The sequence below is a fragment of the Brevundimonas sp. FV1ye4L genome, assembly GCF_058681255.1.
Map to the genome: position 1 here is coordinate 2695262 of NZ_CM178734.1, position 440813 is coordinate 3136074.

Sequence of the window (440813 nt, forward strand, 5' to 3'; positions counted from 1 at the left end):
GCCAAAAACATGGGCGGCACCGCCGCCCATGCTTCGTTTCCTTGCCAGTTGTCGTTGAGGTCAGCCCATCAACCAGCGCCACACCCTTGTCAGCACGCCGGGCTGTTCGGGCTGCGTCACCTCGGGTTCCGCTGTCAGCGACGCATGGCCCCCTTGGGTCCCGTAGTGACGTTGCTTGGCGAGGTGATCGCGTCGACGCTCGGCGGCGATCTGATCATTCGTCCAAGGCGCCGCCTCGATCACACGGGATCTGTCGATGACGTAATGGGACCGACAGGGCAGCGACCAACTGCCAACCGATGGGCTGAGCGATATGGTCTCCCCATCATAGGTGATCCGCCAGTCGGTCGGGGTAAGAGGCGTAACCACCTCCTCCCCGCACCCACAGCAGCAGCTGTGCCCGACCGTTCCGTACTCCATCGACACATACAGGATGCCCGGCATCAGCTGGTCAGGCAGATGCTGCACGAACCGGGGCTCCAGGCGGTGGTGCCGGATCATGGCAGGTCGCCATTGGTGAGCTGGTTGCCGTCGGTCGTGTAGGTGGAGTGGTGCTCCTCCTCGAGGTCCCGATAGAAACCGCAGATTTTCTTCCACTTCACCACCGCTAGGATCGCGTTCAGGGCGTTCAGATCCGCGACCTGGATGTTCGAGGCGTAGATGTCATTTCCGCCACCGCCCGCGAACGAGATGCGGCCGGCATGCACATGATCACGCTTCTTAGGCGTGCTGGCCGTCACCCGCAGGATGCCGCCGAGCGAACCGTCGTCGAGTTCGAGACCCATGCCGACGTCAACGAATGAGGCGCCGATCGCCTCCAGCTTTTCGACGACCAGCCGTTTCTCTTCCCCCGCATCCATACTCAGGAAAGCGAAGGTGACCCCCCCCAGCAGATGCAGCGTCTCGGCGGTCATCGCGACGGGGTGAGCGACGATCCCACGGTGCATACGTTCGTAGATGGCCTTCAGGTAGTCGACCTTCATCGGCACTTCACGGAGCTGTTCGAGCGTGGGCGCGCCCGGAGCCCTGAAGGCGTTGTGTTGAAGAAACTCATCCGCGTCGAAGATGCGGATTTCCGGCACTGGGGTCTTGGCGACCTGATCCAGGATGTAGGAGCCGGTGCCGCCCAACCCGATGATCGCGACGACCTCGGTCTTGAAGACGCTCGACAGGGCGCCGAGCCCGACCCGGTCAGAGGCGGATTCCACATACAGGAACGGCCCGTCGTCGCCCCCCTCGTCCTCGTCGTCGTCCCGTGCGCGCAGGACCCGCGCAGTCATCTCGGGGTTCAGCACTGCGGCCGGTCCCGAGATGATGCCGGCATAGCTCGTCATCTTCTCGTAGTAGTCGGCATACCCTTGATCGGGTTTGCTGGAGAAGGAGTGCCGCGCCGTCACGCCGTTGCCGAAGTCGAGCTGGATGTCGGTCTGATGCGACAGCCCCGTGATCCGACTGCCGTCGGCGCGACAGGGATAGTCGCCGTCGAAGTGGATCACATGGGTGTCCGGCCGGCGGGTCTGATCTCCAGCCAGCGTAAGGCTGGAGATCAGGGTCCCGAACCGGACCTGCTTATTGGCGTCGACGTAGGGCACGTCCCTCATGATGAGGACGCCGCCCTTGACCTGGACAAAGTAGCCCTCGTCGCGAAGCCGCTTGAGGTCGGCACTACGATTGAACAGTTCGCGTGACATTGAAGACCGTGCCCTTCTGCTTGACGATGACGAAGCCGCCGGCGGCCAGTTCGCCGGCGTGTGGTTTGGAGGCGGCGTGGCGGTAGGTCATCGAGAACTCGACGTTCGGCGCATGCGGACCGGGGAAGGCCAGCTGAACCACCTGCTCGAAGGTCACGCGCTCGTCCGGCACGACCTTGATGCGGGAGTTGACCAGGATCTCGAACGTCGGCTTGGGCTTCGGCGCGGTGATGAAGTGCTCCACGCCGGGTTGGGCCAGATCGATCAGTTCGGCCGGCTCGATGAGGCGGTCCTGGCCACCAGGCACGCGCAGGAAGACGCCGATGCCCTCGGCGGGCTTCGCCAGCCCGTAGAGAACGGCGCCGCTGAGAACGGCCTTGCCCCAGCGGATCTGGTCGCCGTCCAGCGTCAGCTTGAACTCACGGTCGGTGCGCGACGCGATGAACCGCTCGGCGCCCGCGGCGCGCAGGTCGAAGGGTTCGTCGAGACGCACGTCCTCGAAGTCGCCCGACGGCAGGATGCCGGAGAGGCTGTAGTCACCGCGCGGGTCCAGCCCGCCCGCTTCGAGGAGTTGGCGCCCGAGGGGCACCGGGTCGGCCACGTCGGCCGGTTTGAAGTCGAGGCTGTCTTCCGCGATCAGGAAGCGATAGGCCTTGGCGAGGCGGACCGGGCGGGCTTCGCGGATCGCCTCGCCGATGTCCTCGGTTTCGTTGGGGTCGTCATTCATTGTTTGATTTCCTTAGGTTGGTCCGGACGAAAGCCCGGCTCTAAGGAGTCAATCGATGCGACTTGCCCCGACCGGTAAGGTCAGGAGAACTTTTTCTCCATTTCCCCGTCCGGCACCGGGCCACAGATGAAAAAGGCGGGGCAGTTCGGGCAGGTGAACTCCGACCGGTCCATGGGAAAGCGACCCTGTCGAACGCGCTCAAGGAAGCCTTCCAGCTTGGTTTTGCGGTTGGAGACCTCCCTGTCGGTCAGGGGCACCGGCTCCGCGCTGCCGTCGGCCAGGTGCACGAGCTGGACCTGCGCGCCAGGGAACGCTGACCGGGCGGCCAGCAGGAAGGCGGCCGAGCCGACGTCTTTCCCGACCTTGGACCCTCGATGGCCGGTCTTGATGCTGCGAACGATCCTCTGTCCGTCCGGTCCGACCAGCACGTCATCCGGGAGAGCGCAGACTTCGCCCCCCACCACCTGCACACAGATCGGCGTTGCAGGCTCCGGCTCGAACCCCGAGCGGCTGGCTACGAAATAGCCGACCAGTGTCTCGGCAAGTTGGCGGAAGTCGTCGCGATAGCCGTGTTCACCAAGATCATGCTGCGTGATCGCCGCTTCGATCATTGTCACCATCTCGTCCGGCGGCACGGGCTCGGCCGTCGCCGCGAGGCGCTGCACCACGCTGCGCACCGCTTCATGCAGCTGCATGTAGGCTGTCGTCGTCCTGCGTCCGCCCACCTGGAGAATGTGGGTGTACAGGAACCGCCGAGGGCACCGTTCGTATAGCGCGATTTGGGAGCCGCTGAACCTTAGCGCCGTCTCGAACCTGATCATCAGGCTCTCGGTCCCTTCCGCAGGCGGGGTCGGCAGAACAGGCGTGACCTCTTTCGAAATCAGGCCATCGCCCAGCCGGCTCAGGAAAGGAGAGAGGTGGCGAGCGTGGCCATTGGATTTCTGGGTTGGCGCATAAAAGAAGAGGTGATCGCGCGCGCGGGACAGCGCGACGAAGAACAGACACTCCTGCTCATCCGCCTGTCCCCGATGAAACGCGTCCGTGGAGGACCCCGCTACACCCGCAATCATCCCGTCAGGAGCCGGACAGGGCGGGGCCGGCACCTGACGGGGGATTGTATCAGCGTTGATGCCAGGGACATGTACGACGGGAAACTCCAGACCCTTCGCGCCGTGAATGGTCATGAGCCGGACCGCGTCTAGCCCCTGCGCGGCCACCGGCAGTTGGCGGAGGTCGCGATCATCGCCGAGCCGGAGCAGCCTCCGCACGCGATCCAAAAGGCGGGTGATCGGCAGCCCCTTGCCCGCCGGCTGCGCCCTGACAAAGTTCAGGAACTGCCAGATCGCAATCCCTCGTGTGCGATCGATAGGATCGGCTGAGGCGCTAATACGGGCTGCGATGCGTGTCCGGTCCAGCAGCAGCACCGCGAGCACGGTCCACGGGTCCGCACTCTCGGCGAAGCCCTTCAAGGCCGTCGCGAGTGCCCGGATTGAGGCTTGGCCATCCACGGAAAGCCCCGCGATGTGGTCCGTAGCCCCCATCCAGCTTGCAGGCTGAACCTCCGCCACGCGTAGATGGTCGGTCAGGGCAGCGACGTCTGCGAGCGCCATCCGGAAGTCCGGCCAACAGCCGATGCGGTACATGCCCATGGCTCTACGATCCACCAGGATCGACAGCAGCGAGAGCAGATCCTTCACTTCCGGACGCTCGAACAAACTGCCCAGAAACAGCACGGGGATGCCGAGCCTCTCCAGATCGCTGCCGAGGCGAGCCAGTTTCTCGTTCCCGGTGCAGACCACAGCCTGATCCCGATACGTCCACCCGGTCGCCCGCATCTCTTCGATCGTCTCGGCAACCGCCGCCGATTGCTGTTCGGCGCTGAGCACCTTGCGAAGCTCCACCGGCGCGCCGGCGGGACGGTCGGCTTCCAGACCCGCCTCTGCATCACCCGTGGTCATATCGACTGCAAAGGCGGAGAACGCACGGACGATATTGTCAGTTGATCGATAGTTCCGTTTCAGGCGACCGCATTTGCCGCCGGCGAAGTCCTCCTTGCCGAAACGCGCCATGTTGAACGACGACGCGCCTCGGAAACGGTAGATGGACTGCTTGGCGTCGCCCACGGCCCAGAAGTTGATCCCATCGGGTTTGAGCGCCGTCAGCAGTCTGATGCTGCTGCGGTTCACGTCCTGATACTCGTCGACTAGGACATGGTCATACTGGCTCTGGAAATGCTCCCTGATCGCGGGATTGGTTTCCAGGAGCCGGACGGGCAGTGAAATCAGATCGCCGAAATCGATCCGGTCCCGGGCGCGCTTCAACCGTTCATAGGCGGCATAGACGCGTCCGACTTCGACGGCCATGGCACCGGCGTCCCCCTCCATCTTCGCCGCCAGCTCGGCGTATTCGGTCTGGTCAATCACTTCGTCCTTCGCGCGGGAAATCGCGCTCAGCATGTTCGCAATCACCTGCGTCGGATCGAAGATATTTCGATAGTGAAGCAGACCAAGACGCGGGAACTCATTCTCGATCAGCTCCACCGCTTCGGTCCGATCCATCATCCTGGGATCGTTCGGAAGCTCCAGCTCCGCATGGAACCGACGGATCACATCAAGACCGAAAGCGTGGAACGTGCCGATCCACATCGCGGCGGCGTCAGCCTTTCGCTTGACCGCAATCCGATCGGCCATTTCAGCCGCGGCCTTGTTGGAGAACGTCAGCACGAGAATGCGCCGCGGATCGGCACCTTCATCCAACAAGCCTTCCACTCTCGCGACGAGCGTCTGGGTCTTGCCTGTGCCGGGACCCGCCTCCAGCAAATAGGCGCACCCGCGGTGATCTGCGGCCTCGCGCTGAAGGGCGTTGAGGGCCTTGTCGGGTTTGCCCTCGGCTGCCGAGGTGGCAACCGCCGGCAACAGCAAGGCATCCAGAAGCTGCTGCGTGACTACGGCAAAAGGCGCCCCCAACTTCCCGGCTATCTCTGACGCCGTCAGGCCCTCGTCGAGGTGAAGCGCGCGAACGAGGTGGCGCGGCAGAAGGAACTCTCGCGCGAAGAGGTCCATCTGAACCTCCCGTCTCTGTCGCTGGCCGTAATCGACGACCCGATCAAAACCGGTGGGAGAGGGCTCGGCAGATCGGGCTGGGTCCCAGGGCTCGCTGGGCGTTGGCGACTGGGCGCCGTCTGCGAGGTCAAAGCCATCGCCCAGCTCAAGGTGTCCGATCTCATGAGCGACCAGGAAGGCCTTCTCAAAGTCGGTTCGGCCCTGCTCGTGCAGGATCAGCTCCTCCTTAAAGTTGATCTTGGCCTGCCCCCCGTCCAGCATGGCCGGACCGGCGGCTTCGACATCGAAGCCTCTTCGTTTCGCTTCGGCGACAGCGAACTGATACGGACACCAGGGGTCCTTACCCGCGAGCACAGCCTGGGTGTGGAGTTCCGCAGCTCGCTGACGAGCGATTTCGACCGCATCCATGTCAGCGATCGTCGGCTAGCAGGCGCTTTCGCTCAGGCTCTGGCACGGCGGCCTCGATAAGGAGTTGCTCGAAGCTGACCGGATCAGGCGCGGCAGGTTTGACCTTGGACTTGTGTGCCACCACAGCCCCGCTCGAAGGGTCCGGGTTGAGGTAATAGATGCGGAAATCCTGCAGAGTGCCGCCCAACTCGCGAGCCAGCACGTTGAGGAAATGGCCGGGCACGGTCTCCAGTCGAACCCGGCGCTCACGAAACGCGGTGATCACCTGCCTGGGGACGGCCAGATGGGCCGCGATCGCCTTCAGCGTCGCAACTGAAACAGGCGCAAAAAGATCGCGAGCCGTCTGCAGATCGCGGCTCTGCGCGGCGACAGCGGTCTCAATGACCGTGCGCTCTTCAGCCGAGAGCGGTTCGGTCCATTCGACCACCACACGGCTTAGCTCGCGACCAAGGTCGATGAGATCCCCTGCATATTCGGGATAGTCCCTCAAATAGCGCTCAAGGGTCGCCTTGTCGTGGAGCGGCTCCACCGCGAAGGCGAATGTGACGTCTTCGCGCGAAGGTCGCATTTGTCCGCCGGTCATTTGTCCGCTCCGTCGCCCAACACGTCTCGCAGCGTCGCGTAGGCCTTGTCTCTATACGTTCTGACCGTTTTCTCCACCCGTCCAAGCGTATTGGAGATCGTGACCACACCCCGTTCTTTGGAGTCGATCGGGAAGCCCTCGAGCAACATGTAAATGATCCTGCTTTGTTCCTTTGGCAAAGCATCAATCGCTTCGTAAAGCCGAGACCGGTAAACCGTATCATCCAAACGGTCGGGATCCAGCGGATCGAACGATCCCGCCGCGCGCTCGACATCGTGGGGAAGTTCGCCGGTACGACCGTCGAACTCCAGGGTTTCATTGCGGTTTTCGTGACGCCAAGCTCTATCCTGGGCATCCTTCTTCAGATTGGCGAGCGCGCTGTCGAAGCGGATCTCAAAGTAGTCCAACGTCAAAGAGTAGCCGGATCGGTCGGCCGCGATGAGTTCACCCATCCTGCCGAGGATATCGTCCCTGATCGCTTCGTTCTTGAATGACCGGGTGACGCCATCCGAACTATCGGCTTTGGGCAATCGCCGGAGGACCCGTTCCAGGAGCTCGCCGTACAGCGCGTTGAACCACTGTTCCCGGTTATCCCTCCGCGCAGCCCGCAGGAGATAGACCAGACATTCGCTGGGCACGTAACCGGGTGCGTTTCGATCGCGGATCCGAATAAGTTCGAGAATCTTCTCGCGCGGCAGCTCCAGAAGAGCGCCCAGTCGACTCTGTATCAGAACGGGCCGAGCATAGGGTTGCCCGTCCAGGGTCCTCTTACGCAGGGGTTCAATCATGAGCGCTGTCCCGCTGCGGCCCTTTCGGCCGTTCTTGTCGCCTAAACAACGCAGTTATCCCGAGCTTTGCAACAAAACACAACCGGCGATACCAGCTGAGCGTGTGCCATCTTGCCGTCCATACGCCGAGCCGGGTGTCTTATCGGGCGTAGCTCAAAAACTCGCCGTGAGGTGTTCGAGCCTCGGACCAACGATAGGCTCCTTCCGGCCGTTTTCGGCGCTTACAGTGAGGTAGAGACGCTCGTTCGCCCGGGAAATGCCCACGAAGTAGGCCGAGCGCTCTGCCGTAAAGTCGCCCCAAAACGTCTGATCTTCCACACCCAGGATGAAGACGGCTTCTAACTCCAGACCTTTGCTCTTGTGGATAGACATGATGCGAACGCCGCTGTCGCCGGAGAATGCCGAAAGCGCCGTTGGGATGTCGACGCCCCCTTGGAGCAGGTCGCCCACCCTAGTCAGTGTATCGGCTATGAGCTGATCCGAGCGTCCGCTGTGCGCATACTCGGCTGACAGGCTGACAAGGTGAGCCCGTCCGACAGCTTGGATCAGCGAGGCCGTCAAAGCCGCGAGATGATCTGATCTTCCCCCGCAAAAGTGGACGGGGTTAAGCCGCTCTGCGTTCGGCCTCGGCGGGGCTGATATAGCCCAGTGCTGAGTGCAGGCGACGGGGATTGTAGAAGCCCTCGATGTATCCGAACAGGTCTCGCCGCGCCTGGTCGCGGGTGGCGTAGACGCGGTGATGGACGCGCTCGGTTTTGAGGGTGTGGAAGAAGCTTTCCATGGGCGCATTGTCCCAGCAGTCCCCCTTGCGGCTCATGGACGGCGTGATGCCGGATCGAGCAAGCGCGGAGCGATAGGCCTCGGCGGCATATTGGATTCCGCGATCGGAATGGTGGATCAGGCCGGGCGCGGGGCGCTGACGTTCGACGGCCATGTTGAGGGCGTCCAGGGCGATCTCGGTGTGCAGGGTCTGGCGCATGGACCAGCCCACGATCTTGCGGGTGTGCATGTCAAGGATGGCGGCGAGGTAGAGCCAGCCTTCACCCGTTGGGATATAGGTCAGATCGGCGAGCCAGACCTGGTTGGGCGCCGCCGCCTCGAAGTTCCGGGCCAGCCTGTTGGGCGCGATGGGATAGCCGTGGCGGCTGTTCGTCGTCCGGGCGCGACGCGGCAGGGCGGCCAGCCCTCGCAGGCCGGCACGGCGCATCAGCCGCTCCACGCGGGATCGACCAATCCGACGTCCATGCCGACGCAAGGTGGCGTGGATGCGTGGCGAGCCGTAGCAGCCGCTGCTCCGGCATGGATCAGCCGGATGTCCTCGGTCAGCTCGCGATTGGCCACGGACCTCGGGCTCTCGGGGCGACCGCGCCAGGCATAGTAACCGCTGGCCGAAAGCCCCAGGACCGCACACATCACGCGGACCGGCCAAACCTGACGATGCTCATCGACGAACCCGAACTTCATCGGGAGGCCGCTCCGAAGATGAGCGCGGCTTTTTTTAGAATGTCCCGCTCCATCCGAAGCTGACCGTTCTCCCGTCGCAACCGGGCCAACTCCGCCGCCATGTCCGACGGCGACGGGGACGACGCCTGCGTTGTGGGGCGCCGCGACGTCCCCGTCGCCTGCACCCCGAACTGCGTCATCCATCGACGCAGCACCGTCTCGTGGAGACCCAGCTCACGGGCCACCGCCCCGACGCTCAGGCCGCCGTTGGCGACGCGGTCAACCGCCTCGCGCTTGAAAGAATCCGGGAAGTTCCGGCGTTGAACACTCATCAGACACTCCTCTCCAGCTCCGAAAAGCTAGCATGGGTGTCCACCAAAACGAGGGAGGATCAAAAGTGCGGCAGCGCCAGATCCTGCATTGGGCGCAGGGTGGTCGCTGCGCAGGCTGCGGTCAGCGAATGGCTCTAAAGCGCGGCTTGCCTAGAGATCGTCCCGATTACCCGACGTATGATCACATCGTGCAAAAGAGCCGCGGAGGTGGTCATAGCCTGGTCAACGGTTTGCTCAAGCACTTCGCTTGCAACATGCGGCGGGGATCAGATCCGCCAACGGGATGCGACCGCATTTGGCACGCACTGGTGCTGGAGCGAATCTATTCGAGCGCTGCAACAGAGCGCTGGCGGCTGCAAATGCACAAGCCCCAGACGTTCGTGGTCGGATGCCGGGAGGAGGCATGACGGCATACTCTGCGCCTAAGCGGCATTATGGGTAGCGAACATCATCAGTCCTATTCCCGCCAAGTTCCATAGCAGATGAGCGGCCACGCCTGACGCGTACGCTGTTGACCTGCTGTGACCGTTGAGATGGTTGGTCATCATCAGGAAAATGGCCAGAAGGCCCAATGATCGGCCAATGTCAGACAAGCGGGCGCCATGGAAGAAAAAGGCTAATGCAAACACCACGGCGGACAACATGATCAGCGCCAGCGCGCTTGACCGAAAGTAGAATAGAGCAAGACTGAAAGCGAATAGTGCGCCTGTCTCAATCACTGGGGCCAGAAGAAGTGAGCTAATTATAAAACTTAAGTCAACAGGTCGTGCTTGAAGCATGGAGGTCGTTGCTGATATAATCTCGTTCCAGCTTAAACCATGTAGGGCAAACAGGATCATCGGGGCAGCGAGCGCAGTCACCAATGCGAAAAGACCGACGACAAGAGTGTTTCTGGCTAGCAAGGGTGACTCACTAATTGAAATCAAGGAAACGGGCCGGCAGCAAGCTGCCGGCCCCTATCATGTCAGTTTTACTGCCCGGCGCTTTCTTCTCGCTGGACTGGTACCTGAATCTTCGTGCCGTCAGGTGAGCGACGCACTCCATTGCTGTCCGGCGCGCCGAGCTCGCTTGGGTTGCTGACACTTGACCACCAGCCCGAGACCGCATGGACAATACCATCAAAACCGTTCCCGACTATTGTGGCCGGGTTGTCCACCATCGTGCCCACTGCAGAACCATAGTTGCCATCTTGTATGTTCTGCGCCACTTGGTCCGTAGTGCTGCCGCTGCCTGGCGTCATCGGGTTGGTGGTGCCGCCGCCAGTCTGGCCGCCGGTCTTATTGCCTCCTTGTTGACCGCCGGATCCTGATGAGCCAGAGGATTGGCCTCCAAAAACCACTGCGCATTCGTCAAAGCTGAGCGTTCTCATAACCCGTTATCCATGCTAGAGGAAGGCTAACCGCCTTAAGATTGTAAGAAAAACACGCACTGGTGGCTAGCGTCAATCCCGAAATAGGGTCCGGTTGTGGGTAAATCGCGAGCTTGGTTACGAAGCTGCTTACGCGTCAAAGTTTCATTGCAATATTCGTGCTTCCGCTAAGAAACTCCAACCGTTCCGGCAGTCCAAAACGGTTGAAGTGAGAATTCGTGCAAATTCGGGTTGCATTTACATGTCCTATAGCGACTAATTGAGCGGTTGAGATAGGCCGGTTCACAGCTGGTCAGGCTGTGAATTGACCCGTTCAGCGGATTGTTGGCGTCACTGATCGTGTCTTTCGCAGCGGAGCGCGGGCGGTGCATCAAGGGGCGGGCATGAGGCGCGTAATAGTTTTGCAGGCCGAGGCTGCGGAGTGCGGTCTGGCTTGCTTGGCCATGGTGGCTGGCCACCACGGCCGACGAGAGACTCTCTCCGAGCTTCGCCGGCGTTTCCCTATTTCCATGAGCGGAAGCAGCATTAAGTCTCTCATCTCCATGGCCGACAGACTGGGTTTTTCTGCACGCCCGATCCGATGTGAATTGGATGAGCTCGCTCAGCTCGAAACGCCAGCCGTCCTGCACTGGAGCCTGGATCACTTCGTCGTTCTGCGACGAATTGATCGCCACCAAGCGTGGATTGCCGATCCCGCTCGAGGCGAGCGCAAGCTTAAGCTGGAAGAAGTGTCGAAGCATTTCAGTGGTGTCGCGCTGGAACTTACGCTTGCGCCAGATTTTGAGAAGCGCAAGACGCCCGAGAAAGTCCGGCTCGGAGATTTGTGGAGCCGCCTGTCGGGCTTCCGACCGTTCCTGCTTCAATTGTTCATCCTGACGCTGCTGCTGCAGGTAGTCGGCTTGATCTCGCCGATCGCCAGTCAGCTGGTGATCGACGATGTAATCGGCCGCGCCGACCGCGACCTTCTGATTGGCATCGTGGTGGGCTTCGGTACGCTATCGATAGTCCAGACTGCTATCGAGACCCTTCGCGGATTTATCCAGATCCATGCAGGCCAGCGCATGTCGATCCAACTGTCCGGCAATCTTCTCAAACACCTGCTGCGCCTGCCTACCGACTTCTTCGAACGCCGCCATGTCGGTGACGTCCTCTCACGCTTTGGTTCCCTTAGGCCGGCTCAGAGTTTCCTGACGGGCGGGCTTGTCGGCATCATCCTCGATGCAGTCATGGTCATCCCCGTCGGCGTCATAATGGTCATTTATTCGCCGCCACTGGCGGGCCTGGCCGCGGTCAATCTGGTCGTCATTTTCGCCGTCCGTATGGCGGCCTTTCCGGCGATGCGTCGCTTTGCCGACGAGAACCTGAATCTTGCCGCAAAGACCGACTCCATCTTCCTCGAAACCGTCCGCGGGGCGCGGGCGATCAAACTCGCCGGGCGCGAAGCGGAGCGCCACGGCCTTTGGCAGAACGCCGTCGCTGAGCAGCAGAATGCTGCCTATCGTCAAGGCGTCTTCGGCCTGTGGGGGGGGGCAGGTCTTTCCGTCTGGCAAGGGCTATACAGCCTTGTCATGCTCTTTATCGGTGCGCTTCAAGTCCTCGAGGGTAATATGACCCTGGGCATGTATTTCGCCTTTCAGAGCTATGCTGCGCAGTTCTCAGGACGAGTAGGCAGTTTGATTGGAGCCTTCTTCACCTTCCGCATGCTCGGGCTTCATCTTGAACGACTCGCGGACATTGTCCACGCCGACGCCGAACGCGGCCTTGACGGGCCGGCGACTCTTGCTAGGCCGCTTGTCGGTGCTATCAAGGTGAGTGACGTAAGCTTCCGTTATGGCGAACATGATCCTTGGGTCCTGAAAGGTGCCAGTTTTGCGATCAGGCCTGCCGAAGCGGTCGCCATCGTGGGCCCCTCTGGCGGCGGCAAGTCGACGCTACTCAAGCTACTCATCGGGCTCTACCAGCCGACCGAGGGCGATGTCCTCATCGACGAACATCCGATTCGCGCCCTGGGTCTGCGGGCGGTGCGCGACCGTCTCGGCGTCGTCATGCAGGACGACCAGCTCATGTCGGGCACCATCGCCGACAATGTGGTCTTCTTTGACGCTCATATCGACATGGAAAAGGTCGAGCGGGTCTGCCGCTTCGCCCATGTGCATGACGACATCATGCGCACATCGATGGGGTATCACAGCCTGATCGGCGACATGGGTTCTGTGCTGTCTGGCGGGCAGAAACAGCGCCTGTTGCTCGCCCGCGCGCTCTACAAGGACCCGGTGATCCTTTTCATGGACGAGGGAACGGCCAATCTGGATCCTGAGCTCGAACGGCAGGTCATGGCGTCGCTCGCCAAGCTAAATATCACACGGGTTATGGTCGCGCATCGGGAGGCTGCTGTGCGAGGCGCCGACCGCGTACTGCTCGTCGACAAGGGTATCGTCACGGAAGTGACCGGTGCGGCTTTCGCGCCGTTTATTGTCGCGCCTGCCGCAGAGGCAGAAGCATGAGCCTGTTCCGTTGAGCCTGTTCCGTTCGGAAGCCGTCGAAGCAAAGCGGCGTAGGCTTTGGGGGGAGGTGCGTCTGGCCCAGCCCCCGTCATTTGCCGTCTGGACTTTTGTCCTTGCCCTGATTTGCACGGCGATCCTCGCCGCGCTCATATTCGGCCGCTATACACGCAAGGAGACGGTAAATGGTTTCCTGATTCCGGAAGCTGGCATCGTGCAGATGCGCACCCTCCAGTCCGGTAGAATCGCCCGCGTCCTGGTGCGAGACGGCCAGCGTGTCGAGGCCGGCGCACCCCTTGTCGAGTTTGTCTCAGACATCGCAAGTGCGGGCCAAGGGCCGATGCTCGATCAGCAACTCAGCGAAGCCGATCAGCAACAAATCTCGCTGGCGGACCGCAGTGCGGCCATCTCCAGAGGGCTTGCCGACGAACGGGACCGTCTTGCCGCCTTGATCGCAGCCAACTCCAGAACTCGCGCGATCCTCGCCAGCCGGCGCATTGTCCAGGCTGAAGCCTTGGTATTGGCCGAAGCCGATTCAGAGAGGCTTCAGCGCCTTCAGGCGCAGGGCTACGCCACCAATGCCCAGGTCGATGCGCGCCGCCGCACGGTTCTATCCGAACGGACGGCGCTCGCGGACTTGGACGAGCGTCTTTCCCAATCCGACACGACCGCATCCGACCTTCGATCACAGCTCGCAGCCATCCCAGCCCGTCAAGCCGAAGCACTTGCCGCGATCGCCAGCGATCGTTCGACTTTGGTGCAGCGCCGAGCTGAACTTCAGGTGATGCGCGGATATGTTCTGCGCGCGCCCGTGGCTGGCGTGGTTTCGGCGGTCCAAGCGCGTCCCGGCATGGTCCCGGCAACCGATCTAACCCTGATGGCGATCGCTCCCGCAGGATCGGTTCTTGAAGCGCATCTGCTAGTCCCGACCCGCGCCGCCGGGTTTCTGCGGATCGGCCAGGAAGCCAGGCTGCAGGTGGAGGCTTTTCCTTTCCAACGTTTTGGGTTCGTGGAGGGCAAAATCACGGATATCGCAACGACCGTAACACGTCCGGGCGAGGCCGCCTTTCCGGTCGAACATCAGGAGCCGGTTTATGAAATCCGCGTGAGGCTCAACCGGGATTATGTAGACGCCTATGGTGATCGCCGGGCGCTTCAGCCCGGCATGGCCCTTCGGGCCGATCTGCCGATCGATCGTCGACGACTCTGGCAACAACTCTTCGATCCGCTAATCGCAGCGGGCAAGCGGGCGGGCTGACACTCCACGGGCTGGTTGAACCTGTCGTTTGCACGAGCGGCATGGGAGCTCAGCAAATGGGCGAAAAAGGGAATCGCTGCGCCGGGCATCAGTATCACTGATCCCCCAAGCCGCTACCGTGGCGCTCCGCCCGTCACGCAATCCTCCCGTTTGGGGTCACGCGTACACGGTAGGTCGCAATGGGAAGAACGAGCGCAGCTGCCTTCGACGACTGCGCCTCCGATGCTGGCCCAATCGATCGATGCCCCGTTACACCCGCCGAGCAGCTGCGAAAGAGTTATGACCGCCAGGCTAAGCCTGCGGATTCGCGTCGGGTTATGAAGGAAGCTGGGCATCAGTAGAGCGCTTCTGCATCTGTAAGAATATAAGACGCGTCAGCCAATTCGTGGCCCACGCCCTGGTAGGACTGGCCCTTGACCGAATAGCCCAGACCACGGGCGTATGTCACGAAATTGGCAGTCGACTGAACCGGTACGATTTCATCGGCCGTGCCATGCAAGACAATGAAGGCGGGCGCGTTTTTGGACGCTGCTTGGCCGCCGCCGAACCAGGCTTCAAAGCCGCCTTGTGGCGAACCGAACTCGGCCCGGTCAAAGCTCCCTTCATATTGAGCTTGAGAGAGGGACAGATCCAGTACCGCCGATATCAAGAGGACGTGGCCAAACAAATCCGGCCGCGCGAACGCGGCTTTTGCGGCGACGAACCCACCTGCGCTAATCCCGACCAAATCGATACGGGCCTGACCGGCTTCCCTATCCGCCAGATCCTGAGCGACCGCGATCAAGTCGGCCGCGGCGCGCGTCTTATGATCTCCGCGCCCGCCTTCGATCCAGTCCTGCGGACCCGCATCCCCTCTAAGGCGAGGCACTACAAGCCGGTTGCCCTTCGCCACCCAATCCTGTTCGAGACGGCGCGCCAAGTAGCGGGCCGGGGCTAGCCCGTAAGCGCCATAAGGTCGGATCATGATCGGACCGGTCTGCTCGGGCTTGCCGATGACATCATAGGTGACTGGCGTTCCGTCCTGCGAAACTGCCGTATGAGTTTCCACCGCCAGAGTCTCCAGAGCGGCAGGCTGCTCGGGCAGGGGCAGGTCGACCATGCGCAACTGCGATTGACCACAGATACCGATCGCCTCGGCTGCGCCATCTCGCGACGCTGCGATCAGCGCTTTGGCTGATACTCGCCCGCCGATTCCGGTGCGCAGGACTATGACTGCCTGACTGCCCGGCGCGCCTCCGTGAACGGCCAGCGCTGCCGATGATTCCGTCCAGGACTGCAGAGCCGTAATCGGACGAGCCTCGGCATCAACGCCAGGGGCCGGGTGGCAAATCTCCGACAGGTCCAACAATGGAGCGCGTCGGGTCACAGCCAAGAGCGTACCGTCAGCCAAAAGGGCGGCACCCTTGTTGTCTCGCCACAACCGCCCGTCGCTTGCGTTCGTCGCCATAACCGGTGCGTCGCCGCTGCCATGATAGGCCAGTGAAGTTTGGTTCCAACCTGCGCCAGCCTCGGGAATGGCTAAATAGCCCAGCCAGCTTTCCTGCTCGTCGCTCGAAGACGTCGAAAAATATAGCGTGTTGCTCAGAGCAGCGGTGAGTTCGCCCGGAGCCGGCCGCTGTGGTGATCGGGCTTGGTTGTCGATAATCTGCCAATGGGCGATTGGACCGCCAGTCATGAGCAAGACCGGCCGCTCGCCGCCTCTCGACGGTAGAAAGCGCGCAGTGGCGTTGCTGTTCGCCGGGTCGGCCGACCAGATCGGAAGAGGGGGGAGGCGGTCGTCGAGCGCGCCCTTTACCAGGCTAACTACCGCTGCGCCGGTGATCACCGAGCGAAGCACATTTCTGGTGCCTGCGTCGAAATCGAGGACTCTTCCTGGCGCTATTTTACGCCACTCCATTTGGGTCGTGGTGCCAGCGAGGTCGAGTTCAGACCATTCGCTAACCTCGCTCAGACGCCGTTCCAAAAGGCATTTGCTCGGTTGCTCGGTGTCGCAGAGGATTTGGCGCAGTCGCCAGCCGTGAACATAGGAGGGCTCATCCAATGCATAGCGCTGCCTCCAGTCCAACTTATCGATGCCTGCGGCGCTTGCGATCATTGCCAATTCGATGGTCCAGCCATCCCTGACTCTGACGATAGCAGGACCCGTCGCGGAATAGATCGTCGAACGGCCGGCAAGCGTGTTTTCGTCGGGCGCTATCCCGGCCGCCCCACTGGGGGCGGCCGGGACTGTCGCTGCCAAAATAGTGGCGATCAGCCGACCACCTTTGAACGCCTTAAGCAACGCCTCGGAGCTCCTGTGACCCTAGAACGGGATCGTGACCCTTACGCCGGCGCCGGATCCATCATCGGTGACGCCGCCGCCGACAGTCGTGCCGCTCGGCCACTTTATGGTGGGACCTGTAACGGTGATCGGCGGATACAAGCTGCCGGAATCGCCACCGGTTCGGCCGCCGCCGGGACCGGATTCAGGTGCCGACCTGGGGCCGCTGACGGTTGTCGTACCCCATCCGATGGTCGGGTTTCCACCTGTGTTGCCGTTCCCGGACGACCCGCCGCCCGTCGAACCGCTTCCAGACGAACCGCTTCCAGACGAACCGCTTCCAGACGAACCGCCACCGGAGCTGCCGCTCCCGCTGCTTCCGCCGCCGCTGCCTTCGGATCCGCCGACGACAGCGTCAAGCTCAAGCATCGTCAATGCACGCATAATGAACTCCTGAATGGAGAGTGTGAAAAACAGGGGCAGCACTGCACGACCATCTCTGCACAACCTATTATGATCGTCAATATGTCCCTGGATTGTTATTTGTGGTCGTTCGTCTCATCTGCAGGGCATCAAATGTTTAAGGGAGCTGTCAGGTTAACGAGGCCTTGGGTGGCCCCGACAACATTACAATGGCTTAGAAAGGCGCGTTGCCGCTCGCCATCTCTAGGGGACACGCCAGGGACGTTCTGCGACAAGTTTGCCCGCTAGTAGGCGCTGCAAACTTTCCGCGCGGGGAAGCATTCCGACGCAGTCTTCGACACGATGTTCGTTTCGTCGGAGCGGCAGGGGCGGCTCCGGGCGATCAAGCTCGAAGCGATGGAGCGCCACTGCGTGAGCTCTTGGGTCTTATGGAAGCCGGACGCCGCGGCGTGGATTTCCACTGAACATTCAATGACCGATCCGAGACTGAGCCGGTCTTAGGTGGTTTCGGCCCAATTTGAGCAGCTCTTAAGTGGTCGGCTTAAGTGGTCAGACTCCTAAACCCAACGATTGCGGGCTCGGATTGAGCATGTCTTAAGTGGTCCCGATACTCCATATCTTTAGCGACGAGCGTTCGTCGCGCCGGAGGGCGACGACAGGCGCCACGCCTCGCCGTCCTGGCGAACGGCGACGTCGTACAGACCGTGCAGCGCCTTGGCGAAGGCGGCGGTGTCGCCCGTCTCGAACACGCCGTCGATCCGCAGTTGTCCAAGCGCGGCGTCGTCCAGCCGGAGGGGGGCGCGGCTGTACCGGTTCATTTCAGCGACGGCGACCGGCAGAGGGGTTCGGTCGAAACTGACCAGGCCCCTGCGCCAGTCTTGTATCCGTCCGATGCGCGCGCTGGTGATGCTTCCGGGGCGACCGGATGCGGAGACGCGCACCGCCTGACCGGGCGCGAGCCTTACAGCGGCGTTCGCCGGATCGCGCGTCTGGCCGTTCGCCGGGCCCACCGTAACGCCGCCCTCGAGCAGATCGACGTCGGTGAAGGCCGCGTGCCGATAGAGGTTGAACCGGGTGCCCGTGACGCGGATTTGCGCCGCGTGGCTGAAGACGTCGAACGGCGCATGATCAGCCTGTCGCTGCACCGAGAAGAAGGCTTCACCGGCGGCCAGAACGACTTCACGGCGACCGCCGCCGAACCGAACCTCTATGCGGCTGGCGGTGTTGAGCGTGACCTGGGAACCGTCGGGCAGGGCGACGGTGCGACGCTCGCCAACGCCGGTCTCGTGGACGACAGGCTGTGCACGCCACAGGAAGACGCCGCCGAAAGCGACGCCGGCGGCGAGCGTTCCGCCCACCAGCCAGGCGCGGCGGCTCACGGCGGGACGTGTTTTCACCTCGTCCACGGCGAAGTCAGAGGTGTCCAATTGGCCGATCGCATCCCAGACGTCGTCGATCTCCGACGCCGCGCGCGGATCGACGACCTCGCCCCGCTCCTCAGCCAGGCGAGCCGCGACGAAGGCGTCGGCTTCGTCGTCGCGCACCGGGGGGCGCGCCGAGGGGGGCATCGGGGGGCGCAAGGGAATTACTGTTCGAACCATCCACAATCCTTAAGCCTGTGTCGGCAAGTGGCAAGCGCATCGGCCAGCAGACGCTGGGTCGTTCGCAGCGGGATGCGTCTGCGGTCTGAAATCTCCACCAGGGTCAGCCCCTCGATCCGGTGCATCATCAGCACCAGTCGCTGGTCGCGCGGCAGGCCGGCGATGGCGCGGCGCAGCAGGTCGGCGTTTTGCTGCCAGCGCAATTCGTCGAAGGGCGAGGGGGCGTCGTTGGCCAGGTCGTCCGGCACTTCGACGTGGCGATCGCCGCCGCGCCCCATCCGGCGACGACGAAGATCGCGCGCCACGCTGTCGGCGGTCTTGAATACATAGGTGGCGTTGAACTCAGGCGGCGGGACGCCGGAGGCCAACCGTGTCAGACGCAGATAAATGTCCTGAAGCGCGTCCTCGACGTCGGCGGGCGCGAGAAACCGGACCAGATACCGACGCAGCCGTGTGTCGAACCGCTGCAGCAGTTCGGCCATGATCGCCGCAGCCCGGCTCTGGGCATCTGTCGGCTTCTGTGAAGCTGTCATCGATGGTGCGACGCCGTCAAACATCCGAACTCGCTTGAGCCTGTACTTCAAGTGACGCAGCCGCGTCGACAGGCCGCCAAATCAGATGACGTCATGTCATCATTCCATTGCAGCCGGACCTTAGAAACCGCCCAGTCGCGGGGTTAATTCACGGATCGTCCCACATGGGCTGTGACGGTCGTCACCCTTTTCTACGGTTTGTCGGCGGCGTGGCGATGGCGGCTGTCCTGCCGTCGACGGCGCTGGCTGCGGGTCGCGTTCCGGTCTTCGATGTTCCCGCCCAGCCCATGGCCTCGGCCCTGCGGGAGTTGGCCCGTCAGGGACGGGTGCAGATTCTGTTCCCTGCCGACCGGCTGGAGGGACGTCGCAGCCGGGCCGTGATCGGTCGGATCGAGGTGATGCGCGCTTTCGACCTGGCCTTGGCCGACGCGGGTTTCGAAGCGCGACGGGTGGACGCCCGAACCTTCGTCATTGTCGCCCGTCCACGCCATGCCCAGGCGCCGCCCGCCTCCCCGCCGACCGCTGAGCTCGAGCCGATCCAGGTCGTGGCCGGCCGCCTGGACCTTGCCGGGGTTGAACGCCGCCTGGCCAGCGACCTGGAAGGGCCGTCGGCGGTCCGCAGCCTGTCGCGCGAGGACATGGCCCGGGGCTCGGCCCAGAACCTGTCCGAGGCCTTGGGCGACCTTCCAGGCATGACCGTGATCAACACCGGCCGATCCTTTATCGGCGGCATCGACTCGGCGTCGCGCGGCGAAGGTTTGTACGCCGCCTACCGGGGCCTGAACGCTGAATATAATCTCAGCATGATCAACGGCGTATCCGTGGCTCAGGGCCTGCCCTATTCGCGCGGGGTGCAGTTGAACCTGCTTCCGCCCGAGGCCTTTCAGACGGTGGTGGTGCACAAGACCGGCCGAGCTGATCTCGACGGCGACTTCATCGGCGCCGCCCTGGATTTCCAGACGCCTGGTCCGGCGGACCTGTCTCGCTCGCCCTGGACGGCCGTCACCCTGGGCGAACGTGTCGAGACGCGGGCGCGCGCGTACGGCGAATCCGGTCTCGGCGAGGCTATCCGGGTCGAGCACGGGCGTCAGTTCGCCGACGGACGGCTGGGCCTCTATGCGGCGGCGGCCTACGAGGACCGCAGTTTCGTCAACTCGGAGCTGGCGGGGGTGATGGCGGCGCAGAACGACGGAGGCTGGGCCTACAGTCGGTCGAACTCGGCGGCCGGCGGGCCGATCGATGTGTCCCGGCCTCAGGACGACCTGATCCAGACCAGTCTGAACGTCGGAGTCTCAAGCGGCCGCAGCCGACTGCAGAACTACGCCATGGCGCTGGACTGGCGCGCCGCGCCGGGTCTGGACCTGCGTCTGAACGCCACCCATGCTCAGGCGCACACCGAGCAGAATTCGACCTTCAGCCAGGTGGTCAGCGGGCCGCAGTCCTGGAGCGACGACGGATCGGGCGTCTATCGCCTGTCGGTCCAGAATCTGTCGACGCGGGTCTGGTACGAAACCAATCCCGACACCGTCTCCCTGTCCACAGCCAGCCTGACCGCCGAGGCTGTCGAAGGGCGCTGGCGTTTGTCGCCGTATCTGTTCGCCAGTCGCGGCGAGAGCGCCCGGCCCGATCACCTTGAGGCGTCGGCCTGGATCAATCAGAACGACGCCTACAATATCGGCCAGTCGCCCCGCGCCTTCGGCGGTGTGACCGTGACCTATCGCGACGGTCTGCCGGTTCCTCAATGGCCGCAGAGCGTGTTCCAGGATCTGGATCAGGCCGGGTCGACGTTGCTGGCGCGCCGCGCGGGCCAGCGCACGGAACAGTTCAGCCAACAGCTTCGCTATGGCGGCGGCTTCGGCCTGAGCTTCAGGCCCGACAGCGGGGCGTGGCGCAGTTTGCGCTTGGGCGCCAAGCTGACGCGGAGCGATCGGGATCTGACCGACCGAAACTGGACCAATGGGTTTTTCGCCGACCTGTATCAAAGGCCCGGGCTGACCTGGAAGGCGCTGGGAATCGCGCGGGGCGCCTACGCCCAGGTCTTTCCGGGTCTGTACGACTGGTCGATCCCCCGGATCGATCATGACCGGCTGGAAGCGCTGTTTGAGGCCAATCGCACGGACGAGAGTTTCGACACCTGTGGAACCCTGTACGTCGACAATCTGAACTGCAACACCCAGTCGGGGCGCGAGACGGTTCAGGCCGTCTACGCCATGGCGACCCGCGTCGTCGGCGGCTGGGAAACCCAGTTCGGCCTGCGCTACGAGCGGACGCACATCGTCAACCGCTTCTGGGTGATGTCCGAGGAGGAACGGGTCGAGACGCCGGGCGGCTGGGGCGTGAACAGCAGCGCCTATGACGCATTTTTGCCCAGTGTGAACCTGTCCTGGCGGCCGAACGATCGCGGCGTCTGGCGTGCAGCGGTCTGGCGGTCGTACAGCCGGCCGGCCTTCATGCAACTGGGCGGCGGGTCGCGGACGGAGACCCTGGACGGGGTGACCACGGTCACGCGCGGCAATCCCGACCTCAAAAGCGCCAGCGCCTGGAACCTGGATCTGTCGCACCAGAGAGGGCTTCCGGGCGGTGGCGCGTTGAGTCTTTCAGCCTATGCCAAGCGCATCGATCACTATCTTTACGAAAGCGGCGCCGGCCTGGGCGTCGGGGTGGCGCCGCAGGACGGAGACTATCGTATCGTCACGCCGCGAAACGGGGGGCGCGGCGACACGCGTGGCCTGGAGGTGGAATGGTTCCTGCCGTTGGGCGACCCCTTCGGCTTGGGCGGCGAGGCGACCCTGGACGTCAATCTGAGCCGTCAGTGGTCACGAGTGGATCTGGGCCAGGTGCTGGGCCGGTCGCAGCCGATGGTCAATGCGCCGCAATGGCTGGGCAACGCGGAACTGGCCTACTCACAGGGCCGCGCGGCCGTGTTTCTGAGCTTGAACTACACGGACGATTATCTGTCTGCCTACAATGTTCTGGAGGCCGAGGGGGACTGGGACAATCTGTGGGTCCGGTCCGCCGCGCGGCTGGACGCCCGCGCGCGCTGGCGGTTCGACCAGCGCACCCGGTTGGATGTTACTGTGACCAACCTGACCGGCGAATACTCCTACTGGGCTCACGTCGGCCGCGACAGCACCGCCCTTTCGGACGTTGTGGATTCCGGCAGACGCGTGGTCGTCACCCTAAGAAGTGTCTTCTAGAAGCCCGAGGCGCGAAGATTCCGCTCGACGCCGTCGTCACCCTGTTGCTCGAACAGGGCCCTGATCCTGTCCGCGCCGAGGGCTTCCAGCGCCGGATTACGCAGTCGAACCCGGTAGTCTGCGTCGTCTGTCGTCGGATGGCCGAAGCGCGGCGCCAGTCGCGCCATGACGGCGTCGGCGACCTGGACCGAGGTCTCGGCGTGAATCCAGTTGTCGTCCGCAGCGTTGCTGATCAGGCATTCGCGGGTCGCCACGGCGGGCAGGGTCCACTCCGTTCGGGCGATGATGGCTGCGGCTTTCAGCCAGGCCTCGACCTTGCGCCTGTCCTCGCCGACCGGGGCGACATGGGCGCAGGCCTGGGTCAGGATCAGGGCTGGCGGCAGGCCGCGCGCCATGGCCTCGGTCAGCCCCAGCACATGGTGCGCGCCCGCCCCGGCTATGGCCCGTTCCTCCGCAAGACGGCCGTCTGGATAAAACGTCAGGACCAGGGCCTTGGCCCAGTCGTGCCAGAGCACCGCAGCGACAAGGACGTCGCGATCGACCGGAAGTCCGCTTTCGGCCTCGTAGAGAGCGGCCAGGGATAGGGCCAGGCGCAGGTTGAACTGTTCATGGTCGACCAGACCGCCGGGCCAGTCGTGATGCGAGCCGGCATTGCCGCCAGGCGCCGCTTCTAAAGGCTGGAGCGGGGTGGGGCAGGCGGCGGAGCCGGCGACCGGCGGGAATACCGCCGCCCTCTGGTCCTGGATCTCGGCGGCGTCGACCGGGGCGGACATCAGGCCCTGGGCGCGCAGGGCGTCCAGGATCGCCGCCTCATCGGCGGCGGTCAGATTGACCCGGTGACGAACGCAGGGCCGGGATTGCAGCGCCGACAGGGTTTCCGCCCGCAGGCGGGCGTCCGTCAATTCGTTCGCCGCCGTTCGCAACCGGTCCATCGCCGCAGTGGTGCGGGGCGTCTGGGCCAGCGCGTTCCCGGCTCCGATCAGGATGCAAAGACTGGCGGCGGCGAACGAACGGATCATGCAAGGTCTTTGATGAAGGCGGCCCGGCGCGCTGGGGAACGCGCCGGGCCCCCGAGCCGACGTCAGAAGTCGTACTTCAGCGTCAGCAGGGTGGTGCGGCCGGAATTGACCACGTCCGAAAGCGCCAGGCTGTTGCGGCCGACGTGCGCCCAATAGCTGTAGTCCTCGAACAGGTTGGACACCGACAGGTCCAGCATCACCCCGTTGTCGAACGCATAGCCGGCGTGCAGGTCGGTCCGGCGGATCGGCCGGGTCCAGTAGTCCAGGCCGGCGACGCGGTTGTAGGCCGTGACCGTCTCGCCGGAATAGTTCCAGTTCAGGTCGAGCGTCAGGTTGCGCCAGGCGTAGTTCAGCTTGACGTTGGCCAGTTCGTCCGGCGCGTTCTGCATCCGGTGTTTCTCGCCCCCGCCGATGTCCACCTCGGTCCATTGACGGGTGTAGTTGGCCCCGGCGCCGAAGCCCGACAGCCAGCCCGGCAGCATGTCGAAGGCCTGGTACAGCTGGATCTCGATCCCCTTGACGTAGCCGTCGCCGCCGTTGGTCGGCGAGACGATGGTCACGCGATCAAAGATTTCGCCGTTGTAGTCGGTCCCGACGCCGTTCTCGCCGCCGTTCACGGTGGTCGAGCCGTTGTCATACATGTAGTCCGACAACTGCTTGTAGTAGCCGCCGACCATGGCGTAGCCGCCGAAGTCGTTGCTCCACTCGGCGGAGGCGTCGAAGTTCCAGGACTTCAGCGTCTCCAGGTCGGGGTTGCCGCGCGTGACGGTGATGGAGTTGTCGCCCCGTTCGGTCGTCTCCGACCCGCCCAGTTGAACCAGGGCCGGGCGCATATAGGCGCGGGTGATCGAGGCCCGGTACACGGCCTCATCGTTGGGGCGATAGTTGACGAACAGGCTGGGCAGCCACTCGTTGTACTCGGTCGAGTTGGACTCAAACCGCTTCGCCTTGTCGTCGTTGTTCCAGTAGGTGTTCTCGATCTGGGTGTGTTCGTAGCGAAGGCCCGGAATGACCTCGACCGGGCCCAAATCCCACTTGCCGGTCACATAGGCGGCGGCGACATTCTCGTCGCCTTTCAGGGTGTTGCAGTTCAGGTAGCAGAGGTCGGCCGCTGCGGCCTCGGCGTCGAAATACTGGTTGAACAGTTCGACCAGACGGTCGTGGTTCACCTTCGGCGCGCGCAAGTCGTAAAGGCCGGGATAGGCCGAGTCGAAATAGCCCTCGACCAGACCGAGTTCGTCCCAGGTCACGCCCGGACGGCCCAGCAGATTGGCGAAATGATCGTTGGTCCAGTCGTGGCTGCTGACGCGGCGATGGCTCTCGACGTATTTCACCCCCGTCTTGACGTAGGACAGGGCGCCGCCGTCGAAATCGTACTGGGCGTCGAACCGGGCGCCGACCTTCTGCTGGTTCGAGAACTGTTCGGTCCTCTGGCCGGCGCGGCGGGCCAGAAGGGCGCTGCCGGAGTTGTTGATCAGGTCGCGTTGCGCCGGGGTCAGCAGCGGGATCGGATAGCCGTCCTTGTCATAGCCGGCGAACAGGCCGCTGTAGGGCAGCAGCGAGCCGGTGTTGTACTTGTCCGACTGGTTGTTGCGGATCGAGGCCTCGATATGGTCCGGACGATCATTGCCGCCATAGGAGTAGAAGATCGACGGCGACAAGGTCCAGGCGCCATGACGCTTCACGGCCCCGAAGGTCAGGGTGGTCAGGTCCGCATCTTCGGGATTGGTCGTGTACCACATGCGCACCGACGAGTTGGTCAGGTTCAGGTCGTACAGGCCGGTCGCCGCGTTGGAGACGCGGGCGCGGTTCTGGATCAGCTGGTTCAGGGTCGAATTCTGCTGGGTCTCGGCGAAGGCGTAGGAGCCGCGCAGATAGACGTCCAGGCTGTCGTCGGCGCGCCAGTCCAGCGAGAAGTTTCCGCCGAAACGCTCGGTGTATCCGGTAGAGACGCCGAAGTTCAGGCCGGTCAGGGCGAGATTCGCTTCCTGGTCCACGCCGGCCGGGTTCGTGCCTTCACCGGAGTTTGTCGCCGAATGCAGATAAGCCCACCCGCCGTCGTTCTGGGCCGCCATCAGGCCCGCGATCATGGAGTTGGCGAAGTTGCGCTTGTCGTAGAAGGCGCTGACATACAGGCCGAACTGGTCGCCCTGGCCGAAGCGGCGGGCGATCTCGCCGCTGACGCCGCCGCCCAGACCGTCTTCGTCATAATCGCGGGCGCGGCTCTCGACTCGGCCGGAGACCGACAGGGACGCATAGTCGTCGGCCATGCTGAAGGCCGAAGGCGTGACGAAATCAATCGTGCCGCCGATCGCGTCGCCGTCCATATCGGCGGTCGAGTTCTTGTTGACCACGATGGTCTTCAGACCCGACGGCGGCAGCAGCGACAGCTGCACCTGGCGCGAATAGGGCATGCCCTGGGCCGCGTTGACGCCGTTGATCAGGGCCAGGGTGAACTCGGAGTTCATGCCGCGGACGCCGACGAACATGCCTTCGCCGCGCGAGGCGCCGTCGACGCCGCCGAAGAAGGAGTTGCCGGTGTTCTGGACGCTAATTCCCGGCAGCAGGGCCAGGGCCTCGGCGACGTTGTGAACCGCCGTATGTTCCAGATCCTCGGCCGACATGACGCTGACGGCGTTGTCGCTGCGCATCTGGGTGCGCATGGCGTCGTTGCGCGTGCCGACGACGACGATTTCGCCGACCTCGGCGGTTTCGCTCGCGGCGGCTGTCCTGTCCTGAGCGGCGGCCTGCGCCGCTGCGACCATGGAGAATAGCGCCATCGACGACGCGAGAAGTCTTGTTTTGAACGAAAGATTTTTCATCGACCGCAGTCCCTGAACCGGAGCTGAGATATGCCCCCAAGCTCAAGGGACGCGGCCGTCCGTGCAGCCCGCCGAAACTTTATGAATGCTTCACATTACGGGTCGGCGGTGCGGCTATGGAGTTGATGGCGCCGATGTCGCCTCGAGAGTTCCGGTCTCGGACAGGCCTGCCTCGTTTTGCCGTGAAGCATCGGCTTGGACCAGACCTGATCGCTGAAACGACCGACGGCCTGTCGAGATCGCCCCATCGTCGATCGGCCAGAACCGTTGGCGGCTGGTCGTGCCGCGGCCCCGGCAGGATGCGAGGCTGGAACTGCTCGAGATCAACCCTCGAGACAGACGCGACCTCGCACAGGCTCCCGATTACCTCTGGCCGACGTTCGGGAAATCACGGCGCGCATGCCTTCAGCATGCAGGGCGCCTGATGGCGCGATCTTGGTGTTGGGAGTCTCCGCAGGCCCCGTGTCGGCGGTTCGGTCCTCCGGGCCAGTCCAGGACGGAGAGGCGGCTTTCCGCGCCACGGCGTCCCGCAGATTTTGCGTCGCCACAGCCCCCTTGTCAGACTTGCGGCTCTGTTTGCGGCCCTTGATCTCGTCGGCCACCCGCGCGGCGGCTTCGTTCAGCAACGCCTTCTTTTCGCGAGCACCGGTGTCCGGTCCGGAATCGGCCGCCCTGGCTTGGCCTTCAGACTGAGCCGCGCGGGTGCGGGACCGGATCTGACGCTGCGCCCGGTCGCGGCGTGCCCGCAATCGGCCGATCAGGTCGCGCAACTCCGACGCCGATAGCCCGTCCAGGGCCTTGCTCTGCTCGACCATTTCCGCTTCGTCGCGATCCAGCGCGCGGCTGTTGTTCATCTTCGACATGGCGATGTGTCCTTTCGTTATATGAAAGGACAGCGTAGGCGCCCCGCATCCGTTCCGCTTTTGCGACCCTAGGTCACACGACGCCCGTTCAAACCCGCGTCAATCTCAGGTCCTGATAGTCGTATGAGAAGTCGATGTCGGGCGAGACCCCCTTCATCGTCGCCGTGGCGGGCTTCGCGGTCTGGATGTTGAAGGTGACGAAGGCGTCCTCCTCCCGCTTGTCCGGGAACCGGGTGCGGAAGGTCTCGCCGTCATAGGGCTCCAGCCAGCCTTGCAGCGCCGGGGTGTGGGTGAAGCTCAACCACAGGCCGGTCTTGCGATTGCGCCCGCGCCCCTCGGTCTTGGGCGTGATGAGGATGTCGCCGTACCAGGGATCGCGCCAGGTTCCGGCGTAGGCCTCCAGCGGCATGGACGGCGCGGCGCCCGCCGCCTGTTTGGCGTCGATCTCGGTGGCGGCGGCGATGGACTTGGCGTTCCCCTCGGTCTCCAGCCGTTTGGAATCGGCGATCCAGTCCACATCCACCTTGCCCATGCACAGGTCGGCGATGCCCGAGCGTAGCGCCCGCAGCAGGAAGCTCTCCTCCGCGTTGGAGAAGATGCTGAAACCGGTCTTGCGGCCGGGGACCAGCACGGTCGCCGAAATCCCGCCAGGCGAGCCGCCGCCGTGGCTGATCAGCCGTTCGCCGCGATAGTCCTGAACCTGGAATCCCATGGCGTAGGTCGAGGCGATGGCCCGGTTCGGCAGTTCCGCCGTCGGTCCCGGCGAACTGCCGGTGATGATGTTGGGCCGGACCATCTCGCGCGCCGCCGCCTCCGAGAACAGCCGCGTCCCGTCGGGCAGCAGGCCGTCGTTCAGCCGCACGGTCATCCACTTGGCCCAGTCCGCCGGGGTGGTGCAGATCCCGCCCGCCGCCGCCGCCGAATCCCAGTTCCACACCTCGACGATCGAGGCCGCGATCGGCGTCATCGCCCCCTGATAGCGCAGCGGCGGCCCGACCCGGCCGTGGGGCAGGGCGGACTTGGCCGGATCGGCCAGCCGCGCCAGGGGCACGGTCTCGGTCATGCCGACGCGGTCCAGGATGCGCGTCTGGACGAAGTCTTCCCAGGTCTGGCCCGACACGGCCTCGATCACCGCGCCCGCGACCACGAACATCAGGTTGCAATAGTGATAGCGCGCCCGGAACCCGTCCTCGATCGGCACGAAGGCGGCCTGGGCGATCACCTCGGCCCGGGTCCGGTCGCTGTTGGGCCAGAACAGCAGGTCCCCGGCGCCCAGGCCGAACCCGGCCCGGTGGCTCAGGGTGTCGCGCACCGTGATATGGTCGGTGATATAGGGATCGGACAGTCGGAAGTCGGGCAGATAGGTCTTGATGGGGGCGTCCCATTTCACCTTGCCCTCATCGACCAGTATGGCCAGGGCGGCGGCGGTGACGTTCTTGCTATTGGAGGCGATGGCGAACAGGGTGTGTTCGTCGGCCTGAGCGGCCTTGCCCTGGACCTTGACCCCATAGCCGCGCGTCAGCACCGGCTTTCCATCCTTGACCACGGCGATCCCCAGCGCCGGTTGCTCGGGCCAGGCCGCCATGGCCTTTTTGACATAGGCGTCGACGGCCTCGGCCAGGGCGGCGTCGTCATTGGCCGGCTGGGCCCATGCGGGGGCGGACTGGACCGCCAGCGCCGCAGCGCCTCCGGAAGCGAACAGGGCGCGGCGCGACAGGCGGATGGTCATGGAAGCACTCCGACGAAGGACGGCCAAGGCTTAGCCGCCCCGCCCGGCCGAATGCAACGCTCAGTCTGGGCCCAAGCTCGCGATTGGACCCGGCTGCCGACACGGCCTAGACGAGGGGCAGGAGGCGTGGATGGAGTTCCTGACGAGCGGGCCGATAGATCCAGGCGTGATCCTGCCATTCCTGGCCGCGGTCGTTCTGGTCGAGTTTACGCCGGGCCCCAATATGGGCTGGCTGGCGCTGTTGTCGGTATCACAGGGGCGTACGGCCGGTCTTTCAGCGGTGGCGGGAATCACCCTGGGGCTGACGCTGTGGATGCTGGCCGCCGCCTTCGGCCTGACCGAGTTCGTACTGAGATGGCCCGCCCTGTATCAGGCCGTACGCTGGGCCGGGGTCGGGTTTCTGCTCTGGCTCGCCTGGGAGGCCTGGCGAGGCGAGAGCGATCCCGCCAGGCCGACGCAAGAGACGGAAAACCGGCGACGCGCCCTGTTTCTGCGCGGGCTGACGGCCAATTTGCTCAACCCGAAAGCGGCCCTGTTCTACGTCGCCTTCCTGCCGGGCTTCATCCGACCCGATCACGGTCCGGCCCTGCCTCAGGCCTTGACGCTCGGCGGGGTTCATGTGGCGATCAGCGTGGCGGTGCACAGCCTCATCGTCGTCACGGCCGCCCAGGCCGGCCGGTCTGTTTCCCGCTATCAGGGGCCCAGGGTGCGGGCCGTGATGGCGGCCGGCCTGATCCTGATCGCGGCCTGGACGGCCTGGGAGACGCGACTCTAGGCCGGGCCGTCGCAACGGCCCGGCCTTCGTCAGATCTTACAGGCTGCAGACCGCCGTGCGGCCGGCGCGAACCGTGTAGCGGTCGGTGCGCGGGTTATAGGTGCGATAGCGCTGCTGGCAGGCGCGGACGTGAGCGTACCAGTTGGACTGGCGCTTGAAGTGGGCCGGCGGCGCCGGCGGGCGCGACCCCCAGCTCGACGACCACGACCCGTAGGAATCCCGGTGCTGGCCGCCCTGGTCGTTGTTCGAGCGGTTGTCGTTCTGATGCTGCTCCTGGCGGTCCGGCGAGGGGCGGTTCTGGTCCAGGGCGGCGGCCTGGGCCGAGACGGTGCTCAGGGCCATCAGGCCGGCGGCGATTGCGATGATAGACTTGCGCATGGGACAGCGCCTTTCCGTAGGTGAATAGATGTCTGCTAAACGCCTAGTCCCGGCTAATCCGTTGCATTCATTCAAATATTTCGTTTCCGACACCAACCGGACCGGTGTTGGCCGCAATTGACCCCGGTCAAGGCGCGCCCGCCCCCGCTCGGGCTCTTGTGTGGCCGGTTCAACACACCCACTTCTTCCTGCGAACGGACGCGTCGCTTGCTCCAGAGGGCGTGTCGGACCATTTCCGCCTCACGAGGGGACACGACTATGAATCTCGATCTCTATTCCGACCGCGCCAAACAGGCCGTCCAGTCGGCCCAGTCGCTGGCCTTGGCCCGTCGCCATCAGCAGTTCGCCCCCGAACACCTGCTGAAAATCCTGCTGGAAGAACGCGACGGTCTGGCGCGCAATCTGATCACCGCCGCCGGCGGCGACGCCAAACGCGCCGAGGCTGATGTCGAGACCGCGCTGAAGAAGCGCGCCCAGGTCACCGGCGGCTCGGGCCAGCTCTATCTGGACGGCGACACCGCCCGCGTCTTCGCCGCCGCCGAGGAGGCCTCCAAGACCGCCGGCGACGCCTTCGTCACCACCGAACGCCTGCTGGCCGCCCTGGCGCGCGAGGGCGGGGTCGCCGCCGAGGTGCTGAAGGCCTCGGGCGCCAACGCCGAAAAGCTGGACGCCGCCATCGCCGAGGTCCGCAAGGGCAAGACCGCCGACAGCGCCGGCGCCGAAGACGGCTATGACGCCCTGAAACGCTACGCCCGCGACCTGACCCTGGCCGCCCGCGACGGCAAGATCGACCCGGTCATCGGCCGCGACGAAGAGATCCGCCGCACCATCCAGGTCTTGGCTAGGCGCACCAAGAACAACCCCGTCCTGATCGGCGAACCCGGCGTGGGCAAGACCGCCATCGTCGAGGGCCTGGCCCTGCGCATCGTCAACGGCGACGTGCCCGAGAGCCTGCGCGACAAGACTGTCATGGCGCTCGACATGGGCTCCCTGATCGCCGGCGCCAAATACCGCGGCGAGTTCGAGGAGCGGCTGAAGGCCGTCCTGAACGAGGTCTCGGCGGCCGAGGGCGGCATCGTCCTGTTCATCGACGAGATGCACACCCTGGTCGGCGCCGGAAAGGGCGACGGCGCCATGGACGCCTCCAACCTGCTGAAGCCCGCCCTGGCGCGCGGCGAACTCCACTGCGTCGGCGCCACCACGCTCGATGAATACCGCAAACACGTCGAAAAAGACGCAGCCCTGGCCCGCCGCTTCCAGCCGGTCTTCGTCGCCGAACCGACGGTCGAGGACACGGTCTCCATCCTGCGCGGCCTGAAGGAGAAGTACGAGGTCCACCACGGGGTCCGCATCTCGGACAGCGCCATCGTCGCCGCCGCGACCCTGTCGAACCGCTACATCACCGACCGCTTCCTGCCGGACAAGGCCATCGACCTGATCGACGAGGCCGCCAGCCGCGTCCGCATGGCCGTGGATTCCAAGCCCGAGGCCCTGGACGAGATCGACCGCCGCCTGGTCCAGCTGAAGATCGAACGCGAGGCCCTGAAGAAGGAGACCGACCAGGCCTCCCTGCACCGGCTGGAAAAGCTGGAGGACGAGATCGCCGATCTGGAAGGCCAGTCCGACGATCTGACCACCCAGTGGAAGGCCGAAAAGGACAAGGTCGGCCAGGGCGCGCAACTGCGTGAAACCCTGGACCGCCTGCGCCTGGAACTGACCAACGCCCAACGCGCCGGCGACCTCGGTCGCGCGTCCGAAATCGCCTACGGCCAGATCCCCCAGATTGAAAAACAACTGGCCGAGGCCGAGGCCAATGAGACCTCCGGAAAAGGCCCCCTGACCCCCGAGGTCGTCGACGCCGAACAGATCGCCGCCGTCGTCAGCCGCTGGACCGGCGTCCCCGTCGACAAGATGCTGGAGGGCGAGCGCGAAAAACTGCTGAAGATGGAAGAGGCCCTGGGCGGCCGCGTCGTCGGTCAGGACGAGGCCCTGGCCGCCGTCTCCGATGCGGTGCGTCGCGCCCGCGCCGGCCTGAACGACCCGAACCGGCCGCTCGGCAGCTTCCTGTTCCTGGGCCCGACCGGCGTCGGCAAGACCGAACTGACCAAGGCCCTGGCCGAGTTCCTGTTCGACGACGAGGCCGCCATCACCCGGCTCGACATGTCCGAATATATGGAGAAACACAGCGTCTCCCGCCTGATCGGCGCCCCTCCCGGCTATGTCGGCTATGACGATGGCGGCGCCCTGACCGAGGCCGTGCGTCGCCGCCCCTATCAGGTCGTCCTGTTCGACGAGGTCGAAAAGGCCCACCCCGACGTCTTCAACGTCCTGCTGCAGGTGCTGGACGACGGCCGCCTGACTGACGGCCAGGGCCGCACCATCGACTTCCGCAACACCCTGATCATCATGACCTCCAACCTGGGCAGCCAGTATCTGGCCGAACAGGGCGAGGGCGACGATGTGGAAGCCGTCCGCCCCTATGTCATGGACGCCGTCCGCGCCCACTTCCGGCCGGAGTTCCTGAACCGGATCGACGAGATCATCCTGTTCCACCGCCTGGGCCGCGAACAGATGGGCGGCATCGTGCGGATCCAGTTGTCACGGTTCGAAAAACTGCTGGCCGACCGCCGGTTGAACCTGTCGCTCGACGACGCGGCCCTGGCCTGGCTGGCCGACCGCGGCTACGACCCGGCCTATGGCGCGCGGCCGCTGAAGCGGGTGATCCAGAAGGAACTAGTGGACCCGATTGCGCGGAAACTTCTGGCCGGCGAGATCGAGGACGGCGGGGTGATTGCGGTGACGGCCGGCGAGGGCGGGTTGGAGATCGGGAAGGCGCGGGTGCATTGAGCCTCCGTCCCCTCCTTTCGTCATCCTCCGGCAAGCCGCGTCTTCGCGGCGCAGACCGGGGGACCCAGCGGCGCCGTCAGGCGAAATCCATCCGCCGCACGCTGCGGGAACACCTCGTCCGCGACAGGTTCGCGCTCTCGCGCGCCGCTGGGTCCCCCGGTCTCGCTGCGCTCGCCGGAGGATGACGAAAGAGAGCGGGGCGTGGGGATGACGAAAGGCGATGCGTCGTCTAGGTTGTGCAAATGCCGACCCAGCGCACCTTCATCGCCACCTATATCATGGCCAGCGGGCGCAACGGGACGCTCTATGTCGGCATGACGGCGAACCTGGAGGCGCGGGTGTGGAAGCATCGGACCGGCGTCTTCGACGGCTTCGGCAAGGCCTATGGCTGCACCCGGCTGGTCTGGTTCGAACAGCACGTCTGGGTGGTGGAGGCCATTCGCCGCGAGAAACGGCTCAAGAAATGGCTGCGGGACTGGAAGCTGCAGTTGATCGAGGCCGCCAACCCCGATTGGCGCGATCTGGCCGAGGGCTGGTATCCCGTCAATGACCCGAACTGGACGCCGCCCATCGAGGATGAGGGTTTCCCGGGTTCCGTGACGCGACCCGGAGGGTGACGGGCGGGATGCGTCAGGCGTGTCGCTGCGCGCCACGGCCTGCTGCTTCCCCCGCAAGCGGGGGAAGGTCCGCCTCTGCGGTCGAACGCGCACAATTCGAGACGCGAACCTCCGCCTTATCAAGGCCTTGACCCCTCTGAACCGCCTTCTCCTAATCACCCCCGAAAACCGTGCCATCCTGTCGCCCGCGAAGGTTCAGGACCAGGGGGCGGCATGGCGCATGTTCAGACGGAATGCAGATCGGATTTGGCGCTTTGGCGCTTTGTCACCCTGTTTTTACGACAGGCGCACCCGCCATGCAGACCAGATGCGACGCTCCAGCCGCTGTTTTCAGGGCGCCGGTCCGGCCCCCGCCCTCACTCCTGCGGGATCGGGTTGGTCCTCGGGTCCGGGCCGTTGGTGACGACGCGGTCGCGTTCGCCCAGGTCCTTGATCACCTTGACGTCGGCAAAGCCCTGGGCCTCGAACAGGGCCTTGACCTGGGGCCCCTGGTCCCAGCCGATCTCGACGGCGAAGACGCCGCCGGGCTTGAGGATCCGTTTCACCTCGGGCGCCAGGTCGCGATAGGCCTGCAAGCCATCGGGGCCGCCGTCCAGGGCCAGGTGCGGGTCGTGGTCGCGGACCTCGGGGTCCAGGGTCGGGATGTGGTCGGTGGGGATATAGGGGGGGTTGGACACCACCAGATCGAAGCTTGCGTCGCCGAAGCCGGCCGCCCATTCGGTCCTCAGGAAGGCGGCGCGTTCGTTCAGGTCCAGGTTGGCGGCGTTCTCCTTGGCCACGGCCAGGGCCTCGGTCGAGATGTCGGTGCCGACGCCCTGGGCCGCCGGCCGCTCGGCCAGCAGGGCCAGCAGGATGGCGCCCGAGCCTGTGCCCAGGTCGGCGATGCTGAAGGCCTGGGTCTTGGCGAAGGCCAGCAGGGCGATGTCGAGGATGGTCTCGGTGTCGGGGCGGGGGCTGAGGACGTCGGGGGTGACGTTCAGCATGATCTTCCAGAAGCCCTTCTTGCCGACGATCCGCGAGACGGGCTCACGGCGCAGGCGGCGTTCGACCATGGCCTCGTACTCGGCCTGTTGCTCGGGCGTGACGATCCGGTAGGGATCGGTGAGAATGTCCATACGGCTGGCGCCGGCGGCGGCTTCCAGCAGCAGGCGGGCGTCGATGGCCGGGCTGTCGATGCGGCCGCCCTTCAGGCGGGCCTGGGCGGCCTTCCACACGGTCAGCAGGGTCGCGGCGCCGTCGTTCGGCTTGGGGGAGAGAGGCTCGGTGGTCATTTCGGGTGATTGGCCCTTCGCGGCCGGGATTTCAAGCACGGCCGGTTGCGCGCCGGGCGGGAACGTCGCAGCCGCTGCGCCGTTCGCCTGCTGATGTCCAGGTTCAAGTCTTCCACGCCTCCCCCCCGCCGCCCGCTGTGGAAGTTCGTTGCGGCGGTCCTGGGCGGGCTGAGCGCCGGCGCCGGCGCGGCCCATCTGCTCTACACCCAGGGCCACAAGGTCGGGCTGGAGCTGCGGCCCGAACGCCCCGAACCCCTGCCGCCCAAGCCCCCGACGCCGGAGGACTACGAAACGAAGGAGCCGGGTCGCGGCCGCCTCGCCGCCCGGCCGGAACACATCCCGCACAAGGGCTGGACCGACATCCTGTGGCGCACGGGGGGCTCCTACTTCGGCGACCGGGTCGGGTTCGTGGCCGGGGGCGTGACCTTCTTCACCCTGCTGTCCCTGTTCCCGCTGCTGGGGACGTTCGTGACCCTGTACGGCCTGTTCTCGGACCCGGCCGACGCCTGGAGCCGGCTGCAGTTCCTGTACGGCGTCATGCCCAGCAGCATCGCCGCCTTCCTGGGCGGGGAGATGGAGCGGCTGGCCGCGAACTCGAACGGCCAGCTGACCTTCACCCTGATCTGGACCCTGGCCCTGTCGCTGTGGACGGCCAATGGGGCGGTCAAGGTGCTCTTCTACGGGCTGAACATCGCCTATCACGAGGTCGAGCGCCGCAACATCGTCCGCTACAACCTGCTGTGCATGGGCTTCACCGTCGGGGCCATAGCGGCCGTGCTGGTGAGCTCGTTGCTGGTGGTGGGCGTGCCGGTGGTGGTGCGTCTGTTCGGCCTGGAGGAGGAGTGGGGCCTGATGGCCCTGTTCCGTTGGCCCCTGCTGCTGGTCGGCTATGTGACGGCCCTGACCCTGATCTACCGCTTCGGGCCGTGCCGGCAGAAGGCGCGCTGGCGCTGGCTGACCCCGGGGGCCATCTTCGCGGCCGTGGTCAGTCTGACGGTCTCCTTCGTCTTCAGCTGGTACCTGACCAACTTCGTCCGCACCGACTCCTATGGCCCGCTGGCGGCCATGATGGGCTTCCTGCTGTGGACCTGGCTTTCGGTGCAGGTGATCCTGATGGGGGCCGAGCTGAACGCCGAGATCGAGCATCAGACGGCGATAGACACCACCACCGGCAAGTCCCAGCCCATAGGCGAACGGGGCGCCAAGGTCGCCGACAGCATCGGCGCCAAGCGCGGCAACCCCGCCGCTCTGGCCTTCACCCAGCGCCACGCCGAGGCGGTCGCCGACCGGCTGATGCGCCGCCGGAACCGCCGGGAAGGCGAGGCCGTCTCTAGAGAATGAACCGGCTCAGATCCACGTCCTTGGTCAACAGGCTCAGCTTGTCGCGCACCGCCGCCCCGTCGAAGGCCACGGTCTGGCCCGCCAGGTCCGAGGCCTTGAAACTGGTCTCCTCCAGCACCCGCTCCAGCACGGTCTGGAGCCGCCGTGCGCCGATGTTCTCGACGGCCGAGTTGGCCGCCACCGCCGCGTCGGCCAGAGCCTCGACCGCGTCATCGGTAAAGGTCAGGGTCACGTCCTCGGTCGCCAGCAGGGCCTGGTTCTGACGGATCAGATTGGCCTCGGGCTCGGTCAGGATCCGCTTGAAGTCGTCGCGCGTCAGGGCCTTCAGCTCGACCCGGATCGGCAGCCGCCCCTGAAGCTCGGGCAACAGGTCCGACGGCTTGGCGACGTGGAAGGCGCCCGAGGCGATGAACAGGACGTGGTCCGTCTTCACCGGCCCGTATTTGGTCGAGACGGTGGTCCCCTCGATCAGGGGCAGCAGGTCGCGCTGGACCCCCTCGCGGGAGACGTCGGCGCCCGACGCGCCCTGGCGCGCGGCCACCTTGTCGATCTCGTCCAGGAAGACGATGCCCTCGTTCTCGGCCAGGATCAGCGCCTCCTTGGTCAGGCTGTCCTGATCCAGCAGCTTGTCGCCCTCTTCGGCGATCAGGGGGGCGGTGGCGTCGCGGACGGTCAGCTTGACCGTCTTGGTGCGGCCGCCGCCCATCTTGCCCAGCATCTCCGACAGGTTCAGCAGGCCCACGGCCCCGCCGCCGGGGATGTCCAGCCCCTGGATCGGCGAGGCGGTGTCGGCCAGGGCGATCTCGATCTCCTTGTCGTCCAGCTCCCCGGCCCGCAGCTTCTTGCGGAAGCTGTCGCGCGTCGCCGGCCCGGCGCCGGGACCGACCAGGGCGTCCAGGATCCGGTCCTCGGCCGCGCCCTCGGCCCGCGCCCGCACCTCGCCGCGGCGGCGGTCGCGCACCATGACCAGGGCGCTCTCGACCAGGTCGCGCATGATCTGATCGACGTCGCGGCCGACATAGCCGACCTCGGTGAACTTGGTCGCCTCGACCTTTAGGAAGGGCGAACCGGCCAGCCGCGCCAGCCGCCGGGCGATCTCGGTCTTGCCGACGCCGGTGGGGCCGATCATCAGGATATTCTTGGGCGTCACCTCGTCACGCAGATCCTCGGGCACGCGCTTGCGACGCCAGCGGTTGCGCAGGGCCACGGCCACGGCGCGCTTGGCGTCGTCCTGGCCGACGATATAGCGATCCAGTTCGGAGACGATTTCGCGGGGGGAGAGGTCAGTCATGGACTGCAGATAGGGCGCCGAAAGCCCGAGCGGGAGGGGGCGGGGCCGACGGGCCGTTCCAGGGCGAGAATAGACTCAATCCACTGCAAAAAAATGGAGTCTATTTTCGTACAATCTTCGTGGACGGGCGAGGCGTGCCGGCCGAGCGGGTCGGGACGGGATGGGCGAGGGGGTTCAGTTGTCAAAGACCGCGGACATGATGACACGGTTTTGGGGCGTGATAGGTTGAGGGGCGGTTGCGGAGGGCAGGGGGTTGAAAAGGCGGGGGTTTGGTTGCGGAATTGAGATGGGAAGGGGCTGTGATCTCGAGCGTCCGACGCGGAGCTGGGGATTGGCGGCAGCCTAAGGCTCTTCACCAATGTCGCGTATGCGCCAACACCGGAACCTGGGTCCTCGCCGCAGAGCAGACGTTCAGGCCGCCGACGGGCTGTGCAAACAGGCTTCACCTGTGCCACGATCACCTGATGGAGGCGGAGAGTTTGACAGCGGAGAGCCAGCGTCTGGCGATGCTTCAGTCCCTCGGACTCGTCCCAGGCCAACGTGATCCAAGCCTGCAGGTTCTTGCCGCGCTAGCCGCCAACATCTCCGAATCCGTCGTGGGGTTGATAAGCCTCGTCGAACGCTCATGCATCTATGTCGTGGGCGGGGCTGGGTTCGACAGTGATTTCATAGCTCCCGCCGATAGTTTTTGCAGACACGCGGTGTTGAACCCAACAAGCGTGTCGTGGGTGCCCGATGCGTTGGCGGACCCACAGTTTCGCAATAGTCGCTACGTGACGGGGGAGCCCTACATCCGCTTCTACGCTGGGGTTCCGTTGACGGTAAACGGCCAAACCATGGGCACGCTCAGCGTGCTTGATCCCCGACCGAGAACCTATGACCCACGTCTGGTCTCCAGATTGAAACTCCTGGCGGAAGCGTGCGAAGCCGAACTCACCGAACGTCACCGCACCGCAGCGATGCGTCAGGCGTTGGCCGCTTCTGCAGACGCCCTCATTGATTGCGACGTCGCAGGCCGGATTGTGGGTTGGTCGGTGGGCGCAGAACGCCTGTTTGGCTTCCCCGCAGAGGAGGCGCTCGGCGCTAATGTGACGATCATCGTTCCTCCGGAGCAGCAGGAAGCGCATCGGCAGGGAATGCTGCGGTGGCAGGAGAGCGGGGCGGCGCGCTTGGGGCGTCGAATTGAACTGCCGGCAAAGCGGCGAGACGGCTCTGATCTCGACATCGAACTTTGGATGTCTGTGTCCCATGAATCCGGAGGGCCTCGAATACACGCCAACATCAGAGATATCTCCGCTCGCAGGGCGCAGGCCCGGAATATTGAGCGTGCAGAGGCGCGGTCTAGGGAGCTTAAATCTCAGCTCAACCAGGTTTGGCGTTTGAACTCCCTCGGAGAGATGGCTGCGACTCTCTCGCACGAGCTGAACCAGCCGTTAGGGGCCGCCACCACTTACATCCACGCTAGCCAACGTGTCCTTCAGAGAGCCGACCCTATCAGCGCAAGCGCGAGCCAAACCCTCGATCTTGCGAAGGCACAGCTCTTGCGCGCAGGATCGATCATACGCCGCATGCGGGAATTGCTTTCCCATGACAGTCGCGACCTTCAGGTCGAGCGTGTCTCAGAAATGGTGGGCGATCTGAATGGGATCCTCTCCTTAATTCAGAGCGACGCCGGCGTCGCTCTGGAGATCATCATCGATGAGGCCAATGATCACGTCCGCGCTGAACGTATCCAGTTCCAGCAGGCGGTGATCAACTTGGTGCGGAACGCCGCCGAAGCCTTGACTGGACGGTCCGATGGCAAAATCCGGCTGGTGGGGAGAGCGATCTCCGACACGATCTTTGAGCTCAGCGTCACTGACAATGGTCCCGGCGTGGCGCCTGATCAGATCGAGACCATCTTCAGACCGCTCATGACAACGAAGACGTCTGGGATGGGGCTCGGCCTATCCGTTACGCGAACCATTGTCGAACGCCACGGGGGATCTCTTGACGTCACGTGTAGCGACTTAGGTGGAGCGGCGTTCACCTTCTGCTTGTCGCGAGAGTGCGAGGCAGCCGCGTGAGAAGTCATTCCGTTTCGTGATTGGCGATGACGCCGGGATGAGGGAGGCGCTCGTATAGATGTTGCGACTACACGGCGTCCGCAACGACTTCCCTGGCGAGGAGATGTTGGCCTGCGGGGCCCTGGACGCAGGCCCTTCTGATCTCAGAAACCCGTGATTCAAAAGCGCACAGGCGCCGGCCTCGCGGACGCACCCCCTCCGTCACGGCGCTGAAGGAGCGCCGCGCCACCTCCCCCAGAGGTGGGAGGAGACGGGCGGGGGGCCGGGCGTCGCCGGCTGCTGTTGCCGCCTACACCGTCAGCCGCAGGGCCAGGGCGGTCAGGGTGACGGCGAGGACGGGGAGGGTCAGGATCAGGCCGATCTTGATGTAGTAGACCCAGCCGATGCGGACGCCCTTTCGGGCCAGGACGTGCAGCCATAACAGGGTGGCCAGCGAGCCGATGGGGGTCATCTTGGGGCCCAGGTCGCTGCCGATGACATTGGCGTAGATCATGGCCTCGCGCACCGGGCCTGTCGCCGACGAGGCGTCGATGGACAGGGCCGCGATCAGGACCGTGGGCAGGTTGTTGGCGATGGACGACAGGACGGCGGTCAGGAAACCGGTTCCGAAGGTCGCGCCCCAGACTCCGCCTTCAGCAAACCCGTCCATCAGCTGGGCCAGATGGCGCGTCAGGCCGGCGTTCCCCAGTCCATAGACCACCAGATACATGCCCAGCGAGAAGATCACGACCTGCCACGGCGCCTCGCGCAGGACCTTGGTCGTGCTGATCTTCGACCCGCGCCCGGCGACGATCAGCAGCACGACGGCGCCGGCGGCGGCGATGGCGGAGACGGGGACGCCTCGGGGCTCCAGAACGAAGAAGCCGACCAGCAGCAGGGCCAGCACCAGCCAGCCGGCGATGAAGGTCGCGCGGTCCTTGATCGCCGTGTCGGGCGCCGCCAGGCGTTCGACCTCATAGGCTCTGGGGATGTCGCGCCCGAAGACCGCGAACAGGACGACCAGGGTGGCGGCGACGGCGGCCAGGTTGACCGGGACCATGACCGCCGCATAGCGATCAAAACCGATGTCGAAGAAGTCGGCCGAGACGATATTGACCAGGTTGGACACCACCAGCGGCAGGCTGGCCGTGTCGGCGATGAAGCCCGCCGCCATGACGAAGGCCAGGGTCGCCTTTGGGCCGTAGCCGAGCGCCAGCAGCATGGCGATGACGATGGGCGTCAGGATCAGGGCCGCCCCGTCATTGGCGAACAGGGCCGAGACGGCTGCGCCCAGCAGGACCACAAGCACGAACAGCCGCCGTCCATGACCGCCGCCCCAGCGACCGATATGAAGCGCCGCCCATTCAAAGAATCCGGCCTCGTCCAGCAGCAGGCTGATGACGATGATGGCGATGAAGGCCGCCGTCGCATTCCAGACAATGCCCCAGACCAGGGGGATGTCGTTCAGGGCCACCACCCCCAGCAGCAGGGCTGCCGCCGCCCCGCCCAGGGCGCTCCAGCCGATCTGCAATCCCCTGGGCTGCCACAGCACCAGGACGATGGTGACGGCGAAGATCAGAAAGGCGACGATCATGGGGGCGTCCGTGGCGCGGACCGGCGTCCGCCGCGATCCTGTAGCTTGCGCCGGGTTATATTTCCAGTATCTTGGAATAATGGAATCCGAACCCGCCATCCTCGCGCTTGCGGCCCTGGCCCAGTCCACGCGGCTGGACGCCTTTCGGCTGCTGGTTCGGAGCGAGCCGGACGGTCTGGCCGCCGGGGCGGTGGCGGATCGGCTGGCGGTGCCGGCCAATACGATGTCGGCCCATCTGGGCGTGCTGTCGCGGGCGGGGCTGATCCGGTCGCAAAGACACAGCCGGTCGATCGTCTATCGCGCCGACCTGGATCGGCTGCGCGACCTGGTGCTGTTCCTGCTGAAGGACTGTTGCCAGGGCCGCGCTGAACTTTGCCAACCCCTGCTGGCCGAACTGGCCCCCTGCTGCGACTGAGGCCCCCATGGACGTCGTCATCTATCACAATCCCGCCTGCGGGACGTCGCGCAACACCCTGGCCCTGATCCGCCATGTCGGGATCGAGCCCCATGTCGTCGAATACCTGAAGACCCCGCCCAGCCGGGCCCTGGTGGCGCAGATGGTCGAACGGATGGGCGGATCGGTGCGCGACATCCTGCGCGAGAAGGGCACGCCCTATGCCGAGTTGGGTCTGGGCGATCCCGGCCTGTCAGACGACCAGCTGCTGGATGCGATCGAGACCCATCCGATCCTGATGAACCGGCCCATTGTCGTGTCGCCGCGCGGCGTGAAACTGTGCCGGCCGTCCGAGGCGGTGCTGGACCTGCTGCCCGAGGAGGGGCTGAAGCCCTTCGTCAAGGAGGACGGCGAGGTGGTGATCGACGCCGACGGCCGCCGGGTGGCTGTATGAGCCGCCTTCGCCTCCTGCCCGACCCGGACCATCTGCCGGCGCTCGACCCGGCCTATTTTAAAGCCGCGCCGGCGGCGGGGCTGGGGCCGGATGAGCCGGCGCCGCGCGTGCTGCTGTTGTACGGCTCGCTGCGCGAACGGTCGTTCTCGCGGCTGTGCGTGGAGGAGGCGGCGCGGCTGCTGCGGCGGATGGGGTGCGAGACCCGCATCTTCGATCCGTCCGACCTGCCCCTGACCGATCAGGTCGCGGGCGACGACCACCCCGCCGTCCACGAGCTGCGCGAACACGCCATGTGGTCCGAAGCCATGGTCTGGTGCAGCCCGGAACGGCACGGCCAGATCTCGGGATCATGAAGCTGCAGATCGACCACCTGCCGCTGAACATGGGCGGTATGCGCCCGACCCAGGGCCGCACCCTGGCGGTGATGCAGGTGTCGGGCGGCTCGCAGAGCTTCAACGCGGTGAATACCCTGCGTCTGCTCGGTCGGTGGATGCGGATGATCACCATCCCCAACCAGTCCAGCGTCGCCAAAGCCTTCATGGAGTTCGACGACAACGACCGGATGAAGCCGTCGGCCTATTACGACCGTATCGTCGATGTGATGGAGGAGCTGGTGCGGTTCACGATGCTGACCCGCCCGCACGCCGCTCAGTTGGTGGACCGGTATTCCGAACGCAAGGCGGCCGGGATTCCGCTCGATGCCTCGACCGACCTGTCCGCCGTCGCCGCACGCCCCTGACATCCCGCCCAGCAAAAAGGCGTCCCCGGACCGGAGGACGCCTTGATGGGGTCGGCGATGTCGCCTTGGATCAGGCCTTCTTGGCGGCCAGCTTGTCCTGATGGGCCTTCATGCCGATCTCGATCAACTCGGCGGCCTCGCCGGCGTCGCCCCAGCCCTTGACCGTGACCGACTTGCCCTTTTCCAGATCCTTGTAGCGGGTGAAGAAGTGTTCGATCTGCTCGATCAGGATGGCCGGCAGCTGACGATAGCTGGCGATCTCGGTGTAATAGGGGTTCAGCTTGTCGACCGGCACGGCCAGGATCTTCTCGTCGCCGCCGGCCTCGTCCACCATCTTCAGCACGCCGATGGGGCGCGAGCGGATGACGCAGCCCGGCACGACCGGCGTCGGGTTCAGCACGATGACGTCGCAGGGATCGCCGTCATCCGACAGGGTGTGCGGGATGAAGCCGTAGTTGCCGGGATAGTACATGGCGGTGTGCAGGAAGCGGTCGACGAACAGGGCGCCCGAGGCCTTGTCCATCTCATACTTCACCGGCAGGCCCCCTTGGGGGATCTCGATGATGACGTTGATGTCCCAGGGGGCGTTCGGGCCGACCGGAATGGCGTCGAGGTTCATGGCGGGTCTTTTGCTGCGACTGCGAATATTGGGCGATGGGTGATAGGCCGCGCGCGCGGTCGGGGCAAGCACGACGTGAGTCGACGCCCTTGCGCCCCGCCCCGGACTGGGTTCATTTCGCGCCATGACCTGGATTGATTGGGCCGCGCTGGCGCTCTTCTTTATCTGCTGGCTCGGCTATGCGCCGATCCTGAAGATCATTGGCCGCCACGGCGGTTCGCTGAACGCAGACATGGCCCATGTCCGCCGGGTGTGGATGTCGTCGATGACCCACCGGGAAATCCGCCTGGTCGACAGCCAGCTGATGGGCCATTCGATCAACTCGGCCTCCTTCTTCGCCTCGACCAATTTGCTGCTGATCGCGGCGGTGGGGGGGATACTGTTCGGCGGCGAGAGCAAGTTGGAAGGCTTCGCCGCGGTTGGGGCGGACAATGTGCCGATCAAGATCCTGGAGGCCAAGCTGGCCCTGGTGCTGATCTGCCTGGCGCGCGGCTTCCTGGATTTCATATGGGCCCTGCGCCAGATGAACTACACCCTGGCCCTCATTGGCTCGGCCCCCGAACTGCACCACAAGACCGACCGCAAGGCCTTCGGCGAGGCCGCGGCCGAACTGCTGAACCCGGCGCTGAGTTCGTTCAGCCAGGGGGTGCGCGGCTATTATTTCGCCCTGGCGGCGGCCGCCTGGCTGTTCGGGCCGCTGTGGCTGGCCCTGGGCGTGGCCTCGTCCTTCGGCCTGTTGATCTATCGCCAGGAGGCCTCTCCGGCCGCCCGCGCGATCCGCACGGCGCGTCGCCTGTTGGGTGAATGACGGTTATTTTGCGTTTGCGGTAGGGTCGGACGGTCCGCGACGTCGCCAAAGCGGCGAATTGCGGCGGAAGGCGCCGCAATTGCGTAACAACCCGTGACCCCAAAACCGCTGTCGGCGCTTGACCGATTGTGCATCGCAACCTAGATTGACCTTCGACGCCTCCGGGCGTCTTGCCCTTCCTGGGCGTTTCCTCCCTATAGACTTTATATGCCGCGCCTCCGGGCGCGGCTTTTTTTTGACTTGTCGTTGATCAGTCAGCCCAGGCTTCGGCGCACAGGGCGGCGATGACGCGGTTCAGGGCCTTGGCCGTCGCGCCGTGGGCGGCGTTCGGCGTCTGGTTCGCTTCGTTCAGATAGAGGCTGCGGCTCAGTTCGATCTGGATCGCCTCATAGCCGTCCTCCGGACGGCCCCAGACCTGGGTGGACCAGCCGCCGGCATAGGGATGGTTCAGCGCCACCCGCCAGCCCAGTCCCTCGAACAGATCGCGCAGCCGGCGCGTCAGCCGCGTCCGGCACGACGTCCCATGCCGATCGCCCAGCACCACCTCGGCGCCCACCGCCCGCGACGGCATTGAATGCCAGTCGATCAGCACCGCCCGGCCGCAGCGGTCGTGCGTTCGGGCCATCAGCTCCGCGAGGGCGTCATGATAGGGGGTGTGGGCCGTGCGAATCCGCGCCTCGGCCTCCGCCCGCGACAGGCGGCGGTCGTAAAGCGGCAGACCGTCGCCGGTCAGGCGCGGGATCAGGCCATACCCGGCCCGGGTCTTGGCCCCGACCGGTCCCTCGACCTCGTCGATCAGGTCGGGATCCAGTTCTGCGGGGTCGCGGTTCAGATCCAGATAGGCCCGGCCGATCTGCGCCTCGATCAAGGGCGCGCCATTCTGGGGACCGGCCTGGACCAGGGTTCCGACCAGGGCGTCGTCGGCGCTCTTCAGGCTGGATCGGGCCAGGCCGGCGACAGCGCCCATGTCCTCGGGATAGGTCTGGCCCGAGTGGGGGGAGGCGAAGACCAGGGCCGTCTCCGGCGCCCCCTGGGGCGGCAGGCTGATCGCGAAACTGGCCCCGTCCGTACTCATAGGTCCCGCATAGCGCGTTTCGTTGTGGAAGGAAGGCGGTAGAGCCCGGAATTTCATCGCCGGTTTACGCTTGGCGGCCTAGGCTGCGGCCCGGATTAGAACAGGCACTTCTCGAATGGCGCGCATACTTTTGGCCGAAGACGACAGTTCGCTTCGCGGTTTCCTGACCCGGGCGCTGGAGCGGGCGGGGCATCAGGTGATCGACTGCGAGAATGGCGACGACGCCATCGACGCGCTTGAACACGGCCCCTACGATCTGCTGCTCACCGACATCGTCATGCCTGGCGCCGACGGGATCGAGGTGGCCCGGGTCGCCGCCGCCCGTCAGCCGGGCCTGCGCATCATGTTCATCACCGGCTTCGCCGCCGTCGCCCTGACCGCCGCCCAGGCCTCGCCCCAGGCCAAGGTCCTGTCCAAGCCGGTTCACCTGCGCGACCTGGTCAATGAGGTCGAGCGGATGGTCGCCGCCTGACGTGGGGATTAGGCGGCTGAACGGCGGGCTTAACGGCGTTCGGCCAAAAATCGTATTCTCGCCGTGAAATCGGCTTGATGCCGTCCGGGCGTGCCGCTATACGACCGCTCTTCCCGCTCCGGAGTGATTTTTCGGAGCCCTACGGCGGATGCGTAGCTCAGCGGGAGAGCACCTCGTTGACATCGAGGGGGTCACAGGTTCAATCCCTGTCGCGTCCACCATCTCTTCCCAAGACACTCTGCGTTGGACAGATCGCTCTGCGGCGGTCGAAACGCACGTCGGCTACGAGCCCCGGTCCTTGAACGGTTTAGGTCCCGCGCGCGGGTACGGTGGATGTATCGCCCTGTCCGACGCTTGGATGGATCTCGCGTTGGCAAATTCCGACGACAAGGCTAGGATTTCCGCAGATGCCGCTGGGGGTATGCGATGTCGCTGCCGGATATCCTGCTGATCGTCGTGATCGCCCTCGCCGGCATGATGATCTTCGCCTTCATGTCGCTGGCTCTTGCGACCGGCGTCGGCGGCCATCGCTCACGCAGGACGCGACGCGAGAGGTTCAGCGATGGATTGCTGACGACGATCCCCGGCATGCCCTTCATCTTTACGATGGTGGCCGTCTTCGTCAGCGATCTCGACGACCATCCCTATTATCTATTCATCCTGCTGGGATGTGTCGTCTTCGCGCTCTTCGTGCAGTCGTTCCCGCCGATACGACGCGCCAGAGTCCGGGTCAGGGCTGAATACCCTTGGCAGTAGCGACCCCGCATTTCGCAGGCCTAACGATCTGCGACGGCCCGTCTTCCAACTGAATATCGAATATCCCCGTCTGGGCGGGCTGTAATCCGGCCTAGGAGCCCGGCTGCCGCAGGTCATCCATCGGCGGTTTTCGAGAATCTTTCACAAAGGTTCAGAATCTGGTTGCGGGTTAAAAGTCTCCCCCGTATAGGACCGCCTCGCTCGGAAACGGGCCGGCCCTGAGGGCTTCGGAGCTTCGGTTTCGGAGGTTTTGAGGGGAAGAAAGAGTTGAGAAACTTCTTGCTTTCCTGGGTTGGTTTCAATAGGTTCCGCGCTCCAATCGAATCGCCGAACGGTTAAGAGGAAAGCCTCTGCGTTTTCCTCCGGTGGTTTTTTGTGGTTTTGAGGCTTCGGTCTTGGGTCTGCAAAATCTCTGAAAAGAGCGGTTGACACGAGGTTCGCGGTTCTCTAAATCGCCGCCTCCGCCGACGACACGGCGCTAAACAAGTCGGGCCGCTGAGGCGGTTTAGGTCTTTGACATTGTTGATATGGAAAGAGAAACGCAGGCGGCGGTGTTCTAGCGATAGTCCTAGAGGCTATCATACGACACTGACTATCTGCGGTCTTTTTGAAAAGATACCATGCGTCGGTCTTCGGATCGATGACGTGGGAACTCGTCAATAAAATACGTAGAACTAATGCCAAGATCACTTCGGTGGTCTTCAAGCTTAGGTCAGAAGTCAACTCAACCTGAGAGTTTGATCCTGGCTCAGAGCGAACGCTGGCGGCAGGCCTAACACATGCAAGTCGAACGAACTCTTCGGAGTTAGTGGCGGACGGGTGAGTAACACGTGGGAACGTGCCTTTAGGTTCGGAATAACTCAGGGAAACTTGTGCTAATACCGAATGTGCCCTTCGGGGGAAAGATTTATCGCCTTTAGAGCGGCCCGCGTCTGATTAGCTAGTTGGTGAGGTAAAGGCTCACCAAGGCGACGATCAGTAGCTGGTCTGAGAGGATGATCAGCCACATTGGGACTGAGACACGGCCCAAACTCCTACGGGAGGCAGCAGTGGGGAATCTTGCGCAATGGGCGAAAGCCTGACGCAGCCATGCCGCGTGAATGATGAAGGTCTTAGGATTGTAAAATTCTTTCAGTAGGGACGATAATGACGGTACCTACAGAAGAAGCCCCGGCTAACTTCGTGCCAGCAGCCGCGGTAATACGAAGGGGGCTAGCGTTGCTCGGAATTACTGGGCGTAAAGGGAGCGTAGGCGGACATTTAAGTCAGGGGTGAAATCCCGGGGCTCAACCTCGGAATTGCCTTTGATACTGGGTGTCTTGAGTATGAGAGAGGTATGTGGAACTCCGAGTGTAGAGGTGAAATTCGTAGATATTCGGAAGAACACCAGTGGCGAAGGCGACATACTGGCTCATTACTGACGCTGAGGCTCGAAAGCGTGGGGAGCAAACAGGATTAGATACCCTGGTAGTCCACGCCGTAAACGATGATTGCTAGTTGTCGGGATGCATGCATTTCGGTGACGCAGCTAACGCATTAAGCAATCCGCCTGGGGAGTACGGTCGCAAGATTAAAACTCAAAGGAATTGACGGGGGCCCGCACAAGCGGTGGAGCATGTGGTTTAATTCGAAGCAACGCGCAGAACCTTACCACCTTTTGACATGCCTGGACCGCCAGAGAGATCTGGCTTTCCCTTCGGGGACTAGGACACAGGTGCTGCATGGCTGTCGTCAGCTCGTGTCGTGAGATGTTGGGTTAAGTCCCGCAACGAGCGCAACCCTCGCCATTAGTTGCCATCATTTAGTTGGGAACTCTAATGGGACTGCCGGTGCTAAGCCGGAGGAAGGTGGGGATGACGTCAAGTCCTCATGGCCCTTACAGGGTGGGCTACACACGTGCTACAATGGCGACTACAGAGGGTTAATCCTTAAAAGTCGTCTCAGTTCGGATTGTCCTCTGCAACTCGAGGGCATGAAGTTGGAATCGCTAGTAATCGCGGATCAGCATGCCGCGGTGAATACGTTCCCGGGCCTTGTACACACCGCCCGTCACACCATGGGAGTTGGTTCTACCCGAAGGCGCTGCGCTGACCGCAAGGGGGCAGGCGACCACGGTAGGGTCAGCGACTGGGGTGAAGTCGTAACAAGGTAGCCGTAGGGGAACCTGCGGCTGGATCACCTCCTTTCTAAGGATGCTTCTCCAGACCGTCTCTCACGAGGCTGTCTATTGAGGCTCCAATAAACTGCGGGACGCCGCCGTCTCCGTTTCTCTTTCCACTTTCGTCATCGACGCATCGACCATACGGGTTGATGTATTGGTGACGCGATCGCGAGCCTGGGTCTTATAGCCCGGCTGTCGCTGCCATAGGCCCGTAGCTCAGGTGGTTAGAGCGTACGCCTGATAAGCGTAAGGTCGGCAGTTCGAGTCTGCCCGGGCCTACCAGGACTTCTGGTTCGCTGGGGGTTCTCAGCCTCAAGACGGCATCGCCGACAGCTCTCCTGGGCTTCGCACTGTTCCTGATGGAACGGGGCCATAGCTCAGTTGGTAGAGCGCCTGCTTTGCAAGCAGGATGTCGTCGGTTCGACTCCGTCTGGCTCCACCAGGACCTTGTGATCGCATTCGAGTTTGCCGTTGGCCGTAAGGCTGGCGTGCATTGAAATCGTGAAGGAAGAACGTGACCGGCTCCCCTGAGCTTGAAGGTCTTGTTCGAGAAGAAGACATTGTCTGACAAAAATCAGGCTTGGTCCCCCGGCAACTTTCCAGTCGGGCGGAATAAACCAAGCATGAGTTTTGCTGAGAAACGATCAAACGTTGAAGGGCTTCTGACGGATGCCTTGGCGTAGAGAGGCGATGAAGGACGTGGCAAGCTGCGATAAGAACCGGGGAGGCGCTAGCACCCTTTGATCCGGTTATTTCCGAATGGGGAAACCCACCTTTACAGTCTTCCAACTTCGTTCTGACTTCGGTCAGGGCGGCGATTGGCGGATTGTTTAAAGGTATAATGAGCTGAATACATAGGCTTCATTAAGCGAACCCGGGGAACTGAAACATCTCAGTACCCGGAGGAAAGGACATCAACCGAGACTCCCGTAGTAGTGGCGAGCGAACCGGGACCAGGCCAGTGCTCTTGTGAAATAAAGACGAACGATCTGGAAAGGTCGGCCATAGTGGGTGAAAGCCCCGTAGTCATCAAACAGCAAGAGACTCGAGTAGGGCGGGACACGTGAAATCCTGTCTGAACATGGGGGGACCACCCTCCAAGCCTAAGTACTCCTCTACGACCGATAGTGAACAAGTACCGTGAGGGAAAGGTGAAAAGCACCCCGACAAGGGGAGTGAAACAGATCCTGAAATCGGAAGCCTACAAGCAGTCGGAGCCCCCAAGCGGGGTGACGGCGTACCTTTTGTATAATGGGTCAGCGACTTCATGTGTCGAGCAAGCTTAAGCCGTTAGGTGTAGGCGCAGCGAAAGCGAGTCTGAATAGGGCGCTAAGTTCGACGTATGACGACCCGAAACCAGGTGATCTATCCATGAGCAGGTTGAAGGTTGGGTAACACCAACTGGAGGACCGAACCCGTGAATGTTGAAAAATTCTGGGATGACTTGTGGATAGGGGTGAAAGGCCAATCAAACCTGGACATAGCTGGTTCTCCGCGAAATCTATTTAGGTAGAGCGTCCGACGAATTCCTTGGGGGGTAGAGCACTGGATGGTTGCGGGCTGCGCGAGCGGTACCAATACTAACCAAACTCCGAATACCCAAGAGAACTATCGGGCAGACACACGGCGGGTGCTAACGTCCGTCGTGAAAAGGGAAACAACCCTAACCATCATCTAAGGCCCCCAAGTCACGGCTAAGTGGGAAACGATGTGGGATTGCTTTGACAATCAGGAGGTTGGCTTAGAAGCAGCCATCCTTTAAAGAAAGCGTAACAGCTCACTGATCAAGCGATCCTGCGCGGAAAATGTAACGGGGCTCAAGCCGTGCGCCGAAGATATGGGTTTGCAGTTTACTGCAAGCGGTAGCGGAGCGTTCCGTAGGCCGGTGAAGGTCAGGCGTGAGCCTGGCTGGAGGTATCGGAAGTGAGAATGCTGACATGAGTAACGATAAGAGTGTGAGAGACACTCTCGCCGAAAGACCAAGGGTTCCTGCGTAAAGCTAATCTGCGCAGGGTTAGTCGGCCCCTAAGGCGAGGCTGAAAAGCGTAGTCGATGGGAAGCAGGTAAATATTCCTGCACCAGCTGGAAGTGACGGATGGCTTAACTCGTACCCACTTATTGGATTGTGTGTGCGGGGGCGTTGTCCCAGGAAATAACTCCAGCAGAGACCGTACCCGAAACCGACACAGGTGGTCAGGTAGAGCATACCAAGGCGTTTGAGAGAACTATGCTGAAGGAACTCGGCAAATTGCACGCGTAACTTCGGAATAAGCGTGACTCACCCTGGGCAACCAGGACTGAGTGGCACAAGCCAGGGGGTAGCGACTGTTTAGCAAAAACACAGGGCTCTGCGAAGCAGCAATGCGACGTATAGGGTCTGACGCCTGCCCGGTGCCTGAAGGTTAAAGGGAGATGTGAAAGCGTCGAACTGAAGCCCAGGTAAACGGCGGCCGTAACTATAACGGTCCTAAGGTAGCGAAATTCCTTGTCGGGTAAGTTCCGACCTGCACGAATGGCGTAACGACTTCCCCACTGTCTCCAGCATAGGCTCAGTGAAATTGAATTCCCCGTGAAGATGCGGGGTTCCCGCGGTCAGACGGAAAGACCCTATGAACCTTTACTATAGCTTCGCCTTGGCGTTAGCGACCGTATGTGTAGGATAGGTGGGAGACTATGAAACCGGGGCGCCAGCTCTGGTGGAGTCGTCCTTGAAATACCACCCTTACTGTCGTTGACGTCTAACCGAGGGCCGTTATCCGGTCCCGGGACATGGCGTGGTGGGTAGTTTGACTGGGGCGGTCGCCTCCTAAAGTGTAACGGAGGCGCGCGATGGTGAGCTCAGAGCGGTCGGAAATCGCTCGTCGAGTGCAATGGCATAAGCTCGCCTGACTGCGAGACTGACAAGTCGAGCAGAGACGAAAGTCGGCCATAGTGATCCGGTGGTCCCGAGTGGAAGGGCCATCGCTCAACGGATAAAAGGTACTCTAGGGATAACAGGCTGATTTTGCCCAAGAGTCCATATCGACGGCAAAGTTTGGCACCTCGATGTCGGCTCATCACATCCTGGGGCTGGAGCAGGTCCCAAGGGTATGGCTGTTCGCCATTTAAAGTGGTACGTGAGCTGGGTTCAGAACGTCGTGAGACAGTTTGGTCCCTATCTGCCGTGGGTGTTCGAAGCTTGAGAGGATCTGTCCCTAGTACGAGAGGACCGGGATGGACATACCTCTGGTGTACCTGTCATGGCGCCAGCTGTGCAGCAGGGTAGCTAAGTATGGAATAGATAACCGCTGAAAGCATCTAAGCGGGAAACTAACCTCAAAACAAGGCTTCGCTGAGGATCGTGGAAGACTACCACGTTGATAGGCCAGGTGTGGAAGTGGGGCGACCCATGAAGCTTACTGGTACTAATAATCCGATCGGTTTGATCGTTTCTCAGCAAAACTCATTCGATGATTGCTCCTTGACCGAAGCAATCTCAGACAATGTCTTCTCATCATCCGCTGTCCGCCTTGTTGACCTGGTGGCTATGTCGGAGGTTCCCCACCCGATCCCATTCCGAACTCGGTCGTTAAGCCCTCCAGAGCCAATGGTACTTCGTCTCAAGGCGCGGGAGAGTAGGTCGCCGCCGGGTCTACAAGGCGGACAGCCGATGATGAAAAACAAATCACCGCTCTAAGCGGTCTTCTCGAAACGTTCTTCCTCACGAAACTACCGTTTGCCGCGGGATGGAGCAGCCCGGTAGCTCGTCAGGCTCATAACCTGAAGGTCGTAGGTTCAAATCCTACTCCCGCACCCAAACAAATAAGCCGCCAGATCAATGATCCGGCGGCTTTTTGCTGTCTGAGATTGAGCGTGCCCAGCTAGCAGAAAGAACGCAAAGGGCGCAGTCCACATGCCCCCAAGGACGTGAAGGCTGGCGCTCGATCTTGCGCCTCAGCACCTTGTGTTCGATGTTCCAGCGGAACGAACTAAGCTCTCTGCGGGCCTCAAGCCCCCGGTGAACTAGAACGGCGGAGCCGATGTTGGGTTTGGCCCAGACGAACGCTAGAAGCATAGCCGGCGAGGTCTTGAACGGGGTTTCTCAACGCGAGCTGGATCTGCTAGCGCCGGAAAGGCAGCGCACCGGGATGACCGAACGATACGATCGCGCGGCATCGACGTCGCCCGGCGAGTTCAGTCCATGAGTTTCAACTCGCCGCGGCGCAGGGCGACGACGACCGCCTGTGTGCGGTCGGCGACGTCCAGTTTTGAGAAGATGGTCTTTAGGTCCGACTTGACCGTGTCAGTCGAGACCCCGATCAATCTGGCGATTTCCTTGTTGGCCTGACCCCTGGCGACACCGCGCAGAACCTGCTTTTCGCGCTCCGTGAGCGGGTCGATATAGGCGTGCACGGCGATCGCATGCGCGACCTCCGGCGACAGGACCCTTCGTCCGCTGTGCGCGCTTCGGATCGCATCCAGAAGATCTTTGCGGATACAGGTCTTGAGCAGATAGCCATTGGCTCCAGCGGCAAGCGCCGCGCGCGCCTGGGAGTCGCCGGGATAGGTCGTCAGGACGATGATGCAGGTCCTCTTGTCGGACCGGCGGATATGTTTGATCGCCTCCATCCCGTCCATGCCGGGCATCTGCATGTCTATGAGCACGACGTCGGGCCGGAGCTGTTCGACCAACTCGGCGCCGGCGCGACCATCCTCGCCTTCGCCGACGACGCTCATGTCGCTTTCTCGATGTAGAAGGCCGACAATGCCTTCCCGCATCATCGGATGATCGTCGATCACGACGACGCGGATGGGACCCGGTGAATCCTCAGACACGGGCATTCCGCCTTCCCCAACCCCTCAGCTCGCCCTTGATCAAGGACCAGGAGACGCGCTGGCCGGGACCTGTAAGCGATACGCGCGTTCCGTGGGCGCCGCTGGTCAGGCTGATACGTCCTCTAATGCGGCCCGCGCGCTCGCGCATGCCCGGAAGGCCGAAATGGCCTGCGCGCGCTCCGGCGGCGAGGACCGCCGTAGGAACGCCCTGACCGTCGTCGTCGATAATGAGGACCGATCGCCAAACTCCTGTCTCGAACCTCACGGTGACGTGGGAGGCCTGGGCGTGGACGAGCGCATTCGTCAGCGCCTCGCGCGCGACGCCGACGATTTCGTCCGCGATTTCCTGATCAAGACATCCGACGCTGCCGACCAGATCGAGTGTGACCACCACATGGGGATGCTGCTTTTGGCCCTCGGCGACGAGACGACGGAGGCGGTCATCGATGTCTTCGCTCTTTTGCCGCAGGTCCAGAACGCTTTCGCGGGCTTCAGCGAGGACGAGGTCGGCCCGATCGAGCGCCTGGTCCAGGTCGTCACGGCCTTTCGAGCCGCGCGGCAGGTCGTCGGCGATGATCTGGATGCGCAGGATCAAAGCCTGAACGCCTTGCATCAGCGTGTCGTGCAGATCCCTTGCAATACGCTCCCTCTCACGCATCCGTTCATCCAACATCGCCCGGATACGGCCGGACGCGGCGTGAAGCCTTAGCCGGTAAAGGCTCCAGGTCAGCAAGGCCAAGGCCAGGACGGAGAGGGAGACGAACCACCAAGTCTGCCAGAAATAGGGTAGGACCTGGAACGCCAGCACGGCGCCCTGGGGGTTCCATACGCCGTCGTCGTTCGACCCGATGATTTGAAAGCGGTATTTGCCTGGAGGCAGCCGGCCATAAACGGCGAACCGCCTCGAGCCGGCTTCGACCCAATCCTTGTCGACACCTTCCAGCTTGTAGCGATAGGCGACACGCTCGGGCGTCCGCAGACTGCCGGCGACAAAATCGATCTGGATCGGGTTCGCCCCCGGGGGAACGATGAGATCTCCCATGGAAGACAGCTTGATCCCGGCCGCCGTCATGCCGCGGATGGTGATGGGGGGCGCGAGTTGGTTGGATCCAAGGTCGTCGATGGACATGCGCATCAAGCCCCGCCGACCCAACACCCAAAGCCGACCGCCTCGGTCCAGGCTCATCTTCGGTTGGTCACCCCGCGCAGCGACCGAAAAAACCCCGTCCAGGCGATTGAAGAGAAGATGGGGCGCTGGTCGATTCGGTTGGCGAAAGGCGATGGCCAGATCCTGGGCGGTCAGGCGCGCTAATCCGGTGGTGGTAAAAGCCCAGAGGTCCCCGTTTGGCGTCTCGAGCATATCCCTGACGCTTACAAGCCATGGGTGCGCTGCGGCGGTGAGCCGGTCAATTTTCGTCCGTCCAATCCGTGCCAGGCCGGATTGCCCCCCGACGAGAAGGCCGTCGGACGTTGAGATGATCGTCATGACGGGGCCAATGCCCAGCTGCTCGGCGCGCCATTGTCGTCCGTCAGACAGGCTGTAAAGGCCGCCGTCCCAATCGGCCGCATAGGCGCGGCCTGAGCCGTCCAGGTGAACGGCCTTGGCGGGCCGGCCCTGAAGGCGGCCGTTTTTATCAATGAGAACGCCGCGTTCGATGAGGGCGACCGCCCCGCTATGCTGGACGACCCACAGCCGACGGTCTGCGTCCTCGACGCAGCAGCAGAGGTCGGGCGGCGAATCCAGCGGGAGCGTCTCGACCACGCGCCCCGCCTTGAAGCGTTCCAGGAAGCGGTCGTGGATCAGGAGCACCCCGTTTGTAGAGGCGCAGAACCCAGAAGTGGGATCGACATCCCGCCGGACGCGCCGGGGGCCGTCGTTGGGCCCGATGATCCAAAGCGAGCCTTCGTTCAGGACGTAGATCATGCCTGCCTGATCCTGGGCCATGTGGGGATTTTCCGAGAACCGCCCAACGCGCTGCTCTTCGACGACGGGCGTGCGCACGAAGGCGTCCAGGCCGAACTGGGTGCCCACCCAGACCACCCCTTCCCGGTCCACGAAGATTTCCAGGGTGTCGTCGCCGGTCAGAGACTGCTGTTGCGTCATCTGCGTGACCGAGCCGTCGTTGGGATCGAGCTTGAATACGCCGCCTCCATCCAAGGCGCCCCAAAGATCGCCATCCGGACCGAAAGCGATCCGAACGCGCCGGGCTGTCGGCGTCGCATAGGGACGATCCAGCCCCTGTGCAGACGCCGCTAGGTCGGTAGGGAGGCGCCTCACGCCCGCATTATCGCCCAGCCACATCCGACCGTAGGTGTCTTCGGCCAGCCCCGGCCCCCCCTCGACCTTTATAGGAAGAATCTCGAAACGAGCCTCGCCGGGCCGGAGCCGGGCCACGTAATTCATGGCTGCGACCCAGACAACACCGCTGCGGTCGATCCGGATATCAAAGATCCATCCATCCGGTAGACCTGCGGCCTCGCCGTAGATGACCCAGCGACCATTTTTCCAACGGGCAAGACTTTCGTCAGGCCGCGCGCTGACCGCCCAGATCGAACCATCGCGGCCTTCTTCAAGTTCGACGATCTGTCGCTGGGCGTTGGGGAAGCCCTGATCCACCATCACGCCGTCCCGCAGGACGGCCACGCCGGCAGACCCGAAAAAGCCCACCCAGAGATCCCCGGATCGCGTAATCAATGATCGGGTGATGTTGGGTGGGGCCGCACCGTTAGGCATCCGTGCCGGAACGGATTGAAAATTCTCACCGTCGTAAAGGCGCAGGCCTTCGGATGTAACGAGAGACAGAAGGCCGTCTCGTCCCTGGCTTATGTCCAGTATGGCCCCACCAACCTCGACGCCCGTCCAGGCCGTATGGCGATATTGGGTTATGGCGCGCGGCTCGGCCGTCGCCGGGGCGACAAGAAGGGCGGCGGTCAGCAAGAGGGCGATACTCAACTGCCCCAGCAGCCTCAGTTCCCAATGCTTCATGCCCTGATCCACACCTGGCCCAGCGATCGTTGAACCATATGCGCCTGCGCCGTCAAAGTCGTCTTACCCGATCGGGTATCAGCCGACCTGCCTTACGGGGTTGGCTCGCTCTCCGGTCCGACAGAACCTGTGTGCAGATCAACCTCGTGAGGAATGCACGCGATGACGATCAGCGACCACGGCGCCGGATCTTCCCAGGACAGAAGGCTAGAGTCGGCCGCCCTCGGCCGGGTGGGCGCCCTTGCAGCCGTCATCTTCGTCGAGATCGATGAGGCGCTGGACCACAATCCGGTCAAGGCGCGCGAGGGTCTTCGTCGCCTTGATCAGGTGTTGCGGCGTCTGCGGATCTGGCCGCAAGACATGGAGAATTGCGTTTCTCCCAAGGCGTCGACGACGCCCTCCGGCGGCCTGGCTCCCTGGCAGATCCGCCGCGTTGACGCCATGATCAACGAACGGATGGAAGGTCCTCTCTACGTCGAAAGCCTGGCCGCCCAAGTCCGGCTCAGCCAAAGCCATTTCTGCCGCGCCTTCAAGATAAGCACAGGGGAAACACCCCACGCCTATATCATGGGCAAGCGTCTGGATCGCGCCCGCAGCCTGATGCTCGAGAGCGATGAGAGTCTCAGCCAGATCGCCGGCGCCTGCGGTTTGGCCGATCAGGCGCACCTGTCTCGTCTGTTCCGGCGCCGCTTCGGCGTTACACCCTGGAAATGGCGGCGAGCGCGGCGGAATGAGGCCGTCGCGCATATCTCGGTAGCGACTAGAATTGGCGCACTCCGCTAATCAGCGCCGGACGGAGGCCATGATGGGCTCGGGTTGGGCGTCGCAAGATCACACGCCCGTCCAAATTTCCGCCGTCAGAAGCAAGAGCGTCGGTGCACGCCGGCCTAGGGTGTCGACCAAGGACTAGCCTGGAAGGAACCGCCATGGACCGCCAAACTCTCGAAACCCGCCGCTTGGCCCCTCTCGGGACCCCCACTGGCCTGACGCCGGAGGCGACCCAGGACATCAGCGGCGCTTTGAACGCCCTCCTGGCCGACGTCTTCGCCCTGTATCTGAAGACCAAGAATTTCCACTGGCACATGTCCGGTCCGCACTTCCGCGACTACCATCTGATGCTGGACCAGCAGGGGGATCAGATCATCGCCATGACCGATCCGATCGCTGAACGCGTGCGCAAGATCGGTGGGACGACCCTGCGGTCCATTGGTCAGATCGGCGCCCTGCAACGGGTGCTGGACAATGACGCCGACTATGTCAGCCCCGAGGACATGCTGGCGGAGCTGAGGGACGACAACGCCGATCTGGTCCAGCGAATGCGCGCCGCCCACACGGTGTGCGACGACCTGGGCGACCTCGCTGGGGCCAGCCTGCTGGAAAACTGGATCGACGAGACCGAAGGCCGCATCTGGTTCCTGTTCGAGGCCGGACGTCGCGGAAACGCCTGAAGCGTCCGTTTCGTCGCCACCTCGCCGCCTGAGGCGCTGTCAGGACGAGGGCGCGATCAGGTGGCGGACCAGGGGCGGCTGGTCGCCGATGTGGAAACGCTGGATCTGTTCCTGGGTCAGCTGGTCGTTGTGGGTGATGCGTTGGTGCTGTCGCAGATGCTCCAGCCAACTGGGCACGAGGAAGCTCTCCACGACAAGGCCCGGTTCGGCCGCATCCTCGAACAGACGCCAGTTCAGGGCGCCGTCGCGCCGGCGCACGGCGCTAAGCGGCTGGATCGCCTTCACGAACGCGGCGGCCTGGGCCGGATTGATCCGGTATTCGATCAGGATCATCACCGGGCCGCGATCCGGCGCAGGCTCGCTCGCGACGGTCGGCTCGACCCAGTGGCCCGACGGCGTCAGGTCCAGGGCGCCGGTCGCCGGCAGGCGGAAACGCAGGGCGATGCCGGTGGTCAGAAGCAGGGCGATCCCCGCGACGGTCAGGGCCGTGGCGACGTCGGTCCGGCTGGCCAGACCGCCCCAGACCAGGCTTCCCGCGGTCATGGCGCCCTGGAACACCAGCAGATAAACCGACAGGGCGCGCGCCTTGGCCCAGGTCGGCGCCGCCATCTGGGCGGCGACGTTCAGGGAGGACAGCATGGTGATCCAGGCCAGACCGGCCAGGACCATCACACCCCCGGCGACGACCAGGCTCGTCGCATGGGCCAGCGCAAGGGTCGCCCCGGCGAAGACGACCGAGCCGAAGATGGACAGGTTGTTGCCGCTGACGTGTTTGCGCACCCGCGCCAGCACGGTCGCGCCCAGGATCGCTCCCAGGCCCATACAGCCTAGCAAGGCGCCGTATCCCGCCGCATCCAGCCCCAACGTCCGCCGCCCCACCAAGGGCAGGAGGGCCCACAGGGCGCTTGAGAAAAGGAAGAAGGCGACCGAGCGCAGCAGCACCAGTTGCAGGGCCGGCGCATGGCGGGCGTAGCCATAGCCTGTGCGCAGGGCGGCGAAGAAATGTTCGGGCGGCAGTCCGTCCAGCCGGGGCTTGCGCTTCCACGCGATCAGCACCCCCATAACTGCCAGGATGGAGACGGCGTTCAGGGCGTAGACCGCCGCCGATCCCGCGACGGCGACGATCACCCCGCCCAGGGCCGGCCCGATCGCGCGGGCGATATTGACGCCCAGGCTGTTCAGGGCGACGGCGTCGGCCAGGGCCGGCTTCTCGACCAGCTCGGGCACGATTGCCTGAAACGCCGGGGCGCTGAGGGCGGCGCCCAGGCCCATGACGGCGGTCAGGGCCAGCAGCACCAGGGGCGTGGTCAAGCCCAGGTGGGTGACGGCCGCCAGACTGGCCGCGCCGATGAGGATCAGCGTCTGTGACGCGACCAGAAGTTTGCGCCGGTCGACCACATCGGCCAAGGCCCCGCCGGGCAGGGCGAACAGGAACATCGGCAGGGTCGTCGCCGCCTGGACCATGGCCACCCACAGCGGGCTGGGCGACAGGGAGGTCATCAGCCAGGACGAGCCGACGTCGTTCATCCAGGTGCCGATGTTGGAGACGATGGTCGCGATCCACAGGGCGCGGAACAGCGGCGTCGCCAGCGGACCCCGGGTGGGCGTGGCGGATGAGGCCGCGTTCATCCGCGGCGGCGCTCGGCCAGGACGGCGGCCAGAACCAGTCCGCCGATCAGGCCGAGGTTGGCTGTGAAGGCGTTCATGTCGTGGAAGCGCGCCATGGGATCAGACAGGGCCCAGAAGGCGTGGCCGATGAGGTTCGCCAGGGCGGTGAACACACCCAAGGCGCCGGCGCCGAGCCAGGTCCAACGGTTCAGGATTACCGCCAGAGACCCGCCGATCTGCAGCAGGATGACGGCGACCGCGACCGCCGCCGCCGGCTGCAGCCCGAAATGGGCCGACTCGCCGACGGCCGAGGGAAAGTCGAACAGTTTCAGCACGCCGCTGATCCAGAAGGGCGAGGTCAGCAGGATCCGGCCGATCAAGGCGACGCCCGGCGCGTCGAGCAGGTCGGCGATAGGTCGGGGGGAGGTCGCAGCTGTCATGATCACACCGCCCAGCAGGCGCAGCCCAAGGCGCCCCAGAAGGATTTGTGGTCGGCCGCCGGGGCCTGAAGCCGGGCCGTGGCCGCATGGTCATGGCCGTGGACCCCGCAGGCGGTCGAACAGCCGCAGGCGGCCGCGATCTTGGCGAAGAAGCCGGTGCGCTCCTGAGTCTTGGTCGAGTGATAGCCGCCGAAGGCGCGCACCGGCGACCAGTCCGGCGTCGGCGGCGGGATCGGCGGGGCCTCTCGGGCGAACTCACCCGCGCCCCAGACGATCTTTCCGCCCAGCAGGGTCAGGTCGCTTTCGATATGGACGATCTCGTCCTCGGCTACCGAGAAATAGTCGCGGTCCAGCACGACCAGATCCGCCAGTCGGCCGACGGCGATGACGCCCTTCTTGCCCTCTTCGTTGGAGAACCAGGTATTGGCCTCGGTCCATAGACGCAGCGCCGTCTCGCGGTCCTGGCGCTGGGCGGCGGGATACATGCGCAAGCCGCCCAGGCTCTTGCCCGTGACCAGCCAGCTCAGCGAGACCCAGGGGTTATAGGAGGCCACGCGGGTGGCGTCGGTGCCTGCGCCCACAGGCACGCCGGCCGCCAGCATCTTCGAAATCGGCGGGCTGTCGGCCAGGGCCTCGGCGCCATAGCGTTCGGCGAAGTCCTCGGCCTGGTACATCATGCGGTGCTGCACGGCGATGCCGCCGCCCAGGGCCGCGATCCGGTCGATGTTGCGTTCGCTGATCGTCTCGGCGTGGTCGAAGAACCAGTGCAGGCCGTCGAACGGCATGTCGCGGTTCACCTTTTCATAGACGTCCAGCGCCCGGTCGATGGTCTCATTGTAGGTGGCGTGCAGCCGCCAGGGCCAGCGTTGCTCGACCAACTGGCGGATCACCGGCTCCAGGTCGGTCTCCATATTGGGCGGCATGTCCGGGCGCGGCTGGCGGAAGTCCTCGAAGTCGGCGGCGGAATAGACCAGCATCTCGCCGGCGCCGTTGTGGCGGTAATAGTCGTCGCCCTGGCCGGGGCGCACCTGTTTGCCCCAGGTCTTGAAGTCGGCCAGCTCTTCCTTCGGCTTCTGGGTGAACAGGTTGTAAGCCAAACGCACGGTCAACTGGCCGTCTTCGTGCAGCTTCTCGATGATCTCATAGTCGTCGGGATAGTTCTGGAAGCCGCCGCCCGCGTCGATCACGCTGGTCACGCCCAGCCGGTTCAACTCGCGCATGAAGTGGCGGGTGGAGTTGAGCTGGTACTCTTCCGGCAGCTTCGGCCCCTTGGCCAGGGTCGAATACAGGATCATGGCGTTGGGCTGGGCGATCAGCATTCCGGTCGGCTCGCCCGCAGCGTCGCGCTGGATCTCGCCGCCCGGGGGATTGGGCGTGTCCCTGGTGTAACCGACGGCGCGCAGGGCGGCGCGGTTCAGCAGGGCGCGGTCATACAGGTGCAGGATGAAGACCGGCGTCTCGGGCGCGGCGGCGTTGATTTCGTCCAGGGTCGGCAGGCGTTTTTCGGCGAACTGGTATCGGGTGAAGCCGCCGACGACGCGCACCCACTGGGGCGGCGGGGTGTTGGCCGCCTGGGTCTTCAGCATGGCCATGGCGTCCGCCAGGCTGGGCACGCCGTCCCAGCGCAGCTCCATATTGTAGTTCAGCCCGCCCCGGATGACGTGGGTGTGGCTGTCGATCAGGCCGGGCGTCACGCGACGACCGCCCAGGTCGATGATCTTGGTCTGCGGCCCGGCGGTCGGAACGATGTCGCGCGCTGACCCGATGGCCGAGAAGACTCCGTCCGTGACCGCGACAGCGTCGGCGTTGGGATTGGCGCGGTCCAGTGTGGTGAAACGGCCGCCGTGCAGGATCAGGTCGGGAGCTTTGTTCACATCGGGGGTCATGGGGGAAGTCCGTGCGAAGGCGGCGGGGGCCAGTCCGGCCAGGCCGAGGGCGGTGATTGCGGTGCGACGGGTCTGGGTCATCGCGCGGGATCGAGGGGCGGGGCGGGGACGGGCGGCGGCGGGTTCAGTCTGTGCCGCACATACTGCGTCCCCTGTTCACCCAGGAGGATGCCCAGCAGCCCCAGCAGGGCCACATAGGGCGGGGCGGGGGAGCGGACGTTCAGCAGTCCATAGAGGCACCCGACCAGCAGACCCACGGCCAGGGCGACGACGAGGGGCTTCATCGCGCGTCCTGCCTTTGGTCTAGGGAGACGGGATCGCTGGCCGGGAAACTGTCGCTCAGCGCCTCGTCGAGTGCCTCTTCGCGGTCCGGATCGGGCGCCGCCGGGACGTCCGTTTGCTCAATGTCGTTGCGGTCGGTCATGGCGGCGCCCTTCTAGTCAGCGGGTTGGAACGGGGTCAGCCTTCGCGGGCGTGCTCGCCCAGCATGGCGCGGGCGTACTGAAGCCCCACGCCATAGGCGCCGCCGAACTTCACCGCAGCCCCGGTGGTGGCCTCATAGGTCTCGCCCCGCGCCCAGTCGCGTTGCAGCTCCAGCAGATACTGGATCGAGGTCATGGGGCGGGCGCCGGCCTGGATCATCCGCTGGACGGCGCGCTCGTGCGCCTCGGTCGAGACGTCGCCCGAGGCGTCGGTGATGACGAAGACTTCGAAGCCCTGGTCGATGGCCGACAGGACCGGACCGACGATGCAGACCGAGGTCCACAGGCCGGCGATGACGATGCGCGACTTGCCGGCACGGTTGACCGCGTCCGTCACCTGAGAGTCTTCCCAGGCGTTCATCGTGGTGCGGTCATAGACGGGGGCGTCGGGGAAGGCCTCCTTGATCTCGCTGAAGATCGGACCCGAGAAGGTCTTCTCCGCCACGGTGGTCAGTATGGTTGGAACCTTGAAATCGCGCGCCGCCGTCGCGACCAGGGCGGTGTTGGTGCGCAGGGCGCCGATGTCGATCGAGGCGGTGGCGAAGGCCATTTGAGACTGGTGGTCGACCAGGATCAAGGTGTGGTCGGCGGGGGTCAGCAGGCCTTTGCCGGCGGTCGGGGTGGCGGTGACGGTCATTGTGAAATCCTTTGGTTCAGCCGCGCTGCGGCGTTTCGATGAGGAGAGTGTGCCTGCGCGATTGGATGCCTGAAATGGAAACTAACAAAACTCATCGTTTCCTTTTTTTGAGTTCTCAGTCCGAGGCAGTTGATGGCTGGCGGCCAGCCTTTGCCGATTGGTTCGCAACGTCTTGAACGAAGCGCTCAAAAGCGGTCCGCGCGGCGGCGCTCGATCACAGCGGCATGGTCCAAGACCCGCAGCGGTTGGACCGTCAGTTTGTCGGCGTCGATTACGGGCGCGGCCGCACCGCGTGACACCTTGGAACCTGTGCAAATGACGGCATTCGTATCCGACTTCTCCCGGGCGTCTCGTCGCGGCCTTCTGGCCGGCGGTGCGGCGCTCGGGCTGTCCTCCCTCATCCCAACCCTTGCATCGGCGGGCGCGGCCAGCGCCTCGGCCTCCATCACTGGAGATGACACCATGTCTTACGTCACCACCTCGGACGGCGTTCAAATCTATTACAAGGACTGGGGGCCCAAGGACGCCCAGCCGATCGTCTTCCACCACGGCTGGCCGCTAAGCTCGGACGACTGGGACGCCCAGATGATCTACTTCCTGCTGAAGGGATTCCGTGTCGTCGCGCACGATCGTCGCGGCCATGGTCGTTCCAGCCAGGTGTCAGAAGGCCATGACATGGACCACTACGTCGCAGACGTGGCGGCGGTGACGGCTCATCTGAACCTGCGCAATGCCGTCCATATTGGCCACTCGACCGGCGGGGGCGAGGTCGCCCACTATGTGGCTCGTCACGCTGACCGCGTAGCCAAGGCCGTGCTGGTCGCCGCCGTGCCCCCGATCATGTTGAAGACCGCCGCCAACCCTGGCGGCCTGCCCATGGAGGTGTTCGACGGCTTCCGCGCCAATCTCGCGGCCAATCGGGCCGAATTCTATCGCGCCGTCGCGGCCGGGCCCTTCTATGGCTTCAACCGGCCCGGCGTGACCACGCTGGAGGCGGTGGTCGACAACTGGTGGCGTCAGGGCATGATGGGCGGCGCCAAGGCTCACTACGACGGCATCAAGGCTTTCTCGGAAACCGACTTCACCGACGACCTCAAGGCCATCCAGGTTCCGACCCTGGTCATGCACGGCGACGACGACCAGGTCGTCCCCTACGCGGACTCAGGTCCATTGTCGGCCGCCCTGCTGAAGAACGGGACGCTGAAGACCTACGCCGGCTACCCGCACGGCATGCTGACGACCCACGCCGACGTGCTGAACGCCGACCTGCTGGCCTTCATCAAGTCCTGATCCGCCGCCAATGAAAACGCCGCCCCGCAGCAATGCGGGGCGGCGTTCTGCTGTTCGGTTCGGCGTTAGAGGGAAACGTCATCCGTGGTGTGATGTATCTCGCTCTCAAAAATAATAGCCGTCATCCCAAAGACGGCGGCTTTTTTCTCCATGAAATCTGTCATCGCGGTCATATGCCAACGGCGCCCCCACCGTCCGGCGCTCTACTGCTCATTGTGAAGTTCGCATGTCGCGAGGCGGTCGACGCCTTGCCCCCTTGCCCCCTTGCGACCGTTGGGCGAAGTGCGGCTGTTGAATGCAGGAGGCGAGGTCCCGCATTCAACAGCCGGCGGTCTTATCCTTGAATGAACGCCAGCAGGTCGGCGTTGACGACGTCCGGATGGGTGGCGAACAGCCCGTGGGACAGGCCAGGATAGGTCTTCAGGGTTCCGTTCGACAGCAGCTGGATGGCCTGGTGCGCTGACGCGTCGATCGGCACGACCTGATCATCCTCGCCGTGCAGCAGGAGCACCGGCAGGGACACGGCCTTCAGGTCCTCGGTGAAGTCGGTTTCGGAGAAGGCGGTGATGCAGTCGTACTGAGCCTTTGCCCCGCCCGCCATGCCCTGGCGCCACCAGTTGCGGATCAGGCCTTCGCTCACTTCCGCCCCTTCTCGGTTGAAGCCGTAGAAGGGACCTGACGGCACATCGAGGAAGAACTGCGCGCGGTTCTGCTTGAGCGCGTCACGGAACCCGTCGAACACCGCCATCGGCAGGCCGCCGGGATAGGCCGCCGTAGCCAGCATGATCGGCGGCACGGCGCCGATCAGCACGGCCTTGGCGACGCGGCCGGGCCGGCTGCGGGCGACGTAACGGATCACCTCGCCCCCGCCGGTGGAGTGACCGATATGGATGGCGTTCTTCAGGTCGAGCGCCTCGGCCAGTTCCGCGACGTCCGCGGCGTAGGTGTCCATGTCGTTGCCCGTATCGGTCTGGTCCGATCGACCGTGGCCGCGGCGGTCATGGGCGATGACGCGAAATCCCTTGTCCAGGAAGAACAGCATCTGGTTGTCCCAGTCGTCGGCGCTGAGCGGCCAGCCGTGGTGGAAGACGATGGGTTGAGCGTCCTTGGGGCCCCAGTCCTTGTAGAACAGGCGGGTGTCGTCGGAGAGGGTCAGGTAGGTCATGGCTATGTCCTTTGAGAGGGTGGTTTGAAAGCGAAGGTTTCGGTCGGGTTGCAGACGTCAGTTCGGCCGGCCGCCGGCGCTGCGAGCGGCCTGGTCGATCACGTCGGCGACGGCGCCGGGTTGGGAAATCATCGGGACGTGGCTGGCGCGAATCTCGACCTTGACGGCGCCGATCTTCTCGGCCTGCTGACGCAGCATGGCCGGGGCGATGGCGGCGTCCTCGGTGGCGACGATGAACCAGCTCGGGCGCGTCCTCCAGGCGGCCTGGGTGACCGGCGTGGCGAAGGCCGACATGGCGATCGGAACCTGAGAGTCGCGCATGAAGGCGGCGTCCGCGTCGCCGACGTCGGCGGCGAACCCTTCCTGGAAGCGTTCGGCGCTGATGAAGCCGAATCCGTCGGCCTGTTCCTCGATCACGAAGGTCGAGGGGATGCCGAAGCCCTTATACTGGTCCCCGGCCGTCTCGCCGACATCGGCCGTCAGGGCGGAGACATAGACCAGGCCCTTCACCTTTTCGTCGACGCCGGCCTCGGTGATCACCACGCCGCCCCACGAGTGGCCGACAAGGATGGTTCCGCCGTCCTGGCGGGCGAGGGCGCGCCGCGTGGCGGCCACGTCGTCGGCCAGGGAGGTGAGGGGGTTCTGGACGATGGTAACCCGGTAGCCGCGAGCGGTCAGGTCGTCATAGACGGCCCTCCAGCCCGAGCCGTCGGCGAAGGCGCCGTGGACGAGAACGACGTTGCGGACGGTCTGAGCCGCCGGAATCGTCTGGACGGACTGGGCCTGAGCGGCTCCGCCGATGCTGGCGGCGCCGACGGCGGCGAGGAGGATGTTGCGGAACTTGATCATGGTCGTTTCCTTTGGAGCTGGGTTGGGACGGTGGTGGCGGACGTGAGAGTAAAGGCGAACTCGCGATAACATTTATCGCGCTAAAATAAGATGCATGAAGCGCCGGAGTTCTGTCAAGCCAACGTTTATCGCGATATATAACTTTCTGTCGCCTCCCGGTCTGAGGCGGGGCGCCGCATGGCGTCAGCCCTCCGTGAGGGTCGGAATGAACGCCAAGCTGGCCAAGAGCGGCGGCTGGTCCACCACCCCGTCGCAGGACGGCGAGGGCCGCCGCGGATATGCACAGGTAAGGTGGTCGGCATGGTTTGCCTTGGTTCGGGCGGGCGGCTCTGACGTTAGACGTCTCAAGAGGGCCAATTATTCCCGCCGGCTGCACCTTTCGCGCGTCCACTCCGAAGCGCGCCGCATGCAATCCCGCGACCGGCCCACGATGAGACGGGCCAGACGAGGCAGGCCATCGGTCTTGTGAAGAGAATAATTATCGCGATATAACTCTTGTCTTGTGCAGGAGCGAGTAGCCCCGAATGTCCAAATCCAAAGGTCCCGTCCCGATGGACGACCAGCTCTGCTTCACCGTCTATTCGACCGGCATGGCCATCCAGCGGGCGTACAAGCCCCTGTTGGACGACCTGGGCGTCACCTATCCGCAGTATCTCGTGATGAACGTCCTGTGGCGGGAGGACGGCCGGACGGTCGGCGAAATCGCGGACGAATTGGCGCTGGAGCCCAGCACCATGACGCCCTTGTTGAAGCGGCTGGAGGTCGCCGGCCTTGTGCGGCGGGCGCGCAACCCCGCGAATGAGCGGCAGGTGGTGATCACCTTGACCGGCGAGGGCCAAGCCTTGCGCGAACGCGCCGGGTGTCTGGGCGAAGCCCTGCTGGACGCGTCAGGCCAGACCATGCCCGAACTCAGCGACCTCAACGTCCGCCTCAAATCTCTACGTGACGCCGTCTACGAAAGCCTGGCGTCGCGCAAGCCGACGCACGGCTAGGGTCCGAGCCGGAGACGACGATTCCCGGCGGCGGCCCTGGCCTCCGCTCGCGCCCTAGCGTGACTTGCGGTCCAGGGCGTCCATGGCGCGGCGCAGCCGGGTGTCCGTCACTCTCAGCCTGATCTCGTCCGACACCAGGGCCGCGAGATTAGAGAGGATGTTCTTCTGGGTGTCGTCCAGCGTGCGCGGCCGCGTGTCGATCACGCACAGGGATCCGAGGCTGAAGCCGTCCGGATCGACGATCGGACAGCCGGCGTAGAATCGGAAGTTCGGGGTGTCGGCCACGGCGGGATTGTCTGCAAAGCGGGGATCGGCAGACAGATCCTCGAAGATGGTGCAGCGGCCCTGAAGAATGGTGTGATTGCAGAAGGCCCAACTGCGCGGGGTGTCCGCCATGTCCAGGCCCTGGCGTGACTTGAACCACTGGCGGGTCGGGGTCAGCAAGGTGATCAGGGAGATCGGCGTGCCCAGGGTTTGGGCCGCCAGCCAGGTCAGGCGGTCGAAGGCGTCCTCCGGCGGCGTATCGACCAGGCCCGAACGCTCAAGGGCCAACAGACGCTGAGCCTCGTTGTCGGGCAGCGGGAAGAGACCTGGGATAGGCGCCGCGGCGTCGGATGTCGTTCCCAGGACGGCGGCTTCGGCCGCCTCGGCCAGATCGGCGTCGTTGTCGATGAACCGCACCCTGCCTTCGGTCGGCAGCGGGTTGAACACGAACGCTCGGCCCTCAGCGCCCACGACCAGCAGGGCGGTCTGCTGAAGGGCGGCATCGCCGCTGAGCGCGTGCAGCAGGCCCTCTGCCCTGTCGAGGAGGCCAGCGTCGATCACCACTACCGCCGGCGACCGGCCGCCGATGTCCAGCAGGGCGGTGAACGGCTCTGGATAGGCATCGATGAAACAAGACCGAGCGCGTTCAAGCGCGACCCGCAAGGCGGGCAGCCGCTCCGGCGGGGCGATGACGATGACCCGAGCGGAGGCTGGCGTCAGGCCCGCCTCCTGACCTTTGACCAGGGCGACGACGTCGCTGCGATAGACGCGGCGATGGCCGCCGGGGGTCTTCCATGAGGGGATCGAGCCGCCTTCGACCAGCAACTGCGCCGTACGGACCGACACCCCGAGAATCCGCGCGACCTCCGTGGTGGTCACGATCTCCTTTTCTGAGGCGTCCATGGCGATCCTTTGCGGCCGGATCGCCGCTGACGATGTGACAAATGCCCACCGCCGGTCGCCTTGACAAGTTTCAAATCTGATGCATTTGGTAAAAATGCTAAATTTGATACATCATCAATAAGGAGATCAGCATGTCCCCCCGACTACCGAGCGATCAACCCGGCTTCTCGGCCCGTGTGGCCGCGAACCAGGCTGAGCGGCTGGCGCAGCTCGCCAAAACCTATGATTTCATTGTTTGCGGCGCGGGCAGCGCCGGCTCGGTCCTGGCCCGCCGTCTGGCCGAGAATTCCGCCGTTCAGGTCTTGTGGATTGAGGCTGGCGGCAGCGACGACCGTCCGAGCGTGATGGAGCCGGCCGCCTGGCCGACCAATCTCGGTAGCGAGACCGACTGGGGGTTCGTCGCCGAGCCCAATCCCCAGATCAACGGACGTTCCATGCCCATGTCGATGGGCAAGGTGCTGGGCGGAGGCTCCAGCATCAACGTCATGGTCTGGGCGCGCGGCCACCGCAGCGACTGGGATTATTTCGCCCAGGAGGCCGGCGACGACAGCTGGAACTATGAGCACGTCCTGGGGATCTATCGGGAGATCGAGGACTGGCAGGGGGCGCCCGATCCGTTGCGTCGCGGCGTCGGCGGGCCGGTTCATGTGCAGCCCGCTCCCGATCCCGGCCCGGCGGCTCTGGCCATGCTGGACGCGGCGCTTGAAATGGGCATTCCGACCCACCAGAGCCCGAACGGCGCCATGATGGAAGGCCCCGGCGGCGCGGCGATCAGCGATGTTCTGATCCGCGACGGCAAGCGCCACTCCCTCTTCCGAGCCTTCGCCTGGCCATACCTGGACCGGCCCAACCTGACATTGCTGACCCACGCCCAGGTCAATCGGGTGGTCGTCGAGCGGGGGCGCGCGGTAGGCGTCGAAGTGGTTCGGAACGGCGCGGTCGAGCGGTTCGACGCCGCCCATGAGGTGATCCTGTCCCTGGGCGCTATCCAGACGCCGACGGTTCTGATGCGTTCGGGCATCGGTGACGAAGAGGAGCTGAGCGGCGCGGGGGTCCGAGTCCTGCACAAGCTGCCGGGCGTCGGCCGCAATCTGCAGGACCATGTCTCGTTCGGCTGTATCTGGGAATACCGGGAGCCGATCGCGCCGCGCAACAGCGGCAGCGAAGCGACTCTTTACTGGAAGTCCGATCCCGCCCTGGCCGATCCGGACCTGCTGTTCTGTCAGGTTGAGTTTCCGGTCCCCAGCCCCGAAACGGCCGACCGCGGCGTGCCCGAGCACGGCTGGACCATGTTCGCCGGTCTGGCCCACCCCAAGAGCCGGGGCCGCATCCGTCTGCAGAGCGGTGACCTTCTGTCCAAACCGCGCATCGAGCTGAACACCTTCAGCCATCCCGACGACCTGAAGGCCGCAGTCGCCTGCGTCCAGCTCTGCCGCGACCTGGGCAACACCCGCGCCTTCCAGCACCTGGTCACGCGTGAGGCCATGCCTGGCCCGCTGGGCCAGGCCGAGATGGAACGCTATGTGCGTGATGCGGCGGTGACCTACTGGCATCAGACCTGCTCGGCCAAGATGGGCCGGGACGAGATGTCGGTCGTGGATAACCAGCTGCGCGTCTACGGCGTGCAGGGCCTGCGCATCGCCGACGGCTCCATCATGCCCCGGGTGGCGACGGGCAACACCCAGGCCCCTTGCGCGATCATCGGCGAGAAGGCGTCGCGGTTCATCCGCGGAGCGCACGGACTCTAGCCCTCCCTGGGCCGCCGCCGTGGCCGGAACCCACGGCGGCGGCTCGGTTCGTCAGAGCCGGTCGCTCCGTTCCTCAATGCAGATGCGGTCAGACGGTCGGGATCGTCCCGCCGTCGATGACGAACTCCCCGCCGTGGATAGAGGCGGCCCGGTCCGACGCCAGGAAGGCGATCAGATCAGCGACCTCTTCCGGCTGGGCCGGACGGCCGATCGGGATGCCGCCGAGCGCCGCGAGCACGCTCTGGCGCGCGTCCTCAATGGAGCCGCCGGAGCTTGCCGCCAGCCGCTGCATCAGGGCGTCGGAGGCTTCCGTATAGATCCAGCCGGGGGAGACGACGTTTACCCGCACCCCCTTGGGGCCCAGCTCCTTGGACAGGGCCTTGCTGTAGGTGGTCAGGGCGGCCTTGGCGGCGGCGTAGGCGATGGTGGAGTCGTGAAGCGGTAGTGTGGCCTGGATCGAAGAGACGTGGATCACCACGCCTCTCCCCTGAGCGATCATGTCCGGCACGAGCAGGCGGTCCAGCCGCACGGCCGGCAAGAGATTGAGGTCGAGCTCGTTGCGCCAGTGCTCGTCAGTGGCGGCCGCGAAGCCGCCGCCCGGCGTGGAGGAGCCGCCGACCACATGGGCCAGGATGTCCACGCCGCCCAGACGTTCTCGCGCAGCCGACGCCAGGATCTCGGCGCCTTCCGGCGTCGTCAGGTCCGCCTGGACAAACTCGAAACCGTCGATGGCGGCCGGCGCCGTGCGGGCGGCGGTGATCACCCGCGCCCCGCCCGCCAGAAAGCGTTCGACCGTGGCGCGTCCGGCGCCCTTGGTGCCGGCGGTGACGAGAATGCGTTTGCCCGCGAACTCGGCGCGGTCGTTACGCGGGCTCATGCGGTGATCTCCAGGGCCTTGATGGCGTCGTTTTCAAGCGTGAACCGCTTGGTGAAGCGGATCGGGCTGCCCTTGAAGGCGCCATGGGTGAGGCCTTCCACCACGACCTGTTGGTCCTCATGGCGGGCGGCGTCAGGCGTGAAGACGGCCTTGGCGACGACGACGGCGTCCTCGAGCCATCGGCGCAGTTCGGCGTGGCCCTGGTGGCGGCCGCCGTCGTCGTGAACCACTGCGTCGGGGGCGAAGGGGGCCAGCATGGCGTCGACGTCGAGCCGGGCGGCGCCGGCGACATAGTCTGCGATGGGTTTGGGAAGCGGGGGCGTCATGACGATCTCCTCAGCGACGGATTGCGCTGGGGCAGACGTGGAAGTATGCTCCGGAAATGGCAAGAACAGACGAAAAACTCAGTAGCGCACTAAAAAGTAAGCGGGTTGATTACACACCCCAAACCGCCGCCGTGAGCGCGCAGAACGTGATCCGCGTGCTGGAGGGGCGGTGGAAGCTGGTCATTCTGTTTCAGCTGTTTGGAGCCAAGGTCCGCCGATTTTCGGAGCTGGAGCGGGCGATTCCAGGCGTGTCGCAAAAGATGCTGATCCAGCAACTGCGCCAGCTGGAGCGCGACGGCGTGGTCGCGCGCGTGGTCCATCCCGAGGTTCCGCCCCGCGTTGAATACCACCTGACGCAATGGGGCCAGACTCTTTGCCCTGTGCTCGACCAGCTTCTCAGCTGGGCGGAGTCTGCGCCCCAGGACGTGCGCGCGCGACTCATCAACGAGGAAACGTCGGAGCGGGAGCACGCTGACGAGGCCCCGTCCTCACAGTCCGCATCCAGCCCGTTCTGAGCGAAGCCTCAGAGCCGCGATTGTGGCCTCTCACGAACGCCACGACCCTTCAGGCGGTTCGAAGCGAGGATCGTCTAGATGGGGTCAGGAGAAGGCCTGCCGGCGCACGTCCTCGGCGACGGGAAGCAGATCGGTCGAGGCGCGGGGCGCGACGACGCTGAAACCGAGGCCGTTCTTCGACCAGGTCACGCCGTCGAGCATTCCATAGGACCGCTCGGACATGGGGCGGTTCCTGTCGATCTCCATCGGCCGCACCATCACCGTCAGCCGGTCGCCGAACGTCCCATCGTAGACGAATAGGGCGGCCGGACCGTTGGGAGTCGTCACAAGTCGTCCGCCAAGGAAACTATAGCCGGCGCCCTGCAGATCAGGGGCCTGCACCGGCGCATCGAGACGTTCGGACACCCAGCGGGTCAGCGTCGCGCGCTGGTCGGAAGCCAGCTCGACGGGACGAAGCGTGTCGGAGGCGTAGACGGTATAGTTGTCGACGGCCTCACGGCTGAGCGCGTCGATCCCCCGCGCGGGCGGGGCGACCGCCGCCCGTCCAAACCAACCCGACAAGCCGCCGATGCAGAGGATGGCGACGGCCGCCGCGAACCGATGTCTTCCAGCCAGGGCCTTTCGGCGACGTTCGGCGAGGGTTTTCAGACTGAGTTCCGCAGGCAGGGGTTGATCAGCGAAGGGCGCCAGGGCCTCGCGCAAAGCCTCACCCTGTCGGCGGTAAGCCGCGAGTCGGGCCTGTTCTTCAGGGTGGGCGTCCAGATAGCGCCGCACTGCGGCGTGCCGGCCCTCTTCGAGCGCGCCGTCAAGAAACGCATGAAGCTCGTCTTCGCCAATCGGGCGGTCGGCGGTCATTTGACCCTCCTGAGATGCGATTTGACGGGCGCGCCTTCGGCCAGGGCGGCGGCCAGGCGGGCGCGTCCGCGCGAGAGACGCGACATGACCGTGCCGAGCGGTACGCCCAGAACACTGGCGGCTTCAGCATAGGGCAGGGCCTCGACCGTCACCAGCAGGATCACGCTGCGGTATTCATCAGGCAAACTATCCAAGGCGCGCAGAACATCGGCGCGGTCCAGCCCATGCTCCTGCGCCGGCGCCACTGACAGCGATCTTTGATCGACCGTGTCGATCGGCGCCATCACGCCCCGTCGACTCAACTTGCGCCACCGGTTGACCGCCAGATTGTGCAGTATGGCGTAGAGCCAGCTGCGCGTGTCGTTGTCGGCGCGGCGCTGGCCCCAGCGGGTGACGGCACGTTCCAGACAATCCTGAACAAGGTCGTCGGCTTCGGCCGGATCGCGAACCAGGGCGTTGGCGTAACGCCGCAGCCCTGGGATCACCGGCTCGATCAAATGCTCCATGTCCGTCATGCGTGCACCCTAGGGCTCCAGGACTTGGATCTGCACCGGGGCGCCGGGCGAGACCGCCGTGCCGGATGAGATCACCAGGTAGCGGCGGTCCGCGCCCTGTTCGGCGCGCACCTGTTGGCGGATGGGCCCCAGCGCATTCACGATGGCGCCGCCGGCGGGATTGGTCATGAAGGCGGCGATCGGCTCCAGGGGGCCGGAGCCGTCCGGCGACTTCGCCAGGGCCAGGATATGGGGCGCGCGCGGCTTTAGTCCGGACACCGCTCCCTGAATGACCTGAATCAGGCCCTGATCATACAGGCTGATGGTTGTGCCGGCCTCCGTCCCGTCGCTGACGCGCATGCGGATCAGGACCGAACCGCCCTCTGGCCGGGGCTGCAGGTTCTGGTCGCCCGCGCCGGTGGGGACCGCGCCGGGCACATAGACGAGCGCCTGGGGCGCCTGGCCGACGCCCACATTGGTCACGACTGTGTTGGAGGCGGTGTCGATCACCGCCAGTTCACCGGCGTTCTCCAGTCCGACATAAATCCGCGAGCCGTCGGGCGACGCCCAGAGGCCATGGGGCAAGGCGCCGACGGGGATGGTCGCAACGGGGCTGAAGTCGTCGGTGCGGAAGACCTTGACGACGTTCTCCCCGCCCACGGTGACATAGGCGAACTGGCCGCGCTCAGTTTGGGCGAAGTTGACGTGGTTGGTGAGGGGCCCGGTGTCCAGCGTCGTGAGCACATCGAACGGCGCGCGGGCGTTGAAGGCCACCGTCTTGCCGATGTCCTTGAGAGTGAACCAGACTTGCGCCCCGTCCGGCGAGGCGGCGATGTTGGGGCAGAAGGCGCTGGGTTGGGCGACCTCTCCGACGATCTCATGGGTGGCCACGTCCACCACCACGGTCTTGGGATTGAAGGACGAGCAGATGTAGCCGTAGCGACCGTCCGGCGAGAAGATGGTCATGCCTGGCCCGCCCGGCGTCTTGATGCGGCGGATTTCTTCGTAGCTGACCGGGTCGATCACCGAGACATAATCCTCGCCGCGCACCGTCACCCACAACTCCCTGCCGTCAGGCGTGAAGAAGGCCTCGTGCGGAGAACGGCCGATATAGGTGACGTGCTTCACGACATTGGTGGCCGTGTCGATGAAGCTGATCGAGTTGGACCCGATCGAAACCACGGCCAGCGTCCTACCGTCGGGCGAGAAGCCCAGGCCGTGGACAAGCAACTGCCCCCGGTAAAGCGGGCTGAGGTTTGCGGGCGCCGGATCGCCCAGCCTTATCAGGCCCACCAGCCGGTTGGTGGAGGGATCGGTCACCGACACGGTGTTCGAGAACTGCTCTGCGGCATAGATGCGGTCGCGGGCGGAAATCGGACCGATCGGGCTCGTCTGGGCTTGGGCGTTGGCGGCCAAGAGAACGGCTGAAAGACCGGTCGCGAGCAAGGTCTGGCGCTGCATGGGTTCAGCCTCCGTGATGATGGGCGGATGGAACGCCACGCGGGGCAGAGGGCGGGGGATTGGTCGGGGCGGGGTAGGCGGGGGGCAGCGGCTGGTCCACCGCCAGTCGCAGGGCGGCGATTTCCTGCTGCTGCTCGACTATGATCTCCTGGGCGAGCCGCCGAATTTGGTCGTTACGGCTATGACGCAACACCGCCACGGCCATGTCGATACCGCCCTGGTGATGAGGGATCATCATGGCGACGAAGTCGCGATCAATATCGCCGGTTGGGGTGATCTCCATGGCGGCGTGCATATGGGCCATCGCCGCGTCGTTCTCGGCCATGAACTGCTCAGAAGGCGTGCTGGCGGCCAGCGGCGCGGCGAGGCCCAGCACGGCCATGGCGGCGAGGGGCGCCACGGATTTGCGCAAGGAGATGGTCGGCATGGTCGGCCTCGGCTCGGATGGGGTGGTGCTGACATAGACGTCGCCAGAGGACCGATTATTCCCGCCCGCCGAATTTTTTGCGCGCCAGAGAGTCTTACACGCCGATCAGCGCCCTGAAGTTACGCCTCGATCATAATGCGTCGTCGCCCCGGCGGCGTCTTCTCGGAAATACACTTTCTGGAAGACGCCATGTCCACGCCTGAGATCCCTATTTCCAATGTACTTACGCCGCGGGGACGTCGGATCGCTCAGGTTCATGCGCGAGATCCCCGCGCCGAGGGCGTCTTCTGGTATTCCGTCGTGACCACCGGGGTCTACTGTCGGCCCACCTGTCCGTCTCGCAGGGCCAGACCTGAACACATCCGCTTTCACGAGACACTGGCGGACGCGCGCGGCACGGGCTTTCGGCCCTGCCGCCGATGCCGGCCGGAAGAGCCCGCCCTTCACGAATATCATCGCGCCCTGGTCGAGGCGGCCTGCGCTGAGGTCTGCGCCGCAGGCGAGACGCCGAGCCTGAAGGCGCTGGCGGAGGCGGCCGGGATCAGCGCATCCCATTTCCACCGACTCTTCAGACGGGTGACAGGCGTGACCCCGGGTCGCTATTTCGCCGCCGCCCGCAGCACCGCCTCGACTCGGTCGTGGTCGTCGGCGTTCGTCGGCAATGTCGCCGGATATGGCTCGGGGCTCGGTCGTCTCATATAAGGAAGTGGCCGCCGCCTTTCGGCGGCGGCCTGCATCCCGCGTCGCGGACAGGGACGGGTGACACGCGCGGGATGATCGACTCAGGCGACGCGCGCCGTCGTCGAATGGTTCAGAAGCGGTAGCGCGCGCCCGCGCGCACGCCGCCGCCCAACTGATTTTCGCCGAAGCGGCCCTCGCCCTGGACAAAGGCCTGCAGGCCGCCCCCGGTCTCGAACTGGGCCACAAACCGCGTTCGGGCGAAGGTCTTCTGGCCTTCCAGAGCGACGACGTCGGTCTGGCCGCCGCTGACCAGGCGTCCGGTCTGGTCGGTGTCGAGATCCTGAACCGCCTCGACGGCCAGGGAGACGATCACGGCGCGGTCGTCGGCCAGGTCTTTGCGGATAAAGCCTTGGGCGCCCACGCGCGCTGAGAAGCCGCCGCGATCATCGAACACGACCCGCTGTCCAAGAACCTCGAGATCGTCCATGCCGCTTCGCACATAGTCGAGGCCGACGAGGGGTTCGAAACCGCCGCCTTCCAGGGCGATGCGATAGCCGGCCTCGATCTGTCCGCCCCAGCTCGTTCCATCCATATCCGCCTCGAAACCTGCGGCCGGGCTGCGGAGGTTGAGATGGTGGCGATCCGCCTTGATCAGCACGGTGCTGAAGAAGCCCAGTCTACGCCAGGCCGAATAGACGCCGGCGTTGACGGTTTCGATGTCCGCTCTCAGCCCGCTGTCGTCGAATGTCAGCCGGGAATCGACGTAGCCGCCGGTGAGACCGACAACGGCCTGGCCGCCAGCAAAGTCGCGCGCGCCCAGGGAGGCGCCCATCTGACCGCCCGCGGTGGTCTGGTCATAGGCGAGGTCGAAACTCGCCCCGTCGCTTTTCCGATCCAGTCGGCCGCCGTGGATCTGGGCCCAGACGCGGCTGGCGGCGCCGCCGGCGGCGCGCGCCATCGACTGCTCCGCCCCGAAGGCGTCGGCGGAGGCGCGCCAGGCGGTGGCGAGGCCTTCGCCCGCCCGCACGGTCTGGTGGACGGCCAGGCCGGCCGAGGCGTTCAGCAGATAGGCCCGCGCCGCCGAGTCGTAGCTGACGGCGTAGCGGACCAGACCCTGGTCGGGATTGGCGACGTAGAAGGCGTTCGACGCCGAACTGGAGCCGACGGTGACCACGGTCAGAGCCTTGGCCAGAAGGCGCGCATCGCTCGGGGCGATGTTCAGCAGAAGGCCCGTTCGGCCGGAGGCGCCGCCGCCGATGACGAGCCTGTCCGCCGCCGAGGCGCCGATGTCCAGGCCCAGGCGGGCGTCGCCCGAGGCGGCGTAGGAGCCGGAGAGCGAAAAGACGTCGCCGGCCCGTTCGTTTCGAAGATCGACAAGCCCGCCGTCGTTGGCGAACCGTTCCAGGCTGGTGAAGGCCAGGGTCAATGGGGCGGCGCTCTTTGCGAACCGGAGCACGCCCTTGTTGGTGAACATGTCGTCGCCCGCGCCGTAATCGCGTCCCTGGCTGATGACGAGGGTTCCGGTGTTTACCTCCCGGTCGTCGCCTGGGCTGAGGGGCGCGACGTCCCATGACGCCTCGTCTGCCAAGGCTGGGCTCAAGCCGACGAGGCCGGCGCTGGCCAGAACGACGCCTGTTATGGCGAGAAGATGAGCCGAACGGCGGCGGCGCTGTGCGCTGGGGCGAACGGATGATCGAACCGGCATCTATAGTTTCCCCGAGCGCCCTGCCTTGTGCCGAGCGCCGCCGCTGTGCGGCTGTTGGGGAGAAGACGCCGCCCGCCGGCGGAGACCTTACAGCGACCGAAAAATTAGAAGGCGGCCTCAAAGCCGAGCCGCATCGTCAGGGGGCGGAGCGGGACCGCCTGGGGATCGAAGAGCCGGTAGGGCGATCCGATGCCGTAGCGGGTGGCCTGGACATCGAAAGGATTGGAAACCCTCAGGCTGAAGGCCCGCTGGGCCGAGCCGAGACGGGCGGTCAGCTCGGTACGCACATAGCCGCCCTGGGGGACGTCAAGGCCTGGTCCCAGCCCAAGCCGCGACTTGCCGACATAGCGCACGTTGGCGCCGAGCGTCAGGGGTAGGCCGGCCAGACGCAGGTCGTGCTGATCCACGGCCAACTGAGCGCCGATGGGCGCGACGTTCGGGATCGGGGCGCGGCCCACGCCGATGATCGTGGGCCGGTCGATACGCACGAGACTGTCGTTGAGAAACAGTCCGCCAGAGAGTTGCAGCGTGGGCGTCGGCGTCCAGGCGGCGCGCGCCGACACGAACCGGATTCGGCCGTCGCCGATATTGCCGGTCACGAGGTCGCCGCCCTGGGTCGCGACGTCGGCCTGGATGTCTCGCCAGTCCTGCCAGCCGATCGAGACCTGGGCCTGGATGTTCGGTGAGGAGGGCGTCTGGACGCCGGTTTCCCACAGGGTGACATGATCCGAGGCGAAGGTCTCCACGCCTCCATCGCTGTCGCTGACGCCGCCCGGTCGGACCGCCTGATCAAACCGCACAAAGGCCGACCAGCCGAATGGCGTCGTCCAGCGCGCCGAGACCGTCGGGGTCGCCGTCAGGCTGACGCCGTCGTCGCGCGGTGAGGCGGCTTCCACCGCGTTCGGCCCGACGGTATGGATGTCGTAGACGAGGCGAACCGCCGCCAGACGGCCGCCGAACGCAAGCCGCAAGCCGGGGGCGGGGCGAGCCACAGCCTCGCCGAAAACGGCGGCCTCTGCAAAGGTCCGGTCGAGGTCCGAGCCATAGGTCGGGCCCTGCGCCTGGGAGGGTTCAAACCGGCGTCGCTCGGCGCGGGTTTCACCGAGCGCCAGGGCGCCGCCGCCTGTCCAGGACCAGGGCGCCTCGCGGTCGGATTCGACGCGGAACTCGCTGGACAGGGCCCAGATCGATTGGTCGCGGTCCACGAGGGCGGCCACCGCTCCGCCCGGTTCGGTGGCGTCGAACCGTTCCTTGAGGGTCTGCCGCGAGAGACTGGTCGCGGAGGTCAGGCGCATGGCGCCGACGTCGCGGCTCGCTGTCACCCCCGCCAGTGCAAGCGTGCTTCGATAGGGTTCGGCGACCAGACGGTCCCGCGACAATCGCTGGTCCGCCGCCGGTATGGTCTGGGCGTCGTTTGCGACGATGTCCTGTCCGACCGCCGTGAGGTCGAAGGTCCAGCCGTCGCGAACCAGTCGGATTGCGCCGCGGAGACCCAAGGTCTCGACGCTGTCGCCGTCCTCGACGCCTCGCGCCGGATTGTTCAGGAAACCGCCGTCTCGACGACCATAGACGACGAGACGGGCAGCGGCGTCATCGCCCCAGGGTTGGTTGAGGATCGCCGCGGCGTCCGCCCCGTCTGCGCCGCCGGAGGTCGACGACAGACCGACGACGAACCGCGCGCTTGTCTCGGCGAAGGACGGTGAGACGGGTTGCAGACGGACGACGCCGCCGATGGAGCCGGCGCCGAACCGCGCGCCCTGCGGCCCCTCGAACACCTCGACGCCCGAGATGTCGACCAGGGCCAGGTCCGGGTCGGGCGATCCGTAGGTCAGTCTCAGGTCGCCCAGATACTGGCCGATCGTGGACTGAAGCGGTCCGTTGAAGGCGGAATCGGCGAGACCGCGGACGAAGAGCTTGTTGCGGCCCGGACCCTGGCGGGTTGAATCGACGGCGGCGGAAAGGTCGGCGACAGCCTCGCTGGAGGCGACCCCCTCCGCTCTGTCCAGTCCGTCGGGCGCGATGAGGGTTCGTCCGGTGGCTTCGGACAGGCCGCCTCGTCGCACGGAGGCCGTGACGATCACCTCGTCCAGAACGGTCGGGGCGGCCGGGCGCGGCGGCGGAGGCGCAGGGCGGAAAGGGGGAGCCGGCTCGATCCGGTAGACCCCCTGCGCCAGCCGCACGGCGCGGGCCCCGGTCGGTCGCAACAGCCGCTCGAAGGCCTGGTCCACCGTCAGCCGCCCGTTGACGCCGGCCGCCGCCCGGCCGCGAAGCGGGGCCTGAACCACCACATCCATCCCGGCTTGAGCCGCGATCGCCTGTGCGCCCTGGAGCAGGGGGCCGGGGCGGACGTTGAAGTCATGTTGCTGGGCCGGCGCCTGAGCCGAGATATGGGCAAAGACGGCGGCGACAAGGACGGCCGGGGCTGTCACGGAACGGCGCCCGGCTCGATACGCCAACCGGCGCCATTGTTCGTCACACTGGCGTCTAGGCTGAGTTCCAGCCGGCGTCGCACACTCTCCGGCGCCCCTGAAACCGAGAGGCTTCCCGAAATGCGGCTGTCCTCCATTTCCGGGGCGACGCTGACCGGGCGGCCCAGCGCGATCGACAGATCGACCGCGACGACCGCCAGGCGTTCATTGTCATAGACCAGCCGTCCGTCGCGCCAGGCGCCGACCGCCGCGAGATCCAGGCGACGGCGCTCGAAACCTTGGTCTCCGACGATGACGCCGTCGCCGGCGCCTAGAGTTACGGAGCGCCCCCTTTGATCGACCCGCACCACGCCCTCGGACACGGTCACGCGCGCGCCGTCGTGCAGACGGGTGACGTCGAAGACGGTCCCGAGATCCGTGACGGCGACCTCATCGACCTCGACCACGAACGGGCGGCGGTCGTCGTGGGCGACCTCGAACAGGGCGCGGCCTGACTCCAGCTCGGCGTTTCGGGGCGCGCGGCGGTCCAGGCGCAGACGCGTGCCGCCGGCGACATGGATGATCGTGCCGTCCGCCAGTTCCAGAGCCCGCTGTTCGCCGGGCGCGGTCTCGACCACCCAGGGCTGTGGCCGCATCAAACCGTACCAGCCGATCCCGAACAGTGCGGCGACGAGAACAGCGGCCGCCGCCGTGAGCCACATCCGCGAGGTCCGCCGCCGAGCCTCGCGCGCGGGGCGCAGACCTGATCGTCTGGACGGGGCGGCCATGGCGTCGACGAGATCGGCCTCGGTCGTCGCCAGCCGCCAGTAGACGGCCGCATTCAGCGGATCCTGGTCGAGCCACGCCTGCCAGTCGTCCCAGGCGTCAAAAGCGGGATCGTTGACGCGCACCAGCCAGTCCAGGGCGGCGCGTTCGACGGCGTGCGAGGTGTCGGTCATCTGCATATCCCCTGGACGCCGCGGTGTAGGGTTTGCCTCATGCCGGATCTCCCTCAAGGCCGAGGAGCGCGGCGTAGGCGCGTCGCAGGTGCTTCTCGACCGTGCTCAAGCCCATACGCAGGTCCTCGGCGATGCGGCGTTGGGTGTGGCCGTCGATTCGATGACGGCGGAAGATCATGGCGGCGGGGTCGCCCAGGGCTTCAAGCCGAACCTCAACGGCCGCCAGGGTTTCGCGTGCGATCAGGGCGCGTTCGGCCTCGGCGCTGGTCGCGGGGTCGACTGCGCTCCCGGCGTCCCTGATCCATGCGGCCTCGCGGGCGGATGTCCTAAGACGCCCGCGACGGCGGTCCAGAACGCCGGTGTAGACCATGCGAAACAGATAGGCGCGGGGATTGGCGATCGGGCCGCGCGAGCCCTGCACTCGGATCCAGACGTCTTGGAGAACGTCCTCCGCATCGTCCGCCGCGCCCATGGCGCGGGCGCGCCGCTCGAGCTCTGGCCGCAGGGCGTGAAACACCGCCTCTAGACCGGCGGCCTGTGTCGAAGACGGAGGGCTCATCGGCGCCCTATACACCCGCTCGCGACGATCCCGGCAACCGATGAGATCAGTGGTTGCGGCGAAAACGGTCGTCGATGATCGGACGTGCGGCCGTCCCGCTTACTTTCAAATTCAGCAAATTTGTCGCGGGCCGTGCGTCCGCAGCCTAAACGCCGCCTAGTTCTCAAGTCGGATCGTTCGCCGTGCGCACTGCAATCCTGATGCCTTCCGGATGCCGCTTTTCCGCGTCCCAGCCCAACTCCATGGAAACGGTGGTTCGAACCCTGGTTGAGGCTAGCCCCGGCCAGGATATCCGCATCTTTTGCTGCGAAGGCGCCGAAGATCATGGGCTGTCGAATATCGTCGTCCTACCGTCCGAGGGCGCTCGTCGTCGCACGGCATTGATCGAAGGCCTCCGAGCCTATCGACCCGATGTGATCGAACACCACCAGCAGGTCAAACAGGCCGTGTTCGTCTCGTCAATCCTGCCTGAGCCCGCCCATATCCTGTATCGCCACAACGCGTTGAAAACGCCTCGCCATATGCTGGACGACTGGCGGTACAACCGACGCTACGACTGGATGGACGGCTTCGTCTTCGTCAGCGACGCGGAAAAGGACGCCTTTGTCCGCGCCTACCCGCGTCAGGCGGAGCGGGCCTTCTCGGTGCCCAATCCCATCGACGTGGGGCCCTGGCTGGCGCCGCTCGAACGCCGGGAGCCGATCATCGCCTTCGCCGGGCGGGCCATGCCGGAAAAGGGCGTCGCCGCCATCTGCGCCGCCCTTCCTACGGTGCTGGACCGTCATCCGGAGTGGCGCGCCGTTCTGATGCTGAACGACTGGGGCCATCATCACCGCTGGGCGGGTCCGCATGTGGCGCCGCTGACGCGCTTCGGCGAGAGGGTCACAATCCTGCGCTCCGCTCCCATCGGTCAGGTTCAGACGGTCATGAAGTCCGCCGCCATCGCCCTGACGCCCTCGATCTGGGACGAACCCTTCGGCCTCACCGCCGTGGAAGCCCACGCGGCGGGCGCCGCCCTGATCTCATCGGGTCGTGGGGGACTGCGCGAAGCCAGCGGCCCTCATGCCCTCTATTTGCGAGCCGTGGCTCCCGACCTGCTGATTGAGGCGATGGAGCGCCTGATTCTTGATCCGGGCGAGAGGTTCAGGCTCGCGCGCGGCGGACAGCGCTATGTGTCCGAGGTTCACCAGCCGGGGCGCAGAGCGGCTCAACTGCACATGGTCCGCAGAATTGTTCTGGCCGAATGCCAGGCTACCGCCCCCGTCGCACCGCCAAGCCCTCTCCCTGATAGGGCCGAGACGGCTTCTTCTTGTTGAGGCTGAAGCGCTCGCGCTCCAGACTGATGCATAGGCGCCGATAGCCAAAGCGACGGCGCTCTCCGACTAAGCTCCGCAGCCGCCCCTCGGGACGAGCCCGAGGATGACGGCATCAGGAAGTCGGGAGCATGCCCCTACTTCAGCGAACCGCTGTTCAGGTTCAGGTCCCCGGCCTCGATGACCTCCAGGTTCGGGTGTTTGGCGCGCAGGGCGTCGAGGAACAGCGCGCCGTCGCCCACGATCACCAGGCTGGCGCGATTGACCGGCAGGTGTTCGGCGAAAGCGGCCTGGACCTGTTCCGGCGTCACGGCGCGGATGCGGCCGGCGTAGTCGGCCAGATCGCTCATCGGCAGGTCGTAGAGGGCCAGGTTGGCGACCAGGGAGCCCAGGCCGTCGACCGTCTCCAGCGAGCGGCCGAAGCCGCCGATCAGGGTGGCGCGGCGCGGGGCCAGGTCCGCCTGGGTCGGGGTCTCGGCGCCCAGTTTGGCGATCTCGGCCAGGATCAGGTCGGCGACCTCGTCGGCGGTCTCGTTCTTGGTCTGGGTTGAGGCGGTGAAGACCCCGGCGTCGGCGCGGACGCCCAGCGAGGATCCGGCGCCGTAGGACAGGCCGCGCTTGATGCGGATCTCCTGGTTCAGCCGCGACGAGAAGCCGCCGCCCAGCAGGGTGTTGCCCACTGTCAGCGGGAAATAGTCGGCGTCGGTGCGCGACACGCCGCGGATAGCGGCGACGACGGCGGCCTGGCCGGCGCCGGGCTGGTTCACCACGACGATGCGCGGGGCCAAGGCCTGGCCGGCGGGATTGGCGGTGGCCGCGGGGGCGGCGCCGGCCGGACGCCAGTCGCCGAACGCCTGTTGCGCCAGGGCGCGGGCGGCGGCGGGGGTGATGTCGCCCGAGAAGACCAGGGTGGCGTCCGACGGACGGTAGCGGGCGGCGTGGAAGGCCGCGACGTCGGCCGGGGTGATGGCCGGCACCGTCTGCTGTGTCAGCGTCGCGCCATAGGGGGCGTCGCCATAGACGACCCGGCCCACGGTCATGCTGGCGATCGAGCCCGGCTGGCTGAGGGCGACGCGCAGGCCGTCCAGGGCCTGGGCCTGCTGACGCTCAAGCTCCTCGGCGGCGAAGGTCGGGTTCTTCACCAGATCGGCCATCAGGGCGACCGTCGCCGGGAAGGCGTTGGCCGGGGCGTTGGCGTAGACATTGGTGAAGTCCACGCCGGCGCCGGCGCCGATGGAGGCGCCCAGTTGTTCGATCTGGGTGGCGATCTCGGGCGCCGTCCTGGTCTTGGTGCCCTGGGTCAGCAGGGCGGCGGTCATGGACGCGATCCCGGCCTTGCCTGCCGGATCGTCGGCCGAACCGGCGTCGAAGCTAAGGCGGGCCGAGACCAGCGGCACTCCGTCGGTCGGGGCGACCAGGACGCGCAGGCCGTTGTCCAGACGGAAGTCGGCGACGCTGGGCGTAGCGGGGGCCACTTCGGCCGACGGTTGCGGCAGGGGCGTGCGCTCGGCCTCCGGCAGCAGGACGGCGGGGGTTCCGGCCGGCGCCAGGTCGGCGACCTTGACGGGGGCGTCCACGTTCATCTTCTGGACCGAAGGCGGGGTCTGGGCGTCGCTGGCCAGGTAGCGGATCGTCGATTGACGCTGAGGCGTCAGATATTTGCGGGCCACGCGCTGGATGTCGGCGACGGTGACGGCCTGGATCTGGGCGATCTCGCGGTCGGCGGCGGCGGCGTCGCCGGTGTTGATCAGGGCGAAGCCCAGGGCGGTGGCGCGGTCGTCGACCGTCTCGCGGCTGCGCAGGGCGTCGGCGACGATCTCGTTCTTGGCCTCGGTCAGTTCGGCGGCGGTGACGGGGGCGTCGCGCAGCTTGGCGATCTCGGCGTTCAGTGCGGCGATCCCCTCTTCGGCCGTATGACCCTGGGCCATGATGGCCAGGGCGGTCAGATTGCCCGCCTGCTGGGCGAAGTCGGGGCTGGAGCCGATCTGGGCGGCGATCTGCTGATCATAGACCAGCGACCGGTACAGGCGGCTGCTCTCGCCGGTCGACAGTATGCCGTCCAGCACGGTCAGGGCGGCGCGGTCGGCGTCGGCGTATTTGACCGTCGGCCAACCGATCACCACCGCGGGCAGGGGCACGTTCGGCGCGTGATAGGTGGCGTCGCGCGGGCCGGTCGGCTCGGGCTCGACGACATTATTGGCCGGCAGGGGTGTGGTCGGGTTCTTCAGGGGCGTGAAATACTGGTCGATCCAGCGGTCCAGCTGGGCCTGGTCGAAATTGCCCGCCACGATCAGATAGGCGTTGTCGGGCCGGTAGTAGGTGGCGTGGAAACGCAGGACGTCGTCCAGGGACGAGGCCTCAAGCTCCTCGATCGAGCCGATGCCGGCGCGGCGATAGGGGCTCTCCTGATACAGGGTCTCGGGCACGAACAGGCCGAACAGCCGGCCATAGGGATTGGCCAGGATGCGCTGGCGGTATTCTTCCTTCACCACGTCGCGCTCGGCGACGAAGGTCGGCTCGTCGACGACCAGCGACCCCATCCGCTCGGCCTCGGCGAACAGCATCCGCTGCAGGTGGTTGGCGGGCACGGTCTCGAAATAGGCGGTGGTGTCGTCGGCGGTGAAGGCGTTGTTCGACCCGCCCACATCCTCGGTCAGACGGTCGAAGGTCTCGGGCGGCAGGTTCCTGGTCGCCTTGAACATCAGGTGTTCGAACAGGTGGGCGAAGCCGGAACGGCCTGCCGGATCGTCCTTGGACCCGACCTTGTACCAGACCTGGACCGTCACGTTCGAAGTGTCGGCGTCGCGGGCCGTATAGACCTCAAGCCCGTTCGGCAGGACGCGCCGGGCGAAGCCCAGCGGCGGCACGACGACGCCCTGAGGCGCCTGGGCGACGACGGGCGCGGGGGCCAGGGCGGCGAAGGCTGGCGCGGCGACGGCGGGCGCGGCGAGGCCCAGCAGCAGAGCCGAAGCGGCGACGGTGGCGGTCAGGCGGATTTTCATCGGGGGTCTCCAGACCCGGAACGCCGGGGCGGAGGCGAGCGTACCAGCGTCCGCCCGCCGTGCACCTTACAGAGCTGTAATCTTTAGCGCCCGAACACCTCGACGCCGATCTGGCCGTCCGGCGTGAGCCAGGCGCGTTTCATGCCCTGGCTGTTGAAGGGGCTGGCGATGTTTCCGGCGGCGTCCAGGGCGATCATTCCGCCGTCGCCGCCCATCCCACCGATCTCGTCGATCAGGGCCTGGGTGGCGGCGGCCAGGGTCTGGCCCGCCGCGACGCGCCAGGCGACCTGGGCGGCGGCGGCGACGCGGATGAAATATTCGCCCTGGCCGGTGCAGGAGGTGGCGGCGTGGCCGTCGGCCCAGGTTCCGGCGGCGGGGATGGGGGTGTCGCCGACGCGGCCCGGCATCTTGCCGAAGACCCCGGCGGTCGAGGTGGCGGCGGCGAGGCGGCCATGGCTGTCCAGGACGCAGACCCCGACGGTGCCGTGGCTGAGGGTTCCGGGCGGATGATTGTCCTCGCCCTGGCCGGCACCCGTGTACCAGGCGGCCTCGTCGGCGATGGGCTCTAGCCCCTGATCGTGGGCGAACAGGGCGGCGCCCTCGCCCACCAGCATGACGTGGGGGGTTCGGTCCATCACCGCACGGGCGGCGACGACGGGGTTGCGGAAGCCCTGGAGGGCGGCGACGGCGCCGGCCCGGCGGGTGGCGCCGTCCATCAGGCTGGCGTCCAGCTCATAGGCGCCGGCCAGATTGGGCGAGGCGCCCTTGCCGGCGACGTAGAGGCCGGAATCCTCAAGCAGGGTCACCGCCGCCACGGCCACGTCCAGGGCGCTGTCGCCTGCATCCAGCCGGGCCTTCATGGCCTCGACCACCTGGCGCATGTGCACGACCTCGGCGTCATAGTTGCGTTCGCGCCGGGCGCCGGCGCCGCCGTGGAGGATGAGGGCGGTCATGTCGTCTTCCTGAGCCTGTTGTTTCGCCTCTTTCAAACGGGCGTGGCGCTCTTTAGCGTCGTCGAGAAGGCCGCGCCATGTCGGTCGAACACAAACGGGCCTCCAGTCGCGCGAAGCGCGATAGGCCCACAGGAGGAATAATGCGCGCAGTCCTGTCCAAGGCCGCCGGTGGTCCCGAAACTCTCGTGGTTGAGGACGTGCTCGATCCTACGCCCAAGGCGGGCGAGGTGGTGATCGAGGTTAAGGCCGTGGGGATCAACTATCCCGACACCCTGATCATTGAGGACAAATATCAGTTCCGCCCCGAACGGCCCTTCTCGCCCGGTGCGGAAGTCGCCGGGGTGGTCGAGGCTGTGGGCGAGGACGTCAAGGGCGTGCGCAAGGGCGACCGGGTCATCGCCGTGCCCGGCTGGGGCGGACTGGTCGAACGGCTGGCGGTCAAGGCCGAGACGGTCATTCCCATTCCCGAGGCCATGAGCTTCGAGGAGGCGGCGGCCCTGATCATGACCTATGGCACCAGCTATTATGCGCTGAAGGACCGGGCGCAGCTGAAGGCCGGCGAGACGCTTCTGGTGCTGGGCGCCGCCGGGGGCGTGGGCGCCGCCGCCGTCGAACTGGGCAAGGCCATGGGGGCGCGGGTCGTGGCGGCCGCCTCGACCAATGACAAGGTCCAGTTCGCCCTGGACCTGGGGGCCGACAACGGCCTGATCTATCCGACCGGGCCCATGGACAAGGCGGGGCAGAAGGAGCTGTCGGGCGAGTTCAAACTGGCGACGGGGCGGGACGGGGCCGACGTGGTCTATGACGCGGTGGGCGGCGACTATGCCGATCCGGCGCTGAGGGCCATGGACTGGAACGGGCGGTATCTGGTGGTCGGTTTCCCGGCGGGGATTCCGTCCCTGCCGCTGAACCTGACCCTGCTGAAGTCGGTGTCGGTGATCGGGGTCTTCTGGGGCGCGGCCGTGGCGCGAGATCCCAAGGGCCACGCCGCCAACATGGCCGAGCTGATGCAGATGTACGCCGACGGCAAGATCAAGCCGCGCGTGTCGCAGACCTTCTCGCTGGAGAAGGCCGGGGCGGCGATCAAGGCGCTGGGCGATCGTCAGGCCTTGGGCAAGATCGTGGTGACGGTGGGGGACTAGGTTTCCTTCTCCCCTGGCGGGAGAAGGTGGCCCGTAGGGCCGGATGAGGGGTTTGTGCGAGCCGGCAAGGTCTGCGCGACCCCTCGCCCGACCGCGCCAGGACGACGGCTGCGCCGCCGTGCGCGGTCTCCCTCTCCCGCAGGGGGAGAGGGAGGTTTCCTACTTCCCCTTCAGCCGCTGGACCGCGTCCTCGGCCTGGTCGCGGTGGCGGCGCTTGATGTTGGCGCCCAGGGTGGCGATCAGGGCGGCGATGACGGCGGCGTCGTCGGTGTAGCCGATGCCGGCGAACAGGTCGGGGATCGCGTCGATCGGCATGATGAAATAGGCCAGGCCGGCGAAGATCATGCCCTTGGCCGGCAGGGGCGTGGCCGGGTCGCGGGCGGCGTACCAGGCGGCCAGGGCCTGATCCGCGAAGGGGATTCGGGCGGCCGTGCGTTGCAGCTTGGGCCAGAAGCCCTTGGCCACACGCACCTCGTTGACCTTGACCACGGACGGGACCAGGGCCTTGCGTGGGTCCAGGGCGTCGGATGGATCGGCGGGTTTGGCTTTGGCGGTCATGGCCGCTAAATCCTCAAACGAAACTCAGGTTCATTACAACATAGGAACGACCGGGATGAAACTCGACAACAGTATCGCAGCGGTGGTCACGGGCGGGGCGTCCGGCCTGGGCGAAGGCACGGCGCGCGCCATCGCCGCCACCGGGGCCAGGGTCGCCCTGTTCGATCTGAACGAAGAGCGGGGCGAGGAGATCGCCAAGGAAATCGGCGGCGTCTTCTGCAAGGTCGATGTCACCGACGACGCCTCGGTCGCCGCCGCCTTCGAAAAGGCCCGCGCCGCCCACGGCCAGGAACGTCTGACCGTCAATTGCGCCGGCATCGCCACCGGCATGAAGACCGTCTCGCGCAAGAAGGACACCGGCGAGATCAAGGCTCATGACATGGCCCAGTTCGAACGCACGGTGCGGGTCAATCTGTTCGGCACCTTCCGCGTCCTGTCGCAGTCGGCGGCCGGAATGGTGACCCTGGAGCCGATGGCGGACGGCGAGCGCGGCCTGATCGTCAATACGGCGTCGGTGGCGGCCCAGGACGGTCAGATCGGCCAGGCGGCCTATTCGGCGTCCAAGGGCGGGGTCTACGCCATGACCCTGCCGATCGCACGGGACTTGGCGCAGGAAGGGGTGCGCTGCAACACCATTCTGCCCGGTATCATGTGGACGCCGATGATGGCCGGCATGGACCAGAAGATCCAGGACGCCCTGGCCGCCGCCATCCCCTTCCCCAGCCGTCTGGGCACGCCCGCCGACTATGCGTCGCTGGTGCTGGAGCTGGCGCGCAACGTCTATATCAACGGCGAGTGCATCCGGCTGGATGGGGCTATACGCTTGGCGCCGCGCTGAAGCGCGGAAGGGCGCTACGCTCGCGACGCGTTCCCGCCTTCGCGGGAATGACGAAGCTCGCTGCTTGAGCGCGAAGGCGCTCAGGCGGCGAGCGTACAGGCGTTCCGGTAGGGGCAGTTTGCGCATGAATTCGGCTCAAGTAGCGCGAAGCGCGATAGCCGCAAAAAAGAGCTTGCAGGACCGATCAACCCTCCGCTATACGCCCCCTCCTCGACGGGGAGCGCACCTAGCTCCTACGGAGTGCGGGCGTAGCTCAGTGGTAGAGCACAACCTTGCCAAGGTTGGGGTCGAGAGTTCGAATCTCTTCGCCCGCTCCAAGTCGAGACTGACAAAATCAGGGGCCTGTCGTTCTCGGCAGGCCCCGATTTTTTTGCCCTAGATCAGGCCCGCTGCGAGGGTCAGTAGGCCCAGTCCGAGAGACAGGGGCGCGCGAAGAGCCAGCCATCCCTGGGGCGCCAGACCTGCGGCCTTGAGACGGAGATCGACGCTCAGGCTGGCGGCGATGAAGACGCCCAGAATCATAAGGGATGGGCCGGGCCACGTCTGGCCTGTCGCCCAGGGCCAGGCCGTCGCCAGGGCCAGCAGGGACGGAACCACGGCCGCGATCCAGACCCAGCGCGGCGCTCCGCCTTGCGCCGTCGCGGCCAGCCCCCACCAGACCCCGCCCAGGAAGCTGAAGATCAGGGCGGCGTAGGCATAGGCGAGGCTGAGGGCGGCGAACCGGACCTCCGGTCCGCCGAAGATCAGCACCGCGACCGCCGCCGCCTGGGGCAGCAGTCCGGCGAAACCCAGGCCGCGGGCGAGGGGCGGCAGCGCGGGGCGGTCGGTCATTTCGGCTCCATCGGGCATTGATCCGGGCGGCGTCTGATCCGGATTATAGAAATGTCCGTATAGGATTGCGACCGCGCGCCGGCCCGGAGCCCGTCGTCGATGACAGGAGCCGTCCCTTGCCGCCAGCGTCGTCCTCAACCCAAACCAAGACACCGCTGCTCGTCTGGTACGACGGCGGCTGCCCCCTGTGCCGCCGCGAGATTGCGCTGATGCGTCGGCTGGATCGCCGAGGCGCGATCCAGTTCGTCGATGTGGCCTCGGGCGATGACGCGCCCTGTCCCCTGGACCGCGACGCCCTGCTGGCCCGGTTCCACGCCAGCGAGAATGGACGGCTGCTGTCGGGGGGCGCGGCGTTTGCGGCCATGTGGCGGGCCATTCCCCTGCTGCGACCGCTCGGGCTGGCGGCGCGCGCTCCCATGGTGCTGGCGGGGCTGGAAGCCGCCTATCGGGTGTTTCTGAAGGTGCGACCCCGGCTTCAGGCCCTGGCCCGCAAGGCGGGGTGAGCCATGGCCGTGCTGCGGCTGGTGCTGGGCGACCAACTGTCCGACGGCCTGTCGGCGCTGGAGGGGCTTGAGCCCGGGATCGACATGGTCCTGATGGCCGAGGTGCGCGACGAGGCGACCTATGTCCGCCATCACAAGCAGAAGATCGCCCTGACCTTCGCGGCCATGCGCGGCCATGCAGAGCGGCTGGCGGCGCGGGGCGTGCGGGTGCGCTATGTGCGGATCGACGATCCTGAGAACAGCGGGTCGATCACCGGGGAACTGAATCGTGCGCTGGAGGGCGGCGGTTACGACCGGGTGGTGATGACCGAATGCGGCGAGTGGCGGCTGGCCCAGCATCTGGCGGCCTTCGCGGAAGGAGCGAGGCTGCCGGTCGAGATCCGTGAGGACCGCCGCTTCCTCTGTTCGCACGACCGGTTCCGGCGCTGGGCCTCGGGCAAGTCGCAGCTGCGGATGGAGTTCTTCTATCGCGAGATGCGGCGCGAGACGGGCCTGCTGATGGACGGCGCCCAGCCCGAGGGCGGGCGCTGGAACTATGACGCCGAGAACCGCAAGAAACTGCCGCGCGGCCTGACGCCGCCGTCGCGGATGCGCACACCGCCGAACGCGACGACCCGTGCGGCCATGGCGGATGTCGAGCGGCTGTTCGGGGACCATTTCGGGTCGCTGGAGGGGTTCGGCTGGCCGACGACGGCGGCGGAGGCCGAGGCGGTTCTGGCGCATTTCCTGGAGGCGATCCTGCCGTCTTTCGGCGACTGGCAGGACGCCATGGCGGAGGGTCAGCCGTGGATGTGGCACGGGCTGATCTCGACCTCGCTCAATCTGGGCCTGCTCGATCCGCTGGACGTCTGCCGCCGGGCCGAGGCGGTCTATCGCGCCGGGCGGGCGCCGCTGAACGCCGTCGAGGGCTTCATCCGCCAGATCCTGGGCTGGCGGGAGTTCGTGCGCGGGATCTACTGGCTGAAGGCGCCGGAGTATCGGCTCAGGAACTTCCTGGACGCGGACAGGAAACTGCCCTGGTTCTACTGGTCTGGCGAGACGGACATGGCCTGCGTCGCCGATGCGGTGAAGACTACGCGGGACAACGCCTACGCCCACCATATCCAGCGGCTGATGGTGACGGGAAACCTGGCCCTGTTGCTGGGCGTGCATCCCGACGCCGTGGACGACTGGTACATGGCCGTCTACGCCGACGCCTACGAATGGGTGGAGATGCCCAATACGCGTGGCATGGCCCTGTTCGCCGACGGCGGCATCGTGGGGTCCAAACCCTATGCGGCGTCCGGGGCCTATATCGACCGGATGAGCGATTACTGCGGCGGCTGCCGCTATGACGTGAAGAGCAAGAGCGGCGACGCGGCCTGCCCCTTCAACCGGCTGTACTGGGGCTTTCTGGAGCGCAATCGGGGCCGGCTGAGGGAGAATGTGCGGCTGGCCATGCCCTATCGGACCCTGGACGGGTTCGGCGAGGCGAAACGGGTCGCGCTGGCCGCCGAGGCGGAGGCGTGCCGGACCCTGCTGGGGGCGAACCCGATCAAATAGGGGGAACCTCGACGCGGCGGACGGTATTTGCTTGGATGTTCCGTCAACCGCGCCAGAGGCCGCCCATGATCGCCATTCGCCGTCCCGCCGCCATCCTGGCCGCCGCCGTTGCGGCCTCGGCCCTGTCCGCCTGCGCCTATAACGAGGCGCTGGGGCGCAATCAGCTGCTGCTGGTGGACAACGCCGCCCTGTCGCAGCAATCGACCGCCGCCTGGCGCGAGGCCATCGCCAAGCCGGGCGTCCAGACCTCCGGCGCCCAGGTTGATCGGATACGGCGTGTCGGCGGGCGGCTGGTGCAGGCGGCGGGCCTGGGCGGCCGGACCTGGGACTACGCCGTCTTCAGCGAGAAGAGCCCCAACGCCTTCGTCCTCCCGTCCGGCCAGATCGGCGTGACCGACAGCCTGCTGGCCCTGGTCCAGAACGACGACCAGCTGGCCAGCGTCATCGGTCATGAGATCGGCCATGTCGTCGCCAACCACGCCGCCGAGCGCGCCTCGAGCCGGGCGGCCGCCACCATCGGTCTGGGAGCGGCGCAAGGGGCTGCTGGGCGTTATGGCGAGGCGGCCAACGCTTACGGCGGTCTGGCGGCTCAATACCTTATTCTGCTGCCCTATTCGCGGCGGGACGAGCTGGAGGCCGACCGGCTGGGCGTGGACTATATGGCGGCGGCGGGGTTCAGGCCCTCACAAGCCGTCGCCCTGTGGCGGCTGATGGCGGCACAACGTCAGGCCAGTATTCCGCAGTTCGCCTCGACCCACCCGTCGGATGCGACGCGGATCGATCTGCTGCAGCAATATATCGCCAGCAAGGGCTGGAACTGATCAGACCTTGATGTCGAGATAGGTGCCCGGACGCATGATCCGGGGCGTTTCCCCGTCGGTTGCGGGCGGCGGCGCTACGGGGCGCGTCGGGGCGGCGACAGGCGCCTGGGCCTGGATCGGGGTGGTTTGAACCTGGGCGGTCTGGACCTGGTTCAGGGCGGCGCGGAAGAAGGCGGCCTGGGCGTTTCGCGCAGACGGAGCCTCGCCCACGGGCGTGGGCAGGGACTGCGGCAAACCGGGGCGAATCGCGCTCATGCGCAATCGTTAACGCATCCGGAGCGATCAATCGTTAACAAGGCCTCTCGAAAGAGAGTTAACGCGCTTTTTCGTTCGGCAGGGGTCTCGGCGGAGCCTGCATCGAGGCCACAAGACGGTCGATGTCGGCGTCGTTGAGCAGGGGGCCGGACTGTTTGGCGGTGATCCGGCCCATGGCGTCGACGGCGAAGGTCTCGGGCACGCCGGAGATGCCCAGGTCCAGGCCGGCCCGACCCTCGCGGTCCACCAGAACCATGGAATAGGGGTCGCCCAACTCGTCCAGGAAGGCGCGGGTGGCGAACGGCTCGTCCTTGTAGGCCACGCCGACGACGGCGATTCCGCGCGCCTTCAGCGCCAGCAGCTTGGGGTGTTCGATCCGGCAGGGGGCGCACCAGGAGGCGAAGACATTGACCAGCATGGGCCGGCCCACGCCCGCCGTCTTCAGGTCCAGATTGCCCGGACCGGCGGCGTCGCCGGTCAGCATGGGCAGGACGGTCTCCGGGATCGGCTGGCCGACCATGGCGTCGGGCTTGAAGGCGGGATCGCGTTTCAGCGACCAGCCGATGAACAGGGCGGCGAGGGCGCTGAGCACCACCAGGGGCAGGAGGGCCAGCCAGCGGTTCACTTTTGGGGTCCTACCGCGCTTCGCGCTACTTCAGGGCGATTGGAGTCTGCGGCGTCCGATGTGGGGTCCGTCTCCAACCGCGCCAGTTCGCGCTTCCATTTGCGGGAGGCGATGACGGCGCGGGCGACCAAGGCGGCCAGGACCAGGGCGCTGACGCCCCAGGCGGGCCAGACGAAGGCGGCATAGGGGGTCATGTCGAGGTCGAGCATCCTAGGCCTCCAGGGCTTGGCGGGCGCGTAGTGTCAGCACGCGGCGGCGGCGGACCTCGGTGCGGATCGCCGTCAGCCACAGGGCCGCGAACAGAACCCCATAGGCCGCCAACATGGTCAGGAAGGGTGGCAAATAGACCGGGTCCAGGCCTGAGGACCCAGGGGTCAGGAAGCTGGCCGGCTGGTGCAGGGTGTTCCACCAGTCGACCGAGAATTTGACGATGGGCAGGTTGATCAGGCCGACCAGACCCAGGACGGCGGCGGCGCGCGCCCCCTTCTGTTCGTCGTCGATCGAGGCCCGCAGCGCCATATAGCCGAGGTAGAAGAGGAACAGCACCAGGACGCTGGTCAGGCGCGCGTCCCACACCCACCAGGTTCCCCACATGGGCTGGCCCCACAGCGAGCCGGTGAACAGGGCCAGGGCCGTGAATGCGGCGCCGGGCAGGGCGGCGGCGCGGGCGGCGGCGTCGGCCAGGGCGTGGCGGAACACCAGGGCGAAGAAGCTGGAGACCCCCAGGGCCGAATAGGCGCCCAGTCCCCAGACGGCGGCGGGCACATGGACGAACATGATCCGCACCGTGTCGCCCTGCTGATAATCGACGGGAACGGAGAAGCTGAGCCAGATCCCGACCGCCAGCAGCACGGCCGCGACCGCCCAGAGGACGGGGGTCAGAGGGCCGGTGAAGGCCATGAAGCGCTGCGGGTTGGACAGGCCGAACATGGTTTCAGCGATTACGCGGCGTCGGGACGGCGGGCAAGCGGCGGATCGCGGCGGTCATCCCTGGGCGTTCCTGACCGCCGCCGCCCCGGCGAAGGCGGCGATGACGCTGGCGAACAGGACGTAGGCGCACAGGAAGGCCAGGGCCGGCGCGGGCGACTGGCCGGATGCCGCGCGTTCCAGCGCCCCGGCGCCGAAGACCACGGGCGGAATGAACAGGGGCAGGACCACGACGGCGATCAGCAGGCCGCCCCGCTTCGCGCCCAGAGCCAGGGCGGCGCCCAGGGTTCCGGTAAAGGCGAAGCCCGCCCCGCCGATCAGGGCCGAAAGGGCGGTGAGCGGGATCAGGGCCGGCGGCAGGCCTAGGGCCAGGGCCGCGACCGGCGCGGTCAGGGCCAGGGGCAGGCCGACCGCGATCCACTGGGCCAGGGCCTTGATCAGGACGACCGATTCCAGCGGCAGATGGCCGAGCGCCAACAGGTCCAGCGCCCCATCCTCCAGATCCCGCTCGAACAGCCGCTCCAGCGACAGCAGCGAGGCCAGGGCCAGGGCCAGCCAGGCGATCCCGCCCGCCACCGGCGACAGGGTGCGCGGATCGCCGCCCACGGCCAGCGGCAGGACAGCGGTCAGACAGCCGAAGAAGCCGCAGGCCAGCAAGGGCCCGCCCCCGCCGCTCCAGGCCAGGTCCAGCTCCCGCTCCAACAGCACGCGCGTCGCGCCGCGCAGGCCGGGCGGGCGGGGTTCGGCGTCGACAGGACGGCTCACGTCAGGCCTCCCAGGTCCAGGGTGCGGGCCGGGAGGGGCAGGGGGTCGTGGACGGCGGCGAGGATCAGGCCGTCGGCGTCGAGATGGCGGCGCATCTGGTCGGCGAAGACGGCGCGCCAGCGGGCGTCCAGCGGGGCCATCGGCTCGTCCAGCAGCCACAGGGCGCGCGGCGATCCGACCAGCCGGCCCATGGCCAGGCGGCGGCGTTGACCGGCGGACAGGCGGCGGACTTCAAGGTCCAGCAGGGGAGCGAGGCCGAAAGCCTGGACCGCATCGTCCATGCCGCATTGGACATGACCCAGCCAATCGCACTGGAAGCCCAGTTCCTCGCGCGCCGTTCGGCTGGTCTTCAGTCCGTCCTGGTGACCGAGGAAATGGGTTTCGCGGCCGCGCGCCAGCCGTTCATCCAGCGGATTGCCGTCGCCGTCGTGGAAGGCGACCTCGCCGGCGTCGGGGCGTAGCAGGCCGGCGATGGTCCGCAGCAGACTGGTCTTGCCTGCGCCATTGGCGCCCGTCAGCACCACGGCCTCTCCGGCCTTCAGGTTCAGATCGAGGCCCTGGAACAGACGACGTTCGCCGCGGGAGACGGTCAGGTCGGAGATCGTGAGGGTGTGGATCATGACGACCTCCCCCTCCCCTTCATGGGGAGGGACGGCGAGGCGTCAGCCGAGACCGGGTGGGGGCGTGTCCGCCTGCGCGATCCTGACGGCCCCACCCTGATCGCTGCGCGATCGTCCCTCCCCATGAAGGGGAGGGAGAAGAACGCCTTTGTTTTGAGAACCTTTCTCAATGTCCGCGTCGAGGGTGTGGACACATGGACGGTGCGCGATGAGCGGACTATAGGCACGATTGCCGCAGCAGGCTTTCGCCGCGCGCGCAGGGGCCCTGTGAGCCGCTGCGTCTGCCGCGCGAAGGCGCAACCGGATTGTCGGGCGGCGCTGACCAGAGGAAGACTCCATGCCGTCGAACGACAGCTTCAAGACCCGCCAGGACCTTTCCGTCGGGCGTAAGAAATACGCCTATTACAGCCTTCCCGCCGCCGAGGAAGCCGGTCTGACCGGGATTTCCCGCCTGCCGCGCTCGATGAAGGTGCTGCTGGAGAACCTGCTGCGCAACGAGGACGGGGTTTCCGTCACCGAAGCCGACCTGAAGGCGGTCGCCGCCTGGGTCGAGAACAAGGGCTCGGTCGAGCACGAGATCGCCTTCCGCCCGGCCCGCGTCCTGATGCAGGACTTCACCGGGGTTCCCGCCGTGGTCGATCTGGCCGCCATGCGCGACGCCATGAGCGCCCTGGGCGCCGACGCCGCCAAGATCAACCCGCTGGTTCCGGTCGATCTGGTCATCGACCACTCGGTCATGGTCGACCACTTCGGCACGGCCAAGGCCTTCGGCCAGAATGTCGAGCGTGAATATGAGCGCAACATCGAGCGCTACAACTTCCTGCGCTGGGGTTCGTCGGCCTTCAACAACTTCCGCGTCGTGCCCCCCGGCACCGGCATCTGCCACCAGGTGAACCTGGAGAACCTGGCCCAGACCGTCTGGACCCTGGACGAAGGCAAGAAGACCGTCGCCTATCCCGACACCGTCGTCGGCACCGACAGCCACACCACCATGATCAACGGCCTGGCCGTCCTGGGTTGGGGCGTCGGCGGCATCGAGGCCGAGGCGGCCATGCTGGGCCAGCCGATCCCGATGCTGATCCCCGAAGTCATCGGCTTCAAACTGACCGGCGCCATGCCGGAAGGCACGACGGCGACCGACCTGGTGTTGACCGTCACCCAGATGCTGCGCAAGAAGGGCGTGGTCGGCAAGTTCGTCGAATTCTTCGGCGACGCCCTGCCGAACATGACCATCGAGGACCAGGCGACAATCGCCAACATGGCCCCGGAATACGGCGCCACCTGCGGCTTCTTCCCCGTCTCGGCCGCCACCATCGGCTATCTGACCGCCACGGGCCGCGACAAGGCGCGCGTCGCCCTGGTCGAAGCCTATGCCAAGGCCCAAGGCCTGTGGATCGACGAGACCTCGGAAGACCCGGTCTTCACCGACGTGCTGGAACTGGACCTGGCCACCGTCGTGCCGTCGCTGGCCGGTCCGAAGCGTCCGCAGGACCGCGTCGAACTGACCACCGCGGCCCCGGCCTTCGAAACCGCCCTGGTCGATGTCTTCGCCCGTCCGACCGACGCCCCGCGCGCGGCCGTCGAGGGTGAGAAGTTCACCGTCGGCGACGGCGATGTGGTCATCGCCGCCATCACCTCCTGCACCAACACCTCCAACCCGTCGGTGCTGATCGCCGCCGGCCTGGTGGCGCGCAAGGCCAATGCGCTCGGCCTGAAGGCCAAGCCCTGGGTCAAGACCTCGCTGGCCCCCGGTTCGCAGGTCGTCACCGACTATCTGACCGACGCCGGCCTGCAGAAGGACCTGGACGCCCTGGGCTTCAACCTGGTCGGCTACGGCTGCACCACCTGTATCGGCAACTCGGGCCCGCTGGATCCGGCGATCTCGAAGGCGATCAACGACAACGCCCTGGTCGCCACCTCGGTCCTGTCGGGCAACCGCAACTTCGAAGGCCGGGTGAACCCCGACGTCCAGGCCAACTATCTGGCCTCGCCGCCGCTGGTCGTGGCCTACGCCATCGCCGGCTCGATGCGGATCGACATCACCAAGGACGCCATCGGCCAGGACAAGAAGGGCAATGACGTCTTCCTGAAGGACATCTGGCCGACCTCGCAGGAGATCGCCGACATCCAGAAGAAGTCGGTCACCCCGGCCATGTTCGCCAAGCGCTACAAGGACGTGTTCAAGGGCGACAAGCACTGGCAGGCGATCAAGGTCGCAGGCGGTCAGACCTATGAGTGGGACGACGCCTCCACCTATGTCGCCAACCCGCCCTACTTCGAAGGCCTGTCGATGGACCTGACCCCGGTTCAGGACGTGGTCGAGGCGCGCGTCCTGGCCATCTTCGGCGACTCGATCACCACCGACCACATTTCTCCGGCCGGTTCGATCAAGAAGACCTCGCCCGCCGGCGTCTATCTGACCAGCCACGGCGTCGAGGCGGCCGAGTTCAACAGCTACGGCGCCCGCCGCGGCAACCACGAAGTCATGATGCGCGGCACCTTCGCCAATATCCGGATCAAGAACCGGATCACGCCCGAGATCGAGGGCGGCGTGACGAAGCACTTCCCGTCGAACGACACCATGTCGATCTATGACGCTGCCATGCGTTACCAGTCGGAAGGCCGCCCGCTGGTCGTCTTCGCCGGCAAGGAATACGGCACCGGCTCGTCGCGCGACTGGGCGGCCAAGGGCACGCGCCTGCTGGGCGTCCGCGCCGTCATCGCCGAAAGCTTCGAACGCATCCACCGCTCCAACCTGGTCGGCATGGGCGTGGTGCCGCTTCAGTTCAAACAGGACGGCTGGCAGAAGCTGGGCCTGACCGGCGAGGAGATCGTCACCATCCGTGGCCTGTCCGACGCCAATGTCGGCAAGCTGCGTCCGCGTCAGGACCTGTGGGTCGAACTGTTCCGCCCGTCGGACGGCAAGATGGCCCGCTTCCCGGTCCGCTGCCGCATCGATAACCAGACCGAGATGGACTATCTGCTGGCCGGCGGCGTCATGCCCTACGTCCTGCGGAACCTGGCCCGCGGCCCGGAAACCGAGGCGCCGATCGCGGCTGAATAGTCGGCGGTTCGCCGAGATGAAAAGAGGGCCGGCGGAGCGATCCGCCGGCCCTTTTTGTTTGAGCCCAAAAGCGGGACCGCGCCTACAGCGCCGCCGCGTTCAGCAGGGCGACGATCATGGCGTTGGCCGGGGTCGGCACGCCGTGGCGGGCGCCGAGGCGGACGATGACGCCGTTGCGGGCGTCCAGCTCCATGGGGCGGCCGGCGGCGCGGTCGGCGTGGAGCGAGTTGATCCCGTCCGGGGCGGCGGCGCGATAGCCGGCGATCACCTGGTCCGGCAGATCGTCGGCCAGGACGGCGCCTTCCGCCCGGCCCACCGCGACGCATTCGGCGACCAGGGCGCGCATGACGAAGGCGGCGCCCTCGTCATGCGCGATCCCCGAGGGCTTGAGGATCAGGGCGTTGACGGCGCCGGCGCAGTTCAGGGCCAGCTTCTTCCAGGCCTCGAACCGGAAGTCGGGCGTGGTCTCGGCGCGGATCGGCGTATGGGCGAACAGGGCCGCGAAGGCCGCGCCCGCTTCGCTGTCGGGCGTCTTGATCCAGCCGTCGCGTCTCTGAAGGATCCGGCCGGGCGCCCGGCGTTCGGCCGGTATGTCCACCACAGCGGGGACGAGACGGTCGACGGGGACTCGGTCGGCGAACGGGGCCAGGTGTTCGACCCCGTTGCGGAGAATGGCCACCCGCGTTTCAGGGCCGATCAGCCCCTCGAGCCAGGTCAGGGTCGAGGCGGTGTCATAGGTCTTGGTGGTCACGATCACCCAGTCGACGGGTGTCAGATCGTCCGGGCGGGTCGCGATCCTTGGCGTGGCGCCGATCCGCCCGCCGGGGGTGTCGATCTCCAGGTCCGTAAACGGCGTGCGGGCGCAGACCAGGACGTTGACGTCCGCCCGCTGCGCCAGCCAGGCCGCCACCGTGCCGCCGATGGCGCCGGGGCCGATCACGGCGATCTTGAGCTTGGCGTCCGTCATCCTGCGACCCTCAATCCAGCTTCAGCGCTTCCGCCAGCAGTCGCGCCTCCGCCGCGCGGCTGGAGCCGGAGCGCCAGGCGACGACGATTTCGCGGTGGGGCGGGGCGCCGTCGGCCTGGTTTTCGAAGGCGCGGATGACGACCGACGGGGTGTCGGCCAGACCGGCCTGGACCGCCATCTTGGGCAGGAAGGAGACGCCTAGCCCCGAGCCGACCATCTGGATCAGGGTGTGCAGGCTGGTGGCGGCGAAGACGTCGTCGCCGCGCGGGGCCTCGATATCGAGAGCGGCCAGGGCGTGGTCGCGCAGGCAGTGGCCGTCCTCCAGCAGGATCAGATCCTCGGCCCGCAGCGAACCGGGCCGGATTGGGCCGGGCGCGGCCAGGGCGTGGTCGTGGGGGGCGGCGGCCATGATCTCGTCGTCGCCGATGCGGGCGTGTTCGACGCCCGGCGCGTCGTAGGGCAGGGCGATGACGGCGGCGTCGATCTGGCCCGCCTTCAGGGCGGCGATCAGACGGGGCGTCAGATCCTCGCGGATGAACAGTTTCAGGTTCGGATAGGCGATCTTCAGCGACGGCAGTTTGGCGGGCAGCAGGAAGGGGGCCACGGTCGGGATCACGCCCAGGCGGAACCGGCCCGACAGAAGCCGGCCGGCGTTCTTGGCCGCCTCGACCAGATCCTCGGTCCGGGCCAGGACGTCCTCGGCCCGGCGCACGGCCTCCACCCCCACGGCGGTCATGATGACGGCGCCGCGCGCCCGCTCGACCACGGGGGCGCCCAGGATCCGCTCCAGCTCCTGCACCCCGGCGCTGAGGGCGGGCTGGCTGACGTGGGCGGCCTCGGCGGCGCGGGAGAAACTGCCGTGTTCGGCGAGAAGCTTCAGATACTGGAGTTGACGCAGGGTGGGGAGCATGGCGAGCGAATAGGGCAAGCCTATACAAAGATCAAAGATAATCGATTGGTCTTATGAAGCTAGACCGTGCATGAATAGCCACATCGACGAAGGGGCTATCGCCAACACGCCCGCCGCATCGCGCCATCATAGGGAAGACCGCCATGACCACCGAAGCCAAATGCCCGTTCTCAGGCGCGACGACAGAGTCGGTCGCCGGGGGCGGGGTCCAGAACCGCGACTGGTGGCCGGGGCAGCTGCGCACGGACCTGCTGAACCAGCATTCGTCGCGGTCGAACCCGCTGGGCGAGGGGTTCAACTATCGCGAGGCCTTTTCCAAGCTGGACTATGAGGCGCTGAAGAACGACCTGCGCCAGTTGATGACCGACTCGCAGGACTGGTGGCCGGCGGACTTCGGCCATTACGGGCCGCAGTTCATCCGCATGGCCTGGCACAGCGCGGGCACCTATCGGGTCGGCGACGGCCGGGGCGGCGGCGGGCGCGGCCAGCAGCGGTTCGCCCCGCTGAACTCCTGGCCGGACAATGTGAACATCGACAAGTCGCGTCGCCTGCTGTGGCCGATCAAGCAGAAATACGGCCAGGCCATCTCCTGGGCCGACCTGTTCATCCTGACCGGGAACGTGGCGCTGGAGACCATGGGCTTCCGCACCTTCGGCTTCGCCGGGGGGCGCCAAGACACCTGGGAGCCGGATCAAGACGTCTACTGGGGGCGTGAAAACACCTGGCTGGGTGGGGACGAGCGGTACTCGCGCGGTTCGCACGGCGTGGACAAGCCGGCTGACGAGGCCGTTCTGGTCGCAGACGACACCGCCGACGGGGTCGAGCACACCCGCGATCTGGAGAACCCGCTGGCGGCGGTCCAGATGGGCCTGATCTACGTCAACCCGGAAGGGCCGGACGGCAATCCCGATCCGATCGCGGCGGCGCGCGACATCCGCGACACCTTCGCGCGGATGGCGATGAACGACGAGGAGACGGTCGCCCTGATCGCCGGCGGCCACACCTTCGGCAAGACCCACGGCGCCGGCCCGGCCGACCACGTCGGACCCGAGCCCGAGGCTGACGGTCTGGAAGCCCAGGGCCTGGGCTGGGCCTCCAGCTTCGGCAGCGGAAAGGCGGGCGACGCCATCACCAGTGGTCTGGAAGTGACCTGGACCCAGACCCCGGCCCAGTGGAGCAACTTCTTCTTCGAGAACCTGTTCGCCTTCGAATGGGAGCTGGAGAAGTCGCCGGCCGGGGCGCACCAGTGGGTGGCCAAGGACGCGGGCTTGGTTATCCCCGACGCCCATGATCCGACCAAGATGCGTCGGCCGACCATGCTGACCACCGATCTGTCGCTGCGGTTCGACCCGGAATACGAGAAGATCTCGCGTCGCTTCCTGAACAATCCGCAGGCCTTCTCTGAGGCTTTTGCTCGCGCCTGGTTCAAGCTGACCCACCGCGATCTGGGGCCGCGCTCGCGCTATGTGGGCCCGGAAGTCCCCAAGGAGGAACTGGTCTGGCAGGATCCCGTGCCGGCCGTCGATCATCCGCTGATCGACGCGGCCGACGTGGTCGCGCTGAAGGCCCAGGTGCTGGCCACGGGGCTGAGCGTCTCGGAGCTGGTGGGCGTGGCCTGGGCCTCGGCCTCGACCTTCCGGGGCGGGGACAAGCGGGGCGGCGCCAACGGCGCGCGCATTCGCCTGGCGCCGCAGAAGGACTGGGCCGTCAATCAACCCGAGCAGTTGGAGCGGGTGCTGAAGACGCTGGAAGGCGTGCAGTTCGCCTTCAACCAGGCCCAGGTCGGCGGCAAGAAGGTGTCGCTGGCCGACCTGATCGTGCTGGCCGGCGCGGCGGGTGTCGAACAGGCGGCCAAGGCGGCGGGACATGAGGTCGTCGTGCCCTTCACGCCCGGCCGGACGGACGCCAGCCAGGCCCAGACGGACGTTGAGTCCTTCAGCTATCTGGAGCCGGTCGCCGACGGCTTCCGCAACTACCAGAAGGCCCGCTACGCCGTTTCCGCCGAATCCCTGCTGATCGACCAGGCCCAGCGTCTGACCCTGACCGCGCCCGAGATGACGGCGCTGATCGGGGGGCTGCGCGCCATCAACATCAATGTGGGCGGTTCGACCCACGGGGTGCTGACGGATCGGCCGGGCGTTCTGACCAACGACGTCTTCGTCAATCTGCTGGACATGGGCGTGAAATGGTCCGCGTCGTCGCCCGCCAAGGACCTGTTCGACGGGCGCGACCGCAAGACCGGAGAGCTGCGCTGGACCGGCACCCGCGTCGATCTGGTGTTCGGCTCCAACGCCGTGCTGCGCGCCCTGGCTGAGGTCTACGCCGAGGCGGACGGTCAGAAGAAGCTGGTCGACGACTTCGTCGCGGCCTGGGCCCGGGTCATGGAGCTGGACCGGTTCGACCTGCACGGCTGACTGAAGTCGGAGTACAGGCGGCGAGGGGTCGGACGCATGCAGGCGTCCGGCCCTTCGCTGTGTCTGGGATCAGCGCAGCTTGATCTCGAACAGTTGCGGCCAGCGCTTGCCGGTGACGAACAGGCGTTTGCCGGCGGGGTCCCAGGCGATGCCGTTCAGGACGTCGTCCCGGGGGGCCAGGCCGGCGTTCTTGGGAACCAGTGCGGTCAGGTCGATGAAGGCCTTCACCACGCCGGTCTCCGGGTCGATGCGGGCGATGCGGTTGTCCTGCCACAGGTTGGCGAAGACCTCGCCGTCGATCCATTCCAGCTCGTTGATCTGGTCCAGCGGCTTGCCGTCGGCGGTGACGGAGACGCGGCCGGTCTCGGCCAGGGTGTCGGGATCGAGGAAGCGCAACTGGTCGGTGCCGTCGCTCATGATCAGCCGTCGCCCGTCGGTGGTCAGGGCCCAGCCCTCGCCGGGATAGGAGAAGCCGCCCAGCGGCGAGAAGTCGTCGAGCTTCCAGATGAAGCCGATGTGGTTGCGCCAGGTCAGGCTGTAGAGCTTGCCGTCCAGCGTGGTCATGCCCTCGCCGAAATAGACGGTCGGCAGGTCGCGACGGCGCACCACCTCGCCCGTCTCCAGTCGCACCTGGCGAATGGAGGACGGGTATTGGCCCGTGCTCTCGTACAGGGCGCCGTCGTGGAACAATAGGCCCTGGGTGAAGGCCGTCCGGTCGTGCGGATAGGCGCGCACGACCTCGTAGGCCTGGACCGGAACCTCCGCGCGGACCGGAAGGAATCCGCCCGTCGCCAGCAGCAGACCGGCGGCGAGGCCGGTGAGGCGCAACGACAGGCGGGTCATCGGGTCAGGCGCCTTCGGCGGCGGCTTCCGCCTCGGCCTTCTTGGCGCGGGCCTCGGCCTGGTCGGCCTGGGCGCGGGCGGCCGTGGCCTTTTCCTTCTTGGTCGCGGAGCGGCGACCCAGCATGTTCAGGGCCTCGACCCCGGCCGAGAAGGCCATGGCGGCGTAGATATAGCCCTTGGGCACATGATAGCCGAAGCCGTCGGCGATCAGCACCATGCCGATCATAAGCAGGAAGCCCAGCGCCAGCATGACGACGCTGGGGTTTTCGTTGATGAAGTTGGCCAGGGGATCGGCGGCCAGCAGCATGACGGTGACGGCGACCAAGACGGCGACCACCATGATGGGCAGGTGTTCGGTCATGCCGACGGCGGTCAGGATCGAGTCGATCGAGAAGACCAGGTCCAGAAGGATGATCTGGAAGATCGCCGCGCCGGCGTTGGTGATCATCACGTCCTTCTTGTCCATCACGTCATGGGTCGGCGTGGGATCGACGGTGTGGTGGATCTCCTTGGTGGCCTTCCAGACCAGGAACAGGCCGCCCGCGATCAGGATCAGATCCTTCCAGGAGAATTCGTTGCCCGCGACGGTGAAGACCGGCTGAACCAGGCCCACCAGCCAGGCGATGATCGACAGCAGGGCCAGGCGCATGACCAGGGCCAGGCCGATGCCGATGCGCCGGACCTTCTGGCGCTGATGCTCGGGCAGTTTGTTCGACAGGATCGAGATGAAGATCAGGTTGTCGATACCGAGCACGACCTCCATCACGATGAGCGTCACCAGCGCGGCCCAGGCGGCCGGGTCGGAGAGCAGGGGCGTAATGCTGTCGAGCATGAAATGTCCTAGAGGGAAAAGCAGGGGCGGAAAGCGCTAGGGCCGCCGCAGGTTCCGATCAAGCGCATGGGTGCGGCGCAATGGTCGCACCCCTGGCCGCCATTTGGCAATCACCGGCCGTCCAGGGCGATATCGACCACGACAGGGAAGTGGTCCGAGATCACCTGGCCTGCGAAGGAATGGGTCGGCACGCCGTAGCGTTCGACCGACAGGCCGGGGCCGACGAAGACATGGTCTATGGCGACGCCGTCATTGTCCTTGGCGATGTCGAAGGCGTTGTAGGTGCCGGCCGGGCCGAAGACGACGGGGCTGACCGCGCGGGCGTCGCGCAGGCCTGAGGCGAGGATGCGGCGATAGGGGGCGCTGTCGGGGCCGGTGTTGAAATCTCCCATCAGGACCACTGACGCCGTCACGCCGTCGACCGAGGCTGGCGCCATGTCAGCGGCCAGTGCGGCGCATTCTTCGCGGGCGATCACGCCGACATGGTCGAAATGGGCGTTGCGCACGTCCAGCAGGCCGCCGTCGGTCCGATCGCGCAGGACGACGCGGGTGATCGTGCGGGGCAGGGCGGCGTCCCAGCCCTTGGACGGCCGGTCCGGCGTGGTCGAACACCACAGGGTCTGGGTGCTGATCGTCTCGAACCGGTCGCGACGCCAGAACAGGGTCGTCGTCTCGCCTGTCTGGGCGCCGTCGTCTCGACCGACCCCGTAATGGTCATAGGCCGGCGCCTGTTCGGCCAGATAGGCGACCATATGCGGCAAGGCCTCCTGCACCCCGAGAACGTCGGGATCGAAGAAGGCGATCTGGTGCGCCATGTGCGGGCGACGCTGTGTCCAGTTCGGCGTGTCGTCGGGCGCGTCGTAGCGGATGTTGTAGCTCATCAGCCGCACAGGCTGCGCGGCGTCCGAGGCTGTCGGCTGGGCCGCGGAGGCCGGGTTCAGGGCGGCGGAGACGACGGCGACGGCGATCAGCAGGGCGGCAGGCTTCATCTTGGGGCTCGGGATCTCAAGGCTCGGGGCAGCTTGTTAAGGGCGCGATATCCCATGTGGGAATGACCGGTGTGCGACACGCCGCGCGGGCGCTGGTGACGGGGTGCGGCCTTATCGCCCTTCACGCAATGTTGCGAGCAGCAAAACCCCGTGCTATCAGGCGCCCGGCTTGAAGGGGGCGTATTCGCGAATACGGCCTCTATCGTGCTTTCCGTAAGCATTTCAGGCTTTTGACCGTTGCGACCCCGCATTCGGTCGCGACCCTGACACAACGACCTCGGACCCTAATCAGTGGCTGATGATTTCAGAACGACGGAAGTCGGCGATCGCTACGCACAGGCGCTGTTTGATCTGGCGCTGGAAACCGGCCGCCTGGACGCCGTCCGTGCTGATCTGGCGTCGCTGAAGGCCGCGTGGATCGAGAGCGCCGACCTGCGCCGCCTGGCCACCTCGCCGGTCATTTCGGCCGAGGATCAGGGCAAGGGTCTGGTCGCCATCGCCGCCAAGGCCAAGTTCGAACAGACGACCGCCAACTTCCTGGGCCTGCTGGCGCAGAACCATCGCGCCAAGGACCTGCCCGGCGTGATCGCCGGTTTCGAGGCCCGCTACGCCAAACACGCCGGCATCGTCGCCGCCGAGGTCGTCTCGGCCCAGCCGCTGGACGCCAAGCAAGTGGCCGCGATCAAGACCGCGCTGAACGCCAGCCTGGGCAAGGCGCCGGAACTGACCACGCGCGTTGATCCGTCGATCCTGGGCGGCCTGAAGATCAAGGTGGGCTCGAAACTGTTCGACGCCTCGCTGAAGACCAAGCTCGACCAGATGAAGTTCGCCCTCAAGCGGGCCTAAGGCCCGCTCCCGCCACAACGAATGCGCGCCTGATCGGCGCACCCGCAGAAGACTGAAGAACAGAGAGCCCGTCATGGACATCCGCGCCGCTGAAATCTCGGCCATCCTCAAGTCGCAGATCGCCAACTTCGGCGTCGAAGCCGATGTCTCCGACGTCGGCAGCGTGCTGTCGGTCGGCGACGGCATCGCCCGCATCCACGGTCTGGACAATGTCCAGGCCGGCGAAATGGTCGAGTTCACCAAGGCCGGCGTCAAGGGCATGGCCCTGAACCTGGAACGCGACAATGTGGGCGCCGTGATCTTCGGCGCCGACGCCGCCATCGCCGAGGGCGACGACGTGCGCCGCCTGGGCGAGATCGTGGACGTGCCGGTCGGCAAGGGCCTGCTGGGCCGCGTCGTCAACCCGCTGGGCGAGCCGATCGACGGAAAGGGCCCGATCCAGTTCACCGAGCGCCGCCGCGTCGACGTCAAGGCGCCGGGCATTATCCCGCGCAAGTCGGTTCACGAGCCGATGCAGACCGGCCTGAAAGCCATCGACACCCTGATCCCCGTCGGCCGCGGCCAGCGCGAGCTGATCATCGGCGACCGTCAGGTCGGCAAGACCGCCGTCGCCGTCGACACCATCCTGAACCAGAAGAACGTCAACAAGACCGATGACGAGAGCGCCAAGCTCTATTGCATCTACGTCGCCATCGGCCAGAAGCGTTCGACCGTCGCCCAGATCGTCAAGACCCTCGAAGAGTCGGGCGCGCTGGAATACACCATCGTCGTCGCCGCCACGGCTTCGGAACCGGCCCCGCTGCAGTTCCTGGCGCCCTTCGCCGGCACCGCCATGGGCGAGTTCTTCCGCGACAACGGCATGCACGCCCTGATCGTCTATGACGACCTGTCCAAGCAGGCTGTTGCGTATCGCCAGATGTCCCTGCTGCTGCGCCGCCCGCCGGGCCGTGAAGCCTATCCGGGCGACGTCTTCTACCTGCACAGCCGCCTGCTGGAGCGCTCGGCCAAGCTGAACGCGGACTATGGTTCGGGCTCGATGACCGCCCTGCCGATCATCGAAACCCAGGCGAACGACGTCTCGGCCTATATCCCGACCAACGTCATCTCGATCACCGACGGCCAGATCTTCCTGGAATCGGACCTGTTCTATCAGGGCATCCGTCCGGCCGTGAACGTCGGCATCTCGGTGTCGCGCGTCGGCTCGTCGGCCCAGACCAAGGCGATGAAGAAGGTCGCCGGCACCATCAAGGGCGAGCTGGCCCAGTATCGCGAGATGGCCGCCTTCGCCAAGTTCGGCTCGGACCTGGACGCCTCGACCCAGAAGCTTCTGGCCCGCGGCGAACGCCTGACCGAGCTGCTGAAGCAGCCGCAATATTCGCCGCTGGCGATGGAAGAACAGGTCGTCTCGGTCTACGCCGGCACGCGCGGCTATATCGACGGGATCGCCGTGGGCGACGTCGGCCGGTTCGAGAAGGAACTGCTGGCCCGCATCCACGCGAACCACGCCTCGCTGCTGGACGGCATCCGCACCAAGAAGGACCTGACCGCCGACCTCGAGGCCGAGCTGAAGGACATCCTGGCCGCCTTCGTCAAGACCTTCGCCTGAACCCGCCGGTTAGTTAGAGGAAGAGCAAAGCCGGATGGCCAGCCTCAAGGAAATGCGCAATCGGATCGGAAGCGTGAAAGCCACGCAGAAGATCACGAAGGCCATGCAGATGGTCGCCGCGGCCAAGCTGAAACGCGCCCAGGACCAGGCCGAGAGCGCCCGGCCCTATGCGCGCAAGATGGCTTCGGTCATCGCCAATCTGGCCGCCGGCGTCTCGGGCGCCGACGCGCCCAAGCTGCTGGCCGGCACGGGTCAGGACCAGCGTCACCTGATCGTGGTGGCGACGGCGGACAAGGGTCTGGCGGGCGGTTTCTCGACCAACGTCATCCGCGCCGCGCGCGAGCGGATCAACAGCCTGATCGCCAACGGCAAGGACGTGAAGATCATCGCCGTCGGCCGCAAGTCGCGCGATCAGCTGACGCGTCTGTACGGCGTCAAGGTGATCCACACCTTCGAGCTGAGCGCCCAGAAGACCATCGGCCTGCCCCTGGCCCAGCCGGTCGCCGAAATGATCGCTACGGCGTTCGAGAACGGCCAGGCCGATGTGGTCACCCTGTTCTACAGCCAGTTCAAGTCGGTCATCCAGCAGGTGCCGACCGGCAAACAGCTGATCCCGGCCGTGGTCGAAGGCGACGCGGCCCCGATCGACCTGAACGGCGCGGTCTATGACTACGAGCCCTCGGAAGAGGAAATCCTCGAGACCCTGCTGCCCCGCAACCTGACGACCCAGATCCTGGCCGCCCTGTACGAGAACCAGGCCGGCTTCTTCGGGTCGCAGATGGCGGCGATGGACAACGCCACGCGCAACGCCGGCGACCTCATCAACGCCCTGACGCTGCAATACAACCGCAAGCGCCAAGCCCAGATCACCACCGAGCTGATCGAGATCATCGCCGGCGCCGAAGCCCTCTGATCCCGACCGAACAGACATTCCGATACGGACCCCAGCCATGACCGACACCGTCGCCAAGAAACCCGCCGCCCGCAAACCCGCCGTCAAGAAGGCGCCCGCCGCCTCGACCGCGCCGGGCTCCGTCGTCGCCACCGGCAAGATCGCCCAGGTCATCGGCGCCGTCGTGGACGTCGAGTTCACCGGCCATCTGCCGGCGATCCTGAACGCCCTGCACACCCAGAACATCGACCAGAAGACGGGCGAGCCCTTCACCCTGGTTCTGGAAGTCGCCCAGCACCTGGGTGAGAACATGGTCCGCACCATCTCTATGGACACGACCGAAGGCCTGACGCGCGGTCAGCCCGTCACCGACACCGGATCGTCGATCCAGGCGCCGGTCGGGCCCGGCACCCTGGGCCGCATCATGAACGTCGTCGGCCAGCCGATCGACGAGCAGGGCCCGATCAAGACCGCCGAATACCGTCCGATCCACAAGGAGGCGCCCTCGTTCGAGGAGCAGTCCACCTCGTCGGAAATCCTGGTCACGGGCATCAAGGTCATCGACCTGATGTGCCCCTACACCAAGGGCGGCAAGATCGGCCTGTTCGGCGGCGCCGGCGTGGGCAAGACCGTGACCATGCAGGAACTGATCAACAACATCGCCAAGGCGTACGGCGGTTATTCGGTCCTGGCCGGCGTGGGTGAGCGCACCCGCGAAGGCAACGACCTGTATCATGAGATGATCGAGTCGAACGTGAACGTCGATCCGGCCAAGAACGGCGGTTCGACCGAGGGCTCCAAGTGCGCCCTGGTTTACGGTCAGATGAACGAACCCCCCGGCGCCCGCGCCCGCGTCGCCCTGACCGGCCTGTCCATCGCCGAGTACTTCCGCGACGAGGAAGGCAAGGACGTGCTGCTGTTCGTCGATAATATCTTCCGCTTCACCCAGGCCGGTTCCGAAGTGTCGGCTCTGCTGGGCCGCATCCCCTCGGCCGTGGGCTATCAGCCGACGCTGGCGACCGAGATGGGCAACCTGCAGGAGCGGATCACCTCGACCAAGAAGGGCTCGATCACCTCGGTCCAGGCCATTTATGTGCCCGCCGACGACCTGACCGACCCGGCGCCCGCCGCCTCCTTCGCCCACCTGGACGCGACCACGGTTCTGAATCGCGACATCGCCGCCCAGGCCATCTTCCCGGCCGTTGACCCGCTGGACTCCACCTCGCGGATCATGGACCCGCTGGTCATCGGCGAGGAGCACTACAACGTGGCCCGTTCGGTCCAGGAAGTGCTGCAGCAGTACAAGGGCCTGAAGGACATCATCGCCATCCTGGGCATGGACGAGCTGTCGGAAGAGGACAAGCTGGTCGTCTCGCGCGCCCGCAAGATCCAGCGCTTCCTGTCGCAGCCCTTCTTCGTGGCCGAACAGTTCACCAACTCGCCCGGCAAGTTCGTCGAGCTGGCCGACACGATCCGCTCGTTCAAGGGCATCGTCGCCGGTGAATACGACCACCTGCCGGAAGCCGCCTTCTACATGGTCGGGGCGATCGAAGAGGCCGTCGCCAAGGCCGAGAAGATGGCGTCGGAAGCCTGATCATGGCCGGCAAGCTGAACTTCTCCCTCGTCTCGCCGGAACGCGAGGTCTTCTCGGGCCTCGTGGACCAGGTGGACGCGCCGGGCGTCGAGGGCGACTTCGGCGTCCTGCCGGACCACGCCCCCTTCATGACCGCCCTGCGCGAGGGTCTGGTGACCGTCTATGTCGACGGGGCCAAGACCCAGTACGACCTCAAGGGCGGCTTCGCCGACGTCAACGGCGAAGGCCTGACCATCCTGGCCGAACAGGCGACCGAGGTCGTCGCGGCCTGATCCTAGCCGGATCGAAAGATTTGAGGCCCCGTGCTCCGGCGCGGGGCCTTTTTCGTGCGGGCGGGCCCCCTCCGTCTCTCCGCTTCGCTCCGAGCCACCTCCCCCAGAGGGGGAGGAGTGCACACCTAAATCCTCCCCCTCTGGGGGAGGTGTCGCCGCAGGCGACGGAGGGGGTGTGACGGCCCTTCCCCGCAGGTAGGGGGCGGTCTATGAACGCCTCCATGACCGAAGCTCTCGATATCCACGGCGTCTGTGATCCGCGTTTCGCGGCGGTGAAGGACGCCTTCGCCGCCAATTTCACCGAGGCGCCCGAGGGGCTGAACGAGGTGGGGGCGCGGTTCAGCGTGATGATCGAGGGCGCGCCGGTCGTCGACCTGTGGGCCGGGCACGCCGATACCGCGAAGACGGCGCCCTTTACCGAGACGACCCTGACCCCGGTGTTTTCGACCGGCAAGGCCGTGATGGCCCTGCTGATGGCCACTGCCGTCGAGGCGGGCAAGATCGCCTATGATGAGAAGGTCTCCCAGATCTGGCCCGAGTTCGGCCAGGCCGGGAAGGACAAGGTCACCGTCGCCCAGTTGATGAGTCACCAGGCGGGCCTGCCCGGCTTCTCCGAGGCGGTGGATCCGTCGCTGTGGTTCGATCCGGCGGCGGTCAACGCAAGGCTGGCGGCCCAGGCGCCGATGTGGGAGCCGGGGACGGCCTCGGGCTATCACCCCGTCACGGTCGGCTTTATGGCCAACGAGGTTTTCCGTCGCACGACGGGCCGCACCATGGGCCAGGCCCTGCGCGCCGACTTCGCCGATCTGGACCTGTGGATCGGCCTGCCGGAAGCCGAGCATGGGCGAGTGGCCCAGATGCGCAAACCCTCGTCGGCGCCCAGTCTGGGGACGGTGGACCCCATCAAACAGGCGGCCTTCCTGGACCGCGGATCGGCGCCGGGCGGACGCGGCTCGACCGAATGGCGCAAGATGGAGATCCCCTCGGCCAATATGCACGCCACGGCGCCTGGCCTGGCCCGGATGCTGGGCGTCGTGGCCAATGAAGGGATGCTGGACGGACGGCGGGTGCTGTCCAAGGGCGTGCTGCACGACCTGACGCGCGAGCGGATCCACGGGCAGGACAAGGTGCTGCCCTATGTGATCAGCTGGGCCGCGGGGCTGATGCGCAATGACGGGCTGAACGTCTTTGGGCCGGGCGAGGGCTTTGGCCACTATGGCTGGGGCGGGTCGATGGCCATGGCCGATCCGGGACGCCGGCTGTCGGCCGCCTATGTGATGACGCGCCAGTCGTCCTATCTGATCGGCGACCCCCGCCCCCGACGGCTGATGGAGGCGGTGTACGGGGCCCTCTGACGCGAAGACAGTCCAACGACGACGGGGCGGCGAATTGCACTGCACAGGCGAAAACAGTGCAATGTGCAAAAGAGTGCAATTCGGGCCTCCCGTCAGATCGACGACCTCAGGAGCCTAACCCGGTTTCCAGTCCAGGCGAGGTGATCGCGTTTTCGCGAGATCAAGTCGCTGGAAACCAAGGGTGTCTTCGCCGGAATTGCGGGTGCAGACCCCTCCCGGTTTCCTATTGGCCCGGTTCGGTCAGGGCCACGGCGCGTCGTGCGGTGCGCGACCGCGAGGCGGCGCCCAGTGCAAATACGCCGGCCCCCGCCCAGATGAAGACGAACGAGACGATCCGCAACGGCGTCAGGGCCTCGCCCGCCCAGACGCCGCAGGCGAACTGGAGCGTGGGCGCCAGGAACTGGATGAAGCCTATGGTGGACAGGGGCAGGCGCCGCGCCGACCAGGCGAACAGCACCAGGGGAATGACCGTCGCCGGGCCGTTGACCAGGGCCCAGGCCAGGCCGGCGGGGGAGGAAAAGCCGGTCGCCTGGCCGTGGGTCGCCAGCCAGGCCAGGAAGACCGCCCCGATGGGCAGCAGCAACAGACATTCGACGAACAGCCCGGTCTGGGCCGAGGCCGGCACGCGCTTTCGGATCACCGCATAGGCGCAGAAGGTGACGGCCAGGGTCAGGCCGATGATCGGCACATGGCCTAGCGCTATGGTCTGGATGACGACGCCGACGGCGGCCAGGCCGATGGCGACGGCGCTCCAGCGGTCGATCCGTTCACGGAACAACACCGCCCCCGCCGCCATATTCAGCAGCGGATTGATATAATAGCCGAGACTGGCCTCCAGCGTCGCATGGTGGGTGGTGGCGAAGACGTAGAGGCTCCAGTTGGTGGCGATCATCGCCGCCGACAGGGCCAGCCAGGCCAGGGTGCGCGGCGTGGCTAGCACCCGCCGCGCCTCGCCCCACTGGCCCGCCAGCAGCAGGAACAGGCCTGCCACGAACACCGACCAGACGGCCCGGTGGGCCAGGATCTCGGGTGCGCCGAACCCGTGGGCCGCCATGGCCATGAACAGCAGCGGCAGCAGGCCCCACAGGCTGTAGCAGGCGATGGCGGTGGCGACCGCGCGGGGATCGTTGGGGGTGGCGGCGGTCATGGGGTCCTTCATCCCCCGCCGTCATCCTCGGGCTTGACCCGAGGATCGGGCACGGCGGGCGCTGGTGCGTCGCTCGTTCGCACCAGCGGCCGAACATCCGGTCCTCGGGTCAAGCCCGAGGATGACGGGGTGGAGCGTCAGACGGTGATCGAACGATACCCCGACGACGAGGTGATCACACCCGTCTCGTCCAGCAGCTGGGCGATCTGGACGGCGTTCAGGGCGGCGCCCTTGCGCAGGTTGTCGGACACGACCCACAGGTTCAGGCCGTTCTCGACGGTCGGATCCTTGCGGATGCGGCTGACATAGACGCCGTGTTCGCCGGCGGCGTCGACGGGGGTGATATAGCCGTCGTGCTCCTGCTTATCGATGACCAGAACGCCCGGCGCCTCGCGCAGGATGGCGCGGGCCTCGTCCGGGGCGATGGGGCGGTCGAACTCGATGTTCACGGCTTCGGAATGGCCGACGAAGACCGGCACCCGCACGCAGGTGACCGTGACCTTGATGTCGGGGTCCAGCATCTTGTGCGTCTCGTCCGACATCTTCTGCTCCTCGTCGGTCGAGCCGTCCTCAAGGAAGGAACCGATGTAGGGGATGACGTTGAAGGCGATCTGCTTGGGGAACTTCTTCGGACGCGCGTCGCCCAGGCCGTAGATGGCCTTGGTCTGGTTCCACAGCTCGTCCATGCCTTCCTTGCCGGCGCCGGACACCGACTGATAGGTCGAGACCACCACCCGTTTGATCTTGGCCGCGTCGTGCAGGGGCTTCAGCGCCGTGACCAGCTGGATGGTCGAGCAGTTGGGGTTGGCGATGATGTTCTTCTTCTTGGCGTCCTTGACCGCGTCGGGGTTCACCTCGGGCACGATCAGGGGAACGTCGGCGTCCTTGCGGAAGGCCGAGGAGTTGTCGATCACGATGGGGCCGGCCTTGCCGATCTTCTCGGACCAGGCGCGCGAGACCTCGCCGCCGGCTGACATCAGGACCAGGTCGACCTTGGAGAAGTCGAACTGTTCGATGTCCTGGCATTTGATGGTCTTGTCGCCGAACGAGACCTCGACCCCCTTGGACTTGCGCGAGGCGATGGCGTGGATTTCATCGACGGGGAATTCCAGCTCCTCGAGGATGTTCAGCATTTCGCGGCCCACATTGCCCGTGGCCCCGACGATCGCGACGCGATAACCCATGTTTCTTGTCCTTCGGACGCGCTGTCGCCTGGCCTGCGGGCCGAGCGGCTTGAGCGCATTGTAGTGATGGCCCTGCAAATAGGCGTTCGCAGCCGCGAAGCAATCGCTTTTCGGCGACAGGGACTTTAAGCAGGGGCTCATGACCTCCCGCATCCGAAACGCCTACGACATCCGCGTGGAAGAGGGCGTGCTGACGCCCGATCCGGCCCAGGCCTCCGTCATTGTCGCTCTGGAGCGGCTGGAGGTCGATCTGGCCAAACGGGGCCTGTTTGGGCGCGCCCCTGAGGTGAAGGGGATCTATCTGTGGGGACCGCCGGGACGGGGCAAGTCCATGCTGATGGACCTGTTCTATTCGGCCACGCCCGAGCCCCGGAAAACGCGCGCTCATTTCCACGCCTTCATGGCCCGGGTCCACGATCTGGTGAAGCAGTGGCGCGAGGGGGACGCCAGGACGCGCAAGGCCGTGTTCGGGACGCACAAGGGCGACGATCCCATTCCGCCCATCGCCAAGCTGATTGCGTCCGAAGCCCGGCTGCTGTGTTTCGACGAGCTTCAGGTGACGGACATCGCCGACGCCATGATCCTGGGCCGGCTGTTCGAGGCCCTGTTCGAGGACAAGGTGGTGCTGGCCATCACCTCGAACCGGGCGCCCGAGGACCTCTATAAGAACGGCATCAACCGCCAGCTCTTCACCCCCTTCGTCGACATCATCCGCGACCGCTGCGCCGTGGTGCAGACGGCGGGGGCGCGCGACTGGCGGCTGGACCGGCTGAGTTCGGCCGAGGTCTGGCACACGCCGGACGAACGCGCCGGATTCGAGGAGCTCTGGCGCGAGCTGAAGGGGGGCGAGCCGGAAGAACCGGCGCACCTGACCGTCCTCGGCCGCGACGTGGTGATCGAACGCACGGTGGGCTCGATGGCGCGGGCGAGTTTCGCGGACCTGTGCGGCCGGCCGCTGGGGCCGCAGGACTATCTGGCCATCGCCGAACGGTTCCACACCCTGTTCCTGGAGGATGTGCCGATCCTGAGTTCGGCCAACCACCACGAGGCGCGGCGTCTGGTGACCCTGGTGGACGCCCTTTATGAGGCCAAGACCAAGCTGATCGTCCTGGCCGCCGCCCGGCCCGAGGCCCTCTATACCGAAGGGGTGGGGGCGTTCGAGTTCGAACGGACCGTGTCGCGCTTCAACGAGATGCAGAGCAAGGACTGGCTGGCCCACGTGCGGGAGTAGATCCCTCTCCCGCCGGGAGAGGGCTTGAGCGCACGAGAGCGCAGCGATCGGGTTTCGCGCGACCCGAAGGGCGGCGCGAAGCAGCCAAAGGGTGAGGGGCAAGGTGGTGCGCGTTAGCCCACCGCCGGACCCCTCATCCGGCCCTTCGGGCCACCTTCTCCCAACGGGAGAAGGGAAGAAAGAGAGCAAAGAAAAGGGCCTGCGGATTGCTCCGCAGGCCCTTCGTCATTCGATCTGGATGATCGCTTAAGCCAGCGAGGCGTCGATATCCTTGCAAGCCTGCAGCAGGCCCTGGACCGAGGCGACGGACTTTTCGAACATCGCCTTTTCTTCGTCGTTGGTGGTGAACTCGATCACCTTCTCGACGCCGGCGGCGCCGATCAGGGCCGGGACGCCGACATAGAGGTCCGACAGGCCGTATTCGCCCGACAGCCAGACGGCGCAGGGCAGGACGCGCTTCTGGTCCAGCAGATAGGACTTGGCCATCGCAATCGCGCTTTCAGCCGGGGCGTAGAAGGCCGAGCCGGTCTTCAGCAGGGCCACGATCTCGCCGCCGCCCTTGCGGGTGCGGTCGACGATGGCGTCCAGCTCGTCCTGCGACAGGAAGCCGGCCTTGACCGCGTCCGGCAGGGGGAGGCCGCCGACGGTCGAGTGGCGCACCATCGGCACCATATCGTCGCCGTGACCGCCCAGGGTCCAGGCGTGGATGTCCTGAACCGAGACGCCGGTCTTTTCAGCCAGGAAATAGGCGAAACGCGCCGAGTCGAGCACGCCGGCCATGCCGACGACCTTCTCCTTGGGCAGGCCCGAGAACTTCTGCAGCGCCCAAACCATGGCGTCGAGCGGGTTGGTGATGCAGATGACGAAGGCGTTCGGGGCGTGGGCCTTGATGCCCTCGCCGACGGCCTTCATGACCTTCAGGTTGATGCCGATCAGGTCGTCGCGGCTCATGCCCGGCTTGCGCGGCACGCCGGCGGTGACGATGCAGACGTCGGCGCCCGCGATGTCGGCGTAGTCGTTCGCGCCCTTCAGGGCCACGTCCGAGCCGAAGACGGCGGTGGCCTCGGCGATGTCCAGCGCCTTGCCCTGGGGGGTGCCTTCAGCGATGTCGAACAGGATCACGTCGCCCAGCGCTTCGCGCGCGGCCACATGGGCCAGGGTGCCGCCGATCATGCCGGCGCCGATGAGGGCGATCTTCGCGCGAGCCATGGATGTCTCCGTTTATTGCGTGTGCGAAAGGGGATTAATCGTGCGGGCGGTCTAGACCCCTCTCGCGGCTGTCGCAAGAACCTCGCTTTACGGCCTTGGTCGAGGCTGCGAAAGTCAGGCCCAAACCGGAGGATTTCGATGCGCCGTTCCCTTGCTCTCGCCCTGCTGCTGGGCGCCGCCCCCGTCGTCGTCGCCGCCCCCGCCCTGGCCCAAACCCCGCCCGCGACCATCGGCGACCGCTATATTCCCGCCCCCTGGTGGATGCGCGATCCGGTCATCGCTTCGGTCGGCGAAGTGCGGGTCGAACTCCAGGCCAATCGCGCCTTCGTCTCCGCCAGTTTCCAGTCGGTGGACCGCAGCGTCGCCGAGGCCTCGCGCGCCGCCGCCGACCAGGTGCGGGCCCTCAGCCAGGCGCTGTCGGCCTATGGCGCCGACAAGGTTCGGGTCGAGACCAGCGTCACGACGCGGCCTCTGTACGATCAGTACCGCGACGAGAACGGGGTGATGCGCGACAACACCCGCGCCGACCGGGTCGCCCGCTATCAGGCCGACGCCTCTGTCAATGTCACGGTGCGCGACGTGAGCCTGATCGAGCGGGTGTACGCCACCATCGTGGCCTCGCGCCCCACGGCGATCGGCCAAGTGAACTTCAATCTGGAGCCGGAGAACAGCTGGAAGGCCAATCTCCAGGCCGAGGCGATGAAGGACGCGCGTCGTCGGGCCGAGGCGGCGGCGACCAACGCCGGCGCGACCCTGGGCCGGGTGAAGATCATCGATCCGTCGGGCCGGGTCTGCCAGACCGACGTCCTGGCGGGCTGGCCCGCCTACGCCGCCGGAGAGCAGGCGACGACCGTGGAGGATATAGTGGTGACGGGATCGCGGATGCGGGCTGGGGCGAACTTTGCACCGCCTCCGCCGCCCGCACCGGCCGCCGGCGCCGCGCCCAGCGAGGCGCAGATCGAGGCCGCACGGCTGGCGCTTCAGCCGCCGTTGCAGGTCATGACCGACAGCGCCTGCGTCATCTATGGACTGAACTGAGCATGGAGTTTGTCGTCGCGCCCGCCTTCGAGGCGGGCTCCATCGCGGCCGCCGAATGGCCGCTGTGTCATGTGCGGCTTCAGGACGACGCCCGCTTCCCCTGGCTGATCCTGATCCCGCGCGTCGAGGGGGCGGTGGAGCTGGAAGACCTAAGCGTCGAACAGCGGGCCGCGCTGATGGAGGAGACGGTGCGGGCCGGGGCCCTGGTGCGGCGGTTGGGAACGGTCGAAAAGCTGAACGTGGGGGCCATCGGCAATGTGACGGCCCAACTGCACGTCCATGTCGTCGGCCGGCGCCGCGACGACGGCCTGTGGCCCGATCCGGTCTGGGGGCGAGGACCGGCGGTCCCCTATGCGGGGGAGATGCGGGCGCGGCTGTTGGAAGCGATCGGGCGCGGGTAGCCGATCCGACGACCGACGTGGCGTCGCGCCCCATTTGCGTCAGCCGCTGTCGCACCGCATATGAGCCCCATGGAAGACGCGCCGCGCATCGTGCTGGACGAACGCCAGGTGAACCTGATCGCCAAGGCCCTGGCGGAGCCGCGCCGCCGTCAGATTCTCAAGGAGATCGGCGCGGCCAGCGAACCCACGCCCTGCGGCGCGGTCGCCCAACTCGTGGCGGTCAGCGCCCCCACCTTCTCGCACCATATGAAGGAGCTGGAGACCGCCGGCCTGATCCAGATCTGCCGGCAGGGCAAGTTCGCCTTCCTGGTGCTGCAGCGCGACGTCTTGAACGCCTATCTGGCCCAGCTCGCGGAAATCTGAGGCCGGCTTTCAGAAAATCACGCGGCATCGCTCATTGAATCACTTCGATGGTTATCTAAGTATCAAACCGTTCGCCGCTGAAGGCGACCGGAGAGAGATCATGACCAAGCTTTCAGGCAAGACCGCCGTCGTCACCGGCGCATCGAAAGGCATCGGAGCGGCCATCGCTAAAGCCCTGGCCGCCGAGGGCGCCGCAGTGGCCGTCAACTACGCCTCCAGCCGCGAAGGGGCGGACAAGGTCGTGGCCGAGATCACCGCCGCCGGCGGCAAGGCCATCGCCGTTCAGGGTTCGGTGGCCAAGGGCGACGACGTCACGCGGCTGTTTGACGAGACCCATAAGGCGTTCGGCGGGGTGGACATCCTCGTCAACAACGCCGGCGTCTATGCGTTCGCGCCGATTGAGGACGTGACCGAGGCCGAGTACCGACGCCAGTTCGACACCAATGTCCTGGGCTTGCTGCTGGCCACCAGCGAGGCGGCCAAGCGCTTCGGCCCGGACGGCGGCAGCGTGATCAACATCAGCTCGGCCGCCACCACCGTGGATATCCCGACCGCCTCGGTCTACACGGCCACCAAGGCCGCCGTGGATTCGATCACCCGCGTGTTGGCCAAGGAACTCGGCCCGCGCCAGATCCGGGTCAACGCCATCGCGCCCGGCGCCGTTGAGACCGAGGGCACCCACGCCGTCGGCATCATCGGCTCGGATCTGGAGGCCCAGATGGTCGCCCAGACGCCGCTCGGCCGCATGGGGCAGCCGTCTGACATTGCTCCTGTGGCCGTCTTCCTGGCCTCGCCCGAAAGCGCCTGGATCACCGGCGAAATCATCGCAGTGGCCGGCGGCAACCGTTAAATCACGCCGTGGCGAAGGACGCGGCCGGGGTCCGGCCGCGTCCGCATCTCTTAGATAATATCCAGCGGGGTCTCGCGCGTGGGCGGGGGGAAGGCGGCGTCGAGGCGTTCGATGTCCTCGAGGTCGAACTGGATCTCCAGGGCGTCGGCGTTGGCTTCGACGTGTTCGACGGAACTAGCCTTGGGAATGGCGATGACGCCGTCGTGGCGCAGGATGGCGGCGAGCGCCACCTGAGCCGGGTCGGCGCTGTGGCGGTTGGCGATGTCGCGGATCAGGGGCTGTTCCAGCAATTCGCCGCGGCCCAGGGGCGAATAGGCCATCATCGGCATGTCGCGGGCCTGCATCCACGGCAGGAGGTCGAACTCCACCCCGCGCGAGCCCAGATTATAGAGCAGCTGGTTGACGGCGCAGTCCTCGGCTCCCTCGATCTCCATCAGCCGTTCCATGGCGCGCATATCCAGATTGGACACGCCCCAGCGGGCGATCATCCCCTCGTCGACCAATTCCTGGAAGGCGGCGACCGTCTCTTCCAGCGGGACATTGCCTTCCCAGTGCAGCAGATACAGGTCCAGCCGGTCGGTCCCCAGCCGTTCCAGCGACTTCTCGCAGGCCAGCATCATCTTCATTTCCGACGCGTTGTCGGGCCGGACCTTGGAGACCAGAAAGACCTCGTCGCGACGCCCGGCGATGACCTCGCCCACCAGCCGTTCGGAACGGCCGTCGCCGTAGAGCTCGGCCGTGTCGATCAGGGTCAGGCCCAGGTCTATGCCGCGCGCCAGGGCCTGCTGCTCCTCGTCGCGCCAGGCGGGATCGTCGCCCATCTCCCAGGTGCCTTGGCCCAGGGCGGGAACGGTCGTACCGTCTGCAAAGGTGACGAGGCGGGTCATGTCCGTCCTATTCCATTCGCGGCGGAAGAGCCGCCTGCGAGGTTGAGATGCGCACCCGGCTTATCAAGACCGACGGCCTTGTCCAACAGGTGCTGGAGGCGGGGTTCGAAGACCTCAACGCGCCATTGGTCCTGCTGATCCACGGCTTTCCGGAACTGGGGATCAGCTGGCGGGCCCAGGTTGAAGCCCTTTCGGCGGCGGGATATCATGTCGCGGCTCCGGACATGCGTGGATACGGCGGCACGGACAAGCCGAAAGGCGCCGACGCCTATTCGATCCTGCATCTGGTCGGGGACATGGTCGATCTGGTCCGGGCGCTGGGCAAGTCGAGCGCCGTCGTCGTGGGCCACGACTGGGGGGCGCCGGTCGGCTGGCATTGCGCCCTGTTGCGGCCCGATCTGTTCACGGCGGTGGCCGGCCTGTCCGTGCCGTTCCAGCCGCGTCGGCCCCAGGGACCGCCGACGACCGTCATGGCCATCCTGTCCGAGCGGGCCGGTATGGGCGATCTCTATATCAACCGGTTCCAGGCGGCGGACGCCCATCTGGCGCTGGAGGTCGATCCGGCGACGACGCTGAGGAAACTGTTCTGGGCCTATGACGGGGCCACCCCGGCGTCGAAACGGGCCACCGGCTTCATGGCGCCGGGCGTCGGCCTGCTGGACAGTATCGACGACGGCGCCGACCTGCCGCCGTGGATGAGCCCCGCCCATTTCGCGGAATATGTCGAGGTCTTCACGGCCGGCGGGTTCGACGCGCCTTTGAGCTGGTATCGGGCCATCGACCTGAACTGGTCTCTGACGGCCTTCGTCCAGGATCAGCAGATCCTCCAGCCGGCCCTGTTCATCGTCGGTGAGGACGATCCGGTCCGACACTATGCCGGCTCCGCAGAGGCGGGGCTCAAGGACTGGGTTCCGAACCTGACGCGTTCGGTCGTCCTGCCCGGCGCCGGCCACTGGATCCAGCAGGAGCGGGCGGATGAGGTGAATGGGTTGCTGCTGGGGTTTCTTGCGCCCCTCTCCCGTGGGGAGAGGGCTTGAGCGCTCGAGAGCGTTAGCGATCGTCCTTAGCGCGAAAGGGTGAGGGGACGGCTGTGCGAGTTGGCCCACCGGCGAACCCTCATCCGGCCCTTCGGGCCACCTTCTCCCGATGGGAGAAGGAAACCGCTCACGCCGCTTCCGCCGTCTCCATCCGTCCGCGAGCCTCAGCCACGATCTCCAGGCTGCGGATACGGGCGGCGTTGTCGAAGGCCATGCCGGTGATCATCAATTCGTCGACGCCGGTCAGGGCGATGAAGTCCGACAGCTGTTTGCGCACCGTGTCCGGTCCGCCGACGGCGGAATAGAGCAGGCGGCTGCGCGCCCCCTCGATCTGTTGCGGGGTCAGGACAGCGGTGATGTCGTCGACGGGCGGCGGAAGCTTGCCCGGCTTGCCGGTCGAGAGACGGGCGAAACTCTGTTGCATCGAGGTGGACAGGCGCACCCCTTCCGCGTCCGTATCGGCGGCGAAGACGTTGATCGCGGCCATGGCGTAGGGCTGGGCCAGCCGGTCAGACGGGGTGAAGCTGCGGCGATACAGGGCCAGGGCCTCCAGCAGCAGTTCAGGTGCGAAATGGCTGGCGAAGGCGTAGGGCAGGCCCAGCTGGCCGGCCAGCTGGGCGCTGAACAGGCTGGAGCCCAGAAGCCAGATGGGCACGCGCAGGCCAGCGCCTGGGACGGCGCGGACGGGCTGGTTGTCGGCGGCCGGTTCGAACCACTGGATCAGTTCGACTACATCGCGTGGGAACTGATCGGCCCCCTCGAAATAGCGGCGTAGGGCGCGGGCGGTGGCGCCGTCGGTGCCGGGCGCGCGGCCCAGGCCGACGTCGATCCGGCCGGGGAACAGGGTCTCCAGGGTGCCGAACTGTTCGGCGACGACCAGGGGCGCGTGGTTGGGCAGCATGACGCCGCCGGAGCCGACGCGGATCCGCTGGGTGCCCGCCGCCACATGGCCGATGACGATGGCGGTCGCCGCGCTGGCGATGCCGGGCATGTTGTGGTGCTCGGCCAGCCAGAACCGCTGATAGCCCAGGCGATCGGCGGCCTGGGCCAGGGCCAGGGTCTCGTCGAGGGCGCGGCGGGCGTCGCCGCCTTCGACGATGGGGGACAAATCGAGCACTGAGAACGGGATCATGCGTCCTAGATCGGGAGTGATGATGCGGGATCAAGGGGCAGGGAACGGGAACCGCAACCGCGTCGGCGGCTTTCACATCGAGAAGAAAAAGGAGCGCGCGATGATGGACGCCAATTCCCCCGACCCGGCCGACGGCGAGGACGCCCGTGAGGCCGCCGACATGGGTGAGAAGCCGGATTTGGGCCACAGGGCCGACGCCCTGATCGAGGCCTTGGACGGAAGCGATTCGGGATCGGATACGCGGGCGGGCTCGCTACGCGGCGGTTCGGCCAGTGGTTCGGAAGATGATCCGGATTCCGACGCGATCAATGCACAACTGGCCGAGGAGGGGCGGGCGTCCGCCGATCCCGAGTCGCCGTCCGACGTCGGCCCCGACGCGGTCAAGGGGTCTGGGAAGGACTTCGAGACGTCCCGCGCCGATCCTGCAGAGGGCGCACGCGGCGCCGACTGAACGCGACGCCTTGCTGCCGCCGCATCCATGCGCCACGGTGGCGCCTTGACCATGGGTCCAAGGGACGATTCCCCGATGATACGCCGTATGGCGGCCTCGGCCGCCTTAGTTTGCCTTTGCCTTGCGGGTTGCGACGACCGGTCGAACGCCGAACAGACGCCGGATCAGGTCGCCGCCGTCGCACCGGTCGAGGCGCCCGAATCGGTTGCCGCTGCGGCCGAGGCGCCGACGCCGTCTGAACCGGTCGCCCTGATTCCTGCGGCGCCGGGCGCCCCTTCCTATGCGGCCCTCTACCCCGGCGCCGCCCTGGATCAACCCGCGACGACGGCGGACGGTCCGGACGGGCAAGGGGGGCTGGTGACCTTTACGACCGCCGCCTCGCCTGACGAGGTGGTGGGCTTCTATCGGGCGCGCGCCGAAGAGGCGGGCCTGACCTCGGTCATGGGCATGGACCAGGGCGACGCCCGCGCCTATGGCGCCGCCGGCGGCCAGGCGGGGGCGACCAATCTTCACGTGGTGGCCGCGCCAGGTGAAGGGGGCGAAACCTCGGTGCAGCTGAGCTGGAGCGCGGGCCAGTGAAACCGGTCGCCGCCCTGGGCGCGGCGACCTTGATTCTCTCCGTGGCGTCTGCGTGCGCCCCGGCCAATCGCCCTTCTTCTGCTCCGATCTTCATCGCTGTCGACCAAGGTTATCTGACGTCTGACGTGCTGGAAGGTCTGGCCCGGACGGCGCCTCCCGCGCCGGTCGCCGGTTCGGCCCAGGACACAGCCGACCGCGCGGTCTCCGCGCGGTTCGCAGCGCTCGAAGATTCAGACCGCTGGCTGATGGCCACCGCCCATGCCGAACTGCGGCCGCCCCTGGCCCTGCAGCATTTCGACTGCGCTCTCGGCGTGCGGCTGGGATCTGCCGAGACGCCGGTTCTGGATCGGATGGCGGCGCGGGCCTTTCATGACGCCCGGGCGGCGGCGACCCTGGCGAGCGCGCAGGGCCTGCGCGCCCGACCGGTAGCCGAGGATCCCGCCCGCCGCGCCTGCCAGACCCTGACCCCCGAGGCGCGACGCGGTTCGGCCTATCCCTCCATGGGCGCGACTGTGGGAACCGCATATGCCGAGGCCCTGGCCCGCATCGCGCCGGAACGGGCTGAAGCGGTGCGCCGGATCGGCCATGAGATCGGCGTCAGCCGTCTGGTCTGCGCCATGGACTATCCCAGCGACGTTGCGGCGGGCGAGGCCCTTGGGCGGGCGGTGGTCGCCGAGATCGCCGCGACCCCCGCCTTCCAGGCCGAGGTCGCCGCCGCGCGCGCCGAGATCGAGGCCGTGCGGGCGACGGGTCGGACCAACCCCGGCTGTGCGGCGGAACGCGCGGCCCTGGCGATTCCCCTGCCCTGAGATGGCGGCGGCTCTGATCCTGCTGGCCCTGCTTCAGGCCGATGAGCCCGCCGCGCGGCCCTGTACGGCGGAGGAGATCCGTGAACTGACCACGCCGTCAGACCAGGCCTATCGCCTGACCTGCCGCGCGAATCTTGCCGGCGTCGCGGTGCGGCGACGCGTTCTGATCGAGGGCGGCGAAGCCTCGGGCGCCGGGATCGATTGCGGCGGCGGCGTCATCCGGCCGGTGGGCAAGGCGACGACGCGGGCGCCCACAGTGGCGATCTGGTCGCGGCGCGACGGCGAGGGCTGGAGCCGTCCGGTTCAGGTCCATCTGCGACACTGCACCGTCGTCGGCAATGTCCGGATCTGGGGCATGGGGGCGGGCGGATCGATGCGCGATCTTCTGGCCTCGTCGCGCACGCCCGGCCATACCCAGGCGGTCCAGGCGGCGGCGCCGTCGGACGTCGTGCTGGAGCGGGTGCGGTTCGAGGGCGTGGGGACCATACCCCTCTATGTCGGGCCGGGCGTGACGCGCACCACGGTGGTCCGGTCGCGCTTCTCGGGCCGGTCGGAGTCGGTCGCCGTCTATCTGGACGCCGAGAGCGCCGGGGCTGTAATCCAGGACAACGACTTCTCCATCCGCACGGGGCGCGAGCAGATCGCCGTGGACGGATCGGGCGCCAATCGCATCCTCGGCAACCGCTTCGCCCTGGGCGGCCGGGGCGGGGTCTTCCTGTACCGCAACTGCGGCGAGGACGGGGTGATCCGGCACCAGACGCCGTCCTATAATCAGATTACGGACAATGTCTTTGCCGGCGCGAGCTGGCTGCGGCCCCGCACGGTGGTGGTCGGCGCGCGCGAAGGGAACCGGTCCTATTGCGGCGACGACGCCGGCTATCCGTTCGGGTCCAGCGCCGACGACCGCGACGGGGCGATCGGCAACCAGGTCGAACGAAACCGCACCCGGCCCTGACAGCACGCACTTGCGAAACGGCGCAGCCTCGGCCCTATTGGCGAGATGACGCCTCGGGGGATGCATCTAATGCGGCTGGCCTTGTTGTTGACGGCCCTGGCGGCGGCGCTGGGCCTGGCCGCGATTACGACTCAGACGCCCCGGCCCGCGCCGGCGAGCGCCCCTTCTGCGGATTTCTCGGCCGAACGCGCTATGGCGGATGTGCGGGTCATGGCGCGCTCGCCCCGCCCGGTCGGTTCGACCGATCACGCCCTGGTCCAGGCCTATCTGTACGGCCGAATGACGCAGCTGGGCCTGTCGCCGGCGCTTCAGGCCGGCGTCCTCTCGCCCGCAGCGGTGCAGCGGATCGAGGATCGGGGCGAGACGGTCGAGGGCCTGTCGGTGGTCAATCTGGTCGGCGTCCTGCCGGGTCGGAACCCCAGCCTGCCGCTGGTGGTGCTGATGGCCCATTACGACAGCGTGCCGGGTTCGCCGGGCGCGGCCGACGACGCCAGCGGCGTGGCCGCCGTGCTGGAGGCGGTGCGGGCGATCAAGGCGCGCGGGCCGGCCGAGCGGGGCTTGATCATCCTGCTGACCGATGGGGAGGAACTTAATCTGGACGGGGCGCGGGCCTTCTTCAGCGAACATCCGCTGCGTCACCGGGTCGGGGCGGTGGTGAACCTGGAGGCGAGGGGCGGCGGCGGGCGCGCCCTGATGTTCGAAACCGGCCCGGGCAACGCCCAGACCATCGACCTGTACGCCCAGGCGACCCGCCGGGCGCAGGGCGGGCCGTCCAGCAACGCCTTGGCCGTCTTCGTCTATCGGCTGATGCCGAACGGGACCGATTTCACCATCGCCGCCGACCGAGGCCTGGCGGGGGTCAATCTGGCCTTCATCGGCCGCCCGGCCCAGTACCATTCGCCCAGCTCGACCCCGGACGCCTTGGATCAGGGCAGTGTGCAGCATATCGGCGACCAGGCGTTGGAGACCGCCGACGCCCTGTTGCGGGCGCCGGTCCTGCCTCAGGCGACGCGGAACGCCGTCTATGCCGATGTCTTCGGCCTGGGGGTGCTGCGGCACGGACCGGACGCGGGCTGGGGGCTGCTGGGGCTAGGCTTTGTGCTGACCGGCTTCGCGGCCTGGGGCGCGCGCCACGCCACGGGCCTGACCTGGCGCCAGGGGATGAAGGGGTTCACCGGCGGGCTATGGCTGCTGAGTGCGGGCGTCGTGGTGGCTCAGGCCGCGCGAGTCCTAGCCGGGCCGGTCGGCGATCGGATCGACTCGTCAGAGATCTACTACATGATGCTGCGTCGCCTGCCTTGGATGGAGGCGGGGGCGGGCCTTGCCGTGCTGGGGGCGATGCTGGCCTTGATGGCGGGCCGAGCCCTAATCGGACGCCGGTTGCTGGCAGGCGTGACCACGGCGGCGGCCGTGCTGGCCACGGTCATGGGCGGCTTCAACCCTATGGTCCTGGCCGCGGCGGGCATCGCAGCGGCGCTGAGCCTGTGGCCCAACGGCGAGGACGAGACGGTCTGGGGCGGATGGCTGGGCGCAATCGTCCTGGTGCTGATCCTGGGGGTTCTGGTCCAAGCCTTTGCGCCCGAGGCGGCCCTGCTGTTCGTCTGGACCGGGTTGGCGGCCGCCTTTGCGGCCGCCCTGGCGGCGGTCATCGGCGCGCGGCTGGAGCGGTGGGCGGCCCTGGCGCCGGCCGCTGTGGCCACTGTGGTCGTCGGCGGCTGGCTGGCGGGACTGGGCCATTTCGTCTTTCTGGGCCTGGGCATGGACCAGCCGGGCGCGCTGGGCCTGATCGCCTTGCTGATCCTCGTCCTGGCCAGACCCCTGGCCCCGACGAGGCTGGATGCGGCCGGGACGCCGAACCTCGCAGTCCACACCCTCGCGGGTCTGGCGGCGGCTGTGTTGATCCTCGGCTGCGGCCTGTCCATGGCGGCCCGCCACGCCGAGCCGCCGTCAGCGGTCGAGATGACCGCGCCCTGACACGTCAAAATCGGACGTAGGTTTGGATGTTCTCATCTGTTCTCGATGAGAACATCTTGTGAACCAGAACAAACCGTGCACATAGTCGGCCTCACAAAAACGGGGGCGGGTCCATGGCGGGTCTCTCCCAAGCTTCTGACGGGAATCATGGCAAGGGAGACGAAGGCAATGGCACAGGCGGCTTTGAAACTGGTGGGCAAGGAAGACGGCGACAAGCAACGGGCCCTGGAGGCGGCGATCGCTCAGATTGATCGCGCCTTCGGCAAGGGTTCGGTGATGAAACTGGGCAAGGGCGGGGTCGCCGACGTGATCCCTTCGGTGTCCACCGGATCCCTGGGCCTGGATATGGCGCTGGGCATCGGCGGCCTGCCGCGCGGACGGGTGATCGAGGTCTTCGGTCCTGAATCCTCGGGCAAGACGACCCTGGCCCTGCATACGGTGGCCGAGGTTCAGAAGGCGGGCGGCACCGCCGCCTTCGTCGACGCCGAACACGCGCTGGACCCCGGCTATGCCCAAAAGCTGGGCGTGAACCTTGATGATCTGCTGGTGTCCCAGCCGGACACCGGCGAACAGGCCCTCGAGATCGTCGACACCCTGGTGCGCTCCGGCGCCGTGGACATCGTGGTCGTCGACTCCGTCGCCGCCCTTACGCCGCGCGCCGAGATCGAGGGCGAGATGGGCGACAGCCTGCCGGGCCTTCAGGCGCGTCTGATGAGCCAGGCGCTGCGCAAGCTGACCGCCTCCATCTCCAAGTCGAACTGCATCGTCCTGTTCATCAACCAGATCCGTCACAAGATCGGCGTCATGTACGGCTCGCCCGAGACGACGACGGGCGGCAATGCGCTGAAATTCTACGCCTCGGTGCGCCTGGACATCCGCCGCACCGGCGCGATCAAGAACCGCGACGAGGTCGTCGGCAACACCACCCGGGTCAAGGTGGTCAAGAACAAGGTCGCCCCGCCGTTCCGCGAGGTCATCTTCGACATCATGTACGGCGAGGGCATCTCCAAACTGGGCGAGATCATCGACCTGGGCGTCAAGGCCGGGGTGATCGAGAAGTCGGGCAGTTGGTTCAGCTATGATTCGACCCGGATCGGCCAGGGCCGAGAGAATGTGCGCGAGTTCCTGAAACAGAACCCGGACATCGCCGCCTCAATCGAAAAGGCCGTGCGCGCCTCGACCAGCAAGATCGCCGACGAACTGCTGGGTACGCCCGAGCCGGACGAAGGCCAGGATCTCGAAGGCTGACGACCGTCTCGCCTTCCTAGACACTCCGTCGCCCCAAGCGACCCGCCACCGACCCCGCGAGGGGCGGCGGAGCGACCCGTCCGACCTCGTGTCGGGCGGGTCTTTTTTGCTTTCGTCATTCCGGGCGCAGCGCAGCGAAGACCCGGAACCCAGCGGCGCCGAAGGCGAAATCCATCCGCCTCACCCTTGCTGGACACCGAGTCCGCGACAGGTTCGCGCTCTCGCGCGCCGCTGGGTTCCGGGTCTACGGGCCAAGCGGCCCTTCGCCCGGAATGACGAAAGAAGGGTGCGGCCAAACCAAAACGGGCGACCCGAAGGCCGCCCGTTCCGTCGTCTGACGATGTCGTCGCCGATCAGGCGGCGGCCTTCTCCGGGGCGAACTTGCCGTAGAAGGTCTCGTTCTTGGCGGCCATGTCGCGCAGCAGCTGCGGAACCTTGAACCGGTCGCCGTAGGTCGCGGCCAGACGGTCGGCGGTTTCCACGAACTGGGCCAGGCCGATGCCGTCGATCATGCTGATCGGGCCGCCGGTCCAGGGGGCGAAGCCCCAGCCCAGGATGGCGCCCAGGTCGGCCTCGCGCGGGTCGTCGATGACGCCCTCGGCCCAGCAGCGGGCGACCTCGACGGCCTGGCGATACAGCAGGCGCGTCTTCAGCTCGTCGATCTGGGCGAAGGCGGTCGCCTCCTCGGGCTTGTCGATGCCCTTGGTGGTCGGCGCCAGGTCGCTCAGTCCCTTCCAGATGGTCTTGGGCTTCTGGTCATAGTCGTAGAAGCCCTTGCCGTTCTTGCGGCCGAAGCGTCCGTCCTCGACCATCTTGGCGACGATGTCGGCGCCTTCCGACGGGACATATTTGTCGCCCAGGTCCAGCGCCGTCTGTTTGGCGATCTTGTAGGACAGGTCCAGGGCGACGTCGTCGTGCATCTCCAGCGGGCCGCGCGGCATGCCGGTCATCCGCCCGACATTGTCGATCAGGGCCGGGCCGTAACCCTCCTCCAGCATCGCCATGCCTTCCATCAGGAAGGTGGAGAAGCAGCGCGAGGTGTAGAAGCCGCGGCTGTCGTTGACGACGATCGGCGTCTTCTTGATCTTCAGCACATAGTCCAGCGCCTTGGCGATGGCGGCCTGACCCGTCTTCTCGCCCAGGATGATCTCGACCAGCATCATCTTGTCGACGGGCGAGAAGAAGTGGATGCCGATGAAGTCCTCGGGACGGACAGAGGCCTCGGCCAGGCCGGTGATCGGCAGGGTTGAGGTGTTGGAGCCGAACACGGCGCCTTCGACCAGTTGGGCCTCGGCGCGCTTGGTGACGTCGGCCTTGATCTCGCGGCTTTCGAACACGGCCTCGACCACCAGGTCCGAACCCTTGATGTGGTCATAGTCGGTGGTCGCGGTGACCAGGGCCAGGGTGGCGTCATACTTGTCCTGCGTCATCTGACCGCGCGACAGACGCTTTTTCAGCAGTTCCTCGACATGGGCCTTGCCCTTGTCGGCGGCTTCCTGGGTCTGGTCGATCAGCACCGTCTCGATGCCGGCCATGACCTGCACATAGGCGATGCCCGCGCCCATCATGCCGGCGCCGAGGACCGAGACCTTCTTCGGATCGGACTTGGGCACGTCGGCCGGACGCACGGCGCCCTTGTCCAGCTCCTGCTTGGACAGGAACAGGCTGCGGATCATGGCCTGGGCCTGAGGCGTCATCAGGGTCTTGATGAAATAGCGGGTCTCGATCCGCAGAGCCGCGTCCATCGGAAGCTGCGTACCCTCGTAGACGGCCTTCATCAGGTTCACCACGGCCGGATAGTTGCCGTAGGACTGTTTGCGCAACATGGCGTTGCCGACCATGAAGTTCTGGATGCCGGCCGGGTGGTAAGGACCGCCGCCGGGCAGTTTGAACGACTTGTCGTCCCACGGCTGGACGGCCTTGCCGCCGTTCTTGATCCAGGTCTTGGCGGCCTCGACCGACTGGCCCTTTTCAACCACTTCATGGACGATGCCGGCGCCCTTGGCGTCGTTGGGGCGGAAGGACTTGCCCTCGCTCATGGCCATCATGGCGTTCTGCACGCCGACCAGGCGGGTCAGGCGCTGGGTGCCGCCGCCGCCGGGGAAGAGGCCGACCTTGATCTCGGGCAGGCCCAGCTGGATCTTGTTGTCGTTCTCCACCACGCGATAGTGGCAGGCCAGGGTGAACTCCAGCCCGCCGCCCAGGGCCAGGCCGTTGATCGCCGCCGCCACCGGCTTGCCGCAGGTCTCCAGCGCGCGGAAGGCGCCGTTCAGCTTCCAGCCGGCGTCGAACGCCTTTTGCAGGTCGCCGCCGCCCGACAGCACGCCGCCGGCCATGTCGCCCAGGTCCGCGCCGGCGCAGAAGCCCGACGCCTTGCCCGAGGTGATGACCGCGCCCTTGATGGACTCGTCGGTCTTGATCCGTTCGACCAGTTCCGGGATCTCGGCCATGACCGCGCTGGTCAGGGTGTTCATCGAACGGCCGGGGACGTCGAAGGCGATGACGGCGATGCCGTCTGCGTCGATGTCGATCTTGAAGTTTTCCATAGTCATTCGCTCCGGATCAGACGCGTTCGATGACGGTGGCGGTGCCCATGCCGCCGCCGATGCACAGGGTGATCAGGGCGGTCGACTTGTTCGAGCGTTCCAGCTCGTCCAGGGCGATGCCGGTGATCATGGCGCCGGTGGCGCCCAGGGGGTGGCCCATCGAGATGCCGCCGCCGTTCACATTCATCTTGGCGTGGTCGATGTTCAGGGCCTGCATGTAGCGAAGCACGACGGCGGCGAAGGCCTCGTTCAGCTCCCACACGTCGATGTCGTCGGGCGTCATGCCCAGCTTGCCCAGCAGTTTGCGGGTCACATATTCCGGGCCGGTCAGCATGATCGACGGCTCCGAGCCGATCGAGGCGCCGCCCAGGATCTTGGCGCGCGGCTTCAGGCCCAGGGCCTGGCCGGCTTCCAGCGAACCGATCAGCACGCCGGCCGAACCATCGACGATGCCGGACGAATTGCCGGGGGTATGGACGTGGTTGACGCGCTCGACCTCGGGGTAGCGCTGGTTGATCACGCTGTCGAAGGCCATTTCGCCCATCATGGCGAAGGAGGGGTTCAGACCGCCCAGGGTCTGCATGTCCGTGTTCGGACGAATGGTCTCGTCACGGTCCAGAATGGTCAGGCCCAGCTGGTCCTTGACGCCGATCACCGACTTCTTGAACCGGCCCTCGGCCCAGGCCTGTGCGGCGCGCTTGTGGCTTTCGACCGAATAGGCGTCCACGTCGTCGCGGCTGAAGCCGTACTTGGTCGCGATCATGTCCGCGGACACGCCCTGCGGCACGAAATAGGTGGGGAAGGCCGACGACGGATCGGTCGGCCAGGCGCCCATGTCCGAGCCCATGGGCACGCGGCTCATGACCTCGACCCCGCCGCCGACGGCGAAGTCGGCCTCGCCGGACTTCACCTTGGCGGTGGCCATGTTCACGGCTTCCAGGCCCGAGGCGCAGAAGCGGTTGACCTGAACCCCCGCCGTATATTGCGACCAGCCGGCCGAGAGGACCGCCGTGCGGGCGATATCGGCGCCGAGTTCGCCCACGGGGGTGACGCAGCCCAGGATGACGTCGTCGACCTTGGAGGTGTCCAGGTCGTTGCGGTCGCGCAGGGCCTCCAGAACCTGGGTGGCCAGGCTGAGGCCGGTGATCTCGTGCAGCGAGCCGTCCTTCTTGCCCTTGCCGCGCGGGGTGCGAACGGCGTCGTAGATATAGGCGTCAGCCATGGGCGTGTGTCTCCATTTTGATCCCGGCGCTTGAGGTCCGCCGAATGGGCGAACGTCTCGCGACCTTGGGGGAAGGACGGGTCTAAGCTCGGACGTCAAGAACCCTACGTTTACGTCAACGTCAAGTAATAAGCCGCGTGAACGGCTGCGGCCACGAGGCCGCACAAATCCAGATGGTGACCGGTCGGAGGTCGCGCCAGCCATAAAAGCGCGCAAGGCGCCGGCCACGGCCGTTACGGTCGGGCCGGCTCCGGCCGTGTCAGCGCGGCGGAATGCGGGTGGCGCCGCCGGTGATGCGGCAGGCGTATTCGGTCTCGGGCCGGCCGCTTTGCAGACCGGTCGGGGTCAGAATGCCCTGACGCTCGGTGCAGCTCGCTTCAAGCCGCTTGAGGTCTTCCTGATAGGTGTTCGTCTGGCCGGTCGAGGCGCAGGCGGTCATCAGGGGTGCAGTCATCAGGGTGGCGACGAAGAGGGTGCGCATGGTGTCTCCTGTTTTCCGAAACGCCTCGGCGTTCCGGTCCTGCCCCCCGGCGCCGCCAGACTACTGCGCGACCGCCAGCCTGACCAGCTTGCCGTCGGCTTCATCGGTAATGGCCCAGACGGCGCCGTCCGGCCCCACCGCCACGTCGCGAATCCGCTCCCCCAGGTCGGTCAGCAGCCGCTCCTCGCCGACGACGCGGTCGTTTTCGATCACCAGTCGAGCGATGTGTTTCTCTCTCAGGCCGGCGACCAGCAGATCGCCGTCCCAGCCAGGGAACATGGCGCCCTGATAGAAGGTTGCTCCGCCCGGGGCGATCACCGGGTCCCAATAATAGACCGGCTGTTCCGTGCCGGGCGCCTGGGTATTGCCGCCTGTGATCTGACCGCCCGCATATTCGACGCCGTAAGCCGCGTCGGGCCAGCCGTAGTTCAGACCCGGCTTGTCCAGATTGACCTCGTCGCCGCCGCGCGTGCCGTGTTCGATGGTCCAGATCGCGCCCGTGCCGGGCTGGACGGCGATCCCCTGAGCGTTTCGGTGGCCCAGGCTCCAGATCTCGGGCAGGGCGCCGGCGCGGCCGACGAAGGGATTGTCCTGGGGGACCGAGCCGTCGGCGTTGATGCGGATGGTCTTGCCCATGTGCGAGCCCAAGTCCTGGGCCTGGGGCCGCATCGGCCGGTCGGAGCGTTCGCCCAGGGTGATGAACAGCTTGCCGTCCCGCGCGAACGCCAGGGCCGAGCCGAAATGCTTGTCGCCGTCATAGACGGGCAGGGCGCGGAAGATGACCTGGACGTTCTCCACCCGCGCCCCGTCGTCGGACAGGCGGCCCCGCGCGACCGAGGTGGCGTTGCCGCCCTCACGGGGCTCCGAATAGCTCCAGTAGATCAAGCGGTCCTGGGCGAAGCCGGGGCTGACGACGACGTCCAGCAGGCCGCCCTGGCCTCGCGCATCGACGCGGGGCAGGCCCTGGACCGGTTCGCCGATCTGGCCCTGGGCCGTGAGGATGCGCAGTCGGCCGGGCTTCTCCGTCACCAGCCAACGTCCGTCGGGCATCAGCGCCAGTCCCCACGGGAGCGACAGACCCGAGGCGACGACGCTGTGGCTCAGCGCCTGCTCGGTCTTCACGCCTGGAGCGCGGGTCTGGCCGGCGAAGGCGGGCTCTTGATCGGGGTTGTTGGCCGGCCGGGTCTCCAGAGGCGCGCCCGCCTGGCCCTCCGTTTGGCCCGAGGCCGGGGCGCTCTCGCCGCTGGCGCCGCAGGCGGCGGCGAGGACGAGCAGGGAGGTCGAGGCGGCGAGGATGATCAGGCGCATGGGGGTGACTCCGGTCGGGTCTGGACGTTCCGTCTGAACAGAAGCCTCAGGGTTAGCCTTCCCGCGAAACCCTGTCATGCGCCGCATCGCCGCACGATCTGCGTCGAGACGACTTGAACCGCGCGCCCGACGGCGATATAGGCACGCCTCTTTCGCGCTGGCCCCAGGCCTCGCGGACGCCCGGAGACGGGATGCGACTGGGTAGCTCAGATGGTTAGAGCGGTGGATTCATAACCCACAGGTCGGCGGTTCGATCCCGCCTCCAGTCACCACTTCCTTGAAATCATGTCGCTCGCAGCTCGACCGAAGTGAGTGCTGCCCGAGCCTCTTGGTGCGGCTGAGGTTGCTGCGACACATTCTGGATTTGGACGGAGCGAGCGCGGTGATGCTGGTGATCGCCCTGCCGCTCCTGCTCACCGCTGTCGTCTTGGCGGCCAACGGCCGATGATCCTCCAAGCCGGGAAGTATCCGTGTTCGCGCAACCGGCTTGGCCTTACTGCGTTCTGCGGCGGACAACCTCGACCCGGAGAAACCCCATGACCATCCGTACGAAGGCCCTGCTGGCCGCCGCCGCCGTTCTGTCACTGGGCACCGCCGCCTGCACCGAGACCGAGCAGGAAAGCACTGAGGCGCGCGCCGAGGCCGCCGCCGACAGCACCGCGGAGGCTGCGGCCCGAGCGGGGGAGGTCATCGAATCCGGCGCCATGAAGGCCGCTCAGGCTGTCGAAACCGGCGCCGGCAATGTCGCCGACGAGCTGGAGGAAAACCAGGCCGAAGCCGCCGCAGAGGGCAAACCCGGCGCGGTGAACCCGGAGACGGGCCGGCGCGTGCCGGCCGAAAACTGAACCCCCGATCAGGCGGCAGGCGTCGTCCCGGCGGAAGGCGCGCCTTCCGCCAGCAGGGCGTCGATCAAGGCGTGGGCCTCGGGGCTGTTCCAGTCGGCCTCGCCCGAGAAGGTGGCGCGGATCCGGCCTTCGCGATCCAGGAAGATGGTCTGGGGCATCTTGCCCTTGCCCGGAAACTCGAACGGCAGCTGGAACTTGATGTCGCTGTACAGCGGCAGGGGCTCGTGCACGTCGATGAAGCTCTTGGCGTCGGCCAGGGCGTCGGCCGAGGCGTCGACGTTGATCGGCAGGACGATCAGGTCCTCGTTCGCCTGATAGGACCTGGCCAGGGCCGCCAGGGTCGGCATTTCGGTGCGGCACGGAGCGCACCACATGGCCCACAGATTGACCACCACCACCTTGCCCTCGAAGGTCGAGAACCGCACCGCCGTGCCGTTGCGGTCGCGGAACATATATTCGGGCGCGGTCTTCAGCTCGGACGGCGTCTCCAGCGACGCCAGCGACCCGACGGCGAACCGGGCCAGATCGCTTTTCGCAACAGGCGTCGTCTGGGGTTGCGCCTTCTGCCTATGATTGGCGTATAGCGACATCGCCAAGCCGCCGGCGCCGGCAAGCGTGCTGAACAGCACGAGCGCGCCGACGACCGCCCAGATCGCCTTTCTCGAGCCACTCATGACAGACGCCGCCTCCGATACCGCCAAAGCTGATGTTTCTAAGGCCCCGGCAAAGCCCGCAGGTCAAGACATGTGGGGCGGCCGCTTTTCGTCGCGGCCCGCCGAGATCATGCAGGCGATCAACGTCTCCATCGGCGTGGACCAGCGTCTGTGGCGTCAGGATCTGGCCGGATCGCGCGCCCATTGCCGGATGCTGGCCAAGCAGGGCGTGATCCAGGCGGCGGACGCCGAGGCCATTCTGGGCGGGCTGGACGCTATCGAGGCCGAGATCCTCGGCGGGACCTTCCCCTTCCGCGACCAGTTCGAGGACATCCACATGAATGTGGAGGCCCGGCTGTCGGAACTTATCGGCGAGCCCTCGGGCAGGCTGCACACCGCGCGCAGCCGCAACGACCAGGTGGCCGTCGATTTCCGCCTGTGGGTCCGTGACGCCGCCGATCGCACCATCGCCCAGCTGAAGGCCTTGCAGGTCGCCCTGCTGGACCGGGCCGAGCAGCACGCCGCCGACCTGATGCCCGGCTTCACCCATTTGCAGACCGCCCAGCCCGTGACCCTGGGCCACCATCTGATGGCCTATGTCGAGATGTTCGGCCGCGACGCCGGCCGGTTCGCCGACGCCCGTACGCGGATGAATGAAAGCCCGCTTGGCGCCGCCGCCCTGGCTGGTTCGCCCTTCCCGATCGACCGCCATATGACAGCGGCCGAGCTGGGCTTCGACCGGCCGATGGCGAACTCGCTGGACGCCGTATCGGATCGCGACTTCGCCCTGGAAAGCCTGGCCGCCGCCTCGATCACGGCGGGCCACCTGTCGCGCCTGGCCGAAGAGATCGTGGTCTGGATGACGCCGATGTTCGGTTTCGCCAGCCTGCCCGACGACCTGACGACCGGGTCGTCAATCATGCCGCAGAAGCGCAATCCCGACGCGGCCGAACTGGTCCGGGCCAAGACCGGGCGGATCCTGGGCTCGCTGGTCGCCCTGTCGACCGTGATGAAGGGCCTGCCGCTCGCCTATTCCAAGGACATGCAGGAGGACAAACCGCCGGTGTTCGAGGCCTTCGACGCCCTGGACCTGGCCCTGGTCGCCATGACCGCCATGGTCTCGGCCCTGCGTCCGAACACCGAACGGATGGCGGCCGCCGCCGGCGCCGGCTTCTCGACCGCGACCGACTTAGCCGACTGGCTGGTGCGCGAACTGAACCTGCCCTTCCGCAAGGCGCACCACGTAACGGGGGCGGCGGTGAAACAGGCCGAGGCGATGGGCGTGGACCTGTCGCAACTGCCCCTGGAAGAAATGCAGAAACTGGAGCCGGGGATCACGGAAGCGGTTTACAAGGTGCTGACCGCCGAGGCTTCGTGCCAGAGCCGTCAGAGCTATGGCGGCACCGCGCCGGAACAGGTCCGCGCGCGCATCGCCGACTGGAGAGCCCGCCTATGAAGAAGACCCTGATCCTCGCGGGCCTGCTCGCCCTGTCGGCCGCCGGCTGCGGTCGCATGGCCGATCTGGAATCGCCGGTGCGCGAGACCGAGCGGGCCACCCGCAGCAGCCGCGCCCCCGGCTTGCCCGAGCCGGCGACGATCAACCGCCCGTCCAGCAGCGTGCCGATCGACGGCGGTCCCTCCAATCCCATCGGCGCCGGCGCCGCCCAGAACGATCCCCGCTAGGCCGCCTTGCACCATTTCGACCTGAAGGACGGCGCCCTCCATGCCGAGGGCGTGCCGCTGGAAATCATCGCCGACGAGGTGGGGACGCCCGTCTATGTCTATTCCACCGCGACGTTGAAGCGGCACTACGGCCTGCTGCGCGCCGCCGCCGACGCCCATCGTGAAGCCCTGGGCGAGGCCCTGATCGCCTTTGCGGTCAAGGCCAACTCCAACCTGTCGGTGCTGGCGACCCTGGCCAAGCTGGGCTCGGGCGCCGACACCGTGTCGGAGGGCGAGATTCGTCGGGCCCTGGCGGCGGGCATCCCCGCCGACCGGATCATCTTCTCCGGCGTCGGCAAGACCGATGTGGAGATGGTCTTCGCCATCAGCGTGGGCGTGCGCCAGATCAATATCGAATCCGGCGCCGAGCTGGACCGGCTGATCGCGGTCGCGGCCCTGATGCAGGCTTCGCCGGCCGTGGCGGTGCGGGTCAATCCCAATGTGGGCGCCGGCGGTCACGCCAAGATCACCACTGGCGGCAAGGGCGACAAGTTCGGTGTGCCGGTCGAGGAGGCGATGGCCCTCTACGCCCGCGCCTCCGCCTCGCCCCATGTGACGCCTGTGGGCCTGGCCTGCCATATCGGCAGCCAGATCACCGACCTGGCCCCGCTGGAGGCCGCCTTCACGGTGCTGGCCCAGATGACCCGCGACCTGCGGGCCCAGGGCCATGCGGTGACGCGGCTGGACCTGGGCGGCGGCCTGGGCGTGCCCTATTCGGGCGGGGTCGAACCCCCGTCGCCGGCGGATTATGTGGCCATGGCCGCGCGGGTCCTGGCCGGCCTGGACGTCGAAGCCGCCTTCGAGCCCGGCCGTCTGCTGGCCGCCAACGCCGGGGTGCTGCTCAGCCAGGTGATCCAGGTCAACGAACGCTCGGACGGGCGGCGCTTCCTGGTGCTGGACGCGGCGATGAACGACCTGATGCGCCCGGCCCTTTACGACGCCTTCCATGACATCAAGCCGGTCAATCCGCGTCCCGGCGCCGCCCGCGCCCATGATGTGGTCGGCCCGGTCTGCGAGACCGGCGACACCTTCGCCCGCGACCGCGACCTGCCCCCGCTCGAGACCGAGGATCTGGTCGTCTTCACCGGGGCCGGCGCCTATGGGGCGGTGATGTCCAGCGAATACAACAGCCGCCCCCTCGTGCCTGAGGTTCTGGTGGACGGCGACCAATGGGCCGTCATCCGGCCGCGCCCCACCTATGAGGACATGCTGGACCGGGAGCCCTTCGCCGACTGGCTTTAACGCTGAATTGGCCTCGACTGTTATAAAGTAACGAGCTATAGGGCCGCCATGTCGCCCGTCTCCGAACCGTCCGTGCTGCTGTCCCTGCTCGGGGGCGGCTTCGTCGCGGCCTTTCTGCACGCGGCCCTGCCGACCCACTGGCTGCCCTTCACCCTTGTGGGGAGGGCCCAGGGCTGGCGGGCGTCGCGGGTGCTGCTGGCGGTGACTGTGGCGGGCCTGGCCCATATCGCGACGACGGCGGTGGTCGGCGGCCTGATCGTGGCGGCGGGGCTGGCCCTGGACCAATGGATCCAAGGGCTTCTGCCCCACCTGGCGGCTGTCCTGCTGTTCCTGTTCGGCGCCTTCTATCTGGCGCGGGCGACCCTGCTGCGTCCGGTGACGGCCGGCGGGCCGCAAATGGCCGCCGCCGCCCCTGCCGTCTCCAACAAGGCGGCCTTCCTGGGCCTGGTGGCCATGATGGCGGTGTCGCCGGGCGAGGTGCTGTTGCCCATCTATCTGTCCTCGGCCTCGGAAGGCTTCGCCGCCTTGGTCCTGCTGACCCTGGTCTTCGCGGTCGGCACCATCGCCGGCATGGCGGTGTTCACCGCCCTGGCCAGCGCGGGGGCCTCGATCCTGCGGCTGGAGCGCTGGGCGCGATACGAGGGCGCGGTGCTGGGGGCGGCCCTGATCGCCCTGGGTCTGATGGTCGCCCTGCATCAACACTGACGGGGCATTACATGATAACATTCAATGCGTTATCATGTAGCAGCTTGGCCGTTTGCGGAAATGGCGTATAGGCCGACACATGAGCGCCTCGCACGGACACGATCACGCCGATCACGACCATGATCACGACCACGATCATGGTCATGCGCACGGCCATCATCACCATGGCCATGGGCATCACCACGGCCACGGCCACGTTCACGGGCCGGTGGACACCGGCGACTGGCGCTACGCCGTCGGCCTGGTGGTCAATCTGGCCTTCGTCGTCTGCGAGTTCGGCGCCGGACTGATCGCGGATTCCACCGCCCTGATGGCCGACGCAGGGCATAATCTGTCGGATGTGCTTGGCCTGGCCATGGCGGGCGGCGCGGCCTGGCTGGCGCGGCGCGGGGCGCACGGGGCGGCGGGCGGCCGACGTACCTACGGTTTCGGCAAGGCGACGGTTCTGGCGGCCCTGGGCAACGCCCTGCTGCTGATCTTCGCCTGCGGGGCCATCGCCTTCGAGGCCGTGCGCCGCTTCGCCGAACCGGCGCCGGTGGGGTCGGGCGTGATCATGACGGTGGCGGCCATCGGCTTCGTCATCAACCTGGGCACGGCCCTGCTGTTCATGAAGTCCCAGCACGACCTGAACGCCCGCGGCGCCTATCTGCACATGATGGCCGACGCCGGGGTGTCGCTGGGGGTGGTCGCGGCCGGCGGGCTGATCATGCTGACCGGCTGGTCCCTGGTCGATCCGTTGGTCAGCCTGGTCATCGTCGCCGTGATCCTGTGGTCCACCTGGGGCCTGCTGAAGGATTCGGTCAATCTGGCCATGGACGGCGCTCCCGCCGACGTGGACGTGGCCAAGCTGGAAAAGGCGCTGATGGGGCTATCGGGCGTTCGGGCGGTGCACGACCTGCACGTCTGGGGCCTGTCCACCACCGAGACCGCCTTGACGGCCCATCTAGTCCACGACCGCGAGGACGGAGACGCCCTGCTGATGGAGGCCCAGGCGCTGGCGAAACGCCATTCGATCCGCCACACGACGCTTCAGCTCGAAAACGAGGCCCTGCCGGATTGTCCGGGGTGTTGAGTTCCACCCACCCCCACAACCGTCATCCTAGGCCTTGTGCCTAGGATCCATAGACTCAGGACCCGCCGCATAGCGAAGAGCGGCACAGTCTGCGCCTCATAGCCCGACACCGGGAGTATGGATCCTAGGCACAAGGCCTAGGATGACGTGCGGTGGCGGAGCACCGCGTCGGCGCCGTGTCCGTCCCTACGCCCGCGCGAACGCCAGCGGCGCGCCCCAGAACTGCGACACCATTTCCGACTGCGGACCGGCCTGGCCCGTCGTCAGGAAGTCGCGGCGGCCGCTGTCGCCCAGTTCGAACTCGGGGTGCCGCGCGAAATACCGCTCCAGCGCATCAGCTACCGCGGTCGGCTGGTTGATCAGCACCGTCCCCGCCGGCAGGGCCGAGGCGAACAGTTCGGCGATGATCTCGTAATGGGTGCAGCCCAGTATGGCCTTGTCCGGATGGCGGCCGACGCGGCGGCGCAGGGCGTCGACATGGTCGTCCACCACCACCTTCAGCTCCTCGCGCGGGGCGCCCAGTTCGATCAGGCCGGCCAGGCCGGGGCAGGGCTCGGAAAAGACAGCGATGTCCTCGCGCCGCTTGTCGATCTCGATCTCGAACACGCGGCTGATGGCGGTCGCGGCGGTGCAGAAGACGCCGGTGATGTCGATGGCCTCGACCTTCTCGCCCTCTTGGGGCCGCTCCGCCTCGAAGCTCCAGGGCTTGCCTGTGGCGGCCTCGATGGTCGGCACGATGATGCCCAGCACATTGACCGGGCGGCCCAGCCGTTCGCGCAGGCCGGGGATCCAGGTCTGTTGCAGGCGGCGCAGGGCGATGGCGCTGGCGGTGTTGCAGGCCAGTACGACGACCGAGGCGCCGGCGTCGAACAGCCGCTCGCACCCCGCCTTGGTCAGTTCGACGATGTCCTCGCCGCCCCGCCCGCCATAGGGGGCGTGGGCCTGGTCGGCCAGATAGACGAAGTCGCGCTGCGGAAAGCGCCGGGTCAGTTCGCGATGGACGGTCAGGCCGCCCACGCCGGAGTCGAAAACGCCAATAGCCATGACCGCGCTTTAGAACAGTGCGACGATCGATCCAACAAGATTACGGGCCTTTAACGCCCCGCGCAGGTGACGATCCGCCCTGGCGCGCCTAAGTGTAGCCCCGACATGATTTTTCCACGGAGCATTCCATGCACAGACGCCAGCTTCTCATCGCGGGCGGCAGCCTGATGGCCCTCTCGGCCTGCGCCTCGACCGGATCCGGCGCCGCTTCCGTCGCGCCGCCCGCCATGGATCTGGCCGAAGAGGCCCGCATCGCCCGCGCCGTCCTGCCGGCCGCGACGCCCCGGGCCGAACTGCTGCAGCCCTGGACCGGGTCCTATGACGGCCTGCCGCCGTTCGACAAGGTGACCCCGGCCAAGCTGCGCGAGGCCATGCTGGAAGGCATCGAACTGCAACGCGCCGACATCGCCGCCATCGCCAATAATCCTGAAGCCCCCACCTTCGCCAACACCATGGCGGCGCTGGAATTGGCCGGCGAGCCGCTGGACCGGGCGTCCAACCTGTATGGCGTCATGACGTCCAACATCGGCGGCGAGGCCTATGACGCCGTTGATACCGAACTGTCGCCCATCCTGTCGGCGGCCTTCGACGAGATCACCTTCAACGAAAAACTGTTCCAGCGCGTCAAGACCATCGCCGACAACGCCGACGCCATGGGCCTGAGCGCCCAGCAGAAGCGTCTGGCCGAGCGTCGCCGCGACGCCTTCATCCGTTCGGGCGCCAATCTGGACGCGGCCGGCAAGGCCGAGCTGGGCCGGATCAACACCGCCCTGTCCAACGCCTTCACCCGCTTCGGCCAGAAGGTCGTCGCCGACGAGAACGCCTGGACCCTGATCCCGAACGAAGCCGGTCTGGCCGGCCTGCCCGCCTCGAACAAGGCTGCCGCCGCCTCGGCCGCGCGCAGCCGCAATCTGCAGGGCTGGGCCATCCTGAACACCCGTTCGTCGGTCGATCCCTTCCTGACCTTCGCCGACGACCGGGCCCTGCGCGAGCAGGTCTGGAAGAAGTTCGTCAATCGCGGCGACAACGGCGACGCCAACGACACCAATGCGACCATCGCCGAGATCGTGAAGCTGCGTGATCAGCGGGCCAAGCTCTTGGGCTATCGCAACCATGCCGAACTGCGCATGCAGGACACCATGGCCAAGACCCCGGCCAATGCGCAGAACCTGATGGACCGCGTCTGGGCGCCGGCCAAGGCCCGCGTCGCTGAAGAGGTCGCCGACATGAAGGCGATCGCCGGGTTCGATATCGAGCCCTGGGACTATCTGTACTTCGCCGAGAAGGTTCGTAAGGCCAAGTACGACCTGGATCAGAACCAGCTGAAACCCTATTTCGAGCTGAACGCGGTGCGCGCCGGCTCCTTCGCCATGGCTGAGCGTCTGTACGGCTTCAAATTCACTCAACTGCCCAAGGGTTCGGTCCCGACCTTCGAGCCGGACGTCGAGGTCTATGAGCTGCACGACAAGGCCACCGGCAAGCTGATCGGCCTGTATTACACCGACGACTATGCCCGTCCGGGCAAGCGTTCGGGCGCCTGGATGACCACCTATCGGTCCTTCTCGACCCTCGACGGCTCAAAGGTGATCCTGGGCTCGAACAACAACAACTTCACCAAGCCCGAGCCCGGCGAGCCGGTGCTGATCTCGCTGGACGACGCCGAGACCCTGTTCCACGAGTTCGGCCACACCCTGCACTACTTCTCGGCGAACGTGACCTATCCGTCGTTCGGCAATACGCCGCGCGACTTCGTCGAATATCCGTCGCAGGTGCACGAGCACTGGGTGCTGAGCCGGCCCATCCTGGACGGCTATCTGAAACACTATCAGACGGGCGAAGCCATGCCCCAGGCCCTGGTCGACAAGATCCAGGCCTCGTCCACCTTCAACCAGGGCTATGCGACGGTCAGCTATCTGTCGTCCGCCATCGTCGACATGGACCTGCACACGCAAACCACGCCGCCGACCGACATCGACGCCTTCGAGAAGGCCAGCCTGGCGCGCATCGGCATGCCCAGGGAGATCGTGATGCGGCACCGCCTGCCGCAGTTCAATCACCTGTTCACGTCTGACGCCTATTCGGCCGGCTACTACAGCTACCTCTGGTCCGAGACGATGGACGCCGACACCTGGGCCTATTTCGAGGAGTCGGGCGACGTCTTCAATCCGGACATCGCCGGCCGCTTCAAGTCGATCATGCTGGCGCCGGGCAACACCACCGACCGCGCCGAAGCCTACCGCGCCTTCCGCGGTCGCGACCCGGACGTGGCGGCCCTGCTGAAGGTCCGGGGCTTCCCGACGAACTGACGAGATGCTGTCGCCGCCGGATCGCTCCGGCGGCGATCTGCTTCAGACGTCAAAGCTGCGCCTGTTCAGCGTATAGTCAGTACGGCGAGGCGTCGGCAGCTGATCGATCGCCTCCTTGCGAATGGCCGAGCGGCAATTCCGCCGTTGCAGGCCCGCATAGGCCGCGCAAGCGGCGTTCGCCGTACTGGCGATCCGGGCGTCGAGCCGCGCGGTTCCCGCCGGCGTAGTGAGATCGAGATCGCCATAGCGCACCGTGGCGTTCATTGCAGAGGCTGAGCCGGCGGCTAAGAGCACGGCGGCGGTCGAGAGAGCGATGATCCTGAACATTGTCGTTTCCTGTTTCCACCGTCGTTGCGGCAGAGGAACAGTGATCGCCGAATAGATCGAAACGGCGAAGCTTCTTGGGCGGAAACGGGGCCGACTTATAAATCGACGTCATGACATTCCGGTCATGCATGACTTTCGCTCCGTGCCGACGCGGCTTAAGCCGGACTTATATTGATCCTGGGTTCGCCATGCCGGTCGTCGCTTCCTACACTTATTCAAGCGGTCATCGCCTGCGACCGGCTCCTCTCACTGAGGCTGGGCTCAAGCTGAGCAAGGACGAGTTCGTCTGGATTGGTCTGCACGATCCGACCGACGCCGAGTTCGACGTCCTGGTGAAGCGGTTTCATCTCCACCCCCTGGCAGTGGAGGACGCCCTGTCGGCGCACCAGATGCCGAAGGTCGAGGTCTATGGCCACGAACTGTTCGTCGTCGCCCGAACCGCCGAAAAGGTGGACGACCACATCAGCTATGGCGAGACCCACGTCTTCGTCGGAACCGACCATGTCATCACGATCCGCCATGGATCGGAGCGGTCACACACGGCTCTGCGCGCCCAGCTGGAGGCCGCGCCCGAGCAGCTTCAGGCCGGGCCGGATTTCGTCTTGCATGGGGTGCTGGACTTCATCGTCGACGCCTATGCGCCCATCGTCGACGGCGCCGAGGACAGCGTGCTTGAACTGGAGCAGAGGGCTTTGGACGCCTTCCTGTCCCGCGGCGAGATTCGTCGCCTCTTCACCCTGCGCCGTGAACTGCTGAAGTTCAGACGCATCCTGGGTCCGATGGAGGAGGTGGCGGGCAAGCTGCAGTCGCTGGATCTGCCCTGTATCGATCCGAACGTCCGTCCCTATTTTCGCGACATCGGCGACCACGTGCGGCGGGTGAACAGCCGGCTGAACGGGTTGACAGAAATCCTCGCCTCGGTGTTCGAAGTCGCCAATCTGCTGGAGCAGCAGCGTCAGGGCGTCATCACCCGGAAGCTGGCGTCTTGGGCGGCGTTTCTCGCCGTGCCGACGGCCATTGCCGGCATCTACGGGATGAACTTCGAATTCATGCCGGAACTGCACTGGCGTTACGGCTATCCGCTCGTGATGAGCCTGATCGTCGCCGTCTGCGTCGGGCTGTACGTCACTTTCAAGCGCACGAAATGGTTGTAGGCCCGCAGGCCGGCGAAGGGCGCCGCGCCCTCCGCCGGCCTCGGATCAGCTGTTGGCGAACAGGCCGACGACCTGGGCGACCTGACGGGCGTCGCGCGGGGCGCGGGCGTAGTCGATCTGGCGCGAGCGCGGCAGTTGGCGCATGGCTTCAGCGCGAACGGCCGATCGGCAGGCCTGGCTGCGAACGATCCGGCTGCCCGGAACCGTGAAGTTGCGGCACAGGTCGGCGGCGGCCTGGTCGATGCGGCCGTCGAAGGCGGCGGCGCCGGCGGCGGTGGACAGGTCCAGATCGCGGAAGGCGATCGTGGCCTCGTCCTGAGCGAGGGCGGGGGACACGGACAGGACGGCGACGGCGAAGAGAACGGGGGAGAGAACCTTCATCGCTTTGCTCCTAGGAGAAAGATAATCGCCCGAAATGGCGACGAGGGCGCAATACGCGTGTTGTGTAACAGCACGATGAGGGTTCCGGCGCCGATGTGCGACAGCCGGATTAAATCGTCTTAAGGGTAATGGCCGCAATCAGCCGCTGTTGCGCAGCCCCGCGGCCACCCCGTTGATCGCGAGCAGGATTCCCTCGCGCACCCGCGGATCCTCGTCACCCGCCCGTCGCCGACGGATCAGCTCGATCTGCACATGGTTCAACGGCTCGACATAGGGCATCCGCAGTCGGATCAGACGATCCAGCTCCGGCTGGCCGCCCAACAGCTTGTCATGGCCGGTGATGGCCAGGATGGCGTAGTGGGTTCTCTGCCATTCGTCGCGGATCTCGCCATAGATGCGCGCGGCCAGCGCGGCGTCGGTCACCAGGGTGGCGTAGCGCCGGGCGACGGTCATGTCCGACTTGGCCATGACCATTTCCATGTTCTGCACCAGGGTGCGGAAGAAGGGCCAGGCCTCGGCCATGGACTTCAGCCTGGCCATGTCCTGCCCCTCGACCGCCGAGCCGAAGCCGAACCAGCCGGGCAGCATGACCCGGCTCTGGGACCAGCTGAACACCCAGGGAATGGCCCGCAGATCCTCGATCCGGGTCGAGGCGGTCCGCGACGACGGGCGCGAGCCGATCTTCAGGTCTGCGATCTCGGCGATGGGGGTGGCGGCGCGGTAATAGTCGACGAAGCCGTCGGTCTCATAGACCAGCTTGCGATAGGCGGCCATCGACCGGGCCGACAGGTCCGATAGGGTAGCGCCGTGTTCGGCGGTGAAGACCTGGTCCTTGCCCTGGCCCAGCGAGGCCAGAACCGCGCCGCAGGTCAGGGCGTCCAGATTGCGCAGGGCGATCTCGGGCTCGCCGTATTTGTTGGCGATGACCTCGCCCTGTTCGGTGGTGCGGATCCGGCCCTGGACCGTGCCCTCCGGCTGGGCCAGCACCCCGGCGAAAGACGAGCCCCCGCCGCGTCCGACCGTGCCGCCGCGCCCGTGGAACAGCTGCAGCTTCAGACCCGCGGACTGCGTCACCTCGACCAGGGCGCGCGAGGCCTCGTGCAACTCCCAGCCGGACGTCAGATAGGAGCCGTCCTTGTTGGAGTCCGAATAGCCGATCATCACCTCCTGCACGCCGCGCGCCTTGGCCACGGCCAGGGCCGACGGCTCCTTCAGCAGACGCTCCAGCGTGGGCCGCGAGGCGCGCAGATCCTCGATGGTTTCGAACAGGGGGGCGGCCTGGATCGGGCAGGCGGCGGGATCCTCATGACGATAGAGACCGACCTCCTTCAGCAGCAGATAGACTTCCAGCAGGTCCGAGGCCGCGTCGGTCTTGGAGACGATATGGGTGCGGATGGCCTGGGGTCCGAAGGCGGCCAGGGCGGCGGCGGCGGCCTGGAGGATGCCGCGCTCCTTCAGGGTCTCGGCCGCATAGTCGGCATAGGGGCTGAACAGCTGGCGCGGCGAAGCCAGTTCGGCGGCCAGCACCGCCAGCCGGCCTTCCTCGTCCAGACCGGAATAGTCGGCGCAGACCCCGGCCGTCTTCAGCAGGTCGGCGACGACCCGTTCGTGGACGTCGGAATTCTGGCGCAGGTCCAGGGTGGCCATATGGAAGCCGAAGATCTCGACCGCCGTGATCAGGTCGTTCAGCCGGTCGTCGGCGAAGACCCCGCCGTGGTGGTTCACCAGGCTGTCGTGCAGGATCCGCAGGTCGGCCTCGAAAGCGTCCGGGCCGGAATAGGGATCAGCCAAGACGACGGCGCGACGCGGCGGCGGGGTTCCGCCCCGCGCCTCATAGGTGGCGGCCAGACGGGCGTAGACCCCGGTCAGGGCGCGGCGATAGGGCTCGTCGGCGCGCTGGGGCGAGGGGTCGTGGGCGGCGTCGGCCAGGGCCGCCAGCTCTGGCGAGACCTCGGCCAGTTCGGCGGCCAGGCTCAGCTCGGCCCCCAGGGCGTGAACCTCGTCCAGATAATAGCCCAGCACCGCGCGCGACTGGGTGCGGAAGGCGGCGGCCAATACGGTCCCGTCGACGTTCGGATTGCCGTCGCGGTCGCCGCCGACCCAGGTGCCGACCCGCATGAAGGGTTGGAGGTCCGGGGCGTCCAGCAGGCGTCGCCAGGCCGACAGCTGTTTCGGCGCAACCCGCAGGAAGATGCGGTCGAGGAAGGAGACGACCGTGTCGATCTCGTCCTGCACCACGAGCCCCTGGGTGCGGACCAGGCGCGTGGCCCACAGGATGACGATCTGGCGGCGCAGGGGTTCGTTGATCAGGGCCGGCGAACAGGCGTCTCCGGCCTTGTCGCAGGCGTCCAGCATGTCGGAAATGGCGGCGATTCGGTCGATCACGCTCTTGCGTCGGACCTCGGACGGGTGGGCCGTCAGGACCGGCGAGACCAGGGCCTCCTCCAGCAGGGCGCGCACCGCCGCGCCGTCCACATTCTGTTCGGCCAGCCGCTGCAGGGCGCCTTCGGGCGTGTCCGGGCGGGCGCCGGCCTCGGCCTGGCCCTGGGCGCGACGGCGGGTGGCGCGATCCTCGGCGATATTGGCCAGAAGCGAGAACAGGGCGAAACCGTGGGCCAGGCCGGCGGCCTGATCGACCGACATGGTCGTCAACAGCTTCTCCAGACGCTTGGCCGGGTGCGAGGCCGGGTCGCGGTGATAGGCCACCGAGGCCTGACGCACCGCCTCGACGTGGTCGAACAGGGCCTCGCCGCCTTCCTGACGAATGACGTCGCCCAGGATGCCGCCCAGCAGTCGGACTTCTTCACGCAGGGCGTCGTCGGCGGCGGGCGTCATCATCGGCATATCCTAGGCGGGAGCAGGGAGATCGGCATGTGAAGGGGCCGAAACGCCGCCGTCAACGCACGATCCATGACAACGGGCGATAGAAGCGGTTCATGGTGAACGACCGTTAGGCTTTCTTAACCGGCGCGATGCGAGGATGAGGGCGAAGGATTCCGCCCCGTGTCCATGTTCGCCAAACGCCAGTCCGCTCTCGCCGCCGCCGCCGGTTCTCCGCCCGCCGCGCGTGGAAAGCCGAGCCTGAAGCCCGTCCTCGCCGTGCTGAAGAAGCCGCCGGTGATCGCCGGCCTGGCCGGTCTGTTCCTGCTCTCCACCGGCGCCCTGTTCCTGACTGTCCTGGGCGATCCGCATGCGGGCACGCCCTCGGCCCGTATCGCCCTGCACCGCGAGGAGGCGGCGGCGACGCCGACGCCGGCCCCGACCGGGTTCGAGGCCTTTTCCATGGGGGCCATGGGCCTGTATCAGGACCTGACCGGAACCGGCGATCCCTCCGGCGCGGCGGGCGGCGAGGCCGTGATCACCCTGCCGGACGGCGCCACCGTCTCGGGCGGCGCCAGCTATACCGCCCCGGTCCAGCCTGCCTCGCCCCTGCCCAAGGCCCCGATCGCCGGCCTGTCCCAACCTGGCCCCAGCGGCCCCCTGCCGATGATCGCGCCCGACGGCCGCGTCCCGGCCCAGGCCTATGCCCGGCCCTTCCGCTCGAACGGCAAGCCGCGTGTGGCCCTGATCGTCGGCGGTCTGGGTCTGAACGCCGTCACCACCCGCGCCGCCATCGAACGCCTACCGGCCGAGGTGACCCTCAGCTTCGTCCCCTATGCCGACAATCTTCAGTCCTGGATCGACCAGGCTCGCGCCCAGGGCCATGAGGTCATGCTGGAAATGCCGATGGAGCCCAGCGGCTATCCCGATAACGACCCCGGCCCCTACACCCTGCTGGCTAGCGGAACCCCGGACGACGTCCAGGCCAAGATGGACTGGCTGCTGGGCCGCGCTGTCGGCTATTTCGGCGTGACCAACTATCTGGGCGACCGGTTCGCGACCTCGGACACGGGGATGAACGCCTTCCTCTCGACCCTGCGCCAGCGCGGAATCGCCTTCCTCGACGACGGCTCGTTCCAGCGTCGCCCCGGCGCCTGGGCCCGCGCCAGCGCCGACAAGGTCATCGATCAGACCCAGTCCCCCGCCGCCATCATCGCCGCCCTGAACAGTCTGGAAGCCCAGGCCAAGCTGCGCGGCTCAGCCCTGGGGACCGGCTTCTCCTATCCGGTCACGGTCGAGGCCGCCGCCCGCTGGACCGCCGGCTTGGAACAGCGCGGCCTGCAACTGGCGCCGGCCTCCGCCATGACCCTGCGGCCCGGCCGCTAATGACCGACCTCAGTCTGTACCGCCCCAATGTCGGCGTCGTGCTGTTCAACGCCCAGGGCCAGGTCTGGTACGGCCGCCGCCACGCCACGGCCGGCCCGCATAACTGGCAGTTCCCGCAAGGCGGCGTGGACGACGGCGAGGATCTGATGGCCGCCGCCCTGCGCGAACTGCGCGAGGAGACCGGCGTGACCTCGGTCGAATTCCTGGCCCGGACCGACGACTGGATTCTGTACGACTTCCCGCCCGAGGCGATGAACAACGCCAAGGCCTGGCGCGGCTTCGTCGGCCAGCGCCAGCAGTGGTTCGCCTTCCGCTTCACCGGTCAGGACAGCGAGATCGACCTGGCCGCCGACGACGAGATCGAGTTCGACGCCTGGCGCTGGGGTTCTCTGTCCGAGGCCTGCGACCTGATCGTGCCGTTCAAACGCCCGGCCTATGAACAGGTGGTCGCCGCCTTCGCGCATCTGGCGGCATAAAAAAGGGCGGCGCGAACGCCGCCCTTTCCAGTTCCATGGGGCCGATCAGGCCGCTTTGGCCTTGTCCGTCTTGGTCTTGCCTTCGATCAGGGGCTGGGCGCCGCCGATTTCGATGCGGCGGGGCTTCAACGCCTCAGGCAGTTCGCGCTTCAGCGAAATCGACAGCAGGCCGTTGACCAGATTGGCATCGCTCACGACCACATAGTCGGCCAGCTGGAAACGGCGCTCGAAATCGCGCTCGGCCAGGCCGCGGTGCAGATAGGTCTTCTGCGCCTCGGCGTCGTCATTGGCGGTCTTGCGGCCGGTGACGGTCAGCAGGTTTTCCTTCACCTCGATATTCAGCTCGTCGGGAGAGAATCCGGCGACGGCGATCTCGATGCGATAGGCGTTCTCGCCCGTGGTCTCGATGTTGTAGGGCGGATAGCCGCCGTCCTGGCTGGTCCGCGCGGCGGTTTCCAGCAGATTGGCCAGACGGTCGAAACCGACGGCAGAACGGTACAGCGGGGTGAAATCATAGGTACGCATCAGCATCCTCCTGAGGATCAGCAAGGTTGAGCCGCCCGGCGGTTTGCCCGGACGGTAGGAGTTCAGCTCAACGACCCGAAATCGGCGCCGTCGGTCTGGAGAGCCCGGAACCGGCGCTCTCGAGAGATGAAATGGGATGCGCCGAACGGGCGTCAAGGGGGCGGGCGTGCGCGACCAATCCCCGCGTCTCACGATCGTCATTTGCGCCGGCCGCTGCGCCCCGTATTGAAGATCACCCCGGATGAAGGAACACCCCATGCGTCTCGCCGCCCTCGGCCTCGCCGCCCTGCTGTCGACCGTCGCCGCGACGACGGTCTCCGCCCAGTCTCAAACCGCCCCCACTCAGGGCGCCTGGACCCCGCCGCGCTCGGCCCTGTCCAGCGCCATCCCGACCCTCGCCGAGGATGCGGCCCTTCAAGCCGCCGTCGCCGCCGAGACCCGGCCCGCCGCCGACCGCGCCCGCGACGCCGCCCGTCGTCCGTACGAGGCCCTGACCTTCTGGGGCCTGACGCCGGGCATGACGGTGGTCGAGATCGAACCGGGCGGCGCCAGCTGGTGGCGGCATATTCTCGAACCCTATGCGGCGGCGACCGGTGGCCGCTATGTCGGCGTCAACCGTCCGCTGGAGAGCATGGGGGGCGAGCCCGGCTCGGCCGACTTCATCCTGGTGGCCCGCGCCTTCCACAACTGGTCGCGCAGCGGCCGCACCGAACCCTATCTGAAGGCCTTCTACGCCGCCCTTAAGCCCGGCGGGATCCTGGCCGTGGAACAGCACCGCAGCGCCGAGGGTCTGAACGTCGCCGACGTCGCCTCGACCGGCTATGTCCCCGAAAGCTATGTGATCCACGAAGCCCAGGACGCCGGCTTCGTGCTCGAGGCCCGCAGCGAGCTGAACGCCAATCCCAGGGACGACCACGACCACCCGTTCGGCGTCTGGACCCTGCCCCCGGTGCGTCAGTCCCAGGCCCGCGACGGCTCGGGCGCGCTGACCCCGGATCAGCGCGCGACCTTCGACGCCATCGGCGAGAGCGACCGTATGACCCTGCGGTTCCGCAAGCCGGAATAGTCCCTTTTGACCCGCGCGGCGAACGTGGGTAAGCCCGTTCGACCAAGGTTTGCCGGACGCGGGGCCCGGCGTTCCGAGGGGGTGTTTTGATGGCTGAACTTTCTGCGATTTCCAGCGGCCTGTCGCGCCGGTTTCTGCTGTCCGCCGCGGCCGGGCTGGCCCTGACCGGGACGGTAGCCGCCTGCGGACGCGAGAAGGACGCGGCTCCCAAGGCGCCGCCCGCCCCGGCCGGCCCGCCCGAAGGGTCGCTGGAATGGGCGCTCGCCGGCCCCTGGCGCGCCCAGGACCGGCCGCGCGACGCCTTCCGGCATCCGATGGAGACCCTGCGCTTCTTCGGCCTCAAGCCGACGATGACGGTGGTCGAATTCTGGCCCGGCAGCGGCTGGTACACTGAAATCCTGGCCCCCTACCTGGCCGAGGGCAAGGGGACCTATGTCGCCGCCCTCTTCCCCGAAGGCCCGACTGCCGACCCGGCCCAGGCCGCCCTCAACGCCGCCTTCCAGACCCGGTTCAGCGGCGACAGGAAACTGTACGGCGAACCCCAGTTCACCTTCTTCGGCGCCGGCTCCGGCCCCGTGGCGCCGGCGGGCACGGCCGATCTGTGCCTGTTCCTGCGCACCCTGCACGGCTGGATGGCCGCCGGGATTGCGGAAAAGGCCTTCTCCGACGCCTTCGCCGCCCTCAAGCCCGGCGGGGTTCTGGGCATCGAACAGCACCGTCTGGCCCCGGAAGAGGATCAGGATCCCGTGGCCGCCAACGGCTATGTCCAGGAGGCCTTCGTCAAACAACTGGCGGCCGAGGCCGGCTTCGTCTTCGTCGCCGCCTCCGAGATCAACGCCAACGAAAAAGACACCAAGGACCATCCGTTCGGGGTCGACACCCTGCCGCCGATGCGCCTGACCGCCCCCCGGGGCGAACCCGCCGACCCCACGTTCGACCGGTCCAAGTTCGAAGAGATCGGCGAAAGCGACCGTATGACCTTGAAGTTCAGGAAACCCGAGTGAACCGCGCCCAAGCCTTCGCCGCCAATGCGCCCCTGATGGGGGTTCCCGGCGCCTCTTCGCCTCCGGGCGGCAAGGGCGACTGGTATCGCGGCGCCGGCGGCATGCGCCTGCGCGCCGCCCTGTGGACCCCCTCGCATCTGACGGCCGAAACGGCGCGCGGCACCGTGGTGCTCAGCCCCGGCCGCACCGAGCCGATCGAGAAATATTTCGAGGTCATCGGCAATTTCCTCGCGCGCGGCTGGTGCGTCCTGGCCCACGACTGGCGCGGCCAGGGCCTGTCGGCCCGGCTGCTGCCCGACCGGCTCAAGGGCCACGCCCGCGCGGTCGAGGAATTCCTCGACGACTACGGCCGCCTGCTGGACGCCTTTGAAAACCAGTGCCCCAAGCCCTGGATCATGGTCGGCCACTCGATGGGCGCCTGCCTGAACCTGCTGACGCTGGAAGCCGGCGAGACCCGGTTCGCGGGCGCCGTCCTGTCCAGCCCCATGCTGCGGATCAAGACCGGCAAGCGCTCGATGTGGTCGGTCAAGCTGGCGGTGCGCTGGAACATCCGCCACGGCCACGCGGGCGACTATATCCTGGGCGACCCGGACGACCCGTTCGACCACACCTTCGCCGAGGACGCCCTGACCTCGGACGAGACCCGCTACGAGATGTGGCGCCAGCAGTTGTACGCCTGCCCCCACCTGGCCATCGGCGGCCCCACCTACGGCTGGCTGGCCTTCGCCCTCGACGCCGGCGAGCGCGCCCTGAAGCCCAAGGCCCTGAAAACGGTCAAGATCCCGGTCTCGATCGTCCAGGCCGACGCCGACGACGTGGTCTGGAAACAGACCAGCCGCTGGGCCGCCAAACGCCTGGGCCGCGGCCGCTACGTCGAGGTTCCCGGCGCCAAGCACGAAGTCATCATGGAAGCCGACCCCATGCGCGCCGTCTTCCTCGACGAGTTCGACGCCATGGCCGACTACGTCTCCCCGCTGAAGGGCGCGACGGCCGTCGATCCGTCGGCGAGGATCGAGGACGTGACGGAAGCGGCGCCGTCGGTCGCCTAGAGGCTTCTGATACACTGCGACAGGGATCGGGATTTGGCGTCTAGAAGACCCGCGTGAAGCCGACCTCCATGGCTATGCGGCTGTAGTCGTAGATGCCGACCGTTGAGTCGTTCTCTTCGAAGGTCGCTCGAACCACCGGAGCCAGTTTGGCGACAGTCAGTGTTCGGAATGTCACGCCGGCCTTTGCTGTAACCAACCACTCTTCACGGCGCTCGGGAAACAGGAATAAGCGAGCGTCGCCGACCGTGCGCCTAAGGCCGGTCGAGACAAAGACTGTCCCCCAGCGCATGTCCCGCCACCCACCCACTGTGATTCCGCCAGCCCATGTCGCATAGCCTGGATCCTCTGCGGTTTGGCGTGTCGCCGAGGCGTTGAGGGTCAAACCCGAGGCTGAGGTGACGGCGCGCTCATAGGCGACCGAGGCGTCATAGAGCCAGCCGTCCTGAAGCGCGTTCTTATCATATGTGGCGGCGCCGGCGCTGGCCGAGCTCACGATTTGGGACTTTGCGTCAATCATCCGGACCCAGTCCACAGCCACCGTCCGCGTTTGGGCATAGGCTTCGCCGCCGAACCACCGTCGGGTCTCTCCGATGGACGGGCTGAAGCGATCCTTGCGGCCACGCCACTCGATTCCGATCAAGGCGGAGGCCGACACATCATTGAATCGGTCGTCGCCATAAAGGTTGGCCAGCCCGGCCACGCGCGGAAGCAACGACAGACTCGGGCTCAAAGGCAGTTTGGCAAAAGCCTGTCCGGCAGTCTTCACCCCAAGGCCGGACTGGGCCCGTGCATCATCTGACAGGGTGAGTGGGGCGATGATGGTGTCGAGCGTGCGAGCCTGTGTCGCGCGATTGATATTGCTGTCCGGCGCAAGGCTCCATTCGACCGAGCCCCCGAACCTCTGTGGGGACCGCAAGGCGGCGGCGAATTGCTGGACCATCGGCGCCGCGTCTGGCGGGATCCCCGCAGCCTGAGCCTGCCTCAACTCTCTGCGCGCTTCGTTCTCAAGGCCCAGGGCCGCCAGCATCCGCGCCAGTTCAAGCCGCGCGGCAAGGGCGTCCGGCTTTTCATTGAGCAGGGCTCGGAACGCCAAGGCGGCTTCCTCGTAGCGTCCCAGGTCCGCCAGCATCAGCCCCTTACGGTATCGCGCCTCGGCGCGGATGTCGGCGTCGGCGTCCTGAGCAAGGGCGTCATAGGCGGCGACGGCGTCCACCACGGCGCCGGCCTGGCGTCGCGTCTCCGCGAGTTCGAACACCTGAGCGGCTGAAAGCCCTTCGACGACGTCCTGGGCGCGAAGCGGCGTCGCGACCAGCACTGTGCTGATCGCGAAGAGCATGCCTCTGCGCCAGGCGCGTGGAATACGGCGCGGAATCACCGCCGACGTGCGATCGTCGCTCCGCCGATCTGAGTACGCCCTGCCTGAACGCTCTCCGGTACGAAGATATTGAAATCACCGCCGATCTCTTCGCCGGTTGGCCCATAGAAGCGTGTGACGAGTTCTCCGGCCGCTGCGCCCCCCTGAGTTAGGCCGACGGTGGTCGCCGTCGTCGTGCTGCTTAGCCGGCCCGCAAAATCGTACCGTCCGAAGTCGACTGTGCCGCTGCTGCTGCGACCATTCAGCGTCAGATCGCCCGAATAGGTCTGCCCGCTGAAGTCGACGTTGAAAACCGACGTTCCGCGGACATCATACTCCACGCCGCTGGCCGCGTTCGCCCCTGCGCCATAGACGACGCCCTCGTACCGCGCTGTGCCGGTTCGCGTGGTCAACAGACCCACCGGCGTTTCAAGTCCATACACGAAGTGATGGTGCTGGCTGGTGGTCGCTATACCGGAGCGAACTGTGCTGCTCCAACGTCCCAGTGTCGAGTATGTCAGCGCCAGCTGGCTGTTGGTGGAGCCGACCTTGAACAGTTCCAAGCGTACCCCGGTGTCCCCAAAGGCTTTTTCGTAGACGGTAAAATTGGGGTCATCGGAGGCGACAATCGAGTTCACGGTGAAGTCGCCGCCGGCCATGTTGGATATACCGGGACCAAAGGAGAAGTTGCCGCTCGTGCGGTCCTGAAGCTGCCCGATCATGCGGTAGGTCCAGAGTTGGTTCTCTGCGCGACCATCCACCTTATCAAGGAACAAGCCGGTCCCCTGCACATAGAACAATTGCGGCGTCACCATATTGGTCAGGGTCAGGTTGACGGCAGGACCTGTGCCACGCTGTCCGGTGAAGCTGCCCGTGAACGACGCCCCGTCGCTGTTCGTCGCGCTGAAACTGGCGCCGATTTCCTCGGCGCCCGGTCCGTAGAACAGTCCCGATAGAGACCCGGTCAGCTTGGCGTTACGGCTGCCTGCCGTCACATTGCCCGAAAATTTTGGCTCGGTGCTGGACAGAGTGCCGGCGCCGATCAGCTCTATGCCGCCGCCGCTCACGCCAGAGCCCGTTATAAGCCCCGTCTCGGTCAGATAGGTCTGGGTCGAGAAGACGCCCGCCATGAAGTCCACGTCGAAATTGCCGCGGCCCTGAAGAACGCTCGGCTCAAAACCGGGTACGGTCGACATGCCGAAGACGTCGATGGCGAAATTTGCTCGTCCCGCCCGCGGCATGGCGGCGGCTGGCGTGTTGAGGCCATAGACGAAGGTTGCGAACTGATCGTTCTGCCGGTCGCCGACCGTGTTGGAACGTTGCCAGATCCCCATACCCACATATCGATTGCTGGTCTGGCTCGAATACGGCGTCGTCACCAGCGTAAGCCGGTCCTTGCCGGCGGAGCCTTCCTTCTGAAAGCGGGTTTCGCCAGTTGCGGTAGCGGTCACGTCGCCCGGCGCAAAAGTCTGGGTTCGGCCGGCGACTGAGACCGTGTAGCTCTTGGCGGAGGCGTCATATGAGACCGACAGGGTGTCGGCTGCGCCGCTGCTGTTTACCGTGGTGCCCGAGGTCAGATTGAACTCGTTATTGGCTGTTGCGGCCGGTCCGGTGAAGGTCTGATTGACCGTCAAGGCGGCGATGTTGCTGTTTGTGGGGGCAACAGGGGGAGTGACCACTCCTCCGCCGCTGCCGCCGCCTCCGCCGCCACAGGCTGTCAAAGTCGTCGCCGCCAAGGCGATCAACCCGGTTCGAATAAGACGCATACCATCCCCCATACGCTGCCCGGCATGTAGCGGGGGGCGTCTCGCCGGGTCAATCCACAACTGCGGGTAGACGGCAAGTCTCCGTAATGGGCGGGGGCACGCGCCTTCGCCAGATTGGCTTCCGCTGCTACCCCGCCGCCCGCTTCAGCGTCACCAGCGCCTGGTCGATCAGCCGCTCATCCCCGACGGCCAGGATCTGCCCGCTCCCGTCCGGCGCCGCCCCGCGCCAGTTGACCACCCGGCCCCCGGCGGCCTCGATCACCGGAACCAGGGCGGACCAGTCCCAGGACTTCAGGCTGGTCTCGGCGACCAGATCCATCTTGCCCGCCGCCACCATCGCATAGGCGTAGGCGTCGCAGCCCAGGCGGGCCAGGCGGGCGGCGGCGCGGACCTGGGTCCAGGCGCCCAGTTCGGCGCCGTTGAAGATGTTCGGATCGGTGGTCGAGATGACGGCCTCGGTCAGATGCTCGCAGGCCCGCACCGCCAGCGGCGTCTCGGTTTCGCCGCGCAGCAGACGGGCGCCGGACGGGCCGCCCAGGAAGATCTCGTCCAGATAGGGCTGGGCGATCACGCCCACGGTCGGCTTGCCGCCGGTGCGCAGAGCGATCAGGGTGGTCCACAGCGGCAGGCCCGAGATGAAGGCCCGCGTCCCGTCGATGGGATCCAGCACCCAGACGTGCTCGGCGTCCGGCCGGTCCTCGCCGTATTCCTCGCCGATGACGCCGTGGTCGGGATAGCGCGCGGCGATCAGGCGGCGAATGGCCGCTTCGGCCTGTTTGTCGGCCTCGGTCACCGGGTCGAAGCCCGCCGCCCCGCCCTTGTCCTCATGCCCGATGTCCGAGCGGAAGAAGGGCAGGGTGACGCGCGCGGCTTCGTGCGCCAGTTCCACGGCGAAGGATTCGAATTCGGTCATGGGCGCTCTTAGCCCAGATCGCCCCGTTCCGAGAACCCCGCGCCGACGCCCTCGGCCGCGCGTCTTGTCAGGCGACCGCTTCGCTGGACTCGTGCAGCGACTTGGCCAGGTCCAGCAGGCGGCGGCGCGGCCGTTCGCCCAGCTGGTAATAGGCCTGGATCAGATCCAGCGTCTCCTTGCGCGAGAACATCTCGCCCCCGGTCTGGACGGCGTCCTTGCGCTCCAGCGCCTCGGTCACGCCGTCGTAGAAATAGCTGACGGGCGTCTCCAGCGCCTCGGCCAGCTGCCACAGGCGGGCGGCCGAGATGCGGTTGGCGCCGCATTCGTATTTCTGGATCTGCTGGAAGCGGATGCCGACCTGAACGGCCAGCTGCTGCTGGGTCAGGCCCAGCAGGCGGCGGCGGCGACGCAGGCGGCGGCCCAGGTGGAGATCGATGTCGGTGGCCATGGCCCCCTGTTCCTCATCTTGCGACCTGTCCCAACGCGGGACGGCTCGCCTTCCACGCCGCAATCCGCGTGCCGAAGGTCGCGCGGCAGGGGAGTTACGCGGTTCTTCGAACGCCTCGTCAAGTCGGTCGCAACCCAATTCCCCCGGACGCATTAAGTCCGCAGCTTGGCTTCAACGGAAGGAAACTACACCATGGGCATTATCGCCTGGATCATCATCGGTATCGTCGCGGGCTGGCTCGCGGAACAAATCATGGGCCGTAACCACGGCCTGATCACCAATCTGATCGTCGGCGTCATCGGCGCCCTGATCGGCGGTTTCGTCGCCAATGCGCTGGGCTTCGCCTGGGGCGGCTGGATCGGTTCGACCATCGTGGCGACCATCGGCGCCATCATTCTTCTGTTCCTGCTGGGTCTGGTCAAGCGTCGCGCCTGATCGTCCCTCTGGACTGCAACGACGAAAGGGCGGCTCGCAAGAGCCGCCCTTTTTCGTATGGGTGAGGCCGGCGTTCCCAAGTTGGACACGCTCAGATCTTTTGACCATCACTTCAAATCGCGGCGGCGCAAGGCTTTCCGCCCCGTTTCGACCTCTCAGCCCAGCAGGCCTTCCGGCGGGGTTACACTGATCCCAAGAGGCTTTTGGGGGGAGGGAGATCATGCAGCAGGTTTGGCGCTTTGGCGCTTTGTCACCCTGTTTTTACGACACTGTGCAGCCGGACACGAAAAAGGCGGCCGGGACGCATCCCGACCGCCTTGTCTCTATCGATCCGCGGGCGTGGCCCGCCGGTCGTCAGCCCTGGGGCTGGTCGCCGGTGGGCGGGGCCATCGGGTCGCTGCTGCCCGACGGAGAAGCCGGATCGGGGATCGCCGGTTCCGGGGTCGTGGGCGTCGGCAGGGTCGGCGGCGTGGACGGCATGGTTGTGGACGGGTCCATGGTCGACGGCGTCGAGGACGGCGAGGCGGCCGAAGGCTCGGTCATCGGCGCGGGGGCGGCGCCTGGAATGGGAGCGGCGGCGTCGAACTCGGCCTTGGTATAGGCCACGGCGACACTGGCGCCCTCTTGGCGAATGCCGTTCAGCGGCACCGCGCGAAGCTGGCCGTCGGCGCCGCGCACCGTCAGCTCCTGTGCGCCCGAGGCGTTGTTCTGCACGCCTTCCAGCTTGCCCAGTTCGCCGTCAGGGCCTTGAACCGAGGTTCCCGGCGTCAGCGACAGGCTCGGCTGGGCGGCCGGCTCTTGGGTCGCGGGGGTCTGAGGGGCTGCGGTCGCGGCGTCCTGCGCCAGAACAGGCGAGGCGATCATGAAGGCGGCGGCGGCGCTGCCCAGAATAGCGGTCTTGAGGTTCATGGGACTTCACATCCGGTGGCGCGGGCCCGGCGCCCGCATCCCCAAAACTCGCCGTGTTACGGATTGTTTCGTATGCCTCGAAAAGACCTCGGGACTGCCCCGGTTGGCCGATTCCTGGTCTAAGGTGAGGCGTTATGTCGAATCGCCAGGGGGCCGCGTGAACCGCCGCAACGTCTATGTGCCCCGTCTGCTGCGCCGATTGTTGGGGCTGGCCTATGAGCTGACGCCTCAGATCTTCGCCGTCTTCGCCTTCGGCGCCGGGGCCCTGATGCTGATCTCGGCCGTCACGCCCGAGTTCGACGACCGGCTGCGCCAGCTGACCGGCGTGGTGTCCCCGATCCTGATCGACCTGTCGCACTTCGTGGCCAGCATCGCCGGCTTCGTCCTGCTGCTGCTCTCGGCGGGCCTTTGGCGACGCCGGCGCGGCGCCTATTGGGCGGCCCTCGCGGCGCTTGCGGTCGGTGCGGTCTTCTCCCTGCTCAAGGGGCTGGACTGGCAGGAATCGATCGACCTCATCATCGTCGCCGTCCTGCTCGCGCCCTGCCGGACGGCCTTCAATCGTCGCTCCCGCCTCAGCGAGCCCTTGAGGCCAGGCTGGCTGCTGCTGCTGGTGGCCGTGGTCGTCTCCATGCTGTGGCTGGGCTTCTTCGCCTATCGCGACGTCGCCTATTCCGATGAACTGTGGTGGCGGTTCCTGGTGGACCGCCAGGCCTCGGGCTTCCTCCGCGCCGGCCTGGTCCTGTCCCTGCTGACCCTGCTCGTCGCCGGCCGTTCCCTGCTCAGTTCGCCCGGCGCCGACAGCCACGGCCCCGCCTCGGCCGACGAGATCGAACGCGCCCGCATCGCCCTGGAGACGGCCGAGGAGGCGACGCCCGAGGCCTGGCTGGCCATGCTGGGCGACAAGGCCCTGCTGTTCAGCCCTTCGGGCCGCAGCTTTCTGGCCTATCGGGTGCGCGGGCGGCGCTGGATCGCCATGGGCGAGCCGGCGGGCGCGCTGGAGGAACGCCAGGAACTGCTGTGGGCCTTTGCTGAACTGGCCGACAGCTATGGCGGATCGGCCGTCTTCTATTCCGTCGGCGACGATATTCTCAGCGAACTGGCGACCATGGGTCTGGCCATGCGCAAGGTCGGAGAGACGGCCGTGATCCGCACCGAGGCCTTCACCACCGAGGGCAAGGGCAAGCAGAACCTTCGCACCGCCCTGAACCGGGCCGAGCGCGAAGGCGCCCGGTTCGAGGTCCTGCCGCCCGGCGCGGCCAAACCCCTGGAGGCCGAGCTGAAGGCCATCTCCGACGCCTGGCTGGCCATGCACAATGGGGCGGAGAAGGCCTTCTCCCTTGGCCGTTTCGACATCGACTATCTGAACCTTACGCCCCTGGCGGTTATGCGCGAGGGCGATCGGATTGTGGCCTTCGCCAATCTGCTGGTCACCCCCGGCGAGGCGGCGGTGGATCTGATGCGCTATACGCCTGACGCCCCGCATGGGGTGATGGACTATCTGTTCACCCGCTGTGTCCAGTGGGCCAAGGCCGAGGGCGTCGCCGTCTTCGACCTGGGCATGGCCCCCCTGGCCGGGCTCGAGGATCGCCGCGTCGCCCCGGTCTTCGCCCGGGTCGGCGCCCTGGTGTTCGAAGAGGGCGGGGCCCTCTACGGCTTCCAGGGCCTGCGCAGCTACAAGGCCAAATTCTCGCCGGACTGGAAGGCCCGTTTCATCGCCGCCCCCGTCTCCACGCCCCTGCCCCTGGCCCTGCTCGACGTCGCCCTGCTGACCAGCGGCGGATGGCTGGGCATGCTGGGGATCAGAAAGGGATGCTGATGTCGTTCAAACCCCTGTTCTCGCGCGCCTTGGCCCTCGCGCCGGACCGCCTGCACTTCGCCGCCCACAGCCATCACCTGTGGCCCGACGTCAGTTTCGAGGCCCAGCAACAGGCCTGGCTGGACGCCAATCTGCACGCCGACCGCAAATGGGATCTGATCTTCGATCAGGTCATCCCTCGCGCCCAGGCCGAGGTTGCGGCTGAACTGGGCCTGCCCGATCCAAACAGTCTGGTCTTCTCGTCCAACACCCACGACCTGCTGCTGCGGGTGTTTTCGGCCTTCGAGACCCAGCCGGTCCGTATCCTGTCCACCGACGGCGAGTTCCACTCGTTCCGGCGCCAGGCCGAGCGGTGGGAAGAGGCCGGTCAGGCCGTGGTCACCCGCGTGCCTCTGGCGCCGTTCGAGACCTTCGCCGACCGCTTCGTCGCGGCCGCCGCTGCCGGCGGGCACGACTGGATCCTGGTCAGCCAGGTCTTCTTTCGCACCGGCGGCTTGTTTGGCGGAATCGAGGCCCTGGCCGCCCTGGCCCGGCCCGAGGGCCCCTGGGTCCTGGTCGACGGTTATCACGGCTTCATGGCGACCCCGACGGACCTGTCCGCCGTCGCCGACCGGATCTTCTACGTCTCCGGCGGCTACAAATACGCCATGGCCGGGGAGGGAGCCTGTTTCCTCCACGCCCCCGACGGCTTCGCACCCCGGCCCGTAATCACCGGCTGGTTCGCCGAGTTCGGGGATCTGTCCGGTCCGCCGGGCGGGGTTCAGTACCGCTCGGACGGCGGCCGGTTCTGGGGCGCCACCTTCGACAGCTCGGCCCTGTATCGGTTCAATGCCGTGCGCGGGATGCTGACCCAGGCCGGGCTGACCACGGCTGACGTGGCCGATCACAGCCGGGGCCTTGCGATCCAGTTCCAGGACGCTGTTCGCGCCGGTCAGGCGGGCGTGCTCGGCGAGGCGCAGATCCTCAACCCCGTGGTGGGCGACGCCCCCCGCGCCCGATTCCTGGCCCTACGCCATGACAAGGCCCCGACCTGGCGCGCAGCCCTGCTGGCCGAGGGCATAGTCACCGACGTCCGCGACGACGTGATCCGCTTCGGCTTCGGCCTGTATCAGGACGCCGAGGATGTGGAGCGGCTGATCGCCGCCTGCCGGACGCTCGGAACTTAGAAGAAGGTCGTATCGTCCTGCTTCTTGGCCTCGGGCGCAGCGCGTGGGGCCGGCGGGGACGCTGGCGCGGGCGAGCCGTTGGGCGCCGTGTTCGGTGCCTGACCCGCTGCGGGCGGTATGGCCGGCAGGGCCGGATAGGGCAGGGCCGACGGATCCGCCGCCGCCGGGGATCCGTCGCCGGGCGTGGTCTCCGGCACAGGCAGTGCGTCGACCGGCTCGGCCTGGCCCACCCGGTCGGGGGCGTTCAGATCGTCGCGGATAAAGACCCAGGCCCGGCTGTCCGCGCAGCCGCAGGCCTTCAGGAAGCCCTCGCGGTCGCGCCACAGGATCAGGGGATAGGTGATCTGCACGCCCGCATCCTTCAGCAGGGCGCTCAGACGCGTCTCGAACTGGCGACTGGCCTCGACCACGGCGGACCGGGCCAGATTGCCGTCGGCCGCCGGTATGCCCGCCGCCGTCCACGCGCTTGCCGGCGTCGCGGTCCAGCGCTGATACAGCGACCAGTCGCGGGTCAGCCACAGCTCCGCAATCGTGGCCCGTTCGGCGGGCGTGGACTGGGGCAGGCCTTCCCGGTCGGCGCGGGCGAACAGGATGATGCGCGCTTCCACGCCCGCCGCCCGCAGCTTCGCCACCTCCTCGCGCTCATAACGCTGGGCCGAGGCGCTGTCCCGATAGGCGATGATATAGAGGGGCGCGCCCCCGCCGCCGCCAGATACCCAGGAGGCCTCGTCGAGCAGTTGCTGGATCTGGGCCTGGTCGCGGCTGATCGTGACCGGCTGGAACCGTGAATAAAAGTTCCAGTAAGCCCAATAGCCGACCCCGGCCAGGATCAGGCCGATCAGGGCGGCCAGGGCTGACCATATCAGTAGTCGACGCATGGGGAGGCGGGCTCCAGCTTTACCGTTGGCGCTGGTTAACGCATAGCATTGAAAACCGTTGTCCGCCCACTTCTCCGACGGATTATCCGGCGAAATCCTGGGGTGACGTTCGCACGCCACACCCGCGCATCCGCAAGCCTGTCAGGGTTGCCAGCCCGAAATCTGATCGGCATCGCTGTCGCCGGCCAGGGCGCCCCGGGTCTTCTTGACCTCGGCCCAGGCGGCGCGCAGCAGGGCGGCCACGCCCTCGCCGGACACGCCGGACACCAGCATGGGGCGACGACCGGCGACGGCCTCCAACTCGGCCGCCTTCTCCTCGCGTTCCTCGGGCGACAGGGCGTCGATCTTGTTCAGCGCCAGGATCTCGGCCTTGTCGGCCAGGCCTTCGCCATAGGCCTCAAGCTCGCCGCGGATGATCCGATAGGCCTCGGCCACGTTCTCCTGAGTTCCGTCGATCAGGTGGATCAGGCTGGCCGAACGCTCGACATGGCCCAGGAAGCGGGTGCCCAGGCCGGCGCCCTCGCTCGCGCCCTCGATCAGGCCGGGGATGTCGGCGATTACGAACCGTTCGGACGGCGACAGGTCCACCATGCCCAGATTGGGCGCCAGGGTGGTGAAGGGATAGTCGGCGATCTTGGGCTTGGCGGCGCTGGCCGCCGACAGGAAGGTGGACTTGCCCGCGTTCGGCAGACCGGCCAGGCCGATGTCGGCGATCAGTTTCAGCCGCAGCCAGATCCAGCGTTCCTGACCGTCCTGGCCAGGGTTGGCGTAGGTCGGCGCCTGGTTGGTCGGTCCCTTGAAACGGACATTGCCCCAGCCGCCGTTGCCGCCCTTCAGCAGCAGTTCGATCTTGCCCGGCGTGTCCATGTCCAGGAGGACGGTCTCCTTGTCCTCGTCCAGCACCTGGGTGCCGACCGGCACCTTCAGATGCACGTCCTCGCCCTTGCCGCCGTGCATCTGGCGGCCCTGGCCGTGGTGGCCGGTCTGGGCCTTGAAATGCTGCTGATAGCGATAGTCGATCAGGGTGTTTAGCCCATCGACCGCCTCGATCCAGACGTCGCCGCCCTTGCCGCCGTCGCCGCCGTCCGGGCCGCCGTTGGGAATGAATTTCTCGCGTCTAAACGACACGGAGCCCGCGCCGCCGTTGCCGGAGCGGATGTAGATCTTGGCCTGGTCGAGGAACTTCATCGCGGGCTTATGCCAAAAGACAGCGGCGAGGGCGAGGCGTCGTGTAATTCAGAGGTCGTTAAGAGACGCAGCGCAAGGATTCATGCATGAATGTGTCCACATCGACATCAATGACCAGTGTTCTGGCCGAGGGTCGGGCCCAGCGCGAAAAACAGGCGCAGGAGCGCGCCGAGGCCAAGCTGCGCGACGCGCGTTCCGCCGTCGAGACGCTGAAGCAGCGCAACAGCGCCGCCGCCAACGACGCCCAGGAACAGCGCAAGGCAGCTGCCAAGCAGAAAATCGACCAGATCAAGGCCCGCATCCGCATGTTGCAGATGAGCGGTTCGGCCGATCCCAAGCTGCTGGCCCAGTTGGCGAAGGAACTGAAGTCAGCGGTCAAAATGTACGGCGGGTCGGGCGGCGCACCGGCGGAGATAGGCAGGAACGACGGCGGTTCTTCGGCTGCGGCCGCCGATGCGGCGACGCCGCCGTCGGCAGACTCCGGCGTCGGCGCGACCGAGGCCGTGCCGACAGATGCGCCGGTCCCTGCCGAGCCTCCCGCCCCGTCCAACAATGAGGATGGGGCGACGGCGGAGGGCGAGAAAAATCCCGAAACCACGAAGTCTGAAGACAATCCCTATCGTCGCATGGCTGAGGAAGCCCAGGCGCGCGCCGCCGAACAATCACGACGCGGAGCGGTCCAGCAGGAGGATCGCGATTTCCTGTCCGACGTCCGCAACCTGGCGAACCAGATCAAGACCATGGCGAAACGGGCGCAGCACCAGGCCGAGACCGACCCCGCCCTGCGCCAGGACGCCGATCACGCCGCGCAGGCTGCAACCGAGGCCGTGCGGGCGGTCGAGAGCGCCGGCCGCGATCTGGGCGCGGCCGGCGTCTCCCTGACGGTCTAGATCAGCCCTTGGCCCACACGCCGAACGGGTCGCTGAATTCCATGCCCAGGGCCTGGGCCACGGCCGGATAGGTGATTTCGCCCTTCAGCACGTTCAGGCCGCGCGCCAGGTGCGGGTCCTTCTTCAGCGCCTCAAGCCCATGATCCGCCAGGGCCAGGCCGAAGGGCAGGGTGGCGTTGTTCAGGGCTTCGGAACTGGTGCGCGGCGCGGCGCCGGGCATGTTGGCGACGCAATAGTGGACCACGCCGTCGATGACATAGGTCGGGTCCTCGTGGGTTGTCGCGTGCGAGGTCTCGAAACAACCGCCCTGGTCGATGGCGACGTCTATCAGCACCGACCCCGGCTTCATCGTCTTCAGATGTTCGCGCTTGACCAGTTTGGGGGCCGAGGCTCCCGGCACCAGGACGGCGCCGATCACCACATCGGCCTTGACCAGCTCTTCCTCGATCGCGCCGATGGAGGAATAGCGGGTGATGACCCGGCCGCCGGTGATCTCGTCGATATAGGCCATGCGCGGGATCGACCGTTCCAGCACCACCACCTCAGCGCCCAGGCCCATGGCCATCCGCGCCGCGTTCAGGCCGACGACGCCGCCGCCCAGCACCAACACCCGCGCCGGCGCCACGCCCGGCACGCCGCAGAACAGCAGGCCCATGCCGCCGTTGTGCTTCAGCAGGGTCTCTGCGGCCGAGAAGACGGCGATCCGACCCGCGACTTCCGACATGGGCGCAAGCAGCGGCAGGCCGCCGCGCGCATCGGTCACGGTCTCATAGGCCACGGCGGCGCATTTGGACGCCAACAGGCCCTTGGTCTGTTCCGGGTCGGGCGCCAGGTGCAGATAGGTGTAGAGGATCTGGTCCTCGCGCAGCATCTCCCACTCGACCTTCTGCGGCTCCTTGACCTTCACGATCATGTCGTTGTTCGCAAAGATGGTCGCCGCGTCGGCGACCAGGGTCGCGCCCGCCTTCTCATAGTCCGCATCGGTGAAGCCGGCGCCCAGGCCGGCCCCGGTCTGGACCGAGACCTGATGGCCATGGGCCACATATTCACGCACCGCCGTCGGCGTCAGGCCGACACGATGTTCGTTCTTCTTGATTTCACTGGGAACGCCGACGCGCATGGGAACCTCTCCGTGGTGTAGGGGGAGCGTCCGTCTCTGCGGGCGGATCGCCGTCACTCCACATATAGCGCCGAGCGGGTCGCAGAATCCTGTTCATTTCGCGACCTGATCGCCGTACATGCGCAGTCTCTGCGATGGAGTGGCGCAATGAAGACCGTTTCCGCCGTCGAACTGGACGGAACTGACAGGAAGATGCTCCGTCTGCTGCAGCAGGACGGCCGCATGACCAATGCCGATCTGGCGCGTCAGGTGGCCCTGTCCGAAAGCGCCTGCCTGCGTCGACTGCGAGCGCTGGAGGCGGCGGGGGTGGTCGATCACTATGCGGCGGTGATCAGCGAACGGGCCGTGGGCCTGCCGATCAGCGTCTTCGTCACTGTCACCCTGTCGTCCCAGTCCGAGGCGGTTCTGACCGCCTTCGAACAGGCGGTCGCCGCCGCGCCGGAGGTGATGGAATGCTATCTGATGACCGGGGGCGCCGACTATTTGCTGCGGTTGGTGGTGCGCGACGTCGATGATTTGGAACGGGTCCACGCCAAGACCCTGACGCGCCTGCCCGGGGTCCACCGCGTCTCCTCCAGCGTCGCCATGCGCTCGGTGGTCAAGCGCGGGGTCTTGCCGGTCTGACCTAGGGTTCCCAGATCGAACGGCGACGCTTCGTTCGGGGATGACATGGATCGCGACGGTTTCATCTGGTTGGGTTTGGCCCTGGGCCTGGCCATGATCGCTGCGCCGGGCGTCCTGGCGGGCGGAACGCCGCTTCTCCCGCTGTCTCTCATCTGCGTCGGCCTGGCCTGCGCCCTCCAAGCGGGCAGTCGTCGTCTGGTCGAGCGCGCGACCCTTCAGCTGATGTCGCGCGGCGCCCTGCGCACCGCGATCATCGTCCTGGGCGCTGTAATGCTGTTTCAGCTTCTGCCGCTGGAAATGGCGCTCTTCATGGCCGGCGATGTCCTGGCCTATGTCGAGCTCCTCGCGGCCGTCGGCCTGATCGCAGCGAACGCCCGTGTCCGGCTCATTCGCGGGGTGATCGGCGCGAAGGCGGATCAATGGCGCACCGCAGTCCGGCGTCGGATCCGCTCTCGCTCGCCCCGGGCCGCGCGCCCTTCGGCTCGGCGCCGCCCGGCGTCCCCGGATGACGACCCGGCGGCCGGTTGGGCCTTTGCGTGACCCCTACCTCACCGCCAGGGTCACGGTCTTCACGTCCACATACTCATCTATGCCGTGGATCGAGCCTTCGCGGCCGTAGCCGGACTGTTTGACCCCGCCGAACGGGGCGACCGCCGTGGAGATCAGGCCGGTGTTGACCCCGCACATCCCCGCCTCGATCCGGCGGCTGACGCGCATGGCCCGGTCCAGATCGCGGGTGAACAGATACGACGCCAGGCCGTAATCGCTGGCGTTGGCCTTCTCCAGAACCTCGTCCTCGCTGTCGAAGGGGAAGACCGGGATCATAGGGCCGAAGGTCTCTTCCTCGCGGAACAGTTCGTCGTTTCCGCCCAGGGTCACCGTCGGCTGGAAAAAGCGGCCGCCCAGCTCATGACGCGACCCGCCGGTCAGCACCCGGCCCCCGTCGGCCTGCACCGCTGCAACGTGTTTCTCGACCTTGTCGATGGCCTTGTCCTCGATCAGCGGGCCGACCTTGACCCCGTCTTCGAAGGCGTTCCCGACCTTGATCTTCGCCACTTCCGCCGCCAGCTTTTCGGCATAGGCCTCAGACACCGACCGTTCGACATAGACCCGGTTGGGACAGACGCAGGTCTGGCCCGAGTTGCGGAACTTGCCCTTGATGGTTTCGGCCACGGCCAGATCCAGATCGGCGTCAGCGAAGACGATCAACGGGGCGGCGCCGCCCAGCTCCATCGACACCCGTTTCAGGGTCGGGGCGCATTGCTCGGCCAGCTTCCGACCCACGCCTGTCGATCCCGTAAAGGACAGTTTGCGGATCAGGGGGCTTTCCGTCAGCACCTTGCCGATCACCGACGCCTCGCCTGTCACGATTGATAGAGCCCCGACCGGCAGACCCGCCTGGTAGGCCAACTCGGCCAGCGCGATGGCCGTGAACGGAGTCTGGCTGGCCGGCTTGACCACGGCGGTGCAGCCGGCGGCGAAGGCCGGACCCAGCTTCCGCGTCAGCATGGCCGCCGGAAAGTTCCAGGGCGTGATCAGGGCGCACGGCCCGACGGCCTCGCGATAGGTCAGCAGGAGATGGCCCAGCGGGCTGTCCTGGGTCTCGCCGATCAGCCGCTCGGCTTCTCCGGCGAACCATTTGATGAAGCCGTTGGCGTAGACCACTTCGCCCTTGGCCTCCTCGAACGGCTTGCCGTTCTCCAGCGCCATCAGGGCGCCCAGGCCCTCGACATTCTCGTCGATCAGCTCGGCCCATTTGCGCAGAAACGCGGCGCGTTTGTGCGGATCGGTGCGGGACCAGGCGGGAAAGGCGTCGGCTGCGGCCTGTATGGCGCGTCCGGTCTCTGCCGCGCCCAGGTCCGGAACATGGCCGATTATCTCTCCCGTCGCCGGATCGTCCACCGCTATGCCGTCGCCGTCGGCTGGGACAGGCTCTCCGGCGATCAAGGCGTGTTGGCGAAGCAGGGCGAGGCCGGCGTTCCGGGCGGTCTGGTTCACGGAAATCTCCTGATGAGGTCCTGAAACGAAAAAGGCCCCGACGAAGCGGGGCCTTGCAAGTCTCGATCACGCGGCCTTGGCCGCATACGATCAGTTCTTGGCGTCTTGGGCGGCATCCGAAACGGCCGAGCCGGCGGCCTGGGTGTCACGGCCCACGCCTTCGACGGTGTTGCAGGCGGCGGTGGTCAGGGCGGCGGCGGCGGCGGCCAGTACGAAAATCTTGCGCATGAGAAAGCTCCGGTTGAGCCGACATGGGAGTCTGTCGGTCTTGGCCTATCAACGCGACCGCACGGCTCCGGTTCCGTCCGCGCCGCCCGTCTTGTCTGTGGGATCGGTCGGCGACAGGGTCTCGGGCGTGGCGAAGGTCATGCGGGCGATGGTTCCGCCGCTCGGCGCCGCGACGAACTCGGCCTCGCCCCGTAACTGTTTGGCGAAGGCGCCCATCAGGGTTCGTCCCACCCCCGCTTCTGCGCCGTCGGAGGGGCCGGGGCCGTCGTCTTCGACTTCCAGCGTGGAGGTTTCTCCATGAACCCGGAAACGTACGTTCAACGCCCCGCCCCGCCCCGCAAAGGCGTGCTTCTGAGCGTTTGTGACGGCCTCTACTAGCCAAAGCGCAAGGGGCGCTAGTTTGTCGGGATCGACCAACAGAGAGTCCGCCTCCACTGAACTGACTACGACCGGTCCCCGCACGGCCTCGCTGGCCACCAGTTGACCGACGAGTTCGGTCAGGAACTCCCGCGCGTCGGCGTGGCGGATGTCGTCGCTCTGGTAAAGCGTGCGGTAGATCAGGGCCAAGGCCGAGATCCGTTGGCGCGTGTCCCCCAGCGCCGCCTTCGCCGGGGCGTCCGTCAGGGCCCGCTGCTGCATCGACAGCAGGGACGAGATGATCTGGAGATTGTTCTTCACACGGTGATGGATTTCGCGCATCAGCGCGTCCTTCTCCGCGATCGCATCGGTCAGCTCGCGGTCGCGCACGGTGATGGCTTCGGCCATCTCGTCCAGGGTCCGGGCCAGGGTGCGGATTTCAGACGGGGCGTTCATCGCCTGCAACGGCCGCACCGAAAACCGGCCCTTGGCGTAGAGGGCGGCGATCCGCTCCAGATAGTCGAGCCAGCGGATGAAGATCCGTTCGGACAGAAGCATGACCGCTGCAAACGCCGTCAGCCAGGCGCCCAATGGCAGCAGCAGGCTGCCGATCGGATTGAGCCTGGCCCAGGACAGAAGGCCCGGCGCCGGCGCCGACAGCAGCGCATACAGGTCGCCGCCCGCCAAGACGGCGCCTGCGTAGTCGCGATTCTGGCCGCGGCTGTCCTTGGCGGCGAAGACGGCTGAGCCCTCGTCTCGCGCTCGCGCGACCCAGCCCGAAACATCGCCGCCGTCGGCGAATTTGAAGGCGCCGGGATCGCTGGCGACCAACAGACGGCCGGCGCCATCGGTCAGGGCGGCCTCCGAGGCCGAGGGCAGGGCGGGGTCCTTGATGTCGGGCTGAAGCGCAGACAAGGGAATGACGGCCGCCATGGCTCCGTCGAACCGCCCCATGGGCCTTTCCGCTCGAATAGCGATGATCAGGGCGGCGGGGTAGCCGGCGTCGGCTGGCGCGCGGACGACGACCAAATCCTCACCCTGCCTCAGACGTTGAAACCAATAGGCTTGAGTGGCTGGCGCCACTCCGGACCGAAGCCCGTCCGGGCGGCCGGATGCACAGACGGCGTCGCCGGAGGGGCTGAGGCGATAAAGCCCTTCATAGCGATCCAGGCGATCAACCAGAGCCGTCAGCCGGGGGGCGCAGTAGGGCCCTAACGCGTCCGGGCTCAGCGCCCGCAGCAAGACCTGGGCGCTGTCCAATCGCGCCTTGACGTCGCCCGCGCTGCGCTCCGCAGCGAGCTGCAGATCGACCTTTCGGTCCTCGGCCTGGCCGCTGAAGTCTGCCTGGGTCTGAACCAAGATGAGAATGAGGATCGGCAAGAGGGCCAGAGCCATGGCCGAGCCCAGCCGGAAACGAATCCCCTGAAATCGGGCGGCGTTCCACTTCCGCTCGAGCCGCGGCTGGGCGGCTGCCGGATCGGGTCTGGCTTCCTCCGTCACCGAGAGCTCAGGATCGAGCGCCGGCCAGCCTGTCGGCCTCGCCGAGAATGGAGCGCATGGCGTCGCCTGCCGCCTTGCCGTCGCGTCCATAGCCCCCCTTCTCCAGGATGGCTTGCAAGGCGCGGCGCGCCCGGCTGACGCGGCTCTTAACCGTGCCGACGGCGCAGCCGCAGATTTCGGCCGCCTCTTCATAGGCGAAGCCGCCAGCCCCGACGAGAATCAGCGCCTCGCGCTGTTCCTCAGGCAGGGTTTTCAGCGCCTGGCGCAGTTCATCCAAGGCCACGGGCGCCTCGGGGTCGTCGACCGCCACCAGGGTACGCTCCGCTGCCTCTTGGTCCAGCTGCGACTGGCGCCAGGACCGGCGCTTCTCGGAATAGAACTGGTTGCGCAGGATCATGAAGGTCCAGGCCTTCATGTTTGTGCCCATCTGATAGCTGGCGCGCGCGTCCCAGGCCTTCATCATGGCGTCCTGCGCCAGGTCGTCGGCTGCGGTCGGATCGCCAGTCAAAGTGCGGGCAAACGCTCGCAGATGCGGAATCAGCTGGACCAGTTCACGCTTGAAGCCCTCGTCATCCGCCGAAGCAGGCTTAGGCGCGGCGCCCAGACGTGGCGAGCTCATGAGCCACCGCCGGGAGACTTGGCGTCGGCGCGTTTCAGAATTTCAAGAAATTCGTCAGGAACAGGCTCGTTGACGACCTCGTCGAACATGTGGCGAAGCTTGACGCCAATAGCCTGCTGACGAAGGCGAGCTTCTTCGAGCCCCGCCTCCCCCGGCTTATCGGCGCCTTTGCGCCGCGAGGAATCGGAAGAATCAATCATAGACAGAACACCGCCCACCCAACTGCAGTGCAGAAATGCAGGGTCGATAACGTACCGCCACGCAGCGAGTTCCGAGGATTGTGGAATAAATGCTCAAGCTTGGGCGCGGGAGCGGAACCGTGAGCCGATTGGCACGTTTCCAGCATTGTAGCGCTGCGTCCTGTGAGACGATCCAGCGAATTTTGTCGGGGACTGACTATATGAGCCTTCTGGCCAGACTTGCGCCGCATCTGCCTTACGTCCGTCGCTATGCGCGGGCGCTCACCGGCGATCAGGCGACGGGAGACAACTATGTGCGTGTCGCGCTGGAGGCCCTGGCCGCCGGCGAGCAGCAGCTTTCGCCGGAGATGACGCCGCGGGTTGCGCTCTATCACGTCTTCCACGCCATCTGGTCCTCGACCGGGGCCCAGCTTGAGGACGGGATCGGCGCCGAGGGCGGTTCGGACGCCTCCAGCCGTCTGTTGCGCATCGCGCCCCGGTCTCGCCAGGCCTTCCTACTGACCGCGCTTGAGGGCTTCACGCCCTCCGAGGCCGCCCAGATCCTATCCGCCGATGCGCGGGACGTGGAGCGTCTGATCGCCGACGCCCAGTCGGACATCGACGCCGAACTAGCCACCGACGTCCTGGTGATCGAGGACGAGGCCATCATTTCGGCCGACATCCAGAGCCTTGTGAAGGAGCTGGGACACCGCGTCACCGGCGCCGCCACGACCCACGAGGAAGCGATCGAAGCCGTCGCGCGTCACAAGCCCGGCCTGGTCCTGGCCGACATCCAACTGGCCGATGGTTCGTCCGGCATCGACGCCGTCAAGGAAATCCTGAAGAGCATGGATGTGCCGGTGATCTTCATCACCGCCTTCCCGGAGCGCCTGCTGACCGGGGAGCGGCCCGAACCGACCTTCCTGATCACCAAGCCCTTCCAGCCGGAGACGGTGAAGGCGGCGATCAGCCAGGCGCTGTTCTTCCATCCCTCGCGCCAAAAGCAGGCCGCCTAAGGTCCCTTGGGCCGCCATAGGTGACGATGAGCCCCGGTCGCGTCGACCGGGGCTTTTTTCTCGGTTCAGCTGGACGGTTGAGTGGGAGCGTTGACATTAGGCGCCTCGCCCGTGGGGACGGGGCGTGGCTCCCCATTCGGTCCTGTGGGGGCGTCTGCAGCAGGAGGCGTCGCCGCGTCTTCGCTGAAGGCTCGCGCATCCACCGCCTGATCGCCGTCATTGGCGTTGGTTTGCGACAGGCCGCCTTGGCTGAAGAACCAAATCAGGGCCAGCAGCAAGGCTGCAGCGCCCAGCGACGCGATCAGGATTATCAGGATACGCGAGCCGGACCGGCCCTGCCGGGTTGATTGCGCATCGACTCCCTGGCGCGCCACCGCCGCGTCGCCAGGGTTTGCTTGGGGATCTCGTTCTGCCATCTTTGCCTCCCGATTGGTGTTCAGATGGACACAACGCCCCCTCGGTAACGGCGTTCCGACATCGTTGCCGACCGAGGGCTGATCTACGGCGGTTCGCCCGGAACCAAAAAATCCTCTGACCGTGGGGAACCGCTGTTCCTAAGCGCCGTTACGGGTTTGCGGAGGCGGCGACGCCCCCCCGACTTGAGATTGGCGAAAGCCAATCTGTCGCCTCCGCGCCTCATTCTCGATGATGCCACTTCAAGGCGGCCCTCAGGGGTCGCCTTTTTCTTTGCGGCGGGCCTCGACCGTCGCGCGAGACCGGGCCAACATGGTCCTCAAAGAAAACCTGCGGAGGATAGACGATGACCTCGAATGGAAAGACCAATCGCCAATGGGTGCTGCGCCAGCGACCCAAGGGCCTGATCCAGCCGGGCGACCTCGAACTGGTCGAGGGCCCGATCCCCGACATCAAGGAGTCCGAGGTGCTGGTCCGCACCCTCTATCTGTCGCTGGATCCGACCAACCGCACCTGGATGAACGATTCCGAAGGCTATTTGCCGCCGGTCGGCCTGGGCGAGGTGATGCGCGGCCTGACGCTGGGGGTTGTCGAGCACAGCCGCTCGGATCGGTTCAAGGTCGGGGATCTCGTCATGCCGGCCTCGGGCGGCTGGGCCGATTACGCCGTCGTGCCTGAGGGCGGGCTTCGGCCGGTGCACCGTGCGCCCGGCCTGCCGTTGACCGCCAATATGTCGGTGCTGGGCATGACGGGGCTGACCGCCTATTTCGGCGTCACTGACGTGTTGAAGGCCAAGGCGGGCGAGACCTTGGTGATTTCAGCTGCGGCCGGCGCTGTCGGCTCCATCGCCGGCCAGATCGCCAAACAGCGCGGCTGTCGGGTCATCGGCATCGCTGGCGGGCCCGCGAAATGCGCCTGGTTGACCGATGAACTCGGTTTCGACGCCGCCATCGACTACAAGAACGAAGACGTCGGCGAGGCGCTGGACCGCTTGGCGCCGGACGGGATCGACCTGAATTTCGAGAACGTCGGCGGCGACATCATGATCGCCGTGTTCAATCGGCTGAAGGTGCACGGACGGATGGCGGTCTGCGGTCTGGTCTCATCCTACAACGCCACCAAGGCGCCGCCGTCGCCGAATTTCGCCCGGATCATCACCCATCGGCTGAACGTTCAGGGCTTCCTGGTGCTCGACTACGCTCCCCGCGCCCGTGAAATGGTCGCCGAGATGGGACCCTGGCTCGCGGATGGGCGGGTCAAGTGGAAGGTTCACGTCGATGACGGGCTGGAAGGGGCGGTCGACTCGCTGAACCGCTTGTTCACCGGCGATCATGACGGCAAGCTGCTGGTTCGCGTTTCCGAAGAACCCGCCTGAAGGATTGCCATGAGCGACCCCCTGCTCGTCCATTTTGAGGATCTGGAGACAGGGCAGGTGGTGCCGCTGGGCGCCTGCGCCGTCGATGCTGCGGCGCTGGACGTCTTCGTCGAGCGGTTCTCGCCCGGCTGGGACACCGCCTACGGCGCGCCTGACGCCATGGTCTATGTGCTGTGGAGCCGCCTGGCCGCCGAGAAGTCCGGCGGCTGGGCCCAGACGAAGGTCTTGGCCGTGGACGGCCTGCGCTTCATGCGTAATCCGCCTCCGGGCGAGTTGCTGCGCGGCCGTATGACGGTGATGGGCAAGGACCCGGTCGGCGATGAAAAGGGGATCGTGATCGCGTCGCACGACCTGCTGGACGAGGCGGGGCGGCTGGTCTTCTCCTGCCTGACCCGAGCCCTGTTCGCGCGACGCTGAAACGAAAAACGCCCCGCCGGCGGACCGGCGGGGCGCTCGTCCTCGATCTCGAGGTATTAGTTGACCGTGCCCGGCGCCTGGCGAAGGAAGGCCAGGGCGATCAGACGGTCCCAACCCAGCAGCGACACCAGGTGGGCGTAGATCTGGCCCAGGGCGCCGTTGTCGCGCAGCTCGGCCAGCTTCTCGGCCGGCAGGGCCTTCAGCTTGTCTTCCGACACGGCGTAGTATTCGGCCAGCTTCTGCGGCGCGCCCGGCGTGCCGTCCGGGTTGCGCGGCGTGAAGACGGCTTCGCGCACGTCCAGCAGGTCCAACTCCTGGATCAGCTTGACGAAGGCTTCGGTGCGCTGGCGCTCTTGTTCGAAGTTGTTGCAGAACTCCATCGCCATGGTCGTGTAGTCGCTGGCCTGACCATTGACGAACAGCGGGTTCTGGCCGCCTTCGGCGACGATCGGCGAGCCGCGGTCGATGCACAGGATCAGGCGCTGGTTCTGCTTGTCGTCGGCGAAGACGAACGGATAGCGGCGCACATAGGCGGGGATATAGGCGTCGGGGCGGAACTCGCCGTCGGCGGCGACGAACAGGTTCTCGCCCTGGCGCAGGCCCATGACCACGACCGGCTGGCGGTTTTCGCCGGTGAAGATAACCGGATAGGACAGGGCGGCGGCGGCGAACTCGGTCACCGTCAGCGGCACGACATTGGTCTGGGCCACGAAGGCATAGGGCTTGTCGGCCGGGTTGACGCCCAGCCCACCGTGCTGGACCGGATCCAGCGGCTCGGGCTTGGTGTAGAAGAGGACATTGCCTTCGAGCGGCGAGTTGGTCGTGTCGGTCATTTGAAGCCAGGCACTCTGGAATTGATTGAGGCGGGCCTTCTAGCCCAAGCCCGCCTCAGCGGCAAACGGCCTCACGGACGGGGGGATTCCGTGAGGCCGAACCGACAGGGTCAGAAGGCGTAGGTGACGCCGACGCGCAGGTTCCGTCCCGGCAAGGGGGCGATATCTTTCAGGAAGGAGGCGTGCTCGCGCGCCTCTTCGTCGGTCAGATTATGCGCCTCGGCGAAGACGGTGATCTCCTTGTCGGCGAACGGACGCACCGCGCCCCGCAGATTGACCATCGTATAGGCGTCGGTGGGCAGTTCATTGTCGGACAGACGATCCTGCTCGCCGACGTGACGAACCTCTCCGGCCAGGTCCCACATGCGCGATGTCCAGGCCAGGCGGGCGGTTGCGGACCACGGCGGGATGCGCGCGGCCGGCCCCAGGTCGGTGTCCGCCTTGACGTAGTCCGCCGCGCCTTCCAGCGACAGTTTGCGGTCGCCGCTCTGCCACAGGGCGTAGGCGGCCTCGGCCTCGAAGCCCTGGAAGTCGGCGTCGGTCTGGACGAACTGATAGATCGGGAAGAACTCGTCCTCTTCCTCGAAATAGAAGTCGTCGCCCGTCGCGCGTTCGTCGATGAAGCCGTCGTACCAGGACTTGTAGACGTGCAGGTCGCCGGTGAAGCGCCCACGGTCATAGTGGACCGTGCCTTCCAGGGTGGTGACCTTCTCGGTGTCCAGGTTCACGTCGCCGGTCTCATAGGCGGCGGTGGCGATGTGGACGCCGTCGGCGAACAGTTCGACTTCGCTGGGCGCGCGCTCGGTGCGCGACAGGCTCAGGCCCAGGAACAGACCGGCCTGCGGACGCAGGAAGGCGGCCGCGCTGGCCGACCAGTTGTCGAACTCGCGCTCGACCTCGGTCGTCTCGCCCAGAGGCGTGGCGGTCAGGGTGCGGCGGTCATAGCGCAGACCGCCTTCGAAACCGTAGCGGCCCAAATCATAGCGCTGGACGGTGTACAGGCCCTGTTCCTCGATCTTGACGGTCGGGACGAAGGCTTCCTCGCCGATGGCTTCGAAATTACGCTCCAGGGCCTGGACGCCGATGGCGCCGTTCCAGCCGTTCTGCTCGCGCTGGACCAGTTCGCCGCGCGTTTCCCAGCCGTCGGAGTTGAAGACGGTGCCCGGCTCGCCCGGTCCCTCGAATTCGGTGTGAGTGTAGTCGGCGTGGCCGTAGGAGGCGCGGACCTTGGCGAAGGGGCCGCTGTCGAAGCGGTACTCGCCGCGTCCGTCCCAGCGTTCCTGTTCCAGATTGATGAAGACTTCCGGCTCGGCGACCGTGCCGTATTCGCTCTCGGTCGACTTGTAGGACAGGCCGACGAAGCCCTTGTCGGCGATGTACGACCCGCCGACGCCCCAGGCGTTCAGTTCTGACCAGGAGTTGGGCTGCTTGCCGCCGTCGCCGCGCGGCTCGCCGTCGCTGTCGGCCAGCACCTGCGAACGGGCGGGCGAGGGGATGTCGTAGTCGTCGGTCTTTCGGGTCACGCCGCTGACGTTGAAGGCGAAACGGCCGACGCCGACCGTGGCGTGGCCCGAGGCGCCGCGTCCGTCGTCGACGCTGGAATACTGGGTCGAGACCCGGCCTTCGATCCCGCCTTCCGGCAGGGTTTCGGGAATCCGGTCGTCGATGATGTTGACCACGCCGCCGATGGCAGAGCCGCCGTAGATCAGGGTCGCGGGGCCGCGCACGATTTCGATGCGGTGGGCTTCGCCGGGATCGGTGGCGACGGCGTGGTCGGGCGACACCGAACTGGCGTCGATCTGGCCCAGGCCGTTGGTCAGCACCTGAACGCGCGGACCCGACAGGCCCCGGATCACCGGCCGGCTGGCGCCCGGCGCGAAATCGGTCGAGCGAATGCCCGGCATGCCGTTGACAAGATCCCCCAGGGACGTCGCCGGTGCGATGGCCAGCTTCTGTTCGTCCAGCACGTCGGTGGCGATGGTGGTGGCGCGTTGCGTCACACCAAACGGGGTCGCGGTGACGATGATGTCATCGACCGTAGCGGGCTGAGGCTGGGCGGTCTGGGCGAAGGCGGCGCCGCCCAGGGCGCTCCAGGCGACGGCGGACAACAGCAATGGGCGAGTGACGAAGGGACGCATGGACGGCCTACTTTCGGGGAGAGATGATATTCTGTTATGAGATAACATCACGAGGCGTCAAGCCGTGATCTGTTGCGGTGACGCCGGTCAGCGACTAGCTGTGGCTCATGAGTTCCACCTGCGACCATGACCACGACCATTCCGGCTTGCACGGCGCGGCCCTGGCGCTCGCGCTGCAGGGCGCAGAGGCGCGCATGGCCGAGGCGGGCGAGCGGATGACCGCCCCGCGCCGTCGGGTCCTGTCCCTGCTGCTGGAAACCGGCGAGCCGGTGAAGGCCTATGATCTGATCGCCCGGTTCGGCGAAGACGGCCAGGTGGCCAAGCCGCCGACCGTCTACCGTGCCCTGGAGTTTCTCGAACGCCAGGGGATGGCGCACCGGATCGCCTCCATCAGCGCCTATGTCGCCTGTTCGGGCAGCGCCGCGAACGGGTCGGCGCCCCACGCCGCCGCCTTCCTGATCTGTGACTGCTGCGGCGCGACGCGCGAGATCGCCGGCCCGGATCAGGGCGCCATCGACGCCGCCGCCGCCAGCGCAGGCTATGCGATCGCGCGCACCACGATCGAGGCGCACGGCCTGTGCCTGGCCTGCCGCGAGGCGGGCTGATCGTGGACGTCGCCCGGATGTCAGCCCCGCGCCGACTCAGCGTCCCCATTGAAAATCATTGGGGCGGCGGCCTGATGTCGGTGCTGGATTTCGGCGATCCCGAACGGCCGGTCGATCTGATCTTTTCGCACGCGAACGGCTTCAACGCCGCCACCTATCGCACCATGCTGTCGCCCCTGTCCGCCTCACTGCGCATCTGGGCGCCGGATCTTCGCGGCCACGGGGGCTCAAGCCTGCCGATCTTCGCCCGGCCCAAGGCCAGCTGGCTGGATCATCGCGACGACCTCCTGTCCCTGCTGGACGCCCTGGACGGCCCACCGGTCGTCCTCGCCGGCCATTCGATGGGCGGCACGGCCTCGCTGTTGGCGGCGGCGGAACGCCCCGACCGGGTCTCCAGCCTGGTCCTGTTCGATCCGGTGATCTGGAAACGCTCGACCTTCCTGATCTTCAACCTGCCTTTTGCCCATCGCCTGCTGGCGGGCATACCCATAGCCAAGGCCACGCGCCGCCGTCGGGCCCTGTTCGACAGCCGCGAACAGGCCCTGGCCGCCTATCGCGGGCGCGGCGCTTTCAAGGGTTGGCCGGACATGGTCCTGGCCGACTATCTGTCGGAAGGCCTGGTCGAGACGGATGAGGGCTATAGGCTCGCCGCCGACCCCGCCTGGGAGGCCGCCAACTATGCGGCCCAGGCGCACGATCCCTGGCGCGCCCTGCGCCGCTATCCCGGGCCCACGCGAATTCTGAAGGCCGAACGCGGCGCCCTGACCTTCGTCCCCACGTCGCCCCGAGGTTTGGATCATGTGAAGGTCGAGGTCGTGACCGGCGCCGGCCACCTCTTCCCCATGACCCACGCCGACGTCGCCCGCGACGCCCTGTTCGAGGCCGCCGTCTAGATCGGGCGGCTTCCGTTCGCGGGGGAGAAATCGGTATGCGGACCATCGCCCGTCATGATAAGGGCGCCGCTGAGCATAACTCCCCCGAGACGCCCCGCTTGTCCTTCTTTCACGCCGGTCCCGCGCCCAAAGGCGCCGGCCCCCGAACCGGGGGCTTGCGAGACGGTCTGATCCTGACGCCGGGGATGAAGGTCGGCCTGTTCGGCGGCTCCTTCAATCCGGCACACGACGGTCACGCCCATGTGGCCGAGACGGCGATGCGCCGCCTGGGTCTCGACCGGGTCGTCTGGCTGGTCTCGCCGCAAAATCCTTTGAAGGACGCCCGCCATAGCGCCCCATTGTCCGACCGGATGGCCTCGGCGCGGGAACACGCGCACGGCCCGTCGATGATCGTCTCTGACTTCGAGTCCCGTGCGGGGGTCGCCTGGACCGTCGACACCCTGCGCCTGCTGGTGGCCCGGCATCCCGGCGTTCATTTCGTCTGGCTGATGGGGTCGGACAATCTGGCCAGCTTCCACCGCTGGAGAGGCTGGACCGATATCATGCGGCTGATGCCGGTGGCGGTGATCGCTCGGCCGGGCTCGCTGCTGGACAGTCGCACGGCGCCGGCCGCGGCCCGTTTCGCCGGTTTCCGCATTCCCGCCCAGCAGGCGGGCCTGTTGCCGACCCTGGCGGCGCCGGCCTGGACCTATTTGACGGCGCCGCTGAATCCCCTTTCCTCGACGGCGATCCGAACGGCGAAAGGGCGACGCGCGGCCTCGTGATCGGGGCGGCGGTTCACGTTCCGGCCCATTCGTGCTAGAGGACTGCTTTAGTCAACGCTCCTGGAGCCCTCCGCTGACCCCCTCGCCCGCGTATGATACGCAAGACGCCGCCGTTTCGAACACGGCGCACGAGATGGATGCTATCGAACCTCTCCATTCCGAAGACGGATCTGAATCCTCCCTGGCTTTCGGCGATTCCGCCCCGCGCCCGGTCGGCTCCACGCCGCTAGAAGAAGCCCTGCTGAGCCGCCTCGACGAGGACAAGGCCCAGGACATGGTCCTGATCGACCTCAAGGGCAAAAGCGCCATGGCCGACACCATGATCGTTGCTTCAGGCCGTTCGCACCGTCACGTCGGCGCCATCGCCGACCACCTGCTGCGCACCCTGAAGGAACAGGGTCTGGGCAAGGCCAAGGTCGAGGGCCTGCCGCACTGCGACTGGGTCCTGATCGACGCCGGCGACGTGATCGTGCACCTGTTCCGCCCGGAAGTGCGCACCTTCTACAATATCGAGAAGATCTGGGCGGTCGATTCCGCCCACCGCATGGTCCGCGACTAAGACCGTGAAGCTGAGCATCGTCGCCATCGGCCGACCGGGCCGGGGGCCTGAGGCGACGCTCGCCGACGACTACGCCCGGCGCGCCACCCTTGCGGGACGCGCGCTGGGCCTGGGTCCCCTCGAACTGATAGACCTTGAGGCCCGCAAGCCGGGCAAGGCGCCGGAGGCCGAGTTGATCCTCGCCGCCGCCGAAGGCGCGCACCTGATCGCCTGCGACGAGCGCGGCAGGACCTATTCCTCACGCGCCTTCGCCGATCATGTCGCCAAACTGCGCGACCAGGGCGAACGCCGGCTGGTCTTCGCCATCGGCGGAGCCGACGGGCTGGACGAAAGCGTGCGCGCCGCCGCGTCCTCTACCCTGGCCTTCGGTCCCCAGACCTGGCCCCACGCACTGGCTCGCGCCATGTTGGCCGAACAACTGTATCGGGCGGTTACCATCCTGGCCGGATCACCCTATCATCGCGACTGACATGGGTCGCGCCGCCACACTTTCCCTCGCCCTGCTGACGGGTCTCGTCCTCGCCGCCCCCGCCGCAGGTCGGCAGGCGCCCGAGAGCGAACTGGGGCGCATTCAGGCCGAATATCGCGATGAGGCGGTGCGGGCGCGCCGCCTGCGCGCCGACGCCGAGGCGGCCAAGGACGAACTGGCGCAGCTCGAGCGCCGGCTGGCCGCCCTTCGCGCCGACGAACAGACCGACGACCGCCAGATCGAGGATCAGCGCGCCCGCCTTCAGCAGCTCAGCGCGCGTGAGGCCGAACTGGTCACCAACCTGGCCCGTGAACGCGGCGCCCAGGGCCGACTGCTCAGCGCCCTGCAGATGATGAGCCGCCGCCCGCCGCCCCCTCTGCTGGTCCCGGCGGACAAGGCGATCGACACTGTGCGCGCCTCCCTCCTGCTGAAGGCCATGACGCCGGATCTGGAAAAACGCGCGAAAGCCCTGGCCGACCGTCAGGCGGAGATCATGCGCATCCGCCGTCTTGCCGTCCTGTCGTCCGAGCGGCTGCTGACCACCGAAAGCGCCCAGGGCGATCGTCGCGCGGAGATCGAGGGTCTGACCGCGCGCAAGACCGCCCTGACCGCCGTCCTCAACGCCGAGGCCCGCGCCGCCGAGCGGGCCACGCGTGTGCTGGAAAACCGCATCCGCGAGCTGGGGGGCGCCGTGCCCGCCGCCGAGCCGGCCGAGGCCGCCCCCGCGCGCCTTCCCGCCGGCCGCAGCCGTCTCAGTTCGCCGGTCCAGGGCGCGCCCAGCCAGACCTGGGGGCCGGGAACCTCCGGTTGGCGCTGGCGCGCAGACCGAGCGTCCGTGGTCGCGCCCGCCGACGCCAAGGTCGCCTATGCCGGACCTCTGACCGGCTGGGGGCAGGTGGTGATCCTGGACCTGGGTCCCGGTTGGCGGGCGGTGATCGCGGGGCTGGAGAGTGTTGATGTGACGCCGGACGCTCGCGTCGCCGACGGCCAGTCCCTGGGTCGCAGCGGCCCCGACGGCGACGTCTATTTCGAGCTGCGACGCGAGGAACGCCCCATCGACCCCGGTCCCTGGCTGCAATGATCCGCAATAGAGCTTTGCAATCCGCCCTGACGCTGATTTTATCGGCATGACGCCGCGTCGCCACGATTCCGTCGTGTCTGCGGGGCCTTACCTTCCCAACGGGCGCCCTTCATGATCGGCCCGACCGAAAGAGACCGAATGCGTAAACTGCTCCTCGTCGGCTGCGCCGCCCTGGTTCTTGGCGGCTCGGCCGCCGTCGCCACCAGCCAGACGCCTCGCAACGAAACCTTCCGTATGCTGGAGCTGTTCGGCGACGTTGTGGGTATCGTCGAGCAGGCCTATGTGGTGCCGGTCGACAACAAGAAGCTGATCGAGGCCGCCCTGGCCGGCATGATGACGGCGCTCGACCCTCATTCCAACTATCTGGCGCCGTCCAACTATGACGATCTGCGCGAGCGCACCGAGGGCCAGTATTCCGGCGTCGGCCTGACCATCACCTCCGAAGGCGGTATGGTGAAGGTCATCTCGCCGATGGACGAAAGCCCCGCCGCCAAGGCCGGAGTCCAGGCCGGCGACGTCATTTCCTCCATCGAGGGGCAGAACGCGGCGGGCCTGACCGTCACCCAGGTGTCCGAGAAGCTGCGTGGCGCGGCCGGCACCAGCGTTCGCGTCACCTTCCTGCGCGACGGGGAAGAGCCGCGCGAGGTCGTCCTGACCCGCGAGATCATCAAGGTCCAGTCGGTCACCGGCCGGGTCGAGGGCGATTTCGGCTATCTGCGCGTCTCGACCTTCAACGAGAACACCGGCCGCGAACTGACCGAAGCCATCGCCAAGATCAAGGCCGAGAAGCCGGGCGTGAAGGGCTATGTTCTGGACCTGCGCAACAATGGCGGCGGCTTGCTGAACGCCGCCATCGACGTGTCCGACGCCTTCCTGGAGCGCGGCGAGATCGTCAGCCAGCGCGGCCGCAAGCCCGAGCAGATCCAGCGCTATTCCGCCAAGCCCGGCGACCTTACCGGCGGCCTGCCGGTGGTGGTTTTGGTCAACTACGGCTCGGCCTCGGCGTCCGAGATCGTCGCCGGCGCCCTGAAGGACCATGAGCGGGCGACCATCGTCGGCCTGACCAGCTTCGGCAAGGGATCGGTCCAGACGGTCATCCCGCTGCGCCAGGGTCGCGACGGCGCCCTGTCGATCACCACGGCCCGCTACTACACCCCGTCCGGCGCCTCGATCCAGAAGATCGGCATCGAGCCGGACCTGGAAGTCGCCCGCACCGAGGCCGAGGCCCGGATCGTCTCGCGATCCAGCTTCATCTATTCCGAAGCCGCCTACGCCACGGCCCTGGACGCCTCCATCGGCGCCGAACGCAAGGGGCCGCACACCCCCTATGAGGCTCCGGGCAAGGACTTCGACAAGGAGAAGGACTACCAGCTGCAACGCGCCCTGGACGTCCTGCGCGCCGGCGGCGACCTGTCGAAACTGTCCGCCCCGCCTGAAAATATCGTCGTGACCGAGCCGGGCTCGGAACCGAAGAAGGACGACACCCCGGCCGAGACGCCCGAGGAGCCGTAGGGGCCGCGCTCCTTTCTCTTTCGTCATTTCCCGGCAAGCCGCGTCTTGGCGGCGCAGACAGGGGGAGCCAGCGGCGCCGAAGGCGAAATCTCTACGCCGCACGATGCCTGAACACCTCGACCGCGACAGGTTCGCGCTCGCGCGCGCCGCTGGGTCCCCCGGTTCCGCTTCGCGGCCCGGAGGATGACGAAAGAATCAAAGGCGCGTTCGGATTCGACATTCCCCTTGTTTTCCTTCATAAGCCGCCGCTTCCGACGCAAGTGAACCTCGCGTCTCCACCGGGACGACCCCATCTCTGATGGACGAGCCCGGCGAGAACCCTCTGCCGACGTGATCGTCGCCAGAGGCCGTTGTCGTATGGAGCCGCTTCACCCGTCGCCACGAGGTAGTGAATGTTCGAGGCTCTGAACGAGCGGCTGACAGGCGTCTTTGACCGGATCACCGGCCGCGGCGCCCTGTCCGAAAAGGATGTCGCCGAGGCGATGCGCGAAGTGCGCGTGGCCCTGCTCGAGGCCGACGTCGCCCTGCCGGTCGTCAAGGAATTCATCGCCTTCGCCACCGAACGCGCCACCGGTGAAGAGGTCATCCGTTCGGTCAAACCGGCCGACCAGGTGGTCAAGATCGTCTATGACGGCCTGATCGAGATGCTGGGCGGCGAAGAGCCGGTCCCGCTCAACACCAACGCCACTCCGCCGGCCGTGGTGCTGATGGCCGGCCTTCAGGGCTCGGGCAAGACCACGACCTCGGCCAAGCTGGCGCTGCGCCTGACCAAGTTCGATCGCAAGAAGGTCATGATGGCCTCGCTGGACACGCGTCGTCCGGCCGCGATGGAACAGCTGGCCCAATTGGGCAAACAGATCGACGTCGCCGTCCTGCCCATCGTGGCGGGCGAAAGCGCCGTCCAGATCACGCGCCGGGCGCTGCAATCGGCCAAGCTTCAGGGCTTCGACGTCCTGATCCTCGACACCGCCGGCCGCATCACCCTGGACGAAGGGCTGATGAACGAGGTGGCCGAGGTCGCCGAGATCTCCAAGCCCGTCGAGACCCTTCTGGTCGCCGACAGCCTGACCGGTCAGGACGCGGTCCGGACCGCCGCCGCGTTCCACGCCCGCCTGCCGCTGACGGGCCTGGTCCTGACCCGCGCTGACGGCGACGGTCGCGGCGGCGCCATGCTGTCGATGCGGGCGGTCACCGGCCTGCCGATCAAATATCTGGGCGCCGGCGAAAAGGTCGATGCGCTGGACGTGTTCGACGCCCGCCGCGTCGCCGGCCGCATCCTGGGTCAGGGCGATATCGTCGCCCTGGTCGAAAAGGCCAGCCAGGACCTGGACCAGGCCAAGGCCGAGAAGATGGCCCGCAAACTGGCCAAGGGCCAGTTCGACCTGGACGACCTGGCCGGCCAGCTTCAGCAGATGAAGCGGATGGGCGGGCTTCAGGGCATCATGGGCATGTTGCCCGGCGTGGCCAAGATGAAGGGCCAGATGGCCGAGAGCGGCGTCGACGACCGCATGATCCTGCGCCAGGAAGCCATCATCTCCTCGATGACCAAGGCCGAGCGCAAGAAGCCCGACCTGCTGAACGCCAGCCGCAAGAAGCGGATCGCCGCCGGCGCCGGCGTCGATGTGCAGGACGTGAACCGGGTTCTGAAACAGCACCGCCAGATGGCCGACGTGGTCAAACAGATGGCGCGCGGCGGACCCAAGAAGATGCAGCAGATGGCCGCCATGCTGGGCGGTCTCGGCGGCGGGGGCGGCATCCCCGGCATGCCGGGCATGGGCGGCGGCCCTGACCTGAACCGATTGAAGGCCCTGGGCGGCGGCAAGACGCCGGAACCCAGCGCCGACGAACTGAAAGCCATCCAGGACCGCCTTGCGGGCCTGGGTGGCGGACAACTTCCGGGCGGCCTTCCGGGCCTTCCGGGCTTCCCTCCCAAGAAATAACGACTTCCTAGAAAGAGACTGACAATGCTGAAGATTCGTCTGGCCCGCGGCGGCGCCAAGAAGCGCCCCTACTACCACATCGTCATCGCTGACTCGCACTCGCCCCGCGACGGCAAGTTCATCGAGAAGGTCGGCAGCTACAACCCGATGCTGCCCAAGGACGGCGCCCAGCCGCGCGTCGCCCTGAAGGTCGAGCGTATCGCCGAATGGCTCGGCAAGGGCGCCCAGCCGACCGACCGCGTCGCCCGCTTCCTGTCGCAGGACGAGACCCTGGGCCAGAAGGTCAAGTGGACCCAGTCCAACAACCCGAACAAGGGCGCCCCCGGCAAGAAGGCGCAAGAGCGCGCCGCCGAACGCGCCCAGCGCGAAGCCGACCGCCTGGAAGCCGAAGCCGCCGCCAAGGTCGAGGCCGCTGAAGCCGCCGCCCGCGCCAAGGAAGAAGCCGCCGCTGCTGCCGCTGCTCCGGCTGTCGAAGAAGCCCCGGTCGAAGAGGCCCCCGCCGCTGAAGCCGCTGCTGAAGAGGCCCCCGCTGCTGAAGAAGCCGCTGAAGAAAAGACCGAAGCCTAAGGCTTTCGGTCTCGACACGATCAAGGCGGCGTCCTTCGACGCCGCCTTTTTCATGCGCTACTAGACCCTCTCCCGCTTGCGGGAGAGGTGGCCCGGCGGTCGGCGCAGCCGATCCAGGGTCGGAGAGGGAAGTGTCGCGACACTTCCCCCATCGTCAGCCGTCTCGCTGCGCTCGACGAGCTGACACTTCCCCCGCAAGCGGGGGAAGATCTAGGACGACGGACACAGACCATGACCACGGACAGCAGATTGATCCTCGTCGGCCAGATCGGCGGCGGTTTCGGGGTTCGGGGCGAGGTGCGGGTGACCGCCTTCACCGCCGATCCCCTGGCCCTGACCGCCTATGGCCCGCTGCTGCGCGCCGATGGGACCGTGGCCCTGACCCTGACCTCGACGCGGCCCGACAAGAACGGCGTCGTCGGCCGGGCCAAGGAGATTGCGACGAAGGAAGAAGCCGACGCCTTGCGCGGCTTGAAACTTTACGTCCCCCGCGACCGCTTCCCGGATCCGGACGAAGACGAATTCTATCTCGCCGACCTGATCGGGGTCGAGGTCCGCGACACGGCGGGTGGGGTCATGGGCACGGTCAAGTCCGTCCAGAACTTCGGCGCCGACGACATGCTGGAAATCGCCCCCGCAGCTGGTGGCCCCACCTGGTACCTGCCCTTCACTAAGGAGGCGACGCCCGAGCTGCACTTGGCCGACGGCTGGCTGCTGGCCGTACCGCCGACCGAGGTGGGTGAGCGCGAGCCCGACTAGCTGTTGTCCTCGACGTCGGCGTCCGGGCCGTTCTTCTTGATGGAGTCGATGGCGTTCTGGGCCGAGGCCTTGGAACTGTAGCTCTCGGTCGAGAACAGGGTCTCGGAATTGTACTTGAACCGGACCCGGAACTCGCCGGCCTTGTCCTTGTAGATCTCGAACTTGTGCGCCATCGGGCGTCTCCCTTCCTGTGATCGGCCAAGGCCAAGCTTGCGCCCTCTCAAGTCCGGTTCCAGACACAAGCCCGCGACCAAATCGTGCCGACGACAGTTGCGAACGTCACGCGTGGCGCCGACATGATCGTCATCACAAGTCGAGGCTGAACCCATGACAGACCTGTCCGCCTTCCCGATCACCCGGCGCTGGCCGGCGCAGCACCCCGATCGGCTCCAGCTGTATTCCCTGCCGACGCCTAATGGCGTGAAGGTCTCCATCATGCTGGAGGAGATCGGTCTGGCCTATGAGCCTCACCTGATCGACATCACCAAGAACGAGACCTGGGGGCCGGAGTATCTGTCGCTAAATCCCAACGGCAAGATCCCGGCGATCCTGGATCCGAACGGTCCCGGCGGACAGCCGCTTGCCCTGTTCGAATCCGGCGCCATCCTGATCTATCTGGCGGAGAAGACCGGCAAACTGCTCTCGGCCGATCCCGCGACCCGGTACGAGACCATCCAGTGGGTCATGTTCCAGATGGGCGCGATTGGCCCGATGTTCGGCCAGTTGGGCTTCTTCCACAAGTTCGCCGGCAAGGACTACGAGGACAAGCGTCCGCGCGACCGCTATGTCGCCGAAAGCCGCCGTCTGCTGGGCGTGCTGGAAACCCGATTGGAAGGCCGCGATTGGATCATGGGCGACTATTCCATCGCCGATGTCGCTACCTTGGGCTGGGTCCGCAATCTGGTCGGCTTCTACGAGGCGGGCGAGATTGTCGGCTTTGAGGACTTCCCGCGCGTCGCCGCCTGGCTGGACCGCGGCCTGGCCCGTCCGGCTGTGCAGCGCGGCCTGAACATCCCGGCGCGGGATTAGGCTCGGCGGAGGAAGCGGCCCGCACCCAGGGCCGCGAACCCTACGACCAATCCCCAGAAGGCGGATCCCACCCCGAACAGGGCCAGCCCGGAGGCCGTCGCCGCGAAGGTCAGGACGGCGGCCTCGCGTGACGGCGCATCGGCCGTCAGGCTCAGCAAGGCGCCGGTCAGGGGCGCAATCAGGGCCAGACCCGTCACGGCCGCCAGCACGGCCGGGGGCATGGCGATGAACAGGCCCGCCAGCGGCGCGGCGAACAGGGCCACGATGAGATAGAAGCCGCCGTATATCACACCGACGATCCAGCGCTGACCCGGATCCGGATGGGCGTCGGGTCCGGTGCAGATCGCCGCTGTGATGGCGGCCAGATTGACCCCGTGCGCCCCGAACGGCGCGGCGACCAGGCTGGCGATCCCGGTGGACAGGATCAGGCGGTTCGCCGGCGGCGGATAGCCGGCGCCCTGCAGCACCACCAACCCCGGCAGGTTCTGCGCCGCCAAGGTCACCAGGAACAGCGGAAAGCCCAGGCTGATCGCGGCCTTCGCATCGAAGGCGGGAATGACAGGCTCCAGCCGGCCAAACAGGCCGGTGCCGACGGGCAGGGCGAGTTGACCTCGCATCGCCAGCACCGCAAAGGCCGCCGCCAGCACGGCGGGCAGGGCCCAGGTCGGCCAGAGCCGCCGGAAGACCAGAAAGACCGCGATCAGGCACAGGGTCAGCGCCGTCTCGTCCGGCACGACCTTGAACAGCCGCAGGACGAAGGGCAGCAGCACCCCCGCCAGCATGGCCGAGGCTATGGCCGACGGGATCCGCCCCGCCAGCCGACCCAGCGCCGGGATCAGACCGGTCAGGATCATCAGGACGGCGGAAACGACGAAGGCGCCGACCGCCGTCTGCCACGACAGCCCCAGGGCTGATGCGGCCAGCAGGGCTGCGCCCGGCGTGGACCAGGCCAGGACCACGGGAATCTTCAGCCGCCAGCTCAGCAGGGCGCCGGGAATGCCGATGGCCAGGCAAAGCGCCGTGACCATGGAGCCGATCTGGCTCGCGTCTGCGCCCAGGGCCTGTCCCGCCTGCACCACCAGGGCGACCGTGCCGCCGAACCCGATCACTGTGGCGACGGCGGCGGATGAAAAGGCGGAGGCGGGCGGGACGCGCATGGAAAAGGCCGGAGCACTCATGCCCCGGCCTTAAACCGTCGCCGTAAGGGACGAAAGAGCCCGATCAGCCTTCCATGTCGTCCGGCAGGCCCACGGCGTGGAAGCCCGCATCGACGTGGACGACCTCGCCCGTCGTCGAACGCCCCAGGTCCGAGCACAGCCACAGGGCGGCGCCGGCGACGCCCTCCATCGAGGTCTCTTCCTTGATCAGCGAGAACTGGGCGCTCTTGGAGTGCAGGCCGCGCCCGCCCGAGATGCCGGCCAGCGACAGGGTGCGCATGGCGCCGGCCGAGATGGCGTTGACGCGGATGTTCTTGGGCCCCAGGTCGCGCGCGATATAGCGGGTCGCCGCCTCCAGCGCCGCCTTGGCCACGCCCATGGTGTTGTAGTTCGGAATGACCCGCTCCGACCCCAGATAGGTGAGGGTGATCAGGCTGCCGCCGTTCGGCATCAGCTTGGCGGCGCGCTTGGACACGTCCACGAAGCTGAAGGCCGAGATGTTCATGGCCAGAAGGAAGCTGTCGCGCGTGGTGTTGTCGACGAAACTGCCCTTCAGCTCGTCCTTGTTGGCGAAGGCCACCGAGTGAACGACGAAGTCGATCTTGCCAAAGGTCTTTTCCAACTCGGCGAAGGCGGCGTCCATCGAGGCGTCGTCGGTGACGTCGGCCTGGATCAGTAGTTTGGCGCCGACGCTCTCGGCCAGCGGACGCACGCGACGCTCCAGGCTCTCGCCCAGATAGGTGAAGGCCAGTTCCGCGCCCTGGGCCGCCAGCTGGGACGCGATGCCCCAGGCGATGGAGCTGGAATTGGCCACGCCCATGATCAGGCCCTTCTTGCCCTTCATGAGGTCGCCGGTCGGCATGTCCCAGCCTTCGGAAGTGGCCATGGTTCGTCTCCTGATGATTTGCGCGGAGGGTTAGCAGGGGTCGGCGCGATCCGGAACCCCTGCGGCCTTCCCTTGCGTCAGAGCAGGGCCGTCACCGCCGCGCGTGCGGCCTCGCCCAGGTCGGGGCGCTTCAGGGCCAGGGCGACATTGGCTTTCAGCAGGCCGATCTTGTCGCCGCAGTCGTGGGTCACGCCTTCGTATTCGACGGCGGTGAACAACTGGTCGGCCATCAGGCGGGCCATGGCGTCGGTCAGCTGGATCTCGTTGCCGGCGCCGCGTTCCTGGGTCGCCAGCAGGTCGAAGATTTCCGGCTGCAGGATATAGCGGCCCGAGATCGACAGGTTGGACGGCGCCGTGCCCTTGGCCGGCTTTTCGATCATCCCCTTCATGGTGATGCGACGGCCCTCACGGCTGGCCGGATCGACGATGCCGTATTTGTGGGTCTCGCTCTCGGGCACGGCCTCGACGCCGATCAGATTGCCGCCGACCTCGTTATAGGCGTCGATCAGCTGCTTCAGCGCACCAGGTCGACTGTCGACGATGACGTCGGGCAGCAGGACGGCGAAGGGTTCATGACCGATGATGTCGCGGGCGCACCAGACGGCGTGACCCAGACCCTTGGGCGACATCTGGCGAGTGAAGCTCATTTCGCCGGGCGCCGGCAGTTCGGCCCGCAGCTGGTCGAGGATCTCGGTCTTGCCCTTGGCTTCCAGCTGGCTTTCCAGCTCGATCTGGTGATCGAAATAGTCCTCGATCGCGCCTTTGGAGCGGCCGGTGACGAAGACGATATGTTCGATCCCGGCCTCGCGGGCCTCTTCGACGATGTACGACAGGATCGGCCGATCAACGACGTTCAGCAGTTCCTTCGGCGTGGTCTTCGTGCCGGGGAGGACACGGGTTCCGAGACCGGCGACAGGCAGCACGGCCTTGCGCAGACGCGCGGGCTGAGAAGTCATAGGGTTTTCCTGATTGCTATCCCGCCCCCATCATAACCGACGGATCGGCCGTGGAAAGGGGCGGATAGCTTTCAAGGAGAGCGTTGTTACTTGGCGGGCCGTTGCATCGGCGTCATCGCTGAAACGATGGCGCGTTGAGCGACGAGTTGGTCCTCCGGCAGCGGGATCAGACCACGGTCGGCCAGATAGCCGCCCTTGCCGGCCGAGCCCTCGGACAGGAATTCCTGCACAAACTGCTGAAGCCCGGGGATCACGCCAATATGGGCCTTCTTCACATAGATGTAGAGGCTGCGCGACAGCGGGTATTCGCCGCTGGCGATGGTGTCGGCATTGGGCGTGACGCCGTCGATGGTCTCAGGCTTCACCGTGTCCAGATTCTGCTCCAGGAAGGAATAGCCGAACACGCCCAGCGAACCAGGGGTGCGGGTCAGGGTCTGGACGATGGCGTTGTCGTTCTCGCCCGAGTCGATCCAGGCGCCGTCTTCGCGCAGGGTGTGGGCCAGGGCCTCGAACCGGTCTTCATCGGTTTCCGCTACGGCCGCCGCTGCGGGAACCAGCTTGGCGCCGGGCGTCATGCCCAGTTCCAGGAAGGCGTCGCGGGTGCCCGAGGTGGGCGGCGGGCCATAGACCTGGATGCGTTGGTTGGGCAGGCCGGCGTTGACCTGATTCCAGGTGGTGGCCGGGTTGGCGACGAAGGCGCCGTTCGGTCCGGGAACTTCCTTGGCCAGGCCTTCGTAGATGTCGTTCAGTTCGAAGTTGAAGCTGTTGCCGTTGCGCGCCGTGGCGATGACGATGCCGTCGAAACCGATCTTTATCTCGACGATTTCGGTCACGCCGTTCTTGGCGCACATGTCGAACTCAGACGCCTTCATCTGACGCGAGGCGTTGGCGATGTCCGGCGTGGTCGGGCCGACGCCCTGGCAGAAGGCCTGGATGCCGCCGCCGGTGCCCAGGGATTCGACGCGCGGCGCGGTGCCGCCCGAAGTCCGTGAAAAGTTTTCCGCGACACGCGTGGCGAAGGGGAAGACGGTGGACGACCCGGCCGCCCAGATCCCCGAACGGGCCGAGGATCCGCCGCCGGATCCGCCGTCGCCGCAGGCCGCCAGAGCCAGAAGCGCGGCTGCCGCCGTCGTCAGTTTCAGTGTGCGGATCATTCTGCGCTCTCCCTGAGCATCGATTTCACGACGTTTAGACCAGACGATTGTGAAGGTTTTTCCCGCGTCCCGGCAGCGAGACGGGAGGCGAAACCGTTACAGCAGGCGCTTGCGCATGACCTGGGACAGGGTGTCGATCAGGGTCACGGCGACAACGATGACGATGGCGATGGCGGCGACGCGGCTATAGTCGAAGGCCTGGATGCTTTCGAACAGGGTCTGGCCGATGCCGCCCGCGCCGATCAGGCCCAGCACGGTGGCCGCGCGGCTGTTGGATTCGAACCGATACAGGGCGAATGAGGTCCACAACGGGGCCACCTGGGGAAAGACGCCCCAAACGATCTCGTGCAGCTTGCCGGCGCCGGTGGCGCGCACGCCCTCGACCGGTCCCTTGTCGATCGACTCGACGGCTTCCGAGAACAGCTTGGCCAGGACACCGCCCGTGTTCAGCGCCAGGGCGAGCACCCCGGCCAGCGGGCCCAGGCCGACGGCGACGATGAACAGGGTGGCGATGACCAGGTCGGGGATCGACCGCAGCAGGTCCATGAACCGGCGCACGACGAAGACCATCCAGCCTGGCGCGATATTGCGCGACGCCATCAGGCTGAGCGGCAGGGCCAGGAAGACGGCCAGGAAGGTGCCCCACAGGGCGATCTGAACCGTCAGCCACATCTGGCCAGCCAGGCTGGTCGTCGGCTGGGTGAAGATGTGGGTGAAGGAGGTCCAGAAGTCTCCGGGTGGGAAGATGGCCGCCCAGTCAGGACGCAGCAGATCCGCGCCATAGGTCGAGATGTTCGACGAGCCCGAGAACAGCCGGCCGAAATTCTGCATGTCCACCTTGCCGAAGCTGGCGATCAGGATGATCGCCAGACCGCCCCACAGCAGGAGGTCGAACAGGGTCGAGGACAGGGACTTGGTCGGGGCTGAGGGCACGGTTCCCGGGGCGACGCCGCCCCGTGCCGCCATGTCTGCGGTGACGTCGGTCAAGGCTGGACCTCGCGCTTGGCGCGCAGAGCAGCAAGGTCGCGCTCGGCGGCGGCCACGCCGGCCTGGTCGTTCTTGGCCTTGGCCTCGCTCAGCTTCTGGTCAGCGACCATCTCACGGACCGGATCCAGGTAGGAATCGTCGGCGGCGCGGAACATCGAATAGTTCAGTCCGGCCAGCACCTGACGCTGGCGGTCGGCTTCGGGGCCCTGGCCCTGGCCGTAGGTCAGGAAGAAGCTGCGCAGCTTTTCCTTCAGCGCCGGGTCCAGGTCCTCGCGGATGACGATGCCCGATTCCGGGATCGGCGGCGACACCCAGATGTCTTCGATCTGCGACGCCAGTTGCGGGTTCTCGCGGCGCATGAAGACCGTGTTGACCGAGTTGGAGGTGGCCACATCGACCACGCCCGTCGCCACGGCGAAGGCGTTGGCCTGGTGGCTCGCCGAACGCACGGTCTTGAAACACTGGTTCGGCACGATGCCGCGCGGATTGAACAGGAAGGTCAGCGGGGCCAGGGTGCCCGAGGTCGACTGGGCGTCGCCGATGCCGAAGTCATACTGCTTGCCGCAGGCCAGCACCTTGTCCAGCGTGATGCCCGAGCCCTTACGCACGACCAGGGTCGAGGTGTAGCTGTCGCGCCCTTCCGGATCGACGATGCGGGCGATCACTTCGCCCTGGGCGCGGTCGACGGCTTCCAGCGCCGGCTTGGCCGAGAACCAGGCCACCTGGGTCTGGTTGAACCGCATGGCTTCGATCAGGACATTATAGTTGCCCGCGAAGAAGGGCTTCACCGGCACGCCGACGGCCTTGGACATGTCGTCGAGCAGCGGCTGCCACAGCGGTCCGGAAGACGCCTGGCCTTCCGCCGACAGGATCGAGAAGGTCAGCTCCGACGGCATGGCTCCGGCGGCCTGTTTTTCATCGCCGCCGCACGAGGCGACGCCCAGCAGCAGGACCGCGGCGCCGGCGGCTGCGAACAGACGACGGGAAAGGGATGTGCGGGCCATAGGGGTGCGGGACGGGCTCATGCCTTGGTCTCCCAGAACGCGTCCTCGAATTCGGGACCGTAGATATCGATCAGGCGCTGGTGATCCAGGCCCGTGGCGGGACCGTCATAGACGATCTTGCCGCCCTGCAACGCGATGACGCGGTCACAGTAGCGGATGGCGTAGTCGACCTGGTGAAGGGTGACGATCACCCCCATGCCGTCGCGCTTGTTCAGCTCGACCAGCAGTTCCATCACCTTGCGGGCCGAAACCGGGTCCAGCGAGGCGACCGGCTCGTCGGCCAGAATGGCCTTGGCCCCCTGGACAATGGCGCGGGCGATGGCGCCGCGCTGCTGCTGCCCGCCCGAAAGCGTATTGGCGCGTTGGCCGGCGTAGTCGCTGACTCCGACCCGGTGCAGGGCCGCCATGGCGCGGTCCTTGTCGGCTTGGGGCCATAGGCCCAGCAGGCCTTGCCAGGCCGGCAGACGCCCCAGGGCGCCCAGCATGACATTGGCGAACAGGCTCAGGCGGCCGACCAGATTGAACTGCTGGAAGATCATGCCCAGCTTGCCGCGCGCCTTGCGCACGGCGCCGGTGACGCGACCGTCCTTCTGAACCGTCTCGCCGAAGACGCTGATCGTCCCTTGGCCGGGGTCGATGGACTGAAGCCCGGTGATGGAGCGCAGAAGCGTGGACTTGCCGGATCCCGACGGGCCGATCAGGGCGACCATCTCGCCCGAGGCGACGGAAATCGAGACGCCGTCCAGCGCCTTTCTCGATCCGAAGGTCTTCGACACGTCACGCGCCAGGACTAGCCCGGGGGCGACGGCGGCTGCGGATGAACTCATGAACTCGCTGGGAGGCTGTGGCGAACGGGCGCCGCATGACGCGATAGGCGCGTTTGGGCAAGTCTTAATCGCACGTCGGGCGCGACCTCGTCCAGACCCCGCCTTGGCGCGCCTGCCTTCAGCGCGCCAGCGCCGCAGCTTCAAGCCGCCGAACATCGGCGGCGAGCGGCAGGGCCGCGCGAGATCTGTCCAGCGCCTCCTGCGCCAAGCTCGCGACGGGGGACGCTAGAGCCGGAGTCTTCGCCAAGGCGCCGAGCCCCTTCTGTAGTCTTAGGGCGACGACCAGATCACCCGCACCATATCGCGCAATCGGCCCGAACAGGTCTTCCAGCAGATCCTCATGGGTCACTGAGGGCGCGAGCAGGCGATCACAAGGGGAGTCGCGCCCTTCGCGACCGCGATCTTCGGGAGGCTGAACCCAGACGTCCAACAGTCGCACGCCTGTTCCGATCACCTGTATGGCCGTGCCCGGGTCATTGACGCCGGGCGATAGGGCCTTGGCGGCTATTTCGCCAAGGACGATCATTCCGAAACGGGGGTCCTGGTCGAAGGATCGCGCATCCCCCAGGGTGAAGGCCGAACGGAAATCAGCCTGCGCCTCGTCGTCGCAGGCGGGCAGGCTGATGCGCGCCAAGACGCCGCCGCGGCGCACGAAGGCGCCGGGAACCGCCACGATCTCCACCTGGCAGTCTCGAGCCTTGGCCATGGTTTGCAGTCGTGCGGGATCGACGTTCTGGACATAGCCGGTGGTCTTGGCCGTGACATCGGCGCCGGCGTTCAGACGGCCCTCCCGGCCGCCGAAGAAGGGGTCGTCCCGGCGCATCTCCAGCGCCTTCAGCGCGCGCGCTTCGACCAGATTGATCGTATGACCCACCCGCGCCAGGCTGGACAGGCGGTTGATCCAGGCCAGCAGCCGATAGGCCACCATCCCGACCATGGCCAGACTGACCAGGAACAGGATGGCGCGGCCGTTCTGACCATAATAGTGGGCGTTGATCGCCGTCACCGAGACAATGGCGTACAGAAACGCCCCGACAAAGGTGGCTAGCGCCTTCTGGGTCTCCTCGTCGGTCGTGACCAGGGCGGCGACACGCGGACTGGCCGCTGTGGATACTGACGTATAGGCCGTCACCATGGCCCCGACCGAGAAGGTCGCGACCCCCAGCAGGCTGGACGCCAATATGGTCAGTATGGACTCGACCGACTCGCCGCCCAGCCGTTCGGCCATATCGTCGGGAACCCAGGGCACCAGGGCGGCCGCCAGCAACGACGCCGCGACGCCCACGCCTGCATAGGCCGTCGCCTTGACCCACAGTTGGCGCGCCAGCTTGCGCCACAAGAACAACCAGCGATTCATGAAATCCTCCGCCTGGCGCAACGATCCAGAACGGCCGAGGTTGCCCCACGACGGCCCCCAAGGAATTGTGACAGCTATTCTGTCGGCCGCCCCAGGCCCCGCCACGAAAAAACCCCTTTACATGACAGTTCGATGCCCCCATATCGCGCCTTCCGGCGGACCCCGTGGTCTAACCGTTAAGCGCTGCTAACGCCGGTCTGGGTTTCACAATTAGCAGGGGGTTACGTGAATTGCGCACGTATCAGCTTCCCCTGGACCTGGTCCGTGAGCGGTCCCCTGAACGTCCCGTCGCCCTCGTGCGGCCGCGTTCGGTTTCCGTAGCGGCGCGCTGGTTCCAGGATAATCTAAAGGCCGACGTCTTCTATGCGGTGAAGGCGAACCCGTCGTCTTGGGTCGTCGAGACCCTGATCGAGGCCGGTGTTCGCGGCTTCGACGTGGCGTCCATCGCCGAGATCGAGCTCGTTCGCTCGGTCAGCCATGACGTTCGCCTGGCTTTCATGCACCCGGTCAAGAGCCGGTCTGCGATCACCAAGGCCTATTTCGAACACGGCGTTCGCACCTTCTCGCTCGACTGCGTGGATGAGCTGAACAAGATCCTCGACGCCACCGGCGGCGCGGACGACCTGAACCTGATCGTGCGCATGGCCGTCTCGGCCGACGGCGCGGCCTATACGCTTTCGGGCAAGTTCGGCGTCTCGTCGGACCAGGCGCCGGCCCTGCTGATGGAAACGCGCCAGGCGGTCAAGGACGGCCTGATGGGCGTTTCGTTCCACGTCGGCAGCCAGTGCATGCGCCCGACCGCCTACCAGGCCGCCATGGCCCAGGTCGGCCGTTCGATCAGCCGCGCAGGCGTCATCGTGGACATCGTCGATGTCGGCGGCGGCTTCCCCTCGGTCTATCCGGGCATGGTCCCGCCGGACATGAGCGAATACGCCGACGCCATCCATCGCGGCTTCAACGAGATGCCGGTGTCGGAAACGACCGAGCTGTGGTGCGAGCCCGGCCGGGCCCTGGTCGCTGAGTCCTCGTCGATCCTGGCCCGCGTCGATCTGCGCAAGGGCGACGCCCTGTATCTGAACGACGGCTCATACGGCTCGCTGTTCGACGCGACCCATTCTCGCTGGCCCTTCCCGACCAAGCTGGTTCGGGACGGCGAGGCTGCGTCCGAGCTGAAGGCCTTCCAGTTCTACGGACCGACCTGCGATTCCATCGACCACATGCCAGGCCCCTTCTGGCTGCCGGCCGACATCCGCGAAGGCGACTTCATCGAGATCGGCATGCTCGGCGCCTATGGCGTCGCCATGTCGACGGGCTTCAACGGCTATGGCGAACACGACATCGCCGCGGTCGAGGACGCTCCGATGGCCTCGCTCTACGGCCTGGCCCCGCGCTCCATCCCGACCGTGCGCACCACGGCCGAGGAGAACGCCCGCAAGGTCGTGCGCCTGTCACGTCCGAAAGGTAAGGCCGGTCAGCGCAAGTCGCGCCGGAAGTAACTTGATTGCGTCACCCTCGGGCTTGTCCCGAGGGCCCACGGTTCTGCCTCCCCGATTATGGGATTGTGCGACTGACAGGTGGGCCCTCGGGACAAGCCCGAGGGTGACGGTCTATTAGGAACCTCGGTCGCTCCGTCCCGACGTTCCAGAAGGTTATGACGGGCGCTCAAATCAAAAGGGAAACCTCCGAAATGAACGCACCCGTTTCGTCGAACGCCAAGGCCCAGCTGCTGCAAAATGTCGTCGAGCACGTGGACATCACGTCCTTCGACGCCCGCCCGATCATCGACAGCATGCGCAAGATGTCCTTCAGCTCGCGCGACACCGCCCGCGCCGCAGACATCTTCTCCATGGCCATCGAGGACAAGGACTGCTCGCCCTGGCTGATTCTGGCCGGCTCGACCTCGGCCGGCGGCTGCATGCACGTCTACCGCGACATGGTGAAGTTCGGCATGGTTGACGCGGTGGTCGCCACCGGCGCCTCCATCGTCGATATGGATTTCTTCGAGGCCCTGGGCTTCAAACATTACCAGGCCGCCGGCGAGGTGGACGACAACGTCCTGCGCGAAAACTACATCGACCGGATCTACGACACCTATATCGACGAGGAAGAGCTCCAGGCCTGCGACCACACCATCCTGGAGATCGCCAACCGGCTGGAGCCGCGCGGCTATTCCAGCCGCGAGTTCATCTGGGAAATGGGCAAGTGGCTGTCCGAAGGCAACGCCAAGAAGCCCGGCTCGCTGATCCAGACCGCTTATGAAGAGGGTGTGCCGATCTTCTGCCCGGCCTTCGTCGATTCATCGGCCGGCTTCGGTTTGGTCAAGCACCAGAAGGAACGCGCGGCCGCCGGCCAGCCCTATCTGATGCTGGACGCCATCGCCGACTTCCGCGAACTGACCGACATCAAGATCGCCGCCGGCGTCACCGGCCTGTTCATGGTTGGCGGCGGCGTGCCCAAGAACTTCGCCCAGGACACCGTCGTCTGCGCCGAAATCCTGGGCGTCGAGGCCGAGATGCACCGGTATGCGGTTCAGATCACCGTCGCGGACGTCCGCGACGGGGCCTGTTCGTCCTCGACGCTGAAAGAAGCCGCCTCCTGGGGCAAGGTCCAGACCACCCACGAACAGATGGTCTTCGCCGAAGCGACCACCGTCGTGCCCCTGATCGGCTCCGACGCCTATCACCGCGGCGCCTGGAAGGCCCGCGACAAGCGCCGCTGGAACAAGCTGTTCGAAAAGGCCTGAGGCGGACTAACTAACCAACCTCAAGGGCGGCGGCGCGTCCATCAGCGCCGCCAACCCCTCGCGCCAGGTCGGATAGACGGGCCGCCAGCCCAGCTCCGCCTTGGCCAGGGCGTTCGAGACGCGTTTGGAGTCCAGATAGAAGCGCCGCATGGCCTCGCTGACGCTGTCGTCGGTCCAGTCCACCTCGGGCGGGCGGGGCAGGCCCATCCGGTCGGCGGCCCAGGCCGTCACCACATCGGCCGGCGAGGGGGCGTCGTCGGTCAGGTTATAGGCGGCGCCGGGGCGCGGCCGATCCATCGAGGCGAACAGGCCCGAGACTACGTCGTCCAAATGGATGCGGTTGAACACCTGGCCCGGCTTGCGCACCAGTTTCGCCGTCCCGTCCCGCAATCGGTCCACGACGCTTCGACCCGGTCCATAGAATCCGGGCAGGCGGAAGATCTGCACCGTTAGCCCCATCCCCTGCGCCCCGTCCAGCCAGTCGCGCTCGGCCCGCACCCGCCGCGCGCCTTCCAGGCTGGCGGCGTTCAGCGGCCCGTCCTCGAACACCCAGCCCCCGGCCCGGTCGCCATAGACGCTGGTCGATGAGACATAGCCGATCCAGTCGGGCCAGGCCTGGGACGCCACCGGCGCCAGGGCGCGCAGTCCCGGACAGCCGTGAGTGTCGGGCGCCGCCGTCACCAGTACCGCCGTCGCGGCCTCCAGCGCGCTCTTCAGCGATGGCGCATCAGCGGGATCGATCGCCGTGATCCCTTCGGCCGCCAGCGCGCGCCGTCGGTCGGGATCGCGGGATGTGGCCGTCGCCCGGCCGCCGCGCCGGATCGCCTCCAGCGCCGCTGCGCGACCCAGATAGCCGCCGCCGAAGACCAGCAGGGACGGTACAGGGGCGGCGTCGGACATAGATTTACTCAGGCGGTCAGGACTTTGGGCGACGGCGGCGGCGCATATGGCCGCGCTTCATTTTCCAGCGCCTCGGCCCGGCGTTGGTTCCAGGCCGAGACACAGGGCACCCGCGTCAGGTCGGCCCTGTCGGCGTAATGCCGGGCGATCTCCGTCACCTCGTCCATCAGCCCCTGGGCCAGGGTGATGGGCTTCAGCCCCAGGTCGCGGAACTGGTCGTTGGCGACGACCAGGTCGTTCTCGTCGGCCTCCTGGCGTGGATTGGCGACATTGTGGACCACTGCGCCGGTCTTGTCGGCGATCAGGGCGGCCAGGTCGCGGACCCGGCGGCTTTCGGTCATCTGGTTCAGGATCTTGACCCGGTCGCCGCGCTTGGGCGGGTTCTTCAGCGCCAGTTCGACGCAGCGCACCGTGTCCTGAATATGGATGAAGGCCCGCGTCTGGCCCCCCGATCCGTGGACCGTCAACGGATAGCCGACCGCCGCCTGCATCAGGAACCGGTTCAGCACCGTGCCGTAGTCGCCGTCATAGTCGAACCGGTTGATCAGCCGCTCGTCCAGCTTGGTCTCGACCGTCTGCGTCCCCCAGACGATGCCCTGGTGCAGGTCGGTGATCCGCAGACTGTCGTTGCGGGCGTAGAACTGGAACAGCAGGGCGTCCTGCGTCTTGGTCATGTGATAGATGCTGCCCGGGTTAGGCGGGAACAGGATCTCCTGCTCGGCCGGGCCGTTGTCGGTCTGGACCGTGACCTTCAGATAGCCCTCGGGAATGCGCAGCCCCGCCGTGCCGTAGCCATAGACCCCCATGGTGCCCAGGTGAGCCAGATGCACGTCCAGCCCGCTCTCGACGATGGCGGCCAGCAGGTGGTTGGTCGCGTTGATGTTGTTGTCGACCGTGTACAGCTTGTGCCGCGCCGACTTCATCGAATAGGGGGCCGCTCGCTGTTCTGCGAAATGCACCACGCTGTCGGGCGCCAGGTCGCGGATCAGGGCGACCAGCCGGTCAAACTCCTTGCCGACCGTCATGTTGACGAAGCCGATGTCGCGGCCCGAGACGTCTTTCCACGCTTTGATCCGCTCGCCCATGGTGCGGATCGGCGTCAGCGACTGGACCTCCAGCTCGTTGTCGATATTTCGGCGGCTCAGGTTGTCGACGATCGTTACGTCCCAGCCGTTGGCCGAAAGATGCAGGGCGGTCGGCCAACCGCAGAAGCCGTCGCCGCCCAGAACCAGAACCCGCATGAAAAAGCCTCGTCGTCGTCTCAAAGTTCATGCCTAGCCCACGCAAGGGGCTTCGGCAAAGCGGGGCTGTGACCTATGGGTGCGACGCTTTGACGAAAACCCCTTGGAAAGCACCGTCGCACAGGCTAAGTCTCGCTCGTCTCCCACTCAAACGCAGCTTTCCGGGCCTCTATCCGGCTGTTCGCGGCTTGAGCCGACCATGACGGTCGGTCCCGAAAGGACCGGCGCACCATGCGGGCGACAAGGCATTCCGACAGTTCGACAATCGGGGATCGGCCCCGAGCGAAACGGAACCACGAAACGGACGGAACCGGCCGCTGGCCTGGGCTCCATCCCTGCACACGGTAGCGCGAATGAGAGATTTCAAGGGCATGAAGCGTCAGCGCGGACGCAATCGGAACAAGGCGGGCGCCTCAAACGCCAACAGCGCCAATCCGAATCGTTCGTGGGACTCGCAAGGCCCCGAAAACATCAAGGTCCGCGGCAACGCCCAGACCGTGTACGAGCGCTATCAGCAGCTGGCCCGCGACGCGGCGTCCGGCGGCGATCGGGTGCTGGCCGAAAACTATCAGCAGCACGCCGAACACTATTACCGCGTCCTGCGCGCGCTTCAGCCCCAGCGGTCCTTCTCCGACATCGCCGCGCGCGAACAGTCGAACCAGGGCTTCGATATCGACTTCGAAGATGAATCCGGCGCCCAGGCCGCCGCCTTCGTCGCCGCTCAGCAGGCCGCCGACCGTCAGGTCCAGGAAGCCGCCGACCGCGAGCAGGGCCAGAACCGCGAGCGCAACGACCGCGACCAGAACCGTGACCGCGACTTCAATCGCGACCGGGACCGTGATCGGGACCAATCTCAGAACCGTGATCGCGACCGTGACCGTGATCGTGACCAGAACCGCGAGGCCCAGCCGCCGCGCGAACCCCGCGAACCCCGCGAAGACGGCGAGGCCCGCGCCGAGGGCGAAGGCGGCGGTCGTCGCGAGAGCCGTCGCGAACGCTGGGAGCGTCGCCGCGAGGAACGCAACCGCCGCTTCGACAACCAGGAAAACCCGGGTTCGGATGAGGGCGCCGACGTTCAAGCCGAGGCTGCGCCGGCCGCCGAGCCTGCGTTTGAAGCGCCCGTCGAATCGCCGGCGGCAGAGGACCGGCCCGCCCGCCGCTCGCGTCGTCCGGCTGTGGCCGCTGCCGACGATGAGGCTCCGACCGCCCTGCCGGGCTTCCTGACCCGCTCATCCGCCCCCGCTGCTTCGGCGCCTGCCGAGACCGCCGAGGACGCAGAACCCGCGCCCCGCCGCCGCGCGCCGCGTCGCAAGGCCGAGGTCGCCGACAGCGAAGGCTGACCCGCCGCGCCCCCGGCCTCTCATGGCCGGGGGCGCACGAACGGCCTTGACGGCGGCGGTCCATGCGGCGCCTAAAAGGGGCCGCGTCGCCAGGCGCGGCCCTAGACCAGCCTTAAGGGAAGCCTTGATGCGTCAATGCTCACAGTCTCGCTCTTCGGCGTCCGCCAGGCTTCGCGCCATGATCAGACCCGTCGTGTTGACTGCGCTGCTCGCTGCGGCCTGCGCTTCCGCACCGCCGCCACCGCCTCCTCCTCCGCCGGCGCCCAGCGGGGGGACCGGCGCGGTCCTGATGGACTGGCGCGGGATCATCACTCCTGCAGACCGTGATCGCTACCAGCGCCGCGACGCCGCCTGGAGCCTGGCCCTGCAACAGGCCCGCCGCCAACGCGGTTCGGGCGACCTGGACAGTCTCGGCGCCCTGATCGATCCCGGCGCCGGCCGCCCCGACGTCGCCCCGCCCCCCGGCGCCTATCGCTGCCGCACCGTCAAACTGGGCTCTCAGGGCGGCGAAGAAGGTCTCGGCTATGTGGTCTACGGCTGGTTCGCCTGCCGTATCGAACAGACGCCGCGCGGCCTGAAGTTCACCAAACTGACCGGCTCCCAACGCCCCTCGGGCCTGCTCTTCCCCGAAAACGACCGCCACATGCTGCTGCTCGGCTCCATGGCCCTGGCCCAGGAGCCCGCCGCCAACTCCTACGGCCGCAACCCCGACCGCGATCTGGTCGCCGTGCTGGAACGGGTCGGCGACGCCCGCTGGCGCCTGGTCCTCCCCTGGCCCCAGTACGAATCGAACCTGGACCTGATCGAACTGGTCCCGGCGGCGAATTGACGCCGACTTGACCGTGATCAGGGACATCGCCGTCGCCGGCGCCGGCCCTACAGGTCTAGCCGTCGCCTTGATGCTGGCGCGACAGGGGCGCCGGGTCGTAGTTTTCGAGCGGTTCGACGCGGCCCAACCGGTGGGCGCCGGCTTCATGCTTCAGCCGACAGGGCTGGCGGTGCTCGACGCCCTGGGCTTGACGTCTGAAATCCAGAACCTGGGCCAGCCGATTGATCACATCTTTGGCCGTGCGGCGCCCAGCGGACGTGTCGTCCTGGACGTTCGCTATTCCGACCTGAAACGGCCGCGCCAGGCCTTGGGCGTCCATCGCTCCGCCATCTTCCACGTCCTGCATCAGGCCTGTCTTGAGGCGGGCGTTCAGTTCGAGCTTGCGCGCGAGGCGACGACGGCGTCGCAGGGCCGTTTGAGCTTCGCAGATGGAACCACGTCTCCGGCCTTTGATCTGGTGGTCGACGCGACCGGCGCCCGTTCGCCCATCGCGGCAGTCCTGGCCCAATCCCAAGGGTCAGGTCGCCGGGACCTGGCTTACGGCGCCCTTTGGACCACCACGCCCTGGCCCGCCGATCCCCATTTCGACGAGCGAGCCTTGCAACAGGTCTATCGTGGGGCTGCGAAAATGGTCGGCGTCCTGCCGGTCGGCGCCCGCCCAGGCTCGCCCGAACGCCTGGCGACCTTCTTCTGGAGTTTGAGAGTCCAGGACCATGCCGCCTGGGTCCGTCAGGGGCTCGAAGCTTGGAAGGCCGAGGTCCGCTCGCTCTGGCCCGAGACGACCGCGCTGCTCGAGACCATCCGCCATCCCGACGATCTGGTCTTGGCCCGCTACGGCCACCACACCTTGGCGCGGCCCGTCGCGGATCGGTTGGCCGTCGTCGGTGACGCGGCCCATTCAACCAGTCCTCAGCTGGGCCAGGGGGTCAACATGGGGCTGCTGGACGCTCACGCCCTTTGTCGAGCGCTCCAGACCTATGCCGATCTCGACACGGCCCTGTCGGCCTATGCGCAGGAGCGCCGCTGGCATCTTCGCCTCTACCAGGCGCTCAGCCTTGGGTTCACGCCCTTTTACCAGGCCGACGGGCGACTGTTGCCGTGGATTCGCGACCATGTGTTGGGCAAGGCCGCGCGCCTGCCCTTCGCGCCGCGCCTGTTGGCCGCCACGGTCTCGGGCCTGCTGCTGGATCCTCGAAGGCCAGGCTGACGCCTCGCGTTGAACCCTGCGGCGGCTTCGCGTTGCTAACATCCGCTCAAGAACGGTTGGGTCTGCTCAAATATGGGCGGAGCGCTGATGGGCTGTCTTCTATGGTTCGCGCGCCGAGATTCGGGCGGCTCAGGAAACAGGTTCCTCGGCGGACGGGGTGGGGATGGCGGCGGCGGGAATGGCGCTTCGGCCTTCGGAGGTGATGGCGAACTCGCCTCGGGCGCGGATATCGGCCGAGGATGCGCCGATCATCACCTGGATGGCGCCGGCCTGGATGCGCCAGCCGTCGGCGTCCCAGAAGGCGACCTGGGCGGGGGTCAGGGTAAAGCGGACGCGTTTGGCTTCGCCTGGGGCGAAGGCGACCCGGCGGAAGCCGCGCAACTCCTGCACCGGTCGAGAGACGGCGGCGACAGGGTCGCGGACATAGAGCTGGATCACTTCGTCGGCGGCGACGGACGCGGTGTTGCGCACGACGATGCTGACCTCGACCTCGCCGTCGGCGGCGATCTCGCTCTGGCTGAGTTGCAGGTCGCCGTATTCGAAGCGGCCGTAGCTGAGGCCGTGGCCGAAGGCGAACAGGGGCGTGATCGGCTGGTCGCGATATCGGGCGGTGTCGCGCGTCAAATCCTCGGCGGCCGGTCGGCCGGTCGGGAGGTGAGCATAGGTGAGGGGGGCAGCGCCGCTGGCGCGCGGGAAGCTGATGGGCAGGCGACCGCCAGGCGAGATGCGGCCGGTCAGGATGTCGGCGATGGCCGGACCGGATTCGACGCCCAGAAACCAGGTCTCCACGATGGCCGGGGCGCGGCGGGCCAGCTCCGGGACGGCCAGCGGGCGACCGTTCATCAGAAGGACGACGACCGGCTTGCCCGTGTCCAGCACGGCGGCGGCCAGCGTGTTCTGCGCGGCGCTGAGGCCGATGTCGGTATAGCTGCGGGCCTCGCCCGACCGGTCGAAATGCTCGCCGACGACCAGCAGGACCAGGTCCGACGCCTTCGCCGCCTCGACCGCCTCGGCCAGGGCCTGGGCGTCCGAAATCTCATGCACGGCTTGCGCCCCTTCTCCGGCGGCGGTGACGGCGATGGCCTGGGCGGCTTCCGAACGATAGCCCTGGGCGTAGGTGATGGTCGCCTGGGGCAGGGCCTCGCGCAGAGCGGGGATCAGCGGCCGGACATCCTCGACCTTCCCCTGGGCGCGCCAGCTGCCGAGCGAGGAGTTGGCGTCCTCCGCCAGGGCGCCGATCACGGCGATGCGTCGGGCCGAGGCGGCGAGCGGCAGCAGGTCGCCGTCGTTCTTCAGCAGGACGATGGACCGGCGGGCCGCCTCGCGCGCCAGATCGCGATGCGCTGGGGTCAGCATGGCCTCGGCCTCGCGGGCCGGATCCGAACGGCCATAGGGATCGTCGAACAGACCCAGTCTTTCCTTGGCCGTCAGCACCGCCACGACGGCCTGGTCCAGCAGCGGCAGCAGGGTGGGATCAGCCTCGATCGCCCCCTTCAGCTGGGCGGAATACAGGCCCCCCGCCATATCCATGTCGATCCCGCCGCGCAGGGCCAGGGCGCCGGCCTCCTGCGGCGTGCCGGCGACGGCGTGGTTGAGCAGTTCGGGAATGGCGTTCCAGTCGCTGACGATCAGGCCGTCATAGTTCCACTGGTCCCGCAGCAGGCCGCGCACCAGGGCCGGATGGGCCGTCAGCGGCACGCCCGCGATGTCGTTGAAGGCGGTCATCATCGACCCCGCCCCCGCCTTGGCCGAGGCGTAGAAGGGCGGCAGATACACCTCGTGCAGGGTGCGGTCGGAGATGTCGGCGCTGTCGTAATCGCGACCGCCCGCCGCCGCGCCATAGCCGACGAAATGTTTGGCGGTGGCCAGGATCGAGGCGGGGTCGGCCAGGGACGCGCCCTGATAGCCCTGCACCTGGGCCGTCGCCAGGACCGAGCTGAGGTACGGGTCTTCGCCCGCCCCCTCGACCACCCGGCCCCAGCGCGCATCCCGCGCGATGTCCACCATGGGCGAGAAGGTCCAGTTCAGGCCGGCGGCCGTCGCCTCGACCGCCGCCACCTGGGCCGTCTGCTGAACCAGGGCTGGATCCCAGCTCGCCGACAGGGCCAGGGGCACGGGGAACAGAGTCTTGTAGCCGTGGACCACATCCATGCCGAACAGGAGCGGCACGCCCAGTCGCGACTCCTCGACCGCTATGCGTTGCAGTTCACGGATCTGGGCCGCACCGGCGACGTGCAGGAAAGAGCCGATCTCGCCCCGCCGCACCCGTTCCAAGGCCGCCGCGTCCAGCCGCGAGTTCAGGGCGCGCTGGCGCCCGCCGGGCACCTGGTTCAGCTGGCCGATCTTTTCGTCCAGGGTCATGCGGCCCAGCAACTCGCGGACGCGTGGGGATGGGGCGTCGATCATCTGGGCGCCGGCGCCCGTCGAGAGAGACATCCAGACCAGACCGGCGGTCAGGGCGATGCAGAGCCGTTTCAGAACCATGGCGAAATCTCTGATAGCGTTCTCAACAAGTGTCGATTACCCCTAAGCCATGGTTTGATCGTCGCAAAGCCCGCACCGCAAGGCGCCGAGAAAGCGGGAGGCGACGACGGGGGATAGATCGATGACGCAGTCCATTGGCCAATCGACGTTGCGACGGATCACGGCGCGACTGATGCCGCTGTTCTGCCTGATGTACCTGATCGCCTATATCGACCGGCAGAACGTCTCCTACGCCAAGCTCCAGATGGCCGACGCCCTGGGGATGAGCGAGGCGGTCTATGGCCTGGGCGCCGGCCTGTTCTTCATCGGCTATTTTCTGTTCGAGGCGCCGGCCAATCTGGTGCTGGCCAAGGTCGGGGCCCGGGTCTGGTTCACCCGCATCATGGCCACCTGGGGCCTGATCACCGTCGCCCTCGGCTTCACCAATAGTCCTGCGATGTTCTACGTGCTGCGCTTCCTGCTGGGCGCGGCCGAGGCCGGCTTCTTCCCGGGCGTCCTCTATGTGCTGACCCTTTGGTATCCCCAGGCCCACCGCGGGCGGATGATCGGCGCCTTCATGATCGCCAGCGCCGTCGCCAATGCGGTCGGCGCCCTGATCGGCGGCGCTCTGCTGGACATGGATGGGCTGTTGGGCCTGGCGGGCTGGCAATGGGTCTTCATCGCCACCGGGATCCCGGCCGTGCTGCTGGCCCCCTATGTGCTGTGGCGTCTGCCGAATGGTCCGGGGTCGGCGCCCTGGCTGGCGCCCGAGCAGAAGGCCTGGATCGAACGCACGCTTCAGGATGAAGCCGACGCCGCGCCCGATACCGGCCACGCCGCAGCCTGGCGCGCCATAATGGATCGCAGGGTGCTGCTGCTGGCCCTGATGTACGTCGGCTTCCCCCTGGCCGCCTATGGGCTCAGCTACTGGCTGCCGACGGTGGTCAAGGGGTTCGGGGTTTCGAACACCGTCAACGGCATGCTGAACGTCATCCCCTGGATCCTGGTCGGCCTGGCCCTGTGGTGGCTGCCGCGTCACGCCGCCCGCGTGGGCCACAGCGCCTGGCATATCGCCGGGCCCGCCCTGCTGGGGGCCGCCTGTCTGGTGCTCAGCGTCGTGGTTCCGGGGGCTGTGGCCAAGTTCGCCCTGCTGTGCGTCGCCGCCCCCGCCATCTTCGCCGCCCAGCCCGTGTTCTGGAGCCTGCCGCCGACCTTCCTGCGGGGCGCGGGCGCAGCAGCCGGCATCGCCGCGATCAACTCCATCGGCAACCTCGGCGGCTTCGTCGCCCAGACCGTCGTCCCCGCGATCAAACAGGCCACCGGCAGCGACATCCTGCCGATGCTGTTCCCGGCCCTATGCCTGGCGATCGCGGCCGGCATGGTCTTCATCGTCCTGCCGCAGCTGTCGCGAGTTCCCCGCACGTAAGATTCTGAGGTGCGGCCTTTCGTCAGGTCGCTCGCCAGGAACCAAGCGCAGTTCAGAGCTTTCAACCCTGAGCAAAGGTTTGAGGGGCGCGACTGTTGGCGAAGACTCGATCATGAACCCGGCGCCGCCATGGACGCCCTATTGCGGGTCCGCGCCCGAGTTTGGCGAGTGGCGTTGGAACCTGGATCCCATCCTGCTCCTGGTTCTGGCGGGGGCGACAGCCCTGATCGCCTTACGGTTGGACGGACGTCGGCGCCTGTTCGGGCTGGCGGGAATGGCCGTGCTGGCGGTCAGCTTCGTGTCGCCTCTGTGCGCGCTCAGCTCGGCTCTCTTTTCAGCCAGGACCGTACACCACGTGCTGTTGGTGGGTGTGGCCGCGCCGCTGCTGGCCTCGGCCCTGCCTGAACGGCGCCATGGCTCCCTTCTTCTGGCCACGGCGGTTCAGGCTCTGGTCTTCTGGGTCTGGCATGCGCCGGACGCCTATGCCGCCGCCTTGTCAAACGACGTTGTCTACTGGCTCATGCAGATCAGCCTGCTGGTCAGCGCGGTCTGGTTCTGGACGGCTGCGCGGGCGGCGTCGGCCCCCGCAGCGGTCGTCGCCCTGCTGGCCGCCATGCTGGCCATGGGGTTGCTCGGCGCCATCCTGACCTTCGCCGGTCAGGCGGTCTATGCGCCCCACGCCTATACGACCCTGGCCTGGGGGTTCACGCCGCTGGAGGACCAGCAGGCGGCCGGCCTGATCATGTGGGCGCCCGCAGCGGCCCTGTATCTGTTCGCGGCCCTCTGGCGTCTGGGCGCGCTTCTGGGGTCTGACGTCGAGGCCCGGGCGGCGTGATCGAACGGCTATTCACCCAACTGCTGGAATGGGCGGCCGGGCACCACGACCAGGGTCGATACTCGCCCGTTGGCATCCTGTTCCACTGGGTCATGGCGGTGCTGGTGATCTTTCAGCTGGGTTGGGGCTGGTGGATGGGCCGTCAGCCCGTCGGCGGCGCCATGGTCGCGGCCTATGACCTGCATTTCGCGGTCGGAGTCCTGATGCTGATCCTAGTTATGGGGCGGCTGTCATGGCGTCTGCTCGCGCCCGATCTGATCAATGATGCGGACAAGCCGGGATGGGAAAGCATGGCGGCCCATGTCACCCACTATGTCTTCTACACCTGTCTGTTCGGCCTGCCGCTGTCGGGTTGGGCCATGATCTCGGCGACGGATCGGACACGGCAACTGGAGACGCTCGGCTTCATCAAATGGCCGCTTCTGCCGACGCAGGATCTATCGAACAGCCAGCTATGGGCGATCGAGGCCGCCGCGGAGTGGATGCACTGGGGGCTGGTCCTGACCCTGCTGCTGATGATCCCGATTCACGCCGGCGCGGCGCTCAAGCACCATCTGATCGATCGGGACGACGTGTTTCACGCGATGCTGCCGGTCGTGCCGCTGCGTCAACGGAAGCGGACCCGCTGGCAGCGGCGCTGGCGGGCGCTGGAGAAGCGGGTTGCCTCGACAGCCAAAGGGCTATGGCGCGGGCTTCTGGGTCCGAAAGCGATTTGACGGCTGCGGCCATGACCCCGCGCGGGTCATTGCGCCGCTCGCCTGATTTCCAGCGTTCGATCTGCTCCAGCGTATAGGCGAGGGGCTGGCCCGCGATCTGGGGATTGCCGCCCTGTCCCGATCCCTGGCCTTCTGCGCCGTGGCACGAGGCGCAGGCCACGATCCCGCGCGAGGCGTCGCCGTTGAGGTAGATCGCGGGCGCCGGGCTCGCCAACGTCTGTGCCGGCGACGCGGGCATGGCGGCATAGTAGGCTACGACGTCGCGCCGACCCTTTTCGTCCAGGGCCTTGGCGATACGGGTCATGGTGTCGTCGGGGCGAAGGCCCGAGGCGTAGTTCTCCATCTGTTTTTGCAGATGGCCGACGTCCAACCCCGCCAGGCGGGGCGCGGCCACGCCGTCGCCCCCGCCATCCAGGCCGTGACAGGTAAAACAGGCGTTGGCCGCGCCGCCGGCGCCGCCGCTCATGGCGATGATCTCGCCGCTCGCGGTGAAGGCGCGGTCGGTCTCGCCCGGCGTGGAGTCGCAGGCGGTCAGGCAGACCAGAACAAGCAGGGCGGAAACGGATGCGCGCACGCACATCGAACACCCGCTTATGGCGGAGGTTCCGAAGTCCGACTTTGCGAGGCCACGTGTCGCAGGGGGGAACCTTCGCATTCGGCGTGGATTGGTCTGGCGAAGCTTTGGGGAGCGGATGGTTTCTCGGACGACAGCCATAGCGAAGATGAGGGAAAGGGCCTCTGGCCTGCTTGCGGCGGCAGTGTCGGCTCTGGCCCTGAGCGCCTGTGTCGATAAGGCTGATCTGCCTCGGCCGGTGGCTCAGGCGGATGCGTCGGAAGGGCTTGCCGTCATCCGCGAGGTCGGTTGCGCCGCCTGCCATAAAGTTCCCGGCGTCGCCTGGCCTGAGGGCCGGTCGGGCGGGAGTCTCGCCGGCTTTGGCGCCCGGCCCCTGATTGCGGGCAGATTGCCCAATCAGTCCGACGTCCTGATGCAATGGCTGATCGACGCGCCCTCGCTAGACCCCGGAACGGCCATGCCGCCCATGCCCCTGACACGAGACCAAGCCCGCGACGTCGCGGCCTATCTGTATACGCTCGATGAAGACTGAACAGACTCCCGGAACCGCCGGCTGGCCCCCGCCCGTGCTCGATCCCGCCGGGCCCTTCGCGGGGCCTGTCCAGACCGTGGCCTGGGTGCTGTTCATCATGGCGGCGGTGGTCATGGTCGTGGTGCTGGTTGCGCTGGGCGTCGCCCTGTTCGGGCCGCGAAAATGGAAGCGGCGCGTCGGGGGCGAACGTCTGATCTGGATCGCCGGTCTGGCCTTTCCGGTGGTCGTGCTGACGGGTCTGTTGATCTACGGCCTGAGCACGACGGCGCGGGTCGCCGATGCGCCCAAGCCGGGCGAGATGCGGGTGCGGGTCACCGGCGAGATGTGGTGGTGGCGCGTCGCCTATCTGGATGACCAGGGACGCGAGATCCTTCAGGACGCCAACGAGGTTCATATCCCCGCCGGTCGCCCCGTGGTGTTCGAGCTGGAGAGCGCGGACGTGATCCACAGCTTCTGGGTCCCCCGCCTGGGCGGTAAGACCGACATGATTCCCGGACGGCGCAACTTCATGCGGCTTCAGGCCGACACCCCCGGAACCTATGGCGGCCAGTGCGCCGAATATTGCGGCGGACCGCACGCCTTGATGGGTTTGGTGGTCGTGGCCCATGCGCCGGAAAACTATGCGGCCTGGGTGAGCAAACAGGCGCGATCGGCCGCCGCCGTGCCGTCGCCCCAGCGCCCGCTCGCCTTGATCGACCAGGGACGCAATGTCTTCGCCACCTCGGGCTGCACCGCCTGTCATACGATCCGTGGCACGGAAGCGAACGGGTTGGCGGGGCCGGACCTGACCCATGTGGGGTCGCGTCAAACCCTGGGCGCGGGGATATTGCCCAATAATCAAGGCACGATGGCAGGTTGGATTTCCGATAGCCAAGCGCTGAAGCCCGGCAATCGCATGCCGTCCTACCCGGTCCTGACGGGCCAGGATCTGCGCGCCGTATCGGCTTATCTGGAAAGCCTCAAATGAGCGCCGACCCGAGGTTCGACCCCGCAGTCTACGCTCGCTTACCCACCAGCGACGAAAGGCCTGAACACGAGCTGGAGCAGCTCGAACAGGTTTGGTGCGGGCCGCGAAAGCCGTGGGAGTGGATCACGGCGATCAACAACAACTACGTCGGCGTCTATTACGTCGGGGCGGCCATGCTGTTCTTCGTGCTGGCGGGGGTGCTGGCCCTGCTGATGCGGACCCAGCTGGCCCTGCCGATGACGGGCTTCCTGGCGCAGGAGACCTACAACCAGATCTTCACCATGCACGGCACGGTGATGATGTTCCTGTTCGCGGTGCCGGCGGTCGAGGCGCTGGGCGTCCTGTTGTTGCCGCAGATGCTGGGGGCGCGTGACCTGCCGTTTCCGCGGCTCAGCGCCTATGCCTTCTGGGCCTATCTGATCGGGGGGCTGTGCTTCTTCGCCTCGCTGTTCTTCGGGCTGGCCCCGAACGGCGGCTGGTTCATGTATCCGCCTCTGACCTCGACCACCTATTCGCCGGGGATCAACGCCGACTTCTGGCTGCTGGGCATCGGCTTCATCGAGATTTCGGCCATCGCCGGGGCCATCGAGATCATCGTCGGGGTTCTGAAGACCCGGGCGCCGGGCATGACCCTGGACAAGCTGCCGATCTTCGCCTGGGCCATGCTGATCTTCGCCTGCATGATCATCATCGCCTTCCCGTCGATCATCCTGTCGACCCTGCTGCTGGAGTTGGAACGCGCGCTTGGCTGGCCCTTCTTCGATGCGGCCAAGGGCGGCGATCCCATGCTGTGGCAGCACCTGTTCTGGTTCTTCGGCCATCCCGAGGTCTACATCATCTTCCTGCCGGCGGCGGGGGCGATGTCGACCATTATTCCCGCCGTCGCCCAGACGCGGCTTGTGGGCCACCGACTGGTGGTGCTGGCCATGCTGGCGACCGGCTTCATCAGTTTCGGCGTCTGGTCGCACCACATGTTCACAACGGGCATGCCGCAGATCTCGATCAACTATTTCAGCGCGGCCTCAATGGCGGTCAGCGTGCCGGCGGGCGTTCAGGTCTTCGCCTGGATCGCCACCCTGGCGGCGGGCAAGATGCGGTTCAACACCCCCGGTCTGTTCGCGGTCGGGGGGCTGGTCATCTTCGTCATGGGCGGGCTGACAGGCGTCATGGTCGCCATGGTGCCGTTCGACTGGCAGGCCCACGACAGCTATTTCATCGTCGCCCACCTGCATTACGTCCTGATCGGCGGCATGGTCTTCCCCCTGTTCGCCGCCATCTACTACTGGACCCCCATGTCCAGCCGCCGGCCGCTGAGCGAGCGGTGGGGCAAGTGGATCTTCTGGCTGATGTTCATCGGTCACAACGTGACCTTCCTGCCCATGCACCTGACCGGGCTGATGGGCATGCCGCGCCGGGTCTACACCTATCTGCCGGACCGGGGCTGGGAGCTGCCGAACATGATTTCGACGGTCGGCTCCTTCCTGTTCGGATTGGCCGTGCTGCTGTGGGCTGTCGACATGCTTCGCAACTTCCGTCCGTTCGGGAAGAAGGACGCGGGCAATGTCTTCAATGGCCCGGGGTTGGAGTGGCTGCCGTCCGGCCGTTATTCGCTGCGGTCCATTCCTGTGATCAAGAGCCTGTATCCGGTGTGGGATCAGCCCGATCTGGCGCGCGATGTTGAGGCTGGCCGCTATTTCCTGCCGGGGGCGCCGCGCGGCGAACGCGAGACCATCGTCACCAGTCCGATCACTGCAGAGCCCCAGTATCTGCAAACCCTGCCCCGGCCCTCAAGCTGGCACGTATGGGGCGCCGTCTTCACCGCCGGCTTCTTCCTGATCCTGACCATTCAGGCCTATACCGCCTCCGTCATCAGCGGCCTTCTGGCGATCTATTGCATCCTAAAATGGTGCTGGAGACTGGATCGCCCCAGTGGGCCGGCGACGGTGGATGTCGGCGCCGGCGTGCGGTTGCCGACCTATGTCTCCGGCCCCAGCAGTCACGGCTGGTGGGCGATGGTCATCACCCTGATCGTCGGGGGCATGGTCGCGACCATGGCTTGTTTCTCCTACATCTTCCTGTGGAGCCGACGACCCGATCTGTGGCAGTCGCCGCCGGATCTGGGTTCGCTGCCCCTGACGCTGATCCTGCTGGCCGCTGCGGGCGTCGGCGGCTGGGCGGCGCAGGCGTCGCTGAAGCTGGACCGACCACGCAGCGCGGCGATCGCCGCCGTCCTGATGCTGGCTGCAAGTCTGGCGGCGGGCGGCGCCTTTGCGGCCGAGGCCTCCGCCTGGTGGAACTCAGGCCTGGGTCCCGACGCCTCCAGCCAGGGCGCGACCGTCTACGCCCTGCTGGCCTGGCAGGGGCTGTTCGTGGGCATCAGCCTGCTGATGGGACCGTTCGCCCTGCTGCGTTGGCTGTTCGGGCTCGCGTCGCCCCGTCATCCTGCGACGTTTGAGCTGATTGCCCTGTTCCTGGCCTTCACGGCCGCTCAGGGGGCGGCGACGACCCTGTTGGTGCGTCTGTTCCCGGGCGTAGCGACATGAGGTTCTGGGCGCTGGCGACGGGCGGGCTTCTGGTCTGGGCCGCGCATTTTCTCGGCCTGTATCTTCTGGCCAGCGTCGCGGATGTCGCGAGGGATGACGCGGGGGCCTGGCGTGGCGCGGGGCTGGCCTTCAGCCTGGCCTGTCTGGCGGTCGCGGCCGGTCTGGGCCTGAACGCCCTTATCCGGTCGCGCGCACGATCAGACGACGCCACGCAGGGCTTCGGCCTCGCGCTTCAGGCTGGAGCGGCGGCGATCGGGGCCGTAGGCGTCATTTTCCAGACGATGGTGCTGCTGGCGCCGGCGTAAACCGGCGAAAGGCCGCCTGTCTGAGTCAACCTTGGGCGGCGCGGAGACCCGTTGCCGAGGCTTGCTGCAGGGCCGGACGCTTCTGGCCGCCCGAGGCGATGACGCGGTCGATCCGGGCCTTTTCGGCGCGGAAAGCGGCCAGGTCGGCGCCGGACAGTTCGGTGCCTTCCTGGGTGCGGACGCCGGCGGGATTGATCCGCTGGCCGTTGCGCCACAGCTCATAGTGCAGGTGCGGACCGGTCGAGGCGCCGGTCGAGCCGACATAGGCGACGACCTGGCCCTGGCTGACGCGCTGGCCGGCGCGGATGCCCGAGCCGTAGCGCGACAGGTGGCCGTAGCCGCTCTCGAGGCCGTTGTTGTGGCGGATGCGCAGCCAGTTGCCGTAACCGCCCCAGCGGCGCGCCTCGACCACCACGCCGTCGGCGGGAGCGACGACGGGCGTGCCGGTGCCGGCCGCGAAGTCGATGCCCTGGTGCATTTTCTTATAGCCGGAGATCGGGTGGGTGCGGAAGCCGAAGCCCGACGAGACGCGGCGGAAATTCTGCAGCGGAGTGCGCATCATGGCCGAGCGCAGGTTTTTGCCCGAGGCGTCGAAGAACTGGGCTTCCTTGGCGCCGGCCGGCTTGAATCGATAGAAGGTGACGCCGCGCAGTTCGGCGTACATCAGGTCGCCCACGCCGACGGTGCGACCGGCCTCGGTCACATCGCGGTCGAAGACCATGGTGAACTCGTCCGACGCGCGGATATCGCGTTGCATATCGAACTTGGTCGCGAACAGGCGGCTGGCCGAACGGACGATGGAGGCGGTGGCGCCCAGTTCGCGGGCGCTGGCGGACAGGGACCGCTCGACTTCGCCCTTCAGGACGACGGTCTCGTGGGTGACCTTTTCCTCGAGCGAACGCAGGCGCAGGGCGCCGTCGAAGCTGCGTGACACGGTCAGTTGGCTGGCGGGGCCGGTGCGCATGGTCAGGCCGATGAGGCGGGCGTCGCCGCGGCCGTCGCGCGGCTTGGCGATGGCGGTCTCGAAGCGCAGGCCGGCGCGGAGGTCGGCGAGATCGAAGGCGTTGGCGACGGTGGCGGCGACGGCGCTGGCTTCTTCCGGCGCGACGCCGGTGCGGCGCACGGCCTGCTCGAAGGTTTCGCCGCGACGGATCTGGACGGGGACGGCTTCCGGGGCGGTCATGCCGGCCGGAGCATTGGCGGCCGCAAAGGCCTGGGCTTCCATGGCGGCCATCTGGGCCGACGACAGGACGGGAACCTCTTCCGCCTGAGCGGGTTGGTAGACTCTTCCGGCGAGCAGGGCCACCGAAATGGCGGCTGCGGCCGTGACGACATGCGGTGCGAGACGCATCGGTTGGCGGCGTGGGTCGAACTGAGCCATCGGTCCCGTCGTGTTGCGACGCCAGCGGCGCCAAACGTCTTAGCCAAAGATCGCGCCGAACAGACCCCGAAGCGCGAAGTCATCGGCTATACCCTGCCTGTCTCACTTTGGGAAGACAGACCGTTACAAACCGTTAAGAACCGGGGGCATACGGAAAAAAGTCTCGCAGACTCATGCGATTGATCCGCAGCCTCGCCCTCTTATCGCCCCGCTTGGCTGCAACCAAGCGGTACTCGGGCGCGTTCAGCCACGCTTGAGGCTTGTATTCGCATCGAGGGGGGCGATGGTGGTCCGGCGATCAGTTTTCAATCGAAACGGCGTTTCCGTTTGACCGAAAATCCCGAGAGTCCAACTGAGCGGCCCCGTCGTGTTCGGCGAAAGGGGGGCGTGCTGCGGCGCATTAGCCAGGCCTTGTTGGCCGCGCTCTTGATCGCGGCCCTGTTGGCGGCGGCCCTCTATCTGAACCGCCGCGCGGCGGCGCGCGAAGTTCTGGTCGGCTGGCTGGAGCGGCAGGGTATCCAGAGCGAGGTCGAGGTCGAGCGGATCGAGCTGGACGGCTTCGTCGGGCGCATCCGCATCGGCGATCCAAGCAACCCGGATGTGACGGTCGAGCGGGTCGAGGTCGATTACGCCGTGGCCCTGCCGTGGTCGAAGACCGGCCTGGGGGTGACGCCCAGCCGAATCCGGCTGGTGCGGCCGGTGATGCGGGCCAGCTGGAAGAAGGGAAAACTGTCGCTGGGGTCGCTGGACCCTCTGGTCGAGCAGTTCACCGGCGGGCCGCCGAGGCCGGATTCGCGTGGGCCCCTGGTCATTGTCGAGGGCGGACGTGGACGGCTCGATACAGAATATGGGCCGATCCAGATCCTGGCCGATGCGCGGGTGGACGACGGCAAGCTGATGCGACTGAACGCGCGGATGCCGGCCGCAGCGCTGAAGAGCGGAGCGATCGAGGCCCAGAGGCTGGGCGCGACGGTCGATCTGACCACGACCGGCGACCGGATCGCGCTGCGGATCGAGGCCGGCGCGGAGCGGTTCAAGGGCGGCGGAATCAACGGCGAGGCCGCGCGGCTGAGCCTGAGGGGCGACCTGCCCTATCCCGATATGAAGACGCGGCGCGGCGATGGCCGAGCGGTGATCGACGCCCGCCTGGTCGGCGGCGTGCTGGGCTTGGGCGAGACCCAGGCGCGCGACGCCGAGGCGGCGGTTCGGTTCGACGGCGCGACGGCGGGTTGGATCGAGGCCTTCCGGCTGGAGGGCGCGACCGATCTGGGCGTGAAGGCGGCGGCGATCGAGGGGCCGGGGCTGAAGGTCGGTCGGGTCGAGGGGGCGACGACGGGCGGGCGGCTGACGGTGGCGCGCGATGAGGCTGTGCGCTGGAGCCTGGAGACGCCGCTTAAGCTGACGGCGGGGTCCGGCGAGGCTGGTCAGGCGCGGACGCAGGGGCTGTCCATCCAGTCGGGCGGGCTGTCGATGGGCGGTCGCGATGCGAGCTTTGAGGCCACGGGGCCGGTGCAGGCGAGCTTCGACCGGATCGGTTTCGGCGATCTGGAGCTGAAACAGGCGCGGGGCGATCTGAGCCTGGATGTCGTCAAGGACGATGCGGTGCGGATCGCGGCGGAGGGCTCGCTGCGGTCGACGGGCGGGGTCTGGCCCCTGTTCGGGCCGGTCGGCTCGGACGATATCGCGGAGCTGGCCGAGATGAAGAGGGCGCTGGGGGATTTCGCCCTCAACGCGCCCTCGGTGCGGTTCGCGACGGGGTCGGCGGGAACCCGCGTGAGCCTGGCGCGGCCCGTGACCCTGACCCCGGCTAACGGCGGAGTGCTGACCGTCGCCGAAGCCGGGGAGGGCGCCTATCAGGCCGAGCCGGGACGGCTGGGCGGCGGGGCGCTGAACCTGACGGCGACGCGGGGGCGGGGCCTGCCCGAGATGGCCGTGGCCGTGTCCAAGTGGCGACTGACGGAGACCGGGTTCGAGGCCCTGCTGGACGGGCGGGCGCGGCTGGACTTCGACCTGGCGCGCGGGATCGACGCCCGGACGCGCGGCCTGCTGGCCATGGCCGACGGGCGGCTGACCTATGTCACCCCCGACTGTGTCGACCTGACGGTCGAGCGGCTGGAGCTGGACGAGAACGACGTCCATCAGGTGGCCGGGAAACTGTGTCCCGATGCCGGGCCGCTGCTAAGTTCCAAGGACGGGGTCTGGCGCGTGGCCGGCGGATTCGAGGGCGTGTCGGCCCAGGCGCCCTTCCTGGGCATGCGGTTCGAACAGGCCTCGGGTCGGGTGGTGGTGGACGGGACCAAGGCCGGGGTCGGGCTGACGGCGACGGTGGCCGAAGCCCAGGTGGTCGACGCGATCACGCCCAAACGGTTCGAGACCCTGGCGGCCTCGGGCCAGGCGACCCTGGCCAATGAACGCTGGAGCGGCGGGTTCGACCTGAAGGGGACCGGCAAGGCGGCGGCGACCACCCTGGGGCGGCTGACCCTGGCCCATGACGGCCGGACCGGGGCGGGGGGCATCCATATCGCGGCGCCGGAGGTGAACTTTGTCGAGAGCGGGCTGCAGCCATCGATGCTGAGCCCGATGGTCGAGGCCTTCGTCCAGTCGCCGGTGACGGGGTCCGTGGGCTTCGACGGCCGGTTCGACTGGACCAAGGACGGCGAGCCGACCTCAAGCGGCCTGCTGAGCGTGCCGGGGCTGGACTTCGTCAGCCCGGCTGGGCCGGTGAAGGGCGCGCGGGGGGAGATCCAGTTCACCAGCCTGAGCCCCGCCGTGATCACGGCGCCGAACCAGCGGCTGACGATCGACAGCCTGGATGTCGGCGCGAACGCGACGGCTCTGGACCTGACCTTCGCCATCGACGGGGCCGGGATCAGCATCGCCGGGGGATCGGTCCAGGCCGGGGGCGGGACCGTGTCGGTCGAGCCCTTCGTCGTGCCGCTGGACCCGACCCAGGCTTATAGCGGGGTGGTGGTTCTGGACCGGGTTCAACTGGGCGATCTGGTGGCCGACAGCGGGTTCGCCGACAAGGTCCTGCTGGACGCCCTGGTCTCGGGTCGTCTGCCCTTCATCATGGACCCGAAAGAGGGATTGAAGATCACGGCCGGGACCCTGGGCGCGGTCCAGCCGGGGCGGTTGTCGATCCAGCGCGAGGTGCTGACTGACGTGAACGCCGGCGGCGGGGGCGCCGAGGTGCCGCCGAACATGGTCGAGGACCTAGCCTATCAGGCGATGGAGAACCTGGCCTTCGACCAGCTGAGCGCCGATGTGAACAGCCTGGACGGGGGGCGGGTCTCGGTCCTGTTCCATATCCGTGGCCGGCACGAGCCGCCGCAGCGGCAGGAGCTGCGCCTGACCCTGGCCGAGCTGATCAGCCGGGAGTTCCTGAACCGGGAGCTGCCGCTGCCTTCGGGCACCCAGATCGACCTGACGCTGGACACCACCCTGAACGCCAACCAGCTGTTTTCCGACATCATGGCGGTCAACCGCGCCCGCCAGGGCCGCCAGGACGACAATCCGCCGGCGCCCGCCGCATCGCCCACGCCCTAAGCCAAACCATTCAGCGACGGTTCACCCGCACCCGTGCTAATGGACCCATCCAAACTGACCGACCCGGAGTTCTCGCCATGATCAACAAGCGCCAGTTGGCCGGACTCGGCCTCGGAGCGGTCGTCGTCGCGGTCTCGGCCTGCGCCCCGACCATCCGTCTGGAGGTTGCGCCGATCCAGATCTACGCCAAATTGGACGCTGACGTCCGCGTCCGGCTGGATCAGGAGCTGCAGCAACTGCTCCAGCAGAACCCGAACCTCTTCTGATCGCCTCGCTTCTTTTGAAAGGACAGGCCGATATGAGCCTTCGTAAATTCTTCGCCATCGGCGCCCTGGCTGTGGCCGTGTCGTTCGGCGGCGCCGCCCTGGCGCAAACCAGCGCCCAGAAGGCTCTGGTCGACCAGGCCAAGGCCGCCGGCACGGTCGGCGAACAGGCCGACGGCTATGTCGGCTTCCGCGTCAGCACTTCCGACGCCGCCCTGCGCGCCGCCGTGGACGCCATGAACGCCGGCCGCCGCGCCGCCTACGCCCGCAGCGCGGCCGAGGCCGGCACCAGCGCCGATGTCGCCGGCGCCCGGATGTTCGAAAGCCAGCTGCTGCCGCGCATCCAGTCGGGCCAGTGGTACCGCAACGCCCAGGGCCAGTGGGTCCAGCGTTAAGCTGAGGGCTGCATGCTTGGCGGTTTGGCGCTCTGAAAACAGGGTGACAAACCGCCAAAGCGCCATCCCGATGCATTCTTTTGTCAAAGACCGAAGGCCATCCTAGCCCCGATTTGAGGGGTGCGAGGTCTGGCGCGCGTTTTTGATGTCAGGTGGCTGAAATCGCCTGGGTTTCTTTCCGGAATTAGGCGCGCTGGCGCGAGATCAGGCTGCCGCGCGATGCGCCGTCAGGGTGGGCAGAAGCAGGCCCTCGGTCAGGGCGCGCACGACCGGAACCGCCACGGCGTCGCCCATCAGTTTCAAGGCCGCGCTCTCGCTGGCCGGCAGGCGATAGTCGTCGGGCACGCCCATCAGACGCGCCGCCTCGCGCCCGGTCAGGCGCCGGACGCGGGCCCGGCCGCCGTCGCAGACCACGACATATTGGCGCGACGACCCGCCCGCCGGGGTGCGCAGACAGCCCGCGAGGCCGTCGAAGCGGATTTCCAGCCGCTGAATCTTGACGCCCTTTTCGGTGCGCACGCGGCGATAGGCGGCGCCGACCGTGCGGCGGCCCGAGGCGACGGCGGCCTCGATCCGGGCGCGGTGCAGGGGGGCGGCCAGGGCCAGGACGGCGTCGCCGTCGTCCAGCCATTCAACGGCCGTATCGGGCTCCAGCAGGGCGGAGAGATCGAGGTTGCGCCGGGGCGGGACCGGCAGACTCCACCAGGCCCAGGCGTCGCGCACCGCCTGGGGCAGGCGGGCGTGGGCGGCGATGAGGCGGGGAGAGTGGAAGGGGGCTGCCGGAGCGGGGGTCTCGGCCGCTCCGTCGAGGGCGGCATCCCGCATGGCCACGACGAACAGGCGCGGGCGCGACTGGGGCAGCCAGTGGGCCGCATCCATCTCCAGCGCCCCGACCCGGTAGCCGGCCTGGACCACGGCGGCGCAGACGGCGGCGAAGTCCCGCCCTTCACCTGACGTCAGAAGCCCGATGACGTTTTCCAGCACGATGACGCGCGGCGCTCGATCCTGATCCCCCAGCCCCTGGATCAATCGCCAGAAGCCCCAGAAGGCGCCGGACCGTCCGGCCTCGAGCCCGCCGCGCGCGCCGGCCAGGCTGACGTCCTGGCAGGGGGACGAGGCCCAGGCCAGGTCCGGGGCGCCGGGCAGGTCGGCCGGGGTCAGGGACCAGACGTCGCCGAGATGGAAGCGGATGTCGGGATGATTGGCGACGAAGGCCCGGGCCTTGGCGGGGTCCATGTCGTTGGCGAAGACGGTGTCGAGGCCGGACAGGCCTAGGCCGGCGAGACCGCCGCCGGCGAAGAACTCGAATGCGGTCGGGCGAATCGACATTCGTACACCTTAGCCCAGGCCGCGCCCTTGACCGAGGCCGCCTGCGTTCACACCTGCACGGCGAACGAGGGGAGCCCGTCAATGCGTCCGATCCGATCCGTCCTTCTGGCTGCGCCGATGCTGGGCGTCCTCGTCGGCCTGGCCGGCTGCTACGATCGCAATGAGAAGAAACCGGAATCGGCGCCGCCGCCCGAGGCGGCCGCGACCCTGGCGGGCGTTGACCTGGGCCGGCCGGTCCGGGCGCTGGGGACCGAGCCGTTCTGGAGCGTCGAGATCACGCCGGACGCCATTGTCTATACCCGTATGGACCAGCCGACGCAGCGGGCGCCCAATCGCGGGGCGACGGTGCAGGGGACGATGGCGACCTACGCCACCTCCACCGACCTGAAGGCGGCGCTGAACGTGGTGCTGATCGCCACAGAATGTTCGGACGGGATGAGCGACCGCACCTATCCGCTGACCGCGCGGATCGAGATCGGCGACGACACCCTGAGCGGGTGCGCCGCATCGGCCGCCGCGCTCAAGACCGCGCCGGCACCCTGAGGCTGAGCCGGGTCTTCACCACCAGTCGGCTTCGCGCAGGGTGCGGGCGTAGCGGCGGCTGACGGGGACGCTGAGACCGCCCTCCAGGGTCAGGGTGGCGCGGCCGTCGCCGCGGTCGACGCCGCGCACGGCCGAGCGGGCGACCCACCAGCTGCGGTGGGTGCGGGCGCCCTCCAGCCCCTCCAGCTCCTCGACCGCGTCGGACAGGCGCATCAGGATCAGGTCCGAGCCTCGGTCGGTGTGCAGGCGCAGATAATGATCCTCGGCCTGGACGGCGTGCAGGGTCGCGCCTCTGAGCTTCAGCGGCAGCCTATCCAGGAAACGGACCGGAGGCGGCGACGCCGTCGAGGACGAGGGGGCTGGCGCGGCATGGGTCTGGACCGGCTGGGCCCGGCCCAGGAAGACATTGACCGTGGTGACCGCCAGGGTGACGACCAGGACCGGGCCGAACAACTGGGGGAGGGCCGCCAGCGGATAGAGTTTCTGGGCGAAGAACAGGCCGGTCGTCGCCCAGACGATGACGCTGAGGGGGCCGGTGATCACGGCGGTCATGACGGCGACGGTCATCCAGGGCCGGTCGTCCACATCGACGAACCGGGTCACGATCCGGCTGCACAGATGGCCCCACAGCCCGCCCAGGATCATCACCAGAACCCAGTAGGCCAGACGCTGGACATAGGGGGCGTTGGCGCTGCCGAAGGCGCCGGTGGTCGCCAGGAAGACCCCGACCAGGCTGGCGACGACCAGCCCGCGCAGGAAGGTTCGGCGACTGTCGGCGGCGGGAGACGTCATGGCGGCTTTCTGGAAACGAGGCCTGTCTGAAAATCATGATTTCCACCGCGGCGGAAGGGTGTCCATTCGCGAAGCCGAGGTGGTCGTTGGCGCAGAACCGGAGGCGCGACTGCGAGCCGGGCTTCAGAAGCGGCGAGACAGATCGCCGGAGTCTCACCTTGTTTCTTCACGCTCGCCTCGCCCGTTTCGCCCCGTCCATCGTCGCCCTGGTCCTGCTGGGCGCCCCCATCGTCGCCTATCTGGCGGCGGACGGGGGGCGGATCGCCTTGCTGGGGTTCAATCTGCGGGCGCCGGACTTCAGCCTGCTGGCGGCGGCGCCGAGCGCGATCCAGATCCATGTGGCGGCGGCCTTGACTGCCCTGGTCATCGGGATCGTGCTGCTGGCCGGGATCAAGGGGACGCGGCTGCACCGGGCGCTGGGCTGGACCTGGGTGCTGGCCATGGGGACGACGGCGGTCAGCTCCTTCTTCATCCACGCGATCAATCCGGGTGGGCCGGCGGGTCTGTCGCTGATCCATCTGCTCAGCGGCTGGACGATGGTGGGGCTACCCATGGCGGTCTATGCCGCGCGGCGGCATCGGGTGCAGACGCACCGGCGGGCGATGACGGGCATGTTCGTGGGCGGGCTGGTCGTCGCCGGTCTGTTCACCTTCCTGCCCGGCCGGCTGATGTGGGCGATCTTCTTCAGCTAGCGGGGCGACAGGCCGACGACGGCGCGAAAGCCGGCGGCGGCGAACCGGACCATATAGTCGCCGGCCGTCTCCAGATCGCCGGAGCGGGCCAGGCCGCCAGACAGCCGGTCCAGACGGCCGGTCTCGCCCAGGGTCAGGGTCAGGGCGCCCGACAGATTGTGATAGCCCCAGTACAGATCCACCTCGCTGGCATCCGGTAGGACCACGGCGATCAGTTCGATCAGCCGGCGAATGGACGGGTCGAAATAGCGGGCCATGGTCTCGCCCCCGAAGGTGGGGTTGGCGTTGGTCTGGGCCACCAGGGCGGCATAGTGTTTCCAACCTGGCCCGCCCTTCAGCGACCATTCGAACGGGGGACGCAGGAAGGCCTCGAGCAGGCCTTCCAGGGTCATGTCGGCCCCGGCGGCCTCGGCGTAGCGGTCGATGGCGGCGACGCGGTCGTCGTTCCAGACCTGGGCCCGGCGCAGGAAGACGGCGTCGAACAGGTCGCGCTTGGCCCCGAAATAGTAATGCACAAGTGCGGTATCCACGCCCGCCTCGCGCGCCACCTCGCGGATGGTGACGCCGTAGAAGCCGTGTTTGGAGAACAGGTCCTCGGCCGCGTCCAGGATCAGGTCGCGGGTCTCGCCGGCCGCCTTGGCCTGGGCCTTGGGCGGGCGGCCGCGCCGGGCCGGAACCTGGCCGGGAAGAGCGCCGGCGGCCGCCTTGCGGCGCGCGGCGGCGATGGGGCGAACGGCGGCGGGCGAGGCGTCGAGCTTGCTCATGATCCGCAGGCTAGGCGGGCGGTGGCACCGGTGCAACGGCGCCACGCCCGGGATCGAACCGGCGGCGCTGTGACGCGGGGGAAGGGGAGGGTTTGACAGACAGCGGAAACCGGGTCAGGTTCAGGAAAATCATTGAACGCTGAATAAAAGCGTCAACGGGCTGGAAACGACAACCGAAGGGGTAGGATCATGAGACATCATGTGAAGTGTGCGCTGCTGGCCGGCGCGGCGTGGGGCGTGCTGGCGGGGGCTTCGACGGCCCAGGACGCCGAGGCGGCGGCCCAGGCGGCCAATGCGGACCAGGCCTATGCGGTCGATGACATCGTCGTCACCGCGCGGCGGCGTGACGAGAGCTTGCAGGACGTGCCGGTCGCGGTCACGGCCGTGAGCGGCGAGCAGCTGGAAGCCCGAGGCGCGCAGGACATCACCGAACTGGCGCGTTCGACCCCCAGCCTGACGCTGAATGCGGCGCGCGGTTCGAACTCGACGCTGATTTCCTTCATTCGGGGCGTGGGGCAGCAGGATCCGCTGTGGGGCTTCGACCCCGGCGTCGGCCTCTACATCGACGACGTCTATGTGGCGCGGCCCCAGGCCGCCGTGCTGGACATCTTCGACGTGGAGCGGATCGAGGTTCTGCGCGGGCCGCAGGGCACGCTGTACGGCCGCAACACCATCGGCGGCGCCATCAAATACATCACCCGCCGCATCGACGCCGACGAACCCGAGGGCCGTATCCGGGCCTCGTACGGCAGCTATAATCAGCGCGACGTGGTCGCCAGCGCCCAGCTGCCGTTCAGCGACGAGTTCAAGGTCTCGGCGGCCCTTGCCCGTTATCTGCGCGACGGCTACGGCGAGAATCTGAACACCGGCAACGAACACTATAACAAGGACGTCACCGCCTTCCGCGCCAGCGCGGAATGGACGCCGTCAGACCGGCTGTTCTTCCGTCTGGCAGGCGACATCGTCAACGACGACTCCAACGCCCGCCACGGCCATCGCCAGGTCGCGCCGTCGCCGTCGGATCCGTACGACACCAACGCCGGAGCCGGCGACAAGAACAAGGTTCAGACCCGCGGCCTGTCGTTCACGGGCGAGTGGGAAATGAACGACCTGCTGACGTTCAAGTCGATCACAGCCTATCGTGATGGATACACGCGCGGCAACATCGACTTCGACAACCTGCCGGCGCCGATTCTCGATATTCCGGCCGCCTATGACGACGATCAGTTCAGCCAGGAACTGCAGGTGCTGATCAATGCTGGGCGTCTGAACGGCGTCGCCGGCGTCTTCTACATGGACGCCAATGCGTCGGGCGCCTTCGATACTGTCGTTGGCCTGGCCAATCTGACCACCCTGACGTCCGGCTCGGTGGCCACCAAGAGCTATGCTGCGTTCGCCGACTTTAGTTACGATGTGACCGACGCCCTGTCGGTCTCGGTCGGCGGGCGTTTCACCAAGGACGAGAAGGAAGGCACGGTCTTCCGCCAGCGATATCTGGGCATCCGCAGCCCCTATTTCGGCAATACGACCGCCACCCCGTTCCTGGGCGAGGCGCCGCGCACCAACTACACGCGCACCCGCGAGTTCGAGAAATTCACGCCGCGCATTTCGGTCAACTACAAGTTCGGTTCCGACCTGACGGCCTATGCCTCATGGGGCGAGGGGTTCAAGTCGGGCGGCTTCGACATGCGCGGCGATGCGGTCCTCTATCCCGCCACCGTCAACGGCTATGACCCCGAGACGGTCGAGACCTACGAACTCGGCTTGAAGGGCTCGTTGCTGAATCGCCGCCTGACCTTCGCCACGGCGATCTTCGACTCCAGCTACGAAGATCAGCAGATCACGACCCAATATCCGGCCGGCGCAACCATCGCCTCGGTGGTGGACAATGTCGGCGCCTCGTCGATCCGGGGCTGGGAGTTCGAGGGCCGCTTCCGCCCGACCTCCGCCCTGACGATCCAGGCGTCGCTCAGCTATATCGACGCCCAGTTCGACCAGTTCCTGGCCTATATCCCGACCGGTCCGCTGAACTCGACCTGCCCCACGGCGGTCGGCTGCTTCGTCGATGTGTCTTCGCAGCGCAACTTCCAGAACACCCCGGAATGGACCGGTTCGATCGGCGCGAGCTACAGCTGGTTCATGGAGAACGGGTCGTCGATCGCCTTCAGTCCGTCGGTCGCCTATCGCGGCGACTACCAGCAGTTCGAGACCCCGGCGCCCCTGCTCGATCAAGGCGCCTACTGGATGTATGACGCGAGCCTGGTCTGGACCTCGTCCGACGACCGGCTGACCTTCGGCATTCACGGCAAGAACCTGGGCGACGAACGCTACAAGGTCGGCGGCTACACCTTCCCCGGCGCGCTGACGGGCGACTCCATCATCGCCTTCTATGGCCCGCCGCGCACGGTCACGGCCACCCTGGGCCTGAAGTTCTGAAGGGCCTGATTGACGCCTGACAGAGGGCGGCGGTCCCAGGGCCGCCGCCCTTTGCTTTGCAGAAATGGGACTTGGGGCTAGGCTCGCCCCAACAAGAAGAACACGCCGAGGGAAACGCCGATGACGACCGACACGCTGACGGACGGGCAGGCGCCCGCGCCGCACCGACCGGGCTACCGCTTCTATGTGCTGGCGGTGCTGATCCTGATCTACATGCTGAACTTCCTGGACCGGCAGATCATCGGCATCCTGGCCGCGCCGCTGAAGGAAGAGTTCGGCATGTCCGACAGCCAGTTCGGCCTGTTGGGCGGCATCGCCTTCGCCTCGGTCTATTCGACCCTAGCCATTCCCCTGGCCTGGCTGGCCGACCGGTTCAGCCGGGTGTGGATCATGACCGGGGCCCTGGCGGTCTGGTCGGGCTTCACCGCCCTGTGCGGCATGGCCGGGTCGTTCGGCCAGCTGTTCCTGTGCCGGATGGGGGTGGGCGTCGGCGAGGCGGGCGGGGTGGCGCCGGCCTATTCGCTGATCGCCGACTATTTCCCGCCGCATCAGCGGGCGCGGGCCCTGGCGGCCTTCGCCTTCGGGATACCGCTGGGCATGGCGGCGGGCACCCTGGTCGGGGGGCTGCTGGCGGCGACCTACGGCTGGCGCACGGCCTTTATCGTCGTCGGTCTGCTGGGGGTGCTGGTCGCGCCCCTGCTGCGGCTGACGGTCAAGGATCCCAAGCGCGGCGGGACCGATGCGGTCAAGACCGAGGCCCAAGTCGCGGCCCTGGCGGCGGCGCCGGTCGGCACCGACCGGGCCGGCAAGATCGCGGCCCAGGTCATGCTGGGCCTGGGCGCCGGGCTGCTGATCCTGGCGGCGGCGAACTGGCTGTTGGGCGTGTCCCTGGGCAGTCCGCTGGTCCTGGCCTTCGCTGGCCTGCTGGCGGGCGTGATCGGGGTGTCGCTGATGGTGGCGCGACGCACCGCCTCGGTGGTGATCAAGAAGCCCAGCTTCTGGCTGCTGGGCCTGGGCGCGGCCTCGTCTTCGGTGTGCGGCTATGGCGTCGCCGGCTGGCTGCCGCTGTTCTTCATGCGCAGTTTCGACCTGACCCTGCGTCAGACCAGCTGGTATTATTCGGGCATCGCCCTGATCGGCGGCATTCTCGGCATCTGGCTGGGCGGGATGATAGCCGACAAGCTGTCGAAAAAGGGCAAGGGCGCCTATCCCCTGACCCCGGCCATTGCCTTCCTGATCTCGGCGCCCTGTTTCATCCTGGCGATGAACTCGCCCTGGCTGATCGGCCTGGTCCTGCCGGGCGGGGGCAGCAATACCCAGCAACTGGTGCTGGCCTTCCTGATCTTCCTGTTGCCCACCGGCCTGAACCTGGCGTGGCTGGGGCCGATCACGGCGGCGGTCCAGCATCTGGTGCCGGCGGCCATGCGGTCCACGGCCTCGGCCCTGTTCCTGCTGCTGAACAATCTGCTCGGGATCGCGGTCGGCTTCTACTATTTCGGCTGGATGAGCGACCTGCTGGCGCCCCGCTTCGGAGAGGAGAGCCTGAGGTGGGCCATCTACACCGGCATGGGCTTCTATGTGCTGGCGGCGATCCTGCTGATCGGGGCCTCGCGGACGTTGAAGCGGGACTGGGTCGACTAAAGGGAGGCTGTGGACGGTTGCACCTGCGAACGGACGGGGCCTATAAGCCCCGCAACTCTCCCAGCAGCGGTTGCGACGGTCCCTCATGAACATCCACGAATATCAGGCCAAGCAGGTCCTCAAAGGTTTCGGCGCCCCGGTCGCCGAAGGCGTCGCGGTGACGTCCGTCGATCAGGTCGAGGCGGCCGCCAAATCCCTGCCCGGCCCCCTCTATGTCGTGAAATCGCAGATCCACGCCGGCGGCCGCGGCAAGGGCAAGTTCAAGGAACTGCCGGCCGACGCCAAGGGCGGCGTGCGCCTGGCCTTCTCGGTCGAAGAGGCCGTCGCCCACGCCAAGGAAATGCTGGGCAACACCCTGGTCACCGCCCAGACGGGCGACGCCGGCAAACAGGTCAACCGCCTCTATATCGAGGACGGCGCCGACATCGATCGTGAACTGTACTGCTCGCTGCTGGTCGACCGCGCCTATGGCCGCATCGCCTTCGTCGTCTCGACCGAAGGCGGCATGGACATCGAAACCGTCGCCCACGACACGCCCGAAAAGATCCAGAATATCGTCATCGACCCCGCCACCGGCGTGACCGACGCCGACGTCGCCGCCATCAGCGCCGCCTACGGCCTGACGGGCGCCGCCGCCGAAGACGCAAAGTCCCTGTTCCCCGCCCTGTACAAGGCCTTCGTCGAGAAGGACATGGACATGCTGGAGGTGAACCCGCTGATCGTCATGAAGGACGGCCATCTGCGCGTGCTGGACGCCAAGGTCAGCTTCGACGGCAACGCCCTGTTCCGTCACGACGACATCAAGGCCCTGCGCGACGAAACCGAGGAAGACGCCAAGGAAATCGAAGCCTCCAAGTGGGACCTCGCCTATGTCTCGCTGGACGGCAACATCGGTTGCATGGTCAACGGCGCCGGCCTGGCCATGGCGACGATGGACATCATCAAGCTGTACGGCAAGGAGCCGGCCAACTTCTGCGACGTCGGCGGCGGCGCCGGTAAGGAAAAGGTCGCTGCGGCCTTCAAGATCATCACCGCCGACCCGAACGTCCAGGGCATCCTGGTCAACATCTTCGGCGGCATCATGAAGTGCGACGTCATCGCCGAGGGCGTCGTCGCCGCGGTGAAGGAAGTCGGTCTGAAGGTGCCGCTGGTCGTGCGTCTGGAAGGCACCAACGCCGAACTGGGCAAGAAAATCCTGAACGAGTCCGGCCTGACCATCCAGGCCGCCGACGATCTGGACGACGCAGCCCAGAAGATCGTGGCTGCGGTCGGCTGATGATTTCGGGCGTCGCTCTGGTCGCTCTCGGTCTATTGGCCGGAGAGGCTGGCGGCGACGCCAGAATTCAGGCGTTTGGCGAGGCCTGCCTTGCCACTACGCCTGTGTCTCGAGACGGTCTGGCGGCTTTGGCGCGTCGCAAGGGCTGGCCGCAGGGTCAGGCCGCCACTCCCGACGAGATGGAATGGCGCGACTATTACCGCGCCGGTGAAGCGATCATTCATCTCGATCAACATCGAGTCTCCGAGCTTAATCCGGGGGAGCGCATCTGCGTCGTGCTCATTGGCCCTGCACCTTCTGACTGGGTGGACCAGGTGTCACGCCTTCAGTCTAACGGACAGCGCGTCGGCGGTCCGGGAAGTTACGATACACAGAAGTACGTCCTGCCTCCTGATCTCGAACTCGTGGTTTGGGACCTGCCGGACGGCAGCCGCATCCATGCGCTGAAGACGCCTGACGACAAGCTGGAGCTTTCCGTCAACTATCCCGTAGGCAAGTGAGCTACGCCACGGATTGTGTGCTCCACATAGCGAGACTCGCAACCTCACCATCGCCGTCGACGGCGACCTGCTCGACAAGGTGCGAGTGCTGGCGGTCATGAAGCGGATCAGCGTCAACGAGATAGCCTGCGGTTTCCAGGCTCGTGGTTTCGCCCCCGGGCGTCGCTGGGCTCACCCTCCGGCCCCAGCATTCCCCCTGACCCGTTCAGGGGGGTGGTTGACACCGGTGCAACCCTGATGAACCCTGTTTTCTATGGGCGCTCATCGGGTTGTTCGGGCCTTAGCGGCTTCGTTGATATTTCTATGTGCGCCCCCTGCGCTTTCCGCGCAGTCTGTGGCGGCGCCTGAACCCACCGACATTATCGCGACCTTGAACACCATCTGCGTCGCTTCGCAGGGCGACCGCGCTCAAGCGGCGATTCTGGCGGCGGAGGCCGGCTTTTCGCCTGTGCCGGAAAGCATGACGCCGCGACTTCGCAACGCCACGGAACTCGCAGGCTTCATGCGCACCAACGCCACCGACATGAGCATCGTCATGACGGGCCGGATGACGCGGCGCGTCGGGCGCGAGACGATTGTGCTGGATTTCTGCGGGGTCGCCGTCCGCCCCACCGATCATCGCGCCCTGGCCCAACGGCTGAGCGGCCTCATGAAGTTCGATTCCATCAACACGGTCGGCCTTGACGCCTATGCTTGGCTGCAGACCCCCGAGGGCCGGGCGCCGGCGCGAAGCCTTTCTGACGCCCAGTTCGTGGCGATGGCTCGAACGGGGCAAATGCGGCTTCTCGGGCTGGATCGGACGGGCCCAGGATCCACGCTGATCTATATGTTGCCGAGGCTCGACTAACCCGGGCCCACGGGCTATGTGTTACACATAACCCGTGTAGAGCGCCGCGTGACCCGCAACCTGACCCTCGCCATCGACGACGACCTGCTCGACAAGGTGCGGGTGCTGGCGGCCATGAAGCGGACCAGCGTCAACGAGATGGTGCGCGGCTTCCTGACCCGGTTGGTCGAGCAGGAGGTCGAACATGACGAAGCGACGCAGGAATTGCTGAAGCTGATCGACGAGTCCGAAGGGGACATGGGCGACTGGCGGTTCAGCCGCGAGGAAACCTACAGCGGAGAGCCTCGCTTTGATCGCTGGGGCTGAAGTCTTCCTCGACACCAATATCCTGATCTATGCGGCCCAAGGGGGGCGGGTTGCGCCGGAAAAGCGTGACATCGCGCGACGCATCATCCTTCAGGGCCGGTACGGAACGTCCGGGCAGGTGCTGGCCGAGTTTTACAATGTAGCGACCCGCAAGGGCGCGCGCCCTCTCACGCCGGAAACGGCTCGGCGCTGGGTTCGTACGCTGGCGAAGAAGCCTTGCCAGTCCATCGATCCCGCCGTCGTCCTCGCCGCCGTCGATCTGTCCCAGCGCCATCAGATATCCTACTGGGACGGCGCCATCATCGCCGCCGCCGAACGGCTCGGGGCGAAAGTCCTCTACTCCGAAGATCTCAATCACGGTCAGACCTACGGGTCGGTCCGGGTCGAAAATCCTTTCCTTTCCGCCTAACCCCAGAAACGAGACCTCATGTCCATCCTCGTCAACAAAGACACCAAGATCATCGTCCAGGGCCTGACCGGCAAGACCGGCGGCTTCCACACCGAACAGGCCCTGGCCTATCACGGCACCCAGATGGTCGCCGGCGTGCACCCGACCAAGGGCGGCACCAACTGGACGGGTTCGCACGGCGAAACCCTGCCGATCTACGCCTCGGTCGCCGAAGCCAAGGACGCCACGGGCGCTGACGCCTCGGTGATCTATGTCCCGCCGTCGGGCGCGGCCGCCGCCATCATCGAAGCCATCGACGCCGAGATCCCCTTCATCACCTGCATCACCGAGGGCATCCCGGTGATGGACATGGTCAACGTCAAGCGCCGCCTGGAAGGCTCCAAGTCGCGCCTCTTGGGCCCGAACTGCCCCGGCATCCTGACGCCGGACGAGTGCAAGATCGGCATCATGCCGGGCAATATCTTCAAGAAGGGCTCGGTCGGCATCGTGTCGCGTTCGGGCACCCTGACCTATGAAGCCGTGTTCCAGACCTCGAACGAAGGCCTGGGCCAGACCACGGCCGTCGGCATCGGCGGCGACCCGGTCAAGGGCACCGAGTTCATTGACGTGCTGGAGCTGTTCCTGGCCGATCCGGAAACCACCTCGATCATCATGATCGGTGAAATCGGCGGCGGCGCCGAAGAAGACGCCGCCCAGTTCCTGATCGACGAAGCCAAGAAGGGCCGCTCCAAGCCGATGGCCGGCTTCATCGCGGGTCGTACGGCGCCCAAGGGCCGCACCATGGGCCACGCCGGCGCCGTCGTCTCGGGCGGCAAGGGCGATGCGGAATCCAAGATCGCGGCGATGGAAGCCGCCGGCATCCGCATGTCGGAATCGCCGGCCCGCCTGGGCAAGACCCTGGTGGAAGTGCTGAAGGGCTGATCGCACGAACCTCTCCCTCCCCCTGCGGGGGAGGGGGAACGAAAAATGCCGGTTGCGGCAGGATTGGACGCCCCCGGTTTCGGCCGGGGGCGTTTTTCTTTGCGGTTGCGACCAATTTCTCACCGAATTGCCCCGTTTCGGTCATGACCCATAAGGAAAGCGGGCCTATATGACGGGCGCACCCCTCACGGAGATGTGTCCGTCGGGGGCCAGGGATTGCGAAAAACGATGGCGGACGATGCCGGTCGGCTGAACCAGGTCTTTGCCGAGACCTCATTCCTCTACGGGTCCAATGCGGCCTATATCGAGGAGCTGCACGAGAAATGGGCCACCGATCCGGGCTCGGTCTCGGCGGAATGGAAAGCCTTCTTTGACCAGTTGCGCGACAACGCCGCCAGCGTGAAGGCCTCGGCCGAGGCCGGCGGCTGGGGACGTGGCACGGCGACGGAGCCCAATGAGGCGAACGCCGTGTTCGACGGCCGTTGGCCGGCGCCCAAGCCTGATCCGAAGAAGCCCGGCGCAGCGCCGGCGCCCGCAACGGCCAAGGCTGCGCCCGTCGAGGTGTCCGCTGACGCGATCCGCGCCGCCGCCCATGATTCCATTCGCGTCCTGATGCTGATCCGCAGCTATCGCGTGCGCGGCCATCTGCAGGCCAAGCTGGACCCGCTGGGCATCGAACAGCCGGTCGAAAACCCGGAGCTGACGCCGGAATTCTATGGCTTCAGCGAAGCCGACATGGACCGCCCGATCTTCCTGGATGGGGTTCTAGGGCTTCAGACCGGGACGATCCGCGAAGTCCTTGACCTGCTGAAGCGCACCTATTGCGGCACCATCGGCATCCAGTACATGCACATCGCCGAGCCGGAAGAGAAGTCCTGGCTGCAACAGCGGTTCGAGGGCGCCGACAAGTTCGAGCAGAACGCCTTCACCAAGGAAGGCAAGCTGGCCATCCTGAACAAGCTGATCGAGGCTGAAGGCTTCGAGCGGTTCCTGCACAAGCGTTTCCCCGGCACCAAGCGGTTTGGCCTGGACGGCGGCGAGGCCATGGTCCCGGCGCTGGAGCAGGTGATCAAGCGCGGCGGCAATCTGGGCGTCGATGAAGTCGTTCTGGGCATGGCCCACCGCGGCCGCCTGAACGTGCTCGCCGCCGTGATGGGCAAGCCCTACAAGGTCATCTTCCACGAGTTCCAGGGCGGCTCGGCCGTGCCCAGCGACATCGACGGTTCGGGCGACGTCAAATATCACATGGGCGCCAGCTCAAACCGCGAGTTCGACGGCAACCACGTCCACCTGTCGCTGACCGCCAACCCGTCGCACCTCGAGATCGTCAATCCGGTCGTCCTGGGCAAGGCGCGCGCCAAACAGGCCTTCGACATCCGCGACGCCAACGCCGGCAAGCCCGAGGCCGAATGGGCGCTTGACCGGTCCAAGGTCGTGCCCCTGCTGATCCACGGCGACGCCGCCTTCGCCGGCCAGGGCGTGGTGGCCGAATGTTTCGCTCTGATGGGTCTGAAGGGCTACCGCACCGGCGGCACCCTGCATTTCGTCATCAACAACCAGATCGGCTTCACCACCAGCCCGCGGAACTCGCGCTCGTCGCCCTATCCGTCGGATGTGGCGCTGATGGTCCAGGCGCCGATCTTCCACGTGAACGGCGATGATCCCGAAGCGGTCGTCTTCGCCGCCAAGGTGGCCACCGAATACCGCCAGAAATTCCACAAGGACGCGGTGGTGGACATGTTCTGCTACCGCCGCTTCGGCCACAACGAAGGCGACGATCCCACCTTCACCCAGCCGCTGATGTATTCGAAGATCCGCGCCCAGCCCTCGACCCGCGAACTGTATTCGCAGCGTCTGGTCGCCGAGGGCGTGCTGACGCAGGCCGATGTGGACGCCGAGATCGCCCGGTTCGACACCTTCCTGGACGAACAGTTCGAGGCCGGAAAGACCTGGTCCGCCGAGAAGGCCGACTGGCTGGACGGCCAGTGGCAGGGCTTCCAGTCGCCCAAGGACGAGCTGCGCGGCGAGACGGCCGTGCCCCTGGCCAAACTGACCGACCTGGGCCATCGCCTGACCACGATCCCCAACAGCGTCGACATGCACAAGACGCTGAAACGGGTCATCGACGGCCGGCGCGAGGCCATCACCTCGGGCGAGAACCTGGACTGGGCCACGGCCGAGAGCCTGGCCTTCGCCTCGCTGGTGGATGAAGGCTTTCCGGTTCGCCTGTCGGGCCAGGATTCGGTGCGCGGCACCTTCTCGCAGCGCCATTCGGGCATCATCGATCAGACGACCGAAGAGCGTTACATCCCGCTGAACAACCTGCGCGAAGGCCAGGCCAACTACGAGGTCATCGACTCGGCCCTGTCGGAAGAGGCGGTGCTGGGCTTCGAGTACGGCTACTCGCTGGCCGACCCCAACACCATGGTCATGTGGGAAGCCCAGTTCGGCGACTTCGTGAACGGCGCCCAGGTGGTGATCGACCAGTTCATCAGCTCGGGCGAACGCAAATGGCTGCGGATGAGCGGCCTGACCATGCTGCTGCCGCACGGCTATGAAGGCCAGGGGCCGGAACACTCGTCGGCCCGCCTGGAGCGGTTCCTGCAACAGTGCGCCGAAGACAATATGCAGGTCGCCAACTGCACCACCCCGGCCAACTATTTCCACATCCTGCGTCGCCAGATGCACCGGCCGTTCCGCAAGCCGCTGATCCTGATGACGCCCAAGAGCCTGCTGCGTCACAAGAAGGCGGTCTCGACGATGAAGGATCTGGCGGAGGGTTCGTCCTTCCACCGCGTCCTGCACGACGACGCCCAGACGCGCCCCGACGTCGCCGGGATCAAGATCAAGGCCGACAAGGCGATCCGCCGCGTCATCCTGTGCTCGGGCAAGGTCTATTACGACCTGCTGGACGCCCGCGAGAAGAAGGCCAAGGACGGCCAGGCGGTGGACGACGTCTATATCCTGCGCCTGGAACAGTTCTATCCGTGGCCGATCCAGTCCCTGCGCAAGGAACTGGCCCGCTTCCCGAAGGCGGAAGTGGTCTGGTGCCAGGAAGAGCCGAAGAATATGGGCGGATGGACCTTCGTCGATCCGTGGCTGGAGCTGACGCTCGACAAGCTGGACGTCGCCTCCAAGCGCGCCCGCTATGTCGGTCGTCCCGGCTCGGCCTCTACGGCCGCCGGCCTGATGAGCCGACACCTGAAGGAACTCGAGACCTTCACCAACGAAGCCTTCGCCTGATACACGTCACAAGACACTCCGAAAGACAGCTGGACCCGACATGGCCGACATCCTGACCCCCGCCCTCGGTGAATCCGTCACCGAGGCCACCATCGCGAAATGGACCAAGAAGGTCGGCGACGCGGTCAAGAAGGACGAACTGCTCGTCGAACTGGAAACCGACAAGGTGTCGCTGGAAGTCGTGGCCCCGGCCGACGGCGTCCTGGGCGCGATCAACGCCGCCGAGGGCGACACCGTCGTGCCGGGCACCGTCCTGGGTTCGGTGACCGAAGGCGGCGCGGCCGCTGCTGCGGCTCCGGCCAAGGCCGCCAAGGCTGAGGCCAAGGCTGCGCCTGCCGCCGCTGCGTCGAGCATCGACATCACCGTGCCGGTCATGGGCGAAAGCGTCGCCGAGGGTTCGATGGGCAAATGGCTCAAGAAGAGCGGCGATGCGGTCAAGAAGGACGAACTGCTGGTCGAGATCGAGACCGACAAGGTCGCGGTCGAGGTGTCGGCGCCGGCTGACGGCGTGCTGACCATCGCCGCCGACGAAGGCGCGACCGTCACCCCCGGCCAGAAGATCGGCTCGATCTCGGGTTCGGGCGCCGCTGCGGCTCCGGCCGCCGCTGCGCCGGCTCCGGCTGCGCCTGCCGCCGCCCCGGCCAACACCGGCTCGGCCCAGGTCGCCAAGAACGACGCCCTGTCGCCCGCCGTTCAGCGCGTGGTGGCCGAGAACAATCTGGACCCGAAGGCCATCGCCGCCACCGGGCCAAAGGGCAATATCACCAAGGCTGACGCCATCGCCGCCATCGGCGCCGCTGCTCCGGCTCCGGCCGCCGCCGCCCCCTCGGCGCCGCGCGCTGTCGGTCCGCGCGAGGAGCGGGTGAAGATGACGCGCCTGCGTCAGACCATCGCCCGTCGCCTGAAGGAATCGCAGAACACCGCCGCCCAGCTGACCACCTTCAACGAGGTGGACATGACGAACGTCATGGCCCTGCGCGCCCAGTACAAGGACGTGTTCGAGAAGCGCCACGGCGTGAAGCTGGGCTTTATGTCCTTCTTCACCAAGGCCGTCGTCGCGGCCCTGCACGAGATCCCGGCCGTCAACGCCGAGATCGACGGCACGGACATCATCTACAAGAACCACTATGACATCGGCGTCGCCGTCGGCACCGACAAGGGACTGGTGGTTCCGGTGCTGCGCGACGCCGACACCCTGACGCTGGCCGGCATCGAAAAGGGCATCGGCGCCCTGGGCAAGGCCGCGCGTGACGGCGACCTGACCATGGATCAGATGCAGGGCGGCACCTTCACCATCACCAACGGCGGCACCTATGGGTCGCTGATGTCGACGCCGATCCTGAACGCGCCGCAGTCGGGCATCCTGGGCATGCACAACATCGTCCAGCGCCCGATGGCCATCAACGGCGAGGTCAAGATCCGCCCGATGATGTATCTGGCCCTCAGCTATGACCACCGGATCGTGGACGGCAAGGAAGCCGTGACCTTCCTGGTCCGGGTCAAGGAACTGCTGGAAGACCCGCAGCGGGCCCTGCTGGACCTGTAAGACACCTGAAAAGGCGGCGATGATCTCGCCGCCTTTTCTAATTCTCGGCGAGGCCTGAACATGCTGACGCTCTATACTGCGCCCGGATCCTGCAGCCGGGCCAGCCATATCGCACTGGAAGAGTCCGGCCTGAACTTCGAGGTTCGGCTGGTCGATTTCGCCCGCGGCGACCAGCAGAAACCGGCGTTTCTGGCCCTCAATCCCAAGGGACGGGTCCCGGCCCTGGCGACCGATCAGGGGATCCTGACCGAAAGCCCGGCCATCCTGGCCTATATCGCCGCGCTCGCGCCGCCGGGACTGCTGGCGCCGGTCGATCCGTTCGCCTTCGCCCGGATGCAGGCCTTCAACCTCTATCTCGCCTCCACCGTCCATGTGGCCCACGCCCATGGCCGACGGGCCTCGCGCTGGAGCGACGATGTGGCGGCCCAGGCCTCGATGGCGGCCAAGGTGACGCAGAACATGCGGGATTGCTTCGTCCTGATCGAAGCGGATCTGGCCCAGAACGGCGGGGGCGACTGGGTGCTGGGCGACGCCTATTCGGTCGCCGACCCCTATCTGTTCACCTTCTCCGGCTGGCTGGAAGGCGACGGCGTCGACATCGCCGAGTTTCCACGGGTTCAGGCGCACTACGACCGGATGGCGAGCCGTCCGGCGGTCGTGCGGGCCCTCCAGGCGGAAGCTGCGCTCTCGGTCTGAGATATCAACGGATGTGTCTTGGATGCGCCGGTCGGGCGCTTTCCGCGAAATAAGGGGTTTTCCGCACTTACGGCCCGCTCGGGAATGACGCCTTATTCCTGCCATGGAGTGGGCAGCGCGCGCGATCGGGGTTTTCTACGTCTTGGGCGGGCTGATGCTTCTGTATCAGGCCTGGCTCAACTGGCGTCTGCAACGCGCCTTGGCTGGGTTGATCGCGATACCGCTCGGGGAGCAGGTTGGGGACGGCGTGATCGTGCTGGCCGGCGTGCTGATCATGCTGTCCGGCGCGACGCTGGCGGCCCTCAGCGGCTGGGCCGTCGCCGCCTTCATGGCCGGCTGGACGGTGCAGGCTCTGTACCTGCTCTGGACCGATCAAGCGCCGCGTATCGGCGAGCCCGAGGCCGTCACCTGCCGCCGCCGCTCGATCCACGCCTTCGCCGGCTATACCGCCGCCACCGGTCTGGTGCTGTGTCTGCCGATGACGGGCGTGCTGGGCTGATCAGCCGAACTCGGCCTCGAGATCCGCCAGGCGTGCGGCCTGATCCTCGGCGATCAGGGCGTTCAGCATGGGGTCCAGGTCGCCTTCCAGGATCTGGGGCAGGCTGTGCAGGGTCAGGCCGATGCGGTGGTCGGTCACGCGCCCTTGGGGGAAGTTGTAGGTGCGGATCCGCTCTGACCGGTCGCCGGACCCGACCTGGGACTTGCGCGAGTCGGCGCGGGCCAGATCCTTGGCCTGACGTTGCATGTCGTACAGGCGCACCCGCAGGTTCTTCATCGCCTTGTCGCGGTTTACGTGCTGCGACTTTTCGGAGCTGGTGGCCACGATCCCGGTTGGAAGGTGGGTGATCCGCACGGCCGAATCCGTCTTGTTGACGTGCTGACCGCCCGAGCCGGAGGCGCGGAAGGTGTCGATGCGGATGTCCTTTTCCAGGATCTCGATCTCGACGTCCTCGACCTCGGGCAGGACGGCGACGGTGGCGGCCGAGGTGTGGATGCGGCCCCCGGCCTCGGTCGTCGGCACGCGCTGGACCCGGTGGACGCCGCTTTCGAACTTCAGTCGGCCGAACACCCCGTCGCCGGTGACGGTGGCGATGATTTCCTTGTAGCCGCCGGCGTCGCCTTCGGTCGCCGAATCCAGCTCGATCCGCCAGCCGCGCGTCGAGGCGTAGCGCGAATACATGCGGAACAGGTCGCCGGCGAACAGGGCCGCCTCGTCGCCGCCGGTGCCGGCGCGGACTTCCAGCACGGCCGAGGCGTTCTCGTCGGCGTCGCGCGGGGCCAGCAGCAGGGCGACGTCGCGTTCCAGGCCCGGCAGGCGCTCGGTCAGGTCGCGCAACTCGTCCTGGGCCATGGCGGCCATTTCGGGATCGGCGGCCATCGCCTCCAGATCGACCATCTCAGCGCGGAGACGGGCCAAGTCCTGAACCGCGTCGGCGACGGGCTTGAGCTCGGCATGTTCCTTGGACAGGCGAACGATCTCGACGCCGTCCGTCGCGGCCCCCATCCGGGCCTCCACCTCGTGGAAACGGTCGAGCACCTGATCGAGACGGGCCTGGGGCAGACGCAAGGGGAAATCCTGGAGAAAGAGAGCGCCGTCCTTAGCGCGCCGGGGGGCGTGCTGTCGATTGTCGCCTGAACCGAGGCGTGGCGCCGGGATTGTGATTTTGCATGAGGACGGCGTCAGGCGCGATCACCGGTCCCTGTCCCACGTCTTGCGTCCGGCGCGTGATCACGCGATCACGGACCATGTTGTCGAACCGGTCCCGCTATGCGCTGCGCGCCATGATCCATCTGGCCGGCCTGCCCGGCGGCGGCCCCGCCACGATCGGTGAGATCGCCGAGGCGGCGACGGCGCCGCGCAAGTTTCTCGAGGCCATATTGCTGGACTTGCGGCGTCAGGGACTGCTGGTGTCGAAGAGGGGGAGAACCGGCGGCTACGCCCTGGCGGCGTCGGCGGAGGCCATCAGTTTCGCCGATGTGATCCGGGCGCTGGAAGGGCCGCTGGCCCTGGCGCCCTGCGCGTCGCGCACCGCCCATGGACCTTGCGAAACCTGCCCGGACGTCGAAACCTGTCCGCTTCAACCCGTGCTGCAGGACGGGCGCGACGCCATTGCAGCGGTGTTCGAGGCGCGAACCCTGCTGCAAGCGGCGGTGAATTCTTCTCCTATTGACCCGCTAGGAAAATAAGCCACACCGTCACGACCAACCTCCGGGGCCGCCATGCAAGATTTCCTCGTCTTCCTCCTCGTCGGTTTCCTGGCCCAGTCGGTCGACGGCGCCCTGGGCATGGCCTACGGGGTGATTTCATCGACGGTTCTGCTGTCGTTCGGCGTGCCGCCCGCGACCGCTTCGGCCAGTGTCCACGCCGCCGAAGTCTTCACCACGGCCGCCTCCGCCGGGTCTCATGCGGTGAACAGGAATGTGAACTGGAAGCTGTTCACGCCGCTGGTCCTGGGCGGCGTCGTCGGCGGCAGCCTGGGCGCCTTCGTCCTGACCAGTGTCGACGGCGATCTGGTGAAGCCCTGGATCACCGCCTACCTGACCTTCATGGGCGGGGTCATCATCTGGCGCGCCACCCGTCAGACGCGCGAACGGATCTTTCCGCTTCGAGCGGCGGGCCCCTTGGGCCTGGTCGGCGGCTTCTTCGACGCCATCGGCGGCGGCGGCTGGGGCCCCACGGTCACCACCACGCTCGTGGGATCGGGCGGCGATCCGCGCGCCTCGATCGGCACCACCAATACGGCGGAATTCTTCGTCACCTCGGCTATTTCCGCGACCTTCCTGGCCGCCCTGCTGACCGGCCATTGGGAGCAGGCCGAAGGGATCGCCACCCACGCGGCCTCCGTCGGGGGGCTGATCCTGGGCGGCCTGATCGCCGCCCCCTTCGCCGGGGTGATCGCCCGGATCTCGCCACGCCGGGTCCTGACCTATGGGGTCGGCGCCGTGGTGCTGCTGTCGGCGGGCTATCAGGCGCTGCGGCTGTTCGGGGTGATCTGAACAAGAACGACGGCGGGTTGGAGTCCGCCGTCGCTGTGGCCTTCCTGAGGTTCGGTCAGCGCGCGCGGGCGCGGAAGCGGGTCAGGAATTCCTTGATGTTTTCGCGGATGGAGGCCTCGTTGGCCATCCGCAGACGTTCGACGCCCATGAAAGCTTGACCCATGGTCGCCGTTCCGGTCGCCGCCACCGTCTCGTCGAAGACGGTGCGGTCTGCGCGCTGCACCGTGTAACGGATCTGGCTGGTGACGGACATGTCGAGGCCGGCAAAGGGCTGTTTGAGGTCGATCAGAGATGCGGAGACCGTCATCGGCTGACCCTCCGTGCCCATGTAACCGGCAGCGGCCAAAGAGCCTTCCAGGGCGGTCTTGAAGTCCGCATTGGACACTTGCGACGTCCACATCGGATTGGTGTCCTGCCCGCCGGAAACCGTGACCGTCGTCACCGACTTGTACCCGAGATCACCGGGCGCGGCGGTAAGTCCGGGCGTGGCGGCCAGGGTCATCAGGGCTGGGTTCGACGGGCTGGCGCAGGCGGCGACGCCCAGCAGCGCGGTCAGGCAAGCAGCAGAAGCGAGACGGCGAAACATTATTGATCTCCAGTCGGGGTGGTGGTCGGAGCGACGGACCGGGCGGCTGCCGCCTCTTCGGCCGGCGTGCGCAAGGTGACGATCAGCGGATTGGGCTTCAGGTCGTTCATGGCGCCGGAGGTCGCGTCGATGGCGCCGCCGATGAGGCCGCCGATCAGGATGTTGCCGGCCATGGCCGTGCCGCCCGCGCCCGAGACGCTGCTGGTGATGTCGTGGGTCTGGGCGACATAGCCCTCCTTCGACACCGTGATGCGGAAGGCGTCCTTGCGGGGCATGCGGAAGGTGCAGGGGGTCGCCTGGCATTCGAAGCCGTTCGACGTGCTGACCTGCGCGCCCGGCGGCGTGCTCTGGACGGAGAATTGCTGGCTCGAGCCACGCGTCACGGTAGCGCAGGCAGGCAGAGACAACGCCACGCCGACAAGCGCGAGCGCACGCACGCCGAAGCGTGCGTAGTTACGGAATATCATGAAGCCCCTCAATGGATTACAGTTCACCCTCCCAGGTGAACTTACGGCATAGGTTGCATTTGAGGCGTGAGCCGTCAATCAAGGCGCGCGTAATTTGTCAAAACTGACACAACTCATGCGCGGCCTATTCCGCCGCCTGGAGCTCCGCCGCCCGCGCTGCGTCCAGTTCGGCGGCCTTCTGTTCGACGAGGTCGACGATGTGGTCGATCATGCCGTCGTTGGCCTGTTTGTGGGCGATCTTGCCGTTGAGATAGATCATACCGGCGCCCTTGCCGCCGCCGGTGAAGCCGATGTCGGTATAGAGGGCCTCGCCCGGGCCGTTCACGACGCAGCCGATGACCGACAGGCTCATCGGCGTCGAGATATGGGCCAGTTTCTCTTCCAGCAGGGCCACGGTCTCGATGACGTTGAAGCCCTGACGGGCGCACGACGGGCAGGCGATGATGTTGACGCCCCGGTGGCGCAGGCCCAGCGACTTCAGGATGTCGAAGCCGACCTTGATCTCCTCGACCGGATCGGCGGCCAGGGAGACGCGGATGGTGTCGCCGATGCCGGCCCACAGCATCGAGCCCAGGCCGATGGCCGACTTGATCGTGCCGGTGCGCAGGGGGCCGGCCTCGGTCACGCCCAGGTGCAGGGGGCAGTCGATGGCGTCCGCCAATTGTTGGTAGGCGGCGACGGTCAGGAAGGGGTCGGAGGCCTTCACCGAGATCTTGAACTCGTGAAAGTCGTGGTCCTGCAGGATGCGGGCGTGGTTCAGGGCGCTCTCGACCATGGCGTCGGGGCAGGGCTCGCCGTATTTCTCCAGCAGCTCCTTTTCCAGCGAGCCGGCGTTGACGCCGATCCGCATCGAGCAGCCGTGGTCCTTGGCGGCCTGGATCACGTCACGGACGCGGTCGGCGCTGCCGATATTGCCGGGATTGATCCGCAGGCAGGCGGCGCCCGCCTGGGCCGCCTCGATGCCGCGCTTGTAGTGGAAGTGGATGTCGGCGACCAAGGGGACCTTGGCCTCGCGGGCGATGGTCTTGAACGCCTCGGTCGATTCCACGTCGGGGCAGGAGACGCGGACGATGTCGGCCCCGGCCTCTTCGAGCTGGCGGATCTGGTCGATCGTCGCCCCCGCGTCGGACGTCGGCGTATTGGTCATCGACTGGACGCTGATCGGGGCGTCGCCGCCCACCAGGACGGAGCCGACGCGGATCTGGCGGCTCTTGCGACGCTCGATATGGCGCCAGGGTCGGACGTGGGTGTGATCGCTCATGGAAGGGTCATATAGGCCGATGATGACGGCGGGACCACGGGGGCGCGACGATCAGTTTGTCGTGGCGGCGCCGGCGAGGGGCGTGACAGGCGGGACCGCCTGCTGGGCCTGAGTTTGAGCCTGGGCCGCCCGGTCAGCTTGAATCTGCAGCTGACGGCGCGCCTGCTCGTCCGCCACCTGACGGGCGGCGTCCTCGGCGCGGCGGTTGAGTTGCGTCAGGGGCGTGACGACGGCCGGCAGGACGCCGCCGTGTTCGCCGTTCAGATAGACGTCGAAGGCCGCCGGATCCGACACGTCGATGACGGCGCTGAGGCCCAGGGGCGCGCGCCAGGCTTCGCCGGCCGCCATCTGGCGCGCGAAAAGGGCCTGCCCGTCGGCGAGACGCACCACCAGGGCGCCGGCCTTCTTGGCCTGGATCACCACCTGGGAGGCGGTGGCGGGGGCGCCATAGACGGCGCCGCGGGGGTTGAAGGCCTTTTGCACCGGGGCGTTGTTCGCCGCCGCCGTTGCCGCGATCACCGCCGGGTCATTGGGGTCGATCCCGGTCAGCTGGGCCTCGAGACCCGGCGTGATATAGAGGGCCGGCGTGGTCTGGTCGGGCGGGGCGGCGCGGGGCGCGCTGAGGTCGATCAGCCCGTCCTGGCCGGGCACAGCGCCCAGGGACCAGCTTTCGGGCACAGTGGCGATATCCGACGGCTCGGGCGCCCGCATCAGACTGACGCGCTGGAAGATGTTCCAGCCGACGACGGCCAGGGCCACCACGGCGATCCCGGCGATGATGCGCGGCGAATAGCGTTTGACGTCCTCGAAGGCCACGCCGATCGGCGCTTTCAACGGCGCCGAGGTGTCGGGGCTTTCGCGCTTGAACCGCTCGACGGCCAGCTGTTCGTCCAGGCCCAGCGCCGCCGCATAGCCGCGCACATAGCCGATGGCGAAGACGCGGGACGGCAGGGACGACCAGTCGTTCTGTTCCAAAGCGATCAGGAAACGGGTGTGGACCTTGGTCTCGGCGGCCAAATCGGCCAGGGACTTGCCCGACTGCTCGCGCGCGCGGCGCAGGCCGTCGCCCAGAGTCGCGGACTCCGCGATGGAGGGCGTGACGTCCTTCCAGTCGGGATGTGCCTTGAACTCTTCGGGGGCGTGCCCCGCATCCAGCGCCATGACGCCTGACCCCACACTCGGAACGGCCTGAATCCGCCCCGTACTCGAAACGGACCCGTCGGTTAGCATGTCTTCGTGACCGGACGCGCCTCCCCCCGGAGTCCGTCCTGATGCGTCCTGTGGATAAACCATAATCCCTGTCCCATCAACGGCGATTCCCTAATCGGGACGCGCGCGACGATCTTCAGACGGACACGTTCAACTTTCGCGCCAGGGATTCGATCTCGTTACGGACGGAGCCGGTGGACAGGTTCAGCAGATTGTTCAGCCCACGGCGGGCGGCCGTCAGGTCGGCGGACAGGATCATCCGCTTGACCGGGCCGACGCCGCCGGCCGGGGCCGACAGACGGGTGAAGCCCAGGGTGATCAGGGCGAAGGCCTCCAGCGGCCGGCCCGCCAGCTCGCCGCAGATCGACACGGGGGTGCCGGTGTCGGCGCAGGCCTTCTGGATCGACTGCAGGGCGCGCAGGGTCGGGGGCGACAGGGGGTCGTAGCGATCCGAGACCAGAGGATTGGTCCGGTCGGCGGCGTACATGTACTGGAACAGGTCGTTGGTGCCGATCGAGACGAAGTCGGTCAGCGGCAATAGCGCGTCTAGATGCCACAGCAGCGACGGGCATTCGACCATGGCCCCGACCCGCAGAAGGGCGGGCAGGGCGCGGCCGCGCCGCTTGGCCCAGGCGCATTCGACATCGACCAGTTCGCGCGCGGCCCGGTATTCGTCCACCGTGGCGATCATCGGGAACATGACGCGCAGCTCGCGGCCCGCCGCCGCCGTCAGCAGGGCGCGCAGTTGCATCCGTAAAAGAGACGGCCGGTCCAGGCCCAGGCGGATGGCGCGGCGGCCCAGGGCCGGGTTCTCTTCGCGCTCGGCCTCCAGATAGGGCAGGACCTTGTCGCCGCCGATATCCAGGGTGCGGAAGGTGACGGGCCGGTCGCCGGCGGCGTCCAGCACCAGCTTGTACAGGGCCGTCTGGGCGTCCAGCCGGGGCAGTTCGTCCGAGACCATGAACTGGAATTCGGTGCGGAACAGGCCGATGCCCTCGGCCCCAGTCTCGTTCAGGTTCTCCAGGTCCACCGCCAGCCCGGCGTTGGTCAGGATGGTGATGCGTTGACCGTCCAGGGTGACGGCGGGAGTGTCGCGCAACTGGGCGAACTGGACCTGGCGTTGATCGCGCACGGCCATCCGCGACTGGACCGCCTCGATCATGTCGGGGCGGGGCCGCAGATAGGCCTCGCCGGTCTCGCCATCGGCGATGACGATGTCACCCTCCGACAGCCGGTCGCGCAGGCCCATCAGACGGCCGACGCAGGGAATCTGCAGCGCGCGGGCGACGATGGCGGCGTGGCTGGCGGCCGAGCCTTCTTCCAGCAGCAGGCCCTTAAGCTTGTCGCGCGGATATTCCAGCAGATCCGCCGGACCCAGGTTACGGGCGACCAGAATGGCGTCGTCGGGCAGCTCGCGTTCGCCCGGCTTGTCGCCCGCCAGCACCCGCAGCAGCCGGTTGGCCAGGTCTTCGAAATCGTGCAGCCTTTCGCGGATATAGGGGTCGCGGGCCTGGGCGAACCGGGCGCGGTGTTCGTTTCGGACGCGGTCTACCGCCGCCTCGGCGGTCAGGCCGTTGCGGACCGCCTCTTCCAGCGACCGGTTCCAGCCCCGGTCGTCGGCGAACATGCGATAGGTCTCCAGCACCTCGAACGAGGGGCCGGCCAGGCCCTGGCCCTTGTCCAGCATGGCGTCCAGGCCGGTCTTCAGCGAGGCCAGGGCCAGCTTCAGCCGGGCCTCTTCCATCGCCGGGTCTTCGGCCAGCAGTTTCTCAGGCGGCAGAGGCGCCTCGTGCAGGACGACCCGGCCGACCGCCAGGCCGTCGCCGAACTTCTGACCCTTCAGCCGTTCGGGGCGATGGGGCGCCAGTTCGACGTCGCGCAGTTCGTCCTGTTCCAGCAACTCGCCGGAGGACACCGTCTCGGACAGGACCATGGCGATGGTCTGGATGTCCTCGACCTCCTCCTCGTCATAGCGCCGCTCGGTGCGGTTCTGGACGACCAGGACGCCGATGGCCCGGCCGCCGCGCAGCAGGGGGGCGCCGAGGAAGGCGTGATAGGGGTCTTCGCCCGTTTCCGGCCGGTAGGAGAAGGACGGATGCGACGGCGCGTCCGACAGGCTGATCGGCTGGGCCATCCGGGCCACCTCGCCGACCAGACCCTCGCCGGGACGCAGGCGGGTGTTGTGGACGGCGTCGGGGTTCAGGCCCTCGGTGGCGAACAGCTCCAGCTCGCCCGAGGCGCGGCGCAGATAGATGGAGCAGACCTCGGCGACCATGGACCGGGCGATGATCCGCACCACCATGTTCAGGCGGTCCTGCGCCGGGGTCGCGCCCGCACCGGCCCCGCCCAGAGCCTCGCGGATCTGGCGCAGGAGGATCCGAGGTCCCCTGGTCATCGCGCCGCCTGCCGGCATTATGGCTCCCGCGCTGTGGCGCCGAAGCGCCTGTTCAAACCACCTATATCGCGTCCAGCCCGTAAGCCGAATGCAATGCGCGCACGGCCAGTTCGGCATAGGCCGCGTCGATCAGGACGCTGATCTTGATTTCCGAGGTCGAGATGGCCTGGAACTTGACCCCCTTGTCGGCCAGGGCCTGGAACATGGTCTGGGCCACGCCGGCGTGGCTGCGCATGCCGACCCCGACGACGGACACCTTGGCGACGTCCTCGTCGACGCGGATTTCCTCGAAGCCGAGCTGATCCTGGCCCGCCGTCATCAGTTCGGCGGCGCGCACGGCGTCGCGGCGGCCGGTGGTGAAGGTCAGGTTGACCGTATTGGCGGTGCGGGCCTGGCTCTGGACGATCATGTCCACATTGACGTTGGCCTCGGCCAGGCGGGTGAAGACGTCGGCGGGGGCGTCCACGCGGTCGGACAGGCCCAGCAGGGTGATGCGGGCCTCGTCACGGCTCATGGTCACGCCGGACACGATGCGCTTTTCCAAGATCTCCTCCTCGTCGCAGATCAGGGTTCCGCCCTTGTCGGGCATTTGGCCGGATTCGTCCGGTTCGATGAAGCTGGACAGAACCCGCACCGGCACCTGCTTGGCCATGGCGAGCTCGACTGAACGGGTCTGCAGCACTTTGGCCCCCAGCGAGGCCATTTCCAGCATCTCCTCGTAGGAGACCTTGGCCAGGCGGCGCGCGCGGCTCTCAATGCGGGGGTCGGTCGTATAGACGCCGTCCACGTCGGTATAGATGTCGCAGGGGCAGGACAGGGCCGCCGCCACGGCGACCGCCGAGGTGTCGGATCCGCCCCGGCCCAGGGTGGTGATCTTGCCCTCCGGCGTCACGCCCTGGAAGCCGGGGACGATGGCGATCTCGCCGGCGTCGACGGCGGCGCCCAGTTTGTCGCCGGGGATGTCGATGATGCGAGCGCGGGCGTGGGCGTCGTCGGTGATGATCGGCACCTGCCAGCCCATCCACGAGCGGGCGTTCAGCCCCATGTTGCGCAGGGTCAGGGCCAGGAGGCCAGCCGTCACCTGTTCGCCCGAGGCGACCACCACGTCATATTCGTCATCGCTGAGCGGCAGGCCCGCGGCGGCCGGGCCGGCGCCGTCGGTCCAGGCGACCAGTTCATTGGTCTTGCCGGCCATGGCGGAGACCACGACGGCGATCTTCTTTCCGGAAGCGGCCTCGGCTGCGACGATCCGCGCGGCGCGCCGGATCCGTTCGAGGTCGCCCATCGAGGTGCCGCCGAACTTCATCACCAGTCTCGTGGTGTCGGATCGTGAAGAATCGGGCCGCGTCATCGTGGCGTTCCGCCCCCTGCTTGCGTGAAAGGGCGCGAAGGTTCATCCCTCGCGCATGACCGCTTCTAGCGACGCCGCACCGTCTCGCCTACCCCGCGAAGGGCATGGTTTTCCGCAAAATTCGTCCGAAGGCGCATTTGGCGCATCGATCGACCCGGCCGATGTGGCCCGCTTCTCCGCCCAGGCGGCCGAATGGTGGGATGCGCACGGGCCGTTCGCGCCCCTGCACCGGTTCAATCCGGCCCGGCTGGCCTTGATCCGCGAGCAGCTTTGTACCCGTTTGGGACGCGATCCGAAGGCGCGTCGTCCGTTCGAGGGGTTGACGCTGCTGGACGTCGGCTGTGGCGGCGGGCTGATCGCCGAGCCGATGCGGCGGATGGGCTTTTCCGTCACCGCCATCGACGCCTCGTCCGAAAACATCGGCACGGCCCGCGCCCATGCCGAGATGGTCGGGCTGGACATCGCCTATCGCGCCGCCACGGTCGAACAGATCGAGGCGGAAGGGGCGGGGCCGTTCGACGTGGTCCTGACCATGGAGGTAATCGAGCATGTCGCCGATCCTGAGGCCTTCGTGCGCGCCTGTTCGCGCCTGGTCCGGCCGGGCGGGGTGATGATGGTGGCCACCCTGAACCGCACCTTGAAGTCCCTGGCCCTGGGCAAGGTGGCTGCGGAATATGTGCTGCGCTGGGTGCCGGCCGGGACGCACGACTGGCGCCAGTTCCTGAAACCCGACGAGATCCGGGCGATGCTGTCGCAGGAGGCTGTGACGGTCGAGGGGCCGTATGGCCTGAACTATGACCCGCTGACCGACCGCTGGAGCCAGAGCGACGATGCGGGGATCAACTATATGATGGTGGCCACGCGGGCCTGAAAATCTCCCTCCCCTTCATGGGGAGGGGCGGCGCAGCCGGGGTGGGGCAGTCAGAACATTTCGCTCACGCCCCTTCGGGCCCCACCCTGATCGCTGCGCGATCGTCCCTCCCCATGAAGGGGAGGGAGACTATTAGACCGCCTTGGCGCGGCTCCGGGTCCAGGCGTACAGGCCGAAGACCGCGACGGCGAAGCCGACGATCCCCGCCAGCATGGCCGGCCAGGTCGAACCGTCGGGCAGCATGGCGAACGGCGCGTCGTCGCGCGTCGCGACGATCACCCCGGCGGTGAAGACGCCGAACAGGCTCTCGCCGACGATCAGGCCCGAGGCCAGCAGCACGCCCATGCGGCGCGCCACATCGGCGTAACGGGTGCTGGACACGGCCTTGTCGTAGATCCAGCCGCAGACGGCGCCGATGACCAGCATGGTCGTGACGGCGGCGGGCAGGTAGAAGCCGATGCCGACGGCGAGCGGCGGCAGTTTGACCTTGCCGTTCGTGGCCTTGGACACGACGGCGTCCAGCACGATGATGATCACGCCGATCACCGCGCCCAGGCCGATCAGGTCCCAACGCAGATCGCCGCCGATGACGCCGCGCGCCAGGGCCGAGATCAGGGTGGCCTGGGGCGCCGCCAGGGTCTTGGCGCCCTCGACGATGGCGGGCGGGCCGCCCTCGAAGCCGAAGGCCTGGTTCAGCAGGTTCAGGATCAGGGGAATGACGATGGCGCCGGCGCCGACGCCGACGATCAGGGCGGTCTGCTGGCGCCAGGGCGTGGCCTCGACCAGTTGGCCGGTCTTCAGGTCCTGAAGATTGTCATTGGCGATGACGGCGACGGCGAACACCACGGCGGTCACGATCAGGGCGAAGGCGATGATCGACGGATCGGCGGGCACGCCCGCAATGGCCATGACGCCCAGCATCAGCAGCGAGGCGATCACGACCGCCAGGATGCCGACGCCCGAGACCGGGCTGTTCGACGAGCCGATCAGGCCGGCCATATAGCCGCAGATGGCGGCGACGGCGAAACCGATCAGGACGACATAGACCAGGCCGCCGATCACCAGCAGGGCGGTCGATCCCGCCAGGGCCGGGGCGCTCTGGGCGAACCAGGCCAAGAGGCCGGCGATGCCGATCAGGCAGACGACCGAAATTCCGCCGACCAGTTTGATGGGCAGATCCTGTTCGGTGCGTTCCAGCACCTCGCCGTGGGCGCGCTTGGCGTTGGCGGCCAGGGCCGAGGTCAGGCCGCCGATCAAGGGACCGGCCAGTTTGACCAGGGTCCAGATGGCGGCGACGCCGATGACGCCGGCGCCCATGAAGCGGACTTCGCGGCTCCAGACGGTCGCCGCCAGCTCCTCGGCCGGCGCGCCGGCGGGCAGGGTTGAGGCGATGGAGGGGATGCCGTGCGCCGTCAGCCAGGCCACGGTGTCGGGGCTGGTCAGGATCGGCACGGCGATGGCCCAGGCCAGGATCAGGCCGAACAACTGGGCCAGACCCACGGTCAGACCGATCAGATGGCCCGCGCCCAGAAGCGCGAATTGCATGCCGAAGCCCATGCCCGTGGCCCCGCCACCCAGGGCGGCTGGAAGCTTGAAGAAGCGCGCCGCCTCGCCGGCGAAGACTCGGCCCGCGACCAGCAGGGCGTAGCCGGCCGAGACCACGGCGCCGGCGACCACGATCCACAGGCCGGACTTGTTCTCGCGCACCGCGCTCTCGGTCTGTTCGGCCCCGCGCGAGCCGACCTTCAGCACCTCGGCGGCGGCGACGCCCTCGGGGTAGGGCAGGCCGCCGTTGGTCACCAGGGCGCGGCGCAGCGGGATGGAGAAGGTCACCCCCAGCACGCCGCCCAGGATGCAGATGGCCACCGACTGCCAGAAGGGAAACTCCAGCCACCAGCCGATCATCACCAGGCCGGGCAGGACGAAGATGATCGAGCTCATGGCCCCGCCGACCGAGGCCACGGTCTGGACGGTCATGTTCTCCCAGATGGTCGATGTACGGAAGGCCCGCAGCACCGCCATCGAGATCACCGCCGCCGGAATGGCCGAGGCGAAGGTCAGGCCGACCAGCAGGCCCAAATAGGTGTTGGCGGCGGTGAAGATCACCGCCAGCAGGCAGCCCAGCACAAGGGCGCGAAGGGTCAGTTCAAGCCGGCCCTTTTGGGCAGGGCTTTGGGGCGCAGCGGCGGCGTCAGTCATCGAGATCGGTTCCCACGTTCGACGCGGACGTAAGCCCATAACGCCGCCTGCGGCAACCGGTCACGCCCAAGCCAGGATCAGACGGCGAGGGGTTGCAGCCCGCGGAACCGCCGACGCGCCCGGCGAACCAGGCCGGGCGAGGCCACCGTCACCCGATAGACCCCCGCCATGACCAGGGCCGTCAGGGCCCAGGACAGCAGGATGTCCGACAGGAAATGCCCGCCGAAGGCCAGCCGGTTCATCGACAGGGCGAAGGCGTAGACGAGGCCGAGGGGCAGGACGACCGGCCGCCATTTCGCCGGCGTCAGCACCAGCAGGACCCCGACCATCCAGGCCGCGCTGGAGCCCTCGCCCGAAACGAAGGAGCAGTTGGACTGGCAGCCGTCGCTGATCACCCAGACGGGGGTGAAGACGGCCTCGCCGCCGAACTGGTCGATATGGACCGGGCGGGGGCGCCCCCACAGGCCCTTGAGCAGGGTGTTCACGACCAGACCCGGCCCGAGCGTCAGGGCGGCCAGGACGAAGACGGTCCGCCGCGCGGTCGCGCCGACGGAACGCCGACGCAGTGCGCGCCAGGCCAACCGTCCGATCACGCCGAGCAGCAGCAAGGCCAGCACCAGAGTCGAGCTCTTGCGTAACGCCTTCAACAAGGGATTGTCGGCGAGGAAGAAACCGGCTTCAGGTCGATAGAATAGGCGGCTGACGGCGATGTCGACGCCAGGGAAGGCCAGGAAATAGACGCTGATCGCCAGAACGGCTGTCGCCGCCAGGATCGCGGCGTCGTCGCGCGAGACGCCGATCGACCGGACCAACTCGCGCAGGCGTGCGACGCGCGAAGGCGGCGTATGGATGATGACGGACTGAGACACATTCCCCCCGGACTGCTCAAGACGGCAATGACATGCCGGGGTGTCGTTCCCACGTCGGTACGAACAATGTTTTCCGAACATCCGGACGGGGGCGGACGATCCGCTTGGCCCACGCTCCGGGACGGGCTAGGACCGCCCCATGCCTGAACTTCCCGAGGTCGAAACCGTCCGCCGCGGTCTGACGCCAGTGCTGGCGGGCGCGCGTCTGTCGCGGGTGCGGATCAACCGGCCCGACTTGCGTTTTCCGTTCCCGGACCAATTCGTCGAGCGGCTGGAGGGGGCGACGGTCGAGCGGGTCGATCGCCGCGCCAAATATCTGCTGCTGCCCCTGTCCACCGGCGAGACCTGGATCACCCATCTGGGCATGACCGGCCGTTTCACCCTGGACGGAACCCAGCTGGGCGAGTTCGAGGAGGCGGCGCCCATCGCCGGCAAGCACGAGCATTTCAGCGGCTGCGCCGTGCGCGACGGCGCCGCGACCCGCATTGGCTACGCCGACGCCCGCCGGTTCGGCTTCATGGGCCTGATCCCCACCGCCCAGGTAGAGGCCCATCCCTGGTTCGCCGGCCTGGGGCCCGAGCCGCTGGGCAACGGCTTTTCCGGGGCCCATCTGGCCGAGGCCTTCGCCGGCAAGAGCCAGAACATCAAGGTCTCCCTGCTGGACCAGCGCATCGTCGCCGGCCTGGGCAACATCTATGTCTGCGAGGCCCTGTACCGGGCCCGGATCTCGCCCCTGGTGGCGGCCGGATCGCTGTCGAAGGCGCGGCTGGAGACCCTGGCTTCGGTCGTCCGCGACGTGCTGAACGACGCCATCGCCGCCGGCGGCTCGACCCTGAAGGACTTCGCCAACGCCGAGGGCGGCCAGGGCTATTTCCAGCACCGGTTCGACGTCTACGGCCGCGAGGGCGAGGCGTGTCGGGGGGAGGGCTGCACGGGAACGGTCGCGCGCATCGTCCAGGGCGGACGTTCGACCTTCTATTGCCTGTCCTGTCAGAAGCGCTGAGACGACCGGCCGTCATGACGAACGGCCGTCGATCCTCTATGACCGGCGTCAACAGAGGAGACCGCCCATGGCCGACGCCTATTCCACCCTGCTGATTGAACGCCATGCTGACGGCTATGCGGTCGTGACCCTGAACCGGCCCGAGGCGCTGAACGCCCTGAACTCGACCCTGTTCGGCGAACTGGCGGCCTTCCTGGATACGGTCGAGACCGACGACAGCGTGCGCTGCCTGATCCTGACCGGCTCGGCCAAGGCCTTCGCCGCCGGCGCCGACATCAAGGAGATGGCGGACCAGTCCTATGCCGACATGTTCAAGGGCAATTTCTTCGCCCTGGGCCATGACCGGATCACGCGTTTCCGCAAGCCGATCATCGCGGCCGTGTCGGGCTACGCCCTGGGCGGCGGCTGCGAACTGGCCATGTTGTGCGATTTCATCATCGCCTCCGAGACCGCCAAGTTCGGGCAGCCCGAGATCAATCTGGGCGTGGCGCCCGGCATCGGCGGTTCGCAGCGGCTGACCCGACTGGTCGGCAAGTCCAAGGCCATGGACATGATCCTGACCGCCCGGATGATGGATGCGGCCGAGGCCGAGCGCGCCGGCCTGGTCAGCCGCGTCGTCGCCCCCGAGGCCCTGCTGGACGAAGCCCGCGCCGCCGCCGCCAAGATCGCGGGGCAAAGCCCGCTGGCGGTGATGATGAACAAGGAGATGGTCAATGTCGCCCTGGAGACCAGCCTGAGCGAAGGCGTCCGGTTCGAGCGCCGGCTGTTCCACTCCCTGTTCGCTTTTGAGGACCAGAAGGAAGGCATGTCCGCCTTTGTCGACAAGCGGAAGCCGGACTTCAAGGGGCGGTGACGGCGATCTCTTTTGACCGGACGGCGCCGCACGGGAAGGCCTGACGCAGGGCCTGACGCGCGAACGGGACGGGGCCTTGTCCGAAGGCAGGCGTCAGGGCTGCGATGCGGCGCTTGCCTTCGCGGTCCACCGTCGCCGTGTCCAGCCTCCCGTCGGCGGTCTTCGGCGCGCAGACGCCGGGGGCCAGGGCGGTGTTGAACAGAATGCCGCTGCAGAAGCCCGCCTCGCCCGGGTCGGCGCTGGCGCACATGGTCTTCAGCCCGGCGGCGTCGGGGGTTTCGTACTGACTGGGACCGATGACCGTCGCCACCTGTTCGGCGGCTTCCATCGCCGATCGTTCGAGGCGATCCGCCGGCGCGGCGCCGGATTGCAGGCTGACGCGGGCGGACACGGGATCGCGGCTCACCATCACGGATCGGGCCACGCCGCTTAGCGGCGACGGCTGTCCCGGCGCATTCAAAGTGACCGAAATCTCGTACGCCAGCGGATCGTCAGCCGATACTGGCAGAAAAGTTGCGGACAGCCGTGTGGAAAAGACGCGGGGTAGAGGGGCGCCCGGGAGGACGTCCTGGCTGAAGGGCAGACTCAGCAGGCCGCCCCGGTCATAGTCCCTCGCCGTCATCCAGATCGTCAGCCGCGCGCCGTCCGGCGCGAAATTCTTCGGATAATCGAGGTTCAACGTCACAATGACCGGCGCGGGCGGCGCCTCGGGTGTGTAGGCGCAGGCGACTTCGAGCGTCTTGGCCTCGTCATTCTGGCGATAGTCGATCCGAACCGGGCGTTCGGCGGCGCAGGCGTCCCGGACGGCCTCAAATGCCTGGCGGGGGTAGGAGACCGGTGCGCCCGCCAGGCGGTCGATCTGGAGTTCGCCGGCGGTGGAGCCGTCGCAGACTGTAGCGACGAAGACTCGGTCGCCGTCGCCCGTCGTGCCGAAGCCGCAGGCGGCGGGCCAGGCTGCGCGATAGATCGGGTTCAAGGCGGCGCTGGTCCAGTCGAAGTCGGGAGATCCGGCCTCCGCGACGATGCTGGGGACGATCTCCGGCTCACGCGCCGCAGCCAGCGCCAGGGGCGCCGCCAGGGCGGTCCCGCCGAGGGCGGCGATCAGAGCGGCGGCGCCCAGGTGCAGCCGGCGACTGGGGCGGGCGGGCGGCGCAAGCACGGCGTTCAGACGTTTCATGGCGACAAGTCTCCGGTGCGACCGGCTGCGGGCGCGGCCGGTAAAGGTGAGGGCGAGGGGCGGCGGACTGCCGGCGCGCTCCAGCGCTGCGAGAAGAAGGCGCGCATAGGCGCGGCGCTCGGCCGACCCTGTTCCAGCCAGGGCCAGGGTGTCGCAGGCTTCCTCCCGGGCGGCGGCGCAGCGGGCGCGGAGCCATGGCAGGATCGGGTTGAAAGCCAGCAGGGTCAGAAACGCCTCGTCCAACCAGACGGCGCGATGGTCGCCGCGCCGGAGGTGAGCCAATTCATGGGCGCAGACGGCGCGCTCCGCCCCTGGGTCCAGATCGGCCGGCAGGATCAACCGGGGGCGGGTGAGGCCGCACAACAGGGCCTCGCTCGCATCGTGGGTCAGCACCTGTGGCGGGCGTACGCCCAGGCGCCGGGCGGCCTCTTCCACGACAGCGACCGTTCGGTTCGATGCGGGGCGGGAGGCGCGGACCAGCCGGTTCAGTCGCCAGGCCCGGAATATCAGAAGCCCCAGGCGGATCGCCGTCGCCGCTCCGGCCAGCCCGACAACAATCATCGACCCATGGGCCAGCATCGCCTCCAGTCCGGCCTGTACGTCCCACCCGGCCTCCGCAGCCGGAATGTTCGCCGACAGCGACGCGGACGTCACGGACAGGGCGGGGGACTGCACGGTTTCCACGGTCTGCACCGGGCGCGGGATTAGAAGGGTCAGGGGCGTCAACAGGGGCGGCGCCAGTGGAGCGATCAAGGCGGCGCGCCACAGGCGCTCGCGCAGTCCAGGGTCGCCGACCCGACGCTCCACCAGGCTTGCCGCGCCCCAGCCCAGCGCCGCCACGACTACTGAAGCTCCGAGGGCGGCGGCCATCAGCTCGACGGGGGTCATCGGTCGCCCTCTTCCAAGGTTTCTTCAGACGCGTCGGCGTCCATCAGAGCCTTGAGAGCGGCGATGTCCTCGGCGTCCAATATCTGGCTGCCGGAGAAGGCCGCAACCGGCAAGGGGCCGTCCATGTCCAGCAGAGCGGCGAGGCGTTTCATCAGTCCGCCGATGACGGCCGTCTTGGGCTGGGCGGTCGAATAGACGGCGACCCCATGCACGTCGCGCCGCGACAGCAGGCCCTTGCCGCGCATCCGTTCCAGCACCGTCCGGGTGGTGGATGCGCTCCAGCCCAGGTCCTTCGCAATCCTGTCCTGGGCCTCCCGAACGCTGAGGTCGCCGTCGCGCCAGAAGCATTTGAGCAGGTCCAGTTCGGCCTCACTGGGCGAGATGGGCGGCGAGGTCATTGGCTGATCCGTTTCAGTTGTCGCGCATACGCTACAATTGTCGCGATAGTGGAGTCAACAACTTGCAGGCGCGTGTTACGGCCTCGCCGTCGCCGCGATTTCCGGGCAGAAGGAGACATGCTTCGTCATTTGCTGATCGCCCTCGCCGTCCTGGCGGCGAGCTCCTGTTTCTCCACGACCGCGGGGGCGCAATCCCGGCCGTCATTGCTGGAGTACGCCCCCGCCTTCCGTTCCGACCGGATCATCGTCGAGACGCGGGGCGCGGGGCCGGATGTCGTCTTTATTCCGGGCCTGGGCTCGACCGGGGCGGCCTGGCGGTCGACGGCGGACAAGCTGGAGGGCCGGTATCGGGTGCATCTGGTCACCATCCGGGGCTTCGGCCAGACGGACATCGGGGCCAATGCCGGCGGCGCCCTGGCCGCGCCCGCCGCCCTGGAGATCGAACGCTATATCCGCGAGCAGCGGCTTTCGCGCCCCGCCCTGATCGGCCATTCGCTGGGCGGCCAGATCGCGCTGCGGGTCGCGGCGGACATGCGCGACCGGGTCGGACGGGTGATGGTGGTCGATTCCGCGCCCTTCTTTCCGGCCCTGGTCGATTCCCGCGTCACCGCCCGCGAGGTCGAGCCCCTGGCGCGGCTGGGTTATCAGGCCCTGATGCTGTTCGGGGACCAGGCGCTGAAGGGCCAGGTTTCGGCCCTGGGCGGGGACCTCGGGCTTGCCGGCGACATGGTGTTCGACGGCCTGGGCCTGCAGGGCGGCGACCGGCGGGTGCTGGCCCAGGGCCTGTACGAAGCCCTGACGGTCGATCTGCGCCAACGGCTGCGCGACGTCACCGCCCCGGTGACGGTGGTCTATGGCTGGACGCCGGATATGAACAATCCGCGTAACCGGCTGGAGGGCCTTTACCGCTACGGCTTCTCCAACCTGCGCCGCCCCGCGCGGTTCGTCCGCATCGAAGGCGCCGACCACCAGGTGATGATCGACCAGCCGGCACGGTTTCAGGCGGCGGTGGAGCGGTTCTTGGGGTAGGACTCGTTCTTCCTTCTCCCGGGGGGAGAAGGTGGCCCGAAGGGCCGGATGAGGGACTGCCGGTGGGCCAACTCGCACCATCTCGCCCCTCACCCTTTCGCACAAGGACGACGGCTGCGCCGCCGTGTGCTCAAGCCCTCTCCCGGCGGGAGAGGGTCAGGTGATGGCGCTTAACGTCTCCAGCACGCCCTTGCCGTAGCGGTCCAGTTTCGATTGGCCGACGCCGGGCAGGGCGCCCAGGGCCGTCAGGTCGCCGGGTTCGACGTGGGCGATTTCCAGCAGGGTCTTGTCCTGGAAGATGACATAGGGCGGGACATGCTGTTCCGAGGCGCGGTCGCGGCGCCAGGCGCGCAGGGCTTCGAAGCGGGCGCGGACGTCGGCGTCCATGGTCTCGAGCGCGGCGTTGCGGCCCTCGCCGGTGCGGTCGCGGCGATTGCGCGGATTGCCCGAGCGTGTGCCGGCGTCGTAGCCGGCGGGCACGCGGCGGACCTCGATCTTGCGTTCGGCCTTGTAGACGGCGCGCACGGCCTCGCCGTCGCCCAGACCGACCAGGGGCTTGCCGTCGTTCGGATCCTCGACCAGCAGGCCTTCGAACAGCAGGTGATCGACGATGTCGCGCCAGCCGTTGGGCGAGATGTCGGCGCCTATGCCCCAGGTGGACAGCTGTTGCTCCCACGGCTGGACCGTTTTGGTGCGACCGGTCAGGTGATCGACGATCCGGCCCCGGCCGAACCGGCCGCCCAGACGCTGGACCGCCGCCAGGGCCTTTTGCGCGGGGACGGTCGCGTCATACAGAAGCGGCGGGTCGCCGCAGATGTCGCACACGCCGCATGGCTCCGCGCCGGTCTCCCCGAAATAGCGCCGCACGGCCTGGGCGCGGCAGACGGCGCCGTCCAGCATGGCGAACAGTTGGCGGGCCTTGCGCACCTGGACCTGTTTGACCTCCTCGGCCATGGGGCGGCTGTCCAGCCGGCGCAGGGTCCAGGCGATGTCGGAGGGGCCGTACAGGGTGATGCCCTCGGCCGGTTCGCCGTCGCGGCCGCCCCGGCCGATCTCCTGCCAATAGGCCTCTAGCGACCCCGGCGGATCGGCGTGGATGACGAAGCGGACGTCGGCCTTGTCCACCCCCATGCCGAAGGCGATGGTGGCGACCATGACGGCGCCGTCCTCGGCCAGGAACCGTTCCAGCCGGCGGTCCCGCTCCTTGTTGTCCATGCCGGCGTGATAGGCGATGGCGTTGGTCCCGGCGTCGCGCAGAGCCTGGGCCACGCGGTCGCAGCCGTCGCGGCTGCCGCAATAGACCACGCCCGGCTTGCCTCGCCGCTCGCGCACCAGTTCGATGACACGGGCGTCGGTCTTGGCGCGCGAGGCGCTTTCCTTGCGCTCGGCCGACAGTTGCAGGTTCGGGCGGGCGAAACTGTCGACGAAGACCTTGGCTTCTTCGAGCCGCAGCGAGCGCAGGATGTCGTCGCGCGTGCGGGCGTCGGCGGTGGCGGTCACCGCAATACGCGGGACGTTGGGGAACCGCTCGGCCAGCAGACCCAGGTTGCGGTAGTCGGGACGGAAGTCGTGGCCCCATTGCGAGACGCAGTGGGCCTCGTCGATGGCGATCAGGCTCAGCGGCAGTTCGGCCAGCCGGTCCATCATGGCGCCCGCCGCCAGGCCTTCGGGCGAGACGTACAGCAGGTCCAGATCGCCGGACCGGGCCGCGGCCCAGATCGCCGACCGCTCGTCCAGCGACACTCCGGAATCTAGCCGGGCGGCGGCGACACCCTGCTGTTTCAGGGCCTCGACCTGGTCGGTCATCAGGGCGATCAGGGGCGAGACCACCAGGCCCAGACCGGGGCGGAGGATGGCGGGGATCTGATAGCAGACGCTCTTGCCGCCGCCGGTCGGCAGGACGGCCAGCACGTCGCGTCCGGCCAGGATTTCGTCCACCACCTGGCTTTGCAGGCCCCGGAAGTCGCCATGACCCCAGACACGCGACAGCAGCGACCGGGCGTCGTCCAGCGTCGGGTCTTGGGCGGGGCGGGACTGGGTTTGCGTGGCCGGCATCCGAGAGTTGTGCACTATTTGTTCCGGAATGCGAAGACGCCCCGGCCGTTTTCACGGCCGGGTCTCAGGTTAGGCTAGGCCGTTTTCACGGCCGGATCTCAGATCAGGCCGGGCCAAGCCTCAATGGGCGGGCGAAACGGCGAACTGGCCGCCGTCGCGATAGCGCCACAGGTAGGAGGGGGCGATGGCCTCCATGCCGGTCGGCGTGGTCAGGCCCAGGTCGGCCAGGGTCGCGGCGCCGGGCGAGACGACATTGTCCTTCTCCAGCATGACGACCTGATCGCGGGTCAGGGGCGGGGTCAGGCCGATCAGGCTGACGGTCTGAAGCACCGAACCCAGCAGCTTGGCGACAGGGAAGGGGATGGGCGCCAGCAGGCGGTCGCGACCGGTCTCGCGACGCACCAGCTCCAGCACTTCGCGGAAGCTGTAGACGTCCGGCCCGCCCAGTTCGTAGGTGCGGCCGGCCGCGTCGCCGCGGACGACGGCGCGCGCCACAGCCTCGGCCACGTCGGCGACATAGACCGGTTGGAACCGGGTCTTGCCGCCGCCGATCAGCGGCAGGGCGGGCGACGAGGTCGCCATGGCGGCGAACCGGTTCAGGAAGCCGTCGCTGGCGCCGAACACCAGGGACGGACGCAGGATGACGGCGTCCGGATAGACGGCGCGAATTTCGTTTTCGGCCTCGCCCTTGGTGCGGGCGTAGGCGGAGCGGCTGTTGGCGTCGGCGCCGATGGCCGAGATCTGGACGACGCGCTCCACCCCGGCGGCCTTGGACGCCTGGGCGATGTTCTTGGCGGCCTCGACATGGGCGCTCTTGAAGCCGCGCTTGCCGCCGCCGTCGTGCAGGACGCCGACCAGATTGACCACGGCGTGAGAGCCGCGCACAGCGGCCGCCACGTCCTCGGCATTGGTCACGTCGCAGCGCATGAACTGGATCTGGCCCGGATCGCCCAGGGGCTGGACCTCGATGGCCAGAACCGGGTTGCGCACCGCCACGCGGATGCGCCAGCCGCGACGGGCCAGGGCGCGCACCGCCTGCGATCCGATGAAGCCGGATCCTCCGAAGAGGGTCACGACGCCGGGGGCGAGGTCAGCCATGGGGAAAGCTCCAGTCGAAATCCGTGTTGCGGGATAGCCGATGGGGCGCCGCGCCGCAACGCGGCGATTGACGGTCAAGCTGGCGATCGACGCGCGCGCGCCCATCTGTGGTTCATGCAAGTCTTCACCATAGGCTACGAAGGCGCGAGCCAGGCGCAGGTGATCGATCGGCTGAAGGCGGCCCGGGTCGATCTGTTGGTCGATGTTCGCGCGGTCGCCGCCTCGCGCCGCGCCGGATTTTCCAAGACGATTCTGGGCGAAAGCCTGAAGGCCGAGGGGATCGACTATCTCCATCTGCGCGGCCTCGGCACGCCCAAGGCTGGGCGGGACGCGGCCCGCAAGGGGCATGTCGCCGAGATGCGCGCCATTTTCGCGGACCATCTGGCCGAGCCTCAGGCCCAGATGGAATACGAACGGCTGAAGGCGCTGGCGGGCGAGAAGCGCGTGGCCCTGCTGTGCTTCGAGGCCGACCACGCCGGGTGCCACCGCGCCGTGCTGGCGGAGCGGCTGTCGGACGAGGCCGGCGCGAGCGTGATCAACCTTTAGGGACGTCCGTATCTTCTTTCGTCATTCTCCGGCGAGCGTAGCGAGACCGGGGAACCCAGCGGCGCGCGAGAGCGCGAACCTGTCGCGGACCCGCCGCTGGGTTCCCCGGTCTGCGCCGCGAAGGCGCGGCTTGCCGGAGAATGACGAAAGAATAAGGGGGCTGCGCCTTCTAACCCGTCATCGCTTCGCGCGCCTCCTCCCCGCAACGCGGGGAGGAGGCGCGGACAGGTTAAGGTCGGCCCATCAGCTGATCGACCGAACCGCTGGTGACCGGGTGATACAGCGGCCGGGCCTCGGCGTAGATGCGGCGGGCGATTGGGCGGCCCCAGTCGCCTTCGTTCCACAGGGTCTGGAACAGGGGCATGACGAACTTGCGCCGGCCCTGGCTGGTCAAGAACCGCTCCGCCGTCGCGACCGACGGCTGGTAGCGATGGGCCAGGGCGATCTGCAGCCAGGCGAAGGTGAGTTCGCTGTTGCCTTCGTTCGCCAGGTTCAGGGTGCGCTCCAGATCGGCCAACTGGGCGGCGGTCAGCCAGTCGGCGTTCGCCGCCAGGCCGTCGGGACGCCAGCCCAGGAAGCGCTGCCGCTGCTGGGTGTTCCACTCCGCCCAGGGAATGGCCGAGGCCGGTCCCTTGTCCTTGAAGAAGGCCACGGCGGCCGCATCGACCGGGGCGAAGGCGTTCGAGACCGGCGCCACGGCGTTGGACGGCAGGCCGGGCTGATAGACCCAGGCGTCCAACTGCAACTGCGACTCCAGGGTGGCGTCGCTCCTCACCAGATGGGTGCGGATGTCCTCCAGGAACATGGCCGTGGTCATCGGCCGATAGGCGTTGCGGTCGAAATAGCCGCGCAGCCAGGCGTCGAACTTATCGCGCCCGGCGATCCGCTCGATGGTGCGCAGGAAGGCCGAACCCTTGTCATAGGCGATGGTGTTCATGCCGTCGTCGGGATCGCGGCCGGTCAGGTCCAGATGCAGGCGGGTGTCGGCGGGAGCCAGGGACTTCAGCTCGTCCTGCAGCCCGTCCCAGCTCAGCACCTGTTCCTGCACCGCCCGGTCATGGCCGTAGATCGACTCCATGATCCGGTTCTCGAAATAGGTGGTGAAACCCTCGTTCAGCCAGAAGTCGTTCCAGGTGGCGTTGGTGACCAGATTGCCGGACCAGGAGTGGGCCAGTTCGTGCGCCACCAACGAGACCAGTGACTGGTCGCCGGCGATGATCGTCGGGGTGGCGAAGGTCAGTTTGGGGTTTTCCATCCCGCCGAACGGGAAGCTGGGCGGCAGGACCAGCAGGTCGTAGCGGCCCCACCGATAGGGGCCGTACAGCTTCTCGGCCGCGTCCACCATTTCGGCGGTCGGCTCCAGCTCGGCGGCGGCGGCGCGCAGGCGGCTGGGCTCGGTCCAGACGCCGGTCCGCTCGTCGAAGGGGGCGAAGGCGATGTCGCCGACGCCGATGGCGATCAGATAGGGCGGGATCGGATTGTCCATCCGGAAGCGCCAAGACTTCATGCCGTTTGCGGCCGCCTCGCCCTTGGGCGTCAGCTGGTCGGCGCTCATGACCACGGTCAGGTCGGCCGGGGCGGTGATGCGGGCCGAATAGGTCTGCCGGATGCCGGGGCTGTCCTGGGTCGGAACCCAGGTGCGGGTCAGGATGGCCTGGCCCTGGCTGAACAGATAGGGTTTCTGGCCGCCCGCCGTCTGGCTGGGCGACAGCCATTGCAGGGCCGCCGCGTCGGGACGGGTCGAGTAGCGGATGGTGATCTTGCGCCGTTCATTGGCGGCGAAGGCCGGGAAATAGACCGTCAGGGGCTGGCCCTTGATAGCGTCATTGTCGCCGACGACATAGCGCAGCGGTTGCCCTGAGGCGTCGCGCACGTCCTGGATGTCCAGGTTGCGGATGTCCAGGATCACCTCATTGGCGCCGGGGACGGCCAGGATGTCCAGCGTCGCCGTCCCCGACAGGGTCTTGGCGTTGAAGTCGGCGGTCAGGTCCAGGGCGACGTCGACGACGCGGGCGATCTCAGGCCGGGCGTAGGTGTGGCTGTCGACCGCGTCCGGACCCGGAGCCGGGGCGACGGCGGGCGGCGCCAGGGACGCGGCGCCGGTCGTGGCGGAGCAGGCGCCCAGAACCGAGGCAAGGGCGAGGGCGGAGACGAGACCGAAGACTTTGCGCTTCATCGAGGCTTTCCGGGGCTGACCTTAAGGATTGGCCGGAGAACGCGCGGAAACGCTGAAAAGATCAAGTCTGTGGTCGGTAAAGCCTCAATGCGCCGGGGCGTGGTGGGCCCGGAACAGACGTCCCCGCTCGGCGAACAGGACCCAGGCCAGGGCAATCAGGCCGAAGACGGTGAAGCCCAGCACCATGGGCACGGTCGTGCCGTTGAACTGCTGCCCTACGGCGAAGCCCAGCAGCGAGCCGAAGATGGTGGAGATGAAGCCCTGGATCGAGGCGGCGGTGCCGGCGATATGGCCCATGGTCTCCATGGCCATGGCGCCGAAATTGCCGGCGATCAGACCGAAGCAGAACATGGTCAGGGTCTGAAGGATCGCAAAGGTCCAGATGGTCTCGTGACCGCTCAGGGCCACCACCGCGTGGATCGCCGAAATGCTGGTGAAGCCGATCAGGGCCGTGTGCGAGATCTTGCGCGAACCAAGCTTCACCACCAGCCGCGCATTGACGATCGAGGCCACGGCGATGCCGCCGGCGATCAGGGCGAAGATGGCCGGGAAGGCCGCCTCGGCGTCGAACACGTCGGCGAAGATCTGCTGCGACGAGTTGATGAAGCCGAACAGGGCGCCGGTGATCGCCGTCATCGCCAGGGTGTAGCCCATGGCGGTGCGGTCGGTCAGGGCGGTCTTGTAGGCCGAGGTCAGGCGTTTCACCTGGATCGGCAGCCGATCCTCGGGCTTCAGGGTCTCGGGCAGGCGCAGGAAGGCCCAGACGCTGAGCGCCACCCCGACCAGGCCTAGGGCCGCGAAGATCCAGCGCCACGGCCCGACCAGCATGATCAGTTGGCCGATGGACGGCGCCAGGATGGGCACGCCCAGGAAGACCAGGAAGCTGAAGGACATGACGCGGGCCATGGTGCGGCCTTCGTAGCGGTCGCGCACGATGGAGACGGCCAGCACGCGGGTGCAGGCGCTGCCCAGCCCCTGGCCGATGCGGGCCAGGATCAGCATGTCGAAGGTGGGCGCCAGGGTCGCCAGCAGGCTGAACACCACATAGAGGCCGACGCCGACCATCAGCACGGACTTGCGTCCGAACCGGTCCGCCAACGGGCCGTAAATCAGCTGGGCCCCGCCGAAGCCGAGCAGATAGGCGGTCACCACCCACTGGCGGCTGTTCTCATTGGCCACGCCCAGGTCTTCGCCGATGTGCGGCAGGGCCGGCAGCATGGAGTCGATGGCCAGGGCGTTCAGCGCCATCATCAGGGCGATGAGACAGACGAACTCGACAAAGCCGAGCTCCTTCTTGGCGGGGGCTGACGCGGGGGAAGAGGACATTCGGGCCAGATGCGCCGTCGCGTTGCGAACCGCAACCATGCGCCTGTCATAAATTGCTGCAACGCAGCGAAATCGAGGTTGACCGCCGGGCGCCTCGCCAAAGCCAAGAAGCTTCGCTAGAGGAAGTCATGACAGAACAGATGACAGCACAGGCGGCGCTGGACCGCCTCGAAACCCTCTACACCCAATCCGTGACCAACCTGCGCGACGCCGTGCGGGATTTCGTCAACACCGGCGCGCGGCCCGACCCGCTGAAACGCGCCGAAGGGGTGTTCGCCTATCCCGAACTTCGCATCCGCTGGGACGGGGATCGCCCCCAGGACCTGGAGCCGCGCGCCTATGCCCGGCTGTCGAAACAGGGGACTTACGCCACCACCGTCACCCGGCCGGACCTGTTTCGCCCCTATCTGACCGAACAGCTGGGCCTGTTGGAACAGGAATACGGCGCGACCTTCGAGGTCGGGATCTCACGCCAGGAAATACCCTTCCCCTATGTGACCGACGGGCTGGAGGTGGCGCTGGACCGGTCGATGACGGCCGCCCTGGCGCGCTGGTTCCCGACCACGGACCTGGCCCATATCGGCGACGAGATCGCCGACGGCCTGTTCGACATGGGCGGCGACTTCCCCCTGTCGCATTTCGACGGGCTGAGGACCGACTTCTCCCTGGCGCGGCTGCGGCACTACACCGGCACGCCGGTGGACGATGTTCAGTCCTATGTCCTGTTCACCAACTACAATCGCTACGTCGATGAGTTCGTGCGCTGGGCCATCGAACAACTGCAGACGCCGGGCACGCCGTACGAGACCCTGTCCTGCGCCGGCGGCGTGATCATCACGCGCGACACGCCCAACCCAGAGGCGGCGATCAGCGACACGGCCTGGAAGAAGCACCAGATGCCGGCCTATCACCTGACCGCGCCGGGCCATAAGGGCGTGACCCTGGTCAATATCGGCGTCGGCCCGTCCAACGCCAAGACGATCACCGACCACTTAGCCGTCACCCGCCCGCATGTCTGGCTGATGATCGGTCACTGTGGCGGCTTGCGCGCCAGCCAGACCATCGGCGACTATGTCCTGGCCCACGCCTATCTGCGCGACGACCATGTTCTGGACGCGGTCCTGCCGCCGGACATTCCGATCCCCTCGATCGCCGAGGTCCAGCGCGCCCTGTACGACGCCACCAAGTCGGTCAGCGGCATGCCGGGCGACGAGGTCAAGCTGCGCCTACGCACAGGTACGGTGGTCACCACTGACGACCGGAACTGGGAGCTGCGCTATTCCAAGTCGGCGCTGCGCTTCAACCAGAGTCGCGCCGTCGCCATCGACATGGAAAGCGCCACCATCGCGGCCCAGGGTTATCGCTTCCGCGTGCCCTACGGCACACTGTTGTGCGTGTCGGACAAGCCGCTCCATGGCGAGATCAAGCTGCCGGGCCAGGCCAACCGCTTCTACGAAGGCTCGATTTCGGAACACCTGCAGATCGGCATCCAGGCGGTGGACCTGATGCGGAACGAGGGCTCGCGCCTGCATTCGCGCAAGCTCCGCGCCTTCGACGAGCCGCCGTTTAGGTGACGGCGCGTCACCCCGGCCAACGCAGCAGGTACAGACCGAAGTCGATATGGTCGCGGCCGAAGGTCAACAGGCTGTGGACCTGCTCGCCGCGCGCCGCGATGGCGGCGGTCTCCGGGCGGTCGGGGTGGGTTGTCGTCCAGTCGCGCACCGCCTCGCTCATCGTCTCGATGTAGCACGTCCAGGTGGCGTCGTCCGACAGGCTCGCCGTGACCACCTGGAAGCCGGCCTCGCTGGCCGCAGCTTGCCAGCCGGTGTGATCGGTATAGAGGTTGTTGGCTTCGATCAGCTGTCGCAGAGGCGCCGGCGGTTCGCCCCTCCAGGCCAGATCGCCCCACAGCAACCAACCGCCCGGCGCCAGATGCCGCAACAGGCCAGACAGCATGCTAGCGGGCGCTCTAATTCCATTGCCGACCGGCTCTATCGTGCCGATGGCGATAATCAGCTCATAGGGCGGCTGATCGGCCAGGAAGGGCCCCGACCAGGCGTGATGCAGGGCGACCTGATCCTCCACTCCGGCCTGGGCGATCCGTTCACGGGCGAGATCGATCATGGCGCCGTCGGCGTCGACCGCGTCGAAGACCAGACCGAACCGCCGCGCCAGATGTATGGCGACGCCCGCATGCGCGCAGCCGAGGTCCAGTGCGCGTCGGCCGCGCTCCAGGCCCGTCCGCGCCACGGCCGCTTCGACATCCGCCATGTTCAGGGCGTTGCAGACGGGAAGTGTCGCATAGGCGACTCGCTGGAAATTCACGCGCATTCAGCTCCCTAACACGAGACCAGCGAACGGAAATCTCAATTGACTTTACATTGCAAAGTGCTTGGTTTAGGTCTGGTCGACATTCACAGGAGGGCGCCATGACGCGTGAGACACAGACTATTCAGGACGATATCGCCTACATGCGGGCCTTGGCCCAGGAGGGTCGGCACGCGCCACTGCTGGCAGGGCCGGTGCTGGTGACGGCGGCGATAATTTTCGGGGCGGCCAATCTGGCTCAGTGGGCTCTTCTCACCGACGTTATCGACGCCTCGCGCTGGGCGCCGGTCTGGCTTTGGATCGGATCCGGCCTCGTGTTCGGCGCGGCCCTGGCCGTTCTGATCCGTCGGATGAAAGGCAAGCCGGGCTTCAACTCGTCGGGCAATCGCGCGGTCGGCTCGGCCTGGTCGGCGGTAGGGTATGGCATCTTCGCCACTTGGATGGCGTTTATGGCCATGGGACTGAAGTCCGGCGACTGGTCGGTGATGATGGCCATGCCGACCATCGTCTTCGTCGCCTATGGCTCCGCCTGGATGATCGCCGGCGCCATGACCTGCGTGCGCTGGATGACGGTGACGGGCCTGCTGTCCTATGCCGGTGCGGTGGCGGTGGGATGGTTCGCCGGAGACATGGCCATGTATCTGGTCTTCACCGTGGTGATCTTCGCCGTCGCCTTTGTTCCCGGCCTGATCCTGATGCGGCAGGAACCGTCGGAGATCGTCTGATGGCGGACGACTTCGATATCAGCCGGATCGACGAGGTGATCCACGGACGGATCCGGCTGGGCATCATGGCCTATCTGTCCGGGGCCGAGGCGGCGGATTTCAATACGCTGAAGGCCCGGCTGCAGACGACCGACGGCAATCTTTCGGTCCATCTGCGAAAGCTGGAGGAGGCGGGTTTCGTCGCCGTGACCAAGAGCTTCATCGGGCGCAAGCCTCTGACCGAGGCCAGTCTGACCGAGGAAGGCCGCGCCGCCTTCGTCGCCTATCTGGACGCCATGGCGGGCCTGCTGCCGGCGCGCTAGAAGCGGGGCATGAGTCACCGTCTCCACGCCTTTGAGGCCATCGACAATTTCCGCGACTATGGCGACTACGCCACGGCGGCCGGGCGACGCCTGCGTCCCGGCCGCCTGCTGCGTTCGGGCCATCACGCCCGGGCCAGCGACGCCGATCTGGAGCGGCTGAAGGGGTTCGGCCTGGGGGCGGTGGTCGATCTGCGCCGACCGGGCGAGAGGCGCGACCAGCCCTCGCGACGACATGAAGGCTTCGACGCCCTGATAATCGAGGGCGGGATCGACGACGGGGCCGAGGCGCCTCACATCACCTTCCTGAAAACGGCGGACCTGACGCCGGATTCGGGCCGGCGTTTCATGACGCAGACCTATCGCACCCTGCCGTTCGACGTCGCTCACATCGAGGTCTTCAGCCGCTATTTTCACGCATTAGGCGACCAGGACCGGCCGGTGCTGATCCACTGTGCGGCGGGCAAGGACCGGACCGGATTTCTCGCCGCCCTGACCCATCATCTGCTGGGTGTCCACCGCGACGACCTGGTCGAGGACTATCTGCTGACTAACACGGCCGTCGACCTGGCCGGCCGCGCCCCGTCCATTGCGCGGCGTCTGCACGAGATGACCGGCCGTGTCGCCTCCGACGACGCGGTTGTGGCCTTCCTCGGGGTCGAGGCCGCCTATCTGGAGGCCGCCTTCGCCGAGGTCGAGGCGCGGCATGGATCCCTGGACGCCTATCTGGAACAGGCCCTGGGCGTCGACGCGGCCCTGCGCGCCCGGATCGAGGCGCGGCTGTCGGCGTGAACGGCGCACTGACCCATGTGGTCGTCCGCGATCATCCGTGGACGGACCCCTTGGCTGTCGCGGCCGGGATCGGCGGGGCGGACGGCGCCCTGGTCCTGCTGTCCGACGGCGGTCCGGGCGGCCGTTGGTCCCATGTGGCGGCAAGGTCCGACCGGGTGCGTCTGGGCGAAGTCGAGGCCGATCTGTTCGATCCCCTGCGCGATCCAGCCTGGGGCGCGGGGACGGTGGGGCTGGCCGCCTATGACGCCGGCGCGCGACCGGCGACGGGCGAGCGGCCCCTGGTCTGGCCCGACATTATCCTGGCCCGCTATCCGGCGATGTTGAGCTTCGACCATCATCAGCGGCGTGTTCGCGCTGTCGGTCGGGGGGCGACGGCGGCGCAGGCTGAGGCGGCGGCGGCCCAAGCGTCGCAATGGCGAGCGGCGGCGGTCACGCCTGCGACTCCCGGGGCTCCGGCCGAGACCTTTACGGCCGAGGCGCCGGACCAGGCCTATCGCGACGCCGTCGCCGAGGTCGTCGCCCGCATCGGCGCGGGAGAGATGTTCCAGGCCAATATCGCCCGCGCCTGGGGCGGCGCGCTGAAGCCCGAGGCCGATCCGTTCGACGTCTTCCTGCGGCTGCAACAGGGGCGGGCCTCGCCCTATGGCGCCTTCTGGCGGATCGGCGACCGGGCCCTGGTGTCCAACTCGCCCGAACTGTTCCTGGCCTTCGACGGCGAAACCCGGCGCATTGAAGCGCGGCCGATCAAGGGCACGCGCGCCCGATCTTCCGATCCGCGTCAAGACGCGGCCCTGGCCGCCGAGCTTCAGGCCAGCGCCAAGGACCGGGCCGAAAACCTGATGATCGTCGATCTGATGCGCAACGACCTGGCCCGCGCCTCGCGCGTCGGCTCAGTCGCGGTCGAGCGACTGTTCGCGATCGAGAGCCATCCGACCGTCCACCATCTGGTCTCGACCGTGGTCGGCCGGGCCGAGCCGGGGGTGACGCCGGCCGACCTGCTGGACGCGACCTTCCCGCCCGGCTCGATCACTGGCGCGCCCAAGCATCAGGCTATGAAGGTGATCGCTGATCTGGAGCCCCCGCGCGGCGCCTGGTGCGGTTCGTTGTTCATTCTGGAAGAGGGCGGCGGCCTGACCGCCTCTGTGCTGATCCGCACGGCGTCGTTCGAACGACGGGACGGCCGCTGGACCTATCGCACCCTGGCCGGGGCGGGCATCGTGGCCGACAGCGATCCTCAGGCGGAACTCGCCGAGACCCAAGTCAAGATATCAGCCCTGCGGCGCGCCCTTATTGGGTGATCAGGCGGGATGATCAGCAGGTCGAGCAGGTGATGACGGCGGTCCGCCGCGGCTCCAGCAGGGCGCGGCGCTCGAACCTGAACTCCGGCAGGAACTGCTGGAAGGGCGACGCATAGGTATAAGCCACTTCGGCGATGATCACCGACTCGCCATTGGCCAGCATGTCGTCGGGCACCTTGGCGGCGGCGACGTTCAGGTCTCCGGACAGGGCGCCGGTGGTCTTGGAACTGCGGCTCCAGTCCACCTTGTAGCTGGACGCCGATACGCGGGTGACGCTGCTGATCCTCTGTTCCAGATCCGTAGAGTTGAAGGGAGCCATGATGCCGGGGCCGGCCTCGAAGATGCCGTCCACCTCGGTCGCGGTCAGGACCGTGGACTGGGAGGCCAGATCGGCGACCGCAGCAGCCACGTGACTGGTCCGCTTCAACGCCATATAGCCCTGACACAGGTCCACCAGCCCGGCGTAAAACAGGATCATCACCGGGGCGATCAGGGCGAATTCGACTGCGGACACGCCCCGCTCGTCGCCGGCTAGTCTGCGCAACAGTCTGCGGATCGAGAGCCTAGGCATTCCAGGGCTCGTTGCGGAATGCGGTGGTGGACGAGATGACGACCTCGCCCGCGCCGCCGCTGGTGACCGCCTGGGTCAGGGATGGGGCGATCATCGGTTGGCGATACCAGATCCGCACCAGGATCAGGTCCTGGGCGTCGCCGCCGTCATAACTGTCTTCATCGGGCACGCCGTCGCCGTCGGCGTCAGCGCCCTCATCCTCGGCGGCGAAATGGGCGACCACACGCACGTCTACCGTGGTGCGCGCGGCGCAGTCGCTTTCGAACACGCTCATGTTGGCGCAGAAGGCCGCCTTGAACTTGGCCGCGTCAAAGCCCTGCTGCTGGGCCTGGCCCGTGCGGATCAGACGTGTGGCGTCGATCACGGCGTTTTCGGCCACGGCGTCGATCATGAAGACCAGGCCCAGCTCGAGCAGCGAATACAGCAGGACGAAGAAGGGCACGGCCACCATGGCGAATTCGACCGCCGCCGCGCCTTCGCGCGCCTTGCGGGCGTCGGTGCGGCGTGGCCGGATCAAGACAGGGCGGCGGATCATCAAGCGGTCCCTAGGGCGCGACGGCGGCCGCCGCGCCTTGAGACTTGCGCACGCTAGGGGCGCAGGAGGAGCCGCACGCCATTTCGGTCGCCTGGGCCCCACGCCAGACGCGCACCGTGCCGGTCGAGCCGCCGGTGACGACGATTTCGCGCTGGAACAGGGTGCGGCCCAGGCTGTCCACAGCGACGACCTCGGTCACGCCATAGCCCTTGCCGAGGATGAACAGGGTGTTGGCGTCCACCACGGTCACGTCGGCGATGGCCGGATTGCCGACGATGACGGAGGAGGCCGGACCGCTCAGTTGAACCCGGGCGGAGCGATCGATCTCGACATTAAGGGCGCTGTTCTGGGCGGACGCAGCCATGGGAGCGGCGACAAAGGCGGCGGCGAGCAGGATCGGGAGGAGGCGGGGCATCGGCGGCTCTGGTGCGATAGCGCGTATGAACGCGGACGCGCGCATATTGCCGCCCGCTTCCTCAACAAAGGCTGAAGCAATAAAATTCCGATTTTCTTTGGTGAATCCGAACGTAACCACAATTTGTGACTCACCCTTAATAGGCGTTGGCCATTCTGTCCCTGCGTTTGGGGGTCAAGCGGGCTACCGGCTCCCCCCGCCTAGTTGCTCGCTGGACATTTAATCAAAGGAACTACCATGACCAAGTTCATCTCGCGTTTCGCTAAAGACGAGTCGGGCGCCACGGCCATCGAATACGGCTTGATCGCGGCTCTGATCGCCGTTGTCATCATCACCGCCCTGACCACCCTGGGCGGCAATCTGAAGACAACGTTCACGAACGTCGGCGCCGAACTCGGTAAGGCCAAGTCGTAAGACTAGCACGAGCTTGAAATCGTGAAGGGCCGGGGCGGCGACGCCCCGGCCCTTTTCTTTGTCTGCCGGGCTGCAGGGCGAAACCCGGCCTTAACGTCCGGACGTTAGACGCAAGGGATGCAATCCGTCCTTCTTCTGGCCCTGGGCCTGATGCCCGCGCTCGTCATCATCGGCGGCCTGCACGATCTGGTGACGATGAAAATCCCCAACTGGGTCTCGCTGGTCTTGGTCGGACTGTTCTTTCCCGTCGCCTTGTTGGCGGGCCTGAATCCGACGGACCTGGGCGTCCATGTCGGAGTCGCCGCTCTGGCCCTGATCGTCGGCATGGGGATGTTCGCCCTGAACTGGATCGGCGGCGGCGACGCCAAGCTGATCGCGGCCAGTTGCCTGTGGCTGGGCTGGAGCGGCTCGGCCATGTTCCTGCTGTGGACCGGCGTCGCGGGGGGGCTGTTCTGCCTACTGCTGATCCTGGCGCGCCAGCATCTGCAGTTCCTTACGCCCACGGCGCCCGGCTGGGTCGCCCGGTTGCTGGAGCCCAAGGGCCATATTCCCTATGGCGTCGCCATCGCCGTCGGCGCTCTGCTGGCCTTCCCAGAGGCTGATCTGATGAGCGGCTTTCTACGCTGAGCTGGGCCCGCCGGCCCCGCCAGGCGGGGGAGCGTCAAGCTTAGGAACGCATTAACCCGCAGGCCTCATGATTGTTAACGGCAGCGCACTATGGACCGTGTCCGGGTCGCGGCGTCTGTCGGAGTTCTCTGGATGAAGCCCGCCCGTATCGTCGTCATCTGCATCGCCGCCGTGTCGGCGCTCGGTCTGGCCCTGGTGGTCCGCGCCATGGGCAATGGCGCCCCGGCCGCACCGGCCGCGGCCGCGTCCGTCGAGGCGCGCCCGATGGCCAAGGTCCTGGTCGCGGCGAAGGATCTTGAACCCGGCAAACGTCTGACCGAGGGCGATCTGGCCTGGAAGGACTGGCCGCTGGACGAGGTCAATCCCGCCTTCATCACCGACGGCTCCACGCCTGTTCCCGCCAAGCCCGCCGAAGAGGCGAAGGGCGAAACCGCAGCTGAAAAGACCGAGGCCGCCGTCGAGGGCACGGCCAAGGCTGTCGCCAAGATCGCCGGCCCGGGCGCCAAGGCGGACTATGTCGGCTCGGTCGTCCGTGAACCCATTCTGGCCGGAGAGCCCATCGTCGGCCGCAAGATCGTGCGCGCCGGCGACAGCGGCTATCTGGCCGCCTATCTCGAGCCCGGCATGCGAGCCATGGCCATCGGCGTGACGGTGGAATCCGCCGCCGGCGGCTTCATCCTGCCGGGCGACCGCGTGGACGTGGTCTTCACCGGCGAGGACAAGAGCGGCGTCGAGGGCGGCGGCGGCAAGTTCATCGCCGGCACCGTCCTGCATAACGTCAAGGTCCTGGCTATCGACCAGTCGACCCGCGCCGGCGACGACGAACAGGCCGTGGTGGGCGCCACCGCGACCCTGGAGGTCGGGCCGCGCGACGCCGAGATCCTGGCCCAGGCCAAGGCCCAGGGCGAGCTGTCCCTGTCGCTGCGTTCCTATGCCGATACGGCCGGGCCCTCCGGCTCGCTCCGTCGCGGTCCCGCCCCCGGTCCCGCCCAGTCTCAGCCCCAGACCGTCCGCATCTACCGCGGCGGCGCCCCCGAGGTGGTGACGCCGTGAGAAAGACGATCATGCGCAAGACCGCTGTCCTCGCCTGCGCCCTGCTGGCGGGCCTAGCCGTCGCGCCCGCCCTTGGCGTGGCCCAGAGCCGCACCGCCGTCTCGACCGGCGCGGCGCCCCGACTTATCAACCTGCCGCGCGGGACCTCCTTCGCCGTCGACCTGCCGGCCGACGCGCGCGACGTCATCGTTTCCAACCCGCAGGTGGCCGAGGCCATGCTGCACTCGCCGCGCCGCATCACCGTCATCGGCGTCACGCCGGGTGAGACGGACGCCGTCTTCCTGGACGCGGCGGGCCGCACCATTCTCAGCCTGCGCGTCCGCGTGGACGCCGGAACCAGCGCCCTGCAGGACACCCTGACCCGCCTGATCCCCGGCGGTTCGATCCGGGCCGAGGCGGTCAACGACACCATCATCCTGACAGGTACGGCCACCAGCCCGTCCCAGGCCGACCAGGCGCGCCGCGTCGCCGGCGCCTTCGTCAGCGCGCCTGAGAAGGTCATCAATCTGATCGGCGTCACCGGATCCGACCAGGTCACCGTCAAGGCCCGGATCGTCGAGGTGCAGCGCACGGCGGTCAAGCAACTGGGCATGGACGTCAGCGCCGTGTTGAACACCGTCGGCGACGGTCTGGCTCTGAGCCAGACGTCGACCTTCGCGGTTAACGGCAGCCTGCTGGGCGGCGGCGGGGTGGGCTATCGCGACATCAGCGGAAACGGCAACAGCCTGTCGGCCACTGTCCGCGCCTTCGAACGCGCCGGCCTGATGCGCACCCTGGCCGAACCCAATCTGACCTCGGTCAACGGCGAGAACGCCGAGTTCCTGGCCGGCGGCGAATTCCCGGTGCCGGTCGGCCTGTCCGACAACAACGGCAGCGCCCAGGTCGGGGTCGAGTTCAAACCCTATGGGGTGCGGCTGGCCGTTCGCCCCATCGTCCAGTCTGAAGGCCGGATTTCACTTCAACTGTCCACCGAGGTCTCGGAACTGAGCACCGAGGGCGCCTTCACCATCGGCGCGGGCTCGGCCACCCTGGTCATTCCCGGCCTGACCGTGCGCCGCGCCTCAACCACGGTGGAGCTGCCCTCGGGCGGATCCCTGATGATCGCCGGTCTGTTGAGCGAGGAGACGCGCCAGAACGTCGACAAACTGCCGGCGCTCGGCGACGTGCCCGTGCTGGGCGCGCTGTTCCGGTCGCGCGACTATCTGTCGGGCGAGACCGAGCTGGTCATCATCATCGAGGCCTATCTGGCGTCGCCCACGGCGCCGGGGCGCCTGCAGACGCCTGCCGACGGCCTGCATATCGCCAATGACGCCCAGACCATCCTGTTCGGACAACTGAGCCAGACCTACGGCACGCCCCAGGCTGCACCCGGACCTGCCTCCGCCGGCTGGTCCGGCCCCGTGGGCTATGTGATCGAATGAGCCGCCCCATGATCAGATTCGCCGCCATCGCCGCCGTCTCGGCCCTGGTTTCGGCCTGCGCCGCCAACGGATCGACCGGCGCGCCGCCCCTGAACGCCGCTTCCCGCTATGTGCTGCAGGTCGAACCGGGCGTCGATCGCATCGCTCTGGCGGTGCACGACGGCGGGCTGTCGACCACTCAGCAGGCGGCCCTGGCGGATCTCGCCGCCCGTTTCGTTCAGGCGCGCGGGGACATCATCCGTGTCGAGACCCCGACCGGCGACGATCCGGTCGCGCATCAGGTCGCCTGGAACACCCGTGACGCCCTGGTCGCGCGCGGCGTCCCGGCCGCCCGGGTTCGGGTCGTCTCCTATGACGCCCCCGCCGCCCGTGCGCCGATCCTCGCCGGGTTCGAGACCGTGAAGGCCTTCATTCCCAACTGCGCCGCCACCCAGGCCGGCATGCGGTCCAGTTTCTCGAACCAGCCGTCGGCGTCGTTCGGTTGCGCCGTGACCGCCAATCTGGCCGCCCAGATCGCCAATCCCCGCGACATCGTCACTCCGGCCGCCCTCGCCGCGTCGGACACGGGGCGTCGGGGCAAGGTGTTTGACACCTATCGCGCCGGCGTCACCACCTCGGCGCCGCAAGAGCCGTTGATCGACGGCGAAATCTCCAGAGCGGTCGACTAGTTCATGACTATCCCCGCTTCCCGAACCCCCGAGCCCTACGACGATCCCTATGACGTCGATATGGATTTTTCGGAGGCCGCCGCCTTCCCCAGCGAGCCTGCGCGTTCGCCGCTTCAGTTCACGCCGCCCGCCTCTATGCCGACTTCAGCGGAAGCCCAGTCCGTGACCCCGCCGACCGCCGGCGCCGGCTTCAATCCTGTCGGCGACCTGCTGGCCCAGGCCCAGTCGACCCTGACGCCGGCGCCGCAGGAGACGCTGGCGCCGGCGGACCTGGCCGCGTCTGATCTCGCCCCCTCAGGCCTGCCGCCCGCCGGTTTGGCGCCTGCGACCCTGGCCCCCGTCGGTTTGGCCCCGTCCAGCGCCATCGGCGAAGTGTCGGTGCCGCGCATCGCCATCCATGTCTTCGCCGAGCGCCAGGACACCCTGGCGGCGGCCGAGCGCGCCGCCCAGGACCGTCGCCTGTCGCGCGCCACCACCCAGATCCGCATCGGCGGGATCATGGCCGCCGTGGCCGCTTATCAGCACGAGCCGACCCCGCCGCTGATCATCGTCGAATGCCTGAAGGACCCCCAGACCCTGCTGTGGGAGGTCGATCAGCTGGCCGAGGTCTGCGACGCAGGCACCAAGGTCGTCGTCGTCGGCCCGACCAATGACATCCTGCTGTTCCGCGAGCTGATGCGTCGCGGCGTCAGCGAATATCTGGTGGGGCCGCTGCAGCCGCTCCAGTTGATCGCGGCCATCGGCGGCCTGTTCAACGACCCGGCCCAACCCTTCGTCGGCCGCTCCATCGCCTTCGTCGGCGCGCGGGGCGGGGCGGGGGCCTCGGCCGTGGCGCACAACACCGCCTATGCGATCTCGGAACGGATCGGCGCCAACACGGTCATCGTCGACTATGACCTGCCGTTCGGCACCGCCGGCCTGGATTTCAACCAGGATCCGCTGAGCGGCGTCGCCGACGCCCTGGGTCAGCCCGACCGACTGGATTCGACCCTGCTGGACCGGATGATGGTCCGTTGCACCGACAAGCTCAGCCTGTTCGCGGCGCCCGCCACCCTGGACACCGACTGGGACATTTCGACCGAGGCCTTCGAAGAGGTGACGACGCGCATCCGCTCGACCGCTCCCTTCGTAGTCCTGGACCTGCCGCACCTGTGGTCGCCGTGGATGCGCCGCACCCTGATCAGCGCCGATGAAGTGGTGATCGTGGCCACGCCGGACCTGGCCTCGCTGCGCAACGCCAAGAACATGATGGACCTGATCCGCTCGGGTCGGCCGAACGACGCCCCGCCCCGCCTAGTGCTGAACCAGGTGGGCGTGCCGGCCCGTCCCGAGATCCCGGCCAAGGACTTCGGCGCCGCCCTGGGCGTTCACCCCAGCCTGATTATTCCGTTCGACGCCAAGACCTTCGGCGCCGCCGCCAACAACGGCCAGATGATCTTGGACGCGGGCGCCAAGACCAAGGCGGCCGAGGCCTTCCAGACCCTGGCCCAGATCGTCTCGCAGCGCGAGATTCCGGCGCTGGCCGGACCCAAGGCCAAGCCGGGCAAGACCAGCGGCGCGACCGAGTCCAAGTCGCTGTTCGCCGGCATGTTCAAGAAGCGCTGACGGGTGTTCGGAAAGCGCACAGGCCAGCCCGGCGCCGCGACGGTCCCCCTGCGTCCCGCGCCCGCCGCCGGCGCAGGGCCTGAGGTCGGGACCACCTCGCGCCAGCCGACGCCAGGCGTGCAGACCGAGGCCTTCGCCTTTGGGGGCCCCGAATCGGAGCCTGTGGCTGAAGCCTTCGCCGCGGCCGACGCTCCCGCCCAGTTCGGCGGCGCCTCGTCCGGCACGATGGCCGGCGCGGCGAAGGCCGACCGGCTCGACGCCCTGGCCTCTCGCCCCGCGCCCGATGCGCCGCATCCGGCCGCCGCTGCTCCAGGCGGCAAACCCGGGCCCGGCCCCAAGGCCACGGCCGGCTTCGAACAGCTGAAAAAGGCTCAAGCGGTCGCCGAGATCGTCCGGGAACAGAGCGACTATTACCACGCGACGAAGACCACCATCTTCAACGCGCTGATGAACACGATCGACCTGGCCCAGCTGGCTCAGCTGGACACCAAGGCCGCGTCGGAAGAAATCCGCGACATCGTCGCCGAACTGGTGGCGATCAAGAACGTCTCCATGTCGGTTGCCGAGCAGGAGCATCTGGTCCAGGACATCGTCAACGACGTCCTCGGCTATGGCCCGCTGGAGCCGCTGCTGTCCCGCGACGACATCGCCGACATCATGGTCAATGGCGCCGGCCGGGTCTTCATCGAGGTCGCGGGCAAGGTCCAGCTGACCAATGTGCGGTTCCGCGACAACAACCAGTTGATGAACATCTGCCAGCGGATCGTGTCCCAGGTGGGCCGCCGCGTCGACGAGTCGAGCCCGATCTGCGACGCGCGACTGCCCGACGGATCGCGCGTCAACGTCATCGCCCCGCCCCTGGCGCTGGACGGCCCGACCCTGACGATCCGGAAGTTCAAGAAGGACAAGCTGACGATGAAGAACCTGGTGGACTACAAGTCCATCAGTCCCGAGGGCGCGCGCGTCCTGGGCGTCATCGGCGCCTCGCGCTGCAATATCGTCATTTCGGGCGGCACCGGCTCGGGCAAGACGACCCTGCTCAACACCCTGACCGCCTTCATCGACCCGACCGAACGCGTCATCACCTGCGAGGACGCCGCCGAGCTTCAGCTGCAACAGCCGCACGTCGTGCGCCTGGAAACCCGACCGCCGAACCTGGAGGGCCAGGGCACCATCACCATGCGCGACCTGGTGAAGAACTGCCTGCGGATGCGTCCCGAACGGATCATCGTCGGCGAGGTGCGCGGCCCCGAGGCCTTCGACCTGTTGCAGGCCATGAACACGGGCCACGACGGCTCCATGGGCACGCTGCACGCCAACTCCCCCCGCGAGGCCATCAGCCGGATGGAGTCCATGATCACCATGGGCGGCTACGGCCTGCCGTCCAAGACCATCCGAGAGATGATCGTCGGCTCGGTCGACGTCATCATTCAGGCCGCCCGCCTGCGCGACGGCTCGCGCCGCATCACCCACATCACCGAGGTGGTCGGGCTGGAAGGCGACGTGATCGTGACCCAGGATCTGTTCGTCTACGACATCACCGGCGAAGACGAGCACGGCAAGGTCATTGGCCGCCACCGCTCGACCGGCATCGCCCGTCCCCGCTTCTGGGACCGCGCCCGCTACTATGGGCTCGAGCGCGAACTGGCCGACGCCCTCGACGCGGCGGAGTAGGGACATGTTGCCGATCCTCGCGGCGGTCCTCGCCTTCATCACCATCGGCGGCCTGGGCTGGGTCTTCGTCGGCGGCGACGATTCTTCCGGTCAGGCGATCAAACGCGCCAAGAGCCTGGGCGAAGGCAAGCGCGACGCCGCGGTCGCTCGCAAGGCCGCCGCCGCCGCCAATACGCCCGAGGCGCGCCGCAAACAGATCATGGTCCAGCTTCAGGAAGCGGACCGGCGCGAGCGCAAGGCGCGCGCCAACATGTCCGCCAAGCTCAAACAGGCGGGTCTGTCGATCAGTGTGCGGACATTCTACATCGCCAGCGGCGTCATCGGCCTGATCGCCGGCTTCGCCGCCCTGCTGGGGGGGCTGAATGTTCTGCTGGCGCTCGGCGTCGGGGTGATCGTCGGCCTGGGCCTGCCACGCTGGGTCGTCGGCTTCCTGGCCAAGCGGCGGATGAAGAAATTCTCGCTCGAGTTTCCCAATGCGGTGGACGTGATCGTGCGCGGCATCAAGTCGGGCCTGCCTGTCCACGAGTGTTTCAAGATCATCGCCCGCGAGAGTCCCGCGCCCCTGGGGCCGGCGTTCAAGAAGCTGGTTGAGGCCCTGGGCGTCGGCATGACGCTGGAGCAGGCGCTGGACAAGATGTTCGAACAGATGCCGACGCCCGAACTGCGCTTCTTCACCATCGTCATCGCCATCCAGCAGAAGACCGGCGGCAACCTGGCCGAAGCCCTGGGCAATCTGTCGACCGTGCTGCGCGCCCGTCGGATGATGGCCGAGAAGGTCAAGGCCCTGTCGTCCGAGGCCCTGGCTTCCGCCGGCATCATCGCCGCCCTGCCGCCGGCGGTCATGACCATGGTCATGTTCTCGAGCCCCAGCTACATGATGATCCTCTTCACCGACATGCGCGGCAACTTCCTGCTGCTGGTCGCGGCCGCCTTGATGAGCCTGGGCGTCTTCGTGATGAAGCGCATGATCTCGTTCAAGATCTGAGGCGGGGACCATGGACGGCTTCATCCGCTTCATCACCGATCCGCAGAACCTGCTCAGCCTCGGCGTGGGCGTGCTGGTCTTCGCCACGGTCCTGACCCTGCTGTCGTCGATGACCGGCGGGGTCAAGCTGGACAAGCGGATGAAGGCGGTGTCCGAACGGCGCGACGAGCTCAAGCGCCGCTCGCGGGCCGCCATCCACACCGGCTCAGGCGGCCTGCGTCACACCGACGACGGCGGCTTCAAGAAACGGGTCGTGGATCGGCTGAACCTCACCCAGCTGCTGGAAGACCCTAAGGTCGCCGACCAGATGGCCCAGGCCGGCTATCGCGGGCCGCGCCCGCTGACCACCTTCTACTTCTTCCGCTTCGCCTCGCCCTTCCTCTTCCTGGTCGTCGCGGCCTTCTACATGTTCGTGATCAAGATCGTGGACTGGCCCACGATGCAGAAGATCACCGCCTGTATGGCCGCCGCCGTGGCCGGCTTCTATGCGCCGAACCTGTTCCTGACCAACCGGATCACCAAGCGCCGCACCTCGATCATGCAGGCCTTTCCCGACGCCCTCGACCTGCTGCTGATCTGCGTCGAGGCGGGCATGTCGATCGAGGCGGCCATCGCCAAGGTCAGCCAGGAGATCGGCACCTCGTCCATCGACCTGGCCGAAGAACTGTCCCTGCTGTCGGCCGAGCTCTCCTATCTGCCCGACCGCCGCATGGCCTATGAGAATCTGGGCAAGCGGACCAATCATCCCGGCGTCAAATCCGTCGCCGTCGCCATGACCCAGGCCGAGACCTACGGCACGCCCCTGTCCTCGGCCCTGCGGGTCATGGCCAAGGAAAACCGCGATCTGCGGCTGTCTACGGCCGAGAAGAAGGCCTCGGCCCTGCCGGCACAGCTGACCGTGCCGATGATCCTGTTCTTCCTGCCGGTCCTGTTCATCGTCATCCTGGGCCCGGCGATCCTGAACATCATGGACACCATGGCCAAGGGCTGAGATCAGGCTTCCATTCAGGCTTCGGCCGCCGCCTTCAGCCGATCGACGATGTCCTGGTGCGCGTCGCGCAAGGCGATCCGGTGCTTGTCGTGGAACAGCTCGCCCCTCAGGCCCGCGAACTTGTGCGCCGACGAGACTATGCAACTGCCCTTTTCCAGCTCCTCGATGTCGATGTAGCGCAGGGTGCGGAACAGGAAGCCCCGGTTCTCGGTCCAGACCAGCCGCACATAGGGCCGCCAGTCGGCGATGCGGGCGGTGACGCGCCGTTCCGGCTGACCCGGAAAGGCCTCGGTCAGGCTCAGTTGCCCGCCGAAGGCGATGGCGCCCTCGACCTGGGTCTCGAACGAATTCCATTCGCTCCAGCGCGACAGGTCGCTGACCAGCTCCCAGATCCGGTCGGAGGTCGCTCGCACGCCGGCGCGTTTCTCGATCTTCGTGTCGTCCATGCCGCCGATCTGGCACGACTGGACGGCGGAAGAAAGACGTCTCAGTCGGGGACGACCACCTTCAGCCGCCGCCCATCGTCCAGCCCCAGCCGCGTCTTGACCTCGAACAGGTCGGCGCCGGCCGGGATGATCAGCAGTTTCTTGGGATGGGCGGCGTTGACCGCCACCACACCGCCCTTGGGGCAGATGTCGAAACAGTCGGTACCCGCCACTGTCAGCTCCCCCTTGCGCCCCTTCTTGCCCTTCTTCAGGTGGAGATATTTGCGCAGGGCCTTCTTCAAGGTCAGGTCGCCGTCCGGCCCGAACCCGCCATCCAGCTTCTTTGAACACTTGCGACACACCAGCACGACGTCGCGCCACTCGGTCGTCGTACTCTTGATCGGCTTGGCCATGACGGATTGCCCTTGGAAACGGTTAGACCGCCGGAGTTGTAGAATGAGGGACGTCGATCTAGCCGTGATAGCCCAGTCCTTCCAGAAAGGCTTGGAGCCAAAGCGCGCCGAAGTGGTCGTTCATGTGAATGCGGTCGTCGTCGCCGTGCGGGTCGTCGCCGCGATCGGCGCCGACCGCCAGTCGTTTCGAGCCGGCGGAGTAGGACAGGCTGGTGTTCTGGCCGTTCACGATGGTTTCGACCGGCTGGGTCCAGAGGCGAGCGTTCATGGGCCGGTAGACCAGGGCGTTCAGCCTTTCCATGCCTTTGACATAGGCGGCGGTCGCGGCCTCTCCGGCCGGTTCCATCGCAGGCAAGGGTTCATGCCCCAGATGGACCGGGCCGTCGTAGATTCGCCGCAGCTTGTTCAACGTCCGCATGGAGAGCGTGTCCGACGACAGGTCCCCGGCCGCTCTTTTCAATACCTCGTGCGAATAGACGACGTCTGTCGGCAGTATCCAGGGAAGGGCGCCCATCCCGTAGAGCAGGATGTGATCATATCGGCCGGGATCGATCGAGGTCGCGCCGCCTGAGGTGAAGGCCAGGCTCTGCTCCAAGTCTTCATTGTCCGGGCGCAGAAGACCATCGACCACCTCAAGGCCATCCAGTCTGTTCGCGCGGTGTCCGAAGAAGGTGATGTCTAGGCGAGGGGAAGCGCCGGCGCCGATGATGTCCCATCCGCCCTTCAGGCTCGCGATGTGACTGTTGCCGATGACGCAAATCCTTGCTGCGCTCATGACGGCCGTCCAAAGGCGTCGAGCAGGGCCTCGTCACAGATTTCTTCGGACTGCGACTGTGGATCGGTCGGGCGGCCGGTTTGCTGCCGATCGTCATTGCCGAAGGATGACAGGAAATGGCTCAGGACGAAGTCGACTCCGGAACGTTCGACCTGTCGCTGATTGGGCTTGAAGAAAATCCCTCGTGAGGTCGGGCTGTGAATGATTTCGTAGGACGGGAAATAGTCCACAAATTCGCTGTGCGTAGAAAGATCTCCCGCGACGGCCCTCAGGATTGATTTGGAATGACTCGTCGCCGACAAGATGTGGCGGCCTGCCATCGTCGCCGTCAGAGCGACGGGCGAGACCGTGAGGATGATGTTCAGCTCCGGATTGACCGACCGCATCATCTCCAGGGCCTGTTCGAGGTTGCTTCTCACGCTTGAATAGTCGTGATTGCGAAATTGGTGAACCGCGGGGTCGAACTCGCCATGTTTGACGCCCGGGCAGATCTGATACTCGTAGTCCAGATCACTGTTGCGCCAGTATTCAGTCAGTCCCAGCGTAAATATGAATATGTCCGATTTTGTGATCGCGCGCAGGAAGGCGCTTATCGCTTCTGATCGTGATGCGTGCAGTTCATCCAGTGAAACAAATCCGGACGGTTCGATGCTTGGACGTATCGGATCGACATAACGACCGTCGCCGTCTTGCCAGTACTCCGTGGGCGGATGTGAAGCGCCCGTCGCCCACGACGTCCACTGTCGCAGCATGGATGTCGTGTAGATATTGCCCGTCCGGCAAGTGAATATATCGTAGTTGAACGCTCGCGCCCCGGCCTCCGAGAGACCGGGCGGCGGCGGCTCTGTGGACAGCCAGCCATAGCCCCGATCGCGCAGGCTTCGCCCGATGTGCTGTGCGAAACAGGAGCCGAAGGTCGAGATGGCGGTTGCGGGCGACAGGGAGAATTTGGGCGTCCACAGGTCCTCGATCTCAAAGATCGACCGGGTGGCCACCGCCGTCCGCCAGAAGGCGCTTTCGGGCAGGTTTTCATAGGGGTTCATCGTCGCGCCTTCGTCGGTTGCCCATTCGAGGTTAGACCGGGTTGCGGATTCGTGGCTAGCTGTCCGCCGGCATCCTAGGGCCTCACGACTTCACAGGATCTTCATATGCGTCGCCTGTTCGCCGCCTCCACCCTGACGCTGCTGCTCGCAGCCGGCTCCGCCCAGGCTCAGGCGGTCGAGGCCGTCGCCGTGGACGCCGCCGTCCAGCGCGTGACGCCCCAGGTGGTCGAATGGCGCCGCGACTTCCACCAGCATCCGGAACTGGGCTTCGCCGAGACCCGCTCGGCCGCCGTCATCGCTGACCATCTGCGGTCCCTGGGGCTGGAGGTCCGCACCGGGGTCGGCAAGACCGGCGTCGTCGGCGTCCTGCACGGCGCCCGTCCGGGCCGCGTCGTGGCCCTGCGCGCCGACATGGACGCCTTGCCGGTGCAGGAGGCGACGGGCCTCGCCTTCGCCTCCACCGCCACGGGAACCTATATGGGCAATACGGTTCCCGTGGCCCACGCTTGCGGCCACGATATGCACATGGCCATGTTGATGGGCGCGGCCCAGGTTTTAGCCGGGATGAAGGATCAGATCGCCGGCACGGTGGTCTTCGTCTTCCAGCCGGCGGAGGAGGGCGCTCCTCCCGGCGAGCCCAAGGGCGGCGCCGCCCTGATGATCGCCGAGGGCGCGCTGAACGATCCGAAGCCCGAGGCCATCTTCGGCCTGCACGTCGTGCCCGGCCGCCCGGGCAGCGTCTTCTACCGCCCCGAAGGCTTCATGGCCGCCTCCGACCGGGTCGATATCGTGCTGAAGGGCAAACAGACCCACGGCGCCTGGCCCTGGCGCGGCGTGGACGTGATCGCGGTGGCGGGCCAGGTGATCGAGACGGTCAACACCCTGACCGCCCGCACGGTCGATCCGACCACCACCCCGACGGTCTTCACCATCGCCACCCTGAACGCCGGCGTCCGCTATAATATCATCCCCGACAGCGCGACCCTGTCGGGCACGCTTCGCACCTTCGACGTCGCCCAGCGCGACGCCCTAGTCGCCCGGGCCGAGACCGCCATCGACCACGTCGCCGCCGCCTATGGCGCCACCGCCGAGTTCGGCGTCAAACAGAACGCCGCCCTCGTCTTCAACGACCCCGGCCTGTCCGCCTGGCTGGCCCCGGTCCTGACCGAGGCGGCGGGCGAGGGCAACGTCAACCCCGCCACGCCCCCGACCACGGTGGCCGAGGACTTCAGCTATTTCCAGCAGGCCATCCCCGGCGTCTTCTACCATCTTGGAGCCAGTCCTGACGGCGTGGACCCGGCACAGTCGGCGCCGAACCATTCGCCGGAGTTCTCACCGAACGAGAAGGTCCTGCCGCTGGGGGTGAAGACGCACGTCCTGACGGCGCTGCGGTTCCTGGAGCGGAGTTAGGGGGAATGCACGTCACGATCGCCGCTCTGGCCGATGCTGTTCATGAGACTGCGCGCTACCTTGAACGGCATGGCGACGTCTGGGTGGTTCAGCGGCTCGATCGGCTGAAAGACCGACTGGATCGCGGCGATCTGGACAGTATAACCACGGCAATTTCCGAGGCGACGGGAGGAATGGGCTCCCTCAACGACCGAATTCTGGGGCCTGAGGAAGGCGACGCCTCCGCCAACGTCCGCCTCAGAAAACTCGTGAACGCCATTGAGCAGGCCGCTCGTAACGCTGCCTCCGACCACGGCGTTCGGTTGGATCGCTAAGCGTTGCCGGAATGAAGCTCTTGCTCGTCGCCCTTCTCATGCTCTCCGGATGCACGGCGCACACAGTACGCGCGCCTGATCACAGACCCGACGTCCTCCACTTGGAGAGCCGCCAGATCGAGCGCAGTTGCGGCGTCGCCGAAGGCTCGCTTCTGCATCCGACCAGCAGCGGTGACCTTGAGGTGTGGTCCACTGCGGGGGCGGATTTGGCCTATGCCAAGTTTGATTGCGTCTGGACTGCCGTTCAGAAGGCAGGGCTGAGCGAGCGAGGGATCAGGATCGTCCTGATGGGAGAAGATGGGCCGGAATAGGCCCTGACTTTGCCTTGTAGATATTCGTCTCTCGGCCGGCTTCCCGTCGAAAGCGCCCCTTGGACCCAGGGCGATGGTTTCGCGGCTTGAGGCGAGGACAACGACGCCGCCACCTCAAACCTAACCCTTGGACAGATGCCTGTCCTTGGCCACGCCTTTGAATGACCCGTTCATTGATCGACCCAAGACGGATGCGGCGACGGTCTTCGATGACTTCGAGGCTCTAGGATCCGACAGCACCTTCGAAGCGACCGAGGCCGCCTGACGGGTCGGCGTCTTACTGACCCCCAAGGTCGACCGCAGGCTCGACGCCGCGGCCACGGACTTCGATTGCTGCCTCAGCCAATCGATTTGCGATGGCGTCAATGGATTCGAGACGACAAAGGTTTTGCCCTTCGACTTCGGTGAGGCAGTCGAGGCCGTGGCCGAACCACGTGTTCCAGAAGTCTTCGAGGGGGTCTCCATGTCTTTCCCTTAGCATATTCAGGGTGTGGGGTTGGAGCGCAATTTGGGCCGCGTCGCGACTTTGAGTGAGCGTCGTCATACCGATCACCTGACCGCCGTTGACCTCGATATAGCCCTTCAAATTCGCCAGTGTTCCGCCCAGCCCCACATGGTCGTCAATTAGAATATAATCCGCATTTTCTATGACTTTGCCTTCGAAAGCGGCCGGCGTCACCATGCGGTTGAACGCTCTCGCCCTCGTGTGGCCGACGGTGTTGTTTTGCACGATCTCGCCGGAACTGACCGGCCGCCTTAGGTCGGCGCCTAGCACCTGCGCCATGGCGTCGGGGATGGCGTTGAAGCCTGTCGTCTCCAGGGCGGTGATCGGCAGAAGGATGACCGCACGGGCGCCGATGAGCTGACGAAGCTGATCTGTCACGGCTGCCGAAAGCAGATCCTCCGCCAAGGCGAAGGCGGCCTCCTCGTTGCCGGCCTTGGCGTCTTCGTAGGCGGGGTGGTGATCTCTAAGAGCCGTGTCCGAATGCACGGCCACCCGGGGAAAATTGACCGGCCAAGGAGTCCTGGGGGCAAAGCCGTTGGCGGCGGGCGGTCTCATGTCCTCGCCACAACACCAGATCGGTGAGCAGAAATCCATCGCGCCCGAACGCACGAGGTCATGTTCGAGACGTCACTGATCTGAAAGTTTCTGATCAGCCTTGGTCGCGGCGATCCTTCCCATCCCAATTCCGTAACCAAACCCCCGCCTTTTCAACTCCCTACCGCCCGCAAACACCCCTCAACCCACCACGCCCCAAAACCGTGCGACACTCCTCGTCCGGTCTTTGACAACCCAATCCCCCACACCCCGCGCCCCGGCCTCGCCGCGTGCGAAATAGACGAAAATAGACTCCATTTTTTCGCAGTGGATTGAGTCTATTTCCCCGGCCTCACAGCCGCTCGAACACCGTCTCGATCACCCGGCGATAGACCGCCGCCAGGGTCTCCAGCTCCGCTGTCGGCACTCGTTCGTCGATCTGGTGCATGGTCTGGCCGACCAGGCCCAGTTCCAGCACCGGGCATAGGGCGCGGATGAAGCGGGCGTCGGAGGTGCCGCCGGTGGTCGAGGCCTCGGGCCGGCGGCCGGCGACGGCCTCGACCGCGTCCTGCACCGCCGCGACGAAGACCCCCGGCTCGGTCAGGAAGGCCTCGCCCGAGCACAGGTGCTCCAGGGTGATCTGCAGCCCGGTCTCGGCCTGCATGGCCCCGGCCTCGCGGTTCAGCCAGTCGATCAGACCGTCCCCCGTATGGCTGGGGTTGAAGCGGATGTTCAGCCGCGCCTTCGCCTCCGCCGGAATGATGTTGGTCGCCGGATTGCCGATGTCGATGCTGGTGATCTCCAGGTTCGACGGCGGGAAACCCTCATACCCCTGGTCCAAGACATGGTCGTTCAGCCGGCTCATCAGCTTGGCGATGACCGGGGCCGGATTGGCCGCCCGTTCGGGATAGGCGACGTGGCCCTGTTTGCCCGTGACCGTGATCCAGGTGTTCAGCGAGCCGCGCCGCCCGACCTTGATCATGTCGCCCAGATGCTGCGACGAGGACGGTTCGCCGACCACGCAGGCGTCGATCACCTCGCCCTCGGCCATCAGGGTCTCGACCACCCGTTTGGTGCCGTGAAGCGCCGGTCCTTCCTCGTCCCCGGTGATCAGGAAGGAGAGGGAGCCTTCGACCTCTCCCTCGGCGATGACCTGGGACACGGCCGCGACCCAGGCGGCGATCCCGCCCTTCATGTCCACCGCGCCCCGGCCGTACAACAGGCCGTCCTTGACCTCGGCGGTGAAGGGTTGCGACGACCACTGCTCGGACGGTCCAGTCGGCACCACGTCCGTATGGCCGGCGAAGCACAGGTTGGGCGAGGCGGTTCCGCGTCGCGCATACAGGTTCTCGATCCGCGCATGGACCCCTTCGCTCCCCGGCCCCTCAAACGCCAGCCGGCGACAGGTGAAGCCCAGGGTCGTCAGATGGCGTTCCAGCACATCCATGGCCCCCTCGTCGGCGGGGGTGACGGACGGAATACGGATCAGGTCGCGGGTCAGTTCGACAGGATCGATCACAGGAGTTGATGCGCGGCTCATGCGCCTATGCTTTACGGACATCGCGTCACGGCGAGAAGTCCCATGCCCAAGATCGACATCGACAGCGCGCCCCGGGGCGACGGCACGACCTATCCCGACGCCTTCGCCGGCCCCTGCCTGCCTCGCCGCCGCTGGAAGCTGGGCGATGCGGCGGGCCTCAGCCAGTTCGGCGTCAATCTGTTGCGCCTGCCCGACGGCGCCTGGTCCAGCCAGCGGCACTGGCACGAAGCCGAGGACGAGTTCGTCATGGTAGTCGAGGGCGAGGTCGTCCTGATCGAGGACGAGGGCGAAACGGTGCTGCGCGCCGGCGACTGCGCCGGCTTCAAGGCCGGCGTCCCCAACGGCCACAGGATCGAGAACCGATCCGGCCGCGAGGCGGTTCTGCTCGAGGTCGGCACGCGTAGCCCGACCGTGACGGCCTGCGACTATCCCGATATCGACATGGTCCTGCCTGCGGGCGCGGACCGCTACTTCCACCGCGACGGTTCGCCCTATCCGAAACAGCCCAGACGCACGTGACCACAGACTCTACCGACACCGCCCCTGCCGAAGGCCCTTCCAGTCCCTGGGGCATCCGCGACTTCCGCCTTTTATGGTTCGGCCGGGTGGTCGCCGTGCTGGCGATCCAGATCCAGTCCTCGGCCCTGTTGTGGCAGGTCTATGAGATCGCCCGGCGCGACCATCCGATCGAGGAGGCCAGCCTGTATCTGGGCCTGGTCGGCCTGTGTCAGTTCCTGCCGCTGCTGGCCTTCACCCTGCCGGCCGGGGCTATGGCCGACCGGCGCGACAGGAAGCGCACGGTGTGGGTCTCCATCCTGGTCGAGGCGGCCTGCGCCGGCTCCTTCCTGGCCATGGCCCTGCACGGAAACCCGCCCCTGTGGGGGTTGCTGGCGGTCGCGGCCCTGTTCGGCGCGGCGCGAGCCTTCCTGGCGCCGGCCAGCCAGGCCTTCCTGCCGATGGTGGTGGGTCGCAAGGCCCTGCCGCCCGCCATCGCGGCCCAGTCCATCGCCTTCCAGACCGGGGCCATCGCCGGCCCGGCCCTGGGCGGGGTGATCGTCGGCGTCAATGTGCCCCTGGCCTATGCGGTGTCCCTGGGCATGTTCCTGCTGGCGGTCGCGGCCTTCATCCTGATCCGTACCAGCGGCCAGCCCGCGCCCCAGGCCAATCCCCTGTCGCCGATCGACTCGGTCAAGGAGGGCCTCGCCTATGTGTGGCAGACCAAGATCGTCCTGGGCGCCATTTCCCTGGACCTTATCGTGGTCCTGTTCGCGGGTGTGGCCCTGTTGACGCCGATCTTCGCGCGCGACATTCTCCATGTCGGCCCCCAGGGGTTCGGCCTGTTGCGGGCCTCGTTCGGGGTCGGCGCCATGGCGGTGGCCATCTATCTGAGCCGCTATCCGATCGTGCGGCACGGCGGCCGGTGGATGTTTGCGGCGGTGGCGGTGTTCGGCCTGTGCACCCTGACCTTCGGCCTGTCCAAGATCGTCTGGCTCAGCGCCCTGGCCCTGTTGATCGGCGGCGGCGCGGACATGATCAGCGTCAACATCCGCCAGACCCTGATCCAGCTGGCCACGCCCGACCATATGCGCGGCCGGGTCTCGTCGGTCTCCATGCTGTTCATCGGCGCCTCGAACGAACTGGGCGAGGCCTATTCCGGGGTCATGGTCCGGCTGCTGGGCGCGGTCGGGGCGGCGGTGTTCGGCGGCTTCGGCGCGCTGGCGGCGACGGGCGCCTGGTCGGCGATGTTCCCGGGGCTGAGGAAGGCGGACAAGCTGACGTGAGCTTCTCCCTCCCCTTCATGGGGAGGGGCGGCGCAGCGCAGCGAAGCCGGGGTGGGGCAGTCAGGACCTCGCTCGCGCCCCTTCGGGCCCCACCCTGATCGCTACGCGATCGTCCCTCCCCATGAAGGGGAGGGAGAGCTCACCACACCCTGAAATGCTTCGACAGCTTCAGGCCCTGGTTCTGATAGTGGCTGCCGCTTTCGCCATACAGGCGGCTGGGGCGTTCGGTCAGGGGTTCGTAGACCAGGCGGGCGACGATCTGGCCATGTTCCAGCAGGAAGGGGGTGTCGTGGGTACGGACCTCCAGCACCCCCTTGGACCCCGCGCCGTGCGCCTCGTCCGTACCGAAGCCGGGGTCGAAGAAGCCGGCGTAGTGGACGCGGAACTCGCCCACCGACGGATCGATGGGGGTCATTTCGGCGGCCTGATCGACCGGGATCTCGACGTCGTCGGACGAGGCCAGGATGTAGAACTCGCCCGGATCCAGCAGCAGTTCGCCACGCCGCAGCGTCAGCGGCTCCCAGAAATCGCGCGGGTCGTGGCCGTCGATATGGTCCAGATCGACCACCCCGGCATGGCGACGCCCGCGGAAGCCGACGATGTCGCCGCCTTGCAGATCGACGCCGACGCTGCGGGTCTCCAGCTTGGGCGGATCGCCGGCCTTGAGCCGCAGCTGGTTCAGCCGGGTGCCGGGCCGCACCAGGATGGAGAAGGTCTGGGGCGCGACCTCCATATAGAGGGGGCCGTCATAGCCCTCGGCCACATCGTCGAAACTGGCGCCCTGATCGGTCAGCAGGCGCACGAAGACATCGACCCGGCCGGTCGAGCTCTTGGGATTGGCGCGGGCGATCAGGCCCTGGGGCAGCTTGAGCCGCTCTTGAAGGCGCACGATATAGACGCAGCCCTTTTCGAGCACGACGCCGGCGTCGGTGATCTCGATGGCGTGCATGGCCACATCGGCGATCCGCTCTTCGACCTTGCGCCGGCCGGGCAGGAAGGAGGCGCGGACACGCCAGGCCTGGTCGGACAGGCGCAGGTCCAGACTGGCCGGCTGGACCTGATCGTGATCGAATTCTGTGTCCGACGTGATGGCGCCTGTGGCGATCAACGTCTCAATGGACTGGGCGGGCAGGATGCCGGGACGGGGCGCTTGGAAGGAGCTCATGGCGTCTGTCTCACACGGTTTTCACGACTTGTCTCCAAGTCGCGCTTGCAGCCCGCGCGCGGCGGGGCGAGCATATAGCCCATGCACGATGGTCCTGCCTATACCGCCGAAACGAACGGCATCCTGATCCGGGTCCGGCCCAGCTATCTGGCGGGCCAGTCCGATCCCGACGAAGGCCGCTGGGTCTGGGCCTATCAGATCGAGATCGTGAACCTGAGCGGATCGACGGTGCAGCTGATGGCCCGCCGCTGGACCATCACCGACGGCCACGGCCATGTCGAAGAGGTGCGCGGACCCGGCGTGGTCGGCGAACAGCCGGTGATCGAACCGGGCGGCAGCTACGCCTACGCCTCGGGCTGTCCGCTGAGCACCGACAGCGGGTCCATGGTCGGCGCCTATTATATGACGGATGCGGACGGGCGCAGTTTCGAGGCGGAGATTCCGGCCTTCTCGCTGGACACGCCCGATGCGCGGCGGGTGCTGAACTGATCGAAAAGCGGATGGGGCTGCGTCAACCCGGATGAACCGCAGCCCCGCCCCCTGAAGTCTCGCCGGCCGCTTGCGCAGGCCGGCGAGGGGGAAGTCGGCTCCCTAAAGAGCATCTGTGACGCGGGGATGACCCGCGCGAAGCGCGGCGCTCAAGCAGCGAGCGACCGCGTCGTGAGCGTAGCGCCCTTAGATGTAGCGCCGAAGGCTGCGGGCCAGGTCGGAACCGCTTTCCTTGCTGCCGCGGCGGACTTGCGGCTGGTAGGCGACGCGGGCGTGTTCGACGCAATAGACGCCTTCCGAGGCGCGGCGGCCGCAGAAGCTGAACTCGCGCGACGACGGGTCGCCGATCGGCCATTTGCACATGTGTGCGCCCAGGGTCATCACTGTGGCCGTGCCCGGCAGATCCGGGATCGGAGCGGGCGCCGGGGCGGCCGGCTGAACCGGCTTGGGTTGGACGGCTTCCAGGCGGCGCGGGGCCGAGGGCTGGGGCGCCTGGGCCGTGGTCACGGCCGGACGCGGGCGGGTGGTGCGGAAGGTCGTGGCGGTGCGCGCCGGCTGCGACGGGGCGGCCCGGCCCGACAGGCCCAGACGGTGCACCTTGCCGATCACGGCGTTGCGGGTGACCCCGCCGCCTAATTGTTTGGCGATCTGGCTCGCGGACTGGCCCTCAAGCCAGAGCTTTTTAAGCGCGCCTACGCGGTCGTCGGTCCAGCCTGCGGTCATGCCACCCTCCAGCGAGTTTGGATTCAATATCTAGGTTCAGGCTCCCCCTCCGGGGTCTTGACCTACCACTAATCGTAAACCAGCCGTTAAGAGACGCAAGATGTGCGAATCACACTGTCCACAGAAACCAGATATTGAATCTTCGTTAAGGTTAAGCCGGGGGGGGGGAGGGTGACGTGTGAACCGTGAGCCAGCGAAGGTCACGATTCACCAATCACGAGTCACCACGCCCTTGCGAAGCCCGGCCCCAAAGCGCATCTGGCGGCCCATGACCGAGACGCCCGACCTGATCGCCACCCGCCCCGCCGGCCTGCCGCAGCCGCGGCGTTATCCGGGGGTCAACTGGATCGGGGTGCAGACCCTGTATCTGCGCGAGGTGCGGCGGTTCTGGAAGGTGGGGGCCCAGACGGTGGCGGCGCCGGTGGTGACGACCCTGCTCTATATGCTGGTGTTCGTGGTCGCGCTTCAGGACGCCCGGCCGCCGCTGCACGGCACGCCCTTCGCCCTGTTTGTGGCGCCGGGCCTGATCATGATGGCGGTGCTGAACAACGCCTTCGCCAACGCCTCGTCCAGCCTGATCCAGGCCAAGATCATGGGCACGGCCACCGACTTCCTGACCCCGCCGCTCAGCCCGCTGGAGCTGACCCTGGGCTTTACACTGGGCGCGGCGACGCGCGGGGCGGTGGTCGGTCTGGTCACGGCCCTGTGCGTCCTGCCGTTCGCGCCCCTGGGCGTGGCCAATGTCTTCGCCATCGTCTGGTTCGCCCTGGCGGCCAGTTTCATCATGGGCATGACCGGCGTGCTGGCGGGCCTGTGGAGCGAGAAGTTCGACCATCTGTCGGCGGTCCAGAACTTCATCGTCATGCCCATGACCTTCCTGTCGGGCACCTTCTATCTGGTCGACAACCTGCCCGAGCCGTTCCGCTCGCTCAGCCGCTACAACCCCTTCTTCTATCTGATCGACGGCTTCCGCTACGGCTTCATCGGCCATGCCGAGAGCAATCTGACCGTCGGCGTGATCGGCTCGGCCGTGCTGATGGTCGTGATGGGCGTCATCTGCTGGCTGGTGTTCCGCTCAGGCTGGCGTCTGAAGAGCTAGGCGGCTAACTCTGGCGGATTGTTCCGGGGGATTTCGCCATGCTGTTCCGTTCGCTCGTCGCCGCTGCGGCGCTTTTCGCCGCCCTACCGGCCGCCGCCCAGGATTCGGGCGCCGCGATCCAGACGGCCGCCGCCGCCTTCGTGAAGCCGACGAACGCCGAGCGCATGGCTGTCCTCGTCGATCAGCTGACCGCCGCCGGCCTGCCGCACCAGATCCAGGCCTTCGAGGGCGGCAACACCCGCACTGGCCCCATGGCCGGGTCGAACGTCGTCGTCACCCTGGGCGACGGGCCCAAGGACATCGTCCTGACCGCCCACTATGACGCGGTGAAGCTGCGCGACGGGTCGATGTCGCAGGGCATCGTCGACAACGTCGGCGCGGTCCTGGCCATGATCGAGGCGATGAAGACGTTGAAGGGCCAGACCACCGGCCACCGGCTGATCTTCGTCCTGACCGACCAGGAGGAACTGGGCCTGATCGGCGCCAAGGCCTGGCTGAACGCCCATGACAAGACCCGCATCCAGGCCGTGATCAACGCCGACGTCGCCGCCTATGGCCGCACCGTCATGTATGGCGAGAACAACGGCGCCCAGTCCGGCTTCGTCCTGACCGCCCTGCGCAGCCAGTGCGCCGAACAAGGCGTGAACTGCCTCGCCTTCCCTGTCTATCCGCCCAGCGACGACCGGGTCTTCTCCGCCGCCGGCGTGCCGGTGGTCTCCCTGGGCACCCAGGACGCCGTCGGCGCCCACCAGATGTGGCTGGCCTTCAACGGCGGCGAGGACAACGGCCTAAAGGAGGGCTTCGTCCCGCCGGTCTTCCAACGCATCCACTCGCCTGAGGACAAGCTGTCCTATCTGAACGGCGAGGACGTGGCCCGCTTCGGCCGCTTCATCGCCGACCTGACCCTGCGGCTGGATCGAGCGGAGCCGTAATGACCAAAATAGAGATCGACCTCGTTAAACCGACGGCGAAGGAGTTGCGTCCGGTAAGGTCGGGGTGGGGCGTTTTGCATTGGGCCGCTTGCCTGCCCCTCTATGTGGGCTTCGTCGGTTTTTTGGTCTTCGGGCTCGTCGCGCTTGGGCCGTACGGCGACGCCTATCCGCCAGGTCTGCTGTTCGTCTTTTTCGTGGGTACGCTAGCCGTTTGGCTTGTTTCTAATCGTTTGGTTGCGTGGATGAATGCGAGAGCGGCAAAGAGTGCTCCCGTCGGCGGCCTGGATTGGCGCTGGACCATTTCGGACGAAGGTCTGGCGTTCGATGGCTTGATCCAGGGCAGCCGGACCGACTGAAGAGCGATCAAGGACGTGCAGGAGGAGCGGGACCGCTTCGTGTTTCTGCTGACCCCCGCGCTCAACCCCGTCTTGCCGACTCGCTTGCTTAGCGACGAACAGAAACAGGCCCTTCGCGCGCTCGTCGCCGATGTTCGCGCGCGGGGAGTCCTCGGCGCCGGTGTTGACTAACACCGTCGCCCGTCCGACAACGCCTGTCCCTATGAAACCGGCTCCGTCGCGCCTCGCGTCGGGGCCGTATCGCTTTTGGAGGTCTTAGTCCCGTGTCCACGAACCATCTGATGGGTGTCTACAATCGCGCGCCGCTGGAAGTGGAACGCGGCCGAGGCGCCCGACTGTGGTCGACCGACGGGACCGAATATCTCGATTGCGTCGCCGGCATCTCGACCAACGGCCTGGGCCACGCCCACCCCGAACTGGTTCAGGCGGTCAAGGATCAGGCCGAGAAGCTGTGGCACGTCTCCAACATCTTCCGCATTCCGGGCCAGGAAGCCCTGGCCGACGCCCTGTGCGAGTCGAGCTTCGCCGATGTGGTCTTCTTCACCAACTCGGGCACGGAAGCCGTCGAGTGCGCCCTGAAGACGGCGCGCAAATATCACGCCGCCAACGGCGCGCCTGAGCGGATCGACATCTACGGCTTCGACGGCTCCTTCCACGGCCGCACCTATGGCGCCATCAACGCGGCGGCCAACCCCAGCTACACCGAGGGTTTCGGCCCGCCGATGCAGGGCTTCCACCAGCTGAAGTGGGGCGACCACGACGCGCTGAAGGCCGCCATCGCCAATCCCAAGACCGCCGCCATCATCGTCGAGCCGGTCCAGGGCGAGGGCGGTTGCCGCGCCATACCCGAACATTGCCTGCGCGGCCTGCGTGACCTGTGCGACGAGCACGGCGTGCTGATCATCTTCGACGAGGTCCAGTGCGGCATGGGCCGGACCGGCAAGCTGTGGGCCCACGAGTGGGCTGACATGTCGCCCGACATCATGGCGGTGGCCAAGGCCCTGGGCGGCGGCTTCCCCATCGGCGCCTGTCTGGCGACCGCAAAGGCGGCCTCGGGCATGACGGTCGGCGCCCACGGCTCGACCTTCGGCGGCAATCCCCTGGCCATGGCCGTGGGTCTGAAAGCCCTGTCTCTGATCAACACGCCCGAGCTGCTGGCCAACGTCAACGAGATCGCCGGCTATCTGAAGCAGCAGCTGGCGGGCCTTCAGTCCCGCTTCCCGGACGTCATCGTCGATGTGCGCGGCAAGGGTTTGCTGATCGGGGTCAAACTGGTTCCGAACAATCGCGAGTTCATGGCCCTGGCGCGCGACACGCAACAGCTGCTGATCGCCGGGGGCGGCGACAACTGCGTGCGCCTGCTGCCGCCCCTGAACCTGACGCTGGAAGAAGCCCGCGAACTGATCACCCGGTTCGAAGCCGCCTGCGAGGCCGCCCGCGAGAAGTGGGCGGCGTGAGCGTCCCTCTCCCGTCGGGAGAGGGCTTGAGCCTCGCAGAGCGCAGCGATGCGCTAAGGCGAAAGGGTGAGGGCCCGACCTCACCGGCTGAAACCCATCCCTCACCCTTTCGCGCAAGTCTGATCGCCTACGGCGCTCAGGCGCTCAAGCCCACTCCCAATGGGAGAGGCAGGAGGATGCAATGACCCGCCACTTCCTCGACATCCATCAGCTGGACGCCGCCGACCTGCGCGCCATCCTGGACGACGCCCACGCCCGAAAGGCCGCCCGCAAGGGCTGGCCCCAGGGGCGTCCCGACGCCGATGCGCCCGGCCGTGACCGCGTCCTGGCCATGATCTTCGAGAAGAACTCGACCCGCACCCGGTTCAGCTTCGATGCGGCCATCCGCCAGCTGGGCGGCGCCGCCATCATCGCCACAGCCTCGGACATGCAGTTGGGCCGGGGCGAGCCGGTCGAGGACACGGCCCGCGTCCTGTCGCGCATGGTCGACGCCGTCATGATCCGCGCCAACAGCCATGAGGACGTCGAACGCTTCGCCCGCGTCTCGACCGTGCCGGTGATCAACGGCCTGACCGACCGGTCGCACCCGTGCCAGATCCTGGCCGACCTGCAAACGATCGAGGAACATTCCGGCCCGGTCTCGGGCAAGACCATCGCCTGGATCGGCGACGGCAATAATGTCTGCCACAGCTTCATGCATGCGGCGCCCAAGTTCGGCTTCCACCTGAATGTCGCCTGCCCGGCGGAATACCATCCCGATCTGCGCGACCTGGCCAAGGGCGGAAACGCCGTGACCCTGACCAGCGACCCACGCGAGGCGGTCAAGGGCGCCGATGTCGTCGTCACCGACACCTGGGTGTCGATGGGCGACCAGGACTATGAGGCGCGCCTGGCGGCGTTCGAGGCCTATGCGGTGGACGAGGCCCTGATGGACCTCGCCGACCCGGACGCGGTCTTCCTGCACTGCCTGCCGGCCCACCGGGGCGAAGAAGTCACCGACGCCGTCATCGACGGCCCCCGCTCCCTGGTCTGGGACGAAGCCGAAAACCGGATCCACGCCCAGAAGGCGGTCCTGGCCTGGTGTTTCGCGGGCTGACCCCGATCTGACGATCGCCAGACCGTGCGTCGCGCGGTCTGGCTCTTGCTTCCTTACGGTCACGCTTGTCGCGCCCTGGGGAGGCTGAGGCCATGACCACGATATCCGCTGCGGGTTCCACCCTCACGCAACAGCTCTATCAGAAGCTGTTCGACCGCCTGAACACCGACGGCGACGACGCCCTGACCCTCGACGAAATCAGCGCCGTCGATGCTGGAAACGCCAAGGTTTCCAAGGCTTTCGAAACCTTCGACACCGATGCCGACGGTCGCGTCACCCGCGCCGAAATGACGCCCGCCGACACATTCGGCGCCGACACCCTGAACGCCCTGATCCAGGCCCAGTCGGGGCCGGAATCCATTTCCGATCAGGAATATCTTGCCGACTGGTTTGCCCAAACGGACACGGACGGCGACGGTTTGGTGTCGAAGTTGGAGCGTGAGGCTTCGGCGGATCTGCGCCGCGCGGCCGCCTATGACGCCGGCTATGCGACCGACCGTGTCCTGATGACCCGGCGCGGCGTGGATACGGATCAGCCGCTGTCCGTCGACGACTTCATCGTCGGCCGTCACCTCGTGATCGATCCGGCGCAGGTTTCCGAGATTCCTCCCGAGCTGAAGGCCGAGCTCGAGCGGATGCTGGACAGCAGCCGCGAGGAAGCCGGCGCCCCGAGCCCGGAAGCGGCGCCCGACCAGCCGTCTCTCGAACAGATTAGGGCGGATCTGGCTGAAAGGGCCTCAGGGCCCACCGGCAGCGTCAGCTTCCTTAGCCGCGAGATCGAGGATTTGAGAGCCTCCGAGGCGGCCCGCATCGCCGCCGCCCCGATGAGCGACTCCCTGGCAGCTCGACTGTTTCAGCAGGCGCTGAACAGTTGGGCCCCGTGGGAGGGTGGCGAGCCGCCTCTTGTCGAGGCGAACGCCTAACGATGCGACCGACCGACCTTAGTTCATAGGGCGCGCAAAAACTGGAGCGCGCCGAGGATCTCGACGCGCCCCTTTCGCTTTAAGCTCGTTTCGTAGCGCGCCTGACCTATTGCAGGTTCACGTCTGACACGCCGCCGACGTCCGGTTGGGTCTTGGTCAGATTGGCCTTCATCACCTGATAGCCGAAGCCCAGCGCGCCCTTGTCCGACACCCAGACCCGGCCGTCCTCGGCGTCGAAGCGGATCAGGGTCAGGTGCGGATCGTCCTTGCCGTCCGGGTACCAGGCGGCGACGACGGGGTTCCAGTATTTGTCGATTCGCGCGCGGTCCTGGTCGATCGACAGGGCGCCGTGGATACAGGCCTGAACCTTGCCGTCTTTGGCCTGGTAGCAGAACATGCCGTCCTGACCGCCGACCGCCACGTCGCGGGCGAAGTCGGTGTCATTGCGGCTGAAGAACCAGATGGTCCCGGTCTCCGGCTCGCCGAAACCGGTCATCGGCTGATGGTGGTATCCGGCCTGGTCCAGGCCCAACATGCCTGTGTTGGACTCTTTCAGGCTGTTCCAGAATTCCTTTTCCGCCTCGGCGGGGGTCAGTTTGTCGGCCATTGTGCGTCTCCTGTCTGGGGTTCGCAGGATCAACCGCTCGGGCTCGCTCGGGTTCCTGGATCGCCTGGACGGGGCGGCCGGTCGGGAGCGGGCGGCCCCGATAGGGGAGCGAACCGCCGCCAGCCATCCCAATTCTGGAAACTAAGTTCTGTCTTTTCAGAGGTCTGAAAATAAAAGCCGTGATCAACACGGCGTGGCTCGAAGCCGGGTTATGATCCTGACCTGGTCTTTGACATCGCCATCGGCCCCTGGACTATTTTTCGGAGTTCGACGTCATCCGAACCCGTGCTCCGATGGCGCCGTGCCACTTGCGAAGTAAAAAAGACGCTTGGAAACATTGGCTTGCGCAAATGGCGCCTGGCACATGTCACCCTGTTTAGGGGCCGTTTCTCGTTTCGTGTCGGACGGGGCGGCGGCGTTCCTCGCCCTCAGGGGGCGGACACCCAGGGCGGCCGTTCGGCGCCGAACAGGGTGGCCAGATGGATCAGCAGCAGCATCGCCAGGGCGGCGGCGCCCAGCATGATGAACCGCCAGGGGACCATTCGCGGTCCCTTGAATGGATCGGGCGGCCGCGCGCCGCGCCAGCCGGCGAAGACCATGACGGCCAGGGCGGCGCACAGGAGGATCAGGGTGGTGGTCAGGCTCATGGGCTCGCAGGTGGCCCAGGCGCAGCGGGGATGCAAGGCGAAGCGGGCGTGGTTGATGCAGAGATGTCCACAGGCTGGCGAGTCGCCGCAACATCTAGCGGTTAACCATGCGTTTACACCCTCGATATTGGCGTTATAGCCTCCTTCCCATGGGTCGGGAGCCGAATCAGTGAGCGCAGCGGCGCCTTGGAGCGTAAAGGGTATTGATCCTAAGGCCCGCGAGGTCGCCAAGGATCTTGCGCGCCGCTCGGGCATGACCCTGGGCGAGTGGCTGAACTCCATGATCATGGAGGACGAAGACGAAGGGTACGCCACCCTGCCGCGTCGTCCGGCCGCCTCCGAAACCTTCGAACGTCGCGGCCGCAGCCGCCGTCTCGACGACGCCTATGACGCCGGCGACGAGGGCTGGCAACGGATCAGCGCCTCCATCGACGCCATCGCCGCCCGTCTTGAGGCCGCCGAGCGCCGCTCGACCGTGGCGATCCAGGGCGTGGATCAGGCCGTGTCCGGCCTGGTGCGCCGCCTCGACGGTCAGGACGCCCAGACCAAGGGCCAGGCCCGCCGGATCGACGAGATTTCCGAAGAGCTGCGCGAGGGCCACCGCCGCCTGCGCACCTTCGAGCGCGACACTGGGCCTCAGGTCCAGGAAAGCTTCGGCAAGGTCGAGCAAACCCTCGGCGCCCTGGCTGGTCGTCTTTACGACATCGAGGAGCGTCAGCGCTCCGGCGTCTCTGAACTGCGCCAGCGGATGGAGGCGGTGGAAAAGGCCGCCGGACCCGGCGTCGGAACGGACCTGCTGGTCCAGGTCGGGGCGCGCCTCGACCAGGCCCAGAGCCGCACCACCGAGGCGCTGAAGACGCTCGAACGCTCCTTCGCCGAACTGGACCAGCGGCTCCGCGCCGCCGAAGGCCGCGTCGAACCCGAGGGCGTGCGCGACTCCGCCCGCTTCGAGAAACTGGCCGAGACCCTCTCTCGCCAGATCGAGAACAACCGCGCCGAGATGATGCAACGTCTCGACGCCGCCGAGACAGGCGCGCGCATCGACCGGATCGAGCAGGCGGTCCGCACCGTCGGCGACCAGTTGAACGCGTCCGAGATCAAGGGCGCGCAAGGGCTGGAAGCCATGGGCCGCGAGGTCCTGAAGATCGCCCAGAACCTGAACGCCCGGGTACAGACGGTCGAGCGCGAGGCCGTCGGCCGCGCCGAGGCCATCACCCGCAGCGTCACCGACCTGGTCAGCCGCAAGGTCGACGCCGACCTGTCGCGCCACGCTGAACGTGTGGACCAGGAGTTCGCCCGCCACGTCGACCGCGTCGATCAGCGCCTGACCGCCAGCGACGACCGCCACGCCCTGGCGCTCGAAAAGCTAGGCGGCGAGATCACCCGTATCTCGGACCAGCTCAGCGACCGCATCTCCCAGTCCGAGCGCCGCTCGCAGCAGGCGCTGGACGACATCGCGCGCCGCCTGTCGGAAAGCTCGGAAAAGATCGAGCAGCGCTACGACCGCGCCTCCGGCGAACTGGCCGAGCGGATGCGTCTCAGCGAGGAACGCACGGCCCGTCTGGTTGCCGAGGCGCGCGACACCATGGATGCGCGACGCCAGACCATATCCCGGGACGACGCCTCGCTGGACATTCCCGACAGCGAACCGGCCGAACCGACGCGGCGCGCCGTCGCCGAACGCGCCGTCGCGGCCTCCGTCTCCGCCCCGGTCGAGGCTGACTGGCGCTCGACGGTCTTCCCCGAGGACTCGTTCGACGCGGACGACGACTGGTCCGTCGATCCCGTCTCGCCCGAAGCGGCCATGGCCACGCCCTTCCCGGCTGCGCCCTCGGCCGCCGTCATGGCCGAACCCGCCCGGCCAGAGCCGGCGCCTGAACCGCAGACGTTTGCGGCCGCGCCCGAACCTGAGCCCGAGCCTGAGCCCGTCATCCAGCCCTTCGCCGGCTTCGGCGGCGCCGACGTCGACGACGCCCTGGACGCGACGGCAGGCGGGTTCGCCGCTTCGCCTGAAGCGCCGGTCGCCAAGACCGTCGCTCCGGTTGCTCCGGCGATGCCGGACGGCGACGACGACTTCCGGGGCGACACCGAGTTCGTCGATCCGCGCCGGATCCGGGCCAGCATGGGCGCCGCCGCCGCCGCCGGTCGCGCCGCCTCGACCCGCAGCACCATCGACGCCGCTCGCGCAGCCATGATCACGCCCGCCCTGCCGGCGGAGGCCCCGCCTCGCCAGGGCTTCGGCCTGGCGCCCAAGCGCGGCGGCAAGTCCAAGCTGCAGGAGCGGCTGGACAAACAGGCCGCTCGGGACGGATCGACGGTCAAGAAGGCTTTCCTCGCCTCGGTGACGGCCGTGGCCCTGACCGGCGGCGGCTACGCCTTCCTGACCATCGCCGACGGATCGGGCCTGCCTGACATCGAACTGCCCGGCCTGACGGGAACGCTCGCCGCCCCAACCTCGACCACCACTTCGGACACGCCGATCGCCATGGCGATCACGCCGACCGACGCCGTCCCGACCTCTGACGCCGGCGCCGCCGAGTTCGAGCGCGCCGTGGGCCGGATCGAAGGCGGCGACATGGAGGGCGTCGAAGAGCTGAAACGCGCCGCCAACCTCGGCTACGCCCCCGCCCAGACCTATCTGGGCCAGCTCTATCTGACGGGCGCCAACGGCGTCTCCGCCAATCCCGCCGAAAGCCGCCAATGGGGCCGCCGCGCGGCCGAGGCCGGCGACCCCGGCGGCATGCACCTCTATGGGATGCAACTCTACGAAGGCGACGGCGGCGTGGCCAACCAGGCCGAGGGCCTGATCTGGCTGCTCCGTGCGGCCGAGCGCGGGTTGACCGACAGCCAGTACAATGTGGCCCGTATCTATGAGACCGGCGCCGACGGCGTGGCCAAGAACCCCACCGAGGCCTTGAAGTGGTATATGATTGCCGCGCGCAACGGCGACAGCGAGGCCCAGACGGCGGTGACCCGCCTTCGCCCCGCGGCCTCCGCCACCGCCCAGCGCGCCGCCCGCACCGCCGCCGACGCCTTCGTGCGTCAGCAGGTGCAGGCTCAGGGTTAGCGCCCTAGGGTTAGATCTTAAACCTTTGCGCGTATGGGTGGCGGCGCGTCGCCCGCGTCGCTAAAGATCACCCGGCGCCTTTCGGCGTCTCCCGTCCCGCTCCAGCCGAAGGCGCGTCCTTTGGACATCTATCTGCCGATCGCCGAGGTTTCGGTGAACTGGCCGACCCTGGTGATTCTGGGGGCGGTGGTCGGGTTCGTCTCGGGCCTGTTCGGCATCGGCGGCGGTTTCCTGATGGCGCCGATCCTGGTCTTCATGGGCATTCCTCCCACCGTCGCCGTCGCCAGCCAGGCCAGCCACGTGGTCGCCTCCTCGACCTCGGGCGTCATCCGCTACGCCGGCCAGGGCGCGGTCGACTTCAAGATGGGCGGCGTCATGGCGGCGGGCGGCGCCGTGGGCGCGGTCGCGGGCGTCGAACTGTTCCGCTATCTGCGGCTTCTGGGCCAGGCCGATCTGGTCGTGGCCCTGTCCTATCTGATCTTCCTCGGCGTCATCGGCTCCCTGATGCTGCACGAGAGCCTGACCGAGATTCTGCGTCGCCGACGCGGCGAGCCGGCGCCGCGCAAGGACCGACGCCGGCCCCTGTGGCTGTACGGCCTGCCGCTGCGGATGAAATTCCCCAAGTCGGGTCTCTATATCAGCGCCCTGCCGCCGTTCGGCCTGGGGGTCTTCGCCGGCGTCCTGTCGGCCATCATGGGGGTCGGCGGCGGCTTCATCCTGGTGCCGGCCATGCTCTATGTGCTGCGGATGCGGGCTGGGGCGGTGGTGGGCACCAGCCTGTTCCAGATCATCATCACCACGGCCATCACCACTATTCTCCAGGCCGGCCGCAACCAGACCGTCGATATCCTTCTGTCCACCATCCTGCTGCTGGGCGGGGTGGTCGGCGCCCAGATCGGCGCGCGCTTCGCGGGCCGTTTCCGGGCGGAGGAGTTGCGCGCCGCCCTGGGGCTGATCGTCCTGCTGGTCGGCATACAGATGGGGCTGGAGCTGTTCGTCCGGCCCAGCGACATCTTCCTGCTGGCGCCGGGGATCTCGGACTGATGCTGGCGCTTCCCCCACCTCCGCCCGCGATAGAGGCGCCCGCGCCGGACCGGTCCGAGGCTACGACCGGCGAACTGCGCGTCGCCGCCGCCCTGACCGACGCCCAGGTGCGTGTCGATTCCAGCTTCACCGGCGCCTCCATCGTCCTGTACGGCGCGGTCTTCAACCCGACGGATCAGCCGGCCGACGTGGTCGTGGTGGTGCGCGGCCCGGACGCGCCCGTCCGTCTGGTCAAGAAGACCCGCAACATGGGCGTCTGGCTGAACAGCCGTCCGGTCCTGTTCGAAGGCGCGCCCGGCTTCTACATGACCGCCTCGACCCGCCCCCTGTCCGATATCGCCGACTTCGGCCAGCTCCGTCGGCTCGGGGTCGGGGTGGACCATCTACGCATCGATGCGCCGGAAGAGGCCGGGACCGTGACCCGCTACGGCGTGCGCGACGTGGTCGTCAGCCGTCTGGGCGACGACTATCTGGACTGGCGGCGCGCCGTGATCCGGCTGAAGGAGGCGGCGGCTCTCTATGACACAGACCCCGACGGGGTCGAGTTCGTGGATCGCGGCCTGTTCCGGGCCGAGGTCAAGCTGCCGACCGTCGCCCCCACCGGGAAATACTATGCCGAGGTCTGGCTGTTCCAGGACGGCGAGCCCCGGTCGGTGTCCAACATGACCCTGACGGTCGAGAAGGTCGGGCTCGAGCGCGACATCTACGAGTTCGCTCATCGCCGCCCTTGGCTGTACGGCCTGTTGTGCGTCGTCCTGGCGGCCCTGACCGGCTACGGCGCTTCGCGCCTGTTCAGCCGTCGCGACTGAAGCCTAACTCGGCGCGCAGGGCCTCGGCCGTCAGCCCGCCCGCCCGCAGCTCCGCCAGGGTCACTGACCGGTCCCGCTTGGCGTAGCGCCGCCCATCGGGCCCCGTCAGCAGGCGGTGGTGGCGATAGAAAGGCGCCGGCCAACCCATCAGCGCCTGAAGCAGCCGTTGCACATGGGTCGCCTCGAAAAGGTCTTCGCCGCGGATGACGTGGTCGATGCCTTGCAGGGCGTCGTCATGGGTCACGGCCAGATGATAGGCCACACCCGTATCCTTGCGCGCCAGGACCACGTCCCCCGCCGCATCCGGACGGACGGGCACGACGCCGGTCTCTCCGTTCGGACCGGCACCCTGTTCGATGAAGTGGAGCCCGCTCCACCCCGCCTCGCGCAGAGCCTCCCGCGCCCGATCCAGTGACAGCCGCCAGGCGAAAGAGCGTCCGGCGTCCAGAAAACGGGCTTCTTCGTCCACCGGATGGGGACCGGGACGGGCCGCCTCCATCGCCCCGTGCGGCGCATCACCGATACCGGCGAGCACCTCAGTCCGTGTACGGAAGCAGCGATACAGAAGACCGCGCCCGCGCAGGTCGTCGATGACGGCGGCATAGTCCGCAAGATGCTCCGACTGGCGTCGAACCGGCGTCTCCCAGTCCAGCCCGAGCCATGCCAAGTCTTCCAGAATAGCGGCCTCATACTCCGGCTGACAGCGCGTGGGGTCGATGTCCTCGATCCGCAGCACAAACCGTCCGCCCGTCGCCTTCGCCGCCGACCACGCGGCCAGGGCCGAAAAGGCATGTCCCTTGTGCAGTCGGCCGGTGGGAGAGGGGGCGAAGCGGGTGGCGAACATTTCAGTCTGTCGCGGGGTCCAGCAGGCGAGCCCAGTCGCGCGCGGCGTGGAGAATGCGAGCAATCTCTATCCTGTCCGATACGCGATAGAAGATCAGATAGGCGCCGAGCGGACGCTTCCGCAGGCCCAAGACGCCCGTTTCCGGATACCTCAGTGGATAATCCGCCAAGCTCTGACAGCCGTCGAGAAGCTTTTCGATCAGACCCAAGGCGGCGGCAGGATTGTCCTGGCTGATATGAAGGCCGATGTCGGTCAGGTCCTGCGACGCCGGCTCGGTGACGATAACTCTCATTATTCGGGCGTTGAGCCGAATCGCGCCCGCATTTTCTCGCGCACGACCTCAATGGGTTCAACGCGCCCTTCATCGGCGGCCCGGACCCCTTCTTCCAGCTTGCCCAGCAGGGCCGCCAAGCGGGCCTCCCGCTCTTGCACCAGTCGCACGCCGGTGCGCAGCACCTCGCTCTTGGAGCCGTATCGGCCTTCCTTGACCAGGCTCTCCACCACCTGTTCCAAGGCTCCCAATTCGACGGTCATCGTCATGGCGTCTACTCCGTTTGATCCAATAATAGTTATTGGCGGCCCGCATTGACAGCCGTTTTGCGCTAAGCCCGCATTCCCCAACCGGCGAACCCGCGTCATACAGGGGGCATGCCCGTCGCCCCCACAGCCCAGGACATCGCCGCCGCCCGTGCGGCCCTGGCCGACGTCGACCCCGCCCTGGCGCGCCCCCACGCCCAGACGCCGGTGTTCGAGTGGCGGCTGCGGCCCGGCGGCTACGAAGGCCTGTTCCGCATGATCGTCGAGCAACAGGTGTCCGTCGCCGCCGCCGCCTCGATCTGGGCGCGCACCATTCAGGGACTGGGCGGAACGGTGACGCCGGACGCCGTGCTGGCCCACGACATCGACGCCCTGCGCGCCTTTGGTCTGTCGGGCCAGAAGGCGAAATACGGCCGCGAGATCGCCCTGGCCCAGGTCGAGGGCCGCATCGATCTGGAGCACATGCAAACCCTGTCCGACGAGGAAGCGATCACCGCCCTGACTGCGATCAAGGGTGTCGGCAAGTGGACGGCCGAGACCTATCTGATGTTTTGCGAGGGCCGGCTGAACGTCTTTCCAGGCGGCGACGTGGCGCTTCAAGAGGCGATGCGTTGGGCCGACCGCGCTGAACTTCGCCCGACCGAGAAACAGGCCTATGTCCGCGCCGAGGTCTGGCGACCGCATCGCGGTGTGGCTGCACATCTGCTGTGGGGGTGGTATGGCGGCGTCAAGCGGGGCGAGATCGCTCTGGAGGACCTGACCGCGTGACCCCGCTCGATCCCACCCTGACCGAGCCCCTGCGCGATCCCCGCACGGTGCTTTCCGCCCTGGACTTCGCCGGGGTGGCGGTCTTCGCGGCGACCGGCGCCCTGGCCGCCGCGCGCGAGAAGCACGACGTCATCACCTTCGCCTTCTTCGCCGCCATCACCGGAGTCGGAGGCGGCACCCTACGCGACCTGTTGCTGGGCCTGCCCGTCTTCTGGGTTCAGGACTGGCGCTATATGGCGATCTGCCTGCTGGCGGCCGTGGCCATCTGGCTGATCGGTCAGCGCGACTGGCGGTTCCGCGCCCTGCTGTGGCTCGACGCCGTCGGTCTCGGCGCCTATGGCGTGATGGGGGCGGCCAAGGCCGAGGCGGCCGGCGCCCACCCGCTGATCTGTATCGTCATGGGCACTCTGACCGCCTGTTTCGGTGGTGTGGTGCGCGACACTCTGGCGGGCCAGCCCTCGATCCTGTTGCGGCGCGAGATCAATGTCACCGCGGCCATACTGGCGGCGACCCTCTATATCATCCTGCGGATTCCCGAGGCGCCGATCTGGCCCGCCGCCATCGTCGCCGCCCTCGCCGGCTTCATGCTGCGAGCCGGGGCTCTGCGCTGGGGCTGGACCCTGCCGGGCTTCCCGGAGCGAAATTGAGCCCATTTCGTCGTCTCTTCGTCATGGCGGCGTCTTCGAATCGGGCGTAGGCTAAACGCCTCGGACTTAGGGAAGGAGACGCGTCTTCAATCCTGTAGCTTCCATACCCCCCGCCGCGAACGGGAGGGCCTGATGCAGGTCCTCCACCGACCGCCGTCGGGCTTCCCCGCCCTCGTTCTGAACGCGGACTTCCGGCCGCTGTCCTACTACCCGCTGTCGCTCTGGCCGTGGGAAGAGGCGGTCAAGGCGGTCTATCAGGACCGGGTGGACGTGGTGTCGCTGTACGACAAGGTGGTCCGCTCTCCGTCGATGGAGATGCAACTGCCCAGCGTCATCGCGCTGAAGAACTATGTCGATCAGGATCGCAGCCCCGCCTTCACCCGTTTCAACGTCTTCCTGCGCGACGGCTTTGCCTGTCAGTACTGCGGGGAATCGACCGAGCTGACCTTCGACCACGTCATCCCCCGCTCGCACGGCGGCCGGACGACCTGGGAGAATATCGTCGCCGCCTGCGGCCCCTGCAACCTGACCAAGGGCGGCCGCACCCCGCGTCAGGCCATGATGCCGATCCGCCGCGAACCCTACCGCCCCAACGCCTGGCAGCTCCAGGAAGCAGGCCGCCGTTTCCCGCCTCACTATCTGCACCAGAGCTGGCTCGACTACCTCTACTGGGACATCGAGCTCGAACCCTAGGGAAACGCGCTCAGGTTCCGGGCTGGATATAGGGGATGGCCGAGAAGAACTGGCGCTCGTCGCCGCGCGGGTCGTCGGCCATCTGCGAGGTGACGTCGAACAGCATCGTCTGGCGGCGCGGCAGTTCGTAGCGGTCCCAGCGCGGCAGGCCGGTGTGGTTCGGATCGCCGTCTCGCGCCAGGGCGACGAAGGCCTTTCGCATCGCATCCGAGACGGTCTGTGCGCCGGGGCCGCTTACCCGCGACTCCGGCGAAGTCACATTGTCGAACACCAGGGGGATGTCGGCCGTGTGGAAGGCGCCCTTGCGGCCAGATGGCATCGTGCCCGGATAGTCGAGTTGGTAGACCCAGGCGGGGGCGCCGGCGCGAGCCCGTTCTTCCGCCTCTATCACTGCGCCGCGCCAAGATCGGCCGGCCGTCGTCGCGGCGATCAGCACCTGGTCCGGCGACCAGCCGGGGTGCATGGCGCGATAGGCGGCGATCACGGCCTCGGGCGTGATGTCGATCCGCATGACGCCGGGCGTCAGCCGGGCGGCCAGGGTGTCCCAGGTCAGTCCGATGTTCCTGGGATCGTCGCCCATGAACCCCAGGGTCTCTTCGCGGGTATTGCCGATGATCATCGGGATCGACCGCCCCAGAGGCGCGGCGTCGGGATAGAAGGGATGGCGGGGCAGGGTGCGGAAATCGAGCACCGGACCGAAATACAGGCCGCCGAAGCCCAGGATCGGGTCTTCGGTGGTCTGGGCCTCCAGCAGGCGCTCGATCGGCATCGTCGCCGCTTCCGTCGCGCGGTCCGGCGTCAGGTCTAGGGCCTTCAGCCAGGCCGTGGCGCGGGTCGTGGCGTTGATGGGGCCGGAGGCGGTGACCTGCTGACCGCTCATGGTCGCGGCGCGGTGGAACAGGCCCTGGGCGGCCGGTGTGGCCATCAGGGTGGCGATCTTGGCCCCGCCGCCGGACTGGCCGAACAGCATCACCCGGTTCGGATCGCCTCCGAAGGCCGCGATATTGTCCCGTACCCAGCGCAGAGCGAGGATCAGGTCCAGTTGCCCGACATTGCCCGAATCCTCGAATCCCGGCGCCAGCCGCGCCAGATAGGCGTAGCCGAAGACGTTCAGCCGATGGTTCAGCGTCACCACGACTACGTCGCCGTGCTCGGCCAGGCGTGACCCGTCGTAGAGGGGGTGACTGCCCGAGCCGGTCGCATAGGCGCCGCCGTGAATATAGACCATGACTGGTCGTCGTCCGGCGTCCGTCGCCGGGGTCCAGACGTTCAGGAATAGACAGTCCTCGCTCTGGTTCGGTTCGCTGCCGCGCTGGGGGCTGGCGGCGCCGAATGTGGCGGCCGGGACGGGGTCGCGCCACGGCGTCGGCGGCTGGGGCGGTTGAAACCGTTTTGTCGGCGCGCCGTATCTCAGGCCCTTGAAGACGCTGATGGCCTGCTGGCGAATTCCGACGACCGGTCCGGCTGTCGTCTGGACGCGGGGATCGCCGGCCCTTGATGCGCTAAGGACGGAGCCGGGCAGCGCCGCCGCGACAATCCCTGTCGCCAGGGCCGAGCGACGGCTGATGCGGGGCGAGGGAGTTCTGGTCTGAACGTCATAAGCTTGGGTCATTGCGCTTCCTGTCCTTGGTCGGCTGTCTGTCGCGCCGTTTGTTATGTGCTTTCATTTCGGCCAAGCCGCGCGAGATGTCAGGCGGGACAAGCTGCCGCCTTGTTCTTGCCACGGGACCGCAACTGTGCGTACAACTTCTATGACACCGGTAGCAGTAATTTGGCAAACCAGAACTGACACCGGTGTCGCCCGCCAGCAGCGGGCGGTGAAACGGGGACGATACGATCCCTGAGCGCCATACCTGGGAGGAGATTTTCAAATGAACCAACGCCACAAATTCGTGCGTCGCGCACTGACGACCACCGCTTCGATCGGCGCCTTGACCCTGGCTGTCATGGCGCATGACGCCGCAGCCCAGACCGCCGGGACGGGGCAGGCTGCAACCGAGGACGCCGCCGAAGTGGGCGAGATCGTCGTCACCGGCTTCCGCGCCAGCCTTCAGAACGCCCTGAACATCAAGCGGCGCGAGGCCGGCGTCGTCGATGCGATTTCCGCTGAAGACATCGCCGACTTCCCCGACACCAACCTGGCAGAGTCGATCCAGCGTATTCCCGGTGTCTCCATCGACCGGGACGCAGGCGAAGGGCGTAGCCTGACAGTGCGCGGGTTGAGCTCTGAGTTTACCCGCACCCGCATCAATGGCGTCGAAGCTCAGGCTTCGACCGGGGCGACAGACTCCTCGGGCGGCGTAAACCGGGGGCGGGGCTTTGACTTCAATGTCTTCGCCTCCGAGCTGTTCAACAACATCACCGTGCGTAAGACCTCTTCGGCTGAAATCGAGGAGGGATCTCTGGGCGCCACTGTGGACCTGAGAACCAGCCGTCCGTTCGACAAGGTGGGGTTCCAGGGCGCGATCTCGGGCCAGTATGGCTATAATGATCTGTCCGAGGACTGGAGCCCCCGCTTCGCGGCCTTGGTCTCCAACACCTGGGCCGACGACCAACTCGGGGCCTTGTTCTCCATCGCCTACAGCGAGCGCGACAGCCTTGAAGAGGGTTTCAGCTCGGTACGCTGGGGGCCTGCGAGCGGCGACTCCGGCTTCCAGAACACCAGCGTCCTGCCCAGCCCTACGACCACCTACCACCCCCGGATTCCGCGCTACGGCAGTTTGGAACATGGTCAGGAACGTCTAGGCGCGACCCTGTCGTTGCAGGCGCGTCCAGGCAATGGACCGACCCTGTTCACCATGGATATGTTGTACTCGAAGCTGGATTCGACCCGCAGCGAGAACTTCCTTCAAGCCTGGTCGCTGAGCCGTAACGCCAGTCAGGGCGGCAAACCTCAGGTCGATATCGTCGATTTCGAGATCGATCCCGACACGGGCGAAATGATCTACGCCCAACTCGACGACATGGACATCCGTAGCGAGCAGCGGTTCGACGTGCTGGAGACCGAGTTCAAGCAGATGACGTTTGCGGTCGAGCATGAGTTCTCCGACCGGCTGCGTTTTGACGGTCTGATCGGTCGCGCAGAGTCCAGCTTCGGCAATCCCGTGCAGGTCAGCGCCATCATTGATCGCCAGAACGTCGACGGCTATTCCTACGACTTCCGCGAGAACCGCAATCTGCCCGCCATCAACTGGGGCTTTGACGTCACCGACCCGGCGCAGTGGTCGGTCGTGGGGCCGACCGGCGCTCAGCCCCGTTCAGAGTTGCGCGCCAGCTCCAACTTCCAGGAGAACGTCTATACGACGGGCGAAGCGGCGTTCGCATTCGACGTCAATGACTGGCTGACCCTGAAGGCCGGCGTCAGCCGTAAGGAATATGAGTCCAGCAGCACCGCATTTGCGCGCCTGGCCAACGGCTCGCCGAACCTGCCGGCGGGCGTCTCCGTGGCCGACGTCACCAATCTTCTGGAAGGTTTTGGTCGCAATCTTGATCTGCCGGCGGGCTCGGCGACCTCGTGGGTTCGGCCGGATCTCGCCGCGCTGCAGGACGTCTGGAACTACCAGTGCAACTGCGACACTGGGGTTGCGGGCGGCGATTTCCGGTTGATCGGTCTGAACGGCAATACCTCGACCTATGGCAACTGGCGCGACGTCAAGGAAACCGACACCGGAGCGTTCGTTCAGGCTGACTGGGACACTGAGCTGATGGGTCTGCCCTTCCGCGGCAACATCGGCGTGCGCCAGGTGAAGACGGAAGTCGAAGCCCTGGGCTATTCCAACGTCGGTGGCGTCGCGACCCCGGTGACGGGCGAGAACGAGTATGACGACACCCTGCCCTCGCTGAACCTCGCGATCGAGCCGATGGAGGACCTGATCGTGCGCTTCGGCGCGGCCAAGGTCATGTCGCGACCCCCGGTCACCAGCCTGGTGCCGGTCTTTGCTTTGAGCGCCGCCAACGCCGCCAACAACACGGCGTCACTGGGCAACGTCGAGTTGGAGCCTTTCCGCGCCAAGACCTATGACCTGTCCGTCGAATATTATTTCGCTCCTGAGGCCCTGCTGTCCTTCGCCTATTTCTACAAGGACATCTCGACCTTCGTGCAGACGACGCGTGAGGATCTGACCTATGCTCAGCTTACCGCTCTGAATCCGGTCGCCTTCCCGGCCGGCGCGCGCGACGCGGCCCTTTCGTTTGCGTTCAGCACGCCCAGCAATACGGAAGGCGGCCCCTTGAAGGGGTTTGAGATCAGCTACCAGCAGACCTTCAGCTTCTTGCCGGGGCCGTTCTCCAATCTCGGAACGCTGCTGAATTACACCCACGTCGAATCGACGATTGAATATTGCACGACGCCCGACTGCAGTGTGATCGTGCCTGAGGACTTGGTGAATCTGTCGCCCGAGGCCTGGAACGCAACCCTGTATTATGATGACGGCAAGCTGAGCGCCCGGATATCGGCCGCCTACCGCGACGGCTATTATCAGAACATTCCCGGTTCGAACGGCGGCGCCGGCCTGATCCCCTTCCAGGGCAAGTCGGAAACGACGACGATCGACGCCTCGGCCTCCTATAACCTCACTGACAATCTGAGCCTGTCGGTGGAGGGGTTGAATCTGACGGACGAGGAGAACCGCCAGAACCACGGCGATCTCGGCGAGTCGCGCGACAGCACCTATGTCTATCACCATACCGGCCGTCAGCTCTATGTGGGCGCGCGTTACCGGTTCTGATTGCCCGGGCGCCGTTCACGCGGCGCCCTCCTTCCCCTGCCTGGGAGAGACGGAATGATCACGAGGCGCGCCGCCGCCGCCGGTCTGGGCCTCGCGGCGGGAGGATGCGCGACGATGGGGCGCGCCGCCGTCTCGCTAAACGGCGCTCGAGACGGTGCGCGGGTCTGGACCTTCGATAATCTGCGCCAGGTCGATGGGCTTGCTCTGCATGTCGAGGGCGCGCCGGCCCTGGTGGAGACGCCTTGGGGAAACGGGGTGCGCTTCGACGGCCAGAACGACGCCCTGTTCCTGGACACCCATCCGCTCGCTGGTGCGACCGCATTCACCTTCGAAGCCCTGTTCCGACCCGAGGGCGGCGCGTTCGAGCAGCGGTGGTTCCATCTTCAGGAGATCGGGCCCGATGGAACGCCGACGGACACCCGCATCCTGTTCGAGATCCGGACCCGTGACGGCGAATGGTGGCTGGACGCCTTCGCCAAGGGACCGGGCTATAGCCACACCCTGATCACCGAGGCCAAGCGGTTCCCGGTCGGGCGTTGGTTCCATGTGGCCCAGACCTTCGGCGACGGCCTCTACAGCAGTTTCGTCGACGGGGTTTTGCAGGATCAGGCGCCTCTGGCCTTCAAGCCTCAGGGCGAGGGGCGCTGTTCCGTCGGCTGCCGCTACAACCGGGTCAGTCCCTTCCGGGGCTCTGTCCGCGCCGCCGCGTTTGACCGGCGGGCGCGGCCGTCCGCCGCCTTCGTGCTGCCGAGCGCGAGAACTCCAGCCTAATCGCCTCGCCTGTATTGGTAACCGGTGGCATATCTTCCCGTAGGCCGCTCGGTTTCGAAGGATTCCTTTATGCCGCATCCTCTTCGTCTCAACCCGGACCGCCTGTTCCCGGCCGACGCCGACACCCGCACGATCGCGCGGCGTCTGTATGCCGAGATCAGGGGCCTGCCGATCATCAGTCCGCACGGCCATACGGACCCGAGCTGGTTTGCCTTGAACGAGCCCTTCGCCAATCCGGCCGAACTGTTGATCACCCCCGACCACTACGTCTTTCGCATGCTGCACTCGCAGGGGATGGCGATGGAAGACCTGGGCGTGCCCTTGCAAGGTCCCGAGGGCGCAGACGGCGGCCCGGTCGAGTCCGATCCGCGTGCGATCTGGCGCCGGTTCGCCGAGAACTATCACCTGTTCCGCGGCACGCCGTCGCGGATGTGGCATGACTGGGTCTATGCCGAGGCTTTCGGCATCGACTTGCGCCTGTCGGCCGAGACGGCGGACCATTATTACGACGTCATCGACGCCGCGCTGAAGACCGACGCCTTCCGGCCTCGCGCCCTGTTCGATCGCTTTAATATTGAGGTCCTGACCACGACCGAGAGCCCGCTCGATACGCTGGAACACCATAAGGCCATTAAGGCCTCGGGCTGGAAGGGGCGGGTGCTGACCGCCTATCGCCCCGACCCTGTGCTGGATCCGGATTACGAAGGCTTCCGTGACAATCTGAAGGTCCTGGCCGAACAGACTGGGCGCGATACCCTGTCATGGGACGGCTATCTGCAGGCGCTGCGCGATCGCCGCGCGGTCTTCATCGCGATGGGCGCCACCTCGACCGACCACGGCCACCCGACCGCGTTTACGGCCGACCTGTCGAGGACCGAGGCCGAGGCCTTGTTCCGTCGCGTCTCCACCGCCCCGGCCAGCGCCGCCGACGCCGAACTGTTCCGGGGTCAGATGCTGACCGAGATGGCCGCCATGTCGATTGAGGACGGTCTGGTGATGCAGCTCCACCCCGGCAGTTTCCGCAATCACTCCGCCACCGTCTTCAACCGTTTCGGACGCGACAAGGGTTGCGACATCCCGACCCGGACCGATTACGTCCGGGCGCTGAAGCCGCTGCTGGACCGGTTCGGGTCGGACAGCCGCCTGTCGCTGATCCTCTTCACCCTGGACGAGACCGCCTACAGCCGCGAACTGGCGCCCCTGGCCGGCCACTATCCCGCGCTGAAGCTGGGGCCGAGCTGGTGGTTTCACGACAGCCCCGAGGGGATGCGGCGCTTCCGCGAACAGGTCACCGAGACAGCCGGATTCTACAACACCGTCGGCTTCAACGACGACACCCGCGCCTTCCTGTCGATCCCGGCCCGTCACGACGTGGCCCGCCGCATGGATTGCGGCTTCCTGGCCCGGCTCGTCGTCGAGCACCGAATAGAGGAAGACGAGGCGCACGAGGTCGCCCACGCCCTGACCTATGCTCTTGTGAAACAGGCGTACAAGCTATGACACCGATCCCGACACGACGCGCCGCCCTGGCCGCGCCCCTGCTGCTGGGGGCTGCAGCCTGCAGCCAGGCGATCGGGGAACGTCCCCTGCGCGGCGCGGACACTCACGCCGCCGGCTATCCCACCGTCCAGGCCGTCGATTATTTCGGCGAACTTCTGTCCAGACGCACCGACGGACGCTTGCGCCTGCGCAACTACCCCGGCGGTCAGCTGGGCGGGGAGGGCGACACCCTTGAGATCACCATGTTCGGAGGCCTGGATCTGAACCGGGTCAATCTGGCGCCGCTCAACGTGATCGAGCCCACGACCTTCGTTCCGGCTCTGCCCTTCCTGTTCCGGTCCACCGACCACATGCGCCGATCCTTGGACGGCGCGCCGGGCCGCGCCATCCTTCAGACCCTTCGGCCCCACGGTCTGATCGGTCTGTGCTTCTACGATTCCGGCCAGCGGTCTTTCTACAACCGGCTCCGCCCTGTTCGGACGCCTAAGGATCTCGCCGGGATGAAGATTCGGGTGCAGCCCTCGGACCTCTACGTCGCCATGGTGCGGGCCCTGGGCGCCAATCCCACGCCCATTCCCTTCGGCGAGGTCTATCAGGCCCTGGTGCAAGGGGTGGTGGACGGCGCCGAGAACAATATGCCGTCCTACGACGACACGCGGCACCACGAGGTGGCGCGCTATTTCACCGCCACCGGCCACGTCATGGCGCCCGAGGTCTTGGTCATGTCCCAGCGCACATGGGATCGGCTGACGCCGGCCGACCGGGATCTGGTCAGGACCTGCGCCGATGAGAGCGTGCCCTATATGCGCGGCCTATGGGACGCCCGAGAGGCGACGTCCCGCGCCAAGGTGATCGCCGCCGGCTGTCAGTTGATCGAGGACGTGGACGTCGAACCGTTCCGCGCCCTGATGGCCCCCGTGTGGGAGCGCTTCGTCGTCACAGACCTGCAAAAGCGGCTGGTCCGCGACATCCAGGCCATGGAGTAGGCTGATGCTGTCCATACTCTCCGTCCTTTCCCGCTGGATCAGCCGCCTGACGCTGGCGTTCGCCGCCGCCGGCCTGGTGGTCATGACGGCCGTCATCGGCTGGCAGGTCTTCGCCCGCTATGTGTTGAAGGACTCGCCGGCCTGGGCCGAGGCCGCATCCCTGGCCCTGATGGTCTGGTTCATTCTGCTCGCCGCCGCCGTGGGGGTGCGTGAGCAGTTCCATATCGGCATGACAGCAGTGACCGACGCCTTGCCGCCAGGCCTCGCCAAGCTCACGCGCGCCCTGTCCCTGTTGATCGTGGGCGGCTTCGGCGCCGCCATGGGGGTGTGGGGCGGCGAACTGGTGATGCGCACCTGGCACATCGAGATCGCGACCCTGGGGATTTCTCGCGGATTCAGCTACCTGCCGCTGCCGATCGCGGGCTGGCTCATTGTCTTTTTCTCAATCGAACATCTGATCGCCGAGACCCGCGGCGGAAAGGTTGAACCGCTATGGAGCTGACGCTTCTCCTCGGAACCTTGCTGGTGCTGCTCCTGTTGGGCGTGCCGGTGGCCTTCGCCCTGGGCGTCGCCTCCCTAGCGACCTTCATCTATATGGACATCGCGCCCCTGGTGGCCTTCCAGCGCATAGCGGCCGGGGTGAACGTCTTCGCCCTGATGGCCATTCCCTTCTTCATCTTCGCCGGCGACCTGATGCAGCAGGCAGGCATCGCGGACCGGCTGGTGCGGGTGGCGAACGCGGCGGTCGGACGTATTCGGGGCGGACTGGGACCGGTCAATGTGGGCGCCTCGATGATGTTCGGCGGCGTGTCCGGTTCGGCGATCGCCAGCGCCTCGGCCCTGGGCTCAACCCTGATCCCCATGATGAAGCAGCGCGGCTACGACGCCGACTACTCGGTCAACGTCACCACCACGGCGGCGGTCACCGGCCTGCTGATCCCGCCGTCGCACAATATGATCATCTATGCGGCGGCCGCAGGGGTCTCCATCTCGGTGGCGGACCTGTTCATGGCGGGGCTTGCGCCCGGTCTCGTCACCGGCCTGATCCTGATGGTTGTCGCCTGGCTGGTGGCGGTGAAGCGCGGTTATCCTCGCGGCGAGTTTCCCGGCTGGAGCGCCTTCGTCCGCGCGTTCATCGGCGCCATTCCCGGCCTGCTCACCGCCGTGATCATCTTCGGCGGCATCCTGGGCGGGGTCTTCACTCCGACGGAAAGCTCGGCCGTGGCGGTGATCTACACCCTTGTGGTCGGCTTCATGGTCTATCGCACCCTGACCTTCCGAGGCTTCATCACCGCCGCCGTGAATGCGGTGAAGACCACGGCCATGGTCATGTTGATCATCGGCTCGGCGGCGGCCTTCGGCTGGCTGCTGGCCCTGAACGAAGCCCCCGAGCAGCTGGCGGGCCTGATGCGGATGGTCTCGGACAATCCCATCATCATCCTGCTGATGATCAACATCATCCTGCTCCTGCTCGGCACCTTCATGGACATGGCGCCGCTGATCGTGATCACTTCGCCCATCTTCCTGCCTGTGGCGATGGAGACAGGCATGGATCCGGTGCAGTTCGGCGTCGTGCTGATGCTGAACCTGGGCATCGGCCTGGTCACTCCGCCCGTCGGTTCAGTGCTCTTCGTCGGCTGCGCCGTCGGCAAGATCCGGGTCGAGGATACGGTCAAGACCATGTGGCCCTTCTATCTGGCCCTGGTCTTCTCCCTGATGCTGATCACCTATGTGCCCGCCTTCTCTATGGCTCTGCCGAACCTGCTGCGATGATCGAAAGACTGTCTGAGGCCCGCCTCGGCGCCCTGCCGTCGATCGTCGCGCGCCCGGCCTATGACCGAGCGGCGGTCGGGATCGGGGTGGTCCATCTGGGCATCGGCGCCTTTCACCGGGCGCATCAGGCGGTGGTGTTCGATGATGCGCTGGCGAGTGGCGATCTGCGCTGGGGTGTTCTGGGCGTCTCGCTGCGGTCGCCGGGCGTACGCGACCAGCTGAACCCGCAGGACGGCCTCTACACTCTGGTCGTCCGTGACGGGGCGGAGGAGCATCTGCGGGTGATCGGGGCCGGTCGCGGCGTTCTGGTCGGACCGGAAGATCCCGCAGCCCTGGTCGCGGCCATTGCCCGCCCGGACGTCCATATCGTCACCCTGACCGTGACCGAGAAGGGCTATCGACTCGATCCGGCGACGGGCGATTTGCGGTTCGACGACGCGGATGTGGCCGCTGACCTTGCGGATATCGACGTCCCCCGAACGGCGCCCGGCTTCATCGTCGCGGCGCTGCGGGCGCGAAAGGCGGCGGGCCTGAAGCCCTTCACCGTCATCAGTTGCGACAATCTTCCCCACAATGGAAAACGCATCCGCGCCGGGGTCATCGCCATGGCTCGCCGCATCGACCCATCCCTGGCCCATTGGATTGAGGTCGAGGGCGCCTTCCCCCAGACCATGATTGACCGGATCGTCCCTGCGACCACGGCCGACGACATCGCCGGCCTGGCCGTCCGCCTCGACGTCATCGACCAGGGAATGGTCAAGGCCGAGCCGTTCACCCAGTGGGTGATCGAGGACTGGTTCGCGGGTGAACGGCCGGACTTCCCTTCGCTCGGCGTGCAACTGACCGACGCGGTCGAGCCGTGGGAAAACGCCAAGCTGCGCCTGCTCAACGGCGCCCATTCGGCGATCGCCTATCTGGGCGCCCTGTCGGGCTATGAGCATGTCCACGAGGCCGTCGCCGTCCCGGCCTTCCGCGCCTATGTCGAGGCTCTGTGGGACGAGGCGCAGACCACGCTGAACCCGCCGCAGGGCCTGGATATCCCGACCTATCGCGATGCGCTTATGGCGCGTTTCTCCAACTCGGCCCTGATGCACCGTACGCGCCAGATCGCCATGGACGGGTCGCAGAAACTGCCTCAGCGGCTGCTGGCCGGCGCCGCCGAACGTCTGGCGGCCGGGCAGGGGATCAAGGCGCTGGCTCTGGGCGTCGCCGCCTGGATGAAGTGGCAGTCCGGTGTGACCGAAGGCGGCGAGGTCTTCATCGTCGATGATCCGCTGGCGGCCAAGACTGCGCAACGGTTGGAGGGCGTGGATGACGACGCGAGCCGTGTCCTGGCCCTGCTGGGTTTGTCTGAAGTCTTTCCGACCCGCTTGGCGGACGACAACCGGTTCGCGGTGGCGGTCACAGACGCCTATCTGTCGCTCAGCCGCAACGGCGCGGTCGAGGCCGCGCGTTTGGCGGTGGAGTAGTCATGTCCCGCGTCCTGATCCTTAACCCCCTCGACGACGTCGCCATCGCCCTGGACGACATCGCCGTCGGCGAAACGCCGAACGGCCTCGCTGCCCCCGCGCGGGCCGATATCGCCACGGGGCACAAGATCGCCCGGCATGCGGTGGAGGCGGGCGGTCTGGTCCGCCGCTACGGCCAGGTCATCGGCCGCGCCAAGGCCGATATTGCGGCCGGGGATCACGTCCACGTCCACAACCTGGCCATGGCTGACGATGGGCGAGAGGTGGAGGTCGGGGCCGATCTGCGTCCGCCGGCGCCGCTGTCCGGCGCGACCTTCAACGGCATCGTTCGCCCGGATGGTCGGGTCGCTACCCGCAACTACGTGGGCGTCCTGACCAGCGTGAACTGTTCGGCGACGGTCGCGCGCCGTATCGCCGACGCCTTCCCGGATTCAAGTCTGCCGCGAGGCGTGGACGGGGTCGTCGCCTTTACGCACCAGGGCGGCTGTGGCGGTTCTTCGCTCAGCAGCGACGTGACCCTGTTGCAGCGAACCCTGGCGGGGTACGCCCGTCATCCGAATTTCCATTCCATCCTGATCGTCGGCCTGGGCTGCGAGGCCAACCAGATCCCCGCCTGGCTCGCCAACGAGGGTCTGGACGCCGGCCCGCACCTACGCGCCCTGACCATCCAGGAGGCCGGCGGTACGGCCCGCGCGATTGAGGCCGGGATCGCGGTCGTTCGCGAGCTGGTCGCCGAGGCGGCGAAGGTCGAGCGCCAGCCCGTGTCCGCGTCGCACCTGACGGTCGGCCTGCAGTGCGGCGGCTCGGACGGCTGGTCCGGCGTCACGGCCAATCCGGCCCTGGGCGCTGCGGTAGATCTGCTGGTCGCGCACGGCGGCTCGGCCATGCTGTCGGAAACGCCCGAGATCTGGGGCGCTGAACACCTGCTGCTGCGTCGCGCGGCGTCTCAGGTCGTGGCGGACAAGCTGAACGCGCGTCTGGCCTGGTGGCGCGATTATGCCGAGCGGCACCAGATGGAGCTGAACAATAACCCCTCGCCCGGCAATCTGAAGGGCGGCCTGACCACCATCCTGGAGAAGTCATTGGGGGCGGTGGCCAAGTCGGGTTCGACACCGCTGAGCGATGTGATCGGCTATGCCGAGCCGCTGACGGCCAAGGGGCTCAGCTTCATGGACAGCCCCGGCTATGACCCCTGCTCGGCCACGGGTCAGATCGCCTCGGGCGCCAATCTGATCGTCTTCACGACAGGCCGGGGCTCGGTCTTCGGCGCCAAGCCCGCGCCTTCGATCAAGGTCGCCTCCAACGCCAAACTGGCCAGCTGGATGGACGAGGATATGGACGTCGACGCCTCGCCCGTCCTGACCGGGACCAGCCTGGCCGAGGTCGGCGCGGCCATCTTCCAGAAGATGCTGGACGTGGCTTCGGGCGAACCGTCCAAGTCTGAAGCCTTAGGCATCGGCGACAATGAGTTCGTGCCCTGGCAGGTGGGGGCCTATCTCTAGGCTTACGCGCCCAGGGCCTCGATCAGGTCGCCCATGTTTCGGATGAAGACGGCGGTCGAGACCCCCTCGACCGGGAAGTCGGTCTGATAGGGCGAGGTGTCCCACAGGTCGCCGACGCGGGTCATCTGATACTCGCCGCCGGTCACCGCTGTGGGCGACGGCCCCTTGTAGGGGTTGGAGGTCGTGGTCAGCGGCGTGGACCAGTAGCCGCGCGCGTTCAGGCCTGCCATCACCTCGGCGGCGCGGTTGGCGTGCGGACGGCTCAGGCGCCGTGCGTCGCTGGACATGTCCCAGACATCGACGTCCTGAAGCGTGAAATATCTCGGCAGGTTCAGCGAACCGGGGCGGGCCTTCAGCGGCGAGCCTTGGGTCGCCTCCTCGACGGACAGGGCCGACAGGCGGGCGTATTCCGCGCGCAGGGCCGGGGTGTCCACGTTGCGGAACGAGCCGTAGTGGACAATCAGATTGGTCGGATTGTCGTCGGCGTAATACTGGCCGTTGGCGATGTTCGACCCGCGCCGGTGGATATAGATCGGGGTGTTGGCGCCCTCCAGGATGAAGGTCGGATGCGTGCGGCCCGGCGTGTTCAGCGGCGGTTTGGCCGCGACCTGATCCAGCCAGTCCATAGCCTCGGGCAGGCGGGCCAGATATTTGCGGTCGCCGGTCAGGCGGTAGAAGCCCAGCATCGACTTGATGTTCGTCCCCGTCGCATGGGTGACGAAGGCCTGGGGCTCGATGGTGCGGGCGCCGGCGGGTTTCAGCGTGTCGGGGAAGTGCTGCAGGCCCCAGGCGGGTTGCGGCTGGGGCTGCTGGGTCTTCACGAAGATGTCCATGCCGCGGTGGATGGCGTCCAGCACCCGGGCGTCGCCCCGACCGTTCCGCGCCAGGCCGTGATAGGCGTAGATCAGGAACTCCAGGTTCTCGCCCGCCACATCGTCGTTGAAGGTGATGTAGGGTGTGTAGTCGGCGTGCCCGTGAAGGCCGCCGTTCTCGACGAAGGGATAGCGCTGGGGCCAGCCGCCGTTGGCGTACTGGCTGTCCAGCACGAAGCGGATCGCCTTGTTCAGCGGCGCCAGATACTTGCGGTCCTTCTTCTCCAGATAGACCCGCAGCAGCAGTTGCGACGCCTCGGCCGTGCCGGCGTCGTCGAAGGTGGCGTTGCCGTAGTAGTGGTGGAATTCCTCAAGCCGCCAGGCGTTGGCCGCGACCGTGGCGTACCACTGTTTCAGCGACTCCTCGCCGGCGGTGTCGATGACATAGTTCCAGCCGCCGGCCGGGTGCTGGCCCCGGATCAGGGCGTCGGCGGCGGACTTGGCGGCCTCGTAATAGAAGGCGTCGCCGGTGGCGTGATAGGCGTCGAGGTAGAGGTGGCCCATGGTGGCCGTGCCGGGCGGCTGGACCCAGATCATGGTCGGGCCGGCCTCCAGTTCGCCCCAGCGGCGCGAGAAGTCGGGCAGATACTGCCAGACGTAACCGCCTTGCACAGCGGCCTCCTCGACCATGAAGCGGGCGGCGCGTTTCATGGCGTCCAGGACGGCGGCGCGGTCGGGCGAGGCCTGGGCGCCGGCCGGCAGGGCAGGGGCCGAGGCGGCGACGAAGGTGGCGGCGGCGCCGGCGGCCAGCAGGGCGCGACGGTTCATGGACGGTGCGGACATGGGAACTCCTGGGTGACCTCTCGAACGGCTCTTGGCGACCGTTTCGAGCGATGACTGAAGCATGATTGACACCGGTTTCCTAGTCCCAACGGGAATGGCCCGGTCACGGGTCCGTCAACGACCTTGCCCTGCCTTGAGGGCATGGAGAAGCCGCGTCTTAACTGGACAATAGCTGTAGAAACCCTGGAGACATTCTCCAGCTTCTACCGTCGGATATCGAAACCATTATCCTGCATGGCGGCTTTGACGTCGTCTGCCGAGAACAGGTTGAAGTCGCCCGGGACCGAATGTTTCAGGCCGGCGGCGGCCAGGCCGAAGTCGAGCGCCTGCTGGTCGGGCCACCCGCTCCACAGGCCGAACAGGACGCCGGAGGCGAAGGCGTCGCCGCCGCCGACGCGGTCGATGACGCCGGCCAACTGAATGGCCTCGGCCCGGGTCTCGATCACGCCGTCTCCGTCGCGGGTCAGCATGACGGCGGACAGGGCCTGGTCGGCGACGCTGTCTTGGACGCGCAGGGTGCAGGCGATGCGTTGCAGGCGGGGGAAGGCGGCGAAGGCGGCGGCGGCGGCTTGACGGCGGCGCACGGCCGGATCGGGATTGTCGAACTTGGTCTTCAGCACCAGGGCGAAGTCGCGGTCGTCGGCGAAGGCGATCGTGGCGCCGGCCAGCATCCGGCCGAGGGTGGTCGGCGGATCGCCGTCCCACTGTTCCCACAGCTTGCCGCGGAAATTGCCGTCATAGCTGACCTTCACGCCCTTGCGCACGGCGGCCTCGATCAGGGCGACGGCGGCGGCCGAGCCGTTCGGCCCCGTCGCCGGGGTCACGCCCGAGGCGTGCAGCCATTCGACCCCGTCCAGCAGCTGATCCCAGTCGAAGGCGTCATGGACGTGTTCGACGAAGGCCGAGCCGGCGCGGTCGTACAGCACCTCGGACGGGCGGCGGACGGCGCCGGGCGTCAGGAAGTACAGCCCCATGCGCCCCGGCTTGAACACGACCGGACTGGTGTCGACCCCGTGTTTGCGCACCTCGTCGCGCGCCGCGCGACCCAGGGCGTTGTCGGCCAGCACGGTCGCCAGGGCGGTCGGGGCGCCGAACTGCGCCAGCGACACGGCGACGTTGGCCTCGGCCCCCGCCGGACGGACCGTCAGGGCGGGGGACTGGAGCAGGAGCTCGTTCTGGTTCGGCGAGAACCGCAGCAGCATCTCGCCAAAGCAGAGGATGCGGCGGGGAGATGCGCTTTGGGTCATGCGTACAGGCTTAGCCGTGTCTCAGCGCGCCTGCCAGCCGCCGTCGACCGGCAGGATGGCGCCCTGGACATAGTCCGAGGCCCGGCTGGCCAGGAAGACGGCGGCGCCGCCCAGGTCCGACGGCTCGCCCCAGCGACCGGCCGGAATCCGGCCCAGGATCTCGGCCGAACGGACCGGATCTTCGCGCAGGGCCTGGGTGTTGGCCGTGGCGAAATAGCCCGGCGCGATGGCGTTGGCGGTGATGCCGTGCGGGGCCCATTCATTGGCCATCAGCTTGGTCAGGCCGGCGACGCCCGACTTGGAGGCGGTGTAGGAGGGCACGCGGATGCCGCCTTGGAAGGACAGCATGGAGGCGATGTTGATGATCTTGCCGCCGTCGCCCTGCTTGATGAACAGACGGGCGACCGCCTGGCTCATGAAGAAGACCGTCTTCAGATTGATGTTCATCACCAGGTCCCAGTCGGCCTCGGTGAAGTCCACCGCATCGGCGCGACGGATCAGGCCGGCGTTGTTCACCAGGATGTCGATCCGGCCCATGGCGGCCAGGGCTTCCTCAACCACCCGTCGGACCGGCTCGATCGAGGTCAGGTCGGCGCTGACGGCATGGGCGCGACGGCCCATGGCCTGAACCAGGGCGACGGTCTCGTCGGAATCGGACAAGGCGACGGAGACGATGTCGGCCCCGGCCTCGGCCAGAGCCAGGGCGATGCCCTGCCCCAGGCCCACATTGCCGCCGGTCACCAGGGCGACCTTGCCGGTCAGGTCGAATGGGTTGCTCATGACAGGCACGTTTCCTCTCAGATCTATTTCAGGCGCCGGAACGGACCCGGCTTGTCTGTGTTGGTAACCGGTGTCATATAACGATGCAAACGCTTAGACCATAACCGAAACACAGGCTCGTCGCTCCGCCGCACTCGGAAGGCCAGTCATTGCTGATATTGTCGGCAGCGTCCGCAACCGCCCCAAAAGGATTCCCCCATGAAGATCGCGCTCATCATTGAAAACAGCCAGGCCGCAAAGAGCGAGACGGTGCACGCCGCTCTGACCGCCGTCGCTGAACCCATGGGCCACCAGGTGTTCCACTATGGAATGTATGCGGCTGAGGACAAGGCGTCCCTGACCTATGTCATGAACGGTCTGCTGACCGGCATTCTGCTGAACTCGGGCGCCGCCGATTTCGTCGTCACCGGCTGCGGAACCGGCATGGGCTCCATGCTGGCCTGCAACAGCATGCCGGGCGTGTTCTGCGGCCTGGTCATCGATCCGACCGACGCCTTCCTGTTCGGCCAGATCAACGACGGCAACGCCATCTCCATGCCCTATGCCAAGGGCTTCGGCTGGGCGGCGGAGCTGAATCTGCAGGACGTGTATCGCAAGCTGTTCGAGGGCGAACGCGGTCTGGGCTATCCGCGGGAACGCGCCGAGATCATGCGCAAGAACCGCGGCGTGCTGAAGGATCTGAAGGCCGTGACCTGCAAGGACATGCTGACGGTTCTGAAGAGCATGGACCAGGACCTGCTCAAGGCGGCTGTCGCCGGCGAACGCTTCTCCGAATACTTCTTCGCCAATGCCACGGACGAGGGCATTCGCGAGTATCTGAAGAGCGTCGTCAGCACCTCGCCGGCGCTCGAAACGGTCTGATCGACCGAGGGCGTTCGGTGCGTGTGAAATCGCGCGCCGAACGCCCTCTTGTCGGCAGTCTTGATCAGTCGCCCGACGGGATCGCCGACTTGCGCGTCACGAGCGCCGGACGAACCTCGTGCTGTTGAAGTTTGGCCGGATCGACGCCGCGCAAGGGTGCCAGAAGCTTTTCGGCCGCCATCCGTCCCATGTCGCGAATCGGAAGCCGGACCGACGTCAGGTTCGGCCAGACGCGCGCCGCCATCGGCAGGTCGTCGAAACCCACCACCGAAAGGTCACGCGGCAGTTCCAGCCCTCGCTCGCGAGCCGCCTGCATGACGCCGATGGCCATGTCGTCGTTCAGCGCGAAGATGGCGCTGGGCGGCGCCGCCAGGGCGAGAAGGGCGTGGCCGGCCTCCACCCCCGATTCGAACGTATAGGCGCCCTTGAAGTCGAGGCTCGGGTCCAGCGGAATGCCGCGTTCTGCGAGGGCGTCGACGAATCCCTTGCCGCGAACCGCCGAGGACCGGAACAGGTCCGGGCCGCGCACAAGGCCGATGCGGCTGTGGCCCAGGTCCGCCAAGTGGTTGGCCGCTTCCGCCGCGCCGACGCCGTCGTTCGTGACCACCATGACCTCGGGTTCGTCCAGGGCCACCGAGGCGATGCGGACATAGGGGCAGTCCAGTTCGCGCAGCAGGTCGATGACCCGTTCGTCCTCGGACACCGAGGGGGGCATGATGACGCCGTACAGGCGCTGGCGCTCGACGAAGCCGCGGATGTCTTCCAGCAGGGTCGGCGAATTGCGGTTGCAGGGATGGACGACCAGCTCCAGGCCCGAACCCTTGAGCGCGTCCAGAACCCCCTGTTGCATGTTGACCACATAGGTCGGGCTGGGGTTGTCGTAGATCAGGCCGATCAGGAACGAACGCCCGAAAGCCAGGCCGCGCGCCTGGGGATCGGGGGTGAAACCCAGTTCCTTGATGACGGCGTTGACGCGTTCGCGGGTGTCCGTCTTCACGAACGGCGACTGGTTGATGACCCGCGAGACCGTCTTCTTGGAGACCCTTGCCTCACGCGCGACGTCATTGATGGTGGCCCGCTTTCCCGGCTTGCCGGCGCGCGGATCGTCTTGAGCCAATGTCCGGCTCCTTCTTCTTGTCGAGCCCAAGCCATAGCCGCGACTCGCGTCCGACGCCATGGGCCTGTTCTAAACTGGATTGACACCGGTTTCCTTCATGGTTCTTATCGAAGCTTGTTCACGAGGCGACGGCTTTGACTTCCATCCCCCAATCCGCGAGCCGCGCAGCATGAGCGCGACGCCCGTCACGATGTCCGGCCCTGCCGACGACCAGACCGCCGAAGCGACGGCGATCGCGCAGCAGTTCGTCTCGGCGCGCCTGGCCCGGCGCTGCACGCCCGACTATCCAGGCCGCATTCCGCAGACCATGGCCGAATCCTACGTCATTCAGGACATCGCCATCGGGCTGGCGTCCGATACGGTCGTGGGTTGGAAGGTCGGGGGTGTGCCGCCGGCGCAGCGCCCGAAGCTGGGCGTGCATCGGCTGGCAGGGGCTATTTTTTCGGCCAACGTCTGGCCCGCGACGACCGACAGGGCCACGCCTCTTCCCGAGATCGAGGGCGGATTCGCCGCCGTCGAAGCCGAGTTCATCGCCCGAATCAGGACGGGCGTGGATCCCGCCAAGACCGAATGGACCATCGACGAGGCCCAGGCCGTGATCGACAAGGTCTTCGTCGGCGTCGAGCTGGCGGGCAGTCCCCTGTCGGCGATCAACGATCTGGGCTCGGCTGTGGTGGCGTCGGACTTCGGCAACAACGGCGGGCTGGTGGTAGGGCCGGAGCTCGAAGACTGGCGCGACACCCTGGACCTTGTTCAGGTCGAGACCTTCATAAACGGAGCCAGCGTCGGCGTGGGCGGTTCGCCGTCGCTCGAGGGCGGAGCGATGGAGTCGGTGCGGTTTCTGCTGGAACACTGTGCGCGCTGGGGCCGTCCGCTGAAGGCCGGGATGCTGGTCTCGACCGGCGCGGTCACCGGGGTTCATCGGGTGCATGCCGGCGATCAGGCCGTGTGCGTCTTCAAGGATATCGCTGAACTCCAATGTTCGGTCGTGAGGGCCGAAGCGAAGTAAACATCATCTGGCGTTGAACCCGTTCGCCCCTGAAGGCCGAACAAGAAGACGGGGCGTGCCGAGGAACATCAGAAACGGGTATGAGGCATGACTGACGCGTCGAGCGCAGGTCCGATCAAGATACAGGCGCCCTCGCCGGGCAAGTACCGGTGGGTGATCGTGTGGCTGCTGTTCGCCGCCATGGTGATCAACTATGTCGACCGGCAGGCCATCGGCGTTCTGAAGCCGACGTTGATGACCGAGTTTGGCTGGACCGAGACGGACTATGCCGACATCATCTTCTGGTTCCAGGCGTCCTACGCCGTCTCCTATCTGCTGTGGGGCCGGATCGTCGACAAGATTGGCGCACGCTGGGGCTTTGGTCTGGCCTTCATCATCTGGCAGGTCGCCTTCATCTGCCACGCGGGCATTCGCGGCATGGGCGGCGCCATCGCGGCGCGCGTCGCCCTGGGTGTGGGTGAAGGCGGCGGTTTCCCCGCCGGCATCAAGGCCGTCACCGAATGGTTCCCCAAGAAGGAACGCGCATTCGCGGTCGGCATATTCAACGCCGGCACCAATATCGGCGCCATACTGACGCCCATCCTCATTCCGCTGATCGCCACCGTCTGGTTCGGCACCCGTGAGAATCCGGCCTGGGAAATGGCCATCGTCGTCCTGGGTCTTGCCGGTCTGGCCTGGGTTCCGATCTGGTTTTGGCTCTACAAGCGGCCGCGCGAACACTCGAAGATCACGCCGGCTGAACTGGCCTGGATCGAGCAAGATGCGCCCGATCCGGCCGAGAAGGTGGGCTGGCTGAAGCTGCTGACGGTCAAGGAGACCTGGGCCTATGCGCTGGGGAAATTCCTGATCGACCCGATCTGGTGGTTCTTCCTGTTCTGGCTGCCGGGCTTCCTCGGCTCGCAATACGACCTGGACCTGCTGACCTTCGGCCCGCCGCTGATCGCCATCTATCTGCTGTCTGATTTCGGTTCGGTGGGCGGCGGCTGGCTGTCGGGGCAGTTTCTGAAGCGGGGCATGAGCCTGGGCGCGGCGCGCAAGCTGACCATGCTGATCTGCGCCCTGGCAGTGGTTCCGGTCGCCTTCGCGGGCATGGCTTCCAGCGTCTGGCTGGCGGTGCTGATCATCGGCGTGGCCACAGCTGCGCACCAAGGCTTTTCGGCCAATCTTTACGCCATGCCGGGCGACGTCTTCCCACGGTCGGCGGTCGGTTCGGTCGTAGGGATCGGCGGGATGATTGGCGGGATCGGCGGCATGGCCATGGCCAAGTACGCGGGCTATGTGCTGGATAAGATCGGCAGCTATACGCCTATCTTTGTTGTGGCGGCGTCGGCCTATTTGATCGCGCTGCTGGTTATCCATCTGCTGTCGCCGAAATACGCGCCGGCCAAGGTCTGATCCCGCAAGCGGCCGGGATGTCCCGGCCGCTGCCTTCCCTGGGGCGGTGACATGAAGATAGAACGCAGAAGCCTGCTGGGCTTGGCCGCGGTGGCGGCGGCGGGCGTCGCTCGTCCAGCACTGGCTTGCCAAGCCGGCGGCGCGCCGCCGGCGCCAGCTCTGGCGCCGCCCGACCCTGCCGAAGTCATTCGACTGTGGCCGAACGGCGCGCCGGGCGGGGAGGGGGTGTCCGTTACGCCGATCGTGCCGGAGCGATCGACCGATCCGGCCTTCCATGACCGATACGCCCAATACACGACGGACCCGATCCTGACCGTCTTCCGCCCCGCGCGGCCCAATGGGTCAGCCCTGCTTCTGATCCCCGGCGGCGGCTATCGCTGGGCGGTGCTGGACAAGGAAGGCTATGACGTCGCCCGCGTCTTCGCCGCATCGGGCACGACCTGTTTCGTCCTGCGCTATCGGCTGCCGGCTGACGGCTGGACAGCCGGGGCCGATGCGCCCCTGCAGGACGCCCAGCGCGCGCTTCGCCTGATCCGAAGCCGGTCGGCCGACTATGGTCTGGAACCCCGCAGGATCGGCGTGCTCGGCGCCTCCGCCGGGGGGCATCTGGCGGGCTTGCTCAGTGCTCGGACGGACGCGACCTATGATCCGATCGACGACGCCGATACGGTTTCGCTGCGGCCCGACCTGACGGTTCTGATGTATCCCGTGGCCACCATGGCGGACCCGTTCGTGCACGCGGGGTCGCGCCAATACCTTTTGGGCGATGCGCCGACGGCCGAGCGGATCGCCGCCTATTCGCTGGAACAGATGGCGTGGGCCGGCGCAGCTCCTGTCTTTCTGCTTCACGCCATGGACGACGGGGCGGTGCCGGTGGAGAACAGCCTCCAGCTGCTGTCCGCCGTCAAGTCCGCCAAGGTCCCGGCTGAGGCGCATCTGTTCCAGGAAGGCGGGCACGGATTCGGCGTCCGCCTGATCAAGGGCCGACCGGCAGAGGCGTGGCCTGACCTCGTTCGCGCTTGGGCGGGACGGCTCGACTTCGCTCTGTAACGTGTCAGGCCGCCGGGGCGGGTCTGGCGAAATCTGCCTCGGCATCGACAGACGAAGAGGACAGGAGCGCCTGTATCTCGCTGAGCAGCAGGGCCAGCGTAAACGGCTTACCCACATGTCGGTCGGCGCCGGCCTTGCGAGCGGCGGCGACATGTTCGGGCTGCGTATTGGCGGTCAGCATGATGATGGGGACAGGGAATCGGCCCGTCTCGCGTTCCGCCTGACGAATGTGGGCGACCGCAGTGATGCCGTCCATCCGCGGCATCTGGATATCCATCAGGATCACGTCGAAACGCTCGCGCTGCGCAGCCTCCAGGGCCTCGACGCCGTCTTCGGCCGTGGTGATCTCAGCGACGGTCTCCAGCATCATTTCAAGGATGCGCCGATTGGTCGGATGGTCATCCGCAACCAGAATTCGCCACCGCGCGGACGGAACGAGCGCGGATTCGGGCGTCGCATCAGGCGGAGGAAGGTCCAGCCAGAAGATCGAGCCTCCGGCTTCTCGCGGAGCGGCGTCGATCACGCCTCCCAGCGCGCGGGCGGCTTCCTGCGCCAGAGATAGACCTAGACCCATGCCGCCGAACCGGCGTGTAAGGGCGTCGTCCTGCTGCCGGAAGGCGGCGAACATGGCGTCCTTCATCGCGGGATCGAAGCCAACACCGGTGTCGATACAGACAAAGCGAAGGCCGCCGTCGAGGCGTGGTCCGACGGCCAGGCGGACTTCCCCCTCCTGTGTGAATTTGACGGCGTTGTTCAGCAGCGGCGTCAATACCCTTCCCAAGGCGGCGGGATCCCCCGTGAAGGTGGAGGCAAGATCCGGCGCTATCGTCACGACGATCTTCAACCCCTTGGCGGCGGCGGGGCCGCGAAGCGGTTGGACCAGACGCTCGATCAGATCCACGAAGGGGCAGGTTTCCACCTGTGGCGGCGAGTCGTCGCCATCCAGGTGAGCGACGGCGAGAAGCTCCTGAAAGCGCTCTTGCAGAGCCGCGGCGGAGGATCGGATCATCGTCGTCACCTCCTCAAGCTCTGGCCCGCGGGATCGGGCGGCGAGCAGATCGGCGCCGGCTATGACGCCGTTCAGCGGTGTTCGGATCTCGTGACTGATGTTGCTGACGAAGGCGCTGCGCGCCTGATTGGCCTGTTCGGCCTCCTCGAGCGCAATCCGAAGGGCGTCGGCGTCGCGATGCTTTTGAGTGATGTCTTCGGTCAGGCCGATGAGATGACGAACCCCCTCGTCGTCATAGGTGGCGACCTTGGTGGCGGATAGATATCGCACCCCGCCAGGCGCCGGCGCTTCGTGCACCGCTGACTGGGACCCCATGCCAGGCGTCGCGTCGGCCGCCCATTCCGCAAAGGCGGGCGGCAGCACTTCGGCGACCAGGAGACCGGTCAGGCCTTCAAACTTCCCGAACAGCGTCTCCGCAGCGCGATTGGCCAGAATATAGCGACCCGATCGCGCGTCCTTGACCGTCAGGGCCAGGGGCAACACGTCGATGACGGTGTTCAGGAAGGCGGCGGATTCCGTTTCGGTCGTGACGTCCTCCGCCTTGACCAGAAGGCGGATGATGCGGCCGGTTTCGTCCCGCACGGCGCTGACCGTGGTGTTCAGATACACCGCCTCCGACTCGTCCGTTGCGAAACGCGTCCGGAAGGCGAACGCCCTGCCGTCCTGCGCCTCTTGTACGCCCCGCTCGATGGAGAAACGGCAGTCCGCCGGCCAGGCGTCTTGCCAGGCCATGGTGTGGGGGGCGGGGATGTTCGGCTGAAAACGGCGGGCGGCTGGATTGACGTGGACGATCCGCCCCTGTGGATCCAACAGCCAGATGTAGGCCGGCGAGGCGTCGGCGATCTGCGCGTGAAACCGGTCGCCCTCGTACGCCAGGTCGTCCTGAACAGCCTCTTGTCGAGCGCCTGAATTCCGCACGCCTGAGTCGAGCAATTGAGAACCCCGTTTAGCCATTCTGGCGACGGAGGAGTTTTAGCGTGGCCGAGTGAAGTCTAGGTTAAGCACACCCTTGCGTTGCTAACTGTCAAGCTAATGGTAAAGCTAGGTATAATTGCGTATCGACCCCTTGAGACCGATTTAACCGCGCTCGTCAAACATGTTCCCATTACGCGTAGCAGTAGGCCGCGCTTGTAGGGACGAGGCATGACGAAACGTTTGTCCATCGATGCTGCGCTGGTGGTGAAGAACGCCGTCGTCATCCGACAGTCCATCCTCGACGCCTTTGAAGAAGACGACACGATCAGCCTCGACCTGGTCGACGATCAGGTTGTCGATCTATGCGGTCTGCAACTGATCGAGTCCGCCCGGCGCCAGGCGCGCGCCGTCGGCAAGACCCTGGTGCTCGAACGCCCGGCCGCTGGTTTCCGGTCGGCGCTGGACGCCGCCGGCTTCCTGACGGACGCCCCCTCCGACGATCTTCAGTTCTGGTTTCACGAAGGATCCGCGCAATGACGGCTTCGATTCTCACGGTCGATGACTCGCCCAGCATTCGCGTCGCGCTGAAGATCGCGCTGACGAACGCCGGCTATTCGGTGGCCGAGGCGGTCAATGGCGCCGAGGGTATTGAAAAGGCAAAGGCCAGCGCCTTCGACCTGATCATCACCGACCTCAACATGCCGGTCATGGACGGCCTGACCATGATCGAGGAAATGCGCCGCATGCCCGATCAGATGGGCGTGCCGATCGTCTTCCTGACCACTGAATCCGACGAAGGTTTCAAGGCCCGTGCCAAGGCTGCCGGAGCCACGGGTTGGCTGACCAAACCCTTCGATCCCGATCAACTAGTGCGTGTCGCCAAGAAGGTGCTGGGCCGATGAGCGACGAAGCCATTGCGGTCTTCCAGGTGGAGGCTCGGGAAAATCTGGAGTTGATCGAGCAGGGGCTTCTGGACCTGCTGGACCGACCGGAGGATCGCGATCTGGTCGACGCCGTCTTCCGCGGGCTTCACACGCTGAAGGGGTCCGGAGCGATGTTCGGCTTCGACGCCCTGGCCGGCTTCACCCACCATTGCGAGACCGCCTTTGATCGGGTCCGCAAGGGCGAGGTGGCGGCCACCACCGATCTGGTGTCGGCCGTCCTGGCGGCGCGGGACCATATGCGTCAGCTGATGGAGGACCCGTCGGGCGATTACGGCGCGGCGGGCGACCTGCTGCTGGCCGATCTGGAACGGGCCGTGCAAGAGGCGGACGGCGCGGGTCCGCCCGCCGTCGTGACGCCGGGACTGACGACGTGGCGCATCAAGTTCGACCTGCCGGCCAATGCCTTCAAGAACGGAGCCAATCCTTTGGCCCTGCTGGCCGAGCTTCGCGAAATGGGCGAGGCGCGGGTTGTCGCCGACGCTTCGCGCGTGCCGCCGCTGAGCCAGATCGAGCCTACCGACCATTATCTGGCCTGGGATGTGACCCTGACCACGGATCAGGACCGGGCGACGATCGAGGATGTCTTCATCTTCGTCATCGACGACATGAACCTGTCGATCGAAGCATTGGACGAAGCGTCGCCGATCGAGGCGGCGTCCGTGGTTGAACCTTGCGAGGCTGCGCCTGCACAGGTCGCTGCTCCCGTTGCAGCGCCCGCGCCGGTTCAGGCCGCTGCGGCGGTCGCCAATGATCCGGTCGAAGCCGGCGCCGCCAAGACGGCCAAGGCGGTGGAGAGCGTGCGCGTGCCGGCCGACCGCCTGGACGAGCTGATGGACCGGGTCGGCGAGCTGGTCATCGCCCAGTCGCGCCTGACCCAGATTTCCAACTCGGGGACCGACACCGCCCTGCGCGCCGTGTCGGAAGAGATCGAGCGGCTGTCGGGCGAACTGCGCGACACCATGATGGTGCTGCGCATGGTGCCGGTGGCGACCCTGTTCGGTCGGTTCCGTCGCCTGGTTCATGACCTGGCGCGCGAGACCGGCAAGGCCATCGATCTGTCGACCGACGGCGAGACGACCGAGATCGACAAGACCGTCATCGAACGTCTGGCCGACCCCCTGGTCCACCTGATCCGCAACGCCGCCGACCATGGGCTGGAGACGGCCGAGGATCGGGCCGCCGCCGGCAAGCCCGCCACGGGCCGCATCCGTCTGTCGGCCCATCAGTCGGGCGGCGAGGTGGTCATCACCATCCGCGACGACGGCCGGGGCATCGACCGCGAGCGCGTGCGCGCCAAGGCGGAATCGCAAGGCCTGATCGAGCCCGGCGCGGTCCTGAGCGATCACGACCTGCTGCAGATGATCTTCCACCCCGGCTTCTCCACGGCGGCGGCGGTGACCAATCTGTCCGGCCGCGGCGTCGGCATGGATGTGGTCAAGCGCACCATCGAGGCGCTGCGCGGCTCGATCGACATCGCCAGCCGTCCGGGCGAGGGGTCGGAGGTGTCGCTGCGCATCCCGCTGACCCTGGCCATCATCGACGGCCTGCTGGTCCGCGTCGGCCAGGGCCGTTACGTCATCCCGCTGGGCGCCGTCGAGGAATGCCTGGAACTGTCGTTGGACGAGGATCTGCGCTCGCGCGGCCGCAGCTTCATCTCGCTGCGCAACAGCCTGGTGCCCTATCTGCGTCTGCGCGAAATGTTCGAGACCGGCACCCCGCCCGAGCTGCACCAGAAGGTCGTGGTCGTTTCGACCGGGACCGAGCGGATCGGCCTGGTCGTCGATCAGATCATCGGCGACCACCAGACGGTGATCAAGTCGATGTCCAAGCTCCATTCCGGCCTGCCCACCTTCTCGGGCGCCACCATCCTGGGCGACGGCGGCGTGGCCCTGATCCTGGACGTCGGACACCTGGTCGCCAAGGGCCAGCAGCAGGAGGCGCAGATGCGCGAGGCCATATGAGCACCCAGACTGAACTCGCCACCGCCCCCGGCTGGACCGGCGCCGAACAGGTCGAGGTTCTGACCTTCGAACTGAACGGCGAACTGTTCGCCCTGCATGCCGTCGGCGTGCAGGAGATCATGGATCTGACGCCCGAGACCGTGGTGCCCGGCGCCGGCGCCTTCGCGGGCGCCGTGATCAACTTCCGCGGCAAGGTCATCCCTCTGGCGGATCTGCGCGTCGCCTTTGGTCTTGAGCGGAACGCCCCGACGATCGACAGCCGCATCGTGGTCATCGAGATCGAACTGTCCGGCGAGCCGACCCTGGTCGGTCTGCGTACCGACAAGGTCCACGAGGTCACCACCCTGGCCCGGGCCGACTCAGAGGCCCCGCCCAGCGTCGGCATGCGCTGGCGGCCCGAGTTCATCCAATGCCTGGTGAAACGAGACGGCGAGTTCATCGTCGTGCCCGACCTCCAGACCATCTTCAATCAACAGCAGGACGCCCGCCAGCCGGTCACGTCCGCCACACGTCATTGACCGGCTTTTCGAGGGGATCGAGTATGCGTTTTACCATTAAGGCCAAATTGGCCGCCGGCTTCGGGATGATGATCGTCCTGCTCGTCGGCATCGCCGGCCTGGGCATCTACAGCCTGGGCAGCCTGAACCAGGCTTTGGACGATGTGATCGCGGGTCCGGCGAAGCGGCTGGAGAACTCCCAGACGGCGAATATTCGCCTGCTGGAATCGATCCGGGCCGAAAAGAACCTGATCCTTTCCTCGACCCCCGAAGAAATGAGCCGCCACGTGGCGACGGGCGAACAGGCCCGCGAAGCCATGGCTGAGCTCGTGGCGGCAGGTGAAGAAAAAGCTTCCGCAAGCGGAAAGCCGGATTGGCAAAGACTGGAAGCTCTATTGTCGCAGATGACGACAATGGAAAGCCGAATGGCTGAACTGGTGCGCGCGGGGCAGAACTCGCAAGCCATCGCGCTCTCCAATGGAGAAGGTCGTGAAGTTGCGACCGAAATGACGGAAATCTTCGACAAGATTGTTACTCGCAACCATGCCGCCATGTCCCAAGCCGTTCAGGACACAGGCAAACAGTACGCCGAAACCCGCAATCTGGTGATCGGTCTGACGCTTGCCGCGCTGGCCATCGCCGTGGCCTTCGCCCTGTGGATCGCCTTGGGCATCAGCACCGGCCTGAGCCGTCTGATGACCGTGGCCGACGCCGTCGCCATCGGCGATCTGGACGAGCGGGTCGAGATCAAGTCGAACGATGAGATCAAGGATCTGGTCAACGCCTTCAACCGCCTGACGGACAATCTGAAGGCCACGGCCACCATGGCGGACGAGATCGCCAACGGCGACCTGACGGTCCAGCCCAAGCCGCTGTCGGACAAGGACACGCTGGGCATTTCGCTTCAGTCCATGGTCGAACGCCTGCGCGGCGTCGTCACCGACGCCCTGTCGGCCGCCGACAATGTCTCGGCGGGCAGCCAGGAGCTGTCGGCCACCTCGGAACAGATGAGCCAGGGCGCGACCGAACAGGCCGCCGCCGCCGAACAGGCCTCGGCCTCGATGGAAGAGATGGCCGCCAACATCAAGCAGAACGCCGACAACGCCGCCCAGACCGAGAAGATCTCGCGTCAGTCGTCCAAGGACGCCGAGGCCAGCGGCGAGGCGGTCAACCGCGCCGTCGAGGCCATGCGCACCATCGCCGACAAGATCGGCATCGTGCAGGAAATCGCCCGCCAGACCGATCTGCTGGCCCTGAACGCGGCGGTCGAGGCCGCCCGCGCCGGGGAACACGGCAAGGGCTTCGCCGTCGTCGCTTCGGAAGTGCGCAAGCTGGCCGAACGCAGCCAGACGGCCGCGGCCGAAATCGGCGCGGTCTCGGGCGACACGGTCAAGGCCGCCCAAGAAGCCGGCGAGATGCTGCAACGCCTGGTGCCGGACATCCGCAAGACCGCCGAACTGGTGTCCGAGATCAGCGCCGCCTGCCGCGAGCAGGACGTCGGCGCGAGCCAGATCAACGAGGCGATCCAACAACTGGACAAGGTTACCCAGCAGAACGCCGGCGCGTCCGAGCAGATGTCGGCCACCTCCGAGGAACTGGCGGCCCAGGCCGAGGAACTCCAGACCTCCATCGCCTTCTTCCGCACTGATACGGCGGGCGCCCGCAGTCGCGCCCCGGCTCGTGCTCCGGCCCGCGCCTCGACCTTCAAGCCTGCCGCCAAGCCGGCCGGCCGCCCGGTCGCCAAGGCTGCGCCCGTCAAGCCGAGCGTTCACGCTCAGCAGGCCCGCGCCAAGGGTTTCGCCCTGGACATGGCTGTCGGCGGCGCCGACGCCGAGGACATGGACTTCCGGGAGAGCGCCTGATGTCGAATGCGGTGGAGGGCCAGTATGTCGCGTTCGGCCTGGGCGATGAGGTCTTCGCCGCCCCGGTCGGGCTGGTGCGGGAAATCCTGACTTACCACCCGCCTTCGCGCGTCCCGAACGGCCCTGACTATCTGCTGGGCCTGACGGATGTGCGGGGCCGGGGCGTGCCGACGGCGGATCTGCGGATCCGCCTGGGCATGGCGCCGACCGAACCGACGCTGAACACCCGCATCCTGGTGTTGGATATCCCGCTGGAGGATCGGACCCTGAGCCTGGGTCTGGTCGCCGACCGGGTGTTCGAGGTGACGGCCTTCACCGCTGACCAGATCGAGCCGTCGCCCGATATCGGCGTCAAATGGCGCTCGGACTATATCTCGGGCGTCGTACGGCGTGACGACGGCTTCGTCGTCCTGATCGACCTGCCCCGACTGCTGTCCAGTACGGACGCCGTCTCCCTGGCGTCCTTCTCCAACATCGACCGAGCGGCCTGACGGTCGTCAGTAGTTTCTCTGAAAGAACAATAAAATGCGTGCAACAATTAAGATGAAACTGGCCGGCGCCTTCGCCGCTGTTCTAGCGATCTCCGTGATTCTCGGGGTTGTTGGCGTCATGAAGATGAGCAGCGTTAACGATCAGTCGACGGTCATCACCGCAAACTGGATGCCGGCTCTTGACGCAATTCACAATGTCAATACGGCAACATCGGATCTGCGCATTCAACAGTATAATCACGTAGCTTCCACCGATTCCGTGCGCATGGCGGCAGTCGAAAAGGAAATCGCCACTACGCTCGATTATATCAAGATCGAACGGGCGAAATATGAATCCCTAGTCGCGTCTGATGAGGAGCAGCGTCTCTACGATCAGTTCGCTGCCAAATACGAAAATTATATGAGAGATAGCGAGCGTATGCTGGCCTTCTCTCGCGCCAATCAGAACGAAGCCGCAATCCAAGCGCTTGAGGCCGTCAAGCCTCTATACGACGACATGTCTGCAGACGCGGTGAAGCTGGTCAAACTCAACGTCGAGGGCGGACAGGCCGCCAGCGCGCAAGGGGACAAGGTATTCGCTGAAGCACGCGCCCTCTTCATTGCCCTGGTCGTCGCAGGTCTCGTGATCGGCATTGTCGCCGCTCTTTGGATCTCGCGGACCGTCACTCTGGGTCTGCGCAAGGTCTCGACGGCGATCGACGCAGTCGCCATCGGCGATCTGGACCACGAGGTGTCCGTGACGACCAACGACGAGATCAAGGATCTAGTCGTGACGGTGAACCGGATGACCGCCAACCTGAAGGCCACGGCCGCCATGGCCGACGAGATTGCCCGGGGTGACCTGAGCGTCCAGCCCAAGGCGTTGTCAGACAAGGACACCCTGGGTCTGTCCCTGCAAGGAATGGTCGGCAATCTGAGGGCCACCGCCGCGATGGCTGATGAGATCGCCAATGGCGACCTTAGCGTTCAGCCCAAGCCCATGTCGGACAAGGACACGCTGGGCATTGCGCTGGAAAGGATGGTCGCAAATCTGAGAACGACAGCCACCATGGCCGACGAGATCGCCAACGGCGACCTGACGGTCCAGCCCAAGCCGCTGTCGGACAAGGACACCCTGGGCATTTCGCTTCAGTCGATGGTCGAACGCCTGCGCGGCGTCGTCACCGACGCCCTGTCGGCCGCCGACAACGTCTCCTCGGGTAGCCAGGAGCTGTCGGCCACCTCGGAACAGATGAGCCAGGGCGCGACTCAGCAGGCCGCCGCCGCCGAACAGGCCTCGGCCTCGATGGAAGAGATGGCCGCCAACATCAAGCAGAACGCCGACAACGCCGCCCAGACCGAGAAGATCTCGCGTCAGTCGTCCAAGGACGCCGAGGCCAGCGGCGAGGCGGTCAACCGCGCGGTGGAGGCCATGCGCACCATCGCCGACAAGATCGGCATCGTGCAGGAGATCGCCCGTCAGACCGATCTGCTGGCGCTGAACGCCGCGGTCGAGGCCGCTCGCGCCGGGGAACATGGCAAGGGCTTCGCCGTCGTCGCCTCGGAAGTGCGCAAGCTGGCCGAACGCAGCCAGACGGCCGCGGCCGAAATCGGCGCGGTCTCGGGCGACACGGTCAAGGCGGCTCAGGAAGCCGGCGAGATGCTGCAACGCCTGGTGCCGGACATCCGCAAGACCGCCGAACTGGTGTCGGAGATCAGCGCCGCCTGCCGCGAGCAGGACGTCGGCGCCAGCCAGATCAACGAGGCCATCCAGCAACTGGACAAGGTGACCCAGCAGAACGCCGGCGCGTCCGAGCAGATGTCGGCCACCTCCGAGGAACTGGCGGCTCAGGCCGAGGAACTCCAGACCTCGATCGCCTTCTTCCGCACCGACGCCGCCGGCGCCCGGGCCTCGGCCCGCGCTCCGGCCCGCGCCTCGACCTTCAAGCCCGCCGCCAAGCCGGCGGCGCGTCCGGTCGCCAAGGCCGCCCCGGCCAAGACGGCGGTTCACGCCCAGCAGGCCCGCGCCAAGGGCTTCGCCCTGGACATGGCTGTCGGCGGCGCGGACGCCGAGGACATGGACTTCCGGGAGAGCGCCTGATGGCTGAAGCCGCCGAGGGCCAGTATGTCACCTTCGGCCTGGGCGACGAGGTCTTCGCCGCTCCGGTCGGACTGGTGCGGGAAATCCTGACCTATCACCCGCCTTCGCGCATCCCGAACGGCCCCGACTATCTGCTGGGCCTGACGGATGTGCGGGGCCGGGGCGTGCCGACGGCGGATCTGAGGATCCGCCTGGGCATGGCGGCGGTCGAACCGACGTTGAACACTCGCATCCTGGTGCTGGACATCCCGCTGGAAGACCGAACCCTGAGCCTGGGCCTGGTTGCCGACCGGGTGTTCGAGGTCACAGTCTTCAGCGCCGACCAGATCGAGCCGTCGCCTGACATCGGCGTCAAATGGCGCTCGGACTATATCTCGGGCGTGGTGCGGCGCGACGACGGCTTCGTCGTCTTGATCGACCTGGCGCGTCTGCTGTCCCGCACTGACGCCGTCTCCCTGGCGTCCTTCTCCGACGTCGAACGCGCGGCCTGACGGTCGTTGAAATCTTCCTGAAAGAGCATGGCCTTGTCACAAGCGGCGCTAGAACAGACCGCCCCGATCATCGATCAGATCAGCGCCCGCAATTTCGAGCGTCTGGCCAGGTACATCTACGATTATAGCGGCATCAAGATGCCCTCGTCGAAGCGCACCATGCTGGAAGGACGGCTGAGGCGTCGTCTGCGTAGCACAGGCCACCCGACCTTCGACGACTACTGCGACTATCTGTTCAAGGAAGACGGGCTCGAGGCCGAGTCCGTCTATCTGATCGACGCGGTGACGACCAACAAGACCGACTTTTTCCGCGAGCCGCGGCACTTCGACTATATGGCCAGCCACGTCCTGCCTGAACTCAAGGCCTCGGGCGTGCGCCGTATCCGCGCCTGGAGCGCCGCCTGTTCGATGGGCGCCGAGCCCTACACCATGGCCATGGTGATGCAGAAGTTCGCCGACGAGCAGGGCGGGCCGGACTACCAGATCCTGGGCACTGACCTGTCGACCGACGTGCTGGAGACGGCGTTGCGCGGCGTCTATCCCAGCGAGATGCTGACGCCGGTGCCCGCCGATATGCGGCGCTGGGTCATGACCGCGCGCGACGGGGCCCGTCGCGAGGGCCGCATCCATCCTTCGTTGCGGGCGAAACTCTCTCTGGCGCGGGTCAATCTGATGGACGAGACCTATTCGGTCGGCGACCCGTTCGACATGATCATGTGCCGGAACGTCATGATCTATTTCGACAAACAGACTCAGGCCAAGGTGCTGAAGCGTCTGTGCGATCGGCTGAAGCCCGGCGGACACCTATTCATCGGCCATTCCGAAAGCATCACCGGTATCGAACTGCCCCTGGTCACTGTGGCCAACACCGTATTCAGAAAGACCTGATCCCATGCCCAAGGTCCGCGTCCTGGTCATCGACGACTCGGCTAGTGTGCGCCAGACCCTGGTCGATGTTCTTTCCGCCGATCCCGGCATCGAGGTCATGGGCGTGGCCTCCGATCCCTTCGTCGCGGCGCGCCGTATCGCCGAGGACGTGCCCGACGTCATCACCCTGGATGTCGAGATGCCGCGCATGGACGGCATCACCTTCCTGCGCAAGCTGATGGCCCAGCGGCCGATCCCCGTGGTCATGTGCTCGTCCTTGACCGAGGCCGGATCCGAGACCTTGATGCAGGCGCTGGAAGCCGGCGCCGTCGATATCATCCTGAAGCCGCGCATCGGTGCGGCGGACCATCTGGCCGAGAGCGCCGATCGAATTCGCGACGTGGTCAAGGCGGCCGCGCGTGCGCGCGTGGGGGCTCGGCGCCCGACGACACGGAGCCTGGATCCGGGCACCAAATTGACCGCCGACGCCATGTTGCCGCCGCCGACGGGCGCCGCCATGGCCCGCACCACCGAAATGGTCGCCTGTCTTGGGGCCTCGACGGGCGGGACCGAGGCGCTGCGCGAGGTGCTGCAGGCCCTGCCGGCCAATGCGCCCGGGATCGTGATCGTCCAGCACATGCCGGCGGGTTTCACCGCCGCCTTTTCAAAGCGGCTCAACACCTTGTGCGAGGTTGAGGTGAAGGAGGCCCAACACGGCGACCCCGTCCTGCGGGGGCACGTCCTGATCGCACCGGGCGACAAACATATGCTGCTGGAACGCCACGGCGCCCGCTATCAGGTGGCGATCAAGGATGGACCGCCCGTGTCGCGCCACCGCCCCTCCGTCGATGTGCTGTTCCGCTCAGCCGCCCGTGCGGCCGGCAAAAACGCCATGGGCGTGATCATGACGGGCATGGGCGACGACGGCGCCCGCGGTCTGCTGGAGCTGAAGGAGGCCGGCGCCACGACGGTGGCGCAGGACGAGGCGAGCTCGATCGTCTTCGGCATGCCCAAGGAAGCCATTGCGCGCGGCGCCGCCCAGAAGGTGATGGCGCTGGAGCATATCGCCCGCGAGATTATGGCCGTCGATCGGTCCAGATAGACTGGATCGACGCCTGCGACACGTGCGTATCGCAGGCGTCTTCTTTTCAGAACAGCAGGTCGTCGAATTCGTCGGCAGCCTCGGCGGGCTCGACTGGCGCGTCCACCGTGGCGTCATCCTGCTGGGCTTCGATTCGGTCGGCCTCGCTGAAGACGGCGTGAGCCGCGTGGATGGTCCGCTCACGCGCCATGGTGTAGCAGCGGCCGATCTCGGTCAGGGCGGCGTCCACCACCCCGGCGATATCTGTCAGGTCATCGACGACCGGTCCGGCCGCCTCGGCCAGAGCGACAGCGGCGGCATGCAGGGCGTCGCCCAGATCCTCTTTGAGGCCCAACTGGTCGGCGGCCTGGGCCAGAGACCGTGCGGTCTCCTCACCCTGAGCGCCCAGCCCGGCCAGGTCCTTTTCCACCACGTCGGCCGCGCGGCGCAGATCCTCGTGCACGCGATTGAGGCGGCCCGCGTCGAGTTGGGCGCCTTCGGGTTCGTCTTCCGAAACACTGTGCGCCAGTTCGGCCAGGGACTTTAGAGAACCCAGCGTCTGGTCTGCGGCGTCTTCCAGATGGCTGGCGTGGCTGCTCAATTCGATGGCGATGACGCTGAGCGGCTTGCCGATCTCGCCCAGCCGGTTGCAGCGTAGGCTGCTGTTGATCGCCATCTGCTGGATGTCGCGCTTGACCTTCTGGATGGCGTCGACCCGACGCGCCAGGGCCTCGACAGACGAGACGGTCTCGCCGCTGATCCGCTGAGCATTGGTCATCGCCGCCGTGACGTCATCGACCAACAGACCGGCGCGACCGAGGCTGACTTCGAGGTCCCGAAGGTCGCCTCCGTCGTCGGAGAGGCCGTGTATGACCATCAACTGGGTCGTGTCCTTGGCCATGCCCGCCAGGTTCTGCGTCACCTTGGCGGCCTCGGCCTCGAAGTCTGTGGCGATGTCCGCCATCTGGTCGGCGACCATGTGCAGCAGCCGGCGTTCAGCACGGTCACGGGCCTCGGGGGATAGATCCGCCTCGGCGACGGTGCGGGCCGACACCTGAATGCCGAGTTGAACGTGCTCGATCCGCTGGCGGGTGATGTCGCCGATCTGTAGCGCCATCAAGGCCTTGCCGACCTTCATCTGTATGTCCCGCGCGATGGCGGCGACCGACGCGGCGACCTCGGCGATGCGGGCGTGGTGGACGCGCAGGGTCTCGGCGTCGACCGCCAGCTTGTCCGGCACTGCGGGGATCAGCTGCTTGTACTTGCCGCCCAGGCCCTGTTCGAAGGTCAGGGCGCCGTCGAGCTGATTGCGAAGGCGCGTCAGTTCGTCGGCCAGTTCGTCGAGTTGGGTGACGCCGAAGTCCAACTGCTGACACATGCGGTCGGCGAAGCCGGCGAATTCGTCCGCTCCGCGGATGGTCGAGCCGGCTGTGATCTTCACGTTCAGGGCGAAGGCGCGCAGATAGCGCAGCGTCGTGCGCATCGTGTCGATGTCGGTGTCCAGCGAGGCGCTGGCGGTTTTCAGCTGATCCAGATGGGCGACGCGGCGCTTCTGAGATTGCGGCAGGGCGCTGAGGCCCGATGCGGTTGAAAGCAGGTCGTTGCTGGTCCGGGAAACCGAGTCGACGTTCAGCGTCAGGCCCAGCCGGTCAAGCGCCTCGATCAAGCCGCCGATCATCTCCAGCGAGCCGGCCAACTGTTGTCCGGCGTGGGAGAAGCGAGTCTCGACCCGCGCGCGGGCCGTTTCAAGCTGGTCCGTGACGTCCGGGGCGACAATGGGCCCCGGGGCGGAGGTCGCGAAACTCCCGCCGGGGAAAGGGTCGATATGTTGCGCTTCCGCCTGCATGAACGGTCTCGTTCTGAGAGTCATGGCGTCAACTTAGCCGCGACATGAAAACCTTCGGTAAACGACGAGAAGAAACGGTCGTACCTCGGGACAAGGTCAATGGGTCAGGTCCGCCGAACGCGCGCGGGCGACGCGGGCTTTTGAACAGCCGAGGTTTGTGCTCGACGACGACGGTTAATGGCCGACGCCTGAGCAAGCGTGAGGTTCGGGTGGCGCCGTGCGGCATGACGCACCTGTTCGACAAACCCGGGCAGCCAGGCGGCCACGGCTCCGCCGGCTCCGGCGAGGAAATCCCCCACCGAGACGCTGCGGCCTGTGAAGAACTGCAACCCTTCGGCGGCGAGGGCGGCGGCTATGGCGAAGACGACCAGATCATCGCGGCGGCGGCTCGGCGAGATCAGGAACAGGCCGACCGTCATGCCGTAGAAGGCGAGGGCGTGGGCGGCCTTGTCGTTCAAGCCGAACGCCTGCTCCAGGCCCTGAAAGGGGCCGAGCATCAAAACGGCCATGCCTGTCGCGGCGAAAACGAACAGCAGGCGAGCGGCGAGGATGATGCGGCGCGACGTGAGCATGGAGGAGGGCGTCCAGGACGGTGATGACGCCATCCTGCACAGGCCGCCCCAAGATGCGGTGAAGCGATATGCTGAACCGTTTACGAACGCCGCTGCTGCGTGCTCTGCCTCAGAGCAGGCTGGACCAGGCGATGGCGTGAACCTTGTCGCGACCGAGAACTGCGGCGAGAGGGTCCTTCGGGAACAGTCCCGCAACGGCGGGATCGCGGACGTTGAGCCCGCCGGTGAAGGCCCCGAAGGCGGGCAGGAGCAGCCGTGAGCCGTCGGTGACGAAACAGGGGCGTCGTACGCCGCGACCATAGCCGACCACGCGTGCTGCGGGATGGAGATGGCCCGCCACCTCGCCGTGGCGGTCGTTATCCGCTGTCAGCGCCTCGGGTTCGTGCGTCAGCCGCAGGCCGCCGAGGGTCAGGTCGCCGACGACCCGACCGGGCAGGGCGGATGAGAGGCCGGCCTGGTTCGCCAGGGCTTGGCGGTCGTGATTGCCCTCCAGCCACAGCCAATCTCGTCCGGCGGAGAGCCGGTCTAGTCGGTCTCGGTCTTCGGCGGCCATGCGAGGGATGGCCCGTGTGTCGTGAAAACTGTCGCCCAGGAGCACGATCATCGCTGGCTTCAGATCGGCGATCTCGGCTTCAAGTCGGTCCAGGGTGGCGCGGCTGTCGTAGGGCGGCAGCATCTGGCCGCGCGCGGCGAAGGCCGAGCCCTTCTCAAGGTGCAGATCCGCCGCGATCAGGGCGCGATAGGCCGGAAGCCACAGGGCGCCGGAACAGCGCAGTACGCAGGTCTCGCCCGCGATCTGGACCCGCAACGAACCGCAGGGCTTGCGAGCTGGGGCCAGGGTCTGGCGTAGGGCGGCGTTCATGCCGCGTCCTCATCCATGACTTCGGCGATCAGATGTTCGGCGCTCTCGTCCAGGATCATCTCCGCAGCGTCCCCGCCGACCCGCTCGCGGCCGATCTGGACCAGGACCGGCACGCAGAAGGGCGAGGGCCGCGTCAGGGGCTGGTGCCGGATCCGGCCTTCGATCCGCGCCAGCATCTGGCCCAGCCGCGCCACGTCGAGCAGGCCGGACGCGGCGTCGGCGCGGGCGGTCTTCAGCAACAGATGGTCGGGCTGGTGGCGGCGGAGCACGTCGTAGATCAGGTCGGTGGAGAAGGTCACTTGCCGCCCGGTCTTCTCGGCGCCCGGCTGGCGGCGCTCGATCAAGCCCGAGATCAGGGCGCAATTGCGGAAGGACCGCTTCATCATGAAGCTCTCCTCCAGCCAGGCCTCCAGGTCGTCGCCCAGCATGTCGGATTGGAACAGGGCGTCCAGGTCGATCTGGTCCATCGGCTTGATGGACCAGATCGCCAGGGAATAGTCGGTGACGACGAAACCCAGCGGCCCGACGCCCAGCCGGTCAAGCCGCCGGGTCAGCAGCATGCACAGGGTGGTGTGGGCCAGATTGCCTTCGAACGGGTAGGCGACCAGGAAATGCCGACTGCCGCGCGGAAAGGTCTCGACCAGCATGGATTCGGCGTCGGGAATTGCCGAGCGTTCGGCCTGAAGCTCCAGCCATTCCTGCACGTCGGGCGGCAGGACGCGCCAGTGATCGGGGTCCTGAACCATGGTGCGCACCCGGTCGGCCAGGGAGGTGGACAGGGGAAATTTGGACCCGCCCCAGGACGGGATCTTGGGCTCCTTGTCATTGGCGTGGCTGACCAGGGCGTCGGTCCCGACAATGCCCTGAAACGCCCAGACCTGGCCCGCAAACAGGAAGGTGTCGCCCGGCGTCAGCTGTTCGAAATACCATTCCTCGGCCTCGCCCACCTTGCGACCTGGGACCAACTGGCGCGAGGCCCCGCCGCGACGACCGGCGATCCGTACGTTCAGGGTTCCGGCGGAGACGATAGCGCCGACGTTCATCCGGTGGCGCTGGGCGATGTGCTGGTTGCGCACCTTCCATCGGCCGTCCGGGGTGCGGACGATGCGGGCGAACCGGTCGTAGGTGCGCAGCGCATAGCCGCCGGTGGCGACGAAATCGACCACCTCCTCGAACTGCTCCCAGGTCAGGTCGCGATAGGGGCCGCAGCCGGTGATCTCGTCATACAGGGCCTGGATGTCGAAGGCCTCCGAACAGGCGACGCCCATGATGTGCTGGGCCAGGGTGTCCAGGGTGCCGATATGGATCGGCTCCCAGTCGAAGGCGTTGTCGGCCACCGCCTCGCGCGCCGCCTGGCATTCCAGCATCTCGAACCGGCTGGCGGGGACCAGCAAGGCGCGCGACGGCTCGTCCAGCCGGTGATTGGCGCGGCCGATCCGCTGGACCAGGCGACTGGAGCCCTTGGGCGCCGCCATCTGGATGACCAGGTCGACGTCGCCCCAGTCGATGCCGAGGTCCAGGGTGGAGGTACAGACGACGGCGCGCAGATCGCCGCGCGCCATGGCGGCCTCGATCTTGCGCCTTTGCTCTGCCGCGAGCGAGCCGTGGTGCAGGCCGATGGGCAGATTGTCGTCGTTGATCGCCCAGAGCTGCTGGAAGACGAATTCCGACTGCCAGCGGGTGTTTACGAAGATCAGGGCCAAGCCCGCGCGCTGGATGGCGGCGTAGACCTCCGGGATAGCGTGGCGGCCGGTGTGACCGGCCCAGGGCACCTTGCCCTCGGAGATCAGGACGTCGATGACGGCCGCCGCGCCGGGGTCGCCCTTCACGAGGACGACTTCTTCTCCCCTTGCGGGAGAAGGTGGGCCCGGAGGGCTCGGATGAGGGGTCGGTTCGGCCTCGACGGCGGGCGCCGGTACGTTCGGAAGCAAGCCCTCATCCGTCTCGCTGCGCGAGCCACCTTCTCCCGCAAGGGGAGAAGGGAGTCTCGGGGCCAGCCACCCCCGGATCAGATCCGGGTCTTCGATGGTCGCGCTCAGCCCCACCCGACGCATACCCGGCGAAAACTGCTGTAGCCGCCCTAACCCCAGCGACAGCAGGTCCCCGCGCTTGCCGCTCCAGATGGCGTGGACCTCGTCCAGCACGACGCATTTCAGGTCGGCGAAATAGGACCGCGCCCCTTCCCAGGCGCAGAACAGGGCCAGCTGTTCGGGCGTGGTCAGCAGGATGTCGGGGGGGAAGTCGCGCTGACGCTGGCGCTTGGACTGTTTGGTGTCGCCGGTTCGGGTCTCGACGTGGATGTTCAGCCCAATCTCGCGGATCGGGGTCATCAGATTGCGCTCGACGTCGGTGGTCAGGGCCTTCAGCGGCGACAGATAAAGGGTGTGGACGCCCGACCCCGGTCCCGTCTGCGGCTTGGGGCCGCGTTCCGCCAGGTCGATCAGACTGGGCAGGAAGCCGGCCAACGTCTTGCCCCCGCCTGTCGGCGCGACCAGCAAGGCGTGCGTCCCGGCCTGACCCGCCGCGACCATTTCCAGCTGATGACGCCGGGGCGACCAGCCGCGCGCAGCGAACCAGTCGGCGAACAGCGGTGGAAGCGTTGCGGGAGCGGCGGCGGTCGTCACGAACGGCATATAGCATGTTCCCGTTCCGTTTCAGCCCCGAGGTCGCTATCTATCGGCCGTGTCCGACGAATCCGTCATCGCAGAATCCCGCCTGACCGGCGCCGAGCCTTGGCTCGACCTGCCGCCGGCGCTCGCCACTCCGCCGGGCGCGGGGGCGGTGTGCGACGAGGCGGGGGCGAGGAAGATTGGGCGGGGGGCGGCCGAGGGCTTTTTCACCGGCGGGCCGGTGCTGGTGGCCCACGCGTCGCTGACGGCGCGGCGGCTGGGGCTGACGCCGCCGCCCCGGTCGGATGACTTGATGGATGTGCTGGAGCTGTACGCCTTCGTGCGGCCGGCGCAGTTCTGTGCGCCGTCGCCGACAGGGCTGGCGCTGTCGCTGGGGCTGTCGGAGCCGAAGTCGCCCGAGGCGCAGGCGGCGGTGTTACGCGAGGCGGCGGCTGTACTGCTGCGTGAACTGGCGGCGCCCGCCTATCCGGAACGAGAGGCCGCCTATGTCCTGGCCTTGACCCTGCAACGCGCGGGGTGGGCCTGGGGCGAACGGGTGGTGCAGGCCCTGGAGGCCGGCGGGGTGCGGGCGCGCCAGCATCGCGGCTCGGGGCTGGACGTCTGGAGCCGGCTGACGGAGTGGGAGGACGAGGCGCCGCGTGGCGAGGCAGGGTCTGCCCCGGTGGACAGCGAAAGCGCGCGCATCCGGCTGGCCAAACTGTTGCAGGCTTCGGGGTTGGATGAGACGCGGCCGACCCAGTCCGACTATGCCGCCGAGGCCGCCTTCGCCTTTTCGCCCCGCAACGAGGAGGGGCGGCCGCGCGTGCTGCTGGCCGAGGCGGGCACGGGGACGGGCAAGACCCTGGGCTATCTGGCGCCCGCCTCGCTTTGGGCCGAGCGGAACCAGGGGGCGGCCTGGATCTCGACCTATACGCGGGCTCTGCAACGCCAGATCGACCGCGAGAGCCAGTCGCTGTGGCCCGATCCGGAGGAGCGGCGCAAGAAGACCGTGATCCGCAAGGGGCGTGAGAACTATCTGTGCGTCCTCAATCTTCAGGACATGGTCCAGGCGGCCCAGTTGGGGAACGGCGATCTGATCGGCCTGGCCCTGGCGGGGCGCTGGGCGCTGCACACCCGCGACGGCGACATGACCGGAGGGGATTTCCCGGGCTGGCTGCCCGGTCTGTTCGCCATGCCGCCCGCCCATGCGGCGGGGGCGGCCAATCTGGTGGATCGGCGCGGCGAATGCGTCCACGCCGCCTGTCCTCACTATCGCAGCTGTTTCGTCGAGAAGACCATCCGCGCCAGCCGCCGCGCGGACCTGGTCATCGCCAACCACGCCCTGGTTCTGACCCAGGCCGCGTTCGACGGCGCGCGCTCGGCCCGGGGCCAGAAGCAGGACGGCGAGACGGCGGCCCTGAAGCGCATCGTATTCGACGAGGGTCACCACCTGTTCGACGCCGCGGACAGCGCCTTTTCCGCCTGTCTGTCGGGCCAGGAGGCGGCCGAGCTGCGCCGCTGGATCCGCGGTCCGGAAGGGCGAGGCCGGCGCGGTCGCGGGCTGGAGCAGCGGCTGGGCGACATGGTCGGGGACAATGATGCGGCGCTGAAGGCCTTGCAGGACGCCATTCGCGCTTCGGCGGCGCTGCCGGGCGAGGGTGTGTCGGGTCGGGTCGCTCCGGCGTCCGGCGAGGTGAACCCTATCGGTCCTATCGAGGCCTTCCTGGCTGCGGCCCTGGATCAACTGCGCGCCCGCACCGCCGAGACCAACACCTATGGCGGCGCCGAGTTCGGCATGGAGTGCGCGCTGAAGCCCGTGACCGATCCGGTGGCCGAGACCGCGCGGGCGGCGGCCCAGGCCCTGGCCGCCATCGAGGCGCCCCTGCTGGCCCTGTCGCGGCATCTGGAGGATATTCTGGATGACGAGGCGGCGGAGCTGGACGGGTCGCAGCGGTCGCGGATCGAGGGGGCGCTGCGGGGGCTGGACCGGCGCGCGCGGATGACCTTGCCGGGCTGGCGCTCGATGCTGGCGGCGCTGGAGGACGGCGGGGACGAGCCTGACCCGGACTTCGTCGACTGGCTGTCGGCCGAGACCGCGTTCGGCCGCATCCATGACGTGGCCCTGCGTCGCCACTGGATCGACCCGACCGTGCCGCTGGAGGCGGCGGTGATCGCGCCCGCGCACGGGGTGCTGGTGACCTCGGCGACCCTGTCCGATCCGTTGCAGGAGGACCCGTTCGACCTGGCGCGTCTGCGGACCGGCTCCGCCCGGCTGATCGAGCCGCCGCGCACGCTGAAGGTCGAGAGTCCGTTCGACTATGCGGCCAACAGCCGGGTCATCGTCGTCAACGACCTGGTCAAGGACGACCCGCGCCAGACGGCGGCGGCGATGCGCGAACTGTTTCTGGCCGCCGGGGGCGGGGGACTGGGCCTGTTCACCGCCATTCGACGGTTGAAGGCGGTCTATGAGCGGCTGGGGCCGGACCTGGCCAGGGCAGGGGTGCCGCTGTACGCGCAACACGTGGATCCGCTGGAGGTCGGCGCCCTGGTGGACATGTTCCGCGTGGAGGAGAACGCCTGTCTGCTGGGCACGGACGCGGTGCGGGACGGGGTGGATGTGCCGGGACGGTCCCTGCGCGTGCTGGCCTTCGACCGCGTGCCCTGGCCGCGCCCGGACCTGCTGCACAAGGCGCGGCGCGAACGGCTGGGCGGACAGTTCTCGCAAGGCAAGGGATACGACGACGCCCTGGCCCGCGCCCGCATCGCCCAGGCCTTCGGGCGACTGATCCGGCGCGGCGACGACAAGGGGGTGTTCCTGATGCTGGACGCCGCCACCCCGACGCGCCTGTTCGCCAGCCTGCCGCCGGGGACCGAGGTCCAGCGGATGGGCCTGGCCGATGCGGTGGAGACGGTACGCACCTTCCTGGCGGACTGAACATCGTCGTCGCGGCGACGTTCCTGACGCTAGCGAGCAAGCCTTCGCTTCGACTAAGAAGACCCCATGACCGAGCTTCCCATCAAGCGACACAGCCGCGCGGGCCTCTACGCCCCCTTCATCGTCGTGCTGATCGCCCTGGCCGGCTGGACGGGCTGGTGGTTCTATCTGACGCGCCAGATCGACAAGGGACTGGAGGCCCAGGCCGTGACCATGCGTCAGGCGGGCTGGGACGTGCGTTACGATGACAAGCAGATCTTAGGCTGGCCGTTCCGCGCCAATGTGAAACTGACCCAGGTGATGATCGCGGCCCCATCCGGCCACGCCATATCCGCGCCAGAGCTGAACGCCGAAGCCAACGCTTACCAGCCGACCAAATGGGTCGTCGTCGCGCCGGACGGCCTGACCCTGACCCGCGCCGGCAAGGGCAAGGTGGCGGTCAGGGGCGACGCCATCCGCATGAGCGCCAGCGGCATCGACCAACGCTGGCCCAATCTGGCGCTGGAGCTGGTCAATCCGGTCTTCACCGCCCAGGCCGACGGCGAACCCTTCCCCATCGCCCGCGCGGCGCGGATCGAATTCTATTCCCGGCCCCATCTGGAAGGCTCCACGACCCCGAGCGACGACATCGACGTGATGTTCCGTCTGGTGGACGGTCAGGGACGAAGCGACGGCCCGGTCGAGGGCTTCGCCCAGGACGGCCAACTGACCACCCAGCTTGAGGCGACCATCGGTCGGGCGGACCTGCTGAAGCTCGGGGACGCGGCCGGGGTCTTCTCACAATGGACCAAGGGCGGGGGGACGTTCCGGAAGGTGCGGGGCGATCTTCAGGCGGGCGACAGCCGCGCCACCTTGAGCAGCGAGGTGTTGAAGGCCGACGGCAACGGGCGACTGATGGGTCAGGTGGCCCTTCAGTCTCAAAAACCTCTGCCGGCCCTATCCGGCCTGCTGGAGTCGCGCCAGGGGCCCGTGAACCGGGTCGGCGCCGCCGGCGCCGCTGCGGTCGCGGGGGCGGCCGACGCCGCCGGGCGCGAAGACATGGCGCTGACCATCATCTTCCGGGACGGGCGCACCTGGCTGGGGCCCTTCCCCCTGGCCCCTGCGCCGAAGCTGTTCTGATGGGATTGCTGGAAGAACCCGAGGACGACGCCGTCCTGTCGGCGCTGGACCGGGCGGTGGTCGAGGCTGTGCGGGCCCGGGTCGCCGCCGGCCCGCGCGATCGGTTCGACGCCGCGGTGCTGGCCCTGCGCGAGCTGACGGCCGAGGTCGGCCCTGTCGAGCGCTCGGCGCTGAAGGCGCTGTGGGGGCGGATCGAGGCGGCGATAGGACCGTCCCTGGTGACGTGCGGTGGTCTGGCTCAGGCTCTCGCGACCGACCGTTATGGTCTCGGGTCCCGCCCCCTGTCCGCCGATGACGCACTGAAGGCGGTTGAAGGCGGGTCTCGCGCCATGCTCGATCTGACATCGGATCGGCCTTGGTGGGGGCGGCTGTTGGCCCGGCCAGAATTGAGGATCGTCGCCGCCCTGCCGGACGACGGCCGGGCGCGGCCCCAGGCCTTTCTGGTGTCCAAGGAAATCTCGGGCCCGACGGGGGGCGACCGCACCTTCTGGGTCACCGACAGCGGCTGGTCCGAGACCAAGATCGTGGAAGCTCTGGGCGAGGCCGGGCTGATCGCCGATCCCCTTGCGGCGGCGGGCGGCTTGAAGCTGTTCGTGTTGACGGGCTATGTGCAGGCCGAGGACGGGCGGCTGAGCAACGCCCCCGGCCGTCTGACCGGCGTCATCGGCGCCGCCCCCATCTTCTGAGTTCAAGGCTTTCCATGACCGACGCGACCCAGGGCCCCAAGCCCAAGCCCGGCATCCTCGACATCGCCCCCTATGTCGGCGGCAAGTCGTCCATCGCCGGCGTCGCCGAGCCGATGAAACTGTCCTCGAACGAGAACATGCTGGGCGCCGGCGAGAAGGCGCGCGCGGCCTATGAGGCGGCGATCAAGAACATCCACATCTACCCGGACGGGCGTGCGACCAAGCTGCGCGATGCCGTGGCGGAGAAGCATGGGCTGGAGCCCGAGCGGCTGATCTTCGGCAATGGCTCTGACGAGGTCTTCGCCTTGCTGAACCAGACCTATCTGACGGCGGGCGACAATATCGTCTGCGGCCAGTACGGCTTCCTGGCCTATCGGATCAGCGCCCTGGGCTGCGAGGCCCAGGTCAAGCTGGCGCCCGAGCCCAACTTCAAGGCCGAGGTCGATGCGCTGTTGGCCCAGGTCGATGACCGGACGAAGATCGTCTATGTCTCCAACCCGTCGAACCCGACCGGCAGCTACAACACCGGCGAGGAGATCCGCCGCTTGCACGCGGCCCTTCCGGCCAACGTCATCCTGGTGATCGACGAGGCCTATGCGGAATATGTGACCGAGGCCGACTGGGAGACCGCCTTCCCGCTGGCCAAGGCGGCCGAAAACATCGTCGTCACCCGCACCTTCTCCAAGATCCACGGTCTCGGCGGTTTGCGCATCGGCTTCGGCTATGCGCCGTTGAAGGTGGCCGAGGCCATCGACCGCATCCGCCTGCCTTTCAACGTCTCCGTGCCGGGGCTGGAGGCCGCGACCGCCGCCCTGTTCGACGAGGCGCACCAGACGGCGTCGCGTGATCTGGTGTCGAACTGGAAGCCGCGTCTGACCCAGGCCTTGCGCGGCTTCGGCCTGGAAGTCCTGCCCAGCGCCGGAAACTTCGTGCTGGTGGTGTTCGACGGCGCTGAACGCGCCGCCGCCGCCAACGACCACCTAAACACTCGGGGCGTCATCGTGCGCCCGGTCGGCGGCTATGGTCTGCCCCAGGCGCTGCGCATCACCATCGGCACCGAGGATCAGAACCGCGCCGTGATCGACGCGCTCAGCGAGTTCGCGGCGACCTGATCGGTCGCCGCCTTTCCCTCAGCCGCCGAAGCGACGGGCGAAGAAGACGCCCGTGCGGATGGTGTCGTCTTCCTGGGACAGGGGGCTGTCGGCCACGTCGCCCAGGCGGCGCTCATAATTGACCAGGGCGCCGGCGCCCCATTTATCGTTCAGGGGAACCAGCAGGAACAGGCTGGCGCCCGCGCCTTGCAGGCCGCTGCCCGGCGAATAGGCGTTGATGCCGTTGCGGGCGGCCTCGGCGGCGCTGACGCCATAATAGGCGTCGGCCAGCTTGGCGTCGCCGCCGCGGGCGTAGACCGAAACATTCATCAGCCCGATCGGCGTCACGCGCTGATGGCCGACCGAGGCGTAGTATTCCGTGCCCTCGCTGACGTCCGTCACGTCGCGGCTGACCCGCCCGCCGACCACGATATTGCCGGGCAGGCGCTTGAAGGCGTAGGCGGCGACGTCGGCGCCGAAGTCAGGGCGATCCAGGTCCAGGCCCTCGATGTCGTCGGGCGAGAAGCGCGGGCGCAGTTGCAGGCCGGCGCGGAAGTCGTCGGTCTTGATCGCATTCCAGCCCAGGCCGTCGATGGCGCTCAGATAGACGACGTCGCGATAGTTTGCGGACACCCAGGGCACGACCTGGGTCTCGGAGCCCGTGTCGCCGCCGCTGTCCTTGCTGTAGAGGGCGCCGACGCCGAGATCGACGGTCCAGCTGTCGGGCACGGGGCGCAGTTGCTCATAGGGCTGCGACTGGGCCAGGGCGGAGCCGGCGAAGGCGGTGGCGGCGACGGCGGTCAGAGCCAGGAGGCGCAGGGACATTGGGTGGTTCCTAATACGGGATCGGTCAGCCCATACGTTCGAGCTGGGCCTTTGGCTCCAAGAGGGCGGTCGAAGCCGTCTCTATGCGACTTTCCAGCAACGCCATCATCGCGCCGCGCTTCAGTCCGGCGGGGATCGGCTCCAGGAATTCGAACACCACCTTGCCCGGATAGCGGCGGAAGCCGTGGGCCGGCCAGTGGACGCCGGAGTTGGTGGCGACCGGCCAGCAGGGGCCTTCCAGATCGCGATAGATGGCCGCGACGCCGGGCTTGTAATCGCCGGGCACGCCGGGGTCGTTGCGGGTGCCCTCCGGGAAGATAACGATCTGGCGGCCTTCGGACAGCCGGTCATGAGCCTGGCGCGTCATGTCCTTCAGCGCCCTGGCGTGGCCGGCGCGGTCGACGGCGATCATCTTGGCCTTCCAGGCGAACCAGCCGAAGAAGGGCAGGGGCATCAGCTCCTTCTTCATGACGAAACAGGCGTCGGGCAGCACGGCCAGCAGGGCGACGATGTCCAGCATTCCCTGGTGCTTCGACGCGATCAGGGCCGCGCCGGACGGGGCATGCTCGAGCCCGCGCACCTCGACCTTGACCCCCGCAATCCAGCGCAGGCCGAACAGCACGATCTTCGCCCACAGCTTGCACACCCCCTGCACATAGCGGTGCGGCGCCAGAAGTATGGGCGACAGGCCGATGGCGACGATCGGCATCGACAGATAGAGCCAGGCGGTGAAGAGCAGGGAACGCAGGGTGTTCACTTAGGCAGGGGCCTTTTCGGGGGGAAGGTCGGAGACAGGGGTGTCGGAAGAGGGGGCGTCGCGGCTGAGGCGACGGACGCCCTCGCGACCCAGGGCGGCCAGATATTTCATGTACTCCAGCGTCATCCGACGCGCCGTCACCGTCGCCCGCCACCAGTGCCGATTGTCCAGCGACGGGGTCGAGACGGCGTAGGGGGTCAGTTTGACGCCCGGCAGCTGGCCGCGAATCTCCACCAGGGAACGGGGCATATGATAGTCGGAGGTGACGACGATCAGGTCGTCATAGCCCTTGGAGCGCGCCCAGGCGGCGATCTCCTGGGCGTTGCCGACGGTGTCCTCGGCCTCGAAGCCCAGGTCGACGCAGCAGTTGAACAGGCGGCTGGAGCCCGGCGTCAGCTCGCGCAGCTCGCGACGACGGACCTCGCGATTGACGCCCGAGATCAGGACGCGCTGGCCCTTGCCCTGTTCCAGCAGGCGGATGGCGGCGTTGACCCGTTCGGCGGACGGGCCGGTCAGGGCCACGATGGCGTCGGCCTGAGCGGGATCGTCGGCGGGCGTCAGCTCGCGCACCCGGTGGGCGAAAGCGAACAGGCCGACCAGCCAGATCAGGACGACGATGCCGACGACGACGAGCAGCCTCACGCCTTCCTCCTGCCTGAGCCCAGCACCTGCATGGCGGCGAATCTGGCCGCGACAAGCGCCACCGTAGCCGCCAGCAGCGGACATGGCGAGAGCAGCAGCAGGTCGCCCCAGGTCACGGGCAGGGCCTGGGTCAGGCCGTCCGAGCCGCCCAGGAACCGCAGGAAGGCCAGCAGCAGGCCTGCTGCTCCCGCTCCGACGGCGCCGGCGCCGGCCGCGATCAGGGCGAAACGCCTTTGGAACAGCCAGGCGATGCGTCCGTCGGTCGCGCCATTCAGGCTGAGGGTCTCGATCACCCCGCGCCCGGCGGCCAGACCGGCGCGGGTGGCGTAGGCGATGGCGGCGGCGGCGGCGAAGGCGGTGGCCAGGAAGGCGGCGCCGGCCAGGGTGGTGATCAGGGCGGCCGAGCGTTCGACCTCGCCGCGCCACAGGCTGTGGTCATCGACGGTGGCGTCCAGCCCGGCCTCGGCCAGGGCCCGGCTCAGGGTCAAGGCGCTGGCGGGTGCGTCGGGTTTCAGACGCACCGTCACCAAATGGGGCAGGGGCAGATCCGGCAGGACCGCGTCGCCCAGCCAGGGACGCAGCAGATCCTCGGCCGCCTTGCGGTCCAGGGCTGCCGCCTCTTCGACCCCTTCAACGCCCGACAGGGTTTCGGCCGCGCGGGCGGCGGCGGTGTCGCCGCTTTCGCCGACGCGGGGGCGGACCTGGACCGTGGCCTCCGACCCCAGTTGGCGCGCCCAGCCGTGGGCGGCGCGGTCGGCGGCCGAGGCGGCGACGGCGGCCAGACAGGCCAGGAAGCACAGGACGGCGATGACGGTCATCAGCCAGGGCTCGCCTGCGGCTGCGGGCGGCAGCAGGCCGGGCCGCCCCCTCGACAGGCGGAAGTCGGACAGCCGGATCATGCCGCGACCCTCGCGGCCTTGCCGAGCCGTCCCTGGTCCAGCCTCAGCACCTGAGCGCCCGAGCGTTCGGCCAGGGCCTGGTCGTGGCTGGCGATCAGGACGGTGGCGCCCAGACGGTTCAACGACTGGAACAGGCGCAGCAGTTTCTCGGCCATGACGGCGTCCACGCTGCCGGTCGGTTCGTCGGCGACGATCAGGCCGGGCCGGGTGATGACGGCGCGGGCGATGGCCAGACGCTGTTTCTCCCCGCCGGACAGGGCTGGGGGACGGGCGTCCATCCGACGGCCCAGGCCGACCCATTTCAGCATCTCTTCCACATCGGCGGCGTAGTCGGCCTCGCGCCCGCCCGCCAGCCGCAAGGGCAGGGCGACGTTGTCGAAGGCCGACAGATGGTCCAGCAGGCGGAAATCCTGGAACACCACCCCCATGCGGCGGCGAAAGGCCGGGATGTCGCGCCGGTCGATGTCTGAGACGTCGGCGCCGAACAGGCGAATCGTCCCCGTGGTCGGTCGGTCGGCCAGGGTCAGAAGCCGTAGCAGCGAAGACTTTCCGGCTCCGGACGGCCCGGTAAGGAAGTGGAAAGAGCCTCGCGTCAGAATGAGGTTAACGTCTCGCAGCACGTCGGGCGCGTCCGCATAGCCGAAACCCACGCCCGACAGGCGGACGGTCTCGGTCACGGGGGCGGCATCGGCGGCGCTGGTTGGCGAGGACGGCATAGAGTTTGTTTCAGGGACAGGGCGCGAAATCGCGCCTTACAGGAGGGGGCGAGAGCCTCGCAGTCAGCGACATGATACTGACCTGCCCCGCCTGCGCCACCAGCTATTTCATTCCCGACGACGCCATGGGCGCGAACGGGCGCAAGGTGCGTTGCAAATCGTGCGGCGAAATCTGGCGCGCGACCAGCGATGAACCCCTGGAATTGAACGTCGCGCCCGAGCCGCGCGTCATTCCGACACCCGAGCCGGACGCCGCATCCGAGCCCGCCAGTCTGGCCGAGACCCCGGCGCCGGAATTGCCCAAGGCTTTCCGCGCCCGCGCCGAGCAGCAGCGTCGCCTGCGCCGCGCCGCGACCCATGGCGTGGTCTGGGCCGGCCTGGCCAGCGCCTTTATCGGCGTGATCGTTTCGGCCTTCCTGTTCCGGATCGAGGTGGTCGAGGCCTTCCCCCGCGCCGCCGCCGCCTATGCCGCCGTCGGGGCGCCTGTGAACCCAGTCGGCCTGGACTTCGAAGCCATGACCGCCAAGGAAGTCGCCACCCATCCGGGGATGGTTCTGGTCTCGGGCGCTCTGCGCAACGTCCGTGACGCCGAGATCGTGGCCGCGCCGGTCCGTGTCGCCCTGCTGGACGAGCATGGCGCCGAGGTCGGATTCAAGATCGTGACCATCGACGCCGCCCCGGTCCTGCCCGGAAAGGTGCAAGGGTTCGCTGTGCTCATCCCCGATCCTGGCGGCCATGCGGCCGATATCGGCGTCAACTTCGTGACGGCGGAAACCTCCCACGCCAAGCGGGCGAAGGATCATGGCTCTGATGGCCATGCTGCGCCGGCAAAGGCGCATGGGGACGGTCACGGCGAGGATCACGCGGCGCCGGCTCATCCCCCGGCGGACGCACATCCCGCAACTGACGCCCATCCTCCGGCTGACTCTCATGCCCCCGCTGACCATGCCCCGGCAGACGCCCATGCTGAGCTTGCGCCCGCCTCAAACGGCCTGCGTTCGGCCGTGGCGCCGGGGCTCGGCGGGCGCGGCGCAGGCGCTCCGATCGAGGCACGGCCCATTCCCGTGGTGGACAGAGGTCATGGCGAGGCGGTATCCGCCTCGCATGGCTGATCTCTCTCCTGAGCCGACCGTCCTCCTGGCCGAGGCCGACATCGCCCGCGTCGTGGCGGATCTCGCGGCGCGCATCGCGCCGGTCATCGACGACGAGACGGTCGCCGCCGTCCTGCTGACCGGCGGTCTGTGGTTCGCCGCCGACCTGACCCGCGCCCTGTCGCGGGTCGGGCGCAATGTCCGGTTCGACGCCCTGTGGCTGACCTCCTATGGCGATGAAAAGACCAGTCGCGGCAAAATCGACGTCTATGCGCCGTTTCAGCGTCCCATCGCCGGCCGGAAGGTCCTGATCCTGGATGACGTCTTCGACACCGGCCTGTCCCTGGCCGAGGCGGTGCGGATCGCCCGCGAGGGCGGCGCGTCCGAAGTCCTGACCTGCGTCTTCGCCCGCAAGCCCTGGCCCGCCCCTCGCGCGCCCGAGCCCGACTTCGTCGGCTGGGAGGCCCCGAACCGCTTCCTGGTGGGCTATGGCCTCGACAACGCGGGCGGATTGCGTGGCCTGCCGGACATCTGCGCGCTGGACTGACGATAAAGCGACCGGTTCGGCGTTGACTCCGAGACGCCCTTCCGTATATGTCGCCGCTCTTCGCCCCCGGGGGTCTCTCCGGAGGGCGTCTTCATTTTTGCGTTTGCGCTGAGGCTTCAACATGTACGCGGTGATCAAGACCGGCGGCAAGCAGTACCGGGTCCAACCGGGCGATACGATTGTCGTCGAAAAGCTCGATGGCGACGCCGGCTCGGAGCTGAAGTTCGACAGCGTCCTGATGCTGGGCGGCGACAAGGGCGTGACCCTGGGCGCTCCCCTGATCGACGGCGCCTTCGTCGGCGCGACCCTGGTCGAAACCCGCAAGGGTGAGAAGATCAAGATCTTCAAGAAGACCCGCCGTCAGGGCTATCGCCGCACCAACGGCCACCGCCAGATGGAATCGGTCCTGCGCATCACCGGCATCGAAGGCGCCGGCGAGACCGCCAAGTGGGACGGCAAGGTCGATCTGACGACCAAGGCCGAGATCAACCTGCGGGCCCGCAATCTGGCCACCCGCGGCGCGACCTCCGCGCTGGGTTCGACCGAGACGGTCGTGACCGACGTGGACGGCGCCGAGATCAAGGGCGTCGTGGTCGAGAGCTCGGCTCCCGCCAAGAAGGCCCCGGCCAAGAAGAAGGCTGCGCCCAAGGCTGAAGCCGCCGGCGACGAAGCCTAAGACATTCACCGGCGCCTCACCGCGCCAGACCAGTTAAAGAGAGACGTCCTCAAGTAGGCCGAACGGCCGGTAGGACACTCAAGAAAGACGGAGCGGCAAGATGGCTCACAAGAAATCCGGTGGTTCGTCGCGTAACGGTCGCGACTCCGAGTCGAAGCGCCTGGGCGTGAAGAAGTATGGCGGCGAGCGCGTGCTGGCCGGCAACATCATCGTGCGCCAACGCGGCACCACCTTCCATCCGGGTGAGAACATCGGCATGGGCCGCGACCACACCCTGTTCGCCCTGACGCACGGCGCGGTGAAATTCACCAAGAAAGCCGGCGGCCGATGCTATGTGTCGATCCTCGCGGCGAATGACGACGCCGCTCAGGCGCTCGCCGCCGAGTAACGCAGTCTGGAAATCTCCGGATCGCGTTGCTCCTGAAAGCAGCCGATCCGGACCAGGGAAGATATTCCGCGGGGAGTCTGGATCACCAGGCTCCCCGTTTGCGTTTCCCCGCCTCGAAGACCGTCCGAGCCCTCCAAGGAGGCGGTCCCTGAGAGAGGCGACTGCCCATGTGCGTCATAGAAACCTCCCCCGTCGTCGAGACGCGGCGTCTGGTGCTGCGCGCGCCTGCGCCGCAGGACGCGCCCCGGATTGCGGTTCTGGCCAATGATCTGGACATTGCGCGGATGACAAAGCGGATGCCGCACCCGTTCCGCGTTCAGGACGCCGACGACTTTGTGCTTCAGGTCGCGTCTCAGGATCCGGCGCGGGCCAATACCTTCATCATCGAGCACGAGGCGGCGGGACCGGTCGGGGTCATCGGCCTGTTCGAAGGCGAGGATCGCGTGCCCGAGGCCGGCTACTGGATCGGGCGCGACTACTGGGGGCGGGGCTTCGCCACCGAGGCCCTGGACGCCGCCCTGGTCTGGGCCAGCCGCAAGTGGAAGCGTCGGGCGCTGGTCGCCGGGCATTTCGCCGACAATCCGGCGTCAGGCCGGGTGCTGGAAAAGGCCGGCTTCCTTTACACCGGCGAGACGCGTCGGGCCTGGAGCCGGGCGCGGCGGGCCGAGGCGGATACGCGGATGATGGTGTGGCTGGCCTGATCTAGCCGGCGGCGAGGCCGGGGCCGAAGACGGCGGCGGCGCCCAGGACGCTGGCGATCAGCATGGCTGCGGCCCCGGCGACGAAGGCCGTTGCCGTGCGGGCGCGACGGCGCCGCGCGCCGCCGGCGCGGTATTTGCGGATCAGGATCATGGGGCCTCGGGTAAAGGCCTCGGACCCGATGATGTTGTGCTGGGACAAGAAGGCGCTCCCCGACTGTCTCGTGAGCGGGGATCTGTCCGGGGTCGGAGTGGTCAGAAGATGGCGATCCGCGTTACCGGGATCCCATCTTCGTGAGCGGGGTCAGCCGCAGAAGACGAACCGCCCGTCATAGGTCCGGTAATAGCCGCTGGCGGGATCGTAGGAGCGGTAGGCGCTGCGGCACCAATCCATGCGCCGCACATCGCGGTCGCCACGCCCGTAGGTCGAGCCGCCGCCGGGGTAGATCAGGTCTGGCCGGCCGTAGGCGCCGGGATAGACGCTGGGGCCATAGCCGTAGCCTGAGGCGCGGTAGCGGCGCGGATGCGTCTGCCGCTGATCCCGCCAGGCGGCGCCGCAGTCGGTGCGGCCGGCGTCCCAATAGGCGTCGCAGCGGTAGTCGCCCGGTCGGTCGCCCTGACCGTTGAAGGCGTAGCGGGCGCCGTAGTCCCTGGCGCCGTAGCTCGGGGAGCGATAGGCGTCTCGCCCCTGATAGGCTCCGTGGTCGTAGCGGGACGGGGCGTCGTACCAGGTCTGGGCCACCGCTGGTGCGGAGGACAGGGCCGTGGCGACGGCGGCGATCAGGGCGAGTCTCATGATGTATCCCCAGGGCGGCCGAAGGCCGGGGCGGATGGGAACGCTTACTGAAGACGCTTACTGAAAACCCTTACGGGGCAGGCTTACCGAACTAGAGCGTCACATTGACGACGCGACCGCCCCGGGTGTCAACGCGCCGCATCAGCACCAGGGGGGCTTCGTCGCCCGTGCGCACCGGAACGATCAGGAACCAGCCGCCGTCGGGCAGGCCGCTGAAGCGGAAGCGGCCGTTGGCGCAGGTCTCGGAGCGGACGAAGCCGCTGTAGTTGGCGTTGGCGTCGGGTACGGTGCGGGCGCGAACGACGGCGGCAGGGACGGCGGCCCGGTCGGTCGAACCGTACAGCGTGCGGAAGCGGGCGCGGGTGTAGGGGGTGACGGGCGTCAAGCCGACGGAGGCGACGCAGTCATAGGTCTTGCCGTCCTGAACATAGGCGACGCGGCCCTCGATGGCGGCCTGGCCCGAGCGTTCCGACCAGGCGAAGTCGGCCGGGTTGAAGGCGGCGGGGCCGCTGACGGGGCCGCCGCCGGGATAGGTTGTGGGCGCGCAGGCCGATACGGCGGCCGCGGTCAGGACGGCGGCGAGAACGGCGCGGGGGGCGAGGGGACGGATCGACATAGGCTTCCTCCGGAAATCCGGCCTGCCCTCGGGGAGGCGGGGCCGGAATGATCGTGGACCGGTCGCGGGGGTGCGACGGCCCTCTATCGCACGAGCGATAACGTCTGTTCCACGGTCAAGGTTGCACCCTCTGGACCCGGAACCGACAAAGCGCGAAACAGGCGGGAGAATTGGTCGGGCGCGCCGCCCGGCCGCCTGTATTGGAGTGCGCCCATGACCGTCACCTTCGCCGATATCGAGGCGGCCCGAGGCCGAATCGCCGGTCAGGTCGATCGCACCCCGACCCGCTACTCCCGCAAACTGTCGCAACTGACGGGGGCCGAGGTCTGGGTCAAGTTCGACAACCTGCACTTCACCGGCAGTTTCAAGGAGCGCGGGGCGCTGAACCGGCTGCTGATGCTGACGCCAGAAGAGCGCAAGCGCGGGGTGGTGGCGGCCAGCGCCGGGAACCATGCCCAGGCCCTAGCCTATCACGGCGGGCGGCTGGGGGTGCCGGTGACCATCGTGATGCCGGAGGGCACGCCTTTCGCCAAGATCAACGGCACCCGGTCGCACGGGGCGACCGTGGTGATCGAGGGGCTGGACTTCACCGGATCGACGGAGGAGGCCAAGCGGCTTGAGGTCGAGAAGGGTTATGTCTTCGTCTCGGCCTTCGATGACGAAGGCATCGTGGCGGGCCAGGGGGTCTGCGCCATCGAGTTCCTGGAGGACGCGCCGGACCTGGAAGCCCTGTTGATCCCCATCGGCGGGGGCGGTCTGATCGCCGGCTGCGCCATTGCGGCCAAGGCGATGAAGCCGAACATCAAGGTGTTCGGGGTCGAGGCGGCGCGATACCCGTCCTTTACCGCACGGCGGGCGGGCAAGCCGCCGGTCTGCACCGGTCAGACCCTCGCCGAGGGCATCGCCATCAAGGCGGTGGGCGAGATCCCCTTCGCCCTGGCCGATTCGCTGGTGGACGAGGTCTTCGTCTGCGAGGAGGCGGACTTCGAACGGGCTGTGGCCCATTACGTCACCTATGAGAAGACGGTCTCGGAGGGCGCGGGCGCGGGCGGCCTGGCGGCCCTGCTGGCCTATCCCGAACGGTTCAAGGGGATGAAGGTCGGGCTGGAGCTGTGCGGCGGCAATATCGATGCGCGGATGCTGGCGGTGGTGCTGAACCGCGAGATGGTCCGTGAACGGAGGTTGATCGTCTATCGCATCCTGGGCGACGACCGGCCGGGCATGTTGTCGGCCATGGCGGCGGTGATCGGCGGCCTGGGCGGCAATATCATCGACGTGGTCCACAACCGGCTGGCCCTGGACGTGCCGGCCAAGGGCGCGGAGTTCGACATCATGGTCGAAACGCGCGATAGCGCCCACGCCGACGAGATCGGCGAAGCCTTGAAGGAACGCGGCTATGAACTTCGGATGGGGTAGGGCGGCGGTTGTCGCCGTTCTGATGCTGGCGGGCTGCGGCCGGTCGGAGCCGGTCGATCCGAACGCCGGCAAGGCGGAAGCCGCCGCCTTCATGGAGAAGAACGCCAAGGCAGAGGACGTCGTGACCCTGCCGAGCGGGCTTCAGTACCGGGTCGTCCAGTCGGGTGCGGCGGGCGGCGTCAGCCCGGACCGCAACGACCTGGTCAAGGTCGATTACGAGGGCAAGCTGGTCGACAATACGGTGTTCGACAGCTCGTTCGCGCGCGGGGCACCGGCGGTGTTTACGCCCGAGACCGTGGTGCCCGGCTGGACCGAGGCCCTGCAGAAGATGCGCGTCGGCGACGAGTGGATCCTGTTCGTGCCGCCGGCCCTGGGTTACGGCGAGGTCGGCGGGGGCAGCGATATTCCGCCCAACGCTGTGCTGATCTTCCGGTTGAAGCTGCTGGATGTGGCGCCTGTGCCGGGCGGCGGATCGGGCGACGGGACCGGGATGGGGTGAACTGTCCGCCTCTCGGTCGGGGCGGAGGGGCGGAATAGACTCATTCCACGCTAAAAAAATGGAGTCTATTTTCGTCTATTCTGGCGCGTCGGGGACCAGGTGCGGTAGCGATGTCAAAGACCCGGCGGCGATTATAACCGCTGTGCGGGTCATGATGGGATGACCGGCCGGGTCATAGCCCAGGCTGTTGAAAATCCCGGACTTCCGTAGCGAAATTAGGCGCGCTGGCCCGGTTCCATTCCTCCAAAACCAGGGCGTCGGTCTCGTTCGCGGCCTGGGCCAGAGCGGTGAAATCGGCGGGGGCCATCAGGCGCGACAGGGCCCAGACGGCGGCGCCGCGCACCAGAGGGGCGGGGTCGCTGAGCAGGTGCTGGGTCGGGGCGATCAGGCTCGGGTCGTCGGAATTGCCGACCGCATAGAGGACGTTTCTCAGGAACCGGTCGCGGCCGATCCGCTTGACCGGGCTCTTGGTGAACAGGGCGCGGAAGGCGGGGTCGTCGAGCGTCAGCAGATCGGCCAGGCGCGGACTGTTGAAGGCGGGACGGGGCTGAAGCCGGATCTCGCGGGCCTCCTGAGCGAACTTGTTCCAAGGACAGACGGCTAAACAATCGTCGCAGCCATAGATGCGCGAGCCGGTCAGGGTGCGGAACTCGACCGGCCAAGGCCCGGCGAACTCGATGGTCAGATAGGAGAGGCAGCGCCGGGCGTCGAGCTGGAACGGGGCGGGGAAGGCGTTCGTCGGGCAGGCGTCGAGACAGGCGGTGCATCGGCCGCAGTGTTCGGTCTCGGCCGCGTCCGGTTCGATCTCGGCGGCGGTCAGGATCGTGCCCAGGAACAGCCAGTTGCCGTGGGTGCGGCTGAGCAGATTGGTGTGCTTGCCCTGCCAGCCCAGTCCGGCGCGCTGGGCCAGCGGCTTTTCCATCAGGGGGGCGGTGTCGACGAAGACCTTGATGTCGGCGCCGTTGCGGGCCGCGATCTGACCGGCCAGCTGTTTCAGCCGGCCCTTGATGACCTCGTGATAGTCGTCGCCCCGCGCATAGACCGAGATATAGGCGGCGGAACGCTCGGCCAGTTGGTCCAGCGGATTGTCGTCGGGGCCGTAGTTCATCCCCAGGACGATGGCGGTCCTGGCTTCGTCCCACATGGCGGTGGGGTGCTGGCGGCGGTCCAGCGTCGTTTCCATCCATTCCATGTCGCCATGCCGGCCCTCGTCCACGAAACGCCGCAGCCGCTCGCCCGCCGGCCAGGCGTCAGCGGCCGAGGCGAAGCGGCAGACGTCGAAGCCGAGCTCGGCCGCGCGCTGGCGGATGAAGGTTTTCAGGCGGTCGGACACGGGCGGGGGATAGCACGAAATGGGGCGAGGAAGACCTTCCCCCGCTTGCGGGGGAAGTGTCAGGTCGTGGCGCGAAGCGACACGCCTGACGATGGGGGAAGTCTAGCCTTTTGGCGACACTCCCCTCTCCGACCCTGGTCCGCTGCGCGGACGCCGGGCCACCTCTCCCGCAAGCGGGAGAGGGTCTTGGGGCGGTCATTCGGTCGATGCGGCGCCGTCGAACAGTTCCAGGATCTGGCCCTGGATGTCCGTGGGCCAAGGCGCGATCAGCGCGGCGAGCCGCTCGCGGTCTGCGGCGAACAGGGCGCGGCTGGCCTCTTCGAAATCAGGGGCGTCGCCGGCCATCTCGACCATGAACCCATAGGCGGCGTCGGTGCGGCGGCGGCGGGCGTCGTCGTCCGCGCCGGTCTTGCGCGCCTGGTCCACCAGACGGCGTAGGGCGGCGGAGGCGCCGCCCGGCTGGGTCGCCAGCCAGTCCCACTGACGGGGCAGCAGGGTGACCTCGCGCGCGGCGACGCCCAGGCGCGGACGGCCGCGCCTGGGGGCCGGAGTAGGTTCTTGTTCACGGAGGTCCAGGTCGACTGGCCGACCGGTCGCCAGATCGAACACGCGCAGCGCGGCTTGAGGTGAGGCCGCCAGGGCGTTGCGGAAGGCGGCCGCCACAGCGGCGTCCGAACCTCTGGCGATGCGGCGGGGGCCGTCGAACAGAACCAGATCGCGATCTTCGTCGCTCATATATTTACCCGGGTGAAATTAGCTGTCATATTTATACCCGGATAAATAAGAGAGCGCCATGACCCAGACAAATCGCAAGACCCTGATCGCGGCATACAAGGAGCGGCCGACCATCGCCGGGGTCTATGCCGTGATCTGCAGCGCCACGGGTCAGGCGTGGGTCGGCAAGAGTCGCCACATCGACACCGAACAGAACGGCCTGTGGTTCGCGCTGCGCCATGGCGGCAGCCCCTATCGGTCACTGCAGGCGGCGTGGAAGGCGCACGCGCCTGAGGATTTCCGGTTCGAGCAGTTGGATCGATTGCCGGAGGATATCTCGGACCTGCGGCGCAAGGATGAACTGGTCAGTCGGGCGAAGCTGTGGATCGCGCGTTTGGGTGCGGAGGCGCTTTAGGGGGGCTTTTGCCTTTCGTCATTCCGGGCGCAGCGCAGCGGAGACCCGGAACCCAGCGGCGCCGAAGGCGAAATCTATCCGACGCACGATGCTGGACCAGCGAGGCCGCGACAGGTTCGCGCTCTCGCGCGCCGCTGGGTTCCGGGTCTGCGGGCCAAGCGGCCCTCCCCCCGGAATGACGAAAGGGGGTTTTAGAAATCCAGGTCCGCGTACCAGGCCGACGGCGGCACGCCGACGAAGCGGTCCGCCAGCAGGGGGCGGAAGCAGGGGCGGGATTTGAGTTTGGAGTACCAGGTCTTGAGCGCGGGCCAGTTGGCCCACTGGATTTCGCCGAAATAGTCGAGGACCGACAGGTGGGCGGCGGCGATCAGGTCGGCCTGGCTGAGGCGGCGGCCGGCCAGCCAGTCGCGGGCGGCGACAAGCTCTTCCAGCATGGCGAGGTGGGATTTCAGGGCGTCGCGGCCGTGGCGCAGGGCGCGGGCCTCGGGCGGACCCAGTTTGAGCAGGGGCTTCTCCATCCGCTCGTGCAGCAGGACGGCGTCGACCTCGTCGGTGAACCGGCGCTCGAACCAGCCGGTCAGGCGGCGGGCCTCGGCCCGTTCGGCGGGGTCGGCGGGCAGCAGGAGCGGAGCCTTCTGCTGGTCCTCGATCCAGCCCAGGACGGCGGGCAGTTCGCACAGGGTCAGGGGACGGCCGCGGTCGGTGGTCTGGACTACGGGCGGCAGGCCCGAGGGGTTCAGGTCATTGACGGGGCAGTCGTCCTCCCACGGACGAACCGGGGTGTCGGTCCATTCGATGCGCGCCTCGCCCAGGGCCAGGCGCGCGGCGCGCGAGGCGGGCTGGAAGGCGAAATGGAACAGGACGCTGGACTCGGACATCACCGCTTAATGCGCCGGCATCCGTTAATGTCCGTTTACCGGATCAGGACCAGGGGCCTTTGGGACGGGGCTGGAGCGGCGCCGGGGAGGCGGTCTTGGCCTCGGGTGAGGCGTCTGACGGGGGCGAGGCGCTGGCTGTCTCGGCCGGTTGGGGGCGGGCGCGGCCGCGCGGGTCGGCGTGGATCAGGATGTCGGCGGTCGGATAGTGGCTGAGAATGCGGTTCTCGGCCTCGACCACGATGGCGTGGGCGGCGTCCAGCGTCAGCTCGGGGTCCAGGTCCACGTGCATCTGGACCATCATCACCTGGCCCGCCATGCGGGTGCGCAGCTGGTGGACGCCGGAGATGCGCGGGTCGGCCAGGACGGCGTGGGTGACGGCGGCGCGGTCGGACTCGGGCGCGGCGCGGTCCAGCAGATGGTCGGCGGCGGCCTTCAGCATGCCGGTCGCGCCCCAGAACAGCCAGACGGCGACCACCAGGCCGGCGGCGGCGTCCAGGCCGGGCGCTTTCAGGAAGGCTCCGGAGATCACCCCGATCAGCACCACCAGATTGGCGGCTAAATCGGCGGCGTAGTGGGCGCGGTCGCCGGCGACGGCCATTGAGCCGGTCTTCTTCAGCGCCCGGGTCTGCATCCAGACCAGCCAGGCGGTGATGGCGATGGACACGATCACCACCCCGCTCGCCCAGCCGCCGGACGTGACGGGGCGCGGGTCGAAGATGCGCTGAAGCCCCTCCCAGCCGATGAAGACGGCCGAGGCGAAGACCAGGCCGGCCTGGACCAGGGCGGCGAGCGCCTCGCCCTTGCCCCGGCCGTAGCGGTGGTGCTCGTCCGGCGGGGCGGCGGCCCAGCGGACGGCGTAGAAGGTCGCGAGGGAGGCGATCAGATCCAGGGTCGAGTCCGCCAGGCTGGCCAGGATGGAGACCGAGCCCGAGGCGCCCAGGGCGAAGGCCTTGAGGGCGATCAGCACCACAGCGACCCCGACCGACAGACGCGTGATGCGCCGGGTCGCCAGATGGGCGTCCTCGATCGGCGTGGGCGCGGGCGGAGAGGCGGGCGGCGTCGTCATCAGGCTCCCTTGTCGCGCAATCATGGCCGAAAGCCAACCTTGGCGCCCAAATCGAGCGCCCCAACTGGATCAAGCGGCGCGTTAGCGTTAAGGACATGAAACGGCGCTATGTCGGTTTCCGTTCTCTACTTGTGGCATCGGTCGTGGAGACGACATGAGCGCTGACGAACGTTGGATTGCGAGAAGCGAGGCCCTGACCCGACTGGGGGTGAAGGCCCAGACCCTTTACGCCTATGTCAGCCGGGGCCGGATCGCGGCCCGGCCGGACCCTACTGATCCCCGACGCAGCCTGTACGCCGTGTCCGACGTCGCGCGGATGTGCGGCGAGGGCGAGGAGATCGAGGCGTCCGAGGTCCGCAGGCCGGTCGTGGGGGCGGCGGCGCGCGGCGAGGCGGACATCCAGTCGTCGGTGTCCCTGATCGTCGATGGACGGCTGTTCTATCGCGGTCTGGACGCGGTCCAGATGTCCGAAGCCGCCACGGCGGAGGCGGCGGCGCGCACCCTGTGGGACGCGCGCGAGGCGGATCCCTTCGCCGAGTTGAAGCCCCGGATCGATCCCATCGTCGGCGGCGCGACCCAGAGGCGGGTGCTGGCCGTGCTGGGCCGGCGCGCCATCGAGGACCGGTCGCTGCGGGCGCATGACGGAGCCAGTCTGAAACGCGAGGCGGCCTCGCTGCTGAGCGAGGTGGTGGACAGTGTCTCCGGGCCGGGGCCGCGCCTGTATCTGCACCAGCGGCTGGCGCGCGGATTCAAGACGGCCGAGCGCGACAGCCATCTGATCCGCCGGGCCCTGGTCCTCGGGGCCGAGTGCGGGATGGACGAGGCGGTGCTGGCGGCGCGGGCGGCGGCCGGCGGCGGGGCGCCTCTGGCCGGGGCGGTGCTGGCGGGCGTGACGACCCTGTCGGGCCGGGCCCTGATCGAGATGGACGAGGTGACTGCCTATGTCGGCGAGGCGCGGCGTGATCCGGACGGGGCGGCCCGCCGCTGGATCGGGCTGAGGGGCGGCGTGCCCGGCTTCGGCGTGGCGACCGAGTTCGGCCGGGTCGACCCGCGCGTTCCGGCCCTGCTGGATTCGGCGGACCTGCCCGCCGATCTCAAGGCGGTATGGACCGAAGGCGAGGCGGCAGGCGGGCAGGCGGCGAGCTTCGCCCTGGCCCTGGCCCTGACCGCGCGGCGACTGGACCTGGGACCGACGGGGGCGGGCGACCTGCTGGTGCTGGGGCGGCTGATCGGTCTGCTGGCCCATGCGGTGGATCAGGCCACGGACGGCTCGCCTATCCGGGCCAGATTGCGCTATGTGGGACCTGAACCGGGCTCCCACTGAACACCCCGGCTCTCAGGGGATCACATGTCTGATTGGCTTGCGGCGATCATTCTCGGTCTAGTCGAAGGACTGACCGAGTTCATTCCGGTGTCCTCGACAGGGCACATGCTTCTGCTCGGCCATTTCATGGGCTTCGAGAGCTCGGGCAAGACGTTCGAGATCGTCATTCAGCTGGGCGCGCTGCTGGCCATCGTCAGCGTCTATTTCAAGCGGCTGTGGACCCTGGCGACGCGCTGGCCCTTCGATCCCGAGGCGCGGCGGTTCCTGATCGGGCTGCTGGTCGCCTTTGCGCCGGCGGTGGTGATCGGCTTCCTGGCCTATGACTTCATCAAGACCGTGCTGTTCGAGACGCCGCAGGTGGTGTGTGTCGCCCTGATCGTCGGCGGGGTGATCCTGCTGGCGCTGGACCGGATGGACAAGCGGCCCCAGTGGCTGGACGCCAACCAATATCCGATGCGGATCTATTTCCTGATCGGCCTGTTCCAGTGCCTGGCCATGATCCCCGGCGTGTCGCGCTCGGGCGCCACCATCGCCGGCGGCCTGCTGCTGAAGACCGACAAGCGGTCGGCGGCCGAGTTCAGCTTCTTCCTGGCCCTGCCCACCATGGGGGCGGCGGTGGCCTATGACCTGCTGAAGAACCACAAGACGCTGGATTTCAGCGACGTCGGCCTGATCGCGGTGGGCTTCCTGGTGGCCTTCCTGACGGCCCTGGTGGTGGTGCGGTTCCTGCTAGATTTCGTCTCCAAGCACGGGTTTGCGCCCTTTGCCTGGTGGCGGATCGTGGTCGGGGTGGTCGGGCTGGCGCTGTTGCAGGCGGGGTTCTGAGTCCCGCGACGCTGGCGAATTGCAGCGTCTGCCTCTAAGGGGCGGGCATGACCACGCTTCTTTACGGCCGACCGCCGGTCGTCTTCGATCCGCCCAGCACTGGAGCGGGCACCGCGATCCAGACCTCGCCCCTGATCCCCGGCTCCACCGCGCTTGAGACCGTGCCCGAGGGCTCGGTCGACGATATAATGATCTACGCCCCGCCCGGCGTGTTGGAGCGGCGCTATGTTCTGGCCCTGGCGCTGAGGGCGTTGAAGGTCGGGGGGCGGCTGGACGTCATGGCCCTGAAGGACAAGGGCGGGTCGCGGCTGAAGAAAGAGCTGACCGGCTTCGGCGTGGAGGTGGGCGAGACGGCCAAGGCGCACCACCGGCGCTGTATCGTGGTCAAGCCCGAGACGATGGCCGGGATCGACGAGGCCATCGCCGAAGGCGCGGCGCGGATCGTGCCGGGGCTGGAGGCCTGGTCGCAGCCGGGGATCTTCGCCTGGGACCGGATCGACGCGGGTTCGGCCCTTCTGGCGCAACATATGCCGGCGCTGAAGGGGGCGGGCGTCGATCTGGGTTGCGGCTATGGGGCGCTGGCGACGGTGGCCCTGCGGTCGGCGGCGGTGACGTCGCTGCGGCTGATCGACCTGGATCGCCGAGCGGTGGAGGCGGCGCGGAAGAACGTCGAAGACCCGCGCGCGAGCGTCGAATGGGCCGATGTGCGGACGATGATTGCAGAAGGCGAGCTGAACTTCATCATCAGCAATCCGCCCTTCCACGACGGCGGGGCCGAGGATCGCCGGCTGGGCCAGGCCTTTATCAGGAAGGCGGCCGAACTGCTGAAGAAGGGCGGTGTGGCCTGGATCGTGGCCAACCGGCATCTGCCGTATGAGGCCGAGCTGAATACGGCGTTCAATCGGGTGCGGCTGGTTGCGGATTCGGGTGGGTACAAGCTGTTCGAGGCGGTGAAGTGAAGACCCCCACCTCCCGCGTCGACCGACTGCTGGGGTCGATGGGCTATGGATCGCGGGCCGAGATGGCGCGGATGGCCAAGGCGGGGGGGATCGTGCTGGACGGCGCGGACCTGACGGACGTGTCCAAGCGGATCGCGGTAACGCCGGACCTGCCGACCCGGATGGAGATCGACGGCGAGCCGCTGGATCCGGTTCAGGGGCTGGTGATCCTGTTGAACAAGCCGCTGGGCATGACCTGTTCCCACAAGGAAGAGGGCGCGCTGGTCTATGACATCCTGCCGGGACGGTGGCGGGCGCGCGACCCGGCCATCTCGACCATCGGGCGGCTGGACAAGCAGACCACGGGCCTGCTGCTGCTGACCGACGACGGCGACCTGTTGCACCGGGTGATTTCGCCCAAACGCCATGTGGGCAAGGTCTATCGCGCCGGGCTGGCGCGGCCGCTGGTCGGAACCGAGGGCGCGCTGTTCGCCTCGGGCGAACTGGTGCTGGAGGGCGAGGACAAGCCGCTGGCGCCGGCGGTGCTGGAGGTGGTGTCCCCGACCGAGGCCCTGCTGACGGTGACGGAGGGCCGCTATCACCAGGTGCGGCGCATGTTCGCCGCCGCCGGCAACCATGTCGAGACCCTGCACCGCGAACGGCTGGGCGGCCTGACGCTGCCGGCCGATCTGGCGCCGGGGCAGTGGCGGTTGCTGACGCCGGAGGAGATCGCGTCGATCTTCGTCTGAACCGAGATTGTGGACATTTGACGTTAGATGGCTATCTTGATGGCCATGTCCAGCTACTCCGTCGCCGAAGCCAAGAACAACCTGCCCAAGCTGCTGGATCGCATGCTGGCGGGCGAGGCCGTGACCATCACGCGGCGCGGCGTGCCGATCGCGCGGCTTGAACCGACGCAGGCGACAAAGCCGACGTCGGGGCCGATGGACATGGACTGGCTGCAACGGGTGCGGATCAAGTCTAAGTCGCCCATCGACTCCGTCACGCTGATCCGGCGCATGCGGGACGAAGAGATTTGACTGTTTATCTCGACACCAGCGTTCTGGTGTCTCTGTTCCATACCGACAAGCACACGCAGCGGACATCGACCTGGATCGCCGACATTGACGATTTCGTGCTGAGCAGTTGGGCGCTGGCCGAGTTTTCTTCGGCCTTGGCGGTCAAGGCGCGAATGCGCCATTTGCTCGACGAGGAGCGGAGGTCGTTTGAACGCGTGTTTGACCAATGGTTGAAGGGTCGGATCGTGCTGTCGGTCGTTGATGGCGACATCGTAGAGTCGCGCGCCATGCTGAGGGCGGACACGAGATTGCGGGCGCCCGACGCCGTGCATTTGGCCATCGCCGCCAGACACGGCTGCGTCGTGGCGACACTGGATGAGGATATGGCCGCGGTAGGCCGCGACATTGGACTGACGGTGATCGTCCCATGAAGACAGCCATCAAGATCTGCGGCCTGACCACCGCCGACACCCTAGACGCCGCCCTGGACGGCGGGGCGGATTTCGTGGGGGCGGTGGTGTTTCCCAAGAGCCCGCGCCATCTGGCGCCTGAGGCGGCGGCGCGTCTGTTCGAGCGGGCGCGGGGACGGGCGAAGATCGTGGCGGTGACGGTCGATCCGGACGACGGCTTGCTGGAAGAGATCGCGCGGACGCTGAAGCCCGACTTCATCCAGTTGCACGGATCAGAGACGCCGGCGCGGGCGGAAGGCGTGCGGGCCTTGACCGGGGCGGGGGTGATCAAGGCCCTGCCGATCCGGCACGGCGACGACTTCGCCGCCGCCGACGAATGGGACTATCACGCCGATCATCTGATGTTCGACGCCAAGCCGCCGGAGGGTTCGGTCCTGCCCGGCGGCGTGGGGCATAGTTTCGACTGGACCCTGCTGGCGGACCGGGCGTTTCGCCACGACTGGTTCCTGGCGGGGGGGCTTAACCCCGACAATGTGGCCGAGGCGCTGCGGATCACCGGGGCGCCGATGGTGGATGTGTCCTCTGGCGTCGAAAGCGCGCCGGGTGTTAAGGACGCCGACCGGATCGCGGCCTTCATCCAAAACGCGCGCCGGACGTAATTACGACGCCTCCCTGCGTGAAAGTTGGACTCGTGAACGCTCAAACCCCCATCCAGACCCCGACCCCAGGCCAGCCGCTGTCCAACGCCTATGCTTGGCCGGACGCGCAGGGTCGGTTTGGGCCCTATGGCGGGCAGTTCGTGGCCGAGACCCTGATGCCGCTGATCCACGAGCTGGACGCGGCCTATAAGGCGGCCAAGGCGGACCCGAGTTTCCAGGCTGAGTTGGACGGTTTCCTGACCCACTATGTCGGGCGCGAGAGCCCGCTGTATTTCGCCGAGCGGCTGACCGAACATTTCGGCGGGGCGCGGATCTGGCTGAAGCGCGAGGACCTGAACCATACGGGCGCGCACAAGATCAATAATTGCATGGGCCAGATCCTGCTGGCGCGGCGCATGGGCAAGACCCGGATCATCGCCGAGACGGGCGCCGGTCAGCACGGCGTCGCCAGCGCGACGGTGTCGGCGCGGTTCGGCCTGCCTTGCACCGTCTATATGGGCGCAGTGGACGTCGAGCGGCAGCAGCCGAACGTGTTCCGCATGCGTCTGCTGGGCTCGGAAGTCTTCTCGGTCACGGCCGGGGCTGCGACCCTGAAGGACGCGATGAACGAGGCGATGCGTGACTGGGTCACGAACGTTTCGGACACCTATTACATCATCGGCACGGCGGCGGGTCCGCACCCCTATCCGGCCATGGTGCGCGACTTCCAGTCGGTGATCGGCAAGGAGATCAAGACCCAGTCGATGGCCCGGATGGGCAAGCTGCCGGAGGCTGTCGTGGCCTGTATCGGCGGCGGGTCGAACGCCATCGGCGCCTTCCACCCCTTCATCGACGACGCGGCCGTGCGGCTGATCGGCGTCGAGGCGGCGGGGCACGGGCTGGATACGCCGGACCATGCGGCCTCGCTGAAGGGCGGGCGGTCGGGCGTGCTGCACGGCAACCGGACCTATCTGCTGCAAGACGAGGACGGCAATATCGTCGAAGGCCACTCGATCTCGGCCGGGCTGGACTATCCGGGCATCGGGCCGGAACACGCCTGGCTGCATGATATCGGCCGGGCCGAATATCGGTCGGCGACCGACAACGAGGCGCTGGAGGCGTTCCAGCTGTGCTCGAAGCTGGAAGGAATCATCCCGGCGCTGGAACCGGCCCATGCGCTTGCGCGAACGGGCGAAGTGGCGCGCGAAGTCGGCAAGGGCGGGGATATCGTCCTGCTGATGTCGGGCCGGGGCGACAAGGACATCTTCCAGGTCGCCAAACATCTGGGAGTGGAACTGTGATCCGTAGCCTGCTGGCGGCCACCGCCGCGCTGAGCCTTTCGACCGCCGTTCAGGCCCAGACGCCCGCGCCCGCGCCTGCACAGGTCCAGCCCGCCGATGTCGCCCTGCTGCCGGGCGCGCAGCTTTCGCCGGATTGCGGCGGTCTGAACAATCTGGCCGGCCGGGCCTGGTGCGTCACCGCCCCCCTGGGTCAGGTCGGCGCCCTGGCCGAGGCCTATATCGCCGATCTGGCGACCAAGGGCTGGCTGGCGGCGGGTGGCGATGAGAACCGCGTCGTCCTGATCAAGCGTCGCGAGGGTGGCGGTTGCGAAGGCATGCAACTAGTCGCCTTCTACGACACCACCAAGACCGCCGTGGCCGAACTGCCCGGCTATCTGGGCTTCGCCGTCGTGCCCGGCGACGTCTGCGCCCAAGCCGCTGCTGAAAAGTCCGCCGCCGAGAAGCCCGCTTCGGAAACCACGCCGCAATGACCACCGCCCGTATCGACGCCTGTTTCGCCGCGCTGAAGGCCGAGGGCCGCGCGGCCTTTATTCCCTATGTCATGGGGGGCGATCCGTCGCGCGAGGAGGCGCTGGAGCTTCTGCGCGGCCTGCCCCCCGCCGGGGCCGACATCATCGAACTGGGCTTCCCGTTCAGCGATCCGATGGCCGAGGGGCCGCCGATCCAGCGGGCGGCCATTCGCGGGATGAAGGCCGGCTTCGGCCTCCGCTCGACTATGGATCTGGCGCGTGAATTCCGTAAGGGCGACGACGCGACCCCGATCATCCTGATGGGCTATCTGAACCCGATCGAGAGCCTGGGCTATGACGCCTTCGCCGCCTATGCGGCCGACTGCGGCATCGACGGGCTGATCGTGGTGGACTGCCCGCCGGAAGAGGCCGGGCCGCTGATCGAAGCGCTGGACAAGGTCTCGATCTCGCTGATCCGTCTGGCGACGCCGACCTCGGACGACGAACGGCTGAAGATCGTGGTCCAAGGCACTTCGGGCTTCGTCTATTATGTCGCCGTCGCGGGCGTGACGGGCGTCAAGGAGGCGAACGCCGAGGTGGTGGCGCCGGCGGTGGAGCGGGTGCGCAAGGCCTCGGGCCTGCCGGTCGCCGTCGGCTTCGGGGTCAAGACGCCGGAACGGGCGGCCGAGATCGCGCGGGTGGCCGATGCGGTGGTGGTCGGTTCGGCCCTGGTGGACGAGGTGGCGGCCGCGCTGGAGGCCGGCGAAGCCGTTGCGCCGCGCGTGCTGGCTCGGGTCAAGGCGCTGGGCGACGCGGTTCGGTCGGTGCGGACTGGTGCATCCCTGGCGGAAACCGTCTAAGAGCCCGACCATGGTCGACAAGAACAAACCTCAGGAAAAGCGCGGCGGCTGGCTGAGCCGTTTCGCGCCCGGCGTCCGCAAGATCGTTTCGCGCCGCGACACGCCCGACAATCTGTGGGTCAAGGACCCCGATACGGGCGAGATGCTGTATCGCTCGGATTTGGAAGCGTCGCTGTGGGTGACGCCGTCGGGCCGTCATATGCGGATCGATGCACCGACGCGGCTGAAGGCCACCTTCGACGGCGGCCAGTATGAGTCCATCGACACGCCGGACGTGCCGGAAGACCCGCTGAAATTCTCGGACGGCAAGCCGTACAAGGACCGCCTGAGCGCCGCGCGCAAGGCGGCGGGGCGCAAGGACACCATGGCCATCGGCTATGGCGTCGTCGGCGGTCAGGATGCCGTGGTGATCGTGCAGGACTTCACCTTCATGGGCGGGTCGTTGGGCATGGCGGCCGGCGAGGCCTTCATCAAGGCCGCGCGCGAGGCTGTGGCCCGCAAGGTTCCGATGATCTGCTTCACCGCCGCCGGCGGCGCGCGGATGCAGGAAGGCGCCCTGTCGCTGATGCAGATGGCGCGGACCACCCTGGCCATCGAAGAACTGAAGACCGCGAAACTGCCGTATGCCGTGGTCCTGACGGACCCGACGACGGGCGGGGTGACCGCCTCCTACGCCATGCTGGGCGACGTGCACCTGGCTGAACCGGGCGCCCTGATCGGGTTCGCCGGTCCGCGCGTGATCGAGGCCACGATCCGCGAGAAACTGCCGCCAGGCTTCCAGCGCGCCGAATATCTGCAGGAAAAGGGCATGGTGGACCGCGTGGTCGTCCGCGCCGACCTGCCGCGTGTCCTGGGCCAAATCCTGTCCATGCTGATGGGCGGAACCCGCCAGGCGGCCTGACGGCGCTTGCTCAACCTGGTGACGCGATTCATACTCGCCTAAAGGAGGCAGTTATGGGCGACGTTCTGTCCTGGCAGCAGATTGGGAGCGCTGGAGCGTTCACCACCAGCCAAGTCGCGCGCCTTGTCCGCCGTGATTCGTCTGAGGTTCTTCGGTGGACCAAAGGTGATCCGCCCCTTGTCGTGTCTGATTACGAGCCAATTCAAAATCGACCAGTCTTATCGTTTGAAGCTCTGCTCGAAGCTAGGTTTGTGTCCCACATGCTCCGGGAAGGCGTTCCTATGCGGCTTCTTCGCAAGGTATCGGAGAAGTTGAGACTCCAAGGAGTGCCTCATCCATTTGCTGCGGATCTGGGAATCGTGTCGGATGGTTTTCGTCTTTTCGAAAGTTCCGACGGTCGCCTGATCAATCTGGTCAACGAATGCTATGCTGAACCCGATCTAATGCAGCCCGCGCTTGAGGGCCGTGTAGTCTTTAAGCGCGGCGTGGCACGCTATTTTGAGCCCTATCCGCAAGATTTACCGCTTGTTCGGATTGATCCGAGGCTTGCCTTTGGTCGCCCGGTCGTTGTCGATGGCGACGCTGCGGCCCCGACCGCCAAGTTGGCGTCTGTGGCTGAAAGCGAAGGGGTCGAAGCGGCGGCGGACTGGTATTTGATTTCCCAAGACGCGGTTCGACAGGCCGCCGAGTTTGAGCAGCGGTTGGCCGCGTGACCCTGATCCGGTTCGACGAAAACATCTCTCGTCGAATTCCGGACGCTCTTCGCCAATTGAGGTTGCCTGAATATGTCGAGATCGAAACTGCGTTCGAGGCGAATGCGGTCGGTCAAGCAGACGTAGATTGGTTGGCGGACTTCGCTCTTCGAGAGGGTTCCTGCATAGTCTCTGGCGATGAGAGAATGCGAGATCGGCCTGCGGAACGCGCCGCTTTGCAAGCGGCAGGCATCATAGCAGTCTTCCCTCCTGAGGGAAGATTTTGGACGCCTTTGCGCTTGTATGGGCAAGCAGCGTTTCTTATCCGCTGGTTTCCCCTAATCGTGCGTTTGGCGCAGGATTCTGAACCCGGAGAGCATTTTCGCCTGCCCTCGAGTTGGACTTTGGATATTGAGTCAGTCCGAAAGCTTCCTCGTTTAGACTGAGATTGATGGACCCGATTTCCGAGCGGCTGCGCGCCCGACATCCGCAACGGATCGATCTGTCGCTGGATCGGATGAAGGCCCTGTGCGCCGCCCTGGGCGATCCGCAGCACAGGCTGCCGCCGGTGGTTCATGTAGCGGGCACGAACGGCAAGGGGTCCACCGTGGCCATGATCCGGGCCATCGCCGAGGCGGCGGGTCTGAAGGTCCATGCCTATACCTCGCCCCATCTGGTGAGGTTCAACGAGCGGATCCGGCTGGCCGGGCGGTTGATCGAGGACGATCATCTGAACGCCATCCTCGACCGGATCGAGGCCGTCGCCGGCGAGGCGACGGTGTTCGAGAGCACCACCGCCGCCGCCTTCCTGGCCATGGCCGAGACCCCGGCCGATCTGGCCATTATCGAGGTCGGCCTGGGCGGGGTGCTGGACGCTACCAATGTCATCGAGCGGCCGTTGTTGAGCGTCATTGCGCCGGTCGATTACGATCATGCGGAGTTCCTGGGCACGGACCTGGCCGTCATCGCCTCGGAGAAGGCGGGGGTATTGAAGGCGGGCGCGCCGGCGGTGATCGCGCGCCAGCAGGAAGAGGCGATGAAGGCCATCGAGCGGCGGGCCGTCGATGTTCATGCGCGGCTGACGGTGCTTGGGGTGGATTTCGACGCCTGGGCCGAGCGGGGCGGGCTGGCCTTCCAGACGGCCGAACTGTTCATGGACCTGCCGGCGCCGGCCTTGGCGGGGGCGCATCAGATCGACAATGCGGCTTTAGCCGTGGCGGCGGCGGTCGAGCTGGATCTGCCCGAGGCGGCGATCGCGCAGGGGCTGAAGGCCGTGCGCTGGCCCGCGCGGCTGCAACGGATTTCGGCGGGTCCGTATGGCGAGGCCGCGAAGGCGGCGGACGCCGAACTGTGGCTGGACGGGGGGCATAATCCCCATGCGGCGAGGGCGCTGGCGGCGTTTCTGGCCGAGCGGCAGGCGCGGGCGCCGCGTCCGCTGGCCCTGATCTGCGGGATATTGGCGAACAAGGATGCGGGCGGGTTCTTTGCGGCGCTGAAGGACAGTCAGGCGACGGTGTTCACGGTCGGCTTCGACGGGGCGGCGGCCGAGCCGGCGGCCCTGGCGGCCGTAGCGCGCGGGCACGGGCTGGCGGCGACGCCGGCGGGATCGGTCGGCGAGGCGGTGGATCTGGCGCTGCGGCTCGGCGCGGGACGGGTGGCGATCTGCGGGTCGCTGTATCTGGCGGGCGAGGTGCTGGGGGCGAGCCGCGAGACCTGGCCGGAGTGATTTCTCTCCCTCCCCCTGAGGGGGAGGGGCGTCGCGCAGCGACGGGGTGGGGGCGGCAAGGCAAAAGCGCACTGATCTGACTTGAGATGTGTCGCCCTGCCGTTCCCACCCGGCTCCGGCTACGCCTCCGCCCCCCTCCCCCGCAGGGGGAGGGAGAGTCTGGTATGATGGCCTTACTTGCTCATCCAGGGGCGGGATTTGCCCGCCGCGATGCGGGCGTTCTGTTCGCGTTGGAAACGGCCGCCGCGCGGGGCCTGGGGCCGGGCGTCGAGCGCCGCCTTCTTCAGACGCAGGGCGCGCTGGACGGGGGTTTCGTCGGCGGGGGCGGACGGGTCCGGGGTTTTATCGTCTTGGCTCATGGGGCCTGACCTACCACACCAAGAGGAGCTTCGTCCCGAAGACGTGAAGCTGCGGCCAGATGACCGGGTTGCCCGGCGCTTTTGTTAGCGCTACCAAAATGAAACGACAACGGATGGAAACCATGGATCGGATGAAGATGTCAGGCCGAGCAGGGCTTGCCCTGATCGCGGCCTTGGCGGTGCTGGCCGGGCCGGCGGCTGCGCAGAGCGCGTCGGCCGCTCGGCCCATCGTGGTGGACGCCCGAGGGGCGACGACGCCGCGCGACCGGATGGCCGACTTCTCGGTCGGCGCCGACTATCCCGGCACGACCGGCCGCGAGGACGCCCTGGCTCAGTTGAAGACGGTGCAGGACGAGCTGGGCTTCCGCTACATCCGCTTCCACGACATCTTCCACGACGACATGGGCGTGTATCGCGAGGTGGACGGCCAGCCGGTCTATGACTGGACCCGCATCGACCAGCTGTACGACCGCCTGCTGGGCATGGGGCTCAAGCCCTTTATCGAACTGGGCTTCACGCCGGATGCGATGAAGACCTCGGACCAGACCATCTTCCACTGGAAGGGCAATACCTCCCATCCGCAGAAGGAGAAGTGGAGCGGGCTGATCGACGCCTTCGTGCGACATCTGATCGGCCGCTACGGCGCCGAAGAGGTGCGGTCCTGGTATTTCGAGTTCTGGAACGAGCCGAACCTGGACGGCTTCTGGGAACGGGCCGATCAGGCGGCCTATTTCGACTATTACGGACGGACGGTCCGGGCCATCAAGGCGGTGGATCCGACGTTGCGGGTCGGCGGACCGTCCACCGCCGGCGCGGCCTGGGCGCCTGAGTTCCTGGCCTATGCCGATCAGCACCAGCTGCCGGTCGATTTCGTCACCACCCACACCTATGGCGTCGAGGGCGGTTTCCTGGACGAGAAGGGCGAGGGCGACAACAAGCTGTCGCGCGCGCCGGACGCCGTGGTTTCGGACGTGCGCAAGGTGAGGGGGCAGATCGAAGCCTCGACCCGGCCGGGCCTGCCGCTGTTCTTCACCGAATGGAGCACCAGCTATAATCCGCGCGATCCGATCCACGACGACTATTTCGGCGCCTCCTACATCCTGACCAAGCTGCGCGAGAGCGAGGGCCTGGTTCAGGGCATGAGCTACTGGGCCTTCAGCGACCTGTTCGAGGAGCCGGGCCCGCAGACCAAGCCGTTCGACGGCGGGTTCGGCCTGATGAACCCGCAGGGCGTGCGCAAACCGACCTTCTTCGCCTACAAATATCTGAACAGCCTGGGCGACCGGGAACTGGCGACCGGCGACGCCCAGAGCATCGCGGCGCTGAAGGGCGAGACGGTGCAGGTGCTGGCCTGGCGCTATGAACTGCCGGACCAGCCGATCAGCAATCGGCCCTTCTTCCGTCAGGTGCGCGAGCCGTCGGCGGCGGCGCCGCTGGACATCGTGGTTCAGAACCTGACGCCCGGCGTCCACCGCGCGACGGTGCGACGGGTCGGGTTCCGGTCCAATGACGCCTATACGGCCTATCTGGAAATGGGCGCCCCGGCCGCGCTGGACGCCGCCCAGTTGCAGCGGCTGAACGACCTGACGCGCGATACGCCCGAGGTGCAGTCCGTCACCGTCGGGGCCGACGGGCGGGGGCGGCTGAGCATGCCGATGAAGACCTATGACGTGGTGCTGGTGGAGGTCGGTCCGGCCCAGCCGTAAAACGAAAGCGCCCGCCGGTCGGAACCGGCGGGCGTTCGATCTTCAGCGATCCGTCAGGGGATCAGGCCTAGGCCTTGACGCCCGCCTCGGCCAGCCATTCGACGATCTTGCCCTTGGGCATGGCGCCGACCTTCATCGAGGTCATCTGACCGTCCTTGAACAGCATCAGGGTGGGGATGCCCTTCACGCCCAGTTTGGACGGGGTCATGGGGCTGTCGTCGATATTGATCTTGGCCACGGTGACCTGACCGCCCAGTTCGTCGGCGATCTGTTCCAGCGCCGGGCCGATCTGTTTGCAGGGGCCGCACCATTCGGCCCAGAAGTCCACCAGGACGGGGGTGGAGGATTTCAGGACGTCGGCGTCGAAGCTTTCGTCCGTGACTTTAACAGTCGCCATGAATGGCTCCTTGGGGCGCGGTCGCCGGGCCTGCGGGGGCAAGCGGCTTGAGCGCAAATGAAAGTTGGCCGGATACGTCCGGGTTCAGTCGCAGATGTGGGAGCGAATCATGGGCAATTCAACTCCCGCCATCGACCGCGTCAGCGCTCCTTCTCCGTCGTCGTCAGGTTTGTGCGAGGGCGACGTGGGGAGGTTTAGCCCTTCGACGCCCGGAACGCCGCCACGGCGTCCACGGTCGCGCGGACCTTGGTTTCGATGGCGCCCCAGTCGCCCGACTTGACGGCCTCGTCCGTCACCAGTTTCGACCCCATGCCCGCCGCAACGATGCCCGCGCCGAACCATTTGGCGATCGAGGCCTCGTCCGGATCGACGCCGCCCGTCGGCATGATCTTGACCCAGGGCATCGGCCCCTTGACCGCCTTGACGAAGTCCGGGCCGCCGACCGACGAACCGGGGAACAGTTTGACGATGTCGCAGCCCAGCTCGTGCGCCTCGCCGATATCCGTCACCGAGCCGCAGCCGGGGAAATAGGCCACCATGCGCCGGTTGCAGACCTTGGCCACGTCGGGGACCAGGCAGGGGCTGACCACGAAGCGCGCGCCCCGGTTCAGGTACAGCGACGCCGTGCCGCTATCGACCACCGAGCCGATGCCCAGCACCACCTCGGGGTCGGTCTTGATCAGTTCGCGATTGATCTCGCCGAACAGGTCGCAGGCGAAGTCGCCACGATTGGTGAACTCCACCACCGGCGCCCCGCCGCGCGCACAGGCGCGGATGACGTTCAGGCTGACCTCGGGATCGGGATGATAGAAGACCGGGCAGACGCCCTGGGTCTCGAGCGCCTGAAGCACGCTGACGCGATCATGGGCCATGTCTAAAATCTCCGCCTGTCCGACCCGCGCCGGAACGTCTGTGTTGCACCGACCGGTCGCCCGGCCCTGTCCCTGCTTATCTCAGCCGCCGCCGAAAGCGAAAGCCGCACGACCGGGTTCGGCGGGCGAGGGCGGAACATATTGTTTCATCCGCCGTCTTCGACGCCGCGTCCAAAAGGGTTTAGGAGGCGGCCAGCAACAGGAGCCCCCGCCATGATGACCGCCATCTTCGTCTTCATCAAAACCGAGCTGGGCTACGCCAATGACGTGGCCGCCGACATCGTCGACAATGTCGAGAATGTCTCCGAGGTCTATTCCACCTCGGGCCAGCACGACCTGCTGGCCAAGTTCAACCTGCCGCGCGACGCCGACATCGGGACCTTCGTGACGAAACAGGTCCAGACCCGGCCGCATATCCGCGACACCTTCACCGTCATCACCTTCTCGCCCTTCCTGCCCAAGTCGGCCTAGGACTTCCGGGCGTCGGTCTTGCGCTTGACCTCGTCCTTGCGCTCCTCTTCCTGGTCGTCGTCGCCGACCTTCTCCTCGACCGAGGCCGAAAAGCGCTGGAAAGCCCCCAGGCCGACCAGCACCAGGACGGCGGCGATCAGCAGGGCGGCGGGATAGATCAGCAGGGCCACATCCTCGCGCGCCGTCTTGAACACCACCACCAGGGCCTCCAGGAACAGGGCGATGACGATGGTGGACAGGAACTTGGTCAGGCTGCGCCGGGCCTCGGCCGCGCTCCGCCGCTCGTTGCCGCGCCGAACCTCGTCCTCGAAGATATATTTGGCCACGTCGAAGACGGCGATGGCGACGATGACATAGCCCAGCATGTTCAGCACGGCGTCCGCCCCGGACCGGTCCGGACGGCTGATCTCCTTCAAGGCGTCCGCCAGGCCGAAACCGATCAAGGCGACGGCCGACATCAGCAGCATGAGGCTGGCGAAGCCGAAGACGGCGCGGGTCAGATAGATCATGGCGTTGCGGCTCCCTGGCGGCTGTCAACGCGCGGGCGGCCAAGCTGTTGCAGCCCTGAACAGGGTGACGACGGTCGCCGCCCCGGCTAAACCGGGGGCATAGGGAGACCCACATGACGCGATCCAACGCGCCCGCCTATCAAACCGGCTTCGGCAATCATTTCGCGACCGAGGCCGCGCCCGGCGCCCTGCCGCAGGGCCAGAACTCGCCGCAGAAGACGCCGATGGGCCTGTATGCCGAACAGTTGTCCGGCACGGCCTTCACCGCCCCGCGCGCCGAGAACCGGCGCAGCTGGCTGTACCGCCTGCGCCCCTCGGCCCAGCACGGCCCCTATGTGGCCTTCGACCAGGGACGGGTCCGCTCCGGCCCGTTCGACGAGACCCCGCCCAATCCCAACCGGATGCGCTGGGACCCTTTGCCCATCCCCGAGACCGCGACCGACTGGGTCGAGGGTCTGGTCACCTACGGCGGAAACGGCGATCCCGACGCCGGGGCCGGTGCGGGCGTTCACCTCTATGTCGCCAACCGGTCGATGGTGGACCGCGTCTTCTACGACGCCGACGGCGAACTGCTGATCGTGCCCCAGCAAGGCGCCCATCGCTTCGTCACCGAGATGGGCGTGATCGAGGCCGAACCCGGCCATGTGGTCCTGATCCCGCGCGGCGTCCGCTTCCGCGTCGAGATCGACGGGCCCGTTCGCGGCTATGTCTGCGAAAACTACGGCAGCCCGTTCCGCCTGCCGGACCTGGGGCCGATCGGCGCCAACGGCCTGGCCAATCCGCGCGACTTCGAAACCCCGGTCGCGGCCTTCGAGGACGTGGATCGCCCGACCCAGTGCGTCCAGAAATACGGCGGACGCCTGTGGGCCACGACCTTCGACCACAGCCCGCTGGATGTGGTGGCCTGGCACGGCAATCTGGCGCCCTGCCGCTATGACACAGCGCGGTTCAACACGATCAACACGGTCAGCTACGACCACCCCGATCCGTCGATCTTCACCGTCCTGACCAGCCCGTCCGAGACGCCGGGCACCGCCAATATCGACTTCGTCATCTTCCCTCCGCGCTGGATGGTGGCCGAGCATACCTTCCGCCCGCCCTGGTTCCACCGCAACGTCATGAGCGAGTTCATGGGCCTGGTGACCGGCGCCTATGACGCCAAGGCCGGCGGTTTCGCCCCGGGCGGCGCCAGCCTGCACAACCGGATGAGCGGCCATGGCCCCGACCAGGCCAGCTATGAGGGCGCGATCCAGGCGGAACTGAAGCCGCACAAGATCACTGACACCCTGGCCTTCATGTTCGAGACCCGGGCGCCGATCCGTGTCACGAAATGGGCGTCGGAATCACCGCAGATGCAGCTCGACTACGACGACGTCTGGTCGGGCTTCACCAAAGGACAGGTCAAATGATCCGTATCGCTCTCGCCGCCGCCGCCGCCCTGATGGCGGCCGCCTGCACCCCTCAGACGACGACGGGCGCCGGCTCCGACGCCCCGATGCAGAGCGCCGACGCCTCGGCCTGCGCCACGCGGGGCGGCACGATGAAACAGGTCGGCCGGATGCAATCCTGGCAGTGCGTCATCTCTTACGCCGACGCCGGCAAGCGCTGCACCGACGGCGACCAGTGCCAGGGCGACTGCCGCGTCGAAGGCAACACCGGCATCGAGGCCGGCGCCGCCACGGCCGGCGTCTGCCAGGCGACCAGCGACCGCTTCGGCTGCAACACGCCCGTCGAGGACGGCAAGGCGGGCGCGACCCTCTGCATCGACTGAGGTGTAAGGTTCAGGGCGAAGAACGCCCTATCCCCTAAGGATGACGGCGTGAGAGGGGGCTGCGCCCCGCCTCCTCAATCCCCGTGCTTGCCGTTGCTGGAAAACTCCGGCGGCGCGGCCTTGTGCACATACTGCTCCGCCACCAGCCAGGCCTTGAACGGCCGCAGGCAACCCAGGCACATGGCGATCAGGATCGGCAGGGTCACCACGGCATGCACCCAGATGGGCGGCTTCACCGTAAAGTCGAACACCATCAGCAGGATCATGCCCACCACCCCGACCGCCGTCATGACGAAGAAGGCAGGACCGTCCGCTGGATCGGCGAAGGCGTAGCTGAGCCCGCATTTGGGGCAGGCCTCTCGCAGGGTCAGATAGCCCTTGAACAACGGCCCCTCGCCACAGCGGGGGCAGCGGCAGGCCAGGCCTGTCTTAAGGGTGCTCAGGCGAGGATAATCCGTCATCCGGTCTATATGGAGGTTCGCAGCCCCGTTGTCGCGTGGACGACTTGTCCATCGTTCAGTCTTCGGTCGGGCGCGCGGCGGTCCAGATGAAAACGAAGTCGCGGTGCTCGGCCCAGGTCTGACCCTCGACGTGATCGCCCGCCTGGCAGGCCGCGGTGTGGTAGGCGCCTGCGCCGTCCGTGGTGCGGAAACTGACGCAGAGCTTGCCCTTTTGTCGCTTCCACCGGCCGGCCAGGATCTCGCTGTCGTAAAAATCACCCGTAACGGTCCCGCCGGGCGCGAGAGTCAGGTGCATGGTCTTCAGGTAGGGCTGGGCCGGATCGACGGTCAGGTCCACCGTCCAGGCCCCATCGAGGGCGGGCGGTTCGTCCGGCGTGGGCGGCGTGGCGGCCTGGAGCGCGAGGGCGAGCAGAAGCGGCGTCATGGAAGCCTCCAGTTCGGTTCTGAAGGGACCACGGCGGCGATCAGCCGTCAACGAACGCGTCGATTTCTGTGAAATCGGTTAACCGCGATTAAAGAGCTTGTGAGGCAAGGCTCCACGGATATGTCCGGGACCTCGCACAGCAAGCGCCTCCTGAAGTCGACCGTGGCCGCCGCCGCGGCTGGCGCGGTCGCCTTTGCGCCCCTCGCGCCCCTGGCGAAAGAGGCGGGCCGGTCCAGCGATCCGTTGTCGATCAGCATCGGCCAGGCCGGCGAATTCACCCGAGTGGAATTCGGCGGCGTCATCGGCGTGCGCAGCCAGGTCCGGCGCGAGGCCGACAAGGTCATTGTCCGCCTGGGCGTCTCGGCCGCGCCCGACGTCTCGCGCCTGCGGGTCGACCCGCCCGAGGGGGTCAAGGCCGTCGAGACGCGAATGGCGCGGGGCGGGGCGACCGATCTGGTCATCACCCTGGCCGAGGGCGCCGACGCCCGATCGGGCGTCGCCGACGGCGCCGTCTGGCTGAACCTCTATGCGCCGGGCAAGGCGCCCGAGCCGACGCCGGAAGAACGCGCCGCCCTCGTCAATTCCGTCGTCCCCGTCCGCGCCGTCTCCTCGCCCGAGAAGACGGTTCTGACCTTCCAGTGGGGCGCGCCGGTCGGCGCCGCCGTCTTCCGCCGCGGCGAGGCGGTCTGGGTGGTGTTCGACACCGCCGCCAAGATGGACCTGACCGGGGCCAAGGCCCTGGGGCCCGCCAAGGACGCGCGCTGGGCCGCCGGCCCCGACTATACAGCCGTGCGTATCGCCGCGCCCGATGGCCTGGCCGTCGTCGCCGAGGGGCAGGGCGGAACCTGGACCGTGACCATCGGCGGTCCGCCCGCCGGCGCCTCGGGCGTCGAGATCGACCGTTCGGAGGACGGGTCCGCCAGTCTGGTGGCGCGGATGGCCGGGGCGACCAAGACCGTCTGGCTGACCGACCCCCTCGTCGGCGACCGTTTCGCCGCCGTCACCGCCCTGGCGCCCGGCAAGGGGTTCTCGGGCACGCGCAGCACCGTCGATCTCAGCCTGATCCCGACCGCCCAGGGTCTGGCGGTCGAAACCACGACCGACGACCTGAAGATCGAGGCCGAGGGCGACCTCGTCACCCTCAGCCGTCCCCAGGGCCTGACCCTGTCGCCGCCGTCGGCGACGCTGGAGGCCGCCGGCGCCGAGAGCGACGCCCCCAAACGCGCGGCCTACCCGGCGCTGATCCTCGAGGAATGGGCGGCCGCCGGCGAGGACGGCTTCTCCGAACGCTATCGCCGTCTTCAGGACGCGGCGGCTCAGGAGACCATCGCCGGAACCGACAATCCCCGCGCCCCCATCGCGGCGCGGATGGCCCTGGCCCGGTTCCTGGTCGGATCGGGCCTGAACTACGAGGCCATCGGCGTCCTCAACGCCCTGATCGCCAAGGCCCCCAATATGCAGGGCGAGCCCGAGGTGCGCGGCCTGCGCGGCGCCGCCCGTGTCGGCGTCGGCCGGCTGGAAGAGGCCCAAGTCGATTTCGCCGGCTCGGCCCTGTCCAATGATCCCTCCGCCAAGGTCTGGCAGGGCTATCTGGCGGCCGAACGGGGCGACTGGGAAGAGGCGCGGCGGGCCTTCGCCGCCGGCGCCTCGGTCATCGACGACTTTCCCAAGGAATGGCGCGCCCGTTTCGGCGCCGCCCACGCCCTGGCGGCTCTTGAAACCAACGACCTGCCGGCCGCCCGTCAACTGCTGGACTACGTCTTCAGCCAGAACGCCTCGGCCGCCGATCAACTGACCGCCCGGGTGGTTCAGGCCCGCCTGTTCGACTTGTCCGGCGACAAGGCGCGAGCGCTGGCGGTCTACAAGGCCGTGGCCCGCGCGCCGCTCGACGGCATCGCCACCCCCGCCAAACTGGGCGCCATCAGCCTCGAGATGGAAAAGGGCGTCCTGACGCCGGACCAGGCGGCCCAGCAGCTGGAACTTCTGAAGTGGCGCTGGCGCGGCGACGCGACCGAGCTGGCGGTGGTCCGCAAGCTGGCGGGCATCTATCTTCAGCAGGGTCGCTACCGTGAGGCCCTGGACGCCCTGCGCGGCGCCGGCAAGCGGATGGCGGGCGTGCCCGGCGCGGCCGAGATCCAGGCCGATCAGTCCAACGCCTTCCGCGCCCTGTTCCTGGAAGGCGCCGCCGACGGCCTCCAGCCGGTCCAGTCCCTGGCGCTGTTCTATGATTTCCGCGAACTGACCCCCATCGGCGCCGACGGCGACGAGATGGTGCGGCGTCTGTCGCGTCGCCTGATCGACGTCGATCTGCTGGATCAGGCCGCAGAGCTGCTGAAATATCAGGTCGACAACCGTCTGGACGGGGTGGCCCGGGCCCAGGTCGCCACCAATCTGGCCACCGTCTATCTGATGGATCGCCAGCCGGAGAAGGCGCTGCAAGCCATCTGGGGCTCCCGCACCACCCTGCTGCCGACCGCCGTCAACGCCGAACGTCGGGCGTTGGAGGCCCGCGCCCTGATGGATCTGGGCCGCTACGACCATGCGCTGGAAGTGCTGGACAAGGATCAGTCCGGTCCGGCGCGCGAGGTGCGCGGCGACATCTTCTGGAAACAGCAGAAATGGGCCGAGGCGGCCCCCCTGTATGAGGCCCGACTGGGCGATCGCTACAAGCAGGGCGCCACGCCCCTGACCCCGGTCGAGGAAAGCTGGCTGATCCGCGCCGGCGTCGGCTATTCGCTGACCGGCAATCGCGCGGCGCTCGACCGGCTGCGGGGTCAGTATTCGCCCTTCGTCGCGCGGGCCCGGTCGGCCAACGCCATCCGCGTGGCGCTGGATGACGATCTGTCGGGCGTGGCGGGGGTCGCCGATTTCTCGGGCCTGTCCGCCAATGCGGACACCTTTGTCGGCTGGGTCAACGCGGCCAAACAGGACTTCAGAAAAGAAACGGGCGGGAATCGCCCAGCGACTCCCGCCCGTTGATCAGCTGATCGGTCCCCGCAGGGACCGAAAAACCTTAGCCGTTGACGGCGTCCTTCAGCGGCTTGGACACGCGGAAGCGAACGGCCTTGGAGGCGGCGATCTTGATGGTCGCGCCCGTGGCCGGGTTGCGGCCTTCACGCTCGGCGCGGGCGGCGGTGTCGAAGACGCCCAGGTTCGAGATGCGCACGTCGCCGCCGGCCTTCAGGCTGGCGTGGATGTTCTCGACGATGGCGGTCAGCACCTTGCCGGCGTCGGCCTGCGAGACACCGGCGTCCTTGGCGACGGCGGCGATCAGTTCGGCTTGAGTGGTCATAAGAAACATTTCCAGTGTTAGTCGCCCGATTCAGGGCGAGGACTGGGGGATCAACACGGATTTCTCCCGGTATTGCAAGCGGGTAAAAGGCGCAAAGCCTTATGGGGCGGGGATTATCCGGTTCCGGACGCCCGTTGGAAGCTCTCGACCAAGCTTCCCGCGACCAGTCTCCAGCCGTCCACCAGCACGAAGAAGATCAGCTTGAAGGGCAGGGAGACCACCACCGGCGGCAGCATCATCATACCCATGGACATCAGCACGCTGGCGACCACCAGATCGATGACAAGGAACGGAATAAAAAGAAGAAATCCGATCTCGAACGCCTTCTTCAACTCGCTGATCATGAAGGCCGGCGTGACCACCCGCAGGGGCAGATCCTGCAGGTTGGTCGGGGCCTCGACGCGGCTCAATCGGGTGAACAGGGCCAGGTCTCCGCGGTCCACCTGGGCCAGCATGAAGGTTTTCACAGGTTCCGACGCCGCATCGAAGGCCTGGGGCAATTCCATCTGCTGATCCAGCAGCGGACGGATGCCCGAATCATAGGCGTCCTGCCAGGTCGGGGCCATGACGATGGCGCTCAGGAACAGGGCCAGGGACACTAGAACCGCGTTCGGCGGCGACTGCTGCATGCCCAGGGCCGTCCGCAACAGCGACAGAACCACGACGATTCGCACGAAACTGGTGGTCATGATGACGATCGACGGCGCCAGCGACAGCACGGTCATCAGCCCGACCAGCTGCACCACCCGCTGGGTCAGGCCCGCGCCCGTTCCCAGGTCGATGTTCAGCGACGATCCCCCCGCCGCCGCATCCTGGGCGAAGGCCGCCAGCGGCCAGGCCAGGCAGACCAGGCTGGTGAACAGCGACAGCAGGGCCGCGCGCTTCAGCTCGGCGCCTGTGGGGATCGTGAAAATCCCCTTCACTTGAAGATCTCCGTCTGGCGCGGCTCGATCAGTTCGCGGCCTTCGCCCAGCAGGATCAGCCGTTCCTCCTCGTCGATCCGCACTAGGACCAGCCGCCGCGCGGGGTCCAGCACCAGGGTCTCGACCACCTGCATCCGCCGCTCGCCGCGCTGGGCGTTCAGCCTGGCCATCAGCTGCGGGGCGTAGCGGCGCGCCGCATAGGCGGCCAGGCCGATCAGACCCAGGGTAAAGGCCAGGCCAAAAACGGCGCGGGCGAGATCGAGGAAATTCATACGCTTAGGGCCCCGCGCTGTCGGCGCTGTTCCCAGAGTCTTAACCACCACGGTTAACGATGGGTTTAGATAACGGCCTGTTAACCATGCAGGCGGCATTTTCTGCCCATCGCGCACATCTGCGCCACGGGAGATCGCCATGGGCGTCGCCGACATTCCGCTGCTGGGGCAGATCAAGGGCCGGCTGGGCTGGCTGGACGAACGCCAGCGGGTCATCGCCGAGAACGTGGCCAACGCCGATACGCCCGGTTACGGCGGCCGCGATCTGAAACAGCCGACCGACTTCGCCGCCGCCCTGCGCTCGGGCGGGGGGCTTCAGGTCGTCCGCACCAACCGCGCCCACATCGCCCCCGCCGTCAGCGCGCCGCGCTTCGACGCATCCAAGTCGCCGGACTCCGAGACCACGCTCGACGGCAACTCGGTGGTGGTCGAGGAGCAGATGCTGAAGATGGCCGAGAGCCGCATGGCCTATGACGCCGCCATCGGCTTCTACCAGAAATCCATGTCCATGATCCGCATGGCCGCGCGCAAGCCCGGCGCGGCTTGAGACGAAGGACTGATCCATGCCTGATCCCATCCCCCCCTCGAACAGCGCCATGGCGGTGGCGGCCTCGGCCCTCAAGGCCCAGCAGTCGCGCATGCGCGTCATCGCCGAGAATATCGCCAACGCCCAGTCCACCGCCCGCACCCCCGGCGGCGAGCCCTATCGCCGCCAGATCCCGGTCTTTCAGGCGCGCGAGGTCGACGGCGCAACCGGTGTGGTCCTGGCCGAGGTTCGGCCGGACCAGAGCGACTTCAATATGGAATATGATCCCTCGCACCCGGCCGCCAATGAGCAGGGCTATGTGATGCGGCCCAACGTCAACACCCTGGTCGAGTCCATGGACATGCGCGAGGCCCAGCGCGCCTACGAAGCCAATCTGAACGTCATCGAGACGGCGCGGTCGATGGACAGCCGCACCCTCGACATCATCAAACGCTGAGGACTAGGCCATGAACCCGATGATGGCCGCCCGCGCCTACGCCGCCGTTCAAGGCGCGGCCATGCCCACGGCGGCGCAACCGCCCGCCTCCGGCGACAACGGCTTCGCCGACCTGGTTAAGAACGCCATGACCGACATGACGCAGCAGTCCAGGGCGGCCGAGACCCAGATGACCCAGTCGATCCAGGGCAACGGCAATCTGATCGATGTCGTGACCGCGCTCAGCTCGGCCGAGGCGTCTCTGGAAACCGTGATCTCGGTCCGCGACCAGGTGATTTCCGCCTATAAGGAAATCATGGCCATGCCGATCTGATCGGCCGCGCCTGATTTCACAGCGGGCCGCGGCTTAGGCTGACCTGTCCGCCGGCCGAGGCCGTCTGCACCAGCTCGCGCGTCTCGCCCTCCAGCCTCAGCGCCGTCAGCACGCCGGTGGCGTAGGCGCCGGTGTCCAGGCCGATCCGGCGGTGATCCGCGTGGACGGCTTCCGTGGGCGTATGGCCATGGACGACGACCCGCTCGAACGGGGCAGGGTGGTTCAGGAATTCGTGCCGCACCCACATCAGCTGCTGCGGATCCTGCTGGTCCAGCGGCACGCCGGGTTCGGCCCCCGCATGGGCGAAGAAATAGTCCCCCAGGCTAAAACTGTAGTCCTGGGCGGCCAGGAAGGCGCGCTGGCGCTCATCGACGGCGGCGTTCAGGGCTTCGCAGGCGGCGGCCCATCCGGCGGCGTCGGTCTTGTCGAACGGCGGGCTCACCCCATACGAGGCCAGGGCCTCGCGACCGCCATAGTCGCACCAACCCGGTCCCATTTCGGGATCGACCAGGAAGGCCTCCATCCGGTCCTCGTGATTGCCGCGCAGGAAGTGCAGCTCGAACAGGCCGCGGCTACGCAGGCCGGCCAGCAGGTCGATGACCCCCTTCGAGTCCGGCCCCCGGTCGATATAGTCGCCCAGGAAGATCAGCAGTTTTCGGCTTGCGGTCGAGGCCTCGAGGTCCGCGATCATCGCCTCGACCAGGGGCGTCAGCAGGTCCAGCCGCCCGTGGATGTCCCCCACCGCCCAGGCCGCCGTGTCCTCCGGCGTCGAGGCCTTGCGGCGCTCGGGTTCCAAAGGGCGGCGTTTGAACAGTTTGGCGAACATCCCCCTAGATCAGCAACCGCCGGGGGCTTGGCAAGCCTGTCGCCTCAGAAGAAGCGCTCGCCGATGCGGATGGTGTCCCCCGGCGCCACCTGGGTCGCCGTCGTCAACGGATAGGCCTGTTCGCCCGTGCCGTCGGCGCGCTTGATATAGACCTGACGGGTATTGGCCCGGTAGGTGAAGCCTTCCGCCGTGGCGACCGCGTTCAGAACCGTCAGATTGTTGGTGTAGGGATATTCGCCCGGCTTGTTCACCTCGCCCAGAATATAGAAGGGACGATAGTTCAGAACCTCGGCCGAAACGCGCGGCTCGTTGATATAGCCCTTCTTCAGGGACTCGGCGATCTCGGTCTGGAACTCCGTAATGGTCAGGCCGGCGGCCTGGACTTCGCCGATCAGAGGCATGGAGATCCGGCCGCTGCCGCCGACGATGAACTCGCCGGTCAGGCCTTCTTCGCCATAGACATTGACCCGGACCTTATCCGCCGCGCCCAGCCGATATTCAGGCACGGTGCGGACCACGCTGGGATCCACCGCCGTCTCCGCCAGCCCGGCCGCCGCCAAGGGGCCGGCGCCGCACGCGGCGACGGTGAACATCAAGGTGAGCCCCAGAAGAGCCGCACTCAACCAATTCCGCATGATCGTCATCCCTCGCTTCGTTCCAGCATAGCGCAAGCCGCCCGATGTTTCCAAGGCGATGCATGCGGCGCCGCAGCAAAGATCGGGCCGCAGATGAAAACGCGCTTAATCCCGCTGAAACCAATCTTCTACAGCACCGCTAAACCGTACTTCTAAGGCTCATATTGATACGGCTCAGGCAGGGTGATCCCATGAAACAGGGATCGCCCATGTCGATTGTTCGCTCACCGCGCCGCCCCGGCGTGATCGGCGCCGCCGTCTTCGCCACCGCCGTCTTCGTTTCGGGGGCCGCCGTTGCGGGACCCCGACCCGCCGGGCCGGCGCACATGCCTGTCGGCCCCGCCGCCGCAGCCCCGGCCGGCTTCCTCGACTTCTGCGAGCGTTCGCCCCGCGACTGTGTCGCCCCGGGCGAGCGGGTGAATCTCGCCGAGATGCGCGCGCGCGCCAATTCCCTCTATTGGGCCGGCGTATTCGGAAACACCGAACAGGTCGCCTCCAGCCGTCCGGCCGCGACGCGTCCGGCCTCAGGCGCCTCCAACGGCTTCGACTGGAGCCGGGTCTTCCCCCAACGCGCCGCCGCTCCCGCCGTCTCGGATCCGCGTCGCGAAGGCGTCGCCGTGGCGATGGAGGACGTCGCTGCACCGGCCGTGGAAGCGGGCGCTGTCCAGGGCGACGCTGCGCCTTCAGCCGAGGATTTCGGTCGTGACGTCTCTGCCCGCGTAAGGGATCTGGACCGTTCCCGCGCGCGTCCTGAAGCGATCAAGACCGCCCCCGTCATCGCCTTGTCGGACGCCGACTGGAAGATGATCGTAGGCATAAATCGTCAGGTCAATCGACAGATCCGCAGCGGCTCGGACGCCCGAGTCTACGGCGTCGGCGACTACTGGGCGGTTCCCAACGGCGAGCGCGCCCGAGGCGATTGCGAAGACTACGTCCTGGCCAAGCGCCGCGCCCTGGTTCGCGCCGGCTATCCGGTCGGCGCCCTATCCATCGCTGTGGTCGAGACCCGCTGGGGCGAGATCCACGCGGTGCTTCTGGTGGCCACGGACCGGGGCGACTACGTCCTCGACAATCTGACCGGTCGCATCTCGCGATGGGATCAGGCCGACTATAGGTGGCGCGAGCGTCAGGCCCCCGGCAAGACTTTCGAATGGGTCCGCATGGCGGGCTGAGCTCGCTTTACCCAAGATTTTTTGTTCCCGTCCTGATACAAGAGCGGCCAGCACTGGGTCGAAACGGCACAGGGCGGCGTGGCGTTTCCTTGTTCCTCATCCTGAAAACGGCGTCGTCATCGCGGCGCCGCACTTGCTGTGTGTGGATTGATCGGACGCCCCGCGCGGCCCTGCGTCCCCTCTGCCGGAGCAAGAATGACCATCGACCGCGAAACGCCTTCCACGCCGCCGCCCTTCGCCGGACCGCGTCGGCCACGCCCGACGCAGCGGCCGCGGCGCCGTATTCGTATTCGTCGGATTCACGTGATTGGCTTGGCGCTTCTGGCCCTGGCGCTCGCCGTGGCGGCGGTTCTGGTGTTCCGGTCTCAGGGCGCGGCGCGCGGCGCGCCCGCCCTCGTCCGTCCGACTGGACTAGCGCAACAGACCCCGGGCGGCATGCAGCAGATGCTGGACACCACCCTGGCGCCCGACGAAATCCGTCCGATCACTCCGGACGAGGCGCGGGCGTTCAACGCCGCCCTGCCGTTCTCGACCCTGCCGATCCTTTCGGCCAAGCCCTTCATCATGCCGGCTGACAAACTGGAGGACTACGCCCGCGCCCTCGATTGCCTGACCGCCGCCGTCTATTATGAGGCGGCCAGCGAGACGGCGGCGGGGCAGGCGGCGGTGGCCCAGGTGGTGATCAACCGCATGCGCCACCCGGCCTATCCCAAGACCGTCTGCGGCGTGGTCTTCCAGGGCTCGGAACGCGCAACGGGCTGCCAGTTCAGCTTCACCTGCGACGGCGCCATGACCCGTCCGCCTTCGCCCGAGGGCTGGGCGCGCGCCCGTCTGGCCGCCGGCGGCGCCCTGAACGGCTTCGTCGCCTCCGGCGTCGGCATGGCGACCCACTATCACACCGACTGGGTCGCCCCCTACTGGGCCGAGCGTCTGGTCAAGATGCGCCAGATCGGCACCCACATCTTCTATCGTTGGGGCGGGGGCTGGGGCCTGCCGCCCGCCTTCACCGGCCGCCATGCGGGCGTCGAGCCGACGATCGAGAAGATGGCCCTGGTGGCGACGCCGATCGAGCCGCTGGAGCTGGACGATCCCTTGCTGGCCCCACCGCCGCCCGTTGTGGTCACCATGGCGCCCCCGCCGCCGCTCGCCCTGCCGTCGTCGACGCCGGTTCAGGCCCCGGTCGCGCCCCGACCCGCGCCGGCCCCGGTCTCCAGCGCGCCGCCCCCGCCGCCGGCGGCCACAGCGCGTCCGGTCGTCGAGAATCCCCTGACGACGCCGTCGGGCGAGTCCCAGCCCCGCCGCCGCTCCCGGATCGCCGCGCCGTCCTGATCGGTCAGGCGCCGCGCGGGAAATTATCGACGGGCGGGGCGCCGAAGTCCTCGGTCCGTCGGGCCTGCTTGCCGACCATGCGACGCCGCGCCGCGCGCAGGTCGCGGATCGCCAGCGGGATCAGCGCCCAGGGTTCGACGCAATAGCGGGTGAACAGCCGACGCGGATCCTGCAACAGCCGATAGGCCCATTCGACCCCGGCCCGGCCCATCCAGCGGGGCGCCGGCGTCTGGGTTCCCGCCTCATAGTCGAAGGCCGCGCCGACCGAGAAGATCACGCAGTCGGGCAGGGCGTCGAACACCGCCAGGGTCCACAGCTCCTGGCGCGGCATCCCCATGCCGACGAACAGGATATGCGGCTTGAACGCCTGAATCTCGGCGACGATCTCGGCGTTGTCGGCCGACCCAGGCGTGGCGTCGAAGAAGCCGTGGCGGGTGCGGATTTCGGCCTTGGGATAGCGGGCGCCCAGGCGTCGCGCCGCCTCCTCGCCCACGCCGGGCTCGCCGCCGACCGACATCACGCGCCATCCCTTGCGGTCGGCGACGCTCCAGAAATGGTCGCGCCAGTCCAGATAGGTGCAGCGGTGAAAGCCCCGGCTGTGCAGGCCCAGGGCCCGCGAGAACCAGATCATCGGCGTCGAATCCACCTCGATCATCTCGGCCTTGTCGTAGAAGGGCCGCATCTCGGGATGTTTCTGGATCAGATACAGGCTGTGCAGATTATGGTTGGCGACCAGGCTCTTGCGGCCCTCGGCCACGGCGTCCTGAACGTGGTGCAGCACCTCTTCGGGCTTAACCAGATCGACCAGCTGGCCGAACATATGCACCCGCTCGCGCCGCCGCCGCCGCTTGCGATAGGCCGCGCGGGGGCTGGTGCGACGCTCTTTCGTCGGTGAAATCTGGGACGCGTCCGCCATGCCCCATCCATAGGGGGCAGGCCTCAAAGCGGGGTAAGCGAACAGGCTTAACGCGCGGGAAACAGATCCGGCTTCGCCCGTTCGGCCCAGGCGCGCAGGGCGGAGGCCGCCGCTATTCCTACCCCGTCCGCCATCAGGTCGAACAGATTGGCCGACCGTCCACTGAGCCCCTGAACCCCCTCGACGCCCGCGCCCAGGGCCAGGGCCAGCAGGGCCGTGCGCCACACCCCCAGGCCCGGCGCGATCAGGGTCAGGCAGACGGTGATGATGAAGAAGCCGATGGCGTGCGCCGGCTTGTCGCTCAGGCCGATACCCTCCTCGGCCCCCTGAAATGGACCGAGCATGGCGACGAACAGGATAAGCAGCGCCAGGACGGCGCCGCCGCGAAGGACGGTCAGAATCACGGGCGCACCGATCAAGGGGAGGAGAAGGCGCGGAAAACAGACGCCACCCTAGTCGCAGACCCGCCGAATGGCCACCCGCCGGGGGTTACGGCCGCGCTTGCGAAATAAAACCGACCTCCGACGAAAAATCCCTGTTGACCCCGCCCGGACCCTCCCTTAGAGGTCCGCGCCTTCCCGATGGAAACGCCGCAAGGCGCTGCCGACGGGGCCCAGATGGCGGAATTGGTAGACGCGCTGGCTTCAGGTGCCAGTGGCTTAACGGCCGTGGAGGTTCGAGTCCTCTTCTGGGCACCATATTATAAGCGGCGTCGTGTTTTCGGACACGGCGCCGTTTGCTTTTTGGGCCTATCGCCTCGCGCGCGGCGATAGGCGGCTTGAGGCCGCTTTCGACCTTTGCCCTGCGCGTGTAAGAACCTGACCATGACCGTTTACCTGCACGAGGGCGACCTGCCCGACGACCTGGACTTGGGACCGGACGTCGCCATTGATTCCGAGACCATGGGCCTGCGCTTCCGCCGCGATCCCCTGTGCGTGGTCCAGCTGTCGTCCGGCGACGGAAACGCCCATGTCGTGCGGCTGAACCGTCCCGACTATGACTGCCCGAACCTGAAGCGGCTGCTGACCGATCCGGCGGTGACCAAGATCTTCCACTTCGGCCGGTTCGACATCGGCATGTTCCTGCTGCACCTCGGGGTCGAGACGCGGCCGGTCTATTGCACCAAGATCGCCTCCAAACTGGCCCGCACCTACACCGACCGCCACGGCCTGAAGGATGTCGTGCGCGAGACGGTCGGCGTCGACCTGTCCAAGGCCCAGCAGTCGTCCGACTGGGGCGCGGCCGAATTGACCCAGGCCCAGCTGGACTACGCCGCCTCGGACGTCCTCTACCTGCATGCCGCCCGCGCCAAGCTGGACCTGATGCTGGCGCGCGAAGGCCGCACCGAGCTGGCGGCCCGCTGCTTCGACTTCCTGCCGGACCGTTCGGCGCTCGATCTCGCCGGCTGGGACGAGATCGACATCTTCGCCCACAGCTGACCCGTGACCGCCCCCCGCGACCCCATTGGCCCCGGTCATACAGGCGACGAAGCCGACGAGGCGCGGGTGGTCCTGGCCGGCGCGCGCTGGCGGGCGCATTCGCGGCGGGTCAAGCTGTTCCGCCGCATCCTGCCGATCATCATCCTGGTGCTGGCGGGCGGCGTCCTGACCTGGACCGTGTTCCGCACCGTCATGTCGGGGGTCGAGCGCAAGGCCAGCCAGGGCCAGGAGGTCCGGCTCGACAAGCCTCTGTTCCACGGCCAGGACGCGCAAGGCCGCGCCTTCACCGTCGGCGCCCAGGGCGCGATCCGCGATCCGGCCACCGGCCATTTCCGCCTGGTCGGCCCGGCGCTGAAGCTGAACCTGGGCGGCCGCAAGGTCACCGAAATGACCGCTGACGGCGGCACCTACAACGAACAGGCCAAGACCGTGACCATCGGTCCGAACGTGCGGATTTCGGACGGCGGCTCCGGCTTCGTCCTGACTACGCCCGAGGCGGTGGTCGACACCTCGACCGGAATCATCACGGGTTCACGGGGCGTTCAGGGCGCCGGCCCTATTGGAACCATCAACGCTTCGTCCTATGCGATCTATGATCAGGGCGAGCGCGTGGTGTTCAAGGGCTCTGGCGACACCAAGATAAGCGGGACCATCAATCCCTCGGGATCAGGCGAATGACGGCGATGACATCGAAAACCTCCCTCAGTCGCGCTGCGGCGGCCCTGGCGGCGCTCAGCCTTCTGGCCCTGCCCGCCGTCGGCGACGCCCAAACCACGAGCGGCGCCTCCAGCCAGCCGATCGCCTTCGGCGCGGACGACGGCGAACAGACCACGGACCGCATCAGCCTGCGCGGACGCGCGGAAATCACCCAGGGCCAGAACCGTCTGCGGGCCGAGGCCATCACCGCCTTCCGCGACGCCCAGGGCGAGTTCACCCGCGTCGAGGCCACGGGGACCGTCTATTTCGTCACCCCGACCCAGACCATGCGCGGCGATCGCGCCGTCTACACCCTGTCGAACGGCGAACTGGTCGTGACCGGCGACGTCATCCTGAACCAGGGCAAGAACGTCCTGACCGGCGGACGGCTGACCTATAACGTCAACACCGACGCGGCGACCATGTCGGGCGCCCCGCGCGGCGCCGGCGCCGGCAGCCGCATCCAGGGCGTCTTCTATCCCAACGGGACGAACTGAGGCTTCGGCCCCGGTCGCGCTGAGCACGGATCACGATTTGGCCCGCAAGGAACTCTCCGCCCTGAACCTGGCCGACCGGCCTGCGGCAAAGCCCGAGCCGGCGGCTCCGGCTGCCGAAAAGGGGCTGCGGGTGCGCAACATCGCCCGCGCCTTCGGCCAGCGTCAGGTGGTGCGCGACGTCTCCCTGACGGTCCAGCGCGGCGAGGTGGCGGGCCTGCTGGGCCCCAATGGCGCCGGCAAGACCACCTGCTTCTACATGATCACCGGCCTGATCCCGCCCGATTCCGGCTCGATCTGGCTGGACGGCGAGGACATCACCGGCCAGCCCATGTACCAGCGCAGCCGCATGGGCCTGGGCTATCTGGCCCAGGAGGCCTCGATCTTCCGCGGCATGACGGTCGAGCAGAACATCAAGGCGGTGGTCGAACTCAACTATCCGCGCGACCAGCTGGAGGTTGAGACTGACCGCCTGCTGAACGAACTTCACATCGACCACCTGCGCCACGCCCCGGCCACGGGCCTGTCGGGCGGCGAACGTCGCCGTGTCGAAATCGCCCGCGCCCTGGCCGGCCGGCCGTCCTTCATCCTGCTGGACGAACCCTTCGCCGGCATCGACCCCCTGGCCATCGCCGACATCCGCTCGGTCATCCGCTATCTGGCGGGGCAGGGGATCGGCGTCCTGATCACCGACCACAATGTCCGCGAGACCCTGGACATCACCGACCGCGTCTCGATCATCTCGGGCGGCTCGGTCCTGTTCGAAGGCACCGCCGACGAAGCCGTCAACGACCCCGAGGTCCGCCGCGTCTACCTCGGCGAAAACTACGCCTGATCCAGACCCTCCCCCATTCTTCCTTCTCCCCTTGCGGGAGAAGGTGCCCCGCAGGGGCGGATGAGGGGTCAGTTTCCGTCTCCGCAGAGCAACCCCTCATCCGACCTCGCTCCGCTCGGCCACCTTCTCCCGCAAGGGGAGAAGGGAAACCTCGGACACCCCAGCGCGCACAATGACGCTGCCTCGCTCTCAAAGAATTCAACGCTCTAAAAGAATCTCACCCGCCACTTCTAACCACTCCTCAAAACGCGCGCATAATCTTCCCCGGTCTCGTCGCTAGGAGGGCTCGTAAGGCCTGCGACCTTGCGGCGGCGGGAGCGTAGGGATCAGGGGCGGGGGTGGGATCCCCTCGCGCCGCATGACGGTGCATCGGTGGGCTCATCCCGCGCAGAAACGTCGGCGGAGGACACGGGGTTAGGAACCCGGTCGCACTCGGGACGGTCCTCGCAGGGATCGCCGACCTGACGCAGGCCATGGGGAAGAGGCATCACAACTGCCGCTTCAATATCCCCGGCCGGCAGAAACACCCTGCGCGCGGAGCGTCTGTCTTCGTCGAAACGGTAAAAACTATTCACTCCGGGCGAGGCCCGGCGCTCCGTCCTGCCCTCCACAACTCCGCCGAAAGGACGGAGCGCTTCGTCACGCCTTCACCCTGTCCCCCATTCCGGCTAAGCCATGCCCATGACCTCCGCCCCTCTTCCCGACGCCGGCGCCAACTGGGTGGATCGCCATGCGCCGGAGCGGCTGAAGCCCTGGCTGAAGCTGGGTCGGTTCGACCGGCCCATCGGCATCTGGCTGCTGCTCCTGCCCGGCTGGCAGGGCATCGCGCTGGCCCTGGCCCAGTATCGCCAGCCGCCCGGCCCCTATGATCTGTGGCTGTTCGTCGGCTTCGCCATCGGGGCCTGTCTGATGCGGGCCGCCGGCTGCGCCTTCAACGACATCGTCGACCGCGACTTCGACGCCCAGGTCGCCCGCACCGCGCTGCGCCCCATCCCCGCAGGCCTGATCTCCGTCAAACAGGCCTGGGCCTTCGTGGTCGGCTGCAGCCTGGTCGGCCTGCTGATCCTTTTGACCCTCCCCGTCGTCGCCATCCTGCTGGGCGTCGGTTCCCTGGCTCTGGTCGCCGCCTATCCCTTCATGAAACGGATCACCTGGTGGCCCCAGGCCTGGCTGGGCCTGACCTTCAACTGGGGCATCCTGATGGGCTTCGCGGCAGCCTTCTCAATAGAAGCCAAAACGATATGGGTCTTGAAGCTGACGAGCTTCGGATATCCAGGTCATGATGTGTACGAAGCTCTCGGCCCAGCCGACTATCTCACACCCCTATTCCTTTACCTCGGCGCCGTCTTCTGGACCCTGGGCTACGACACAATCTACGCCCTTCAGGACATCGAGGACGACGCCATGGTGGGCGTCAAATCCTCGGCCCGCCGCCTGGCCTCTGCCGTCCGCCCCGGCGTCGCCGTCTTCTATGTCATCAGCCTGATCCTCGCCGCCTCGGCCGGCCTCGCCGCCGGCCTCGGTCCGCTGTTCTGGCTGGGTCTGGCCCTTTACGCCGCCCATCTGACCCGCCAGGTCCTCCGCCTCGACCGCACCGACGGCGCCCTCGCCCTGAAACTGTTCAAGTCCAACCGAGAGGCGGGCTTCATCCTGCTTGCCGCCCTCGCCCTCGGATCCCTCGGCCTGTGAAGGAGCCCCCCATGACCTCCACCGTTCGCATCCTGCTGCTGTCCGCCGCCGTCGCCGCCGCCTTGGCCGCCTGCCAGAGGCGCGAGGACAAGGCTGACGCCCCCGCGCCGACCCCGACCGCCGCCGCCCCGGTCAGTCCCGCCGCCGCCGGCGCGCCGATGGGCTTCGATTCCAAGACCCAGTACGCCACCGTCAAACTGACCCTGCCGGACGCAGTCAAATCCAAGCCCGACCTGCACGCCCCCCTCTACGCCGCCGCCGTACGCGACCTGCGCCAGTTCTCCGAAGGCGCCCAGGCCGACCTGTCCGAGGCCGGCGGCGGCCCCGGCGGCTACGAGAAGACCATCGCCTTCGACCCCGGCGCCGAGACCGGCAAGCTGTTCAGCCTAGCCCGCACCGATTTCGAGTTCACCGGCGGCGCCCATCCCAACACCAGCTTCTCGGCCGTCCTCTGGGACAAGGCGATGAAGAAACAGCTGGGCTTCGCCGACCTGTTCCGCCCCGGCGCTGACCTGTCCGGCCTGAACAAGGCCCTGTGCGACGCCGCCAATGTCGCCAAACAGGCCCGCTCTCCGGGCTCCGAAAGCGCGACCCCGGGCGGCGACATGTGGTCCTGCCCCAAGGCGGTCTCCACCCCCTTCGTCCTGGCCCCCAGCACCACGCCGGGCAAGGCGGGCGGGGTGATCTTCCTGATCGGCGCCTATCAGATCGGCCCCTATTCGGACGGCCCCTACCGGATCGCCGTGCCCCAGTCGGTCTTCCGCGCCCTGCTCAACCCGGCCTACGCCGACGAGTTCGCCGGCGCGCCGGTCAAGGCCGGGGACGTGACGCCCAAGGGAGGCTGATCAATCCGCCAGGAACTGATCCACCAGCTCAGCAAACCGCTGCGGCTGGTCGGCCATGATGAAGTGCCGGCTGCCGTCGACGCGGATCAGCTTGACGTCGGGCAGGGCCGCATACTCCCGGCTCCACAGGGCGTCGGCCCTGGCGGCCGGTACGCCGCCGTCGGCGTCCGAGGCGTACAGGGCCGTCACCGGCGTCGTCATCGCCGCCAGGTTCGGCCGCACATCCGTGGTCATCACCTCACGGATGGCCGTGGCCAGGGCCCGACGATCCGACGCCAGCGCCCATTCGACCATGGCGACCCGCGCCGCCGGATCCCGCGCCAGACCGATCGCCCCCTGCTGCTGGGCCGCCCGCATCGCCGCCTCGTCCTGGGTCAACAGGCCTTGGGCCGCCTGATCGGCGAAGGGCCGCGCCGTCGCCGGCGTCACCTGCGGACCGAACAGGGCCGAAAAGAAGGGCAGATTATCGACCGCCATCACCCGCCCCACCGCCTCGGGATGACGCTGGGCCAGCATCAGGGCCGACAGACCGCCCATCGAATGGCCGATGACTGCGGGCTTGCTCAGCCCCGCCGACTGCACATATCCCGCCAGGGCCTCGACCGCCGGCTCCAGCAGAGGTCCGTCCCCATGCGTCCAGGCCTCTCCGGCAAAGCCCGCCAACTGGACCAGATGCACCCGGTGCGTCGCCTTCAACCGATCCGCCGTGGCCCGCCACACCTCCCGCGAACAGCCGAAGCCGGGGATCAGGATCACATCGGGGCCGGCTCCCACCACCTCGACCGACAACCGGTCAGAGACGAAGGCCTGAGCCTGAGCGGCCGGCTGGGCGAAGGCCGCAGTGACGCCGACCATCAGCGACGGCGTGCAGACCGCCAGACCGAACAGGGCGGCGCGCAGGCGCGGGCGCGCCTTGAAGAAGGCGTTGAACATCGGATGTCTCCCTTGGATTTTAGGTTTGGTCCGCCGCCGTCAGGCGTGCGGGTTCTCGAAGATCTCCTCGACCGGTCGGTCGAAGGCCGCAGCGATGCGGTAGGCCAGGTCCAGCGACGGATCGTGCCGCTCGGTCTCCAGAGCGATCACCGCCTGTCGCGACACGCCCAGCGCCTGGCCCAACTGCTCCTGGGTCCAGCCGCGCTCGACGCGCAGCAGCTTCAGACGGTTCTTCATCGGCTGGTCCGGATGAAGGGCGCGGTCAGGCCGTACATGCCCCAGAACAGCGGCACGATCAGCCAGGTCTCGATATGGGGCGCGCCTGCGAAGCTCTCGCCGAACCCCCAGAAGGTCGCCACCGCCATCGCCAGCCCCGAGGCGACGATGAACTGTTTCGCCGTCACGCCGCGCACGAACTCATCGCTTTCCCGCATCAAGGCCAGAACGGCCCAGATCTGGCCGATCACCGGCGCTGAAACCGCCGCCGCCAACAGCCAGGCCGCCGGCTTTCCCATCACCTCGTCAAAGGCGTCGGTCGTCATCATGGCCACGCAGATGGCCACATAGGGGAGGGTGAAGGCCATGGTGCGAATGACGTATCGCCGGTGCGCCGGGGTGGTTGATTTTCCGAAAGACAGCATGTCCGCCTCCTTGTGTAAGGCGAACCTGACACCCATCCAATGTCATGTCAACCTGACTTTTTGTCAGGCCAACATTACTGCGTCGCCGCGCTGTCGCCGCGAGGTCAGCACCGCTACCCTGACGCCATGACCATCCCCGACCCCGCCGCCTTCATCCGCGCCAACACGCGGCTTCAGCCCGTGCCCCATGCACCGGAAATCTCGCTGTGGCTGGCGGACGAGATCACCCCCATCTGGCGGCTGACGGAAGTGGAACTGGGCGAACTTGGCCTGCCCCCGCCCTTCTGGGCCTTCGCCTGGGCCGGCGGTCAGGCGCTGAGCCGCTACCTGCTGGACCACCCACACGAGGTCGCCGGCAAACAGGTGCTCGACTTCGCCGCCGGCTCCGGCCTGGTCGGCGTCGCCGCCATGCGGGCCGGCGCCGCTTCGGTCCTGTGCGCAGACATCGACCCCTTCTGCCAGGCCGCCGTCGCCGCCAACGCCAAAGCCAATGGCGTGACGCTGGCCTTCACCGATCAGAACCTGCTCGACGCCCCGCCGCCCCCGGTCGACGTCATCTGCGCCGGCGACATCTGCTACGAAAAGCCGATGACCGACGCCGTGCTCGCCTGGCTGGCCCAAGCCCGCGCCACGGGAACCCGCGTCCTGATCGGCGACCCCGGCCGCACCTATTTCCCGCGCACCGGCCTGGACTTCCTCGCCGAGTACAGCGTCCCCACCACGCGAGAATTGGAGGACCTTGAAATCAAACGCTCTTCAGTCTGGGCCATGCCGTGACCGCCGGTTCCGCTTGGCCCAAAGGCCAGACTTCCCATATGGTGTCGATGTTGAAGTCGCTTGTTCTTTCCACGCTCTTTTTGACCGGCGCAGCCTCCGCAGGCGTGGCTCAGACGCGGCCCTATATGCCCCCTTATACCGCCTATCCGGGGGGCGCTCCGGCGGCGATCGCCGACCAGCACCGCTACGAAAACGACCGTCTGCGGCGTCAGGCCGAGACCAATACGGCCCTTGCCCGCCGACAGCAGGCGGAGACCTATCAGCGGAGACTTGAGATCGAGGCCGCCCGCGAACTGGCGCCCCCCTCCAGCGGCCCTGCTCGCCCCTTGTACACCGTCGAACAGGAACGCCGCCTCCGCGAGGGCGCTGCGGCGCGACGCGAAACCATACGCCAAGGCGTCAGTCAGATCGACGATTGGCTGGATCAGGCGCAGTAACGCATCCCTTCAGCCGCCGTCGCGTTACGGCCCGGCTTGGGATCGAATTGGGCGGAGGAAAATCGATGCGCTGGCAGGGCGGACGGACGGGCGGGGGCGGTATTGAGGATCGCAGGGGCCTAGGTGGAGGCGCCTTGGCGGGCGGCGGCATCGGCGTCGGCGTCCTGGCCGTCATCGGCTACCTCTTCTTCGGCATTGATCCATCGACCACGACCCAATTGGCCAGTCAGTTCGGCGGCGTGGGCGCGGAACAACAGGGCGAGGTCGGCACACCCAAGGATCAGGCGGGCCGCTTCGTCGATGTGATCGGCGGCAATATCAATGACGTCTGGGCTCAGAAGCTGAACGGCTATCAGCAGCCCAGCGTCGTCTTGTACGAGCAAGGCACTCAGACCGGCTGCGGCTACGGCCAATCCGCCATGGGCCCCTTCTATTGCCCGACCGACCGAACAGTCTATCTGGACCTTAGCTTCTGGCAGGAAATGGAAACTCAACTCGGCGCATCCGGCGCCGATTTCGCCCGCGCCTATGTCATTGCCCATGAGTTCGGCCACCACGTCCAGACCTTGACTGGAACCTCCGACCAGGTCCGCCAGGCTCAACAGCGCGCCCAGGGCGAGGCCGAAGCCAATCAGTATTCAGTGGCTCTCGAACTACAGGCTGACTGCTACGCAGGCGTCTGGGCCAGAAACGCCTCCGCCGTCTCGAACGGTCAGGTCGCTTTGGAGCCTGGCGACATAGAGGAGGGCATGAAGACGGCTCAGGCGATCGGCGACGATACTCTGCAACGGCGCAGCGGTGCGCGCGTCTCCCCCGAGAGCTTCACCCACGGCTCTTCCGCCCAACGGGTCGAGTGGCTGCGGCGCGGCTATCAATCCGGCGATCCTGCCGCCTGCGACACCTTCAGTTCAAGCTGAGAATCAACGGGCTTTCAATCCCACGTCGCAAATGTAACTCATGAAAGAGACGCCGGAACGCCTCCCCGCCGTATCGGCTTAAGACCACCTTACTTTTGAGACGGATGGACTCCGCATGCACCCTCGCGCCGGCCAACAAGCCCTTCCGGAAGACTTGATTGATCTGGACGCCCTGGTGGGCGCGTATGAGGCCGGACGCCCGGACATGGCCGATCCCGCCCAACGAGTCGTGTTCGGCACCTCGGGCCATCGCGGCTCCAGCCTGGACGGCGCCTTCAACCAGACTCACATTCTGGCTATCGCTCAATCAGTTGCTGAATACCGCGCCGCGCAGGGGATCACCGGCCCCCTGTTCGTCGGCCGGGACACCCACGGCTTGTCGGAGCCTGCCTGGCGCACGACGCTGGAGGTTCTGGTCGCCAACGGCGTCGAAGTGTTGATCGACTCTCGCGACGGTTTCACCCCGACCCCCGCCGTGTCGCACGCCATTCTCACGTACAACCGGGCCAACACGCGTCAGGCGGACGGAATTCTGATCACCCCGTCGCACAACCCCCCCCGCGACGGCGGCATCAAATACAATCCTCCCTCGGGCGGCCCGGCCGGCAGCGAGGCCACGTCCGCCATCGCCGCCCGCGCCAATCAGCTGATTGAGGGCGGCCTCGCTGAGGTGAAGCGCGTCCCGTTCGACAAGGCCTATGCGACGGCCGGCCGGTTCGACTTCCTGTCCGCCTACATCGACGACCTGCCCAGCGTGCTGGATCTGGACATCATTCGCGACGCCGGCGTCCGCATCGGCGCAGACCCCCTGGGCGGCGCAGCTGTGGCCTATTGGGGCGAGGTCGCCGACCGCCACCGGCTGAACCTGACCGTGGTCAATGACGCGGTCGATCCGCGCTGGGCCTTCATGCCGCTGGACGCCGACGGCAAGATCCGCATGGACTGTTCCTCGCCCAGCGCCATGGCCAATCTGATCCAGATGATTCAGGGCGGATCGGCCTATGACCTGGCCTTCGGCAATGACGCCGACGCGGACCGCCACGGCATCGTCACCCCCGACGGCGGCCTGATGAACCCCAATCATTTCCTGGCGGCCGCCATCGCCTATCTGTTCGCCAATCGTCCCGGCTGGGGCCCGGATGTGGCGGTGGGCAAGACCCTGGTCTCGTCCTCCATGATCGACCGCGTCGTCGCCGGCATGGGCCGCCGTCTGCTGGAAGTGCCCGTCGGCTTCAAGCATTTCGTGCCCGGCCTGCTGGACGGAACCGTCGGCTTCGGCGGCGAGGAATCGGCGGGGGCCTCCTTCCTACGCCGCGACGGCACGGTCTGGTCCACCGACAAGGACGGCCTGTTGCTGTGCCTGCTGGCGGCCGAAATCCAGGCCCGAACGGGCCAGAGCGCCAGCCAGCTCTATACCGGCCTGACCGAACAATACGGCGCCCCCGCCTATGCCCGGATCGACGCCCTCGCCGACCGGGCTCAGAAGGCGCGCCTGGCCGCCCTCAGCCCCGCCGACGTCACAGCGACGACCCTGGCCGGCCAGCCGATCACCGACATCCTGACCAAGGCCCCCGGCAATGGCGAAGCCATCGGCGGACTGAAGGTCGTGACCGCCGATGCCTGGTTCGCCGCCCGCCCGTCGGGCACGGAGGACGTCTACAAGATCTACGCCGAGTCCTTCCTGAGCTCGGATCACCTGGCCCAGGTCCAGGCCGAGGCCAAGACGGTGGTGGCCGCCGCCCTGGCGGGCTGAGCGGCCCGAGACTTGACTTTGCGGCCGCAAGCGCCCATTTGCGCTGCGTCGCACAATCGCGATCTCCGGCGTCTCCAGCGCGTGTGGGTCCTTCCCGGACCTGTCTGTAGAAGCCGCCGGCCCCTCAAGTTCATTCGCTGCCCGGACACGCGGGGCGGCGCCCGATCCACCCCGCAGGCTTCATTCGAAGCCCGGCCGGGACTGGCGGTGCGCGGCCCTAAGGCGTCATGCCATGGCTGAAAGCGCTCTGCCGCACGCGAAAGACACTGCTGTGAGCACCACATTCGAATCCATGGGCCTGAACAAGGCCCTTCTTCAGGCGCTGGCGTCGGAAGGCTACACCAAGCCGACCCCGATCCAGGAAAAGGCCATCCCCGACGTCATGCAGGGCAAGGACCTGCTGGGCATTGCCCAAACCGGCACCGGCAAGACCGCCGCCTTCGCCCTGCCGATCCTGCATCGCCTGGCCGAGAACCGCATCGCCCCCAAGCCGCGCACGACGCGCGTGCTGGTCCTCTCGCCCACGCGTGAACTGGCCACCCAGATCGGCGACAGCTTCAAGGCTTACGGCGCCCACCTGGGCTTCCGGGTCGCGGTCATCTTCGGCGGCGTGAAATACGGCGCCCAGGAGCGGGCCCTGCAACAGGGGCTGGACATCCTGGTCGCGGCGCCCGGCCGTCTGCTGGACCATATCCAGCAGAAGAACCTGGACCTGTCCTCGACCGAGATCTTCGTGCTGGACGAGGCCGACCAGATGCTGGACCTGGGCTTCATCAAGCCGATCCGCCAGATCGTCAGCCGCATCCCGGCCAAGCGCCAGAACCTGTTCTTCTCGGCGACCATGCCGACCGAGATCGGCAAGCTGGCGGGTGAGCTGCTGAAGGACCCGGTCAAGGTCCAGGTCACGCCGCAATCCACCACCGTCCAGCGCATCAGCCAGTCGGTTGTCCACGTCGAACAGGGCCGCAAGCGCGCCCTGCTGACCGAAATGTTCAGCGATCCCGAGTACACGCGCTGCCTGGTCTTTACTAAGACCAAGCACGGCGCCGACAAGGTCGCGGCCTATCTGGAAGCGGGCGGGGTCGAGGCCGGCGCCATCCACGGCAACAAGTCCCAGCCCCAGCGTGAACGCACGCTGGAAGCCTTCAAGAAGGGCAAGCTGCGCGTCCTGGTCGCCACTGACATCGCCGCGCGCGGCATCGATGTGGACGGCGTCTCGCACGTCGTGAACTTCGAACTGCCCCATGTGCCGGAAAGCTATGTCCACCGCATCGGCCGCACCGCGCGGGCGGGCAAGGACGGCACCGCCGTCAGCTTCGTCGCCGGCGACGAGATGAAGCTGTTGAAGGATATCGAAAAGGTCACGCGCCAGAAGATCCCGGCCATCGACCGCCGCAACGACAAGGCCCTGGGCCAGCTGGACGCCACCATCATGGCGACCGGCGTCGGCAAGAAGGCGACCATGCCTGAACGCGAAGGCGGCGACCGTAATGAAGGCGGCCGCGGCGGTCGTGGACGCAGCCGCGTCCCGCATCGCGACGGCGTCCGTCCGGAAGGCGGCGGCCAGCCGCATCGTCAGCGTCGCAACCGTCCCGGCGAAACCCCGGCGGCCCCGCGTCCCGAACGCGCCTACAACCCCCTGGCCGGCGAGCGCGTCCCGTCGATCAACGACAACGTCAAGCCGGCGGAGGGCGAAATGAAGCGCCGTCCGCGTCGTCGCCCGTCTAACGGCGGCAAGGGCTATAGCGGCGGCGCCGCCAAGGCCTGACCCCCAACGCGTTTACCCCGTGCGAAATCAGCTGAGTTGGACCCCGTCCAACTCAGCTGAGATTTCCCTATTCGCGCAGGCCGAACAGGATGATCCCCGCCCCGACCAGGCAAACCGCGCCGCCGATCAGGTCCCAGCGGTCGGGGGGCGTCTTCTCGACCATCGCCATCCAGACGAGAGACGCGCAGATATAGACCCCGCCATAGGCGGCGAAGGCCCGGCCCGCCGCGTCGCTGGGGACCAGGGTCAGCAGTCCGGCGAAAGCGATCAAACAGATCACGCCCGGGGCCAGCCACAGCGGCGAGCGGTCCAGCTTCAGCCAGGCCCAAAAGGCGAAACAGCCGGCGATCTCCGCCAGCGCTGCGATCGGGTATATGAGGGCCAGCTTCATGACGGCTTCTTACGCGGCCTTTCTTCCCTCAGTCATCCTTGTCTGTTGACGAATTGGGATGACCAACAGCCGACGGTTGATCCCGTCCCTGTCCGCCCCCATCTTCATCTGTGACCGGGAGCCTTGCCGATTGCGGGAGGCCGACGGTCGGTCGCTTTGCGAGGACCCAGATGACGACGACCCGCACCATTCTTTTCGACAGCCCCTTCCTGCTGGGCTTTGACCACACCCGCGCCCTGATCGACCGCGCCGCCAAGGCCGCGGCCGAGAGCTATCCGCCCTACAACGTCGAACAGATCGGCGAGGCGGGGGTGCGTATCAGCCTGGCCGTGGCTGGGTTTCCCCCCGATGAACTGGCCATCACCCTGGAAGGGCGGCAGTTGACCATCGCCGGAAAGCGCGACGACGCGGGCAAGGGCGAACAGGCCTTCCTGCATCGCGGCATCGCAGCCCGTGGTTTCGTGCGGAGCTTCGTCCTCGCCGACGGGCTTGAGGTCCAGGGCGCGCGGCTGGAGCACGGCCTGTTGCACGTCGACCTGATCCGACCCGAGGCCGAGCGTCAGGTGCGGCGGATTCCCATCACGGCCGGCTGAAAAGCGCGACCGTTAGAACCGCCCGGTGATCCGGGCGTTGTACAATTGAAGGAGGCGGTCCTAATGACGCCGATGATGACCAAGGAAGATTTCGCGGGAATGGGCGCGCCCGATCTCGTCTATGTGCGCGAGGTGAAAGCGTCCGATCTGCTGGAAGAGGCGGTCGAGATGAAAGATATCGCCTTCGACCCCAATCAGTCGCTGTACGCCGTCCATAGCGCGGACGGAGAGCGGCTGGCGGTCATGCTCGACCGCGAGACCGCCTTTGCCGCAGCCGTGGCCCACGAGCTGGAGCCGGTTTCAGTTCACTAAGACCAGACGGATCAGGCCGCCGTGGCGGGGGCCTGGTCCTTGACGAACAGGGCCTTGATGGCGTCCGTCGTCTGAGCTTGGCGCAACTGTTCGCGGAGTTCGGGCGAGCGCAGGGCGCGGGAGACGGCCGCCAGGGCGCGCAGGTGTTCGGCGCCGTCCTTGGGCGGGGCGAACAGGGCCAGCAGAAGATCGACTGGACGATCATCAACCGAGTCATAGGCGACGGGTGAATCCAGCCGGACGAAGACGGCCGTGACGCGATCGATTTCCGCCAGACGGGCGTGGGGAACGGCGACCCCGGAGCCCAGGCCGGTGGATCCCAGGGCTTCGCGTTCCAGCAAGGCTTCGAAGACTCGGCCCTGATCGACACCGAGGGCCATAGAGGCGGCTTCGGCGACAGCATGAAGAGCCTGGCGTTTTGAAGAGGCGCCGCCGCGCAGCACCACGCCGTTCGGCGCAAGCAGATCTGCGATGTCCATGGTAGCCCAACTCTAGATAAGCGACTGGGGGTCGCGGGCGCCCCTTTAGAGGCTCCCGCGACAAAGTCAAACTGGGCCGTTAACTAATGGCCGTTGGTCTTCTTGGTGCGCTCCGGATCGATCCAGCCGACGTTGCCGTCCGGCCGGCGGTAGACCACCGCGAGGCCGCCGTGGGCGGCGTTGCGGAAGAGGACGACCGGGTAGCCGGTCATGTCCAGCTCGAGCACCGCACGACCGACCGTGATGGTGCGGATCTCGTGCTCGGTCTCGGCGATGACCATGCCCAGCGGGGGCGGGCCGTCGTTTTCGCTGGCGTCGCCGAAGACGTCGTCCTCGACGCTGTCGGGATCCCGCAGCACGATGCTGCGAGCGACTTCGCGGGCGGCGTTTTCAGTCTTTTCGGGCGAAAGGCCCTTGGGCCCGATGTGGTGATCCTTGAGCCGGCGCTTGTAGCGACGGACGCGCTTTTCGAGCCGGTCCAGCGCCTCGGTGAAGGCCGAATGGGCGTCGCCGCCCATTCCGGTCGTCACCAGGGTCTGGCCCGACGCGAGGCGGACCCAACAGTCCACCTTGAAGTTGTGGCCGTCTTTCGACACCACGACCTCGGCGTCGTCACCGCCGCGGGCGAAGTATTTTCCGACCCCGTCTTCGAGTTCCTGGGAGATGCGCGAGCCTAACGCTTCGCCGACATCCACTTGCTTGCCGCTGACTTGGACTTGCATACGGATAGAACGCTCTCGCCCACATTTGGTGTCAATCGGGATCACCGATTTGTGGTCGCGCTTCAGGCGGTCTTAAGCATCCTGCGGCGTTCGACCGAGGATGGAATCCTCAAGGCTTCCCGATACTTGGCGACCGTCCTACGGGCTATATCTATGCCCGTCTCCTTAAGGATTTCGACGATCCGATCATCGGACAAAACGTCGCCGTCCTGGGCTTCTCCGTCGATCATCGCCTTGATCCGGTGACGGACGGCTTCGGCCGAATGGGTCGAGACGCCGTCGACCGACTGGATGGAGGCGGTGAAGAAGAATTTCAGCTCGAAGACGCCGCGCGGGGTCGAGACATATTTGTTCGAGGTGACGCGGCTGACCGTCGATTCGTGCATGCCGATGGCGTCGGCGACCGTCTTCAGATTCAGCGGCCGCAGGAACTCGACCCCGAAGGCCAGGAAGGCGTCCTGCTGGCGCACGATCTCGGACGAGACCTTCAGAATGGTCTTGGCCCGCTGGTCCAGCGACTTGACCAGCCAGCTGGCTTGGGCGGCGCAGTCGGCGACGAAGGTTTTTTCGGTGTCGGACCGGGCGCCGGCCTGGACCAGGCCGTGATAGCGTTTGTCGATCAGCAGGCGCGGCAGGGTGTCGGCGTTCAGCTCGACCCGCCAGCCGCCGGCGGGATCGGGCCGGACATGGACGTCGGGGACCACGGTCTGGGCCGGTTCGCCGCCGAAGCCGGCGCCGGGACGCGGGGTCAAAGCCTTCAACTCGGCGATCATATCGGTCAGATCTTCGCCATCGACGCCGCAGATCTTCTTCAGGCCGGCCAGGTCGCGCCGGGCCAGCAGGTCCAGGTTATCGAGCAGGGCGCCCATGGCCGGGTCGAAACGATTGCGCTCGATCAGTTGCAGCTTCAGACATTCGGGCACCGAACGGGCCATGATCCCGGTCGGCTCGAACCCCTGGCAGACGGCCACGACCGCCTCGATCCGATCCAGGCCGACGCCGAGGCGATCCGCGAACTCGGCCATTTCGCCGCGCAGATAGCCGCCCTCATCGGTGGCGTCGATCAGGGTCAGGGCGATGGCATGGTCGGCGGGCGAGAGGCCGGCCGAGGAGGCCTGGGCCTGCAGATGCTCCCACAAAGTCAGCTCGTGGGCGTCGGGGCGTTCGCCGTCGCCTTCGAAGACCTGACCGCCCTTGCCGGCGCTGGACCAGTCGGAGAGGCCGGGCTGGGCCTCGTCGGTCATGCGGTCGCTGGTGCGTTCGCCAGGGGCGGCGTCGCCGTAGACGTCGTCGGACCCGGCGTCCATCGAGGCCACGGAATCCTGACCGACCCCGTCGCCGAACGACATTTCACCGTCGGGCGCGGCGGAAACCTGTTCCGGCGCCTCGGGGCCGTCGCCCTCGGGCTCGTCGCGTTGAAGCAGGGGATTGCGTTCCAGCTCGGCCTCGACGAACTCCTCGAGCTCGAGGTTCGACAGTTGCAGCAGCTTGATCGCCTGCTGCAGCTGGGGCGTGATGACCAGCCCCTGCCCCTGTCTGATCTCTAGACGTTGCCCGATCACGTTCGAAAAATCCCCTCCGCGCGCCGAACTGGCCCGGAACTTGCTGTGCAGAATGGCGGCCTATTGGTTAACGCCCGACAAATATCGGAACACGGGTGTGCAGAAGCCCCTCGCGCCTCAGCTGCGAAGTTGGAGGCCCATCGCGAGTGGAGGGCAGGACGGAGCGCCGGGCCTCGCCCGGAGTGAATAGTTTTTACCGTTTCGACGAAGACAGACGCTCCGCGCGCAGGGTGTTTCTGCCGGCCGGGGATATTGAAGCGGCAGTTGTGATGCCTCTTCCCCAAGGCCTGCGTCAGGTCGGCGATCCCTGCGAAGGACCGTCCCGAGTGCGACCGGGTTCCTAACCCCGAGTCCTCCGCCGACGTTTCTGCGCGGGATGAGCCCACCGATGCACCGTCATGCGGCGCGAGGGGATCCCACCCCCGCCCCTGATCCCTACGCTCCCGCCGCCGCAAGGTCGCAGGCCTTACGAGCCCTCCTAGCGACGAGACCGGGGAAGATTATGCGCGCGTTTTGAGGAGTGGTTAGAAGTGGCGGGTGAGATTCTTTTAGAGCGTTGAATTCTTTGAGAGCGAGGCAGCGTCATTGTGCGCGCTGAAGACCTTCCCCCGCTTGCGGGGGAAGTGTCAGCTCGTCGAGCGGAGCGAGACGGCTGACGATGGGGGAAGTCTTTTTTTGGCGACACTCCCCCCTCCGAGCCTGGTCCGCTGCGCGGACGCCGGCCCACCTCCCCCGCAAGCGGGGGAGGGTCTGAGGAGCACGTCACCTCCCTGCGCGCGAAGGCGCGCGGGGAGGACAGGTCGCGCTTGCGACCAGGCGGGGGCGACTCTGGCGGTGGGGGTGACCGGGTCAGCGTCTGACACCGAGTCGCCCCCTCCTGGCGCTCGCTGACGCTCGCGCCGGTCCTCCCCGTTCGCCTTCGCGAACGGGGAGGTGAAGTCGCTGCGTCTTCAGTTCTGGTACACGTCGCCCGAACCGGCGATCTGGCTGGTCAGTTTGGCCGGGCGGGTGGCCAGGGTGACGTCGCCGGAGCCGGCGATGCTGACCTGGACGTCGCCGGTGGGGGCGATGTCGGCGTCGCCGGAGCCGGCGATGTCGACGGTGGCGTCGCGGGCGTCCAGGGCCCGGAGATCGGCGTCGCCCGAGCCGGCGATGTCGATGTCGAGGGCGTCGGTGCGGCCGGCGGCGGTGACGTCGGACGAGCCCGAGATCGACAGGGTCATCGAGGGCTGGTCATAGGCGCTGATGTCCAGGTCGCCGGAGCCGCTGGAGGCGAAGCGGCGGACGTTGGGCGCCGTGACGACGACGCGCAGTTCGTCGCGTTCGGACCGGGCGGAGAAGTTTCCACCGCTCCAGCCCCACACGATCCGCTCGTCGCCGTCGCCCAGGGACAGGCGGCCGTCGGTCAGGGTGACCCGGTCGGTCAGGCCCTTGGGCCCGGTGACGACCACGGTGTTGGCCGGACCCTGGACATAGTCGACGTCGATGCTGGATTCGATGTCGAGGGTCTCGCCGCCGGTCCAGGCCAGGGTGCGGGTGGTGAAGGGGCCGAGGTCGTCGAGCTCGCCGCCCTTGACCCGTTCGAAGCGGATGGTTTCCCCGTCCCGGTCCTTGATGGTCCAGGCCCAGCCGTGGCGTTGGAGGTCGTGGCCGCCGAGGGCGATGGCTCCGCCCACGGTGGCGATGCAGAGCACCAGGGCGGCGCCGGCGATGATGAACAGTGTGCGGATCATAGCGAGCCTCCCGTGCTCGAGACGTTGGATTGGGTTTCGGCTTGGGGCTCCAGCGCCGGCTTCAGCAGGCGGTAGTGGAGGCGGGCGTACCAGACGATCCCGTTGACCAGCCAGACCGTGACGATGCTCAGCAGGGCGCCGATGAAGACGGCGCCGGCCATCAGGCCCAGCCCCATCAGGATGGCGGCGAACGGACCGCCGGGGAAGCCGGCGAAGGGCCCGGCCACCATGACGCCGCCGCCCGAGATGAACAGAGTGATGGTGGCGATGAAGAAGCCGAAGAGGGTCCCGACCACGCCCATCAGAATGGGCAGGAGGATCAGGATGTCGATGGCCCCCAGGCCCAGCACCGCGAAGACGGCGGCGGCGGCGGCGGAGGGGTTCTTCTCCTGGCGCCAGCGCTGGATCCCGGCCTCGGCCTTCAGTTCGCGGGCCAGCCGGCCGGGATCGCCCAGGGCGGCGGCCACCTCGGCCTCGGTGCGGCCGGCGGCGAGACCGTCGGCGAAATGGGTCTCGTAGTCGGCGACGATGTCCGCCGCCGTGGCGGTCGGCAATCCGACCAGGCCGCTTCTGAGACGGGCGATGAATTCCGCGCGCGTCATTGTTCCGTTCCCTCCGGTTGAGCGTCGGCAGCCTGGGGCTCCGGCGTCTGGATCGTGGTTACGTCGCTCGCCAGGACGGCGTCGACGGCTTGGGTGAAGGCCGACCATTCGACGGTCTGGGCGGCGAGGGCCGTCCGTCCGGCGTCGGTCAGGCGATAATATTTGCGAGACGGGCCGGACGAGGATTCGACCAGATAGGTCTCGACCTGTCCGTCCGACTGCATCCGCCGCATCAGGGGGTAGATGGTGCCTTCCCCCATATCGATCGCGTCCGAAAGGCGGCTGGCGATCTCGTAGGCGTAGCTGTCGGCCCGGTTCAGAAGCGCCAGGACGCAAAGCCCCAGAACCCCCTTCTTCAGCTGTATCTCGATGGTTTCGGTCACCTCGATGTCTCCTTTGATGGAGATTGAGTACGACAAGGTACCTTGTGACGCAAGGTACCTGTTTAAACATGACGAAGGTTTAATCCAACGGAGTTCGGCGAGGCGCGAGCGGGTTTGGGGCGAGTTTGCGGCGGAGGCGGCGCGGATCGCTTGGCAAGCGAAGGGCGATCCGATAGGGACTCACAGCAGTGCCGGGCGGATGAACATGCCCATGTAAAGACTTGCGATTCACTCGCAAGTCTCTGCTGTAAAAGACAATATAGGGACTTCGTATGGGAATGGGGACACGAGCCCTGGGAAGAGCGAAGGCGGCGGCTGCAGCTGTCGGGATCGCACTGTTCTCCGCCGCGCCGACGTGGGCGCAGGATCTAATGGGCCAACCCACGCCGGGCGGCATCGACCTGCAGCCGGCCGCCGCGCCGCTGAAGCACGACGCCATCTGGTTCCACAATATCGTGCTGATGCCGGTGATCACCGGGATTACGCTGCTGGTTCTGGCCCTGCTGGCCTGGATCGTGTTCCGCTACAACAAGAAGTCCAATCCCACGCCGGCGCGCTGGAGCCACAACACCACGGTCGAGGTGATCTGGACCGTGCTGCCGGTGGTGATTCTGGTCTTCATCTCCCTGTTCTCGTTCCGGCTGCTGTTCGCCTATCACGACATGCCCGAGCCGGACCTGACGGTGAAGGTGACCGGCAACCAGTGGAACTGGGCCTATGAATATCCCGACCAGGGCGTGGCCGAATATATCTCCAACATGGTGCCCGAGGACGAACTGGCCGAGCGCGGCCTGTCGCACGCCGTCTATCGTCTGGCCGCCGACGAGCCGATGGTGGTGCCGGTCGGCAAGACGGTGCGCCTGCTGATCACCGCCTCGGACGTGATCCACGCCGTGGCCCTGCCGGCCTTCGGTCTGAAGACCGACGCTGTGCCCGGCCGGGTCAACGAGACCTGGTTCAAGGCCGAGCGCACCGGCGTCTTCTATGGCCAGTGCTCGGAACTGTGCGGCGTCGACCACGCCTTCATGCCGATCCAGATCAATGTCGTGACCCAGGCCGAGTTCGAGCGCTGGATCGCCTCCAAGGGCGGTTCGATGACGCCGAAGACGCCCGAGGCCGCGCCCGGCGGTACGGCGGCTCAGGTCGAGGCCGGAACCACCGGCGCGCCCGTGATCGGCACGGCGACGACCGGCCCGCAGGCCGGCGCGACCACCGGCATCCCCACCGCTCAGACCGCGACGACGCCGACGGCGCCGACCGTTCAACCCGCTCCCGCCGCGGCCCCCGCCGCGCCGGCCGCCCAGTAAGAGGCGAGCAGTTCCATGGCTGACGCAATCATCTCGACCCGCGATACGCTTCACGCGCCCGAGGCTCATCACCACGACGACCACAAGCCGGGCTTCTTCACCCGCTGGTTCCTGTCGACCAACCACAAGGACATCGGCACCCTGTATCTGCTGTTCGCCATCATGGCGGGCGTGGTCGGGGGCGCCCTGTCGGGCCTGATCCGCTGGGAACTGGCCGAGCCGGGCATCCAGATCTTCAAGGAAGGCTCGTCGATCCAGCTGCTGGGTCTCGTTGAGCAGTCCAAGCACGGCTATAATGTCACTGTCACGGCCCACGCCCTGATCATGATCTTCTTCATGGTCATGCCCGCCATGATCGGCGGCTTCGGCAACTGGTTCGTGCCGATCATGATCGGGGCGCCGGACATGGCCTTCCCGCGCATGAACAACATCTCCTTCTGGCTGCTGGTGGCGGCCTGGGTGCTGCTGGTGCTGTCGATGTTCACCGACGGCGGGCCGGGCAAGGGCTTCGGCGGGGGCTGGACGGCCTATCCGCCGCTGTCGACTACGGGCCACGTCGGCCCCGCCTTCGACCTGGCCATCTTCGCGCTGCACGTGGCGGGCGCCAGCTCGATCCTGGGCGCGATCAACTTCATCACCACCATCCTGAACATGCGGGCGCCGGGCATGACGCTGCACCGGATGCCGCTGTTCGCCTGGTCGGTGCTGATCACCGCCTTCCTGCTGCTGCTGTCGCTGCCGGTGCTGGCGGGGGCGATCACGATGTTGCTGACCGACCGCAACTTCAACACCCACTTCTTCGACCCGGCCGGCGGCGGCGACCCGATCATGTACCAGCACCTGTTCTGGTTCTTCGGCCACCCCGAGGTCTACATCCTGATCCTGCCGGGCTTCGGCATCATCAGCCACATCGTCTCGACCTTCAGCCGCAAGCCCGTGTTCGGCTATCTGGCCATGGCCTACGCCATGGTGGCCATCGGCTTCGTCGGCTTCATCGTGTGGGCGCACCACATGTACACGGTCGGGATGAGCATCAATCTGCGGGCCTATTTCATCGCCGCGACCATGATCATCGCGGTGCCGACGGGGGTGAAGATCTTCAGCTGGATCGCCACCATGTGGGGCGGGTCCATCAGCTTCAAGACGCCCATGCTGTGGGCCATCGGCTTCATCTTCCTGTTCACCGTGGGCGGGGTGACCGGCGTGGTCCTGTCGAACGCCGGCATCGATTACAGCCTGCACGACACCTATTATGTCGTGGCCCACTTCCACTATGTGCTGTCGCTGGGCGCCGTCTTCGCCATCTTCGCGGGCTTCTACTACTGGTTCGAGAAGATGTTCGGGGTGAAGTACAACGAGTTCCTGGGCGCGACCCATTTCTGGATCATGTTCGTCGGCGTGAACCTGATCTTCTTCCCGCAGCATTTCCTGGGTCTGCAAGGCATGCCGCGTCGCTACATCGACTATCCGGACGCCTACACCCTGTGGAATCAGGTCTCGTCCTGGGGCTATGTGATCACCATCGTCGGCGTGGTCGTCTTCCTGGTCATGCTGGCTGAAGCGGCGATCCGTCGTCGTCCGGGCGTGGCCAATCCGTGGGGCGAAGGCGCCACGACCCTGGAGTGGACCCTGTCCTCGCCGCCGCCGACCCACCAGTTCAACGAACTGCCGGTGGTCAAGGGCGACGAACACTGAAGCCCGTTCGTCGCGCTCGGGCCTGTCCCGAGGGCGACGGCGGACCTCACAATACAGCGAGGGCCTCGGGCGTCATGTTCGAGGCCCTTTTCGTTTCGCTGAGACCTCGAGTCTCGGGACAAGCCCGCGGCTGAGGGTGTAGAAGATGACCATAGTGACCCCGACAGACCTTGATCGCCCCGTCCTCTCGACCGCCCAGCCGGAAGACTTCTTCCAGCTGCTCAAGCCGCGCGTCATGTCCGTGGTGGTCTTCACCGCCGCGACCGGACTGGTGATGGCTCCGGGATCGATGAACCCGCTGGTCGCCGCCATCGCCATACTGTGCATCGCCGTGGGCGCAGGCGCAGCCGGGTCGCTGAACATGGCGCTGGAGGGCGAGACCGACGCCCTGATGCGGCGCACGCGCGGCCGGCCGGTGGCGGCGGGGCGGGTGCGCAAGAATGACGCCATGGCCTATGGCGTCATCCTGAGTCTGTTCTCGGTCATGCTGCTGGGGATGAACACCAACTGGTTTGCGGCCGGTCTGTTGGCCCTGACCATCGTCTATTACGCCGGCTTCTACACCCTGCTGCTGAAGCGCAGGACGCCGCAGAATATCGTCATCGGCGGGGCGGCGGGCGCCTTTCCGCCGGTGATCGGCTGGGCGGCGGCGACCGGCGACGCGCCCTGGCAGGCCTGGCTGCTGTTCCTGATCATCTTCCTGTGGACCCCGCCGCATTCGTGGGCCCTGGCCCTGTATTCGGCCGGCGACTACGCCAAGGCGGGGATACCGATGATGCCGGTGGCGCGGGGGGCCAAGTCCACGCGGTTGCAGATCCTGATCTATTCCCTGGTCTTCATCGCCTCGGCCGTGGCGCCGGCCCTGGTGGGCATGGGCGGACTGATCTACGCCGTGGTGTCGGTCGCCGGCGGCCTTGGCTTCCTCGGTCTGGCCTGGCGGCTGTATCGCTCGCGCGCCGGGGACGAGCCGGACAAGGCCGATACGGTGGGACGCGAGGCCGCATTGTATGATGTGAAGGCCCAGGCCAAACCGGCGCGTGACCTGTTCGCCTTTTCGATCCTGTATCTGGTCGCCCTGTTCTCGGCCTTCCTGGTCGAGGCCGTGGCCGGCCTGGGAGCCTGAGCCATGCGTCTGAGCCCTGAGGAACTGCGCGCCCGCAAGCGGCGCAATGTCTGGATCGCGGCGGCCCTGGTGGCCTTCATCGTCCTGGTCTTCACCACCACGGTCCTGCGCCTGCAGCAGAACCAGGCGGCTGAGCGCGCCCTGTTGGAAGGCCCTGCGTCGGGCGGTTCGATGGCGGCGCCGCGATGAACAATCCCGGCCGCAAGAACCTGATCGCCATCGTCTGCGTCCTGGGCGTGATGGGCATGACGGGCGCGGCCTTTGCGGCTGTGCCGCTTTACCGGATGTTCTGCCAGGTCACCGGCTTCGACGGCACGGTGCGCCGGGCCGACAAGGCGCCGGACACGGTGCTGGACCAGACGGTGCTGGTGCGGTTCGACACCAATGTGCGGGGCGGCCTGCCCATGAGTTTCCGCGCCGAACAGACGACCCAGAGGGTGCGGATCGGGGCGACGGGCCTGGCCTATTTCGACGTCACAAACACCTCGGACCAGCCGATCCAGGTGCGGGCCGGATACAATGTCGTGCCGGAATACACCGGCCCCTATTTCCAGAAGCTGCAGTGTTTCTGCTTCCAGGATCAGACCCTGGCGGCGGGCGAGACGCGTCAGTTCCCGGTCCAGTATTTCATCGCCCCCGAACTGGCCACCGACCGCGAGGCCAAGGGCGCGCGCGAGATCACCCTGAGCTACACCTTCTATCCGTCGGTCGATGCGCCGGCGGGACCGAACGTCTGATGGCCCGACCCGGCGTCGATTTTCCCGGCGTCGGCTGTGGTCTGGTGATCCAGCGGGCCGACGGGCGGGTGCTGCTGTGCAAGCGGCTGAAGGCGCCCGAGGCGGGGCACTGGAACATCGTCGGCGGCAAGGTCGATCACGGCGAACCGTCCGCCGAAGCCGCGCGTCGCGAAGCCGAGGAGGAGAGCGGGCTGAAGATCGGGGCGGTCGAGTTCCTGTGCGTGTCTGAGGAGATCATCGCGGCGGATCGCCAGCACTGGGTGTCGCTGATCTATCTGGCGCGGGATTTTACCGGCGAGCCGCGGCTGACCGAACCGGACAAGCTGTCGGAGATCGGCTGGTTCGCGCTGGGCGACCTGCCGCAGCCGCTGTCGGTGTTCTCGAAGACGGCGTTCGCGGCGTTGGAAGCGCGGGGGGAAGCGCGGGGGTAGCGCGGGGTGGCAGTGGTTGAGGGGAACATCCGGCGTTGCGATCTGTTATGCTGGCGCTTGAACCCTCTCAACCCGGAGCGTCCCCATGTCCGTCCGCGTCGCCCTGATCGTCGGCAGTCTGCGCGAGGGGTCCTATTCCCGCGCCATCGGACTGGAAATGAAGGCCTTGGCCGCGGCCGAGCTGGAACTCGATCTGGTCGAGATCGGCGACCTGCCGCTGTATAATCCCGACCTGGATACGGACACGCCACCGGCCGCCTGGGCTCGGTTCCGGGCGGAGATGGCGGGGGTTCAGGCCGTGCTGTTCGTGACGCCGGAATACAACCGCTCGATCCCCGGCGCGCTGAAGAACGCCCTGGACGTCGGCTCTCGCCCCTATGGCCACAGCATCTGGGCGGGCAAGCCGGCCGCCATCGTCAGCGTCTCGCCCGGCGCCCTGGCCGCCTTCGGCGCCAACCACCACCTTCGCCAGCCCCTGGTCTTCCTGAACATGCCGACCATGGCCCAGCCCGAAGCCTATGTGGGCGGCGTCGCCGACCTGCTGGACGAGCACGGCAAGCTGAAGAACGACGGGACGCGGGACTTCCTCAAGGGGTTCCTCGACGCGTTCGCGGGGTGGATCGAGAAGACGAAGGCGTGAGGCGGTTGACGGAGTCTGATTGACGGAGTGGAAGCCGTTTCTCCTATCGACCCATAGGCGAAGTTGGGAAGGTCGGCTTTCTGCAAGTCACGCCTCCCCAGAATCGGAGTCTTTGGCTAGCGCCTTCGCTCTGTAAGCGTTGAGACGCTCAACCATCTCTTCCGATGATCCCGGCCATCCCTTGGGCAACGCGGCTTCGGCACCCAAGAACCGATTTACACGGATCAGCGCAGAAGCTTTGCGAGCGCTTGGCGCAAAATTATAGCCGATCAGCGTTCCGCCTCTAGGCAAGCGGTATTCGAAAAAGGGGTCTACTTCGCGCCAGAGCACATGTTTGGGGGACCTAACTATACCGCCAGAAACTGTGAAACCTGTTGGCGTCAGTAACAAGCGCTGGGGGCGCATGAGCAGCCAAGCGAAAGTAACGCTGCACAGGCCGAAGAATCCGCCACCAAGCCAAGCTTTGTAACGGTCAGCGGCGGTTTCACTCGGGATCGCGACGGCTATGGCGACGAACGTCAAGCTGATCAGCAGGAACAGCACGGTCTTCCCACGTGAGGATTTGATTTCTTCGACTTCCATACGAACCGGCCCCGATCCAAACACGCGAGCCTCGAAGTTGCCTGATGGAAGGTCGGCTTTCCACCCGTAGTTGACGTCTACCGGGACCGCTTTGTGAGGTGGGCGCCGATGTCTGCTTTCGGCGGCAAAGTCCATGATCGAAATCGACCCGTTGTGGACCTTGGCGCTTTCCCCTTTCGTCATCCTCCGGCAAGCCGCCTCTTGGCGGCGCGGACCGGGGGACCCAGCGGCGCCGAAGGCGATGCGTCCGCCGCAGGATGCTGAAAGGGGGGAGTCCGCGACAGGTTCGCGCTCCCGCGCGCCGCTGGGTCCCCCGGTCTCGCTACGCTCGCCGGAGGATGACGAAAGTGGAGAAAACGCCGCTCTGCGAGCTGATCAGTCCAGCGACCTTTTCAACGATATCCACCCCTAGCCGACGTTCGAAGCATCCGCTTTCGGCATCCAACCGAACCCCAATTGAAAACGGCGGCTCCTTTCGGAGCCGCCGTCGCCATATCAGCTGTGAAGCTGAAATCAGCCGATGGTTTGCAGCTGGCCAGCGGATTCCTTGCCCGAACGCTTGTCGCGTTCCAGCTCGTAGGAAACCTTTTGGTTTTCATCCAGGCCGCGCAGGCCAGCGCCTTCAACGGCCGAGATGTGGACGAAGACGTCCTTGCCGCCGTCGTCGGGTTGGATGAAGCCGTAACCCTTGGTGGGGTTGAACCATTTAACAGTGCCGGTAGCCATTTTGAGACCTCCGTTAGAAATTGACCGAGGGAACGTCCGTTCGGCCTGTCGGGTCTGAATGGGAGCGGCCTGGACTCGTGCGTTCGCAGAGAGAGTGGGCGTTACGCAGAGAGATCGACGAGCTCTATGTATTCAGGTCTTTGAGACAAATGCAAGCGCGGCCGCAGAGAAGGATTTTTCGGGCGAGGGAACGGTGGAGCTTGAAGCGCGTTATATGTGGACACGAAAAGGCTTCACCATGAACCGTATCCATATTGTGGAGCGCGCCTATCAGCTCGCTCGCACCCCCGACTGTCTGAACACCGGCGACGTCGTCAAGGCGCTGTCGTCCGAGGGCTATTCCAGTGCGGAAATGTCGCATTTCCAGGGCAGTTCGATCCGCGCCGATCTGAACCGCATCTGCAAGATCCCGGTCGAAACCGAGGCCGCCTGATCAGACGAGGCCTGTCAGGGCCGGCGCCTCGGCGCCGCTGTCGGGGAAGACGCGGGCGTCCAACGCGGCGCGGTCCAGGCCCAGATGGTCGCGCAGCACGCCCTTGAACACCGATCGGATGTCCAGGGTCGGGGCCAGGTCGCGCCCTTCGAACAGGCGGTTGTCGGCCAGGGTCGGCCAGTCGCCGATCGGGCCGCCGGGCTTCAACGCGCCGCCCGCCAGCAACAGCGACGAGCCCGTGCCGTGATCGGTGCCCTGGGTGCCGTTGGCGCGGGCGGTGCGGCCGAATTCGGTGGCGACCACCACCACGGTCTGGGCCCATTGGTCGCCCAGACCCGCTTCAAGCCCCGCGATCAGCTGGTCCAGACCCGTCAGCCGGGTCTGAAGCTGGCCGCGCTGGCCCGCATGGGTGTCCCAGCCGTCCAGGGAGACCGCCACGATGTCGGCGCCCTCTGGACCGGTCATCAGTTTGGCCGTGGCGCGGCCCAGGGCCTGGACGTCGTTGCGGCGGACGGTCTGGTTCTGGCCGTCCATGGCGACCAGGGCCTCGGTCGCCAGGCCGCGCGCCAGATTCTGGCCCAGGATCGGATCATCGACATAGAGGTCCTGCAACAGGGAGGCGATCCGGTCGCCGCCCCGGACCCGCCCGCCCGGCGCCCAGCTGGAGACCGGGGCGTCGCCGCGCAAGATCAGGGGCGTCTGGGCGCCGATCGACAGGCCCCGCAGCCGCGTTCCGCCGGCCGCGACCAGGGCGCGGTTCAGCCAGCCGTCGTCCAGCCGGTCCAGGGTCTCACCGCCGTTTTCCAGCACGTCCTGCGCCTCGAAATGCGAACGTATCCGCACGGGCAGGGCCACGGCGGGGGCGAAGCGCAGCTGGTTGCGGCCATGGAGGGCGTGCAGGCCGGTCAGGGCGGGGTGCAGGCCGAAACCCTCGCCCAGGGCCAGCGCGCCGTCAGTCTCGCCCGGCGGGGGCAGGGCCAGGCCGCCGCGCAGGGGGACATAGTTCGGGTCGGCGTAGGGGACGATGACGGACAGGCCGTCCATGGCGCCGCGCGCGATGACCACCACCAGCTTTTTGGCAGGCCCTCGGCTCTGGGCGGCGACGCGGCCTGCGAAGGCAAGGCCGATTCCGGCGGCGGAGGCGCCCAGCAGGGCGCGGCGGTTCAGGACGGGATGGGTCATCGGCGCTGGAACTCCGGCGACATCAAAAGAAGGGTGAGGGCTTCGGTGCGGCTCTCGGCGCGGGCGACGGCGAGGCGGGTGCGTTCGGACATGCGGTCGCCGAGTGTTTCGTTCGCCGTGGCGCCGATGTCGCCCGTCCGGGCCGTCTCTGCGGCGGACCGCGCCCAGTTCAGTCGTTTGACCAGGGCGTCCGGCCCGGCCCAGTCGGCCGCCGTGTCGGGCCAGCCTTCGGGCGAGGGCGGGGCGAAGGGCGGCTGGCCCATGGCGACCAGGGTCTGGCGCAGGGGCGCGAGACGCTCGGGCGGGACCCCCAGCGCCCGGTGGGTCGAGACCACGAACTCATACGGCGTCTTGATCTTGGTCGGCGGTGCCGCCCAGGTCTCGGGCGCCTCGACCAGGGCGCGGGCGACCTGGGCCAGGTCGCCGTCGGAGCGGGTCCAGGCCGTTTCCAGTCGCGCGACCAGCGACGGGGGCGGCGTGTCGGCGACGAAATGGGCGGCGATCCGGTGCGACAGGCGTTGCGCCGTCGCCGGGTGGCGCGCCAGATCGCGCAGGATCGCCTCGCCCTGGTCCTTTCCGGCGGCGCGACCTGCGCCCGGATAGGTCTTGCCCATGACGGTGCGGGGGCCGGGCTCATGGACATTGGCGCGGAAGACGAAAGCGCCCTGACTTTGAGCATCCTGGGGCCGGGGGATGGACCAGCCGGTCAGGGCGCGGGCCAGTTCGGTGACGTCCGCCTGGGTATAGCCGGCGTCGGCGCCGACGGTGTGAAGCTCCAGCATCTCGCGGGCCAGGTTTTCGTTCAGGCCGATCTTGCGCCGGGCGCCGGCCGGGCTGCCGGGGCCGGTCGAACGCGCCTGGTCGAGGTACAGGAGCATGGCCGGATGCTGTTCGGCGGCGACGACCAAGTCCTGGAACGCGCTGAAGACGTTCGGTCGGATGGCCTCGCGCTCATAGGAATCGACGAAGGCGCCGCTGTCGAACTTGACCGCCGATACAGTCAGGGCGTTGGCCCAGAACAGGGCCCAGCGCTCGGCGAAGCCCTGGTCCGTCGTCGCCCCGTGGCGGGCGCGGGCGAGGAAGGCATCGGCCGTGTCGTCGGTGATGGCGCGGCGGGCAGACTGGCGCGCCGCTCGCGCCGCCTCGGCTTCGACGTCAGACAGGTTGCGCCGTGGGCCCTCGCTGCCGCGATAGGCGAGGAAGGCGGTCATGCGCTGGTCGGTGGTCTGGAAGGTCCCGACCGGCTGGGGCGCGCCGTCGGATCTGATCTGGGCCAGGGCCCAGCCGCGCGGATCGGCGGCGACGCGGGCGATCTCGCCGGGGCGGGCGCCGAGACCCAGGCGGGTCAAGGCGACAGCGGCGTCGGTCGAAGATGCGGCCATGGGCGGTCTCCTTGTCCGTCGGTCCCAGTGTAACGCATCGGAAACAAAACTCCGTCGCCGATCAGATTCCCGTGCGTCTGTCGCCAAGCGGCGATCTGCGCGCTAGGTTGCGGTTCGATGGCCCTCCTGGACTGGATGAGCGATGTAGCCGGGCCGGTGGTCCGGGGCGACGGCGTGCTGTTGAGGCCGCCGCGGGCGTCCGACTATTCGGCCTGGTCCGCCCTGCGCGACGGGTCGCGCGACTATCTTCAGCCGTGGGAGCCGGCCTGGCCGGATGACGACCTGAGCAAGGCGGCGTTCCGGCGTCGGCTGTCGATCTATGGGCGGGAGATGGAGCTGGGCAACGCCTGGCCGTTTTTCGTCTTCGTCGACGGGGGCAAGACCCTGGTCGGCGCCGTCACCCTGTCGAACGTGCGGCGCGGCGTCGCCGAGACGGGGACGCTGGGCTACTGGATCGGTCAACCCCACGCCGGGCGCGGCTACGCCACGGCGGCGATGCGGGCGGTGGTCGCCTACGCCTTCGAACGGCTGAAGCTGCACCGGCTGGAGGCGGCCTGCCTGCCGACCAACCAGGCGTCACGGCGGGTGCTGGAGAAATCCAGCTTTCGAAACGAGGGTTTGGCCCGGGCTTATTTGAAAATTAACGGCGAGTGGGCAGATCATCTGCTGTTCGGCCTCGTCGAGGACGAGATCGATCGCGGCGGCCGGACGCCGTCTTGAGAGGGCGACAGCTTTGAACGCGCGACCCCGATCCCTGGCCTGGGACGCCACGAGCGCCATCGAGGCGCTGGCGGCCGCCGACACGGCCCTGTGGGTCTGGACGCCCGCCCTGGATCAACTGCGCTTCACCGGGGCGACCCGCGCCCTGGGGCTGGGGCCGCTGGCGCCGGAATGTTCGGGCGCCGGCTTCGTCGCCTCGTCCATGCCGCAGGACCGGTCGTTGGCCGAGAAAATGCTGAAGCCGCAGGAGGAGGGGACCGAGATCGCCGTGCGCCTGCGGATGCGCGGATCCGAGACCTGCCTGTGGCGGGGCGTCTGGCTGGAGGACGGGCTGCGCGCCGCCGGGGTGGTGGCGTTGGAGACCAAGTTCGCCGGGTCGGACCGGGATGTGCTGACCGGCCTGCTGGACCGTCGCGCCTTCGTTGCGCGGGTCGGCGAGGTCCTGACCCAGCCGGGCGAATACGAGATCGTGGTCGGCGACGTCGATCGTCTGCGCCGCCTGAACGAGGCCCTGGGGCACGAGCGGACCGACCTGGTGCTGTCGGCCCTGGGATCGCGTCTGGCGGCCGCCTTCTCCAAGGAGGCCTCGCCCGCGCGGATCGGCGAGGACGAGTTCGCCGTCATCATCCCCAAAACATCCTCCCACGCCAGCTATCGCCTGCGGGAGGCGCTGGAGCAGCCGCTGCGGGTGGCGGGTTTCGACATCTATCCGACCGTCTCCATCGGGGCGGTGGTGGTCGAGGGCGGGCCGGACGCGCCGGATGCGTCCGAACTGCTACGCCGGGTCGAACTGGCGGTGGAATCGGCCAAGGGCGCCGGACGCGGCGGATCGGCCGCCTATGGCCGGGCGCTGGAGAGCGACAGCCTGAGCCGACTGGCCCTGGAGGCGGATCTGAGGAACGCCTTCGTGCGCGGCGAGATCGTGCCCTTCTTCCAGCCGATCGTGAACCTGAACACCGGGGCCGTGGCGGGCTTCGAGGCCCTGGCGCGCTGGCGTCACCCGCGTCGCGGCCTGGTGCCGCCGGACGAGTTCCTGGGCCTGACCGCCGACCTGGGCATGATGAACGACCTGGGCCTGCTGATGATGACCCAGTCGGCGCGGCAGCTGGCCGAATGGATCCAGCGCCACCCCCTGGCCGGCAAGATGTTCTGCAGCGTCAACCTGTCGGTCGGCGAGATCGAACGCCCGCACCTGTGCGAGGACGTGGCCCGGATCATCAAGGAAAGCGGCCTGCCCAAGGGGGCGCTGAAGCTGGAGGTGACCGAGGGCGACATCATGCGCGACACCGCGCACGCCGCCGAGGTGCTGCAGTCGCTGAAGGATGTCGGGGCGTCGCTGGCGCTGGACGATTTCGGCACCGGCTTTTCGTCCCTGTCGTACCTGGCGCGCCTGCCGTTCGATACGTTGAAGATCGACCGCTATTTCGTGCTGACGATGAACAAGGACGAGGGCTCGGCCAAGATCGTCAAGTCGGTTGTCAATCTGGGCCGCGACCTGTCGCTGGAGGTCGTGGCCGAAGGGGTGGAGAACGCCGAACTGGCCGCCCTGCTGCTGGAGGCCCAGTGCCACTACGGCCAGGGCTTCGGCTATGCGCCGGCGCTCCCGGCCCAGGAGGCGGAGGTCTATCTGGCCGAGAGCCTGGCGGACGGCACGGCGCCGCTGAAGCAGCGGTCGGCTTAGGGGCTCTCGTTCATCCGCGTTAAATCGTCTAAGGGCGTCGCCTATGGAACGGTTGGGGCTACTATGACGCGGGTGACAGGCTTGGCTGCGGCCTCGTTGTTAGGCTTTTTCCTAGTCATATTGTCGGGAGGCGACGCTGGTAGCCCCCTCCGTACCGCATTCTATCTGGCGGGAAGCACGCTCTCTTTCGGTTCTGTCGGAATATTCTGCCTGACGGTCAGGGTGCCTGGAGGCAAGGCGAAGATAAGACCTGAAGCGATTCTTCTGGGGCTTACCTTAGTCTCCAATCTGATCGTCGTATCGGGCGTCCATTTCGGCTGGGCGCAAGGTGAGTTTCTGAAGTTTCTGAAATTCCTTCTGGCACTCGGTTATTTCGGCTTGCTCCAGCTGACAGCGGTCAGTCTTTCTGGGTTTGGGCGCTCTGGAGAGCGCAGCGTCATGATGCTGGTGAAGCTGCTCTTTTTCACCTTCTTCGCTGCGGATTTGGAGCGGGCTCGAATCAGATCTGCACTGGGCCGCTGACATCGCAAGCCCTGTTCTGGCCGAGAGTCTGGCCGACGGCACGGCGCCGCTGAAGCAGCGGTCGGCTTAATGCAGGCTAGTGGGCCACGCCCCAGGCGGTCAGACGACGCTCGGCGAGCGTCTGCATGAAGCCGTCCAACGCGATCAGGCGGCGTTTCATGTCGCTGGGCTCGACGCTTTTCCAGATGGCAGGATCATAGACGGCCTTGGCCTGCTGAAGGTCGTCCCCGGCCTCGAAACGCTCGGCCAAATACAGGATTTCAAGCAGGGCCTTGGGGTCGGTCTGCTGTTCCAGCTTGAGCGCGCCGAACCGGGTCAGACAGGCGGTCATTATGGCGTCATCGGATGTCGAGGACATGGTCGGCTCCAGAGGTGCGATGCTGAGATAGGAGCGATGACCGTCTTGTCCAGAATGGGCTGGCCCAGAGGGACTTGTTTCTCATTTCGCCATCCCGGGCCTTGTGCCTAGGATGGCGGCTCGGGGAGGGGATCGTGACCGACGCCAGACTGGAGATCGCCGCCGGTTTCGCCACCGCACAGGGGCCGAAGGCGGACAATCAGGATTTCGGCGGGGTGCATCTGGGCACGCCGGCCGAGCAGCGCGAGCATGGGGTGATCGCCGTGATCGCCGACGGGGTGTCGGGATCGAAGGCCGGACGGATGGCGGCCGAGCTGACGACGCGCAGCTTCATCGACGGCTATCTGGACCAGAACCCGCTGAACGGCATCGCCGCGAACGGGATCAAGGCGCTGCGGGGCTTCAACCGCTGGCTCCATGCGCGCGGGCGGATCGATCCGGCCATGGAGGCGGCGGCGACCACCTTCACCGCCCTGATCCTGCGCGGACGCGAGGCGGTGGCGCTGCACGTGGGGGATAGCCGGGCCTGGCATTTCCGCGACGGGGTGCTGACGCGGCTGACCGATGATCACACCCGGGCCCAGCAGGGGCTGAGCCATGTGCTGTACCGCGCCGTCGGCATCGAGGCGGACGTCAAGCTGGACGTGCGCCATGTGGAGCTGCACCCGCACGACCGACTGTTGCTGACCACGGACGGGGTGCACGGGGTGCTGAGCGACGCGACTCTGGCGCGGCTGCTGGGGCGGCGCGGATCGCCGGATGCGGACGCCCAGGCCATTCTGGACGAGGTGGCCGAGGTCGGGGCGCGCGACAACGCCACGGCCCTGGTCATCGACGTTATGGGGATCGGGGCGCCGGACTGGGAGGCGATCACGGCCGAGGCCGAGGGACTGGCCATCCTGCCGCCGCCGAAACAGGGGCAGATGGTGGATGGGTTCCATCTGGAGCGGCTGGTGGCGGACGGGCGCTATACGCGGCTGTTCCTGGCGCGGTCCGGCGACGCCCGGTCCGGCGACGAACGGGTGGTGCTGAAGTTTCCCAAGCCTGCGGCGGTGTCGGAGCGGGGCGCGCGGACGGCCTTTCTGCGCGAGGCCTTTATCGGGCGACGCATCGACAGCCCCTTCGTCGGCAAGGTGCTGAGCCTGGATGCGGGGCGCCAGAGCCGGCTCTACATCGTCCAACCCTTCTATCAGGGCCAGACCTTGCATGCGCGCTTAGCTGAGGACGGACCGTTCGAGATCGCCGAGGGGATCGGCGTGGCGCTGAAGCTGGCGCGAGGGGTGGCGGTGCTGCACCGGGCCGGGGTCATCCACCGCGACATCAAGCCGGACAATGTGATCCTGGAGGCGAACGGCGGACTGAAGCTGGTCGACCTGGGCGTGGCGCGGTTGAAACGGGCCGAAGAGTTCGCCGAGGCCGAGGCGCCCGGCACCCCCGGCTTCAAGGCGCCCGAGATGTATGACGGCGAGAGCGGGAACGCCGCCACCGATCAGTTCGCCCTGGGCGTGACCTTGTACCGGCTGTTCACCGGCGCCTATCCGTGGGGCGAGGTGGATCCGTCGGACGCGCCGCGCTTTGATCGCGCGCCCGTATCCCTCGGGCGACGCCGGCCGGACATGCCCGCCTGGCTGGAGGCCGCCGTCATGCGCGCCGTCGCCGTCGATCCGGACGAGCGGTTCGAGGACGTCGAGGAGCTGATCCATGTGCTGGAGACGGGCAGCGCCGCCGCCGCGCCCGCGCCCCGCCCGCTGTCGCTTATGGAGCGCGACCCGGTGCGGTTCTGGCAGGGCGTGTGCCTGTTTCTGGGGGTCTTGCTGATCGTCGCCCTGGCGACGTGATCATCCGGGCCTAGAGGGCGAGGCCTAGGCGGCCTCGGCCATCGGGGGCAGGACGTTGTCCAGATCCAGCAGGCTGATCATTTCGCCGTCGACAGCGAAGATGCCGGCGATCACGCCCGCTCCGCCGGCGCCGTCGCCCAGTTCCGGCGTCTCCTGCCGGGCGGAGTCGTCCAGTTCGACGATATCCGACACGGCCTCGACCAGCAGGCCGACTGTACGTGCGCCGCACTTGACCACCATGATGGCGTGACGGGCCGACGGCTCCTTGGTCGGCAGGCCGAGCCGCGCCGCCAGATCGATGATGGGGAGCACCAAGCCGCGAAGATTGACGACGCCCTTCATATAGTCCGGCGCCTTGGGCAGGGGTGTGGTCGGGGTCCAGCCGCGGATTTCGAGCACCGAGGTGATGTCGATGCAGAAGGCCTGTTCGCCGACACGGAAACCGACCAGTTCACGACGGCCGCCTTTGGAAACTGTCATCACAGAACGCCTCTCCATTCGCTGCCGAACCGGCCGCCGGGATTGATCGCTTCGGACAAACCCGCCGCGACTGCTCCAGTCCGCCCAAGTCTCGCGCATGCGCCTAGCGATTTCGTTAATGCGGAGAACCAGCTGTACGGCGACAAACTAAGTCCGCGCATTCGCGATCACTCATCGAAGGCGAATTTGTGTAAACAAGTATTGAATATTCCACTAGGTATTATGGTTGCCTGGCTAACTGAAGCTTAGCGTCGAGGATTGGTTAATTTTCAACCCACAGGGTATGTGCGCTTGCGCAACTACAGCCATCCGACTAGGTGATTCTGCGTAAATTTTACGAGGCGACTCATTTAGCCTCGTGTGGCGCGGGTACGAATTCTTTCAATGTCTGATAGTGTCCAAGTAGATGGCGAGAAAGACTTAATTCGACAGTCTGGGTCGGACTTGGGCGACGGAAGCCGGGAAGCGGTTCAGATTCTTATCAAGCAAAGGATCGCGCTTATCGCCCGCCGCTGGACGACGCGGGCAAGCCGGCTTTTCAAGGCCTATGGATTTACGAACGCGCAGCGAGCGCCGCTTCATCTTCTGAAACACGCCCCCCAAGGTCTGACCCAGTCCGAACTCGCCGACGGACTACAGCTATCGGAGCCGACGCTGTCGCGCCGGGTGACGCGGCTGCTTGCCGACGGCCTGGTGTCGAAGCATCGCTTGCCCGGCGACGGACGCGCGAACCTGATCAAGCTGGAGCCGGCGGGCCTGAAGGCGCTGGACGGATCGGAAACCACGGCGGCCCTTGATCGAGAACTGCTGTTTCAGGGGCTTTCCAACGAGGATTTGGGGGCCGCCTTGCGGGTGTTGGACGTCCTGGCGGCGCGGATGGAAGATCCTCTCGAAAGCGAGATCGAGGCCGAGGCGGAAATCGCCGCCGTCTAATGCGTCCGCCTTACAGGTGAGCGGGTCTTAAGCGCGCCCGCCCTGGCTGGACAGCCGGCCGGCTTCGACGCCCATCTGGGCCAGGGCGCGGGCCCATTTGGACTCGTGGTCGCCGTCGAAGATCAGATCCAGGTCTGCGTCCGCGGTCAGCCAGACATTGTCAGCCAGCTCATCCTCCAGCTGGCCCTCGCCCCAGCCGGCGTAGCCGAGCAGCAGGGTCGAACGACGCGGGCCGGAGATTTCGTCGGTCATGGCGGCCAGGGCTTCCCGCGTGCCGGTCATGGCCAGGCCGTCGCCGAAAGGCAGGGTGTCGGGGCCCACGCCCCAGTCGTCGGTGTGCAGCACGAAACCACGCTCGCGCTCGACCGGCCCGCCCATCAGCACCGGCCGGCCGACAGCCTGTTCGGGCGCCGGCGCGTCCAGCTTGTCCAGCACGGTCTTAAGGTCGACGCCCTGGGCGGGGCTGTCGATCCGCAAACCCATGGCGTGATCCGGCCCGTGGGCGCAGATCAGGATGACGGCGTGGTCGAACCGCGAGTCGCCGATGCCGGGCATAGCCACCAGAAGACGGCCGGTCAGGGAAGAGGCGTCGGTCATGATAACCATATCATCGGGTGCGAAACGCCGCGGCGCAAGGCGTGTTGACGCTTGCAGCGGCGGCGGGGGCGTCTATCTGTCTCGGGTGCATCCAACCACCCCCCGCGGAGAGACTTCATGACCATCCAGATCGGCGATCGCATCCCCGACGCGACCTTCGCCCAGGCGGCCGCCGAAGGCCCCAAACCCGTCAGCACGGCTGACATCTTCGCGGGCAAGACCGTGGCCCTGTTCGCCGTTCCCGGCGCCTTCACCCCGACCTGCTCGGCTCGCCATCTGCCGGGCTTCAAGGACAATCTTGAGGCCATCAAGGGCAAGGGCGTCGATGTGGTCGCCTGTATCTCGGTCAACGACGCCTTCGTCATGAAGGCCTGGGCCGCAAGCCAGGGCATCGAGGACGAGTCCATCGTCATGCTGGCCGACGGCAACGGCGATCTGACCCGCGAACTGGGTCTGGTGCTGGATGGTTCGGGCTTTGGCCTGGGCCAGCGGTCGCAGCGCTATTCCATGCTGGTCAAGGACGGCGTCGTCGCCCAGCTGAACATCGAACAGGGCGGCGAGTTCAAGGTCTCGTCGGCGGAGCATCTGCTGGCGCAGCTCTGATCTGATGAACCAATGACCGACGTCTTCACGCCCGAACAACGCAGCGCCGTGATGCGCCGCGTTAAGGGGCGGGACACGTCGCCGGAACTGGCCGTGCGCAGGATTCTGCGTGCGGCCGGGATCGGCTATCGGCTGGGCGGCATGGGTTTGCCGGGCAAGCCGGATGTGACGATGAAGGGGCGCAGGGTCGCGCTGTTCGTCCACGGCTGCTTCTGGCACGGCCACGACTGCCCGCGCGGGGCGCGGCGCCCCAAGGCCAATACCGAGTACTGGACCGCCAAGATCGGGCGCAACCGCGCGCGCGACGCCCGTGTGAGCTCAGATTTGGAGGCGACGGGCTGGCGGGTTCTGACCGTGTGGGAATGCGAGCTGCTCCGGCCGGATCAGGCCGAACGGCTGGTGGCCGCCGTCAGAGATCAGGCGGCGACGGTTTCGGCCGCTGCGGCCGTCTCGTCCAGCACATGCTGCAAGGCGCCCAGCAGCGCCGGCGGCGTCAGGGGCTTAGACACGAAATAGGCCATGCCTGCGGCCTGGCAGGCCGCGACGTCCTCGGGCGCGGTGTCGGCGGTGACGGCGACGACCGGGGTGCGGGCGTTGGGGCCCCCGCCGGCGCGCAGACGCCGGGTGGTCTCGCGGCCGTCCAGTTCCGGCATGCGGACATCCATGAAGATGACGTCGAACACGGTTTCGGCGCAGCGCTCCAGGGCGATCATGCCGTCAGCGGCCGTGACGATGTCGCAGCCCAGCGGTTGGAGGATCAACTGCACGGCGCGGCGGTTGATGTCATGGTCGTCCACGACCAGGACGCGCAAGGGGCGGTCCTGATCGTCTTCAGGCATGGAGGCGGGGGCGTCCGCGACAGGCGTCGGCGCGGCCATTTTCTGCGATGTCAGGGCCTGCGATGCCATGTCCTGCGACGTCAGGGCCTGTGCGATGTCGAGGCGGCTTTCGTCGATCATGATCGGCGTTGCGGCGCCCTCATCGGTGCGCGGGAGCATGAGCGAGACCGTGAAACAGGCGCCCTGACCCTCGACGCTGCGCGCCGTCAGGCGGCCGCCCATCAGTTCGACCAGGTCGCGACTGATCGCCAGGCCCAGGCCGGATCCGCCATGACGGGCGCTGACGCCGTCGGTCGTCTGGTCGAAAGGGTTGAACAACCGCGTCAGCTGCTGATCGGTCAGCCCCGGTCCGGTGTCCTGGACCTCCAGCAGCAGGCAATAGCCGGAAGGTTCTTCCGGCCAGGCGTCCATCCGCAAGGTGATCTCGCCGCTCGGCGTGAACTTCACCGCATTCGACAGCAGATTGTTCAGCACCTGGCGGATGCGCATGGAATCGCCCCGGACTCCGCGCGGCATGCGCGACGCGCCCTGAACCCGCAGTTTCAGCCCCTTGGCCTCGACCGGACCGCGCCAAAGGCGAAGCGTCTGGGCCAGCATGGCCCGCAGATCGAAATCGACGGCCTCGACCGTCATTCGTCCGGCCCCGATCTTGGTGTGATCCAGCAGGTCGTCCAGCAGGGATTTCATCATCAGGCCGGCGTCGGTGATCAGAAACGTGGTGGATCGCGACTGCGGGTGCAGGCTCTGAAGCTCGGCGGCGCCGGTCAGTATCGCGCCGATGGGCGTGCGCAGATCATGGCCGATGGCGGCGAGGAAGGCGGTGTGCGCGACCAGGTCCTGCTCGGCCTTGAGACGAAGGGCTTCGGCCTCGGCGCGGGCGCGTATCTGGCTCTCGGTCGCATCACTCATCCGCTGCCAGCTGATGATGGTGAAGAAGGCCACCAGAATGACAGCCGCCGCCGCGGTCATCACCATGGGCGGCGGGGCGCCGAAGGCGGAGGCCTGGAAGGGGACGGCCAGCAGATACAGCATCGGCGGCGCCAGAGACGCGGCGAGAACCGACTTGGACCGTGGCGAATTGATCATTGAGAACAGCATCAGCGCCGGCAGCATAAGAGCTGCGCAGACGCCGCCCATCGGGCCGCCGATCAGCCACATCGGAATCGACAGACTGCCGAACACCGAGGCGCTGACGAACAGGATCAGGCAGGTCGTGGCCCTGCGCCCCAGGGAGATTTCGGCCATGTTCCGGCGCGGTGAAGGGAGCGCCAGTCGTTCCAGCCCCTGCACCAAAAGATAGGCGGCGAACCAGGTCAGGCAGATCGGCCAGCCGACCATGGGCATGACCACCAGCCCCACGGCGGCGCCCATTCCGACGCGCTGCAGCAGCGTGCCGCGACGGTGGCGGGCGGCCACGGTCCAGCCGCTCTCGGCCATCGCGTCGGTGGGCGTCTTGGACATCCAGCTTCCCGGCAATGCGAACCGTGTTCGTTCGCTTGCGCGCATTAGACGCCAGATGGGCCTAACGCTCCGTCAACGGGCGGCGGCGACAGCCTCTGAAATCGAAGAAAATCCGTCTGCGCGCAGCCGAGACGCCAGATCCCGCTTGATCCGCGCCACCAGACCCGGCCCTTCGTAGATCAGGGCCGAATAGATCTGAACAGCCGAGGCGCCCAGGCGGATCCGGGCGTAGGCCTCGGCCCCGCTGTCGATTCCGCCGACCGCGATCAGCGGCAGACGGCCTTGTGCGACCTCGGCGGCGGCGCGCAGGGCCTTTTCCGCAAAGGGACGAATCGGCGCGCCGGACAGTCCGCCCGTCTCGCCTGCGTCGAGAGATCGAAGGGTCTCCGGTCGTTCGAGGGTGGTGTTGGACACGATCAGGCCGTCGATCCGGTGCGCCAGAGAGGCCTCGACGATCATGCCGATCTCGTCGGCGATCAGGTCGGGCGCGATCTTCAGGAAGACCGGGATGCGCGCGGCGCCGTCGGTCGGGCGGGCGGCGTCGATCCGGCCCAGCAGATCGTCCAGCTGTTCGCGCCCCTGCAAGGCGCGCAGGCCGGGGGTGTTGGGCGAGGAGATGTTGACGGTGAAATAGGAGGCGCGGCCGACCAGGCGCTGCAGGCCGGCGACATAGTCGGCTGCCTTGTCCTCCGTATCCTTGTTGGCCCCCAGGTTGGCGCCGACGACCACGCCCGACGGGCGATGATCCAGCCGGGCGGCGAAGGCCTCCAGGCCCTGGTTGTTGAAGCCCATCCGGTTGATGATCGCCCGATCCTCGGTCAGGCGGAACAGGCGGGGCTTGGGATTGCCGGGCTGAGCGCGGGGCGTGACCGAGCCGCATTCGACGAAGCCGAAGCCCAGCCGCGACAGGCCGCGCAGCGCCTCTCCGTTCTTGTCCAGACCGGCGGCCAGGCCGACGGGATTGGGCAGGGTCAATCCTGCCAACGTCGTGTGCAGGATGGGATCGTCGGCCGCCGGCGCGGGCAGGGGGGCGAAGGCCAGACCCTTGATGGCCAGCTGGTGGGCGGTTTCGGGATCAAGGCGACGCAGGGCGGCCGAGCCGAGGTCGAACAGGCTCATGCCGGGTCCTTGAAGATCATCGCCCCGTCGTCGGCGACCGCAAAGGCGCGCGTCGCTGCAACGGCGGTCGCGGGCAGGGGGGCGTAGAGGTGCGGAAACAGATCGCCGCCGCGCGACGGCTCCCAGATCAGCTCGTCTCCGAACCGTCCCAGGTCCACGGTGAGCAGCACCAGATCGGTCTGGCCGGCGTAGTGGCGGCGCGCGGTTTCGACCAGTTGTTCGCCGGTCGACATATGGATGTAGCCGTCCGCCAGATCGACGGCGGAGCCCTCGTAACGGCCCTCGGCCAGGGCGGCGCGCCATTCGGCGGCGGCGAGGATCTTGTAGGCGGTGTCGGTCATGCGGCGCCGCCCTGGCCGAGTGGGGGCAGGCCACGCGGCGTGATGAAGCCTTCGTAAGTGCAGCGGCCGGCGACATCGACGGTGAACAGGGCGGCGGCGCCGGTCGGGAAGCCCCCGGCCAGGCGTTCCAGAACGGCCGGGGAGGCGGCGCTCTCGGTC

At 67.0% G+C, this 440813-nt stretch carries 425 protein-coding genes, 7 tRNA genes, 3 rRNA genes and 4 pseudogenes (1 of these 439 cut by a window edge); 243 read left to right on the forward strand and 196 right to left on the reverse strand.

Annotated elements, in window-relative coordinates; all coding sequences use genetic code 11:
• Nucleotides 1-60: 60 nt before the first annotated feature.
• The 10 genes and pseudogenes from ACW17X_RS12995 to ACW17X_RS13040 all read right to left on the reverse strand — a co-directional run bounded on the left by ACW17X_RS12995 (nt 61) and on the right by ACW17X_RS13040 (nt 10403).
• Entirely contained in the window at nt 61-501 is a 441-nt protein-coding gene (locus tag ACW17X_RS12995; protein ID WP_492097973.1) for a ubiquitination-like system serine protease family protein, read from the reverse strand.
• Nucleotides 498-1691 (reverse strand): ThiF family adenylyltransferase, encoded by a 1194-nt coding sequence (locus tag ACW17X_RS13000; RefSeq protein WP_492097975.1) that lies wholly within the window; start codon nt 1689-1691, stop codon nt 498-500. Before ACW17X_RS13000 ends, ACW17X_RS12995 begins: the two co-directional genes overlap by 4 nt.
• Nucleotides 1666-2418 (reverse strand): multiubiquitin domain-containing protein, encoded by a 753-nt coding sequence (locus tag ACW17X_RS13005; protein WP_492097977.1) that lies wholly within the window; start codon nt 2416-2418, stop codon nt 1666-1668. The genes ACW17X_RS13000 and ACW17X_RS13005 overlap by 26 nt, the downstream gene beginning before the upstream one ends.
• A gap of 80 nt (nt 2419-2498) precedes the next feature.
• Nucleotides 2499-5888: a UvrD-helicase domain-containing protein gene (locus tag ACW17X_RS13010; RefSeq protein WP_492097979.1), complete on the reverse strand. Its 3390-nt coding sequence runs from the start codon at nt 5886-5888 to the stop codon at nt 2499-2501.
• Between the two features lies 1 nt (nt 5889).
• Nucleotides 5890-6471 (reverse strand): hypothetical protein, encoded by a 582-nt coding sequence (locus tag ACW17X_RS13015; protein WP_492097981.1) that lies wholly within the window; start codon nt 6469-6471, stop codon nt 5890-5892.
• A complete protein-coding gene (locus ACW17X_RS13020) occupies nt 6468-7259 on the reverse strand; it encodes a hypothetical protein (protein WP_492097982.1) in 792 nt (263 codons plus the stop codon). The genes ACW17X_RS13015 and ACW17X_RS13020 overlap by 4 nt, the downstream gene beginning before the upstream one ends.
• A gap of 153 nt (nt 7260-7412) precedes the next feature.
• Nucleotides 7413-7709: a 3'-5' exonuclease gene (locus ACW17X_RS13025; RefSeq protein WP_492097984.1), complete on the reverse strand. Its 297-nt coding sequence runs from the start codon at nt 7707-7709 to the stop codon at nt 7413-7415.
• A gap of 154 nt (nt 7710-7863) precedes the next feature.
• Nucleotides 7864-9034 (reverse strand): annotated as a pseudogene (locus ACW17X_RS13030) (IS3 family transposase).
• Nucleotides 9035-9456: 422 nt separating this feature from the next.
• Nucleotides 9457-9873 (reverse strand): hypothetical protein, encoded by a 417-nt coding sequence (locus ACW17X_RS13035; RefSeq protein WP_492097986.1) that lies wholly within the window; start codon nt 9871-9873, stop codon nt 9457-9459.
• A gap of 131 nt (nt 9874-10004) precedes the next feature.
• Nucleotides 10005-10403, reverse strand: a complete 399-nt coding sequence (locus tag ACW17X_RS13040) for a hypothetical protein (RefSeq protein ID WP_492097987.1) — start codon at nt 10401-10403, stop codon at nt 10005-10007.
• 383 nt (nt 10404-10786) lie between these two features.
• Here ACW17X_RS13040 and ACW17X_RS13045 point away from each other — a divergent pair, with 383 nt between their 5' ends.
• Together ACW17X_RS13045 and ACW17X_RS13050 are read left to right on the forward strand one after the other, a co-directional pair.
• Nucleotides 10787-12907: a peptidase domain-containing ABC transporter gene (locus tag ACW17X_RS13045; protein ID WP_492097989.1), complete on the forward strand. Its 2121-nt coding sequence runs from the start codon at nt 10787-10789 to the stop codon at nt 12905-12907.
• A 10-nt stretch (nt 12908-12917) separates the two neighbouring features.
• On the forward strand, nt 12918-14162 hold the full coding sequence (locus ACW17X_RS13050; RefSeq protein ID WP_492097991.1) for an HlyD family secretion protein: 1245 nt from the start codon (nt 12918-12920) through the stop codon (nt 14160-14162).
• Nucleotides 14163-14496: 334 nt separating this feature from the next.
• Here the strand turns inward: ACW17X_RS13050 and ACW17X_RS13055 are convergent, their stop codons facing one another.
• From ACW17X_RS13055 to ACW17X_RS13065, 3 genes are all read right to left on the reverse strand, one after another.
• On the reverse strand, nt 14497-16443 hold the full coding sequence (locus ACW17X_RS13055) for an alpha/beta hydrolase family protein (RefSeq protein ID WP_492097992.1): 1947 nt from the start codon (nt 16441-16443) through the stop codon (nt 14497-14499).
• A 1022-nt stretch (nt 16444-17465) separates the two neighbouring features.
• Nucleotides 17466-18389: a FecR family protein gene (locus ACW17X_RS13060; RefSeq protein ID WP_492097994.1), complete on the reverse strand. Its 924-nt coding sequence runs from the start codon at nt 18387-18389 to the stop codon at nt 17466-17468.
• Nucleotides 18390-18430: 41 nt separating this feature from the next.
• Nucleotides 18431-18979 carry an RNA polymerase sigma factor gene (locus ACW17X_RS13065; protein WP_492097996.1) on the reverse strand — a complete coding sequence of 183 codons (549 nt, stop codon included), beginning with the start codon at nt 18977-18979 and terminating at the stop codon, nt 18431-18433.
• 215 nt (nt 18980-19194) lie between these two features.
• Between ACW17X_RS13065 and ACW17X_RS13070 the strand changes: the two genes are divergently transcribed.
• Nucleotides 19195-22176, forward strand: a complete 2982-nt coding sequence (locus ACW17X_RS13070) for a TonB-dependent receptor (protein WP_492097998.1) — start codon at nt 19195-19197, stop codon at nt 22174-22176.
• On the opposite strand, the gene ACW17X_RS13075 is transcribed toward ACW17X_RS13070, so the two are convergent.
• The 4 genes from ACW17X_RS13075 to ACW17X_RS13090 form a co-directional block, all read right to left on the reverse strand.
• Nucleotides 22173-23195, reverse strand: a complete 1023-nt coding sequence (locus ACW17X_RS13075) for a hypothetical protein (protein ID WP_492098000.1) — start codon at nt 23193-23195, stop codon at nt 22173-22175. The two genes, ACW17X_RS13070 and ACW17X_RS13075, sit on opposite strands and share 4 nt — an antisense overlap.
• Nucleotides 23196-23257: 62 nt before the next feature.
• Complete coding sequence (locus tag ACW17X_RS13080) at nt 23258-26017, reverse strand: TonB-dependent receptor (RefSeq protein WP_492098002.1); 2760 nt, start codon at nt 26015-26017, stop codon at nt 23258-23260.
• 323 nt (nt 26018-26340) lie between these two features.
• Nucleotides 26341-26880: a hypothetical protein gene (locus ACW17X_RS13085; RefSeq protein WP_492098004.1), complete on the reverse strand. Its 540-nt coding sequence runs from the start codon at nt 26878-26880 to the stop codon at nt 26341-26343.
• Between the two features lie 88 nt (nt 26881-26968).
• On the reverse strand, nt 26969-28609 hold the full coding sequence (locus ACW17X_RS13090; protein ID WP_492098006.1) for a serine hydrolase: 1641 nt from the start codon (nt 28607-28609) through the stop codon (nt 26969-26971).
• A gap of 130 nt (nt 28610-28739) precedes the next feature.
• Here ACW17X_RS13090 and ACW17X_RS13095 point away from each other — a divergent pair, with 130 nt between their 5' ends.
• Entirely contained in the window at nt 28740-29384 is a 645-nt protein-coding gene (locus ACW17X_RS13095) for a LysE family translocator (protein WP_492098008.1), read from the forward strand.
• Between the two features lie 36 nt (nt 29385-29420).
• Here ACW17X_RS13095 and ACW17X_RS13100 read toward each other — a convergent pair whose 3' ends face one another.
• Nucleotides 29421-29762, reverse strand: coding sequence for a BA14K family protein (locus tag ACW17X_RS13100; RefSeq protein ID WP_492098010.1), 342 nt, complete (start codon nt 29760-29762; stop codon nt 29421-29423).
• 258 nt (nt 29763-30020) lie between these two features.
• Between ACW17X_RS13100 and clpB the strand changes: the two genes are divergently transcribed.
• Nucleotides 30021-32609: an ATP-dependent chaperone ClpB gene (clpB, locus tag ACW17X_RS13105; protein WP_492098012.1), complete on the forward strand. Its 2589-nt coding sequence runs from the start codon at nt 30021-30023 to the stop codon at nt 32607-32609.
• Between the two features lie 242 nt (nt 32610-32851).
• Nucleotides 32852-33226, forward strand: coding sequence for a GIY-YIG nuclease family protein (locus tag ACW17X_RS13110; RefSeq protein ID WP_492098014.1), 375 nt, complete (start codon nt 32852-32854; stop codon nt 33224-33226).
• Between the two features lie 356 nt (nt 33227-33582).
• On the opposite strand, the gene prmC is transcribed toward ACW17X_RS13110, so the two are convergent.
• Complete coding sequence (prmC, locus tag ACW17X_RS13115) at nt 33583-34497, reverse strand: peptide chain release factor N(5)-glutamine methyltransferase (protein WP_492098016.1); 915 nt, start codon at nt 34495-34497, stop codon at nt 33583-33585.
• Between the two features lie 9 nt (nt 34498-34506).
• Here prmC and ACW17X_RS13120 point away from each other — a divergent pair, with 9 nt between their 5' ends.
• On the forward strand, nt 34507-35838 hold the full coding sequence (locus ACW17X_RS13120; RefSeq protein WP_492098018.1) for a YihY/virulence factor BrkB family protein: 1332 nt from the start codon (nt 34507-34509) through the stop codon (nt 35836-35838).
• On the opposite strand, the gene hslU is transcribed toward ACW17X_RS13120, so the two are convergent.
• Complete coding sequence (hslU, locus tag ACW17X_RS13125; protein WP_492098020.1) at nt 35828-37129, reverse strand: ATP-dependent protease ATPase subunit HslU; 1302 nt, start codon at nt 37127-37129, stop codon at nt 35828-35830. The genes ACW17X_RS13120 and hslU overlap by 11 nt on opposite strands.
• Before the next feature lie 464 nt (nt 37130-37593).
• On the opposite strand from hslU, the gene ACW17X_RS13130 reads away from it, so the two are divergent.
• A complete protein-coding gene (locus ACW17X_RS13130) occupies nt 37594-39195 on the forward strand; it encodes an ATP-binding protein (protein WP_492098022.1) in 1602 nt (533 codons plus the stop codon).
• Nucleotides 39196-39484: 289 nt separating this feature from the next.
• On the opposite strand, the gene ACW17X_RS13135 is transcribed toward ACW17X_RS13130, so the two are convergent.
• Entirely contained in the window at nt 39485-40768 is a 1284-nt protein-coding gene (locus ACW17X_RS13135) for an arsenic transporter (RefSeq protein WP_492098024.1), read from the reverse strand.
• A gap of 79 nt (nt 40769-40847) precedes the next feature.
• Here ACW17X_RS13135 and ACW17X_RS13140 point away from each other — a divergent pair, with 79 nt between their 5' ends.
• The 3 genes and pseudogenes from ACW17X_RS13140 to arsH all read left to right on the forward strand — a co-directional run bounded on the left by ACW17X_RS13140 (nt 40848) and on the right by arsH (nt 42355).
• Nucleotides 40848-41183, forward strand: coding sequence for an ArsR/SmtB family transcription factor (locus tag ACW17X_RS13140; RefSeq protein ID WP_492098025.1), 336 nt, complete (start codon nt 40848-40850; stop codon nt 41181-41183).
• Between the two features lie 7 nt (nt 41184-41190).
• The gene (arsC, locus tag ACW17X_RS13145; protein ID WP_492098027.1) at nt 41191-41616 is read left to right on the forward strand and encodes an arsenate reductase (glutaredoxin); all 426 of its coding nucleotides are present in this window, start codon (nt 41191-41193) and stop codon (nt 41614-41616) included.
• A pseudogene (gene arsH, locus ACW17X_RS13150) lies at nt 41613-42355 on the forward strand (arsenical resistance protein ArsH). The gene arsC and the pseudogene arsH overlap by 4 nt, the downstream one beginning before the upstream one ends.
• 70 nt (nt 42356-42425) lie before the next feature.
• On the opposite strand, the gene ppa reads toward arsH, so the two are convergent.
• Complete coding sequence (gene ppa, locus ACW17X_RS13155) at nt 42426-42974, reverse strand: inorganic diphosphatase (protein WP_492088737.1); 549 nt, start codon at nt 42972-42974, stop codon at nt 42426-42428.
• A gap of 124 nt (nt 42975-43098) precedes the next feature.
• Between ppa and ACW17X_RS13160 the strand changes: the two genes are divergently transcribed.
• On the forward strand, nt 43099-43782 hold the full coding sequence (locus tag ACW17X_RS13160; RefSeq protein ID WP_492098029.1) for a DUF599 domain-containing protein: 684 nt from the start codon (nt 43099-43101) through the stop codon (nt 43780-43782).
• Between the two features lie 250 nt (nt 43783-44032).
• On the opposite strand, the gene ACW17X_RS13165 is transcribed toward ACW17X_RS13160, so the two are convergent.
• Nucleotides 44033-44857 carry an N-formylglutamate amidohydrolase gene (locus tag ACW17X_RS13165; protein ID WP_492098031.1) on the reverse strand — a complete coding sequence of 275 codons (825 nt, stop codon included), beginning with the start codon at nt 44855-44857 and terminating at the stop codon, nt 44033-44035.
• A gap of 115 nt (nt 44858-44972) precedes the next feature.
• On the opposite strand from ACW17X_RS13165, the gene cpdR reads away from it, so the two are divergent.
• From cpdR to ACW17X_RS13210, 9 genes are all read left to right on the forward strand, one after another.
• Nucleotides 44973-45329, forward strand: a complete 357-nt coding sequence (gene cpdR, locus ACW17X_RS13170; protein ID WP_054764657.1) for a cell cycle two-component system response regulator CpdR — start codon at nt 44973-44975, stop codon at nt 45327-45329.
• 146 nt (nt 45330-45475) lie between these two features.
• Nucleotides 45476-45550, forward strand: a tRNA-Val gene (locus ACW17X_RS13175).
• A gap of 205 nt (nt 45551-45755) precedes the next feature.
• Nucleotides 45756-46085: a hypothetical protein gene (locus ACW17X_RS13180; RefSeq protein WP_492098033.1), complete on the forward strand. Its 330-nt coding sequence runs from the start codon at nt 45756-45758 to the stop codon at nt 46083-46085.
• A 725-nt stretch (nt 46086-46810) separates the two neighbouring features.
• Nucleotides 46811-48271: ribosomal RNA gene (locus ACW17X_RS13185) — 16S ribosomal RNA — on the forward strand.
• Between the two features lie 180 nt (nt 48272-48451).
• Nucleotides 48452-48528, forward strand: a tRNA-Ile gene (locus ACW17X_RS13190).
• A gap of 84 nt (nt 48529-48612) precedes the next feature.
• A tRNA-Ala gene (locus ACW17X_RS13195) sits at nt 48613-48688 on the forward strand.
• A gap of 200 nt (nt 48689-48888) precedes the next feature.
• Nucleotides 48889-51675, forward strand: a 23S ribosomal RNA gene (locus ACW17X_RS13200).
• 87 nt (nt 51676-51762) lie between these two features.
• Nucleotides 51763-51877: ribosomal RNA gene (gene rrf / locus ACW17X_RS13205) — 5S ribosomal RNA — on the forward strand.
• The 16S, 23S and 5S rRNA genes sit together here with 3 tRNA genes alongside, the layout of an rRNA operon.
• Before the next feature lie 88 nt (nt 51878-51965).
• Nucleotides 51966-52042, forward strand: a tRNA-Met gene (locus tag ACW17X_RS13210).
• Nucleotides 52043-52419: 377 nt separating this feature from the next.
• Here ACW17X_RS13210 and ACW17X_RS13215 read toward each other — a convergent pair.
• Both ACW17X_RS13215 and ACW17X_RS13220 read right to left on the reverse strand, forming a co-directional pair.
• A complete protein-coding gene (locus ACW17X_RS13215; RefSeq protein ID WP_492098035.1) occupies nt 52420-53025 on the reverse strand; it encodes a response regulator in 606 nt (201 codons plus the stop codon).
• Between the two features lie 28 nt (nt 53026-53053).
• Entirely contained in the window at nt 53054-55999 is a 2946-nt protein-coding gene (locus ACW17X_RS13220) for a sensor histidine kinase (RefSeq protein WP_492098037.1), read from the reverse strand.
• A 210-nt stretch (nt 56000-56209) separates the two neighbouring features.
• Here ACW17X_RS13220 and ACW17X_RS13225 point away from each other — a divergent pair, with 210 nt between their 5' ends.
• Nucleotides 56210-56830 (forward strand): helix-turn-helix domain-containing protein, encoded by a 621-nt coding sequence (locus ACW17X_RS13225; RefSeq protein ID WP_492098039.1) that lies wholly within the window; start codon nt 56210-56212, stop codon nt 56828-56830.
• Nucleotides 56831-56973: 143 nt separating this feature from the next.
• Nucleotides 56974-57495, forward strand: coding sequence for a Dps family protein (locus ACW17X_RS13230; RefSeq protein WP_492098041.1), 522 nt, complete (start codon nt 56974-56976; stop codon nt 57493-57495).
• Nucleotides 57496-57534: 39 nt separating this feature from the next.
• Here the strand turns inward: ACW17X_RS13230 and ACW17X_RS13235 are convergent, their stop codons facing one another.
• The 6 genes from ACW17X_RS13235 to ACW17X_RS13260 are packed head-to-tail and all read right to left on the reverse strand — an operon-like array spanning nt 57535 to nt 62548.
• On the reverse strand, nt 57535-59124 hold the full coding sequence (locus ACW17X_RS13235; protein WP_492098043.1) for an MFS transporter: 1590 nt from the start codon (nt 59122-59124) through the stop codon (nt 57535-57537).
• Complete coding sequence (locus ACW17X_RS13240; protein ID WP_492098045.1) at nt 59121-59543, reverse strand: DoxX family protein; 423 nt, start codon at nt 59541-59543, stop codon at nt 59121-59123. Before ACW17X_RS13240 ends, ACW17X_RS13235 begins: the two co-directional genes overlap by 4 nt.
• Nucleotides 59544-59545: 2 nt before the next feature.
• A complete protein-coding gene (locus tag ACW17X_RS13245; protein WP_492098047.1) occupies nt 59546-61510 on the reverse strand; it encodes an amidohydrolase in 1965 nt (654 codons plus the stop codon).
• Nucleotides 61507-61713, reverse strand: coding sequence for a DUF1427 family protein (locus ACW17X_RS13250; protein ID WP_492098049.1), 207 nt, complete (start codon nt 61711-61713; stop codon nt 61507-61509). Before ACW17X_RS13250 ends, ACW17X_RS13245 begins: the two co-directional genes overlap by 4 nt.
• Nucleotides 61710-61853, reverse strand: coding sequence for a hypothetical protein (locus tag ACW17X_RS13255; RefSeq protein ID WP_492098051.1), 144 nt, complete (start codon nt 61851-61853; stop codon nt 61710-61712). The genes ACW17X_RS13250 and ACW17X_RS13255 overlap by 4 nt, the downstream gene beginning before the upstream one ends.
• Nucleotides 61854-61888: 35 nt before the next feature.
• Nucleotides 61889-62548, reverse strand: a complete 660-nt coding sequence (locus ACW17X_RS13260; RefSeq protein ID WP_492098052.1) for a hydrolase — start codon at nt 62546-62548, stop codon at nt 61889-61891.
• A gap of 462 nt (nt 62549-63010) precedes the next feature.
• Between ACW17X_RS13260 and ACW17X_RS13265 the strand changes: the two genes are divergently transcribed.
• Entirely contained in the window at nt 63011-63838 is an 828-nt protein-coding gene (locus ACW17X_RS13265; protein ID WP_492098054.1) for an alpha/beta fold hydrolase, read from the forward strand.
• 334 nt (nt 63839-64172) lie between these two features.
• Here the strand turns inward: ACW17X_RS13265 and ACW17X_RS13270 are convergent, their stop codons facing one another.
• Complete coding sequence (locus tag ACW17X_RS13270; RefSeq protein WP_492098055.1) at nt 64173-65003, reverse strand: alpha/beta fold hydrolase; 831 nt, start codon at nt 65001-65003, stop codon at nt 64173-64175.
• A gap of 57 nt (nt 65004-65060) precedes the next feature.
• A complete protein-coding gene (locus ACW17X_RS13275) occupies nt 65061-65852 on the reverse strand; it encodes an alpha/beta fold hydrolase (protein WP_492098057.1) in 792 nt (263 codons plus the stop codon).
• Nucleotides 65853-66376: 524 nt separating this feature from the next.
• On the opposite strand from ACW17X_RS13275, the gene ACW17X_RS13280 reads away from it, so the two are divergent.
• Nucleotides 66377-66844, forward strand: a complete 468-nt coding sequence (locus ACW17X_RS13280) for a MarR family winged helix-turn-helix transcriptional regulator (protein ID WP_492098059.1) — start codon at nt 66377-66379, stop codon at nt 66842-66844.
• 54 nt (nt 66845-66898) lie between these two features.
• On the opposite strand, the gene ACW17X_RS13285 is transcribed toward ACW17X_RS13280, so the two are convergent.
• Complete coding sequence (locus ACW17X_RS13285) at nt 66899-68011, reverse strand: GAF domain-containing protein (RefSeq protein ID WP_492098061.1); 1113 nt, start codon at nt 68009-68011, stop codon at nt 66899-66901.
• A 131-nt stretch (nt 68012-68142) separates the two neighbouring features.
• Here ACW17X_RS13285 and ACW17X_RS13290 point away from each other — a divergent pair, with 131 nt between their 5' ends.
• Nucleotides 68143-69759, forward strand: a complete 1617-nt coding sequence (locus ACW17X_RS13290; RefSeq protein WP_492098063.1) for a GMC family oxidoreductase — start codon at nt 68143-68145, stop codon at nt 69757-69759.
• Between the two features lie 88 nt (nt 69760-69847).
• Here ACW17X_RS13290 and ACW17X_RS13295 read toward each other — a convergent pair whose 3' ends face one another.
• Nucleotides 69848-70636: an SDR family oxidoreductase gene (locus ACW17X_RS13295; protein ID WP_492098065.1), complete on the reverse strand. Its 789-nt coding sequence runs from the start codon at nt 70634-70636 to the stop codon at nt 69848-69850.
• On the reverse strand, nt 70633-70962 hold the full coding sequence (locus ACW17X_RS13300) for a nuclear transport factor 2 family protein (RefSeq protein ID WP_492098067.1): 330 nt from the start codon (nt 70960-70962) through the stop codon (nt 70633-70635). Before ACW17X_RS13300 ends, ACW17X_RS13295 begins: the two co-directional genes overlap by 4 nt.
• A gap of 131 nt (nt 70963-71093) precedes the next feature.
• On the opposite strand from ACW17X_RS13300, the gene ACW17X_RS13305 reads away from it, so the two are divergent.
• Entirely contained in the window at nt 71094-71477 is a 384-nt protein-coding gene (locus ACW17X_RS13305; RefSeq protein WP_492088777.1) for a winged helix-turn-helix transcriptional regulator, read from the forward strand.
• 84 nt (nt 71478-71561) lie between these two features.
• Here ACW17X_RS13305 and ACW17X_RS13310 read toward each other — a convergent pair whose 3' ends face one another.
• Genes ACW17X_RS13310 through ACW17X_RS13325 form a run of 4 tightly spaced genes read right to left on the reverse strand, consistent with a single transcriptional unit; the run spans nt 71562 to nt 74714 of the window.
• Nucleotides 71562-72332 carry an anti-sigma factor family protein gene (locus ACW17X_RS13310; RefSeq protein ID WP_492098070.1) on the reverse strand — a complete coding sequence of 257 codons (771 nt, stop codon included), beginning with the start codon at nt 72330-72332 and terminating at the stop codon, nt 71562-71564.
• On the reverse strand, nt 72329-72847 hold the full coding sequence (locus tag ACW17X_RS13315) for a sigma-70 family RNA polymerase sigma factor (protein WP_492098072.1): 519 nt from the start codon (nt 72845-72847) through the stop codon (nt 72329-72331). Before ACW17X_RS13315 ends, ACW17X_RS13310 begins: the two co-directional genes overlap by 4 nt.
• 9 nt (nt 72848-72856) lie before the next feature.
• Nucleotides 72857-74287 carry a YncE family protein gene (locus ACW17X_RS13320; RefSeq protein ID WP_492098074.1) on the reverse strand — a complete coding sequence of 477 codons (1431 nt, stop codon included), beginning with the start codon at nt 74285-74287 and terminating at the stop codon, nt 72857-72859.
• Nucleotides 74288-74291: 4 nt separating this feature from the next.
• Nucleotides 74292-74714, reverse strand: a complete 423-nt coding sequence (locus tag ACW17X_RS13325; RefSeq protein WP_492098076.1) for a DUF305 domain-containing protein — start codon at nt 74712-74714, stop codon at nt 74292-74294.
• Between the two features lie 189 nt (nt 74715-74903).
• Between ACW17X_RS13325 and ACW17X_RS13330 the strand changes: the two genes are divergently transcribed.
• Nucleotides 74904-75416, forward strand: coding sequence for an Ada metal-binding domain-containing protein (locus ACW17X_RS13330; protein ID WP_492098078.1), 513 nt, complete (start codon nt 74904-74906; stop codon nt 75414-75416).
• A gap of 109 nt (nt 75417-75525) precedes the next feature.
• On the opposite strand, the gene ACW17X_RS13335 is transcribed toward ACW17X_RS13330, so the two are convergent.
• The 4 genes from ACW17X_RS13335 to ACW17X_RS13350 form a co-directional block, all read right to left on the reverse strand.
• Nucleotides 75526-77100 carry an autotransporter outer membrane beta-barrel domain-containing protein gene (locus tag ACW17X_RS13335; RefSeq protein ID WP_492098080.1) on the reverse strand — a complete coding sequence of 525 codons (1575 nt, stop codon included), beginning with the start codon at nt 77098-77100 and terminating at the stop codon, nt 75526-75528.
• A 104-nt stretch (nt 77101-77204) separates the two neighbouring features.
• Entirely contained in the window at nt 77205-79529 is a 2325-nt protein-coding gene (locus tag ACW17X_RS13340) for a TonB-dependent receptor plug domain-containing protein (protein WP_492098081.1), read from the reverse strand.
• Entirely contained in the window at nt 79526-80467 is a 942-nt protein-coding gene (locus ACW17X_RS13345) for a FecR family protein (protein ID WP_492098083.1), read from the reverse strand. The genes ACW17X_RS13340 and ACW17X_RS13345 overlap by 4 nt, the downstream gene beginning before the upstream one ends.
• 37 nt (nt 80468-80504) lie before the next feature.
• A complete protein-coding gene (locus ACW17X_RS13350) occupies nt 80505-81026 on the reverse strand; it encodes an RNA polymerase sigma factor (protein WP_492088786.1) in 522 nt (173 codons plus the stop codon).
• Between the two features lie 182 nt (nt 81027-81208).
• Here ACW17X_RS13350 and ACW17X_RS13355 point away from each other — a divergent pair, with 182 nt between their 5' ends.
• Nucleotides 81209-82342 (forward strand): glycosyltransferase family 4 protein, encoded by a 1134-nt coding sequence (locus tag ACW17X_RS13355; protein ID WP_492098085.1) that lies wholly within the window; start codon nt 81209-81211, stop codon nt 82340-82342.
• Here the strand turns inward: ACW17X_RS13355 and ACW17X_RS13360 are convergent.
• The 3 genes and pseudogenes from ACW17X_RS13360 to ACW17X_RS13370 all read right to left on the reverse strand — a co-directional run.
• Nucleotides 82287-82424, reverse strand: a pseudogene (locus ACW17X_RS13360) (IS3 family transposase); the annotation flags it as partial. The gene ACW17X_RS13355 and the pseudogene ACW17X_RS13360 sit on opposite strands and share 56 nt — an antisense overlap.
• Before the next feature lie 52 nt (nt 82425-82476).
• Nucleotides 82477-85341 carry a M16 family metallopeptidase gene (locus ACW17X_RS13365; RefSeq protein ID WP_492098087.1) on the reverse strand — a complete coding sequence of 955 codons (2865 nt, stop codon included), beginning with the start codon at nt 85339-85341 and terminating at the stop codon, nt 82477-82479.
• An 83-nt stretch (nt 85342-85424) separates the two neighbouring features.
• Nucleotides 85425-86294, reverse strand: coding sequence for an isoaspartyl peptidase/L-asparaginase family protein (locus ACW17X_RS13370; protein WP_492098089.1), 870 nt, complete (start codon nt 86292-86294; stop codon nt 85425-85427).
• A 140-nt stretch (nt 86295-86434) separates the two neighbouring features.
• Between ACW17X_RS13370 and ACW17X_RS13375 the strand changes: the two genes are divergently transcribed.
• Nucleotides 86435-87436, forward strand: coding sequence for an NADPH:quinone oxidoreductase family protein (locus tag ACW17X_RS13375; RefSeq protein ID WP_492098091.1), 1002 nt, complete (start codon nt 86435-86437; stop codon nt 87434-87436).
• A 159-nt stretch (nt 87437-87595) separates the two neighbouring features.
• Here the strand turns inward: ACW17X_RS13375 and ACW17X_RS13380 are convergent, their stop codons facing one another.
• On the reverse strand, nt 87596-87994 hold the full coding sequence (locus ACW17X_RS13380) for a YkvA family protein (RefSeq protein WP_492098093.1): 399 nt from the start codon (nt 87992-87994) through the stop codon (nt 87596-87598).
• A gap of 55 nt (nt 87995-88049) precedes the next feature.
• Between ACW17X_RS13380 and ACW17X_RS13385 the strand changes: the two genes are divergently transcribed.
• Both ACW17X_RS13385 and ACW17X_RS13390 read left to right on the forward strand, forming a co-directional pair.
• Nucleotides 88050-88832 (forward strand): SDR family NAD(P)-dependent oxidoreductase, encoded by a 783-nt coding sequence (locus ACW17X_RS13385; RefSeq protein ID WP_492098095.1) that lies wholly within the window; start codon nt 88050-88052, stop codon nt 88830-88832.
• 242 nt (nt 88833-89074) lie between these two features.
• Nucleotides 89075-89149 (forward strand) — tRNA-Gly (locus tag ACW17X_RS13390).
• Nucleotides 89150-89207: 58 nt separating this feature from the next.
• Here ACW17X_RS13390 and ACW17X_RS13395 read toward each other — a convergent pair.
• On the reverse strand, nt 89208-89663 hold the full coding sequence (locus ACW17X_RS13395; protein WP_492098097.1) for a DUF3429 domain-containing protein: 456 nt from the start codon (nt 89661-89663) through the stop codon (nt 89208-89210).
• Between the two features lie 116 nt (nt 89664-89779).
• Between ACW17X_RS13395 and ACW17X_RS13400 the strand changes: the two genes are divergently transcribed.
• From ACW17X_RS13400 to ACW17X_RS13410, 3 genes are all read left to right on the forward strand, one after another.
• Nucleotides 89780-90166, forward strand: coding sequence for a thiol-disulfide oxidoreductase DCC family protein (locus ACW17X_RS13400; RefSeq protein ID WP_492098099.1), 387 nt, complete (start codon nt 89780-89782; stop codon nt 90164-90166).
• 3 nt (nt 90167-90169) lie between these two features.
• Entirely contained in the window at nt 90170-91708 is a 1539-nt protein-coding gene (locus ACW17X_RS13405) for a cryptochrome/photolyase family protein (protein WP_492098100.1), read from the forward strand.
• 65 nt (nt 91709-91773) lie between these two features.
• A complete protein-coding gene (locus ACW17X_RS13410) occupies nt 91774-92529 on the forward strand; it encodes a M48 family metallopeptidase (protein ID WP_492098102.1) in 756 nt (251 codons plus the stop codon).
• On the opposite strand, the gene ACW17X_RS13415 is transcribed toward ACW17X_RS13410, so the two are convergent.
• Genes ACW17X_RS13415 through ccmA form a run of 6 tightly spaced genes read right to left on the reverse strand, consistent with a single transcriptional unit; the run spans nt 92530 to nt 95721 of the window.
• Nucleotides 92530-92784, reverse strand: a complete 255-nt coding sequence (locus ACW17X_RS13415; protein WP_492098104.1) for a hypothetical protein — start codon at nt 92782-92784, stop codon at nt 92530-92532. It lies immediately after the preceding gene.
• Between the two features lie 58 nt (nt 92785-92842).
• Nucleotides 92843-93409 (reverse strand): DsbE family thiol:disulfide interchange protein, encoded by a 567-nt coding sequence (locus ACW17X_RS13420; RefSeq protein ID WP_492098106.1) that lies wholly within the window; start codon nt 93407-93409, stop codon nt 92843-92845.
• Complete coding sequence (ccmD, locus tag ACW17X_RS13425; RefSeq protein WP_492098108.1) at nt 93406-93618, reverse strand: heme exporter protein CcmD; 213 nt, start codon at nt 93616-93618, stop codon at nt 93406-93408. The genes ACW17X_RS13420 and ccmD overlap by 4 nt, the downstream gene beginning before the upstream one ends.
• A 1-nt stretch (nt 93619) precedes the next feature.
• Complete coding sequence (gene ccmC / locus ACW17X_RS13430; protein WP_492098110.1) at nt 93620-94339, reverse strand: heme ABC transporter permease CcmC; 720 nt, start codon at nt 94337-94339, stop codon at nt 93620-93622.
• A gap of 54 nt (nt 94340-94393) precedes the next feature.
• Complete coding sequence (ccmB, locus tag ACW17X_RS13435; protein ID WP_492098111.1) at nt 94394-95101, reverse strand: heme exporter protein CcmB; 708 nt, start codon at nt 95099-95101, stop codon at nt 94394-94396.
• Nucleotides 95098-95721 (reverse strand): heme ABC exporter ATP-binding protein CcmA, encoded by a 624-nt coding sequence (gene ccmA, locus ACW17X_RS13440; RefSeq protein ID WP_492098113.1) that lies wholly within the window; start codon nt 95719-95721, stop codon nt 95098-95100. The genes ccmB and ccmA overlap by 4 nt, the downstream gene beginning before the upstream one ends.
• Before the next feature lie 337 nt (nt 95722-96058).
• On the opposite strand from ccmA, the gene acnA reads away from it, so the two are divergent.
• Nucleotides 96059-98785, forward strand: a complete 2727-nt coding sequence (gene acnA, locus ACW17X_RS13445; RefSeq protein ID WP_492098115.1) for an aconitate hydratase AcnA — start codon at nt 96059-96061, stop codon at nt 98783-98785.
• A gap of 82 nt (nt 98786-98867) precedes the next feature.
• Here acnA and ACW17X_RS13450 read toward each other — a convergent pair whose 3' ends face one another.
• Entirely contained in the window at nt 98868-99752 is an 885-nt protein-coding gene (locus ACW17X_RS13450; protein ID WP_492098117.1) for a 2-dehydropantoate 2-reductase, read from the reverse strand.
• A 10-nt stretch (nt 99753-99762) separates the two neighbouring features.
• On the reverse strand, nt 99763-100662 hold the full coding sequence (locus ACW17X_RS13455; RefSeq protein WP_492098119.1) for a hydrogen peroxide-inducible genes activator: 900 nt from the start codon (nt 100660-100662) through the stop codon (nt 99763-99765).
• A 143-nt stretch (nt 100663-100805) separates the two neighbouring features.
• On the opposite strand from ACW17X_RS13455, the gene katG reads away from it, so the two are divergent.
• A complete protein-coding gene (gene katG / locus ACW17X_RS13460) occupies nt 100806-103076 on the forward strand; it encodes a catalase/peroxidase HPI (RefSeq protein ID WP_492098120.1) in 2271 nt (756 codons plus the stop codon).
• Nucleotides 103077-103145: 69 nt separating this feature from the next.
• On the opposite strand, the gene ACW17X_RS13465 is transcribed toward katG, so the two are convergent.
• The 3 genes from ACW17X_RS13465 to ACW17X_RS13475 all read right to left on the reverse strand — a co-directional run bounded on the left by ACW17X_RS13465 (nt 103146) and on the right by ACW17X_RS13475 (nt 105740).
• Nucleotides 103146-103919 carry a glutaminyl-peptide cyclotransferase gene (locus ACW17X_RS13465; RefSeq protein WP_492098122.1) on the reverse strand — a complete coding sequence of 258 codons (774 nt, stop codon included), beginning with the start codon at nt 103917-103919 and terminating at the stop codon, nt 103146-103148.
• A gap of 4 nt (nt 103920-103923) precedes the next feature.
• Entirely contained in the window at nt 103924-104751 is an 828-nt protein-coding gene (locus ACW17X_RS13470; RefSeq protein ID WP_492098124.1) for a TerC family protein, read from the reverse strand.
• A gap of 110 nt (nt 104752-104861) precedes the next feature.
• Nucleotides 104862-105740 carry an endonuclease/exonuclease/phosphatase family protein gene (locus ACW17X_RS13475; protein WP_492098126.1) on the reverse strand — a complete coding sequence of 293 codons (879 nt, stop codon included), beginning with the start codon at nt 105738-105740 and terminating at the stop codon, nt 104862-104864.
• A 291-nt stretch (nt 105741-106031) separates the two neighbouring features.
• Between ACW17X_RS13475 and ACW17X_RS13480 the strand changes: the two genes are divergently transcribed.
• The 6 genes from ACW17X_RS13480 to ACW17X_RS13505 all read left to right on the forward strand — a co-directional run bounded on the left by ACW17X_RS13480 (nt 106032) and on the right by ACW17X_RS13505 (nt 112305).
• Entirely contained in the window at nt 106032-106586 is a 555-nt protein-coding gene (locus tag ACW17X_RS13480; protein WP_492098128.1) for a F0F1 ATP synthase subunit delta, read from the forward strand.
• Nucleotides 106587-106659: 73 nt separating this feature from the next.
• Nucleotides 106660-108192 carry a F0F1 ATP synthase subunit alpha gene (gene atpA / locus ACW17X_RS13485; RefSeq protein WP_492027199.1) on the forward strand — a complete coding sequence of 511 codons (1533 nt, stop codon included), beginning with the start codon at nt 106660-106662 and terminating at the stop codon, nt 108190-108192.
• Nucleotides 108193-108226: 34 nt separating this feature from the next.
• Nucleotides 108227-109105 carry a F0F1 ATP synthase subunit gamma gene (locus tag ACW17X_RS13490; protein WP_492098130.1) on the forward strand — a complete coding sequence of 293 codons (879 nt, stop codon included), beginning with the start codon at nt 108227-108229 and terminating at the stop codon, nt 109103-109105.
• A 37-nt stretch (nt 109106-109142) separates the two neighbouring features.
• The gene (gene atpD, locus ACW17X_RS13495; RefSeq protein WP_492098132.1) at nt 109143-110678 is read left to right on the forward strand and encodes a F0F1 ATP synthase subunit beta; all 1536 of its coding nucleotides are present in this window, start codon (nt 109143-109145) and stop codon (nt 110676-110678) included.
• Nucleotides 110679-110680: 2 nt separating this feature from the next.
• Entirely contained in the window at nt 110681-110950 is a 270-nt protein-coding gene (locus ACW17X_RS13500; RefSeq protein ID WP_492098133.1) for an ATP synthase F1 subunit epsilon, read from the forward strand.
• 221 nt (nt 110951-111171) lie between these two features.
• The gene (locus ACW17X_RS13505; RefSeq protein ID WP_492098135.1) at nt 111172-112305 is read left to right on the forward strand and encodes a serine hydrolase domain-containing protein; all 1134 of its coding nucleotides are present in this window, start codon (nt 111172-111174) and stop codon (nt 112303-112305) included.
• Between the two features lie 223 nt (nt 112306-112528).
• On the opposite strand, the gene rarD is transcribed toward ACW17X_RS13505, so the two are convergent.
• Together rarD and ACW17X_RS13515 are read right to left on the reverse strand one after the other, a co-directional pair.
• On the reverse strand, nt 112529-113452 hold the full coding sequence (gene rarD, locus ACW17X_RS13510) for an EamA family transporter RarD (RefSeq protein ID WP_492098137.1): 924 nt from the start codon (nt 113450-113452) through the stop codon (nt 112529-112531).
• A 137-nt stretch (nt 113453-113589) separates the two neighbouring features.
• Nucleotides 113590-114636, reverse strand: a complete 1047-nt coding sequence (locus ACW17X_RS13515) for an aspartate-semialdehyde dehydrogenase (protein ID WP_492098139.1) — start codon at nt 114634-114636, stop codon at nt 113590-113592.
• 139 nt (nt 114637-114775) lie between these two features.
• Between ACW17X_RS13515 and zapE the strand changes: the two genes are divergently transcribed.
• Nucleotides 114776-115867 carry a cell division protein ZapE gene (gene zapE / locus ACW17X_RS13520; protein ID WP_492098141.1) on the forward strand — a complete coding sequence of 364 codons (1092 nt, stop codon included), beginning with the start codon at nt 114776-114778 and terminating at the stop codon, nt 115865-115867.
• A 246-nt stretch (nt 115868-116113) separates the two neighbouring features.
• Here zapE and mdh read toward each other — a convergent pair whose 3' ends face one another.
• Entirely contained in the window at nt 116114-117076 is a 963-nt protein-coding gene (gene mdh / locus ACW17X_RS13525) for a malate dehydrogenase (protein ID WP_492098142.1), read from the reverse strand.
• 138 nt (nt 117077-117214) lie between these two features.
• Here mdh and ACW17X_RS13530 point away from each other — a divergent pair, with 138 nt between their 5' ends.
• From ACW17X_RS13530 to ACW17X_RS13545, 4 genes are all read left to right on the forward strand, one after another.
• A complete protein-coding gene (locus ACW17X_RS13530; RefSeq protein WP_492098144.1) occupies nt 117215-118114 on the forward strand; it encodes an SIMPL domain-containing protein in 900 nt (299 codons plus the stop codon).
• A gap of 2 nt (nt 118115-118116) precedes the next feature.
• Entirely contained in the window at nt 118117-118515 is a 399-nt protein-coding gene (locus tag ACW17X_RS13535; RefSeq protein WP_492098146.1) for an HIT domain-containing protein, read from the forward strand.
• A 69-nt stretch (nt 118516-118584) separates the two neighbouring features.
• Nucleotides 118585-118878 (forward strand): ArsR/SmtB family transcription factor, encoded by a 294-nt coding sequence (locus ACW17X_RS13540; protein WP_492098148.1) that lies wholly within the window; start codon nt 118585-118587, stop codon nt 118876-118878.
• Nucleotides 118879-118978: 100 nt separating this feature from the next.
• Complete coding sequence (locus tag ACW17X_RS13545; protein WP_492098150.1) at nt 118979-119728, forward strand: glucose 1-dehydrogenase; 750 nt, start codon at nt 118979-118981, stop codon at nt 119726-119728.
• 50 nt (nt 119729-119778) lie between these two features.
• On the opposite strand, the gene ACW17X_RS13550 is transcribed toward ACW17X_RS13545, so the two are convergent.
• Entirely contained in the window at nt 119779-120615 is an 837-nt protein-coding gene (locus ACW17X_RS13550) for an aldo/keto reductase (protein WP_035310611.1), read from the reverse strand.
• 47 nt (nt 120616-120662) lie between these two features.
• On the opposite strand from ACW17X_RS13550, the gene ACW17X_RS13555 reads away from it, so the two are divergent.
• Nucleotides 120663-121652, forward strand: coding sequence for an alpha/beta fold hydrolase (locus ACW17X_RS13555; RefSeq protein ID WP_492098152.1), 990 nt, complete (start codon nt 120663-120665; stop codon nt 121650-121652).
• 127 nt (nt 121653-121779) lie between these two features.
• Here ACW17X_RS13555 and ACW17X_RS13560 read toward each other — a convergent pair whose 3' ends face one another.
• Entirely contained in the window at nt 121780-122784 is a 1005-nt protein-coding gene (locus ACW17X_RS13560) for an LLM class flavin-dependent oxidoreductase (protein WP_492098154.1), read from the reverse strand.
• 100 nt (nt 122785-122884) lie between these two features.
• Here ACW17X_RS13560 and ACW17X_RS13565 point away from each other — a divergent pair, with 100 nt between their 5' ends.
• The 6 genes from ACW17X_RS13565 (at nt 122885) to recA (ending at nt 128800) form a co-directional block, all read left to right on the forward strand.
• Nucleotides 122885-123235, forward strand: a complete 351-nt coding sequence (locus ACW17X_RS13565) for a ribonuclease (RefSeq protein WP_492088825.1) — start codon at nt 122885-122887, stop codon at nt 123233-123235.
• A gap of 75 nt (nt 123236-123310) precedes the next feature.
• Nucleotides 123311-123814 carry a hypothetical protein gene (locus tag ACW17X_RS13570; RefSeq protein ID WP_492098155.1) on the forward strand — a complete coding sequence of 168 codons (504 nt, stop codon included), beginning with the start codon at nt 123311-123313 and terminating at the stop codon, nt 123812-123814.
• Entirely contained in the window at nt 123811-124623 is an 813-nt protein-coding gene (locus ACW17X_RS13575; RefSeq protein ID WP_492098157.1) for a phosphatase PAP2 family protein, read from the forward strand. Before ACW17X_RS13570 ends, ACW17X_RS13575 begins: the two co-directional genes overlap by 4 nt.
• A gap of 1 nt (nt 124624) precedes the next feature.
• On the forward strand, nt 124625-125578 hold the full coding sequence (locus ACW17X_RS13580) for a right-handed parallel beta-helix repeat-containing protein (RefSeq protein WP_492098159.1): 954 nt from the start codon (nt 124625-124627) through the stop codon (nt 125576-125578).
• A 69-nt stretch (nt 125579-125647) separates the two neighbouring features.
• Complete coding sequence (locus ACW17X_RS13585) at nt 125648-127552, forward strand: M20/M25/M40 family metallo-hydrolase (protein WP_492098161.1); 1905 nt, start codon at nt 125648-125650, stop codon at nt 127550-127552.
• Nucleotides 127553-127720: 168 nt separating this feature from the next.
• Nucleotides 127721-128800 carry a recombinase RecA gene (recA, locus tag ACW17X_RS13590; RefSeq protein ID WP_008261712.1) on the forward strand — a complete coding sequence of 360 codons (1080 nt, stop codon included), beginning with the start codon at nt 127721-127723 and terminating at the stop codon, nt 128798-128800.
• 353 nt (nt 128801-129153) lie between these two features.
• Here recA and ACW17X_RS13595 read toward each other — a convergent pair whose 3' ends face one another.
• The 4 genes from ACW17X_RS13595 to ACW17X_RS13610 all read right to left on the reverse strand — a co-directional run bounded on the left by ACW17X_RS13595 (nt 129154) and on the right by ACW17X_RS13610 (nt 134357).
• Nucleotides 129154-131346 carry a 3-hydroxyacyl-CoA dehydrogenase NAD-binding domain-containing protein gene (locus ACW17X_RS13595; protein ID WP_492100470.1) on the reverse strand — a complete coding sequence of 731 codons (2193 nt, stop codon included), beginning with the start codon at nt 131344-131346 and terminating at the stop codon, nt 129154-129156.
• Nucleotides 131347-131362: 16 nt separating this feature from the next.
• A complete protein-coding gene (locus tag ACW17X_RS13600) occupies nt 131363-132568 on the reverse strand; it encodes an acetyl-CoA C-acetyltransferase (protein ID WP_492088831.1) in 1206 nt (401 codons plus the stop codon).
• Between the two features lie 259 nt (nt 132569-132827).
• Complete coding sequence (locus tag ACW17X_RS13605; protein ID WP_492098162.1) at nt 132828-133049, reverse strand: hypothetical protein; 222 nt, start codon at nt 133047-133049, stop codon at nt 132828-132830.
• A gap of 60 nt (nt 133050-133109) precedes the next feature.
• The gene (locus ACW17X_RS13610; protein WP_492098164.1) at nt 133110-134357 is read right to left on the reverse strand and encodes a PQQ-dependent sugar dehydrogenase; all 1248 of its coding nucleotides are present in this window, start codon (nt 134355-134357) and stop codon (nt 133110-133112) included.
• Nucleotides 134358-134552: 195 nt separating this feature from the next.
• Here ACW17X_RS13610 and ACW17X_RS13615 point away from each other — a divergent pair.
• Together ACW17X_RS13615 and ACW17X_RS13620 are read left to right on the forward strand one after the other, a co-directional pair.
• Nucleotides 134553-134629 (forward strand) — tRNA-Met (locus tag ACW17X_RS13615).
• A 264-nt stretch (nt 134630-134893) separates the two neighbouring features.
• On the forward strand, nt 134894-135202 hold the full coding sequence (locus ACW17X_RS13620; protein ID WP_492098166.1) for a hypothetical protein: 309 nt from the start codon (nt 134894-134896) through the stop codon (nt 135200-135202).
• Between the two features lie 8 nt (nt 135203-135210).
• Here ACW17X_RS13620 and ACW17X_RS13625 read toward each other — a convergent pair whose 3' ends face one another.
• Nucleotides 135211-135876, reverse strand: a complete 666-nt coding sequence (locus ACW17X_RS13625; protein WP_492098168.1) for a redoxin domain-containing protein — start codon at nt 135874-135876, stop codon at nt 135211-135213.
• On the opposite strand from ACW17X_RS13625, the gene argH reads away from it, so the two are divergent.
• The 5 genes from argH (at nt 135875) to ACW17X_RS13650 (ending at nt 140596) form a co-directional block, all read left to right on the forward strand.
• The gene (argH, locus tag ACW17X_RS13630) at nt 135875-137311 is read left to right on the forward strand and encodes an argininosuccinate lyase (RefSeq protein ID WP_492098170.1); all 1437 of its coding nucleotides are present in this window, start codon (nt 135875-135877) and stop codon (nt 137309-137311) included. The two genes, ACW17X_RS13625 and argH, sit on opposite strands and share 2 nt — an antisense overlap.
• A complete protein-coding gene (locus ACW17X_RS13635) occupies nt 137308-137538 on the forward strand; it encodes a hypothetical protein (RefSeq protein WP_492098172.1) in 231 nt (76 codons plus the stop codon). Before argH ends, ACW17X_RS13635 begins: the two co-directional genes overlap by 4 nt.
• Nucleotides 137539-137544: 6 nt before the next feature.
• Entirely contained in the window at nt 137545-138819 is a 1275-nt protein-coding gene (gene lysA / locus ACW17X_RS13640; RefSeq protein WP_492098173.1) for a diaminopimelate decarboxylase, read from the forward strand.
• A 48-nt stretch (nt 138820-138867) separates the two neighbouring features.
• The gene (locus tag ACW17X_RS13645) at nt 138868-139524 is read left to right on the forward strand and encodes a hypothetical protein (RefSeq protein WP_492098175.1); all 657 of its coding nucleotides are present in this window, start codon (nt 138868-138870) and stop codon (nt 139522-139524) included.
• 79 nt (nt 139525-139603) lie between these two features.
• Nucleotides 139604-140596, forward strand: coding sequence for a cation diffusion facilitator family transporter (locus ACW17X_RS13650; protein WP_492098177.1), 993 nt, complete (start codon nt 139604-139606; stop codon nt 140594-140596).
• Nucleotides 140597-140782: 186 nt separating this feature from the next.
• Here ACW17X_RS13650 and ACW17X_RS13655 read toward each other — a convergent pair whose 3' ends face one another.
• The gene (locus ACW17X_RS13655; RefSeq protein ID WP_492098179.1) at nt 140783-141640 is read right to left on the reverse strand and encodes a glutamate racemase; all 858 of its coding nucleotides are present in this window, start codon (nt 141638-141640) and stop codon (nt 140783-140785) included.
• A gap of 128 nt (nt 141641-141768) precedes the next feature.
• On the opposite strand from ACW17X_RS13655, the gene ACW17X_RS13660 reads away from it, so the two are divergent.
• Complete coding sequence (locus ACW17X_RS13660) at nt 141769-143946, forward strand: M3 family metallopeptidase (RefSeq protein ID WP_492098181.1); 2178 nt, start codon at nt 141769-141771, stop codon at nt 143944-143946.
• Between the two features lie 42 nt (nt 143947-143988).
• Here ACW17X_RS13660 and ACW17X_RS13665 read toward each other — a convergent pair whose 3' ends face one another.
• Complete coding sequence (locus ACW17X_RS13665; protein WP_492098183.1) at nt 143989-144273, reverse strand: UrcA family protein; 285 nt, start codon at nt 144271-144273, stop codon at nt 143989-143991.
• Between the two features lie 188 nt (nt 144274-144461).
• Here ACW17X_RS13665 and ACW17X_RS13670 point away from each other — a divergent pair, with 188 nt between their 5' ends.
• On the forward strand, nt 144462-145427 hold the full coding sequence (locus ACW17X_RS13670; protein WP_492098185.1) for a magnesium and cobalt transport protein CorA: 966 nt from the start codon (nt 144462-144464) through the stop codon (nt 145425-145427).
• Between the two features lie 45 nt (nt 145428-145472).
• On the opposite strand, the gene ACW17X_RS13675 is transcribed toward ACW17X_RS13670, so the two are convergent.
• Entirely contained in the window at nt 145473-145808 is a 336-nt protein-coding gene (locus ACW17X_RS13675; RefSeq protein ID WP_492098187.1) for a UrcA family protein, read from the reverse strand.
• A gap of 138 nt (nt 145809-145946) precedes the next feature.
• A complete protein-coding gene (gene ppc, locus ACW17X_RS13680) occupies nt 145947-148646 on the reverse strand; it encodes a phosphoenolpyruvate carboxylase (RefSeq protein ID WP_492098188.1) in 2700 nt (899 codons plus the stop codon).
• A gap of 171 nt (nt 148647-148817) precedes the next feature.
• Between ppc and ACW17X_RS13685 the strand changes: the two genes are divergently transcribed.
• Nucleotides 148818-150014 carry a divergent polysaccharide deacetylase family protein gene (locus ACW17X_RS13685; RefSeq protein ID WP_492100471.1) on the forward strand — a complete coding sequence of 399 codons (1197 nt, stop codon included), beginning with the start codon at nt 148818-148820 and terminating at the stop codon, nt 150012-150014.
• Complete coding sequence (locus ACW17X_RS13690; protein ID WP_492098190.1) at nt 150014-150490, forward strand: RNA pyrophosphohydrolase; 477 nt, start codon at nt 150014-150016, stop codon at nt 150488-150490. Before ACW17X_RS13685 ends, ACW17X_RS13690 begins: the two co-directional genes overlap by 1 nt.
• Before the next feature lie 45 nt (nt 150491-150535).
• Here the strand turns inward: ACW17X_RS13690 and ACW17X_RS13695 are convergent, their stop codons facing one another.
• Nucleotides 150536-151015, reverse strand: coding sequence for an Hsp20 family protein (locus tag ACW17X_RS13695; protein ID WP_492098192.1), 480 nt, complete (start codon nt 151013-151015; stop codon nt 150536-150538).
• 256 nt (nt 151016-151271) lie between these two features.
• On the opposite strand from ACW17X_RS13695, the gene ACW17X_RS13700 reads away from it, so the two are divergent.
• The 3 genes from ACW17X_RS13700 to ACW17X_RS13710 all read left to right on the forward strand — a co-directional run bounded on the left by ACW17X_RS13700 (nt 151272) and on the right by ACW17X_RS13710 (nt 154134).
• Nucleotides 151272-152081, forward strand: a complete 810-nt coding sequence (locus tag ACW17X_RS13700) for a class I SAM-dependent methyltransferase (protein WP_492098194.1) — start codon at nt 151272-151274, stop codon at nt 152079-152081.
• A gap of 89 nt (nt 152082-152170) precedes the next feature.
• Nucleotides 152171-153085, forward strand: a complete 915-nt coding sequence (locus tag ACW17X_RS13705; RefSeq protein WP_492098195.1) for a class I SAM-dependent methyltransferase — start codon at nt 152171-152173, stop codon at nt 153083-153085.
• Entirely contained in the window at nt 153082-154134 is a 1053-nt protein-coding gene (locus tag ACW17X_RS13710; protein WP_492098197.1) for an alpha/beta fold hydrolase, read from the forward strand. The genes ACW17X_RS13705 and ACW17X_RS13710 overlap by 4 nt, the downstream gene beginning before the upstream one ends.
• A 40-nt stretch (nt 154135-154174) precedes the next feature.
• On the opposite strand, the gene ACW17X_RS13715 is transcribed toward ACW17X_RS13710, so the two are convergent.
• From ACW17X_RS13715 to ACW17X_RS13730, 4 genes are all read right to left on the reverse strand, one after another.
• The gene (locus ACW17X_RS13715) at nt 154175-155347 is read right to left on the reverse strand and encodes a surface lipoprotein assembly modifier (RefSeq protein ID WP_492098199.1); all 1173 of its coding nucleotides are present in this window, start codon (nt 155345-155347) and stop codon (nt 154175-154177) included.
• Nucleotides 155348-155505: 158 nt separating this feature from the next.
• Nucleotides 155506-157254 (reverse strand): transferrin-binding protein-like solute binding protein, encoded by a 1749-nt coding sequence (locus ACW17X_RS13720; RefSeq protein ID WP_492098201.1) that lies wholly within the window; start codon nt 157252-157254, stop codon nt 155506-155508.
• A gap of 127 nt (nt 157255-157381) precedes the next feature.
• Nucleotides 157382-158167 (reverse strand): histidinol-phosphatase, encoded by a 786-nt coding sequence (gene hisN, locus ACW17X_RS13725; protein ID WP_492098203.1) that lies wholly within the window; start codon nt 158165-158167, stop codon nt 157382-157384.
• 67 nt (nt 158168-158234) lie between these two features.
• Nucleotides 158235-158615 carry a helix-turn-helix domain-containing protein gene (locus ACW17X_RS13730; RefSeq protein ID WP_492098205.1) on the reverse strand — a complete coding sequence of 127 codons (381 nt, stop codon included), beginning with the start codon at nt 158613-158615 and terminating at the stop codon, nt 158235-158237.
• A 192-nt stretch (nt 158616-158807) separates the two neighbouring features.
• Between ACW17X_RS13730 and ACW17X_RS13735 the strand changes: the two genes are divergently transcribed.
• Nucleotides 158808-159050 (forward strand): GlsB/YeaQ/YmgE family stress response membrane protein, encoded by a 243-nt coding sequence (locus ACW17X_RS13735; RefSeq protein WP_008258823.1) that lies wholly within the window; start codon nt 158808-158810, stop codon nt 159048-159050.
• Between the two features lie 354 nt (nt 159051-159404).
• Here the strand turns inward: ACW17X_RS13735 and ACW17X_RS13740 are convergent, their stop codons facing one another.
• Nucleotides 159405-159959 (reverse strand): hypothetical protein, encoded by a 555-nt coding sequence (locus ACW17X_RS13740; RefSeq protein ID WP_492098207.1) that lies wholly within the window; start codon nt 159957-159959, stop codon nt 159405-159407.
• A gap of 157 nt (nt 159960-160116) precedes the next feature.
• Here ACW17X_RS13740 and ACW17X_RS13745 point away from each other — a divergent pair, with 157 nt between their 5' ends.
• Both ACW17X_RS13745 and ACW17X_RS13750 read left to right on the forward strand, forming a co-directional pair.
• A complete protein-coding gene (locus ACW17X_RS13745; protein ID WP_492098209.1) occupies nt 160117-161775 on the forward strand; it encodes a GNAT family N-acetyltransferase in 1659 nt (552 codons plus the stop codon).
• Nucleotides 161775-162941 carry a kynureninase/PvdN C-terminal domain-containing protein gene (locus ACW17X_RS13750; RefSeq protein ID WP_492098211.1) on the forward strand — a complete coding sequence of 389 codons (1167 nt, stop codon included), beginning with the start codon at nt 161775-161777 and terminating at the stop codon, nt 162939-162941. The genes ACW17X_RS13745 and ACW17X_RS13750 overlap by 1 nt, the downstream gene beginning before the upstream one ends.
• Here ACW17X_RS13750 and ACW17X_RS13755 read toward each other — a convergent pair.
• Nucleotides 162938-163819 (reverse strand): hypothetical protein, encoded by an 882-nt coding sequence (locus ACW17X_RS13755; protein ID WP_492098213.1) that lies wholly within the window; start codon nt 163817-163819, stop codon nt 162938-162940. The genes ACW17X_RS13750 and ACW17X_RS13755 overlap by 4 nt on opposite strands.
• Before the next feature lie 141 nt (nt 163820-163960).
• Nucleotides 163961-165007 (reverse strand): GTPase ObgE, encoded by a 1047-nt coding sequence (gene obgE, locus ACW17X_RS13760; RefSeq protein WP_492098215.1) that lies wholly within the window; start codon nt 165005-165007, stop codon nt 163961-163963.
• Between the two features lie 86 nt (nt 165008-165093).
• On the opposite strand from obgE, the gene ACW17X_RS13765 reads away from it, so the two are divergent.
• The gene (locus ACW17X_RS13765) at nt 165094-165897 is read left to right on the forward strand and encodes a hypothetical protein (protein WP_492098217.1); all 804 of its coding nucleotides are present in this window, start codon (nt 165094-165096) and stop codon (nt 165895-165897) included.
• Between the two features lies 1 nt (nt 165898).
• Here ACW17X_RS13765 and ald read toward each other — a convergent pair whose 3' ends face one another.
• Nucleotides 165899-167017, reverse strand: a complete 1119-nt coding sequence (gene ald / locus ACW17X_RS13770; RefSeq protein ID WP_492098218.1) for an alanine dehydrogenase — start codon at nt 167015-167017, stop codon at nt 165899-165901.
• Between the two features lie 147 nt (nt 167018-167164).
• Between ald and ACW17X_RS13775 the strand changes: the two genes are divergently transcribed.
• Entirely contained in the window at nt 167165-167641 is a 477-nt protein-coding gene (locus tag ACW17X_RS13775) for an Lrp/AsnC family transcriptional regulator (RefSeq protein ID WP_492098220.1), read from the forward strand.
• Between the two features lie 45 nt (nt 167642-167686).
• Nucleotides 167687-168181, forward strand: a complete 495-nt coding sequence (locus ACW17X_RS13780) for a hypothetical protein (RefSeq protein WP_492098222.1) — start codon at nt 167687-167689, stop codon at nt 168179-168181.
• A 3-nt stretch (nt 168182-168184) separates the two neighbouring features.
• Here the strand turns inward: ACW17X_RS13780 and ACW17X_RS13785 are convergent, their stop codons facing one another.
• From ACW17X_RS13785 to nepR, 5 genes are all read right to left on the reverse strand, one after another.
• On the reverse strand, nt 168185-169639 hold the full coding sequence (locus ACW17X_RS13785) for an NAD-dependent succinate-semialdehyde dehydrogenase (protein ID WP_492098224.1): 1455 nt from the start codon (nt 169637-169639) through the stop codon (nt 168185-168187).
• Nucleotides 169640-169729: 90 nt separating this feature from the next.
• Nucleotides 169730-169867: an entericidin A/B family lipoprotein gene (locus ACW17X_RS13790; protein ID WP_492098226.1), complete on the reverse strand. Its 138-nt coding sequence runs from the start codon at nt 169865-169867 to the stop codon at nt 169730-169732.
• Nucleotides 169868-169915: 48 nt separating this feature from the next.
• On the reverse strand, nt 169916-171619 hold the full coding sequence (gene phyK, locus ACW17X_RS13795) for a sensor histidine kinase PhyK (RefSeq protein ID WP_492100472.1): 1704 nt from the start codon (nt 171617-171619) through the stop codon (nt 169916-169918).
• A 112-nt stretch (nt 171620-171731) separates the two neighbouring features.
• Nucleotides 171732-172343, reverse strand: a complete 612-nt coding sequence (locus ACW17X_RS13800) for a sigma-70 family RNA polymerase sigma factor (RefSeq protein ID WP_492098228.1) — start codon at nt 172341-172343, stop codon at nt 171732-171734.
• Nucleotides 172340-172543, reverse strand: coding sequence for an anti-sigma T factor NepR (gene nepR, locus ACW17X_RS13805; RefSeq protein ID WP_271165325.1), 204 nt, complete (start codon nt 172541-172543; stop codon nt 172340-172342). The genes ACW17X_RS13800 and nepR overlap by 4 nt, the downstream gene beginning before the upstream one ends.
• A 200-nt stretch (nt 172544-172743) precedes the next feature.
• Here nepR and phyR point away from each other — a divergent pair, with 200 nt between their 5' ends.
• A complete protein-coding gene (phyR, locus tag ACW17X_RS13810) occupies nt 172744-173538 on the forward strand; it encodes an anti-anti sigma factor/receiver protein PhyR (protein ID WP_492088869.1) in 795 nt (264 codons plus the stop codon).
• Between the two features lie 65 nt (nt 173539-173603).
• Here phyR and ACW17X_RS13815 read toward each other — a convergent pair whose 3' ends face one another.
• Nucleotides 173604-173954, reverse strand: a complete 351-nt coding sequence (locus ACW17X_RS13815; protein ID WP_492098230.1) for a hypothetical protein — start codon at nt 173952-173954, stop codon at nt 173604-173606.
• A 344-nt stretch (nt 173955-174298) separates the two neighbouring features.
• Here ACW17X_RS13815 and ACW17X_RS13820 point away from each other — a divergent pair, with 344 nt between their 5' ends.
• Together ACW17X_RS13820 and ACW17X_RS13825 are read left to right on the forward strand one after the other, a co-directional pair.
• A complete protein-coding gene (locus ACW17X_RS13820) occupies nt 174299-175327 on the forward strand; it encodes an NADP-dependent oxidoreductase (protein ID WP_492098232.1) in 1029 nt (342 codons plus the stop codon).
• A 9-nt stretch (nt 175328-175336) separates the two neighbouring features.
• Complete coding sequence (locus ACW17X_RS13825; RefSeq protein ID WP_492098233.1) at nt 175337-175744, forward strand: acyl dehydratase; 408 nt, start codon at nt 175337-175339, stop codon at nt 175742-175744.
• A gap of 56 nt (nt 175745-175800) precedes the next feature.
• On the opposite strand, the gene ACW17X_RS13830 is transcribed toward ACW17X_RS13825, so the two are convergent.
• Together ACW17X_RS13830 and ACW17X_RS13835 are read right to left on the reverse strand one after the other, a co-directional pair.
• Nucleotides 175801-176577 carry a SapC family protein gene (locus tag ACW17X_RS13830; protein WP_492098235.1) on the reverse strand — a complete coding sequence of 259 codons (777 nt, stop codon included), beginning with the start codon at nt 176575-176577 and terminating at the stop codon, nt 175801-175803.
• Between the two features lie 110 nt (nt 176578-176687).
• Complete coding sequence (locus ACW17X_RS13835) at nt 176688-178715, reverse strand: TonB-dependent receptor (RefSeq protein ID WP_492098237.1); 2028 nt, start codon at nt 178713-178715, stop codon at nt 176688-176690.
• 107 nt (nt 178716-178822) lie between these two features.
• Between ACW17X_RS13835 and ACW17X_RS13840 the strand changes: the two genes are divergently transcribed.
• The 10 genes from ACW17X_RS13840 to rimM all read left to right on the forward strand — a co-directional run bounded on the left by ACW17X_RS13840 (nt 178823) and on the right by rimM (nt 187864).
• Nucleotides 178823-179320: a Fur family transcriptional regulator gene (locus ACW17X_RS13840; RefSeq protein WP_492098239.1), complete on the forward strand. Its 498-nt coding sequence runs from the start codon at nt 178823-178825 to the stop codon at nt 179318-179320.
• 17 nt (nt 179321-179337) lie between these two features.
• Complete coding sequence (locus ACW17X_RS13845; protein WP_492098241.1) at nt 179338-180213, forward strand: alpha/beta fold hydrolase; 876 nt, start codon at nt 179338-179340, stop codon at nt 180211-180213.
• Between the two features lie 35 nt (nt 180214-180248).
• Complete coding sequence (locus ACW17X_RS13850; protein ID WP_492098243.1) at nt 180249-180977, forward strand: nicotinate-nucleotide adenylyltransferase; 729 nt, start codon at nt 180249-180251, stop codon at nt 180975-180977.
• 133 nt (nt 180978-181110) lie between these two features.
• The gene (gene rsfS, locus ACW17X_RS13855) at nt 181111-181536 is read left to right on the forward strand and encodes a ribosome silencing factor (protein WP_492098244.1); all 426 of its coding nucleotides are present in this window, start codon (nt 181111-181113) and stop codon (nt 181534-181536) included.
• A gap of 4 nt (nt 181537-181540) precedes the next feature.
• Entirely contained in the window at nt 181541-182005 is a 465-nt protein-coding gene (rlmH, locus tag ACW17X_RS13860) for a 23S rRNA (pseudouridine(1915)-N(3))-methyltransferase RlmH (protein WP_492098246.1), read from the forward strand.
• A gap of 1 nt (nt 182006) precedes the next feature.
• Nucleotides 182007-183086, forward strand: a complete 1080-nt coding sequence (locus ACW17X_RS13865) for a murein hydrolase activator EnvC family protein (protein ID WP_492098248.1) — start codon at nt 182007-182009, stop codon at nt 183084-183086.
• A gap of 138 nt (nt 183087-183224) precedes the next feature.
• The gene (locus ACW17X_RS13870; RefSeq protein WP_492098249.1) at nt 183225-184598 is read left to right on the forward strand and encodes a S41 family peptidase; all 1374 of its coding nucleotides are present in this window, start codon (nt 183225-183227) and stop codon (nt 184596-184598) included.
• 392 nt (nt 184599-184990) lie between these two features.
• A complete protein-coding gene (ffh, locus tag ACW17X_RS13875) occupies nt 184991-186538 on the forward strand; it encodes a signal recognition particle protein (RefSeq protein WP_492098251.1) in 1548 nt (515 codons plus the stop codon).
• Nucleotides 186539-186562: 24 nt separating this feature from the next.
• Nucleotides 186563-187105 (forward strand): 30S ribosomal protein S16, encoded by a 543-nt coding sequence (gene rpsP / locus ACW17X_RS13880; RefSeq protein WP_492098252.1) that lies wholly within the window; start codon nt 186563-186565, stop codon nt 187103-187105.
• Between the two features lie 231 nt (nt 187106-187336).
• The gene (gene rimM / locus ACW17X_RS13885) at nt 187337-187864 is read left to right on the forward strand and encodes a ribosome maturation factor RimM (RefSeq protein WP_492098254.1); all 528 of its coding nucleotides are present in this window, start codon (nt 187337-187339) and stop codon (nt 187862-187864) included.
• Here the strand turns inward: rimM and ACW17X_RS13890 are convergent.
• Complete coding sequence (locus ACW17X_RS13890; RefSeq protein WP_492098255.1) at nt 187861-188037, reverse strand: YegP family protein; 177 nt, start codon at nt 188035-188037, stop codon at nt 187861-187863. The genes rimM and ACW17X_RS13890 overlap by 4 nt on opposite strands.
• A 154-nt stretch (nt 188038-188191) precedes the next feature.
• Here ACW17X_RS13890 and ACW17X_RS13895 point away from each other — a divergent pair, with 154 nt between their 5' ends.
• Nucleotides 188192-188893 (forward strand): glutathione S-transferase N-terminal domain-containing protein, encoded by a 702-nt coding sequence (locus ACW17X_RS13895; RefSeq protein ID WP_492098257.1) that lies wholly within the window; start codon nt 188192-188194, stop codon nt 188891-188893.
• Here the strand turns inward: ACW17X_RS13895 and ACW17X_RS13900 are convergent.
• From ACW17X_RS13900 to ACW17X_RS13935, 8 genes are all read right to left on the reverse strand, one after another.
• Nucleotides 188890-190050 (reverse strand): benzoate/H(+) symporter BenE family transporter, encoded by a 1161-nt coding sequence (locus ACW17X_RS13900; protein ID WP_492098259.1) that lies wholly within the window; start codon nt 190048-190050, stop codon nt 188890-188892. The genes ACW17X_RS13895 and ACW17X_RS13900 overlap by 4 nt on opposite strands.
• Nucleotides 190051-190114: 64 nt before the next feature.
• Entirely contained in the window at nt 190115-190912 is a 798-nt protein-coding gene (locus ACW17X_RS13905; RefSeq protein WP_492100473.1) for an enoyl-ACP reductase FabI, read from the reverse strand.
• A 101-nt stretch (nt 190913-191013) separates the two neighbouring features.
• On the reverse strand, nt 191014-191892 hold the full coding sequence (gene galU / locus ACW17X_RS13910; protein ID WP_492098260.1) for a UTP--glucose-1-phosphate uridylyltransferase GalU: 879 nt from the start codon (nt 191890-191892) through the stop codon (nt 191014-191016).
• Between the two features lie 86 nt (nt 191893-191978).
• Nucleotides 191979-193046, reverse strand: a complete 1068-nt coding sequence (locus ACW17X_RS13915; RefSeq protein ID WP_492098262.1) for a substrate-binding domain-containing protein — start codon at nt 193044-193046, stop codon at nt 191979-191981.
• Nucleotides 193047-193142: 96 nt separating this feature from the next.
• The gene (gene phnE / locus ACW17X_RS13920; RefSeq protein WP_492089147.1) at nt 193143-194012 is read right to left on the reverse strand and encodes a phosphonate ABC transporter, permease protein PhnE; all 870 of its coding nucleotides are present in this window, start codon (nt 194010-194012) and stop codon (nt 193143-193145) included.
• Nucleotides 194013-194029: 17 nt separating this feature from the next.
• The gene (gene phnD / locus ACW17X_RS13925) at nt 194030-195058 is read right to left on the reverse strand and encodes a phosphate/phosphite/phosphonate ABC transporter substrate-binding protein (protein ID WP_492088888.1); all 1029 of its coding nucleotides are present in this window, start codon (nt 195056-195058) and stop codon (nt 194030-194032) included.
• A complete protein-coding gene (gene phnC / locus ACW17X_RS13930) occupies nt 195055-195864 on the reverse strand; it encodes a phosphonate ABC transporter ATP-binding protein (RefSeq protein WP_267515367.1) in 810 nt (269 codons plus the stop codon). The genes phnD and phnC overlap by 4 nt, the downstream gene beginning before the upstream one ends.
• Nucleotides 195865-195982: 118 nt before the next feature.
• On the reverse strand, nt 195983-197221 hold the full coding sequence (locus tag ACW17X_RS13935) for a DUF2254 domain-containing protein (RefSeq protein WP_492098264.1): 1239 nt from the start codon (nt 197219-197221) through the stop codon (nt 195983-195985).
• Nucleotides 197222-197451: 230 nt separating this feature from the next.
• On the opposite strand from ACW17X_RS13935, the gene ACW17X_RS13940 reads away from it, so the two are divergent.
• Nucleotides 197452-198717 carry a type III PLP-dependent enzyme gene (locus tag ACW17X_RS13940; protein WP_492098265.1) on the forward strand — a complete coding sequence of 422 codons (1266 nt, stop codon included), beginning with the start codon at nt 197452-197454 and terminating at the stop codon, nt 198715-198717.
• 191 nt (nt 198718-198908) lie between these two features.
• Nucleotides 198909-199964: a 1,9-bis(guanidino)-5-aza-nonane synthase gene (locus tag ACW17X_RS13945; RefSeq protein WP_492098267.1), complete on the forward strand. Its 1056-nt coding sequence runs from the start codon at nt 198909-198911 to the stop codon at nt 199962-199964.
• A gap of 6 nt (nt 199965-199970) precedes the next feature.
• On the opposite strand, the gene ACW17X_RS13950 is transcribed toward ACW17X_RS13945, so the two are convergent.
• Both ACW17X_RS13950 and ACW17X_RS13955 read right to left on the reverse strand, forming a co-directional pair.
• On the reverse strand, nt 199971-200864 hold the full coding sequence (locus ACW17X_RS13950; protein ID WP_492098269.1) for a Rossmann-fold NAD(P)-binding domain-containing protein: 894 nt from the start codon (nt 200862-200864) through the stop codon (nt 199971-199973).
• A gap of 8 nt (nt 200865-200872) precedes the next feature.
• On the reverse strand, nt 200873-202105 hold the full coding sequence (locus tag ACW17X_RS13955) for an NAD-dependent epimerase/dehydratase family protein (protein WP_492098270.1): 1233 nt from the start codon (nt 202103-202105) through the stop codon (nt 200873-200875).
• A 353-nt stretch (nt 202106-202458) separates the two neighbouring features.
• Between ACW17X_RS13955 and ACW17X_RS13960 the strand changes: the two genes are divergently transcribed.
• The 3 genes from ACW17X_RS13960 to ACW17X_RS13970 all read left to right on the forward strand — a co-directional run bounded on the left by ACW17X_RS13960 (nt 202459) and on the right by ACW17X_RS13970 (nt 205481).
• Nucleotides 202459-203445, forward strand: coding sequence for a DUF4167 domain-containing protein (locus tag ACW17X_RS13960; protein ID WP_492098272.1), 987 nt, complete (start codon nt 202459-202461; stop codon nt 203443-203445).
• A gap of 178 nt (nt 203446-203623) precedes the next feature.
• Nucleotides 203624-204274 carry a DUF4893 domain-containing protein gene (locus tag ACW17X_RS13965; protein WP_492098274.1) on the forward strand — a complete coding sequence of 217 codons (651 nt, stop codon included), beginning with the start codon at nt 203624-203626 and terminating at the stop codon, nt 204272-204274.
• 13 nt (nt 204275-204287) lie between these two features.
• On the forward strand, nt 204288-205481 hold the full coding sequence (locus ACW17X_RS13970; protein WP_492100474.1) for an FAD-dependent oxidoreductase: 1194 nt from the start codon (nt 204288-204290) through the stop codon (nt 205479-205481).
• Nucleotides 205482-205610: 129 nt separating this feature from the next.
• Here the strand turns inward: ACW17X_RS13970 and bglX are convergent, their stop codons facing one another.
• Nucleotides 205611-207965, reverse strand: a complete 2355-nt coding sequence (gene bglX / locus ACW17X_RS13975) for a beta-glucosidase BglX (RefSeq protein ID WP_492098276.1) — start codon at nt 207963-207965, stop codon at nt 205611-205613.
• Nucleotides 207966-208086: 121 nt separating this feature from the next.
• Between bglX and ACW17X_RS13980 the strand changes: the two genes are divergently transcribed.
• From ACW17X_RS13980 to ACW17X_RS13990, 3 genes are all read left to right on the forward strand, one after another.
• Complete coding sequence (locus tag ACW17X_RS13980; RefSeq protein WP_492098278.1) at nt 208087-209370, forward strand: MFS transporter; 1284 nt, start codon at nt 208087-208089, stop codon at nt 209368-209370.
• Between the two features lie 181 nt (nt 209371-209551).
• A complete protein-coding gene (locus ACW17X_RS13985; RefSeq protein ID WP_492100475.1) occupies nt 209552-210205 on the forward strand; it encodes a cytochrome c oxidase assembly protein in 654 nt (217 codons plus the stop codon).
• Nucleotides 210202-210921 (forward strand): cytochrome b, encoded by a 720-nt coding sequence (locus ACW17X_RS13990; protein WP_492098280.1) that lies wholly within the window; start codon nt 210202-210204, stop codon nt 210919-210921. Before ACW17X_RS13985 ends, ACW17X_RS13990 begins: the two co-directional genes overlap by 4 nt.
• Nucleotides 210922-210934: 13 nt before the next feature.
• Here ACW17X_RS13990 and ACW17X_RS13995 read toward each other — a convergent pair.
• Nucleotides 210935-211636, reverse strand: a pseudogene (locus ACW17X_RS13995) (c-type cytochrome); the annotation flags it as partial.
• Nucleotides 211637-211679: 43 nt separating this feature from the next.
• Between ACW17X_RS13995 and ACW17X_RS14000 the strand changes: the two are divergent.
• From ACW17X_RS14000 to ACW17X_RS14015, 4 genes are read left to right on the forward strand one after another with little or no spacing between them, the layout of a single operon-like run.
• Nucleotides 211680-212027 (forward strand): c-type cytochrome, encoded by a 348-nt coding sequence (locus tag ACW17X_RS14000; protein ID WP_492098281.1) that lies wholly within the window; start codon nt 211680-211682, stop codon nt 212025-212027.
• The gene (gene coxB / locus ACW17X_RS14005; protein ID WP_492098283.1) at nt 212017-212994 is read left to right on the forward strand and encodes a cytochrome c oxidase subunit II; all 978 of its coding nucleotides are present in this window, start codon (nt 212017-212019) and stop codon (nt 212992-212994) included. The genes ACW17X_RS14000 and coxB (ACW17X_RS14005) overlap by 11 nt, the downstream gene beginning before the upstream one ends.
• Nucleotides 212991-215537 (forward strand): cbb3-type cytochrome c oxidase subunit I, encoded by a 2547-nt coding sequence (locus tag ACW17X_RS14010; RefSeq protein WP_492098285.1) that lies wholly within the window; start codon nt 212991-212993, stop codon nt 215535-215537. The genes coxB (ACW17X_RS14005) and ACW17X_RS14010 overlap by 4 nt, the downstream gene beginning before the upstream one ends.
• A complete protein-coding gene (locus tag ACW17X_RS14015; RefSeq protein WP_492098286.1) occupies nt 215534-215842 on the forward strand; it encodes a hypothetical protein in 309 nt (102 codons plus the stop codon). The genes ACW17X_RS14010 and ACW17X_RS14015 overlap by 4 nt, the downstream gene beginning before the upstream one ends.
• Nucleotides 215843-215867: 25 nt before the next feature.
• Here ACW17X_RS14015 and ACW17X_RS14020 read toward each other — a convergent pair whose 3' ends face one another.
• The gene (locus ACW17X_RS14020; protein WP_492098288.1) at nt 215868-217223 is read right to left on the reverse strand and encodes a M23 family metallopeptidase; all 1356 of its coding nucleotides are present in this window, start codon (nt 217221-217223) and stop codon (nt 215868-215870) included.
• A gap of 387 nt (nt 217224-217610) precedes the next feature.
• Between ACW17X_RS14020 and ACW17X_RS14025 the strand changes: the two genes are divergently transcribed.
• From ACW17X_RS14025 to ACW17X_RS14035, 3 genes are all read left to right on the forward strand, one after another.
• Nucleotides 217611-220769: an intermembrane phospholipid transport protein YdbH family protein gene (locus ACW17X_RS14025; protein ID WP_492098290.1), complete on the forward strand. Its 3159-nt coding sequence runs from the start codon at nt 217611-217613 to the stop codon at nt 220767-220769.
• A 77-nt stretch (nt 220770-220846) separates the two neighbouring features.
• Entirely contained in the window at nt 220847-221035 is a 189-nt protein-coding gene (locus ACW17X_RS14030; RefSeq protein WP_267515377.1) for a YnbE family lipoprotein, read from the forward strand.
• A gap of 32 nt (nt 221036-221067) precedes the next feature.
• Complete coding sequence (locus ACW17X_RS14035) at nt 221068-221427, forward strand: DUF1318 domain-containing protein (RefSeq protein WP_492098292.1); 360 nt, start codon at nt 221068-221070, stop codon at nt 221425-221427.
• Nucleotides 221428-221631: 204 nt separating this feature from the next.
• On the opposite strand, the gene ACW17X_RS14040 is transcribed toward ACW17X_RS14035, so the two are convergent.
• Nucleotides 221632-222756, reverse strand: a complete 1125-nt coding sequence (locus ACW17X_RS14040; protein ID WP_492098293.1) for a DNA cytosine methyltransferase — start codon at nt 222754-222756, stop codon at nt 221632-221634.
• Between the two features lie 81 nt (nt 222757-222837).
• Between ACW17X_RS14040 and ACW17X_RS14045 the strand changes: the two genes are divergently transcribed.
• A complete protein-coding gene (locus tag ACW17X_RS14045; RefSeq protein WP_492098295.1) occupies nt 222838-223299 on the forward strand; it encodes a COG3650 family protein in 462 nt (153 codons plus the stop codon).
• A 15-nt stretch (nt 223300-223314) separates the two neighbouring features.
• Here the strand turns inward: ACW17X_RS14045 and ACW17X_RS14050 are convergent, their stop codons facing one another.
• The gene (locus ACW17X_RS14050) at nt 223315-224091 is read right to left on the reverse strand and encodes a LytTR family DNA-binding domain-containing protein (protein ID WP_492098297.1); all 777 of its coding nucleotides are present in this window, start codon (nt 224089-224091) and stop codon (nt 223315-223317) included.
• A 158-nt stretch (nt 224092-224249) separates the two neighbouring features.
• Between ACW17X_RS14050 and ACW17X_RS14055 the strand changes: the two genes are divergently transcribed.
• Nucleotides 224250-224783, forward strand: coding sequence for a DUF2306 domain-containing protein (locus ACW17X_RS14055; protein WP_492098298.1), 534 nt, complete (start codon nt 224250-224252; stop codon nt 224781-224783).
• Here ACW17X_RS14055 and ACW17X_RS14060 read toward each other — a convergent pair.
• Nucleotides 224780-225547 carry a TetR/AcrR family transcriptional regulator gene (locus ACW17X_RS14060; RefSeq protein ID WP_492098300.1) on the reverse strand — a complete coding sequence of 256 codons (768 nt, stop codon included), beginning with the start codon at nt 225545-225547 and terminating at the stop codon, nt 224780-224782. The two genes, ACW17X_RS14055 and ACW17X_RS14060, sit on opposite strands and share 4 nt — an antisense overlap.
• A 189-nt stretch (nt 225548-225736) precedes the next feature.
• On the opposite strand from ACW17X_RS14060, the gene ACW17X_RS14065 reads away from it, so the two are divergent.
• The 12 genes from ACW17X_RS14065 (at nt 225737) to ACW17X_RS14120 (ending at nt 239867) form a co-directional block, all read left to right on the forward strand.
• Complete coding sequence (locus ACW17X_RS14065) at nt 225737-227983, forward strand: TonB-dependent receptor (protein ID WP_492098302.1); 2247 nt, start codon at nt 225737-225739, stop codon at nt 227981-227983.
• A 120-nt stretch (nt 227984-228103) separates the two neighbouring features.
• Entirely contained in the window at nt 228104-229624 is a 1521-nt protein-coding gene (locus tag ACW17X_RS14070; RefSeq protein ID WP_492098304.1) for a spinster family MFS transporter, read from the forward strand.
• Nucleotides 229625-229709: 85 nt separating this feature from the next.
• Complete coding sequence (gene sucC / locus ACW17X_RS14075; RefSeq protein WP_492098306.1) at nt 229710-230900, forward strand: ADP-forming succinate--CoA ligase subunit beta; 1191 nt, start codon at nt 229710-229712, stop codon at nt 230898-230900.
• Nucleotides 230900-231400 (forward strand): hypothetical protein, encoded by a 501-nt coding sequence (locus ACW17X_RS14080; RefSeq protein WP_492098308.1) that lies wholly within the window; start codon nt 230900-230902, stop codon nt 231398-231400. Before sucC ends, ACW17X_RS14080 begins: the two co-directional genes overlap by 1 nt.
• A 370-nt stretch (nt 231401-231770) precedes the next feature.
• The gene (locus ACW17X_RS14085) at nt 231771-232247 is read left to right on the forward strand and encodes a hypothetical protein (RefSeq protein ID WP_492098310.1); all 477 of its coding nucleotides are present in this window, start codon (nt 231771-231773) and stop codon (nt 232245-232247) included.
• Nucleotides 232248-232295: 48 nt separating this feature from the next.
• Nucleotides 232296-232553 carry a DUF6364 family protein gene (locus ACW17X_RS14090; RefSeq protein ID WP_492042221.1) on the forward strand — a complete coding sequence of 86 codons (258 nt, stop codon included), beginning with the start codon at nt 232296-232298 and terminating at the stop codon, nt 232551-232553.
• A complete protein-coding gene (locus ACW17X_RS14095) occupies nt 232537-232962 on the forward strand; it encodes a PIN domain-containing protein (protein WP_492098312.1) in 426 nt (141 codons plus the stop codon). Before ACW17X_RS14090 ends, ACW17X_RS14095 begins: the two co-directional genes overlap by 17 nt.
• A gap of 18 nt (nt 232963-232980) precedes the next feature.
• Nucleotides 232981-233883, forward strand: a complete 903-nt coding sequence (gene sucD, locus ACW17X_RS14100; protein WP_492088917.1) for a succinate--CoA ligase subunit alpha — start codon at nt 232981-232983, stop codon at nt 233881-233883.
• 228 nt (nt 233884-234111) lie between these two features.
• Nucleotides 234112-237126: a 2-oxoglutarate dehydrogenase E1 component gene (locus ACW17X_RS14105; protein ID WP_492098314.1), complete on the forward strand. Its 3015-nt coding sequence runs from the start codon at nt 234112-234114 to the stop codon at nt 237124-237126.
• 40 nt (nt 237127-237166) lie between these two features.
• Nucleotides 237167-238672, forward strand: coding sequence for a 2-oxoglutarate dehydrogenase complex dihydrolipoyllysine-residue succinyltransferase (odhB, locus tag ACW17X_RS14110; protein WP_492098316.1), 1506 nt, complete (start codon nt 237167-237169; stop codon nt 238670-238672).
• A gap of 60 nt (nt 238673-238732) precedes the next feature.
• Nucleotides 238733-239368: a glutathione S-transferase family protein gene (locus ACW17X_RS14115; RefSeq protein ID WP_492098318.1), complete on the forward strand. Its 636-nt coding sequence runs from the start codon at nt 238733-238735 to the stop codon at nt 239366-239368.
• Nucleotides 239369-239522: 154 nt separating this feature from the next.
• Nucleotides 239523-239867 carry a hypothetical protein gene (locus ACW17X_RS14120; protein WP_492098319.1) on the forward strand — a complete coding sequence of 115 codons (345 nt, stop codon included), beginning with the start codon at nt 239523-239525 and terminating at the stop codon, nt 239865-239867.
• Here the strand turns inward: ACW17X_RS14120 and prfA are convergent, their stop codons facing one another.
• Nucleotides 239868-240935: a peptide chain release factor 1 gene (prfA, locus tag ACW17X_RS14125; protein ID WP_492098321.1), complete on the reverse strand. Its 1068-nt coding sequence runs from the start codon at nt 240933-240935 to the stop codon at nt 239868-239870.
• A 179-nt stretch (nt 240936-241114) separates the two neighbouring features.
• Between prfA and ACW17X_RS14130 the strand changes: the two genes are divergently transcribed.
• Nucleotides 241115-241555, forward strand: a complete 441-nt coding sequence (locus ACW17X_RS14130; protein WP_492100476.1) for an RrF2 family transcriptional regulator — start codon at nt 241115-241117, stop codon at nt 241553-241555.
• A gap of 33 nt (nt 241556-241588) precedes the next feature.
• Entirely contained in the window at nt 241589-242365 is a 777-nt protein-coding gene (locus ACW17X_RS14135; protein ID WP_492098323.1) for a sulfite exporter TauE/SafE family protein, read from the forward strand.
• 55 nt (nt 242366-242420) lie between these two features.
• Here the strand turns inward: ACW17X_RS14135 and ACW17X_RS14140 are convergent, their stop codons facing one another.
• The 6 genes from ACW17X_RS14140 to ACW17X_RS14165 all read right to left on the reverse strand — a co-directional run bounded on the left by ACW17X_RS14140 (nt 242421) and on the right by ACW17X_RS14165 (nt 249634).
• Complete coding sequence (locus tag ACW17X_RS14140) at nt 242421-242951, reverse strand: hypothetical protein (protein WP_492098324.1); 531 nt, start codon at nt 242949-242951, stop codon at nt 242421-242423.
• The gene (locus tag ACW17X_RS14145) at nt 242951-243418 is read right to left on the reverse strand and encodes a PEGA domain-containing protein (protein WP_492098326.1); all 468 of its coding nucleotides are present in this window, start codon (nt 243416-243418) and stop codon (nt 242951-242953) included. Before ACW17X_RS14145 ends, ACW17X_RS14140 begins: the two co-directional genes overlap by 1 nt.
• Before the next feature lie 124 nt (nt 243419-243542).
• Complete coding sequence (gene ispG, locus ACW17X_RS14150) at nt 243543-244679, reverse strand: flavodoxin-dependent (E)-4-hydroxy-3-methylbut-2-enyl-diphosphate synthase (protein ID WP_492098328.1); 1137 nt, start codon at nt 244677-244679, stop codon at nt 243543-243545.
• A 51-nt stretch (nt 244680-244730) separates the two neighbouring features.
• Nucleotides 244731-245840, reverse strand: coding sequence for a helix-turn-helix domain-containing protein (locus tag ACW17X_RS14155; RefSeq protein WP_492098330.1), 1110 nt, complete (start codon nt 245838-245840; stop codon nt 244731-244733).
• 184 nt (nt 245841-246024) lie between these two features.
• Nucleotides 246025-248283: a phosphoenolpyruvate--protein phosphotransferase gene (ptsP, locus tag ACW17X_RS14160; RefSeq protein WP_492098332.1), complete on the reverse strand. Its 2259-nt coding sequence runs from the start codon at nt 248281-248283 to the stop codon at nt 246025-246027.
• Between the two features lie 61 nt (nt 248284-248344).
• Nucleotides 248345-249634: an aspartate kinase gene (locus ACW17X_RS14165; RefSeq protein WP_492098334.1), complete on the reverse strand. Its 1290-nt coding sequence runs from the start codon at nt 249632-249634 to the stop codon at nt 248345-248347.
• Nucleotides 249635-249689: 55 nt separating this feature from the next.
• Between ACW17X_RS14165 and ubiG the strand changes: the two genes are divergently transcribed.
• On the forward strand, nt 249690-250505 hold the full coding sequence (ubiG, locus tag ACW17X_RS14170; protein ID WP_492098336.1) for a bifunctional 2-polyprenyl-6-hydroxyphenol methylase/3-demethylubiquinol 3-O-methyltransferase UbiG: 816 nt from the start codon (nt 249690-249692) through the stop codon (nt 250503-250505).
• 132 nt (nt 250506-250637) lie between these two features.
• Here the strand turns inward: ubiG and ACW17X_RS14175 are convergent, their stop codons facing one another.
• Both ACW17X_RS14175 and ACW17X_RS14180 read right to left on the reverse strand, forming a co-directional pair.
• Nucleotides 250638-252704 (reverse strand): OPT family oligopeptide transporter, encoded by a 2067-nt coding sequence (locus ACW17X_RS14175; RefSeq protein ID WP_492098338.1) that lies wholly within the window; start codon nt 252702-252704, stop codon nt 250638-250640.
• 77 nt (nt 252705-252781) lie between these two features.
• Nucleotides 252782-253573 (reverse strand): phosphatase PAP2 family protein, encoded by a 792-nt coding sequence (locus ACW17X_RS14180; protein WP_492098339.1) that lies wholly within the window; start codon nt 253571-253573, stop codon nt 252782-252784.
• Between the two features lie 139 nt (nt 253574-253712).
• Between ACW17X_RS14180 and mutM the strand changes: the two genes are divergently transcribed.
• Nucleotides 253713-254576, forward strand: coding sequence for a bifunctional DNA-formamidopyrimidine glycosylase/DNA-(apurinic or apyrimidinic site) lyase (gene mutM, locus ACW17X_RS14185; RefSeq protein WP_492098341.1), 864 nt, complete (start codon nt 253713-253715; stop codon nt 254574-254576).
• 67 nt (nt 254577-254643) lie between these two features.
• Nucleotides 254644-255429 (forward strand): enoyl-CoA hydratase, encoded by a 786-nt coding sequence (locus tag ACW17X_RS14190; RefSeq protein WP_492098343.1) that lies wholly within the window; start codon nt 254644-254646, stop codon nt 255427-255429.
• Here ACW17X_RS14190 and ACW17X_RS14195 read toward each other — a convergent pair.
• The gene (locus ACW17X_RS14195) at nt 255416-257494 is read right to left on the reverse strand and encodes a M56 family metallopeptidase (protein WP_492098345.1); all 2079 of its coding nucleotides are present in this window, start codon (nt 257492-257494) and stop codon (nt 255416-255418) included. The two genes, ACW17X_RS14190 and ACW17X_RS14195, sit on opposite strands and share 14 nt — an antisense overlap.
• Entirely contained in the window at nt 257491-257892 is a 402-nt protein-coding gene (locus tag ACW17X_RS14200) for a BlaI/MecI/CopY family transcriptional regulator (RefSeq protein WP_492098347.1), read from the reverse strand. Before ACW17X_RS14200 ends, ACW17X_RS14195 begins: the two co-directional genes overlap by 4 nt.
• Nucleotides 257893-258009: 117 nt before the next feature.
• On the opposite strand from ACW17X_RS14200, the gene ACW17X_RS14205 reads away from it, so the two are divergent.
• On the forward strand, nt 258010-258921 hold the full coding sequence (locus ACW17X_RS14205; protein ID WP_492098349.1) for an alpha/beta fold hydrolase: 912 nt from the start codon (nt 258010-258012) through the stop codon (nt 258919-258921).
• Between the two features lie 156 nt (nt 258922-259077).
• Here ACW17X_RS14205 and recQ read toward each other — a convergent pair whose 3' ends face one another.
• Entirely contained in the window at nt 259078-260976 is a 1899-nt protein-coding gene (recQ, locus tag ACW17X_RS14210) for a DNA helicase RecQ (protein WP_492098350.1), read from the reverse strand.
• A 120-nt stretch (nt 260977-261096) separates the two neighbouring features.
• Nucleotides 261097-262074: a complex I NDUFA9 subunit family protein gene (locus tag ACW17X_RS14215; protein WP_492098352.1), complete on the reverse strand. Its 978-nt coding sequence runs from the start codon at nt 262072-262074 to the stop codon at nt 261097-261099.
• Between the two features lie 114 nt (nt 262075-262188).
• On the opposite strand from ACW17X_RS14215, the gene ACW17X_RS14220 reads away from it, so the two are divergent.
• Nucleotides 262189-262620 carry a DUF488 domain-containing protein gene (locus tag ACW17X_RS14220; protein ID WP_492098354.1) on the forward strand — a complete coding sequence of 144 codons (432 nt, stop codon included), beginning with the start codon at nt 262189-262191 and terminating at the stop codon, nt 262618-262620.
• A gap of 229 nt (nt 262621-262849) precedes the next feature.
• On the opposite strand, the gene ACW17X_RS14225 is transcribed toward ACW17X_RS14220, so the two are convergent.
• Both ACW17X_RS14225 and ACW17X_RS14230 read right to left on the reverse strand, forming a co-directional pair.
• Nucleotides 262850-264796, reverse strand: coding sequence for a M1 family metallopeptidase (locus tag ACW17X_RS14225; RefSeq protein WP_492098356.1), 1947 nt, complete (start codon nt 264794-264796; stop codon nt 262850-262852).
• A gap of 84 nt (nt 264797-264880) precedes the next feature.
• Nucleotides 264881-266122, reverse strand: a complete 1242-nt coding sequence (locus ACW17X_RS14230) for a multidrug effflux MFS transporter (RefSeq protein WP_492098358.1) — start codon at nt 266120-266122, stop codon at nt 264881-264883.
• A 128-nt stretch (nt 266123-266250) separates the two neighbouring features.
• Here ACW17X_RS14230 and ACW17X_RS14235 point away from each other — a divergent pair, with 128 nt between their 5' ends.
• On the forward strand, nt 266251-267696 hold the full coding sequence (locus ACW17X_RS14235) for an AMP nucleosidase (RefSeq protein WP_492098360.1): 1446 nt from the start codon (nt 266251-266253) through the stop codon (nt 267694-267696).
• A 7-nt stretch (nt 267697-267703) separates the two neighbouring features.
• Here the strand turns inward: ACW17X_RS14235 and ACW17X_RS14240 are convergent, their stop codons facing one another.
• On the reverse strand, nt 267704-268447 hold the full coding sequence (locus tag ACW17X_RS14240) for an SAM-dependent methyltransferase (protein WP_492098361.1): 744 nt from the start codon (nt 268445-268447) through the stop codon (nt 267704-267706).
• Nucleotides 268448-268551: 104 nt separating this feature from the next.
• Between ACW17X_RS14240 and ACW17X_RS14245 the strand changes: the two genes are divergently transcribed.
• The 4 genes from ACW17X_RS14245 to ACW17X_RS14260 are packed head-to-tail and all read left to right on the forward strand — an operon-like array spanning nt 268552 to nt 271564.
• Nucleotides 268552-269175, forward strand: a complete 624-nt coding sequence (locus tag ACW17X_RS14245; RefSeq protein WP_492098363.1) for a hypothetical protein — start codon at nt 268552-268554, stop codon at nt 269173-269175.
• Nucleotides 269175-269477, forward strand: coding sequence for a winged helix-turn-helix domain-containing protein (locus ACW17X_RS14250; protein ID WP_492088939.1), 303 nt, complete (start codon nt 269175-269177; stop codon nt 269475-269477). Before ACW17X_RS14245 ends, ACW17X_RS14250 begins: the two co-directional genes overlap by 1 nt.
• Before the next feature lie 9 nt (nt 269478-269486).
• Nucleotides 269487-270266, forward strand: a complete 780-nt coding sequence (locus tag ACW17X_RS14255) for a tyrosine-protein phosphatase (protein WP_492098365.1) — start codon at nt 269487-269489, stop codon at nt 270264-270266.
• Nucleotides 270263-271564 (forward strand): anthranilate synthase component I family protein, encoded by a 1302-nt coding sequence (locus ACW17X_RS14260; RefSeq protein ID WP_492098366.1) that lies wholly within the window; start codon nt 270263-270265, stop codon nt 271562-271564. The genes ACW17X_RS14255 and ACW17X_RS14260 overlap by 4 nt, the downstream gene beginning before the upstream one ends.
• Before the next feature lie 13 nt (nt 271565-271577).
• Here the strand turns inward: ACW17X_RS14260 and ACW17X_RS14265 are convergent, their stop codons facing one another.
• From ACW17X_RS14265 to ACW17X_RS14275, 3 genes are read right to left on the reverse strand one after another with little or no spacing between them, the layout of a single operon-like run.
• On the reverse strand, nt 271578-272135 hold the full coding sequence (locus ACW17X_RS14265; RefSeq protein WP_492098368.1) for a TadE/TadG family type IV pilus assembly protein: 558 nt from the start codon (nt 272133-272135) through the stop codon (nt 271578-271580).
• Nucleotides 272128-272670: a TadE/TadG family type IV pilus assembly protein gene (locus ACW17X_RS14270; RefSeq protein WP_492098370.1), complete on the reverse strand. Its 543-nt coding sequence runs from the start codon at nt 272668-272670 to the stop codon at nt 272128-272130. Before ACW17X_RS14270 ends, ACW17X_RS14265 begins: the two co-directional genes overlap by 8 nt.
• A gap of 10 nt (nt 272671-272680) precedes the next feature.
• A complete protein-coding gene (locus ACW17X_RS14275; protein ID WP_492098371.1) occupies nt 272681-273085 on the reverse strand; it encodes a pilus assembly protein N-terminal domain-containing protein in 405 nt (134 codons plus the stop codon).
• 237 nt (nt 273086-273322) lie between these two features.
• Here ACW17X_RS14275 and ACW17X_RS14280 point away from each other — a divergent pair, with 237 nt between their 5' ends.
• The 9 genes from ACW17X_RS14280 to ACW17X_RS14320 all read left to right on the forward strand — a co-directional run bounded on the left by ACW17X_RS14280 (nt 273323) and on the right by ACW17X_RS14320 (nt 282523).
• On the forward strand, nt 273323-273499 hold the full coding sequence (locus ACW17X_RS14280; RefSeq protein WP_492098373.1) for a Flp family type IVb pilin: 177 nt from the start codon (nt 273323-273325) through the stop codon (nt 273497-273499).
• Nucleotides 273500-273616: 117 nt separating this feature from the next.
• Nucleotides 273617-274126 (forward strand): A24 family peptidase, encoded by a 510-nt coding sequence (locus ACW17X_RS14285; RefSeq protein ID WP_492098375.1) that lies wholly within the window; start codon nt 273617-273619, stop codon nt 274124-274126.
• Nucleotides 274127-274258: 132 nt separating this feature from the next.
• Nucleotides 274259-275179 (forward strand): Flp pilus assembly protein CpaB, encoded by a 921-nt coding sequence (gene cpaB / locus ACW17X_RS14290; RefSeq protein WP_492098376.1) that lies wholly within the window; start codon nt 274259-274261, stop codon nt 275177-275179.
• A gap of 11 nt (nt 275180-275190) precedes the next feature.
• A complete protein-coding gene (locus tag ACW17X_RS14295) occupies nt 275191-276600 on the forward strand; it encodes a type II and III secretion system protein family protein (RefSeq protein ID WP_492098378.1) in 1410 nt (469 codons plus the stop codon).
• An 8-nt stretch (nt 276601-276608) separates the two neighbouring features.
• The gene (locus ACW17X_RS14300) at nt 276609-277268 is read left to right on the forward strand and encodes a CpaD family pilus assembly lipoprotein (protein WP_492098380.1); all 660 of its coding nucleotides are present in this window, start codon (nt 276609-276611) and stop codon (nt 277266-277268) included.
• A gap of 3 nt (nt 277269-277271) precedes the next feature.
• Nucleotides 277272-278873, forward strand: a complete 1602-nt coding sequence (locus ACW17X_RS14305; RefSeq protein WP_492088949.1) for a cellulose synthase operon protein YhjQ/BcsQ — start codon at nt 277272-277274, stop codon at nt 278871-278873.
• Nucleotides 278874-279098: 225 nt separating this feature from the next.
• Nucleotides 279099-280547 carry a TadA family conjugal transfer-associated ATPase gene (locus ACW17X_RS14310; RefSeq protein ID WP_492100477.1) on the forward strand — a complete coding sequence of 483 codons (1449 nt, stop codon included), beginning with the start codon at nt 279099-279101 and terminating at the stop codon, nt 280545-280547.
• Nucleotides 280548-280551: 4 nt separating this feature from the next.
• Complete coding sequence (locus tag ACW17X_RS14315) at nt 280552-281532, forward strand: type II secretion system F family protein (protein WP_492098382.1); 981 nt, start codon at nt 280552-280554, stop codon at nt 281530-281532.
• A gap of 10 nt (nt 281533-281542) precedes the next feature.
• Entirely contained in the window at nt 281543-282523 is a 981-nt protein-coding gene (locus ACW17X_RS14320; RefSeq protein ID WP_492098384.1) for a type II secretion system F family protein, read from the forward strand.
• 14 nt (nt 282524-282537) lie between these two features.
• Here ACW17X_RS14320 and ACW17X_RS14325 read toward each other — a convergent pair whose 3' ends face one another.
• From ACW17X_RS14325 to ACW17X_RS14340, 4 genes are read right to left on the reverse strand one after another with little or no spacing between them, the layout of a single operon-like run.
• Nucleotides 282538-282969, reverse strand: a complete 432-nt coding sequence (locus tag ACW17X_RS14325; RefSeq protein ID WP_492098386.1) for an SRPBCC domain-containing protein — start codon at nt 282967-282969, stop codon at nt 282538-282540.
• Nucleotides 282970-283010: 41 nt separating this feature from the next.
• A complete protein-coding gene (locus tag ACW17X_RS14330) occupies nt 283011-283361 on the reverse strand; it encodes a hypothetical protein (protein ID WP_492026597.1) in 351 nt (116 codons plus the stop codon).
• Nucleotides 283362-283419: 58 nt separating this feature from the next.
• Complete coding sequence (locus ACW17X_RS14335; protein ID WP_492098387.1) at nt 283420-284136, reverse strand: hypothetical protein; 717 nt, start codon at nt 284134-284136, stop codon at nt 283420-283422.
• Nucleotides 284133-285179: a GSCFA domain-containing protein gene (locus tag ACW17X_RS14340; RefSeq protein ID WP_492098389.1), complete on the reverse strand. Its 1047-nt coding sequence runs from the start codon at nt 285177-285179 to the stop codon at nt 284133-284135. The genes ACW17X_RS14335 and ACW17X_RS14340 overlap by 4 nt, the downstream gene beginning before the upstream one ends.
• Before the next feature lie 105 nt (nt 285180-285284).
• On the opposite strand from ACW17X_RS14340, the gene ACW17X_RS14345 reads away from it, so the two are divergent.
• Both ACW17X_RS14345 and ACW17X_RS14350 read left to right on the forward strand, forming a co-directional pair.
• Entirely contained in the window at nt 285285-286589 is a 1305-nt protein-coding gene (locus tag ACW17X_RS14345; protein WP_492098391.1) for an amidohydrolase, read from the forward strand.
• 5 nt (nt 286590-286594) lie between these two features.
• Entirely contained in the window at nt 286595-286903 is a 309-nt protein-coding gene (locus tag ACW17X_RS14350) for a hypothetical protein (protein ID WP_492098393.1), read from the forward strand.
• 588 nt (nt 286904-287491) lie between these two features.
• Here ACW17X_RS14350 and ACW17X_RS14355 read toward each other — a convergent pair.
• Together ACW17X_RS14355 and dapE are read right to left on the reverse strand one after the other, a co-directional pair.
• Nucleotides 287492-288274 (reverse strand): hypothetical protein, encoded by a 783-nt coding sequence (locus tag ACW17X_RS14355; RefSeq protein ID WP_492098395.1) that lies wholly within the window; start codon nt 288272-288274, stop codon nt 287492-287494.
• Nucleotides 288275-288605: 331 nt separating this feature from the next.
• On the reverse strand, nt 288606-289793 hold the full coding sequence (gene dapE, locus ACW17X_RS14360; protein WP_492098396.1) for a succinyl-diaminopimelate desuccinylase: 1188 nt from the start codon (nt 289791-289793) through the stop codon (nt 288606-288608).
• A 42-nt stretch (nt 289794-289835) separates the two neighbouring features.
• Here dapE and ACW17X_RS14365 point away from each other — a divergent pair, with 42 nt between their 5' ends.
• Both ACW17X_RS14365 and ACW17X_RS14370 read left to right on the forward strand, forming a co-directional pair.
• Nucleotides 289836-290312, forward strand: coding sequence for a cupin domain-containing protein (locus ACW17X_RS14365; protein ID WP_492098398.1), 477 nt, complete (start codon nt 289836-289838; stop codon nt 290310-290312).
• Complete coding sequence (locus ACW17X_RS14370) at nt 290309-291574, forward strand: MFS transporter (protein WP_492098400.1); 1266 nt, start codon at nt 290309-290311, stop codon at nt 291572-291574. The genes ACW17X_RS14365 and ACW17X_RS14370 overlap by 4 nt, the downstream gene beginning before the upstream one ends.
• A gap of 139 nt (nt 291575-291713) precedes the next feature.
• Here the strand turns inward: ACW17X_RS14370 and ACW17X_RS14375 are convergent, their stop codons facing one another.
• Entirely contained in the window at nt 291714-292739 is a 1026-nt protein-coding gene (locus ACW17X_RS14375) for a 2'-deoxycytidine 5'-triphosphate deaminase (RefSeq protein WP_492088961.1), read from the reverse strand.
• Between the two features lie 81 nt (nt 292740-292820).
• Here ACW17X_RS14375 and apaG point away from each other — a divergent pair, with 81 nt between their 5' ends.
• Complete coding sequence (gene apaG / locus ACW17X_RS14380; RefSeq protein WP_183196680.1) at nt 292821-293228, forward strand: Co2+/Mg2+ efflux protein ApaG; 408 nt, start codon at nt 292821-292823, stop codon at nt 293226-293228.
• Nucleotides 293229-293414: 186 nt separating this feature from the next.
• Here the strand turns inward: apaG and gcrA are convergent, their stop codons facing one another.
• Nucleotides 293415-293951, reverse strand: a complete 537-nt coding sequence (gcrA, locus tag ACW17X_RS14385; RefSeq protein WP_492042280.1) for a cell cycle sigma 70 cofactor GcrA — start codon at nt 293949-293951, stop codon at nt 293415-293417.
• Nucleotides 293952-294219: 268 nt separating this feature from the next.
• Between gcrA and ACW17X_RS14390 the strand changes: the two genes are divergently transcribed.
• The 6 genes from ACW17X_RS14390 (at nt 294220) to ACW17X_RS14415 (ending at nt 299814) form a co-directional block, all read left to right on the forward strand.
• Nucleotides 294220-295050 (forward strand): ABC transporter permease, encoded by an 831-nt coding sequence (locus tag ACW17X_RS14390; RefSeq protein ID WP_492098402.1) that lies wholly within the window; start codon nt 294220-294222, stop codon nt 295048-295050.
• Nucleotides 295051-295088: 38 nt separating this feature from the next.
• Nucleotides 295089-295982: a M28 family metallopeptidase gene (locus tag ACW17X_RS14395; protein ID WP_492098404.1), complete on the forward strand. Its 894-nt coding sequence runs from the start codon at nt 295089-295091 to the stop codon at nt 295980-295982.
• Complete coding sequence (locus tag ACW17X_RS14400) at nt 295982-296338, forward strand: hypothetical protein (protein ID WP_492098405.1); 357 nt, start codon at nt 295982-295984, stop codon at nt 296336-296338. Before ACW17X_RS14395 ends, ACW17X_RS14400 begins: the two co-directional genes overlap by 1 nt.
• Before the next feature lie 239 nt (nt 296339-296577).
• On the forward strand, nt 296578-297795 hold the full coding sequence (locus ACW17X_RS14405) for an aspartate aminotransferase family protein (RefSeq protein WP_492100478.1): 1218 nt from the start codon (nt 296578-296580) through the stop codon (nt 297793-297795).
• A 181-nt stretch (nt 297796-297976) separates the two neighbouring features.
• On the forward strand, nt 297977-298891 hold the full coding sequence (gene argF / locus ACW17X_RS14410; protein WP_492098407.1) for an ornithine carbamoyltransferase: 915 nt from the start codon (nt 297977-297979) through the stop codon (nt 298889-298891).
• Nucleotides 298892-298983: 92 nt separating this feature from the next.
• Complete coding sequence (locus ACW17X_RS14415) at nt 298984-299814, forward strand: EF-hand domain-containing protein (RefSeq protein WP_492098408.1); 831 nt, start codon at nt 298984-298986, stop codon at nt 299812-299814.
• A gap of 106 nt (nt 299815-299920) precedes the next feature.
• Here the strand turns inward: ACW17X_RS14415 and ACW17X_RS14420 are convergent, their stop codons facing one another.
• Together ACW17X_RS14420 and ACW17X_RS14425 are read right to left on the reverse strand one after the other, a co-directional pair.
• Entirely contained in the window at nt 299921-300421 is a 501-nt protein-coding gene (locus tag ACW17X_RS14420) for a pyridoxamine 5'-phosphate oxidase family protein (RefSeq protein WP_492098410.1), read from the reverse strand.
• Nucleotides 300422-300849: 428 nt separating this feature from the next.
• Nucleotides 300850-301068 (reverse strand): hypothetical protein, encoded by a 219-nt coding sequence (locus tag ACW17X_RS14425; protein WP_492088970.1) that lies wholly within the window; start codon nt 301066-301068, stop codon nt 300850-300852.
• Between the two features lie 169 nt (nt 301069-301237).
• Between ACW17X_RS14425 and ACW17X_RS14430 the strand changes: the two genes are divergently transcribed.
• The 3 genes from ACW17X_RS14430 (at nt 301238) to ACW17X_RS14440 (ending at nt 305988) form a co-directional block, all read left to right on the forward strand.
• A complete protein-coding gene (locus ACW17X_RS14430) occupies nt 301238-304135 on the forward strand; it encodes an SEL1-like repeat protein (protein ID WP_492098411.1) in 2898 nt (965 codons plus the stop codon).
• A gap of 120 nt (nt 304136-304255) precedes the next feature.
• Nucleotides 304256-305179, forward strand: coding sequence for a sulfite exporter TauE/SafE family protein (locus ACW17X_RS14435; protein WP_492098413.1), 924 nt, complete (start codon nt 304256-304258; stop codon nt 305177-305179).
• Nucleotides 305179-305988: a TIGR02186 family protein gene (locus ACW17X_RS14440; protein WP_492098415.1), complete on the forward strand. Its 810-nt coding sequence runs from the start codon at nt 305179-305181 to the stop codon at nt 305986-305988. Before ACW17X_RS14435 ends, ACW17X_RS14440 begins: the two co-directional genes overlap by 1 nt.
• On the opposite strand, the gene gluQRS is transcribed toward ACW17X_RS14440, so the two are convergent.
• Genes gluQRS through ACW17X_RS14455 form a run of 3 tightly spaced genes read right to left on the reverse strand, consistent with a single transcriptional unit; the run spans nt 305972 to nt 307372 of the window.
• Nucleotides 305972-306832: a tRNA glutamyl-Q(34) synthetase GluQRS gene (gluQRS, locus tag ACW17X_RS14445; RefSeq protein WP_492098417.1), complete on the reverse strand. Its 861-nt coding sequence runs from the start codon at nt 306830-306832 to the stop codon at nt 305972-305974. The two genes, ACW17X_RS14440 and gluQRS, sit on opposite strands and share 17 nt — an antisense overlap.
• A 1-nt stretch (nt 306833) precedes the next feature.
• The gene (locus ACW17X_RS14450) at nt 306834-307124 is read right to left on the reverse strand and encodes a type II toxin-antitoxin system RelE/ParE family toxin (protein WP_492098419.1); all 291 of its coding nucleotides are present in this window, start codon (nt 307122-307124) and stop codon (nt 306834-306836) included.
• Complete coding sequence (locus ACW17X_RS14455) at nt 307124-307372, reverse strand: type II toxin-antitoxin system ParD family antitoxin (RefSeq protein WP_492098421.1); 249 nt, start codon at nt 307370-307372, stop codon at nt 307124-307126. Before ACW17X_RS14455 ends, ACW17X_RS14450 begins: the two co-directional genes overlap by 1 nt.
• Nucleotides 307373-307480: 108 nt before the next feature.
• Between ACW17X_RS14455 and ACW17X_RS14460 the strand changes: the two genes are divergently transcribed.
• From ACW17X_RS14460 to ACW17X_RS14470, 3 genes are all read left to right on the forward strand, one after another.
• A complete protein-coding gene (locus ACW17X_RS14460; protein ID WP_492098423.1) occupies nt 307481-308137 on the forward strand; it encodes a DNA-3-methyladenine glycosylase family protein in 657 nt (218 codons plus the stop codon).
• Nucleotides 308134-308784, forward strand: coding sequence for a trimeric intracellular cation channel family protein (locus ACW17X_RS14465; protein ID WP_492098425.1), 651 nt, complete (start codon nt 308134-308136; stop codon nt 308782-308784). Before ACW17X_RS14460 ends, ACW17X_RS14465 begins: the two co-directional genes overlap by 4 nt.
• Before the next feature lie 132 nt (nt 308785-308916).
• Nucleotides 308917-309477 carry an HNH endonuclease gene (locus tag ACW17X_RS14470; protein ID WP_008264308.1) on the forward strand — a complete coding sequence of 187 codons (561 nt, stop codon included), beginning with the start codon at nt 308917-308919 and terminating at the stop codon, nt 309475-309477.
• A 10-nt stretch (nt 309478-309487) separates the two neighbouring features.
• Here ACW17X_RS14470 and ACW17X_RS14475 read toward each other — a convergent pair whose 3' ends face one another.
• Nucleotides 309488-311089 (reverse strand): carboxylesterase/lipase family protein, encoded by a 1602-nt coding sequence (locus ACW17X_RS14475; protein ID WP_492098427.1) that lies wholly within the window; start codon nt 311087-311089, stop codon nt 309488-309490.
• A 259-nt stretch (nt 311090-311348) separates the two neighbouring features.
• On the opposite strand from ACW17X_RS14475, the gene ACW17X_RS14480 reads away from it, so the two are divergent.
• The 8 genes from ACW17X_RS14480 (at nt 311349) to ACW17X_RS14515 (ending at nt 322205) form a co-directional block, all read left to right on the forward strand.
• A complete protein-coding gene (locus ACW17X_RS14480) occupies nt 311349-314204 on the forward strand; it encodes a TonB-dependent receptor (protein ID WP_492098429.1) in 2856 nt (951 codons plus the stop codon).
• A 54-nt stretch (nt 314205-314258) separates the two neighbouring features.
• A complete protein-coding gene (locus ACW17X_RS14485; RefSeq protein ID WP_492098431.1) occupies nt 314259-314975 on the forward strand; it encodes a LamG-like jellyroll fold domain-containing protein in 717 nt (238 codons plus the stop codon).
• Between the two features lie 69 nt (nt 314976-315044).
• Nucleotides 315045-316475 (forward strand): glucuronate isomerase, encoded by a 1431-nt coding sequence (gene uxaC, locus ACW17X_RS14490; RefSeq protein ID WP_492098433.1) that lies wholly within the window; start codon nt 315045-315047, stop codon nt 316473-316475.
• Complete coding sequence (locus ACW17X_RS14495) at nt 316472-317461, forward strand: TRAP transporter substrate-binding protein (RefSeq protein WP_492098435.1); 990 nt, start codon at nt 316472-316474, stop codon at nt 317459-317461. Before uxaC ends, ACW17X_RS14495 begins: the two co-directional genes overlap by 4 nt.
• Before the next feature lie 4 nt (nt 317462-317465).
• The gene (locus ACW17X_RS14500; protein ID WP_492098437.1) at nt 317466-317963 is read left to right on the forward strand and encodes a TRAP transporter small permease; all 498 of its coding nucleotides are present in this window, start codon (nt 317466-317468) and stop codon (nt 317961-317963) included.
• Complete coding sequence (locus ACW17X_RS14505; RefSeq protein ID WP_492098439.1) at nt 317954-319234, forward strand: TRAP transporter large permease; 1281 nt, start codon at nt 317954-317956, stop codon at nt 319232-319234. Before ACW17X_RS14500 ends, ACW17X_RS14505 begins: the two co-directional genes overlap by 10 nt.
• Nucleotides 319231-320703, forward strand: a complete 1473-nt coding sequence (locus ACW17X_RS14510) for a mannitol dehydrogenase family protein (protein ID WP_492098441.1) — start codon at nt 319231-319233, stop codon at nt 320701-320703. Before ACW17X_RS14505 ends, ACW17X_RS14510 begins: the two co-directional genes overlap by 4 nt.
• A 2-nt stretch (nt 320704-320705) precedes the next feature.
• A complete protein-coding gene (locus tag ACW17X_RS14515; protein WP_492098443.1) occupies nt 320706-322205 on the forward strand; it encodes a UxaA family hydrolase in 1500 nt (499 codons plus the stop codon).
• Nucleotides 322206-322207: 2 nt separating this feature from the next.
• Here the strand turns inward: ACW17X_RS14515 and ACW17X_RS14520 are convergent, their stop codons facing one another.
• The 3 genes from ACW17X_RS14520 to kduD form a co-directional block, all read right to left on the reverse strand.
• Complete coding sequence (locus ACW17X_RS14520; RefSeq protein WP_492098445.1) at nt 322208-323860, reverse strand: pectate lyase; 1653 nt, start codon at nt 323858-323860, stop codon at nt 322208-322210.
• 203 nt (nt 323861-324063) lie between these two features.
• The gene (locus ACW17X_RS14525; RefSeq protein WP_492098447.1) at nt 324064-325107 is read right to left on the reverse strand and encodes a PfkB family carbohydrate kinase; all 1044 of its coding nucleotides are present in this window, start codon (nt 325105-325107) and stop codon (nt 324064-324066) included.
• 21 nt (nt 325108-325128) lie between these two features.
• A complete protein-coding gene (gene kduD, locus ACW17X_RS14530; protein WP_492098449.1) occupies nt 325129-325887 on the reverse strand; it encodes a 2-dehydro-3-deoxy-D-gluconate 5-dehydrogenase KduD in 759 nt (252 codons plus the stop codon).
• Nucleotides 325888-326085: 198 nt separating this feature from the next.
• On the opposite strand from kduD, the gene ACW17X_RS14535 reads away from it, so the two are divergent.
• Nucleotides 326086-326748, forward strand: a complete 663-nt coding sequence (locus ACW17X_RS14535) for an RpiB/LacA/LacB family sugar-phosphate isomerase (protein ID WP_492098451.1) — start codon at nt 326086-326088, stop codon at nt 326746-326748.
• A 64-nt stretch (nt 326749-326812) separates the two neighbouring features.
• Here ACW17X_RS14535 and ACW17X_RS14540 read toward each other — a convergent pair whose 3' ends face one another.
• Nucleotides 326813-327865: a LacI family DNA-binding transcriptional regulator gene (locus ACW17X_RS14540; RefSeq protein WP_492098454.1), complete on the reverse strand. Its 1053-nt coding sequence runs from the start codon at nt 327863-327865 to the stop codon at nt 326813-326815.
• 169 nt (nt 327866-328034) lie between these two features.
• On the opposite strand from ACW17X_RS14540, the gene ACW17X_RS14545 reads away from it, so the two are divergent.
• The 3 genes from ACW17X_RS14545 to ACW17X_RS14555 all read left to right on the forward strand — a co-directional run bounded on the left by ACW17X_RS14545 (nt 328035) and on the right by ACW17X_RS14555 (nt 331319).
• The gene (locus ACW17X_RS14545; RefSeq protein ID WP_492098456.1) at nt 328035-328874 is read left to right on the forward strand and encodes a 2-keto-4-pentenoate hydratase; all 840 of its coding nucleotides are present in this window, start codon (nt 328035-328037) and stop codon (nt 328872-328874) included.
• Between the two features lie 87 nt (nt 328875-328961).
• Nucleotides 328962-330269, forward strand: a complete 1308-nt coding sequence (locus ACW17X_RS14550; protein ID WP_492098458.1) for an MFS transporter — start codon at nt 328962-328964, stop codon at nt 330267-330269.
• A gap of 51 nt (nt 330270-330320) precedes the next feature.
• Nucleotides 330321-331319, forward strand: coding sequence for an alpha/beta hydrolase (locus ACW17X_RS14555; protein ID WP_492098460.1), 999 nt, complete (start codon nt 330321-330323; stop codon nt 331317-331319).
• Nucleotides 331320-331323: 4 nt separating this feature from the next.
• Here ACW17X_RS14555 and ACW17X_RS14560 read toward each other — a convergent pair whose 3' ends face one another.
• Nucleotides 331324-333246: a response regulator gene (locus tag ACW17X_RS14560; protein ID WP_492098462.1), complete on the reverse strand. Its 1923-nt coding sequence runs from the start codon at nt 333244-333246 to the stop codon at nt 331324-331326.
• A 225-nt stretch (nt 333247-333471) separates the two neighbouring features.
• Here ACW17X_RS14560 and ACW17X_RS14565 point away from each other — a divergent pair, with 225 nt between their 5' ends.
• Genes ACW17X_RS14565 through ACW17X_RS14610 form a run of 10 tightly spaced genes read left to right on the forward strand, consistent with a single transcriptional unit; the run spans nt 333472 to nt 343538 of the window.
• On the forward strand, nt 333472-333780 hold the full coding sequence (locus tag ACW17X_RS14565) for an STAS domain-containing protein (protein WP_492098464.1): 309 nt from the start codon (nt 333472-333474) through the stop codon (nt 333778-333780).
• Nucleotides 333777-334145, forward strand: a complete 369-nt coding sequence (locus ACW17X_RS14570) for a response regulator (protein WP_008263549.1) — start codon at nt 333777-333779, stop codon at nt 334143-334145. Before ACW17X_RS14565 ends, ACW17X_RS14570 begins: the two co-directional genes overlap by 4 nt.
• The gene (locus tag ACW17X_RS14575; protein WP_492098467.1) at nt 334142-336148 is read left to right on the forward strand and encodes a chemotaxis protein CheA; all 2007 of its coding nucleotides are present in this window, start codon (nt 334142-334144) and stop codon (nt 336146-336148) included. The genes ACW17X_RS14570 and ACW17X_RS14575 overlap by 4 nt, the downstream gene beginning before the upstream one ends.
• Nucleotides 336145-336666, forward strand: a complete 522-nt coding sequence (locus tag ACW17X_RS14580) for a chemotaxis protein CheW (RefSeq protein ID WP_271163886.1) — start codon at nt 336145-336147, stop codon at nt 336664-336666. The genes ACW17X_RS14575 and ACW17X_RS14580 overlap by 4 nt, the downstream gene beginning before the upstream one ends.
• 23 nt (nt 336667-336689) lie before the next feature.
• On the forward strand, nt 336690-338507 hold the full coding sequence (locus tag ACW17X_RS14585) for a methyl-accepting chemotaxis protein (protein ID WP_492098469.1): 1818 nt from the start codon (nt 336690-336692) through the stop codon (nt 338505-338507).
• Nucleotides 338507-338998 carry a chemotaxis protein CheW gene (locus tag ACW17X_RS14590; protein ID WP_492098471.1) on the forward strand — a complete coding sequence of 164 codons (492 nt, stop codon included), beginning with the start codon at nt 338507-338509 and terminating at the stop codon, nt 338996-338998. The genes ACW17X_RS14585 and ACW17X_RS14590 overlap by 1 nt, the downstream gene beginning before the upstream one ends.
• A gap of 34 nt (nt 338999-339032) precedes the next feature.
• Nucleotides 339033-341078 (forward strand): HAMP domain-containing methyl-accepting chemotaxis protein, encoded by a 2046-nt coding sequence (locus ACW17X_RS14595; RefSeq protein ID WP_492098473.1) that lies wholly within the window; start codon nt 339033-339035, stop codon nt 341076-341078.
• Nucleotides 341078-341569, forward strand: coding sequence for a chemotaxis protein CheW (locus ACW17X_RS14600; RefSeq protein ID WP_492098475.1), 492 nt, complete (start codon nt 341078-341080; stop codon nt 341567-341569). Before ACW17X_RS14595 ends, ACW17X_RS14600 begins: the two co-directional genes overlap by 1 nt.
• Before the next feature lie 27 nt (nt 341570-341596).
• Nucleotides 341597-342457 carry a CheR family methyltransferase gene (locus tag ACW17X_RS14605; RefSeq protein ID WP_492098477.1) on the forward strand — a complete coding sequence of 287 codons (861 nt, stop codon included), beginning with the start codon at nt 341597-341599 and terminating at the stop codon, nt 342455-342457.
• A gap of 4 nt (nt 342458-342461) precedes the next feature.
• Nucleotides 342462-343538 carry a protein-glutamate methylesterase/protein-glutamine glutaminase gene (locus ACW17X_RS14610; RefSeq protein WP_492098479.1) on the forward strand — a complete coding sequence of 359 codons (1077 nt, stop codon included), beginning with the start codon at nt 342462-342464 and terminating at the stop codon, nt 343536-343538.
• Nucleotides 343539-343584: 46 nt separating this feature from the next.
• Here the strand turns inward: ACW17X_RS14610 and ACW17X_RS14615 are convergent, their stop codons facing one another.
• From ACW17X_RS14615 to ACW17X_RS14630, 4 genes are all read right to left on the reverse strand, one after another.
• Nucleotides 343585-345363, reverse strand: a complete 1779-nt coding sequence (locus ACW17X_RS14615; RefSeq protein ID WP_492098480.1) for a hypothetical protein — start codon at nt 345361-345363, stop codon at nt 343585-343587.
• Between the two features lie 104 nt (nt 345364-345467).
• On the reverse strand, nt 345468-345935 hold the full coding sequence (locus tag ACW17X_RS14620) for a hypothetical protein (RefSeq protein WP_492098482.1): 468 nt from the start codon (nt 345933-345935) through the stop codon (nt 345468-345470).
• A gap of 109 nt (nt 345936-346044) precedes the next feature.
• The gene (gene pdeM / locus ACW17X_RS14625; RefSeq protein ID WP_492098484.1) at nt 346045-346797 is read right to left on the reverse strand and encodes a ligase-associated DNA damage response endonuclease PdeM; all 753 of its coding nucleotides are present in this window, start codon (nt 346795-346797) and stop codon (nt 346045-346047) included.
• Nucleotides 346794-349430, reverse strand: coding sequence for a ligase-associated DNA damage response DEXH box helicase (locus tag ACW17X_RS14630; RefSeq protein WP_492098486.1), 2637 nt, complete (start codon nt 349428-349430; stop codon nt 346794-346796). The genes pdeM and ACW17X_RS14630 overlap by 4 nt, the downstream gene beginning before the upstream one ends.
• Before the next feature lie 49 nt (nt 349431-349479).
• Between ACW17X_RS14630 and ACW17X_RS14635 the strand changes: the two genes are divergently transcribed.
• The 4 genes from ACW17X_RS14635 to hisC all read left to right on the forward strand — a co-directional run bounded on the left by ACW17X_RS14635 (nt 349480) and on the right by hisC (nt 355258).
• Nucleotides 349480-352341, forward strand: a complete 2862-nt coding sequence (locus ACW17X_RS14635; protein WP_492098488.1) for an ATP-dependent DNA helicase — start codon at nt 349480-349482, stop codon at nt 352339-352341.
• Nucleotides 352342-352407: 66 nt separating this feature from the next.
• The gene (locus tag ACW17X_RS14640) at nt 352408-353460 is read left to right on the forward strand and encodes a DUF2125 domain-containing protein (protein ID WP_492098490.1); all 1053 of its coding nucleotides are present in this window, start codon (nt 352408-352410) and stop codon (nt 353458-353460) included.
• The gene (locus ACW17X_RS14645) at nt 353460-354146 is read left to right on the forward strand and encodes a hypothetical protein (protein ID WP_492098491.1); all 687 of its coding nucleotides are present in this window, start codon (nt 353460-353462) and stop codon (nt 354144-354146) included. The genes ACW17X_RS14640 and ACW17X_RS14645 overlap by 1 nt, the downstream gene beginning before the upstream one ends.
• A gap of 14 nt (nt 354147-354160) precedes the next feature.
• Entirely contained in the window at nt 354161-355258 is a 1098-nt protein-coding gene (gene hisC, locus ACW17X_RS14650; protein WP_492098492.1) for a histidinol-phosphate transaminase, read from the forward strand.
• An 18-nt stretch (nt 355259-355276) separates the two neighbouring features.
• On the opposite strand, the gene ACW17X_RS14655 is transcribed toward hisC, so the two are convergent.
• The 5 genes from ACW17X_RS14655 to ACW17X_RS14675 are packed head-to-tail and all read right to left on the reverse strand — an operon-like array spanning nt 355277 to nt 359076.
• A complete protein-coding gene (locus ACW17X_RS14655; protein WP_492098494.1) occupies nt 355277-356062 on the reverse strand; it encodes a MipA/OmpV family protein in 786 nt (261 codons plus the stop codon).
• Between the two features lie 25 nt (nt 356063-356087).
• Nucleotides 356088-356819 (reverse strand): lysophospholipid acyltransferase family protein, encoded by a 732-nt coding sequence (locus ACW17X_RS14660; RefSeq protein WP_492089009.1) that lies wholly within the window; start codon nt 356817-356819, stop codon nt 356088-356090.
• Complete coding sequence (locus ACW17X_RS14665) at nt 356820-357461, reverse strand: YdcF family protein (RefSeq protein ID WP_492098495.1); 642 nt, start codon at nt 357459-357461, stop codon at nt 356820-356822. It lies immediately after the preceding gene.
• Nucleotides 357458-358360 (reverse strand): cell division protein FtsX, encoded by a 903-nt coding sequence (locus tag ACW17X_RS14670; RefSeq protein ID WP_492098497.1) that lies wholly within the window; start codon nt 358358-358360, stop codon nt 357458-357460. Before ACW17X_RS14670 ends, ACW17X_RS14665 begins: the two co-directional genes overlap by 4 nt.
• Entirely contained in the window at nt 358357-359076 is a 720-nt protein-coding gene (locus ACW17X_RS14675) for a cell division ATP-binding protein FtsE (protein ID WP_492098499.1), read from the reverse strand. The genes ACW17X_RS14670 and ACW17X_RS14675 overlap by 4 nt, the downstream gene beginning before the upstream one ends.
• A 71-nt stretch (nt 359077-359147) precedes the next feature.
• Between ACW17X_RS14675 and ACW17X_RS14680 the strand changes: the two genes are divergently transcribed.
• The 5 genes from ACW17X_RS14680 (at nt 359148) to ACW17X_RS14700 (ending at nt 362479) form a co-directional block, all read left to right on the forward strand.
• Nucleotides 359148-360188 (forward strand): MJ0042-type zinc finger domain-containing protein, encoded by a 1041-nt coding sequence (locus tag ACW17X_RS14680; RefSeq protein WP_492098501.1) that lies wholly within the window; start codon nt 359148-359150, stop codon nt 360186-360188.
• On the forward strand, nt 360181-360714 hold the full coding sequence (locus ACW17X_RS14685) for a phosphoribosyltransferase (protein ID WP_492098503.1): 534 nt from the start codon (nt 360181-360183) through the stop codon (nt 360712-360714). The genes ACW17X_RS14680 and ACW17X_RS14685 overlap by 8 nt, the downstream gene beginning before the upstream one ends.
• A gap of 121 nt (nt 360715-360835) precedes the next feature.
• Nucleotides 360836-361390, forward strand: a complete 555-nt coding sequence (gene rplU, locus ACW17X_RS14690; protein WP_267515498.1) for a 50S ribosomal protein L21 — start codon at nt 360836-360838, stop codon at nt 361388-361390.
• A 100-nt stretch (nt 361391-361490) separates the two neighbouring features.
• Nucleotides 361491-361778: a 50S ribosomal protein L27 gene (gene rpmA, locus ACW17X_RS14695; protein WP_267515499.1), complete on the forward strand. Its 288-nt coding sequence runs from the start codon at nt 361491-361493 to the stop codon at nt 361776-361778.
• A gap of 167 nt (nt 361779-361945) precedes the next feature.
• Nucleotides 361946-362479, forward strand: a complete 534-nt coding sequence (locus ACW17X_RS14700) for a GNAT family N-acetyltransferase (protein WP_492098505.1) — start codon at nt 361946-361948, stop codon at nt 362477-362479.
• A 1-nt stretch (nt 362480) separates the two neighbouring features.
• Here the strand turns inward: ACW17X_RS14700 and ACW17X_RS14705 are convergent, their stop codons facing one another.
• The 3 genes from ACW17X_RS14705 to ACW17X_RS14715 all read right to left on the reverse strand — a co-directional run bounded on the left by ACW17X_RS14705 (nt 362481) and on the right by ACW17X_RS14715 (nt 363888).
• Nucleotides 362481-362678, reverse strand: coding sequence for a hypothetical protein (locus ACW17X_RS14705; RefSeq protein ID WP_267515501.1), 198 nt, complete (start codon nt 362676-362678; stop codon nt 362481-362483).
• A gap of 102 nt (nt 362679-362780) precedes the next feature.
• Nucleotides 362781-363272 (reverse strand): BA14K family protein, encoded by a 492-nt coding sequence (locus ACW17X_RS14710; protein ID WP_492098507.1) that lies wholly within the window; start codon nt 363270-363272, stop codon nt 362781-362783.
• Nucleotides 363273-363363: 91 nt separating this feature from the next.
• Complete coding sequence (locus ACW17X_RS14715) at nt 363364-363888, reverse strand: hypothetical protein (RefSeq protein WP_492098508.1); 525 nt, start codon at nt 363886-363888, stop codon at nt 363364-363366.
• A gap of 213 nt (nt 363889-364101) precedes the next feature.
• Between ACW17X_RS14715 and ACW17X_RS14720 the strand changes: the two genes are divergently transcribed.
• A complete protein-coding gene (locus ACW17X_RS14720) occupies nt 364102-365304 on the forward strand; it encodes a threonine ammonia-lyase (RefSeq protein WP_492098510.1) in 1203 nt (400 codons plus the stop codon).
• The gene (locus ACW17X_RS14725) at nt 365285-365803 is read left to right on the forward strand and encodes an FKBP-type peptidyl-prolyl cis-trans isomerase (RefSeq protein ID WP_492098511.1); all 519 of its coding nucleotides are present in this window, start codon (nt 365285-365287) and stop codon (nt 365801-365803) included. The genes ACW17X_RS14720 and ACW17X_RS14725 overlap by 20 nt, the downstream gene beginning before the upstream one ends.
• A 172-nt stretch (nt 365804-365975) precedes the next feature.
• On the opposite strand, the gene queG is transcribed toward ACW17X_RS14725, so the two are convergent.
• Nucleotides 365976-367136: a tRNA epoxyqueuosine(34) reductase QueG gene (queG, locus tag ACW17X_RS14730; protein ID WP_492098513.1), complete on the reverse strand. Its 1161-nt coding sequence runs from the start codon at nt 367134-367136 to the stop codon at nt 365976-365978.
• A gap of 195 nt (nt 367137-367331) precedes the next feature.
• On the reverse strand, nt 367332-367871 hold the full coding sequence (locus ACW17X_RS14735; RefSeq protein ID WP_492098515.1) for a DUF2239 family protein: 540 nt from the start codon (nt 367869-367871) through the stop codon (nt 367332-367334).
• Between the two features lie 58 nt (nt 367872-367929).
• Between ACW17X_RS14735 and ACW17X_RS14740 the strand changes: the two genes are divergently transcribed.
• Nucleotides 367930-368265: a GIY-YIG nuclease family protein gene (locus ACW17X_RS14740; protein ID WP_492098517.1), complete on the forward strand. Its 336-nt coding sequence runs from the start codon at nt 367930-367932 to the stop codon at nt 368263-368265.
• 191 nt (nt 368266-368456) lie between these two features.
• Here the strand turns inward: ACW17X_RS14740 and fzlA are convergent, their stop codons facing one another.
• Together fzlA and ACW17X_RS14750 are read right to left on the reverse strand one after the other, a co-directional pair.
• Nucleotides 368457-369143 (reverse strand): FtsZ-binding protein FzlA, encoded by a 687-nt coding sequence (gene fzlA / locus ACW17X_RS14745; protein ID WP_492098519.1) that lies wholly within the window; start codon nt 369141-369143, stop codon nt 368457-368459.
• A gap of 43 nt (nt 369144-369186) precedes the next feature.
• The gene (locus ACW17X_RS14750; RefSeq protein ID WP_492098520.1) at nt 369187-370209 is read right to left on the reverse strand and encodes a cation diffusion facilitator family transporter; all 1023 of its coding nucleotides are present in this window, start codon (nt 370207-370209) and stop codon (nt 369187-369189) included.
• Between the two features lie 154 nt (nt 370210-370363).
• Here ACW17X_RS14750 and ACW17X_RS14755 point away from each other — a divergent pair, with 154 nt between their 5' ends.
• The 14 genes from ACW17X_RS14755 (at nt 370364) to ACW17X_RS14820 (ending at nt 381292) form a co-directional block, all read left to right on the forward strand.
• Nucleotides 370364-371533 carry a citrate/2-methylcitrate synthase gene (locus ACW17X_RS14755; protein ID WP_492098522.1) on the forward strand — a complete coding sequence of 390 codons (1170 nt, stop codon included), beginning with the start codon at nt 370364-370366 and terminating at the stop codon, nt 371531-371533.
• A gap of 24 nt (nt 371534-371557) precedes the next feature.
• A complete protein-coding gene (locus ACW17X_RS14760; protein ID WP_492098524.1) occupies nt 371558-372358 on the forward strand; it encodes an undecaprenyl-diphosphate phosphatase in 801 nt (266 codons plus the stop codon).
• 47 nt (nt 372359-372405) lie between these two features.
• Complete coding sequence (locus ACW17X_RS14765) at nt 372406-373317, forward strand: class I SAM-dependent methyltransferase (protein WP_492098526.1); 912 nt, start codon at nt 372406-372408, stop codon at nt 373315-373317.
• Nucleotides 373318-373355: 38 nt separating this feature from the next.
• A complete protein-coding gene (locus tag ACW17X_RS14770) occupies nt 373356-374045 on the forward strand; it encodes a pseudouridine synthase (RefSeq protein WP_492100479.1) in 690 nt (229 codons plus the stop codon).
• A gap of 27 nt (nt 374046-374072) precedes the next feature.
• Nucleotides 374073-374336, forward strand: coding sequence for a type II toxin-antitoxin system Phd/YefM family antitoxin (locus ACW17X_RS14775; protein ID WP_492098528.1), 264 nt, complete (start codon nt 374073-374075; stop codon nt 374334-374336).
• Complete coding sequence (locus ACW17X_RS14780) at nt 374333-374746, forward strand: type II toxin-antitoxin system VapC family toxin (RefSeq protein ID WP_476695375.1); 414 nt, start codon at nt 374333-374335, stop codon at nt 374744-374746. Before ACW17X_RS14775 ends, ACW17X_RS14780 begins: the two co-directional genes overlap by 4 nt.
• Entirely contained in the window at nt 374743-375384 is a 642-nt protein-coding gene (locus ACW17X_RS14785; protein ID WP_492098530.1) for a phosphoribosylanthranilate isomerase, read from the forward strand. Before ACW17X_RS14780 ends, ACW17X_RS14785 begins: the two co-directional genes overlap by 4 nt.
• Nucleotides 375385-375461: 77 nt before the next feature.
• On the forward strand, nt 375462-376664 hold the full coding sequence (gene trpB / locus ACW17X_RS14790; protein ID WP_492100480.1) for a tryptophan synthase subunit beta: 1203 nt from the start codon (nt 375462-375464) through the stop codon (nt 376662-376664).
• Complete coding sequence (locus ACW17X_RS14795) at nt 376661-377134, forward strand: hypothetical protein (RefSeq protein WP_492098532.1); 474 nt, start codon at nt 376661-376663, stop codon at nt 377132-377134. The genes trpB and ACW17X_RS14795 overlap by 4 nt, the downstream gene beginning before the upstream one ends.
• Entirely contained in the window at nt 377131-377973 is an 843-nt protein-coding gene (gene trpA, locus ACW17X_RS14800; RefSeq protein WP_492098534.1) for a tryptophan synthase subunit alpha, read from the forward strand. The genes ACW17X_RS14795 and trpA overlap by 4 nt, the downstream gene beginning before the upstream one ends.
• Nucleotides 377974-377983: 10 nt before the next feature.
• Entirely contained in the window at nt 377984-378874 is an 891-nt protein-coding gene (locus ACW17X_RS14805) for an acetyl-CoA carboxylase carboxyltransferase subunit beta (RefSeq protein WP_492098536.1), read from the forward strand.
• 53 nt (nt 378875-378927) lie between these two features.
• Nucleotides 378928-379587, forward strand: a complete 660-nt coding sequence (locus tag ACW17X_RS14810; protein ID WP_492098538.1) for a hypothetical protein — start codon at nt 378928-378930, stop codon at nt 379585-379587.
• Complete coding sequence (locus ACW17X_RS14815; protein WP_492098539.1) at nt 379584-380012, forward strand: PIN-like domain-containing protein; 429 nt, start codon at nt 379584-379586, stop codon at nt 380010-380012. The genes ACW17X_RS14810 and ACW17X_RS14815 overlap by 4 nt, the downstream gene beginning before the upstream one ends.
• A gap of 5 nt (nt 380013-380017) precedes the next feature.
• Entirely contained in the window at nt 380018-381292 is a 1275-nt protein-coding gene (locus ACW17X_RS14820; protein ID WP_492098541.1) for a bifunctional folylpolyglutamate synthase/dihydrofolate synthase, read from the forward strand.
• A gap of 173 nt (nt 381293-381465) precedes the next feature.
• Here ACW17X_RS14820 and ACW17X_RS14825 read toward each other — a convergent pair whose 3' ends face one another.
• On the reverse strand, nt 381466-381651 hold the full coding sequence (locus ACW17X_RS14825) for a hypothetical protein (RefSeq protein WP_492098543.1): 186 nt from the start codon (nt 381649-381651) through the stop codon (nt 381466-381468).
• A 122-nt stretch (nt 381652-381773) separates the two neighbouring features.
• On the opposite strand from ACW17X_RS14825, the gene ACW17X_RS14830 reads away from it, so the two are divergent.
• Nucleotides 381774-383357, forward strand: coding sequence for a GH39 family glycosyl hydrolase (locus ACW17X_RS14830; RefSeq protein WP_492098544.1), 1584 nt, complete (start codon nt 381774-381776; stop codon nt 383355-383357).
• A 67-nt stretch (nt 383358-383424) separates the two neighbouring features.
• Here ACW17X_RS14830 and trxA read toward each other — a convergent pair whose 3' ends face one another.
• Together trxA and ACW17X_RS14840 are read right to left on the reverse strand one after the other, a co-directional pair.
• Entirely contained in the window at nt 383425-383754 is a 330-nt protein-coding gene (gene trxA, locus ACW17X_RS14835; protein WP_492098546.1) for a thioredoxin, read from the reverse strand.
• Between the two features lie 194 nt (nt 383755-383948).
• On the reverse strand, nt 383949-384626 hold the full coding sequence (locus ACW17X_RS14840; RefSeq protein ID WP_492098548.1) for a bifunctional 4-hydroxy-2-oxoglutarate aldolase/2-dehydro-3-deoxy-phosphogluconate aldolase: 678 nt from the start codon (nt 384624-384626) through the stop codon (nt 383949-383951).
• Nucleotides 384627-384839: 213 nt separating this feature from the next.
• On the opposite strand from ACW17X_RS14840, the gene ACW17X_RS14845 reads away from it, so the two are divergent.
• Complete coding sequence (locus ACW17X_RS14845; RefSeq protein WP_492098550.1) at nt 384840-385097, forward strand: Lrp/AsnC ligand binding domain-containing protein; 258 nt, start codon at nt 384840-384842, stop codon at nt 385095-385097.
• Here the strand turns inward: ACW17X_RS14845 and ACW17X_RS14850 are convergent.
• Nucleotides 385094-385606, reverse strand: coding sequence for a GNAT family acetyltransferase (locus tag ACW17X_RS14850; protein ID WP_492098552.1), 513 nt, complete (start codon nt 385604-385606; stop codon nt 385094-385096). The two genes, ACW17X_RS14845 and ACW17X_RS14850, sit on opposite strands and share 4 nt — an antisense overlap.
• A 113-nt stretch (nt 385607-385719) precedes the next feature.
• On the opposite strand from ACW17X_RS14850, the gene hmgA reads away from it, so the two are divergent.
• Together hmgA and ACW17X_RS14860 are read left to right on the forward strand one after the other, a co-directional pair.
• Nucleotides 385720-387015 (forward strand): homogentisate 1,2-dioxygenase, encoded by a 1296-nt coding sequence (gene hmgA, locus ACW17X_RS14855; protein WP_492098554.1) that lies wholly within the window; start codon nt 385720-385722, stop codon nt 387013-387015.
• A complete protein-coding gene (locus ACW17X_RS14860; RefSeq protein WP_492098556.1) occupies nt 387012-387377 on the forward strand; it encodes a hypothetical protein in 366 nt (121 codons plus the stop codon). Before hmgA ends, ACW17X_RS14860 begins: the two co-directional genes overlap by 4 nt.
• A gap of 74 nt (nt 387378-387451) precedes the next feature.
• Here ACW17X_RS14860 and ACW17X_RS14865 read toward each other — a convergent pair whose 3' ends face one another.
• Together ACW17X_RS14865 and ACW17X_RS14870 are read right to left on the reverse strand one after the other, a co-directional pair.
• Nucleotides 387452-387838 (reverse strand): DUF983 domain-containing protein, encoded by a 387-nt coding sequence (locus ACW17X_RS14865; protein WP_492098557.1) that lies wholly within the window; start codon nt 387836-387838, stop codon nt 387452-387454.
• 55 nt (nt 387839-387893) lie between these two features.
• On the reverse strand, nt 387894-388262 hold the full coding sequence (locus ACW17X_RS14870) for a hypothetical protein (RefSeq protein ID WP_492098559.1): 369 nt from the start codon (nt 388260-388262) through the stop codon (nt 387894-387896).
• Nucleotides 388263-388382: 120 nt separating this feature from the next.
• Between ACW17X_RS14870 and ACW17X_RS14875 the strand changes: the two genes are divergently transcribed.
• Nucleotides 388383-391241, forward strand: a complete 2859-nt coding sequence (locus ACW17X_RS14875) for a tetratricopeptide repeat protein (protein WP_492098561.1) — start codon at nt 388383-388385, stop codon at nt 391239-391241.
• Between the two features lie 34 nt (nt 391242-391275).
• On the opposite strand, the gene ACW17X_RS14880 is transcribed toward ACW17X_RS14875, so the two are convergent.
• The 3 genes from ACW17X_RS14880 to ACW17X_RS14890 form a co-directional block, all read right to left on the reverse strand.
• The gene (locus tag ACW17X_RS14880) at nt 391276-391554 is read right to left on the reverse strand and encodes an HU family DNA-binding protein (protein ID WP_008263548.1); all 279 of its coding nucleotides are present in this window, start codon (nt 391552-391554) and stop codon (nt 391276-391278) included.
• 113 nt (nt 391555-391667) lie between these two features.
• A complete protein-coding gene (fliP, locus tag ACW17X_RS14885) occupies nt 391668-392477 on the reverse strand; it encodes a flagellar type III secretion system pore protein FliP (RefSeq protein ID WP_492098563.1) in 810 nt (269 codons plus the stop codon).
• Nucleotides 392474-392749: a flagellar biosynthetic protein FliO gene (locus ACW17X_RS14890; RefSeq protein ID WP_271163761.1), complete on the reverse strand. Its 276-nt coding sequence runs from the start codon at nt 392747-392749 to the stop codon at nt 392474-392476. The genes fliP and ACW17X_RS14890 overlap by 4 nt, the downstream gene beginning before the upstream one ends.
• 139 nt (nt 392750-392888) lie before the next feature.
• Between ACW17X_RS14890 and flgB the strand changes: the two genes are divergently transcribed.
• The 3 genes from flgB to fliE are packed head-to-tail and all read left to right on the forward strand — an operon-like array spanning nt 392889 to nt 394045.
• Nucleotides 392889-393296: a flagellar basal body rod protein FlgB gene (gene flgB, locus ACW17X_RS14895; RefSeq protein ID WP_492089046.1), complete on the forward strand. Its 408-nt coding sequence runs from the start codon at nt 392889-392891 to the stop codon at nt 393294-393296.
• 16 nt (nt 393297-393312) lie between these two features.
• Nucleotides 393313-393732 (forward strand): flagellar basal body rod protein FlgC, encoded by a 420-nt coding sequence (flgC, locus tag ACW17X_RS14900; protein WP_492098565.1) that lies wholly within the window; start codon nt 393313-393315, stop codon nt 393730-393732.
• Nucleotides 393733-393742: 10 nt separating this feature from the next.
• On the forward strand, nt 393743-394045 hold the full coding sequence (fliE, locus tag ACW17X_RS14905) for a flagellar hook-basal body complex protein FliE (RefSeq protein WP_492098567.1): 303 nt from the start codon (nt 393743-393745) through the stop codon (nt 394043-394045).
• A 16-nt stretch (nt 394046-394061) separates the two neighbouring features.
• Here the strand turns inward: fliE and ACW17X_RS14910 are convergent, their stop codons facing one another.
• Both ACW17X_RS14910 and ACW17X_RS14915 read right to left on the reverse strand, forming a co-directional pair.
• On the reverse strand, nt 394062-394871 hold the full coding sequence (locus ACW17X_RS14910) for a metallophosphoesterase family protein (RefSeq protein WP_492098569.1): 810 nt from the start codon (nt 394869-394871) through the stop codon (nt 394062-394064).
• Between the two features lie 44 nt (nt 394872-394915).
• Nucleotides 394916-395506 carry a polysaccharide biosynthesis/export family protein gene (locus ACW17X_RS14915; protein ID WP_492098571.1) on the reverse strand — a complete coding sequence of 197 codons (591 nt, stop codon included), beginning with the start codon at nt 395504-395506 and terminating at the stop codon, nt 394916-394918.
• A 209-nt stretch (nt 395507-395715) separates the two neighbouring features.
• Here ACW17X_RS14915 and ACW17X_RS14920 point away from each other — a divergent pair, with 209 nt between their 5' ends.
• Nucleotides 395716-396678: a transglutaminase-like cysteine peptidase gene (locus ACW17X_RS14920; protein WP_492098573.1), complete on the forward strand. Its 963-nt coding sequence runs from the start codon at nt 395716-395718 to the stop codon at nt 396676-396678.
• A 195-nt stretch (nt 396679-396873) separates the two neighbouring features.
• Nucleotides 396874-398007, forward strand: coding sequence for a cell wall hydrolase (locus ACW17X_RS14925; protein WP_492098575.1), 1134 nt, complete (start codon nt 396874-396876; stop codon nt 398005-398007).
• A 4-nt stretch (nt 398008-398011) separates the two neighbouring features.
• Here ACW17X_RS14925 and ACW17X_RS14930 read toward each other — a convergent pair whose 3' ends face one another.
• Together ACW17X_RS14930 and ACW17X_RS14935 are read right to left on the reverse strand one after the other, a co-directional pair.
• Nucleotides 398012-398923, reverse strand: a complete 912-nt coding sequence (locus ACW17X_RS14930; protein WP_492098577.1) for a WecB/TagA/CpsF family glycosyltransferase — start codon at nt 398921-398923, stop codon at nt 398012-398014.
• A gap of 47 nt (nt 398924-398970) precedes the next feature.
• The gene (locus ACW17X_RS14935) at nt 398971-399327 is read right to left on the reverse strand and encodes a VanZ family protein (RefSeq protein WP_492098579.1); all 357 of its coding nucleotides are present in this window, start codon (nt 399325-399327) and stop codon (nt 398971-398973) included.
• A gap of 207 nt (nt 399328-399534) precedes the next feature.
• On the opposite strand from ACW17X_RS14935, the gene ACW17X_RS14940 reads away from it, so the two are divergent.
• The 7 genes from ACW17X_RS14940 to ACW17X_RS14970 all read left to right on the forward strand — a co-directional run bounded on the left by ACW17X_RS14940 (nt 399535) and on the right by ACW17X_RS14970 (nt 404921).
• Nucleotides 399535-399621 (forward strand) — tRNA-Leu (locus tag ACW17X_RS14940).
• Between the two features lie 126 nt (nt 399622-399747).
• Nucleotides 399748-400362 carry a ribonuclease D gene (locus ACW17X_RS14945; protein ID WP_492089055.1) on the forward strand — a complete coding sequence of 205 codons (615 nt, stop codon included), beginning with the start codon at nt 399748-399750 and terminating at the stop codon, nt 400360-400362.
• A 3-nt stretch (nt 400363-400365) separates the two neighbouring features.
• Nucleotides 400366-401040, forward strand: a complete 675-nt coding sequence (gene lptC / locus ACW17X_RS14950; protein WP_492089056.1) for an LPS export ABC transporter periplasmic protein LptC — start codon at nt 400366-400368, stop codon at nt 401038-401040.
• Entirely contained in the window at nt 401037-401555 is a 519-nt protein-coding gene (locus tag ACW17X_RS14955) for an LptA/OstA family protein (RefSeq protein WP_492098581.1), read from the forward strand. The genes lptC and ACW17X_RS14955 overlap by 4 nt, the downstream gene beginning before the upstream one ends.
• 37 nt (nt 401556-401592) lie before the next feature.
• Nucleotides 401593-402387, forward strand: coding sequence for an LPS export ABC transporter ATP-binding protein (lptB, locus tag ACW17X_RS14960; protein WP_492098582.1), 795 nt, complete (start codon nt 401593-401595; stop codon nt 402385-402387).
• Between the two features lie 681 nt (nt 402388-403068).
• The gene (locus tag ACW17X_RS14965) at nt 403069-404076 is read left to right on the forward strand and encodes a UbiA family prenyltransferase (protein WP_492098584.1); all 1008 of its coding nucleotides are present in this window, start codon (nt 403069-403071) and stop codon (nt 404074-404076) included.
• An 11-nt stretch (nt 404077-404087) separates the two neighbouring features.
• Nucleotides 404088-404921, forward strand: a complete 834-nt coding sequence (locus ACW17X_RS14970; RefSeq protein ID WP_492098586.1) for an RsiV family protein — start codon at nt 404088-404090, stop codon at nt 404919-404921.
• On the opposite strand, the gene ACW17X_RS14975 is transcribed toward ACW17X_RS14970, so the two are convergent.
• The 3 genes from ACW17X_RS14975 to ACW17X_RS14985 are packed head-to-tail and all read right to left on the reverse strand — an operon-like array spanning nt 404922 to nt 406495.
• The gene (locus tag ACW17X_RS14975; protein WP_492098588.1) at nt 404922-405854 is read right to left on the reverse strand and encodes an alpha/beta fold hydrolase; all 933 of its coding nucleotides are present in this window, start codon (nt 405852-405854) and stop codon (nt 404922-404924) included.
• A gap of 39 nt (nt 405855-405893) precedes the next feature.
• Complete coding sequence (locus ACW17X_RS14980) at nt 405894-406091, reverse strand: helix-turn-helix transcriptional regulator (protein WP_008264044.1); 198 nt, start codon at nt 406089-406091, stop codon at nt 405894-405896.
• Complete coding sequence (locus ACW17X_RS14985) at nt 406088-406495, reverse strand: hypothetical protein (RefSeq protein ID WP_492098590.1); 408 nt, start codon at nt 406493-406495, stop codon at nt 406088-406090. Before ACW17X_RS14985 ends, ACW17X_RS14980 begins: the two co-directional genes overlap by 4 nt.
• Before the next feature lie 126 nt (nt 406496-406621).
• Here ACW17X_RS14985 and ACW17X_RS14990 point away from each other — a divergent pair, with 126 nt between their 5' ends.
• The 5 genes from ACW17X_RS14990 to ACW17X_RS15010 all read left to right on the forward strand — a co-directional run bounded on the left by ACW17X_RS14990 (nt 406622) and on the right by ACW17X_RS15010 (nt 412147).
• Nucleotides 406622-407272 carry a class I SAM-dependent methyltransferase gene (locus ACW17X_RS14990; RefSeq protein WP_492098591.1) on the forward strand — a complete coding sequence of 217 codons (651 nt, stop codon included), beginning with the start codon at nt 406622-406624 and terminating at the stop codon, nt 407270-407272.
• A 125-nt stretch (nt 407273-407397) separates the two neighbouring features.
• Nucleotides 407398-407709: a hypothetical protein gene (locus ACW17X_RS14995; protein WP_492098593.1), complete on the forward strand. Its 312-nt coding sequence runs from the start codon at nt 407398-407400 to the stop codon at nt 407707-407709.
• A 65-nt stretch (nt 407710-407774) separates the two neighbouring features.
• The gene (ypfJ, locus tag ACW17X_RS15000) at nt 407775-408626 is read left to right on the forward strand and encodes a KPN_02809 family neutral zinc metallopeptidase (protein WP_492098594.1); all 852 of its coding nucleotides are present in this window, start codon (nt 407775-407777) and stop codon (nt 408624-408626) included.
• 115 nt (nt 408627-408741) lie between these two features.
• On the forward strand, nt 408742-410379 hold the full coding sequence (gene pgm, locus ACW17X_RS15005) for a phosphoglucomutase (alpha-D-glucose-1,6-bisphosphate-dependent) (protein ID WP_492098596.1): 1638 nt from the start codon (nt 408742-408744) through the stop codon (nt 410377-410379).
• Between the two features lie 232 nt (nt 410380-410611).
• The gene (locus tag ACW17X_RS15010; protein ID WP_492089063.1) at nt 410612-412147 is read left to right on the forward strand and encodes a DEAD/DEAH box helicase; all 1536 of its coding nucleotides are present in this window, start codon (nt 410612-410614) and stop codon (nt 412145-412147) included.
• A gap of 67 nt (nt 412148-412214) precedes the next feature.
• On the opposite strand, the gene ACW17X_RS15015 is transcribed toward ACW17X_RS15010, so the two are convergent.
• The gene (locus ACW17X_RS15015) at nt 412215-412538 is read right to left on the reverse strand and encodes a YnfA family protein (protein ID WP_492089062.1); all 324 of its coding nucleotides are present in this window, start codon (nt 412536-412538) and stop codon (nt 412215-412217) included.
• A gap of 170 nt (nt 412539-412708) precedes the next feature.
• Here ACW17X_RS15015 and ACW17X_RS15020 point away from each other — a divergent pair, with 170 nt between their 5' ends.
• Nucleotides 412709-413131 (forward strand): Hsp20 family protein, encoded by a 423-nt coding sequence (locus tag ACW17X_RS15020; protein WP_492098598.1) that lies wholly within the window; start codon nt 412709-412711, stop codon nt 413129-413131.
• Nucleotides 413132-413194: 63 nt separating this feature from the next.
• Nucleotides 413195-413443, forward strand: coding sequence for a DUF1150 domain-containing protein (locus ACW17X_RS15025; RefSeq protein ID WP_271163746.1), 249 nt, complete (start codon nt 413195-413197; stop codon nt 413441-413443).
• Nucleotides 413444-413454: 11 nt separating this feature from the next.
• Here the strand turns inward: ACW17X_RS15025 and ptsN are convergent, their stop codons facing one another.
• From ptsN to ACW17X_RS15055, 6 genes are all read right to left on the reverse strand, one after another.
• The gene (ptsN, locus tag ACW17X_RS15030; RefSeq protein ID WP_492098600.1) at nt 413455-413922 is read right to left on the reverse strand and encodes a PTS IIA-like nitrogen regulatory protein PtsN; all 468 of its coding nucleotides are present in this window, start codon (nt 413920-413922) and stop codon (nt 413455-413457) included.
• Between the two features lie 83 nt (nt 413923-414005).
• Nucleotides 414006-414644, reverse strand: a complete 639-nt coding sequence (gene hpf, locus ACW17X_RS15035; protein ID WP_492089060.1) for a ribosome hibernation-promoting factor, HPF/YfiA family — start codon at nt 414642-414644, stop codon at nt 414006-414008.
• Nucleotides 414645-414706: 62 nt separating this feature from the next.
• Nucleotides 414707-416206: an RNA polymerase factor sigma-54 gene (gene rpoN / locus ACW17X_RS15040; protein ID WP_492098602.1), complete on the reverse strand. Its 1500-nt coding sequence runs from the start codon at nt 416204-416206 to the stop codon at nt 414707-414709.
• A gap of 950 nt (nt 416207-417156) precedes the next feature.
• On the reverse strand, nt 417157-417939 hold the full coding sequence (locus ACW17X_RS15045) for a GIN domain-containing protein (RefSeq protein ID WP_492098604.1): 783 nt from the start codon (nt 417937-417939) through the stop codon (nt 417157-417159).
• A complete protein-coding gene (locus tag ACW17X_RS15050) occupies nt 417936-418541 on the reverse strand; it encodes a DUF1700 domain-containing protein (RefSeq protein ID WP_492098606.1) in 606 nt (201 codons plus the stop codon). The genes ACW17X_RS15045 and ACW17X_RS15050 overlap by 4 nt, the downstream gene beginning before the upstream one ends.
• The gene (locus ACW17X_RS15055) at nt 418538-418924 is read right to left on the reverse strand and encodes a PadR family transcriptional regulator (RefSeq protein WP_492098608.1); all 387 of its coding nucleotides are present in this window, start codon (nt 418922-418924) and stop codon (nt 418538-418540) included. The genes ACW17X_RS15050 and ACW17X_RS15055 overlap by 4 nt, the downstream gene beginning before the upstream one ends.
• Nucleotides 418925-419196: 272 nt before the next feature.
• Here ACW17X_RS15055 and coxB (ACW17X_RS15060) point away from each other — a divergent pair, with 272 nt between their 5' ends.
• From coxB (ACW17X_RS15060) to ACW17X_RS15090, 7 genes are all read left to right on the forward strand, one after another.
• Complete coding sequence (gene coxB / locus ACW17X_RS15060) at nt 419197-420231, forward strand: cytochrome c oxidase subunit II (RefSeq protein ID WP_492089076.1); 1035 nt, start codon at nt 419197-419199, stop codon at nt 420229-420231.
• A gap of 15 nt (nt 420232-420246) precedes the next feature.
• A complete protein-coding gene (gene ctaD, locus ACW17X_RS15065) occupies nt 420247-421926 on the forward strand; it encodes a cytochrome c oxidase subunit I (protein WP_492098610.1) in 1680 nt (559 codons plus the stop codon).
• Between the two features lie 145 nt (nt 421927-422071).
• Nucleotides 422072-423049 carry a heme o synthase gene (gene cyoE / locus ACW17X_RS15070; RefSeq protein WP_492098612.1) on the forward strand — a complete coding sequence of 326 codons (978 nt, stop codon included), beginning with the start codon at nt 422072-422074 and terminating at the stop codon, nt 423047-423049.
• Between the two features lie 3 nt (nt 423050-423052).
• Nucleotides 423053-423238, forward strand: coding sequence for a cytochrome c oxidase system small membrane protein (locus ACW17X_RS15075; protein ID WP_492098614.1), 186 nt, complete (start codon nt 423053-423055; stop codon nt 423236-423238).
• Nucleotides 423235-423786, forward strand: a complete 552-nt coding sequence (locus ACW17X_RS15080; RefSeq protein ID WP_492098616.1) for a cytochrome c oxidase assembly protein — start codon at nt 423235-423237, stop codon at nt 423784-423786. The genes ACW17X_RS15075 and ACW17X_RS15080 overlap by 4 nt, the downstream gene beginning before the upstream one ends.
• Complete coding sequence (locus ACW17X_RS15085; RefSeq protein WP_492098617.1) at nt 423786-424217, forward strand: NUDIX domain-containing protein; 432 nt, start codon at nt 423786-423788, stop codon at nt 424215-424217. Before ACW17X_RS15080 ends, ACW17X_RS15085 begins: the two co-directional genes overlap by 1 nt.
• 85 nt (nt 424218-424302) lie before the next feature.
• Nucleotides 424303-424857, forward strand: a complete 555-nt coding sequence (locus ACW17X_RS15090; RefSeq protein WP_492098619.1) for an NADPH-dependent FMN reductase — start codon at nt 424303-424305, stop codon at nt 424855-424857.
• 87 nt (nt 424858-424944) lie between these two features.
• Here the strand turns inward: ACW17X_RS15090 and ACW17X_RS15095 are convergent, their stop codons facing one another.
• Both ACW17X_RS15095 and ACW17X_RS15100 read right to left on the reverse strand, forming a co-directional pair.
• Nucleotides 424945-425622: a hypothetical protein gene (locus ACW17X_RS15095; protein WP_492098621.1), complete on the reverse strand. Its 678-nt coding sequence runs from the start codon at nt 425620-425622 to the stop codon at nt 424945-424947.
• Nucleotides 425623-425952: 330 nt separating this feature from the next.
• Nucleotides 425953-426165: a cold-shock protein gene (locus ACW17X_RS15100; RefSeq protein WP_008260410.1), complete on the reverse strand. Its 213-nt coding sequence runs from the start codon at nt 426163-426165 to the stop codon at nt 425953-425955.
• Nucleotides 426166-426403: 238 nt separating this feature from the next.
• On the opposite strand from ACW17X_RS15100, the gene ACW17X_RS15105 reads away from it, so the two are divergent.
• Nucleotides 426404-426598, forward strand: a complete 195-nt coding sequence (locus ACW17X_RS15105; protein ID WP_492098623.1) for a hypothetical protein — start codon at nt 426404-426406, stop codon at nt 426596-426598.
• Here ACW17X_RS15105 and ACW17X_RS15110 read toward each other — a convergent pair whose 3' ends face one another.
• Complete coding sequence (locus tag ACW17X_RS15110) at nt 426599-427780, reverse strand: DUF1501 domain-containing protein (protein ID WP_492098625.1); 1182 nt, start codon at nt 427778-427780, stop codon at nt 426599-426601.
• Complete coding sequence (locus ACW17X_RS15115) at nt 427777-429162, reverse strand: DUF1800 domain-containing protein (protein WP_492098626.1); 1386 nt, start codon at nt 429160-429162, stop codon at nt 427777-427779. Before ACW17X_RS15115 ends, ACW17X_RS15110 begins: the two co-directional genes overlap by 4 nt.
• Before the next feature lie 117 nt (nt 429163-429279).
• Here ACW17X_RS15115 and ACW17X_RS15120 point away from each other — a divergent pair, with 117 nt between their 5' ends.
• From ACW17X_RS15120 to ACW17X_RS15130, 3 genes are all read left to right on the forward strand, one after another.
• On the forward strand, nt 429280-429882 hold the full coding sequence (locus ACW17X_RS15120; protein ID WP_492098628.1) for a GNAT family N-acetyltransferase: 603 nt from the start codon (nt 429280-429282) through the stop codon (nt 429880-429882).
• A gap of 13 nt (nt 429883-429895) precedes the next feature.
• Nucleotides 429896-431563, forward strand: a complete 1668-nt coding sequence (locus ACW17X_RS15125) for a putative bifunctional diguanylate cyclase/phosphodiesterase (protein WP_492098630.1) — start codon at nt 429896-429898, stop codon at nt 431561-431563.
• 63 nt (nt 431564-431626) lie between these two features.
• Nucleotides 431627-432085 carry a hypothetical protein gene (locus tag ACW17X_RS15130; RefSeq protein ID WP_492098631.1) on the forward strand — a complete coding sequence of 153 codons (459 nt, stop codon included), beginning with the start codon at nt 431627-431629 and terminating at the stop codon, nt 432083-432085.
• 76 nt (nt 432086-432161) lie between these two features.
• On the opposite strand, the gene ACW17X_RS15135 is transcribed toward ACW17X_RS15130, so the two are convergent.
• A complete protein-coding gene (locus tag ACW17X_RS15135) occupies nt 432162-432443 on the reverse strand; it encodes a hypothetical protein (RefSeq protein ID WP_492098633.1) in 282 nt (93 codons plus the stop codon).
• Nucleotides 432444-432577: 134 nt separating this feature from the next.
• On the opposite strand from ACW17X_RS15135, the gene ACW17X_RS15140 reads away from it, so the two are divergent.
• A complete protein-coding gene (locus ACW17X_RS15140) occupies nt 432578-434281 on the forward strand; it encodes a bifunctional protein-serine/threonine kinase/phosphatase (RefSeq protein WP_492098635.1) in 1704 nt (567 codons plus the stop codon).
• Between the two features lie 24 nt (nt 434282-434305).
• Here ACW17X_RS15140 and ACW17X_RS15145 read toward each other — a convergent pair whose 3' ends face one another.
• Nucleotides 434306-434761 (reverse strand): chemotaxis protein CheW, encoded by a 456-nt coding sequence (locus ACW17X_RS15145; RefSeq protein WP_492098637.1) that lies wholly within the window; start codon nt 434759-434761, stop codon nt 434306-434308.
• 384 nt (nt 434762-435145) lie between these two features.
• On the opposite strand from ACW17X_RS15145, the gene ACW17X_RS15150 reads away from it, so the two are divergent.
• Complete coding sequence (locus tag ACW17X_RS15150) at nt 435146-435694, forward strand: MarR family winged helix-turn-helix transcriptional regulator (RefSeq protein ID WP_492098639.1); 549 nt, start codon at nt 435146-435148, stop codon at nt 435692-435694.
• A 27-nt stretch (nt 435695-435721) separates the two neighbouring features.
• On the opposite strand, the gene ACW17X_RS15155 is transcribed toward ACW17X_RS15150, so the two are convergent.
• Nucleotides 435722-436291 carry a YqgE/AlgH family protein gene (locus ACW17X_RS15155; protein ID WP_492098641.1) on the reverse strand — a complete coding sequence of 190 codons (570 nt, stop codon included), beginning with the start codon at nt 436289-436291 and terminating at the stop codon, nt 435722-435724.
• A 117-nt stretch (nt 436292-436408) separates the two neighbouring features.
• On the opposite strand from ACW17X_RS15155, the gene ACW17X_RS15160 reads away from it, so the two are divergent.
• Both ACW17X_RS15160 and ACW17X_RS15165 read left to right on the forward strand, forming a co-directional pair.
• Nucleotides 436409-436894: a peroxiredoxin gene (locus ACW17X_RS15160; protein WP_492098643.1), complete on the forward strand. Its 486-nt coding sequence runs from the start codon at nt 436409-436411 to the stop codon at nt 436892-436894.
• 12 nt (nt 436895-436906) lie between these two features.
• The gene (locus ACW17X_RS15165; protein WP_492098645.1) at nt 436907-437410 is read left to right on the forward strand and encodes a very short patch repair endonuclease; all 504 of its coding nucleotides are present in this window, start codon (nt 436907-436909) and stop codon (nt 437408-437410) included.
• Here the strand turns inward: ACW17X_RS15165 and ACW17X_RS15170 are convergent.
• From ACW17X_RS15170 to ACW17X_RS15185, 4 genes are all read right to left on the reverse strand, one after another.
• Nucleotides 437311-439194, reverse strand: coding sequence for an ATP-binding protein (locus ACW17X_RS15170; protein ID WP_492098647.1), 1884 nt, complete (start codon nt 439192-439194; stop codon nt 437311-437313). The two genes, ACW17X_RS15165 and ACW17X_RS15170, sit on opposite strands and share 100 nt — an antisense overlap.
• A gap of 72 nt (nt 439195-439266) precedes the next feature.
• Nucleotides 439267-440313, reverse strand: a complete 1047-nt coding sequence (locus ACW17X_RS15175; RefSeq protein WP_492098649.1) for a quinone-dependent dihydroorotate dehydrogenase — start codon at nt 440311-440313, stop codon at nt 439267-439269.
• Nucleotides 440310-440654 (reverse strand): DUF952 domain-containing protein, encoded by a 345-nt coding sequence (locus ACW17X_RS15180; protein WP_492098651.1) that lies wholly within the window; start codon nt 440652-440654, stop codon nt 440310-440312. Before ACW17X_RS15180 ends, ACW17X_RS15175 begins: the two co-directional genes overlap by 4 nt.
• Nucleotides 440651-440813 carry the 3' portion of a SixA phosphatase family protein gene (locus ACW17X_RS15185; protein WP_492098653.1) on the reverse strand. It continues 359 nt past the right edge of the window, so only the last 163 of its 522 coding nucleotides appear in the window; the start codon falls outside the window, past its right edge; its stop codon occupies nt 440651-440653. The genes ACW17X_RS15180 and ACW17X_RS15185 overlap by 4 nt, the downstream gene beginning before the upstream one ends.

Excerpts from the sequence above, each read along its gene's own strand:
- ACW17X_RS12995 (WP_492097973.1), bottom strand. The coding sequence starts at position 501 with ATGATCCGGCACCACCGCCTGGAGCCCCGGTTCGTGCAGCATCTGCCT.
- ACW17X_RS13000 (WP_492097975.1), bottom strand. The coding sequence starts at position 1,691 with ATGTCACGCGAACTGTTCAATCGTAGTGCCGACCTCAAGCGGCTTCGC.
- ACW17X_RS13005 (WP_492097977.1), bottom strand. The coding sequence starts at position 2,418 with ATGAATGACGACCCCAACGAAACCGAGGACATCGGCGAGGCGATCCGC.
- ACW17X_RS13010 (WP_492097979.1), bottom strand. The coding sequence starts at position 5,888 with ATGGATGCGGTCGAAATCGCTCGTCAGCGAGCTGCGGAACTCCACACC.
- ACW17X_RS13015 (WP_492097981.1), bottom strand. The coding sequence starts at position 6,471 with ATGACCGGCGGACAAATGCGACCTTCGCGCGAAGACGTCACATTCGCC.
- ACW17X_RS13020 (WP_492097982.1), bottom strand. The coding sequence starts at position 7,259 with ATGATTGAACCCCTGCGTAAGAGGACCCTGGACGGGCAACCCTATGCT.
- ACW17X_RS13035 (WP_492097986.1), bottom strand. The coding sequence starts at position 9,873 with ATGATCCTGTTTGCCCTACATGGTTTAAGCTGGAACGAGATTATATCA.
- ACW17X_RS13040 (WP_492097987.1), bottom strand. The coding sequence starts at position 10,403 with ATGAGAACGCTCAGCTTTGACGAATGCGCAGTGGTTTTTGGAGGCCAA.
- ACW17X_RS13045 (WP_492097989.1), top strand. The coding sequence starts at position 10,787 with ATGAGGCGCGTAATAGTTTTGCAGGCCGAGGCTGCGGAGTGCGGTCTG.
- ACW17X_RS13065 (WP_492097996.1), bottom strand. The coding sequence starts at position 18,979 with ATGACAGCTTCACAGAAGCCGACAGATGCCCAGAGCCGGGCTGCGGCG.
- ACW17X_RS13070 (WP_492097998.1), top strand. The coding sequence starts at position 19,195 with ATGGCGGCTGTCCTGCCGTCGACGGCGCTGGCTGCGGGTCGCGTTCCG.
- ACW17X_RS13075 (WP_492098000.1), bottom strand. The coding sequence starts at position 23,195 with ATGATCCGTTCGTTCGCCGCCGCCAGTCTTTGCATCCTGATCGGAGCC.
- ACW17X_RS13080 (WP_492098002.1), bottom strand. The coding sequence starts at position 26,017 with ATGAAAAATCTTTCGTTCAAAACAAGACTTCTCGCGTCGTCGATGGCG.
- ACW17X_RS13085 (WP_492098004.1), bottom strand. The coding sequence starts at position 26,880 with ATGTCGAAGATGAACAACAGCCGCGCGCTGGATCGCGACGAAGCGGAA.
- ACW17X_RS13090 (WP_492098006.1), bottom strand. The coding sequence starts at position 28,609 with ATGACCATCCGCCTGTCGCGCCGCGCCCTGTTCGCTTCCGGAGGCGCT.
- ACW17X_RS13095 (WP_492098008.1), top strand. The coding sequence starts at position 28,740 with ATGGAGTTCCTGACGAGCGGGCCGATAGATCCAGGCGTGATCCTGCCA.
- ACW17X_RS13100 (WP_492098010.1), bottom strand. The coding sequence starts at position 29,762 with ATGCGCAAGTCTATCATCGCAATCGCCGCCGGCCTGATGGCCCTGAGC.
- clpB (WP_492098012.1), top strand. The coding sequence starts at position 30,021 with ATGAATCTCGATCTCTATTCCGACCGCGCCAAACAGGCCGTCCAGTCG.
- ACW17X_RS13110 (WP_492098014.1), top strand. The coding sequence starts at position 32,852 with ATGCCGACCCAGCGCACCTTCATCGCCACCTATATCATGGCCAGCGGG.
- prmC (WP_492098016.1), bottom strand. The coding sequence starts at position 34,497 with ATGACCACCGAGCCTCTCTCCCCCAAGCCGAACGACGGCGCCGCGACC.
- hslU (WP_492098020.1), bottom strand. The coding sequence starts at position 37,129 with ATGACTGACCTCTCCCCCCGCGAAATCGTCTCCGAACTGGATCGCTAT.
- ACW17X_RS13130 (WP_492098022.1), top strand. The coding sequence starts at position 37,594 with ATGGAGGCGGAGAGTTTGACAGCGGAGAGCCAGCGTCTGGCGATGCTT.
- ACW17X_RS13135 (WP_492098024.1), bottom strand. The coding sequence starts at position 40,768 with ATGATCGTCGCCTTTCTGATCTTCGCCGTCACCATCGTCCTGGTGCTG.
- ACW17X_RS13140 (WP_492098025.1), top strand. The coding sequence starts at position 40,848 with ATGGAATCCGAACCCGCCATCCTCGCGCTTGCGGCCCTGGCCCAGTCC.
- arsC (WP_492098027.1), top strand. The coding sequence starts at position 41,191 with ATGGACGTCGTCATCTATCACAATCCCGCCTGCGGGACGTCGCGCAAC.
- ppa (WP_492088737.1), bottom strand. The coding sequence starts at position 42,974 with ATGAACCTCGACGCCATTCCGGTCGGCCCGAACGCCCCCTGGGACATC.
- ACW17X_RS13160 (WP_492098029.1), top strand. The coding sequence starts at position 43,099 with ATGACCTGGATTGATTGGGCCGCGCTGGCGCTCTTCTTTATCTGCTGG.
- ACW17X_RS13165 (WP_492098031.1), bottom strand. The coding sequence starts at position 44,857 with ATGAGTACGGACGGGGCCAGTTTCGCGATCAGCCTGCCGCCCCAGGGG.
- cpdR (WP_054764657.1), top strand. The coding sequence starts at position 44,973 with ATGGCGCGCATACTTTTGGCCGAAGACGACAGTTCGCTTCGCGGTTTC.
- ACW17X_RS13180 (WP_492098033.1), top strand. The coding sequence starts at position 45,756 with ATGTCGCTGCCGGATATCCTGCTGATCGTCGTGATCGCCCTCGCCGGC.
- ACW17X_RS13225 (WP_492098039.1), top strand. The coding sequence starts at position 56,210 with ATGACGATCAGCGACCACGGCGCCGGATCTTCCCAGGACAGAAGGCTA.
- ACW17X_RS13230 (WP_492098041.1), top strand. The coding sequence starts at position 56,974 with ATGGACCGCCAAACTCTCGAAACCCGCCGCTTGGCCCCTCTCGGGACC.
- ACW17X_RS13235 (WP_492098043.1), bottom strand. The coding sequence starts at position 59,124 with ATGAACGCGGCCTCATCCGCCACGCCCACCCGGGGTCCGCTGGCGACG.
- ACW17X_RS13240 (WP_492098045.1), bottom strand. The coding sequence starts at position 59,543 with ATGACAGCTGCGACCTCCCCCCGACCTATCGCCGACCTGCTCGACGCG.
- ACW17X_RS13245 (WP_492098047.1), bottom strand. The coding sequence starts at position 61,510 with ATGACCCAGACCCGTCGCACCGCAATCACCGCCCTCGGCCTGGCCGGA.
- ACW17X_RS13250 (WP_492098049.1), bottom strand. The coding sequence starts at position 61,713 with ATGAAGCCCCTCGTCGTCGCCCTGGCCGTGGGTCTGCTGGTCGGGTGC.
- ACW17X_RS13255 (WP_492098051.1), bottom strand. The coding sequence starts at position 61,853 with ATGACCGACCGCAACGACATTGAGCAAACGGACGTCCCGGCGGCGCCC.
- ACW17X_RS13260 (WP_492098052.1), bottom strand. The coding sequence starts at position 62,548 with ATGACCGTCACCGCCACCCCGACCGCCGGCAAAGGCCTGCTGACCCCC.
- ACW17X_RS13265 (WP_492098054.1), top strand. The coding sequence starts at position 63,011 with ATGTCTTACGTCACCACCTCGGACGGCGTTCAAATCTATTACAAGGAC.
- ACW17X_RS13270 (WP_492098055.1), bottom strand. The coding sequence starts at position 65,003 with ATGACCTACCTGACCCTCTCCGACGACACCCGCCTGTTCTACAAGGAC.
- ACW17X_RS13275 (WP_492098057.1), bottom strand. The coding sequence starts at position 65,852 with ATGATCAAGTTCCGCAACATCCTCCTCGCCGCCGTCGGCGCCGCCAGC.
- ACW17X_RS13280 (WP_492098059.1), top strand. The coding sequence starts at position 66,377 with ATGTCCAAATCCAAAGGTCCCGTCCCGATGGACGACCAGCTCTGCTTC.
- ACW17X_RS13285 (WP_492098061.1), bottom strand. The coding sequence starts at position 68,011 with ATGGACGCCTCAGAAAAGGAGATCGTGACCACCACGGAGGTCGCGCGG.
- ACW17X_RS13290 (WP_492098063.1), top strand. The coding sequence starts at position 68,143 with ATGTCCCCCCGACTACCGAGCGATCAACCCGGCTTCTCGGCCCGTGTG.
- ACW17X_RS13295 (WP_492098065.1), bottom strand. The coding sequence starts at position 70,636 with ATGAGCCCGCGTAACGACCGCGCCGAGTTCGCGGGCAAACGCATTCTC.
- ACW17X_RS13300 (WP_492098067.1), bottom strand. The coding sequence starts at position 70,962 with ATGACGCCCCCGCTTCCCAAACCCATCGCAGACTATGTCGCCGGCGCC.
- ACW17X_RS13310 (WP_492098070.1), bottom strand. The coding sequence starts at position 72,332 with ATGACCGCCGACCGCCCGATTGGCGAAGACGAGCTTCATGCGTTTCTT.
- ACW17X_RS13315 (WP_492098072.1), bottom strand. The coding sequence starts at position 72,847 with ATGACGGACATGGAGCATTTGATCGAGCCGGTGATCCCAGGGCTGCGG.
- ACW17X_RS13320 (WP_492098074.1), bottom strand. The coding sequence starts at position 74,287 with ATGCAGCGCCAGACCTTGCTCGCGACCGGTCTTTCAGCCGTTCTCTTG.
- ACW17X_RS13325 (WP_492098076.1), bottom strand. The coding sequence starts at position 74,714 with ATGCCGACCATCTCCTTGCGCAAATCCGTGGCGCCCCTCGCCGCCATG.
- ACW17X_RS13330 (WP_492098078.1), top strand. The coding sequence starts at position 74,904 with ATGTCCACGCCTGAGATCCCTATTTCCAATGTACTTACGCCGCGGGGA.
- ACW17X_RS13335 (WP_492098080.1), bottom strand. The coding sequence starts at position 77,100 with ATGCCGGTTCGATCATCCGTTCGCCCCAGCGCACAGCGCCGCCGCCGT.
- ACW17X_RS13345 (WP_492098083.1), bottom strand. The coding sequence starts at position 80,467 with ATGACCGACACCTCGCACGCCGTCGAACGCGCCGCCCTGGACTGGCTG.
- ACW17X_RS13350 (WP_492088786.1), bottom strand. The coding sequence starts at position 81,026 with ATGAGCCCTCCGTCTTCGACACAGGCCGCCGGTCTAGAGGCGGTGTTT.
- ACW17X_RS13365 (WP_492098087.1), bottom strand. The coding sequence starts at position 85,341 with ATGAAAATCCGCCTGACCGCCACCGTCGCCGCTTCGGCTCTGCTGCTG.
- ACW17X_RS13370 (WP_492098089.1), bottom strand. The coding sequence starts at position 86,294 with ATGACCGCCCTCATCCTCCACGGCGGCGCCGGCGCCCGGCGCGAACGC.
- ACW17X_RS13375 (WP_492098091.1), top strand. The coding sequence starts at position 86,435 with ATGCGCGCAGTCCTGTCCAAGGCCGCCGGTGGTCCCGAAACTCTCGTG.
- ACW17X_RS13380 (WP_492098093.1), bottom strand. The coding sequence starts at position 87,994 with ATGACCGCCAAAGCCAAACCCGCCGATCCATCCGACGCCCTGGACCCA.
- ACW17X_RS13385 (WP_492098095.1), top strand. The coding sequence starts at position 88,050 with ATGAAACTCGACAACAGTATCGCAGCGGTGGTCACGGGCGGGGCGTCC.
- ACW17X_RS13395 (WP_492098097.1), bottom strand. The coding sequence starts at position 89,663 with ATGACCGACCGCCCCGCGCTGCCGCCCCTCGCCCGCGGCCTGGGTTTC.
- ACW17X_RS13405 (WP_492098100.1), top strand. The coding sequence starts at position 90,170 with ATGGCCGTGCTGCGGCTGGTGCTGGGCGACCAACTGTCCGACGGCCTG.
- ACW17X_RS13410 (WP_492098102.1), top strand. The coding sequence starts at position 91,774 with ATGATCGCCATTCGCCGTCCCGCCGCCATCCTGGCCGCCGCCGTTGCG.
- ACW17X_RS13415 (WP_492098104.1), bottom strand. The coding sequence starts at position 92,784 with ATGAGCGCGATTCGCCCCGGTTTGCCGCAGTCCCTGCCCACGCCCGTG.
- ccmD (WP_492098108.1), bottom strand. The coding sequence starts at position 93,618 with ATGCTCGACCTCGACATGACCCCCTATGCCGCCTTCGTCTGGCCCGCC.
- ccmC (WP_492098110.1), bottom strand. The coding sequence starts at position 94,339 with ATGTTCGGCCTGTCCAACCCGCAGCGCTTCATGGCCTTCACCGGCCCT.
- ccmA (WP_492098113.1), bottom strand. The coding sequence starts at position 95,721 with ATGATCCACACCCTCACGATCTCCGACCTGACCGTCTCCCGCGGCGAA.
- acnA (WP_492098115.1), top strand. The coding sequence starts at position 96,059 with ATGCCGTCGAACGACAGCTTCAAGACCCGCCAGGACCTTTCCGTCGGG.
- ACW17X_RS13450 (WP_492098117.1), bottom strand. The coding sequence starts at position 99,752 with ATGACGGACGCCAAGCTCAAGATCGCCGTGATCGGCCCCGGCGCCATC.
- ACW17X_RS13455 (WP_492098119.1), bottom strand. The coding sequence starts at position 100,662 with ATGCTCCCCACCCTGCGTCAACTCCAGTATCTGAAGCTTCTCGCCGAA.
- katG (WP_492098120.1), top strand. The coding sequence starts at position 100,806 with ATGACCACCGAAGCCAAATGCCCGTTCTCAGGCGCGACGACAGAGTCG.
- ACW17X_RS13465 (WP_492098122.1), bottom strand. The coding sequence starts at position 103,919 with ATGACCCGCCTGTCGTTGCGCCTCACCGGCCTCGCCGCCGGTCTGCTG.
- ACW17X_RS13470 (WP_492098124.1), bottom strand. The coding sequence starts at position 104,751 with ATGCTCGACAGCATTACGCCCCTGCTCTCCGACCCGGCCGCCTGGGCC.
- ACW17X_RS13475 (WP_492098126.1), bottom strand. The coding sequence starts at position 105,740 with ATGAAGCCTGCCGCCCTGCTGATCGCCGTCGCCGTCGTCTCCGCCGCC.
- atpA (WP_492027199.1), top strand. The coding sequence starts at position 106,660 with ATGGACATCCGCGCCGCTGAAATCTCGGCCATCCTCAAGTCGCAGATC.
- ACW17X_RS13490 (WP_492098130.1), top strand. The coding sequence starts at position 108,227 with ATGGCCAGCCTCAAGGAAATGCGCAATCGGATCGGAAGCGTGAAAGCC.
- atpD (WP_492098132.1), top strand. The coding sequence starts at position 109,143 with ATGACCGACACCGTCGCCAAGAAACCCGCCGCCCGCAAACCCGCCGTC.
- ACW17X_RS13500 (WP_492098133.1), top strand. The coding sequence starts at position 110,681 with ATGGCCGGCAAGCTGAACTTCTCCCTCGTCTCGCCGGAACGCGAGGTC.
- ACW17X_RS13505 (WP_492098135.1), top strand. The coding sequence starts at position 111,172 with ATGACCGAAGCTCTCGATATCCACGGCGTCTGTGATCCGCGTTTCGCG.
- rarD (WP_492098137.1), bottom strand. The coding sequence starts at position 113,452 with ATGACCGCCGCCACCCCCAACGATCCCCGCGCGGTCGCCACCGCCATC.
- ACW17X_RS13515 (WP_492098139.1), bottom strand. The coding sequence starts at position 114,636 with ATGGGTTATCGCGTCGCGATCGTCGGGGCCACGGGCAATGTGGGCCGC.
- zapE (WP_492098141.1), top strand. The coding sequence starts at position 114,776 with ATGACCTCCCGCATCCGAAACGCCTACGACATCCGCGTGGAAGAGGGC.
- mdh (WP_492098142.1), bottom strand. The coding sequence starts at position 117,076 with ATGGCTCGCGCGAAGATCGCCCTCATCGGCGCCGGCATGATCGGCGGC.
- ACW17X_RS13530 (WP_492098144.1), top strand. The coding sequence starts at position 117,215 with ATGCGCCGTTCCCTTGCTCTCGCCCTGCTGCTGGGCGCCGCCCCCGTC.
- ACW17X_RS13535 (WP_492098146.1), top strand. The coding sequence starts at position 118,117 with ATGGAGTTTGTCGTCGCGCCCGCCTTCGAGGCGGGCTCCATCGCGGCC.
- ACW17X_RS13540 (WP_492098148.1), top strand. The coding sequence starts at position 118,585 with ATGGAAGACGCGCCGCGCATCGTGCTGGACGAACGCCAGGTGAACCTG.
- ACW17X_RS13545 (WP_492098150.1), top strand. The coding sequence starts at position 118,979 with ATGACCAAGCTTTCAGGCAAGACCGCCGTCGTCACCGGCGCATCGAAA.
- ACW17X_RS13550 (WP_035310611.1), bottom strand. The coding sequence starts at position 120,615 with ATGACCCGCCTCGTCACCTTTGCAGACGGTACGACCGTTCCCGCCCTG.
- ACW17X_RS13555 (WP_492098152.1), top strand. The coding sequence starts at position 120,663 with ATGCGCACCCGGCTTATCAAGACCGACGGCCTTGTCCAACAGGTGCTG.
- ACW17X_RS13560 (WP_492098154.1), bottom strand. The coding sequence starts at position 122,784 with ATGATCCCGTTCTCAGTGCTCGATTTGTCCCCCATCGTCGAAGGCGGC.
- ACW17X_RS13565 (WP_492088825.1), top strand. The coding sequence starts at position 122,885 with ATGATGGACGCCAATTCCCCCGACCCGGCCGACGGCGAGGACGCCCGT.
- ACW17X_RS13570 (WP_492098155.1), top strand. The coding sequence starts at position 123,311 with ATGATACGCCGTATGGCGGCCTCGGCCGCCTTAGTTTGCCTTTGCCTT.
- ACW17X_RS13580 (WP_492098159.1), top strand. The coding sequence starts at position 124,625 with ATGGCGGCGGCTCTGATCCTGCTGGCCCTGCTTCAGGCCGATGAGCCC.
- ACW17X_RS13585 (WP_492098161.1), top strand. The coding sequence starts at position 125,648 with ATGCGGCTGGCCTTGTTGTTGACGGCCCTGGCGGCGGCGCTGGGCCTG.
- recA (WP_008261712.1), top strand. The coding sequence starts at position 127,721 with ATGGCACAGGCGGCTTTGAAACTGGTGGGCAAGGAAGACGGCGACAAG.
- ACW17X_RS13595 (WP_492100470.1), bottom strand. The coding sequence starts at position 131,346 with ATGGAAAACTTCAAGATCGACATCGACGCAGACGGCATCGCCGTCATC.
- ACW17X_RS13600 (WP_492088831.1), bottom strand. The coding sequence starts at position 132,568 with ATGGCTGACGCCTATATCTACGACGCCGTTCGCACCCCGCGCGGCAAG.
- ACW17X_RS13605 (WP_492098162.1), bottom strand. The coding sequence starts at position 133,049 with ATGCGCACCCTCTTCGTCGCCACCCTGATGACTGCACCCCTGATGACC.
- ACW17X_RS13610 (WP_492098164.1), bottom strand. The coding sequence starts at position 134,357 with ATGCGCCTGATCATCCTCGCCGCCTCGACCTCCCTGCTCGTCCTCGCC.
- ACW17X_RS13620 (WP_492098166.1), top strand. The coding sequence starts at position 134,894 with ATGACCATCCGTACGAAGGCCCTGCTGGCCGCCGCCGCCGTTCTGTCA.
- argH (WP_492098170.1), top strand. The coding sequence starts at position 135,875 with ATGACAGACGCCGCCTCCGATACCGCCAAAGCTGATGTTTCTAAGGCC.
- ACW17X_RS13625 (WP_492098168.1), bottom strand. The coding sequence starts at position 135,876 with ATGAGTGGCTCGAGAAAGGCGATCTGGGCGGTCGTCGGCGCGCTCGTG.
- ACW17X_RS13635 (WP_492098172.1), top strand. The coding sequence starts at position 137,308 with ATGAAGAAGACCCTGATCCTCGCGGGCCTGCTCGCCCTGTCGGCCGCC.
- ACW17X_RS13645 (WP_492098175.1), top strand. The coding sequence starts at position 138,868 with ATGTCGCCCGTCTCCGAACCGTCCGTGCTGCTGTCCCTGCTCGGGGGC.
- ACW17X_RS13650 (WP_492098177.1), top strand. The coding sequence starts at position 139,604 with ATGAGCGCCTCGCACGGACACGATCACGCCGATCACGACCATGATCAC.
- ACW17X_RS13655 (WP_492098179.1), bottom strand. The coding sequence starts at position 141,640 with ATGGCTATTGGCGTTTTCGACTCCGGCGTGGGCGGCCTGACCGTCCAT.
- ACW17X_RS13660 (WP_492098181.1), top strand. The coding sequence starts at position 141,769 with ATGCACAGACGCCAGCTTCTCATCGCGGGCGGCAGCCTGATGGCCCTC.
- ACW17X_RS13665 (WP_492098183.1), bottom strand. The coding sequence starts at position 144,273 with ATGTTCAGGATCATCGCTCTCTCGACCGCCGCCGTGCTCTTAGCCGCC.
- ACW17X_RS13670 (WP_492098185.1), top strand. The coding sequence starts at position 144,462 with ATGCCGGTCGTCGCTTCCTACACTTATTCAAGCGGTCATCGCCTGCGA.
- ACW17X_RS13675 (WP_492098187.1), bottom strand. The coding sequence starts at position 145,808 with ATGAAGGTTCTCTCCCCCGTTCTCTTCGCCGTCGCCGTCCTGTCCGTG.
- ppc (WP_492098188.1), bottom strand. The coding sequence starts at position 148,646 with ATGATGACGCCCGCCGCCGACGACGCCCTGCGTGAAGAAGTCCGACTG.
- ACW17X_RS13685 (WP_492100471.1), top strand. The coding sequence starts at position 148,818 with ATGTTCGCCAAACGCCAGTCCGCTCTCGCCGCCGCCGCCGGTTCTCCG.
- ACW17X_RS13690 (WP_492098190.1), top strand. The coding sequence starts at position 150,014 with ATGACCGACCTCAGTCTGTACCGCCCCAATGTCGGCGTCGTGCTGTTC.
- ACW17X_RS13695 (WP_492098192.1), bottom strand. The coding sequence starts at position 151,015 with ATGCGTACCTATGATTTCACCCCGCTGTACCGTTCTGCCGTCGGTTTC.
- ACW17X_RS13700 (WP_492098194.1), top strand. The coding sequence starts at position 151,272 with ATGCGTCTCGCCGCCCTCGGCCTCGCCGCCCTGCTGTCGACCGTCGCC.
- ACW17X_RS13705 (WP_492098195.1), top strand. The coding sequence starts at position 152,171 with ATGGCTGAACTTTCTGCGATTTCCAGCGGCCTGTCGCGCCGGTTTCTG.
- ACW17X_RS13720 (WP_492098201.1), bottom strand. The coding sequence starts at position 157,254 with ATGCGTCTTATTCGAACCGGGTTGATCGCCTTGGCGGCGACGACTTTG.
- hisN (WP_492098203.1), bottom strand. The coding sequence starts at position 158,167 with ATGACCGAATTCGAATCCTTCGCCGTGGAACTGGCGCACGAAGCCGCG.
- ACW17X_RS13730 (WP_492098205.1), bottom strand. The coding sequence starts at position 158,615 with ATGGCCACCGACATCGATCTCCACCTGGGCCGCCGCCTGCGTCGCCGC.
- ACW17X_RS13735 (WP_008258823.1), top strand. The coding sequence starts at position 158,808 with ATGGGCATTATCGCCTGGATCATCATCGGTATCGTCGCGGGCTGGCTC.
- ACW17X_RS13740 (WP_492098207.1), bottom strand. The coding sequence starts at position 159,959 with ATGAACCTCAAGACCGCTATTCTGGGCAGCGCCGCCGCCGCCTTCATG.
- ACW17X_RS13750 (WP_492098211.1), top strand. The coding sequence starts at position 161,775 with ATGTCGTTCAAACCCCTGTTCTCGCGCGCCTTGGCCCTCGCGCCGGAC.
- ACW17X_RS13755 (WP_492098213.1), bottom strand. The coding sequence starts at position 163,819 with ATGCGTCGACTACTGATATGGTCAGCCCTGGCCGCCCTGATCGGCCTG.
- obgE (WP_492098215.1), bottom strand. The coding sequence starts at position 165,007 with ATGAAGTTCCTCGACCAGGCCAAGATCTACATCCGCTCCGGCAACGGC.
- ACW17X_RS13765 (WP_492098217.1), top strand. The coding sequence starts at position 165,094 with ATGAATGTGTCCACATCGACATCAATGACCAGTGTTCTGGCCGAGGGT.
- ald (WP_492098218.1), bottom strand. The coding sequence starts at position 167,017 with ATGCGCGTCGGCGTTCCCAGTGAAATCAAGAAGAACGAACATCGTGTC.
- ACW17X_RS13775 (WP_492098220.1), top strand. The coding sequence starts at position 167,165 with ATGAAGACCGTTTCCGCCGTCGAACTGGACGGAACTGACAGGAAGATG.
- ACW17X_RS13780 (WP_492098222.1), top strand. The coding sequence starts at position 167,687 with ATGGATCGCGACGGTTTCATCTGGTTGGGTTTGGCCCTGGGCCTGGCC.
- ACW17X_RS13790 (WP_492098226.1), bottom strand. The coding sequence starts at position 169,867 with ATGCGCAAGATTTTCGTACTGGCCGCCGCCGCCGCCGCCCTGACCACC.
- phyK (WP_492100472.1), bottom strand. The coding sequence starts at position 171,619 with ATGGCTCTGGCCCTCTTGCCGATCCTCATTCTCATCTTGGTTCAGACC.
- ACW17X_RS13800 (WP_492098228.1), bottom strand. The coding sequence starts at position 172,343 with ATGAGCTCGCCACGTCTGGGCGCCGCGCCTAAGCCTGCTTCGGCGGAT.
- nepR (WP_271165325.1), bottom strand. The coding sequence starts at position 172,543 with ATGATTGATTCTTCCGATTCCTCGCGGCGCAAAGGCGCCGATAAGCCG.
- phyR (WP_492088869.1), top strand. The coding sequence starts at position 172,744 with ATGAGCCTTCTGGCCAGACTTGCGCCGCATCTGCCTTACGTCCGTCGC.
- ACW17X_RS13815 (WP_492098230.1), bottom strand. The coding sequence starts at position 173,954 with ATGGCAGAACGAGATCCCCAAGCAAACCCTGGCGACGCGGCGGTGGCG.
- ACW17X_RS13820 (WP_492098232.1), top strand. The coding sequence starts at position 174,299 with ATGACCTCGAATGGAAAGACCAATCGCCAATGGGTGCTGCGCCAGCGA.
- ACW17X_RS13825 (WP_492098233.1), top strand. The coding sequence starts at position 175,337 with ATGAGCGACCCCCTGCTCGTCCATTTTGAGGATCTGGAGACAGGGCAG.
- ACW17X_RS13830 (WP_492098235.1), bottom strand. The coding sequence starts at position 176,577 with ATGACCGACACGACCAACTCGCCGCTCGAAGGCAATGTCCTCTTCTAC.
- ACW17X_RS13835 (WP_492098237.1), bottom strand. The coding sequence starts at position 178,715 with ATGCGTCCCTTCGTCACTCGCCCATTGCTGTTGTCCGCCGTCGCCTGG.
- ACW17X_RS13840 (WP_492098239.1), top strand. The coding sequence starts at position 178,823 with ATGAGTTCCACCTGCGACCATGACCACGACCATTCCGGCTTGCACGGC.
- ACW17X_RS13845 (WP_492098241.1), top strand. The coding sequence starts at position 179,338 with ATGTCAGCCCCGCGCCGACTCAGCGTCCCCATTGAAAATCATTGGGGC.
- ACW17X_RS13850 (WP_492098243.1), top strand. The coding sequence starts at position 180,249 with ATGCGGACCATCGCCCGTCATGATAAGGGCGCCGCTGAGCATAACTCC.
- rsfS (WP_492098244.1), top strand. The coding sequence starts at position 181,111 with ATGGATGCTATCGAACCTCTCCATTCCGAAGACGGATCTGAATCCTCC.
- ACW17X_RS13865 (WP_492098248.1), top strand. The coding sequence starts at position 182,007 with ATGGGTCGCGCCGCCACACTTTCCCTCGCCCTGCTGACGGGTCTCGTC.
- ACW17X_RS13870 (WP_492098249.1), top strand. The coding sequence starts at position 183,225 with ATGCGTAAACTGCTCCTCGTCGGCTGCGCCGCCCTGGTTCTTGGCGGC.
- ffh (WP_492098251.1), top strand. The coding sequence starts at position 184,991 with ATGTTCGAGGCTCTGAACGAGCGGCTGACAGGCGTCTTTGACCGGATC.
- rpsP (WP_492098252.1), top strand. The coding sequence starts at position 186,563 with ATGCTGAAGATTCGTCTGGCCCGCGGCGGCGCCAAGAAGCGCCCCTAC.
- rimM (WP_492098254.1), top strand. The coding sequence starts at position 187,337 with ATGACCACGGACAGCAGATTGATCCTCGTCGGCCAGATCGGCGGCGGT.
- ACW17X_RS13890 (WP_492098255.1), bottom strand. The coding sequence starts at position 188,037 with ATGGCGCACAAGTTCGAGATCTACAAGGACAAGGCCGGCGAGTTCCGG.
- ACW17X_RS13895 (WP_492098257.1), top strand. The coding sequence starts at position 188,192 with ATGACAGACCTGTCCGCCTTCCCGATCACCCGGCGCTGGCCGGCGCAG.
- ACW17X_RS13900 (WP_492098259.1), bottom strand. The coding sequence starts at position 190,050 with ATGCGCGTCCCGCCCGCCTCCGCCTTTTCATCCGCCGCCGTCGCCACA.
- ACW17X_RS13905 (WP_492100473.1), bottom strand. The coding sequence starts at position 190,912 with ATGCCGACCGGCGACCTCATGAAGGGCAAGAAGGGCCTGATCATGGGC.
- galU (WP_492098260.1), bottom strand. The coding sequence starts at position 191,892 with ATGACTTCTCAGCCCGCGCGTCTGCGCAAGGCCGTGCTGCCTGTCGCC.
- ACW17X_RS13915 (WP_492098262.1), bottom strand. The coding sequence starts at position 193,046 with ATGATCCGCACACTGAAACTGACGACGGCGGCAGCCGCGCTTCTGGCT.
- phnE (WP_492089147.1), bottom strand. The coding sequence starts at position 194,012 with ATGGCGGCACGGGGCGGCGTCGCCCCGGGAACCGTGCCCTCAGCCCCG.
- phnD (WP_492088888.1), bottom strand. The coding sequence starts at position 195,058 with ATGAGCCCGTCCCGCACCCCTATGGCCCGCACATCCCTTTCCCGTCGT.
- phnC (WP_267515367.1), bottom strand. The coding sequence starts at position 195,864 with ATGAGTTCATCCGCAGCCGCCGTCGCCCCCGGGCTAGTCCTGGCGCGT.
- ACW17X_RS13935 (WP_492098264.1), bottom strand. The coding sequence starts at position 197,221 with ATGAATCGCTGGTTGTTCTTGTGGCGCAAGCTGGCGCGCCAACTGTGG.
- ACW17X_RS13945 (WP_492098267.1), top strand. The coding sequence starts at position 198,909 with ATGAACGCACCCGTTTCGTCGAACGCCAAGGCCCAGCTGCTGCAAAAT.
- ACW17X_RS13950 (WP_492098269.1), bottom strand. The coding sequence starts at position 200,864 with ATGTCCGACGCCGCCCCTGTACCGTCCCTGCTGGTCTTCGGCGGCGGC.
- ACW17X_RS13955 (WP_492098270.1), bottom strand. The coding sequence starts at position 202,105 with ATGCGGGTTCTGGTTCTGGGCGGCGACGGCTTCTGCGGTTGGCCGACC.
- ACW17X_RS13960 (WP_492098272.1), top strand. The coding sequence starts at position 202,459 with ATGAGAGATTTCAAGGGCATGAAGCGTCAGCGCGGACGCAATCGGAAC.
- ACW17X_RS13965 (WP_492098274.1), top strand. The coding sequence starts at position 203,624 with ATGATCAGACCCGTCGTGTTGACTGCGCTGCTCGCTGCGGCCTGCGCT.
- bglX (WP_492098276.1), bottom strand. The coding sequence starts at position 207,965 with ATGGTTCTGAAACGGCTCTGCATCGCCCTGACCGCCGGTCTGGTCTGG.
- ACW17X_RS13980 (WP_492098278.1), top strand. The coding sequence starts at position 208,087 with ATGACGCAGTCCATTGGCCAATCGACGTTGCGACGGATCACGGCGCGA.
- coxB (WP_492098283.1), top strand. The coding sequence starts at position 212,017 with ATGAAGACTGAACAGACTCCCGGAACCGCCGGCTGGCCCCCGCCCGTG.
- ACW17X_RS14010 (WP_492098285.1), top strand. The coding sequence starts at position 212,991 with ATGAGCGCCGACCCGAGGTTCGACCCCGCAGTCTACGCTCGCTTACCC.
- ACW17X_RS14015 (WP_492098286.1), top strand. The coding sequence starts at position 215,534 with ATGAGGTTCTGGGCGCTGGCGACGGGCGGGCTTCTGGTCTGGGCCGCG.
- ACW17X_RS14020 (WP_492098288.1), bottom strand. The coding sequence starts at position 217,223 with ATGGCTCAGTTCGACCCACGCCGCCAACCGATGCGTCTCGCACCGCAT.
- ACW17X_RS14030 (WP_267515377.1), top strand. The coding sequence starts at position 220,847 with ATGATCAACAAGCGCCAGTTGGCCGGACTCGGCCTCGGAGCGGTCGTC.
- ACW17X_RS14035 (WP_492098292.1), top strand. The coding sequence starts at position 221,068 with ATGAGCCTTCGTAAATTCTTCGCCATCGGCGCCCTGGCTGTGGCCGTG.
- ACW17X_RS14040 (WP_492098293.1), bottom strand. The coding sequence starts at position 222,756 with ATGTCGATTCGCCCGACCGCATTCGAGTTCTTCGCCGGCGGCGGTCTC.
- ACW17X_RS14045 (WP_492098295.1), top strand. The coding sequence starts at position 222,838 with ATGCGTCCGATCCGATCCGTCCTTCTGGCTGCGCCGATGCTGGGCGTC.
- ACW17X_RS14050 (WP_492098297.1), bottom strand. The coding sequence starts at position 224,091 with ATGACGTCTCCCGCCGCCGACAGTCGCCGAACCTTCCTGCGCGGGCTG.
- ACW17X_RS14060 (WP_492098300.1), bottom strand. The coding sequence starts at position 225,547 with ATGAGCAAGCTCGACGCCTCGCCCGCCGCCGTTCGCCCCATCGCCGCC.
- ACW17X_RS14065 (WP_492098302.1), top strand. The coding sequence starts at position 225,737 with ATGAGACATCATGTGAAGTGTGCGCTGCTGGCCGGCGCGGCGTGGGGC.
- ACW17X_RS14070 (WP_492098304.1), top strand. The coding sequence starts at position 228,104 with ATGACGACCGACACGCTGACGGACGGGCAGGCGCCCGCGCCGCACCGA.
- sucC (WP_492098306.1), top strand. The coding sequence starts at position 229,710 with ATGAACATCCACGAATATCAGGCCAAGCAGGTCCTCAAAGGTTTCGGC.
- ACW17X_RS14080 (WP_492098308.1), top strand. The coding sequence starts at position 230,900 with ATGATTTCGGGCGTCGCTCTGGTCGCTCTCGGTCTATTGGCCGGAGAG.
- sucD (WP_492088917.1), top strand. The coding sequence starts at position 232,981 with ATGTCCATCCTCGTCAACAAAGACACCAAGATCATCGTCCAGGGCCTG.
- ACW17X_RS14105 (WP_492098314.1), top strand. The coding sequence starts at position 234,112 with ATGGCGGACGATGCCGGTCGGCTGAACCAGGTCTTTGCCGAGACCTCA.
- odhB (WP_492098316.1), top strand. The coding sequence starts at position 237,167 with ATGGCCGACATCCTGACCCCCGCCCTCGGTGAATCCGTCACCGAGGCC.
- ACW17X_RS14115 (WP_492098318.1), top strand. The coding sequence starts at position 238,733 with ATGCTGACGCTCTATACTGCGCCCGGATCCTGCAGCCGGGCCAGCCAT.
- ACW17X_RS14120 (WP_492098319.1), top strand. The coding sequence starts at position 239,523 with ATGCTTCTGTATCAGGCCTGGCTCAACTGGCGTCTGCAACGCGCCTTG.
- ACW17X_RS14130 (WP_492100476.1), top strand. The coding sequence starts at position 241,115 with ATGTTGTCGAACCGGTCCCGCTATGCGCTGCGCGCCATGATCCATCTG.
- ACW17X_RS14135 (WP_492098323.1), top strand. The coding sequence starts at position 241,589 with ATGCAAGATTTCCTCGTCTTCCTCCTCGTCGGTTTCCTGGCCCAGTCG.
- ACW17X_RS14140 (WP_492098324.1), bottom strand. The coding sequence starts at position 242,951 with ATGTTTCGCCGTCTCGCTTCTGCTGCTTGCCTGACCGCGCTGCTGGGC.
- ACW17X_RS14145 (WP_492098326.1), bottom strand. The coding sequence starts at position 243,418 with ATGATATTCCGTAACTACGCACGCTTCGGCGTGCGTGCGCTCGCGCTT.
- ispG (WP_492098328.1), bottom strand. The coding sequence starts at position 244,679 with ATGAGCGATCACACCCACGTCCGACCCTGGCGCCATATCGAGCGTCGC.
- ACW17X_RS14155 (WP_492098330.1), bottom strand. The coding sequence starts at position 245,840 with ATGGCGCTGGATGCGGGGCACGCCCCCGAAGAGTTCAAGGCACATCCC.
- ptsP (WP_492098332.1), bottom strand. The coding sequence starts at position 248,283 with ATGACCAGGGGACCTCGGATCCTCCTGCGCCAGATCCGCGAGGCTCTG.
- ACW17X_RS14165 (WP_492098334.1), bottom strand. The coding sequence starts at position 249,634 with ATGACGCGGCCCGATTCTTCACGATCCGACACCACGAGACTGGTGATG.
- ubiG (WP_492098336.1), top strand. The coding sequence starts at position 249,690 with ATGACCGCTTCTAGCGACGCCGCACCGTCTCGCCTACCCCGCGAAGGG.
- ACW17X_RS14175 (WP_492098338.1), bottom strand. The coding sequence starts at position 252,704 with ATGACTGACGCCGCCGCTGCGCCCCAAAGCCCTGCCCAAAAGGGCCGG.
- mutM (WP_492098341.1), top strand. The coding sequence starts at position 253,713 with ATGCCTGAACTTCCCGAGGTCGAAACCGTCCGCCGCGGTCTGACGCCA.
- ACW17X_RS14190 (WP_492098343.1), top strand. The coding sequence starts at position 254,644 with ATGGCCGACGCCTATTCCACCCTGCTGATTGAACGCCATGCTGACGGC.
- ACW17X_RS14195 (WP_492098345.1), bottom strand. The coding sequence starts at position 257,494 with ATGACCCCCGTCGAGCTGATGGCCGCCGCCCTCGGAGCTTCAGTAGTC.
- ACW17X_RS14200 (WP_492098347.1), bottom strand. The coding sequence starts at position 257,892 with ATGACCTCGCCGCCCATCTCGCCCAGTGAGGCCGAACTGGACCTGCTC.
- ACW17X_RS14205 (WP_492098349.1), top strand. The coding sequence starts at position 258,010 with ATGCTTCGTCATTTGCTGATCGCCCTCGCCGTCCTGGCGGCGAGCTCC.
- recQ (WP_492098350.1), bottom strand. The coding sequence starts at position 260,976 with ATGCCGGCCACGCAAACCCAGTCCCGCCCCGCCCAAGACCCGACGCTG.
- ACW17X_RS14215 (WP_492098352.1), bottom strand. The coding sequence starts at position 262,074 with ATGGCTGACCTCGCCCCCGGCGTCGTGACCCTCTTCGGAGGATCCGGC.
- ACW17X_RS14220 (WP_492098354.1), top strand. The coding sequence starts at position 262,189 with ATGCAAGTCTTCACCATAGGCTACGAAGGCGCGAGCCAGGCGCAGGTG.
- ACW17X_RS14225 (WP_492098356.1), bottom strand. The coding sequence starts at position 264,796 with ATGAAGCGCAAAGTCTTCGGTCTCGTCTCCGCCCTCGCCCTTGCCTCG.
- ACW17X_RS14230 (WP_492098358.1), bottom strand. The coding sequence starts at position 266,122 with ATGTCCTCTTCCCCCGCGTCAGCCCCCGCCAAGAAGGAGCTCGGCTTT.
- ACW17X_RS14235 (WP_492098360.1), top strand. The coding sequence starts at position 266,251 with ATGACAGAACAGATGACAGCACAGGCGGCGCTGGACCGCCTCGAAACC.
- ACW17X_RS14245 (WP_492098363.1), top strand. The coding sequence starts at position 268,552 with ATGACGCGTGAGACACAGACTATTCAGGACGATATCGCCTACATGCGG.
- ACW17X_RS14250 (WP_492088939.1), top strand. The coding sequence starts at position 269,175 with ATGGCGGACGACTTCGATATCAGCCGGATCGACGAGGTGATCCACGGA.
- ACW17X_RS14255 (WP_492098365.1), top strand. The coding sequence starts at position 269,487 with ATGAGTCACCGTCTCCACGCCTTTGAGGCCATCGACAATTTCCGCGAC.
- ACW17X_RS14265 (WP_492098368.1), bottom strand. The coding sequence starts at position 272,135 with ATGCCTAGGCTCTCGATCCGCAGACTGTTGCGCAGACTAGCCGGCGAC.
- ACW17X_RS14270 (WP_492098370.1), bottom strand. The coding sequence starts at position 272,670 with ATGATCCGCCGCCCTGTCTTGATCCGGCCACGCCGCACCGACGCCCGC.
- ACW17X_RS14275 (WP_492098371.1), bottom strand. The coding sequence starts at position 273,085 with ATGCCCCGCCTCCTCCCGATCCTGCTCGCCGCCGCCTTTGTCGCCGCT.
- ACW17X_RS14280 (WP_492098373.1), top strand. The coding sequence starts at position 273,323 with ATGACCAAGTTCATCTCGCGTTTCGCTAAAGACGAGTCGGGCGCCACG.
- ACW17X_RS14285 (WP_492098375.1), top strand. The coding sequence starts at position 273,617 with ATGCAATCCGTCCTTCTTCTGGCCCTGGGCCTGATGCCCGCGCTCGTC.
- cpaB (WP_492098376.1), top strand. The coding sequence starts at position 274,259 with ATGAAGCCCGCCCGTATCGTCGTCATCTGCATCGCCGCCGTGTCGGCG.
- ACW17X_RS14295 (WP_492098378.1), top strand. The coding sequence starts at position 275,191 with ATGCGCAAGACCGCTGTCCTCGCCTGCGCCCTGCTGGCGGGCCTAGCC.
- ACW17X_RS14300 (WP_492098380.1), top strand. The coding sequence starts at position 276,609 with ATGATCAGATTCGCCGCCATCGCCGCCGTCTCGGCCCTGGTTTCGGCC.
- ACW17X_RS14305 (WP_492088949.1), top strand. The coding sequence starts at position 277,272 with ATGACTATCCCCGCTTCCCGAACCCCCGAGCCCTACGACGATCCCTAT.
- ACW17X_RS14310 (WP_492100477.1), top strand. The coding sequence starts at position 279,099 with ATGGCCGGCGCGGCGAAGGCCGACCGGCTCGACGCCCTGGCCTCTCGC.
- ACW17X_RS14315 (WP_492098382.1), top strand. The coding sequence starts at position 280,552 with ATGTTGCCGATCCTCGCGGCGGTCCTCGCCTTCATCACCATCGGCGGC.
- ACW17X_RS14320 (WP_492098384.1), top strand. The coding sequence starts at position 281,543 with ATGGACGGCTTCATCCGCTTCATCACCGATCCGCAGAACCTGCTCAGC.
- ACW17X_RS14325 (WP_492098386.1), bottom strand. The coding sequence starts at position 282,969 with ATGGACGACACGAAGATCGAGAAACGCGCCGGCGTGCGAGCGACCTCC.
- ACW17X_RS14330 (WP_492026597.1), bottom strand. The coding sequence starts at position 283,361 with ATGGCCAAGCCGATCAAGAGTACGACGACCGAGTGGCGCGACGTCGTG.
- ACW17X_RS14335 (WP_492098387.1), bottom strand. The coding sequence starts at position 284,136 with ATGAGCGCAGCAAGGATTTGCGTCATCGGCAACAGTCACATCGCGAGC.
- ACW17X_RS14340 (WP_492098389.1), bottom strand. The coding sequence starts at position 285,179 with ATGAACCCCTATGAAAACCTGCCCGAAAGCGCCTTCTGGCGGACGGCG.
- ACW17X_RS14345 (WP_492098391.1), top strand. The coding sequence starts at position 285,285 with ATGCGTCGCCTGTTCGCCGCCTCCACCCTGACGCTGCTGCTCGCAGCC.
- ACW17X_RS14350 (WP_492098393.1), top strand. The coding sequence starts at position 286,595 with ATGCACGTCACGATCGCCGCTCTGGCCGATGCTGTTCATGAGACTGCG.
- ACW17X_RS14355 (WP_492098395.1), bottom strand. The coding sequence starts at position 288,274 with ATGAGACCGCCCGCCGCCAACGGCTTTGCCCCCAGGACTCCTTGGCCG.
- dapE (WP_492098396.1), bottom strand. The coding sequence starts at position 289,793 with ATGAGCCGCGCATCAACTCCTGTGATCGATCCTGTCGAACTGACCCGC.
- ACW17X_RS14365 (WP_492098398.1), top strand. The coding sequence starts at position 289,836 with ATGCCCAAGATCGACATCGACAGCGCGCCCCGGGGCGACGGCACGACC.
- ACW17X_RS14375 (WP_492088961.1), bottom strand. The coding sequence starts at position 292,739 with ATGAGCTCCTTCCAAGCGCCCCGTCCCGGCATCCTGCCCGCCCAGTCC.
- apaG (WP_183196680.1), top strand. The coding sequence starts at position 292,821 with ATGCACGATGGTCCTGCCTATACCGCCGAAACGAACGGCATCCTGATC.
- gcrA (WP_492042280.1), bottom strand. The coding sequence starts at position 293,951 with ATGACCGCAGGCTGGACCGACGACCGCGTAGGCGCGCTTAAAAAGCTC.
- ACW17X_RS14390 (WP_492098402.1), top strand. The coding sequence starts at position 294,220 with ATGACCGAGACGCCCGACCTGATCGCCACCCGCCCCGCCGGCCTGCCG.
- ACW17X_RS14395 (WP_492098404.1), top strand. The coding sequence starts at position 295,089 with ATGCTGTTCCGTTCGCTCGTCGCCGCTGCGGCGCTTTTCGCCGCCCTA.
- ACW17X_RS14400 (WP_492098405.1), top strand. The coding sequence starts at position 295,982 with ATGACCAAAATAGAGATCGACCTCGTTAAACCGACGGCGAAGGAGTTG.
- argF (WP_492098407.1), top strand. The coding sequence starts at position 297,977 with ATGACCCGCCACTTCCTCGACATCCATCAGCTGGACGCCGCCGACCTG.
- ACW17X_RS14415 (WP_492098408.1), top strand. The coding sequence starts at position 298,984 with ATGACCACGATATCCGCTGCGGGTTCCACCCTCACGCAACAGCTCTAT.
- ACW17X_RS14420 (WP_492098410.1), bottom strand. The coding sequence starts at position 300,421 with ATGGCCGACAAACTGACCCCCGCCGAGGCGGAAAAGGAATTCTGGAAC.
- ACW17X_RS14425 (WP_492088970.1), bottom strand. The coding sequence starts at position 301,068 with ATGAGCCTGACCACCACCCTGATCCTCCTGTGCGCCGCCCTGGCCGTC.
- ACW17X_RS14440 (WP_492098415.1), top strand. The coding sequence starts at position 305,179 with ATGCTGGCGCTTCCCCCACCTCCGCCCGCGATAGAGGCGCCCGCGCCG.
- gluQRS (WP_492098417.1), bottom strand. The coding sequence starts at position 306,832 with ATGTTCGCCACCCGCTTCGCCCCCTCTCCCACCGGCCGACTGCACAAG.
- ACW17X_RS14450 (WP_492098419.1), bottom strand. The coding sequence starts at position 307,124 with ATGAGAGTTATCGTCACCGAGCCGGCGTCGCAGGACCTGACCGACATC.
- ACW17X_RS14455 (WP_492098421.1), bottom strand. The coding sequence starts at position 307,372 with ATGACGATGACCGTCGAATTGGGAGCCTTGGAACAGGTGGTGGAGAGC.
- ACW17X_RS14460 (WP_492098423.1), top strand. The coding sequence starts at position 307,481 with ATGCCCGTCGCCCCCACAGCCCAGGACATCGCCGCCGCCCGTGCGGCC.
- ACW17X_RS14470 (WP_008264308.1), top strand. The coding sequence starts at position 308,917 with ATGCAGGTCCTCCACCGACCGCCGTCGGGCTTCCCCGCCCTCGTTCTG.
- ACW17X_RS14475 (WP_492098427.1), bottom strand. The coding sequence starts at position 311,089 with ATGACCCAAGCTTATGACGTTCAGACCAGAACTCCCTCGCCCCGCATC.
- ACW17X_RS14480 (WP_492098429.1), top strand. The coding sequence starts at position 311,349 with ATGAACCAACGCCACAAATTCGTGCGTCGCGCACTGACGACCACCGCT.
- ACW17X_RS14485 (WP_492098431.1), top strand. The coding sequence starts at position 314,259 with ATGATCACGAGGCGCGCCGCCGCCGCCGGTCTGGGCCTCGCGGCGGGA.
- uxaC (WP_492098433.1), top strand. The coding sequence starts at position 315,045 with ATGCCGCATCCTCTTCGTCTCAACCCGGACCGCCTGTTCCCGGCCGAC.
- ACW17X_RS14495 (WP_492098435.1), top strand. The coding sequence starts at position 316,472 with ATGACACCGATCCCGACACGACGCGCCGCCCTGGCCGCGCCCCTGCTG.
- ACW17X_RS14500 (WP_492098437.1), top strand. The coding sequence starts at position 317,466 with ATGCTGTCCATACTCTCCGTCCTTTCCCGCTGGATCAGCCGCCTGACG.
- ACW17X_RS14505 (WP_492098439.1), top strand. The coding sequence starts at position 317,954 with ATGGAGCTGACGCTTCTCCTCGGAACCTTGCTGGTGCTGCTCCTGTTG.
- ACW17X_RS14510 (WP_492098441.1), top strand. The coding sequence starts at position 319,231 with ATGATCGAAAGACTGTCTGAGGCCCGCCTCGGCGCCCTGCCGTCGATC.
- ACW17X_RS14515 (WP_492098443.1), top strand. The coding sequence starts at position 320,706 with ATGTCCCGCGTCCTGATCCTTAACCCCCTCGACGACGTCGCCATCGCC.
- ACW17X_RS14520 (WP_492098445.1), bottom strand. The coding sequence starts at position 323,860 with ATGTCCGCACCGTCCATGAACCGTCGCGCCCTGCTGGCCGCCGGCGCC.
- ACW17X_RS14525 (WP_492098447.1), bottom strand. The coding sequence starts at position 325,107 with ATGACCCAAAGCGCATCTCCCCGCCGCATCCTCTGCTTTGGCGAGATG.
- kduD (WP_492098449.1), bottom strand. The coding sequence starts at position 325,887 with ATGAGCAACCCATTCGACCTGACCGGCAAGGTCGCCCTGGTGACCGGC.
- ACW17X_RS14535 (WP_492098451.1), top strand. The coding sequence starts at position 326,086 with ATGAAGATCGCGCTCATCATTGAAAACAGCCAGGCCGCAAAGAGCGAG.
- ACW17X_RS14545 (WP_492098456.1), top strand. The coding sequence starts at position 328,035 with ATGAGCGCGACGCCCGTCACGATGTCCGGCCCTGCCGACGACCAGACC.
- ACW17X_RS14550 (WP_492098458.1), top strand. The coding sequence starts at position 328,962 with ATGACTGACGCGTCGAGCGCAGGTCCGATCAAGATACAGGCGCCCTCG.
- ACW17X_RS14555 (WP_492098460.1), top strand. The coding sequence starts at position 330,321 with ATGAAGATAGAACGCAGAAGCCTGCTGGGCTTGGCCGCGGTGGCGGCG.
- ACW17X_RS14565 (WP_492098464.1), top strand. The coding sequence starts at position 333,472 with ATGACGAAACGTTTGTCCATCGATGCTGCGCTGGTGGTGAAGAACGCC.
- ACW17X_RS14570 (WP_008263549.1), top strand. The coding sequence starts at position 333,777 with ATGACGGCTTCGATTCTCACGGTCGATGACTCGCCCAGCATTCGCGTC.
- ACW17X_RS14575 (WP_492098467.1), top strand. The coding sequence starts at position 334,142 with ATGAGCGACGAAGCCATTGCGGTCTTCCAGGTGGAGGCTCGGGAAAAT.
- ACW17X_RS14580 (WP_271163886.1), top strand. The coding sequence starts at position 336,145 with ATGAGCACCCAGACTGAACTCGCCACCGCCCCCGGCTGGACCGGCGCC.
- ACW17X_RS14585 (WP_492098469.1), top strand. The coding sequence starts at position 336,690 with ATGCGTTTTACCATTAAGGCCAAATTGGCCGCCGGCTTCGGGATGATG.
- ACW17X_RS14590 (WP_492098471.1), top strand. The coding sequence starts at position 338,507 with ATGTCGAATGCGGTGGAGGGCCAGTATGTCGCGTTCGGCCTGGGCGAT.
- ACW17X_RS14595 (WP_492098473.1), top strand. The coding sequence starts at position 339,033 with ATGCGTGCAACAATTAAGATGAAACTGGCCGGCGCCTTCGCCGCTGTT.
- ACW17X_RS14600 (WP_492098475.1), top strand. The coding sequence starts at position 341,078 with ATGGCTGAAGCCGCCGAGGGCCAGTATGTCACCTTCGGCCTGGGCGAC.
- ACW17X_RS14605 (WP_492098477.1), top strand. The coding sequence starts at position 341,597 with ATGGCCTTGTCACAAGCGGCGCTAGAACAGACCGCCCCGATCATCGAT.
- ACW17X_RS14610 (WP_492098479.1), top strand. The coding sequence starts at position 342,462 with ATGCCCAAGGTCCGCGTCCTGGTCATCGACGACTCGGCTAGTGTGCGC.
- ACW17X_RS14615 (WP_492098480.1), bottom strand. The coding sequence starts at position 345,363 with ATGCAGGCGGAAGCGCAACATATCGACCCTTTCCCCGGCGGGAGTTTC.
- ACW17X_RS14620 (WP_492098482.1), bottom strand. The coding sequence starts at position 345,935 with ATGCTCACGTCGCGCCGCATCATCCTCGCCGCTCGCCTGCTGTTCGTT.
- pdeM (WP_492098484.1), bottom strand. The coding sequence starts at position 346,797 with ATGAACGCCGCCCTACGCCAGACCCTGGCCCCAGCTCGCAAGCCCTGC.
- ACW17X_RS14630 (WP_492098486.1), bottom strand. The coding sequence starts at position 349,430 with ATGCCGTTCGTGACGACCGCCGCCGCTCCCGCAACGCTTCCACCGCTG.
- ACW17X_RS14640 (WP_492098490.1), top strand. The coding sequence starts at position 352,408 with ATGACCGAGCTTCCCATCAAGCGACACAGCCGCGCGGGCCTCTACGCC.
- ACW17X_RS14645 (WP_492098491.1), top strand. The coding sequence starts at position 353,460 with ATGGGATTGCTGGAAGAACCCGAGGACGACGCCGTCCTGTCGGCGCTG.
- hisC (WP_492098492.1), top strand. The coding sequence starts at position 354,161 with ATGACCGACGCGACCCAGGGCCCCAAGCCCAAGCCCGGCATCCTCGAC.
- ACW17X_RS14655 (WP_492098494.1), bottom strand. The coding sequence starts at position 356,062 with ATGTCCCTGCGCCTCCTGGCTCTGACCGCCGTCGCCGCCACCGCCTTC.
- ACW17X_RS14670 (WP_492098497.1), bottom strand. The coding sequence starts at position 358,360 with ATGATCCGGCTGTCCGACTTCCGCCTGTCGAGGGGGCGGCCCGGCCTG.
- ACW17X_RS14675 (WP_492098499.1), bottom strand. The coding sequence starts at position 359,076 with ATGCCGTCCTCGCCAACCAGCGCCGCCGATGCCGCCCCCGTGACCGAG.
- ACW17X_RS14680 (WP_492098501.1), top strand. The coding sequence starts at position 359,148 with ATGATACTGACCTGCCCCGCCTGCGCCACCAGCTATTTCATTCCCGAC.
- ACW17X_RS14685 (WP_492098503.1), top strand. The coding sequence starts at position 360,181 with ATGGCTGATCTCTCTCCTGAGCCGACCGTCCTCCTGGCCGAGGCCGAC.
- rplU (WP_267515498.1), top strand. The coding sequence starts at position 360,836 with ATGTACGCGGTGATCAAGACCGGCGGCAAGCAGTACCGGGTCCAACCG.
- rpmA (WP_267515499.1), top strand. The coding sequence starts at position 361,491 with ATGGCTCACAAGAAATCCGGTGGTTCGTCGCGTAACGGTCGCGACTCC.
- ACW17X_RS14700 (WP_492098505.1), top strand. The coding sequence starts at position 361,946 with ATGTGCGTCATAGAAACCTCCCCCGTCGTCGAGACGCGGCGTCTGGTG.
- ACW17X_RS14710 (WP_492098507.1), bottom strand. The coding sequence starts at position 363,272 with ATGAGACTCGCCCTGATCGCCGCCGTCGCCACGGCCCTGTCCTCCGCA.
- ACW17X_RS14715 (WP_492098508.1), bottom strand. The coding sequence starts at position 363,888 with ATGTCGATCCGTCCCCTCGCCCCCCGCGCCGTTCTCGCCGCCGTCCTG.
- ACW17X_RS14720 (WP_492098510.1), top strand. The coding sequence starts at position 364,102 with ATGACCGTCACCTTCGCCGATATCGAGGCGGCCCGAGGCCGAATCGCC.
- ACW17X_RS14725 (WP_492098511.1), top strand. The coding sequence starts at position 365,285 with ATGAACTTCGGATGGGGTAGGGCGGCGGTTGTCGCCGTTCTGATGCTG.
- ACW17X_RS14735 (WP_492098515.1), bottom strand. The coding sequence starts at position 367,871 with ATGAGCGACGAAGATCGCGATCTGGTTCTGTTCGACGGCCCCCGCCGC.
- ACW17X_RS14740 (WP_492098517.1), top strand. The coding sequence starts at position 367,930 with ATGACCCAGACAAATCGCAAGACCCTGATCGCGGCATACAAGGAGCGG.
- fzlA (WP_492098519.1), bottom strand. The coding sequence starts at position 369,143 with ATGTCCGAGTCCAGCGTCCTGTTCCATTTCGCCTTCCAGCCCGCCTCG.
- ACW17X_RS14750 (WP_492098520.1), bottom strand. The coding sequence starts at position 370,209 with ATGACGACGCCGCCCGCCTCTCCGCCCGCGCCCACGCCGATCGAGGAC.
- ACW17X_RS14755 (WP_492098522.1), top strand. The coding sequence starts at position 370,364 with ATGAGCGCTGACGAACGTTGGATTGCGAGAAGCGAGGCCCTGACCCGA.
- ACW17X_RS14760 (WP_492098524.1), top strand. The coding sequence starts at position 371,558 with ATGTCTGATTGGCTTGCGGCGATCATTCTCGGTCTAGTCGAAGGACTG.
- ACW17X_RS14765 (WP_492098526.1), top strand. The coding sequence starts at position 372,406 with ATGACCACGCTTCTTTACGGCCGACCGCCGGTCGTCTTCGATCCGCCC.
- ACW17X_RS14770 (WP_492100479.1), top strand. The coding sequence starts at position 373,356 with ATGGGCTATGGATCGCGGGCCGAGATGGCGCGGATGGCCAAGGCGGGG.
- ACW17X_RS14775 (WP_492098528.1), top strand. The coding sequence starts at position 374,073 with ATGGCTATCTTGATGGCCATGTCCAGCTACTCCGTCGCCGAAGCCAAG.
- ACW17X_RS14785 (WP_492098530.1), top strand. The coding sequence starts at position 374,743 with ATGAAGACAGCCATCAAGATCTGCGGCCTGACCACCGCCGACACCCTA.
- trpA (WP_492098534.1), top strand. The coding sequence starts at position 377,131 with ATGACCACCGCCCGTATCGACGCCTGTTTCGCCGCGCTGAAGGCCGAG.
- ACW17X_RS14805 (WP_492098536.1), top strand. The coding sequence starts at position 377,984 with ATGGTCGACAAGAACAAACCTCAGGAAAAGCGCGGCGGCTGGCTGAGC.
- ACW17X_RS14810 (WP_492098538.1), top strand. The coding sequence starts at position 378,928 with ATGGGCGACGTTCTGTCCTGGCAGCAGATTGGGAGCGCTGGAGCGTTC.
- ACW17X_RS14820 (WP_492098541.1), top strand. The coding sequence starts at position 380,018 with ATGGACCCGATTTCCGAGCGGCTGCGCGCCCGACATCCGCAACGGATC.
- ACW17X_RS14825 (WP_492098543.1), bottom strand. The coding sequence starts at position 381,651 with ATGAGCCAAGACGATAAAACCCCGGACCCGTCCGCCCCCGCCGACGAA.
- ACW17X_RS14830 (WP_492098544.1), top strand. The coding sequence starts at position 381,774 with ATGGATCGGATGAAGATGTCAGGCCGAGCAGGGCTTGCCCTGATCGCG.
- trxA (WP_492098546.1), bottom strand. The coding sequence starts at position 383,754 with ATGGCGACTGTTAAAGTCACGGACGAAAGCTTCGACGCCGACGTCCTG.
- ACW17X_RS14840 (WP_492098548.1), bottom strand. The coding sequence starts at position 384,626 with ATGGCCCATGATCGCGTCAGCGTGCTTCAGGCGCTCGAGACCCAGGGC.
- ACW17X_RS14845 (WP_492098550.1), top strand. The coding sequence starts at position 384,840 with ATGATGACCGCCATCTTCGTCTTCATCAAAACCGAGCTGGGCTACGCC.
- ACW17X_RS14850 (WP_492098552.1), bottom strand. The coding sequence starts at position 385,606 with ATGATCTATCTGACCCGCGCCGTCTTCGGCTTCGCCAGCCTCATGCTG.
- hmgA (WP_492098554.1), top strand. The coding sequence starts at position 385,720 with ATGACGCGATCCAACGCGCCCGCCTATCAAACCGGCTTCGGCAATCAT.
- ACW17X_RS14860 (WP_492098556.1), top strand. The coding sequence starts at position 387,012 with ATGATCCGTATCGCTCTCGCCGCCGCCGCCGCCCTGATGGCGGCCGCC.
- ACW17X_RS14865 (WP_492098557.1), bottom strand. The coding sequence starts at position 387,838 with ATGACGGATTATCCTCGCCTGAGCACCCTTAAGACAGGCCTGGCCTGC.
- ACW17X_RS14870 (WP_492098559.1), bottom strand. The coding sequence starts at position 388,262 with ATGACGCCGCTTCTGCTCGCCCTCGCGCTCCAGGCCGCCACGCCGCCC.
- ACW17X_RS14875 (WP_492098561.1), top strand. The coding sequence starts at position 388,383 with ATGTCCGGGACCTCGCACAGCAAGCGCCTCCTGAAGTCGACCGTGGCC.
- ACW17X_RS14880 (WP_008263548.1), bottom strand. The coding sequence starts at position 391,554 with ATGACCACTCAAGCCGAACTGATCGCCGCCGTCGCCAAGGACGCCGGT.
- ACW17X_RS14890 (WP_271163761.1), bottom strand. The coding sequence starts at position 392,749 with ATGAATTTCCTCGATCTCGCCCGCGCCGTTTTTGGCCTGGCCTTTACC.
- flgB (WP_492089046.1), top strand. The coding sequence starts at position 392,889 with ATGGGCGTCGCCGACATTCCGCTGCTGGGGCAGATCAAGGGCCGGCTG.
- flgC (WP_492098565.1), top strand. The coding sequence starts at position 393,313 with ATGCCTGATCCCATCCCCCCCTCGAACAGCGCCATGGCGGTGGCGGCC.
- fliE (WP_492098567.1), top strand. The coding sequence starts at position 393,743 with ATGAACCCGATGATGGCCGCCCGCGCCTACGCCGCCGTTCAAGGCGCG.
- ACW17X_RS14910 (WP_492098569.1), bottom strand. The coding sequence starts at position 394,871 with ATGTTCGCCAAACTGTTCAAACGCCGCCCTTTGGAACCCGAGCGCCGC.
- ACW17X_RS14915 (WP_492098571.1), bottom strand. The coding sequence starts at position 395,506 with ATGCGGAATTGGTTGAGTGCGGCTCTTCTGGGGCTCACCTTGATGTTC.
- ACW17X_RS14920 (WP_492098573.1), top strand. The coding sequence starts at position 395,716 with ATGTCGATTGTTCGCTCACCGCGCCGCCCCGGCGTGATCGGCGCCGCC.
- ACW17X_RS14925 (WP_492098575.1), top strand. The coding sequence starts at position 396,874 with ATGACCATCGACCGCGAAACGCCTTCCACGCCGCCGCCCTTCGCCGGA.
- ACW17X_RS14930 (WP_492098577.1), bottom strand. The coding sequence starts at position 398,923 with ATGGCGGACGCGTCCCAGATTTCACCGACGAAAGAGCGTCGCACCAGC.
- ACW17X_RS14945 (WP_492089055.1), top strand. The coding sequence starts at position 399,748 with ATGACCGTTTACCTGCACGAGGGCGACCTGCCCGACGACCTGGACTTG.
- ACW17X_RS14955 (WP_492098581.1), top strand. The coding sequence starts at position 401,037 with ATGACGGCGATGACATCGAAAACCTCCCTCAGTCGCGCTGCGGCGGCC.
- ACW17X_RS14965 (WP_492098584.1), top strand. The coding sequence starts at position 403,069 with ATGACCTCCGCCCCTCTTCCCGACGCCGGCGCCAACTGGGTGGATCGC.
- ACW17X_RS14970 (WP_492098586.1), top strand. The coding sequence starts at position 404,088 with ATGACCTCCACCGTTCGCATCCTGCTGCTGTCCGCCGCCGTCGCCGCC.
- ACW17X_RS14975 (WP_492098588.1), bottom strand. The coding sequence starts at position 405,854 with ATGTTCAACGCCTTCTTCAAGGCGCGCCCGCGCCTGCGCGCCGCCCTG.
- ACW17X_RS14980 (WP_008264044.1), bottom strand. The coding sequence starts at position 406,091 with ATGAAGAACCGTCTGAAGCTGCTGCGCGTCGAGCGCGGCTGGACCCAG.
- ACW17X_RS14985 (WP_492098590.1), bottom strand. The coding sequence starts at position 406,495 with ATGCTGTCTTTCGGAAAATCAACCACCCCGGCGCACCGGCGATACGTC.
- ACW17X_RS14990 (WP_492098591.1), top strand. The coding sequence starts at position 406,622 with ATGACCATCCCCGACCCCGCCGCCTTCATCCGCGCCAACACGCGGCTT.
- ACW17X_RS14995 (WP_492098593.1), top strand. The coding sequence starts at position 407,398 with ATGCCCCCTTATACCGCCTATCCGGGGGGCGCTCCGGCGGCGATCGCC.
- ypfJ (WP_492098594.1), top strand. The coding sequence starts at position 407,775 with ATGCGCTGGCAGGGCGGACGGACGGGCGGGGGCGGTATTGAGGATCGC.
- pgm (WP_492098596.1), top strand. The coding sequence starts at position 408,742 with ATGCACCCTCGCGCCGGCCAACAAGCCCTTCCGGAAGACTTGATTGAT.
- ACW17X_RS15010 (WP_492089063.1), top strand. The coding sequence starts at position 410,612 with ATGGCTGAAAGCGCTCTGCCGCACGCGAAAGACACTGCTGTGAGCACC.
- ACW17X_RS15015 (WP_492089062.1), bottom strand. The coding sequence starts at position 412,538 with ATGAAGCTGGCCCTCATATACCCGATCGCAGCGCTGGCGGAGATCGCC.
- ACW17X_RS15020 (WP_492098598.1), top strand. The coding sequence starts at position 412,709 with ATGACGACGACCCGCACCATTCTTTTCGACAGCCCCTTCCTGCTGGGC.
- ACW17X_RS15025 (WP_271163746.1), top strand. The coding sequence starts at position 413,195 with ATGACGCCGATGATGACCAAGGAAGATTTCGCGGGAATGGGCGCGCCC.
- ptsN (WP_492098600.1), bottom strand. The coding sequence starts at position 413,922 with ATGGACATCGCAGATCTGCTTGCGCCGAACGGCGTGGTGCTGCGCGGC.
- hpf (WP_492089060.1), bottom strand. The coding sequence starts at position 414,644 with ATGCAAGTCCAAGTCAGCGGCAAGCAAGTGGATGTCGGCGAAGCGTTA.
- ACW17X_RS15045 (WP_492098604.1), bottom strand. The coding sequence starts at position 417,939 with ATGATCCGCACACTGTTCATCATCGCCGGCGCCGCCCTGGTGCTCTGC.
- ACW17X_RS15050 (WP_492098606.1), bottom strand. The coding sequence starts at position 418,541 with ATGACGCGCGCGGAATTCATCGCCCGTCTCAGAAGCGGCCTGGTCGGA.
- coxB (WP_492089076.1), top strand. The coding sequence starts at position 419,197 with ATGGGAATGGGGACACGAGCCCTGGGAAGAGCGAAGGCGGCGGCTGCA.
- ctaD (WP_492098610.1), top strand. The coding sequence starts at position 420,247 with ATGGCTGACGCAATCATCTCGACCCGCGATACGCTTCACGCGCCCGAG.
- cyoE (WP_492098612.1), top strand. The coding sequence starts at position 422,072 with ATGACCATAGTGACCCCGACAGACCTTGATCGCCCCGTCCTCTCGACC.
- ACW17X_RS15075 (WP_492098614.1), top strand. The coding sequence starts at position 423,053 with ATGCGTCTGAGCCCTGAGGAACTGCGCGCCCGCAAGCGGCGCAATGTC.
- ACW17X_RS15080 (WP_492098616.1), top strand. The coding sequence starts at position 423,235 with ATGAACAATCCCGGCCGCAAGAACCTGATCGCCATCGTCTGCGTCCTG.
- ACW17X_RS15085 (WP_492098617.1), top strand. The coding sequence starts at position 423,786 with ATGGCCCGACCCGGCGTCGATTTTCCCGGCGTCGGCTGTGGTCTGGTG.
- ACW17X_RS15090 (WP_492098619.1), top strand. The coding sequence starts at position 424,303 with ATGTCCGTCCGCGTCGCCCTGATCGTCGGCAGTCTGCGCGAGGGGTCC.
- ACW17X_RS15095 (WP_492098621.1), bottom strand. The coding sequence starts at position 425,622 with ATGACGAAAGGGGAAAGCGCCAAGGTCCACAACGGGTCGATTTCGATC.
- ACW17X_RS15100 (WP_008260410.1), bottom strand. The coding sequence starts at position 426,165 with ATGGCTACCGGCACTGTTAAATGGTTCAACCCCACCAAGGGTTACGGC.
- ACW17X_RS15105 (WP_492098623.1), top strand. The coding sequence starts at position 426,404 with ATGAACCGTATCCATATTGTGGAGCGCGCCTATCAGCTCGCTCGCACC.
- ACW17X_RS15110 (WP_492098625.1), bottom strand. The coding sequence starts at position 427,780 with ATGACCCATCCCGTCCTGAACCGCCGCGCCCTGCTGGGCGCCTCCGCC.
- ACW17X_RS15115 (WP_492098626.1), bottom strand. The coding sequence starts at position 429,162 with ATGGCCGCATCTTCGACCGACGCCGCTGTCGCCTTGACCCGCCTGGGT.
- ACW17X_RS15120 (WP_492098628.1), top strand. The coding sequence starts at position 429,280 with ATGGCCCTCCTGGACTGGATGAGCGATGTAGCCGGGCCGGTGGTCCGG.
- ACW17X_RS15130 (WP_492098631.1), top strand. The coding sequence starts at position 431,627 with ATGACGCGGGTGACAGGCTTGGCTGCGGCCTCGTTGTTAGGCTTTTTC.
- ACW17X_RS15135 (WP_492098633.1), bottom strand. The coding sequence starts at position 432,443 with ATGTCCTCGACATCCGATGACGCCATAATGACCGCCTGTCTGACCCGG.
- ACW17X_RS15145 (WP_492098637.1), bottom strand. The coding sequence starts at position 434,761 with ATGACAGTTTCCAAAGGCGGCCGTCGTGAACTGGTCGGTTTCCGTGTC.
- ACW17X_RS15150 (WP_492098639.1), top strand. The coding sequence starts at position 435,146 with ATGTCTGATAGTGTCCAAGTAGATGGCGAGAAAGACTTAATTCGACAG.
- ACW17X_RS15155 (WP_492098641.1), bottom strand. The coding sequence starts at position 436,291 with ATGACCGACGCCTCTTCCCTGACCGGCCGTCTTCTGGTGGCTATGCCC.
- ACW17X_RS15160 (WP_492098643.1), top strand. The coding sequence starts at position 436,409 with ATGACCATCCAGATCGGCGATCGCATCCCCGACGCGACCTTCGCCCAG.
- ACW17X_RS15165 (WP_492098645.1), top strand. The coding sequence starts at position 436,907 with ATGACCGACGTCTTCACGCCCGAACAACGCAGCGCCGTGATGCGCCGC.
- ACW17X_RS15170 (WP_492098647.1), bottom strand. The coding sequence starts at position 439,194 with ATGTCCAAGACGCCCACCGACGCGATGGCCGAGAGCGGCTGGACCGTG.
- ACW17X_RS15175 (WP_492098649.1), bottom strand. The coding sequence starts at position 440,313 with ATGAGCCTGTTCGACCTCGGCTCGGCCGCCCTGCGTCGCCTTGATCCC.
- ACW17X_RS15180 (WP_492098651.1), bottom strand. The coding sequence starts at position 440,654 with ATGACCGACACCGCCTACAAGATCCTCGCCGCCGCCGAATGGCGCGCC.